Source organism: Jejuibacter sp. L23, assembly GCF_050815825.1.
Lineage (GTDB): Bacteria > Pseudomonadota > Gammaproteobacteria > Enterobacterales > Enterobacteriaceae > Jejubacter > Jejubacter calystegiae.
In genome coordinates this window covers 2,355,119-2,816,491 of record NZ_CP138199.1, presented here as the reverse complement: position 1 = coordinate 2,816,491, position 461,373 = coordinate 2,355,119, and the positions used below count along the sequence as shown (strand labels likewise).

425 protein-coding genes, 9 pseudogenes and 3 CRISPR repeat arrays (2 of these 437 only partly in view) are annotated in these 461,373 nt (G+C 56.4%); of the genes and pseudogenes, 255 read left to right on the top strand and 179 right to left on the bottom strand.

The genetic code is table 11. The annotated features are described in order from the left end of the window. The 10 genes in view from paaA to paaK are tightly spaced (at most 41 nt apart) and all read left to right on the top strand, a layout consistent with a single transcriptional unit that may run on beyond the window. Positions 1-21 carry the final stretch of a 1,2-phenylacetyl-CoA epoxidase subunit PaaA gene (paaA, locus tag SCU88_RS13020; protein WP_175340558.1) on the top strand. The gene continues 915 nt to the left of window position 1, outside the view, so 21 of the gene's 936 nt are visible here — the last part of the coding sequence; its start codon lies off the left edge, out of view; its stop codon occupies positions 19-21. A gap of 11 nt (positions 22-32) precedes the next feature. Beyond that, positions 33-320 carry a 1,2-phenylacetyl-CoA epoxidase subunit PaaB gene (gene paaB / locus SCU88_RS13015; protein ID WP_138099255.1) on the top strand — a complete coding sequence of 96 codons (288 nt, stop codon included), beginning with the start codon at positions 33-35 and terminating at the stop codon, positions 318-320. Positions 321-328: 8 nt separating this feature from the next. Continuing rightward, positions 329-1,084 carry a 1,2-phenylacetyl-CoA epoxidase subunit PaaC gene (gene paaC / locus SCU88_RS13010; RefSeq protein ID WP_175340557.1) on the top strand — a complete coding sequence of 252 codons (756 nt, stop codon included), beginning with the start codon at positions 329-331 and terminating at the stop codon, positions 1,082-1,084. Between the two features lie 9 nt (positions 1,085-1,093). Further along, positions 1,094-1,585 carry a 1,2-phenylacetyl-CoA epoxidase subunit PaaD gene (gene paaD / locus SCU88_RS13005; protein WP_138097670.1) on the top strand — a complete coding sequence of 164 codons (492 nt, stop codon included), beginning with the start codon at positions 1,094-1,096 and terminating at the stop codon, positions 1,583-1,585. A 7-nt stretch (positions 1,586-1,592) separates the two neighbouring features. Beyond that, positions 1,593-2,651, top strand: a complete 1,059-nt coding sequence (gene paaE, locus SCU88_RS13000) for a 1,2-phenylacetyl-CoA epoxidase subunit PaaE (protein WP_175340556.1) — start codon at positions 1,593-1,595, stop codon at positions 2,649-2,651. Between the two features lie 9 nt (positions 2,652-2,660). Next, positions 2,661-3,428, top strand: a complete 768-nt coding sequence (paaF, locus tag SCU88_RS12995; protein ID WP_175340555.1) for a 2,3-dehydroadipyl-CoA hydratase PaaF — start codon at positions 2,661-2,663, stop codon at positions 3,426-3,428. Between the two features lie 41 nt (positions 3,429-3,469). Then, on the top strand, positions 3,470-4,219 hold the full coding sequence (paaG, locus tag SCU88_RS12990; protein WP_431810166.1) for a 2-(1,2-epoxy-1,2-dihydrophenyl)acetyl-CoA isomerase PaaG: 750 nt from the start codon (positions 3,470-3,472) through the stop codon (positions 4,217-4,219). A 1-nt stretch (position 4,220) separates the two neighbouring features. Further along, positions 4,221-5,732 (top strand): 3-hydroxyacyl-CoA dehydrogenase, encoded by a 1,512-nt coding sequence (locus SCU88_RS12985; RefSeq protein ID WP_175340553.1) that lies wholly within the window; start codon positions 4,221-4,223, stop codon positions 5,730-5,732. Further along, positions 5,722-6,129 carry a hydroxyphenylacetyl-CoA thioesterase PaaI gene (paaI, locus tag SCU88_RS12980; RefSeq protein WP_175340552.1) on the top strand — a complete coding sequence of 136 codons (408 nt, stop codon included), beginning with the start codon at positions 5,722-5,724 and terminating at the stop codon, positions 6,127-6,129. Before SCU88_RS12985 ends, paaI begins: the two co-directional genes overlap by 11 nt. A 27-nt stretch (positions 6,130-6,156) precedes the next feature. Next, a complete protein-coding gene (paaK, locus tag SCU88_RS12975) occupies positions 6,157-7,458 on the top strand; it encodes a phenylacetate--CoA ligase PaaK (protein ID WP_175340551.1) in 1,302 nt (433 codons plus the stop codon). Positions 7,459-7,508: 50 nt separating this feature from the next. Here paaK and SCU88_RS12970 read toward each other — a convergent pair whose 3' ends face one another. Both SCU88_RS12970 and SCU88_RS12965 read right to left on the bottom strand, forming a co-directional pair. Then, positions 7,509-7,850, bottom strand: a complete 342-nt coding sequence (locus SCU88_RS12970; RefSeq protein ID WP_138097663.1) for a type II toxin-antitoxin system HicB family antitoxin — start codon at positions 7,848-7,850, stop codon at positions 7,509-7,511. Continuing rightward, the gene (locus SCU88_RS12965; RefSeq protein ID WP_138097662.1) at positions 7,847-8,101 is read right to left on the bottom strand and encodes a type II toxin-antitoxin system HicA family toxin; all 255 of its coding nucleotides are present in this window, start codon (positions 8,099-8,101) and stop codon (positions 7,847-7,849) included. Before SCU88_RS12965 ends, SCU88_RS12970 begins: the two co-directional genes overlap by 4 nt. A gap of 398 nt (positions 8,102-8,499) precedes the next feature. Here SCU88_RS12965 and paaX point away from each other — a divergent pair, with 398 nt between their 5' ends. Next, on the top strand, positions 8,500-9,426 hold the full coding sequence (gene paaX, locus SCU88_RS12960) for a phenylacetic acid degradation operon negative regulatory protein PaaX (protein ID WP_175340550.1): 927 nt from the start codon (positions 8,500-8,502) through the stop codon (positions 9,424-9,426). A 9-nt stretch (positions 9,427-9,435) separates the two neighbouring features. Next, positions 9,436-10,038, top strand: coding sequence for a phenylacetic acid degradation protein PaaY (paaY, locus tag SCU88_RS12955; RefSeq protein WP_138097660.1), 603 nt, complete (start codon positions 9,436-9,438; stop codon positions 10,036-10,038). 45 nt (positions 10,039-10,083) lie between these two features. Here paaY and SCU88_RS12950 read toward each other — a convergent pair whose 3' ends face one another. From SCU88_RS12950 to SCU88_RS12930, 5 genes are all read right to left on the bottom strand, one after another. Next, a complete protein-coding gene (locus SCU88_RS12950; RefSeq protein ID WP_175340549.1) occupies positions 10,084-11,364 on the bottom strand; it encodes a type 1 fimbrial protein in 1,281 nt (426 codons plus the stop codon). A 22-nt stretch (positions 11,365-11,386) separates the two neighbouring features. Continuing rightward, the gene (locus SCU88_RS12945) at positions 11,387-13,936 is read right to left on the bottom strand and encodes a fimbria/pilus outer membrane usher protein (RefSeq protein ID WP_175340548.1); all 2,550 of its coding nucleotides are present in this window, start codon (positions 13,934-13,936) and stop codon (positions 11,387-11,389) included. A 41-nt stretch (positions 13,937-13,977) separates the two neighbouring features. Further along, positions 13,978-14,679 (bottom strand): fimbria/pilus periplasmic chaperone, encoded by a 702-nt coding sequence (locus tag SCU88_RS12940; RefSeq protein ID WP_175340547.1) that lies wholly within the window; start codon positions 14,677-14,679, stop codon positions 13,978-13,980. Positions 14,680-14,750: 71 nt separating this feature from the next. Continuing rightward, positions 14,751-15,308 (bottom strand): fimbrial protein, encoded by a 558-nt coding sequence (locus SCU88_RS12935; protein WP_241666519.1) that lies wholly within the window; start codon positions 15,306-15,308, stop codon positions 14,751-14,753. A gap of 541 nt (positions 15,309-15,849) precedes the next feature. Then, entirely contained in the window at positions 15,850-16,050 is a 201-nt protein-coding gene (locus SCU88_RS12930) for a hypothetical protein (protein WP_175340546.1), read from the bottom strand. A 362-nt stretch (positions 16,051-16,412) separates the two neighbouring features. On the opposite strand from SCU88_RS12930, the gene SCU88_RS12925 reads away from it, so the two are divergent. Next, positions 16,413-17,072: a LuxR C-terminal-related transcriptional regulator gene (locus SCU88_RS12925; RefSeq protein ID WP_168198825.1), complete on the top strand. Its 660-nt coding sequence runs from the start codon at positions 16,413-16,415 to the stop codon at positions 17,070-17,072. 78 nt (positions 17,073-17,150) lie between these two features. Here the strand turns inward: SCU88_RS12925 and azoR are convergent, their stop codons facing one another. Then, positions 17,151-17,756: an FMN-dependent NADH-azoreductase gene (gene azoR / locus SCU88_RS12920; protein WP_138097655.1), complete on the bottom strand. Its 606-nt coding sequence runs from the start codon at positions 17,754-17,756 to the stop codon at positions 17,151-17,153. Between the two features lie 192 nt (positions 17,757-17,948). On the opposite strand from azoR, the gene hrpA reads away from it, so the two are divergent. The 3 genes from hrpA (at position 17,949) to SCU88_RS12905 (ending at position 22,544) form a co-directional block, all read left to right on the top strand. Continuing rightward, a complete protein-coding gene (hrpA, locus tag SCU88_RS12915) occupies positions 17,949-21,848 on the top strand; it encodes an ATP-dependent RNA helicase HrpA (RefSeq protein WP_175340545.1) in 3,900 nt (1,299 codons plus the stop codon). Positions 21,849-21,996: 148 nt separating this feature from the next. Further along, a complete protein-coding gene (locus SCU88_RS12910; RefSeq protein ID WP_138097653.1) occupies positions 21,997-22,233 on the top strand; it encodes a type II toxin-antitoxin system CcdA family antitoxin in 237 nt (78 codons plus the stop codon). After that, a complete protein-coding gene (locus SCU88_RS12905; protein WP_138097652.1) occupies positions 22,233-22,544 on the top strand; it encodes a CcdB family protein in 312 nt (103 codons plus the stop codon). Before SCU88_RS12910 ends, SCU88_RS12905 begins: the two co-directional genes overlap by 1 nt. Before the next feature lie 24 nt (positions 22,545-22,568). Here SCU88_RS12905 and SCU88_RS12900 read toward each other — a convergent pair whose 3' ends face one another. Next, complete coding sequence (locus tag SCU88_RS12900; protein ID WP_175340544.1) at positions 22,569-23,888, bottom strand: MFS transporter; 1,320 nt, start codon at positions 23,886-23,888, stop codon at positions 22,569-22,571. A 399-nt stretch (positions 23,889-24,287) separates the two neighbouring features. Between SCU88_RS12900 and SCU88_RS12895 the strand changes: the two genes are divergently transcribed. The 3 genes from SCU88_RS12895 (at position 24,288) to SCU88_RS12885 (ending at position 27,712) form a co-directional block, all read left to right on the top strand. Beyond that, positions 24,288-25,091, top strand: a complete 804-nt coding sequence (locus SCU88_RS12895) for a YdcF family protein (protein WP_138099253.1) — start codon at positions 24,288-24,290, stop codon at positions 25,089-25,091. 211 nt (positions 25,092-25,302) lie between these two features. Beyond that, positions 25,303-26,748, top strand: a complete 1,446-nt coding sequence (gene aldA, locus SCU88_RS12890) for an aldehyde dehydrogenase (protein WP_138097646.1) — start codon at positions 25,303-25,305, stop codon at positions 26,746-26,748. A 73-nt stretch (positions 26,749-26,821) separates the two neighbouring features. Continuing rightward, a complete protein-coding gene (locus tag SCU88_RS12885; protein ID WP_175340543.1) occupies positions 26,822-27,712 on the top strand; it encodes a pyridoxamine 5'-phosphate oxidase family protein in 891 nt (296 codons plus the stop codon). 5 nt (positions 27,713-27,717) lie between these two features. On the opposite strand, the gene gap is transcribed toward SCU88_RS12885, so the two are convergent. After that, positions 27,718-28,719, bottom strand: a complete 1,002-nt coding sequence (gene gap / locus SCU88_RS12880; RefSeq protein ID WP_175340542.1) for a type I glyceraldehyde-3-phosphate dehydrogenase — start codon at positions 28,717-28,719, stop codon at positions 27,718-27,720. A gap of 175 nt (positions 28,720-28,894) precedes the next feature. Here gap and cybB point away from each other — a divergent pair, with 175 nt between their 5' ends. The 4 genes from cybB (at position 28,895) to SCU88_RS12860 (ending at position 31,450) form a co-directional block, all read left to right on the top strand. Then, positions 28,895-29,431 (top strand): cytochrome b561, encoded by a 537-nt coding sequence (gene cybB, locus SCU88_RS12875; RefSeq protein WP_175340541.1) that lies wholly within the window; start codon positions 28,895-28,897, stop codon positions 29,429-29,431. Between the two features lie 159 nt (positions 29,432-29,590). Next, a complete protein-coding gene (locus SCU88_RS12870) occupies positions 29,591-30,748 on the top strand; it encodes a lipase family protein (RefSeq protein ID WP_175340540.1) in 1,158 nt (385 codons plus the stop codon). A gap of 148 nt (positions 30,749-30,896) precedes the next feature. Beyond that, the gene (locus SCU88_RS12865) at positions 30,897-31,256 is read left to right on the top strand and encodes a DUF1971 domain-containing protein (protein WP_138097641.1); all 360 of its coding nucleotides are present in this window, start codon (positions 30,897-30,899) and stop codon (positions 31,254-31,256) included. Between the two features lie 11 nt (positions 31,257-31,267). After that, positions 31,268-31,450: a DUF1869 domain-containing protein gene (locus SCU88_RS12860; protein ID WP_138097640.1), complete on the top strand. Its 183-nt coding sequence runs from the start codon at positions 31,268-31,270 to the stop codon at positions 31,448-31,450. Between the two features lie 44 nt (positions 31,451-31,494). Here SCU88_RS12860 and SCU88_RS12855 read toward each other — a convergent pair whose 3' ends face one another. The 3 genes from SCU88_RS12855 to SCU88_RS12845 all read right to left on the bottom strand — a co-directional run bounded on the left by SCU88_RS12855 (position 31,495) and on the right by SCU88_RS12845 (position 33,860). Then, positions 31,495-32,631, bottom strand: coding sequence for an acyltransferase family protein (locus SCU88_RS12855; protein WP_175340539.1), 1,137 nt, complete (start codon positions 32,629-32,631; stop codon positions 31,495-31,497). Between the two features lie 214 nt (positions 32,632-32,845). Further along, complete coding sequence (locus SCU88_RS12850) at positions 32,846-33,592, bottom strand: SAM-dependent methyltransferase (RefSeq protein WP_431810007.1); 747 nt, start codon at positions 33,590-33,592, stop codon at positions 32,846-32,848. A gap of 10 nt (positions 33,593-33,602) precedes the next feature. Beyond that, complete coding sequence (locus SCU88_RS12845) at positions 33,603-33,860, bottom strand: YjhX family toxin (RefSeq protein WP_175340537.1); 258 nt, start codon at positions 33,858-33,860, stop codon at positions 33,603-33,605. 384 nt (positions 33,861-34,244) lie between these two features. On the opposite strand from SCU88_RS12845, the gene SCU88_RS12840 reads away from it, so the two are divergent. The 4 genes from SCU88_RS12840 (at position 34,245) to mmuM (ending at position 38,177) form a co-directional block, all read left to right on the top strand. Continuing rightward, positions 34,245-34,520 carry a metal/formaldehyde-sensitive transcriptional repressor gene (locus SCU88_RS12840; protein WP_138097636.1) on the top strand — a complete coding sequence of 92 codons (276 nt, stop codon included), beginning with the start codon at positions 34,245-34,247 and terminating at the stop codon, positions 34,518-34,520. A gap of 29 nt (positions 34,521-34,549) precedes the next feature. Further along, positions 34,550-35,668 carry an S-(hydroxymethyl)glutathione dehydrogenase/class III alcohol dehydrogenase gene (locus SCU88_RS12835; RefSeq protein WP_138097635.1) on the top strand — a complete coding sequence of 373 codons (1,119 nt, stop codon included), beginning with the start codon at positions 34,550-34,552 and terminating at the stop codon, positions 35,666-35,668. Positions 35,669-35,836: 168 nt separating this feature from the next. Then, a complete protein-coding gene (gene mmuP / locus SCU88_RS12830) occupies positions 35,837-37,246 on the top strand; it encodes an S-methylmethionine permease (protein ID WP_175340536.1) in 1,410 nt (469 codons plus the stop codon). Then, positions 37,233-38,177: a homocysteine S-methyltransferase gene (gene mmuM, locus SCU88_RS12825; RefSeq protein ID WP_175340535.1), complete on the top strand. Its 945-nt coding sequence runs from the start codon at positions 37,233-37,235 to the stop codon at positions 38,175-38,177. Before mmuP ends, mmuM begins: the two co-directional genes overlap by 14 nt. Before the next feature lie 25 nt (positions 38,178-38,202). Here mmuM and SCU88_RS12820 read toward each other — a convergent pair whose 3' ends face one another. Next, on the bottom strand, positions 38,203-38,535 hold the full coding sequence (locus SCU88_RS12820) for a hypothetical protein (RefSeq protein WP_175340534.1): 333 nt from the start codon (positions 38,533-38,535) through the stop codon (positions 38,203-38,205). 335 nt (positions 38,536-38,870) lie between these two features. Beyond that, positions 38,871-39,498: a CRISPR direct-repeat array (repeat unit 28 nt; unit sequence GTGCACTGCCGTACAGGCAGCTTAGAAA). Between the two features lie 198 nt (positions 39,499-39,696). On the opposite strand from SCU88_RS12820, the gene cas1f reads away from it, so the two are divergent. From cas1f to cas6f, 6 genes are all read left to right on the top strand, one after another. Then, positions 39,697-40,680, top strand: coding sequence for a type I-F CRISPR-associated endonuclease Cas1f (gene cas1f / locus SCU88_RS12815; RefSeq protein ID WP_175340533.1), 984 nt, complete (start codon positions 39,697-39,699; stop codon positions 40,678-40,680). Then, positions 40,677-43,919, top strand: a complete 3,243-nt coding sequence (gene cas3f / locus SCU88_RS12810) for a type I-F CRISPR-associated helicase Cas3f (RefSeq protein ID WP_175340532.1) — start codon at positions 40,677-40,679, stop codon at positions 43,917-43,919. Before cas1f ends, cas3f begins: the two co-directional genes overlap by 4 nt. A 154-nt stretch (positions 43,920-44,073) precedes the next feature. Then, positions 44,074-45,301: direct repeats of the CRISPR family, unit length 28 nt; unit sequence GTTCACTGCCGTACAGGCAGCTTAGAAA. A 244-nt stretch (positions 45,302-45,545) separates the two neighbouring features. Continuing rightward, complete coding sequence (gene csy1 / locus SCU88_RS12805) at positions 45,546-46,856, top strand: type I-F CRISPR-associated protein Csy1 (protein ID WP_175340531.1); 1,311 nt, start codon at positions 45,546-45,548, stop codon at positions 46,854-46,856. Beyond that, entirely contained in the window at positions 46,853-47,788 is a 936-nt protein-coding gene (gene csy2 / locus SCU88_RS12800; RefSeq protein WP_175340530.1) for a type I-F CRISPR-associated protein Csy2, read from the top strand. Before csy1 ends, csy2 begins: the two co-directional genes overlap by 4 nt. Before the next feature lie 13 nt (positions 47,789-47,801). Beyond that, complete coding sequence (csy3, locus tag SCU88_RS12795; RefSeq protein WP_175340529.1) at positions 47,802-48,806, top strand: type I-F CRISPR-associated protein Csy3; 1,005 nt, start codon at positions 47,802-47,804, stop codon at positions 48,804-48,806. A gap of 9 nt (positions 48,807-48,815) precedes the next feature. After that, positions 48,816-49,370, top strand: a complete 555-nt coding sequence (gene cas6f / locus SCU88_RS12790; RefSeq protein WP_175340528.1) for a type I-F CRISPR-associated endoribonuclease Cas6/Csy4 — start codon at positions 48,816-48,818, stop codon at positions 49,368-49,370. A gap of 183 nt (positions 49,371-49,553) precedes the next feature. After that, positions 49,554-49,881: direct repeats of the CRISPR family, unit length 28 nt; unit sequence GTTCACTGCCGTACAGGCAGCTTAGAAA. Positions 49,882-49,932: 51 nt separating this feature from the next. Here cas6f and SCU88_RS12785 read toward each other — a convergent pair. From SCU88_RS12785 to pcaH, 6 genes are all read right to left on the bottom strand, one after another. Beyond that, entirely contained in the window at positions 49,933-50,472 is a 540-nt protein-coding gene (locus SCU88_RS12785) for a GNAT family N-acetyltransferase (RefSeq protein ID WP_431810006.1), read from the bottom strand. 62 nt (positions 50,473-50,534) lie between these two features. Further along, positions 50,535-50,825 carry a DUF1471 domain-containing protein gene (locus SCU88_RS12780; protein ID WP_138097623.1) on the bottom strand — a complete coding sequence of 97 codons (291 nt, stop codon included), beginning with the start codon at positions 50,823-50,825 and terminating at the stop codon, positions 50,535-50,537. 223 nt (positions 50,826-51,048) lie between these two features. After that, positions 51,049-52,299 carry a cytochrome P450 gene (locus SCU88_RS12775; RefSeq protein WP_175340527.1) on the bottom strand — a complete coding sequence of 417 codons (1,251 nt, stop codon included), beginning with the start codon at positions 52,297-52,299 and terminating at the stop codon, positions 51,049-51,051. 87 nt (positions 52,300-52,386) lie between these two features. After that, positions 52,387-53,310 (bottom strand): LysR substrate-binding domain-containing protein, encoded by a 924-nt coding sequence (locus tag SCU88_RS12770; protein ID WP_175340526.1) that lies wholly within the window; start codon positions 53,308-53,310, stop codon positions 52,387-52,389. A gap of 169 nt (positions 53,311-53,479) precedes the next feature. Beyond that, positions 53,480-54,100, bottom strand: a complete 621-nt coding sequence (gene pcaG, locus SCU88_RS12765; protein WP_175340525.1) for a protocatechuate 3,4-dioxygenase subunit alpha — start codon at positions 54,098-54,100, stop codon at positions 53,480-53,482. Then, the gene (pcaH, locus tag SCU88_RS12760; RefSeq protein WP_175340524.1) at positions 54,097-54,840 is read right to left on the bottom strand and encodes a protocatechuate 3,4-dioxygenase subunit beta; all 744 of its coding nucleotides are present in this window, start codon (positions 54,838-54,840) and stop codon (positions 54,097-54,099) included. Before pcaH ends, pcaG begins: the two co-directional genes overlap by 4 nt. 239 nt (positions 54,841-55,079) lie before the next feature. Here pcaH and hglS point away from each other — a divergent pair, with 239 nt between their 5' ends. Together hglS and SCU88_RS12750 are read left to right on the top strand one after the other, a co-directional pair. After that, positions 55,080-56,423, top strand: a complete 1,344-nt coding sequence (hglS, locus tag SCU88_RS12755; RefSeq protein ID WP_138097619.1) for a 2-oxoadipate dioxygenase/decarboxylase HglS — start codon at positions 55,080-55,082, stop codon at positions 56,421-56,423. A gap of 41 nt (positions 56,424-56,464) precedes the next feature. After that, positions 56,465-57,970: a carboxylesterase family protein gene (locus SCU88_RS12750; protein ID WP_175340523.1), complete on the top strand. Its 1,506-nt coding sequence runs from the start codon at positions 56,465-56,467 to the stop codon at positions 57,968-57,970. Here the strand turns inward: SCU88_RS12750 and SCU88_RS12745 are convergent. After that, positions 57,960-58,499 (bottom strand): AAA family ATPase, encoded by a 540-nt coding sequence (locus SCU88_RS12745; RefSeq protein ID WP_138097617.1) that lies wholly within the window; start codon positions 58,497-58,499, stop codon positions 57,960-57,962. The two genes, SCU88_RS12750 and SCU88_RS12745, sit on opposite strands and share 11 nt — an antisense overlap. Positions 58,500-58,764: 265 nt before the next feature. On the opposite strand from SCU88_RS12745, the gene SCU88_RS12740 reads away from it, so the two are divergent. Next, the gene (locus SCU88_RS12740) at positions 58,765-60,420 is read left to right on the top strand and encodes a glucan biosynthesis protein (RefSeq protein WP_175340522.1); all 1,656 of its coding nucleotides are present in this window, start codon (positions 58,765-58,767) and stop codon (positions 60,418-60,420) included. Between the two features lie 147 nt (positions 60,421-60,567). On the opposite strand, the gene SCU88_RS12735 is transcribed toward SCU88_RS12740, so the two are convergent. Beyond that, positions 60,568-61,443, bottom strand: coding sequence for a LysR substrate-binding domain-containing protein (locus SCU88_RS12735; RefSeq protein ID WP_138097615.1), 876 nt, complete (start codon positions 61,441-61,443; stop codon positions 60,568-60,570). Between the two features lie 149 nt (positions 61,444-61,592). Here SCU88_RS12735 and SCU88_RS12730 point away from each other — a divergent pair, with 149 nt between their 5' ends. From SCU88_RS12730 to rimL, 5 genes are all read left to right on the top strand, one after another. After that, positions 61,593-62,300, top strand: coding sequence for a hypothetical protein (locus tag SCU88_RS12730; protein WP_138097614.1), 708 nt, complete (start codon positions 61,593-61,595; stop codon positions 62,298-62,300). Continuing rightward, positions 62,297-62,758 (top strand): NUDIX hydrolase, encoded by a 462-nt coding sequence (locus SCU88_RS12725; protein WP_241666518.1) that lies wholly within the window; start codon positions 62,297-62,299, stop codon positions 62,756-62,758. The genes SCU88_RS12730 and SCU88_RS12725 overlap by 4 nt, the downstream gene beginning before the upstream one ends. After that, a complete protein-coding gene (locus tag SCU88_RS12720) occupies positions 62,758-63,630 on the top strand; it encodes a DUF6024 family protein (RefSeq protein WP_138097613.1) in 873 nt (290 codons plus the stop codon). Before SCU88_RS12725 ends, SCU88_RS12720 begins: the two co-directional genes overlap by 1 nt. After that, a complete protein-coding gene (locus tag SCU88_RS12715; protein WP_138097612.1) occupies positions 63,630-64,526 on the top strand; it encodes a DMT family transporter in 897 nt (298 codons plus the stop codon). The genes SCU88_RS12720 and SCU88_RS12715 overlap by 1 nt, the downstream gene beginning before the upstream one ends. 244 nt (positions 64,527-64,770) lie before the next feature. Beyond that, positions 64,771-65,343, top strand: coding sequence for a 50S ribosomal protein L7/L12-serine acetyltransferase (gene rimL, locus SCU88_RS12710; protein ID WP_241666517.1), 573 nt, complete (start codon positions 64,771-64,773; stop codon positions 65,341-65,343). A gap of 11 nt (positions 65,344-65,354) precedes the next feature. On the opposite strand, the gene SCU88_RS12705 is transcribed toward rimL, so the two are convergent. Together SCU88_RS12705 and SCU88_RS12700 are read right to left on the bottom strand one after the other, a co-directional pair. After that, complete coding sequence (locus SCU88_RS12705) at positions 65,355-66,650, bottom strand: arsenical efflux pump membrane protein ArsB (protein WP_175340521.1); 1,296 nt, start codon at positions 66,648-66,650, stop codon at positions 65,355-65,357. Positions 66,651-66,696: 46 nt separating this feature from the next. Then, positions 66,697-67,017: a metalloregulator ArsR/SmtB family transcription factor gene (locus SCU88_RS12700; protein WP_138097609.1), complete on the bottom strand. Its 321-nt coding sequence runs from the start codon at positions 67,015-67,017 to the stop codon at positions 66,697-66,699. Between the two features lie 88 nt (positions 67,018-67,105). Between SCU88_RS12700 and arsH the strand changes: the two genes are divergently transcribed. After that, the gene (arsH, locus tag SCU88_RS12695) at positions 67,106-67,804 is read left to right on the top strand and encodes an arsenical resistance protein ArsH (RefSeq protein WP_175340520.1); all 699 of its coding nucleotides are present in this window, start codon (positions 67,106-67,108) and stop codon (positions 67,802-67,804) included. A 9-nt stretch (positions 67,805-67,813) separates the two neighbouring features. Here arsH and ydcK read toward each other — a convergent pair whose 3' ends face one another. Next, positions 67,814-68,794 carry a YdcK family protein gene (gene ydcK / locus SCU88_RS12690; protein WP_175340519.1) on the bottom strand — a complete coding sequence of 327 codons (981 nt, stop codon included), beginning with the start codon at positions 68,792-68,794 and terminating at the stop codon, positions 67,814-67,816. Positions 68,795-68,915: 121 nt separating this feature from the next. Between ydcK and tehA the strand changes: the two genes are divergently transcribed. The 4 genes from tehA to SCU88_RS12670 all read left to right on the top strand — a co-directional run bounded on the left by tehA (position 68,916) and on the right by SCU88_RS12670 (position 72,553). After that, positions 68,916-69,920, top strand: a complete 1,005-nt coding sequence (gene tehA, locus SCU88_RS12685; RefSeq protein ID WP_175340518.1) for a dicarboxylate transporter/tellurite-resistance protein TehA — start codon at positions 68,916-68,918, stop codon at positions 69,918-69,920. Next, positions 69,917-70,510 (top strand): tellurite resistance methyltransferase TehB, encoded by a 594-nt coding sequence (gene tehB / locus SCU88_RS12680; protein ID WP_175340517.1) that lies wholly within the window; start codon positions 69,917-69,919, stop codon positions 70,508-70,510. Before tehA ends, tehB begins: the two co-directional genes overlap by 4 nt. Positions 70,511-70,641: 131 nt before the next feature. Continuing rightward, on the top strand, positions 70,642-71,379 hold the full coding sequence (locus SCU88_RS12675) for a carbonic anhydrase family protein (protein WP_138097604.1): 738 nt from the start codon (positions 70,642-70,644) through the stop codon (positions 71,377-71,379). An 88-nt stretch (positions 71,380-71,467) separates the two neighbouring features. After that, positions 71,468-72,553, top strand: coding sequence for a mechanosensitive ion channel family protein (locus SCU88_RS12670; protein WP_138097603.1), 1,086 nt, complete (start codon positions 71,468-71,470; stop codon positions 72,551-72,553). 4 nt (positions 72,554-72,557) lie between these two features. Here SCU88_RS12670 and SCU88_RS12665 read toward each other — a convergent pair whose 3' ends face one another. After that, positions 72,558-73,457, bottom strand: coding sequence for an EamA family transporter (locus tag SCU88_RS12665; RefSeq protein ID WP_175340516.1), 900 nt, complete (start codon positions 73,455-73,457; stop codon positions 72,558-72,560). A 174-nt stretch (positions 73,458-73,631) separates the two neighbouring features. On the opposite strand from SCU88_RS12665, the gene SCU88_RS12660 reads away from it, so the two are divergent. Next, a complete protein-coding gene (locus tag SCU88_RS12660; protein WP_175340515.1) occupies positions 73,632-74,504 on the top strand; it encodes a helix-turn-helix domain-containing protein in 873 nt (290 codons plus the stop codon). Here the strand turns inward: SCU88_RS12660 and SCU88_RS12655 are convergent. Next, on the bottom strand, positions 74,484-75,653 hold the full coding sequence (locus SCU88_RS12655) for a benzoate/H(+) symporter BenE family transporter (RefSeq protein ID WP_138097600.1): 1,170 nt from the start codon (positions 75,651-75,653) through the stop codon (positions 74,484-74,486). The genes SCU88_RS12660 and SCU88_RS12655 overlap by 21 nt on opposite strands. A gap of 99 nt (positions 75,654-75,752) precedes the next feature. Between SCU88_RS12655 and SCU88_RS12650 the strand changes: the two genes are divergently transcribed. Then, on the top strand, positions 75,753-76,280 hold the full coding sequence (locus SCU88_RS12650; protein WP_138097599.1) for a helix-turn-helix domain-containing protein: 528 nt from the start codon (positions 75,753-75,755) through the stop codon (positions 76,278-76,280). A 194-nt stretch (positions 76,281-76,474) separates the two neighbouring features. After that, positions 76,475-78,430 carry a peptidase U32 family protein gene (locus tag SCU88_RS12645; RefSeq protein WP_138097598.1) on the top strand — a complete coding sequence of 652 codons (1,956 nt, stop codon included), beginning with the start codon at positions 76,475-76,477 and terminating at the stop codon, positions 78,428-78,430. Positions 78,431-78,448: 18 nt separating this feature from the next. Here the strand turns inward: SCU88_RS12645 and SCU88_RS12640 are convergent, their stop codons facing one another. Next, complete coding sequence (locus tag SCU88_RS12640) at positions 78,449-78,775, bottom strand: DMT family transporter (RefSeq protein WP_138097597.1); 327 nt, start codon at positions 78,773-78,775, stop codon at positions 78,449-78,451. Beyond that, entirely contained in the window at positions 78,772-79,338 is a 567-nt protein-coding gene (locus SCU88_RS12635; protein ID WP_175340514.1) for a TetR family transcriptional regulator, read from the bottom strand. The genes SCU88_RS12640 and SCU88_RS12635 overlap by 4 nt, the downstream gene beginning before the upstream one ends. Positions 79,339-79,835: 497 nt before the next feature. On the opposite strand from SCU88_RS12635, the gene SCU88_RS12630 reads away from it, so the two are divergent. The 6 genes from SCU88_RS12630 (at position 79,836) to SCU88_RS12605 (ending at position 84,936) form a co-directional block, all read left to right on the top strand. Continuing rightward, entirely contained in the window at positions 79,836-80,051 is a 216-nt protein-coding gene (locus tag SCU88_RS12630; protein ID WP_431810005.1) for a hypothetical protein, read from the top strand. Continuing rightward, a complete protein-coding gene (locus SCU88_RS12625; protein ID WP_175340513.1) occupies positions 80,044-80,979 on the top strand; it encodes an EamA family transporter in 936 nt (311 codons plus the stop codon). Before SCU88_RS12630 ends, SCU88_RS12625 begins: the two co-directional genes overlap by 8 nt. Next, positions 80,976-82,223, top strand: coding sequence for an ATP-grasp domain-containing protein (locus tag SCU88_RS12620; protein ID WP_175340512.1), 1,248 nt, complete (start codon positions 80,976-80,978; stop codon positions 82,221-82,223). The genes SCU88_RS12625 and SCU88_RS12620 overlap by 4 nt, the downstream gene beginning before the upstream one ends. A 364-nt stretch (positions 82,224-82,587) precedes the next feature. Next, entirely contained in the window at positions 82,588-82,992 is a 405-nt protein-coding gene (locus tag SCU88_RS12615; protein WP_138097591.1) for an acyl-CoA thioesterase, read from the top strand. 16 nt (positions 82,993-83,008) lie between these two features. Further along, positions 83,009-84,415 (top strand): aminotransferase class I/II-fold pyridoxal phosphate-dependent enzyme, encoded by a 1,407-nt coding sequence (locus SCU88_RS12610; protein WP_175340511.1) that lies wholly within the window; start codon positions 83,009-83,011, stop codon positions 84,413-84,415. Beyond that, on the top strand, positions 84,412-84,936 hold the full coding sequence (locus SCU88_RS12605; protein WP_175340510.1) for a GNAT family N-acetyltransferase: 525 nt from the start codon (positions 84,412-84,414) through the stop codon (positions 84,934-84,936). The genes SCU88_RS12610 and SCU88_RS12605 overlap by 4 nt, the downstream gene beginning before the upstream one ends. Here the strand turns inward: SCU88_RS12605 and SCU88_RS12600 are convergent. Next, the gene (locus SCU88_RS12600; protein ID WP_431810165.1) at positions 84,933-85,670 is read right to left on the bottom strand and encodes an IclR family transcriptional regulator domain-containing protein; all 738 of its coding nucleotides are present in this window, start codon (positions 85,668-85,670) and stop codon (positions 84,933-84,935) included. The genes SCU88_RS12605 and SCU88_RS12600 overlap by 4 nt on opposite strands. Positions 85,671-86,040: 370 nt before the next feature. On the opposite strand from SCU88_RS12600, the gene SCU88_RS12595 reads away from it, so the two are divergent. The 7 genes from SCU88_RS12595 to benD all read left to right on the top strand — a co-directional run bounded on the left by SCU88_RS12595 (position 86,041) and on the right by benD (position 92,223). After that, positions 86,041-87,162, top strand: a complete 1,122-nt coding sequence (locus tag SCU88_RS12595) for a muconate/chloromuconate family cycloisomerase (protein WP_175340508.1) — start codon at positions 86,041-86,043, stop codon at positions 87,160-87,162. A gap of 13 nt (positions 87,163-87,175) precedes the next feature. Beyond that, a complete protein-coding gene (gene catC / locus SCU88_RS12590) occupies positions 87,176-87,466 on the top strand; it encodes a muconolactone Delta-isomerase (RefSeq protein ID WP_138097586.1) in 291 nt (96 codons plus the stop codon). Positions 87,467-87,530: 64 nt separating this feature from the next. Beyond that, positions 87,531-88,457 carry a catechol 1,2-dioxygenase gene (gene catA / locus SCU88_RS12585; protein ID WP_175340507.1) on the top strand — a complete coding sequence of 309 codons (927 nt, stop codon included), beginning with the start codon at positions 87,531-87,533 and terminating at the stop codon, positions 88,455-88,457. Between the two features lie 85 nt (positions 88,458-88,542). Further along, complete coding sequence (locus SCU88_RS12580) at positions 88,543-89,928, top strand: Rieske 2Fe-2S domain-containing protein (RefSeq protein ID WP_175340506.1); 1,386 nt, start codon at positions 88,543-88,545, stop codon at positions 89,926-89,928. Continuing rightward, positions 89,925-90,410 (top strand): benzoate 1,2-dioxygenase small subunit, encoded by a 486-nt coding sequence (gene benB, locus SCU88_RS12575; protein ID WP_421804477.1) that lies wholly within the window; start codon positions 89,925-89,927, stop codon positions 90,408-90,410. Before SCU88_RS12580 ends, benB begins: the two co-directional genes overlap by 4 nt. Positions 90,411-90,422: 12 nt before the next feature. After that, positions 90,423-91,439, top strand: a complete 1,017-nt coding sequence (gene benC / locus SCU88_RS12570; RefSeq protein WP_175340505.1) for a benzoate 1,2-dioxygenase electron transfer component BenC — start codon at positions 90,423-90,425, stop codon at positions 91,437-91,439. A 10-nt stretch (positions 91,440-91,449) separates the two neighbouring features. After that, a complete protein-coding gene (gene benD, locus SCU88_RS12565; RefSeq protein WP_175340665.1) occupies positions 91,450-92,223 on the top strand; it encodes a benzoate diol dehydrogenase BenD in 774 nt (257 codons plus the stop codon). Between the two features lie 76 nt (positions 92,224-92,299). Here benD and SCU88_RS12560 read toward each other — a convergent pair whose 3' ends face one another. Together SCU88_RS12560 and SCU88_RS12555 are read right to left on the bottom strand one after the other, a co-directional pair. After that, positions 92,300-93,838 carry a methyl-accepting chemotaxis protein gene (locus tag SCU88_RS12560; protein ID WP_175340504.1) on the bottom strand — a complete coding sequence of 513 codons (1,539 nt, stop codon included), beginning with the start codon at positions 93,836-93,838 and terminating at the stop codon, positions 92,300-92,302. Between the two features lie 148 nt (positions 93,839-93,986). Next, a complete protein-coding gene (locus tag SCU88_RS12555) occupies positions 93,987-94,553 on the bottom strand; it encodes an anti-virulence regulator CigR family protein (protein WP_138097580.1) in 567 nt (188 codons plus the stop codon). Between the two features lie 141 nt (positions 94,554-94,694). On the opposite strand from SCU88_RS12555, the gene copM reads away from it, so the two are divergent. Continuing rightward, positions 94,695-95,042, top strand: coding sequence for a CopM family metallochaperone (gene copM / locus SCU88_RS12550; RefSeq protein ID WP_175340503.1), 348 nt, complete (start codon positions 94,695-94,697; stop codon positions 95,040-95,042). 78 nt (positions 95,043-95,120) lie between these two features. On the opposite strand, the gene SCU88_RS12545 is transcribed toward copM, so the two are convergent. Continuing rightward, the gene (locus SCU88_RS12545) at positions 95,121-95,879 is read right to left on the bottom strand and encodes an SDR family NAD(P)-dependent oxidoreductase (RefSeq protein WP_138097578.1); all 759 of its coding nucleotides are present in this window, start codon (positions 95,877-95,879) and stop codon (positions 95,121-95,123) included. Between the two features lie 143 nt (positions 95,880-96,022). On the opposite strand from SCU88_RS12545, the gene SCU88_RS12540 reads away from it, so the two are divergent. Both SCU88_RS12540 and SCU88_RS12535 read left to right on the top strand, forming a co-directional pair. Continuing rightward, positions 96,023-96,604 carry a TetR family transcriptional regulator gene (locus SCU88_RS12540; protein WP_175340502.1) on the top strand — a complete coding sequence of 194 codons (582 nt, stop codon included), beginning with the start codon at positions 96,023-96,025 and terminating at the stop codon, positions 96,602-96,604. A gap of 27 nt (positions 96,605-96,631) precedes the next feature. Continuing rightward, positions 96,632-97,188: pseudogene (locus SCU88_RS12535) on the top strand (nucleotidyltransferase family protein). Between the two features lie 71 nt (positions 97,189-97,259). Here the strand turns inward: SCU88_RS12535 and SCU88_RS12530 are convergent. The 7 genes and pseudogenes from SCU88_RS12530 to SCU88_RS12500 all read right to left on the bottom strand — a co-directional run bounded on the left by SCU88_RS12530 (position 97,260) and on the right by SCU88_RS12500 (position 101,295). Then, positions 97,260-97,802, bottom strand: coding sequence for a chorismate mutase (locus tag SCU88_RS12530; protein ID WP_175340501.1), 543 nt, complete (start codon positions 97,800-97,802; stop codon positions 97,260-97,262). Positions 97,803-97,931: 129 nt separating this feature from the next. Then, positions 97,932-98,369, bottom strand: coding sequence for a hypothetical protein (locus tag SCU88_RS12525; protein WP_175340500.1), 438 nt, complete (start codon positions 98,367-98,369; stop codon positions 97,932-97,934). Then, on the bottom strand, positions 98,366-98,722 hold the full coding sequence (locus SCU88_RS12520; protein WP_175340499.1) for a tlde1 domain-containing protein: 357 nt from the start codon (positions 98,720-98,722) through the stop codon (positions 98,366-98,368). The genes SCU88_RS12525 and SCU88_RS12520 overlap by 4 nt, the downstream gene beginning before the upstream one ends. Continuing rightward, positions 98,706-99,223, bottom strand: a pseudogene (gene tssD, locus SCU88_RS12515) (type VI secretion system tube protein TssD). The gene SCU88_RS12520 and the pseudogene tssD overlap by 17 nt, the downstream one beginning before the upstream one ends. A gap of 358 nt (positions 99,224-99,581) precedes the next feature. Beyond that, complete coding sequence (locus SCU88_RS12510; protein ID WP_175340498.1) at positions 99,582-100,121, bottom strand: DUF2058 family protein; 540 nt, start codon at positions 100,119-100,121, stop codon at positions 99,582-99,584. Positions 100,122-100,162: 41 nt separating this feature from the next. Next, positions 100,163-100,639 (bottom strand): cold shock domain-containing protein, encoded by a 477-nt coding sequence (locus tag SCU88_RS12505; RefSeq protein WP_175340497.1) that lies wholly within the window; start codon positions 100,637-100,639, stop codon positions 100,163-100,165. Between the two features lie 179 nt (positions 100,640-100,818). Further along, positions 100,819-101,295 (bottom strand): GNAT family N-acetyltransferase, encoded by a 477-nt coding sequence (locus SCU88_RS12500; RefSeq protein ID WP_138097571.1) that lies wholly within the window; start codon positions 101,293-101,295, stop codon positions 100,819-100,821. Between the two features lie 96 nt (positions 101,296-101,391). On the opposite strand from SCU88_RS12500, the gene SCU88_RS12495 reads away from it, so the two are divergent. The 3 genes from SCU88_RS12495 to SCU88_RS12485 all read left to right on the top strand — a co-directional run bounded on the left by SCU88_RS12495 (position 101,392) and on the right by SCU88_RS12485 (position 103,609). Beyond that, complete coding sequence (locus SCU88_RS12495; RefSeq protein ID WP_175340496.1) at positions 101,392-102,321, top strand: LysR substrate-binding domain-containing protein; 930 nt, start codon at positions 101,392-101,394, stop codon at positions 102,319-102,321. A 146-nt stretch (positions 102,322-102,467) separates the two neighbouring features. Beyond that, a complete protein-coding gene (locus SCU88_RS12490) occupies positions 102,468-102,713 on the top strand; it encodes a DUF2526 family protein (protein ID WP_175340495.1) in 246 nt (81 codons plus the stop codon). A gap of 17 nt (positions 102,714-102,730) precedes the next feature. Further along, positions 102,731-103,609, top strand: a complete 879-nt coding sequence (locus tag SCU88_RS12485; protein WP_175340494.1) for an NAD(P)-binding domain-containing protein — start codon at positions 102,731-102,733, stop codon at positions 103,607-103,609. Positions 103,610-103,648: 39 nt separating this feature from the next. Here SCU88_RS12485 and SCU88_RS12480 read toward each other — a convergent pair whose 3' ends face one another. After that, positions 103,649-104,176 carry a GNAT family N-acetyltransferase gene (locus SCU88_RS12480; RefSeq protein ID WP_175340493.1) on the bottom strand — a complete coding sequence of 176 codons (528 nt, stop codon included), beginning with the start codon at positions 104,174-104,176 and terminating at the stop codon, positions 103,649-103,651. Positions 104,177-104,357: 181 nt separating this feature from the next. On the opposite strand from SCU88_RS12480, the gene SCU88_RS12475 reads away from it, so the two are divergent. Both SCU88_RS12475 and SCU88_RS12470 read left to right on the top strand, forming a co-directional pair. Next, complete coding sequence (locus SCU88_RS12475; protein ID WP_431810004.1) at positions 104,358-105,389, top strand: NADP-dependent oxidoreductase; 1,032 nt, start codon at positions 104,358-104,360, stop codon at positions 105,387-105,389. A 227-nt stretch (positions 105,390-105,616) separates the two neighbouring features. After that, entirely contained in the window at positions 105,617-106,393 is a 777-nt protein-coding gene (locus SCU88_RS12470; protein WP_138097565.1) for an MBL fold metallo-hydrolase, read from the top strand. A 211-nt stretch (positions 106,394-106,604) separates the two neighbouring features. On the opposite strand, the gene SCU88_RS12465 is transcribed toward SCU88_RS12470, so the two are convergent. The 4 genes from SCU88_RS12465 to SCU88_RS12450 are packed head-to-tail and all read right to left on the bottom strand — an operon-like array spanning position 106,605 to position 111,994. Further along, complete coding sequence (locus tag SCU88_RS12465; RefSeq protein WP_431810003.1) at positions 106,605-107,924, bottom strand: NAD(P)/FAD-dependent oxidoreductase; 1,320 nt, start codon at positions 107,922-107,924, stop codon at positions 106,605-106,607. Further along, on the bottom strand, positions 107,921-109,315 hold the full coding sequence (locus tag SCU88_RS12460) for an FAD-dependent oxidoreductase (protein ID WP_175340492.1): 1,395 nt from the start codon (positions 109,313-109,315) through the stop codon (positions 107,921-107,923). Before SCU88_RS12460 ends, SCU88_RS12465 begins: the two co-directional genes overlap by 4 nt. A gap of 48 nt (positions 109,316-109,363) precedes the next feature. Then, positions 109,364-110,800 carry an aldehyde dehydrogenase family protein gene (locus SCU88_RS12455; protein ID WP_175340491.1) on the bottom strand — a complete coding sequence of 479 codons (1,437 nt, stop codon included), beginning with the start codon at positions 110,798-110,800 and terminating at the stop codon, positions 109,364-109,366. A gap of 3 nt (positions 110,801-110,803) precedes the next feature. After that, positions 110,804-111,994, bottom strand: a complete 1,191-nt coding sequence (locus tag SCU88_RS12450) for an SRPBCC family protein (protein WP_175340490.1) — start codon at positions 111,992-111,994, stop codon at positions 110,804-110,806. 330 nt (positions 111,995-112,324) lie between these two features. Between SCU88_RS12450 and SCU88_RS12445 the strand changes: the two genes are divergently transcribed. Further along, positions 112,325-114,007: a BCCT family transporter gene (locus SCU88_RS12445; RefSeq protein WP_175340489.1), complete on the top strand. Its 1,683-nt coding sequence runs from the start codon at positions 112,325-112,327 to the stop codon at positions 114,005-114,007. A gap of 176 nt (positions 114,008-114,183) precedes the next feature. Here the strand turns inward: SCU88_RS12445 and SCU88_RS12440 are convergent, their stop codons facing one another. Then, a complete protein-coding gene (locus tag SCU88_RS12440) occupies positions 114,184-115,104 on the bottom strand; it encodes a LysR substrate-binding domain-containing protein (RefSeq protein WP_175340488.1) in 921 nt (306 codons plus the stop codon). A 480-nt stretch (positions 115,105-115,584) separates the two neighbouring features. Here SCU88_RS12440 and glyA point away from each other — a divergent pair, with 480 nt between their 5' ends. The 6 genes from glyA to purU are packed head-to-tail and all read left to right on the top strand — an operon-like array spanning position 115,585 to position 123,066. Continuing rightward, the gene (gene glyA / locus SCU88_RS12435; RefSeq protein WP_138097564.1) at positions 115,585-116,886 is read left to right on the top strand and encodes a serine hydroxymethyltransferase; all 1,302 of its coding nucleotides are present in this window, start codon (positions 115,585-115,587) and stop codon (positions 116,884-116,886) included. An 18-nt stretch (positions 116,887-116,904) separates the two neighbouring features. Continuing rightward, positions 116,905-118,155, top strand: coding sequence for a sarcosine oxidase subunit beta family protein (locus tag SCU88_RS12430; RefSeq protein WP_138097563.1), 1,251 nt, complete (start codon positions 116,905-116,907; stop codon positions 118,153-118,155). A 15-nt stretch (positions 118,156-118,170) separates the two neighbouring features. Continuing rightward, positions 118,171-118,542, top strand: a complete 372-nt coding sequence (locus SCU88_RS12425; RefSeq protein ID WP_175340487.1) for a sarcosine oxidase subunit delta family protein — start codon at positions 118,171-118,173, stop codon at positions 118,540-118,542. Further along, positions 118,539-121,553, top strand: coding sequence for a sarcosine oxidase subunit alpha family protein (locus tag SCU88_RS12420; RefSeq protein WP_175340486.1), 3,015 nt, complete (start codon positions 118,539-118,541; stop codon positions 121,551-121,553). Before SCU88_RS12425 ends, SCU88_RS12420 begins: the two co-directional genes overlap by 4 nt. After that, positions 121,546-122,190 carry a sarcosine oxidase subunit gamma family protein gene (locus SCU88_RS12415; protein WP_175340485.1) on the top strand — a complete coding sequence of 215 codons (645 nt, stop codon included), beginning with the start codon at positions 121,546-121,548 and terminating at the stop codon, positions 122,188-122,190. Before SCU88_RS12420 ends, SCU88_RS12415 begins: the two co-directional genes overlap by 8 nt. 12 nt (positions 122,191-122,202) lie before the next feature. Next, positions 122,203-123,066: a formyltetrahydrofolate deformylase gene (gene purU, locus SCU88_RS12410; RefSeq protein WP_138097559.1), complete on the top strand. Its 864-nt coding sequence runs from the start codon at positions 122,203-122,205 to the stop codon at positions 123,064-123,066. Positions 123,067-123,106: 40 nt separating this feature from the next. Here the strand turns inward: purU and SCU88_RS12405 are convergent, their stop codons facing one another. Beyond that, complete coding sequence (locus tag SCU88_RS12405; protein WP_175340484.1) at positions 123,107-123,499, bottom strand: nuclear transport factor 2 family protein; 393 nt, start codon at positions 123,497-123,499, stop codon at positions 123,107-123,109. Between the two features lie 95 nt (positions 123,500-123,594). On the opposite strand from SCU88_RS12405, the gene SCU88_RS12400 reads away from it, so the two are divergent. Further along, positions 123,595-124,317: a helix-turn-helix domain-containing protein gene (locus SCU88_RS12400; RefSeq protein ID WP_175340483.1), complete on the top strand. Its 723-nt coding sequence runs from the start codon at positions 123,595-123,597 to the stop codon at positions 124,315-124,317. A gap of 31 nt (positions 124,318-124,348) precedes the next feature. On the opposite strand, the gene SCU88_RS12395 is transcribed toward SCU88_RS12400, so the two are convergent. Beyond that, positions 124,349-124,705 (bottom strand): hypothetical protein, encoded by a 357-nt coding sequence (locus SCU88_RS12395; RefSeq protein WP_138097556.1) that lies wholly within the window; start codon positions 124,703-124,705, stop codon positions 124,349-124,351. A 24-nt stretch (positions 124,706-124,729) separates the two neighbouring features. Then, on the bottom strand, positions 124,730-125,161 hold the full coding sequence (locus SCU88_RS12390) for an RcnB family protein (protein ID WP_138097555.1): 432 nt from the start codon (positions 125,159-125,161) through the stop codon (positions 124,730-124,732). Between the two features lie 252 nt (positions 125,162-125,413). Here SCU88_RS12390 and SCU88_RS12385 point away from each other — a divergent pair, with 252 nt between their 5' ends. The 6 genes from SCU88_RS12385 to fraE all read left to right on the top strand — a co-directional run bounded on the left by SCU88_RS12385 (position 125,414) and on the right by fraE (position 131,324). Next, on the top strand, positions 125,414-125,587 hold the full coding sequence (locus SCU88_RS12385) for a hypothetical protein (protein ID WP_168198822.1): 174 nt from the start codon (positions 125,414-125,416) through the stop codon (positions 125,585-125,587). A gap of 473 nt (positions 125,588-126,060) precedes the next feature. Then, positions 126,061-126,780: a GntR family transcriptional regulator gene (locus SCU88_RS12380; protein ID WP_138097554.1), complete on the top strand. Its 720-nt coding sequence runs from the start codon at positions 126,061-126,063 to the stop codon at positions 126,778-126,780. A gap of 179 nt (positions 126,781-126,959) precedes the next feature. Next, a complete protein-coding gene (gene fraB, locus SCU88_RS12375; protein ID WP_175340482.1) occupies positions 126,960-127,937 on the top strand; it encodes a 6-phosphofructose-aspartate deglycase in 978 nt (325 codons plus the stop codon). A gap of 66 nt (positions 127,938-128,003) precedes the next feature. Beyond that, positions 128,004-128,852: a PfkB family carbohydrate kinase gene (locus SCU88_RS12370; RefSeq protein WP_175340481.1), complete on the top strand. Its 849-nt coding sequence runs from the start codon at positions 128,004-128,006 to the stop codon at positions 128,850-128,852. 53 nt (positions 128,853-128,905) lie between these two features. Further along, complete coding sequence (locus SCU88_RS12365; protein ID WP_175340480.1) at positions 128,906-130,225, top strand: anaerobic C4-dicarboxylate transporter family protein; 1,320 nt, start codon at positions 128,906-128,908, stop codon at positions 130,223-130,225. Positions 130,226-130,280: 55 nt separating this feature from the next. Then, positions 130,281-131,324: a fructose-asparagine asparaginase gene (gene fraE, locus SCU88_RS12360; protein ID WP_175340479.1), complete on the top strand. Its 1,044-nt coding sequence runs from the start codon at positions 130,281-130,283 to the stop codon at positions 131,322-131,324. 99 nt (positions 131,325-131,423) lie between these two features. Here the strand turns inward: fraE and SCU88_RS12355 are convergent, their stop codons facing one another. Beyond that, positions 131,424-133,463: a choline transporter gene (locus SCU88_RS12355; RefSeq protein WP_138097549.1), complete on the bottom strand. Its 2,040-nt coding sequence runs from the start codon at positions 133,461-133,463 to the stop codon at positions 131,424-131,426. A 293-nt stretch (positions 133,464-133,756) separates the two neighbouring features. Here SCU88_RS12355 and betI point away from each other — a divergent pair, with 293 nt between their 5' ends. The 5 genes from betI (at position 133,757) to SCU88_RS12330 (ending at position 139,711) form a co-directional block, all read left to right on the top strand. Continuing rightward, a complete protein-coding gene (betI, locus tag SCU88_RS12350; RefSeq protein ID WP_138097548.1) occupies positions 133,757-134,362 on the top strand; it encodes a transcriptional regulator BetI in 606 nt (201 codons plus the stop codon). A 2-nt stretch (positions 134,363-134,364) separates the two neighbouring features. Further along, the gene (gene betB, locus SCU88_RS12345; RefSeq protein ID WP_175340478.1) at positions 134,365-135,837 is read left to right on the top strand and encodes a betaine-aldehyde dehydrogenase; all 1,473 of its coding nucleotides are present in this window, start codon (positions 134,365-134,367) and stop codon (positions 135,835-135,837) included. A gap of 24 nt (positions 135,838-135,861) precedes the next feature. Beyond that, positions 135,862-137,550 carry a choline dehydrogenase gene (betA, locus tag SCU88_RS12340; RefSeq protein WP_138097546.1) on the top strand — a complete coding sequence of 563 codons (1,689 nt, stop codon included), beginning with the start codon at positions 135,862-135,864 and terminating at the stop codon, positions 137,548-137,550. A gap of 224 nt (positions 137,551-137,774) precedes the next feature. Next, complete coding sequence (locus SCU88_RS12335) at positions 137,775-138,803, top strand: DNA (cytosine-5-)-methyltransferase (protein WP_175340477.1); 1,029 nt, start codon at positions 137,775-137,777, stop codon at positions 138,801-138,803. After that, the gene (locus tag SCU88_RS12330) at positions 138,800-139,711 is read left to right on the top strand and encodes an NgoMIV family type II restriction endonuclease (protein ID WP_431810002.1); all 912 of its coding nucleotides are present in this window, start codon (positions 138,800-138,802) and stop codon (positions 139,709-139,711) included. Before SCU88_RS12335 ends, SCU88_RS12330 begins: the two co-directional genes overlap by 4 nt. Positions 139,712-140,114: 403 nt before the next feature. On the opposite strand, the gene SCU88_RS12325 is transcribed toward SCU88_RS12330, so the two are convergent. The 3 genes from SCU88_RS12325 to SCU88_RS12315 all read right to left on the bottom strand — a co-directional run bounded on the left by SCU88_RS12325 (position 140,115) and on the right by SCU88_RS12315 (position 143,540). Beyond that, positions 140,115-140,657 carry an Ail/Lom family outer membrane beta-barrel protein gene (locus SCU88_RS12325; RefSeq protein WP_175340476.1) on the bottom strand — a complete coding sequence of 181 codons (543 nt, stop codon included), beginning with the start codon at positions 140,655-140,657 and terminating at the stop codon, positions 140,115-140,117. A gap of 266 nt (positions 140,658-140,923) precedes the next feature. Continuing rightward, on the bottom strand, positions 140,924-142,573 hold the full coding sequence (locus tag SCU88_RS12320; RefSeq protein WP_138099249.1) for an alpha,alpha-trehalase: 1,650 nt from the start codon (positions 142,571-142,573) through the stop codon (positions 140,924-140,926). Between the two features lie 169 nt (positions 142,574-142,742). Then, on the bottom strand, positions 142,743-143,540 hold the full coding sequence (locus SCU88_RS12315) for a DNA-binding transcriptional regulator (RefSeq protein WP_175340475.1): 798 nt from the start codon (positions 143,538-143,540) through the stop codon (positions 142,743-142,745). A 325-nt stretch (positions 143,541-143,865) separates the two neighbouring features. Between SCU88_RS12315 and SCU88_RS12310 the strand changes: the two genes are divergently transcribed. The 8 genes from SCU88_RS12310 to SCU88_RS12275 all read left to right on the top strand — a co-directional run bounded on the left by SCU88_RS12310 (position 143,866) and on the right by SCU88_RS12275 (position 151,893). After that, positions 143,866-145,533: a bifunctional 3-(3-hydroxy-phenyl)propionate/3-hydroxycinnamic acid hydroxylase gene (locus SCU88_RS12310; protein WP_175340474.1), complete on the top strand. Its 1,668-nt coding sequence runs from the start codon at positions 143,866-143,868 to the stop codon at positions 145,531-145,533. 2 nt (positions 145,534-145,535) lie between these two features. Continuing rightward, complete coding sequence (gene mhpB, locus SCU88_RS12305) at positions 145,536-146,483, top strand: 3-carboxyethylcatechol 2,3-dioxygenase (protein WP_175340473.1); 948 nt, start codon at positions 145,536-145,538, stop codon at positions 146,481-146,483. A gap of 15 nt (positions 146,484-146,498) precedes the next feature. Continuing rightward, entirely contained in the window at positions 146,499-147,362 is an 864-nt protein-coding gene (gene mhpC, locus SCU88_RS12300; protein ID WP_175340661.1) for a 2-hydroxy-6-oxonona-2,4-dienedioate hydrolase, read from the top strand. 10 nt (positions 147,363-147,372) lie between these two features. After that, a complete protein-coding gene (mhpD, locus tag SCU88_RS12295) occupies positions 147,373-148,158 on the top strand; it encodes a 2-keto-4-pentenoate hydratase (protein ID WP_175340472.1) in 786 nt (261 codons plus the stop codon). Then, complete coding sequence (locus tag SCU88_RS12290; RefSeq protein ID WP_175340471.1) at positions 148,155-149,090, top strand: acetaldehyde dehydrogenase (acetylating); 936 nt, start codon at positions 148,155-148,157, stop codon at positions 149,088-149,090. The genes mhpD and SCU88_RS12290 overlap by 4 nt, the downstream gene beginning before the upstream one ends. After that, entirely contained in the window at positions 149,087-150,094 is a 1,008-nt protein-coding gene (gene dmpG, locus SCU88_RS12285) for a 4-hydroxy-2-oxovalerate aldolase (protein WP_175340470.1), read from the top strand. The genes SCU88_RS12290 and dmpG overlap by 4 nt, the downstream gene beginning before the upstream one ends. Positions 150,095-150,179: 85 nt before the next feature. Then, complete coding sequence (mhpT, locus tag SCU88_RS12280; RefSeq protein WP_175340469.1) at positions 150,180-151,403, top strand: 3-(3-hydroxy-phenyl)propionate transporter MhpT; 1,224 nt, start codon at positions 150,180-150,182, stop codon at positions 151,401-151,403. Between the two features lie 235 nt (positions 151,404-151,638). Beyond that, positions 151,639-151,893 (top strand): hypothetical protein, encoded by a 255-nt coding sequence (locus SCU88_RS12275; RefSeq protein ID WP_175340468.1) that lies wholly within the window; start codon positions 151,639-151,641, stop codon positions 151,891-151,893. A gap of 28 nt (positions 151,894-151,921) precedes the next feature. Here SCU88_RS12275 and SCU88_RS12270 read toward each other — a convergent pair whose 3' ends face one another. Beyond that, complete coding sequence (locus SCU88_RS12270; RefSeq protein WP_175340467.1) at positions 151,922-152,818, bottom strand: LysR substrate-binding domain-containing protein; 897 nt, start codon at positions 152,816-152,818, stop codon at positions 151,922-151,924. A 146-nt stretch (positions 152,819-152,964) separates the two neighbouring features. On the opposite strand from SCU88_RS12270, the gene SCU88_RS12265 reads away from it, so the two are divergent. Beyond that, positions 152,965-153,951 (top strand): NAD-dependent epimerase/dehydratase family protein, encoded by a 987-nt coding sequence (locus tag SCU88_RS12265; RefSeq protein ID WP_175340466.1) that lies wholly within the window; start codon positions 152,965-152,967, stop codon positions 153,949-153,951. A gap of 294 nt (positions 153,952-154,245) precedes the next feature. Next, on the top strand, positions 154,246-155,610 hold the full coding sequence (locus SCU88_RS12260; protein WP_431810001.1) for a colicin-like pore-forming protein: 1,365 nt from the start codon (positions 154,246-154,248) through the stop codon (positions 155,608-155,610). Between the two features lie 28 nt (positions 155,611-155,638). On the opposite strand, the gene cui is transcribed toward SCU88_RS12260, so the two are convergent. Beyond that, entirely contained in the window at positions 155,639-156,163 is a 525-nt protein-coding gene (cui, locus tag SCU88_RS12255; protein ID WP_175340465.1) for a colicin immunity protein Cui, read from the bottom strand. Positions 156,164-156,329: 166 nt separating this feature from the next. Continuing rightward, positions 156,330-156,578: a hypothetical protein gene (locus tag SCU88_RS12250; protein WP_175340464.1), complete on the bottom strand. Its 249-nt coding sequence runs from the start codon at positions 156,576-156,578 to the stop codon at positions 156,330-156,332. A 177-nt stretch (positions 156,579-156,755) separates the two neighbouring features. On the opposite strand from SCU88_RS12250, the gene SCU88_RS12245 reads away from it, so the two are divergent. Continuing rightward, entirely contained in the window at positions 156,756-157,556 is an 801-nt protein-coding gene (locus SCU88_RS12245; protein WP_138097529.1) for a transporter substrate-binding domain-containing protein, read from the top strand. Positions 157,557-157,750: 194 nt separating this feature from the next. Here SCU88_RS12245 and narI read toward each other — a convergent pair whose 3' ends face one another. The 6 genes from narI to SCU88_RS12215 form a co-directional block, all read right to left on the bottom strand. Then, entirely contained in the window at positions 157,751-158,431 is a 681-nt protein-coding gene (narI, locus tag SCU88_RS12240; protein ID WP_138097528.1) for a respiratory nitrate reductase subunit gamma, read from the bottom strand. Continuing rightward, positions 158,428-159,123 carry a nitrate reductase molybdenum cofactor assembly chaperone gene (gene narJ, locus SCU88_RS12235; RefSeq protein ID WP_138097527.1) on the bottom strand — a complete coding sequence of 232 codons (696 nt, stop codon included), beginning with the start codon at positions 159,121-159,123 and terminating at the stop codon, positions 158,428-158,430. The genes narI and narJ overlap by 4 nt, the downstream gene beginning before the upstream one ends. Continuing rightward, positions 159,123-160,667, bottom strand: a complete 1,545-nt coding sequence (gene narH, locus SCU88_RS12230; protein ID WP_175340463.1) for a nitrate reductase subunit beta — start codon at positions 160,665-160,667, stop codon at positions 159,123-159,125. The genes narJ and narH overlap by 1 nt, the downstream gene beginning before the upstream one ends. Beyond that, the gene (locus SCU88_RS12225; protein WP_138097525.1) at positions 160,664-164,404 is read right to left on the bottom strand and encodes a nitrate reductase subunit alpha; all 3,741 of its coding nucleotides are present in this window, start codon (positions 164,402-164,404) and stop codon (positions 160,664-160,666) included. Before SCU88_RS12225 ends, narH begins: the two co-directional genes overlap by 4 nt. Before the next feature lie 87 nt (positions 164,405-164,491). Further along, positions 164,492-165,880, bottom strand: a complete 1,389-nt coding sequence (locus SCU88_RS12220; RefSeq protein ID WP_138097524.1) for a NarK family nitrate/nitrite MFS transporter — start codon at positions 165,878-165,880, stop codon at positions 164,492-164,494. A gap of 715 nt (positions 165,881-166,595) precedes the next feature. Continuing rightward, positions 166,596-167,849, bottom strand: coding sequence for a glycoside hydrolase family 10 protein (locus SCU88_RS12215; RefSeq protein ID WP_431810164.1), 1,254 nt, complete (start codon positions 167,847-167,849; stop codon positions 166,596-166,598). Positions 167,850-168,134: 285 nt separating this feature from the next. On the opposite strand from SCU88_RS12215, the gene SCU88_RS12210 reads away from it, so the two are divergent. Continuing rightward, on the top strand, positions 168,135-169,157 hold the full coding sequence (locus SCU88_RS12210) for a YncE family protein (protein ID WP_431810163.1): 1,023 nt from the start codon (positions 168,135-168,137) through the stop codon (positions 169,155-169,157). 20 nt (positions 169,158-169,177) lie between these two features. Here the strand turns inward: SCU88_RS12210 and idi (SCU88_RS12205) are convergent, their stop codons facing one another. Continuing rightward, positions 169,178-169,696, bottom strand: a complete 519-nt coding sequence (gene idi, locus SCU88_RS12205) for an isopentenyl-diphosphate Delta-isomerase (RefSeq protein ID WP_175340460.1) — start codon at positions 169,694-169,696, stop codon at positions 169,178-169,180. A gap of 130 nt (positions 169,697-169,826) precedes the next feature. On the opposite strand from idi (SCU88_RS12205), the gene SCU88_RS12200 reads away from it, so the two are divergent. Together SCU88_RS12200 and SCU88_RS12195 are read left to right on the top strand one after the other, a co-directional pair. Next, a complete protein-coding gene (locus SCU88_RS12200) occupies positions 169,827-170,309 on the top strand; it encodes a hypothetical protein (protein WP_175340459.1) in 483 nt (160 codons plus the stop codon). Between the two features lie 129 nt (positions 170,310-170,438). Continuing rightward, the gene (locus SCU88_RS12195) at positions 170,439-171,056 is read left to right on the top strand and encodes a glutathione S-transferase N-terminal domain-containing protein (RefSeq protein WP_175340659.1); all 618 of its coding nucleotides are present in this window, start codon (positions 170,439-170,441) and stop codon (positions 171,054-171,056) included. Between the two features lie 109 nt (positions 171,057-171,165). On the opposite strand, the gene SCU88_RS12190 is transcribed toward SCU88_RS12195, so the two are convergent. Further along, positions 171,166-172,110: a LysR substrate-binding domain-containing protein gene (locus SCU88_RS12190; RefSeq protein ID WP_175340458.1), complete on the bottom strand. Its 945-nt coding sequence runs from the start codon at positions 172,108-172,110 to the stop codon at positions 171,166-171,168. Between the two features lie 282 nt (positions 172,111-172,392). Between SCU88_RS12190 and SCU88_RS12185 the strand changes: the two genes are divergently transcribed. Together SCU88_RS12185 and SCU88_RS12180 are read left to right on the top strand one after the other, a co-directional pair. Beyond that, positions 172,393-173,100, top strand: a complete 708-nt coding sequence (locus tag SCU88_RS12185) for an SDR family NAD(P)-dependent oxidoreductase (RefSeq protein ID WP_138097518.1) — start codon at positions 172,393-172,395, stop codon at positions 173,098-173,100. A gap of 39 nt (positions 173,101-173,139) precedes the next feature. After that, a complete protein-coding gene (locus SCU88_RS12180) occupies positions 173,140-174,126 on the top strand; it encodes an amidohydrolase family protein (RefSeq protein ID WP_175340457.1) in 987 nt (328 codons plus the stop codon). A 72-nt stretch (positions 174,127-174,198) separates the two neighbouring features. Here SCU88_RS12180 and SCU88_RS12175 read toward each other — a convergent pair whose 3' ends face one another. After that, positions 174,199-174,861: a GntR family transcriptional regulator gene (locus SCU88_RS12175; RefSeq protein WP_138097516.1), complete on the bottom strand. Its 663-nt coding sequence runs from the start codon at positions 174,859-174,861 to the stop codon at positions 174,199-174,201. Between the two features lie 343 nt (positions 174,862-175,204). On the opposite strand from SCU88_RS12175, the gene SCU88_RS12170 reads away from it, so the two are divergent. From SCU88_RS12170 to SCU88_RS12145, 6 genes and pseudogenes are all read left to right on the top strand, one after another. Next, complete coding sequence (locus tag SCU88_RS12170) at positions 175,205-176,449, top strand: NRAMP family divalent metal transporter (protein WP_138097515.1); 1,245 nt, start codon at positions 175,205-175,207, stop codon at positions 176,447-176,449. A 14-nt stretch (positions 176,450-176,463) separates the two neighbouring features. Then, positions 176,464-177,237, top strand: a complete 774-nt coding sequence (locus SCU88_RS12165; protein ID WP_175340456.1) for a 5-oxoprolinase subunit PxpA — start codon at positions 176,464-176,466, stop codon at positions 177,235-177,237. Continuing rightward, positions 177,234-178,043, top strand: a complete 810-nt coding sequence (locus SCU88_RS12160; protein WP_138097513.1) for a putative hydro-lyase — start codon at positions 177,234-177,236, stop codon at positions 178,041-178,043. Before SCU88_RS12165 ends, SCU88_RS12160 begins: the two co-directional genes overlap by 4 nt. Beyond that, a complete protein-coding gene (locus SCU88_RS12155; protein ID WP_175340455.1) occupies positions 178,044-179,630 on the top strand; it encodes a 5-oxoprolinase/urea amidolyase family protein in 1,587 nt (528 codons plus the stop codon). Next, the gene (locus SCU88_RS12150) at positions 179,623-181,347 is read left to right on the top strand and encodes a biotin carboxylase N-terminal domain-containing protein (protein ID WP_175340454.1); all 1,725 of its coding nucleotides are present in this window, start codon (positions 179,623-179,625) and stop codon (positions 181,345-181,347) included. Before SCU88_RS12155 ends, SCU88_RS12150 begins: the two co-directional genes overlap by 8 nt. Before the next feature lie 132 nt (positions 181,348-181,479). Further along, positions 181,480-181,637: pseudogene (locus tag SCU88_RS12145) on the top strand (toxin MazF); the annotation flags it as partial. A 217-nt stretch (positions 181,638-181,854) separates the two neighbouring features. Here SCU88_RS12145 and SCU88_RS12140 read toward each other — a convergent pair. After that, positions 181,855-182,220: pseudogene (locus tag SCU88_RS12140) on the bottom strand (helix-turn-helix domain-containing protein); the annotation flags it as partial. Positions 182,221-182,471: 251 nt separating this feature from the next. On the opposite strand from SCU88_RS12140, the gene SCU88_RS12135 reads away from it, so the two are divergent. The 8 genes from SCU88_RS12135 (at position 182,472) to SCU88_RS12100 (ending at position 191,080) form a co-directional block, all read left to right on the top strand. Then, positions 182,472-183,560, top strand: a complete 1,089-nt coding sequence (locus SCU88_RS12135) for a zinc-binding dehydrogenase (RefSeq protein WP_175340452.1) — start codon at positions 182,472-182,474, stop codon at positions 183,558-183,560. Positions 183,561-183,593: 33 nt separating this feature from the next. Continuing rightward, positions 183,594-184,682, top strand: a complete 1,089-nt coding sequence (locus tag SCU88_RS12130; protein WP_175340451.1) for an MBL fold metallo-hydrolase — start codon at positions 183,594-183,596, stop codon at positions 184,680-184,682. A gap of 26 nt (positions 184,683-184,708) precedes the next feature. Further along, a complete protein-coding gene (locus SCU88_RS12125) occupies positions 184,709-186,184 on the top strand; it encodes an aldehyde dehydrogenase family protein (protein ID WP_175340450.1) in 1,476 nt (491 codons plus the stop codon). Then, entirely contained in the window at positions 186,177-186,806 is a 630-nt protein-coding gene (locus SCU88_RS12120; RefSeq protein ID WP_175340449.1) for a nuclear transport factor 2 family protein, read from the top strand. Before SCU88_RS12125 ends, SCU88_RS12120 begins: the two co-directional genes overlap by 8 nt. Positions 186,807-186,840: 34 nt before the next feature. Continuing rightward, positions 186,841-187,812, top strand: a complete 972-nt coding sequence (locus tag SCU88_RS12115) for a zinc-binding dehydrogenase (RefSeq protein WP_175340448.1) — start codon at positions 186,841-186,843, stop codon at positions 187,810-187,812. Between the two features lie 134 nt (positions 187,813-187,946). Further along, a complete protein-coding gene (gene ycaC, locus SCU88_RS12110; RefSeq protein ID WP_175340447.1) occupies positions 187,947-188,582 on the top strand; it encodes an isochorismate family cysteine hydrolase YcaC in 636 nt (211 codons plus the stop codon). 350 nt (positions 188,583-188,932) lie between these two features. Then, positions 188,933-189,898, top strand: coding sequence for a helix-turn-helix domain-containing protein (locus tag SCU88_RS12105; protein WP_431810142.1), 966 nt, complete (start codon positions 188,933-188,935; stop codon positions 189,896-189,898). Between the two features lie 312 nt (positions 189,899-190,210). Next, positions 190,211-191,080: a hypothetical protein gene (locus SCU88_RS12100; RefSeq protein ID WP_175340446.1), complete on the top strand. Its 870-nt coding sequence runs from the start codon at positions 190,211-190,213 to the stop codon at positions 191,078-191,080. An 88-nt stretch (positions 191,081-191,168) separates the two neighbouring features. Here SCU88_RS12100 and SCU88_RS12095 read toward each other — a convergent pair whose 3' ends face one another. From SCU88_RS12095 to SCU88_RS12065, 7 genes are all read right to left on the bottom strand, one after another. After that, positions 191,169-192,572 carry an amino acid permease gene (locus SCU88_RS12095; RefSeq protein WP_175340445.1) on the bottom strand — a complete coding sequence of 468 codons (1,404 nt, stop codon included), beginning with the start codon at positions 192,570-192,572 and terminating at the stop codon, positions 191,169-191,171. A gap of 14 nt (positions 192,573-192,586) precedes the next feature. Further along, a complete protein-coding gene (locus SCU88_RS12090) occupies positions 192,587-193,765 on the bottom strand; it encodes an aromatic amino acid transaminase (protein WP_175340444.1) in 1,179 nt (392 codons plus the stop codon). 28 nt (positions 193,766-193,793) lie between these two features. Continuing rightward, the gene (locus SCU88_RS12085) at positions 193,794-194,177 is read right to left on the bottom strand and encodes a Rid family hydrolase (protein WP_175340443.1); all 384 of its coding nucleotides are present in this window, start codon (positions 194,175-194,177) and stop codon (positions 193,794-193,796) included. Between the two features lie 460 nt (positions 194,178-194,637). Continuing rightward, complete coding sequence (gene tnpA / locus SCU88_RS12080; RefSeq protein ID WP_175342350.1) at positions 194,638-195,096, bottom strand: IS200/IS605 family transposase; 459 nt, start codon at positions 195,094-195,096, stop codon at positions 194,638-194,640. Between the two features lie 202 nt (positions 195,097-195,298). Then, positions 195,299-196,801 carry an L-asparagine permease gene (gene ansP / locus SCU88_RS12075; protein ID WP_175342107.1) on the bottom strand — a complete coding sequence of 501 codons (1,503 nt, stop codon included), beginning with the start codon at positions 196,799-196,801 and terminating at the stop codon, positions 195,299-195,301. Positions 196,802-197,156: 355 nt separating this feature from the next. Further along, complete coding sequence (gene nfsB / locus SCU88_RS12070; protein WP_431810141.1) at positions 197,157-197,804, bottom strand: oxygen-insensitive NAD(P)H nitroreductase; 648 nt, start codon at positions 197,802-197,804, stop codon at positions 197,157-197,159. Between the two features lie 45 nt (positions 197,805-197,849). Then, positions 197,850-198,284, bottom strand: a complete 435-nt coding sequence (locus tag SCU88_RS12065; RefSeq protein WP_175342108.1) for an NUDIX domain-containing protein — start codon at positions 198,282-198,284, stop codon at positions 197,850-197,852. A 224-nt stretch (positions 198,285-198,508) separates the two neighbouring features. On the opposite strand from SCU88_RS12065, the gene SCU88_RS12060 reads away from it, so the two are divergent. After that, positions 198,509-198,733: a DUF465 domain-containing protein gene (locus SCU88_RS12060; RefSeq protein ID WP_175342109.1), complete on the top strand. Its 225-nt coding sequence runs from the start codon at positions 198,509-198,511 to the stop codon at positions 198,731-198,733. Between the two features lie 52 nt (positions 198,734-198,785). Here the strand turns inward: SCU88_RS12060 and SCU88_RS12055 are convergent, their stop codons facing one another. From SCU88_RS12055 to SCU88_RS12045, 3 genes are all read right to left on the bottom strand, one after another. Then, entirely contained in the window at positions 198,786-199,868 is a 1,083-nt protein-coding gene (locus tag SCU88_RS12055; RefSeq protein WP_175342110.1) for a PA2928 family protein, read from the bottom strand. A gap of 147 nt (positions 199,869-200,015) precedes the next feature. Beyond that, on the bottom strand, positions 200,016-201,317 hold the full coding sequence (locus SCU88_RS12050) for an MFS transporter (protein ID WP_175342111.1): 1,302 nt from the start codon (positions 201,315-201,317) through the stop codon (positions 200,016-200,018). Then, positions 201,314-202,738, bottom strand: coding sequence for a M20 family metallopeptidase (locus SCU88_RS12045; RefSeq protein WP_138097501.1), 1,425 nt, complete (start codon positions 202,736-202,738; stop codon positions 201,314-201,316). Before SCU88_RS12045 ends, SCU88_RS12050 begins: the two co-directional genes overlap by 4 nt. Positions 202,739-202,887: 149 nt before the next feature. On the opposite strand from SCU88_RS12045, the gene SCU88_RS12040 reads away from it, so the two are divergent. The 17 genes from SCU88_RS12040 (at position 202,888) to tcuB (ending at position 222,547) form a co-directional block, all read left to right on the top strand. Then, the gene (locus SCU88_RS12040) at positions 202,888-203,793 is read left to right on the top strand and encodes a LysR substrate-binding domain-containing protein (RefSeq protein WP_175342112.1); all 906 of its coding nucleotides are present in this window, start codon (positions 202,888-202,890) and stop codon (positions 203,791-203,793) included. Between the two features lie 107 nt (positions 203,794-203,900). Continuing rightward, entirely contained in the window at positions 203,901-204,182 is a 282-nt protein-coding gene (locus tag SCU88_RS12035) for a type II toxin-antitoxin system Phd/YefM family antitoxin (protein WP_138097499.1), read from the top strand. Continuing rightward, a complete protein-coding gene (locus SCU88_RS12030) occupies positions 204,179-204,481 on the top strand; it encodes a type II toxin-antitoxin system RelE/ParE family toxin (protein WP_175342113.1) in 303 nt (100 codons plus the stop codon). Before SCU88_RS12035 ends, SCU88_RS12030 begins: the two co-directional genes overlap by 4 nt. Before the next feature lie 108 nt (positions 204,482-204,589). After that, complete coding sequence (locus SCU88_RS12025) at positions 204,590-205,024, top strand: DUF2231 domain-containing protein (RefSeq protein WP_138097497.1); 435 nt, start codon at positions 204,590-204,592, stop codon at positions 205,022-205,024. Next, the gene (locus SCU88_RS12020; RefSeq protein WP_421804475.1) at positions 205,014-206,309 is read left to right on the top strand and encodes a PQQ-dependent sugar dehydrogenase; all 1,296 of its coding nucleotides are present in this window, start codon (positions 205,014-205,016) and stop codon (positions 206,307-206,309) included. The genes SCU88_RS12025 and SCU88_RS12020 overlap by 11 nt, the downstream gene beginning before the upstream one ends. A gap of 87 nt (positions 206,310-206,396) precedes the next feature. After that, entirely contained in the window at positions 206,397-207,230 is an 834-nt protein-coding gene (locus tag SCU88_RS12015) for an arylamine N-acetyltransferase (RefSeq protein ID WP_175342114.1), read from the top strand. Positions 207,231-207,294: 64 nt separating this feature from the next. Continuing rightward, complete coding sequence (locus SCU88_RS12010; RefSeq protein WP_175342115.1) at positions 207,295-207,717, top strand: DoxX family membrane protein; 423 nt, start codon at positions 207,295-207,297, stop codon at positions 207,715-207,717. 345 nt (positions 207,718-208,062) lie between these two features. Then, entirely contained in the window at positions 208,063-209,379 is a 1,317-nt protein-coding gene (locus tag SCU88_RS12005; protein WP_138097492.1) for a sodium-dependent transporter, read from the top strand. A 164-nt stretch (positions 209,380-209,543) separates the two neighbouring features. After that, positions 209,544-211,739 (top strand): type VI secretion system tip protein TssI/VgrG, encoded by a 2,196-nt coding sequence (locus SCU88_RS12000; protein WP_175342116.1) that lies wholly within the window; start codon positions 209,544-209,546, stop codon positions 211,737-211,739. Positions 211,740-211,748: 9 nt separating this feature from the next. After that, positions 211,749-213,377, top strand: coding sequence for a hypothetical protein (locus SCU88_RS11995; protein WP_175342117.1), 1,629 nt, complete (start codon positions 211,749-211,751; stop codon positions 213,375-213,377). A gap of 94 nt (positions 213,378-213,471) precedes the next feature. Further along, positions 213,472-217,572, top strand: coding sequence for an RHS repeat-associated core domain-containing protein (locus SCU88_RS11990; RefSeq protein WP_175342118.1), 4,101 nt, complete (start codon positions 213,472-213,474; stop codon positions 217,570-217,572). After that, entirely contained in the window at positions 217,572-217,880 is a 309-nt protein-coding gene (locus SCU88_RS11985; protein WP_175342119.1) for a hypothetical protein, read from the top strand. The genes SCU88_RS11990 and SCU88_RS11985 overlap by 1 nt, the downstream gene beginning before the upstream one ends. A gap of 135 nt (positions 217,881-218,015) precedes the next feature. After that, the gene (locus SCU88_RS11980; RefSeq protein ID WP_175342120.1) at positions 218,016-218,429 is read left to right on the top strand and encodes a hypothetical protein; all 414 of its coding nucleotides are present in this window, start codon (positions 218,016-218,018) and stop codon (positions 218,427-218,429) included. A 1-nt stretch (position 218,430) separates the two neighbouring features. Then, a complete protein-coding gene (locus tag SCU88_RS11975; RefSeq protein WP_175342121.1) occupies positions 218,431-218,931 on the top strand; it encodes a PaaI family thioesterase in 501 nt (166 codons plus the stop codon). Positions 218,932-219,024: 93 nt separating this feature from the next. Further along, positions 219,025-219,951, top strand: a complete 927-nt coding sequence (locus SCU88_RS11970; RefSeq protein WP_175342122.1) for a LysR substrate-binding domain-containing protein — start codon at positions 219,025-219,027, stop codon at positions 219,949-219,951. 81 nt (positions 219,952-220,032) lie between these two features. Further along, positions 220,033-221,439 (top strand): FAD-dependent tricarballylate dehydrogenase TcuA, encoded by a 1,407-nt coding sequence (gene tcuA, locus SCU88_RS11965; RefSeq protein WP_175342123.1) that lies wholly within the window; start codon positions 220,033-220,035, stop codon positions 221,437-221,439. Beyond that, on the top strand, positions 221,426-222,547 hold the full coding sequence (gene tcuB / locus SCU88_RS11960; protein WP_175342124.1) for a tricarballylate utilization 4Fe-4S protein TcuB: 1,122 nt from the start codon (positions 221,426-221,428) through the stop codon (positions 222,545-222,547). The genes tcuA and tcuB overlap by 14 nt, the downstream gene beginning before the upstream one ends. A 13-nt stretch (positions 222,548-222,560) precedes the next feature. Here tcuB and SCU88_RS11955 read toward each other — a convergent pair whose 3' ends face one another. Next, positions 222,561-223,382, bottom strand: a complete 822-nt coding sequence (locus tag SCU88_RS11955; RefSeq protein ID WP_175342125.1) for a TIM barrel protein — start codon at positions 223,380-223,382, stop codon at positions 222,561-222,563. Between the two features lie 319 nt (positions 223,383-223,701). On the opposite strand from SCU88_RS11955, the gene SCU88_RS11950 reads away from it, so the two are divergent. The 4 genes from SCU88_RS11950 to fos all read left to right on the top strand — a co-directional run bounded on the left by SCU88_RS11950 (position 223,702) and on the right by fos (position 227,254). Next, positions 223,702-225,207, top strand: a complete 1,506-nt coding sequence (locus SCU88_RS11950; protein ID WP_175342126.1) for a CoA-acylating methylmalonate-semialdehyde dehydrogenase — start codon at positions 223,702-223,704, stop codon at positions 225,205-225,207. 21 nt (positions 225,208-225,228) lie between these two features. Continuing rightward, positions 225,229-226,038 (top strand): 5-deoxy-glucuronate isomerase, encoded by an 810-nt coding sequence (iolB, locus tag SCU88_RS11945; RefSeq protein ID WP_175342127.1) that lies wholly within the window; start codon positions 225,229-225,231, stop codon positions 226,036-226,038. 177 nt (positions 226,039-226,215) lie between these two features. Then, positions 226,216-226,833, top strand: a complete 618-nt coding sequence (locus SCU88_RS11940) for a GrpB family protein (RefSeq protein ID WP_175342128.1) — start codon at positions 226,216-226,218, stop codon at positions 226,831-226,833. A 10-nt stretch (positions 226,834-226,843) separates the two neighbouring features. Next, entirely contained in the window at positions 226,844-227,254 is a 411-nt protein-coding gene (gene fos / locus SCU88_RS11935) for a fosfomycin resistance glutathione transferase (protein ID WP_138097478.1), read from the top strand. A 4-nt stretch (positions 227,255-227,258) separates the two neighbouring features. On the opposite strand, the gene SCU88_RS11930 is transcribed toward fos, so the two are convergent. Next, positions 227,259-228,101, bottom strand: coding sequence for a MurR/RpiR family transcriptional regulator (locus SCU88_RS11930; protein ID WP_138097477.1), 843 nt, complete (start codon positions 228,099-228,101; stop codon positions 227,259-227,261). 144 nt (positions 228,102-228,245) lie between these two features. Continuing rightward, the gene (locus tag SCU88_RS11925; protein WP_175342129.1) at positions 228,246-230,162 is read right to left on the bottom strand and encodes a bifunctional 5-dehydro-2-deoxygluconokinase/5-dehydro-2-deoxyphosphogluconate aldolase; all 1,917 of its coding nucleotides are present in this window, start codon (positions 230,160-230,162) and stop codon (positions 228,246-228,248) included. Between the two features lie 415 nt (positions 230,163-230,577). Between SCU88_RS11925 and iolD the strand changes: the two genes are divergently transcribed. The 5 genes from iolD (at position 230,578) to SCU88_RS11900 (ending at position 237,191) form a co-directional block, all read left to right on the top strand. Further along, on the top strand, positions 230,578-232,518 hold the full coding sequence (iolD, locus tag SCU88_RS11920; protein WP_175342130.1) for a 3D-(3,5/4)-trihydroxycyclohexane-1,2-dione acylhydrolase (decyclizing): 1,941 nt from the start codon (positions 230,578-230,580) through the stop codon (positions 232,516-232,518). A gap of 12 nt (positions 232,519-232,530) precedes the next feature. Further along, positions 232,531-233,544 carry a Gfo/Idh/MocA family oxidoreductase gene (locus tag SCU88_RS11915; protein WP_175342131.1) on the top strand — a complete coding sequence of 338 codons (1,014 nt, stop codon included), beginning with the start codon at positions 232,531-232,533 and terminating at the stop codon, positions 233,542-233,544. A 21-nt stretch (positions 233,545-233,565) separates the two neighbouring features. Next, the gene (locus SCU88_RS11910) at positions 233,566-234,450 is read left to right on the top strand and encodes a TIM barrel protein (protein ID WP_175342132.1); all 885 of its coding nucleotides are present in this window, start codon (positions 233,566-233,568) and stop codon (positions 234,448-234,450) included. A 29-nt stretch (positions 234,451-234,479) separates the two neighbouring features. Next, on the top strand, positions 234,480-235,379 hold the full coding sequence (iolE, locus tag SCU88_RS11905; protein WP_138097472.1) for a myo-inosose-2 dehydratase: 900 nt from the start codon (positions 234,480-234,482) through the stop codon (positions 235,377-235,379). A gap of 312 nt (positions 235,380-235,691) precedes the next feature. Further along, a complete protein-coding gene (locus tag SCU88_RS11900; RefSeq protein ID WP_175342133.1) occupies positions 235,692-237,191 on the top strand; it encodes a sugar porter family MFS transporter in 1,500 nt (499 codons plus the stop codon). A 123-nt stretch (positions 237,192-237,314) separates the two neighbouring features. Here the strand turns inward: SCU88_RS11900 and betT are convergent, their stop codons facing one another. Both betT and salA read right to left on the bottom strand, forming a co-directional pair. Beyond that, the gene (betT, locus tag SCU88_RS11895; protein ID WP_175342134.1) at positions 237,315-239,318 is read right to left on the bottom strand and encodes a choline BCCT transporter BetT; all 2,004 of its coding nucleotides are present in this window, start codon (positions 239,316-239,318) and stop codon (positions 237,315-237,317) included. 123 nt (positions 239,319-239,441) lie between these two features. Next, entirely contained in the window at positions 239,442-240,722 is a 1,281-nt protein-coding gene (gene salA / locus SCU88_RS11890) for a salicylate 1-monooxygenase (RefSeq protein ID WP_206665529.1), read from the bottom strand. Between the two features lie 257 nt (positions 240,723-240,979). On the opposite strand from salA, the gene SCU88_RS11885 reads away from it, so the two are divergent. Beyond that, complete coding sequence (locus tag SCU88_RS11885; RefSeq protein WP_431810140.1) at positions 240,980-241,921, top strand: aliphatic sulfonate ABC transporter substrate-binding protein; 942 nt, start codon at positions 240,980-240,982, stop codon at positions 241,919-241,921. Here SCU88_RS11885 and SCU88_RS11880 read toward each other — a convergent pair. Beyond that, positions 241,918-242,574 (bottom strand): NAD(P)H-binding protein, encoded by a 657-nt coding sequence (locus SCU88_RS11880; RefSeq protein WP_175342136.1) that lies wholly within the window; start codon positions 242,572-242,574, stop codon positions 241,918-241,920. The genes SCU88_RS11885 and SCU88_RS11880 overlap by 4 nt on opposite strands. 256 nt (positions 242,575-242,830) lie before the next feature. Here SCU88_RS11880 and SCU88_RS11875 point away from each other — a divergent pair, with 256 nt between their 5' ends. After that, positions 242,831-244,180: an amino acid carrier protein gene (locus tag SCU88_RS11875; RefSeq protein ID WP_175342137.1), complete on the top strand. Its 1,350-nt coding sequence runs from the start codon at positions 242,831-242,833 to the stop codon at positions 244,178-244,180. A 29-nt stretch (positions 244,181-244,209) separates the two neighbouring features. Here the strand turns inward: SCU88_RS11875 and SCU88_RS11870 are convergent, their stop codons facing one another. The 3 genes from SCU88_RS11870 to SCU88_RS11860 all read right to left on the bottom strand — a co-directional run bounded on the left by SCU88_RS11870 (position 244,210) and on the right by SCU88_RS11860 (position 249,836). Then, on the bottom strand, positions 244,210-245,472 hold the full coding sequence (locus SCU88_RS11870; RefSeq protein ID WP_175342138.1) for an oligosaccharide MFS transporter: 1,263 nt from the start codon (positions 245,470-245,472) through the stop codon (positions 244,210-244,212). A 62-nt stretch (positions 245,473-245,534) separates the two neighbouring features. Next, positions 245,535-248,606, bottom strand: a complete 3,072-nt coding sequence (locus SCU88_RS11865) for a beta-galactosidase (RefSeq protein ID WP_175342139.1) — start codon at positions 248,604-248,606, stop codon at positions 245,535-245,537. Between the two features lie 153 nt (positions 248,607-248,759). Next, positions 248,760-249,836 (bottom strand): LacI family DNA-binding transcriptional regulator, encoded by a 1,077-nt coding sequence (locus tag SCU88_RS11860; protein WP_175342140.1) that lies wholly within the window; start codon positions 249,834-249,836, stop codon positions 248,760-248,762. Between the two features lie 203 nt (positions 249,837-250,039). Here SCU88_RS11860 and SCU88_RS11855 point away from each other — a divergent pair, with 203 nt between their 5' ends. The 3 genes from SCU88_RS11855 to SCU88_RS11845 are packed head-to-tail and all read left to right on the top strand — an operon-like array spanning position 250,040 to position 253,592. Continuing rightward, a complete protein-coding gene (locus SCU88_RS11855) occupies positions 250,040-251,473 on the top strand; it encodes a sugar porter family MFS transporter (RefSeq protein ID WP_431810139.1) in 1,434 nt (477 codons plus the stop codon). Positions 251,474-251,485: 12 nt separating this feature from the next. Beyond that, a complete protein-coding gene (locus tag SCU88_RS11850) occupies positions 251,486-252,406 on the top strand; it encodes a TIM barrel protein (RefSeq protein ID WP_175342159.1) in 921 nt (306 codons plus the stop codon). A gap of 13 nt (positions 252,407-252,419) precedes the next feature. Beyond that, entirely contained in the window at positions 252,420-253,592 is a 1,173-nt protein-coding gene (locus SCU88_RS11845; RefSeq protein ID WP_175342160.1) for a Gfo/Idh/MocA family oxidoreductase, read from the top strand. Between the two features lie 196 nt (positions 253,593-253,788). On the opposite strand, the gene SCU88_RS11840 is transcribed toward SCU88_RS11845, so the two are convergent. Continuing rightward, on the bottom strand, positions 253,789-255,747 hold the full coding sequence (locus tag SCU88_RS11840; protein ID WP_175342141.1) for an alkaline phosphatase PhoX: 1,959 nt from the start codon (positions 255,745-255,747) through the stop codon (positions 253,789-253,791). A 149-nt stretch (positions 255,748-255,896) separates the two neighbouring features. Between SCU88_RS11840 and ampC the strand changes: the two genes are divergently transcribed. The 5 genes from ampC to SCU88_RS11815 all read left to right on the top strand — a co-directional run bounded on the left by ampC (position 255,897) and on the right by SCU88_RS11815 (position 264,816). Further along, entirely contained in the window at positions 255,897-257,024 is a 1,128-nt protein-coding gene (gene ampC, locus SCU88_RS11835; protein WP_175342161.1) for a class C beta-lactamase, read from the top strand. Positions 257,025-257,239: 215 nt separating this feature from the next. Then, complete coding sequence (locus SCU88_RS11830) at positions 257,240-260,665, top strand: autotransporter outer membrane beta-barrel domain-containing protein (protein ID WP_175342142.1); 3,426 nt, start codon at positions 257,240-257,242, stop codon at positions 260,663-260,665. 119 nt (positions 260,666-260,784) lie between these two features. Then, a complete protein-coding gene (locus SCU88_RS11825; RefSeq protein WP_175342143.1) occupies positions 260,785-261,156 on the top strand; it encodes a hypothetical protein in 372 nt (123 codons plus the stop codon). A gap of 333 nt (positions 261,157-261,489) precedes the next feature. Then, positions 261,490-263,790: an FdhF/YdeP family oxidoreductase gene (locus SCU88_RS11820; protein WP_175342144.1), complete on the top strand. Its 2,301-nt coding sequence runs from the start codon at positions 261,490-261,492 to the stop codon at positions 263,788-263,790. A 126-nt stretch (positions 263,791-263,916) separates the two neighbouring features. Then, a complete protein-coding gene (locus SCU88_RS11815; protein ID WP_175342145.1) occupies positions 263,917-264,816 on the top strand; it encodes a LysR substrate-binding domain-containing protein in 900 nt (299 codons plus the stop codon). 19 nt (positions 264,817-264,835) lie between these two features. Here the strand turns inward: SCU88_RS11815 and SCU88_RS11810 are convergent, their stop codons facing one another. The 3 genes from SCU88_RS11810 to SCU88_RS11800 are packed head-to-tail and all read right to left on the bottom strand — an operon-like array spanning position 264,836 to position 267,668. Continuing rightward, positions 264,836-265,960 (bottom strand): L-dopachrome tautomerase-related protein, encoded by a 1,125-nt coding sequence (locus tag SCU88_RS11810; RefSeq protein ID WP_431810138.1) that lies wholly within the window; start codon positions 265,958-265,960, stop codon positions 264,836-264,838. Positions 265,961-265,989: 29 nt separating this feature from the next. Then, positions 265,990-266,682 carry an RraA family protein gene (locus SCU88_RS11805; protein ID WP_138097457.1) on the bottom strand — a complete coding sequence of 231 codons (693 nt, stop codon included), beginning with the start codon at positions 266,680-266,682 and terminating at the stop codon, positions 265,990-265,992. Beyond that, a complete protein-coding gene (locus SCU88_RS11800; protein ID WP_175342146.1) occupies positions 266,679-267,668 on the bottom strand; it encodes a hydroxyacid dehydrogenase in 990 nt (329 codons plus the stop codon). The genes SCU88_RS11805 and SCU88_RS11800 overlap by 4 nt, the downstream gene beginning before the upstream one ends. Positions 267,669-267,761: 93 nt before the next feature. Here SCU88_RS11800 and SCU88_RS11795 point away from each other — a divergent pair, with 93 nt between their 5' ends. The 3 genes from SCU88_RS11795 to SCU88_RS11785 all read left to right on the top strand — a co-directional run bounded on the left by SCU88_RS11795 (position 267,762) and on the right by SCU88_RS11785 (position 269,734). After that, a complete protein-coding gene (locus tag SCU88_RS11795; protein WP_138097455.1) occupies positions 267,762-268,652 on the top strand; it encodes a LysR family transcriptional regulator in 891 nt (296 codons plus the stop codon). A 140-nt stretch (positions 268,653-268,792) separates the two neighbouring features. Further along, positions 268,793-269,197, top strand: a complete 405-nt coding sequence (locus tag SCU88_RS11790; protein WP_138097454.1) for a DoxX family protein — start codon at positions 268,793-268,795, stop codon at positions 269,195-269,197. 66 nt (positions 269,198-269,263) lie between these two features. Continuing rightward, positions 269,264-269,734 carry a heme-binding protein gene (locus tag SCU88_RS11785; protein WP_175342147.1) on the top strand — a complete coding sequence of 157 codons (471 nt, stop codon included), beginning with the start codon at positions 269,264-269,266 and terminating at the stop codon, positions 269,732-269,734. 49 nt (positions 269,735-269,783) lie between these two features. Here SCU88_RS11785 and SCU88_RS11780 read toward each other — a convergent pair whose 3' ends face one another. Together SCU88_RS11780 and SCU88_RS11775 are read right to left on the bottom strand one after the other, a co-directional pair. Next, on the bottom strand, positions 269,784-270,497 hold the full coding sequence (locus SCU88_RS11780; protein ID WP_175342148.1) for a YjbE family putative metal transport protein: 714 nt from the start codon (positions 270,495-270,497) through the stop codon (positions 269,784-269,786). Positions 270,498-270,504: 7 nt separating this feature from the next. Next, entirely contained in the window at positions 270,505-271,794 is a 1,290-nt protein-coding gene (locus SCU88_RS11775; protein WP_175342149.1) for a citrate:proton symporter, read from the bottom strand. Between the two features lie 771 nt (positions 271,795-272,565). Between SCU88_RS11775 and SCU88_RS11770 the strand changes: the two genes are divergently transcribed. From SCU88_RS11770 to SCU88_RS11755, 4 genes are read left to right on the top strand one after another with little or no spacing between them, the layout of a single operon-like run. Beyond that, the gene (locus SCU88_RS11770; RefSeq protein ID WP_138097450.1) at positions 272,566-273,042 is read left to right on the top strand and encodes a GlcG/HbpS family heme-binding protein; all 477 of its coding nucleotides are present in this window, start codon (positions 272,566-272,568) and stop codon (positions 273,040-273,042) included. A 16-nt stretch (positions 273,043-273,058) separates the two neighbouring features. After that, on the top strand, positions 273,059-273,718 hold the full coding sequence (locus SCU88_RS11765) for a sugar dehydrogenase complex small subunit (protein WP_431810137.1): 660 nt from the start codon (positions 273,059-273,061) through the stop codon (positions 273,716-273,718). A 30-nt stretch (positions 273,719-273,748) separates the two neighbouring features. Beyond that, positions 273,749-275,341, top strand: coding sequence for an FAD-dependent oxidoreductase (locus tag SCU88_RS11760; protein ID WP_175342150.1), 1,593 nt, complete (start codon positions 273,749-273,751; stop codon positions 275,339-275,341). A gap of 3 nt (positions 275,342-275,344) precedes the next feature. After that, positions 275,345-276,751, top strand: a complete 1,407-nt coding sequence (locus tag SCU88_RS11755) for a c-type cytochrome (protein WP_175342164.1) — start codon at positions 275,345-275,347, stop codon at positions 276,749-276,751. A 100-nt stretch (positions 276,752-276,851) separates the two neighbouring features. Here SCU88_RS11755 and fdhA read toward each other — a convergent pair whose 3' ends face one another. Next, positions 276,852-278,039, bottom strand: a complete 1,188-nt coding sequence (gene fdhA / locus SCU88_RS11750; protein ID WP_175342151.1) for a formaldehyde dehydrogenase, glutathione-independent — start codon at positions 278,037-278,039, stop codon at positions 276,852-276,854. 622 nt (positions 278,040-278,661) lie between these two features. Between fdhA and SCU88_RS11745 the strand changes: the two genes are divergently transcribed. Continuing rightward, positions 278,662-280,011, top strand: a complete 1,350-nt coding sequence (locus SCU88_RS11745; protein ID WP_175342152.1) for an MFS transporter — start codon at positions 278,662-278,664, stop codon at positions 280,009-280,011. A gap of 18 nt (positions 280,012-280,029) precedes the next feature. On the opposite strand, the gene SCU88_RS11740 is transcribed toward SCU88_RS11745, so the two are convergent. Next, the gene (locus SCU88_RS11740) at positions 280,030-280,392 is read right to left on the bottom strand and encodes a winged helix-turn-helix transcriptional regulator (protein ID WP_175342153.1); all 363 of its coding nucleotides are present in this window, start codon (positions 280,390-280,392) and stop codon (positions 280,030-280,032) included. Between the two features lie 93 nt (positions 280,393-280,485). On the opposite strand from SCU88_RS11740, the gene SCU88_RS11735 reads away from it, so the two are divergent. Continuing rightward, positions 280,486-281,238 carry an SDR family NAD(P)-dependent oxidoreductase gene (locus SCU88_RS11735; RefSeq protein WP_431810162.1) on the top strand — a complete coding sequence of 251 codons (753 nt, stop codon included), beginning with the start codon at positions 280,486-280,488 and terminating at the stop codon, positions 281,236-281,238. Positions 281,239-281,380: 142 nt separating this feature from the next. Here SCU88_RS11735 and SCU88_RS11730 read toward each other — a convergent pair whose 3' ends face one another. Further along, positions 281,381-281,731, bottom strand: a complete 351-nt coding sequence (locus SCU88_RS11730; RefSeq protein ID WP_175342155.1) for a GFA family protein — start codon at positions 281,729-281,731, stop codon at positions 281,381-281,383. A gap of 340 nt (positions 281,732-282,071) precedes the next feature. On the opposite strand from SCU88_RS11730, the gene SCU88_RS11725 reads away from it, so the two are divergent. The 10 genes and pseudogenes from SCU88_RS11725 (at position 282,072) to SCU88_RS11680 (ending at position 292,266) form a co-directional block, all read left to right on the top strand. Further along, complete coding sequence (locus SCU88_RS11725; protein ID WP_227654054.1) at positions 282,072-283,451, top strand: ISNCY family transposase; 1,380 nt, start codon at positions 282,072-282,074, stop codon at positions 283,449-283,451. A gap of 187 nt (positions 283,452-283,638) precedes the next feature. Then, the gene (locus tag SCU88_RS11720) at positions 283,639-284,058 is read left to right on the top strand and encodes an ASCH domain-containing protein (RefSeq protein ID WP_012540023.1); all 420 of its coding nucleotides are present in this window, start codon (positions 283,639-283,641) and stop codon (positions 284,056-284,058) included. 166 nt (positions 284,059-284,224) lie between these two features. Continuing rightward, positions 284,225-285,225: pseudogene (locus SCU88_RS11715) on the top strand (ISNCY family transposase); the annotation flags it as partial. A 581-nt stretch (positions 285,226-285,806) separates the two neighbouring features. After that, positions 285,807-287,048, top strand: coding sequence for an FAD-dependent oxidoreductase (locus tag SCU88_RS11710; RefSeq protein WP_175342156.1), 1,242 nt, complete (start codon positions 285,807-285,809; stop codon positions 287,046-287,048). 80 nt (positions 287,049-287,128) lie between these two features. Continuing rightward, the gene (locus SCU88_RS11705) at positions 287,129-287,569 is read left to right on the top strand and encodes a flavodoxin domain-containing protein (protein ID WP_094284725.1); all 441 of its coding nucleotides are present in this window, start codon (positions 287,129-287,131) and stop codon (positions 287,567-287,569) included. A gap of 19 nt (positions 287,570-287,588) precedes the next feature. Further along, a complete protein-coding gene (locus SCU88_RS11700) occupies positions 287,589-288,776 on the top strand; it encodes a cytochrome P450 (RefSeq protein WP_162556299.1) in 1,188 nt (395 codons plus the stop codon). Between the two features lie 179 nt (positions 288,777-288,955). Next, positions 288,956-289,888, top strand: a pseudogene (gene istA, locus SCU88_RS11695) (IS21 family transposase); the annotation flags it as partial. Continuing rightward, positions 289,888-290,667, top strand: coding sequence for an IS21-like element ISSen3 family helper ATPase IstB (gene istB / locus SCU88_RS11690; protein WP_431810022.1), 780 nt, complete (start codon positions 289,888-289,890; stop codon positions 290,665-290,667). The pseudogene istA and the gene istB, both read left to right, overlap by 1 nt. Positions 290,668-290,737: 70 nt before the next feature. Then, positions 290,738-291,517: an MFS transporter gene (locus SCU88_RS11685; RefSeq protein ID WP_431810136.1), complete on the top strand. Its 780-nt coding sequence runs from the start codon at positions 290,738-290,740 to the stop codon at positions 291,515-291,517. Positions 291,518-291,621: 104 nt separating this feature from the next. Continuing rightward, a complete protein-coding gene (locus SCU88_RS11680) occupies positions 291,622-292,266 on the top strand; it encodes a TetR/AcrR family transcriptional regulator (RefSeq protein ID WP_094284709.1) in 645 nt (214 codons plus the stop codon). An 84-nt stretch (positions 292,267-292,350) separates the two neighbouring features. Here SCU88_RS11680 and SCU88_RS11675 read toward each other — a convergent pair whose 3' ends face one another. The 6 genes and pseudogenes from SCU88_RS11675 to SCU88_RS11650 form a co-directional block, all read right to left on the bottom strand. Further along, entirely contained in the window at positions 292,351-293,811 is a 1,461-nt protein-coding gene (locus tag SCU88_RS11675; protein ID WP_175341497.1) for an amino acid permease, read from the bottom strand. Positions 293,812-294,114: 303 nt separating this feature from the next. Continuing rightward, positions 294,115-294,488 (bottom strand): annotated as a pseudogene (locus SCU88_RS11670) (helix-turn-helix domain-containing protein); the annotation flags it as partial. Between the two features lie 495 nt (positions 294,489-294,983). Further along, positions 294,984-295,463 carry a type VI secretion system tube protein TssD gene (locus SCU88_RS11665; protein WP_175341496.1) on the bottom strand — a complete coding sequence of 160 codons (480 nt, stop codon included), beginning with the start codon at positions 295,461-295,463 and terminating at the stop codon, positions 294,984-294,986. 226 nt (positions 295,464-295,689) lie between these two features. After that, positions 295,690-296,112, bottom strand: coding sequence for a hypothetical protein (locus SCU88_RS11660; protein WP_431810135.1), 423 nt, complete (start codon positions 296,110-296,112; stop codon positions 295,690-295,692). Between the two features lie 343 nt (positions 296,113-296,455). Continuing rightward, positions 296,456-297,001 (bottom strand): CatA-like O-acetyltransferase, encoded by a 546-nt coding sequence (locus SCU88_RS11655; protein WP_175341495.1) that lies wholly within the window; start codon positions 296,999-297,001, stop codon positions 296,456-296,458. A 76-nt stretch (positions 297,002-297,077) separates the two neighbouring features. Beyond that, positions 297,078-297,926, bottom strand: coding sequence for an SDR family oxidoreductase (locus SCU88_RS11650; RefSeq protein WP_138097440.1), 849 nt, complete (start codon positions 297,924-297,926; stop codon positions 297,078-297,080). A 106-nt stretch (positions 297,927-298,032) separates the two neighbouring features. Between SCU88_RS11650 and SCU88_RS11645 the strand changes: the two genes are divergently transcribed. The 9 genes from SCU88_RS11645 (at position 298,033) to SCU88_RS11605 (ending at position 308,760) form a co-directional block, all read left to right on the top strand. Beyond that, positions 298,033-298,926, top strand: coding sequence for a LysR substrate-binding domain-containing protein (locus SCU88_RS11645; protein WP_175341494.1), 894 nt, complete (start codon positions 298,033-298,035; stop codon positions 298,924-298,926). 609 nt (positions 298,927-299,535) lie between these two features. Next, positions 299,536-301,011 (top strand): aldehyde dehydrogenase family protein, encoded by a 1,476-nt coding sequence (locus SCU88_RS11640; RefSeq protein WP_175341493.1) that lies wholly within the window; start codon positions 299,536-299,538, stop codon positions 301,009-301,011. A 2-nt stretch (positions 301,012-301,013) separates the two neighbouring features. Beyond that, positions 301,014-302,423, top strand: a complete 1,410-nt coding sequence (locus tag SCU88_RS11635; RefSeq protein ID WP_175341492.1) for an aminotransferase — start codon at positions 301,014-301,016, stop codon at positions 302,421-302,423. Beyond that, the gene (gene eutB / locus SCU88_RS11630; protein WP_138097436.1) at positions 302,424-303,440 is read left to right on the top strand and encodes a hydroxyectoine utilization dehydratase EutB; all 1,017 of its coding nucleotides are present in this window, start codon (positions 302,424-302,426) and stop codon (positions 303,438-303,440) included. After that, positions 303,427-304,383 (top strand): cyclodeaminase, encoded by a 957-nt coding sequence (locus tag SCU88_RS11625; protein ID WP_175341491.1) that lies wholly within the window; start codon positions 303,427-303,429, stop codon positions 304,381-304,383. The genes eutB and SCU88_RS11625 overlap by 14 nt, the downstream gene beginning before the upstream one ends. Positions 304,384-304,470: 87 nt before the next feature. Beyond that, positions 304,471-305,670 carry an ectoine hydrolase DoeA gene (gene doeA / locus SCU88_RS11620; protein ID WP_138097434.1) on the top strand — a complete coding sequence of 400 codons (1,200 nt, stop codon included), beginning with the start codon at positions 304,471-304,473 and terminating at the stop codon, positions 305,668-305,670. 13 nt (positions 305,671-305,683) lie between these two features. Next, a complete protein-coding gene (doeB, locus tag SCU88_RS11615; protein WP_175341490.1) occupies positions 305,684-306,697 on the top strand; it encodes a N(2)-acetyl-L-2,4-diaminobutanoate deacetylase DoeB in 1,014 nt (337 codons plus the stop codon). Positions 306,698-306,747: 50 nt separating this feature from the next. Then, positions 306,748-307,233: an Lrp/AsnC family transcriptional regulator gene (locus tag SCU88_RS11610; RefSeq protein WP_138097432.1), complete on the top strand. Its 486-nt coding sequence runs from the start codon at positions 306,748-306,750 to the stop codon at positions 307,231-307,233. Positions 307,234-307,317: 84 nt separating this feature from the next. Then, complete coding sequence (locus SCU88_RS11605; RefSeq protein WP_138097431.1) at positions 307,318-308,760, top strand: MFS transporter; 1,443 nt, start codon at positions 307,318-307,320, stop codon at positions 308,758-308,760. Between the two features lie 108 nt (positions 308,761-308,868). Here the strand turns inward: SCU88_RS11605 and idi (SCU88_RS11600) are convergent, their stop codons facing one another. The 6 genes from idi (SCU88_RS11600) to SCU88_RS11575 form a co-directional block, all read right to left on the bottom strand. Beyond that, complete coding sequence (gene idi, locus SCU88_RS11600) at positions 308,869-309,402, bottom strand: isopentenyl-diphosphate Delta-isomerase (protein WP_175341489.1); 534 nt, start codon at positions 309,400-309,402, stop codon at positions 308,869-308,871. Between the two features lie 103 nt (positions 309,403-309,505). Beyond that, on the bottom strand, positions 309,506-310,768 hold the full coding sequence (locus SCU88_RS11595; RefSeq protein ID WP_431810134.1) for a terpene synthase family protein: 1,263 nt from the start codon (positions 310,766-310,768) through the stop codon (positions 309,506-309,508). Between the two features lie 127 nt (positions 310,769-310,895). Further along, positions 310,896-311,294, bottom strand: coding sequence for a GFA family protein (locus tag SCU88_RS11590; protein WP_431810133.1), 399 nt, complete (start codon positions 311,292-311,294; stop codon positions 310,896-310,898). Between the two features lies 1 nt (position 311,295). Further along, positions 311,296-312,012: a metalloregulator ArsR/SmtB family transcription factor gene (locus tag SCU88_RS11585; protein ID WP_175341487.1), complete on the bottom strand. Its 717-nt coding sequence runs from the start codon at positions 312,010-312,012 to the stop codon at positions 311,296-311,298. 44 nt (positions 312,013-312,056) lie between these two features. Next, the gene (locus SCU88_RS11580) at positions 312,057-312,365 is read right to left on the bottom strand and encodes an antibiotic biosynthesis monooxygenase (protein ID WP_175341486.1); all 309 of its coding nucleotides are present in this window, start codon (positions 312,363-312,365) and stop codon (positions 312,057-312,059) included. A 281-nt stretch (positions 312,366-312,646) separates the two neighbouring features. Then, entirely contained in the window at positions 312,647-313,054 is a 408-nt protein-coding gene (locus SCU88_RS11575; protein WP_175341485.1) for a Rid family hydrolase, read from the bottom strand. 138 nt (positions 313,055-313,192) lie between these two features. Here SCU88_RS11575 and SCU88_RS11570 point away from each other — a divergent pair, with 138 nt between their 5' ends. After that, on the top strand, positions 313,193-313,798 hold the full coding sequence (locus tag SCU88_RS11570) for a TetR family transcriptional regulator (protein WP_175341484.1): 606 nt from the start codon (positions 313,193-313,195) through the stop codon (positions 313,796-313,798). 145 nt (positions 313,799-313,943) lie between these two features. On the opposite strand, the pseudogene SCU88_RS11565 reads toward SCU88_RS11570, so the two are convergent. From SCU88_RS11565 to SCU88_RS11555, 3 genes and pseudogenes are all read right to left on the bottom strand, one after another. Further along, positions 313,944-314,226 (bottom strand): annotated as a pseudogene (locus SCU88_RS11565) (SMP-30/gluconolactonase/LRE family protein); the annotation flags it as partial. Positions 314,227-314,311: 85 nt separating this feature from the next. After that, on the bottom strand, positions 314,312-314,785 hold the full coding sequence (locus SCU88_RS11560) for a DMT family transporter (protein ID WP_175341483.1): 474 nt from the start codon (positions 314,783-314,785) through the stop codon (positions 314,312-314,314). A gap of 14 nt (positions 314,786-314,799) precedes the next feature. Beyond that, positions 314,800-316,197 carry an amidohydrolase family protein gene (locus tag SCU88_RS11555; RefSeq protein ID WP_175341482.1) on the bottom strand — a complete coding sequence of 466 codons (1,398 nt, stop codon included), beginning with the start codon at positions 316,195-316,197 and terminating at the stop codon, positions 314,800-314,802. Positions 316,198-316,339: 142 nt separating this feature from the next. On the opposite strand from SCU88_RS11555, the gene SCU88_RS11550 reads away from it, so the two are divergent. The 3 genes from SCU88_RS11550 (at position 316,340) to SCU88_RS11540 (ending at position 318,544) form a co-directional block, all read left to right on the top strand. After that, complete coding sequence (locus SCU88_RS11550) at positions 316,340-317,227, top strand: LysR substrate-binding domain-containing protein (RefSeq protein ID WP_175341481.1); 888 nt, start codon at positions 316,340-316,342, stop codon at positions 317,225-317,227. Between the two features lie 78 nt (positions 317,228-317,305). Next, a complete protein-coding gene (locus tag SCU88_RS11545) occupies positions 317,306-318,013 on the top strand; it encodes an aldo/keto reductase (protein WP_431810132.1) in 708 nt (235 codons plus the stop codon). A 15-nt stretch (positions 318,014-318,028) separates the two neighbouring features. Next, positions 318,029-318,544 (top strand): NAD(P)H-dependent oxidoreductase, encoded by a 516-nt coding sequence (locus SCU88_RS11540; RefSeq protein ID WP_175341480.1) that lies wholly within the window; start codon positions 318,029-318,031, stop codon positions 318,542-318,544. A gap of 119 nt (positions 318,545-318,663) precedes the next feature. On the opposite strand, the pseudogene SCU88_RS11535 reads toward SCU88_RS11540, so the two are convergent. After that, positions 318,664-318,801: pseudogene (locus SCU88_RS11535) on the bottom strand (IS110 family transposase); the annotation flags it as partial. Positions 318,802-319,176: 375 nt separating this feature from the next. Continuing rightward, positions 319,177-319,758: a CGNR zinc finger domain-containing protein gene (locus SCU88_RS11530; protein ID WP_175341479.1), complete on the bottom strand. Its 582-nt coding sequence runs from the start codon at positions 319,756-319,758 to the stop codon at positions 319,177-319,179. Between the two features lie 89 nt (positions 319,759-319,847). Here SCU88_RS11530 and SCU88_RS11525 point away from each other — a divergent pair, with 89 nt between their 5' ends. Continuing rightward, positions 319,848-320,738, top strand: a complete 891-nt coding sequence (locus SCU88_RS11525) for an alpha/beta fold hydrolase (protein ID WP_175341478.1) — start codon at positions 319,848-319,850, stop codon at positions 320,736-320,738. 34 nt (positions 320,739-320,772) lie between these two features. Here the strand turns inward: SCU88_RS11525 and SCU88_RS11520 are convergent, their stop codons facing one another. Beyond that, positions 320,773-321,711, bottom strand: coding sequence for an NmrA family NAD(P)-binding protein (locus SCU88_RS11520; RefSeq protein ID WP_175341477.1), 939 nt, complete (start codon positions 321,709-321,711; stop codon positions 320,773-320,775). Between the two features lie 82 nt (positions 321,712-321,793). Here SCU88_RS11520 and SCU88_RS11515 point away from each other — a divergent pair, with 82 nt between their 5' ends. Continuing rightward, the gene (locus SCU88_RS11515; protein ID WP_175341476.1) at positions 321,794-322,222 is read left to right on the top strand and encodes a winged helix-turn-helix transcriptional regulator; all 429 of its coding nucleotides are present in this window, start codon (positions 321,794-321,796) and stop codon (positions 322,220-322,222) included. A gap of 132 nt (positions 322,223-322,354) precedes the next feature. Here the strand turns inward: SCU88_RS11515 and SCU88_RS11510 are convergent, their stop codons facing one another. From SCU88_RS11510 to SCU88_RS11500, 3 genes are all read right to left on the bottom strand, one after another. Beyond that, entirely contained in the window at positions 322,355-323,806 is a 1,452-nt protein-coding gene (locus SCU88_RS11510; RefSeq protein ID WP_175341475.1) for a tagaturonate reductase, read from the bottom strand. 152 nt (positions 323,807-323,958) lie between these two features. Then, complete coding sequence (locus SCU88_RS11505) at positions 323,959-324,924, bottom strand: diguanylate cyclase domain-containing protein (protein WP_175341474.1); 966 nt, start codon at positions 324,922-324,924, stop codon at positions 323,959-323,961. 41 nt (positions 324,925-324,965) lie between these two features. Then, entirely contained in the window at positions 324,966-325,319 is a 354-nt protein-coding gene (locus SCU88_RS11500; RefSeq protein ID WP_138097420.1) for a DUF4186 domain-containing protein, read from the bottom strand. Between the two features lie 94 nt (positions 325,320-325,413). Here SCU88_RS11500 and SCU88_RS11495 point away from each other — a divergent pair, with 94 nt between their 5' ends. Continuing rightward, a complete protein-coding gene (locus tag SCU88_RS11495; RefSeq protein ID WP_277752966.1) occupies positions 325,414-325,536 on the top strand; it encodes a hypothetical protein in 123 nt (40 codons plus the stop codon). 66 nt (positions 325,537-325,602) lie between these two features. Here the strand turns inward: SCU88_RS11495 and sad are convergent, their stop codons facing one another. Continuing rightward, the gene (sad, locus tag SCU88_RS11490; RefSeq protein ID WP_138097419.1) at positions 325,603-326,997 is read right to left on the bottom strand and encodes a succinate-semialdehyde dehydrogenase; all 1,395 of its coding nucleotides are present in this window, start codon (positions 326,995-326,997) and stop codon (positions 325,603-325,605) included. Positions 326,998-327,104: 107 nt separating this feature from the next. Here sad and ptrR point away from each other — a divergent pair, with 107 nt between their 5' ends. Beyond that, entirely contained in the window at positions 327,105-327,962 is an 858-nt protein-coding gene (gene ptrR / locus SCU88_RS11485) for a putrescine utilization regulator PtrR (protein ID WP_138097418.1), read from the top strand. Between the two features lie 66 nt (positions 327,963-328,028). Continuing rightward, positions 328,029-328,283 (top strand): hypothetical protein, encoded by a 255-nt coding sequence (locus SCU88_RS11480; protein WP_175341473.1) that lies wholly within the window; start codon positions 328,029-328,031, stop codon positions 328,281-328,283. A 13-nt stretch (positions 328,284-328,296) separates the two neighbouring features. Here SCU88_RS11480 and SCU88_RS11475 read toward each other — a convergent pair whose 3' ends face one another. The 4 genes from SCU88_RS11475 to SCU88_RS11460 form a co-directional block, all read right to left on the bottom strand. Continuing rightward, positions 328,297-328,779, bottom strand: coding sequence for a GNAT family N-acetyltransferase (locus tag SCU88_RS11475; RefSeq protein ID WP_138097417.1), 483 nt, complete (start codon positions 328,777-328,779; stop codon positions 328,297-328,299). A 95-nt stretch (positions 328,780-328,874) separates the two neighbouring features. Beyond that, positions 328,875-329,102 carry a thiosulfate utilization sulfurtransferase TsuB/YeeD gene (gene tsuB / locus SCU88_RS11470; RefSeq protein WP_175341472.1) on the bottom strand — a complete coding sequence of 76 codons (228 nt, stop codon included), beginning with the start codon at positions 329,100-329,102 and terminating at the stop codon, positions 328,875-328,877. Positions 329,103-329,126: 24 nt separating this feature from the next. Beyond that, the gene (tsuA, locus tag SCU88_RS11465) at positions 329,127-330,182 is read right to left on the bottom strand and encodes a thiosulfate utilization transporter TsuA/YeeE (RefSeq protein WP_175341471.1); all 1,056 of its coding nucleotides are present in this window, start codon (positions 330,180-330,182) and stop codon (positions 329,127-329,129) included. Between the two features lie 127 nt (positions 330,183-330,309). Next, positions 330,310-331,101, bottom strand: a complete 792-nt coding sequence (locus tag SCU88_RS11460; protein ID WP_175341500.1) for a PhzF family phenazine biosynthesis isomerase — start codon at positions 331,099-331,101, stop codon at positions 330,310-330,312. A gap of 185 nt (positions 331,102-331,286) precedes the next feature. On the opposite strand from SCU88_RS11460, the gene SCU88_RS11455 reads away from it, so the two are divergent. Beyond that, positions 331,287-332,486, top strand: coding sequence for a sugar transporter (locus SCU88_RS11455; RefSeq protein ID WP_138097414.1), 1,200 nt, complete (start codon positions 331,287-331,289; stop codon positions 332,484-332,486). A 40-nt stretch (positions 332,487-332,526) separates the two neighbouring features. Here SCU88_RS11455 and SCU88_RS11450 read toward each other — a convergent pair whose 3' ends face one another. After that, entirely contained in the window at positions 332,527-333,258 is a 732-nt protein-coding gene (locus SCU88_RS11450) for an HPP family protein (RefSeq protein ID WP_175341470.1), read from the bottom strand. Between the two features lie 101 nt (positions 333,259-333,359). After that, the gene (locus SCU88_RS11445) at positions 333,360-333,998 is read right to left on the bottom strand and encodes a MarC family NAAT transporter (RefSeq protein ID WP_138097412.1); all 639 of its coding nucleotides are present in this window, start codon (positions 333,996-333,998) and stop codon (positions 333,360-333,362) included. A 269-nt stretch (positions 333,999-334,267) separates the two neighbouring features. On the opposite strand from SCU88_RS11445, the gene marR reads away from it, so the two are divergent. The 3 genes from marR (at position 334,268) to SCU88_RS11430 (ending at position 335,403) form a co-directional block, all read left to right on the top strand. After that, positions 334,268-334,702, top strand: coding sequence for a multiple antibiotic resistance transcriptional regulator MarR (gene marR, locus SCU88_RS11440; protein WP_138097411.1), 435 nt, complete (start codon positions 334,268-334,270; stop codon positions 334,700-334,702). Between the two features lie 25 nt (positions 334,703-334,727). Beyond that, complete coding sequence (gene marA, locus SCU88_RS11435) at positions 334,728-335,138, top strand: MDR efflux pump AcrAB transcriptional activator MarA (RefSeq protein ID WP_138099237.1); 411 nt, start codon at positions 334,728-334,730, stop codon at positions 335,136-335,138. A 64-nt stretch (positions 335,139-335,202) separates the two neighbouring features. Further along, complete coding sequence (locus SCU88_RS11430) at positions 335,203-335,403, top strand: hypothetical protein (RefSeq protein ID WP_138097410.1); 201 nt, start codon at positions 335,203-335,205, stop codon at positions 335,401-335,403. Positions 335,404-335,405: 2 nt separating this feature from the next. On the opposite strand, the gene urtE is transcribed toward SCU88_RS11430, so the two are convergent. The 9 genes from urtE to SCU88_RS11385 all read right to left on the bottom strand — a co-directional run bounded on the left by urtE (position 335,406) and on the right by SCU88_RS11385 (position 348,432). Next, on the bottom strand, positions 335,406-336,104 hold the full coding sequence (gene urtE / locus SCU88_RS11425) for an urea ABC transporter ATP-binding subunit UrtE (RefSeq protein ID WP_175341469.1): 699 nt from the start codon (positions 336,102-336,104) through the stop codon (positions 335,406-335,408). Positions 336,105-336,124: 20 nt separating this feature from the next. Continuing rightward, a complete protein-coding gene (urtD, locus tag SCU88_RS11420) occupies positions 336,125-336,922 on the bottom strand; it encodes an urea ABC transporter ATP-binding protein UrtD (RefSeq protein WP_175341468.1) in 798 nt (265 codons plus the stop codon). Beyond that, the gene (urtC, locus tag SCU88_RS11415; RefSeq protein WP_175341467.1) at positions 336,915-337,997 is read right to left on the bottom strand and encodes an urea ABC transporter permease subunit UrtC; all 1,083 of its coding nucleotides are present in this window, start codon (positions 337,995-337,997) and stop codon (positions 336,915-336,917) included. Before urtC ends, urtD begins: the two co-directional genes overlap by 8 nt. Further along, positions 337,994-339,574 (bottom strand): urea ABC transporter permease subunit UrtB, encoded by a 1,581-nt coding sequence (gene urtB, locus SCU88_RS11410; RefSeq protein ID WP_175341466.1) that lies wholly within the window; start codon positions 339,572-339,574, stop codon positions 337,994-337,996. Before urtB ends, urtC begins: the two co-directional genes overlap by 4 nt. A gap of 25 nt (positions 339,575-339,599) precedes the next feature. Beyond that, positions 339,600-340,874: an urea ABC transporter substrate-binding protein gene (urtA, locus tag SCU88_RS11405; RefSeq protein WP_175341465.1), complete on the bottom strand. Its 1,275-nt coding sequence runs from the start codon at positions 340,872-340,874 to the stop codon at positions 339,600-339,602. Between the two features lie 29 nt (positions 340,875-340,903). Further along, on the bottom strand, positions 340,904-341,599 hold the full coding sequence (locus SCU88_RS11400) for an FCD domain-containing protein (protein WP_175341464.1): 696 nt from the start codon (positions 341,597-341,599) through the stop codon (positions 340,904-340,906). A 36-nt stretch (positions 341,600-341,635) separates the two neighbouring features. Further along, positions 341,636-345,244 (bottom strand): urea carboxylase, encoded by a 3,609-nt coding sequence (gene uca / locus SCU88_RS11395; RefSeq protein WP_175341463.1) that lies wholly within the window; start codon positions 345,242-345,244, stop codon positions 341,636-341,638. 9 nt (positions 345,245-345,253) lie between these two features. Further along, entirely contained in the window at positions 345,254-347,080 is a 1,827-nt protein-coding gene (atzF, locus tag SCU88_RS11390) for an allophanate hydrolase (protein ID WP_175341462.1), read from the bottom strand. Between the two features lie 248 nt (positions 347,081-347,328). Beyond that, entirely contained in the window at positions 347,329-348,432 is a 1,104-nt protein-coding gene (locus SCU88_RS11385; RefSeq protein ID WP_175341461.1) for a 5-methyltetrahydropteroyltriglutamate--homocysteine S-methyltransferase, read from the bottom strand. Between the two features lie 238 nt (positions 348,433-348,670). Here SCU88_RS11385 and SCU88_RS11380 point away from each other — a divergent pair, with 238 nt between their 5' ends. Together SCU88_RS11380 and mgtS are read left to right on the top strand one after the other, a co-directional pair. Continuing rightward, on the top strand, positions 348,671-349,411 hold the full coding sequence (locus SCU88_RS11380; protein ID WP_138097400.1) for a sulfite exporter TauE/SafE family protein: 741 nt from the start codon (positions 348,671-348,673) through the stop codon (positions 349,409-349,411). A 138-nt stretch (positions 349,412-349,549) separates the two neighbouring features. After that, positions 349,550-349,645 (top strand): protein MgtS, encoded by a 96-nt coding sequence (gene mgtS, locus SCU88_RS11375; protein ID WP_138097399.1) that lies wholly within the window; start codon positions 349,550-349,552, stop codon positions 349,643-349,645. Between the two features lie 224 nt (positions 349,646-349,869). Here the strand turns inward: mgtS and SCU88_RS11370 are convergent, their stop codons facing one another. Then, positions 349,870-351,510 (bottom strand): ABC1 kinase family protein, encoded by a 1,641-nt coding sequence (locus tag SCU88_RS11370; RefSeq protein WP_138097398.1) that lies wholly within the window; start codon positions 351,508-351,510, stop codon positions 349,870-349,872. Positions 351,511-351,727: 217 nt separating this feature from the next. Between SCU88_RS11370 and ydfZ the strand changes: the two genes are divergently transcribed. Further along, positions 351,728-351,931 (top strand): putative selenium delivery protein YdfZ, encoded by a 204-nt coding sequence (gene ydfZ, locus SCU88_RS11365; RefSeq protein WP_138097397.1) that lies wholly within the window; start codon positions 351,728-351,730, stop codon positions 351,929-351,931. Positions 351,932-351,959: 28 nt separating this feature from the next. Here the strand turns inward: ydfZ and SCU88_RS11360 are convergent, their stop codons facing one another. Next, the gene (locus SCU88_RS11360) at positions 351,960-352,145 is read right to left on the bottom strand and encodes a hypothetical protein (protein WP_175341460.1); all 186 of its coding nucleotides are present in this window, start codon (positions 352,143-352,145) and stop codon (positions 351,960-351,962) included. Between the two features lie 122 nt (positions 352,146-352,267). Between SCU88_RS11360 and SCU88_RS11355 the strand changes: the two genes are divergently transcribed. Further along, a complete protein-coding gene (locus tag SCU88_RS11355) occupies positions 352,268-352,480 on the top strand; it encodes a KTSC domain-containing protein (protein WP_175341459.1) in 213 nt (70 codons plus the stop codon). Positions 352,481-352,515: 35 nt separating this feature from the next. Here the strand turns inward: SCU88_RS11355 and proP are convergent, their stop codons facing one another. Then, positions 352,516-354,021, bottom strand: coding sequence for a glycine betaine/L-proline transporter ProP (gene proP, locus SCU88_RS11350; protein WP_175341458.1), 1,506 nt, complete (start codon positions 354,019-354,021; stop codon positions 352,516-352,518). Between the two features lie 1,202 nt (positions 354,022-355,223). On the opposite strand from proP, the gene SCU88_RS11345 reads away from it, so the two are divergent. Together SCU88_RS11345 and SCU88_RS11340 are read left to right on the top strand one after the other, a co-directional pair. Next, a complete protein-coding gene (locus tag SCU88_RS11345; protein ID WP_168198820.1) occupies positions 355,224-355,364 on the top strand; it encodes a hypothetical protein in 141 nt (46 codons plus the stop codon). Positions 355,365-355,567: 203 nt separating this feature from the next. Continuing rightward, a complete protein-coding gene (locus tag SCU88_RS11340) occupies positions 355,568-356,317 on the top strand; it encodes a methyltransferase domain-containing protein (protein WP_175341457.1) in 750 nt (249 codons plus the stop codon). A gap of 188 nt (positions 356,318-356,505) precedes the next feature. Here SCU88_RS11340 and dcp read toward each other — a convergent pair whose 3' ends face one another. Further along, positions 356,506-358,551, bottom strand: a complete 2,046-nt coding sequence (gene dcp / locus SCU88_RS11335) for a peptidyl-dipeptidase Dcp (protein ID WP_175341456.1) — start codon at positions 358,549-358,551, stop codon at positions 356,506-356,508. Between the two features lie 166 nt (positions 358,552-358,717). Here dcp and ydfG point away from each other — a divergent pair, with 166 nt between their 5' ends. Together ydfG and SCU88_RS11325 are read left to right on the top strand one after the other, a co-directional pair. After that, entirely contained in the window at positions 358,718-359,467 is a 750-nt protein-coding gene (ydfG, locus tag SCU88_RS11330) for a bifunctional NADP-dependent 3-hydroxy acid dehydrogenase/3-hydroxypropionate dehydrogenase YdfG (RefSeq protein ID WP_138097390.1), read from the top strand. Positions 359,468-359,558: 91 nt separating this feature from the next. Beyond that, positions 359,559-360,242, top strand: a complete 684-nt coding sequence (locus tag SCU88_RS11325; RefSeq protein WP_138097389.1) for a GntR family transcriptional regulator — start codon at positions 359,559-359,561, stop codon at positions 360,240-360,242. Between the two features lie 45 nt (positions 360,243-360,287). Here the strand turns inward: SCU88_RS11325 and fruA are convergent, their stop codons facing one another. From fruA to SCU88_RS11290, 7 genes are all read right to left on the bottom strand, one after another. Beyond that, a complete protein-coding gene (gene fruA, locus SCU88_RS11320; protein WP_175341455.1) occupies positions 360,288-361,958 on the bottom strand; it encodes a PTS fructose transporter subunit IIBC in 1,671 nt (556 codons plus the stop codon). Further along, positions 361,955-362,914: a 1-phosphofructokinase gene (gene fruK, locus SCU88_RS11315; protein ID WP_175341454.1), complete on the bottom strand. Its 960-nt coding sequence runs from the start codon at positions 362,912-362,914 to the stop codon at positions 361,955-361,957. Before fruK ends, fruA begins: the two co-directional genes overlap by 4 nt. Continuing rightward, the gene (gene fruB, locus SCU88_RS11310) at positions 362,911-364,044 is read right to left on the bottom strand and encodes a fused PTS fructose transporter subunit IIA/HPr protein (protein ID WP_175341453.1); all 1,134 of its coding nucleotides are present in this window, start codon (positions 364,042-364,044) and stop codon (positions 362,911-362,913) included. The genes fruK and fruB overlap by 4 nt, the downstream gene beginning before the upstream one ends. A gap of 349 nt (positions 364,045-364,393) precedes the next feature. Next, on the bottom strand, positions 364,394-364,597 hold the full coding sequence (locus SCU88_RS11305; protein WP_138097385.1) for a cold-shock protein: 204 nt from the start codon (positions 364,595-364,597) through the stop codon (positions 364,394-364,396). 134 nt (positions 364,598-364,731) lie between these two features. Further along, on the bottom strand, positions 364,732-366,198 hold the full coding sequence (locus SCU88_RS11300; RefSeq protein ID WP_175341452.1) for a fructuronate reductase: 1,467 nt from the start codon (positions 366,196-366,198) through the stop codon (positions 364,732-364,734). Positions 366,199-366,353: 155 nt separating this feature from the next. Continuing rightward, a complete protein-coding gene (locus SCU88_RS11295) occupies positions 366,354-367,748 on the bottom strand; it encodes an MFS transporter (protein WP_175341451.1) in 1,395 nt (464 codons plus the stop codon). Between the two features lie 50 nt (positions 367,749-367,798). Continuing rightward, positions 367,799-368,812, bottom strand: coding sequence for a Zn-dependent oxidoreductase (locus SCU88_RS11290; RefSeq protein ID WP_138097382.1), 1,014 nt, complete (start codon positions 368,810-368,812; stop codon positions 367,799-367,801). A gap of 355 nt (positions 368,813-369,167) precedes the next feature. Between SCU88_RS11290 and SCU88_RS11285 the strand changes: the two genes are divergently transcribed. Both SCU88_RS11285 and speG read left to right on the top strand, forming a co-directional pair. Continuing rightward, on the top strand, positions 369,168-369,512 hold the full coding sequence (locus tag SCU88_RS11285) for a DUF1283 family protein (protein ID WP_168198818.1): 345 nt from the start codon (positions 369,168-369,170) through the stop codon (positions 369,510-369,512). Positions 369,513-369,562: 50 nt separating this feature from the next. Next, a complete protein-coding gene (gene speG, locus SCU88_RS11280; protein WP_175341450.1) occupies positions 369,563-370,123 on the top strand; it encodes a spermidine N1-acetyltransferase in 561 nt (186 codons plus the stop codon). Here the strand turns inward: speG and SCU88_RS11275 are convergent. Then, positions 370,117-370,821 carry a YnfC family lipoprotein gene (locus SCU88_RS11275; protein ID WP_138097380.1) on the bottom strand — a complete coding sequence of 235 codons (705 nt, stop codon included), beginning with the start codon at positions 370,819-370,821 and terminating at the stop codon, positions 370,117-370,119. The genes speG and SCU88_RS11275 overlap by 7 nt on opposite strands. A 112-nt stretch (positions 370,822-370,933) precedes the next feature. On the opposite strand from SCU88_RS11275, the gene SCU88_RS11270 reads away from it, so the two are divergent. The 7 genes from SCU88_RS11270 to osmV all read left to right on the top strand — a co-directional run bounded on the left by SCU88_RS11270 (position 370,934) and on the right by osmV (position 378,265). After that, on the top strand, positions 370,934-371,215 hold the full coding sequence (locus SCU88_RS11270) for a DUF1161 domain-containing protein (RefSeq protein ID WP_138097379.1): 282 nt from the start codon (positions 370,934-370,936) through the stop codon (positions 371,213-371,215). A gap of 198 nt (positions 371,216-371,413) precedes the next feature. Continuing rightward, a complete protein-coding gene (gene ynfE, locus SCU88_RS11265) occupies positions 371,414-373,855 on the top strand; it encodes a selenate/tellurate reductase subunit YnfE (protein WP_175341449.1) in 2,442 nt (813 codons plus the stop codon). A 17-nt stretch (positions 373,856-373,872) separates the two neighbouring features. Beyond that, complete coding sequence (dmsD, locus tag SCU88_RS11260) at positions 373,873-374,499, top strand: Tat proofreading chaperone DmsD (protein WP_175341448.1); 627 nt, start codon at positions 373,873-373,875, stop codon at positions 374,497-374,499. A gap of 289 nt (positions 374,500-374,788) precedes the next feature. Continuing rightward, positions 374,789-375,499 carry an ABC transporter permease subunit gene (locus SCU88_RS11255; protein WP_175341447.1) on the top strand — a complete coding sequence of 237 codons (711 nt, stop codon included), beginning with the start codon at positions 374,789-374,791 and terminating at the stop codon, positions 375,497-375,499. A gap of 13 nt (positions 375,500-375,512) precedes the next feature. Next, the gene (locus SCU88_RS11250; protein ID WP_175341446.1) at positions 375,513-376,415 is read left to right on the top strand and encodes a glycine betaine ABC transporter substrate-binding protein; all 903 of its coding nucleotides are present in this window, start codon (positions 375,513-375,515) and stop codon (positions 376,413-376,415) included. A gap of 9 nt (positions 376,416-376,424) precedes the next feature. Then, positions 376,425-377,063, top strand: coding sequence for an osmoprotectant ABC transporter permease OsmW (osmW, locus tag SCU88_RS11245; protein ID WP_175341445.1), 639 nt, complete (start codon positions 376,425-376,427; stop codon positions 377,061-377,063). A gap of 53 nt (positions 377,064-377,116) precedes the next feature. After that, complete coding sequence (gene osmV / locus SCU88_RS11240) at positions 377,117-378,265, top strand: osmoprotectant ABC transporter ATP-binding protein OsmV (RefSeq protein WP_175341444.1); 1,149 nt, start codon at positions 377,117-377,119, stop codon at positions 378,263-378,265. A 47-nt stretch (positions 378,266-378,312) separates the two neighbouring features. On the opposite strand, the gene bioD is transcribed toward osmV, so the two are convergent. The 3 genes from bioD to SCU88_RS11225 all read right to left on the bottom strand — a co-directional run bounded on the left by bioD (position 378,313) and on the right by SCU88_RS11225 (position 381,374). Then, positions 378,313-379,008 (bottom strand): dethiobiotin synthase, encoded by a 696-nt coding sequence (gene bioD / locus SCU88_RS11235; RefSeq protein ID WP_175341443.1) that lies wholly within the window; start codon positions 379,006-379,008, stop codon positions 378,313-378,315. Positions 379,009-379,138: 130 nt separating this feature from the next. After that, on the bottom strand, positions 379,139-380,359 hold the full coding sequence (mlc, locus tag SCU88_RS11230; protein ID WP_175341442.1) for a sugar metabolism global transcriptional regulator Mlc: 1,221 nt from the start codon (positions 380,357-380,359) through the stop codon (positions 379,139-379,141). 109 nt (positions 380,360-380,468) lie between these two features. Further along, positions 380,469-381,374 carry a LysR substrate-binding domain-containing protein gene (locus SCU88_RS11225; protein ID WP_175341441.1) on the bottom strand — a complete coding sequence of 302 codons (906 nt, stop codon included), beginning with the start codon at positions 381,372-381,374 and terminating at the stop codon, positions 380,469-380,471. A 106-nt stretch (positions 381,375-381,480) separates the two neighbouring features. Here SCU88_RS11225 and SCU88_RS11220 point away from each other — a divergent pair, with 106 nt between their 5' ends. After that, positions 381,481-382,734 carry an MFS transporter gene (locus SCU88_RS11220; protein WP_175341440.1) on the top strand — a complete coding sequence of 418 codons (1,254 nt, stop codon included), beginning with the start codon at positions 381,481-381,483 and terminating at the stop codon, positions 382,732-382,734. A 32-nt stretch (positions 382,735-382,766) separates the two neighbouring features. On the opposite strand, the gene SCU88_RS11215 is transcribed toward SCU88_RS11220, so the two are convergent. Beyond that, positions 382,767-384,128, bottom strand: a complete 1,362-nt coding sequence (locus tag SCU88_RS11215; protein WP_175341439.1) for a D-galactonate transporter — start codon at positions 384,126-384,128, stop codon at positions 382,767-382,769. Between the two features lie 35 nt (positions 384,129-384,163). Then, the gene (locus SCU88_RS11210; RefSeq protein WP_138097365.1) at positions 384,164-385,102 is read right to left on the bottom strand and encodes a 2-hydroxyacid dehydrogenase; all 939 of its coding nucleotides are present in this window, start codon (positions 385,100-385,102) and stop codon (positions 384,164-384,166) included. A 245-nt stretch (positions 385,103-385,347) separates the two neighbouring features. Between SCU88_RS11210 and SCU88_RS11205 the strand changes: the two genes are divergently transcribed. Both SCU88_RS11205 and SCU88_RS11200 read left to right on the top strand, forming a co-directional pair. Then, positions 385,348-386,253, top strand: a complete 906-nt coding sequence (locus SCU88_RS11205; protein ID WP_175341438.1) for a LysR substrate-binding domain-containing protein — start codon at positions 385,348-385,350, stop codon at positions 386,251-386,253. A 106-nt stretch (positions 386,254-386,359) separates the two neighbouring features. Then, the gene (locus tag SCU88_RS11200; protein ID WP_138097363.1) at positions 386,360-387,589 is read left to right on the top strand and encodes an amino acid permease; all 1,230 of its coding nucleotides are present in this window, start codon (positions 386,360-386,362) and stop codon (positions 387,587-387,589) included. A 4-nt stretch (positions 387,590-387,593) separates the two neighbouring features. Here SCU88_RS11200 and SCU88_RS11195 read toward each other — a convergent pair whose 3' ends face one another. Further along, positions 387,594-388,442, bottom strand: a complete 849-nt coding sequence (locus tag SCU88_RS11195) for a GNAT family N-acetyltransferase (protein ID WP_175341437.1) — start codon at positions 388,440-388,442, stop codon at positions 387,594-387,596. Positions 388,443-388,547: 105 nt separating this feature from the next. On the opposite strand from SCU88_RS11195, the gene SCU88_RS11190 reads away from it, so the two are divergent. The 3 genes from SCU88_RS11190 to SCU88_RS11180 all read left to right on the top strand — a co-directional run bounded on the left by SCU88_RS11190 (position 388,548) and on the right by SCU88_RS11180 (position 391,475). After that, on the top strand, positions 388,548-390,032 hold the full coding sequence (locus tag SCU88_RS11190) for a carboxypeptidase M32 (RefSeq protein WP_175341436.1): 1,485 nt from the start codon (positions 388,548-388,550) through the stop codon (positions 390,030-390,032). A gap of 121 nt (positions 390,033-390,153) precedes the next feature. Further along, the gene (gene asr / locus SCU88_RS11185; protein WP_175341435.1) at positions 390,154-390,411 is read left to right on the top strand and encodes an acid resistance repetitive basic protein Asr; all 258 of its coding nucleotides are present in this window, start codon (positions 390,154-390,156) and stop codon (positions 390,409-390,411) included. Between the two features lie 251 nt (positions 390,412-390,662). Next, a complete protein-coding gene (locus SCU88_RS11180; protein WP_175341434.1) occupies positions 390,663-391,475 on the top strand; it encodes a serine protease in 813 nt (270 codons plus the stop codon). A gap of 21 nt (positions 391,476-391,496) precedes the next feature. Here SCU88_RS11180 and mdtI read toward each other — a convergent pair whose 3' ends face one another. Beyond that, the gene (gene mdtI / locus SCU88_RS11175) at positions 391,497-391,826 is read right to left on the bottom strand and encodes a multidrug/spermidine efflux SMR transporter subunit MdtI (protein WP_138097358.1); all 330 of its coding nucleotides are present in this window, start codon (positions 391,824-391,826) and stop codon (positions 391,497-391,499) included. Beyond that, positions 391,813-392,154 (bottom strand): multidrug/spermidine efflux SMR transporter subunit MdtJ, encoded by a 342-nt coding sequence (gene mdtJ / locus SCU88_RS11170; protein WP_138097357.1) that lies wholly within the window; start codon positions 392,152-392,154, stop codon positions 391,813-391,815. The genes mdtI and mdtJ overlap by 14 nt, the downstream gene beginning before the upstream one ends. Positions 392,155-392,595: 441 nt before the next feature. Here mdtJ and SCU88_RS11165 point away from each other — a divergent pair, with 441 nt between their 5' ends. Further along, positions 392,596-393,633, top strand: coding sequence for an AI-2E family transporter (locus SCU88_RS11165; RefSeq protein WP_175341433.1), 1,038 nt, complete (start codon positions 392,596-392,598; stop codon positions 393,631-393,633). Here the strand turns inward: SCU88_RS11165 and SCU88_RS11160 are convergent. Together SCU88_RS11160 and pptA are read right to left on the bottom strand one after the other, a co-directional pair. After that, positions 393,623-394,438, bottom strand: a complete 816-nt coding sequence (locus SCU88_RS11160; RefSeq protein WP_175341432.1) for a Cof-type HAD-IIB family hydrolase — start codon at positions 394,436-394,438, stop codon at positions 393,623-393,625. The genes SCU88_RS11165 and SCU88_RS11160 overlap by 11 nt on opposite strands. A 123-nt stretch (positions 394,439-394,561) precedes the next feature. Next, positions 394,562-394,792, bottom strand: coding sequence for a tautomerase PptA (pptA, locus tag SCU88_RS11155; RefSeq protein WP_138097354.1), 231 nt, complete (start codon positions 394,790-394,792; stop codon positions 394,562-394,564). A gap of 308 nt (positions 394,793-395,100) precedes the next feature. Between pptA and SCU88_RS11150 the strand changes: the two genes are divergently transcribed. Continuing rightward, positions 395,101-396,381: an MFS transporter gene (locus SCU88_RS11150; RefSeq protein ID WP_138097353.1), complete on the top strand. Its 1,281-nt coding sequence runs from the start codon at positions 395,101-395,103 to the stop codon at positions 396,379-396,381. Positions 396,382-396,424: 43 nt separating this feature from the next. Here SCU88_RS11150 and SCU88_RS11145 read toward each other — a convergent pair whose 3' ends face one another. Beyond that, a complete protein-coding gene (locus tag SCU88_RS11145; protein WP_175341431.1) occupies positions 396,425-397,639 on the bottom strand; it encodes an MFS transporter in 1,215 nt (404 codons plus the stop codon). Positions 397,640-397,753: 114 nt separating this feature from the next. Between SCU88_RS11145 and SCU88_RS11140 the strand changes: the two genes are divergently transcribed. Further along, the gene (locus SCU88_RS11140; RefSeq protein ID WP_175341430.1) at positions 397,754-398,320 is read left to right on the top strand and encodes a TetR/AcrR family transcriptional regulator C-terminal ligand-binding domain-containing protein; all 567 of its coding nucleotides are present in this window, start codon (positions 397,754-397,756) and stop codon (positions 398,318-398,320) included. Between the two features lie 45 nt (positions 398,321-398,365). Here SCU88_RS11140 and SCU88_RS11135 read toward each other — a convergent pair whose 3' ends face one another. Genes SCU88_RS11135 through SCU88_RS11120 form a run of 4 tightly spaced genes read right to left on the bottom strand, consistent with a single transcriptional unit; the run spans position 398,366 to position 403,402 of the window. Then, positions 398,366-399,061, bottom strand: coding sequence for an oligogalacturonate-specific porin KdgM family protein (locus SCU88_RS11135; protein WP_175341429.1), 696 nt, complete (start codon positions 399,059-399,061; stop codon positions 398,366-398,368). A gap of 50 nt (positions 399,062-399,111) precedes the next feature. After that, entirely contained in the window at positions 399,112-400,269 is a 1,158-nt protein-coding gene (locus SCU88_RS11130; protein WP_175341428.1) for a glycoside hydrolase family 88 protein, read from the bottom strand. Between the two features lie 17 nt (positions 400,270-400,286). Then, complete coding sequence (locus tag SCU88_RS11125; RefSeq protein WP_431810131.1) at positions 400,287-401,546, bottom strand: oligosaccharide MFS transporter; 1,260 nt, start codon at positions 401,544-401,546, stop codon at positions 400,287-400,289. An 11-nt stretch (positions 401,547-401,557) separates the two neighbouring features. After that, the gene (locus tag SCU88_RS11120) at positions 401,558-403,402 is read right to left on the bottom strand and encodes a DUF2264 domain-containing protein (RefSeq protein WP_175341426.1); all 1,845 of its coding nucleotides are present in this window, start codon (positions 403,400-403,402) and stop codon (positions 401,558-401,560) included. A 194-nt stretch (positions 403,403-403,596) separates the two neighbouring features. On the opposite strand from SCU88_RS11120, the gene SCU88_RS11115 reads away from it, so the two are divergent. After that, positions 403,597-404,475 carry a helix-turn-helix domain-containing protein gene (locus SCU88_RS11115; protein ID WP_175341425.1) on the top strand — a complete coding sequence of 293 codons (879 nt, stop codon included), beginning with the start codon at positions 403,597-403,599 and terminating at the stop codon, positions 404,473-404,475. Here SCU88_RS11115 and umuC read toward each other — a convergent pair. The 8 genes from umuC to SCU88_RS11075 form a co-directional block, all read right to left on the bottom strand. After that, the gene (gene umuC, locus SCU88_RS11110) at positions 404,448-405,701 is read right to left on the bottom strand and encodes a translesion error-prone DNA polymerase V subunit UmuC (protein ID WP_175341424.1); all 1,254 of its coding nucleotides are present in this window, start codon (positions 405,699-405,701) and stop codon (positions 404,448-404,450) included. The two genes, SCU88_RS11115 and umuC, sit on opposite strands and share 28 nt — an antisense overlap. Continuing rightward, entirely contained in the window at positions 405,685-406,122 is a 438-nt protein-coding gene (gene umuD / locus SCU88_RS11105) for a translesion error-prone DNA polymerase V autoproteolytic subunit (protein ID WP_175341423.1), read from the bottom strand. Before umuD ends, umuC begins: the two co-directional genes overlap by 17 nt. Positions 406,123-406,275: 153 nt before the next feature. Next, the gene (gene pcaC / locus SCU88_RS11100; protein ID WP_175341422.1) at positions 406,276-406,665 is read right to left on the bottom strand and encodes a 4-carboxymuconolactone decarboxylase; all 390 of its coding nucleotides are present in this window, start codon (positions 406,663-406,665) and stop codon (positions 406,276-406,278) included. 4 nt (positions 406,666-406,669) lie between these two features. Then, the gene (pcaD, locus tag SCU88_RS11095) at positions 406,670-407,431 is read right to left on the bottom strand and encodes a 3-oxoadipate enol-lactonase (protein WP_175341421.1); all 762 of its coding nucleotides are present in this window, start codon (positions 407,429-407,431) and stop codon (positions 406,670-406,672) included. Next, a complete protein-coding gene (locus SCU88_RS11090; RefSeq protein ID WP_175341420.1) occupies positions 407,428-408,771 on the bottom strand; it encodes a 3-carboxy-cis,cis-muconate cycloisomerase in 1,344 nt (447 codons plus the stop codon). The genes pcaD and SCU88_RS11090 overlap by 4 nt, the downstream gene beginning before the upstream one ends. A gap of 9 nt (positions 408,772-408,780) precedes the next feature. Then, entirely contained in the window at positions 408,781-409,983 is a 1,203-nt protein-coding gene (pcaF, locus tag SCU88_RS11085) for a 3-oxoadipyl-CoA thiolase (protein WP_175341419.1), read from the bottom strand. 10 nt (positions 409,984-409,993) lie between these two features. Further along, on the bottom strand, positions 409,994-410,650 hold the full coding sequence (locus tag SCU88_RS11080; RefSeq protein ID WP_175341499.1) for a 3-oxoacid CoA-transferase subunit B: 657 nt from the start codon (positions 410,648-410,650) through the stop codon (positions 409,994-409,996). 10 nt (positions 410,651-410,660) lie between these two features. Beyond that, the gene (locus SCU88_RS11075) at positions 410,661-411,344 is read right to left on the bottom strand and encodes a 3-oxoacid CoA-transferase subunit A (RefSeq protein ID WP_175341418.1); all 684 of its coding nucleotides are present in this window, start codon (positions 411,342-411,344) and stop codon (positions 410,661-410,663) included. 170 nt (positions 411,345-411,514) lie between these two features. Here SCU88_RS11075 and SCU88_RS11070 point away from each other — a divergent pair, with 170 nt between their 5' ends. Further along, the gene (locus tag SCU88_RS11070) at positions 411,515-412,321 is read left to right on the top strand and encodes an IclR family transcriptional regulator domain-containing protein (protein ID WP_175341417.1); all 807 of its coding nucleotides are present in this window, start codon (positions 411,515-411,517) and stop codon (positions 412,319-412,321) included. Here SCU88_RS11070 and smrA read toward each other — a convergent pair. Both smrA and SCU88_RS11060 read right to left on the bottom strand, forming a co-directional pair. After that, on the bottom strand, positions 412,318-412,881 hold the full coding sequence (gene smrA / locus SCU88_RS11065; protein WP_175341416.1) for a DNA endonuclease SmrA: 564 nt from the start codon (positions 412,879-412,881) through the stop codon (positions 412,318-412,320). The two genes, SCU88_RS11070 and smrA, sit on opposite strands and share 4 nt — an antisense overlap. 89 nt (positions 412,882-412,970) lie before the next feature. Further along, complete coding sequence (locus SCU88_RS11060) at positions 412,971-413,303, bottom strand: hypothetical protein (RefSeq protein WP_138097335.1); 333 nt, start codon at positions 413,301-413,303, stop codon at positions 412,971-412,973. A 485-nt stretch (positions 413,304-413,788) separates the two neighbouring features. Between SCU88_RS11060 and SCU88_RS11055 the strand changes: the two genes are divergently transcribed. Next, positions 413,789-414,145: an MmcQ/YjbR family DNA-binding protein gene (locus SCU88_RS11055; RefSeq protein ID WP_138099233.1), complete on the top strand. Its 357-nt coding sequence runs from the start codon at positions 413,789-413,791 to the stop codon at positions 414,143-414,145. Positions 414,146-414,187: 42 nt separating this feature from the next. On the opposite strand, the gene SCU88_RS11050 is transcribed toward SCU88_RS11055, so the two are convergent. Beyond that, positions 414,188-415,135: a LysR family transcriptional regulator gene (locus SCU88_RS11050; RefSeq protein ID WP_175341415.1), complete on the bottom strand. Its 948-nt coding sequence runs from the start codon at positions 415,133-415,135 to the stop codon at positions 414,188-414,190. 176 nt (positions 415,136-415,311) lie between these two features. On the opposite strand from SCU88_RS11050, the gene SCU88_RS11045 reads away from it, so the two are divergent. The 7 genes from SCU88_RS11045 (at position 415,312) to uspE (ending at position 423,340) form a co-directional block, all read left to right on the top strand. Continuing rightward, positions 415,312-416,622 carry an amidohydrolase gene (locus SCU88_RS11045; RefSeq protein ID WP_175341414.1) on the top strand — a complete coding sequence of 437 codons (1,311 nt, stop codon included), beginning with the start codon at positions 415,312-415,314 and terminating at the stop codon, positions 416,620-416,622. Continuing rightward, a complete protein-coding gene (locus tag SCU88_RS11040) occupies positions 416,622-418,073 on the top strand; it encodes an amidohydrolase (RefSeq protein ID WP_175341413.1) in 1,452 nt (483 codons plus the stop codon). Before SCU88_RS11045 ends, SCU88_RS11040 begins: the two co-directional genes overlap by 1 nt. Positions 418,074-418,119: 46 nt before the next feature. After that, complete coding sequence (gene abgT, locus SCU88_RS11035) at positions 418,120-419,652, top strand: p-aminobenzoyl-glutamate transporter (protein ID WP_175341412.1); 1,533 nt, start codon at positions 418,120-418,122, stop codon at positions 419,650-419,652. A gap of 106 nt (positions 419,653-419,758) precedes the next feature. Continuing rightward, the gene (locus tag SCU88_RS11030) at positions 419,759-420,712 is read left to right on the top strand and encodes an aldo/keto reductase (protein WP_175341411.1); all 954 of its coding nucleotides are present in this window, start codon (positions 419,759-419,761) and stop codon (positions 420,710-420,712) included. A gap of 111 nt (positions 420,713-420,823) precedes the next feature. Then, a complete protein-coding gene (gene ogt / locus SCU88_RS11025) occupies positions 420,824-421,339 on the top strand; it encodes a methylated-DNA--[protein]-cysteine S-methyltransferase (protein ID WP_138097329.1) in 516 nt (171 codons plus the stop codon). A 154-nt stretch (positions 421,340-421,493) separates the two neighbouring features. Next, positions 421,494-422,246: a fumarate/nitrate reduction transcriptional regulator Fnr gene (gene fnr, locus SCU88_RS11020; RefSeq protein WP_138097328.1), complete on the top strand. Its 753-nt coding sequence runs from the start codon at positions 421,494-421,496 to the stop codon at positions 422,244-422,246. 143 nt (positions 422,247-422,389) lie between these two features. Further along, on the top strand, positions 422,390-423,340 hold the full coding sequence (gene uspE / locus SCU88_RS11015) for a universal stress protein UspE (protein ID WP_175341410.1): 951 nt from the start codon (positions 422,390-422,392) through the stop codon (positions 423,338-423,340). A gap of 61 nt (positions 423,341-423,401) precedes the next feature. Here the strand turns inward: uspE and pntB are convergent, their stop codons facing one another. Both pntB and pntA read right to left on the bottom strand, forming a co-directional pair. Further along, positions 423,402-424,790, bottom strand: coding sequence for a Re/Si-specific NAD(P)(+) transhydrogenase subunit beta (gene pntB, locus SCU88_RS11010; RefSeq protein ID WP_175341409.1), 1,389 nt, complete (start codon positions 424,788-424,790; stop codon positions 423,402-423,404). 9 nt (positions 424,791-424,799) lie between these two features. After that, positions 424,800-426,332, bottom strand: coding sequence for a Re/Si-specific NAD(P)(+) transhydrogenase subunit alpha (pntA, locus tag SCU88_RS11005; protein WP_175341408.1), 1,533 nt, complete (start codon positions 426,330-426,332; stop codon positions 424,800-424,802). Between the two features lie 548 nt (positions 426,333-426,880). Here pntA and ydgH point away from each other — a divergent pair. From ydgH to tus, 7 genes are all read left to right on the top strand, one after another. Then, positions 426,881-427,825, top strand: a complete 945-nt coding sequence (gene ydgH, locus SCU88_RS11000; RefSeq protein WP_175341407.1) for a DUF1471 family protein YdgH — start codon at positions 426,881-426,883, stop codon at positions 427,823-427,825. 249 nt (positions 427,826-428,074) lie between these two features. Beyond that, complete coding sequence (locus SCU88_RS10995) at positions 428,075-429,457, top strand: basic amino acid/polyamine antiporter (RefSeq protein ID WP_175341406.1); 1,383 nt, start codon at positions 428,075-428,077, stop codon at positions 429,455-429,457. A 248-nt stretch (positions 429,458-429,705) separates the two neighbouring features. After that, a complete protein-coding gene (locus tag SCU88_RS10990; RefSeq protein WP_175341405.1) occupies positions 429,706-430,299 on the top strand; it encodes a hypothetical protein in 594 nt (197 codons plus the stop codon). Positions 430,300-430,457: 158 nt separating this feature from the next. Further along, positions 430,458-431,183 carry a dihydromonapterin reductase gene (folM, locus tag SCU88_RS10985; RefSeq protein ID WP_138097321.1) on the top strand — a complete coding sequence of 242 codons (726 nt, stop codon included), beginning with the start codon at positions 430,458-430,460 and terminating at the stop codon, positions 431,181-431,183. 19 nt (positions 431,184-431,202) lie between these two features. After that, the gene (gene rstA, locus SCU88_RS10980; protein WP_138097320.1) at positions 431,203-431,919 is read left to right on the top strand and encodes a two-component system response regulator RstA; all 717 of its coding nucleotides are present in this window, start codon (positions 431,203-431,205) and stop codon (positions 431,917-431,919) included. 42 nt (positions 431,920-431,961) lie between these two features. After that, a complete protein-coding gene (rstB, locus tag SCU88_RS10975; RefSeq protein WP_175341404.1) occupies positions 431,962-433,257 on the top strand; it encodes a two-component system sensor histidine kinase RstB in 1,296 nt (431 codons plus the stop codon). Between the two features lie 97 nt (positions 433,258-433,354). Further along, complete coding sequence (tus, locus tag SCU88_RS10970; protein WP_138097318.1) at positions 433,355-434,278, top strand: DNA replication terminus site-binding protein; 924 nt, start codon at positions 433,355-433,357, stop codon at positions 434,276-434,278. 9 nt (positions 434,279-434,287) lie between these two features. Here tus and fumC read toward each other — a convergent pair whose 3' ends face one another. Together fumC and fumA are read right to left on the bottom strand one after the other, a co-directional pair. Beyond that, positions 434,288-435,688 (bottom strand): class II fumarate hydratase, encoded by a 1,401-nt coding sequence (fumC, locus tag SCU88_RS10965; RefSeq protein ID WP_175341403.1) that lies wholly within the window; start codon positions 435,686-435,688, stop codon positions 434,288-434,290. Positions 435,689-435,800: 112 nt separating this feature from the next. Beyond that, positions 435,801-437,447 carry a class I fumarate hydratase FumA gene (fumA, locus tag SCU88_RS10960; protein ID WP_175341402.1) on the bottom strand — a complete coding sequence of 549 codons (1,647 nt, stop codon included), beginning with the start codon at positions 437,445-437,447 and terminating at the stop codon, positions 435,801-435,803. Positions 437,448-437,654: 207 nt separating this feature from the next. Between fumA and manA the strand changes: the two genes are divergently transcribed. Both manA and SCU88_RS10950 read left to right on the top strand, forming a co-directional pair. Then, positions 437,655-438,830: a mannose-6-phosphate isomerase gene (manA, locus tag SCU88_RS10955; protein ID WP_138097315.1), complete on the top strand. Its 1,176-nt coding sequence runs from the start codon at positions 437,655-437,657 to the stop codon at positions 438,828-438,830. Positions 438,831-438,980: 150 nt separating this feature from the next. Continuing rightward, the gene (locus SCU88_RS10950; RefSeq protein ID WP_175341401.1) at positions 438,981-440,522 is read left to right on the top strand and encodes a DUF945 family protein; all 1,542 of its coding nucleotides are present in this window, start codon (positions 438,981-438,983) and stop codon (positions 440,520-440,522) included. A 194-nt stretch (positions 440,523-440,716) separates the two neighbouring features. Here SCU88_RS10950 and malI read toward each other — a convergent pair whose 3' ends face one another. Next, the gene (malI, locus tag SCU88_RS10945) at positions 440,717-441,760 is read right to left on the bottom strand and encodes a Mal regulon transcriptional regulator MalI (protein WP_175341400.1); all 1,044 of its coding nucleotides are present in this window, start codon (positions 441,758-441,760) and stop codon (positions 440,717-440,719) included. Between the two features lie 158 nt (positions 441,761-441,918). Between malI and malX the strand changes: the two genes are divergently transcribed. From malX to add, 3 genes are all read left to right on the top strand, one after another. Further along, complete coding sequence (gene malX, locus SCU88_RS10940; RefSeq protein ID WP_175341399.1) at positions 441,919-443,514, top strand: maltose/glucose-specific PTS transporter subunit IIBC; 1,596 nt, start codon at positions 441,919-441,921, stop codon at positions 443,512-443,514. A gap of 46 nt (positions 443,515-443,560) precedes the next feature. Further along, positions 443,561-444,736, top strand: a complete 1,176-nt coding sequence (locus SCU88_RS10935; protein WP_175341398.1) for a PatB family C-S lyase — start codon at positions 443,561-443,563, stop codon at positions 444,734-444,736. A 636-nt stretch (positions 444,737-445,372) separates the two neighbouring features. Then, positions 445,373-446,374, top strand: a complete 1,002-nt coding sequence (gene add, locus SCU88_RS10930) for an adenosine deaminase (RefSeq protein WP_175341397.1) — start codon at positions 445,373-445,375, stop codon at positions 446,372-446,374. A gap of 15 nt (positions 446,375-446,389) precedes the next feature. Here add and SCU88_RS10925 read toward each other — a convergent pair whose 3' ends face one another. Beyond that, positions 446,390-447,376, bottom strand: a complete 987-nt coding sequence (locus SCU88_RS10925; protein WP_175341396.1) for a bile acid:sodium symporter — start codon at positions 447,374-447,376, stop codon at positions 446,390-446,392. Positions 447,377-447,470: 94 nt separating this feature from the next. Then, complete coding sequence (locus SCU88_RS10920; RefSeq protein WP_175341395.1) at positions 447,471-448,511, bottom strand: oxidoreductase; 1,041 nt, start codon at positions 448,509-448,511, stop codon at positions 447,471-447,473. Between the two features lie 391 nt (positions 448,512-448,902). On the opposite strand from SCU88_RS10920, the gene SCU88_RS10915 reads away from it, so the two are divergent. The 10 genes from SCU88_RS10915 (at position 448,903) to gstA (ending at position 458,815) form a co-directional block, all read left to right on the top strand. After that, positions 448,903-449,343 (top strand): DUF2569 domain-containing protein, encoded by a 441-nt coding sequence (locus SCU88_RS10915; RefSeq protein ID WP_138097305.1) that lies wholly within the window; start codon positions 448,903-448,905, stop codon positions 449,341-449,343. A 79-nt stretch (positions 449,344-449,422) separates the two neighbouring features. Beyond that, positions 449,423-450,004 carry an electron transport complex subunit RsxA gene (gene rsxA, locus SCU88_RS10910; protein WP_138097304.1) on the top strand — a complete coding sequence of 194 codons (582 nt, stop codon included), beginning with the start codon at positions 449,423-449,425 and terminating at the stop codon, positions 450,002-450,004. After that, positions 450,004-450,582 (top strand): electron transport complex subunit RsxB, encoded by a 579-nt coding sequence (rsxB, locus tag SCU88_RS10905; protein ID WP_175341394.1) that lies wholly within the window; start codon positions 450,004-450,006, stop codon positions 450,580-450,582. Before rsxA ends, rsxB begins: the two co-directional genes overlap by 1 nt. Further along, positions 450,575-452,782: an electron transport complex subunit RsxC gene (rsxC, locus tag SCU88_RS10900; RefSeq protein WP_175341393.1), complete on the top strand. Its 2,208-nt coding sequence runs from the start codon at positions 450,575-450,577 to the stop codon at positions 452,780-452,782. Before rsxB ends, rsxC begins: the two co-directional genes overlap by 8 nt. Continuing rightward, positions 452,783-453,832 (top strand): electron transport complex subunit RsxD, encoded by a 1,050-nt coding sequence (gene rsxD / locus SCU88_RS10895; RefSeq protein WP_175341392.1) that lies wholly within the window; start codon positions 452,783-452,785, stop codon positions 453,830-453,832. Positions 453,833-453,841: 9 nt separating this feature from the next. Beyond that, entirely contained in the window at positions 453,842-454,471 is a 630-nt protein-coding gene (gene rsxG / locus SCU88_RS10890; RefSeq protein WP_175341391.1) for an electron transport complex subunit RsxG, read from the top strand. After that, positions 454,464-455,156, top strand: a complete 693-nt coding sequence (locus tag SCU88_RS10885) for an electron transport complex subunit E (protein ID WP_138097299.1) — start codon at positions 454,464-454,466, stop codon at positions 455,154-455,156. The genes rsxG and SCU88_RS10885 overlap by 8 nt, the downstream gene beginning before the upstream one ends. Then, positions 455,153-455,788 (top strand): endonuclease III, encoded by a 636-nt coding sequence (gene nth, locus SCU88_RS10880; protein WP_175341390.1) that lies wholly within the window; start codon positions 455,153-455,155, stop codon positions 455,786-455,788. The genes SCU88_RS10885 and nth overlap by 4 nt, the downstream gene beginning before the upstream one ends. 585 nt (positions 455,789-456,373) lie before the next feature. Beyond that, entirely contained in the window at positions 456,374-457,876 is a 1,503-nt protein-coding gene (gene dtpA, locus SCU88_RS10875; RefSeq protein ID WP_175341389.1) for a dipeptide/tripeptide permease DtpA, read from the top strand. 330 nt (positions 457,877-458,206) lie between these two features. Beyond that, positions 458,207-458,815 (top strand): glutathione transferase GstA, encoded by a 609-nt coding sequence (gene gstA, locus SCU88_RS10870; protein WP_175341388.1) that lies wholly within the window; start codon positions 458,207-458,209, stop codon positions 458,813-458,815. A gap of 37 nt (positions 458,816-458,852) precedes the next feature. On the opposite strand, the gene pdxY is transcribed toward gstA, so the two are convergent. The 3 genes from pdxY to pdxH form a co-directional block, all read right to left on the bottom strand. Beyond that, a complete protein-coding gene (gene pdxY, locus SCU88_RS10865) occupies positions 458,853-459,713 on the bottom strand; it encodes a pyridoxal kinase PdxY (RefSeq protein ID WP_175341387.1) in 861 nt (286 codons plus the stop codon). Positions 459,714-459,852: 139 nt separating this feature from the next. After that, a complete protein-coding gene (tyrS, locus tag SCU88_RS10860; RefSeq protein WP_175341498.1) occupies positions 459,853-461,127 on the bottom strand; it encodes a tyrosine--tRNA ligase in 1,275 nt (424 codons plus the stop codon). Positions 461,128-461,261: 134 nt separating this feature from the next. Further along, a protein-coding gene (gene pdxH, locus SCU88_RS10855) for a pyridoxamine 5'-phosphate oxidase (RefSeq protein WP_175341386.1) crosses the window boundary here: on the bottom strand, positions 461,262-461,373 show its 3' portion. It continues 545 nt past the right edge of the window; 112 of the gene's 657 nt are visible here — the last part of the coding sequence; its start codon lies off the right edge, out of view; it ends in the stop codon at positions 461,262-461,264.

The following is a 461,373-nucleotide window of genomic DNA, read 5'->3' as shown; positions in this document are numbered from 1 at the left end:
CAGCGTACCGACGCCGCCTGAGGAGAACCATGATGAGCAAAGAGTACTGGCCGCTATATGAGGTCTTTGTCCGTAACCGCCAGGGGTTGTCGCACCGTCACGTTGGCAGTCTGCATGCCGCCGACGATCAAATGGCGCTGGAAAACGCGCGCGATGCCTATACCCGGCGCAGCGAAGGCTGCTCCATCTGGGTGGTGCGGGCCAGCCAGATCGTGGCTTCCCAGCCGGAAGAGCGCGGCGAGTTTTTCGACCCGGCGGACACCAAAATCTACCGCCATCCAACCTTCTACACCATTCCCGATGGCATTGAACATATGTGAGGTGGCCCATGCAACACAGTGACACAATCGCCAGCTACAGCCTGCGGCTGGGCGACAGCAGCCTGATTCTGGCCCAGCGCCTGTGCGAATGGTGCGGCCATGCTCCGGAGCTGGAAATCGACCTGGCGCTGGCCAATATCGGTCTGGATCTGCTGGGTCAGGGGCGCCATTTGCTGAGCTATGCGGCGCAGCGGCTGGGAGAGGGCGATGAAGATACGCTCGCCTTTGGCCGTGACGAACGTCAGTACAGCAATCTGCTGCTGGTGGAACAACCTAACGGTGATTTCAGCGACACCCTGGTGCGTCAGTATCTGATGGATGCCTGGCATGTCGCGATTTACGAGCGGCTGATCCACAGCCGTGATGAAACGCTGTCGGCCATTGCCGCCCGTGCCATTAAAGAGGTGCGTTATCACCTGCGCTTTAGCCGCGGCTGGCTGATTCGCCTGGGCAACGGTACTGAACTTTCCCACACCAAAATGCAGCAGGCGCTGGATGAACTGTGGCGCTTTAGCGGCGAACTGTTCCAGGCGGATCAGCTTGAAATCGCGCTGGCGGAGCAGGGCATTGCGGTGGACTCCCGTACCCTGCAGACCCCCTGGCGCCAGGAGGTGGAACAGGGGCTGCGGGAAGCCGGATTGCGTGAGCCGGACGAAGCGGGATACCGCACCGGCGGTCGTGCCGGGCTGCATAGCGAACATCTGGGGCCGCTGCTGGCAGAGATGCAGTATCTGCAACGCAGCTATCCCGGCCTGAGCTGGTAAGGAGGGGCGATGAACCTGACCCTGACGCCGCCGCAAACCCGCGAGGTCTGGGCGCTGCTTTCCACCATCAGCGATCCGGAGATCCCGGTACTGACCATCACCGATCTCGGCATGGTACGCAGCGTGAAGCACGACGGGCGCGGCTGGCGTATCGGCTTTACGCCCACCTATTCCGGTTGTCCGGCCACCGAAACGCTGATGGCGGAGATCCGCACGGTTCTGGAAAGTCGGGGCTACGGCCCGGTAGAGGTGACCGTACAGTTACACCCGGCCTGGACCACCGACTGGATGAGTCCCGATGCCCGGCGGCGGTTACGGGAATATGGCATCAGCCCGCCGGTGGGGCATAGCTGCCACGCCCTGATGCCGGAGCGGGTCCGTTGCCCGCGCTGCGCAAGCGTTCAGACCCAGCTTATCAGCGAATTTGGCTCCACGGCCTGCAAGGCGCTGTGGCGCTGCGAAAGCTGCCGGGAACCCTTCGACTATTTCAAATGTATCTGAGGTGGCCATGACGACCTTTCATGCCCTGACAGTGGCGAATATCGAGCCGGAAACGGCGGAAGCGGTGGAGATCACCTTCGCGGTGCCCGAGGCGCTGGCGCGGGATTACGCCTGGCGTCCCGGCCAGCATCTGACGCTGAAAGCCCGGATTAATGGCGAAGAGTTGCGGCGCTGTTACTCCATTTGCCGGGCGCCGCGAGCCGGTGAAATTAGCGTGGCGGTAAAAAGCATTGAGGGTGGGCGTTTTTCCGGCTACGCCCTGCGAGAGTTGCAACCGGGTGCCAGTCTGGAGGTGATGGTGCCCCAGGGCAACTTCGGCTACCGGCCAGACCCTGCGGTGCGCGGCGACTATCTGGCGATTGCCGCAGGCTCAGGCATTACGCCGATGCTGGCGATTATCGAAGCGACGCTGGCGACCGAGCCGGAAAGCCGCTTTACCCTGATTTATGGCAACCGCTCCAACGACAGCATGATGTTCCGCCAGGCGCTGGCGGACCTGAAGGACCGCTGGCCCCAGCGCCTGCAACTGCTATGGATCTTCAGTCAGGAGAGCACCGAAAGCGCGCTGTTTCATGGCCGCATCGACGGTCAGAAGCTCTATGCGCTGGGCGAACAGCTACTGGATTTTTCGCGTTTTGATCGTGCCTTTATTTGCGGCCCCCAGGCGATGATGGAGCAGGCCAGCGCAACGCTGGTGGAACTGGGCATGGCGCCGGACACTATTAATATCGAACATTTTAATACGCCGGGAACTGGCGGCCCGCGGCGAACGGCCGGCGCGGCGCAAGGCACCCGGGTCACCCTGCGCCAGGATGGCCATCAGCGCCAGATTGTGCTGGCCGCAGAGGATGAAAGCATTCTGGATGCCGCCCTGCGTCAGGGGGCCGATCTGCCTTATGCCTGTAAAGGCGGCGTCTGCGCTACCTGTAAATGCCGGGTGCTGCAGGGCGAAGTGGAAATGGCGGTTAACTACAGTCTGGAGCCGGATCAACTGGCGGCAGGCTACATCCTGAGCTGCCAGGCGTTGCCAAAAGGCGATGGCCTAGTGGTGGACTTCGACGTTTAAGGGGGCGAGGTGACGCAACTGATTAGCGAGCGTCAGGGGCGGGTGTTGACCCTGACCCTGAATCGTCCACAGGCGCGTAACGCCCTGGACAATGCCCAACTGGAAAGGCTGGCGACGGCGCTGGAACAGGCCAGCGGCGATGAAAGCATCGGCGCGGTGGTAATTACCGGCGCCGGACGCGGCTTTGCCGCCGGGGCCGATCTTAAAGAGATGGCCAGCCGGGATATGGTCGCCACCCTGCAGGATCCGCGCCCCGGACTGTGGGCGCGCATCGACGGCTTTCCCAAACCGCTGCTGGCGGCGGTTAACGGCTATGCCCTGGGCGCCGGTTTCGAACTGGCGCTGCTGAGCGACATGGTGGTTGCCGGTGAAAACGCCCGCTTTGGTTTACCGGAAATCACCCTGGGCATTATGCCGGGGGCGGGCGGCATCCAGCGCCTGCTGCGCGCCGTAGGCAAGGGGCTGGCCAGCCGCATGGTGCTGAGCGGCGAACCCATCGACGCCCGGGAAGCCTGGCGGGTGGGGCTGGTGGCCCAGCTATGCCCGCCGGATCTGACCCTGGAGTATGCGCAGCAGTTGGCGCAGCGTATCGCCGAACGGGCGCCGCTGGCGCTGCAGGCGGCAAAACAGGCGCTGCGTCAGGGCCAGGAAGTGGGGCTCAGCCAGGGGCTCAGCATTGAGCGTCAGTTATTTACGCTGCTGGCCGCCACCGACGATCGTCAGGAGGGCATTCGCGCCTTTCTGGAAAAACGAACTCCGAAATTTACAGGACGCTGACCGTGGATGAGCTGATTACCCGTGATGTGCAGCAGGGCGTGATGACCCTGACCTTTAATCGCCCCGAGCGACTGAACAGTTTTAATGATGCGATGCACCTTCAGTTAGCCGAACAGCTAACTCAGGCGGAACGTGACGCGGAAATTCGCTGTCTGGTGCTGACCGGTGCCGGTCGCGCGTTTTGCGCCGGGCAGGATCTTAACGATCGCAATGTGGATCCCGATGCCGGCCCCCCGGACCTGGGGCTGTCGGTGGAGCGTTTCTACAATCCGCTGGTGCGCCGTCTGGCGCGCCTGGAAAAGCCGGTTATCGCTGCGGTGAACGGCGTGGCGGCGGGAGCCGGGGCCACCCTGGCGCTGGGTTGCGATATCGTCATTGCTGCCCGTTCCGCCAGCTTTGTGATGGGCTTCAGCAAGCTGGGGCTGGTGCCGGACAGCGGCGGCACCTGGTTTCTGCCGCGCCTTGCCGGGCGGGCGCGGGCCATGGGGCTGGCCATGCTGGGCGATAAGCTAAGCGCTGAACAGGCGGAAAGCTGGGGCATGATCTGGGAAGTGGTGGACGATGCCGCGCTGAGCGACCGGGTTCAGACACTCTCCCGCCATCTGGCGACGCAGCCCACCCTGGGGCTGGGGTTGATCAAAAGGGCGCTGCTGGCTGCCGAACAGCAGGGACTTAACGCTCAGCTCGACCTGGAGCGTGACTACCAGCGGCTGGCCGGGCGCAGTGCCGACTACCGTGAAGGTGTGGCCGCGTTTCTGGCCCGTCGTCCGCCGCAGTTTACCGGGAGGTAAGATGAACATCAGTGAACAGGCCGTTATCGGCGTGGTGGGCAGTGGCGCCATGGGGGCGGGCATCGCCCAGGTGGCGGCCAGCCATGGTCATCCGGTACGCCTCTACGATATTTCGCCACAGGCGACCCGTCAGGGCATTGCCCGTATCGATAGCGCGCTGGCTAAGCGGGTGGCGAAAGGGAGAATGGCAGAGACGGAACGCCAGGGGATTCTGGCGCGTATCCAGGGGGTGGGCGAACTCAGCCAACTGGCGGAGTGCCGGGTGGTGATTGAGGCGGCGCTGGAGCAGTTGGAAGTCAAACAGCAATTGCTGGCGGAACTGGCGAACCTCTGCGATCCCGGAACCCTGCTGACCACCAATACCTCATCCATTTCGATTACCGCTATCGCCAGCGCCGTACCGGATCCTGGCAGGGTGGCGGGATTCCACTTTTTTAATCCGGCGCCGGTCATGAAGCTGGTCGAGGTGGTCAGCGGGCTGGAAACCAGCGAACAGACGGCCTCTGCGTTGTGCGAACTGGCGCAGCGCTGGGGCAAAACGGCGGTACGCTGCCAGGCCACGCCGGGGTTTATCGTCAACCGGGTGGCGCGACCGTTCTACGCCGAGGCCTGGCGGGCGCTGGAACAGCAGGTGGCGCCGCCAGAGGTGTTGGACGCCGCGTTGCGTGAGTCCGGCGGCTTTCCCATGGGGCCGCTGGAGCTAACCGATCTGATCGGCCAGGACGTGAACTTCGCCGTCACCTGCTCGGTATTTAATGGTTTCTGGCAGGATCGCCGCTTTCTGCCGTCGCTGCATCAGCAGGAGCTGGTGCTGGGGCGGCGGCTGGGGCAAAAGAGCGGTCAGGGGGTTTATGGCTGGCCGCGAAACCCGTCGGCGCTGCCGTTTGTTGCGCCCGAGCCTGCAGCGGCCTCTGCACGGCAGATCCGGCGTAGCCGGGAAGGCTGGTTTGCCGGGCTGGAGGCGCTGGTCGCACCGATCGCCATTAGTGACAATGTCACAAATAAGGCGGTTATCGAACTGGACGATGATGTCGTGTTGATGTTGTCCCGGGGCGACAGCGCGGGCGCTGAAGCACAGCGGCTGGGGCGGGCGGTGGTACTGCTCGATCTGGCCGCCGACTATCAGCGTTCGCCGTTACTGGTGGCCGCCGCCGCGCCGCAAAACCCCCCGAACCAGACCGCGAAGGCCCTGCATCTGCTGCAACAGTGGGATAAACAGGTGCTGCTGATTAACGATTACCCCGGCATGCTGGTGTGGCGCACGGTCGCCATGCTGGTGAATGAAGGGCTGGATGCCCTGCAAAAAGGGGTAGCCAGCGAACAGGATATCGATACTGCCCTGCGACTGGGGGTGAACTACCCCATGGGGCCGCTGGCCTGGGGGGCGGTACTCGGCTGGCGCCGGGTACTGGACATTCTGGAACGGTTGCAGCGCCACTACGGTGAAGAGCGTTATCGACCCTGTTCACTGCTACGCGAACGCAGTCTGATGGAGCAACCTTATGCACAGTGATCCCTGGCAACAGGCTCGTGAGATGTACGCCCGCGACAACTGCGCCCGGGCGCTGGGCATCGAAATAGTGGAAATGGACGATGGCTATGCGACGTTAACGATGACCGTAACTGAGACGATGCTTAACGGTCACGGCACCTGCCACGGCGGACAGCTGTTTGCGCTGGCGGATACCGCCTTCGCCTACGCCTGCAACAGTCAGGGGGTGGCGGCGGTGGCGGCCGGGTGCAGCATCGATTTTCTGCGCCCGGCGCAGGCCGGAGATGTGCTCACCGCCACGGCCCGGGCACGCCATCAGGGACGACGGACCGGCGTTTATGATATTGAGATAATAAACCAACAGGCAAAAGCGGTGGCGCTGTTTCGCGGTCGCGCCCACCGACTGAACGCCGGATAACAATTATTCACCTGTGAGTACCCTACAATGACAACAGATCCCATTGAAACCGCGTCTCTGGACGAGCTACAGGCGTTGCAGACCCGGCGCATGAAGTGGACGCTGGAGCACGCTTATCGCAATGTCCCTATGTATCGTCGCAAGTTTGACGCCGTTGGAGTGCACCCCGACGACTTTAAACAGCTGAGCGATATCCGGCTGTTTCCCTGCACCACCAAGCAGGACCTGCGCGACAACTATCCGTTCGACACTTTTGCGGTGCCGATGGAGCAGATAGTGCGGATCCACGCCTCCTCCGGCACGACGGGTAAACCCACGGTGGTGGGCTATACCCAAAAGGATATCGATAACTGGGCCGATATCGTGGCGCGATCGCTGCGCGCCGCTGGCGGTACGCCGCACGACAAGGTGCATGTCTCCTACGGCTACGGGCTGTTTACCGGCGGTCTGGGAGCCCACTATGGCGCTGAACGACTGGGGGCGACGGTGATCCCGATGTCCGGCGGGCAGACCGAAAAACAGGCCCAGCTGATTCGCGACTTCCGGCCGGATATCCTGATGGTGACCCCTTCCTGGTGTCTGAACCTGATTGAGGAGCTGGAGCGCCAGATGGGCGGCGACGCCAGCGGTTGCTCGCTGCGGGTGGGGGTATTCGGCGCCGAGCCCTGGACTCAGGGCATGCGGGCGGAGATCGAACGGCGGTTGGGCATTACCGCGCTCGATATCTACGGACTTTCAGAGGTGATGGGGCCGGGGGTGGCGATGGAGTGCATCGACTCGCTGGACGGGCCGACTATCTGGGAAGACCACTTTTATCCGGAGATTGTCGATCCCGCCAGCGGGGAGCCGCGGGCCGACGGCGAGCAGGGGGAACTGCTGTTCACCACCCTGACCAAAGAGGCGCTGCCGGTGATTCGCTACCGCACCCGGGATCTGACCCGCCTGCTGCCGGGAAGTACGCGCACCATGCGCCGTATGGATCGCATCACCGGGCGCTCTGACGATATGCTGATTATTCGCGGCGTTAATGTCTTCCCTTCACAGCTGGAAGAGGAGATTTTCAAAATCGAACATCTGGCGCCTCATTATCAACTGGAGGTGCACCGCCATGGTCATCTGGATTCGCTGGCGATTAAGGTGGAGCTGCGCGAAAGCAGCCTGACGCTGAACCAGGAGCAGCGCTGCCAGATCTGTAATCACCTGCGGCGGCGGATTAAATCGATGGTTGGCATCAGTACCGATATTGCTATCGTTAACTGCGGCTCGCTGCCGCGTTCGGAAGGGAAAGCGTTGCGGGTCGCGGATTTGCGCCCGGCGGCGAATCAGTAAATATCCGCCCGGCATCCTGTGACTTCTGTATGCCGGGCGGGTAATGCACGCTATGCGTGTTTTTTAAGTACCAGGTCAACGCCTTCATTCAACATTTCATTAATGGACATCCCCGTAGCCTGTGCGGCGATAGTCAGTGCCTGATGGCGCTCCGGGGTCAGGCGGGTTGTCACCTTACCGCTAAAAGATTTATAGGGGGCTATTCCATCTTTACGGCATTCATCAAGGAATATACGCAGTGATTCTTCGCCTTCTTTTTTTAGCTCATCTACGCTCCTGGCGTAGAAATCGGCGCCGCCATTGAGCCCGGTAAATTCACCGCGGAACATCTCAATTTCAGGGTCAAAGGTGATGATTGCCTGATGGCCGTCGATTTTAAGTATATTGATCATGGTCTTATTCCTAATACATCTAACCATATCCTGATAGCGTTTACTGCTCCCTTGTCGGTGGTTGGCCTTGGGTGCGGGCGGTGAAATATCCGTTTTTCACCCCGTAATAAAACAGCAATTCTTGAACCTTCACGTTCATGGATCTCTGCCCCGAGAGCAATAAACAGAGATTCAATCTCTGACCATTTTATCGATCCACTCACCGGGTGTTTGAACAGATCGGACAGCGTCTTTTGATGTCGTTTGTTCATAAAGGGATAGTATCAAAAAATGACACCATGACGCAGCTTACAGCCAAAGTATAGCGTTAATATGATGAAGAGTGATGGGGAACACAGACAGATTCTCGTCCATCTGATTATTCCCTTCAGGGGCGGGTATTGTCATCGTAAGATGTTACAAAAAAATCCCCGCCGTTAAAGGCGGGGTAGTCGTTTCACAACACTCGAAACGGCGTCAGATGACAACCGCAAACCAAACGTTAGTTGAGCGTTCACCGCCTCGCCATTCCTGGCGCGGGTTTTTATCAGACAATAGTTGAATCTGTGAACCATATCACATCTGGATGACGGCATAATATAATGATTTAACACTGTTTTTAGATACCATGATTCATTATTGAATTTGATGCGCTTCAGGATGTATCGCAATGAGCAAACTGGACAACTTTTTACAGCAGGCGCTGAATGCCGGCTCCATTAGCGGAACCTCGTTGATTATCTCTCTGTATGGCGATGCGCTGCTGCATCGCGGCGGCGAGGTCTGGCTGGGTAGCCTGGCGACGCAGCTGGAGGGGCTGGGCTTTGGCGAACGCTTTGTGCGCACTTCGCTGTTTCGTCTGAATAAAGAGGGCTGGCTGGAGGTGGAGCGGGTCGGGCGTCGCAGCTACTACCGGCTGACGGAGTCGGGGCGCCGCCAGGCCAGGCGCGCGGAAAGCAAAATCTACCGCGCCGCTCAGCCGGAGTGGGACGGTAAATGGCTGCTGCTGCTGTCGGAAGGGCTGGAGAAAAACCGGATGCTGCAGGTAAAAAAAGAGCTGATGTGGCAGGGCTTTGGAACGCTGACCCCGAACCTGATGGCGTCGCCTTCCCAGCGGATGGCGGAGGTGCAAAGCTTTCTGCATGAGTGTGGGGTAGCGGAAAACGTTATCTGCTTCGAGGCCACGGCGCCGCTGCCGCTGTCGCACAGCGCCCTGAAATCAAGGGTGGAGAGCTGCTGGCAACTGAGCGATAAGAATGCGCACTACGGCGAATTTATCGACACCTTCCGGCCACTACTGCCGCTGCTGCGCGAGGCGGGCGATGAACTGACCCCGGCGCGCAGTTTTAATCTGCAACTACTGCTGATTCATTTTTACCGGCGGGTGGTACTGAAAGATCCGCTACTGCCGGACGAGCTGCTGCCGCCGCACTGGCTCGGCCAGAGCGCGCGCCAGCTGTGTATTAATATCTATCAACGGACCGCGCCCGGCGCGCTGACCTGGGTCAGCGCCAACAGCGAAACCACGGTGGGCGAACTGCCGCCGCCGGGCAGCGGCTGGTTCCAGCGTTTTGGCGGCCTGCAACCGCCGGAATAAGGAGGTCGAATGCCGATATATCAGATAGACGGGCTGACGCCTGTAGTGCCCGGCGACAGCTATGTTCACCCTACGGCGGTATTGATTGGCGATGTCATTCTGGGCCACGGCGTGTGGGTCGGCCCCAATGCTTCGCTGCGCGGCGATTTCGGACGCATTGTGGTGAAAGACGGCGCCAATATTCAGGATAACTGCGTGATGCACGGCTTTCCCCAACAGGAAACCCTGGTAGACGAGGAGGGCCACGTCGGCCACGGCGCCATTCTGCACGGCTGCCATATTGGTAAAAACGTGCTGGTGGGAATGAACGCGGTGGTGATGGATGGCGCGCAGATAGGCGCCAACAGTATTATCGGCGCCGCCGCCTTTGTGAAGGCGAAGGCGGAGTTTCCCGAAGCCAGTCTGATTCTGGGCAGCCCGGCCAGAGTGGTGCGTGCGCTGCGCCCGGAAGAGATCGACTGGAAGCGGCGCGGCACGGCGGAATACCAGGCGCTGGTGCTGCGCTGCCAGCAGACGCTGCATCAGGTAGAGCCGTTGCGTGAGGTGGAGCCGGATCGCAAAGCGCTGGTGTTTGATAAGGGGCTGGCGGCGAAATCGGAGCGGAAAGACTGAATGAAGTCCGCGCAGCACCGGGGCTGCGCGGATTGGCCAGGCCGGTTATTCATAGAATATGGTGAACTCGACGGCGGCGTTGGCGGGGCCCGCTTTTAGCGGGACGACAGTACCGCTGGCCGAGGTCTGACGAATGCGCGAATAACGGGCCCGTAATGGAATGGTATAGCTGGTAGCGTTGCTGCCCAGGTAAAACTGATTCAAAAAGGCTTTACCGCGCCAGTCGTAATTACTTTCAGCCAGCGCGTTGCTTAAGCCCATGCCTGCATTTTGAAGAGAGATATCATGTATCTCAATGCAAACGCCTTCAGCGCCATTGGCGACCGCATCGGTTTTTACGCATGTATCACCGCCGTAGGTGTAACCTTTTTCATTAACCGGATCCAGACGATAGGCAATAACGGTGGGATACCAGGGGTCGCCCACAAAAGTATTACTGCTGCCTTCACCAGCCCAGCTATTAGTGGCGCCGGTAAAGCTCAAAAAATCTTCGTAGCGACCAGCCATTACCGGGCAATTGATAAGCTGAATATTGAACTCCTTCCAGGGGGAGCTCCAGGTCACCTGTTGTATCTCTTCGGTTATCTCGTATTCGCCTAATTGCACATAGACATCCGGCGTCTGGCAGCTACCGGCAACCACATTAAGAGAGCCGCTGATACGGATGCGCTGGCCTTTAACATTAAAGTCTGCCGCCATATTTTCACCCGGTTGGGCATAAGTGATAATGGCAGGAATATCAATGGGTAGATTCCAGGTTCCGGCTGGAATATCCCCGGTTTTCACCAGCGCCAGATAGAAGTAGCCTAACCCTATGTTCAGGCTATTTGCATAGGGCAGCTCGCTGTCCGATGTAACGCTTTTTTCCTGGGGGAGAGAGCGGGCAATGGTGTTGTCCCGCCAGACCAGACTGTATCCGATACCAGGCGTGCCGGTTTCATAAATGTCATAGCCGTTAAGTTGCCCAACGGCAGCCGGTGCGCCATTTTCAAATTCAATTTTAGTCACCACGCTGAAGCTCTCTTTGGTGCCCGAATTTGATGTGCAGTTACTGTAGGTGGTGGACATGGCGCCGATATTGGTTATCCGCTGTGAAAATAGCTCGCTGCCAAAAGGCAGATCGCGCAGCGCGCTGACGGTCACGCTGCTGGAAAGAATGGGAACATTGAGTTCCACATAATCCGGTGGCGTGCCAACATCGACGCCATTGACTCTCGGAACGGTACAGGTCACCAGCGCGCTGGCCGACGCGCTGTAAAGTAAAGCGCCTGCGATCAGCGCGCCAGTGGCGCTGGCCTGGCGTAAAAATCCGTGTGGTATCCGCATGGTCTTTTTCCTTAAATCGGGATCAACGCGCCACGCAGCGGCCGTTGAGGGTCAACATGCCGCTATTGTTCGCTTTAGCGCGGTTCGGTAACTGGTAATTCAGCAGGCACTGCTGATGCGGCGCTTCGCCCCAGCGAACCTTCAACTGACCGCTCTGCTGGGCCAGGCGGGCGAAGATGCGTCTTCCCTGGCCTACTACGCCCACGGCGTTCTGTTCGCCGTCAAATACATCCGCGCCGAACGGTACGTGACTGTCGTTATCCAGCACGATCAGGACCGGCGTACCCATAGTGGTGCCATAGCTGAGCTTAACCACGGCGCCGCTGTAGGGCGCCACTTTCTGACTGGTCAGATTCAGCTCCACATCGTCGGGTAACCCTTTGGGATCGATGCTGATTTCATTCATCTGCCAGGCGTTAAGATAGGGCACTACCGCATAGCCGAAGCGATCGATCCTGACGCCGGGATAGTTGCTGACGGCGGCGCCTTTGGCGCCTTTCGCTTCCACCAGCGCCATGGTATCGCCGCTGTAGGGTGACAGCGTAACGCCGCCGCTGTGCAGCACGGCGGTTCCGTTCATGCCCAGCGAGTAGTTATGGTAGTGTTTGCCCGCCCCGGCAGAAGCCTGTAGCGTGGTCCAGGGGGTGCGCAGCGAACTGTTAAAGGCGCCGCTACTGGAGCCGCCCTTATTGGCGTTAGCGGCGCTGACGCTATAGCTCAGCGCGTTGTTTTCCAGCGCGGTGCCGCTCAGACCCACCTGTTCGCGCAGTCGCCCGTCGTTATCCCGGTTCAGGTTGACCGACATCTGGCTAAACAGGCTGTCGCTGGAGAAGGGGATACTCATACTCAGCATATAGCGGGTTTCGTATTCGCCTTCGCCGTTACGGTTGCGGCTGGCGCTCAGGCTGTAGTTGATACGGCCAATATGGTTGTTATAGCCAAACTGGTACTGGCGATCGCTACCGCGCTGATTCCAGTAGTCCTGCTGATACAGACTGGCGTAAAAGTTTCCCCAGCCTTCCGGCAGCCGCTGGTTGGCGGTTAACCCCAGGCGGCTTTTGGGCCGGTACAGTTCTATCTGGCGATCGTTATTATCCATCGCTTCGCGTAGCTGCATGGCGGTCATAAAATCCATATAGCCTTCGGTAGAGAAGCGATAAGCCGCCACGCTGATATTGCTGCCGGTCTGCTGAATCATATGGCTGTATTTAAGCTGATAGCTTTCGCCGGACATCGAGCGGCCAAAGCTTTCATACTGTTTCGGCAGCGTACTTCTGGCGTGGGTGACGTCGAAGGAAAAGGCGCCCACAGGAGTGCCTACGGCCAGCCCCAGCTGGGCCGCCTTATAGTCTTCGTTGCCCTGAATGCCGCTATAGGCCGTAAAGCGGTTGGAAAGCCCGCGGCGCCAGGTGAATTCGACGAGCAGGGGCTCATCCTCGACCCAACCCTTACGCAGATGGCCGACGGTGGCGCTGTAGTGAGTAATGCCCGGTCGTAGCAGGTTACTGGTCGAGGCAAAGGGGATGCTCTGGCGCTGTACTGAACCGTCGGCCTCTTCGATAATCACTTCCAGATCGCCGCCGTAACCGGTAGGGTAGAGATCGTTAATTTCAAAGGCGCCCGGCGCCACCGTGGTTTCATACAACAGGCGATTCTGCTGCATCACCTTTACCCGGGCGTTGGTTCTGGCGATACCGGTAATTAAAGGCGCATAGCCGCGCTGGGAGTCAGGCAGCATTTGCTCGGCGTTGGCTAACTGAATACCGCGAAAGGCGAGGGTATCGAACTGTTCGCCGGTGGTATGGGCGTCTCCCAGGGTTAAACGACTGCTTAATGGCACAATATCGCGCTGCACGTAGGTATCCAGCGACTGATAGCGGCGGCCGGCATCTTCCTGCCAGCTCAGACTGCCGTTATGGCGAAAATACCAGCCCATAATATTAAAGCCGCTGTTAATACCGGCATAGAGCGCGTCGCTTTCGTTATTGCGGGTCACGCTACGATAAAAGTTGGCGTTGTAGTTCAGAATACCGGCGGTAATGCCCTGATCCCACAGCGCCGGGTTAACGTAGCCGCGCGGGCGCTTAATCAGATAGATATCGGCCACCGCCAGGGAGAGCATCTGTTCGCCGGTATCCAGATCGAATGACGCCTCCGGCAGAATCTGGTCCACGGGCAGACACTGGTCATCGTCGGCGCCATTCAGTAATTCCAGCGACGCTTTCGAGAGTTTCTCGATATTAATTTCCAGATTAATAAAGGTCTTTTTAGTCAGGCAGATTGCGCCGTCCGGCAGGGCGCCAGAGCCGTCCGACACCTGCAGGTCGTAGCGCCCCATAGCGACGCCATTAATCAGCACCTCGACGTTATATTTTCCAGGAACCGGTACGCCTTTCTCATAGCGGGCAATATCGATCCGGCTTTTGCTGTCGGGGCTCATAAAGTTGGTATTAAATTCGACAAAAGAGGCATCAGCGGCCTGGGCGACAGGAAAATATGCCGTAGCAATGGCAATCGCTAACGGGCAAAGCTTCAGCGTGCCGTTGATCTTAAGGTTAAGGTTCCGTTCCATAATATCTTCCTGTACTGCGCTTTATCATCTGTTTTCCGGCACTACTTTTTTTCGCTATCAATAACGCGCATGGCGCCAAAGTCGTTGATAATAAATGGATAGTAATTCCCTTCGCTGCGGCTTAAGGTAAAGGTTTTGGTAGCGCCAGGGGCTATCATGCCGCCGCTGCCAATGCTCTTTTTCCCCTCGCGGTCGTCAGAGAAATAAGCGACGTTAATAAAATAGGGGCTGGGGTTGGTGGCGGTGACCGTAGTGCCCTGGCGGGACCACTTCACCTGCTGTTGCGCGTCGCTGGCGCTTATAGGTAATCCATCCGGGCGGAAGAACAACTTCAGACGTGAACGGAATGCCATTTGCAGCATGCTCTTGCCTTCGGCGTTCTTCACCTTCGCGGGAATTTCCAGCACGTTAAGATAGAAGACAGACTCTTTATCTTTGGGCAGCGGCTCGCCGGTATAGCGGATACGCAGCGACTGGCCCTTGCCGGGATCGACGCGGTTAATGGGCGGCGTCAAAGTAAAGGGTGCCTGGGCGTTGTCCGGTCGGGAGTTACGATCGCCGGAGTCGATCCACGACTGAATTAATACCGGCGCCTTGCCGTTATTGGTCATCTTGATCGAAACTTCTTTATCCTTTTCCGGATAAACGACGCGGGTACCGGCAATAATAATGGCACTGTGTGCGGAAAAGGCCACAAGCGTGGAAAGCAGGGCGAGAGTGGTGGGCAGTAATTTCATTTTCATCGCTTAAGTCCTTTTTTGCAGGCGAGCATTGCGCTCGCCTGTATCCTTAACAGGAGGAATTTCAGGTACGATTATTCGTAATCGATGCTGAAGTTAACCTGGCTTTTTACCGTACCCGGGGTGGTGGCGCCCATGGCGTAGTAACGTACGGTATATGGCAGGCTGGCAGAGCCGCTGCTCATATCGATACGGGTGGTGTTGGTGGTCTGGCTGGTGTTACCCACCTGCAGCGGCTGCTCGGTCTGCTGATCCAGCAGCTGCAGCTGAACGTTGGTCGCGCCATCGGTCACGCCTTCGTCAGTGTTCAGCAGGTTATAGGTGGTGGTATCGACGGTAGAGCCGTTTTCGAAGAACGCTGCGGCGGTAGAGGTGCTGGTGACGCCGGTGCAGTTAGCCAGCTCAATGCTGAAGCCGGTGTCTGCGGTCGTTTCGCCCAGGGTCTGCAGCAGTGAGGTGCTGACTTCCGGCAGAACCACGGTGGCCGGTGACGCCTGACCGTCTACGGTGATGTCGCAGGTGGTGGCGGTCAGCTTGCCTTCGAAATAGATAGTGCCATCGGCTGCCAGAGCCTGAGTGCCGAATACGCCAGAAGCTAAAGCGGCAGCCAGTAATGTTTTCTTGATGTTCATTGTACAAACTCCATGTATATTGAAATACCCTTGCGGAATAAACCTGCATTCGCATAACAGCACTATCTTTATGCTTATTGATGCTCTGCTTAGTTGATGAAGACGATAAATTTACGGCCACAAATATATGTGGCAATACACAGCTTTCTTTTCTGAAGGCTGAGGCGGATTGTTATCGACAATTGGATATTAAGATTGTCCTGGTTTGCTGTAAAGCGCTGGCTGGCGTTTTTCTTAAAAATAAGATGAATTTCTTTACTGTTATTCGGCAGGGAAAATAATCCTGAGAATATAATCTCAATTTCCTGATGGTGCTAAATGGTTGTGATTTCAGAATGATTACAGGTGATTTGTGATGTTCATCATAACTATTGGGCGGTCATTTGGGAAAATAATCCTGGTTTTTTTGCAGAATCCACTAAAGCACATTTGCCGTTTGGGAATCGGCCTTACTTTTTATCTCTAAATAAGTAGTTTCTCAATGACTAACTACTAGTGATGAGGAAAAATCCTATGACTGGCTATTCCTGGAACAGTACGTTTAGGTAATAAATGAAGGAATGACTGTCAAGCCGTGTCGGTTTTCAATGATAACAAAAAGTTTTAAATTTGTTACTTTTTTGTTTTTTGAGGGTGTTTTTTTTGCAAATAGTGCTATGAACAGTGGCGCAGACATGATGGGCATGCGGTTTTTCTCTTTTTTATCACCAGAAAAATGAGGGGCAGTGCTGTCCGGAATCATGATGAATAAGAATTTTCTTGACGAGATTCGAAATTGGTTGAAATATTAATAATCACTACTTAAGGGTTGCGCTATGTGATTGTAACGGCTATGTGAATGTAATGATTGCAGTTTTTATAATTATCTTTATGTTATTAAACGAAAATAGAATAAGGGTGGTAAGGTTTTCTGATTTCAGGTAAAGATGGAAAATCTGTCTCAGGATTGCATTCAAAGGTAAATATTAAGAAATTTTAATTTATCTGTGCCAGGATTTTTCCTCGCAAAAGAGTATTTGCGTCATATATACATGGTTGATTAATTATTCTAGATTGATTGTTGTAATGGAATGACGAAATCCATGGTTTGTTATGGAGAATCACATGGGGAAACAATTGAGCAGTGACGTAGATCGTGCATGTCAGGAATCCACAATTACTATTATTACGGCTGATAATTATTTTTATTTAGCAGTGAAGTATTTGATTCATTCGATGCTGCCAGAAATTCTGAGCAAAAAAGGGACGATCTATAATGTCGTGCATTGTGAAAGTGTATTTCAGATGGATTTTCAGGATGCAATGAAGAGCGAGGATCGCCTGCTTATTGCTGACTACGATGTCCGGCTGATCGGTAATTCTCATATTCTTGAACTGTTACAGGGGATGAAGGTCTTCCGTTCTGTGATGCTGGTGCTCCATAAAGAGCTGGCGGTCTCCGAAGTGGATTACTGCCTGACCAAAGGAGCCCCGGTGGGAGCAATTAAGCAAATCCTGCTGGATTTTATTCTACAACAATCGGTACCGCAGAAGATGAATAGCGGGCAACTGCTGTCCCGCTTTACGCACCGTGAACATCAAATTATTCGCCTGATTTTGAAGGGCCGACGGGTTGAAAGCATTGCGAAAGAGCTCAATCTGAGCCCGAAAACGATTTATGCCCATCGTTCGCGAATTTATCAGAAGGCGGGGGTACGTAATCTACAGGGGCTGTTTCGTTGCGGAGAGTTGAATGCGGCGGAACTGAAATCGCCGGTGGCGTAACTATTGCCTCTTTTGCTTCCCGGAGCCATAAAAAACCCCGCCCATTTATGGCGGGGTCGCGTTCTGTTCTGACGCCTGTCAGGCGTTAACCACCGAGTCCACTGCAGCTTTGGCGTCGTTCTGCGCCTGGGTGGCGATTTCCGGCCCCATGGCGACGCCTTCCGCGAAGATGAAGTTCACGTCGGTGATACCAATAAAGCCCAGGAACAGTTTAACGTACGGCGTTAGCAGATCGGTCGGGCCATCTTTATGAACGCCGCCGCGGCTGGAGATTACTACCGCGCGTTTACCGGTGACCAGACCTTCCGGACCGTTTTCGGTGTAGCGGAAAGTGACGCCGGCGCGGGCTATCAGATCGAAGTAGTTCTTCAACTGAGTCGGAATAGTGAAGTTATACATCGGCGCGTTAAAGACCACGATATCGTGTGCCTGCAGTTCGGCAATCAGCGCGTCGGAAAGGGCCAGCGCTTCCTGCTGACGGGGAGTCAGCGGCGCATCGCCCGGACGCATGGCGCCAACCAGTTCACCGTCCAGTACCGGAATCGGGTCGGCGGCCAGGTCGCGCACGGTAATCTGGTCTGCGCTGTGTTTTTCACGCCACTGTTCAATAAAGTAGTCGGAAATCTGGTTGGACTGCGAATAGCCTGCCAGGATGCTGGACTTCAGAACTAATACTTTACTCATTCACTGATTCCTTACTTTGCGGTTATCGGAACGTTTTCCGTTGCATGAGTCCATGCTATTCATGATTGGGCTACAGTGATAGCGTAATATATCGAACCCTGAATTCAATTTTTTTGAACAAGTCGCACGGCAGCCCGCTATGGTAAACTACGGCTAATTATCTATTCAGCTTTCCTGCGTTGTATCTGAATCATGGAACAAAACACAGCCTCATTCGCCAGTCTTCAGGCTCGCCTCGACGATCTGATGCTAAGCGATAAAGCCCGCTTCGCCCGCCGTCTTCACGGGGCGAAAAAGGTTAAAAATACTGAGTCTCGCCAGGCCGTTTTTGATCAACTGGCCCAGGAGATAGAAACCGCAGCCGGTAAAATCCTGCTGCGCAAAGCCGCGTGCCCGGCCATCGTCTACCCAGAAAATCTGCCGGTTAGCCAGAAAAAGCAGGCGATCCTGGAAGCGGTGCGCGACCATCAGGTCACCATAGTGGCGGGGGAGACCGGCTCCGGTAAAACCACCCAGTTGCCAAAAATCTGTATGGAGCTGGGGCGGGGGATTAAAGGCCTGATTGGCCACACTCAACCCCGCCGTCTGGCGGCCCGAACCGTGGCTAACCGTATTGCCGAAGAGCTCCAGACCGAACCGGGCGGCTGCGTAGGCTATAAGGTGCGCTTCACCGACCACGTTGGCGACAACACTATGGTGAAGCTGATGACCGACGGTATTCTGCTGGCGGAGATCCAGCAGGACCGGCTGCTGATGCAGTACGACACCATTATTATTGACGAAGCCCATGAACGCAGTCTGAACATCGACTTTCTGCTGGGCTACCTGAAAGAGCTGCTGCCGCGTCGCCCCGATCTGAAAGTGATTATTACCTCGGCGACTATCGATCCGCAGCGCTTTTCACGCCACTTTAACCAGGCGCCGATTGTTGAAGTCTCCGGCCGTACTTATCCGGTGGAGGTGCGCTACCGCCCCATTGTGGAAGAGGCCCAGGACACTGAACGCGATCAGCTTCAGGCGATATACGATGCCGTGGAGGAACTGGGCCGGGAAGGGCCCGGAGATATCCTGATCTTTATGAGCGGCGAGCGGGAAATTCGCGATACCGCCGACGGCCTGACCCGGCTTAATCTGCGCCATACCGAGATTCTGCCGCTCTATGCCCGACTCTCGAATAGCGAACAGAATAGGGTGTTCCAGTCTCACAGCGGGCGGCGCATTGTGCTGGCCACCAACGTGGCGGAAACCTCGCTCACGGTGCCGGGGATTAAGTATGTAATCGATCCGGGTACTGCCCGCATCAGCCGCTACAGCTATCGCACCAAAGTGCAGCGCCTGCCGATCGAGCCAGTCTCTCAGGCTTCGGCCAACCAGCGTAAAGGGCGCTGCGGCCGCGTATCGGAAGGGATCTGCATCCGGCTCTATTCGCAAGACGATTTCCTGTCGCGCCCGGAATTTACCGATCCGGAAATTTTGCGCACTAACCTGGCCTCGGTCATTTTGCAGATGACGGCGCTGGGGCTGGGGGATATCGGCGCTTTTCCATTTGTGGAAGCGCCGGACAAACGCAATATCCAGGACGGGGTTCGGCTGCTGGAAGAGCTGGGGGCGATTGCCAGCGATCCCCGGCATGACGGCTATCGTCTGACCGACACCGGGCGCCAGCTGGCGCGTCTGCCGGTGGACCCCCGCCTGGCGCGAATGGTGCTGGCGGCGAGCCAGTTTGGTTGCGTGCGTGAAGTGATGATTATCAGCGCCGCGCTCTCGATTCAGGATCCGCGCGAGCGGCCTCAGGAAAAACAGCAGGCCGCCGATGAAAAACATCGCCGTTTCCAGGATAAAGAGTCTGACTTCCTGGCCTGGGTTAATCTGTGGAACTACCTGCTGGAGCAGCAGAAAGCGCTGTCCGGCAACCAGTTCCGCCGCCTGTGCCGCAGCGACTATCTGAACTGGTTGCGGGTGCGCGAATGGCAGGATATCTACACCCAGCTACGCCAGGTGGTAAAAGAACTGGGGATTCCGGTCAATAGCGAGCCCGGCGACTATCGCTCGGTGCACTGCGCGCTGCTGACCGGCCTGCTTTCCCATATCGGTATGAAAGATACCGATAAACAGGAGTTCACCGGCGCCCGCAATGCCCGGTTTGCGATCTTCCCGGGCTCCGGGCTGTTTAAGAAGCCGCCCAAATGGACCATGGTGGCGGAGCTGGTGGAAACCAGCCGACTGTGGGGGCGTATCGCCGCGCGCATCGATCCCGAATGGATCGAGCCGCTGGCCGGGGATCTGATTAAGCGTTCATATAGCGAACCTCACTGGGAACGCAGTCAGGGCGCGGTCATGGCCAGCGAAAAGGTAACCCTGTTCGGCCTGCCCATTGTGGCGGCGCGTAAGGTGAACTACAGCCAGATCGATCCCGTATTGTGTCGTGAACTGTTTATCCGCCATGCGCTGGTGGAAGGCGACTGGCAGACCCGCCACGCCTTCTTCCGGGAAAATCAGAAGCTGCGGGCCGAAGTCGAGGAGCTGGAGCATCGCTCCCGGCGGCGCGATATTCTGGTGGATGACGATACGCTGTTCGAATTCTACGACCAGCGCATCGGTCATGAGGCTATCTCGGGCCGCCATTTCGATAGCTGGTGGAAGAAGGCCAGCCGGGAAAACCCGGAGCTGCTCAACTTTGAAAAGAGCATGCTGATTAAGGAAGGGGCGGATAAGGTCAGCTCGCTCGACTATCCCAACTTCTGGCATCAGGGCAATCTGAAGCTGCGCCTGAGCTACCAGTTTGAACCCGGGGCCGATGCCGACGGCGTTACGGTCCATATTCCGCTGCCGGTGCTGAATCAGGTGGAGGAGAGCGGTTTCGAATGGCTGGTGCCGGGGATGCGCCGCGATCTGATTATCGCCCTGATTAAGTCGCTGCCGAAACCGGTGCGGCGCAATTTTGTTCCGGCGCCGAACTACGCCGAAGCCTTCCTGGGGCGCGTTACGCCGCTGGAAATGCCGCTGCTGGAAAGCCTGGAGCGCGAGCTGCGCCGTATGACCGGCGTGACCGTCGAGCGCGATGCCTGGCAGTGGGATATGGTGCCCGATCACCTGAAAATTACCTTCCGGGTGGTGGATGAACGCAATAAGCCCCTGCGTGAAGGCAAGGATCTTGAGGCCCTGAAAGGGGCGCTGAAAGGAAAAGTACAGGAGACCCTTTCCGCGGTGGCGGATGACGGTATCGAACAGAGCGGACTGCACCTCTGGAGCTTCGGCACGCTGCCGGAAAGCTACGAGCAGAAGCGCGGCGGCTACAAGGTGAAAGCCTGGCCCGCGCTGGTGGATGAAAAAGAGAGCGTCGGCATTAAGCTGTTCGACAACCCTCAGGAACAGCGGCATGCCATGTGGCGCGGCCTGCGACGTCTGCTGCTGTTGAATATTCCATCGCCCATCAAATATCTGCACGAAAAGCTGCCCAACAAAGCGAAGCTCGGGCTCTACTTTAACCCCTACGGTAAGGTGCTGGATCTGATTGACGACTGCATTGCCTGTGGGGTGGACCGCCTGATTGAGCAGGCCGGCGGCCCGGTCTACGACGAAGCCGGTTTTAATCGCCTGCACGACAAAGTCCGCGCCGAACTTAACGACGCGGTGGTCGATATCGCGCAGCAGGTGGAGCGTATCCTGAGCGAGGTCTTTGCCATTAATAAACGCCTGAAAGGGCGGGTGGATATGACCATGGCGCTGGGGCTGTCGGATATTAAGGCCCAGATGAGCGGGCTAATCTATCGCGGCTTCGTCACTGGCAACGGCTGGCAGCGGCTGGGCGATACCCTGCGCTATTTACAGGCAATCGAGAAGCGGCTGGAGAAGATGGCGGTGGATCCGCATCGCGACCGCGCCCAGATGCTGAAGGTGGAACAGGTGCAGCAGGCCTGGCGCCAGTGGCTGAACAAACTCCCCGCGGCCCGTCGGGAAGATGAAGAGGTACAGGCGATCCGCTGGATGCTTGAAGAGCTACGGGTCAGCTACTTCGCCCAGCAGCTCGGCACTCCTTATCCGGTTTCCGATAAGCGGGTGCTGCAGGCCATGGAGCAGATTAGCGTTTGAGTGGTCAACGGTTGAAACGGGGCGCCAGTGAGGGCGCCCCGTTTTTTTGCGTGGCGTTACGCAGGGTTCAGTGGTTGTTTTTGCAATGTTGAGTTTCCCGGAGCACAATATTTATACACATCATCTATACACACTCAGGAGGCGTGTTATGGCATATCGCGTCACGGATAAGAAAAGAACCAATGTCACCATTCGCGCCGATCTGTTGCAGGAAGCACGCGCCTGCGGGATTAACCTGTCGGCCCTGTTGGAACACTCTTTACAGGAAAAGTTAAAAGAGGCGCGTAGGGTACGCTATCTTGAAGAAAATCAGGCGGCTTTTGAATCGCATAATCGCTTTATCCAGAAGGCAGGCCTGTTTTCAGATGATGAAGGCATTCTGTGATGACGCAGTTTGATGTCTATTGTAACCACGGTCGGGGACGGGAGCATTACCCCTATTTTATGGTGCTTCAGCATGATCTTTTTGATGCCCTGAGCACCCGTCTGGTTGTTCCATTGGCCCATCGCGGCGGGCTGGTTCCCGTTAAGGGCATCCATCTTTGCCTGAGCATTGAGGGTAAAGAGTGTCTGGTGCTAATGGATCTGATGACCAGCGTGGACAGGCAAAGGCTGGCACGAACTCCGGTAGGTAGCGCGCAATCCTTGCGCACTGAGATTATTGCGGCTCTGGATCTGCTGGTTACCGGAATTTAATCTGCCAGATACGCCCTCTGATTATCAGGAAAGATGGGTCTGACCGTCCGGCGCCCGGGGCGTGCGTTGGCGGGTGGCGAAGAAGATTGCCAGCAGCGATATCAATACGGTCACTGCCATATACCAGGCTACCGGAGTCCAGTCGCCGCCGGAGCTTGCCAGCAGTCCTGTGGCGATAAGCGGCGCGGTGCCGCCAGCCAGCGCGGCGCCCAGCTGGTACCCCAGAGTAATGCCGGTATAACGGACGCTGGCGTGGAAGATTTCCGAACACAGGGTGCCCAGCACCGCCGTGACCGGCGCCCAAAGAATACCGAAGGCAATCACCGTCGCCAGCATAATGCCCCAGGTGGTGCCGGTATCCAGCAACATAAACCAGGGAACGATAAACAGCCCCATCAGCACCACGCCCATGGTATAGGTGCGCTTACGGCCAATCCTGTCGGAAAGTAGCCCCATTAGCGGGATCATCACGGTGGCTATTAGCGCCCCCAGGGTCACCGACTCCAGCGCCTGGGATCTTTCGTAACTCAGCGTGCTGGTGGCGTAACTGACTACAAAGGTAGAAAAAATATAGAAGGGGGCGGTTTCCACCACTTTCAGTCCGGCGGCGATCAGCACTTCGCGCCAGTGGTGTTGCAGCGTGGCCCGCAGCGGCGCCTTGCTGACCTGACCGCTGCGTTTCAGATTCTTAAAGTCCGGGGTTTCGTCGATGTCCTTACGGATCCACAACCCCAGAATCACCAGTACCGAACTCATCAGAAACGGAATGCGCCAGCCCCAGCTCAGGAACTGCTCTTCGTTAAACATCGTCATCAGCGAAACAATAAAAGTCGCCATCAGCATGCCGATAGTGACTCCCGCCTGGGGAATGCTGCCAAAAAAACCTTTACGCTTTTCCGGCGCATACTCATAGGCCAGCAGCAGGGCGCCGCCCCATTCACCGCCAATGCCCAGCCCCTGGATTACCCGCATCAGAATCAGCAGTGCCGGTGCCCACATGCCGATACTCTCATAGGTGGGCAGCAGGCCGATCATCACGGTGGCGCCCCCCATCAGCGACAGGGTCAGCACCAGGGTTTTTTTACGACCAATGCGATCACCGATATGGGCGAACAGCACGCCGCCGATGGGGCGAATAAAAAAGGTCAGGGAAAAGGAGAGCCAGGAGAGCATCAGCCCAATCACCGGGTCCACCATCGGGAAGAAAATCTTGTTAAACACCAGCGCGGCCGCGGTGCCATACAGAAAATAGTCGAACCACTCGATGGAGCTACCGGTCAGACTGGCGATAAGTACCTTCTTATTCTTACGCAGAATAGCGGCGCTGTTTTCATGGGTTGTCATGGTCTTTTCCTCGCTACTGGGTTCCGCGAGTAACACCGAATCGCCAAATCGGGTGCAACCTCTACGGACGTGAGGGTTATAAAATTGTTAATAATGCTGGGGTTTGCTGTAACATTTGGCAAGAGGAAATCCTGATAGAATCCCTAAAAACAGGCGCTGGTAATGGAGTTTTATTCTGTATTTTCAGTGAATAGTAAAATAAAAGGATAAAAAACAGCCGCTGGTCCGGTCTGTTATCAGGGTGCAACCGGGCAATTTTTAGATGTTTCTGGTTATTTCAACCTGATGGGAATTCTGTGCGCAAGCCGTCAAAAATTTACCTGCGGTTTAGGATTCATCTCTGCGAATGCCGCTATGTCAGGCGTTACCATGGCCGCTGGTTTTACGTAAGGAGTGATGATAATGATAACGACCTTTCCCACACTTGATGGGGAAACGCTGAACGCGGTCAACACTCTGGGTCGCTGGCTGGCGCAGGATGACTATAGCGCTGAACCGAATGTCGGGAGGGCTGGGGCGATTATCCTGGCGGGCAATGCGGCGATTCCAACGATTGACGCCGCCTGTCGGCTGGCCGCCGGAAGCTCCCTGCCGCTGGTGATAAGCGGCGGCATCGGCCATTCGACCACGTTCCTCTATTCGGCGATTGCTCAGCATCCCCGCTATAACACCATTCCCACCACTGGACGTTCGGAAGCGGCGATTCTCGCGGATATTGCCCGGGAATTCTGGAACGTGCCGCAAGAGCGGCTGCATACCGAGACCCGATCCACCAACTGCGGCGAAAATGCGCAGTGCACCCGGGAACTGATGGCGCAAAGCGGCATTACCCCGACCAGTGCGATAGTGATTCAGGATCCGACTATGATGCGGCGTACCCTGGCGACCTTTGCCCGGGTCTGGCGCGGCGAGGCTATGGCGCCGCGCTGGATAGGTTACCCCGGCTTTGTACCCGAAGTGGTGAACGGTAAGCGCAGTCTGAGCTACGCCGGCAACAGCGACGGGCTGTGGCTGCCGGAACGCTATCTGGCACTGTTGCTGGGGGAGATCCCGCGCCTGCGTGATGACGAACAGGGCTATGGCCCTAACGGCCGCGACTTTATCGAACACGTCGATATTCCGCTCCAGGTGGAGGCTGCCTGGCAGGCAATGATTGACGATAGCCGTCTGACCGGCCTGCTGCGTCAGCGTTCAATGTTATAACGGCAATGACCGTTTGGGCTGCTTCTGGCGCAAACGGTCATCTCTGCGCAACCTCCGCGACGCTATCCCCGGCACATCGCGACATTTTATTCGATGATGGTCACAAATTTCTCTTCTGCTCTGCCATTTATTCACCTGAATCTTTAAGTTATTTAACAATAAATTCACCTTATCCTTTGTTAACGTTTATACCTCACCCAGGAGAGAGGCGATGACTGAACCCGTTACTTATCAAATGTATATCGATGGCGAATTCCAGAATGGTCAGAGCAGTGACTGGATGGATGTAATTAACCCATCGACTGAAGAGATTATCGCCCGTATTCCCGATGGCACGGCTGAAGATGCCCGGCGCGCCATTGAGGCCGCTGAACGGGCCCAGCCGGAATGGGAAGCGCTACCTGCCATTGAGCGCGCAGGCTGGTTGCGCAAAATCGCGGCGGGTATTCGTGAACGGGGCGACGAGATCGCCCGGGTGATTGTGGCGGAAGGGGGCAAAACGCAGCAGCTCGCCGCCGTTGAAGTCGCCTTTACCGCTGACTATATGGAGTATATGGCCGAGTGGGCGCGTCGTTATGAAGGGGAGATTGTACAGAGCGACCGTCCCGGGGAAAATATCCTGGTCTTTAAGCGGGCGTTGGGGGCAACCACCGGTATTCTACCGTGGAACTTCCCGTTCTTTCTGATCGCCCGCAAACTGGCGCCGGCGCTGATTACCGGCAACACCATCGTGGTGAAGCCCAGCGAATTTACCCCGGGCAACGCCATCATTTTTGCCGAGATCGTCCACCAGGTCGGCCTGCCGCGCGGCGTGTTCAGCATGGTGCTGGGGCGTGGCGAAACCGTGGGCCAGGAGCTGGCGGGCAACCCGAAGGTGGCGATGGTCAGTATGACCGGCAGCGTGGCGGCGGGCGAGAAGATCATGACGGCGGCGGCCAAAAATATTACCAAAGTCTGTCTGGAACTGGGGGGCAAAGCTCCGGCCATCGTGATGGACGATGCCGATCTGGAACTGGCGGTGAAGGCCATTGCCGACTCGCGGGTGATTAATAGCGGGCAGGTGTGTAACTGCGCCGAGCGCGTTTACGTACAGAAAGGGATCTATCCGCGCTTTATCGAGCGGATGCAGCAGGTGCTGAGCGAGGCGCAGTTTGGCGACCCGGCCCGGCGCGACGATATCGCAATGGGGCCGCTGATCAACCAGGCCGCGCTGACCCGGGTGCAGCAGAAAGTGCAGCGCGCCGTGGAGCAGGGCGCCCGTCTGGCGCTGGGCGGTGAAGCGCCGCAGGGCAAAGGCTATTTTTATCCGCCGACCCTGCTGGTGGACGTTGAACAGTCCATGGATATCATGCACGAAGAGACCTTCGGCCCGGTGCTGCCGGTGGCGACCTTCGATACCCTGGAGCAGGCCATCGCCATGGCTAACGACAGCGATTACGGCCTGACGTCATCGATCTACACCCGGGATCTGAATACCGCCATGAAGGCCATTAAGCGTCTGCAGTTTGGCGAAACCTATATCAACCGCGAAAACTTCGAGGCGATGCAGGGCTTCCACGCGGGCTGGCGTAAGTCCGGCATTGGCGGCGCCGACGGTAAACACGGTCTGCATGAGTATCTGCAAACCCAGGTGGTTTACCTGCAGCAGCACGACTAACCCATCGCTCCCCCGGCGCGCCGGGGGAGCGTCACTCTGCTACCTTTATAAAAAGGCGGGCGGAGACAGGGCGATGGGCGACACCACATTTCATCCTGGCGAACAGGCGGTGCGGGCGCAGAAGCTGAGTGACAGGGCTGCGACACGCCATGGCGCTACCCTTCAAGACGGGATTTACGGTCAGGCTCAGGCTTACGTGGGCTATATGTTTATGGTGCTGGTGGGCAGCGTGGATAGCGATGGCTATCCCTGGGCTTCGCTGCTGGTAGGACCGCCGGGCTTTGCCGATGCCGGTCATCCTCAGTATCTCAATCTGACATTACCGCAAGCGCAGCGCGATCCTGCGGATCCGCTATGGCAGAACCTGAGCCATAACCCGCGGCTGGGACTGCTGTTTATCGATCTTAACAGCCGCCAGCGATTGCGGGTCAACGGGCGCCTTAACAGCCTGACCCGCGGCGATCTGGAGCTGTTTGTCTGCGAAGCCTATGGTAATTGCCTGAAATATATTCAGCAGCGGCGGGTGGTGCATGCCAGCCTGGCGGAACCCGATGAATCCCCACAGCGCGGTAAAGGGTTGAACGATGAACTACGGGCGTTTATCCACGGCTGCGACACGCTGTTTGTGGCCTCTGACTGGCCGGAAAGCGGCTGTGATGTTTCGCACCGCGGCGGCGCGCCGGGCTTTGTTCGGGTGGAGCAGGGGAATCGACTGCGGATCCCCGACTATCCTGGCAATAACCTGTTTAATACCCTGGGCAACTTCATGTTAAACCCCAAAGGAGGGATCTGCATTCCGGATTTCAGCCACTCCCGGCTGTTGCAACTGACCGGCGATGTGACCCTGAATCTGGACCAGAATTTCTGGGAATTCGAGGTGCGGGAGTGGCTGTGGCGCACGCTTCCGGCACGCCTGAGCTGGTCTGAGCCCCAGGCGTCGCCGTTTAATCGAGCCGTGGAGTAACGCCGCTACAGGCGGGCGTACTTATCCAGCACCCTCACCAGTTGGGTCACAAAACCATATTCGTTATCGTACCAGGCGACGGTTTTCACCAGTGGCAGTTCGTCGGCCTCCGTCACTTCGGTCTGGGTCACGTCGAACACTGAACCGAAGTGGCTGCCAATAATATCGCCGGACACCAGCTCTTCATCGGTATAACCGAAGGCGTCATTATTTTCGGTCGCCTTTTTTAGTGCGGCGTTTATTTCATCCACGGTGACTTTTTTATCCAGAATCGAGACCAGTTCGGTGACCGAACCGGTTTTTACCGGCACCCGCTGGGCGTGACCCTTAAGTTTGCCGCTCAGGGCCGGTATCACCAGCCCGATAGCCTTAGCCGCGCCGGTCGTGTGCGGAATGATATTTTCAGCCGCGGCCCGCGAAGCGCGCAGATTCTTGCCGCGCGGCCCGTCCACCAGCGCCTGGGTGCCGGTATAGGCATGAATGGTGGTCATAGTGCCCAGTTTGATACCAAAACTGTCGTTCAGGGCTTTCGCCATCGGCGCCAGGCAGTTGGTGGTGCACGACGCTACCGAAAGCAGCTTATCGCTGGCGTCCATGGTGTCGTCGTTGACGTTAAACACCACGGTTTTCATATCACCGGCAGGGGCGGAGATCAGCACCTTCTTCGCTCCGGCATCCAGATGGGCCCGGGCTTTATCGGCTGAGGTATAAAAGCCGGTGCTCTCCACCACGATATCTACCCCAAGCTCCCCCCAGGGCAGTTTTTCCGCCTCTTTGACGGCAAATACGGCGATCTTTGTGCCATCGACAATCAGGGCGTCGTCGCTGTAGTCAACGGACCACGGGAAATGGCCATAGTTAGAGTCGTGCTTCAACAGATAGGCCAGGACTTCGGGGGAGGTCAGATCGTTAATCGCGATAACCTGCCGGTCCCCCGGCACTTCAAGCAGCCGACGCAGCACCAGACGCCCGATGCGCCCAAACCCGTTAATGGCAATCTTACTCATCAGGGACTCCTTTGCGGGAAGGTTGTTTAAACTCACTAAGTGATAGTTCAGGTGATGGCATGCCGCAAACGCAGGGGGGCTGGATCAATTAACTCGCTGATTGCCCGAGAAACTTAATGTGAAGCCCGCCTCTGAAGTTTATTCTTAGGTCGGAACTCAGGAAAAAGGATGGGTTATGCAAGGTAAATTCTCCTCACTGCAGATTGGCCTGCACTGGCTGGTGCTGCTGCTGATTGCCATCGCTTATTGCGCCATGGAGTTTCGTGGCCTGGCGCCGCGTGAGTATCGTCCGGTGTTTAAAGCGTTTCATTTTGCCAGCGGACTGATGGTGCTGATTCTGATGGTGGCACGGCTGGTGCTGCGTGCCACGCGGCCCACACCGCCGATTGTGCCGAAACCAGCGGCCTGGGCGACGGGCCTGGCACACCTGGGGCACAGCGCGCTGTACCTGATTTTTCTGGCGTTGCCGGTGCTGGGCTTTTTGGTGATGTACGACAAAGGCGAGGCCTGGAGCGTACTGGGGATCCCCATGCCCCATGCGGCAGACCTGAATGAGGATCGCCGCCAGAGTCTGAAAGATCTTCATGAGCTAATTGCTAACATCGGCTATTTTGTGATTGCCCTTCACGCCGCCGCCGCGCTGTTTCACCACTATATATGGCGCGACAATACGCTGCTGCGTATGATGCCGCGCCGCCGCGATAGCCAATAAACGCCTGGTGCCGGAGCTGTCCGGCGCCGTTTTATCATCTACGCTTTCCTCCAGGATTAGGCTGCGCTTTATCGGTGATTGCTCACGCATTGCGTTTTTGCGGCGTACAATTTTTGCTGATGATGTGGATATCACCGTCTGATAATTCATAGGGGAAATATGAAGCCTGTTGTAAAAAAACTTCTGTGCTGGGCCGTGCCGGTTGCAGCACTGACAATTGGTGTACCGCTGGTTCAGGCGGCGCAGCAGTCAGAGGCTCAGGCGGCGGTTCAGCCGCCGTCGGTTGAAAAATCGGTCTTACCTGCGGAACATGGCCTGACCGAGGCTGCAGAACAGTACCGGCTTATTTATCCTTCCGTGAGCGGGGTAGATGGTAAAACACCGCGCCGGGACAGCGCTGCGGTGTTTATCCCCAGGGGGCCGATGCCGAAAGGGGGCTGGCCGGTGGTGGTCTGGGCTCACGGTACCGTCGGTGTTGCCAACGATTGTGCGCCTTCGCTTAATCCGCGTACCGTCAGGGATAGCCAGTATCTGAACACCTGGCTGTCGCTGGGGTTCGCTATCGTCGCGCCGGACTATGCCGGTCTGGGCTCCGGGGGATTACACCATTACCTTAACGCCAGGGCCGAAGCCTGGAGCGTGCTCGATGGCGTTCGCGCGGCACTGAAAAACTTCCCGCTGCGTAATCAACTGGTGTTGGTCGGGCAGTCCCAGGGGGCGCATGCCGCTTTCGCCAGCGCGGGCTGGCAGCCGAAATACGCGCCTGAGCTTAATATTCGGATGACGGTGCTGACCGGCACGCCTTATTTCGATTCTGAGACCACGGTGGCCCAGCTATTTGGCATTAACGATAAGGCCACGCCGCAGGTCGGCGATCCCAAAATTCCCTATGTGTTCTATATCTACCTGGCGGCGGCGGAGTCGCTACCCAAACTGAAACCGTCCACGTATTTCCAGCCAGCGGCGTTACCAATTCTGGGCGAGGCGAATAAGCTGTGTATTACGCCGCTCACCGAAAAGGTGATGAAGGAAAAGCTGAATGCGGCGAACAGCCTGAAGCCGGGGATCCAGTCGTTGCTGGAAGCCAGTACTGAAGCGATGCATTACCCGACGCTGAGTATCGACAGTCCGGTGTTTATCGGGATTGGCGGTGCCGATATTAATGTGCCCACCGTCATGCAGCAGCGTTTCGCCCATGCGGTTCGGCTGGCGGGTACTATGGTAGAAGTGCACGAATACCCGGGTCTGGACCACAGCGGAACCGTGAATCCCTCTCTGCGCGATTCAGTACCGTTCGTTCTGAAGCATCTGAAATAACCCTTAGTGGGCATCGGCGGTGGCTGGTGCCTGCGTCAATACCCATTAAGGTGCGTTTAAAAAGCATCTTTCGAAACAAAGCCTCATCCTGAACGTGGTGAAATAACGGCTAAGACAGCATCGTCTGACGTAAACGAGGAAGAAAGTTATGCTGCTTATTCCGCAGGACTGTATTCATACACGCTCCACGCCATTCTGGAATAAAGATAACGCACCGGCTGGTCTGTTTAAGCGCCACCTTGATCATGGCACTCAACAGGGCGTTTATCCGCGTTTGTCGGTGATGCGGGGCGCGGTGAAATATTATGGTTTCGCCGATGGGGAATGCCCCGAGCCGGATAGTGAAATGGTGATTGAAGCCGGTCATTTTGGCGTGTTCCCACCAGAAAAATGGCACCATATTGAAATTCTGACCGATGACACCTATTTCAACATCGATTTTTTTGTGGCGCCTGAAGTGTTGCTGAAAGGGTCTGGTTTGCGCCAGGTAGTAAAAACTCAGAAATAAGGTAAATCGTTATGGGCAAGGCAACTTACACGGTAACTGTCACCAATAACAGCAATGGCGTTTCGGTCGATTATGAAACAGAAGCGCCCGCCAGCCTGCTGATACCGGATGTAGGTGCGCAGGTGATTAAAGACCTGGTGAATACCGTCCGCGGCTACGATACCGAAGAAGAGACCGACGTTTGCGGCTGGTAGTTTCTGGCTGCGCCCGGCAACAACAGTGCCGGGCGCTTTGTGTTTCAGCCGGTGCGTTCGCTGGTTACCTGCCCCTGATGCCATGTAGTGGAAGGTGCCAGTAGCTTCGCCTTCAGCCATCGGGTTAATCCAACTTCAATATATTTCCAGGTGCAGTGAGAAAGGGCGAGGGACAGCGCAATAGATAGCGCAATCAGCCCCAGAATAGCGGGCATCGATGTGGCTTTATCGCCCAGATGGTCAAAGACGAAATAATTGACGGTATTGTGGCACAGATAGAGCGAGAACGAGATATTTCCGGCATAGAGCGCAATGCGCGGAATATAGTTATGTAACACAGGCTCGGCGATGCTCAGCAGCAGTATCGTGATACCAATAGCGACTCCCAGCCTCAGGCTGAGCAGGTACAGATGCTGCGTATACAGTCCCATGACGATGGTGAAAACCATCACCAGCGCCAGGCCCAGGGCCAGTTGCTGCAACCAGCGCTGGCGTGCCGCCTTTTCCAGTTTCACATAGAGCCCGCCTGCCAGTGCACCGACGACAAAATCGAGAATCACCGGGTTAGATAAAAACCCCCATAGCGCGTGTTCCACCTGATAACCGTGAATATTCAGCGTTGGCGCATTGCCGAACAGCGCCGGGATTATAAACACCGCCGCGGCGGCCCAGGCGAGCAGCGGCAGAATGCGCTGGCGGAACAGCAGGCAAAGTGCGAAAACCAGATAAAAATAGAGTTCGTAGTTAAGCGTCCAGCGCACGTTATACATCTGTTCCAGATCGATATATTGCGGCGACGCCGCGATGGTGCTTACGGTAAAGGTGAGGGCGCTAATCAGGTTACGGGCACTCTCTTCATTATCCAGAAGATAGAACGCGCCATTTAATAAAAAAGCGAAAAACAGCAACAGATAATAAAGAGGGAGAATTCTTATCATCCGGTTGAGCAGAAATTTTCCGGACGTGACTATTCCGGGGCTGTGCTGGCGGGTGGTATAGACCATAATAAAACCGCTAATCACAAAAAAGATATCCACCCCAATAAAGCTCCAGCCAAAAATGGAGTGCCAGTATTCAAGGGCATGCTCATCGGGGCCGCCGAGCCGAAAATGGTAGTGAAATATCACCACAAACAGTGCTGCCAAACCGCGTAATGCCTGTAAAGAGTTGAGTTTCTGCATTTAACTCTCTGCTGCTTTTATGAATGGAAAAATACATCGTCATTGTAACGAGTGTATTTAAGGAATAACCAGGTGGGGTCCGATAATTTACGTCAGATTTTGTCAGCAGGCAGAAAGGGGATGTTACATAAAGAAATGGCAGTGTTATTTATTGAGTGATGATTGTTCACAGTGAATAATATACGGGCGCCGGTAGCGCCCGTAATGGATATTATTAACGTGCCATCAGGGCGAATACGCCCCAGCCCAGATATTCACGAACCCAGGTGACATGGCGCACTGGCGCCGTATTCAGGGTTTCGCGAATTTCCACTGCCAGTTCATCGCCAGGATTCGCTTCCAGCCAGCGCCGCATAGTCAGCCATTTGGCGGCCTCGTAACGGTCCCAGCCTTCCCGATCCGCCAGTACCATCTCCACCATGTCGTAGCCGAGTTCACCAAACGAGGCGACCAGCCCGGGTAGCGTCAGGAAATCAGAAACGCTGCTGGCAAAACAGTGCTGCGCGACGGCTTCCGTTTCCGGCTCCTTGCGCCAGTATGGCTCGCCGATAAGTAGAATGCCGCCGGGCACAAGGCTCTGGTTCAACAGCTCAAGGGTTCCGGCTACGCCGCCGCCGATCCAGGTAGCACCAACGCAGGCGGCCACGCCGCACTTTTCATCGGCAACGTAACCGGCGGCATCGCCATGAATAAAGGTCACGCGATCGGCAACCTTTAGCTCCTGAGCGCGCTGTTGCGCCTGCTGATTGAACAACTGGCTCATATCGATGCCAGTGCCGGTAATGCCATAATCGCGCGCCCAGGTGCAGAGCATCTCGCCCGAACCGCTGGCAAGATCCAGAATTCGGGTGCCCGGCGTCATGCGCAATGCCGCGCCAAGCGTCGCGAATTTTTCAGGCGTGAACGGATTATGAATGCGGTGGGCGCTTTCGGTAATGTTGAAGATACGTGGGATATCCATCACCTTCTCCTTAACGGTTATCGGCCTGAGCGCGAACATTGTTCAGGCCAGTGATATTAATGCGGTAGGGCTGTCCATTAACGGACTTGATCAGTTTTTTGGCTTTAAGCTTTTTAAAGACGGCGAGCGTGCAGTCGCTCAGCAATAGTCCTTCGCGGCTGTAGCATTCCACGGAAGTGATACGACCAGATGAATCGCGGACGTGCGCGATACGTCCACCTTTAGCGAGAACGTGTAAGGTACGTTGTTCCTGACGGGATAAATTCATACTGAAAACCTGTTCATCATCATGAGCAAAACGAGCCAACGCCTGGCGGCGTTCGCGTACGATTTCGGCGCATTGATAATCAGTCGGACCTTAAAAGGTCTGAACGCTGATTATCAGATGATGACATTCTCCAGCATCAAAGCCTCGGTATGAGTTGAAAGGGTGTAACGGGCGAATCATAGCATATTGCCTGGCCGTGGGAAGGGGGGGAAGGGGGAAAGGCAAGATGGACAGATGCATATCGCAATAAATGATCGCCAAATATCGGGGCTATGCTGAATGAGGCAAGAGCGTATTTTAAGTCTATAACTCATCAGGGCTTACGTTTTACAACGCATAGTCAGATGAATTACTATACCCCCCTATAGTATCTGGAGGGCGGATATGCCACACTTACCTGAAGACAAAAAACGGATCCTCACCCGGGTGCGGCGCATCCGTGGGCAGGTCGAAGCCCTGGAGCGAGCGCTGGAAGGGGGAGAGCCTTGCTCTGCTATGCTCCAGCAGATAGCCGCAGTACGCGGTGCGGCCAATGGCCTGATGGGCGAGATGCTGGAGATCCACCTGAAAGACGAGCTGGTCAGCGGCGACACCACGCCGGAACAGCGAGGGGCGCAGATGGCGGAAATCGGCCATCTTATCCGCGCCTATCTGAAATAAATCACCAACCAAACAGGGGAAGGGAGACTATGAAATCACGTGCAGCCGTTGCGTTCGGCCCGGGCAAACCGCTGGAAATTGTCGAGATTGACGTAGCGCCGCCGAAGAAGGGCGAAGTGCTGGTTAAAATTACCCACACCGGCGTATGCCATACCGATGCATTCACCCTCTCCGGCGACGATCCCGAAGGCGTCTTTCCGGCGGTACTGGGCCACGAAGGCGGCGGTATTGTGGTAGAAGTGGGCGAGGGCGTTACCAGCGTGAAGCCGGGCGATCACGTTATTCCGCTTTACACCGCAGAGTGCGGCGAGTGCAAATTCTGTAAGTCGGGCAAAACCAACCTCTGTCAGGCGGTGCGCGCCACCCAGGGCAAAGGACTGATGCCGGACGGCACCACCCGTTTTTCCTACAACGGCGAACCCATCTATCACTACATGGGCACCAGTACTTTTAGCGAGTACACCGTGGTAGCCGAAATTTCGCTGGCGAAGGTCAACCCGCAGGCGCCGCTGGACAAAGTCTGTCTGCTGGGCTGCGGCGTCACCACCGGCATCGGCGCGGTCCACAATACCGCGAAGGTGAAAGAGGGCGACAGCGTGGCGATCTTCGGGCTGGGCGGTATTGGCCTTGCGGCAATCCAGGGGGCGGTACAGGCGAAAGCCGGGCGGATTATCGCCATCGACACCAACCCCGAGAAGTTCAAACTGGCACTGGAGATGGGCGCCACCGACGTGGTGAATCCGAAGGATCACGAGCGTCCCATTCAGGAAGTGATTGTCGAGATGACCGACGGCGGCGTCGACTTCAGCTTCGAGTGTATCGGCAATGTGGATGTGATGCGCGCCGCGCTGGAATGCTGCCATAAAGGCTGGGGCGAAAGCGTGATTATCGGCGTGGCCGGTGCCGGGCAGGAGATCCGTACCCGTCCGTTCCAGTTGGTTACCGGGCGCGTCTGGCGCGGTTCCGCCTTTGGCGGCGTAAAAGGGCGCACTCAGCTACCGGGTATGGTTGAAGACGCCATGGTAGGCAAAATCCGCCTCGATCCCTTTATTACTCATCGTCTGCCGCTCTCGAAGATCAACGAGGCATTCGACCTGATGCACGAAGGCAAATCGATTCGTACCGTCATCCACTTCGGCGACGAATAAGCCCGTTCCCTTCCGGCCGGTGATGCCCGTCACCGGCCTTATTCATCTTTAGTTTCATTACGTTACCATTTCCTTGCGCTGCATAAAGCCATTGCATTTCGTGATTGCGGCGAGTATAACGCTTCTCTTATGCCAGATGTTTAGACGTCTATACGTAAAGAAGGCAGTATGCAAGAGAACCCAAATCAAGGCGCATTTCGCCGAACCATGAAGACCCGCCACCTGGTGATGCTGTCGCTGGGCGGGGTGATCGGTACCGGGCTGTTTTTCAATACCGGCTATATTATCTCGACAACGGGTGCGGCGGGCACGCTGCTGGCCTATCTGATAGGCGCGCTGGTGGTGTGGCTGGTGATGCAGTGCCTGGGAGAGCTGTCGGTCGCGATGCCGGAAACGGGCGCTTTCCACGTTTATGCCAGCCGCTATCTGAGCCCGGCTACCGGCTATACCGTGGCCTGGCTTTACTGGCTGACCTGGACCGTGGCGCTGGGCTCCAGCCTGACCGCTGCCGGGTTCTGCATGCAGTACTGGTTTCCCTCGGTGCCGGTGTGGATCTGGTGCCTGATATTCTGCGTCGCTATCTTTGTGATGAACGTCTTTTCGGCGCGCGTTTTCGCCGAAGGGGAGTTCTGGTTTTCGCTGATTAAGGTCATCACTATCCTGGCCTTTATTATTCTGGGCGGCGCCGCCATGTTCGGCATTATTCCGCTGCGTGACGGCACCCCGGCGCCGTTTTTCAGCCATCTGGCCGAAGGCGGTCTGCTGCCCCACGGCGTACTGCCCATCATGATGACCATGGTAGCGGTGAACTTCGCCTTTTCCGGCACTGAACTTATTGGGATCGCCGCCGGGGAGACCGCCGAGCCCCACAAGGTGTTGCCCATTGCCATTCGCACCACCATCGCCCGGCTGATTCTGTTTTTTATCGGTACTGTGCTGGTTCTGGCGGCGCTAATCCCGATGGATCAGGCCGGAGTGGTGAAGAGCCCGTTCGTACTGGTGTTCGAGAAAATAGGTATTCCCTGGGCTGCGGATATCATTAACTTTGTGATTCTGACGGCGATTCTCTCTGCCGCTAATTCCGGGTTGTATGCTTCCGGGCGCATGCTGTGGTCCCTTTCTAATGAGCGCACGCTGCCACGCTGCTTTGCGCGCCTGACCCGGCGCGGCATTCCACTGACCGCGCTTTCCGTCAGCATGCTGGGTGGGGTACTGGCGCTGTTTACCAGCGTAGTGGCGCCAGATACCGTTTTTGTGGCGCTGTCGGCCATTTCCGGTTTTGCGGTGGTGGCGGTCTGGCTGGCGATTTGTGCCTCGCACTATCAGTTCCGTCGCCACCATCTGCGCAGTGGCGGCACTCTGGCGCAGTTGCACTACCGTGCGCCCTGGTTCCCCCTTACGCCAGTGCTGGGATTTGTGCTCTGCCTGGTGGCCTGCGTCGGGCTGGCGTTCGACCCGGAACAGCGTATTGCCCTGTGGTGCGGGCTGCCTTTTGTAGCGCTGTGTTACGGCGCGTATTATCTGACCCGCAAGCTTTCGACCCGTCGGCAACAGGAGGTCACCCATGCCGCTGAATAATCCATTAACGTCCATTCTGGAGCGCGATCCCTTCCTGGTGCTGGATGGTGCGCTGGCCACCGAACTGGAAGCCCGTGGCTGCAACCTGGCGGATAGCCTGTGGTCGGCGAAGGTGTTGCTGGAACAGCCGGAGCTGATTTATCAGGTTCATCTCGACTATTTTCGCGCCGGTGCTCAGTGCGCTATTACCGCCAGCTACCAGGCCAGCGAGGCAGGCTTCGCAACCCGGGGGATAGAGGGTGCCCAGGCGCGAGAGCTGATGATTAAAAGTGTTGCGCTGGCCCGGGAGGCGCGGACCGACTACCTGAAGGAAAAGCCGCAGGACGGACCGCTGCTGGTGGCAGGTTCGGTGGGGCCTTATGGCGCTTTTCTGGCGGATGGCTCTGAATATCGCGGTGACTATCAATGTAGTGCCGCGGAGTTTGCCGATTTTCATCGGCCACGGATTGCGGCGCTGGTGGAAGGGGGCGTCGATCTGCTGGCCTGCGAGACTCTGCCATCGTTCAGCGAACTCCAGGCGCTGACCGCACTACTGGCGCAGGCGTTTCCGCAAACCGGGGCCTGGTTCACCTTTACGCTGCGTGATGCCGAACACCTGAGTGACGGCACGCTGCTTAGCCAGGTGGCGGCGCATTTGAACGCCTGCCCGCAGGCGCTGGCGCTGGGTATTAACTGCGTGGCGCTGGAATCTACCGATGCCGCACTGCGTCACTTTTCTTCACTGACCGCGCTGCCGCTGGTGGTTTATCCTAACTCTGGCGAAACCTATGACGCCGCCAGCAAGCGCTGGTCCCACGGCGCTGAAGGCTGCCATCAGCTGGTCGATCATCTGCCCGCATGGCGCGACGCCGGGGCACGATTAATTGGTGGCTGCTGCCGTACCACGCCGGCAGATATCGCAGCGCTGGCTGCGGTTCGGCGTCAGGTATAGAAAAAGCCCCGCATCAGGCAGAGGGTTACTGATTGAAATCCATCACCAGGTGAGTATCCGCCGCCATCAGCAGGCCATAAAGGCGTTGGGTATCCAGCGCTTTTGCATCCAGCGCGTCGCCATTACTCCAGAGCTGCAATCCTTTCGCCGCACATAACCGCAGCCAGGTCATTAGCGTTGCCGCCAGCAGGGAACAGACCTCTGTACTGCGCGAACACTCTACCGTCGTGCTGTGATCCGCGGCGAGATGATTAATAAAAATGCTGATATCGGAAGAGGGGATCAGCGCCTGAAGATCGGGCACCACCATACGTGAAGCGCGTTCGGAAAGCGTGAGTTTAAGAGTGGCGGCTAACATGAAATTCCACTGAAGTAACAACTGGCGCTACCCTACCTGATAACGGCATTTTTGGGAAGGTTTTTGGTAACATTATGGCCGGATAGTGGGGCGATATATGTCGGTTATTTGATCATTATATGATTATAAAATCTTAACCGGAATTAAAGGGTGTCGCGGATACAGTTCAAACCAGCGGTGGGCTGCTCCGCTACCGTCAGCAAAACCCTTTTTTTATCACTGTCTCTAACTTATTGATTTTACGCTATCACTGCCAGACATCAAAAAAAAGGGGTTGATAGCCTAAGTCGCGCTTTTCTCTTTTCGTAACAGGATGATAGTGCTATTTTGCTTCTGTGCACTGCCGTACAGGCAGCTTAGAAAAGTCTGAACGATGTGCTGATGCAGGGCTTCAAGTGCACTGCCGTACAGGCAGCTTAGAAAATCCCAGACCATTACAGCCCCGGATAAGTTACGTGCACTGCCGTACAGGCAGCTTAGAAATTTTCGCGCCATGTGATGAGCTCGGTCAGGCTGTGCACTGCCGTACAGGCAGCTTAGAAATATGGCTTATGACTGATAAAACCGCTCCAGAAGTGCACTGCCGTACAGGCAGCTTAGAAATATGGCTTATGACTGATAAAACCGCTCCAGAAGTGCACTGCCGTACAGGCAGCTTAGAAATGTAAAGGGCGCTACAGGCCGCGCTACGTTCTGTGCACTGCCGTACAGGCAGCTTAGAAAATCGTTACAACGCATGAATACGCCGTTTTCTTGTGCACTGCCGTACAGGCAGCTTAGAAACATTACACCCTGCGCCCTGAGCGCCTCCATGCGTGCACTGCCGTACAGGCAGCTTAGAAAAGAAATCTGGCTATCACCTTTTCAAGGGAACCGTGCACTGCCGTACAGGCAGCTCAGAAATCTTCGGCCCAATCCCGATCAAAACCGGGCATGTGCACTGCCGTACAGGCAGTCCGGAAATTCATCCAGGGGCATTTATATATGATTTACCGCCACCCGGACCTCCCAACCCAAATCCCTTACCGACGCATTTTATCGGGCTGATTAAACATATTGATTATTATCAATAGTTAGCGTGGCTTATGCGTTTACTCTCAATCTCCATACGCCGTTTATTCCCTGCCATTCGTAATAACAGATACAGGAGCATGCGCAGCCATGAGCGCCAGCGATATTCGTCCATCTGATTTAAAAACCATTCTGCACTCCAGACGCGCCAATATTTATTATTTACAGCACTGTCGGGTGTTGGTGAATGGCGGACGCGTGGAATATGTCACGGAACAGGGGAAGGAGTCGCTGTACTGGAATATCCCAATTGCCAATACTTCGGTAGTGATGCTGGGAACGGGCACTTCTGTAACCCAGGCGGCAATGCGTGAATTTGCCCGGGCTGGCGTAATGGTGGGGTTCTGCGGCGGTAGCGGCACGCCGTTATATGCCGGGAATGAGTGTGATATTGAGGTGTCGTGGCTGTCGCCACAAAGCGAATACCGACCAACGGGATATCTGCAGCAGTGGGTCGCCTTCTGGTTTGATGAATCGCAACGACTGGAGGCGGCCAGGCGCTTTCAGCAGGTTCGACTGGCGCAAATTTCCCGGTACTGGACCGGCTCCCGGCTGGTGCGGGAAGGCACTTTTTCGGTGGATATCAGCACGCTGGAGCGGGTACTGGCCCGCGCCAGCCAGACAATGGCCCAGGCCGCAACCCATAACGAACTGATGCTCCAGGAGGCTCAGCTCACGAAATCGCTCTATCGGCTGGCCAGTCAGGCGACCGGCTACGGCGATTTTACCCGCGCCAAACGCGGTGGCGGAACCGACCCGGCAAACGGCTTTCTCGATCACGGTAACTATCTGGCCTACGGACTGGCTGCCGTGGCCGCCTGGGTAACGGGTCTGCCGCACGGCCTGGCGGTGATGCACGGTAAAACCCGGCGCGGCGGACTGGTGTTTGATATCGCCGATCTAATTAAGGATGCGCTAATTCTGCCGCAGGCCTTTATTTCCGCCATGGCGGGTGAGGATGAACAGCAATTTCGTCAACGCTGTATTACCCGTTTTCAGCAGGCCGAAGCATTAGATGTGATGATCGAAACGCTACAGCAGACCGCGCAAGCGCTGTCCGGGGATGCATCATGAACATTCTGCTGATTTCTCAGTGCACCAAAGGCGCCCGGGAAGAGAGCTGCCGAATTCTGGATCGGTTTGCCGAACGTACCGGCAGCGCGGCCTGGCAAACCGCCATTACCCTGGAAGGGCTGAATACTCTGCGTAAACTGTTGCGCAAAACCGCGCGCCGCAACACTGCGGTGGCCTGCCACTGGATAAAACAGGGCGGCCAGACCGAACTGTTATGGATAGTGGGTAATCTGCGGCGTTTTAATGCCCAGGGGCGGGTGCCTACCCATCGCAGCGAACAGGATATTTTACGCCGTGGTGCTGAACATCACTGGCACAGCGCTGAAAGCATCGCATTACTGGCGGCACTGGCCGCGCTGTTCCACGACTTTGGTAAGGCCGGAAAGTGCTTCCAGGATGGCCTGACAAAGCAAGGTAAACCTCGCTTTCAGCCTTATCGCCATGAATGGCTGTCGGTGCGGCTGTTCCAGGCTTTTGTGGGCGATCTGAGTGACGAACAGTGGCTGGCGAAGCTTGGCGATATTGATTCGCGTGAAGAAAAAGCGCTGCTGGCAGCCCTGAAAAAAGACAGCCTGACATACAGCAGCAGCCCGCTATGTTCGCTCCCCCCACTGGCGCAAACCGTGGCCTGGCTGATTTTGTCCCATCACCGTATTCCCCAGTTGCAATATGGCGCTGGCCCGGATCTGCAATACAGCGCGGGCTGGCTGGAAAGGCAGCTTAATGCGGACTGGAATTCGCGGAATCATCGCGATGAGCGCTGGAAAGAAAAGGATTTTACTGCGGTATGGACCTTCCCTAAGGGAACGCCGCTGCGTAGCCGTACCTGGCGGGAAAAGGCGCGCCAGATAGTCAGGCGTGCAACTCAGGCCAGAGCGCTGCACGGTTTTGGAACTCTCGACCAGCTTTTCACCTGCCATCTGGCGCGCCTTTCGTTAATGCTGGCCGATCACCATTACTCGGCGCAGCAGCCCTGGCAAGGCTGGCAGGATGAGCGCTATGCCGTTTGGGCTAACAGCGATCGCGCATCAGGCACACTCAAGCAAAAACTGGATGAGCATCTTGCCGGGGTCAGTCACCATGCGCTGCTGCTTGGCCGCTCGCTTCCCTGGGTGCGGCGTTCGCTTCCGGCTATCGCCCGCCATAAAACTTTCCGCGAGCGGGCCTGCGGGCGCTTCGGCTGGCAGAATCGGGCCTGGGATCTGGCACTGACGCTACGCGAACGTAGCGCGGAACAGGGCTTTTTTGGAATCAATATGGCATCGACCGGATGCGGTAAAACCTTTGCCAACGCCCGGATTATGTATGCACTTTCCAGTGAACAGGAAGGATGCCGTTTCAGCGTGGCGCTGGGGCTGCGTACCCTGACGCTACAGACCGGCGATGCATTACGTTCGCGTCTGAAGCTGGAAAGCGACGATCTGGCGGTGCTGACCGGTTCCCCGGCGGTGCAGGAGCTGAATTCAACGCAGGTGGAAGATGACTGCTCCAGCGCCAGCGCGGAAGAGGTGCTGGAGGATCATCAGTATGTTCACTATGACGGCAGCGAGGTGAGCGGCCCTTTGCACCAGTGGCTGGCCGGAGACAGTCGTCTGAACCGGCTGGTCAGCGCGCCGGTACTGGTTACCACGATAGACCATCTGATGCCCGCCACCGAAGGCGTGCGCGGCGGCAGGCAGATCCCCGCTATGCTTCGGTTGCTGACCAGCGATCTGGTGCTCGATGAGCCGGATGATTTTGATAATGACGATCTTCACGCCATGTGTCGGCTGGTGAACTGGGCGGGGATGCTGGGCAGCCGCGTTTTGCTCTCTTCCGCCACGCTCACGCCAGCCCAGTGCGAGGCGCTGTTTACCGCTTACAGTCACGGTCGGCGGGAATACCAGAAGGCCTGCGGCGAGCCGGAAAGGGCGGTGAAAATCTGCTGTGCCTGGTTCGATGAGTATGGCGCTCAGGCGCAGGAGGTGAGCGGGCAGGCGATCGCAACGGGTAATCAGGGGTATCTGGATGCCCATCAGCAGTTTGCCGGGCGGCGAGCCCGTCGTCTGCCGGATCAGCCCCGATTGCGTTTTGGAAAGCTGGCGGTGATTGAACCGCAGGTTTCGGCGGCCAATGCGGTGATCGAATCCGTGGCCGATACGGTTTATCACCAGGCACTGGCGTTGCATGGTCGGCATCATCAAAGCCATCCGGAAGGAAAAACGGTTTCTCTGGGGCTGGTGCGGATGGCCAATATCAATCCTCTGGTGGCGCTGGCCCGGCGACTGATGGCGATGTCGCCGCCGGACGATTACTGCTTCCACTATTGCGTATACCACAGCCAGCACCCACTGGCGGTGCGTTCCCGTATTGAAAAGGGACTGGATGCGGCCTTTTCCCGGCACGATCAACAGCAGTTATGGCGGCAGCCGGAAATCCGCACGGCGATAGAGGAGCACCCGGCCCGCCATCATCTGTTTATTGTGCTCGGCACCTCGGTGGTGGAAGTCGGGCGCGACTGGGATGCGGACTGGGGCATTATTGAACCCAGCTCCATGCGTTCGCTGATTCAGTTCGCCGGGCGTATTCAGCGCCATCGCCAGGAGGCTCCGCAAACCGAAAACCTGATCGTACTGAACCGGAATATCCGGGCGTTGAAGGGAATTTCTCCGGCATATTGCCAGCCGGGATTCGAAAAATCGGGTCTGCTAAACAGCCACGATCTGCGCGAGCTAATGCCCGAGGCGTGCTGGCAAACGCTGAACGCTATTCCCCGTATTGTGCAGCCGACGGCAGAGAATACCTTCGCGATGCTGGAGCACAGCCGGTTGCGCGACGAACTGCTGGGTAACGATGAAGGGAGCGAACCGGTGGCTTCCCGTTGGTGGGGCGCACCGGTCACCTGGAACGGCGAGCTACAGCGCCGCACGCCATTCAGAAAGTCCCAACCGGAACAGCCATTCTTTCTTTATACCGACGATGAAGATGAAGCGCCTGATTTCTGTTTCCTGCAACAGAATGGCGAGCCGAAGCGGGCGGATGGTCTGAAGGCCGTTGAGTTAACTATGGCGCTGGGGGTAGAGCTTTGGTTCGATATCGATTACCAGCGGACACTGCTGGCGCTGGCGGAGCAGCGACAGATGGAGATTAAGGATGTCTGTCTGCGCTATGGCGAGATTCTGTTACGGAGCTCGAAAGAGCAGGCCGAGGATGACTGGCTGTATCATCCGGGGTTAGGGGTGTTCAGGCAGTATGACTAACGGCGTTCGGTATATGTGTCTGAACCCTTTTTTTCAGTGCATATGTAACTCATTGATTTTATTTGTACGGTTGTATGGCGCTGGAAAAAGGGTGTCTGGTTGATAATCGCCGATTTTGGTTTATAAACCGGCGGGTTACTGTTATTTTTCTTCAGTTCACTGCCGTACAGGCAGCTTAGAAATCTCGAGGAAAAGGAAATGCCATCAAGAAAAAGTTCACTGCCGTACAGGCAGCTTAGAAATCCTGAGCTCATACATATCACCCCCGACACATGTTCACTGCCGTACAGGCAGCTTAGAAAGCTGACGTGTTCACGCCCTGGGCCATGTTCTGGTTCACTGCCGTACAGGCAGCTTAGAAAACGACCAGGTAGCTCTGTCCACCAACGGCTTCGTTCACTGCCGTACAGGCAGCTTAGAAAACCAATAGCGACTCCCAGCCTCAGGCTGAGCAGTTCACTGCCGTACAGGCAGCTTAGAAATACCCCGCACACGATAGCTGGGATGAAGAGTTGTTCACTGCCGTACAGGCAGCTTAGAAAATCCTCACCCAAACTCAACCTGAAATCACCGTGTTCACTGCCGTACAGGCAGCTTAGAAATGGTTCGGGGGCTGATTGACTGGCTGGCTGAGGTTCACTGCCGTACAGGCAGCTTAGAAAACCCTCCTAGCGCACTTAGCGCTCCTTATCATGTTCACTGCTGTACAGGCAGCTTAGAAAAATATCGTGAACGCACCGCGTTATCGTCCAGTGTTCACTGCCGTACAGGCAGCTTAGAAATTCAATGGTGTTCGCTTCGACGTAGCCAAAATGTTCACTGCCGTACAGGCAGCTTAGAAATGCCGATATGGCGCTTAACATTTGAATGATGTGTTCACTGCCGTACAGGCAGCTTAGAAAATTTCAGTTACCGTCCTGTTGCGGCTGATGCGGTTCACTGCCGTACAGGCAGCTTAGAAAGGAAAACGACTGCGGAACGGCTCCGGGGTATCGTTCACTGCCGTACAGGCAGCTTAGAAAGCTATATCCCGAGTGACCTCGCGGCGCACAATGTTCACTGCCGTACAGGCAGCTTAGAAAACGACCTGGTACTAAGCGAAAAGCGAATCATCGTTCACTGCCGTACAGGCAGCTTAGAAAAACGATCCGGAATCACCGGAGAGTTGCAGGACGTTCACTGCCGTACAGGCAGCTTAGAAAGGTTACGCCAACCCTGCACAGTTCACCACCAGGTTCACTGCCGTACAGGCAGCTTAGAAAACCTTTCGGCGTGACCTACCACTAAATACGTAGTTCACTGCCGTACAGGCAGCTTAGAAAATCAGACATGCCTCTCGCTTAGGGAAGTTGCAGTTCACTGCCGTACAGGCAGCCCAAAATCACCCGGCCGGATAAATTCATATATCAGGAATCTTTAATATATAGATAGCCAGAACGGAGGAACGTTCTGAGCGTCGTTTGTCGAATTCGGCAACGAACTAATTTAGATAATTTGATTATTATCAATAGTGAAATCCAGCCATGCAGTTACGCTTCTCGGGTTATATCCGTTATTTCTTCCTCTAAACCATGAATGCAATGATTACTTTCAATAGTTAAGGATTACTCATCTTAAGGAGGAGTGATGCTACAAACACCACTAACTGCTTTTATCGCCGAATATATTGCCGCCCGGGGGCAGACCAGGCTGGAAGCGTTTGATAAAGCAGCGGCGAAGCGGCTGGAGGCAGATGGCGCAGCGACCATTGCCGCAGAGCGTCGTGGACTGGAGTTGCGCTATACGCCCGGCACCTGGCTGACCGATGCGGCGGCGCGGGCAGGGCAGATTAGCCTGGTCACCCATGCGGCCAAGTTTACCCATGGGGATTCGAAGGGCAGCAGCCTGTATAGCGAAACGCGCCAGGATGATGGCTATCTGGGCAGCGCGGCGCTGGACGTACTGGCAACCGATGCGGTGGGCAATGCTGCGGCGCTGGATGTGGCAAAACTGCTCCAGACCGAAGTTGAAGGTGATTCGCTGCTGGCGGCCCTGAAACGCCAGGATCACAGCGCGCTGGCGACCTTTGCCGAAAACGAACAGCAACTGGCGCAGTGGGTAGCCGGTTTTTCCCGGGCCCTGACTCCCGGTCAGCCCGCCTCCCATAAGCTGGCTAAGCAGATCTACTTTCCGGTGAACGGCGGCTACCATCTGCTGAGCCCGCTTTTTGCTTCTTCCCTGACTCATGCCATGCATCAGAAGATCGTCGCCCTGCGCTTTGGTGATGAAGCCAAAGCCGCATGGCAGGCACGGCGCAGCGAAACCTGGCACCACAAACCCCTGGTCTCCTTCCCGCAAATGGCCGAGATGCACTTTGGCGGCACCAAACCCCAGAATATCTCTTACCTGAACAGCGTCCGTGGCGGAAGGGCCTGGCTGCTTGCCGCCCAGCCGCCGCGCTGGAAGGCGCAGGATAAACCTCCGCGCGCCATGCGTTCGCTGTTCACCCAGGGGGCGCAGTACGATCGCGCTGCCTCGCCCATTATTCGGCGCATTACCCGGCTGGTTATCGACAGTGGTGATTATAAAAATGTCCATATTCGCCAGGCTCGGGATGGCTACATCGATGAACTAATCGATCGGCTGTTTGTGATGGCCGCCAATTATCAACGTGAGGAATGGCAGGGCTGGAGCCAGCATTGCCCGGAACTCAAGATGCATCAGCAACTGTGGCTCGATCCCTGGCGCTGCAAAATTGACGATGCCTTTGCTGCTGAGCGCGATAAAGATGAATGGCAGGATCTGGTGGCAGAAGATTTCGCCCGCTGGCTTAACCACCGGTTGCGTAAGCAGTTGCCAGACGTCGGTCAGGCGGAAAAACGCAGTTGGGAAACGCGCCTGCGCCTGCGTCAGCAGCTACGGGAAATGGAACAAATTATCCGCGAGGGGCTGAAATGAGCACGCTTATCTTACTGCGCCGCCTGCGGGTGGAAAACGCAAATGCCGTGGCGGGGCTGACCTGGGGCTTTCCGGCCATGACTCACTTTATGGGATACACCCACGCGCTTTCCCGTCGGCTTGGTGCCGACAGTGGGCTGTCGCTCACGGCCTGTGCGGTTATCTGTCACGATCATCAGGCTCACGCTTACTCTTCGGGACGCGACTATCAGTTCGCCCTGACGCGCAATCCGCTAACTAAAGAGGGCAAAACCGCCTCTTTTAATGAAGAGGGGCGGATGCATATGACCGTTTCCCTGCTGCTGGAATGCCAGGGGGAGATCGAAAACGGTGAATATGGCAGGCGCGATCTGGAAGCCCGCCTGGCGCAGCTTTGCCCGTCGCAGCGGCTGGCCGGAGGCATTATCACCGGCGAACCAGAAATACTGGTACTGGACAGGCCCCGTACAAGCGGCGAGCTTAAAAAATTGCAGTGGCGGATGATGCCCGGCTTTGTACTGCGCGACCGCAGCAACTGGCTGGGCGAACATCACCAGGCGTTATTGCAGGAAGATCCGCAGGCGACCCGGCTTGATGCCTGGCTGGATTTTGCGGCACTCAAGATGCAGGCCGAAATGCCAGAGGGGGAAGAGTCGCAGGAAGGCGCGGCGGCAGCGTGGCGTTATCTGCCCAAACCCCGGCCCGGCTACCTGGTACCCCTGATGACCGGCTGGCAGAGGATATCTGCGCTTTACCCGCCGGGAGCGGTGGAAAACGCACGGGATCCGGATGTACCTTTTGCCTTTGCCGAGGCGGTTTACGGAATTGGCGAATGGTGTGGGGTACATCGCATCAGCGATCTCAACGACGTTTTCTGGCGCTATCACACCACTGAAACCGGTTATTACTGCTGCGGCACCGACGTGCAGCAGAGATCAGAACATCATGAATAAAAAGGATGAATCCATGGCAAAGGCACCGACTACTGTAAAAACCGCTTCTGTACTGGCATTTGAACGCAAGCTCGCCACCTCCGACGCCATTTTGCTGGCCGGTAACTGGCAGGGCAGCGACTGGCAACCCATTCGCGTTCAGGAAAAGGCCGTGCGTGGCACCATCTCTAACCGCCTGAAAAATGCAATCACCAATGATCCGGTTAAGCTGGATGCCGAGATCCAGAAGGCTAACCTGCAACGGGTGGACGTGGCGGCGCTCCCTGCGGATGCCGATACCCTGAAGCTGATTTTCACCCTGCGTGTGCTGGGTAACCTGGCGGTGCCATCGGTTTGCAACGATCGCGCCTATCAGGATGAACTGACACAAGTTATTAACGGATACGTTGAAGAACAGGGTTTTGACGAGCTGGCGCGTCGCTATGCCTCCAACCTGGCGAACGGACGCTTCCTGTGGCGTAACCGCGTGGGCGCAGAACAAATCCAGATTCGCGTAACGGGTAAAGAGGGGCAGGTGTGGGAATTTAACGCCCATGATTACTCACTGCGGGAATTCAACGCCGACGATAGCGCGCTGAACGAACTGGCACAGCAGATCGCCCAGGGACTCAGCGGGCAAAATTTTGTTCTGCTGACCGTCGAGGCTCAGGTACGGTTGGGGGCTGGGCAGGAGGTCTTTCCTTCTCAGGAGCTGGTGCTGGACAGCAACAGCAGTAAAAGCCGTTTGTTGTACCAGGTGGATGAGGTGGCCGGTATTCATTCCCAGAAGATTGGCAATGCGCTGCGTACCATTGATACCTGGCACCCGTTGGCCGACGAGTATGGCGCCATCGCCGTTGAGCCTTATGGTTCGGTGACCAGTCGCGGCATAGCCTGCCGCCAGCCCAGAGAGAAGATGGATTTCTATACCCTGCTGGATAACTGGGTGGTGAAAGGGCAGAAGCCGGAAGTGGAACAGCAGCATTACGTAATGGCGGTTCTGATCCGCGGCGGCGTCTTCGGCGAAAAGAGCGAGTAAGGAGTGACGATGGATCACTATCTGGAGATCCGGGTTCTTCCCGATCCTGAGTTCACCGAACCCCTGCTGATGGCGGCGCTGTTTGCCAAACTGCATCGGGCGCTAGGCGCGCGCGGGCAGGGGGATATCGGCGTCAGCTTTCCGGAATATGGAAAGACTCCTGGGGCGGTGCTGCGGCTGCACGGTAGTCACGCTGCCCTGAATGAACTGGAAGCGACGCGCTGGCGCGCTGGACTGAGCGACTACTGTCGCTGTTCAACCATAGCGCCGGTTCCGGTCGTCAGTCACTGGCGGGTGGTCAGCCGCGTACAGGTAAAAAGCAGCCCGGAACGCCTGCTGCGCCGTTCAGTGCGTAAAGGCTGGCTGAGCGAAGAGCAGGCCGAAGCACGGCTGCAAACCATGAAGACTCAGCAGACGACGCTGCCGTACCTTAGCCTGAAAAGCCTTTCCAGCGGGCAATCGTTCCGTTTGTTTTTTCGCCATGGCGATATGCTGTCGGCGCCGGTGACCGGGCGCTTTAGCAGCTATGGTTTAAGCGCCCAGGCCACCATTCCCTGGTTCTGAAACGCCTGCCTGTACCAGACGCCGGGATAGCTCCCGGCGTTTTTTTATCGCAACCCTTTTTTTCAGCATTGAACTAAGGTGTTGATTTTAAATATGGTGTTGGGGGGCGATGGAAAAAGGGTTTTTACCAGAATGCGGGGTATTTTTATTTATAAAACGGTGGGTTACTGCTATTTTGCTTCTGTTCACTGCCGTACAGGCAGCTTAGAAAAATACCCTTCTTCGTTGCGTTCTACATGTAATGTTCACTGCCGTACAGGCAGCTTAGAAAATGCGAAGCTTCAATTTCTCACCTGGCGAATCGTTCACTGCCGTACAGGCAGCTTAGAAATTTACCGGAGGCGGCGGGCTTGATGACGATCTGTTCACTGCCGTACAGGCAGCTTAGAAATGGCGGCGCTTCAGCCTGTCGGCGTGCTGACAGTTCACTGCCGTACAGGCAGCTTAGAAATGGTCGGATATCGATATTCGCCGGATTCTGATGTTCACTGCCGTACAGGCAGCTTAGAAAAACGAACCGTAACACTCCCTTTAGATGTGCCAGTTCACTGCCGTACAGCCGTCACCCTACCAGAGATCGGGCCTTCTCCAGCCGGTAAAGCAGGTCGTCATGATACCGACCGTGAAGCGAGTAGCCGTTTTTAACCGTCTGCTGCAGCCGGAATCCGCACTTTTCCAGTACCCGGATAGAGCCCTGATTACCGCCCAGAACCCGGGCGTCCAGGCATTGATAATCGCCTTTATCGAAAGCGTCCCGGCACACGGCTGCCAGCGTCTCGCTGGCCACGCCTTTCCCCTGGGCTGCCGTACAGATGGTATAGCCGACTTCTCCATGCTGGCGCGCCATCGCCTGGCGGGCGATGCCGATTTCCCCCAGCGCCTGCGCATGGTTGAGCCGATCGTGGATAATCCAGGTTTTTGGGGTAAAGGTCTCTTCTTTCCACGCTTTAAGACGTCGCTCAAACAGGGCCTGAATTTCGGCACGTTGCGCCACGTCTGACATATAACGCATTAGCGTTTCATCCTGGCGTAACGCCAGAAAAAATATCCAGTCATTTTCTGATATGGGTTTTAGTATGAAACGCGGCGTTGAGATATTCATGGTTCTCCTTGATGCATAAAAAAACCACGCCAGCTGGCGTGGTTTTCGAATGTTGTGCGAACTTACTTATTGGCGTCTTTGTAGACTTCAGCAACCGCTTCAAAGTTCGGACCGTGCTCGCGGGCAGCAACGATATGGTAGTACTTGCCGCCTTTCTCGTCAGCTTTCGCGGACAGTGCGTCGTGCAGATCGCTTGGGGAAGAGATTGCGCCACCAGACTGGGAGACATTGATATCACCCACTTTAACAAGTTTAAACTGGTCGATTTCCTGTTTGGAGACCTGAGTAGCTGCAAACGCGCTAAAGGAGAATGCAGACGCAACAATGGCGGTGATTAAAGCTGTTTTTTTCATAATAAAGCATCCTTGTTGGGTATTGAATGGACGTTAAGACACCATATCGAGTGTAGCCCAGGCGTCGAAAAAATCTTGTTTCGAGCGAAAAAAATAGTAACAGACTGATTTATAAATTCATATATTTGTGTCGGTTGATTGCTCCTGGAATGTGGCCTGGATCAGAAATACGTTTAATCGCATGACTTGTTTAAAAAAAGCATGGGTTATTTCTTCATCAATATTATGTCTGAATATCCGGGGTTACCGGGTGGATGGATAAGGGCAGGGATGCCAGAGCCCGTAAAATCAGGCTTTGCTGCTGCCAGTGGGCGTGGCCGTTTAAATAGATAGCCGGTAACCGGCTAAGCATCGCTTTAGTCATCTGTTCCGCCTGCAGCCGGGCCAGGGTCTGGCCAATGCACAGATGTGCTCCGGCGCCGAATCCCAACTGGCGCTGGGCGTTTTTCCTGCCCGGAATAAACTGGTCGGGCCGTTCAAAAATCGATTCGTCACGATTTGCAGAGCCCAGACACAGCAGCAGATTGTCGCCGGGACGCAGTTCACGACCATAGAGTTCCAGTGGCGTGGTTACGCCGCGCCGCGCCATCTGCAGGGGGGATTCAAACCGCATGGTTTCCAGTACGATCTCACGCACGCCAGAGGGGGTTGTCAGCACCTGTTCACGCCGTTGTGGATGGTTTGTCAGGATGAAGAGTAGGTTGCCGATCAGTGCTTCGCTGGTTTCACTGCCGCCAATCAATAGTGTTATACAGTCAATGCTGAATCTCTCATTGAGTAACGCCGGATCGTTATGGTAGCCCTTGCTTAAGGTGCGCAGAAACAGAGAATCATAAGGGCCGAAATCGCCAGCGAGTAGTTGTTTAAACACCCTGTCCAGATTCTGCATCGCCCGCAGTAGCCGTTCCATGCCGGGCTCGTCGATAGCACTGGGATCAAGCAGCAGCCGAATGGGGCGCTTTTCTCTGCTCACAATTTTCTGAACGGGGGTGGGTAAGCTAAGCCATTGGGTAAAAAGACGATCCCAAAGCGGGGCTGCGATATCGGTAATTCCGTCGAATTGCTGCGCCTTAAACACGTCTTCCGCCAGCTGGTCGGCCTCCCGGGCGACCAGGTTTTGCAGATCCTGCCATGGGCTGTCGCTGAACAGCGTAAGCAGCGCCTGACGATGCAGGCGATGCGGGTCACCTTCTTCGAACAGTACAATACCGTAGATCAGCGCCTGTAACGGGGGAGAAAGTTCGCTACAGCGGGTGAGGAATTTGCCATGCAGCTGGCGCGGAATGGTATCACTGGCGAGCTTTTTGTCTTTTAGCGCGTTCAGTACGTCGCCGTAGCGCGTCAGAATCCAGGTTCTGCCCAGCCGGACCAGCGGCTGGTCGCGGCGCATACCCTCATAGACTGCGTAGAGGTTATCGCTGAAACCAGGGGAAGCAGGGTTAAAACGCAGGTTTCTGGTGGAACGTGAACTCATCTCGGCACAACCTCTCTGCGTCGACGGAACGGAATCAGGATACGTTCAGTTAAGCAGAGGGTTGTCCGGTGTCAATGGGGTACGGCTTTACGCCGGCATACTCTTCCTGATACAGGTCAGCAGCGCCTGGGCGCCGGGGGAAAGGGGCGCATCGACCCGGGTCAGAATGCCAATGGGCTCGCCCGCGCCGTGGGTGGGTATCGGCAGGGCGTTCAGGGTACCCTGGCGTAGATCCTCTTTCACCGCGCCGGAAGGCACAAACCAGACATACTGATAGTCCACCGTCAGCTGGCGCGACAGCGAAGCTGACAGCGTTTCGATGCAGGAGGCGGGCAGCTTACAGCCTTCGCTGGCCAGCAGCGCTTCGGCATTCTGGCGTGGTACCGTGCCTTTGGGCGAAACCACCACTGGCCACTCCATTACCCGGCTAAGTGTGACATTGTCACGTAATAGAGGGTGATCGGGGCGCACCACCAGCTTTAGCGATTCCAGAAACAGCAGCTCATAGTTAAGGCCGGTCATCAGTTCCGGGTCGGACATACGGCCGATGCCGAGATCCAGCTCGCCGGACTTTAGCCCCGCCAGCAGCATGGTGTTATTCATGGTCGCCACCTGCAGGGTGACGTTCGCCTGCTGGCCGTGGTACTGGCCAATCACGCTGGGCAGAATGCCGAGCGCCGCCGTGGGCAGGGCGCCGATACGCACCACGTCATGGGTCTGGCCCTGCTTGCGGCTCATGGAAAGCCCGGCGTGATTCAGCGCATCCAGCACCCGGACCGCGTGAATCAGGAACTGTTCGCCCATCAGCGTGAGCTGAGCGCCCAGCCGACCGCGTTCGAACAGGCGTTCGCCGGTTAACTGTTCCAGCTCATTCAGGGTCTTGGAGAGGGCCGGTTGACTAAGATTAAGAGTTTCAGCCGCGCGCCCCAGTGTTCCCTGTTGGGCGACGGCCACGAATGTATGCAGATGGCGCAAGCGAATCCGCTGGCTGAAGAGACTGTTTTTTTCCATAACCCCAAGTTAAATCCAGCGCGACGACTGTGACAAGGTAACATGCTTATTTTTGATAACCTGATAGCAAAATAAAATTAACATTCGTCCGGGGGGATGTCGATGGGGGAAGAAATTATCGCAGCGGTGAAAAAATGTCCCGCCAGCATGGCGGGACGCGTGTCATGGCTCAGAGGTCGAAAAAGACAGTTTCGTTTTCGCCCTGCAGTCGGATGTCGAACTGGTAAACCACTTTGTCACCGCGCTGCTGGCGTTTGCCGATAAGCGTTGCGCGGCGTACTTCCCATTCAATCAGGTTAAGCACCGGGTCGCGGCTATTGGCATCGGCTTCATCGTCAAAGTACATGCGGGTGTTCAGCCCGATATTGATCCCGCGGGCGACGATCCACAGGTTAACGTGCGGCGCCATTATGCGCCCGTCACGGCCGACCACCGGGCCGGGCTTGATGGTTTCAAAACGCCAGACGCCGCTGTCGAAGTCGGAACAGCTGCGCCCCCAGCCGCGAAAATCGGGGTCCAGCGCTTTTTCCTGCTGCTGGTCGGCGGGGTGGCTGTAGCGCCCGACGGCATTGGCCTGCCAGATCTCCAGCAGCACGTCGCGAACTGGCGTGCCGGAACCATCAATCACCCGGCCTTCAATGGTTACCCGTTCTCCTTTGGTGTGGCTGTTGGTCAGTATATGGCTGAAGTTATTCTCGAAGATATCGAAGCCCGCAGCCTGGGGCGCCAGGCCGATGTGCACGTAAGGGCCAGCGGTCTGGGAGGCGGTTTCCGGTAAATAGTCTCTCATGATGCGGCCCCCTGGGTACGGTTTTCAAACAGCGTGGCCCGGTGGCCGCGCAGAACCAGATCGAAGCGATAAGCCAGACAGTCCAGCGGTACCGCCGCTGACATATCCAGTTCGGCAATCAGGGTGCGCACCGCGTCGTCGTCCCCCAGTGTACGTACGATGGGGCACTGCTTAATCAGCGGATCGCCTTCGAAGTACATCTGGGTGATCAGCCGCTGGCCGAAGCTGTCGCCGGACAGCGAAAAGTGGATATGGGCCGGACGCCAGTCGCTTACCTGATTGCGCCACGGATAGGGGCCGGGCTTGATGGTGCGAAAGGCGTAGTAGCCGTTTTCGTCGGTTAGCATGCGGCCACAGCCGCCGAAGTTGGGATCGATCGGCGCCAGGTACCGATCCTTCTTGTGGCGGTAGCGACCGCCCGCGTTGGCCTGCCACACTTCCAGCAGCGCGTTTTTCACCGGTCGGCCGTATCCGTCACGCACGTAGCCGTGAACGATAATCCGTTCGCCAATGGGCAGCCCCTCTTTAGCATAGTTAAGGATCAGATCGTTATCTTTGGGGCTAAGCTCACGGGCGCCGAAGACAGGGCCGGTGATTTCAGAAAGTGAATTTTGCAGGGAGATTAAGGCGTTACGCGGCGATCGCAGCACGCTGGTTTTGTAGCCCGGTGTGTAAGCCGGCGGGTGGCTGCGATAGTCGCGGTGCACCAGTTCGCGGGGGGACCATTTTTCGTCGTTCATGACGGGCTCCGGTTGGTTGAGTACAGGTGTTGTCGTTATCGGTGTCGGTCAGTGTGTGTAAATTAATTGTTAATTAATAGTGAAATTATGGCGCTTTTTTAATAACTCGTCGTTATCTATCCCGCTCCCCTGCGTTTGCGCAACCAATGCCCTGGCGATCACAAAAAGCAAATTCTTCCCGACGGCTCACCCGGCGCTTTCCTACTATTTCCTCCATTACCCACTGGAGGGATGAAAGCATGGTGAACAACGTCACGGCCGATGAGATCCGGGAGCAATTCTCCCAGGCAATGTCGGCCATGTACCAGCAGGAGGTTCCGCAGTACGGCACGCTACTGGAGCTGGTAGCCGATGTGAATCTGGGGGTGCTGGAAAAAAATCCCGGCCTGCATGAGCAACTGGCGAACGCCGATGAACTGTCGCGCCTGAACGTGGAGCGCCACGGGGCGATTCGCGTCGGTACGGCCCATGAGCTGGAGACGCTGCGACGTATCTTTAAGGTGATGGGGATGTTCCCGGTGGGTTACTACGACCTGTCTCAGGCGGGGGTGCCGGTTCACTCCACCGCCTTTCGTCCCATCGAAGAGGCTTCGCTTTCCCGCAATCCGTTTCGGATCTTTACTTCGCTGCTGCGGCTGGATCTGATCCCTGACGAAGGGTTGCGGCGCCGGGCCGAATCGATACTGGCGCAGCGCCATATCTTTACCCCCGGCTGCATCACGCTACTGACTCAGTATGAGCGGAAGTGCGGCTTTACCCAGGCACAGGCGGATGCGTTCGTTAATGAGGTGCTGGAAACCTTCCGCTGGCAGCGCCACGCCACGGTGGATGCCGCCACCTATGAGTCCCTGCATCAGACCCACCAGCTGATTGCCGATGTGGTCAGCTTCCGCGGCTGCCATATCAACCATCTGACGCCGCGAACCCTGGATATCGACCGGGTACAGGCCCAGATGCCGGAGCGTGGTATCGTCCCCAAAATGGTGATTGAGGGGCCGCCGCGTCGGGCTGTGCCGATCCTGCTGCGTCAGACCAGTTTTAAGGCGCTGGAGGAGTCGATTATGTTCAGCGACCAGCAGCCGGGCAGCCACAGGGCGCGTTTTGGTGAAATTGAACAACGCGGTATGGCGCTCACCCCTAAAGGGCGAGCGCTGTACGATACCCTGCTACGGGAAGTCGGTAACGCCCGCGATAACCTGACTCATCAGCTCCGTCTGCAGGAGGTGTTCAGCCGCTTCCCGGATGACGCCCGGGAGGTACGCCGCCAGGGGCTGGGCTACTTCCGTTACCGTCTGACCCCCGCCGGTGAAGCGCACCGCGCCGCCATTGAACCCGGCTGCGATCCGGAACCGTTGATCGACCGCGGCTGGCTGGTGGCGCATCCCATCACCTATGAAGATTTCCTGCCGGTCAGCGCCGCCGGTATTTTCCAGTCTAATCTTGGGGATGAAGCCCACCCCCTGAGTCACGGCAACGCCAGCCGCAGCGATTTTGAAATGGCGCTGGGCGCCTCGGTGCTGAACGAATTTGCCCTCTACCAGGAACTGGAAAAACGTAGCAAACGGCGTTGCGGTCTGCTCTGAAATAGGTACTCTTAGCGGCGTGTTTTCAAAAGGACAGTCGTATGAAAAGGCCCGCCACGCCGATCGTCACCCTGAGTCAGGGGCAGCTTATTGGTCAGATTGAAGAAGATATCGCCGTCTGGCGCGGCATTCCCTATGCGGCGCCGCCGGTGGGGGAAGGGCGCTGGCGCGCGCCGCGACCGCCGGTGCCCTGGCATGGCGTGCGGATGGCGGACCGCTTTGCGCCTGCCGCCTGGCAGAGTATTGAAGCCTGTCGGGAAGTGGGCGGCGGTGACCCTGGCACCTTTTGTGAAGATTGTCTGTATCTGAATATCTGGGCACCGGCCCAGAGCGACAAGCCGCTGCCGGTGATGGTCTGGCTGCACGGCGGCGGTTACACCATCGGCGCCGGTAGTCTGCCGCCCTATGAAGGGCGGGCACTGGCGAATCGTGGCGTGGTGGTGGTTACGGTGAATTACCGTCTCGGTCATCTGGGGTTCTTCGCCCATCCGGCGCTTGCGGAGGAAGATCCCGAAGGGCCGCTTGCTAACTTCGCGCTGCTGGATCAGATTGCAGCCCTGGAGTGGGTGCGCGATAACATCGCCGCGTTCGGCGGCGATCCGCAAAATATCACCCTGTTTGGCGAATCAGCCGGTGGGCGCAGCGTGCTGTCGCTGCTGGTGTCGCCGCTGTCCGCCGGTCTGTTTCATAAAGCGATTGCCCAGAGCGCCTATACCCTGGCCGATGAACCGTTCAGCGAGGCAACGGCCCGAGGTGAGGCGGTGGCTCGCCATCTGGGGCTGGAAAATGCTTCAGCCGCTCAACTGCGGGCCCTGCCGGCCGATGTGTTCTGGCCGCTGACCAGCCCGCTGGGAACGGGGCCGGTGCCCATCTGCGGCGATCGGGTACTGCCGCAACCTATGCTGGAAAGCCTGATGGCCGGGCGGCAACACCCCATGCCGCTGATGATAGGCAGCAACAGCGACGAAGCCAGCGTGATGGGGGTGTTTGGCGTCGATCTGGCGCAGCAGATCCAACGCATGCGTCGCGACCACCGGTTGGGGCTGGCGTTGATCCGCATGCTCTATCCGGGGGTACGCGGCGACGAGGCGCTGGGCCGCCAGGTCAGTCGCGATATGGCCTTTACCACCATGGGATTCGTGGCGATGCAGTCCTGGCAGCGCCTGGGGCAGCCCTGCTGGCGCTACTGGTTTGACTATGTTGCCGAAGCGGAGCACGCCACCTATCCCTGGGGCGCCTGGCATGGCAACGAAATTCCCTACGTGTTCGATACCCTTGGCACCATTCTGCCGTCCAGGGAGTACGCCAGCCTTGAGGATCTGGCGTTTGCCGCCCGGGTGGCGGACTACTGGGCGGCTTTTGCCCATCTGAAGCCTGGACAGACGGTACTGGCAGGCCCGCTCCCCTGGCCTGCCAGCAAGGGGGGCGCCGACCGCCTGATGCGCATGGGCATTAACCGGCGGCCCGGCTTTAAGCTGGAGCGTCGCTTTATGCGCGCTCGCTCGCTGCTGTTTAAGCGGGTGATGAAGCAGCACGTTACCCTGTAATCAGCCTTGCTCGCAGCCAGCGAGCCCTGGCCGCCGCAGTCAGCGGCGGCACCATTACCACCTGATAGCCGCAGGCGCGATACAGTCGTAGCATCACCCGGGCGGTGGCCGCCGCTTCGTCCCAGCTCTGGCGGCGTTCATCGTCCTGGCGATAAATATCGCGCCAGGGCGGGGCGAAGAAGACCCGGGGCGCATAGCGGCAGTCGCGCACTGCGTTGGTCATCCGTGGCGGCGCGTCCAGACCGCACAGTTGCAGGTAGCCCAGCGAATCCGGAATGCCACGGTCGAACAGCACCGGCGCCGTGGCGTTTTCGTGTACCTTCCAGCCGTCGATATCGCGTTCCAGCATCCGCATGGCGAAAGCCAGTCTGTCCGCCCAGGGCAGGGCGTTGCCGCCTTGCTGCTGCTGTTCGCGAATAATGGCGCGACCGCTTTCCGGTTGGGTCGCTATTCCTGCGTCGCTTAGAGCCTGTAGCAGGGTGGATTTTCCGGCGCCGGGTCCGCCGGTCAGGATGTAGCGCAGATTCATAAGGCGTTTCTCCATAGTTTGAGAACTGTCTGAAATTTGGTCGGGTGGGGGAGCGGTATCGTTTCGGCCAGCGACTGCCAGCTGCTGTCAGCCGTGTCGCCAGCGGGGAAAGTGGCGGCGATCGGTGAAATAAAGAGTTTGAAAATGGAAGGAATTTTGTCTGGCGTGGGCGGTCATACCTGGGGCATTATTTTGACCATGTTCCCCTTTCAGGGGAAGTAAAATACACCAAAGCCACACCCAACTTAAGGACGATTTCTCAGGCATGAACCGCAGACGTTTTATTAAAGCTTCAATGGCGCTGGCAGCAGCCTGCGGCACGCCCGGCCTGGCCGGCCTCTTTTCTCAATCAGCCTGGGCGGCGGACGGCGGTATTGCCGATGGCAGTTCGCGTCCCTTCGACTTTGCTCAGCTTCAGGAAATGGCCAGCGAGTTGGCGAAAAAACCCTGGGGCGGCGCTCCCCGTCCGCTACCGGGGGCGCTTACCGGAATGACGCCTCAGGCCTACAACCATATTCAGTACGACGCGGGACACTCGCTGTGGAACCAGATCGAAGGGCGCCAGCTCGATGTGCAGTTCTTCCACGTCGGTATGGGGTTCCAGCGGCGGGTGCGGATGTACTCTGTGGATCCCGCCAGCCGCCAGGCGCGGGAGATTCACTTCCGCCCCGAACTCTTTAACTACAACGAGGCCGGGGTGGATACCCGCCAGTTGGAAGACCATCCGGATCTCGGCTTCGCCGGTTTCCGTGCCTTTAAGGCCCCGGAACTGGCGAAGCGCGATGTGGTTTCCTTCCTTGGCGCCAGCTACTTCCGTGCCGTGGACAGCACTTATCAGTATGGCCTGTCCGCCCGCGGCGTGGCGGTCAACACCTTCACCGATACTACCGAAGAGTTCCCGGATTTTACCGCCTTCTGGTTCGAAACCCCGAAAGCCCGCGACACCACCTTTGTGGTCTATGCGTTAATGGACGGTCCAAGTCTCACCGGCGCTTATAAATTCACCATTCACTGCGAAGAGAAGCAGGTGATTATGGAGGTGGAAAACCACCTGTATGCCCGTAAGGCCGTGAAGCAGCTGGGCATCGCGCCTATGACCAGCATGTTCAGTTGCGGCACTAACGAGCGCCGCATGTGTGACACCATCCACCCGCAGATCCATGACTCCGATCGCCTGGCGCTATGGCGCGGCAACGGTGAATGGGTGTGCCGTCCGCTCAATAATCCCCAGAAGCTGCAGTTTAACGCCTTTAATGATGAGAATATTAAAGGCTTTGGCCTGTTGCAGACCGATCACAGCTTCGATAACTATCAGGACGTTATCGGCTGGTATAACAAACGTCCCAGTCTGTGGGTGGAGCCGCAGGGCAACTGGGGCAAGGGGCATATCTCGCTGCTGGAGATCCCCACCACCGGCGAAACTCTGGATAATATCGTCTGCTTCTGGCAACCGGAAAAACCGGTGCAGGCCGGGGATCGGCTGGACTTTAAATATCGCCTGTACTGGGCCGCTGAACCGCCGGTGCGCAGCGAACTGGCCCGGGTTTACGCCACCCGTACCGGGATGGGCAGCTTCCCGGAAGGCTGGGCGCCGGGCGAACACTACCCGGAAACCTGGTCGCGCCGTTTCGCGGTGGACTTTGTCGGCGCTAACCTGAAAGAGGCGGCCGCCCGCGGTATGGAGCCGGTGATCACGCTGTCCAGCGGCGAGGCGAAGCAGGTGGAGATCCTCTACGTCGAACCCTTCGACGGTTATCGTATTCTGTTCGACTGGCACCCCACTTCTGACAGCGTCGATCCGGTGGAGATGCGGATGTATTTGCGCAGTCAGGGGCAGACCGAAAGCGAAACCTGGCTCTACCAGTACTTCCCGCCAGCGCCGGATAAGCGCAAGTATGTAGACGATCGTCAGATGCGCTGACCCCCTCACCCTAACCCTCTCCCCACAGGGGAGAGGGGACTGGCAAGTGCTGGTTTTCTCCCTCTCCCTCAGGGAGAGAGCCGGGGAGAAGGGACAGGCAAGTGCTGGTTTTCTCCCTCTCCCTCAGGGAGAGGGCCGGGGTGAGGGCTAATCCTCCGCGGCTTCTTCCAGCAACCACCTTCTGAACAGATCGATGGCCGGCTCATGCTGGCGTGCCTGACGCACCATCATCCAGGTGGCGCGATCCATAGCCGCGAACCCCAGCGGCGCGCACAGCGTTCCTTCCCGTAACTCCTTCTTCACCAGAATCTGCGGCGTCATGATGATGCCCAGGCCGTTGCGCGCGGCCTGAATCGCCAGCGTCAGATTATCGAAGTGTTTCCCCGCCCAGAAGTCGCCCCGGGCGCCGGTTTTTTGCGCCCACTCTTCCCAGGCGTGGGCGCGGGTATCGGCGTGCAGCAGCGGCAGGGCGCTAAAGTCGGCGGCGTAGCTCAGTCGTCCGCGAAACAGTGGGGAACAGACCGGGCCGATATAGTCGACGGCAATCAGCGTGGTGGCCACGCCTTCCGGCACCAGATGGTCGTGGCTCAGGATTAACACATCGGTGCGATCGTCACGCAGCTTCTGGGGGTCAGTCAGGGTATCGAAGCTGAGCGGAACGTCCGGATATTGCTGATTAAAACGTCCAATGCGCGGAATCAACCACTGGGCCAGAAAACTGGGGGCGCAGGAGACGGTCAGCCCGTGACGGGCCTGACCACGGATGCGTTCACAGCTTTCCGCGATATCGGTAAAGGCCCGGGAACAGACCCGGCTGAGCTGTTCGCCATCCGCCGTCAAATGGATACGTCCACCGGCCCGCACAAACAGCGGGGCGGCCAGCCACTCTTCCAGCAGCCGGATCTGATGGCTGACGGCGCTATGGGTCACATTAAGCGAACGGGCAGCCAGGCTAACGCTCTGGTGGCGGGCGGCGCGTTGAAAGTAGCGCAATGCGCGCAGCGGCGGCAGGGAATCCGGCATAGCGATACCTTGTGAGAAAAACTAACAGTATATGTCTGTTTATATCATTTTTCAGCCGCGATTTATTTCCCTACTCTGTGCTGCATAACAGAACGATAAACAGCACGGGTTTCACTCTGAACCCCGTTATTTCCTGAAAGGAGCGTAAAATGACAGAACAGCTTACCCCCAAGACCCAGCTTGTTATGTTTACCGGTGGACGCGACAGCACCCTGGCCGCCTGTTATTTAATGTTACAAGGCATTCCGGTTCACCTCTGGTCAGGCAACAGCGGTTGCTCTTTGCATCGCGGTATTCTGGCTCACCGGGTGGAAGAGTTGCGCAATCGCTTTGGCGATTTAGTGGTCGGGCACACCGTGGCCGATATCAGCGGCGCTTTTCGTTCCATCGCCATTGAACATCTGGAATCGGACATTCTGAAGTACCGCAAGAATCTGGTGCTGCTGGGTGAAAAGATGGCGATTCACGCCCACCTGGTGGACTTCTGCCGCCGCAACGATATCGATGTGATCAACGACGGCATCACCCACTATCAGATGGAGTTTCCGGAACAGCGCCTGGTGGCCAAAGAATGGCTGGTGGATATGATGGCGCGCTTCGACATCACCTACCATTCACCGATTTATGAGTTCGCCCGTTCGGCGGACGATGTGAAATATCGCCTGCTGCAGCTGGGTATCTCTACCAAATCGCTGGAGGGGATCAGTATCTTCGCTGACAGCTTCACGACTCCGGATGATGACACCATCCTTGGCTATCTGAACGACAAAGCGCCGCTGATGCTGAACATTGTGCGCTTCCTGTCCGGGGAGACTCTGGAGTGCCGTTCCACCCGCGCTGCAACGGTGGCCGCATGATGAGTCTGCAACCGGAAAGCTACGATGCCATTGAGGATGAGGTTTCCCAGGAGAAAGCGCAGAAGCCCATCGTGAAATGCGCCGCTGTCATCATCCATCAGCGTTCGCTGCTGCTGACCCGCAAGCGCGGCACCGATATTTTTATCTCGCCGGGGGGCAAGCCGGATGCCGGTGAAGATCACCTGAGCTGCCTGAAGCGCGAGCTCCAGGAAGAGTTGGGGGTTTCGGTCACAAATATTCGCCCCTTCGGGCTGTTTCTGGGGCAGGCCGCTTTTGAAAACCGGCCGATCGAAAACCACGTTTATCGGGTAGAGATTGCCGGGCAGCCGCGGCCCTGTAGCGAAATCGAAGAGCTGGCCTGGGTCAGCTATCGCCAGCCGCCCTGTGCGGTGCCGGTAGGGTCCATATTTCGCGACGAGGTGATGCCGCTGCTCTATCAGCAGGAGCTTATTAACTGATGGATGCGTCATCACTGTCCCCGGATCTACAGCGGGTGTACGGAGAACATTTTTATAAGCGAGCGGCTATGTTAAGAGATCGGTTGAGAGATGAGCTGACCTGCATTTACCGCCTGGACGACTACGACATCTTTTTTGTGCAGTCGGTACGGGTGGGGCTGGTCATCCTGAATCATCTGTTTCATCGCCAGGAGGTGATGCTGCGGCTGGCGCCGCAGCATCACTATCCTCCCATCGCCCGTCTGTTTACCGGCGGTGGTCAGTGTCCGCCACCGCCCGGGGAGCTCAATATCATCACCCATGTGCACCCCGGTACCGGCGCGGTATGCAGCCTGAAGGGATGCGGCGGCAAGGGGATGGTGGATGCTTCCCACAGTTTCGCCACGCTGCGCCACGCCGAACTGGTGCGCGACAGCGAGATTTTTATTGCGCCGCTGCATAAGCATGCGTCGCTGACCCCCGGGCTGGCGATCGTCGCCCTACGGGCCAGCAGTCACAGCCGGCTGCTACGCAGCGAACTGCGGCTGTTCGAAGAGGCGACCGCTTCCAGCCACCCGCTGGAAGAGGCGCTGGAAACCCTGGCCAGACCGGAATGGCAGCCGTTTAACGTGGCGCAGGTATGCGCTTCGGCGCTGACGCTACCGGCAGGCTACGGGCTGGATCCGGTCAGCGCGGATGGTTTGCCGTTCTGCTGCATCAAAATGCCGGTGCCGGACGAAGGGCTGCTACGGCGCGCGAAGGCCGACAGCATCAGCTATTTCCCGGATGTGGGAACGTTGCGGCTTTCCTGCTGGGCGCGCGGCGATGGCACTATCCCCGTGGATACCACGCCGGAGGTCTCCCGGCGGTTGACTCAACTTCTGGAGGTTTAATGAAACGGACGCTAACGGGTAACGGCAATCTTATCGGTATTGCGGGCGGGTTATTGTTGAGTACCGACTCGCTATTTATTCGCATGATGGGGATTGATAACTCCTGGGCCATCGTGCTGCTGCGGGGCGCGTTTATGTGGGCGGTCTGCCTGCTGGTCTGGCTGATGTGGCGGCCTTCGCGCTCTACGCTGGGCGCCCCCTGGGCGACCCGCGACAATCTGCTGTCGGTGCTCTTTTTCTGTCTGGCGTCGGCCGGTTTTGTGAACGCTCTGAACCGGGGCAATGTGGCGACGGTACTGGTGATTATCTCCGCCACGCCCTTTGTATCGGCGCTGATCTCCCGGGTGTTGTTCGGCGCCAGACTGGATCGCGGCCTGCTGACGGCGGCGCTGGTGGGGATGGTCGGAGTGGCGATTGTGATGAGCGGCCGCGGCGGCCATGAAAACGGGCTGGCGAACCTGTTTGCGCTTGGCACCGCAGTTTCAATGGCGCTGGCCTTTATTTATTCCTCCCGGGTAGAGGGGGGAACCCTGGCGTTACCGTCGGTAGGGGGGCTGCTGGCGGCGCTGCTGGTGGGGGTGTTTGCCGGTGGTCCGGTACAGCAGACGCTGATGCAGATGAACAGCGCGCAGTGGGGTTGGGCGCTGGCGGAAGGGGCGTTAGTGATGCCGCTGGCCATGGGGTTGATTACGCTGTCGACCCGCTATGTCTCCCCGGCAAACGCCGGTCTGTTCCTGCTGCTGGAAACCGCGCTGGCGCCGCTGTGGATCTGGCTGGTGCTGGGCCAGGCGCCAACGGGGCACGCGCTTATCGGCGGCGTGGTGATTGTGGGGGCGGTGCTGGTTAACAGCCTGCGCAGCCGTCGGGCGGAGCTTTACGGCGAACCGCAGTCCTAAGAAAGTTTTGTGGATCTCCTTCGAATTGGGGGTAAGGAGAACACAAGGATGCGTTGGCCGCCAGGTCAACGCAGTACCCGTAAGGGGGCAGGGAGGCAAACCGGTGTGATGTATGCCAGGCCATATACGGATTAATGGCCTGGCTTTTTTTATTTGATTCCCTCCTTCTGTTCCACAACGCTTTTACATCCGTATTTTCCAGGAGTAAGTTAGGCGTAAACCCCGATTTATGAAGGAGATAACCGTGCAGCAGAACAAGCATAACTGGCAGGATGAGGTGATTGAGGTTGAGCAGGGGCTGATTCTGCATTCGGTGAATGAAACCTTTGTGACACCGGTTTTTGAGCTGGTACAGCGCAATAAGGCGTGGCTACAGCAGGCGATGGACTGGCCTCAGTACGTAACGGCCCAGGAAGATACTCTGAAAACCCTGCGCGGCAACCATATGCTTCATCATCGCAATTACGCCAAGATGTTTATGATCCTGCTGGAACAGGAGCTGGTAGGCGTCATCTCTTTTAACCAGATAGAGCCTACCAATAAGGCGGCCTATATTGGCTACTGGCTGGACCAGGGGCACCAGGGGCAGGGGATTATCTCCAGGGCGCTACAGGCGATGATGAAAAAATATTCCGGGGAAGGCATGGTGCGACGCTTTGCTATTCGCTGCAGCGTCAACAATGAAGCCAGCAATGCGGTGGCGTTGCGTAACGGTTTTACCCTGGAAGGCTGCATGAAACAGGCCGAATACCTTAACGGCCAGTTCCACGATCAAAATATCTACGGGCGGATTATCGACACGGCTCAGTCGGACTGATTCGCCACCTTTTACCAAAACAGCGTCACTGATAGTCGCAGAGCCAGCGTAGCTAAGGCGATAAATAGCACCGGCAGAGTCATGATAATGCCGGTGCGGAAGTAGTATCCCCAGGTGATGGTCATATTTTTCTGTGACAGGACATGCAGCCATAACAGCGTTGCCAGACTGCCAATTGGGGTAATTTTAGGACCCAGATCGCAGCCGATGATATTGGCATAGATCATTGCCTCTTTAATTACGCCTGAAGCCGCGCTGGCGTCTATCGACAATGCCCCCACCAGTACCGTTGGCATATTATTCATGACTGACGAGAGAAATGCGGTCAGGAAGCCGGTGCCAAAGGTGGCCGCCAGCAAGCCTTTATCGGCCAGCATATTCAATACGCCGGAAAGATATTCCGTCAGTCCTGCATTTCTCAGGCCGTAGACCACCAGATACATTCCCAGTGAGAATATGACGATCTGCCAGGGTGCTCCCCGCAATACTTTTCGGGTATTGATGGCATGGCCCTTTTGGGCAACGGCAAGCAAAATGGCGGCCCCCGTTGCCGCAATGGCGCTGACCGGAATCCCCATGGGCTCCAGCACAAAGAAACCCACAAGCAACAGTACCAGAACAACCCAGCCCGTCTTAAAGGTGGCAGGATCTTTAATGGCGCTGGCCGGGACTTTCAGCAGCGTCACGTCGTAGGTTACCGGGATATCTTTGCGAAAGAAGAGATGCAGCATGCCGAGTGTGGCTGCAATAGTGGCGATAGTGACCGGGATCATGACCGATGCGTATTGCGCAAAGCCAAGCCGGAAGAAGTCAGCAGAGACAATATTCACAAGATTAGAGACGATAAGCGGCAGACTGGCCGTGTCGGCAATAAACCCCGCCGCCATCACGAAGGCAAGGGTGGCTCCTCTGCTGAATCCCAGCGCCAGCAACATAGCAATCACGATCGGCGTCAGTATCAGGGCAGCGCCGTCGTTGGCAAACAGGGCTGCGACGGCGGCGCCAAGTAACACAATCCAGCTAAACAACAGACGCCCACGCCCGTTGCCCCAGCGCGAAACATGCAGGGCAGCCCATTCAAAAAAACCGGATTCATCAAGCAGCAGGCTGATAATGATGACGGCGATAAAGGTTGCCGTGGCGTTCCAGACGATATGCCAGACCACCGGAATATCATCAATATGGATAACGTCGCTCATCAGGGCGAGGATCGCGCCAATGCTCGCGCTCCAGCCAATGCTCAGTCCTTTGGGTTGCCAGATAACCAGAATCAGCGTCAGTAGAAAAAGACTCCCGGCCAGTAACATTTAAGACTCCATAATATATGTTTTTTAGAATGTGTATCCGTACCGGCTAGCAGAGGGTCGCCGCCGATTTGGCCAGCCGGTCGCGGACATCGTCCCGCAGACACAGCCAGGTGGTTGTTATCGTCTCGGCGGCCCAGGCTGGCATATGTGGCGAAAGGCGATAGTAGATCCATTTCCCTTCCCGACGATCCAGAACCAGTTCCGACTCGCGTAATATCGCCATATGGCGGGATATCTTAGGTTGTGAAGCAGAGATAGCCCCGCAGAGTTCGCAGACGCACAGTTCTCCCGACTCGCGCAGAAGCATCACGATAGCCAGCCGGGTATCGTCCGACAGAATTTTGAAAAGCTGAACGGGTTGTAGCATTTGAGTTCCCGGTGAACGTAGAATACATATACGATAAAACATATGTGTTGATATTGAAATCGCCAGGTGCTTTTAAGGAGGCATAAAAGTGGAATCATTTCCGGCCCTGAACGCGGACTGTTTCGACAGGCAGATTGCTGAAAAATTACAGCAACCAGAACCGCCGCGTATTCTGATCCTTTATGGCTCGGTACGGGAACGTTCGTACAGCCGTTTTGCCGCCGAAGAAGCAGGGCGCCTGCTCAGCGCGATGGGCGCAGAGGTCAAAATGTTTAATCCCTCAGGTCTGCCTTTGCCTGACGATGCGCCGGAAACGCATCCGAAAGTGGTTGAACTACGTGAGCGGGTAAGGTGGTGTGACGGCATGATCTGGAGCTCGCCGGAGCGACATGGTGCGATGAGTGCAATAATGAAGGCCCAGATCGACTGGATTCCATTAAGCGAAGGGGCCGTGCGACCGTCTCAGGGTAAAACGCTGGCCGTGATGCAGGTCTGCGGCGGTTCACAGTCCTTCAACGCCGTAAACCAGATGCGCATTCTGGGGCGCTGGATGCGGATGTTCACGATTCCTAATCAGTCATCGGTGGCGAAAGCCTGGCAGGAATTTGATGACAACGGGCGCATGAAGCCTTCCTCCTGGTACGATCGCATCGTGGACGTTGCCGAAGAGTTGTTCAAGATAACGCTGCTTCTGAAAGGGCAGACCCATTACCTTGCTGACAGATACAGCGAGCGGGTGGAAAGCCATCAGGCGCTCTCGGCGCGTGTTAACCAGCAAAAAATTTAGACTGGTACGTTACCCGGGAACCCCGTAATACGGCATCCGGGTAATATGCTGACTGCCTGCCAGGGTTTTGTCGCCGTGAATATGGATGGTTTCATCGTCCCAGGCTTCGACGCTAACCTCATCCGTCAGGCGAACCCGATGCTCGATCAGCACATTACCCGTCACCCGGGCGTGGCCGTCGATGCTAACGCGATCGTCAAGCTGTAGCGGCCCGCCAGTGAGTACCGCATCGCCTTCCACCCGCACCCGATGTTTAAGCAGGCATTCGCCCACGATCTGCGCATTGCCGCCGACCCGGGAGCTGTAACGCAGGGTCGGACTCTGACCTTCGCCGCGCCCGGCCAGGATGCGTGCCCGCTCTCCTACCCAGGCCTGATCGCACAGCCAGACATCATTCTCTTCGTTACCCTCTATCACCGCATGACCGCTTACGCAGGCCCGGTGTTCAATAAAGGCGTAGCTGACCAGCGCGCTGTCGATGATTTGCGCCTGATGCATAATGCGCGAAGCTTGCACGCTGGCGCGATCGGCAATACGTAGCTGCTGGTGTTTTTCCGCCGTCAGCCCGCGGCGGGCGATGACCTGGCTGTCGCTGACCCGGGCGACGTCACCGATCTGGCATTGACCGCTGACCTGACTGGCGCGTACCGCAGCCTGGTCGCCGATGTGGGCGTGATGGGTGACCTGAGAGCTATCCACCAGCGCATTGCCGTCGATAATCGCCCCCTGGCCGATAGCGCATTCACCAGTAATGCGGGCGTTATGGGTGACCCAGGCGCCGCCATACAGAATGCTGTTTTGACTGTACACCCAGCAGTCGCCGGACTGGCTTAGTAGCTCTTCCTCTTCCAGCCAGCCACCGCGCTGCCCGGCCCGGACATCGGCAAAATCGGTAATCGCTTCAAGCTGGCGTAGCCAGAGCGTACATCTGACGTCACCCTGCATAATGGTGAACGGGCGCTTTTGTTCCAGCAGACGAAATTTTTGCATGCGGGCTCCCGGATTGAATCGGCGGCAACACTGATTAAAAGGTAGCAAATCTGGCCGGGATAGTATTTGACGGACAAATCCCATAAAATGCATTTCAAATATATTTTATGTCTTAAACAAGATGCAGAAATCATCCGAACCTCGTCAGATCCTCAATCTGCCCGCCGGTTACTTTGGTATGGTGTTGGGCATTCTGGGTATGGGTTTTGCCTGGCGCTATGCCGCCACGATCTGGCCGCTGTCACCGCGTATTAGCGATGGGCTGATCGCCTCGGGGATAGCCATCTGGCTGCTGTTGAGTCTGAGCTTTCTCTGGCGACTGGTGCGTTACACCAGCACCGTACTGGAAGAGATCCGCCATCCGTTGAAGAGCAGCTTTGTCAGTCTGTTTCCGGCCACCACTATGCTGGTGGCGATCGGCGTTGTTCCCTGGCTGCGGCCGCTGGCGCTGGGGCTGTTCGCGGTGGGTGTGGTGGCGCAGCTCGGTTACGCCGCCTGGCAGAGCGCCGGTCTGTGGCGCGGTACCCATCCCACCGAAGCTACCACCCCCGGGCTCTATCTGCCGACGGTAGCCTGCAACTTTATTAGCGCCATGGCCTGCGGCGCCCTCGGCTGGCCGGTGGCCGGCAGCCTGTTTTTGGGGGCTGGCGTTTTTTCCTGGCTGAGCCTGGAGCCTGCCATATTGCAGCGCCTGCGCAGCGCCGGTGAAGTGCCGCCCGCGGCGCGCAGTTCGCTGGGAATTCAAATGGCGCCGGCGCTGGTGGCCTGTAGCGCCTGGCTAAGCGTCAACGGTGGAAAAGGGGATATCTTTGCTCATATGCTGTTTGGCTACGGCCTGCTGCAGCTGCTGTTTATGATACGGCTGATGTCCTGGTATCTGACGCAGCCGTTTAACGCTTCGCTATGGAGCTTTTCATTCGGCCTGTCGGCGCTGGCAACCACCGCGCTGCATCTGGGACATGAACAACCGGACGGCGTATTCCACTGGCTGGCGATACCGCTGTTTATCTTCTCTAACCTGATTATCGGGCTGCTGATGGTTCAAACCCTAATCCTGCTGTGCCAGGGTAAACTGTTGCTTCGTGAACCGCATCCCGCACCATGCTACAACAAGGAGCTCTCATGACCCCGCGTGATGAAAACTATTTTACCGACAAATATGGTCTGACCCGCACCCACTCGGAAGTGCTGGAGGCGATGCAGTGGCTAACCCCAGGCCGCACGCTGGACGTGGGCTGTGGCAATGGCCGCAACAGCCTCTATCTGGCGGCGCGCGGCTTTGATGTGACCGCCTGGGATAAAAATCCGGCCAGCATTGCCAACGTCCAGCGTATCGCTCAGGAAGAGGGGCTGGATAACCTGAACGCCAGCATTGTCGATCTGAACGGGCTGACCTTTGATGGCGAGTACGACTTTATACTTTCCACCGTGGTGATGATGTTCCTGGCGCCGGAAACCATTCCAGGGCTCATCGGCAGCATGCAGGCCGCTACCCGTCCCGGTGGCTATAACCTGATTGTCGCGGCCATGGATACCGACGATTACCCCTGCACCGTGGGCTTCCCTTTTGCCTTCCGTCAGGGCGAACTCAGCCGTTACTACGAAGGCTGGGAGCTGCTGAAATATAACGAAGACGTCGGCGAGTTGCACCGCACCGATGCCAACGGAAATCGGATTAAACTGCGTTTTGCCACCCTGTTTGCAAGAAAAATCTGATAACTGGCGTGATATTCACCACATTCTTTTGCTCTCCTGCGCGGCGTGCTTAATCCGGCACGCCGACGCGCGGTAACATCGTGCAACGCCTTGCAGTGACGCAAGGCGCATATCGACCAAGGAGAGTGCTTATGCGTTATCCAATCCCCCTTAATCCCAGCCGTCGTCAGTTTTTTAAACACAGTGCCGCGGTTTCCGCCATGGCGGTGACCGGTATTGCCGGGCTCAGCGCACCGCAGTTGAGTTTTGCCGCAGCCATGACGAAAACACAGCGCGACGCGATGACGCCTGCCGAAATCGTAGAAGGCCTGAAGCAGGGCAATCTGCGATTCCGACAGGGAAAAATGTTGCAGCATGATTATCTGGATGAACAGCGTACCAGCAAGGCCGGTCAGTTTCCCTCTACGGTGATTCTGAGTTGTATTGATTCGCGAGTACCGGCGGAAATTGTGCTGGATACCGGCATTGGTGAAATTTTTAACACCAGAGTCGCGGGTAATGGCCAGAATGATGATATTTTGGGCAGCCTGGAGTATGCCTGTACGGTGTCCGGCGCCAAAGTGCTGCTGGTCATGGGGCACACCTCATGTGGCGCCATTAAAGGCGCCATTAACGGCGTTAAATTGGGTCATCTGACCGCCCTGGTACAGGCGATACGACCCGCGGTAGAAAACACGCCCTGGGAAGGTGAACGGAGCATCGCCAGCCCGGGGTTTGTCGATGCCGTAGCCCGCACCCACGTGATGATGACGATGGAACAGATCCGTCGCCGTAGCCCGGTATTGTCCGAAATGGAAAACAAAGGCGATATCGTCATTCTTGGGGCGATGTACAGTCTGGAGGGAGGGCAAGTCGACTTCTTTAGCTAATATGCCGGTACCGGGCGCTTCCAGCCCGGTCCTTCCCCCGCACGCAACGGCTATACTTGATCGTTTTGCAACCATCAAAGGAGGCCGGATGACGTTCATCGATAAGATAAATATACTGCCGGTGCTGATGTCGACATCGTTCTGGATTGGCGTAGCGACCGTGGTACTGGTGACGCTCATTGTTTACTGGTTGATAAACAGGCTGCTGGCCCTGGTGCACCGCACCATTCAGTCCTGGGGAGAGTCGCGCACCACCGCCCGTGACTACCGCTATCTGCTGTTCGACGTGCTGAACAAGACCAACAAACTGCTGATGTTTGTGGTCGCCTTCCTGATCAGCCTGCGCTTTGTCTCACTGCCGGCCAATCTTGGCAGTACCCTGAGCCATGCGTGGTTCCTGGTGCTGGCGCTCCAGGTCGCCATCTGGCTGGATCAGGCGGTGCAGTCCTGGCTGCATCACGTCATATACACCCCGGGCACCCGTAAGAATCCGGTGACCCTGGTGATTCTGGGCGTTATTCTGCGGGCGATCGTCTGGTCGATGATGCTGCTGTCGATCCTGGCCAATGCCGGGGTGGATATTACCGCGCTGGTTGCCAGTCTGGGGGTTGGCGGTATCGCTATCGCGCTGGCGGTGCAGACTGTACTGAGCGATGTGTTCGCCTCGCTTTCTATCGGTTTTGATAAGCCGTTCGAGATTGGCGACTTCATTGTATTCAATGATGTCGCCGGTACCATCGAGCATATCGGGCTGAAAACCACCCGTATCCGCAGCCTGAGCGGCGAGCAAATTGTCTGCGGCAACGCCATTCTGTTGCAGCAAATTATCCATAACTACAAGCGGATGCAGACCCGACGCATCGTCTTTTCCTTTGGCGTCTCACTGTCCACGCCGCCGGAAAAACTACGTCAAATTGGCGATATGGTGAAGCAGATTGTGACCGATGTGGGCGAAACCACCTTTGATCGCGCCCATCTGCTGGGGTTTGAAAGCGATCGCCTGAGCTTCGAAGTAGTGCATATCGTCAGTACCGCCGACTATAACCGCTATATGGATATTCAGCAGGAGATCAATATCCGGTTAATTGAGCAACTGGCGGAAAATGATATCCGGCTGGCGCTGCCGAGTATTGTGGTGGTGGATTCACAGGGGCCGCGCCAGGCGGCCGCCTGAGTCATTATGCCGTGCCGCGGAGCCTGAACAACAGGCGCTCCGGCCGGGCGAACATCACCAGGTTGCCGGTCAGAATCAGCAGCAGACCGGCAACCGCGCTGGGGTGCCAGACGTAGCCTTCGTAGAGGGTGGAAATAGCCAGCGCTACCAGCGGAAACAGCAGGGTGCTGTAAGCCGCCTGACCGGCGCCGATGCGGCTGACCAGCGTAAAGTAAGCGCCAAAGGCGATAACCGAACCAAACAGCGCCAGATAGAGCAGGGAGCCCAGATAGCGTGCCGACAGCGGCGGCATAAAGTTTGCCCCCTGGCTTAACGCCAGTAACCCCATCACCAGCGCTCCATACAGCATCGCCTGACTATTGGTGGTCAGAATATCCAGCCCGCGCCGCTGGTGGCGCAGACTAATCATATTGCCCAGCGAAAAACCCAGCGTGCCCAGCGCGCTCAGCCCGATGCCGATAAACAGCCCTGGTTCAATACGGGCCGCGCTCAGATCGCGCCAGAACAGCAGTACGATACCGGCAGCACCCAGCAGCGCCGCCGGAAAGAAACTGACCGGCGGGCGAATCCTGAAAAACAGGAAGCTGTTAATTGCGTTAAACAGCACCGCCATTGAAAAAATGACCGATTCCAGTCCGCTGTTGATCCATTCGGCGGCGTGGTAGAAGCAGAGAAAGTTAAAGCCGAACACGCAGCAGCCCTGTGCCAGGCAAAACAGTCGATCGCGCAACGACAGGCGCTGCAAACGGCCGCACAGCCTGGCGATAAGCGTCATCACCAGCGCCGCGATGGCGAAACGCCAGAAGATGGAGACGGCGATCGGCGCCGTTCCGAGCTGCATGACAATGGCTATCCAGGTGGTGCCCCAGATGGCGACCACCAGGGCGTAAAGAATAAAAGGCATGAATCTCATCCCGTCATGGTAAAGGTGGCCCCAGTATCGTGCTGGCGTGACTGCTGCGCCTGCATCAGACTGCGGTGACTTGCAGCATCTTGCGCTTTTCTGTTGCCGAAACTAGCGGGGCCTGCGCCTGCTCGGGTACACTGCGGACATTCTTTATCCGCATGAAGTTCGCTTATGCCATCGCATTACCACACCTTTAACACGCTCAGCGCACACCGGGCGCAGCTGCGCGATAGCCTGGTGTTGGGCTCTGGTATTCAGCTTGCATCCTGGTTCAACAATAAGGACACCATCACCCAGCGTTCCGATCACCACACGTTGAGTCTGTATGTGGCGGACGGTTATGAAACCTGGCTTAAGGTGCCTGGCGGCTGGCGCAACGGCGGTGGACCGGGGCGTTTCTGCCTGATGCCGGAGCAGAGCGAATATACCTGGGACGTGCGTGGCGATCTCTCTTTTGTCCATCTCTACTGTACCGACTGGCATCTGCGGGCTGTGGCCGAGCAGGTCTGGGATCGCGGCCCGGCGCAGCTCAGCCTGGAAGAGAAGACCTTTGCCGAAGATGAGCGTATCGCCTGGATGTACCGCCATCTGCTGCTAAGCTGCGACTGGCGCCAGCAGGCTAACCAGCTACAGTTCAGTAGCGCAGCGACCTTATTGCTGATTCATCTGGTGCAGCACTACAGTACGGTACGCTGGCGCCTGCCTACGGTGACCGGCGGGCTGGCCCCGGTGGTACTACGCCGGGTGGAAGCGTGGATCGAAACGCATTTGGGAGACGCCATTACCCTGGCGATGCTGGCCCGGGAAGCGGATCTCAGCGAGTTCCACTTTGCACGTATGTTCAGCCGTTCGATGGGGATGGCGCCGCACCGCTATGTGATGCAGCGCCGCCTGCTGCGGGCCGAACAGCTGGTGCGTCACAGCCGCCTGCCATTAACGGAGGTAGCCCTGGGCTGCGGATTCAGTTCCGCCAGCCATTTTAGTAACCGCTTTCGCGCGGCCTTTGGCGCCACGCCGTCTCAGCTACGGGCGGCGGGTCGCTGACAGTACGGCATGGCACAGACCGCCGCCGACCAATCCCCAGAAGGCGGAGCCGACGCCCCACAGCGTGACCCCGGACGCCACAATCAAAAAGGTGACGATGGCGGCATCGCGCTGTTTTTCGTCGCCCAGCGCCTGATGCAGGCTGCCGCTTAGCGCGCCCAGAAGCGCCAGCCCTGCCAGCATTTTGATCCAGGCATCCGGCAGGGCGGTCATCAGATTGACAATCCCGCCCCCCGCCAGACCGGCCAGCAGATAGAATACGCCAGCCGCGCAGGCGGCCTGCCAACGCCGGGCGGGATCCGGATGAGCCTCTTCCCCCTGGCAGATGGAGGCGGTAATGGCGGCAATTGCCACCGAAAACGCGCCAAATGGCGCCAGCACCAGGGTAAACAGACCGGTTACTGAGAGCAGCGGCGAGGTGGGAACCTGATAGCCGGAGGCCTTAAGCGTTGCCAGACCCGGCGCGTTCTGGGACGCCATGGTCACCAGAAAATAAGGCACTCCCACGCCAATCAGGCTGGAAAGCGTAAATTGCGGCAGGGTAAAGGTCGGCGTGACAAACAGCGGCAACGTTAGCCCCTGCTGGTACTGATGATCGGCGAAGGCGACCATCAGACCGGCGAGCAGCGCGGCAATGACGGCATAGCGTGGCGCCAGCGTCCGTACCAGCAGCCAGGCGGCCAGCATCACGCCGCACAGCAGGCCGTTGTCCGCCAGAGCGCCGAAGGCTTCCAGCCCGAAACGCAGCAAAATACCGGCCAGCATGGCGGCGCACAGGCTGTGGGGCAGAATTTTCATTAAGCGGGCGAACAGACCGGTGACGCCGCACAGCGTAATCAGCGCGCCACAGAAGATAAATACCCCGGTGGCTTCCCCCAGCGAATGGCCTGGCAGGCTGGTCACCAGCAGTGCCGCGCCGGGCGTCGACCAGGCCGTCAGTACCGGCGCCCGCCAGCGCAGGCTTAGCAGCAGGGTGCTTAGCCCCATCGCCAGGCCCAGCATGGTCATCCAGCCCGCCACCTGAGCGTTAGTGGCGCCCGCGACGGAAGCCGCCTGCCAGATAATGGCAGCAGAACTGGCATAGCCTACCAGCACAGCCACAAAACCGGCCACGGGCACCGAAGGGGGAAAGGGGATTGCCAGGCGCATAGTGCTCTCCTTGTACGTTATAGCGTCCGGCGAATATAGCACCGTGCGTTATAGCGTACAAGGCGCTATACTGCGCGGCGAATAAGTAAGGAGAATCTGATGGATATGGCCTCTCACCTGGCCGCCACGCTGCGCCAGTTACGTCAGGCTCGCGGCTGGAGTCTGAGCCTGACCGCTGAAAATACCGGGGTATCGAAAGCGATGCTGGGGCAGATCGAGCGCGGCGAATCCAGCCCGACGGTGGCGACCCTGTGGAAGATCGCTACCGGCTTTCAGGTGCCGTTTTCCGCCTTTATTGAGCCTCAGCCGATTGCCGGACAGCCCGGTTATGATGCCGGTGACAGCGCCATGGTGGTGGTACCGCTGTTTCCCTGGGACGAGCAACTACGTTTCGATCTGTTTGCTATTACCCTGGCGCCGGGCGCTGTCAGCCACTCCACGCCTCACGAGCAGGGTGTGGTAGAGCATGTGGTGGTGATTGAAGGGGCGCTGGCGCTACAGACCGATGGCGGCTGGCGAACCCTGACGGCCGGGCAGGGAGCGCGCTTCGCCGGCGATAGTCCCCACAGCTATCGCAACGACACGCAGCGCGCCTGCCTGTTTCATTCGCTGATCCATTATCCGTAACGGGCAACGCCGGGTGACGCTCGTTGCGACGGGCGTTACCGGATAAATGGCTTTAACCTGGGGGAGGGGACCGCTTCTAATCCACTCCTCACCTCCTGTTTCTATGTCCCTGCAGTCTGTACTGCATAAACTGTTTGGATTCCGGTCGCCTGTGACTACAATAGCCGCCATTTTCCCGATAACGGATCTGCGCCATGCGCCTGCAACCTAATCAACTTGAACTGCTCAGCCCGGCCCGCGATACGGGCATTGCCCGTGAAGCCATCGTGCACGGCGCCGATGCCGTCTATATCGGCGGTCCCGGATTTGGCGCCCGCCATAACGCGGGCAACAGCCTGCGTGATATCGCAGAGCTGGTGCCTTTCGCCCACGGCTATGGTGCGAAGGTGTTCGTTACCCTGAATACCATACTGCACGATAATGAACTGGAACCGGCACGTCTGCTGATTCACTCGCTGTGGAACGCCGGGGTGGATGCGCTGATTATTCAGGATATGGGGATTCTGGAACTGGATATTCCGCCCATCGATCTTCACGCCAGCACCCAGTGCGATATCCGCTCGCCGGAGAAAGCGAAGTTCCTTTCTGAAGTGGGTTTTTCCCAACTGGTACTGGCCAGGGAGCTTAGCCTGCCGCAGATTCAGGCGGTGCATCAGCAGGTGGATGCTACCCTGGAATACTTCATTCACGGCGCCCTGTGCGTGGCCTATTCCGGCCAGTGCTATATCTCCCATGCCCAGACCGGGCGTAGCGCCAACCGCGGTGACTGCTCCCAGGCCTGTCGCCTGCCTTACACCCTGAAAGACGATCGGGGGCGGGTGGTAGCCTATGAAAAACACCTGCTGTCGATGAAAGACAATAATCAGAGCGATAACCTGTCTCAGCTTATCGATGCTGGCGTGCGTTCTTTCAAGATTGAAGGGCGCTACAAGGATATGAGCTATGTGAAGAACATCACGGCTTACTATCGCCAGCAGTTGGATGCCATTCTGGAAGAGCGCGGCGATCTGGCCCGGGCTTCCCATGGTCGCAGTCAGCACTTTTTTGCGCCGTCGCCGGATAAAACCTTCCATCGCGGCAGCACCGACTACTTCGCCAACGGCCGTAAAGGGGATATCGGCGCCTTCGATACCCCGACCTTTGTCGGGCTGCCGGTGGGCGAACTGGTCAGGGTGGGGCCGGAGTGGCTGGAAGTGGAAGGCGATGCGCCGCTCACTAACGGCGACGGACTGAACGTGCAGGTGAAACGCGAAGTGGTGGGCTTCCAGATTAACAAGGTGCAGCAGACTGGGCCTGGCCGCTATCGGGTCTGGCCCAATGCACTGCCGGAAGCTTTGCGTAAACTGCGTCTGCCGCAGCCCATCAATCGTAACCTCGATCATCAGTGGCAGCAGGCGCTGCTTAAGCCATCCGCCGAACGGCGGATCGCGGTGGATCTGACCCTGAGCGGCGATGCCGGAACCCTGACGCTCACCGCTCGCTGCGAGGCCGGGGCCTCGGTGAGCCATAGCCTGACGGGCGAGTTCGCCCCGGCGAAAGATCCGGCGCGCGCTTATGAAAGCCTGCGTTCCGGGTTAAGCAAGCTGGGCCAGACCTGCTATCGCGCCCGGGAAGTGACGATGTTACAGGGAGAGCTGCCGTTTGTGCCTAACGGCCTGCTGAATCAGCTGCGGCGTGAAACTCTGGAGCAACTGACTGAAGCACGGCTTGCTGCATATCAGCGCGCCACTCGTAAACCGGCGGCTGAGCCTGCGCCGACCTTCCCGGAACAGCAGCTTAGCTTCCTGGCCAACGTCTATAACGCCAGCGCCCGCCAGTTCTATCAGCGCCACGGCGTGGCATTGATCGATGCCGCTTACGAGGCTCACGAAGAGAAAGGCGAAGTGCCGGTGATGATCACCAAACACTGCCTGCGCTACGCCTTTAATCTGTGCCCGAAGCAGGCCAAAGGAGTGAAGGGGATTCGCGCCACGCCGATGCAGCTGGTGCATCAGGACGAGGTCCTGCGGCTGGAATTTAACTGTAAGCCCTGCGAGATGCACGTTATTGGCAAGATCAAAAACCACATTCTGAAGATGCCGCTACCGGGCAGTGTGGTGGGCTCGATCTCGCCGGAAGAACTGCTGAAAACCCTGCCCGGCAAGCGCTGAGCGGGCAGGGGAGAAGTATTAGTGCTCCACTGAGGAAAACAGGTTAATCACCAGTACGCCGGCGATAATCAGCCCCATGCCGAGGATCGCCGGCCAGTCCAGCTTCTGGCCCAGAAACAGCCAGCCGATCAGACCAATCAGCACAATGCCAGCCCCTGACCAGATGGCGTAGATAACGCCAGTGGGCAGAGTGCGCATGGTAAAGGTCAGGCAGTAAAAGGCCAGTCCGTAGAACACCACCGTCGCTACGCTCGGCGCCAGCCGGGTAAAGCTGTCTGACAGTTTCAGGGCCGTGGTGGCGATCACTTCGCAGATAATGGCGATGGTTAACAGTGTCCAGGTCATTTCACACGCTCCGCAAGCTCTAACAAACGTTCGACAACCCAGTGCCGCTGTTCCGGCGCCTGAGTGTGGTAGCCGCACAGGGCGGCGAACCACATCCCGTCCGCCGCCAGCCGACACAGCAGACGCTGGCGGCTTATCGCCTCATCGCCGGGATCCTGCGGCAGCTGATTGATAAATTCCGCCCACTGGTCGCGCAGGTAGGGATCCGCCATCATGGCCGCCATCAGCGCCCGGTTCATCTCCTGTTCATGGTCAGGCATCAGGCGGGCGCAGGCGCGAATGTAAGCCCGGGTGGCGCGACCTTGCGCCTGTGGCTCGCGGGCCATTTCCTGGTCTATCTCCGCTCGCATCTGGTCCTGCAGGGTTTCAAATACCCCGTCTATCAGCGCCTGGCGGGTGGCGAAATGGTGCTGAAGGCCGCCTTTGCTGATGCCGCTCTCTTTCACCACTTTATCCAGAGTCAGGGCGGGTAACCCTCGGGTGGCGATAATCTGCGCTGCGCTGTCCAGCAGTTGCTGGCGCAGCGCAGCGGGGTCTTTCGGGCGATGATGGGCTTTGCTCATAAATTACAATCCGTCTGGATGGATTGTTTTATTTTACCTGAGCGGAGGTGGGGTGGCAAGAGGGGGGATGTATTTGGAAGGCGCTGTAGACAGCAATGTTGTTCCAGGTATCATCTGGCCATTATCTGTTCTTTTTTTGACAAAGCAGGAATCATGTTAAGAAGTCCACAGAGATTATACGTTTTGCTTTGGTGATCCCAAAATTTTGACATTTTTTCGTAACCGGATATTGAAGTAAAAAAGATTATATAGCTTTCTTCTGCGTTTAATCCTTTTAATATCATCTTTTCCTTCGCTCTGATTTAGATGAAAACACCATAAATGATATGGTTATTGAAGTTATCTGCATCGCCAGTTTTTACTATCATATTGATTTAACGACTGAAGTAATGTAATACCAAAAATAGAAAGATGAAACCATAGGAAGGGTGCAGGAATGAAACCAGAATGGAGTTTCTGTTGATGAGTTTAGTGAGCTTTATAAGCAGGTAACCACGTTGAGTAATGTTAGTATTGAAGGGATAATGTGCATACCCCCGAATGATGCAGAACCTGGTGTTTATTTTGAACGAATGCGTAATATAGCGTGCGAGCATAATATTTACCATATTAGTATGGGGATGAGCAACGACTTTAAAATCGCTCTGAATCATGGTGCCACAATGATAAGGGTTGGTAGTCTTATTTTTGGTGAAAGGATAAGTTATGAATAATACAGCGTATGCTGGAGTCTTTTTTGGTGTTTTATTTTGTATGATTAGCGCCGCTTTTGATGTTTATGTGGCCAATATCACACAAAAACTTAATCCGGCTGTATTTATTGTTTATTGTTTTATATTGTCCAGTGTAGTATTTATTGTAATCTCAAGTAGAAAAAAAGGAACCTGGAATTATTTTCTTAAGGCTAAAGTTTCTTTCCGGCACCTTATCCTGGTAAATGTATCAGTACTTCTCAATTGGGGAGGGCTAATTCTGTCTTTAAAATATCTTGAACCAGCTGTTGTTGGTATTGTATCCGTAGCTTGTGGGCCAGCATTAACTTTAGTTATTTCACGTTATGTGATCAAAGGGACATCGTCTCCTACCAGGATTGAAGAAGGTATTGCATGGATTGTTCTTGTCGGTGTCATCATTATGCTGGTTAATTCGTATTTAGGAAAAAGTGGCATTACCTCTACTACTAATAATGAACGGTTTATTGGTATTGTTTGTGTGGTAGTCAGTGCTATAGGAACTGTGCTCTATACTTTTATTTCCAAAAAGCTGAGTAAAAATAGCTGGAAACCTTATGAGATTTTAGGGTTTCGTAATATACTGATGTTGATAATAGCACTGGTATACGTTGTTACTTGCAAGTTGTCATTTTCATTAAGTATAGAGATGTTTTTTATTGTTTTGGCTCTTTCAGTTATAGGTCATATTTTTCCTGTGTTTTTGATTCAGAGCTCTATTTCAAATTTAGATCCGATGCATGTGTCACTGATGCTGTTACTACTCCCTGTGTTTACGCTTTTGTTTCAGTTTATAGATAGTCGCATTCAAGTTTCGTATGAAAGTATCAGTGCTGTCATATTTATTACTGTGCTGTTAGTTGTTTTGGGTATCAATAAGCTTCAAAATAAAAATGGGTTGAGAAAATGAAAAAAGTTGCAATTGTTGATGGATTTTCATCAGGTAAATTCATTGCTAAAGCATTGTATGATATGAATTGTCAATTAATTCATATATCGTCGAGTGCTGATTTGGATAGTTATTATTACAATGGCTTTGATTACGATATCTATACAAAACATATCATTCATGAGGACCTGGAAAGAACCATACAATTTATTTCTGAATTTGGTGCCGAAGTTATTATCGCAGGGGCTGAGTGTGGGGTGTTGTTATCCGATAAACTCAATGCTGAATTTAAACTAAAATACTCAAATGATTACACCAAAACTACAGCGCGACGGAATAAATTTGACATGATTGAATTACTACGTTGCAATGATCTTAATTCTACCAGGCAAGGTAAATTCTCTCAATGGAAAAATGCAGAGAAATGGTTGAAAGGAGAGTTATATCCGGTAGTCTTAAAGCCAATAGACAGTGCTGGATCTGATGGTGTTTTTGTTTGTAATAGATACACAGAAGCAAGAGCAGCTTTTAATCTGATATCTAAAAAAATCAATAAATTAAATAATGTTAATGACGAGGTTCTTTTTCAGGAGTTTTTATATGGAACTGAGTATGTAGTTAATTTTGTCTCTCTTGATTGTAAGGTGCTGGTAACAGAGGTGGTAAAGTACCACAAAAAAAAGCTTGACACGGGAAATATCGTTTATGATATTGATGAAATAGTTGATGTCTCTTATTCTGAATTTAATGAGCTTGTTAATTACACAAAAAAAGTATGCCAGTGTTTAGGAATTAAAAATGGCCCCAGCCATGCAGAAATTATGCTGACGAAAAATGGTCCGCGGTTGGTCGAGATTGCGGCAAGAAGCGACGGGATTTTACGTCCAGATGTATCATTACTCACAACAGGTGTCGGACAGAGCCTGGCTACTGCTATCTCGATAGTAAATCCTGAGCTATTTTTATCAATGACAGAAAAGCCTTGCTATAAATTGATAAATCATTCTTTTAATGTGGGCTTAATCAATAAATCCAAGGGGGTATTTAAAGCGTTGGACTTCTCTCGCCAATTAGAAAGGTTGAAATCTTTTCATCGAGTAGAATTTTATGTCCATGAAAATGCCGTGTTAGAGGAAACCAGAGATGTGTTTAGTCAACCAGGTACAGTATATTTGATTAGCGATTCAAAGGAACAGCTTTGGGAAGACTATCGTGCCATTAGGAAATTAGAATCTGCACATGTATATAATAAAAAAGGGTCATGATGCTGTAGTTGAAAAATAAAACCAGTCTTTGATGGCTTATTTAATGTTTACTTAACTGTGTGATGCACAGTTGTTTTTTTGAGCTTTTCCCTGTACAGATATCCTGTACAGATATCCTGGGGAGATTTAATCCGTGGTTAAAGTTGAGAGCCTCAAGACTTCCTCACAACTTCCTGTACATCCCCGGAGCTTTGATATTGGCGCGTTGTGCCGTGATCGTTAGAAATAATAACACTTTTTTGTTTTTTACTTTTTTTATATAACTGATATAAAACCAGCACAAAACGGGAAAAACCACGAAGACGGTAAAGTTACTGCTTTGTTATACTCCTGCTACCTAGCATAAATCACCAGAGAAACCGTAATGAGCCCCCGGGATCAAGAGAGTATCGACCAGCAGATTCGTTTATCACGCACCAGCGTGGCGAAAGTGGTGTTTCCCACCACCATCAACCATCACTCCACGCTGTTCGGCGGCACGGCGCTGTCGTGGATGGACGAGGTGTCGTTCGTTACCGCTACCCGCTTTTGCCGTAAGCGCCTGGTCACCGTCTCTACCGAAAAAATCAATTTTCAGAATCCGATTCCCTCAGGTTCAATTATCGAAATGGTGGGGGAAGTGACCCGGGTCGGCAACAGCAGTCTGACCGTCACGGTTACCGTCTGGCTGGAGGATATGTATGCCGAAGGGCGCGAACAGGTGATCAACGGCCAGTTTAACTTTGTCGCCATCGATGATGACGGCAAACCGACGCCGCTGTTCAGCTAATACCGGAACCCCGCCCGTGAAAAAATATCAGCGCCTGGCACAGCAAATTCTGGAGCAAATCGAGCAGGGGGTCTGGCACCCTGGCGACCGTCTGCCGTCACTGCGTGAGCAGGTGACCCACAGCGGCATGAGTTTTATGACCGTCAGCCACGCCTATCAGCTGCTGGAAAGTCAGGGCGCCGTTGTGGCGCGTCCCCAATCGGGCTACTACGTAGCGCCGCGTCCGGTGGCCCGAACGGCGGAACGGCATCCGGTGCGTGCCGGGGCGGTGGATATCAACACCTATATTTTCGACGTCCTGCAGGCCAGCCGGGATCCCTCAGTGGTGCCGTTCGGCTCGGCGTTTCCCGACCCCAGGCTGTTTCCGCTCCAGCAGCTCAACCGCTCGCTGGCAAGGGTCAGCCGCAATGCCACCTCGGTCAGCATCACGGATAACCTGCCGCCGGGCAATGAAGCGCTACGCCATGCCATCGCCCGGCGCTATGCGGCACAGGGCATGACCATCCCGCCGGATGAGATAGTCATTACCGCCGGGGCGCTGGAGGCGCTGAACCTCAGCCTACAGGCCATTACCGAGCCGGGAGACTGGGTGATTGTTGAAAACCCGTGTTTTTATGGCGCCCTCCAGGCGCTGGAACGCCTGAAACTACGGGCGCTGGCGGTGCCGGGTGACGTGCGGGAAGGCATCGAGATCGATGCCCTGGAAGAGGCGCTGAACCGCTGGCCGGTTAAGGCTTGCTGGTTAATGACCAATGCTCAGAATCCGCTGGGCTACACCCTGAGCCGCGAGAAAAAGCAGCGCCTGATGGCGCTGATAAAGCGTTACGGCGTCACTCTTATTGAGGACGACGTCTACAGCGAACTTTACGCGGGGCGAGAAAAACCGCTACCGGCCCGGGCCTGGGATGACGGCACCTCGGTGCTGCACTGCTCCTCTTTTTCCAAATGTCTGGTGGCGGGATTCCGTATCGGCTGGGTGGCGGCGGGGGCCTTTGCCCGGCGCATTCAGCAGTTGCAGATGATGAGCACGCTGTCCACCAGTTCTCCGATGCAGCTGGCGCTGGTGGATTACCTGGCCACCCAGCGTTATGACAGTCATCTGCGGCGTCTGCGCCGTACTCTGGCGGAACGCAAGCAGCAGGCGCTGCACGCCCTGTACCGCCATCTTCCCGACCCGGTGCGTGTTCACGCCAGCGACGGCGGCTACTTCCTTTGGGTTGAGCTGCCCCGTGAGATGGATGCCAGCGAACTGAGCGAAGCGGCGCTGCGCCAGGCCATCAGCATTGCTCCCGGTAAGATGTTCAGCGCCGACAGCGCCTGGCATCACGGCTTTCGTTTCAATGCCTCCTGGGCGTGGGGCGAACGGGAAGAGCAGGCGGTTGCGCGGCTGGGCCAGCTTATTCGTGAAAGGCTTTTACCATGAATTATCAGACCGAACGCCTGATTCTGCGCCCCTGGGATGACGACGACGCCCCGGCCTTTGCCCGACTGAATGCCGACCCGCAGGTGATGCGCTATTTTCCGGCTCCGCTTAGCCGTGAGCAAAGCGATGCCATGCTATGCACTCTGCGCGAGCGCATGATCTCTAACGGTTTTGGTATGTGGGCGGTGGAAGAGCGCCGTAGCGGTGATTTTATCGGTATGGTGGGGTTAAACCGCCCGGTCATCGCGATGCCGTTCGGCGAGGTGGTAGAGATTGGCTGGCGGCTGGTCCGGGCATACCAGGGGCGCGGCTACGCTTACGAGGCGGCGCATCGGGCGCTGGATATCGGGTTTCACGACTATGGTCTGACGGAGATTGTCGCCTTTACCGCGCTGGCCAATCTGGATTCGCAGCGGTTGATGGCCCGGCTGGGCATGGCGCGCGATATCGCTTTCGATCACCCGTCATTGCCGGAAGGCGACTGGCTGCGGCGCCATATCCTCTACCGTCTGCGCCGTTAAATTCGCATGGCAAGATCGGTGGCGGCGCGGCGTAGCGTGGGCAGCACCTCGTTACGCAGTCTGTCCACCGACATTCTGGAGGCGTGCACGCCCACATTCATGGCCGCCACCACCTGTCCACCTGCCGCCAGCAGCGGTACGGCAATAGAGCGCAGGCCCATCTCCAGTTGCTGGTCGTTAATGGCATAACCCTGACGCCGAACCCGGTCCAGCTCTTCCCGCAGTTGGGGCAGCGACGCCAGAGTGTGGGAGGTAAAGGGCACCCGCTTTGCACGCGCCAGTATCTCTTCCAGCTCCTGTTCCGGCAGCGCACTCAGCAGCACCCTGCCCATCGATGTCGCCCAGGCGGGCAGGCGGCTGCCGCGTCCGATATCCATGCTGATAATGTTATCCACCGCCGCCCGGGCGATATAGAGCACGTTGTCGCCGTCCAGAGTGGCGGCGGAGCAGGACTCATTAAGCCTGTCGCGCAGACTGTCCAGCGCGCACTGGGCGGCCCGTGCCAGCGGCGTTCCCGCCAGATAAGCGTGGCCCACCGCCAGCACCCGTGGCAACAGCTCATAGTGTCGGCCATCGGGGCTGTGCACCATGCCCAGGGTCGCCAGGGTATACAGGCAGCGGCGTACGGCGGCCCGTGAAATGTGGGTTTTCTGACTGAGCTGGGAGATGGTTAACCGCTGGCGTTGGGGGGTAAAGGCGTTCAGCACCTCCAGCCCGCGGGCCAGTGATAGCATAAAGTTGGGATCGCGTCGGGCTGCGATGCACTCTTCGCCCTGAAGCGGGGTCAGTGCCTGGTTATCCGTTTTTTTTCCGGCCATGTTCTCTTCTCTCCGGCGGCGGACAAGGGGATCCGAAGATCCACTATATCCACGCCGCCGGTGGGGTGGAGGAAAGCTGTTTAATATTCCACAACGATCACATTAATAACTTTAATTTAACAAGCGCGTCGATAATCGCACAACTTTTCGATTACCGCCGTTGACGCTCTGATACACCGCACCCTATTGTCATTACACATTCCCCGATTTTGATGCGGTTTTCTGCGTAGTCGGGAGGTAACGTATTGACAATAAATACAATAATGGAGCTATCAGGCGGAAGATTATGAGCGCAACCATCGAACACCTCGAAAGCTGGCTGGTGGATCTCCCCACCATTCGCCCGCACAAACTGTCAATGACCACCATGGGCTGTCAGACCCTGGTGATTCTGCGCATCGTCCGTTCCGACGGCATCAGCGGCCTGGGCGAAGCGACCACTATTGGTGGTCTGAGCTACGGGGTGGAAAGCCCGGAAGGCATTAAATCGGCGCTGGATAACTACCTGGCGCCGCTGCTTGTCGGCCAACCCGCCGACGATATCAACCCGCTGCTGGCGCGGCTGGAAAAGGCGGTGAAGGGCAACACCTTCGCCAAATCGGCAGTGGAAACCGCGCTGCTGGATGCCAGAGGCAAGGAGTTGGGGCTGCCGGTCAGCGCGCTGCTGGGCGGGGCGCTCAGTACATCGTTACCGGTACTGTGGACCCTGGCGAGCGGCGACACCGCCCGGGATATCGCCGAAGGAGAGCAGTTGCTGGAAAGCGGTCGCCACAACGCTTTCAAACTGAAAATTGGCGCCCGGGAACTGGCGACCGACCTGGCGCATACCCGCGCCATTGTTGAAGCGCTGGGCTGCCGCGCCAGCATTCGGGTGGACGTAAACCAGGCCTGGGATGCCAGCACCGCCGCACGGGGCTGTGCCGAACTGGCGGCCATGGGCGTTGACCTTATCGAACAGCCGGTAGCGGCCCACGATCGCGATGCGCTGGTGCGCCTGAGCCACCACTGCGGCACCGCTATTCTTGCCGATGAAGCGGTGGCCAGCCCTCAGGACGGTTTCGATATCGCCCGACGCGGTTTTAGCGGCGCCTGTGCCTTAAAAATCGCCAAATCAGGCGGTCCCGCCAGCGTACTGAAGCTGGCGAACGTCGCTCAGGCTGCGGGTATTGGGCTGTATGGCGGCACCATGCTGGAAGGCACCATCGGCACCGTGGCTTCGCTGCACGCCTGGTCGACCCTGCCGTTAGCCTGGGGCACCGAGATGTTCGGCCCGCTGCTGCTGAAGGACGATATCGTGGTTCGCCCGCTCGACTTCGCGAACGGCCAGGTGGCGCTGCCCCAGGGGCCGGGGCTGGGCGTGGAACTGGATGAAGATAAACTGCGCCGCTACAGCCGCGCACCACAATAACAGGAGAACCAGCATGCTATTTATGGTTGAGATGGCGGTCAATCTGCCGCCGGATATGCCCGCCGAACGGGCCGAACAGATTAAGGCGACGGAAAAGGCGTATTCCCAGCAGTTGCAGCGCGAAGGCAAATGGCGCCATATCTGGCGCGTGGCCGGGCTGTACGCCAACGTCAGTATTTTCGACGTGAAAGACGCTCAGGAGCTGCATGATATTTTAATGGAATTACCGCTGTATCCCTGGATGGAGATTTCGGTGACCGCGCTGTGCCGTCATCCGTCATCCATTCGGTCTGATGATAAATAATTAAAATGCTCTGCGCGCCAGTCATGGCGCTAACCCTACAGTTAAAATAACAGAGAGTCCGATTATGAAGAGCAATTTCGCCAGTAACCCCGAAGTGGTCGAATTATTAAGAGAAAGCGCCGGATTAAATAGCAGTGACGGCGATGAACGTTTTAAAGCCATTATTCATCAGTTGCTGGAAAATATCTGTACGTTGATTGATGACTATAATATTACGCCGGAAGAGTTCTGGCATGCCATTAATTATCTGCACGACCTGGGCGGCAGTAAAGAAGCCGCGCTGCTGGCGGCGGGACTGGGGCTGGAGCACTACCTGGATCTGCGCCAGGACGCTATCGAAGCCGCTGAAAACCGTGAAACCGGCACGCCCCGCACCATTGAAGGGCCGCTATATGTGGCTGGCGCGCCGCTGGCCGACAGCCACGACCGCATGGACGACGGCAGCGACGACGGTAAAGTCATGTGGCTGCACGGCGAAGTGAAAGGCACCGACGGTAAGCCGCTGGCTAACGCCATTGTCGATATCTGGCACGCCAACACCCTGGGCAACTATTCGTTCTTCGATGCCAGCCAGAGCGATTACAATCTGCGCCGCCGCATCCGCACCGGCAGCGATGGCCGCTACAGCGTGCGCAGCATCGTGCCTTCCGGTTATGGCTGTCCGCCCCAGGGGCCAACCCAGCAACTGCTGGACCGCCTGGGCCGCCACGGCAACCGTCCGGCCCATATCCACTTCTTCGTTTCGGCGCCGGATCACCGCCATCTGACCAGCCAGATCAACCTGAATGGCGATCGGTATCTGTGGGACGACTTCGCCTTTGCCACCCGTGACGGCCTGGTGGCGGATCCGGTGGAGGTCACCGACCCATCGCTTATCGCCAGTCGCGGCCTGAACGGTCCCCATACCGAAATTCGCTTCGACTTTACGCTAACCCGGGCCCAGAATGCCCAGGAACAGCAGCGTATTATTCGCGCCCGCGCCAAAGAGTAATTCTATTCCCGGTGCCGGCACGGCCCGGCACCTTCAATAAAATAACAAGACTCTTATCCTGGATTGATTATCGGGAGATCCTGCTATGCAACAAAAACTTGACAGATTAAAACAAAAAATCAGCGATGCGCTGATTGTTGACCGCCAGAATGATATTTACCGCTGTCAGCGTAATATATTTACCGACGAAGAACTGTTTGAGCTGGAAATGAAACATATCTTTGAAGGCAACTGGGTATTTCTGGCTCATGAAAGTCAAATTAGCCAACCCGGCGATTATTTTACCCTGACCCTGGGGCGCCAGCCGGTGATTATTACCCGTGACAAACAGGGCGAACTGCATGCCCTGATTAATAGCTGCGCTCACCGCGGCGCCATGCTGTGCCGCCGCAAGTCGGGCAATAAGGGCTCATTTACCTGCCCGTTCCACGGCTGGACCTTCAGCAATAACGGTAAATTATTAAAGGCCAAAGATGAAAAGAGCGGTGGCTATCCGCCGGGCTTTAAACAGGATGGATCTCACGACCTCAGGGCGCTGCCGCGTTTTGAAAACTATCGCGGTTTCCTGTTTGGCAGCCTGAGCGACGACGTGATAGCGCTGGAAGAGTATCTGGGAGAAACCCGTAAGGTAATCGATCTGATCGTCGATCCGGCTCCCGAAGGGCTGGAGGTGCTACAGGGCTCATCCAGCTACATCTATGAAGGCAACTGGAAACTGGGGGCGGAAAACGGCGCCGACGGCTATCACGTCAGCGTAGTGCACTGGAACTATGCCTCTACCATGTCGCGCCGCAACTACGAGGCGGAAGGCACCCGGGCGGTAGATGCCAACGGCTGGTCGAAAAGCCTGGGGGGCGGCTACGGGTTTGAAAACGGCCATATGCTGCTGTGGACCCGGGCGCTAAACCCCGATGTGCGCCCCATCTGGGAACAGCGCGAGCGTCTGGCGGCGGAATTTGGTGAAGTCCGCGCCGACCTGATGGTCAATGAAACTCGCAATCTGTGCCTGTATCCCAATGTCTATCTGATGGATCAGTTCTCTACCCAGATTCGCGTGGTGCGTCCGCTGGCGGTGGACCGCACCGAAGTCACCATCTGGTGCTTCGGGCCGAAAGGGGAGCCGGCGGAAACCCGCGCCACCCGCATTCGTCAGTATGAGGATTTCTTTAACGTCAGCGGTATGGGCACGCCGGACGATCTGGAAGAGTTCCGGGCCTGCCAGAACGGCTATCACGGACAACTGCTGCCCTGGAGCGATCTGAGCCGCGGCGCGGTACACTGGGTAGATGGCCCGGACGAACACGCCACCGCTTCGGGCTACACCCCGACCCTGAGCGGCATCAAGCCTGAGGACGAGGCGCTGTATATCGCACACCATCACCACTGGCAAACCACCATGCTGGCGGCGCTGGATAAAGAACAACAGCGCTATGACGCCACCATTACCCAGCGCGTGGAGGTGGCATCATGACGCTCAGTGACATTCGCCAGTTCCTCTATTTTGAAGCCAGCCTGCTGGATGACCGCCAGTGGGATGAATGGATAAGCTGCTACAGCCCGCACGTTGTCTACTGGATGCCAGCCTGGGGCGATGACGATCGGCTCACCACCGATCCTCACAGTCAGATCTCGCTCATCTACTACCCGAATCGCGAAGGGCTGGAAGACCGGGTGTATCGCATTAAGACCGAGCGTTCCGGCGCCAGCACCCCGGAGCCGCGCACCACCCATATGATTAGCAATGTGGCTATCCTGGCCGATAACGGCGCCAGCGTGGATGTGCGCTACAACTGGGCCACCTACAGCCACCGCTATAAAGAGACGGATGTCTACTTCGGCACCACCTTCTGCACCCTGGAACAGGGCGAGGGCGGACGCCCGTGGATCACCCGTAAAACCATTCAGCTTAACAATGACTACATCCGCCAGGTCATTGATATCTACCATGTGTAAGCGAGGTGAACCATGAGCTATAACATCGCCCTGAATTTTGAAGATGGCGTCACGCGTTTTATCCGCTGCAATCCGGGGGAAACCGTGCTGGATGCCGCTTACCGCCAGAAGGTTAACCTGCCGATGGACTGTTCCGACGGGGTGTGCGGCACCTGCAAGTGCCGCTGCGCCAGTGGGGACTACGACCTGGGAGATGACTTTATCGACGAAGCGCTGTCAGACGACGAAGCCGAACAGCGCCAGGTGCTGACCTGCCAGATGGTGCCGTCATCGGACTGCGTGATCGACGTGCCTGGGGTGGCATCGGCCTGTAAGACCGCCATTAGCAGCCACGAAGCGAAGGTCATACGCTGCGAATCGCTGTCGCCCAGCGCCATTGAACTGGAGCTGGAACTGGCTCAGGGCATTGATTTTCTGCCGGGGCAGTACGTCAATATTCAGGTGCCGGGCGGTCCGCACCAGCGGGCTTACTCTTTCAGTTCGCGTCCCGGCGATACACGGGTCAGCTTTTTGATCCGTAACGTGCCCGGCGGGTTGATGAGCGGCTGGCTGACGGGCAGGGCAGCGCCGGGCCAGGGCCTGAGTCTGACCGGCCCGATGGGCAGCTTCTGGCTGCGCCCGCTCCAGCGCCCGACGCTGATGCTGGCGGGGGGCACCGGGCTGGCGCCGCTGCTTTCAATGCTGCGCCAACTGGCGAGCGCCGAGGTCTGTTGGCCGGTGACGCTGCTGTACGGCGTGACCCGCGACGAGGATCTGGTTCTGAGCGATGAACTCGATGCGCTGGCGCGGCAGATTTCCGGCTTCCGCTGGCTGCCGGTGGTGGCGGATGACAAATCCAGCTGCCCGCAAAAGGGCTTTGTCACCGACCACTTCAGCGATGAGTTGCTGAACGACGGCGAAGTGGATATCTATCTGTGCGGACCACCGCCGATGGTCGATGCGGTGCTGGGCAACCTGCGCGAGCGCGGCATCACGCCGGTCGGCTTCCATTATGAAAAATTCGCCCCGAGCCAGAGCGCGGCGGCCTGAGGAATGAATGATGCGATTTCAGGATAAAGTTGTGGTGATTACCGGTGCGGCCCAGGGTATTGGCCGCCAGGTGGCGGAGCAGGCGGCCCGGGAAGGGGCGAGCCTGGTCTTGATCGACCGGGCGCGTTTTGTACACGAACTGGCGGCGCAACTGGCGGAGCGGGGTTGTCCGGTGCTGGCGCTGGAGGCGGATCTGGAACAGTGGGAAAGCACCCGGCAGGCTATCTCCCGGGCCCACGGCCATTTCGGCGCTATCGATGTGTTGATCAACAATGTGGGGGGGACCATCTGGGCCCGACCTTTTGCCGAATATCAACCACAGCAGATAGAAGCGGAAATTCGCCGCTCGCTGTTTCCCACCCTGTGGGGCTGTCGGGCGGTTCTGCCCTTTATGCTGGCCCGGGGCGGCGGCGCCATTGTCAATGTCTCGTCGGTGGCAACCCGTGGCGTGAACCGGGTGCCTTATTCGGCGGCCAAAGGGGGCGTGAATGCCATTACGCAGTCGCTGGCGATGGAGTACAGCGGCAGCGGTATCCGCATTAATGCCACGGCGCCAGGGGGAACCGAAGCGCCGCCGCGCCTGACGCCGCGTAATCAGGAAACGCCGGACGCCCGGGAGCAGGCGTGGTATCAGCAGGTGGTGGATCAGACCACCGATAGTAGCCTGATGCATCGCTACGGTACGCTGCGCGAGCAGGCCAGCGCCATTCTGTTTCTGGCCAGCGACGATGCCAGCTATATTACCGGCACCGTGCTGCCCGTGGCGGGAGGGGATTTGGGGTAACGGGAGAGGGCGACGGCGTGTCGCCCTCAGGTTGATGACAAAGAGGGAAAAACGTGGTTTTCCCTCTTTATAGTTATCAACCGAGCTGGAACTGCGTCACGCTGTGTTTCAGTTCCCGGGCCCTGGTGGTCAGCGTCCGGGTAGTGGCCGATATCTCTTCAACCAGCACCGCATTCTGCTGGGTGACGGAATCCATCTGACTGACCGCCAGGTTTATCTGATCGATGCCGCGGCTCTGCTCGCTGGTGGACATAGCAATCTCATCCATCAGATCGCTAACCTGCTGCACCGCTTTCAGGATTCGCGTCATGCTTTCACCGGCGCGACTGACCTGGCCGCTGCCGCAGGCGATCTGCTCGCCGGACTGCTCGATCAGCGTTTTAATCTCTTTCGCGGCCACCGAAGATCGCTGGGCCAGACTGCGTACTTCGCTGGCGACCACCGCGAAGCCGCGCCCCTGCTCACCGGCCCGGGCCGCTTCCACTGCGGCGTTAAGCGCCAGAATATTGGTCTGGAACGCAATATCTTCAATAATGCCGATAATGCTGTCTATTTTCGCAGAACCGGTTTCGATATGGCGCATTGAGATCACCACTTCGCCGACAATGGCGTCGCCATCGCGGGCGGCGTTGCGCATCTCTTCCGCCAGGCTGCTGGCCTGACGGGCGTTATCGGAGGTCTGACGCACGGTGGCGGTTAACTGTTCCATGCTGGCCGCGGTCTGGCTCAGAGAGGCGGCCTGCTGTTCGGTGCGACTCGACAGATCGTCATTGCCGGTGGCGATTTCGTCTGCGGTATGGGCAACGGTGTCGCCCGCGCCACGTACCTCATGAATAATTTTTGCCAGCGACTGACGCATACGCTCCAGCGCCCGCAGCATCTCGCTGGTTTCATCACGGCCGGTGGCAATAATGACTTGATCCAGACAGCCACGCGCCATTTCATCGCACCTGGCCTGAGCCTCACCCAGTGGCGCGATAATGCGGCGCTTGATTTGCAGGAACAGCATCAACAGCACCAGCAGGAACAGGGCCGTATCTACCGTGATGGAAATCAGGCCGGAGGTAAAGCGGCCTTTAGCCCCCTGATTCAGGTGGCTGGCATAGTTTTCGTGAAAGGCCAACAGTTTATCCAGCGTCTGTTCAAATTCGCTATCCAGTTGGGGAAGGGTGTTGGCGGCCAGATGCGCGGTGCGCAGGGCATCGCCCTGGCGGGCTGCGTCCATTAAGGGCTCCAGCCCCTGCTGATGGTAGCGTTGCCAGGCGTCGCGATAGCGATTAGCCAGCGTCTGCTCATCCGCCTGTTTGGGAAGCCCCATATAGGTATTAAATGCCGCTTCGCCTTTGTTTAGCGCAGTCTGCGCCGCTGCTACCGCCGCGCTGGCACCTTGCGGATTCGCGCGTTCGGCCTGCAATAGCGACTCGTTAATGTGCACCCGCATAGTACGGCTGTGGTTAATAGGATCGATAATCGACAGTGCGACACGGATCTCGCGGTTAACGCTATCCAGCGCCTTGTTACTGCGTATTAGCGACAGGGTTGAGAGCGCGGTACCAATCAGGAACAACAGCAGTAACAGTGAAAAAGCGATAAGCAAAAGACGCTTTACAGACATGAGAGATCCTTGCATCAATGAAAAGTGCACATCATAAAAATCGTTTTATCCACGAAGTTATCGGCGTGCTGATGCAGAGGTTTAGAGGAGATGACAAAAAAAAATGCGGGGAAAAATCTGAGCCAGCGGGAAGCTGGCTCAAAAGTGATCAATCAAAAACGCCGTTAATCACTGCGGTGACCAGGGCGGTACTGGCGGCGATTAGCACCAGATCGTTGCCGGCAATCTGCCACTCATAGCCGGGATAGTACGGGAGATCGCGCAACATCCCGCCCGGAACGGCTTTTTTAGCGATGCCGGGAGGCAGCGGTTTGCCACGGGCCAGGTTTTTGGCGATGCCCGGCGGCAGGGAACGGTAACCGGTCAGCCCGTGGTTGACCGCCAGACGACGCAGGTCCGGAATGCTGATATCCAGCGAAATATTATCCGGATGGTAGCCGCGCTTGCGGGAGCCGTGGCCACCGTAATCATCACCGCGGTTGTCATAGCCTTTGTCGCTATTGCCTTTACCGTTATTGCCTTTATTACCGTGGTTGCCGTTATTTCCTTTGCCCGGGTTGCCGTTACCTTTATTGCCGTGGAAGGCCGAATTACCATTGCCTTTCCCATTACCGTTTCCATTGCCGTTACCGGGGTTAGCAAGGGTTGGGGCGGAAAGCATGGCGAAGCAGCTGGCCAGAATAATGGCGAGAGCGGATTGACGACGAATGTTCATCTGTGGTTTTCCTTACAGAGTCGGTATCACAACTATTCAAGCATAATTTACGCCATAAACCATGGGCTTTTTCCTGGTTTATTGCGGCGTACGTGCCAGACTTACTGGCATCAATCGTGAGATGAAACTAAGGAGATCGGGATGAGATTGCCACTTTGTCTTCTGCTCAGCGGCGCGCTGGCGCTCCCCTGTATGGTATTAAGCGCACAAGCGCAGGAACAGCACGCCAGTCCAATGAATCAGGAGTATCACCAACAAATGTCGCGCATGCACGATGAGATGATGGCGGCCATGAACGAGCAGGATCCGGATCGGGCATTTGCCCGTGGTATGCTGGCCCACCATATCGGTGCGGTAGAGATGGCCCAGACCCAGTTGAAATACGGTAAGGATCCGGAAATGCGTCGCCTGGCGGAAAGTGTGATTGCCGCCCAGCAGCAGGAAATTAATCAGATGAAGGCGTGGCTGAAGGCGCACCCGGCTAAGTAGTTTGATGGAGGGAAGGGGAGGATGCCAGCGTTGTTAGTCTGAAACGCTAAGCCGGATTTCTCCGGCTTAGCTACGGCATCAGATACTTAATCCGCCGGCGATATCAATAGCGCTACCTGTAATATATCCCCCTTGCGGGCCTGCCAGGAAAGTCACCATTGCGGCGACCTCTTCCAGAGTAGCTATGCGGCGAATAGGGTGAAGATCCATCAGTGATTCCGGAACCGATTCGCCTAACGCTTCACGCGACATCTCTGTTGGCATTACGCCAGGCTGGATAACGTTTACCGTGATATTCTTTTCGCCAAGATCCCGAGCCACGCCTTTGGCATAGCCTACGATGGCCGCCTTCGTTCCCGCATAGTCGGCGGCGCCCGCGAAGGGAACATGGCCGCCCATCAGGGAGCCAATGAAGATTATCCGGCCTCCCGCAGACAGAACCTGCGCAGCGGCGCGGGTAATTCCCACCGGTCCCATAACGTTGGTTTGCCACTGGCGATCAAGATTAAGGGTATCAAGCTGAGGGTCGTCCACCGTTTTGCCCTGAACCGCGATGGCCGCGTTATTCACCAGAATATCCAGCTTACCGAACTGTGAAAGCACTTCCTGAATCAGAGGTTGAGCGGTAGAGGTATCAGCCTGATCGCTCTGAATAGCCAACGCCCGTACGCCCTTTGCTCGCAGTTTCTCTGCCACGGCCTCCGCTTTTTCACCAGATGCGACATAAGTAATCACCACATCCGCGCCCTGATCGGCAAATTGCTCGGCGATAACAGCGCCAAGCCCGCGCGACCCACCTGTGACCAGTGCTACTTTACCTGCTAATGATTTCTGCATAACACATTCCTTCCATTCATGATTGACCCCGTTGTGGGACCTGGAACCTTTCATTGCGTCAATATCGTAATGGACGTTATGAAATTAGACTTATCCCGTCAAGCGATTTAATATCGGTCGTTATGAAATAACGGGGTCATGTGATGGGACGCAATCGCGAATTTGATGTGGTAGAGGCGCTGGATGCGGCGCTTGGTGTTTTCTGGAACAAAGGGTATGAGGGGACCTCGTATTCTGATTTAACCAGAGCAACCGGCGTGGAGCGTCCTGCGCTTTATTCCGCTTTTGGCAATAAGGAAGCGCTGTTTCTGCGTGCGCTGGAGCATTATCACTCGCATTACCTGGATTTCTTTCCGGTAGCGCTGACGCAGCCAACCGCAAAAGAGGTAGCGGCGTATATGCTGCGCGCCGCCGCGGATTTGCATACCCGCTATCCGGAACATACTGGCTGCCTGGGAATCAACGGTGCGTTGGCCTGTTCTGACGTTGCAAAGCCGGTACAAAAAGCGTTGATAGCAGCGCGTGAAGCTGGAGAAGCACAGCTGTGTGAAAGATTTGAAAAGGCTAAAGCCGAAGGCGACTTGCCTCAGACTGCCGACTGCGCAGCCTTAGCTGCATATATGTGTACCGTACTCAATGGAATGGCTATCCAGGCAAAGGCGGGGGTGGGGCGTGACAAGCTGGAGGCGATAATCAATCAGGTGCTGGCAGGCTGGCCATCCTGAGTGGGGGGCAGGAAAGAGCGCTCTTCTATGAAATATCAAAAAACACTGCAGCGATTATTGTTAAACGATCCTCTACGGATGAAGGCCCTTTACGCGGTTCGGGCTTTACAACTCTGCGATGGTTGGATCGGTGCCGGTTTTGTACGGGATGCCGTATGGGATTACTTACATGGATATGGGCAAAGGCCCGTCACTGGCGATGTGGACGTGGTCTGGTTTGACGCTGAACGTGCGACTCCGCTCAGGATCGCGACCTGGAAGAGAGACTTAGCCAGCAGCATTCTTCGTTCAACTGGTCGGTGAAGAATCAGGCCAGAATGCATCAGCGTAACGAGCATGTTCCTTATCTTTCAACAGAGAATGCGCTGCGATACTGGCCAGAGACCGCTACGGCTGTGGCCGTCAGAATAGGGGATACGGGCCTTATTGAGATTATTGCGCCCTGGGGCCTTGACGATCTGTTCGAACTGCGACTCAGGCCAACACCGCAATTCGAACGGGAAAAGTTCGCTATTTTCAGGCATCGCTTAGTTTCAAAACGGTGGTTAGAACGCTATCCCCTGTTGCAGCTTATCCTTCCCTGAATGAATGCTTTCACCTGGGTGTGCGCACCCGGGCTTCCACGCGTAGCGAACTGACGGGGCGCTCTCTTGCGCTATTGGCTGGCGAGCCGCACCTGTTTTAGCGTCTGCCACAGTCGCTGCTTATCGCTTTCGCTCAGGTTTTTCTGGGCAAGGGTATGGATAAACTGCGCTTTTTCAGCATCGCTCAGGGGCTGCCCGGATTTCAGCCGTTCGGCGGTTTGGGCCAGAATACGCTGGCTTAACTGCGCGATTTTTTCCCTGATTTCCGCTAACGGTCGCGGGGACCAGCCGCTTTCCGGGGCCGCCAGCCAGTCGGCGCGATAGCGATACTGAATCGCTTTGGCGGCATCCATCTGGGCCTGAATAAAAGTCGCTACGCTGGCGCCATCCAGCCCCATAGCGCGCGCCTCGGCCACCGACTTTTCCAGTACCCGCTTTTCCTGGGCCAGGTCTTCAATCGCCAGATGATGCCGGGCCTTATCGCCCGCCACATCCTTCATAAAAGAGAGCCTGTCGTTAATCAACGCAGCGACAGAGGCATCCGCCATTGCGCTAAGGGGAAGGGCGGTGACCGTCAGCAGAATCAGTGATGGGGGGAGTCTGGTCAGAAACATAGGGCTCCTGTGGGAAATCATATGTGTTATCGGGTTGTAGTATATTTCATCCAACACGCTGACAATTCGGAAAAATCGGGGGAGAGAAGAGATAATTACCCGGCCACTGACTGACCGGGGCAATTAAGCTTACTTAACCTGATGGGCTTTGTCTGCTTTCCATTCTTCGTAAGTTGCTTCAAGGAACCACAAACAGGATGCACCCTTATCGGTACTCAGCAGCGCCAGACGTGTCCGCTGATAAAAGTCTTCCACAATTGCAGAGGGCTTTTCAACTGGCACACCGCAGACAATATCTGTCCCGATCATATATGGCCATTTGTGGGCATCAATGACACTGAGCGCATCCAGCGCCCCGGGGGGATTGGCCGCCAGCGCCAGAGACAACGCATCTTCCAGTTTCACCGCTTGATTAACATCAGCAGCAGCGGCAAGGTCGGATATCTGATTCAGCCATATCTGTTCACCGGCAGCGACGCCTTTCAGGGCATCAGGCCAGTTTATTGTCGTCGCCACGGAGGTGGCAACCACGCCCGGAAGCAGGAGTAACAACCCCAGGCGCTTCATCGCACAACCTCAAGTGTTCCGCCCTCACGCAAGACGCGCCGTCTCGTAGCCAGGGACATTATGATACAACCCTGCGACGCGAATCCCGCAGGCTTGCCCACTCGTTCGCCGTGTATACGAAACGCAGATCGGCCAAACGTATCTCCGGATATCTGCTCAAGGATAATGGTGTAAGGACCTTTGGAGGCAGAATGCCCCGCAATCCGATATTTTCCCCTGGGAAGTGGCCCCATTCCTCTTACCTGCTGGCGATCGGGGTTGTTCTTATTGGTCAAGACGCCGGAGTAACCCGTCTCAACCAGTTCGCTCCCGCTGTACAGTCTGCCGGTGCTTTGTTCATATTTCCATCCCATGGTTGCCTTCCTGTGCCGTTGCGTGTTCGTTCCAGTTGTCAAAATGAATGATGTTACCGTCGGCATAACGCCAGGTTATTTTTTCGTACATCAGTTCAACCAGATCAAGGTGGTTTCGCTGCTCACCGTATTTCGATTTAACGTCATACATAGCTGGCCCGATGCTGATAACGATTACGCCTTCCATTAACGTACTGAAATATTCAACCTCCTGTCCGGTATCGTTGATACGATAATACTTCACCTCTGCCGATTGGAGCTTCTGCCCGGTGGTCACGGCCTTATAGAGATAAGGGGTGAAGCATCGGTTTCTTTATCAAAAGTGAATGGGGAATGTTTCCGGGGTGCCTTTGTTTTGCCAGTTGCGTTGTCAGTGGGAAGTTCGACGCCATGATTGAGGCCGATTATTTCGATACTACCTTCACGGCCAGTAACATCCACGGAGCCACGGATATCAGCACCGCCATCATCTTTGAGCCATAAATACGCAGGGATTGCCATCGTTTAAAACTCCATTTAACACAATAATAAGAAAAGTCCTGTTATGCCTGACAATTACGTGGAGCAATGACGTTATCGATCATAAATTGAGCTGTCAACGATGCATTCTGAATTTTTTGATATAAATAAAAAAGCCGGAGTAATTCGCTTTTTATCGGGATGATGCTTTCTAATAGGGTGGGGATATCTGCCAGTCACGTTATATGAAAAAGTCGTAAACACCGGAGATATCACTTTATTCCCTAATATTATGTGAACCAGTAATTATCCATAGCAATCATTTATAAATCTAACAACCACCCTGAATGGTTTGCCAGGGCTGCTTTCGCAGCCCTGAATCTGTATGCACAAGGACGTATCACCACATCAAATCATCCGGCACTTTAAAGTCGGCATAAGGATCGTCTTCATCCTGCTCTTCCTGGCTCAGCGTGCTATTTAATACAATGCTGCTGGCATCGCGCTGGGCGATTTTATCGGCGACGCTGGCGGGGATAATCGCGTATTCGCACTCATCCCTGCCATCGATAGTCAGGCGGGCAATGGCGAGACGGCCGTTGATAAGCTGCGTCTGTGTCAGCTTATCCACGTCAATTTTTTTAATCAGGTTATTGTCGGTGAAGTTAAAGCTGATATCGCCTTTTGAAATGGAGATTCGATTCATTTCAATCAACTGTTTTACCTGGGCTTTATACTCTTTCGACAAAGCCGCCTGCTTTTGCTGCTCGCTTAGCTGTCTGTCGCGCTCAAGCTGCGCTTTTTTGTTCTCTTCTACCGCCGCTCTTGCCTCGCGGGCCTGAACGCGTGATTTTTTGGCGGTTTTCTGGACCTTGGCCATTTTTTTGCTGGTCACGAGTCCTGCTTTGAGCATCTGCTCCTGTAGGGTGAGTTTTGTCATCCTGGTTTCCAAATCTGTTGATAATCTCTGACGTAAGGGTATCAGACCTTGAGCAGCTTCACGGTGGCCTCTATGTCGATCTCGTCTTCCGAGAAGATCAAAATCGTTCCCTGGAAGGTGGTAATCGCCAGTTTCTTCAGGGAACGCATATCACCGGGCTTTATGTCAGACTTCGGTTTGATACTGTTCATTAGCGCCCCTACGGACAGCACCGCGTTCTCTTTATCAATACGGGTATCGGCAGGCACCTCTTCGCTATACACCAGGTAAGACTTGATCGATGTGAGCTTCAGGCGCTCACCCGCGATATAGAGGTATTTGCTTTCCGGCACCACCTTCACCGCATAGGCGGACAACCCTTTGTTGTTGGTGGTGGGCTCAAACGTCACCGCAGCATCTTTCTTTATTAACTCAGGATTGGCGACCTTAATCACGTGAAAATAGCGGTTTTCGCCATTTTCATCTTTGATAAAGCCAAAACCTTTATCCTGAAACCACGTTGTGATCGTTCCTTTCATTGCCTGGTACCTGCTTAATCGTTTATCTACTCAGTTTTGCAGCGCAAAGTGTAATGCACAATGCTGGCGCAGACTATGGCTTATTTGGTGTGAGTCCTGAGAAGGGGCGTTGGAAAGGAGGGGGGGTTAGCGCGGCAGACTATGGCACACAGCGCCACAGTCTGCTATGAGGTCGGGACTTATTCCGCAAAGTTGATAAGCGCATCTCCGGACAGGCGATAGCGTACCCACTCACTCTGTGGAAGGGCGCCGATACTCAGGTAGAAGTCGATGGCGGGTTGATTCCAGTCCAGCACGCTCCATTCCAGGCGGCCACACTGTCTGGCTACGGCATATCGGGCAATGGTTTTCATTAACGCTTTACCGGCGCCGTTGCCGCGAAAGGCGGGTGACACATAGAGATCTTCCATATAAATGCCGTTACGGCCAAGCCAGGTGGAATAACTGGTAAAAAAGACGGCGTAACCCACCGCTTTACCCGCTATTTCACAGATCAATGCTTCGGTTTTGCTGTCTGCGCCAAACAGCGAAGTTTTGATCTCATCAGGGGTGGTTACGACCTCTTCGGGGGCTTTTTCGTAAATCGCCAGTTCATAAATCATGTCGTAGATGGCCTGGGTGTCGTTCGGGGTCGCCTGGCGAATAATCATACTCATTGTTTTTCCTGCCGTTTATGTCGTGTGGACGTTGAGATTGTCTGCTGACAGCATAATCAGTATTGTTAAAAGAATTAAGTGCAATGAAATCACATAATGATGAATACTATGCATCCAGCCCTGCGGCGCATCGATCTGAACCTGTTACCGGCATTTGACGCTATCTATCGCCATCGCTCAGTCCGGATGGCGGCAGAAGAGTTGATTATGAGCACGTCCGCTTTGAGTCATGCGCTGTCTCGCTTGCGGATTGCGCTAAACGATCCGCTCTTTTATCGGGAAGGCCATCGAATGTGCCCCAGCGTGTACGCAACGCAGATAGCCCCCTCCATCGCTTCTGCATTAGCCTTTTTAAACCAGGAGCTGATCCCACAACCCGATTTTTCCCCCGCCGTTAGCAGCGACTGTTTACAGATTGCCATCACGGACTTTACCGCTTTTTGCATCTTCCCTGCGTTGATGAACAGAGTGCAACACAGGGCGCCGGGTCTTGGTTTTGAATTGCGTTATTTGCCACACAGTCCGGCATTAACGGAACTGCTGGCGGGAGATGTCGATCTGGCGTTAGGATTCAGCGCCCGGGATGAAACGGAGCACCCGGATCTGGACGCTATCTGCTGGCAAAGAGACGACTACGTGGTTATCAGCCATATGCAGCGCTCGCATTTAACGTTGAAGGATTATCTGGCGGCCAGGCATCTGGTGGTGACCCCATGGAATGAGGCGTACGGCGTTCTCGATCTGGCGCTTGAACGCATGGGGCATACCCGGCAGGTTACCGTTAAAACCCCATCAATGCTGAGTGCCCCCTTTATTATTGAGGAATCCGATATGTTGATGGCGATTCCTCGTAGCGCTGCCGAAAAGTTTGCCCGTACGACGCGAATTAAAATCTTTGAATTACCGTTTTATGTACCGCCTTTTGACGTGAAGATTTACACCCATAAACGCAGCGGCAAACGCGGCGCAACCCACTGGCTGAAAAACGAATTGCAACAAATGGCGAATGAATTAGCCGGTGAATGAGTCAGTGAATCTGACATCGTCCAACTTTCCGCCACTCGTTACCCTGACCGCCTCAATATCCGCATCCCACTGACAATCAGTGATAAACTGATAACGCTGTCGCCTGAGCAGGGGGCGGCGTTAACAGACTGAAAAGAGGAGGCGATATGTCCCATCTGGATGAAGTTTCCACCCGCGTTGATGCGGCGATTAAAGAGGGAGTCATCGCCCATATGAATGAGCTGCTGATTGCGTTAAGCAACGACGGCGAACTGGGGCGCGACGATCGTTATCAGCAGCAGCAGCGCCTGCGCATCGCCATCTCTCACCATGGCCGCAAACACAAAGAAGATATGGAGCGGGAAAGTGAAGAGCGTAACGCACGCCTGACCCGCGGCGGCACTATTCTCTGAATTCAGGAGCATTAACAATGCACATTGCTTTTATCGGTATGGGCGGCATGGGGCAGCCCATGGCGTTGAATCTGCTGGCCGCAGGCCATGAACTGGCGGTATGGAATCGCTCTAAAGAACCGACTCAGGAGCCGGTTGCCCGGGGCGCCAGGGTCTGCCGCGCGCCGGACGATGTGGGAACAGCGGATGTGCTGATCTCGATGCTGGCGGATGACGATGTCACCCACAGCGTGGTGGTGGAAAGCGGCGCGCTGGCGGCGCTGAAGCCCGGCGCTGTCTGGATCAATATGGCTACCGTTTCGGTCGCTTTTACCCAACGCATGGCGCAGCTGTGCAGCGAGCAGAAGCTGCGCTACGTGGCGGCGCCGGTACTGGGCAGGGTGGATGTGGCGGCCGCAGGGCAGCTGAATATTCTGGCGGCGGGCGAAGAGGCCACCCTTAACGAAGTTCAGCCGCTGTTTGATGTGCTGGGCAAACAGACCTGGCGCTTTGGCGAGCTGCCGGAGCAGGCGGCGGCGGTGAAGCTGGCGGCCAACTTTATGCTGGCCAGCGCCATCGAAACCATGGGCGAAAGTGCCGCACTGGTGGAAGCCTGGGGCGTGGGCAAGGGGGATTTTCTGAACATGATGACCTCCACGCTATTCTCTGCGCCAGCCTATAAAAATTACGGCGCGATGATCGCTGAAGACAGGTATCAGCCTGCCGGATTTACCATGAAGCTGGGGCTGAAGGATGTGCGGCTGGCCCAGCAGGCGGCAGAGAGCCGTAACGTCCCCATGGGCATCGCCGGGGTACTGCGCGACAGCTATCTGGATGCTCTGGCCCACGGCGATGAAAAGCTGGACTGGGCGGCGCTGGCGACCGTAAGCGCGCGGCGCAGCGGCCAGAAAAAGTAATAGTAAAAAGGCGGTGCGCCGAACGGGCACCGCCTGAAATCAGGCGCCTTGTTGCGTATCAGGCTGCGACCGCTGGTCGAGCTGTAGCTGCATAAAGGTCAGATCCAGCCAGCGGCCAAATTTGGCACCCACCTGCGGCATCTGTGCCGTCACCCGAAATCCCAGCTTTTCATGCAGCCGCAATGACGCTCGATTACGGGACTCGATGCCGGCCACCATCACATGCTTGCCCTGACGGCGCGCTTCGGCGATCAGCTGTTCCATCAGCCGGAGCGCAATACCTTTGCCCTGATGGTCGGGATGGACATAAACCGAATGCTCCACGGTATGGCGAAATCCTTCAAAGGCGCGCCAGTCTCCCCAGGAGGCATACCCGGCTATCGCGTCGTTGTCCTCGCAGGCCACCAGCACCGGGTAGCCAACCTGCTGGCGCTGGTTCAGCCAGGCGATGCGGTTATCGGCATCCACGGTTTGCTCATTCCAGATAGCATCGGTATGCAGTACCGCATGGTTATAAATAGTGGCAATGGCGGCGCAGTCCTCGACCCGCGCCTGGCGAATATTCATGGTGTTCCCTGTCCGTTTATCAGTTGTTATCCCTTTCTGAATAACAGGGAGCTCGCCGTGAATCAAGGGCTGAGGATAACAAATTCATCCCCCGGAAACAGGGCATTACATAAAGAAGGGCGCCAGTCGCTGGCGCAAAGGGCTATGCTATGGGGGAGTTTGAACAGCACAGGAGTGAATCGTGACACAACAAGAGAACCGCCGCTGGGTACTGGCTTCCCGTCCTGAAGGGGCGCCGGTCGCCGGGAATTTCCGTCTGGAACGTGGTCCTGTTCCCGAGCCGGGTCAGGGTGAGGTGTTACTGCGCACCGTCTGGCTGTCGCTGGATCCCTATATGCGTGGGCGAATGAGCGATGCACCGTCTTACGCGCCGCCGGTTCAACTGGGCGAGCCGATGCCGGGCGGTACTGTCTGCCGGGTGGTGACGTCACATCATCCCGACTATCAGGCCGGCGACTGGGTGCTCAGCTACAGCGGCTGGCAGGATTATCAGCTCTCCGACGGTAGCGGACTGGTGGGGCTGGGCGACAATCCGTCGCATCCCTCCTGGGCCCTTGGCGTACTGGGGATGCCAGGCTTTACCGCCTATATGGGGCTGCTGGATATCGGCCAGCCGAAGGCGGGGGAAAACCTGGTGGTTGCCGCCGCTACCGGCCCGGTCGGGGCCACCGTGGGGCAGATCGGTAAGCTGAAAGGGTGCCGGGTGGTCGGCGTGGCCGGTGGTGAAGAGAAATGCCGCTATGCGGTGGAGACTCTGGGGTTCGATCAATGCCTGGATCACCGTGCGCCGGATTTTGCCGAACAGCTGGCCAAAGCCTGTCCGCAGGGTATCGATATCTACTATGAAAACGTGGGCGGTAAGGTGTTCGATGCGGTGTTACCGCTGCTGAATACCAGCGCCCGTGTTCCGGTATGCGGCCTGGTTTCCGGCTATAACGCCACCCAGCTGCCGCCGGGGCCGGATCGCCTGGCGCTACTGATGGGCACCATCCTGAAAAAGCGCATCCGGATGCAGGGTTTTATTATCGGTCAGGACTACGGGCACCGGATTGACGAGTTCCGCCGCGATATGATCCCCTGGGTTCAGCAAGGCAAGATCCACTATCGCGAGATGGTAATCGAAGGCCTGGAGCAGGCGCCCCAGGGGTTGATCGACCTGCTGGAAGGGAAAAACTTCGGTAAGGTGGTGGTGCGCGTCGGCGCAGATGACTAACCGATAATTTACGGCGGGCTACGGTCCGCCGTTTTTCTCTTTGCCTCTGGTACTGGTTCCGCCACAGTAATATCCCGCCAAAAGCCGTCTGTTTGCAGGCGACTTTAAACTCCTGTCGTTTTGGCCCAAAACAATCGCTGATTGTCCTTTGGGCGAATAGTGATATCTGCTGGCTGTAGCATACTAAAGCCCATAGCCGCTATAGCTAAAACTGACAGGAGCAGACAATGAAAATTACCCAGGTACGTAACGCTACCCAGATTATCGAATATGCCGGTAAAAAGTTTCTTATCGATCCGTTACTGGCAGAGAAAGACGCTTACCCTGGCTATGAAGGCTGTGTGCGTTCGGATATTCGGGTGCCGATGGTCGAACTGCCCTTTGATATAGCCACATTACTGGATGTTGACGCCATTATCGTGACTCATACCCACCCGGATCACTGGGATGACGCTGCCGTGGCGCAGATCCCCAAAGACAAACCGATCTTCGTGCAGAACGGCAGCGATGAGCAACTACTGCATTCCCAGGGATTCACCAGGCTGACGGTGCTGACGGAGCAGACCCTGTTCGGGGATATCGCGCTGATTAAAACCGTCTGCCAGCACGGCACCGATGCCGCCTATGCCAACCCCGATATTGCGGCACGGCTGGGTGATGCCAGCGGCGTGGTGTTTAAGCATCCGGACGAAAAAACGCTGTATCTGATCGGCGATTCTATCTGGGTGCCATCAGTTGAAGATAATCTGACAAAACATCGACCCGATGTGCTGATAATGAATACCGGTTGGGCCCATATTCTTCACTATGGACCGATCATTTTTGGCAAAGAGGATCTGATTAAGGCACATCTGATACTGCCGCAGGCGCAAATTGTCGCCACCCATATGGAAGCCATTAATCACTGTCTGGTGACGCGTAGTGATTTAATGGAATATGCGCGAATTAATGAAATCGATAATTTTGTTAGTGCGCCGTTGGATGGGGAATCTCTGGTGTATTGAATTGAATGACGGGGCGCGGTTTGCGCCCCGTCAGGTTGATGACAAAGAGGGAAAAAACGTGGTTTTTCCCTCTTTGTGGTTATCAGCCGAAAATCAATGAATTGATTTTCCTTGTTTATTTTTCTGGTGATTCTGGCCGAACGTGTTCGGCCCAGGTTTGTCATCAGTCTCACGGGGCGCTCTTTGCGCCCCGTTTGTTACGAGTACGCCACTACAGTTCCCCCCGACTTTGCCATCTCGCCAGGCGGATCCGGCTGCGCACCCCCAAACCGAGCAGCGGCTCGGGGGGATTGCGTGAAGGCATACCGGTGACGGCCTGAATATCCGCCAGCAGGGTGGATTCCTGTCCCAGCGCCAGATCGGCAAGCATTGTGCCGGAAACGGTGCCCCAGGCGGCGCCGACGCCGTTGTCGCAGGCGCAGGCGTATACTCCTTCATCCAGCTTACCGAAGAAGTTGGTGAAGTTACGCGACATCGCATAAGTACCGCCCCAGGTGTGGGAAAAGGGTACCTCGGCCAGTTCCGGGTAGCGGGTCTCAAAAGCGTGCCGATGGTCGCGGCGGATATGCTGGCGAACGTCGTCGCGCACGCTGCTGCCGTAGCGCGGCACGTACTTATAGGTGTTGCGGATCATAATGCGTCGGTCTTGGGTGATACGCAGGGTAGTACCGGCATGGTCCGCCGGGGTCAGTCCCCAGTTAAACTGTCCGCCGTAACGCTGGAGTTCGCGATCGCTGAGCGGCCGGGTCCAGCTGGCGAAAGTCATCACCGGCAGCAGCCGATTTTTCAGCCAGCCGAACTCCCGGGTAAAAATGCTGGTGCCCAATAGTAGCGTGGGGGCGCTGACCGAACCCCGGTCAGTGTATAAGGTCCAGTTTTTTCCGTGGCGATTGAGGGAGCGGACTGCCGAATTCTCATACAGCGTCACATTTTCCGGGAGCGCGTCGGCCATACCGCACACCAGCGCGGCGGGCTGCATCAGGTAGCAGCCGGGAGTATAGATGGCGCGCTGGTAGTAGTGAGTACCCAGCACGCTGGCCAGTTGTTGGCCGTCCACGCTGTGCCAGGGTTCGCCAAGATCGCGCATCAGGCTTTCAAAGTGCTCCAGATAAGCCAGACCGCGCTCGCCGACCGCTCCCTGATACTTGCCGGTGGCTGACCACTGGCACTCGATGGCGTAGTTTTCGATAAGCCGTTCCAGTCGGGCTATTGCGAAGCGGTTCAGGCCGAGGATCTTCTGCTTATGGGCGGGATCCGGATGTTCAAGGGCAAACTTATGGGGCAGGTCGATCACAAACCCCGAGTTGCGCCCGGAAGCCCCCTGACCAACGCACTGGGCATCCAGTAGCGCGATACGAGCTTCGGGGGCTTGCTCTGCCAGGCGACGGGCGATAGCCAGCCCGGCAAAACCAGCGCCGACCACTACATAATCTGCCTGACATTCGCCGTGCAGCGTCGGGCAGGCGGTACGCGGCGCCAGCGCCTGATACCAGCCGCATTCGCTATCGTCATGAGGAAGATGAATCATCATAATTCCTTAAACCGTAAGGCAGCGCTGGCGTTGACGATCTCCGTCATCCAGCCGCTGCGTTGATTCTGTATTCCGGCGCCCAGCAGGGCGAAGCCGGTCACAATATTGCTGTCGTCATAGTGCCAGGCCATCAGGTCGGCGCCGCGGGTTTCGGTATGCCACTGACCGGGGCCTGAAGGGGGATGGAACGAAAGCGGGGCGTTCGGGGTTTTGACAATCACCGGCCCCGGCGTCTGATCGACTGGCGTCATAACGCCGTTCAGACTCTGCGCCAGCGCCGGAACGGCCTGGTTAATGGGTGCGATATAGGGCCGCCAGCCGCCCGGAAATTCCGCACAGTCGCCGATGGCGAGAATCGCGTCATCGCTGGTCTGGCCGTACTGGTTAACGCAAATCCCTTTGTTGACGGACAAACCGCACTGCTGCGCCAGCCCGATATTGGGTTTCAGGCCAATGGCGCTCAGTACCAGATCGCTGTCCAGCAGTTCGCCGTTACTCAGGGTGAGCTGCCAGGCGTATTCCCCCTGGCTGCGCGCCGCGGCGACCAGTGTGGTATTCAGCCGCCACGTAACGCCCATCCGACTCAGGGCGGTTTGCAGCCCGCGGCCCACGCTCTGGGGCAGCAGGGTCGCCATTGGCCAGTGACCCAGCCCTACCACCGTCACCGCATATCCGGCACCGGCCAGATCGTGGGCGAACTCGCAGCCGATCAGCCCGTCTCCCAGAATGGTGATATGGCGCTTACCGTCAATGGCTTCCTGGAACCGGCCATAGTCCGCCAACTGGTTGACGCTAATCAGCGCTGAAGCATCGCCGTTAATGGCCGGACGAATCGGCTCCGCGCCGGTAGCCAGCACCAGTCGACCGTAATGGCAGGGGCCAATGCTGGTCTCCAGCCTACGCTGCTGGCGATCGATGCTCAGCACCCGGGTATGGGGATAAAGACGAATATTGAGCTGTTGTTCCCACTCCAGGGCGCTGCTCTGACGCAGCCGTTCGGCCGTTTTACCGCTGGCAAGGGCGCAGGAGAGCATCGGCTTGCTGTAGATTGCGCCGTCGTCGGCGGTAAACAGCGTAATGGGTAGCGACGGAGACAGCGCTCTCAGGGCCGAAGCCAGTTGATAACCTGCATGGCCGCTACCGACAATCACCACCGGCTCCTGAGATGTCGCCAGAGCGACAAAGGGAATGGCGTCTGCGGTGGGCTCCGGCTGGTCGTCGGTGATTTCAATCATCTCAAAGTCGGCTTTGCCTACCAGACATTCAGGGCAGACCCAGTCATCCGGCACGGCGTCCCACGCCGTGCCGGGGGGAATGCCGTCGTCGGGCCAGCCTTCGGCTTCGTCGTAAATAAAGCCGCAAATCACACACAGCCACTTTTTATAAGCCATAGGGTACTCCGTCGGGTCGGCTACCCCGCCGCAGAGCGGGGTAGAGGGTTAACGCGGTTGGGTTCTCAGGCGGATAGCGATATTCCGGGTATGGACATAGCCGTAGATGGCCTGCTGGCCCTTTTCCCGACCGAATCCGGAAAGCCCGACGCCGCCAAAAGGCGTCTCTATACCGCCTGCGAACCACTCATTCACAAACACCTGGCCGCCGCGAAGCTGCCGGGCCACGCCAAGAGTGCGGTCCATCTGTTGACCAAATACCCCAGCCACCAGACCAAAGGGAGTGCCGTTGGCTATCTCTATCGCCTGAGCTTCGCTGTCGAACGGCATCAGGGTCAGTACCGGGCCGAACACCTCTTGCTGAGCGATGGTCATCTGCGGTTCGGCTTCGATAACCGTGGGGGCCACAAAGTAGCCGGGTAGTTCGGGCGCGTCACCGCCGGTCAGCAGGCGTGCGCCTTCGGCGTGGGCCCGATCGACCATCGCCAGTACCCGCTGCTGCTGCTGGCGTGAGACAAGCGGCGTGATATCGCTTTGCTGATGGTCGCCAGGCCCGGTCGTCAGTGATTCCGCCAGAGCAACGACGGCCGCCTTCACTTCCTCATAGCGCGAACGTTGCACCAGCAGGCGGGAAAGGGCGGAACAGACCTGGCCCGAATTAAAGAAGATGCCATTGCGCACGCTTTCCAGCACCACATCGATATCGGCATCGTCCAGCACCACTGCGGCGGATTTACCGCCCAGCTCCATCACCGAAGGCGTGGCCCGGGCGGCGGCGTTACGCAGAATGGACTGCCCGGTGGCGACCGATCCGGTAAAGACAATCTGATCGACCTGCGGATGAGTAGCCAGATGCTGGCCCACTTCGGCGCCTTCGCCGCACAGCAGTTGCACCGCGCCAGGCGGGAAACCGGCACTGACCACGGCGCGAATCAGCAGCGTCATCGCCAGCGGTGACAGCTCCGGCGACTTCACTACCACCGCATTACCGGCCGCCAGCGCGGGCGCCAGCGAGCGGGCGCAGATCGAAACCGGGAAATTCCAGGGGACTATCTGTACCGAAACGCCAAACGGCAGATACTGGGTAAAGTCGAGATACTCATCACCCAGCGGAATGGCGCTACCCTCCAGCTTATCGGCCATTCCGGCGTAGTATTCGAAGTAACGGGCGGCTTCGCTAAATTCATCACGGGCGTCCTGCAGGCGCTTGCCGTTTTCCGTGCAGCACAGCCGGGCGCCCTGTTCGGTGATATCGCGAATGGCCTGAGCCGCTTTTAGCAGCCATTCGGTTCTTATAGCCGGGCGCACCTGAGTTAATGCGCCGCTGTCAACGCAGGCGCGGGCGGCAGCCATGGCGCGATCGGCATCATGGGTATCGGCCAGCGCCACGGTGGCGCAGGGCTGGTCGCTGGCCGGGTTATCAATGGTCAGGGCGCGTTCGGCGTCGCACCACTGGTCGGCAATGTAGTTCAGGTAGTGATCCATCCGTCAGGCCCCCAACGCCGTTTTCACCTGGCTTGCCAGCCATTTCTGGAAGAAGTGGGTGGGTTCATCCATCTCCGGCGAAAAGACGCCGCCGCCGAAGCCCGGCGAATGGCGGCCGCGCTGCATGCCCTCCACGGCGCCAATATCTTCTCCGAACACAACCCGCCACGACTCGACGGTAGCCCGGCGGCAGGCGGCGTATTGGGTGCCGGTGGCGGCATCATCGCCCACATAGAACAGGCGCAGGTGCTCAACGCTCTGTTCGGCAGAGATGGGCTCGACCATCATGGCGAAGGCGTGATCGGCCTGAATTCCCAGCAGCACATTGGGGAACAGCGCGACATATTCCGCGTGGCGCAGTTTGTCTGCAGGCCAGGCCGGGAATTTGGGCAGGTGGGTGCCAGCAGTATCCGACAGGTTATAGGCCAGACTGCCCTGACCGGCGAAGCGCTCGTCAAACATGATGTTGTAGTGATCTTCCAGTCGCGAATAGCTGTTCAGGCTGGGATGCACCCAGGGCAGATGGTAGGCTTCGCAGTAGTTTTCGACCGCCAGCTTCCAGTTGCACTGCACCTCAATTTCCAGGCGGCCGCTGCTATCGGCCTGACGCAGCAGGGAAAGCCCTTCCTGACCCAGAAAACTTTTCCATCGCTGCTCCAGCGGGGCGATATGCTGTGCAAAATCGGGGGCGTCGCCGGAAAGATTTACGAATATCATGCCCATCCACTGGGCGGAGCGCAGCGCTTTCAGACCGTGCTTTTCGCACTTAAAGCGCTCATCTTTATGCACGCCGATACCGCCGATATGCGGGGTGCCCTTCAGGTTGCCGTCCAGATCGTAGGTCCAGGAGTGGTAAGGGCAGCGGATCATCCCCTGAATCGGCCCCGCATCCTGCACCAGCCGCATGCCACGATGGCTGCAAACGTTATGAAAAACCTGAAGTTCGCCCTGGCGGTTGCGCATCATCACCAGCGGCAGATTCATGAAGTCTACCGGTTTAACGTAGCCTTTTTCCGGCAGATCGGCGCTGAATCCGATACAGGCCCAGGTTTTGCCCAGTACTTTATCGCGTTCGAACTGGAAATAGTCGCGGCTGATATAGGCCTCATTAGGCATGCCGGTGGCTTCGTTAATCGGCGTTAACACCCGGTCGACAAATTCGATGGGGATCGCCTGCGGGCTGACATTGTTCATTTTATTGCGCTCCTGAAATAAACATTGCTCGTTGTGTGACACATATTGCTGATGAATATGTGAATAGCGCAGAGTGTGTTTAACAAACTCATCACCGACAAACGACTTTTTTGCCGGGCATTAATGAGAAAAAGTCATCCATTGCAGATTTGTGGATTAAATAACGAAAATAACAGCAAATAAGGCTGTTTTTTATTATTCGCATGAGCGCCGATCATTTATTGATGAGTAATCATCACTTGAAAGCAAAAGGGCGGCTCTCTACTCTCATTTGAAATTAACAAAGGTGTAACACAATAAAAATAAATAAACAGAGGAAGGAGAGAGTGAATGCGAGCAACATCCGGCATCTTTAAGGGGTTAAACCCGACGGTGACGATAGCGTCAAAAATACTGGTCGTGGGCTTCGTCCTGTTCTGCGCCATCCTGGCTAACAAGGCGCTTAAATACTTCGAAAGCACCTCTGAACTGCTGCTATACAGCATGAAGTGGTTTTATATCGGCTGCGTATCGGCGGTGGTGCTGTTCCTGCTGTATCTGATGGTCAGCCGCTACGGCCATATTCGGCTGGGCAGGGACGATGAAAAGCCGGAGTTCAGCTTTGGATCCTGGGTGGCAATGCTGTTTTCCGGCGGGATGGGCATCGGGCTTATCTTCTGGTCGGTGGCGGAGCCGATGTGGCACTATGCCGGAAACCCATTTTCACCGCCGCTCAGCGATGAGTCCGCCGCTATGGCGATGCGGCTGACCTTTTTTCACTGGGGGCTGCATCCCTGGTCGCTGTTTATTATTGTCGCCCTGGCGCTCTCTTACTTTTCCTATCGCAAAAACCTTCCCCTGACGCTTCGCTCCATTCTCTATCCGCTCATTGGTAAACGCATTTATGGCCCGCTGGGGCATATGGTGGATATTCTGACCGTGGCGGTGACGGCCTTCGGCATCTCCCAGACTCTGGGGATGGGGGTGCTACAGATTAACGCCGGACTGGGGCAGGTTTTTGGTATTCATATCGGCTATGGCGGCATGCTGCTGATTATTGTCGCGCTCAGTACGCTGTCGGTCTCTTCCGTGCTTTCCGGAGTTGGCAAAGGCTTTCGCCGTATGGCCGAGATGAACATGCTGATCTCGCTGGTGATGGTGCTTATCGTGCTCTGTATTGGCCCCACCCGCTACATCCTTAATTCGCTGCTGGAGACGACCGGCGGCTATGCGCAAAATATTATCGGCATGAGCCTGTGGAGCGATACTCAGAAAGACGGCAACTGGCAGAATTCATGGACCGCCTATTTCTGGCCGTGGTGGATGACCTGGGCGCCGTTTGTCGGGATGTTTATTGCCCGAATTTCCCGGGGCCGCACCATTCGTGAACTGATTGGCGGGGCGCTGATTGTGCCGACCCTGATTAGCTTTATCTGGATTGCGGTATTCGGCGGTGCGGCGCTTAAAGCCGAACAGCAGGTGCGCCAGCAGCACCAGCAGAGCGTGGCGGCGGCCAGTCATCAGGGCGGGGCGGAGCAGGCGGCACCGTTTCACGGCGGGCCGATTCTGAAAGCTACCGAAAAAGATACCACCCACGCGCTGTTTGCTTTGTTTAACACCCTGCCTTATGACGCTATCGGCAAGACCCTGAGCGTACTGACCTGTCTGCTGCTGGCGATGCACTTTGTGATTACCGCCGATTCCGGCACCCTGGTGCTAAGCATCCTGAATGCCGAAGGCAAGAGCGAGCCGCCGCCGTTAATACGGGTGGTGTGGGGTGTCATGGTGGGAGTCATTGCCGCTGTACTGCTCTATGCGGGAGGCCTGAAGGCGATGCAGACGGCGTCGATTATTGCCGGTTTCCCGGTGGCGATTTTTATTGCGCTAATGAGCGTCACGCTGTTTCGCACTATCCGTCGTGAGCCGGTGCCCTGGACCATGCTGCCGCAACATGTGCATCCCGAACCGGCGCATCTGGATGGGCCGGTGACGCCGTTGCCTGAAATCGCGCTGGTTGAGAAGAAGAGCGCGTAGTTTTCCCTCACCCTAACCCTCTCCCGGAGGGAGAGGGAACTGGCTGATGCTGGTTTTGTCCCTCTCTCTTTTAGGGAGAGGGAACTGGCTGGCTGCTGGTTTTCTCCCTCTCCCTTTTAGGGAGAGGGCCGGGGTGAGGGAGAGGGCTGGGGTGAGGGGGCAGGCCGCGATGAGGGTCACACCGCCTGCGCCACCGCCGCAGGGCACTGTTTCAACAGCCATTCGCGAAACAGCCTGACGCTGTTTGGAATCACCCCTTTACCCACCGGCTCCAGCAGCGAAAAGCTGGAGGCGGTAGAGAGGGTATGACTGACCGGGCGGATCAGCGCCCCGGACTCCAGATAGCTGTCCACCAGAGAGGCCCAGGCCAGCGCAATCCCCTGGCCGTTAATGGCTGCCTGCAACAGCATCGGGTAGTTATTGATATTAATGTGGTTCTTCGGCTGAAACGGCGGCAGATTGACGGCGGCGAACCACTCTTCCCAGTCCAGCCAGTCGGTGTGGGAATCTTCCAGAAACAGCAGCGTCTTGCTGAACAGTCCCTCCGGCGTGGTGGGGGAGCCGATACGCGCCAGATAACTGGGGCTGCATACCGGGAACACCTGTTCGGAAAACAGCGGCGTCGCCTTCATATTGAGCGGCGGTGTCCGGCAGTAAAACAGCGCGATATCGCAGTCCAGCCGCCGCAGATCGTGGATGCTGTCAGAGGCGAGTATCCTGAGATCGATCTCCTCATGTTCGCTCTGAAAGGCGGCCACCCGGGGCAGCAGCCACAGCGCCGCCATGGCGTTGGTGGTGGCGACCGTAACCTTGTGCTCGCCCTGCCACTTTTTCACGTCTCCCGTTACGCTGGCGATATCGATTAACGCGTTGCTGATGGACTGATAGTACTGAAGCCCGGTGGTGGTCAGATGAATATGGCGATTAATACGGGTAAACAGCGCGCTGCCCAGAAACTCTTCAAGCTGACGAATCTGGCGGCTGATGGCCCCCTGAGTCACGCTGAGTTCATGGGCGGCCAGGGTAAAACTAAGGTGACGGGCAGCCGCCTCGAATGCGACCAGGCTGTTTAACGGCGGCAGGGGTTTTATTTTCATACTGCATCTTCTGAGGTGAAGTTATGTTGTGAAACGAGTCTATTTTATTTTTATCCCTTTCAGCGATGCTGATCCTTTATATTTTGTGACCGCTCTCTGAAAATTTATTATATTGCTTAAATATTCCTCGGATTAATTAACCAGTCGTTTTGTGTGGGTAAATAATAAAAAAGATAACCATGTCAATTTAATGAAATATTGTGGGATATAACGATCGGGCAGTTGATCCCTTCTTTTTGCATATCGGAGAGCCCGAACGCCTTCAGCGCCGAGGTTAACCGGCATTTTTTGCTATTTCACGCAAAAATACAAATCCCCGCGGTCAGTCTATTTCCTTAAATAACAATCAATTAAAAACCTGTGTCGCGATTGTGACAGAAAGGTGTCGCATCTGTTCAATCTTCAGGACCGCCCTCCGGTCTATCCTGGCTAACGGATGGCGGATGCTGCCGCCGTAGCGCTAACCCTGAGGATAATCAGATGAATGCCGATGATTTGAACAATACCGATCCGCAGCTGTTCGCCGCCGTCGTTGATGAGATGGTGCGCCAGGAAAGCCATATCGAACTGATCGCTTCCGAAAATTACGCCAGTCCTCAGGTGATGGCGGTACAGGGGAGTCAACTGACCAACAAATATGCCGAAGGTTATCCTGGCAAGCGCTATTACGGCGGCTGCGAACACGTTGACGTGGTGGAGCGGCTGGCGATTGAGCGCGCCTGCATGCTGTTCGGGGCGGATTACGCCAACGTACAGCCGCACTCCGGCGCTCAGGCCAATGCCGCGGCCTTTATGGCGCTGGTGGCGCCGGGGGACACTATTCTGGGGATGAGCCTGGCCCATGGCGGCCACTTAACGCACGGCGCGGCCCCCAACGTTTCCGGTAAGCACTACAACGCGGTGCAATATGGCCTGAACCCGGAAACCGGCGAAATCGACTACGACGAAGTGCTGGCGCTGGCCCGTGAACATCGGCCGAAGCTGATTATCGCCGGTTTTTCCGCCTATGCCCGGGTGGTGAACTGGCGTCGGTTTCGTGAGATCGCCGACGAAGTGGGCGCCTGGCTGATGGTGGATATGGCCCACGTCGCCGGGCTGGTGGCGGCCCGCTGCTACCCCAGCCCGTTGCCCCATGCCCATGTGGTGACCACTACCACCCATAAGACCCTGCGCGGCCCGCGCGGCGGGATGATCCTCTCCGCCAGCGGCGATGAAGAGCTGTACAAGAAACTGAATGGCGCGGTGTTCCCCGGGCAGCAGGGCGGTCCCCTGATGCACGTGATTGCGGCTAAAGCGGTGGCGCTGCGTGAAGCGATGAACGAAGAATTTGTCCGCTACCAGGCCCGGGTTATCGACAATGCCCGGGCGATGGCCGGCGTCTTTGCCCGCCGCGGTTTCGATCTGGTCTCCGGTGGAACCGATAACCACCTGTTCCTGGTGTCGCTGATTCGTCAGGGCATTACCGGTAAAGAGGCGGATGCCGCCCTGGGTCGCGCCAATATCACCGTCAACAAAAACGCCGTACCAAACGATCCCCGTAGCCCCTTTGTCACTTCGGGACTGCGTATCGGCACCCCGGCGGTTACCACCCGCGGCTTTGGTCAGCGTGAATGCGAAGAGCTGGCGGAGTGGATCTGCGACATCCTGGATACCCTGGCGAAAGGCGAAGAGAGCAGCAATATCGAAGCCTGGGTGCGTTCCAGGGTGGCGGAGCTGTGCGCCCGTTATCCGGTTTACGGCGAACCCCAGGGCATGACGCTGTCCCGACCCGCTTTCGCCTGACAGACAGGGAGCTATCCGATGCAAAATTATTCAGGGCTTAGCCTGCTGCGCCACGGTATGAGCCACCATGAAAACTGGCCGCGCATGTGGCGCAATCCCATGCCGAAGAAGTCCTACGATGTGATTATTATCGGCGGTGGCGGTCATGGACTGGGAACCGCTTATTACCTGGCGAAAGAGTTCGGCATTACTAACGTCGCGGTGGTGGAAAAGGGCTGGCTGGGGGGCGGTAATACGGCCCGCAACACCACCATCGTGCGTTCCAACTACCTGTGGGATGAGGCGGCGGCGCTGTTTGAGCATTCCATGAAACTGTGGGAAGGGCTGTCGCAGGATCTCAACTACAACGTGATGTTTTCCCAGCGTGGCGTGCTGAACCTGGGGCATACCCTTCAGGATATGCGCGACATTCGCCGCAGGGTTAACGCCAACCGCCTGAACGGCATTGACGGCGAGGTACTGGATGCCCGCCAGGTGCAGGATCTGGTGCCGATGCTCGACTGTTCCAAAAACGCCCGTTATCCGATCCTGGGCGCCTCCTGGCAACCCAGGGGCGGTGTGGCGCGTCATGACGCCGTGGCCTGGGGCTTTGCCCGTGCGGCGGATGCCCTGGGAGTGGACATCCTGCAACAGACCGAAGTCACCGGCTTTATGATGCGCGACGGCCAGGTTTACGGCGTTCATACCACCCGTGGCGATATCGAAGCCCGCACCGTGGGCTGCGTAGCGGCGGGCAACTCCGGGGTACTGGCGGGAATGGCCGGGCTGAAACTGCCGCTGGAATCGCATCCGCTCCAGGCGCTGGTTTCCGAACCGCTGAAGCCGGTGCTGGATACCGTGGTGATGTCGAACCACGTTCACGGCTACATCAGCCAGTCGGACAAAGGCGATCTGGTAATTGGCGCCGGTATCGACGGCTACACCGGCTACGGGCAGCGCGGCAGCTATGCCACCATCGAACATACGCTTCAGGCGATCGTCGAAATGTTCCCGGCCTTCTCGCGGGTGCGAATGAACCGACAGTGGGGCGGCATCGTCGATACCACGCCGGACGCCAGTCCGATTCTGTCGCCCACCAAAGTGAAAGGGCTGTGGTTTAACTGCGGCTGGGGAACCGGCGGCTTTAAAGCCACGCCGGGCTCGGCCCACGTCTTTGCCGCCAGCCTGGCGAAGGGCGAGCCCCATCCGCTGGCGGCCCCGTTTTCGATCGATCGCTTCAATACCGGCGCCCTGGTAGACGAACACGGCGCCGCCGGTGTTGCCCACTGACGAGGAGTCAAAGAGATGCTGCATATCTGGTGCCCCTGGTGTGGCGAACACCGGGAAGAGGAAGAGTTTCACCCCAAAGGCCAGGCACATATCGTGCGCCCGGCGGACCCTGACGCCTGTAGCGATGAAGAGTGGGGCGACTATCTGTTTTTTCGCGATAACCCGCGCGGCATTCACCGGGAACTTTGGGTGCATGCTGCGGGATGCCGCAAATTCTTTAACGTGGTGCGTCATACGGTGAGCTACCAGATTCTGGAAACTTACCGGATCGGCGAACAGCCGAAAGCCAGCGCCGGGGCCGAGGTGGTGACCCTGCCACGGCGCGACGACAGCGAAACCGAAACCGTCGCCAGCGATGAGCGACGCCAGGCCGGAGGTGGGGTATGAAACAGGTGAATCGTCTGGCCGACGGCGGCCGTATCGATCGCAAGCGTCCGCTCAGCTTCCGCTTTAACGGCAAGACCTTACAGGGTTTTGCTGGCGATACTCTCGCCTCGGCGCTACTGGCCAACGGCGTGGATATCGTTAACCGCAGCTTTAAGTACGGACGCCCGCGCGGCATTGTGGCCGCCGGTGCCGAAGAGCCCAATGCCGTGGTGCAACTGGGCAGCACCGAGGCCAGCCAGGTGCCTAACGTCCGGGCCACCCAGCAGGCGCTGTATGACGGTCTGGTCGCTGCCAGCACCAACGGCTGGCCCAGCGCCGAGCGTGACCTGATGGGCGGCGTGGGTAAAATGCTGGGCCGATTTATGCCCCCCGGCTTTTACTACAAAACCTTTATGAAACCAGCCTCGATGTGGATGACCTGGGAGAAGTACATCCGCAAAGGGGCCGGGTTGGGGCGTAGCCCCAAAGAGCGCGACCCCGACAGCTACGATCATCTGAATCAGCACTGCGATGTCCTGATTGTCGGCGCCGGTCCGGCCGGTCTGGCGGCGGCGCTGGCTGCCGGACGCAGCGGCGTGCGGGTGATTCTGGTGGATGAACAGGAAGAGATGGGCGGCTCGCTGCTCGATAGTCGCGAACCGCTAAACGGCCGCGATGCCGCTCGCTGGGTGGCGGAAACCCTGGCGGAACTGGCGAAGCTTGCCAACGTACAGCTACTGCCGCGCACTACCGCCACCGGGCGCCACGATCACAACTTTGTGACCCTGCTGGAGCGGCGTACCGATCATCTGGGGGAAACGGCCCCGGCTCGTCAGGCGCGGCTGCGTCTGCATCGGGTACGGGTAGGGCGAGTCGTGCTGGCCAGCGGCGCCCACGAGCGGCCGCTGGTGTACGCGGGTAATGATATTCCGGGCAACTTCGTCGCCGGTGCTATCTCGACTTATCTTCATCGCTATGGCGTGGCGCCGGGCCAGCGCCTGGTGCTGTCTACCAGTAACGATCGGGCCTACTGCACAGCCCTGGACTGGCTGGATGCAGGTCGGGAAGTGGTGGCGATTGTCGATGCCAGAGATAACCCCGACGGCGAACGAGTGGCTCAGGCCCGGGCCAGAGGCATTCGTATTATCAGCGGCAGTGCGGTGATCGAAGCCCAGGGCGGCTCCCGGGTAAATCGGGTGCGGGTCGCCCGTATCGACAGCGCGGGCTTTCGGGTGGTGGATCGGGTCGATACTCTGGAGTGCGACACGGTGGCAAGCTCCGGTGGTTACAGCCCGGTGATTCACCTGGCGGTGCATACCGGCGCACGGCCAGTCTGGCGCGACGATGTGCCGGGATTTGTCGCCCCGCAGGTTGATGGCGTGATCTCCGCCGGGGCCGTGACCGGTGCCTTAGCCACCGTTGACGCCCTGCGCGACGGAGCGGCGGCGGGCCGCCAGGCCGCCAGCGAAACCGGCGGTCAACCGGTGGAGGTCGCACTTCCCGAGGTGGCGAACCACCGGGAGAGTGCCGCCCTGGCGCTGTATCAGGTTCCCCATGACCAGCCCACTTCCCGGGCGCCGAAGCAGTTCGTCGATATGCAGAATGACGTGACTGCGGCGTCGATCGAAGTGGCGATACGTGAAGGCTTTGAATCCATCGAGCATATTAAACGTTACACCGTGATGGGCTTCGGGACCGATCAGGGCAAACTGGGCAATATCAATGGTATGGCTATCGCCGCCCGCTGTCTGGGACGTTCCATTCCAGAGGTCGGCACCACGGTGTTCCGCCCCAACTATACGCCCGTCGCCTTTGGCGCCGTGGTGGGGCGTCACTGCGGCGGGCTGTTTGATCCCGAGCGCCATACCGCGCTGCACCAGTGGCATCTGGATCGGGGCGCCGAATTTGAAGAGGTGGGGCAGTGGAAGCGCCCGTGGTACTTCCCGCAGGGCACTGAAACGATGGAACAGGCCGTGGCAAGGGAGTGCCGCGCCGTACGTAACGGCGTGGGGATCCTCGACGCTTCTACGCTGGGTAAGATCGATATTCAGGGGCCGGATGCCCGCACCTTCCTGGAGCGCATCTACACCAATAAGTGGGCGAAACTGGGCTTTGGTCGGGTGCGCTATGGTCTGATGTGCAAGGATGACGGCATGGTGATGGATGATGGCACCACCAGTTGCCTGGGCGATAACCACTTCCTGATGACCACCAGTACCGGAGGCGCGGCGGCGGTACTGGAATGGCTGGAGCTGTGGCATCAGACCGAATGGCCGGATCTACAGGTGTTCTTCACCTCGGTAACCGACCACTGGGCGACCCTTTCCCTGTCGGGGCCGGAGTCTCGCCGTTTACTGGGTGAGCTGTGTGATATCGACCTGTCGCGTGAAGCCTTTAAGTTTATGGACTGGCGCGAAGGGACCGTCGCCGGGGTTCCGGCACGGGTGTTCCGCATTTCGTTTACCGGTGAACTCTCTTATGAAATTAACGTGCAGGCCAACTACGCGCGCCACGTTTGGGAGGCGCTGTTCGAACGTGGTGAAAAATATGGCCTGACGCCGTATGGCACCGAAACCATGCACGTACTGCGCGCTGAGAAGGGCTTTATTATCGCCGGTCAGGATACCGACGGTTCCATGACGCCGGAAGATCTCGGCATGCAGTGGTGCGTGGGCTACGACAAAGCCTTCTCCTGGGTGGGCAAGCGGGCGCTGTCGCGTGCCGATACCCGACGTAAAGACCGCAAACAACTGGTGGGGCTGCGTCCTAAAGACCCGCGGGTGATTCTGGAAGAGGGGGCGCAGATTGTTCTGGAACCCAATCATCCAATACCAGTACCGATGGTCGGCCACGTCACCTCCAGCTACTACAGTCCGAGCCTGGACAGCGGTTTCGCGCTGGCGGTGGTTAAAGACGGCCACCAGAAAATGGGTCACACCGTCTGGCTACCGATGGCCGACGGTCAGATTCATGAAGCCGAAATAGTCAGTACTGTCTTCCTCGATCCCAAAGGAGAGCGCCAGAATGTCTGATGCCGTAAAGATAAGCACCTTTAACAGCCATCCCGCCGTACAGGTGAGGCGCGAATCACCGCTGACGTTGTCCTACCACAACCAGGGACGGCCGGAGGCCAGCGAGCGCAGCGGCGTGACCCTGCGCGAACGTCCGTTTTGCGGGCATCTGATTCTGCGCGGCGGCGCCATTGTGCTGGACCAGGCGCTGCGCGACGTGCTGGGGATTGGGCTTCCCGGTCAGCCGCTGGGACTGGTGACCCATGAAAGCGGCGAGATCAGCGCCCAGTGGCTGTCGCCGGATGAATGGCTGCTGATTGTGCCGGAAGGTAGCGAATTCGAGGTGGAAAACCGGCTGCGGGCGGCGCTGGGAGATGCCCATTTCGCTATCACCAATGCCAGCGGCGGCCAGACGCTGCTGGAGTTGCGAGGGGAAAAGGTCAGGGAGCTGTTGATGAAGTCGGTGGTCTACGACGTTCACCCGGATAACTTTCCCGTCGGCAAGGGGGTAACCACCGTGTTCGCCAAAACTACCGCCATACTGCGCAGGCCGGATAACGACTGCTGGGAACTGGTGGTAAGACGCAGCTTTGCCGATTACCTGTGGCGCTGGCTGCTGGATGCCGGCGAGGAGTACGACATTGGCATCATTCCCTGACGGAGAAGCGAGATGAGTCGTAATAATGATGGCTGGATTATGACGGCCCAGTGCCCGGGAAGGCTTGGTACGGTGGATGCGGTAACCGGATTTCTGCGCGAGAACGGCTGCTACATTACCGAACAGAATTCGTTCGACGATCGCGAATCCGGGCGCTTTTTTATCCGTACCGAATTCCGGCCGCAGACAGGGTTCGACAGCCAGGCCTTTGAGGCGGGCTTCGCCGACCGGGCGGCGGCGTTCGATATGACTTTCGGACTGACCGCGCCCGGGCACCGGGTTCCGGTGGTGATTATGGTTTCCCGCACCGACCATTGCCTGAACGATCTGCTGTATCGCTATCGCACCGGCCAGCTTGCGGTAGAAATATGCGCGGTTGTCTCTAATCACCGGGATCTGGAGTCGCTGGTAGAATGGCACGGCCTGCCGTACCACCATCTGCCAGTCACGGCGGATACCCGGGCGCAGCAGGAAGCGCAGGTGTGGCAAATTGTCCAGCAAACCGGCGCCGAACTGGTGATTCTGGCGCGCTATATGCAGGTGCTGTCGGATGATATGTGCCGCAAACTGGCGGGCAGGGCGATCAACATTCACCATTCGCTGCTGCCCGGCTTTAAGGGGGCGAAACCCTATCATCAGGCATGGGCTAAAGGGGTGAAACTGGTGGGCGCCACCGCGCACTATATCAACGAGGAGCTGGACGAAGGCCCGATTATCGCCCAGAGCGTGGAGCCGGTGACCCATGCCGACTATCCGGACGATCTGATCGAAAAGGGGCGTGATATCGAACGTGTCACTCTGGCCCGCGCCGTAAGCTGGCACGTGGAGCGGCGGGTCTTTTTATACGATAACCGTACGGTGGTGTTTGGGCGTTAAACTTTCAGGCGTATACCGGAATCCGGCGTGCGCCTGAAAACTATTTTCTGCTGCCCAGATCCCGATCGTCGGCAGTGCCGCTCACCATACGGGTGAGCTCTTCACAGCGGATAATTTTTCCTGCCGCCAGGGTAAAGCGCGCAAAAACCTCAAATTCGCTCTTGTCGCCCGAAGATTTTTCCACTGCCACAGAATGATGGGTAAACACCGTATCCTCTTCGGTAGCCAGCGCTTTGACGTAAACCTCCATCTGGCTGGTATGTGATTTGAGAGCCGCAAGGTGCTGAACAAACTGCGCGTAATCCAGGTGATGACCATCAACGATCTGCTGATAGTCAGGGGAAAAATAGTGCGCGATTTGTTTCTCGTCATGCCCGGGATGGCTGATTACCGCCTGTAATCCATTGGTCACTATCTGGCTCAGGTTTTTCATCGGTTTCTCCTCGCTGAAAACAGAGATTCTACAGAGCCGTCTGATAGGGGTATTATCCGCATCAGGACAAGATATACGGTTAATCGGCCATTACTATGAAAAAAGAACGCTTCGAATATGGCAGCGGGCATTCAACCCCCTGGCACGCACATGCATCGGGCCAGTTGTACTGGCTCAGTCATGGCGTCATGGCGATTGAAACCGAACTTGCGCAGTGGACTGTTACGCCGGGCACGGTAGGGTGGTTTCCGGTTGGTCTGAGTCATAGCGCCTGGACGCCTGGCAGGGTTCAGGGCCACAGTATTTACCCCGAACCGTCGTCCTGCTGTCCGTTCCCCTCTCATCCGGGTATTTATGGGGCCGATGCTTTTCTTATGTCTGTCCTGACGCGGTTATGCCGGAGCGCTTCTGACGCCGGGCCCGAAGATTACCAGGGCACCCTTCTGAAATTGTTAGGCTATGAGCTCTCTCTGGGGGATCCATTGCCGCTTCAGTTAACGTTGCCGACAGACAGAAGGGCGCGCAACGTCGCGAATGAGTTACTGAAAAATCCGGATTGCGCCCTTAACCAGAGCCAGCTTGCCCAACGGTGGGGAGTGAGTGTACGAAACCTTAGCCGCCTGTTTCAGCAACAGACCGGCCTCAGTTTTAGTCAGTGGCGCCAGCAGGCGAAGGTCGTGGCGTCGCTCCAGTGGGTACTGGCTGGACTGCCGGTCAGTGAAGTGGCGTTATTAAGCGGTTACAGCAATGTCAGCGCCTATATCGATGTTTTCCGACAGCGATTTGGCAAGACGCCTGGTCAGTTCAGGGGAAAATAAAAAAGCCGGAGTTTCCCCCGGCCTTATATCATTATTCAGCCGCTTTTTTCGGCTCCGGCTTATTCGGGGCTGGCGGCATTGGCGGCAGCTCTTTTACCGTGACGCTCACCTGGTAGCGCTTGCCTTTTTCCAGGGTCGGTACGTCGTTGGTCATTTTCTTCAGCGCTTCGTTGGGATCGCTGGTCTGCATCGAAGCCTGATAAGCGGGCGCCATCATCATCATCGGGCAGTGGGGACGCATAGGGTGTCCCTGACGATGATGCTGGGGTTTACCCTCATGATGGGCGACCGGCTCAGGCTCAGACTGTTGCTGTTGCGGTGCCGCGAATGCCAGGGTTCCCGCGCCAAGCAGGCTGGCTGCCAGCAGAATATTACGCATCTTAGTCATCGTTACTCTCCTTTTAACTTCACTTTAGCGATTAAGCGCGCCGCTCAGCAGAATGCTGGCAACCACGCCGGTAGCTGCGGCAATCAACACATAGTTGCCGTCAATATAGGACCAGTGATGGCCGGAAGGCGGCGCTGGCAGGCCGCGGCCGCGCCAGTCGCTTACCCGATAGCCATCGTCATGGAAGCCGTGAGGCATGGGGTGGCCCTTGCGAAAATCGTGACCGTGCCAGGTAAAATGATTCCGTTGGTGCATCTGGTGACGGTCCGGGCCGCTGTCGTGTCGGCGATCGCCCTGAGGGCCGCGATGGTCCGGGCCGCCATGGTCTCTGTGGTTGTCGCGCGTTCCCTGATGCTGCTGCGGTCCACGATCGTCCGGACCATGATGATCGTGGGCTTGCGCCAGCGGCGTCAGACCGCAGGCCACAATCACGGCCAGAGCAATTAATTTTTTCATAAGCACCTCCTGGCTTTTTGTTTGATACCGTTTTACCGGGAAACCGTGGAGAAATTGTGAATCAGATCACTGAGTCAGAGGATTCCTGGCATTCCGCTATTAAAAAGCCACAAATCCCTAAGCTCCTTTGCGTGAATTTACCTGCCAATGAGACAGACCGTATAGCCGGGGGTGGTATGGATTGCTATAGTAGCGCCATTGGTTGTCAACTATTTGACAATAAACAAGTTTTCCTACTGCATGGAGGTGAGGATGAACAGACCGTCCCGATTTGCTCAGGTGTTAACCGGCCGCTGGACAGGTGCGACTCAGACGCAGGATCTGCGCGAAGCCTGCGTCAGCCGTTGGGCAGGCGTAAAGCGCGGCCGCGGAATCAGAAAGGCGCTGCGCAGCGTGGTGGGGCCGATGGCGCCGCAGCGTTCATAATACCTTGCCCTCCAGCCTCTTGTATCACCGATAAAAACTTCAGATCATCAATATCCTCCGGCATAGCCGGAGGGTTTTCAGGCAGGGTAAAGCGTATCGCTCCTGCTCTCGCTATTTTTCATAGTATTACTGCACTTCTTACCCGTAAGCTGCTCTGGTATGTGATTGGCGTTGACTGGAGCGGTTATCCTTCTCAGGTGCCAGTCCGCAGTGCGACGGACGCTCCATTCTGCTAATAAACCTGATTGTGCCTTCATTCCGGCGGATTTTCTCGATGCGCTGGCAACTGCCACCCCGTAGGAGAAAAAGGTGATTGTCGTTGGAGTAGGATTTTACTGGCCGGATACGGGGTAACGTCCAGTTCCGGCTGAGCCGGTTGCCAGATATGTGGCTGAAACTGAATATGTCAGCGAGCAAATGTCAGGTAAATTGTTATAATTCATTGATGGTTTTTATAATACAAACGGATACAAATAATGGAGCAGCCTGACAGCAAAAGCGCGAAACCACTTTATAAACAGCTTGAAGCCTCCCTCAAAGAGGCCATTTTGCGTGGCGAGTATCAACCCGGGCAGCAGATTCCTACTGAAAATGAGCTAAGTGCGCGCTGGGAGGTCAGTAGAGTGACCGTGCGAAAAGCGCTGGATGCATTGACGCGTGAAAATCTTCTGACTCGCGTATCAGGCAAGGGAACATTTGTTTCCAATGATAAATTTCAGCGTAGTATGACAGGGATACTGAGTTTCACCGAGTCATGCCATTTACAGGGGAGACGACCCGGTTCGCGTACTATCAAGTCAGTATTCGAGTCGATTGATGATGAAACGCGATTTTTACTGGGCATGGGCGCTGAAGAAAAAGCCGTCGTCATCGAACGTATTCGCTATGCCGATGATACGCCAGTTTCGTTGGAAACCGTTCAGATGCCGCCACGCTTTGCCTTTCTACTACAGGAAGAGCTTAACAATAAATCACTATACGAGTGCTTACGTGAGAAATACGGTTTGTGGTTTACATACTCACATAAAGTGATCGAACTGGTTTACGCGAGTTTTGAGGTTGCTCACTATCTGGATGTCGCGGAGCATTATCCCCTTATTCTCATTAAGAGTGAGATGGTGGATAACAAAGGTGAATTGTCCTGTGTTTCCAGACAGTTGATTGTCGGCGATAAAATCCGCTTCACAGTGTAGTTTTGTCCCTTCAGCGATCAAGCTGATTCATCCAAATCGGGATCCGTATCGCGGATCCCGATTTTTTTTGCTTTGCAGCTTGAATGAATGTATTTAAATGTCATATAAAAATATTAATACATTATGAGTCATTTATGGCGGCAGAGCTCGCCGGGTCAAAGCAAGAACCAGAGGGATGTATGATGAGTATCAAAGAGATCGTTAGCGATATTTTGGCCAGCCAGGCGGATAAAGGGGGAGTGAAATACGTTTATTACGTGGCCTGCGGTGGATCTTATGCCGCGTTTTATCCGGCGAAAGCGTTTTTAGAGAAGGAGTCCAGGGGGCTTACCGTTGGTCTGTACAACAGCGGTGAATTTATTAACAACCTGCCATCGGCACTGGGAGAAAATGCGGTCGTTATTGTGGCTTCGCACAAAGGGAATACCCCAGAGACCATCAAGGCGGCCGAGCTTGCTCGTCAAAATGGCGCGCCGGTTATTGGGTTGACATGGGTAATGGATTCGCCATTAGTCACTCATTGCGATTATGTGGAAAGCTATACCTTCGGCGATAACAAAGACATCGCCGGAGAGAAAACGATGAAAGCTTTGCTGAGTGCAGTAGAGCTATTGCAGCAGACTGAAGGTTATGTGCATTATGATGACTTCCTTGACGGAGTGAGCAAAATTAACCGAATTGTCTATCGTGCCTGTGAGCATGTCGAAGAGCGGGCCGAGGCTTTTGCGCAGGAATACAAAGACGACAAAGTGATTTATACCGTCGCAAGCGGTGCCAGTTATGGCGCGGCATATCTTCAGAGCATCTGTATCTTCATGGAAATGCAGTGGATTCATTCAGCCTGTATCCACAGCGGTGAATTTTTCCACGGTCCTTTTGAGATTACTGATGCCAACACGCCATTTTTATTCCAGCTATCTGAGGGTAATACGCGGCCTGTGGATGAGCGAGCTTTAAACTTTCTGAAAAAATACGGTCGCCGAATTGAGATCGTCGATGCGAAAGAGCTGGGATTATCCACTATTAATACGACGGTGATTGATTATTTCAACCACTCTCTCTTTAACAACGTTTATCCTGTCTACAATCGCGCGCTTGCAAAGGCCCGTCAACATCCGCTAACCACGCGTCGCTATATGTGGAAAGTTGACTACTAATTAACAGGGATTTTGAAAAAAAAAGCATGGATGCTTTTTATTCAGTATACCAATCAAGGATCAGTTATGAGCATCAGCGTTATAGGCATTGGTGACAATGTTGTCGATAAATATCTCCATTCCGGAGTGATGTATCCAGGGGGGAATGCATTAAATTTTTCCGCGTATGCAAAACTCGCAGGCGTACCTGCTGCTTTTATGGGAGTCTTTGGCAATGATGAGGCTGCAAGGCATGTGCAGGATACCCTGCATGAACTACAGGTAGATATCACCCACTGTCGATATTATGTTGGTGAGAATGGATACGCGTGTATTCGACTAAAAAATGGCGATCGGGAATTTGTTGCTGGTAATAAAAATGGGATGCTGCGCGAGCACCCAATAAAGCTATCACAAGATGATCTTTATTATATTTCCCGGTTTGATTTGGTTCACTCCAGCATAAACAGCCATTTGGAATCAGAACTGGAAAAGATAAAAAGAAATCAAAGAGTCGTTTCATTTGATTTTTCCGGGCGCGGGACGGATGAATATTTTGAAAAAGTATGCCCATGGATAGATTATGGGTTTGTTTCATGTAGTGGTTTGTCATTAGGTGAAATAAAAGAAAAACTTGATAAACTTTACCATTTCGGCTGCCGGCATGTTATTGCGACTAGCGGGCATGAAGGGGTTTATTATTTCTCTGCTAATGGCTATCTGGAGTGGCGCCCTAAATATATTGAACCCGTGGATACGCTGGGAGCGGGTGACGCATTTTTAACTGGATTTATGCTCTCCATTATACAATCCGGTACAGATGCTCCTGACAATGAAAAAGTGATGTCAGCCATGCGAGCAGGGGGGCGTTCAGCCGCACAGGTCTTATCACATTACGGCGCCTTTGGTTTTGGCAAGCCTTATTCTACCAGTTAATGCTGTTCCACTAAAATAAGCTAGCATTCGCTCCATACAGAACGGGAGGATGTATGTTTTGGACAGAATTGTGTTTTATCCTTTTTGCTTTAATGATTGGCGCCAGAATTGGAGGCGTATTTTTAGGGATGGTCGGTGGGCTGGGGGTTGGTGTTATGGTATTCGTATTTGGCCTGACGCCTTCAACGCCGCCCATTGATGTTATTCTTATCATTCTTTCTGTTGTATTAGCCGCCTCATCATTGCAGGCTGCAGGAGGGTTGGATTTACTGGTTAAGCTGGCAGAAAAAATTCTGCGGCGTCATCCGCGATATATTACGTTGTTGGCTCCTTTTATTTGCTATCTTTTTACCTTTATGTCAGGGACCGGTCATGTGGTATACAGCTTGTTACCGGTTATCTCTGAAGTAGCTCGTGACTCAGGAATCCGTCCTGAACGTCCATTATCGATTTCCGTCATCGCCTCGCAGCAGGCAATCACGGCCAGCCCGATATCAGCGGCAATGGCGGCGATGATAGGTCTGATGGCGCCTTTAGGTATTTCAATTTCCACTATTATGATAATTTGTGTCCCTGCAACATTGACAGGCGTGGCTCTGGGAGCAATCGCAACCTTCAATAAAGGCAAAGAGTTAAAAGACGATCCTGAGTATCAGCGTCGACTGGCTGAAGGAGTCATTCAACCGACTCAGAAGGAGAGCAAAAAAACAGAAGTCACGATGCGTGCCAGACTCTCAGTCGTGCTGTTTTTAATGAGTGCGGTTGTTATTGTGTTGTTGGGACTTATTCCGACCCTGCGCCCAATGGTAGAAACAGCGAAAGGGTTGCAGCCGCTTTCAATGTCTGCGGCAATCCAGATTACCATGCTCTCTTTTGCCTGCCTGATTGTATTGCTGTGTCGGCCGCAGGTGGAGCAAATCATTAGTGGTACAGTTTTCCGTGCCGGTGCGCTGGCTATCGTCTGTGCCTTCGGACTTGCCTGGATGAGCGAGACTTTTGTGAGTGGACATATCGAACTGATCAAAACGGAAGTCCAGACCCTGTTACAGCAACATACCTGGCTCATTGCTATCATGATGTTTTTGGTATCCGCGATGGTCAGCAGCCAGGCCGCCACAACGCTTATTCTACTACCCTTAGGACTGGCTCTGGGGTTGCCAGCCTATGCGCTGATTGGCTCATGGCCAGCAGTAAATGGTTATTTCTTTATTCCCGTTGCGGGCCAGTGCCTGGCGGCATTAGCTTTTGATGACACTGGAACCACGCGGATTGGTAAGTACGTTCTGAATCACAGTTTTATGCGGCCAGGTTTAGTCAACGTGATTGTTTCGGTTACCGCGGGCTTAATTATTGGAAAAATGGTGCTGGCCTGATTATTTAAACCCCTGACAGCTTTTAGTTTGCCTAATTTATTCACAGGAAGATAAAATGAATATAAAAATATTCATTGCTATGATTTTGCTTTGTATCAGCCAGAGTATATTCAGCGCTACCACACAACCCCATATTGTTATTCTGGCGACAGGAGGCACGATCGCAGGTTCGGCGGCGAATACAACACAAACATCTGGCTATCGATCTGGCGAGATCGGCGTTCAGACATTAATTAATGCCGTGCCGGAAATAAAAAATATTGCACGCGTAGATGGTTTGCAAATTGCTAATATCGGAAGTGAAAATATGACCAGCGATACTATTTTAAAGCTGTCTCAGCAGGTAAATATGTTACTGGCGCGGGATGATGTGGATGGCGTGGTGATTACTCATGGCACAGACACGCTGGATGAAACGGCATACTTTCTGAATCTGACGGTGAAAAGCGACAAACCTGTGGTATTCACTGCCGCCATGAGGCCAGCGACAGCGATTAGCGCAGATGGCGCGATGAATCTGCTGGAAGCCGTTATTGTAGCCGCCGACCCGAATGCCAGGGGACGTGGGGTGATGGTGGTATTAAACGATCGTATTGGTTCGGCACGATTTGTCACTAAAACTAACACCACCACGCTGGATACATTCAAAGCGTCTGAACAGGGATATCTGGGGGTTATTGTCAACGGTAAACCGCAATTTGAAACGCGAGTGGAGAAGATACATACCCGGCGTTCAGTATTTGATGTGCGAAGCCTGCGGAAATTACCGGAAGTTGTGATTATTTATGGTTACCAGGACGATCCGGAATATATGTATGATGCAGCCATTTCACATCATGTTGACGGCATCATCTATGCAGGAACCGGGGCGGGGTCTGTCTCCGTGCGCAGCGAAGCAGGGATCGGGAAAGCGGAAAAGGCGGGAATTATAGTGATACGCTCATCCCGCACGGGGAATGGCATTGTACCAGCCGATAAAGGTCAACCAGGACTGGTAGCCAATTCTTTAAATCCCGCTAAGGCCCGGATATTGCTGATGCTGGCCCTGACGCACACAAAAAATCCTGAGCTGATCCAAAACTATTTCAATGCCTACTAAATTCGGGGGCGGGGCCATAAAAAACTGCACCTTAATCAGTGGGTGTCCAACTTTTGGGGTGCAGTGAGTTCGGTTAGGTGGGGCGCTGTTGTCTGCGCGTTAACCCGCGTGCGGGAAGATAATATTACTGCCCGGCGCTTCGCGGTTAAGGTGAATGAAGTTCAGGTGGCGCTCGTACTGATCCAGAATATCGAGGATCACCTGCTCTTTGCTGTAGTCCATCAGGTCGTTACCCTGGCTGCCTTCCAGCAGGAAGGTTTCCAGTCGGTAGTAGGTGGACTTACCGCGCCGTGCCCGGTAGGTAAAGCCCGGTACCGAGTACTTCTGAGGCCAGATCTGGTAGACGAAGTTCTGTTCGTCGCCCATGTGCACCAGCAGTTCCAGATGGCCCAGATTTTCACCTTCTTCCGGCGGCAGGTTGTTGAGCTCGACGCTGGCGCCGCGCACCTGAAGTTCCTGTGCGACCTCTTCCATGGCGGGCAAGCAGACCCGCTCCATCATCTCGTGAGTGTGGTGGGTGCCAGGGTAGTTCATCAGGCGTGAAACCCGTTTCTTCCAGCCCAGACGATCCTGGGCTGAAGCCAGCCACGGCGGCGTGTCGCGGTTAGCGCTTTGACGGCGGTAGTCTTCAATCTTCAGCGACTTATACAGCCCGGCGATAATAAAGAACATCACGAAGCTGAACGGCAGTCCCATAATCACCGTGGCGCTCTGCAGGGCGGTGATCCCGTTGGCCATCAGCATCCCCATGGTCAGCAGACCGATAGCGACCGACCAGAAGATCCGCAGCCAGTGGGGCGCATCGCTGTTAATGTCCTTCAGCTTCGAGGTGAAGTTACCCAGCACCAGGGCGCCGGAGTCGGCAGAGGTCACGTAGAACAGCAGGCCGGTAATGGTGGCTACCGAGGCGCTAAAGGTAAAGGCCGGATACTGGGCCAGCAGGCTGTAAAAACCGCGCTCCGGGTGCGCCATGGCTTCGGCCGCGAAGCTGGCGTTGCCGTGGATTATCTCGTACAGAGCGCTGTTACCGAAGATCGACAGCCACAGCAGGGTAAAGGCGAACGGAATAATCAGGGTGCCGACCACGAATTCACGAATGGTACGACCGCGGGAAATACGCGCCAGAAACAGCCCCACGAACGGCGACCAGGCCACCCACCAGGCCCAGAAAAACAGGGTCCAGCTATTCATCCACTCGGTGGGGCGGTCAAAGGCGAAGCTGTTCAGGGTCATGCCCATAAAGCGGTTGACGTAGTCGCCGATATTCAGCACCAGCGCGTTCAACAGGAATTCGGTATTCCCGGCGAACAGCACAAACATAATCAGCCCCAGCGCCAGCACCACGTTAAGAATCGACAGGAAGCGAATCCCTTTATCGACCCCGGAGGTCACCGAAATGGTGGCGATAATCACCGATAGGGCAATCAGCGCGGCCTGGCTGGTGAGGTTATTGGGAACGTCGAACAGTACGCTAAAGCCGTAGTTAAGCTGCACCACGCCAATCCCCAGGGTAGTGGCGATACCAAAGATGGTACCGATCACCGCAGCGATATCCACGCTGTGGCCGATGGGGCCGTTGATACGTTTACCGAAAATGGGATACAGGGCCGAGCGGATGGTTAACGGCAGGTTATAGCGGTAGCTGAAATAGCCCAGCGCGATCCCCATCAGGGCATACATCGCCCAGCCGGTCAGGCCGTAGTGGAACAGCGTCCAGACCGTAGCCTGACGCGCCGCTTCCAGAGTCTGCCCGGCGCCTTCCGGCGGCTGCATATACTGGGTGATGGGCTCGGCCACCGAAAAGAACATCAGATCGATGCCGATACCGGCGGCGAATAGCATCGAAGCCCAGCTCAGCAGGCTGAATTCCGGTTTGGACTGCTCCGGCCCGAGCTTGATATCGCCGAAGCGCGAACAGGCAATAAACACCACAAATACGATATAGAGCGTGGCGGCCAGCAGATAGTACCAGCCGAAGGTGGCGGAGACCCAGTTCAGGGCGCTACCGAGCCAGCTGGCGGTGAGATCGCTGTAGAAGATGGCCATCAGAGAAAACAACAAAATCAGCCCTGCGGAGGTGAAAAACACCACGGGGTTGAGTTTGTCTTTTTCACAGGAAGGTGGAATGGGATTCGTCATCGATTACCTCAGGTTAAGTAACGCTGACTACTCGACTGAGCAGTAAAAACTTTCTTATTAAAAGGAAGGGGCAGGATCTTACTCCCCCTGGAAGGCCGTTCGGGGTCCTGACGGCACAATATGGCTCAATCCTTTGATTAACATCAAAAAATCACGCCCTTAAAAACACATTTTTTACCTTTTTAATCACAGATTAATCCAAATCAAGTAACAATTAATACACATTTTATATTGAACGTCCAATCAAAAAACGATTAAATAGATAACAGAAAATGATGGAAGGAGTTGTCGTCATGCCTAAAGTGGGTATGCAACCGATACGGCGCCGTCAGCTGATCGACGCCACCCTGAACGCCATAAACGAAGTGGGCATGCACGATGCCACTATCGCGCAAATCGCCCGACGGGCAGGGGTGTCAACCGGCATTATCAGCCACTATTTCAGCGACAAAAACGGACTACTGGAAGCGACGATGCGCGACATCACCGCCCAGCTTCGCGAGGCGGTGGCCGACCGGCTTAAGGCATTGCCGCAAGCGGGCGCCGAAGCGCGCTTAAAGGCCATTGTCGACGGCAACTTTGACGAGACGCAGATCCACAGCGCAGCGACCAAAGCCTGGCTGGCCTTCTGGGCCAGCAGCATGCACCAGCACGGTCTGGGGCGATTACAGGAGGTGAGTCACCGGCGTCTGTATTCCACTCTGGTGGTGGAATTTCGACGTGAACTGCCAAAAGAGCAGGCGCGGCTGGCCGGTTATGGTCTGGCCGCGTTAATCGACGGCCTGTGGCTGCGCGCCGCCCTGAGCGGCCAACCCTTTAACCGCGAGGCAGCACAAACGCTGACGACACAATTTATTCGTCAACAGCTTGCGCAGGCTCGCCCCAATCGACAGGAGTAGCTATGTCCCGCCTGGGAGAACAACAAATCTGGATCGACGGTCAGTACGTGGCCAGCCACAGCGGCGCCACCTTTGACACCATCAACCCGGCCAACGGCGAAGTGCTGGCTCAGGTTCACGAAGCGGGTGAACAGGAAGTGAATCTGGCGGTAGAGGCGGCCAGTCGCGGACAGAAAATCTGGGCGGCGATGAGCGCCATGGAACGCTCGCGTATTCTGCGCCGCGCCGTGGAGATTTTACGCAGCCGTAATGACGAACTGGCCGCCCTGGAAACTCTGGATACCGGTAAGCCGTTCAGCGAAACCGCCAGCGTCGATATCGTTACCGGCGCCGACGTGCTCGAATATTACGCCGGCCTGGTTCCGGCCCTGGAAGGCCAGCAGATCCCGCTGCGCGATACCTCGTTTGTCTACACCCGCCGCGAACCGCTGGGCGTGGTGGCCGGTATCGGCGCCTGGAACTACCCGATTCAGATAGCGCTGTGGAAATCGGCACCGGCCCTGGCGGCGGGTAACGCTATGATCTTTAAACCCAGCGAAGTGACGCCGCTGAGCGCGCTGCGCCTGGGAGAGATCTACAAAGAAGCCGGTCTGCCGGATGGGGTATTTAACGTCCTGCCGGGTCGCGGTCCGGTTACCGGGCAGCTGCTAACCGAACATCCCGGCATCGCCAAAGTCTCGTTTACCGGCGGCGTCGCCAGCGGCAAGAAGGTGATGGCGAACGCGGCGGGCTCCACCCTGAAAGAGGTGACCATGGAGCTGGGCGGTAAATCGCCGCTGATTATCTGCGACGACGCTGACCTGGATTTGGCCGCGGACATCGCCATGATGGCCAACTTCTACAGCTCGGGGCAGGTCTGCACCAACGGGACCAGGGTCTTCGTTCCGGCGGCCATGAAAGATGCGCTGGAGCAGCGGCTGCTGGAGCGGGTGGCGCGCATTAAGGCGGGCGATCTGATGGATCCGGCCACCAACTTCGGGCCGATGGTGAGCTTCCCGCATCGCGACAATGTGCTGCGCTATATCGAAAGCGGCAAGGCTCAGGGAGCGCGTCTGCTGTGCGGCGGCGGCCCACTGGAAGGGGCGGCTTTCGAAAAGGGCGCCTGGGTAGCGCCGACCATCTTCACCGACTGCCGCGACGATATGACCATCGTCCAGGAAGAGATCTTCGGGCCGGTCATGTCGATCCTCAGCTATGACAGCGAAGAAGAGGCAGTTCGCCGCGCTAACGATACCAACTACGGCCTGGCGGCTGGAGTGGTGACCGGCGAGCTGAATCGCGCTCACCGCATTATTCATCAACTGGAAGCGGGCATTTGCTGGATCAACACCTGGGGCGAATCCCCGGCGGAAATGCCGGTGGGCGGGTATAAGCATTCCGGTATCGGGCGTGAAAATGGTCTGATGACGCTGCAAAGCTATACCCGGGTGAAATCCATCCAACTGGAGATGGACCGCTTTCAGTCGGTCTTTTGATTAACCTAACCTACGGAGCGACACGTGGAATTTGATTACATCATTATCGGAGCCGGATCCGCAGGTAACGTACTGGCAACCCGTTTAACCGAAGACAGCGACACCACGGTTCTGTTACTGGAAGCGGGGGGCCCCGATTACCGTTTCGATTTTCGTACCCAGATGCCCGCCGCCCTGGCGTTTCCGCTCCAGGGGCGACGCTACAACTGGGCCTACGAGACCGATCCCGAGCCTTATATGAACAACCGCCGCATGGAGTGCGGTCGTGGTAAGGGGCTGGGCGGCTCTTCGCTGATCAACGGCATGTGCTACATTCGCGGCAACGCGATGGATCTGGATAACTGGGCCAAAGATCCCGGTCTGGACGACTGGAGCTACCTGGACTGCCTGCCTTACTACCGCAAGGCGGAAACCCGTGATATCGGCCCTAACGACTGGCACGGCGGCGATGGCCCGGTATCGGTCGCCACGCCGAAGAACGGCAATAACCCGCTGTTCCACGCCATGGTGGAAGCCGGGGTGCAGGCGGGCTACCCGCGCACTGACGATCTCAACGGCTACCAGCAGGAAGGCTTTGGGCCGATGGATCGCACCGTGACGCCATCCGGACGCCGCGCCAGCACCGCACGCGGCTATCTGGATCAGGCGAAAAAGCGCTCTAATCTGACTATCATTACCCACGCCATCACCGACCGCATTCTGTTTGAAGGCAAGCGCGCGGTGGGGGTCGAATTCTATGAGGGCGAAAGCAGCACTATCATCAGTCAGGCCTCGGCGAAGCGCGAAGTGCTGCTGTGCGCCGGGGCCATCGCTTCGCCGCAGATCCTGCAACGTTCCGGCGTCGGCCCGGCGGACTTCCTGCAAAGCATGGGGATTCCGCTGGTTCACGACCTGCCAGGCGTAGGGGAAAACCTGCAGGATCACCTTGAGATGTATCTTCAGTACGAGTGCAAAGAGCCGGTCTCTCTCTATCCGGCCCTGAAGTGGTGGAATCAGCCGAAAATCGGCGCCGAATGGCTGTTCGGCGGTACCGGCGTCGGCGCCAGCAACCAGTTTGAAGCGGGCGGTTTTATTCGCAGCCGCGAGGCGTTCGAATGGCCGAATATTCAGTACCACTTCCTGCCGGTTGCCATTAACTACAACGGCTCCAATGCAGTGAACGAGCACGGCTTCCAGTGCCACGTTGGCTCCATGCGTTCGCCAAGCCGTGGCCGGGTACGTCTGAAATCAAGGGATCCGAACGAACATCCGAGCATCCTGTTTAACTACATGTCCAGCGAACAGGACTGGCAGGAGTTCCGCGATGCGATTCGCATTACCCGTGAAATTATGAACCAGCCTGCGCTGGACAAATATCGCGGACGTGAAATCAGCCCCGGTGAAGAGTGTCAGACCGACGAACAGCTCGACGAGTTTGTGCGCAACCACGCCGAAACGGCATTTCACCCGTGCGGTAGCTGCAAAATGGGCAGTGACGAGATGTCAGTGGTGGACCACCAGGGCCGGGTGCACGGCATGGAAGGGCTGCGGGTGGTGGATGCTTCTATTATGCCGCAAATCGTCACCGGTAACCTGAACGCGACCACCATTATGATTGGCGAGAAAATTGCCGACCGTATTCGCGGCCATCAGCCCCTGCCGCGCAGTGAGGCAAAATACTACGTGGCGGGCGATGCGCCGGTGCGCAAGGCGCCGATGCGTAAGGCTTCCTGAGTTCATTGTCGTTGACCAACCCCGGCATGCCGAGGTTGGTCAACGAATGTCCGGGGTATAAAAGGTTCATCGCGGATGGGGATTAGTACCATAACGGGGAAATGATAACGGATTTTCCTTGCAATGTGCTCCAGTAACTCACTCTTACTGTTGTTGCACCCATTCCTTATGCCGCTTTCACCTGTTAATATCATCAGTGTTCTTGGTTAAGTTATGAGACAAAGATGCGTACAATCGAAATGTGTGCCGGTGCTGGAGGTCAGGCATTAGGCCTCCATAATGCAGGTTTTAAACATAGTGTTCTCATTGAGATAGATGAGTATGCATGCGCTACACTTCGCCATAATAACGAGACATTAAACCTCGATTGGGGACCCGTTTTACAGGGCGATCTGCGTCGTTTTGCTGAAGAAGAAGCCTCTAAGTACCAGGGACAGGTAGAACTTGTTGCAGGTGGCGTACCTTGTCCACCATTCAGTAAAGCTGGTCTGCAACTGGGGCAGGATGATGAGCGGGACCTTTTCCCGGCAGCACTTCAGGTTGTCCGTGCGGTCAAACCGCTTGCCGTAATGATCGAAAATGTTGCTGGCTTAATGGACAAAAAATTCGCACCATACCGGGATCTTATCCAGAACGAACTTGAGGTACTGGGTTATAAATCGGAATGGCGTCTGTTGCATGCCAGTGATTTTGGTGTTCCTCAACTACGCCCGAGAGCGATTCTGGTTGCGATAGATGCCCCCTGGTTTGATAAATTCAGATGGCCTGAAGCCACCACGACCACACCGGTCAGCGTAGGAGAAGCTCTTTACGATTTAATGTCGTCCAAAGGCTGGAAAGGTGCCACGCGATGGAAAGAAATGGCTAACAATATTGCGCCTACTCTTGTCGGCGGGTCGAAAAAACACGGTGGACCAGACCTTGGGCCATCACGCGCCAAGCGCCAGTGGCAAGCACTTGGTATCTATGCACATCGCGTAGGGGGTGATCACGAGATCCCTGGTCCTGATTTTAAAGGTGTACCTCTACGTGACGGTTCCTACAGAGCGGGTTATGAAAATATGCCTTTACTCAATGTGCGTATGGCGGCACGGATACAGGGGTTCCCTGATGAGTGGGCATTTGTTGGTTCTAAAACACATGCTTACAGGCAGGTAGGTAATGCATTTCCGCCACCGGTTGCACAGGCTGTCGGGGAATGCATACGTGATGCTATTTTTTCTATACAACAAGCAAGGAGCGACGCTGCGTGAAAGGGAAAGGGTTAATATCTCACCAACGAGATCAGTTTCATCGTATGCTTATAGAACAAAGGACGTTGGCTGTTTCAAGTTTTAACAAATATGGTGAAGCTTGGATAGCAAGTAACGCTGATACAGGGCAACGTACAAGTGTTCTCTTGTCTAACATGCTTTTCAAAAAAATCACTACTCGTTTGAATATTATTCCTGAAATTTTTGACAAAAAGAAAGATGGGCAAACTGCAGGTAATGAGTTTGAAGCAGCATGTGCATGGTTTTTAAATTCCACATTCCCCATGCTGGACGGGTTACGCCCAGGGAAATGGAATGTAGAACAAGTTCGTCACCGTAGCGAAGCCGTTCTCGGTAAATTCGAACAATACTCACACCTTTCTGAGCTATCGTTACTCGCACAGGAAAATAAAACGCTGAGAAACTTTCTTGGAGATGGCTATACGGTTTCACCAGATGTCATCATTTCAAGAAAGCCTGAACTTGACGAAGATATTAATGACGCGACCATTATTGTCGATGCTGAAAGCAGTCGAAACACCATGCTACGAATGGAAAACCATAAAGATAAAGTTCGTCCTCTTCTTCATGCCAGTATCTCCTGTAAATTCACAATGCGTTCCGATCGGGCACAAAACACCAGAACTGAAGCACTAAATTTGCTTCGGACCAGAAAGGGTCGGGCGCCGCATATAGCCTCTGTTACAGCAGAGCCGATGTCCAGCCGCATAGCTTCTTTAGCACTGGGCACTGGCGACATGGATTATGTCTATCATTTTGCTCTGTACGAATTGATGGAATGCTGCCAGGAATTAGAATTAGAAGAAAGCCTGGAACTGCTTACTACCATGATCGATGGTAAGCGTTTGAGGGATATCAGCGACCTTCCGCTGGATCTTGCCATATAGTTAACAGGCTGGAGTGACTCCGGCCTGTAACATATCATCTCTTTTATCTGTCAGTTGCTGTGTGGCGGCTGCGATCCTGCTGCTAACTTCTGACGTCGCATTTTTAGTTTTTCACTGCATTTCTCATTGTTGGCGAGCACGCTTTCAGGCAATTCAGTCTGACGGAGTCTCCCTAATGAATGCAGTGCAGGCTCAGGAAAGTGCTCTGCCGCCGCCGTTCCGACCACAGCGTTAATATCCGGGCAGCCGTTTACGAGCCGTAAATAATCAATAGATGCAAATGTCAGACGCGATGCGCCTGTTAGGGTGCGGCTGGTAACAGGGCCTTACAGGCGCATATGAAAAACCTCCGGCGATTCCGGAGGATATTTATTTCCTGCTTATCGGATATTATTTTCAACTATCAGAAACGATAACCTACACCCACATTCCATGTGCCAACCTGAATATCGCCTGCGGCGCCGTATTCATAACCAGCATCAATAACCCAGTCCTGATAAGGGTTAAACTGCAAGCCTGCGCCGTAAATAAACAGGGAGTCATCGCTGGTGCTGTGTTTATGCGCGGTATTATATTTACTGCGCGCATAGCCATAACCGATATCGCCATAGACGCTGACCCAGTCATTAATACGATAGGTCGGACCCGCTTTTACCGAAAAGTAGTGGTGGTTACCGTGTCCATCACCTGCGCCATGGCGGGCGCTGTCGCTAAAGGAGCTACCGGTATAGGTAATACCGCTCATCAACCCCCAGTTATCGTCGAACTCATAGCGGTACTGCAACTGGGCGCCTTTGGCGTCATCGCCGTGGCTGTGGTTAAAGTGGCTTTGCGCATAGCTTAATGAAACGCTGCTATCACCGGCTGCGGCATTTGCGGATACTGAGACGGAACCTAATGCCAGCGCCAGGGCCATAGCGGATACGTAAGTTATTTTTTTCATCATGATTACCTTCTGCTTTCTTTTTTAATTGATACATCACCCGGGTGTTGATGTATTTATTTTGTAACGCGCAGCAGGTTTAGGTTTAACATTTTGTGATGGTATTGAATTTTAATGCCCGGGCGTTGATGTTCTGTTGATGCTATTTTTATCGCCTTTGGCTGATGACCGCACTTATTGCCTGTTATGTCATTTTTTGTATAAAGGCGGGAAAAAAGCAGGGGAATAAAATAAGCGGCGCGGCAATCAGGTCACGCCGCTTATTTTTATTATGGCTCGCCGTATAAGCCAATCAGCCGCCTTACCACGCCGTTGGTCCAGCCAAAACCGTCCTGTAGCGGGTATTCGCCGCCGCCCCCTTCGTGGGGCATGGCGTCAGCGATATGGTATTTTTCAATCAGCTTATGGTGGCTGCGATAGACATGATTGACGGTCTTCAGCCAGCGGCGGGCGATATCATCCGCCAAATCGTCATGACCGTAGCGCTTAAAGCCCTGAATCGCCATCCACTGTAGCGGCGCCCAGCCGTTGGGTTTATCCCACTGTTCGCCGGTCTGATATTCGGTGGCCAGGATGCCTCCGGGGGTCAGCAGCCGCTCCTGTACCGCGGTTTTCATGCGCTCCGCCTGGGCATGGGTGGCGAGTTCGGCGTAGAGCGGCACTATCCCGGCGGCCGAGAAGATGCCCGGCTGCTGACGGCGCCAGTCGTAGTCGCGAAAGCAGCCCGCCTCTTCGTCCCACAGATAGCGGGTGATAGCGGCGCGCCTTAGCTCCGCCCGCTGGCGGAATTGCGCTTCGGTTGCTTTGTCCTTCTCCAGCGCCGACAGATTGGCGATGGTGGTTTCCAGCTTGTAGAGAAAGGCGTTGAGATCCACCGGAATAAACTGGGTGGTACGGATGCTGGCCAGCCGGTCGCTGTCCCGCAGCCAGCGTGATGAATAGTCCCAGCCGGAAGCGGCTCCTGCCCGCAGATCCCGGTAGACCTGGCCGGGAGGGCGCCCGGACTGCAGGGCGGTTTCCACATCCTCACGCCAGGATTCGTCGCGCGGCGTGTCCCTGTCGTCCCAGTAGCGGTTGAGCAGCGTGCCATCCGGCATACAGACCACGTGGCGGTAAGCCTGGTTCAGGGAGAGCGACCCGGCGCCATCCATCCAGAAGGCGTACTCCATATGCAGATGGGGCAGATAGCGACGGGCGCCCCGTACGCCGTCTTCTTCGAACAGTTCCACCATCAACGCGAACACCGGCGGCTGGGAGCGTCCCAGATAGTAGGTGCGATTGCCGTTCGGGATATGGCCGTAGTTTTCAATCATCCACGCGAAGTTATCCGCCATACAGCGCAGCAGATCGTCGCGACCGCTTTCGCTCAGCCCCAGCATGGTGAAATAGGAGTCCCAGTAATAGGCCTCGCCGAAACGGCCTCCGGGCACCACATAGGGTTGAGGCAGTGCCAGTAGCGATGACCAGGGCAGATGTTCGTGCGGCTCCCGGGTCAGCACCGGCCACAGGCTGTCGATATGCTCTTTCAGTGAATGATCGGGGTTAGAGACGTATTCGCTATGATGGCTTTCCGGCATCCAGAAGTGCTGCTCCACAAAGCGGCGCAGATCGAAATCGGGTTTGCGGCGAACCTTACGGTAGCGAATCAGAATATCAAGCGGATCCATTTTTGGCGCGCAATCGGGAAAGGTTTTGCTGTCGACAAAGATGCGCGCCGCCTGCACATGTTCAAACAGTTCCAGGTAGCGATCCGCAGGCGTCAGAGCGTCGGAGGCCGGCAGCCCCTCAATCATCTCCGGTTCCGGCTCCGCTTCAATCATGGCATCCAGTTTTAATTCGCAGGGGTCGAGCTCAAACAGAATCTCTTCTTCGGCATCCACTTCCGACATTCCCACAACGTTTAATTTCTGGTTGGGCATGGTGATAATGACCTCCGGACTGCTGTCGTCATACAGGGGCTCAAGGCCCCGGCTACCTGTTAAGCGTAGCATTCACCGGGTGAGGGGGCGTTTTGGATTTGCCTGAATCCCCGGCGATTTCAGACGCAGCGTGGCGGCTATTGTGTAACATAACCTGTAGCGGAGTGGGTTAACTGGCCGCCCGCTCCTCATTCAACCCCTCGCCAATCCTCTCCGCCACCCGTCTCAGCGCTGCCAGATGGCGCTCTACCGCCTGTTCCACGCTCATGGCGCTGGCGATCCAGATAAGATTCAGGCTACCAATGGCTCGGCTGCCGTGATAGAGCGGTACCGCGATGGCGGCAATTTTCTCTTCCCGCTGCCAGCCCCGGTAGTTTTCGCCATAGCCGTTGGCGCGAATACGGCGCAGCAGTTCTGCCAGCCGCAGCGGCTCCCGGGCCAGCTGGTTTTCATCGCCGGGCTTTCGCGCCAGCAGTTCGATAATCCGCTCCCGTTCGTTATCCGGGCAAAACGCCAGCCAGGTGAGTCCGGCTGCGGTTAACAGTAGCGGCAGGCGACGACCGACCATGGAACGGTGGAAGGAGAGGCGGCTAAAACGGTGGGTGGTTTCGCGCACCACCATAGCGTCGACGTCCGGAGTGCAGACATCGGTGGGCCAGACCACGTCGCTAAGCAGATCCCCCAGCAGCGGCGCCGCCAGTGATGAAACCCAGTGTTCATCGCGAAAGCCTTCGCTCAGCTCTCGCACTTTCAGGGTCAGCCGGAAGCTGTCATCCGACGGACTGCGGCGCAGATAGCCTTCATGGACGAGGGTTTCCAGCAGTCGCCGCACCGTGGTGCGATGCAGTCCGGTCATGCGCGCCAGTTCGCTGGCGCTGGCGCCGCCGTCCAGGTGATTCAGGGTATTGAGCAGGGTCAAACCGCGAGTCAGTCCGCGTACATTTTTGTAATCGGCATTGTGATTCATATCACTAAATCCTGAATAAATCGTTATAAATCATTCGAGTGCACCAGGTGCACACAGCATGACTTTTTCATTGTCGCCTTTGATACGTAAATGTTAAAGATATTTAACACGAAAATAACAATAACTCTGACCCTGCACCGCAAATCGCCCCGTCGCGGGTAATCCGACCCGCTGACTCCACGCCTTTCGGTGCTGTCGACCTGAAACGACGCCGCGTCTGACCACAAAAGGCGCGCGCAACAAGCAACCCGGCTTTTCCTTCCGCCTGCGGGAGAGGGCCGCCCCTTGCCGAAAATCGGCGGGGAGAGCGCATGGAGGTAATGCAATGACTCAAACAACGCCGGATATCGCTCCGGGTAACGATTACCGCTGCGATGTCGCCATTCTGGGCGCCGGACCGGTGGGGCTGACCATCGCCAACTATCTGGGCCAGATGGGAATTCAGGTGCTGGTTATCGAAAAACTGGACCAGTTGATCGACTATCCACGCGCCATCGGCATCGACGATGAAGCGCTGCGCGCCATGCAGTCCATCGGACTTATCGACCAGGTGTTGCCGCACACCACGCCGCGCCATGCTATGCGCTTTCTCACTCCGAAAGGGCGCTGCTTTGCCGATATCCAGCCAGGGACCGATGAGTTTGGCTGGCCGCGCCGCAACGCCTTTATTCAGCCGAAGGTAGATGCCGAGTTGCACCGCGGTCTGGCGCGATTCCCTAATGTGGAGGTGCTGTTTTCCCGGGAAGTGACCGAATTCAGCCAGCACAAGGACGCCGTAACGCTGGCGATGACCTCGCCGGAAGGGCGCCGCGAACAGGTTCAGGCCGGGTGGCTGGTGGCCTGTGACGGCGGCAGCAGTATGGTGCGCCGGGAACTGGGCATCTCGTTTGAAGGTAAAACCGCCCCCAATCAGTGGATCGTGATTGATATCGCCAACGATCCGCTGGGCACGCCGCATATCTATATGTGCTGCGACCCGGTGCGTCCCTGGGTATCGGCCGCGCTGCCCCACGGTGTGCGCCGCTTCGAATTTATGGTGATGCCGGGAGAAACCGAAGAGCAGCTCAGTCAGCCGGAAAATATGCGCCGCCTGCTGGAAAAAGCGTTGCCGGATCCTGACCGGGTGGAGCTGATTCGCCAGAGGGTCTACACCCACAACGCACGTCTGGCCGGACGCTTTCGCGAAGGCCGCATCCTGCTGGCGGGAGACGCCGCCCACATCATGCCGGTGTGGCAGGGCCAGGGGTACAACAGCGGTATCCGCGATGCCTTTAACCTGGCCTGGAAACTGGCGATGGTAGTGCAGGGCCAGGCACGAGATACGCTGCTGGATACCTACCAGCAGGAGCGCCGCGACCACGCGAAAGCGATGATCGATCTTTCGGTCACTGCGGGTCACGTACTGGCGCCTCCGAAGCGCTGGTTGGGGACTTTGCGTGACGCTGTCACCTGGGCGATGAACGCGCTGCCGCCGGTTAAACGCTACTTCCTGGAGATGCGCTTTAAACCGATGCCGCGCTATCACAGCGGCGCGCTGGTACTGCCGGAAAAAGGCGCCAGAACCACGCCAGTCGGCAAGATGTTTATTCAACCGCGGGTGACCAGAACCAATGGCGATAGCGCCTTACTGGACGACCTGATCGGCCCGAACTTCGCGGTGGTGGGCTGGGGCACCAATCCGTTGCACTGGTTGAGTGAAGCTCAGGCAGCCCGCTGGCAGGCCAGAGGCGCGGTCTTTATTCAGGCGGTGCCGGATGAGCAACTGGCAAATTGCCGGGGTGAGGACCAGGGGCCGCTGTGGGCAGGCGACAGCGAAGACAGGCTACGTCAATGGTTCGCCGCCATCCCGGACTCCATTGCGGTGCTACGCCCGGACCGTTTTGTGGCGGCCACCGCCATTCCCCAGACCCTGGGAACGACCCTGGACGCCCTGGAGCGCGCCATGACCCTGACCCAACCCGAAATTCAACAATCTGTCGATAAGGTGGCCTGATCGTGAACGCTTATCTGCACTGTCTTTCCCATACTCCGCTGGTGGGCTACTACGACCCGGCGCCTGAGGTACTGGCCGAAGTGGAACAGACCATCGCTCAGGCCCGGGCACGCATTGCCGCCTTCGATCCTGAACTGGTGGTGCTGTTTGCGCCGGACCACTACAACGGCTTTTTCTACGACGTGATGCCGTCGTTCTGCCTGGGCGTGGGTTGCCACGCCATTGGTGACTTTAAGAGCCTGGCAGGCCCGATTTCAGTACCGGCCGGTCTGGCCGAAACCTGCGCCGCCCGGCTGATGGAGCAGGATATCGATATGGCGGTCTCTTACTGCATGCAGGTGGACCACGGTTTTGCTCAGCCGCTGGAGTTTCTGTTAGGCGGGCTGGAAGCGCGCCCGGTGCTGCCCATCTTTATTAACGGGGTGGCGCCGCCGATGCCCGGTTTTCGGCGGGCCCGTCTGATGGGCGAAGCCGTCGGCCGTTTTACCCGTTCGCTGAATCAACGGGTGCTGTTTCTGGGATCGGGCGGGCTTTCTCACCAGCCGCCGGTGCCGGAACTGGCAAAGGCGGATGCCCATATGCGCGATCGGCTGCTGGGCAGCGGCAAACAACTGCCGCCGGACGAACGCCAGAAGCGCCAGAGCCGCACCATCAGCGCCGCTAAAGCCTTTGTGCAGGACCAGAACTCTCTCTATCCCCTGAATCCTCAGTGGGATAACCACTTCCTTGACCTGCTTAGCGACGGCCAGACCGAAACGCTGGACGCGATGAGCAACGACCAACTTTCTACCCTGGCCGGTAAGTCCAGCCATGAAATTAAAACCTGGGTGGCGGCCTTCGCCGCGCTTTCCACCTTTGGCGGCTATCGCACCGAAGGGCGCTATTACCGCGAGATCCCGGAGTGGATCGCCGGTTTCGCCTCGCTGAGCGCCGCCCCGAGCCATGAATAACTGACCTGGAGAATAATCATGACACAACCGCAAACCGAAGCCGCCACCAGCCGCTTTGTTGAGATTGAAGAGGCAGGCCAGACCCTGCGAATTCACTATAACGACTGCGGCAGCGGCGATGAAACCGTGGTAATGCTGCACGGCTCCGGCCCGGGCGCCACCGGTTGGGCTAACTTCAGCCGCAATATCGATCCGCTGGTTGAGGCGGGCTACCGCGTGATCCTGCTCGACTGTCCGGGTTGGGGCAAAAGCGACACCATTATCAACGACGGTTCGCGCTCCGATCTTAACGCCCGGGTGCTGAAGCAGGTGGCGGATAAGCTCGACTTGTCCAGGGTGCATCTGCTGGGCAACTCGATGGGCGGCCACAGCGCCGTGGCCTTTACCCTGAGCTGGCCGGAACGGGTCGGCAAACTGGTTCTGATGGGCGGCGGCACCGGTGGAATGAGCCTGTTTACCCCAATGCCGACCGAAGGGATCAAGCGTTTGCAGAAGCTGTATCGCGAGCCGACCATCGAAAATCTGAAACTGATGATGGACATCTTCGTCTATGACACCAGCGACCTGACCGATGCGCTGTTCCAGGCGCGGCTGGATAACATTCTGGCGCGCCGCGACCACCTGGAAAGTTTTGTTAAGAGCAGCGAGCTGAATCCGAAACAGTTCCCGGACTTCTCCCCACGCCTGGGGGAGATCAAGGCTCAGACCCTGATCGTCTGGGGCCGCAACGATCGCTTTGTCCCTATGGATACCGGTCTGCGTCTGCTTTCCGGTATTGCCGGATCCGAACTCCACGTCTATCGCGACTGCGGCCACTGGGCCCAGTGGGAACACGCGGACAACTTCAACCAACTGGTGCTCGACTTTTTACGCCGATAAGGGGGGCAGAATGACGAAGATAGCCGAACAGCTAGCCGCCCAACTGCGCGAAGCGGAACAGCACGGGCAGCCCATCGCGCCGCTGCGTGAGCAGATAGCCGGGCCGGAAGCAGCCTATGAGATCCAGCAGATCAACGTGGATTACTGGCAGCACAAAGGGCGCCGGGTGGTGGGGCGCAAGGTGGGGCTGACTCATCCCCGTGTTCAGCAGCAACTGGGGGTAGATCAACCGGACTTCGGCACCCTGTTCGCCGATATGTGCTACGGCGATAACGAAACCCTGCCGTATGACCGGGTGCTGCAACCGCGCATCGAAGCCGAGATCGCCCTGGTGCTGGGCCGGGATCTGCCGTCGCGCGATACCACCTTCGCGGAGCTGTGCGATGCCGTCGCCTGGGTGATGCCTTCGCTGGAAGTGGTGGGCAGCCGCATCCGCGACTGGTCCATCGCCTTTGTGGATACGGTGGCTGATAACGCTTCCTGCGGTCTGTATGTGCTGGGCGGCCCGTCGCGGCCGCTGGCGGGGCTGGATCTGCGCGACTGTGCGATGACCATGACCCGCAACGGCGAAGTGGTTTCCGAAGGTCGCGGTAGCGAATGTCTGGGGCATCCGCTAAATGCGGCGGTGTGGCTGGCCCGCAAAATGGCGAGCCTGGGCACGCCGCTGCGGGCCGGGGATACCATTCTGACCGGCGCCCTGGGGCCGATGGTGGCGGTACAGCCGGAAGATCGCTTCGAAGCGACCATCGAAGGTATTGGTACGGTGGCGGCAACATTTTCTAAGGAGCAGGCATGAATAAGATTCGCGCGGCCATTATCGGTTCCGGCAATATCGGCACCGATTTGATGATCAAAATTCTGCGCCACGGCGAGCATCTGGAAATGGCGGCCATGGTGGGTATCGATCCCAACTCCGATGGTCTGGCCCGGGCGCGCCGCCTGGGTGTTGCCACCACTCACGAAGGGGTGGATGGCCTTATCGCCATGCCAGAATTCGCCGCTATCGACGTGGTGTTCGACGCTACCAGCGCCAGCGCCCATATTCACAACGACGCGAAGCTGCGCGCCGCGAAACCGGGCATTCGGGTGGTGGACTTAACGCCGGCGGCTATCGGACCTTACTGCGTGCCGGTGGTTAACCTGGAGTCGCACCTCGATAAGGGTAACGTCAATATGGTGACCTGTGGCGGTCAGGCCACCATCCCGATGGTGGCGGCGGTCTCCCGGGTTGCCAAAGTGCACTACGCCGAGATCGTGGCTTCTATCGCAAGTCAATCGGCCGGACCGGGCACCCGCGCCAATATCGATGAATTTACCGAAACCACCAGTCGGGCGCTGGAAACCGTCGGCGGGGCTGCGAAGGGCAAGGCGATCATCATCCTTAACCCGGCGGAGCCGCCGCTGATGATGCGCGATACCGTTTATGTGCTGTGCGAAGAGGCGGACCAACGGCAGATCGCCGCCTCGGTGGCAGAGATGGCGGCGGCGGTACAGGCCTGGGTGCCGGGGTATCGTCTGAAGCAGCAGGTGCAGTTCGAAAGCATAGTGGCGCAGTTACCGGACGTGGGTAATTTCTCCGGACTGAAAGTTTCCATCTACCTGGAAGTGGAAGGGGCGGCCCACTATCTTCCCGCTTACGCCGGGAACCTCGACATTATGACCTCCGCCGCGCTCGCTACCGGCGAACGTATTGCGCAGGCGCTTGCCACGAAAGGAGGGGCAGCATGAGCAAACTTTATATTTCCGACGTGACCCTGCGCGACGGTATGCATGCCATTCGCCATCAGTATTCACTGGATAACGTGCGCCAGATAGCCGCAGCGCTGGATAAAGCCGGGGTGGATTCCATTGAAGTGGCCCACGGCGATGGCCTGCAGGGCTCCAGCTTTAACTACGGCTTCGGCGCCCACAGCGACCCTGAATGGATTGCCGCCGCCGCGGAATCGGTCAGCCAGGCGCGTATCGCCACGCTGTTGATCCCGGGGATCGGCACTATCGAAGACCTTAAACTGGCGTACCAGGCCGGTGCCCGGGTAGTGCGGGTCGCTACCCACTGTACCGAGGCGGATGTCTCAAAGCAGCATATCGCCTGCGCCCGCGAGCTGGGAATGGACAGCGTCGGCTTTCTGATGATGAGCCATATGACCAGCCCGGAACATCTGGCCAGTCAGGCGAAGTTGATGGAAGAGTACGGCGCTACCTGCGTCTATGTGGTGGATTCAGGCGGCGCCATGAATATGGACGACATTCGTGCCCGTTTCCGGGCGCTGAAGGCGGTACTGAAGCCGGAAACCGAAACCGGGATCCACGCCCATCACAACCTGAGCCTTGGCGTGGCCAACTCCATCGCCGCAGTGGAAGAGGGAGCCAACCGGGTGGACGCCAGCCTGGCGGGTATGGGGGCCGGGGCCGGAAACGCGCCTCTGGAGGTGTTTATCGCCGCCGCCAGTAAAATCGGCTGGCAGCACGGCTGCGATCTCTACCAACTGATGGATGCCGCCGACGACCTGGTGCGCCCGCTCCAGGACCGCCCGGTACGGGTGGATCGCGAAACCCTGGCGCTGGGCTATGCCGGGGTTTACTCCAGCTTCCTGCGCCACAGCGAAGCGGCGGCGCAAAAGTATGGCCTGAGCGCGGTCGATATCCTGGTAGAACTGGGTAAACGCCGGATGGTGGGCGGCCAGGAAGATATGATCGTCGACGTGGCGCTGGATCTGAAAAATCGCGGCTAAGCCGCTATAACAGGCGCGGGGGCGATGTACTTCCGCGCCGTATTGCACTTATCTCATTACCTCACCTGTATAAAAGGCACTCCCGATGAAACAGAATCACCGTAAGTCCGATGGCCGCCTGGCGCTCACCATCGGCCTCTGCTTTCTGGTTGCACTGATGGAAGGGCTGGACCTCCAGGCCGCGGGCATTGCCGCCGTTGGAATGGCGGAGGCGTTTTCTCTGGATCGCATGGCGCTGGGCTGGGTGTTCAGCGCTGGCATTATTGGCCTGCTGCCCGGGGCGCTGGGCGGTGGCTGGCTGGCGGACCGCTACGGGCGAAAAATCCTGCTGCTGTGCTCGGTCACCCTGTTCGGCCTGTTTTCGCTGGCGACGGCGCTGGCGTGGGAATACTACAGCCTGCTGTTCGCCCGGTTGATGACCGGTGTCGGTCTGGGGGCGGCGCTTCCTAATCTGATTGCCCTGACGTCAGAATCTGCCGGTCCGCGACTGCGTGGAATCGCCGTTAGCCTGATGTACTGCGGCGTGCCGCTGGGGGCAGCCCTGGCGGCGGCTATCGGAATGGGCGGTATCACTTTTCCCTGGCAAACTGTGTTTTGGGTCGGGGGCGTGATACCGCTGTTACTGGTGCCGCTGCTGTATCGCTACCTGGATGAATCCCGGCAGTTCAGGGCCCGGAGGGTGGAGGATGGCGGTGCATCGTTAACCGCCTTGCTGCGGCCCGGCGCAGTCAGCGCCACGCTGCTGCTGTGGGCCAGCTACTTTTTCACGCTACTGGTGGTCTATCTGCTGATTAACTGGCTGCCGGTGCTGCTGGTCGATCAGGGATTCAGCCAGGGTCAGGCGAGCCAGGTCATGCTGATGCTGCAATTTGGCGCGGCGTTGGGCACCCTGGCGCTGGGGGCGTTGATGGACAGACTGTCGCCACTGGCGATGGCGCTGCTGATTTACTGCGGCATGCTGGGATCCCTGCTGGCGCTGGGGATGACTTCGCGCTTTGACACCATGCTGATGGTGGGCTTTGTGGCGGGGCTGTTTGCCACCGGCGGTCAGTGCGTGCTCTATGCGCTGGCTCCGCGTTTCTATCAGACCGCGATACGCGCAACCGGGGTAGGGGCCGCCGTGGCGGTTGGGCGACTCGGCGCCATGACCGGTCCGCTACTGGCCGGAAAAATGCTGGCCGCCGGGGCCGGGACCGCAGGCGTGATGGCGGCATCGGCCCCTGGCATTCTGGTGGCCGGGCTGGCGGTTTTTTGGCTGCTGGGGCGTGGAAATCGTTATTCAGAGGGGGAGGCGGTGCAGCAAGGCTAAATCGCTGGCGCCGGAAGTGGATTCCGGCGCTATCCTTCAGCCGTGATATTGAAACTCCACCGTTAACTGCTAAGGTTGCAACAGGTCTTAAATTTCTTACTGGTGGGTGAAATTGAGCATAAAATCAATCAGCTATTTGCTATTACCTCTGCTTTTATCGGGCTGCGCGCAGAAAAGCCTGAAGCAGGGAGATGATACGGCACCGGCATATTCCCCATTGATGCGGCTGGAATGTGTGAATCAACAGGGAACGCCGCTGTCGGCATTGATGGATGCCAGAAATCAGACGGTGACGATTTCGAATAAGAGCTACCGTTTTGTTGAACCTGTCGATAAAGATGCGGATACCCGCATTATGACGTTTCAGCGTACGGAAAAGGGCAGCACTTCCCGCGTTGATTTCGATATGGGGAAAACCGGGCATATTCCCCTGGTTATCGACCGTGCCGGACAAAAGCAGGCGTTTCGCTGCCAGTCGTCCAGGGCGTGACGCTACACTGACGGACTGACTATAAACCTTACCTAAGCTGCGCGACCAGCCAGTCAATAAAATGCCTGACCCTGGGAGAAAGCTGGCGGCGGGTGGGGTAAACCACGCAGATGGGAAATTCCGCCGTTGAATATTCCGCCAGTACCGGCCGCAATATCCCTTGCTCAATATCCTGTTCAATCAAAAATCGTGGCAGACAGGCGATACCCAGTCCCGATCGCGCGGCATCGCGAAGCGCGCTGGCGTTATCGCTGAGCAGAAAAGGTTTTATGGCAACGGAAACAGGGGAGCCTGCGCGGGTCTGAAGAATCCATGTGCGCTGGTGGTGGCGTGAGCCGGATACCAGTTGTTGATGATTCGCCAGCTCGTCAATCGACTCTGGCGTTCCCCGGCGGGCCAGGTAATCGGGGGAGGCGCATAGCCGGGCAGACGAGCGAGCCACCACACGCATAATAAGATCGGACGATACAGAAGGTGCGCCAAAGCGAATGGCAACGTCGTATCCTTCTTCCACAATATCGATGACGCGATCGGTAAACTGAGTCTCCGCAGAAACCGTTGGCCAGCGTTCAAGGAAGCTCGCCACAATGGGCAGAATCACCTGACGTCCGTAAGCTTCAGTCGCCGTTATCCGCAAAACGCCGTGGGGGGCTGCTCCGGCGCGTTGAATCTCTGTCTGCGCTTCTTCAAGGTCGGTCAGGATCTGCATTGCCTTAGGAAGAAAAAGTTGTCCATCCGCCGTCAGGCCGATCCTGCGGGTGGTTCGGTGAAGCAGCCGGACCCCCAGCAACTCCTCCAGTCGTGCAATAGATTTACCCACCGCAGAGCGGGAAAGACCAACCCGCCGCGCTCCCTCCACAAATGAACCACTGTCAGCAACGGCCACAAAGGCCTGTAATGCTCCGATATCCGCCAGCTTTTCCATCTTTACTCCCACCTTGCAGGGTTATGCCCCAGTCTGGGGACGCAAATTCCCTAATTAAAGCGTTAGGCTGTTATTGAAGAAAAATATGGCATGCATGCTGTGCCATACACAAGCAATGACGGCGTAATCCATTTAAGGAGAACCACATGAATCAAAAAAACGTTCTGGTCACCGGAGCTAACGGTTATATCGGCAATGCGGTTGCAAAGGCTTTCAGCCGGGCCGGGTGGAAAGTCTATGGGTTGATTCGACGCCCTGAGTTGGCCCAGGAACTGGCCCGGCAGGAGATATTTCCCGTTATCGGCTCTCCGGAAAATCTCACTTTTATGGCGCAGATAAGTGATGTGGCGTTCGATGTCATCGTGTCGAACACCGAAGATCAGCATGACGCCGCCGGGCATCTTGCTAAAGTTCGTACCATGATGGATGCGCTTGTTGCATCCAGTGAGGCCCTGGGCGTCCGTTCTCTTGTGATGTTTTCCAGCGGATGCAAAGACTACGGCAGGATGAGCGAAAAGCATGGCGATCCGACGCTGGCTCCCCATAGCGAAAATAGCCCGATAAATCCGCCGGATGTGCTGCTCCCCCGTAGCAACCTGTGCAGCAATCTTCTTGATAAGCGCCGGACGCCCTTTGATGTCGTGATATTACGCCCGACTATTGTCTATGGGCACTCATCGAGCTATTACGGCGCGCTTTTCGAGCTGGCGGCGAATAGTCAGGGCACGCTCTCGCTGATGGCCGACCCCAATGCCGTCATGCACGCCTGTCACGTGGATGATTGCGCAGAAGCCTACGTCATGCTGGCGGAACATCCCGACCAAAGTCAGGTTGTGAATCAGGTGTTTAACATCTCGAATGCCCGCTATGAGACGGCACGGCAAATTGGTGAAGCCCTGGCCCGCAGTTACGGGCTGGCGCTACAGTTTGTTTCCCCGGAGCAGGGAAAGGTCGAGCACTTTAACTCCGCTCACGGGCTGGCCAATTTCTGGCAGTGGGTCGGCTCTGACAAAATTCGTCGCGTAACCGGTTGGCAGACTCGTCGTCCCTCATTTGTCCAGGGCCTGGAGCAGTATCGTCTGGCGTATGAGGCAACGCTTGTCGGTGACGATAGCGGGGCAACCTGCGTTTAACGTTCGCCACAATCAGCGCCATGGTTCGAGCGGCAGAGGTGATAAAGCGTGTAGCGTGTGTTCCAGAACATGATACAGACGCGGATCATCGGTGCGCGATACATTAAATCGCACAAAGCACTGGGCGAAAGAGTTGCCTGATCCTTATTAGAATGGCATTCCTGAGCATTAACACTGCGGTATCATCCGTCAGATCTTAAAATTAAAAAAACCATGTAATTGACATGGGTAAATATTAATGATAGGACGCTAAATATATAATCAGTACTTAATAAAAACAAGGAGGATACATATATGCCTGGATTTAGTTATGGGGGCTTTGGTGACGGTACAAACTGGAGCTCCGAGCGAGGAAGTGGTCCGGAACCGGGCGGGGGTTCCCGTGGTAATGCGGGTGGGAGCAGTAGCGGGAATAAATCGTCCCCGGCACAAAAACAGATAGACGCCATACGCGCTGACAAAACTGTCAGAACAAAATTGTTAAACCTGATGATGGCCGCACGAAAAATAAATCCTTCGGTGCGTATTTCAGTGATCAGAATCACCCCTGAGGGGGTTATGGTGCTGGATCTGGAGGGGATCAATGCTACCCAGGCCAAACAGATTGGTCTTACGGGCCTGATTATGGGTATATCCGTACCAGGATATACCGGTGTGATTGGGGATATTGAAACAGGGCATAAATATTCCCTGAAAAATCCAGAAAAGCACTATTTCACAGAGGGGGGAACCTCTCTGCAAAGAGTCATGGAGGGAAGTGGAATTGATAACACGCCTAAAATATATCGAGACTGGGGATCTCATGATGAAAGAAACTATTATTACTTCGGCAAGTCAATGCCTATGCGGTTAATTAACCATATTACAGTAATAACAGATAAGGATATTGAATCCTATACAGTATATTTTAATGAAAAACATGTTTTGGCTCGCTATAAAATTGAGGTTAAAAATGCTGATCTCAATCATATGACGGTCACTCCTCTTTCACCTGGCAGTCCTTTATGCACTCCCGATATTGCCAAAAAAGCTGTCCGGGAATTTGCGTCAGTAAAGCAAGAGGCTGATAAAGAGGTGTTATTGAAAGCTAGTGAGGTTATTATTAGCATGGGGGAAAAGGTAGGAGGTTATCTTGGTGAAAAATATAAGGAGCTCTCGCGAGAAATTGCCGATAATATCAAGAATTTTCAGGGGAAAAGGATTCGCAGCTATAATGATGCTATGCGTTCCATGAATAAAATGATGGCTAATCCAGGGCTCAAATTCAGCGCGGCGGACAGAGAAGCCATTGTGAAAGCATGGCAATCGTTTAATGCTGATGATATGGGAAACAGATTTGCAGCCCTGGGAAAAACTTTCAAGGTGGCGGATTATGCTATGAAGGCGGAGAAAGTCAAGCAAAAGAGCATTGAAGGTTACCGAACAGGCAACTGGGGGCCGCTGATGATGGAAGTGGAGTCGTGGGTTGTCAGCGGTATTGTCTCCTCTGTTGCTTTGGGCGTTTTTTCCGCAACGCTTGGTGCAATGTTGATCGCTGGTAGCACTTCTGCAGTTATCGGCGGCCTCATAGGCATTATTATCGCCGGTGCATTGGGAGCATTTATTGATGAAAAAATAATTGATAAGTTAAATAATGAAATTATTCGCCCAGCGTACTAATCAAGTATAAAGAAAGGTAGCCTTTCGGTTACCTTTCTTTCCAGAGTTTATGCACGAGTAGTGGTTGTAGACAAATTCCGAATGTCATGAAATACGTGCCAATATACAGTAAAGAATAAAAAACTAGCAGGGTGAAGTTACTTTCAGCCATATATTTGGCTGGTCTTCCCGCAATAGTTAATTCAAGATTCCCCCACAAAACCAGGTAAGCATACAACCCGTAAAAAAAAGGACTGAGCACACATGCTTGCAGAATCTTTTTTCTGTCAGTTATTTTATCTATTTTTCTGTATCTTAGTTGTACAAGAAAGAAAAAGATCGCAAGTAAAGGCGCGCTTTTACAGTATAGATCCATAGCTTTAGTCATCAAGGGATTGAAGTCTGACGTTATTGAGGGTATATCCTGCATGCTATTAAAAACGCTATACCATAAAGGCGATTGTGGGTTGTAGATATATAAAAAGTAAATCGCCAGCAAGGGGAGTATGCCAACAACCGCTGATATATATAAAATGTTATTTGCACGCCTGTTATCTATATTTTTATCAGACATAAATGAGTTCCTTTTCTTTATGATCTGTCGGTCGAAGTGGGCCTGAGCATTATGAATGGAAAGTGTACAGATAACAAGATGGCGCCGAGCCCGGTATTATGAGAGCACGAGCCCGGTATTATGAGAGCATTGAACGGGCAGCGCGCCCTGGCGGCGCGCTAACGGATTAGTCATCATCACCCAGCAGCGTGACTTTGGTGGACTGGGCCAGCCAGGCCAGCTCAGTATGGCAATCTTCGTCCTGGTTCTTTTTCACTGCGATATCGAATTTGCGCAGAATCTCTTCTTTTTTCTGCGGCGAATTCCCGGCAATGCTGGAGGCCAGTACCTCCACCGCAGCGCTGAGGGCGTAGGCCAGATTTTCCGCATCGAGCTCGACGTCGGTATCCACATTATCGAACTGGTACTTTGCCATGTTGCCTCCTTCTCTTTATACGGATGCTCCGGGCCGCCCCGAACAGACGCCCCCCAACCTTAACCATAGTCGGGATAGCGAAGTTTGCAGGCGAAAAGGGTAACGCTGCGCAGGGCGCTTTCCTTTAGCGGCGCTTTAGTTAACAATCCATTTACCTTTGCTTATTGAGACTGCCTCATGAAACCTGTTTCCATATCATTGATTGCCTGCATCCTGCTTATTACCGCTTCGGGGGCTCAGGCTCGCAGCCTGGGAGCGATTGAACAGTCCGGAACCCTGAAGGTTGGCGTACCGGGAGACTACGCGCCGTTGGCCTGGCGCGGCGATAGCGGCACTTTGCAGGGGTTTGATATCGATATGGCCAGAGCCCTGGGGGAATCCATGGGGCTGAAAGTGAGTTTTGTGCTGACCTCATGGCCCACACTTTCTAAGGATCTGGCTGCCGATAAGTTTGATGTGGCAATGGGCGGCGTAACGGCCACGCCCGGACGGGCAGCGGATTTTGGACTGTCATCGCCGGTCGTGCCTAACGGTAAAATCGCCATTGCCAACTGCGATCGCAGCGGCTGGTTGCGCACCCTGCGCCAGATTGACCGCTCCGGCGTGAAGGTGGTGGTTAACCCCGGCGGCACCAATGAAAGCTTTGTTAATGAGCATATCCACAATGCCCAGGTGATTCGGGTGAAAAATAACGTCGATAACCTCCAGGCGCTGCGCTCTCAACGAGCAGATGTAATGTTTACCGATCTGATCGAAGGGGATTATTACCATCACCAGGAGCCGGGAATTATCTGCATGGCGACCCGCAAGCCGTTCGCCGGTACTGAGAGCCATAAGGTCTATATGGTGCAAAAGAGCAATAGCGAACTGCTGGCGCGCATTAACGACTGGCTGAAGGGCGATGATAAAGAGAAGCTGGCTAAGAAGTGGCAGTTAAGGATGCCGGAAAATGCAGCGCTGGCGACGGCGCAGAAGTAAAAAAGGCGCGCCTCAGGTTGATGACAAAGAGGGAAAAAACGTGGTTTTTCCCTCTTTGTGGTTGAGCTGCCGAAAATCAATAAATTGATTTTCCTTGTTTATTTTTCTGGTGATTCTGGCCGAACAAGTTCGGCCAGGGGGTTGTCATCAGTCTCAGGCGCGCCTGATGCGCGCCTTTTGGCAACAACCTCTACTTAACGCCGTGACCGCACAAGCTGGTAGCGGCGGGTAAAGTATTCCACCGGCGCGCTCCAGACGTGCACCAGACGGGTGAAGGGGAACAGCAGGAAGATAGTCATGCCCAGCACCAGATGCACCCGGTAAACCCAGGCCACGCCGTCCAGGAATTCCGAAGCGCCGCCCCGGAAGGTGACGATATGCTGCGCCCAGTTCACCAGTTTCATCATCTCACTACCGTCCGGGAACTGCCGTGAATAGTGGATAGAGGTCAGGCCCAGGGCGCACTGAATCAGCAGGATCGCCAGAATCAGAATATCTGCCGTAGTCGAAGAAGCCCGCACCCGGGGGTTGAACAGGCGGCGTTTCAACAGCAGCAGACCGCCCACCAGGGTCAGAATGCCGCACACGCCCCCCAGCCACATCGCCATCTGCTGTTTTACCGGCAGCGGCAGCCAGGCTTCATACATCCAGTGCGGCGTCAGCATCCCGAACAGATGGCCGAAAAAGATGCCGAGGATCCCGATATGAAACAGGTTCGATGCCAGGCGGAAGCCCTTTTTGTCCAGCATCTGGCTTGATGAGGCGCGCCAGGTGTACTGACCGTAGTCATAGCGCAGCCAGCTACCAACCAGAAACACCGTCCCGGCGATATAGGGGTAGATATCGTAGAAAAACAGATTAAGGAACTGGGTCATTTTCTGCCTCCGGATGAAAGATCCAGATACTGGGGCGCCGCCTCCTGGCTGAAACGCCGTTGATACTGTTGCTGTGGCGAGGAATCACAGGAAGAGGCGGCGTCATCAATAAATTTCACTTGCTCCTCTTCCCAGACCGCGTCCATCGCCTCCGGGGTATCGTCGCGCTTTTCGCCCGCCACCTGTTTTGTGACGCTGTCACTTCTTAGCGGACTGCCGCAAATTTCCAACAGGGCGTCAAACAGCTGGCTCCATGGCGCCTCGCGTTCTTTGAGTCGGCCTCCCAGCAGGGCGAGGATCGGCGCAATATCCAGCAGCCCCTGGCGCGCTTCGGCGGGGCTGCGGGTGCTGAGGTACTCCAGATACATCGGCAGATAGTCCGGCAGCTCGCGGCAGTCGAGCTGCAAACCGGCTTCTTCGTACTGAGCCATTAAATCCACCATCGCCTGACCTCGATCCCGGGATTCGGCGTGTACGTGCTCGAACAGCATCAGCGAGGTGGAGCAACCACGGTCAAACACCTCGCCCCATGCCGCCTGTTGATCGAGCAACGGCGCCGCCAGCAGCTCATCAACAAAACCGGTGAGCCGGGGCGCCTCCTGCGCCACCAGCGGCATCAGCTCTTCGCCGCTTTGCCATAGCTGCTCATCGGGGTACTCCATCAGCAGGGCGATGACTTTCAAAATCTGCATTACTCGCCCTCCGCTTTATGGCTGATTTCGCTGATGTCGATGGCGTCGATACGCTTGCTGTTAAACAGGTTGAATTTGGTGTCTGAGCCGTGACAGCCGTCGCCAAAGCTAAAGCCGCAGCCGTTACGTTCCGGGAAGGCATCCCGGGCCTGTTCGCGGTGACTGGTGGGGATCACGAAGCGATCTTCGTAGTTGGCAATCGCCAGGTAGCGATACATCTCTTCCACCTGGGCGACGCTCAGGCCCACTTCCTCAAGCGCGCTGGTATCGACTTTGCCTTCCACCGTTTCGGCGCGCTTGTAGTGGCGCATTGCCATCATGCGCTTCAGGGCGCGCAACACCGGTTGGGTATCCCCGGCCGCCAGCAGGTTCGCCAGGTACTGAACCGGAATACGCAGGCTTTCGACTGCGGGCAGCACGTTGCCGTTGTGAGGCAGACCTCCGGCATCGGCCACCGACTGAATCGGCGACAGCGGCGGCACGTACCAGACCATCGGCAGGGTGCGATATTCCGGGTGCAGCGGCAGCGCCAGCTTCCAGTCCATCGCCATTTTGTAGACCGGCGATTTCTGGGCCGCGTCGATCACGTTCTGGGGAATGCCCTGTTTCAGCGCCTCTTCAATGACTTCCGGATCGTTGGGGTCAAGGAACACGCTAAGCTGGCTCTCATAGAGATCCTTTTCGTTTTCCACGCTGGCGGCTTCTTCAATGCGGTCTGCATCATAGAGCAGCACGCCCAGATAGCGGATACGGCCCACGCAGGTTTCGGAGCAGACCGTCGGCTGTCCGGACTCGATACGCGGATAGCAGAAGATGCACTTCTCGGACTTACCGCTCTTCCAGTTGAAGTAGATTTTTTTGTACGGACAGCCGCTGATGCACATCCGCCAGCCGCGGCATTTGTCCTGATCGATCAGAACGATGCCGTCCTCTTCACGCTTGTAGATGGCGCCGCTGGGGCAGGTGGCGACACAGCTTGGGTTAAGGCAGTGTTCGCACAGGCGCGGCAAATACATCATAAAGGTGTTTTCGAACTGGCCGTACATCTCTTTCTGCATGGCTTCGAAGTTGTAGTCGGCGGCGCGTTTGGCGAATTCGCCCCCCAGCAGCTCTTCCCAGTTGGGGCCGCCTTCGATTTTGTTCATTCGCTTGCCGCTAATCAGCGAGCGCGGGCGGGCGGTGGGCAGGTGTTTACCCTCCGGAGCGAAGTGCAGGGTTTTGTAGTCGTAGCTGAATGGCTCGTAGTAGTCGTCTATCTGCGGCACCACCGGGTTGGCGAAGATATTCGCTAATACCCCGACCTTACTGCCGAGTTTGGGCTGGAGCTTGCCGTTAATCTTGCGGATCCAGCCGCCGTGCCATTTTTCCTGATCCTCCCAGGCGTGGGGATAGCCCAGACCCGGTTTGGTCTCTACGTTATTAAACCATGCGTACTCCATGCCTTCGCGCCCGGTCCAGACGTTTTTACAGGTAACGGAGCAGGTGTGGCAGCCGATGCATTTGTCGAGATTCAGCACCATGCCGACCTGAGAACGAATTTTCATTTGTTTGCCTCCTGTACCTGATTCATTCCTTCGTCATCCAGCCAGTCGATATTTTTCATTTTGCGGATAATGATGAACTCATCGCGGTTAGAGCCGACGGTGCCGTAATAGTTGAAACCGTAAGCCAGTTGGGCATAGCCGCCAATCATATGGGTCGGTTTCGGGCAGACGCGGGTCACCGAGTTGTGGATCCCGCCGCGCAGGCCGGTGATTTCCGAACCGGGGATGTTCATGATGCGCTCCTGGGCGTGATACATCATGGTCATGCCGGACGGCACGCGCTGGCTCACCACCGCACGGGCGGTGAGGGCGCCGTTGGCGTTAAAGGCTTCGATCCAGTCGTTATCGGCAATGCCCAGCTCTTTGGCGTCCACTTCGCTTATCCAGACGATGGGCCCGCCGCGCGACATGGTCAGCATCAGCAGGTTTTCGCTGTAGGTGGAATGAATGCCCCATTTCTGGTGTGGCGTCAGGAAGTTAAGCGCCTTTTCCGGGAATCCGTTGGGCTTCATATCCTTCATATTGTCGATACTTCGGGTATCGATAGGCGGGCGATAGACCGCCAGGCTCTCGCCGAAGTCGCGCATCCACTGGTGGTCCTGATACAACTGCTGACGACCGGAAAGGGTGCGCCACGGAATCAGTTCGTGAACGTTGGTGTACCCGGCGTTATAGGAGACATGTTCATCTTCAAGTCCTGACCAGGTGGGGCTGGAGATAATCTTACGCGGCTGGGCCTGAATGTCGCGAAAGCGGATCTTCTCTTCCTCTTTGGGGCGGGCAAGGTGGGTATGATCGCGACCGGTAAATTCGCCCAGCGCCTGCCAGGCTTTGACCGCCACCTGACCGTTGGTTTCCGGCGCCAGGGTCAGAATGACTTCGGCGGCGTCGATGGCGGAGTCGATCTTCGGGCGTCCCTGGGCCGGGCCGTCGGCCTTGATGTAGTTAAGCTTACCGAGCAGATCCACCTCTTTATCGGTATTCCAGCTAATGCCTTTACCGCCGTTGCCCAGGGTATTGAGCAGCGGCCCCAGTGAAGTAAAGCGCTCGTAAGTGGCCGGGTAGTCGCGCTCTACGGTGGCAATGGTCGGCGCGGTTTTACCGGGAATCAAATCGCATTCGCCTTTACGCCAGTCCTGAATCTCGAACGGCTGAGCCAGCTCCCCGGGGGAGTCGTGCTGTAGCGGCACCATCACCACGTCGGTTTCCTGCCCAAGGTGGCCCTGACAGACTTCGGAGAAGGATTTGGCGATGCCCTTGTAGATTTCCCAGTCGCTGCGGGATTCCCAGGCGGGATCGACGGCGGCAGAGAGCGGGTGAATAAACGGATGCATATCCGAGGTATTCATATCGTCTTTTTCATACCAGGTGGCGGTAGGCAGCACGATGTCAGAGAACAGACAGGTACTGGACATCCTGAAATCCAGGGTGACCAGCAGGTCGAGCTTGCCTTCAATCGCCGGGGTCTGCCAGTCGATCTCTTCGGGCTTTATGCCATCGGAGCTGCCCAGATCCTTGCCCTGGATACCGTTCTGGGTGCCGAGCAGATATTTGAGCATATACTCGTGACCCTTACCGGAAGAGCCCAGCAGGTTAGAGCGCCAGACGAACAGGTTGCGCGGATGGTTAGCGCCGTTATCGGGCTGTTCGCAGGCCATATGCAGGTCGCCGGACTTCAGAGCGTTGACGGTATAGTCCTTCACCGACTGACCGGCTTTTTCTGCGCTGGCGGCAAGCGTAAGCGGGTTTGTGCCAAGCTGGGGGGCAGAAGGCAGCCAGCCCATGCGTTCGGCACGCACGTTAAAGTCGATCAGGTGACCGCTGTAGCGCGAAGCATCCGCCAGCGGCGACAGCAGCTCCTGGGCGCTCAGCTTCTCGTAGCGCCACTGGCTGGCGTGATTGTAGAAGAACGAGGTGCTGTTCATATGGCGCGGCGGGCGGCCCCAGTCCAGGGCAAAGGCCAGCGGTAGCCAGCCGGTCTGGGGACGCAGTTTCTCCTGGCCCACATAGTGCGCCCAGCCGCCGCCGGTCTGGCCCACGCAGCCGCAGAACACCAGCATGTTGATCATGCCACGGTAGTTCATATCCATGTGATACCAGTGGTTCACACCGGCGCCGAGGATAATCATCGAACGACCATGGGTTTTATGGGCGGTGTCGGCGAATTCCCGGGCGATACGCTCGGTATGAGCGCGCGGTACGCCGGTTATCTGTTCGGCCCAGCCCGGGGTGTAGGCTTTGATGTCGCCGTAATCGCGGCTGGCGTTTTCATCATCCAGACCTCGCTCCAGCCCGTAGTTGGCCAGCACCAGGTCGTAGACGCAGACCACCAGAGATTCGCGGCCATCGGCCAGGGTCAGACGTTTGGCCGGTAGCTTATGGGTGGTGACCGGCTCCTGCTTCACGCTGCGGAAGTAAGGGCTTTCCAGACCGCCGAAGTAGGGGAAGCCGACCGTCGCCACCTCGTCATGATGGTCCAGCAGGCTCAGACGTAATTGAGTCTCTTTGCCTGCGGCCAGGGATTCCAGATTCCATTTGCCTTTTTCGCCCCAGCGAAAGCCGATGGAGCCGTTCGGCGCCACCAGTTCACCGGCATCGTTATACGCCACGGTCTTCCATTCCGGGTTATTGGCTTCTCCCAGACCGTCCACCAGATCCGAGGCGCGCACCATCCGGCCTGGCACCATGTAGCCTGCTTCATTGGGCTCCAGCAGCACCAGCATCGGCATATCGGTATAGCGGCGGGCGTAATCCAGGAAGTAGTCGCTGGGGTTATCGAGGTGGAACTCTTTAAGAATCACATGGCCCATCGCCATCGCCAGAGCGCTGTCAGTGCCCTGTTTTGGCGCCAGCCACTGGTCACACAGCTTGGCGACTTCCGAATAGTCGGGCGTGATGGCGATGGTTTTGGTGCCCTTATAGCGCACTTCGGTAAAGAAGTGGGCGTCCGGGGTACGGGTCTGGGGGACGTTAGAGCCCCAGGCGATGATATAGCTGGAGTTATACCAGTCGGCAGACTCCGGTACGTCGGTCTGTTCGCCCCAGGTCATGGGGGAAGCCGGGGGCAGGTCGCAATACCAGTCGTAGAAGCTCAGGCAGGTACCGCCGATCAGCGACAGATAGCGGGTACCGGCGGCGTAGGAGACCATCGACATCGCCGGAATCGGCGAAAAACCGGCTACCCGGTCGGGGCCATAGTTCTTGATGGTCCAGACGTTGGCGGCGGCAATCAGCTCGTTCAGCTCTTTCCAGTTCGATCGCACAAAGCCGCCGCGGCCGCGCATCTGCTTATAGCTCTTGCTCTTTTCTTTGTCCGCCATAATCGCAGCCCAGGCGTCCACCGGGTCGCTATGACGGGACTTCTCGTCGCGCCACAGTTCCAGCAGATGCTTACGAATCATCGGATACTTAAGGCGGTTGCCGCTGTAGAGATACCAGGAGTAACTGGCCCCGCGCGGGCAGCCGCGCGGTTCGTGGTTCGGCAGATCGGGGCGGGTGCGCGGATAGTCGGTCTGCTGGGTTTCCCAGGTGACCAGTCCGTTCTTGACGTAGATCTTCCAACTGCAGGAGCCGGTACAGTTTACGCCGTGGGTGGAACGGACAATCTTGTCGAATTGCCAGCGCTGGCGATAGCTGTCTTCCCAGTCGCGGTTGGTGTGCAGCACCTGGCCGTGATCGCCGGAAAAGGTCTCGCCTTTCTGTTTGAAGTAACGAAAGCGGTCGAGAAGTTTACTCATGTTATTTCTCCTGACAGGGAAATGGTCCTCCCTGTGGTTACACTGCTCACATTTTTGCGCCCTCGTCACGGGGCGCTGATTAAAAAACTATTTGGTATTGAGTGTCTTACGACCGTAGATAAGCCAGGTCAGCAGTACGCAGACAATGTAGAAAACCAGGAAGATCTTCATCGCGCCCACCGGCGAACCGGTCATGGCCAGCGAAGATCCGAAAGCTTTGGGGATAAAGAAACCGCCGATGGCGCCAATGGCGGAGATAAAGCCCAGCGCGGCGGCGGTATCGGTTACCGCTTCCTGTTGCGCTTCGGCATCGCTACCGCCGCGCTGCTTAACGCGGCGGATGGTCAGGCGGCGGAAGATCACGGCGATCATTTGAAAGGTTGAGCCGCTGCCCAGCCCGGCGGTCAGGAACAGTCCCATAAATACCGCATAGAAGGCGGTGAAATTACCGGAGCCGCTACCTGGCAGGGTCAGGAATAGCAGGGCGCTGAAGATAGCCATAAAGACAAAGTTCACCAGGGTTACCCGTACCCCGCCCAGTTTGTCGGAAAGCACGCCCCCGGCAGAGCGGGCCAGCGCCCCCAGGAAGGGACCAAAAAAGGCCAGATGCAGAATCTCAACGTCCGGAAACTGGGTTTTCGCCAGCATGGCAAAACCGGCCGAAAAGCCGATAAAGGAGCCGAAGGTGGCAAGATAGAGCAGGCTCAGCAGCCACATATGCAGACGCTTAAGCACCGGTAGCTGATCGGCGATAGAGGCTTTAGAGCTGGCGATATCGTTCATACCAAACCAGGCGGCGATAGTCGCCAGCAGCAGCAGCGGCGCCCAGACCCAGGCGGCATTCGGCAGCCACATGCTGGAGCCATCCTCCAGGGAAACGCCGTCAACGCCCAAAAAGGCGAAGACTGGCAGGGTGATAATCAGCGGCGCGACCAGCTGCATCACGCTTACGCCCAGGTTACCCAGACCGCCGTTGATGCCAAGGGCGCTCCCCTGGCGCTCTTTGGGGAAGAAGAAGCTGATATTGCCCATGCTGGAGGCGAAGTTGGCCCCGGCAAAGCCGCACAGCAGGGCGATTACCATAAACACCCAATAGGGCGTGGCGGTGTTCTGGATGGCGAAGCCCAGCCAGACGCAGGGGATAATCAGGATCACCGTACTTAGCACCGTCCAGTAACGGCCGCCGAACATGGGCACCATAAACGAATAGGGGACGCGCAGAATGGCGCCGGAAAGGGCCGGCAGCGCGGTCAGCATAAACAGCTGGTCGGTGGTGAAGTGAAAGCCTATCTCATTAAGATGAACGGCCACGGCGCTAAACAGCATCCAGACGCAGAAGGCCAGCAGCAGGCAGGCCACCGAGATCCACAGATTTCGTCTGGCAATGTGTTTTCCCGTCTTTTCCCAGAAACTGGCCTCTTCCGGATGCCAGTCGCTAAGCAGGTACGGGTTATCATTGTCACGTTGTTGAGACATAGTCGTCCTCGCATGCACCAGTATGAAAATAAAATCAAAAGGCTACCCTGACTTGCTCGCGTCCTTTTTGGTATTAGGTCAGCATTTTGTTTGTCGGGGTAACGCTTCAAAGAATAGATAAAAACCGACAGGGGCGAGGGAAAGTCATCTTACGCTAAGAAGGGGATTTGTTACCAATTGTAAAAAATGACCAGATAACGGGCATTTTGGCATTATCAAGGTAATGGTTATGTGTTTTATTATATATCGCATATGAAAAGTATATTTATATAATGGTAATGACTATAAAATATTTACCAATAAACGACCTGGCAAAACAGCGGTTTGTCCGGTCAGCCGGTTAAGGGAGCGTAGCGGGGGGTAAAAATAGCGCTGCGGTTAACTTATGGCGGCAGATAGTCGTTATTATTGCTTTTGTCAAATCAGGATTCTGAGCCTACAGGTCAGTAAGGACAGGGAGTGTGCGTTTTTCGGATGAAATTTTCGGAAGCATCATAAAAAATAATGCGGGCAAGTGGCCTCAGCATAAGATAATTTTTATGACGGCGTGAGACTGAGGATTTTCAGCCAGGCTAATTCTTATCTTTTGAGGGTGAAGAGTGCCGGAATTTAATAAGTAATGGTTGCAGAAGTGGCCGAACAGTCAACAATGGCAGTTTGTTATCGATAATATTGAGAATATAAGAGAGGAGCCCTTGAGCGGGCTCCTCGATTTTTAGTGGCCCCAGCGGCTGCGCAAATAGTTTACCGCCGCGGCATTCTGCGGTTGATTAAGATAATCCTCACGGAACAGAATGGTTCCGGAAATCTCCGGCACTTTATCATTCAGATCCAGCTGGCGTTTTAGTTCCGGCACGCCTTCTTCAATGGTCCAGTCCGGCTCAGTGCGCGATGGGGTTCCCACCTTGTACAGCGCCACGCCGATATAGAGCCGGGTATGGGTAGGTTTAACCACTCTGGCCCACCACCTGGCCAGCTCATCATAGCGGGCGACCTCGCGGGAAAACGGCCAGTAAAGCTGCGGGGCGATATAATCCAGCAGCCCCAGTTCGACCCACTGGCGGGTATCGGCGCTGGCCTGGTCGTAGGCCGCGGCGCCACGGGTGTCAGAGCCACGCGGATCGTCGCTCTGGTTACGCCACACGCCTGCCGGGCTGACACCGAATTCCACTGCGGGCTTTTTGGCCTTAATCGCTGTTGAAACCTGTTTGATTAGCAACAGGGTGTTATTGCGCCGCCAGCTGGCTTTGTCGGCATATGCCTGTCCGTAGCGGCGCCAGGTCTGAGTGTCGTCCAGCGGGGATTGCGGCGTTTCGTAGTAGAAGTAGTCGTCGAACTGGATACCATCAACGTTATAGCGCTCGAGCAACTCGGTTACCACGCTGGTTATCCAGTCCCGCACTTCCGGCAGTCCGGGGTCCAGCACATAGCGATCGCTGGCAATCCTAATCCAGTCACGGTGGGTCACCCAGACGCTGGAAGGTGAGTTGTAGCGGGTATGCTCCAGGGCGGCCACGGTGGCAGGGCGGGTGTTCATCGTTACCCGATAGGGGTTCAGCCAGGCATGCACCTTTAATCCGCGTTTATGGGCCTCCTGCAGCACAAAGGCCAGCGGATCGTAACCGGGATCTTCCCCCACGGTACCGGTCAGCACCTCTGACCAGGGCAGGATAGCGGAATGGTAAAGCGCTGTGCCATCCGGTTTCACCTGAAAAAAGACGGTGTTCACCCCCAGCCGGACCAGGTTATCCAGTTTGTCCGTCATGGCCCGCTTTTGCATTTCGATTCGCTGCTGAGGCGCGGCTCGCACCGAGGCCACCGGCGGCCAGTCCAGGCGTGAGACGGTGGTTAACCAGACGCCACGCATCGGCTGGGGCGCCTTCTCTGCGGTGGGCGGTATGACGGGAACCGGCTTTTCGGGTGGTTTATGCGAACAGCCAGCGATTGTGGCAATGCACAGCATCATCATTATCCAGCGCGCAATTCCTGTCCGTACTGCCATCGGAAACTCCTTAGAATCAATTAACCGCAGCAGATTACCGGTTTTTTACCCTGTGCGCCTGATTGATTCGGGCTGTACTGGCAAAAAACGGGTCAACAACTATAAATGATTGCCTGTTACATTAATTAATGATTATTATTCTCAACTGGCGTGCCATCTGAAGGGATAGCGCCGACAACTTCAACATTTTAAAAGGGATTCATCATGGAATTACGTCCACGCTCCATTAAGCCCAGGCTGAGTGCTCTGCTGATGAGCGCCGCGCTGCTCGCCAGCGCGCTTCCGGCGATGAGCGCCAGCGCCGCCGAAGAGATGCTGCGCAAACCGGTCGCCAAAGGCGCCTACGAGATGGCGTTCAGCCCCTCTGAACAGGCGCTGTGGCTGGCTACCACCCAGAGTCGTTCACTTGATAAAGGCGGAATCGTTTATCGCCTGGACCCGACCACCCTGGACATCACCCAGATTATTCATAACGACCTGAAACCCTTCGGCGCCACAATCAATAACCAGACCCACACCCTGTGGTTTGGCAACACCACCAACAGCGCCGTGACCGCTATCGACGCGAAAACCGGCGAGGTAAAGGGGCGCCTGGTGCTCGATCCCCGCAAACGCAGTAAAGAGGCGCGTCCTCTGGCGCCGCGCGAGCTGGCGGTGGATGAAGCCACGGATACCGTCTATATCGGCGGCCTGGGGCCCCAGAGCGTGGTCTGGGTGGTGGACGGCGCTACGCTGAAACTGCGCGCCACCATTGAAGGGCTGGGAAAAATGAATACCGGTCTGGCGCTGGATAGTGCGGCAAAACGCCTGTACACCAGCAATGCGGACGGTGAGTTTATTACCATCGATACCGCCACTAACAAGGTGTTGTCGCGTAACAAACTGCTGGACGATGACCAGCCCCATATGTTCCTGAATATCAGCCTGGATAGCGCCGGGCATCGCGCCTTCGTGACGGATTCAAAGGCGAAAGGGCTGCTGGTGGTGGATACCCGTAACGGCAAAGTGACCGATACCGTCGGGGTGCCGGAATCTCTGGCGGTGCTGTTTAATCCACAGCGCAATGAAGTTTATGTGACTCACCGTCAGGCAGGCAGCGTGAGCGTGATTGATGCCAAAACCCTGAAGGTCACCAAAACCATTCAGACCCCGACTCACCCGAACAGCCTGGCGCTTTCCGCCGATGGCAAAACGCTGTATGTCAGCGTGAAGCAGGCTTCCAGCCGCCAGAAAGAGGCGACCGATCCGGATGATGTGATTCGTATTGCACTGTAACGCGGTGACGAGCCACCTCTTCACTCGGGAAAGGTGAAGGGGTGGTTCCGGATACGGGGAAACACCAGGGTAAACCAGGGGGTATAGCGCCCGGGCCGCGCGACGATATCCTTTTCAACCTCGGCCAGAGTCTGGTAGCCAAAGTTGTCCGCCTCTTCAGGGTTCAGCACCGGACGTTCGTCAGACACGCCAAAATAGATATGTCCATATTCGTTCTCGATCATCCCGCCGGGCAACGTCAGCCGGTACTGAAAGTTAAACTGAAAGCGTAACTCGCAGCCGATACCCATTTCTTCCCGCAGGCGTCGCCGGGCGGCGTTTTCCGTGGTTTCCCCCGGTAGCGGATGACCGCAGCAGGTATTGCTCCACAGACTACCGCAATGATATTTACTGGATGCGCGTCTTTGCAGTAACAGTTCACCCGCAGTATTAAACACATATATCGTGATCGCCCGGTGAAGCATGCCCCGCCTGTGGGCCTCCAGCTTTTCCATCACGCCCACGTCATTATCACAATCGTCCACCAAAATGACGTCCATGAGTCACCCCCGATTGATATGCGATTTCTGCTGACACCCTCAGCCTGGATAATAATTGTAGCCAGAGGCACGGCTGCTGTTTGCGGTCTACGCTTAGCGAATTATTATCGTCAGGTCGTGGGAGCAACGGATGAAATTAACGTTAAGGCGGTATAGCCTGTGGGCGCTGTTTATGGTCGTTGCTGCCGGAAATGGTCAGGCAGCGCAAACCAGGCCGCTGCCTGACTTGCAGATCCAGGTCGTTTTGTCTCCGTCTGCCCGTCAGACGCTGGTGCAGGGGAAGGAAGGTATTACCGTTGCCGCCGACTGGTATGGCGAACCCAACGCCCGGCACCAGTCTGACGCGGATGAATCAGGCCAGATCGATATGGGGCGATCGGAACTTAACCTGCCGTCTGAAGGCGGCACGGCGCGCTTTACGCCAGCCGCCATCAACAGCAAGCGGCTGGGCTGGCTTAAAGAGGGGCTGCGGGTAAACATCAATGTCTATTCGGCTCGCCGCCACTGGCCTGACAATATCCTCAACTGCGAGATGGCTGATGGCCCGGTGGCCGGGCTGGCGCGTAAACCCGTGACGCTGCGTTGTTCTCTAATAAGCGAACTGGCGGGGTAACTGGCAGTCAGGTCAGTAACAGTGAGAGTTGAGCAGGCTATTCGGGTAAAAATGGAATTTATTGTGACGTTGTCACTCAGCGCCAGCGCCATTTCCATCTACACTTTACGCTTTATCCGGAGGACGATGATGATCACCCTGTATGGCGCTCCGGGCTGGGGCTCGGCAATTAGTGAACTGATGCTACGGCTGGCGGATATGCCGTATCGCGTTGAAAATGTTGAAGGATTTGACAGGCCAGGCCCGCAGCGCGACCGGCTACAGCAGCTTAATCCGCTGTGCCAGGTGCCGACTCTGCAACTGGCCGACGGCAGCGTGATGACTGAATCCGCCGCCATTGCCCTGATGATTCTGGACCAGCATCCTCACCTGGCGCCGCAGCCGGGTACGCCTGAACGTTCGCTGTTTCAGCGTCTGCTTATCTGGCTGGTCGCCAGCGTCTATCCCACCTTTACTTATGCTGACTATCCGCAGCGCTGGGCACCGGATGCACCACAGCAGTTGGTAGACAACATCGTTCGCTATCGGCAGTCTCAGTTGCTGTGGCTGGATCAGCAGCTCAGGGCCGCGCCTTATGCGTTGGGGTCAGAGATAAGCCTGCTGGACTGCTACATTGTGGTGATGGAGCACTGGACGCCGGGGGAAGAGTGGTACAGACAGCATGCCCCGAGATTCAGCGCGGTTGCGGCCGCGGTACGTCAGCGGCCGGAGCTGAAGGAAGTGTTGGCGGCGAATGGTTTACTTTAAGGCGTTTCAGGGGCTGTTATGTAAAAACAGGGCAATGGAGATAATTGCAAGGTTTAATGGTCGGGACTCCTCCTGTGAAATGTACTGCGGCCGTTGACCATAAAGAGCGTCAATTTTTAGTGATACGCTGCATTTGCTGCCGACAAACATCCAGTACATGCTGCCGCAGCCAGCGATGGCCTGGGTCGGCATCCAGCCGCGGGTGCCACATTTGCGATATGGTTATTTCCTGAGTCTTTACCGGAAGCTCGAACATGCGGAATGCCGTCGTCGCCTCATTTTCATCACCGCTGATTCGGTTTATAAGAAAAGAAGAGGGGATGAGCGCAATCAAATCTGAGGCTACCGCCACGGCTATCGCGGCGGGAAAACTCGGTACCACGGCAGCAATTTTCCGTTCCAGTCCTGATTCAGCCAGGGCCTTGTCTATCGGGCCGCCGACGAATCCATGACGGGAAGTAATGACGTGTTCAAATGAAGCATATTGCGCGGCGCTGATATTACCTTTCCGCTCCAGCAGGGGATGACCTTTTCTCACCGCACCGACAAACCGGTCTCTGAACAGCGCCTGCAGGCGTATTTCCGGCCCCATTTCGCCTAAAACACCAATTTCGAGATCGACCAGACCCGCGCGTAAATGTTTTGCGCTTTTTTCTTCTTTTGCTGCAAAACAAAGGCGAACGAGAGGGGCTTTTACCGCCGCTGAGGTGATAAGCGCGGCACCGAAAGCCTCAACAAAACCTTCGTTCGCCCTGATAGTAAAGGTTCTTTCCAGTCTGGACAGGTCAAGCGATACCGCAGAGGGGCGGAGTATACCCAAAGCGGCAGAAACGGTGTGTTGGGTGCTTTCACGTATATTTTCGGCATAGGGCGTCAGCACCATCTGACGCCCGGCCCGAACCAGCAGGGGATCGCCCGTCGTTGCGCGAAGGCGACTCAGGGTCCTGCTCATCGCTGAAGGGCTTAACCCCAGACGGCGCGCGGCGCGAGTCACATTGGCTTCAGTGATAAGTACATCAAGGGCTATAAGTAAATTCAGGTCGGGATCAGCCATAACTTCAGATATACCGTTTGGAAAAAGAGGTAAGGCGTTTGGTGCATAGTATAAATGCAAACTATGCGTCTTCCGCATTATGTCTGTCAGGCATAGAGTTGTCCACGTACCGGATAGTCTCGGCTATCGCCGGTAATAAATTGCATTACAGCGATGAAATTTATCAGTTATCGCCGCCGTCATTGCGGTGCGACGGGACTTTTCGAAATGAATCCATATTGTCATGGACGCACGCCGTTCGGCATCCGGGCGGCCCAGCGCCCACAGAAGAGAGAGTTAACTATGAAAAATAGAGCGACGCAAAAAACTATCCTTATCATCGGCGCATCACGTGGGCTGGGCTATGCGATGGCTACGGAATTTGTGACAAAGGGATGGCACGTCATCGGTACCGTACGCGGGAAAGACCGAACGTTGCTGCACCAGCTGGCGGATAAAAATCCAGAGCGCGTTGAGATTGAACAGCTTGAGGTCACTGAACCACAGCAGATCAAAGCGCTGCGGGAACGTTTATCTGACAAGGTGTTAGATATCCTCTTTCATAATGCCGGTATCGCCAACAAAAACCAGAGCGAGAGTATCGCAGAGGTATCGACCCGGGAATTCGAACAGGTCATGGTGACCAATGCATTAAGCCCTATGCGCGTGATTGAATGCTTACAGGATCTGGTTTCTGCAACAGGCACCATTGGTGTTATGTCGTCAGGACAGGGCAGCGTGAGCAACAACAGAAACGGCGGACACGAGGTCTATCGTGGCTCCAAAGCTGCGCTGAACATGTACATGCGCAGTTATGCCGCTCGTCATGCCGGAGAATCACGTACTTTGCTGTTAATGGCGCCAGGCTGGGTCGCTACCGAGCTGGGCGGAGCTGAAGCGCCGCTAAGCATCGAGGAAAGCATTCCGAAAGTGGTGAAGGTGATGCTTTCACAGCAGGGGAAGCCGGGACTGCAATATCTCGACCGTGAAGGGAAAACCGTGCCCTGGTGAAGCGGTGGAAGCAATGATTTTTCAGGCAGAGAACAGATAATGAAGCTGATTGGTATTGAAGAGCATTTTTTGACCGAAGAAGTGTGTGGCGCCTGGAAAGCATCGGGGCTGGAGGCAAAAGATCCCAGTATTGCTTTTAATTCCGGCGTCATTAAGCGTCGGCTGTTTGATATCGCTGATGAGCGCCTTGCCCTGATGGATGAATCAGGTCTGGATATGCAGGTACTGTCCCTGACGTCACCGGCGCTTCATGGTCTGGGGCCAGCAAGTGTCGGTATGGCACAGCGAATCAATGACGGTATTGCGGAAGTGGTGGCAAGGTACCCGAGTCGGTTTCAGGCGCTGGCAACCCTGCCGGTATCCATGCCTGATGAAGCGGCTAATGAACTGGAACGTTGTATAAAAAGCCTGGGCTTTAAAGGCGCGCTGCTATGCAGCGGTGGCGCAGAACATTTAGACAGTCCCGTTTATTTCCCCATTCTTAGCTGTGCTGAAACCCTGAATGCGCCAGTATTAATTCATCCGGGGGCGCCAGATATCGCTGTCAGAAATGCCTATTATTCAGGCTTCAGCACGGAGGTAAATACGGCTTTCGCCACTTATGGTCTTGGCTGGCATTATGATGCGGGAATTCAATTTATCCGTCTGGTTTTGTCAGGCACATTTGACCGCCTTCCGGCGCTTCAGATGATCCTGGGACACTGGGGTGAGCTGATATTATTTTATGCAGAACGCCTGGCGGCGATGGACAGAGTGGCAAATCTGAAATTACCCCTGGCATCGTACCTGCGGGAAAATCTCTATGTTACGGCGAGCGGTATGTTCTTTTCTCATTTCCTGGACAGAGCGGTTGCGATAGTGGGAACGGAACGAATTCTTTTTTCTACCGATTACCCTTTTCAATACCGCACCGGTAATGAGGCGAGGCAATTTCTGGAAACATGTCATCTCAGTGAAAATGATAAAGCGGCCTTTGCCCACGGCAACTGGATGCGTCTTACCCGCGACAGAAGTACCGCTAACTAACAGCAACTGCCTGTCTTCGTCCCGTATTTACGCGTAGTACGTAAAGATTTGTGAACGCCTAAGGCTAACTCATCACGCCAGAGCCGCCCGCCGCTGTAGCACCGCCAGCAGGGTGCGTTCGGACTGATCCAGATAGCCCGCCAGCATCTGCGCCGCCTCCTCATTTTTTCCGCTATTAAGCAGCGCCAGCAGGGCGGCATTCTTTTCGATATAGGGGGCGTGCAGCATCTCCAGATCGTCCAGATGCCCGAAGGCCAGACGCAGTTCGGCGGAGATATGACGATACAAGCGCACCAGCCGCGGGCTGTCAGAAAGTTCGACGATGGCCGTATGAAACAGCATATTGGCGGTGCCCACCGCCACCCAGTCGCCCTGGCTGCCGTGTTCACGGGCCAGGGTAATCTGTTGCGCCATGCGCTCCACCGCCGGATGCAGGGGCCAGGCCTGGCGCAGGGCGTCGCACTCAATCAACCGCCGGATACGGTAGATATCGATAATCGCCGCCATATCCGGCACTGCCACACAGACGCCGCGATTCGGCTCGTAGTGCAGCAGCCCTTCCTGGGTCAGCAGCCGGAAGACTTCGCGTAGGGTATTGCGCGAAATAGCCAGCCGTTCGCTGAGTGCCGCCTCTGACAGCCGGGCTCCCGGGGCCAGCTCTCCGGCAATAATCTTCTGGCGAATTATTTCAGCCGTTTTTTCACTCAGTACAGGTGCTGGCGCGCTTTTCTTCATGGCAGGGCATATTCCGCTAATCAACAGGTTAGCAATCTTCACATATTTAACACACCAGCGGCAAGGCACCCGCGCGGTGCGTAATATGCACCATTTGGGGGCAAAACTGCATTGCTATGCACAAAAACGGGGCGTTGAGTTAAATGTCTGATCAAAAAGAGTGATCGACTTCTCGATTCCGTTGCTGGCTTTGCGATCGGGTATTGCCGGTTTATTCATCACTACGTAGTTTATTGTTCAACAATGCAAACACATTAACTTAACAATTACAAAATTTGTTCCAACAATGGCCTGAAAATTGCCTGACAGACAAAGGGTTAACATCACAATGGGGAGTGACAGCATGGCTGCTCTGGAAGCGGAAAACAAAAAGACCTTCGTACGTAAGCGCCGATCGTCGCTAATCGCAGCAATCTTCTTAATGGCCACCTCGGCAATCGGTCCCGGGTTTATTACTCAGACCGCTACCTTTACTGCCACCATGGGCGCCGCCTTCGCTTTTGGGATCCTGGCGTCTATCGTTATCGACTATGTGGTGCAGCAAAATATCTGGCGGGTGGTGACGCTGACCCGTAAACGCGCCTCGGAGATTGCGAATATCGCGCTACCGGGCAGCGGCTATCTGCTGTCGGTGCTGGTGGTGTTTGGCGGCCTGGTCTTTAATATCGGCAATATCGCCGGTGGCGGGTTGGGGCTGAATGCGCTGCTGGGGCTGGATCCCAAATGGGGCGGACTGTTAAGCGCCGGCATTGCGATTTATATTTTCTCTTCGCGCCGGGCCGGTGTGGCTATCGACAGGATGATGGTGGTGCTGGGGCTGGTAATGATTGCGCTAACGCTCTATGTCGCTTTCGTTTCCCAGCCACCGCTGGGCGAGGCGTTGCGCCAGAGCGTGATGCCCGATCGTATCGATTTCGCCACCATTACCACCATTGTTGGCGGTACCGTAGGCGGTTACATCAGTTACGCTGGCGCTCATCGACTGCTGGATAAAGGCGCCGTGGGGCCTGAGCATATCCGTGAAGTCTCATCCGCCGCCACCAAAGGCATTGTGGTGGTTGGTATTATGCGCTACGTGCTGTTTCTGGCCATTCTTGGCGTGGTGGCCAGCGGTGTGACTCTGGACGTAGCAGGGCACAGCGCTAACCCGGCTTCTCAGGCCTTCCAGCACGCTGCGGGAACCCTGGGGCTGCGTATCTTCGGCTGTATTCTGTGGGCGGCGGCCATCACCAGCGTGATTGGCGCGGCCTATACCTCGGTGTCGTTCCTCACCGTTTTCCGCCCGACCATGACCGACCGCCAGCGTAATATCGCCACCATTATCTTTATTACCGTCTCTCTGGTGGTTTATCTGATGCTGGGCACTGCGCCCGCGGCACTGCTGGTCTTTGCCGGTGGCTTTAACGGCCTGGTGCTGCCGATTGGCTTAACCATCTTTCTGTGGGTGGGTTGGCGTCGTGCCGATCTGATGGAAGGTTATCATTATCCGCGCTGGCTGCTGTGGCTGGGACTGATTATCTGCCTGCTCACCTGGTATATGGGTGTGATGTCGGTTGGCGCGATCTTTAATTATCTGAACGTAGTCTGAGAGGACAAAGCCGGATGAAATGCATTGATTTAAACAGCGACCTGGGCGAAAGCTTTGGCCAGTGGCGGATGGGCGACGATGCGGCCATTCTGCCTGTTGTCAGCAGCGCTAACGTCGCCTGCGGCTTTCACGCGGGCTCTCCCGCGGGCATTCTGGAGACGCTTTCAGCCGCGCGCAGTAACGGCGTAGCGGTAGGGGCCCATGTGGCCTATCCGGACCTGGTGGGCTTCGGTCGTCGGGCGATGGATATCGCCAGCGATGAACTGACCGCAGACGTTATCTACCAGATTGGCGCCTTGCAGGGGCTGGCTCGCGCTGCGGGCTGCGTGGTGAGCTATGTAAAACCCCATGGCGCGCTCTATAACACCATTGCTCATGACCGGCGCCAGGCGCTGGCGGTGATTGCCGCCATTAAAGCGGTAGAGCCATCGCTGATTCTGGTGGCGTTAGCCGGTTCGCCGCTGGTCAGTCTGGCCCGGGAGCAGGGACTTAAAGTGGTGGCAGAAGCCTTCGCCGATCGCGCCTATCACGCCGACGGCACCCTGGTATCGCGCCGCGAAGCGGGGGCTGTACTGCATGACCCGGAACAGGTCGCACAGCGCATGCTGAAACTGATTAACGAGGGCGGCGTCGAGTCAGTGGAAGGCGAATTCACCCGTATTGAAGCGGACTCCATCTGCGTACACGGCGATAGTCCGGGGGCCATTGAGATGGCGCGCCAGATTCGCGCCACCCTGGAACACAACGGCATCGCCATTCGTTCCTTTAGCGGCGAGGTGAATTTATGAATCCGTATATCAAGGCCAGCGAGGCCGCAATTGCCCAGGCGCGCGCCGCTCGTGACACCATTCGTAACGGTTTTGACCGCCCGACTGCGGGCATGGCCCCGGGAATGACCCAGTGCAATATGATTTCGCTACCGCGGGACTGGGCCTTCGATTTTCTGCTGTATGCCCAGCGCAATCCGCGCAGCTGTCCGGTGCTGGACGTGTGCGAGGCCGGTAGCTATCGCACCGTACTGGCGGAAGGGGCGGATCTGCGTACCGATATTCCGCGCTACCGGATATGGCGCCAGGGCGAACTGGCGGATGAAATCACCGATGCCACCGCCATCTGGGCAGAACATCCGGATCTGGTGACCTTCCTGATTGGCTGTAGCTTTACCTTTGAAACGCCGATGCGCGAAGCGGGTATCGATATCCGCCATATTACCGACAATTGCAACGTGCCGATGTACCGCACCAACCGCCTGTGCCGCCCGGCAGGGCGATTACAGGGGGAACTGGTGGTCTCCATGCGTCCCGTCGCGGCGCACCGGATACCGGACGCGGTCACTATCAGCGGCCGTTTCCCGGCGGTACACGGTGCGCCGGTTCATGTCGGCGATCCACACAGTCTGGGGATTGCCGATCTGATGCAGCCGGATTTTGGCGATCCGGTTCGCATTGAAGAGGGGGAAGTGCCGGTATTCTGGGCCTGCGGCGTCACGCCACAGGCCGCGGTGATGAAATCCGGGGTGCCTTTTGCCATCAGCCACGCGCCGGGCCATATGTTTATTACCGATGTGCCCGACAGCGCCTGGCAGGAGGGCTAAGTGCGTTTTTTACCCGTCAATAGCAACAGTTTTCTGGTGGAGCTGGCCAGTCTGGAACAGACTCTGGCGCTACATGCCGCGCTGGAAGCGGCACCGCTTAGCGGTGTGGAAGAGACCATCCCGGCGGCCCGAACCCTGCTGATTCGCTTTACGCCGGGCGAAACCACGGCCAGCGCGCTGGCGCAGATCATCGGTCGGCTTTCCCTGAATTCTTCCCGGGGCCCGCAGGGGCCGGAAGTGATTATCCCGGTACGCTATCGCGGCGAAGATCTGCCGGAAGCCGCAGAGCTGCTTGGCCTGAGCGTGCAACAGCTTATCGCCCGTCACAGTGACCACGAATGGCAGGTCGCCTTTACCGGTTTTGCGCCGGGGTTTGCCTATATGGTTTCCGACGCCGGTTTTAACGTGCCGCGTCGCACCACGCCGCGCACCCGCATTCCGGCAGGCTCGGTGGCGCTGGCCGGGGAGTTCAGCGGTATCTATCCTCAGGCCAGCCCCGGCGGCTGGCAATTGATTGGCGATACGCCGCTCAGCATGTGGGATCTGGGCCGCGAACCTCCGGCGCTGTTAACGCCGGGCGCCCGGGTGCGTTTTGTGGATGAGTCACGGCAGGGCGCCACGATTACCGTAGCGGCAGAGATAGCGCCGCCAGAGCCCGAAGCGAGCAGCGCGCCGCAGGCCCTTGAGATACTCGCCAGCGGTTTGCAGGCGCTGTATCAGGATGAAGGGCGCGTGGGCCAGGCCCGGCTGGGTATTTCACCGTCCGGCGCGCTCGATCGCGGAGCGCTACGCCGGGCTAATCGCCTGCTGGGCAACCCCTGGGGCAGCGCCGTTATTGAAATCACCCAAGGCGGCCTGCGGGCCAGAGCCCTGAGCCCGCAGGTCGTAGCCGTGACCGGCGCACCCTGTCCGGTAGAGATTCGCAGCGCTGACGGTCAGCGCTTTCAGGCGGCCGTCGAACAGCCGCTGGCGCTGGAAGCCGGGGAAGAGATTCGCCTGGGCGCGCCCGCCAACGGCGTTCGCAGCTATCTGGCGCTGCGCGGTGGTTTTGCCGTTGCGCCAGTCCTTCACAGTTGCGCCTTCGATACCCTGGCCCAGGTGGGACCGCCGCCGCTGAAGCCCGGAGATCGCCTGCATCATGCCGGGCTGCCGTGTCAGGCGGTCGAACAGACGGAGACGGCCCCCGTCACACTGCCGACAAAAGGTGACGTTGTCACTCTTGATTTTATTCCCGGCCCGCGCAGCGACTGGTTTACCGCCCGATCTCAGGCCCGTCTGACCGACCAGCTATGGCAGGTAACGGATCAGTCGAACCGTATCGGCCTGCGTCTGGCAGGCGCTCAGCCGTTAGAGCGCAGTATCACTCAGGAGCTGCCCAGCGAAGGGGTATGCAGCGGCGCCATTCAGATCCCCGCCAGCGGTCAGCCGGTGCTGTTTCTGAACGATCGCCCCCTGACCGGCGGCTATCCGGTTATCGGCGCCGTTGCCGACTATCACCTCGATCTTGCCGGGCAGATCCCGCCCGGCGCCACCATTCGCTTCCGGGCCATTGCGCCGTTTCAGGAACCAGAGGGAAACCATGACTGAACCACGTCATAAAGTCTTAATTGCCAACCGCGGCGAGATCGCGGTCCGTATTATTCGCGCCTGCCGGGACTACGGCGTGGCCTCGGTGGCGGTTTATGCCGATCCGGATGCCGATGCGTTACACGCCAGAATGGCCGATGAAGCCTGGACGCTGCCAGGCTGTAGCGCCACGAAAAGCTACCTTAATATCGATAAATTGCTGGATGTGGCGCGCCGCAGCGGCGCCACCATGGTACACCCCGGCTACGGTTTTCTTTCCGAGCGCGCCGACTTCGCCCGGGCGGTTATCGACGCAGGGCTGCTCTGGATTGGTCCGAATCCGCAGACCATCGAACAACTGGGCGATAAAGTGCAGGCCCGTAAAATTGCGCTCCAGGCCGGGGCGCCGCTGGTGAAAGGCACCGCGGATCCGGTGGCTGACGCCAGCGAAGTGGAAGCGTTCGCCCGTGAGCACGGTTTACCGGTAGCGATTAAAGCGGCCTTTGGCGGCGGCGGGCGCGGTCTGAAAGTGGCCTGGCGCCTCGACGAGGTGGCGGAGCTTTATCATTCGGCGGTGCGTGAGGCCGAAGCGGCCTTTGGCCGCGGCGAATGTTTTGTCGAACAGTATCTGGATAGCCCCCGCCATATCGAAGCCCAGATCATCGCCGACAGCCACGGTCAGGTACTGGTATTGGGCACCCGCGACTGTTCGCTACAGCGTCGTAATCAGAAACTGGTTGAGGAGGCCCCGGCGCCGTTTATCAGCGAAGAGCAGCGCGAGCGCATTCACACTGCGGCCCGGGATATCTGCCGCCAGGCGGGTTATGTGGGGGCAGGTACGGTGGAATTCCTGCTGAGTCGCGATGGGCGTATCTCGTTTCTTGAGGTTAATACCCGGCTTCAGGTGGAGCACCCGGTCACGGAAGAGACTACCGGTATCGATCTGGTTATCGAACAGCTACGGGTGGCCGAAGGGCTGCCCCTGAGCCTGACGGAAACGCCAGCGCCGCGCGGTCATGCCATTGAGTTTCGTATTAACGCGGAGGACCCCGGGCGCGGCTTCCTGCCGGTGCCCGGCACGATAACCCGCTTTGCGCCACCCTCTGGTCCGGGCATTCGTCTGGACAGCGGCGTGGAGAGTGGCTCTACCATTCCAGGCCACTATGACTCGCTGATGGCCAAGCTTATCGTCACCGGCGCCACCCGCGAACAGGCCATTGCACGGGCGCGCAGGGCGCTGGCGGAGTTTGCCATCGAAGGGGTTGCTTCAGTGCTGCCGTTCCATCGGGCGGTGCTGGCTTCCGACGATTTTATTAATACCTTCCGGGTGCACACCCGCTGGATAGAAACCGACTTCGCGGAAAGCCTGGAAGCGCAGGTTCGGCCATTCCCGGGCCGCGAACAGCCACTGACCCGGGCATGGATAGAGGTGGACGGACGTCGCCTGCAACTGGGCCTGCCCGCCGGGCTGCTGGCCGCGGCCCCAACGGCGCAGCCTGTCGTCGGTGGTAATGAGCCTGGGACTGCGGATAATCAGGTCAGCGCTCCGGTGGCTGGCGTGCTGCACAGTTGGGTGGCACAAGAGGGGCAGCAGGTGGCGGAAGGCGAAACCGTGGCCGTGATGGAAGCCATGAAGATGGAAGTTTCGGTGCTCGCGCCCTGCGCCGGAAAGTTACAGCAAAGCGTTCGCCCGGGAGAGGTTCTGGCGGCAGAGGCCGCGCTGGGGATGATTCGCTGATCCCCCGGCTTAGTGCGATGACACATAATCTGACCCGGCAAAGGCAGGCGGCGGCAGCCACACCATGAGCCACTTCTGCTTGAGAGTGTACTCACTTAGTCGTGTGTCCACTATTGCTGGGTAAGATCCGGGGCTGGCCACCGTCCGGCGGCGGTTCTCAGCCCGTTTATTTACAATAATAAAACAGGGTTATGCCTGTGCGTTCCATATACGGCTAAAACGAAAGACTATCCGTTTGGTCCGGGGTACGTGACAGTGCGGCACTGGCTGGCCAGGTGAAAACTATAGCCTGATGGGCTCGTGGAGCAACTTAGAAAGGGATAAGCATGCTAAGGCAGCCTTTTAATCCCACTGGTATGGGAATATTTAAATAAATGGATTCCAGATTTTGTATCTCATCGGCTATACGCATAGTATTCGTAACAACAATTGGCTATTTTACATGATTGACCGTGAAATCCCCGACTATTTGTTAATGTCTGAAGATGGGCAGGTCATATGAATGAGTTCATCCATTCGAATGGGAAGACGCATTCCTGACATATTCCAGTTTTTGGCGCGGCGGTATTTTGCTGGTGAAACGAAAAACTGCTTTTTAAATGAGCGAGTAAACGTTTGTTGTGAATTAAAAGCATATTGAAAGGCAATGTCACTAATAGAGCGAGAGGTTGTCCGTAGCGCGATGGCAGCCTTTGTTAAACGTCGTTTGCGAATATAATCCCCCATAGAGTACCCCGTTGCTTGTTTGAATGTGCGCTGTAAGTGCCATTTTGAATAGCCGGCTTTTTTAGCAACTATTTCAAGGCTGAGAGGCTGCTCGAAATTTTTTTCAAGCCAGGAAATTAGTTCCATAATGAAATCGTTTTTGTCCATATCTACACCTCGGTCACGACAGGCAATTACTGGAGCTTCACTTTTTCTTTGATACCCAAATGGTTTCTCTATTAGCAAATCATCTGAACCTCTTTCTTTTTTACGAGTATAGACAAATGATTTTTCTTAACGCAATGAATTTCAAGTGTAATTAACGGTTGTCACTCTCAGCAATAAAACTTGTCGCTCTCAGCCCTGTTAAAGGCGCATGACTTAACTAGACTTTTAACTCCAGACGAAGGAGGCCGGAAATGAAAATCAAGGCAGCCATAATTACTGAGAAATCAGGCCCGTTTATATTTCGGGAAGTCGAAATTGATGAGCCGCGTGATGATGAGGTTTTGGTTAAAGTTGTTGCAACCGGAATATGTCAGACGGATGCACATATCAGAGAACAGTCCTATCAAACTCCGCTACCCATCATACTGGGCCATGAAGGGGCCGGTATTGTTGTCAAAGTTGGAAGTCAGGTGAAAAACATCGTACCTGGCGATCATGTTGTTATGTCTTACCCCTATTGCGGCCACTGTAGTCAGTGTCTGAGTGGCCGCGAGTCATATTGTTTACATGGTTTTGAATTGAGCTTTGGCGGTCATCGGCTTGATGGCTCTAACGCTATACATGATGATATTCATGGTCATTTTTTTGGACAGTCTTCTTTTGCATCCTGTGCGGTGACGAATGAAAGAAATCTGGTGAAAGTTTCGCAAGATATCCCACTAGAGCTTCTTGGGCCTTTAGGATGCGGTATCCAGACTGGCGCAGGGACGGTTCTGAATGCGTTGAAAATACCAGCAGGTAGCAGTATTGCGATATTTGGCACAGGAAGTGTCGGACTGGCTGCCATCATGGCGGCAAAAATAGCCGGCGCGACAAAGATCATCGCCGTTGATATCAGTAAAGAGCGACTGGACCTTGCCGCCGAATTGGGAGCGACCCACATCATTAATGGCAGGCAGGAGGATACCCGGCAGCGCATTATGGCGCTCCTTCCTCATGGTGTCGATTACGTTGTGGAGGTAACGGCTCAACCTCAAATGCTTTCACTTGCCGTTGATGTACTGGCTATGCCTGGACAGGTTGCTCTGGTTGGCGGTCCCCCCGAAGGAACTCAGGTTTCTATTGATATGAATCGCTTGCTCAATGGTCGCATTGTCAGAGGCGTCATTCAGGGCGATTCCGTTCCGCAAATCTTTTTGCCCCAGCTTATCGAATTTTATCAGGCCGGTCAGTTTCCTTTCGATCGTCTGATTTCGTTTTATTCATTTGACGAGATTGAAGAAGCATTTTCAGATATTCGCTCAGGCAAAACGATAAAACCCGTATTAATGATTGATTAGTTTAAATAAGCTTGTCAATATCAGGAGGTATTTATGTGTCAGTATTGTCTTAATCCCAACCACAAAAAACCGGATTGGTTAGTGGACGATTTGGGCTCCGCAGGAGTACCTTATGTCAATTTTGAAGAGTTTCTGCCACCACCTGAATCTTCATATGGATGTTTGTTTTCAAGGGATCGCATTGAAAAGGGATATCATGTGGAAGAGATTGATGACGGAGTTTATTGGGTCTCTTCGGGATGGTATGACACGATGTTTGTACGCACCGGCAATGGTATTATTGCTATAGATGCACCTCCAGCATTAGGAGAAAATATTCTGGCTGCCATGGAAGATGTGTGTGATGAGCCAGTGACCCACGTTGTCTATAGCCATTGGCATGCCGATCATATTGGTGCTGCGAGTATCTATGGCGATAACGTGAAGATTATTGCCCATCAGAAAACGAAAGACTTGCTGACTCGTTTTCCTGATTCATATCGTCCTGTTCCAACTGAAACTTTTGAAAGTAATGAAGTTCTGGATGTCAATGGTGTTAAATTGCAGCTTTCCTATAAAGGACAAAATCACAGTGAAGGGAATATTTTTATATTTGCACCAAAGCAGAAAGTACTGGCCGCTATTGATATTGCCAGCCCAGGGTGGGTAACCTTCAGAGACTGTGATTCATCCGAGAATTTGTCTGGCTATGTGGATGCCCATCATCAGATACTGCAATACGATTTTAAGACGCTGGTTTCTGGTCATGTTTCCAAACTGGGAGACAAAAATGATGTGCTGGAGAATATTGAATATCTGGAGGATTTGATGCGTTTTGCCCGTGAGGCACTGGAAACCGTTGATGTTGAATTCTTTACGAAACAGCTGGGCGACGGCGCTTATAAAGGAGCATTCAGAGATGCTGAAGAAAATTATTTTCAGGCCCTGACAAACTATGGCACGAAAAAAATGCTGGAGGTGGTGACCTCTAACGGAAAACGTTGGGCTGAACGTTTGAATGGGGTACAGGCCATGACCAAACACAATATGTTTTCCATGATAGAAAAAACCCGGCTTGAACGGACGCATAACGGCTATATGCTTCGCGGCGGTAAACCATCATCACCGAAATTTTTTGTTTGACCCGTGGGCGGGCAGGAGCGATTTCTATGAAAACACATCTGGTTAATGATGGGCAACCTGCAGGCCATTGGATCAATGGTCAGTGGGTGGCCTCGGGTATGCATGGCGAAAGCATTAATCCGGCAGATGGCAACATCATTGGAGAGTACTTCGAGGCGACCGAAACGGAAGCTGGCCTGGCTATTGATGCGGCTCGCAATGCATTTGCCAACAGTAACTGGAAGTACGATCGCGCTCTGAGAGCACGCGTCCTGAATAATATGGCCGATTCTTTCGAGCGGCATGAGGATGAACTGATCGCGTTGCTTGGGTTAGAAAATGGTAAGGTTCGTCGGCACGCGAAGTTCGAAATACAGATTATCCCGGAATGTTTGCGCTTTAATGCCGCTCTGGCGCTGAGCGAATCGGGGCGCGCGGCGTCGATTGAACCCGGAAGTATGTCCATTCTTATACGGGAGCCTGTCGGGGTCGCGGGAATTATCGCCCCCTGGAATTCCCCTGCCGCGCTGGTAATGCGCTCCCTGGCACCAGCGCTGGCAGCAGGTGTCACCACAGCCGTCATGTTGCCCCGCCAGACGGCGCAGATTAATGCCCTGATAGCGCGAATTATTGCTGAAACGCCGGAATTGCCCGTTGGTGTCGTGAATATCTTCACTGGCGGCCACATCTCTGGTTCGGTACTGGTCAGTTCTCCTTACGTTCCAACAATCAGCTTTACCGGAAGCACTGCGACCGGGAAAACGATTTCAGCGACGGGAGCTGAGCAGCTCAAGCGATTTGGGCTGGAACTGGGGGGAAAGACGCCAGTAATCGTGTTTGATGATGCGGATATTGACGCTCTCATTCCTAAACTGGTGGATGCCCTTACGGTATTTTCGGGGCAATTTTGTATGACGGGAAGCCGACTGTTGGTACAGGAAGCGATTGCTGAACGAGTGTTAGCATTACTCATCCCGCGCCTTGAGTCCCTTAAAGTGGGGCCTGCGGCTGATATTAGCAGTGAGATGGGGCCTCTGATCGATAAAGAAAATGTCGAGCGAATCAACCGGCTGGTTAGCGACGCCATCGCCGCAGGAGCCGTTAGCCTGCTACGCGGAGGACCGGCCAGGGAAGGAGCGCTGGCGCAGGGGGCCTTTTATCATCCAACCGTGCTGGAAGTGACAGACAACAGCCTGCCGATAGTCCAGCAGGAAATCTTTGGCCCGGTACTGACCGTGCAGCGCTTTTCTTCCGAACAGGAAGCCGTGCAGCTCGCTAATGACAGCGAATATGGTCTGGCGGCCAGTATATGGACCCGGGATGTCGATCGGCCGTTGCGCGTCGCCCGGGCACTGGAATGCGGTACGGTCTGGATAAATGACTGGGCCATGCTGTATGACCAGTTCGAAGAGGGAGGATTCAAACTGAGTGGACAGGGGCGGATGAGGGGACTTGCCGTTCTGGATGATTTTCTGGAAACCAAGCATATCGTGATGAAACCAGGGTGTTTATCTTATGAATAGCCAGATCCAGATGTTGGGCGGAGAGTTACAGGATAAAGCCAGGATCAGAGAGCTACTGGAAAACTGGGTACTCTGGAGCGACGGCGGATTTTGGGATGCCTTCTCGACCCTGTGGCATGAAGAGGCAGATATGTCCTCCACCTGGTGTGTGGCGAGCGCTCGTGAATTCATACAGGCAAGGAAGGCCGGATGGGAGCGCGGGGTTTCCATTCTGCATTCGTTGGGTGGCAGTACCATTGATGTAAAGAGAGAGCGTGCCATCGCTATGACGAAAATGACTATTTCGCAGCGTGGAGAAGTGCATGGTGTACTCTGCGATGTTCTGTGTTACGGCCGTTTCTACGATTTTCTTTCCCGGGTCGACGGTGTATGGAAGTTAAATCGCAGGCGCGTTATTTACGAAAAGGATCGTATGGATCCCGTGGTTCCCGGGGAAACCTTACAGCTCGATCCCGGATTGCTTCAGCGGTATCCGGATGGCTACCGCTATCTGGCTTATTTGCAGACTCAGCTGGGCTATCGCATATCGGGTCCGGACAGGCCGGGCATGCGCGGCGACGCCGTTGAAAAACTGTATCGCCAGGGTCGCGGTTGGCTTGAAGGTGCACCGCTGGAGGCATAGTCGGACATAATCACAAACGTAACAGGAATTGATTATGACAACGATGAAAATGAAGAGCTGGGTATTTGAACGATATGGCGGTCCGGATGTTCTGCAGCTACGAGAGTGTCCGGTTCCTGAACCGGCAGCAGACGAGGTGCTTATTAAAGTTGCCGCCAGTGCTATTAATCCCAGTGATGTTAAAAACCTTAATGGCGCGTTTGCTGCCCCAGTACCGCGGGTTCCAGGACGCGACTTTTCCGGAATTATTGTTAAAGGCGCCGGTCGTGAAGGAGAAGCGGTATGGGGAAGCGGTGCAGGATTTGGTATCAGCAAGGACGGAACGCATGAAGAATACATCGTTTTACCCAGTTCTACGGTGGGGAAAAAACCAGAGTCGCTTAGCTTGTCAGCGGCGGCGTCAATAGGAGTGCCTTTCCTGGCTGCATGGTATGGACTGACGCATTGCGGAGCCCTAAAGTCAGGACAGACAGTGCTGATTACAGGTGCTATGGGGGCGGTTGGTAAAGCAGCCAGTCAGATTGCGCGATGGAAAGGGGCTCGTGTGGTTGGCGCTATCAGAGAACACCCGACCACAAACAGCGACAGTGGCAGGATGGTATCGACATCCGATCAGAACTGGGCCGAACAGGTCAGGGAATACACTGATGGCCGAGGCGTCGATCTGATTCTGGACACTGTTGGTGGACCATTATTCAATCAATGTTTGAGCGCTTTGGGCCGCGGGGGGGCTTATGTTGTGCTCGCGAGTGGTAAGCCAGAAGTCACTTTTAATTTAGTCAATTTTTACCATGAGCTTCAGCAGCTAATTGGTTTTGACACGATGAAACTCAATGATATTGATATCAAGCATAGTCTCGATATTCTGGCGAAAGGTTTTGACTCCGGAGATTTAGTACCGCCGGATTATCGTAACTGGCCATTTGAGCAGGCGCCTCAGGCTTATCAAGCTGTAGCCAAAGGGACTCAAGGTATCAAACAGATATTATCCTTTTCTGGACAGTGATTGGAGTGACCGTAAAGTAATTGTCATATTTATTGGCAATATATCGGCCTGTGCGGGTGGGATAATCTGCATCGGCTTCATTATCCCCTTATTTCTATCCGATAGGGGAAGAGCATTTTTGAAGGAGAATTATTATGAGCAAGCCTTATGTACGTCTGGATAAAGATAATGCAGCAGTCCTGTTTGTCGATCATCAATCAGGGCTGTTCAACATTACCCGCGACTATAATCCCGATCAGTTAAAGAACCGTGTTATTGGCCTTGCCGATCTGGCTAAGTTTTTTGACCTACCAGTAATATTGACGACAAGTTTTGAGAATGGTCCCAATGGTCCTATGGTGCCAGAGTTGGTAGAGCGTTTTCCTGACGCTCCTTTTATTCCTCGTCCCGGACAGATTAATGCATGGGACAATGAAGATTTTGTCAAAGCAGTAAAAGAGACGGGAAAAAAACAGCTAATTATCGCAGGAGTGGTCACGGAAGTTTGCGTGGCATTTGTTGCTCTCTCTGCCCTTGCCGAAGGCTATGAGGTTTTCGTGATCGCAGACGCATCGGCGACATTCGATGAGATCTCTCGTGAAACTGCACTGGATAGAGTGCGCGATGCCGGTGGACAGATATTGACCTGGTTTGCTGCTGCCGGCGAACTACAGCGAGACTGGCGCAATGATATGGAGGGATTTGCTAATATCCTTGGGCCGCATATTGCACCTTATGCCAACTTAATGCAGAGTTTTTCCCGCGTCCAGAAGGACACCAGAGCCGAATAAGTCAATCATAATCGAGCCAGGGATGGCTCCCTTTAACATTATTTAAGTTTTATAAAAATATTTTTCCGTTAACAGTCGTTTTAACTTCTTTCTCTTATCCTGTTCTCTCGACTATTCATTCAGTCATTTAATGTTTTTAGTCATCATTTAAGCTACCTTGCTATATGACATGGAATGAACTGCTATGTATTGAAATAATCTTATGTAGCGAAATTGCTTATGCCCTGTTTTTTAGCACAACAAGTTAAAAAACATCTAAAGATTTATTTTTAAATTGTATTTAATGGAGTAAGGATGAATTGAATGATGAGAGTAACTTTGGTTTTTGATGGATAAATGGAGAAGGAATAATGAAAGATAAAGGCGTCTCCATATTCGAATGGTCAACGAAGGGAAAGGACGTTGAACAACGATTCAGCGAATTTGAAGATATCCTTAAGATGAATCTGATTAAAGTAACAACGACTATAGACGATACGATGTGCTTCTGGTGTGATGTTTCTGCGATTAAGTCAGGGCTATTTTCTATAACGGACATCAGTGGTTCTGCTAAACGTTCTCAGCGTTCTGCAAAAGATATCGCCTGTAATTCTGTTGACGAGTATCACCTGATATATGCCACTTCAGCATGGGGATTTATTAATCGACATGGCCAGGAAATAAAACTACCTGCGGGATCTGTTTTTTTGCTGGATACGCGTAAGGAATATACTTCCCTGTTACAGAATAATTTTTTAAATCGAACGCTGGCGTTGCCTGCTGAATGGCTGGCAACGTGGGTGGTTCAACCAGAGATGATTTTAGAAAAGAATCTTAATGAGGTATCAGGTTGGGGCAGGGTGCTCGCTTCGTACCTTGGACAGCTTTCTCCTGGATACACAAGCTCCATTGATTTCCGGTTTCCTATGATTCTCGATCAGATAGGGGGGCTGCTGGCTTTGATTCTGCATGATATGGCGTGCTATGGCGGAGGGGCAGATACCTTAGGGACCCACAAGAGATATCAACGCATTCTGGATAGCATACATCAGCGTCATATGAACCTGGCCCTGACCGCGGCAGATATCGCCAGAGATGTGGGAGTGTCTACCAGAACGTTGCATCGTATTATGGCAAGTGAGGGAACCAGTTTTGGCCAGGAGCTTATTCGTTACCGCGCACAATCTGCGCTGCGGATGTTGAATTCGCGAGAGTATGACAGGCTTCCTGTCATGGATATTGCAAGACGAGCTGGTTTTATAGATTCCTCCCATTTTTATCGGGTATGTAAGACATACTTTGGGAAGTCGCCAGGGAAAATCAGGAAGGAACGCTAACAATCCTCGTGTTGTCACTATTACCCAAACGTTACTAATCGGGCCGGGTGGTCGATGCGCCTGGACTGGTACGCGAAAAACTGTCGGCGTGGAACGATGAGATTGACCGGTGGGAAAAGGTGACGCACTCGACGGATATTTAATATATTGTGGCGCCAACGCATTATTTTAAATCAAGGTTTCGGGAAACCAGATCTTACAGGGATGTAGCTTTTATCCGAAAATGATTTTAATACCCCAGAGGCATCCAATAATTATTCATTGAGTTCGGTTTAGCCTATTGATTGCCAGATATTAAGGGGTTGGTAAAGTATGAGTATGCATTCCCGGAGTCATTCACTTGATATTAACGAGATATCGCAACGTATTAATGTGCAGAAGCCTTACTTTGCCTTTCAACATCTCTGGCAGGATGATGAGCAGGTCATGGGGCGTTTTACGGCCGAACAGCCGCTGGTTTATGAAATCGGCGCCATTACCGCGGGCGAGCTGGGCAGACATCTGGCCATCCTGGGGAGTTGTTCGGCCGTGGCACTGCACAATGGACCAGAAGGTTACTATCTGGCGACCAGGGCGCATTTGACCCGCAGTGCGGATCAACCTGCAAAGGGAGAAACGCTGTATGCCAGCGCCCGGGTATTGGATATGGATAAACGCAGTCTGAAAATTGCCGCCAGCGCGTGGGGGAAAACGCCGGTTGCAGAATTAGTCTGCGAATATACGATAATTACTCCGCCGCTGTTTAAGCGTAACTTTAAACACTATGCGAATCCTGATGATATTATTCCACCCGATTCACCTTATCAAACCCCAATCTCTTATCACGATCTGACGTTTACGGCGAATAGCGTTAACGCAGTGGCAGGGCCACTGACGCCACAGCAGTGCGCCGGACATTTTTATGGCTATCCCTGCTGGCCGGTGGCGATTATCGCCCAAACGGCATTTCAAATTACCGGCGAACTGGTCAGGGAAAAGTACGGTGCCGGTATGCGACTTTGCATACGGGATATCAAACTTTCGGCCAACAAGTTAATGAGCGCCAGTAACGTACTAAGATTTAGCGTAGAAATAACTCCAGGGGGGCCAGAGGGGGGATTAACGAACAGCCAGGTACGGGTTTATCACAATGAAGAGGAAGTGGCTTCTCTGATAAATCAACTGGAGCTGATCCCGGTTTAGTCAGGGGTCGGTATCTGACAGGCGCTAACGAGCAGCGCCTGCATCATTTAAGGCTTCCCTTCATCGCCATCCATACAGGAACCAGACATTATCCCGGCGCTTTCTCTACCATTTCGCTTAGTGGTTGGCGAGTCTGCCAGCGACGCCGCACTCCCCATGCCAGCATCAGCAACAGAGTGAAGGGGATGCCAAAGGCCAGGGTCAGCCGGAAAAAACCGGTGAAAGGCGTTGAGAGCAGGATTGCCAGCATCAATCCTGCCCCCAGCCAGGGTGTCCACGGGTAGCCCCAGAGTCTGAACGTCAGTTGATCCGGCTGGTGATGGCGGCGAAAACGCAAATGCGTAATGAAAATCATCATCCAGGTGAAACAAGCGCCGTAGACCGCAATCGACATCATGACCACAAAGGCGCTGTGGGGCCAGACGACGGAAAGAATCACCGATACGAAAATCCCCAGGCTGGAAAGGGCGATGGCGTTTAACGGCACGCCGCGTTTGTTCAGGCGGCCGAAACGCTGTGGTGCCTGGCCGGCGCGGGCCAGCGAAAATAGCATGCGGGTGGTGATATAGAGCTGGCTGTTCATGGCCGACAGGGCGGCGATAAGTACGATAAAGTTAAAAATGCCGCTGGCGAACGGTAGCTTAATCAATTGCATCACGATCAAAAACGGACTGCCGCGGTCTGCGGAATGCTGCCAGGGAACAATTGCCAGCATTAATGCGATAGAAAGAAAATAGAACAGGCAGAGCCGAATAAGCGTGCCGCGAAATGCCTGGCGCACGGCTTTCACCGGCTCTTTCGCCTCGCCAGCGGCCACGGCGATCATCTCAATGCTCATATAGCTGAAAATAGAAACAATTACCGCGAACCACATTCCACGCAGGCCGAAAGGCATAAAACCATCATCGGTATAGTGATGCAGGCCAAACTGTGGATTATGCCCGAACAGTAGAATCGCCCCTGCCAGCAAAATAAAGGCGACGATAGCGATAATTTTAACGGCGGAGAGCGCATACTCTACATGGCCGAAGATACCGATCCCCAGCACGTTGATGCCGACGATCAGCGCAGAAAACAGCAGCATCCACATCACCAGCGGCGAATCGGGGAACCAGTACTGCATATACATCCCCACTGCGGTGATTTCCGTTCCCACCGCCAGAACGATGCACGACCAGTAGGCGTAACGAATCAGAAACCCCCACATCGGCCCGAGATAAAATTCGGCATAGTCGCCAAAAGATCCGGAGGTGGGGTGCTGGCAGGTCATTTCCGCCAGCGCTCCCATCAGCAGCAGCGCGATAACGCCGCCGACAAAGTAGCTTAACAGCACCGACGGGCCCGCCATCTGGATGGCATAACTGCTGCCCAGAAAGAGGCCGGTACCGATGGCGCCGCCGATAGCCAGCATCGACATCTGCCCGGCGCTGAGTTGCTGTTTCAGGCCCTGCTGACGGCGGGCGATCTCCTCAAAACGCGCTGCCTGTTTCATGGTGTGCCTCCGGGTTAGCGAGTGACGCTGGCGATGGATGCCGCGACATAATCGACGTTGTGCTCCGTCAGTCCAGGTACGCATATACGGCCGGGATTGACCAGGTAGATAGAGAAATCCTGACGCAACGTATCGACCTGCTGCTCGCTCAATCCGGTATAGCTGAACATGCCACGCTGGCGCGTAATCCGCCCGATATCCAGTCCGGCGCCGTTGGCGTTTAGCTCAGTCGCCAGTCGCTGACGCATGGCGAGAATTCGCAGGCGCATGGCTTCAGTTTCATCCCGCCAGCACTGATGCAGCGCGGCGTCGTTTAGTACAGTGGCGGCAATGTCGCTGCCAAAAGTCGGCGGACAGGAATAGCTGCTGCGTACCAGACCTTTCAGCGTGCCGAGTACGTTGATGGCGGCCACATCCGGGCAGTGAAGGCTCAGGCTTCCGACGCGCTGGCCGTATAGCGCCATATTTTTTGACAATGAGTGGCTTAGCAGAAATGGCAAACCGCGCTCCAGGGCCTGGCGCACCGGCGCGATATCCTGTTCGATTCCGGCGCCGAATCCCTGATAGGCGGCATCGAAAAAGGGCAGCAGTCGGCGACGTTCCACCGTATCCAGAATGCTGCGCCACTGATCCGGTGAGGGATCCATGCCGGTAGGGTTATGGCAGGCGGGATGGAGCAGAACCACGCTTCCTTCCGGCAACGTCGCCAGGCGATCCAGAAGCGCATCGATCAGCAGCTCACCGTTGGCGTTGTCGTACCAGGGGTAACTTTCCGGCGTTAATCCGGCTGCAGAGAATATCGCCAGGTGGTTAGGCCAGGTGGGATCCGGTAAATGAATTCGGCATACGCCCAGCTGCCGTAACAGCTCTGCTCCCAGCCGTAGCGCGCCGGAACCGCCTAATGTCTGAAGGGTCGTCAGTGCCGTCTGCTGCGCTGAATGGCCGAAAATCAGGCGCTGCACCGCCTCGCGAAACTGCGCCTGACCTTCGATGGGCGGATAGCTATGAGGACGTTCCTGGGCCATCAGACGCTGCTGGGCTTCACGCACGCTGTTCAACAGCGGCAGAGTGCCTTCGCCGTCATAGTAAAGACCAATTCCCAGATTGACCTTATGCGGGCAGTCATCAGCCAGATATTGCTCCATCAGACTCATAATAGGATCCGGTCTGGAAGGGCCGATTGAACTAAACATGGGAGCTCCTTGAGGGTTGTGTAATGGATTACTGCTCTCCCGCCAGTGCGGTGGCGGCGATTTCGATATTCATACCGTCTGCGACCAGACGTTCGACGATAACGGTGGCGCGATTGGGCCAGGGAGCGCTGAAAAATTGGCGGTACAGGCGATCGAGTAGCGGAACGTCCTCTACCCGGCATAGCCAGACCGTCATTTGCAGTACGCGATCGCAGTCGCTGCCCGCGGCTTGTAGCGTGTCGCGCAGGTTACTCAGGGTCAGGGCGATCTGTTTTTCGCTGCTGCCAGTCTCAAGCGTTCCATCGGCTCGTACCGGGCCATGACCGGTAAACAGCAGGCCGGCACCGCGGGTAATCCAGGAAAATGGTTGGGCAGGATCCGGCAGCGGCGCCGGGAGAACTTCACGCGTCATGATTAGCTCCATTAAAAAAGGAAAACGGTTATCCGTGAAATAGATTATTTTGAGACCACCATCAGCGGTTTCATATATAAGACAGTGTTTCATTCGTTATTGGCTGATTAATGGATAACAGGCGCTATTTATTCTGTCAAAAACGAAATTAAACATAGCGCACAGAATTAGTTTTTAAATAAATTGAAATATATTATTATCTTATTATTCAGATGGTTATGATTTGGCGCTTAAGTGAACGACGGTTTCATCAATGAAACCATTGGATCTATTTTGAGCAAAAAAACCTTGCTATATACGGGTGTTATTTTCAGGTGTAATTAAACTTTAATTTTCGGGAATGGTATATAAAATAAATATCCTCCGGCATAGCCGGAGGTTTTTCAGATGCGCCTATAAGGCTCTCTTACCTGCCGCGCCCTAACAGGCGCATACGATCTGACATTTGCATCAAACTTCGTTACTTACGGCCCGTAAACGGGCTACCTGGATACGGAATCGATAACTGTTCTCCCAGCTTGTCCTGCTCCAGTTGGTGCTTTATGTATTCCTGTATCCTTGCCGTGTTCTTGCCCACCGTGTCTACATAATACCCACGACACCAGAACTCCCTGTTCCTGTATTTGAACTTCAGATCTCCAAACTGCTCGTACAGCATCAGACTGCTTTTCCCTTTCAGATAACCCATGAAGCTCGACACGCTTATCTTCGGCGGGATCTCCACAAGCATATGGATATGATCTGCACAGCATTCCGCTTCCAGTATCTTCACACTTTTCCATTCACACAGCTTTCTTAAGATCTTACCTATCGCCCTGCGCTTCCCTCCATAGAACACCTGTCTCCGGTATTTCGGCGCAAAAACTATGTGATATTTACAGTTCCATCGGGTATGCGCTAAGCTCTTTTCGTCCCCCATTGGGACCCCCTTTTGATTTCTTGTTTAACCCTTGCAGTTGCCAGACCGCAAGGTGTTTTAACAAATCAAAAGGGGTTTATATAACTGATTTATAGCTGAAAGCTTCACGGAACCCCCAGCCTAGCTGGGGGTTTTCTGTATACAAAAAGCCTGAGTCGTATTAGCGACTCAGGCGTTGTTGTGATAAAAAACTTAGCCGAAACTAGCGCGTAGGTTCATCCGCTTCAACCAGCCGTGCATTATTTTTTACATCATTCGGCTGCTGCGGCGCAGTACTGGCAATCGTATGAACCCGTTTGCGAACCCGGAACCAGCCAAAGGTCAGCACAATCGCCAGCAGCGGGATCGAGGCGATAGTCCAGGTCCCGTTCGGGTAGTCGCAGGCCATCAGCACCAGCACGGCCAGCAGGAACAGCAGCGTCAGCCATGAGGTAAAGGGGGCGCCGGGCAGCTTAAAGCTGATATCTGCCGCTTTACCCTCTTTAATCGCCTTACGCAGCCGCAGCTGGCAAACCATAATAAAGGCCCAGGAAGAGATAATGCCGAGCGAAGCGATGTTCAGCACGACCTCGAACACCCGTGACGGAATCAGGTAGTTCAGAAATACCCCCAGCACGTAAATCCCGAGGGTCGCCAGAATACCGGCCCAGGGGACGTGCTGACGGCTCATCTTCGACATAAACGCCGGCGCCGAGCCGCCCATCGACATTGAACGCAGAATACGTCCGGTGGAGTAAAGGCCCGAGTTCAGGCTGGAAAGGGCAGCAGTCAGCACCACGATATTCATGATATCGCCAATATAGGGAATCCCCAGTTTGGCAAAAAAGGTCACGAACGGGCTCTGGCCGGCCTGATAGGCGTTCCAGGGCAGCAGCAGAACCAGCAGCAGCACCGAGCCCACATAAAACAGGCCGATACGCCAGATAACGCTATTAATCGCCTTAGGCACCATACGTTCCGGATCGCGACATTCGCCTGCGGCGGTGCCCACCAGTTCGATCGATGCAAAGGCAAAGACCACCCCTTGTATCAGCACCAGGGCCGGGAGTAATCCGTGAGGGAACAAGCCGCCGTTGTCGGTAATCAGATGCAGGCCGGTGGTGTTTCCGTCCAGGACTTTGCCGGTGCCAAGGAACACCACGCCAACCACCAGGAACAGTACAATAGCCAGAACTTTAATCAGGGCGAACCAGAACTCCATTTCCGCAAACCAGCGCACGCCCACCATATTCATGGTGCCGACGATAACCAGCGCTCCAAGGGCAAAGACCCACTGGGGAACGTCGCCAAAAGCGCCCCAGTAGTGCATATAGAGCGCCACGGCGGTGATATCGACAATGCCGGTCATCGCCCAGTTAACGAAGTACATCCAGCCCGCCACGTAGGAGGCCTTTTCGCCAAGAAATTCACGGGCATAAGAGACGAAGTTTCCGCTGGAAGGGCGATGTAATACCAGTTCCCCCAGGGCGCGCAAAATAAAGAACGAGAAGATCCCACAAACCAGATAGATTAATGCCAGCGCCGGGCCTGCCGCCTGCAGGCGTGCGCCGGCACCCAGAAACAGGCCGGTACCGATGGCGCCGCCAATGGCGATCATCTGTACGTGCCGGTTGTCCATGGCGCGACGATAGCCCGAATCCTGGGCGTTAAGCCAGCGTCGTTTGGCCGCGTGATGATCGTCTGACTGATGCTTTGTCGATTTCATACAATTTCTCTGGATCCTGTCTGAAGCAGCCGCACTGGAGTGCGCCCTGCAAGTACCGTAAACGATTGCATTTACAACTAAAAACACAGAGGCGAACCACCCGTTTTGTGGTTATGTTTTACAACGGGCTGAATTACGGCGAAGAATGCTACCCGGTATTGCGCAGTGACGCAAAACTCCGATACCAACGGTTAACATAATGCTGCTATTTTTAACAAAAATGAGATGTACGTCAGTCAATACCACTGGATTAAGGCGGTTTTTATAGTGGGTCATGCTGATATAGCAGAAATAAACAGACGGAGATGAATGGTGTCAGGATGTGAAAGGCCGCGCCGGGGCGGCCTCTGGAGGATTACAGCAGGGTGATAACCTGGTCCTGGGCCAGACGCGACTTGGGCAGTGCCGCGTTAAAGTCCTGTTCGCTGCGGTAACCGACGGTTGCCACTACCACGCTTTGCAGACCCTGGGCTTCCAGACTCAGCAACTGGTCCATTTTTTCCGGGGTAAAGCCTTCGATGGGGGTGGCATCCAGCCCCATACCGGCGGCGCCCAGCAGCAGAAAACCGAGTGACAGATAGGCCTGGCGCGCCATCCAGTTACGCTGTTGTTCCACCGAGCCGCTATTCAGGTTAACGAAGTAGCGGCGGCCTTTGTCCTGACCGGCCTTCAGATCATCGCTTTCAAAGCGTCCGTCGCGCTCTTCCTGAGCCAGCAGGGCGTGCAGATGATCTTCGCTCATCTCTTTACGGATGGTGAAAACTACCACCAGGGCTGCGTCCTGCACCTTCCGGGCATTGGCTTCGCCAAACGCTGGCAGTACCCGGGCCTTTGCTTCGTCGGATTCGATAACGAAGAAATGCCAGGGCTGAGAGTTAACGGAAGAGGGGCTAAAACGCAGCAGATCCAGCAACTCCTGACGCTGCTCTTCGCTTAGCTTGCGGCTGCCGTCATAGGCTTTGCTGGTGTAACGGGTGCGAACCAGTTTTTCAATATCCATCATTAACGTCCAGTTTCTGTTTAACCAAAACGCTCAATGTAAAGCAAATTACCCGGGCGTGCTATCCGTTGCGTGCCGCATCAGATCCGCCAGAGAGTGCTCCTGCAACAGGATTTCCACCGGCGCGAACAGCGGCCTGGGCAGGGCATCTGGCGAGAACCACTGCCAGCCGTCGCACTTATCCGGCTCCAGCCTTTGGGCCTCACCGTGGGGAGCGGTAGCCAGCATAAACAGGGTGATATAGTGCTTTTGCGCCTCCTGGAACATGACATTCGCCCAGGGGCCACGGCGGATGTTTTCCAGGTGGAGCCCGGTCTCTTCCAGTACTTCGCGGCGGGCGCACTCTTCTGGCGTTTCACCGAATTCCAGATGGCCGCCGGGTGCGGACCAGCTGCCCGCGCCATGGCTGCCCTGGCGACGTCCCAGTAAAACTTTATCCTGGCGCAGAATAATCACGCCAACGCCAATCAGTGGCTGATTCATGGGGTACTCCGTAGGGGGATCAGGGAGTCTATTGTGGCACAGGCTCGCGGCAGAGGCTAAGGCAGGGCAATTCTGTCAATCATAGCGCGCTCATCAGGAGAGGGTAAGCGGCGTCAGACCGCTTCTTGATCCTCAGCACAGAACGCGCTTGCGGGGATGACAGTCGTGGATGAACGTGTTACCCCTGAAATAAGCAGGGTTTCCCCACCACAAGGAGTTACGCCATGTTTCCAGAATACCGCCAGCTCATCAGCGAACTGAAAGAGAACAACCCGCGTTTTCGCTCCCTGTTCGATAAGCATAACGCGCTGGACCACGAGATTTCCCGGCTGGAACAGCCGGACGGTAGCGGATACTGCGAGCAGGTTGCCACCATGAAAAAGGAGAAGCTGAAGTTGAAGGAGACGCTCTGGCAAATGCTAAAGGAGGCTGAAGCGGGGCAGGCATAACTGAATGCCCCCGGTAATGGATTAACAGGCCCGGTTAAGGGCCTTTTTTATGTCACCGATCCACGACCCGATTCCATCGATAATCAAACTGATAGATTTTCCTGCCGGTATTGGTATCCAGCTTAAACAAATAGCGTGCAGCTTTGACATACAGAGCGTCGTCCATCTGATAAGCATTTATCGGAACACCGTCTTCCGTCAGGGTCACCGCGGTTTGCCATAAATACTTTTGCTTCTCCACATCATATAAACCTATTGAAGCCTGAGGACCGCGACGCTTTTTATAGGCCAGGACATAATACTGATGCGCCTGCTTCTTTCCGAGTAACACCGGATTGATTAATTGTTCACCCAGGAGACGAAGCGCTTCGGTTAACTCTTGATCTGAGATGGGTTGCCCGACCCGGTTGTCGCTGGCAGAGATTATCCATGCAGGTGCCCTGTGCTGCTGGAAAATCGTCATGATTTGGGCGTCTTCGGTCAGCGTCCAGTTTTCTAAATCCAGTAGATAATAACGGTTGTCTAAACCGTGTATATAAAGGCGACGATCAACAAAGCGATAGTCAGGGAAGTCCGGACTCAGAACCTCTGAGAGTGCAGGGATTTTTTTCACCAGATCTGCTTGCGAAAAGCGCATGGCGCCAGTCGTGCTATCTAATAAAAAGAGCGCGTCATCATCGGCATCATTTAAAATAAGATACCGATCAGTCTGGCCAATCAGGTAGTTGCGCCAGCCCATTCGCTTACTCCAGATTCGCTCGCCGGTATCGCTGTTCACCGAAATCAGTTCAAACTTCGAGGTACTGGTGCTAATTCCATTGGATTGCCCATTGGGAATAACGGTGCGTTCAATCGATGTGAAACTGTGGTTTTTGTGCGAAAAAAATAGCTGGCTCTTGCCTTCAAGGGTGACCGACCGGAACATGCCAAAAAATGTCATCCCGATAAAATTAACAATTAATCCATAGATAACCAGAATAAACAGATATGGCTTCAGGCGTCGGGTACTGCGTCTTTTAATCAGTGAATATAACAAAAAGCCGCAGAGGGCGATAAATACAATGGCGACGGCAATAACAAAAATATCATGCGTCAGCCAGCCAGACAGTCGCCAGTGATTATAGATTGCGTTCATTCTGATATCCTTTCGCAGGTGATGCTTTTTATGCGTTATATCAGAATGATACCAGGTATTGCCTGCTTAGTGTTAACTATCGCTGATGACCTTGTCATTACGCTGAGAAATAATATCGCTCAGCGCAATGACACCATTCTCTGAAATTCAGGAAACCGTCCCGCGCTCCACCGTTTTGCGCGACTGGCGATGATCCCGCCGCCGGGTGTTGTACAGCGCCAGCACGCTCAGCACCGACACGCTCATCAGATAGTAACTGGGCGCCAGGTGGCTACCGGTAGCGCTGATAAGCAGGGTGCAAATAAAGGGAGCGAATCCGCCAAACACCGTGACCGCCACGTTGTAGCTAATGGCCATTCCCGAAGCCCGGGTGGCGATAGGGAACAGATCGGCCATCAGCGACGGAACAGTGGCGAAGTAAACTGATTTCAGCAGCGCCATCCAGGCCACCAGGGCTATCAGAGTCAGCGGTGTGACATGCAGGCTCATTAGCCAGAAGGCAGGCAGAATAGTTACCGCCAGCATTCCCAGCGAACCCCACATCAGCGGCAGGCGGCCAATCCGTTCGGCGCACAGGCCGACCAGCGGCGTAACCACCGTCAGAATTACCCCGGCCACCAGGGTCGCGCCATAAGCGGCGGAGGCAGGCAGCGCCAGGGTGCGGGTGGCCCATGTCGGCACATAATTAAGCATGTAATTAATGGCGGTGGAGATCACCATCAGCCCGATGGCGGTCAGCAGCAGCGTCTTCTGGCTGGCAAACAGGGTGCGTAGCGGTGCTGCCGGGGGACGGGTCTGCTGACGCCAGCTTTCCGGCTCGTGGATATTGCGCCGGATATACAGCCCTACCGGGCCAATAAGTAGCCCGAAGGCAAAGGGAATGCGCCAGCCCCAGTCGGCTATCTGCTGTTCGGTTAGCCACTGAGCCAGCCCCAGTCCAAAGGCCGAAGCCAAAAGGGTGCTGGCACCCTGGGTGGCAAACTGCCAGCTCGCGATAAAAGCGCGGCGCTCCGGAAAATGCTCCACCAGAAACGCGGTGGAGCTACCGAATTCACCACCGGCCGAAAAGCCCTGAATCAGACGGGCCAGCAGAATCAGCAGTGGCGCCGCCAGTCCGATACTCTGATAGCCGGGCATAAAGGTGATAATCGCGCCGCCAATCATCATCAGGTTAATCGACAGCAAAAGCGAAGCCTTGCGTCCGCGCCGGTCGGCAAGCGCTCCCAGTACCACGGCGCCTAACGGCCGTACCAGGAATGCGACGCCAAAACTTCCGAAAGCGAGCATGAGCGACACCGAAGGATCGCTGGTGGGAAAAAAGGCGCGGGCGATATAGCTGGCGAAAAAGCCGTAGACGGCAATATCGAACCACTCCAGCGCGTTGCCGATGCAGGTGGCGAACAGGGTTTTATACAACCCCGGCCGTACCGCCGTATTTTCTTTGCTCATGCCTCACCTCCGTTACGGTGCGCCTGGTGCTGCGCCAGCAACTGTGCGCCACGCTCGCCGAAGTCGTAATAAAGGCGGGTCATAATTTCCAGCCCTTCACGGGCCAGTTGCACCGGCAGATGCTCATCCGCCGCGTGCTGGCCGCAGGCGGGATAGGAGTGCGGCACCCACAGCGTGGGCAGCCCCAGAATATCGGCAAAGACATCATTGGGCAGGGATCCGCCCAGATTCGGCAGCAGCGCAGGCGGATGCGGCGTTACGCCATTCATCGCCTCCAGCGCCCAGTCGACCAGCGGATCGGTGGGATCAAAACGGGTGGCCGGGGTGCCGCGCACCTCTTCGATCTCCACCATGGTAAAGCCCCGGGCGTCGAGATGTTCGCGAATATGGCGCGCCAGGTTCTGCCAGTCGGTGCCCACCACGAAGCGTAGCTGGCAAACGGCGCTGGCCTGACCGGGAATGGCGTTCATCGGCTGCTGCGGATTTCCGGCCAGCAGGGTCAGCACCTCAAGGGTGTTGCCTGCAAACAGGCGCTCTGCGGGCGTGAGTTCGCGCTCCCCCCAGCCGTCGCTCAGGGACGGATCGCCGGGATTTCCGCCGGGCTCTACCTTCGCAAGGATAGCGCGCAGCGCGGGCGTAGGGGCGGGAGGGCGCAGCGCAGCAACCTGCAATTCGCCCCGGGCATTCACCAGCGATGCGATGGCGCTGGCCAGTTGAGTACCGGGATTACTCAACAGGCCGCCCCAGTTGCCGGAGTGATAATCCTGACTTCGGGCCCGGATGATGAGGCGAAAATTCACGCTGCCACGGGAGCCCAGAAACAGCGTGGGGCGGGACTCATTCAGTCGTGGCCCGTCAGAGGCGATCAACAGATCGGCTTTCAGCGCCGTTTTCATCTGCTGGCAGACTTCCGCCAGACCGGGGGAGCCTATCTCCTCACCGAGTTCGAACAGCCATTTGCAGTTAAATCCCAGCCGGGCGCCGCGCGCCTGCCATACCTGCTCCAGCGCCGCCAGATTAATGCTGTGCTGTCCTTTATTATCGGCACTGCCGCGCCCGTACCAGCGGCCATCGCGTTCCACCAGTTGCCAGGGGGAGAGCCCCGGACTCCAGCGTTCCGGGTTGCCAAACACCACATCGCCGTGGCCGTAGCCCAACAGCGTGGGCAGGGCTTCATCCTCAATGCGGCTGGCGAGCAGGAAAGGTCTGTCGGCGCGCCGGGGATTGTCGAGGATTTCGATATCAAAACCCATGCGGCTCAGCTCCGGCGTCAGCGCCTGCCGGTAATACTGCATCAGTGCGTCATCGCTGTCGCTGCGCTGGCTTTCGCCGCGAATGGCAATGCGCTGCGCAAGCCGTTCGCGGAACGCGCCGCTGTCGAACCAGGTCAGCGCCTGATCTACGGTCTGTTGTAATGTCATGGTGTTTGCCCTGTCTGCGGTTCCGGTCCGGCCGGATTCTGTTGTTGTCATTTTGTTCTAAACCAGCGCAAGCATTGCCACAATCATAATAATTGCAACTGACCTTTGCCTTTTATATAAAGCAGAATGCACAACCAGGAGGCAGGGCTATGTTAAATACCGAATTACGCTACTTTCTGGCTGTGGCCGCCAGCGGCTCGCTGAGCAGCGCCAGTCAGCAACTGTATGTAGCCGTCTCGGCCATCAGCCGCCAGATCCAGAAACTGGAAGGGCGGCTTGGGGTGCCGCTGTTTGAACGCCACGCCCGGGGCATGGTACTGACCGATGCCGGACAGATTCTGGAAAATCACGTGCGTAAAAGCATGTTGGATATGGAACACGCCATCGCCGCGATTCAGGGATTGACGGCAATCCGTCGCGCGCTGGTCCGTATTGCCTGTACCGACGGCATGGCGTTCGATCTGCTACCGGGATTACTGAGTCGTTTCCGGCATCAGCATCCCGGCGTCACCTTTGAATTACAGGTGGGTACGGCGATGCAGGTGGCGGAGTGGGCCCGTAACGGCAATTGCGACCTGGCGTTTCAGTTCAGTCTGGCCCCGGAGCGCGATGTGGATATTGTGGACTCCTGGCCCGCGCCGATGCTGCTGCTGCTGCAACCCGACCACCCGTTGACCCGCCAGCCGGTGGCAATGGCGGATTTACGTCATTATCCGCTGGCGTTGCCGGAGCAGGGCACCACCATTCGCCAGCTGGTCGATCTTTTGTGCCGGATGGAGGGGACTTTCCTTGAGCCGGTGCTGAGCGCCAATAATTTCGCCACCCTCTATATGTTTACCCTCAACACGCCGCAGGCCATTAGCGCCTGTAGCCACTTTAGCGTGCTGTGGCGCGCACGGCAGGACGGTATGCAGCTAAGATCGGTCGACAGCCCGTCGCTCAGCCAGCGAACCCTGCAACTTCAGGCGCCTTCAGGGCGGCACCGTTCGGCGGCGCTAACGCAATTTATTGAGTTTACCCGCCAGCAGCTCGACCAGTACGGCGCGCCTGATTAAACCGCAGCGGTCAAAAAACTCGCATCATGCGACCGACGGGATTAATATCGCTACCAACAGGTACGAAATGCTCGAACAGGTACGATTTAAGCGATCCGGAGGTCGTCATGAACAGTTTCACCGCCAGTGAAGCAAAGGTACAGTTTGGTGAACTTATCAGCCAGGCCATGCGGGAGCCCGTCAGTATTACCAAAAACGGACGTCCAAAAGTGGTTGTGATGTCCTGGGAAGACTACAACGAAATTGAAGCGCTGAAGCTGCGTTATCTCCGAGCCACCCTGGCGCACTCTATCGCTCAGGCTGAGCGGGGCGAGTTACATGATATTGATGATGTATTCAGTGAACTTACGCCAGACGAACTGAGTAAGGCCGGAAAAAATCAGGGATGACAGTACGGTTCACCACGGATGCGCGAACCCAGATTCGTGAGATACGGGCATATTCTCAGCATCGCTGGGGGCGGGATGTGGCCAGTTTATATGCGCAGACGCTGCGTGTGACGATGACCGATATTCTTGGCCGGCATCCATCTCCCGGTCGCGATCGCAGCGACGATCTCGGCGATGGTATCTTTAGCTTTCCCTGTCAAAGTCACCTGATCTACTACCGCGAAACCGATGACGGAATCGTCATTATCGACGTGCTGCACCACTCGCAGGATCCCGTGCGCCATCTCCCTCATCCATAATATTTCGCCTGACGCATTTCCCGCCACCTTCGGCTACGCTTCATCACAGGCAAGATACGGCCGCACCCTTCGCGGCCGTTCATACCTTAAGCAACAAGGAGACTGTGAATGAAGAGTGAAACCTTTGGGCGGGGGCCGGTAATCACCGGCCTCTATGAACTGCTAAATCCGCTACCGCTGGGCTTCTTTGCCGCTGCCTGGTTATTCGACATCATCTATATCAACAGTACCCAGATATTCTGGACCCACGGCGCGAGCTGGCTGATTGCCATGGGTCTGGTCATCGCCATTATCCCGCGTTTGCTGAATCTGTTTCTGGTGTGGAGCGGCGGCAGTAGCGCCTGCTCGCCGGTAAAGGTTCACTTCTGGCTGTCGCTGGTCGCCATCGTGCTGGCGATTATCAACGCCTTTGTTCACAGCCGTGATGCCTGGGCCGTGGTGCCCCTGGGTGTAACGCTTTCCACGCTGGTAGTGGTACTGCTGACCATCGCCAATCTGCAACAGGCACTGCGTGATCGAAGCCGGGAGGAGAATGATGAATAAAAAACTGTTAGCGCTGGCAGGCGCGCTGCTGCTGGCTGGCTGTGACGATAGCGCCAAACTGGATCCCATGAGTCAGGTCGGTCCCAACCCGGAACTGCCCGAAGCGCGAAACTTTCTGATTCCGCCGATGCAGGTGCCGGAAGGGGTGCCCTGGAAGCAGGGAGAGATGCCTCAGGTAGCCGAAGGGCTGAAGATCGAAAAAATCGCCGATGGCCTGATGAATCCGCGCCAGCTTTATACGCTACCAAATGGCGATATTCTGGTAGTGGAAGCCAGCGGGCCGCCGAAGCCGACCAGTATGCCCAAACAACTGATTACCGGCATCATTAAAAATGCCTCGGGGAAAGGGGGCGCCGGAGGAAACCGTATCACGCTGCTGCGTAAGCAGGACGATGGTCGCTGGCAGAAGTTTCCCTTCCTCGATCACCTGTTTTCACCGTTCGGCGTACAACTGGTCGGCAACAAACTCTATGTCGCCAACGCCGATAGCCTGAGGGTTTACCCCTATCAGAACGGTCAGACCCATATCAGCGATCCCGGTCGGGAACTGACCGAGCTGCCGTCTGGCGTTAACCATCACTGGACCAAAGCGCTGCTGGCAAGCCCGGACGGCAGTAAGCTTTACGTTGGCGTGGGCTCCAATAGTAATATCGGTGAAAACGGGCTGGATGCCGAATACCGCCGCGCCGCGGTACTGGAGGTGGACAGTAACAGCGGCGCCAGCCGTATCTACGCCAGCGGCCTGCGCAATCCCACCGGACTCCAGTGGGAACCGCAGACCGGCAAGCTGTGGGCCATCGTTAACGAACGTGATGAGATAGGCGCCGATCTGGTGCCAGATTATATGACTGCGGTGCAGGAAGGGGGCTTCTACGGCTGGCCTTACAGCTACTTTGGCCAGCATCTTGATGAGCGGGCACAGCCTCAGCGCCCGGATCTGGTGAAGCAGGCCATCAAACCCGACTATGCCCTGAGTTCCCACGTAGCGCCGCTGGGGCTGCTGTTCTATACCGGCGACAATATGCCGAACTATCGGGGCGGCGCCTTTGTGAGTGAACACGGTAGCTGGAACCGCTCGCCGCTCAACGGCTATAAAGTGGTATGGGTGGCCTTTAAGGATGGCAAACCGGTGGGCGAACCCCAGCCGGTGGTCACGGGCTTCCTGTCAGAGGATCAGAAGACGGTGCGCGGTTTGCCGGTAGGTCTGACCATGGATGGCGAAGGCGCGCTGGTGATTGCTGACGACGCCGGTAGCGCGGTATGGCGCGTCTCTACCCGCGAATAGCAAAAACGGGGGCCCTTGCGCACTTCTGGCGCGATGGCTCCCCACAGAAATGCTGTAATAGCCCTTTAGCCTGCAACGGAGACGGCGATGAAATTCTGTCTGACGCGCTATCTGACGCGCATTGACTATAAGGGCAGGGCGCAGGCCGACCTTGCGACGCTGCGCGATATTCATCTGCACCATGTCTGCGCCATTCCTTTCGAAAACCTGGATGTGCTGCTGGAGCGCCCCATTCAGCTCGACGCCGAATCGCTGTTCACCAAGCTGGTTGCCGCCCGGCGCGGCGGCTACTGCTTTGAGCAGAACGGTCTGTTAAAGCTGGCGTTGAACGCTCTGGGATTCGACGTCGAGGATCTGGCGGCCCGGGTGCTGGTGATGGCGCCCGCGGAAATGCCGCCGCGCACTCACCGGCTGATGCGTATCCGCATTGACGATCAATGGTGGCTGGCCGATGTCGGCTTTGGCGGCAGTACCCTAAGCGCGCCGATACGGCTGATGGCCGATCAACCCCAGCAGACGCCCCACGGTCGTTACCGTCTGGTGCGCCAGGAACCAGGCTGGCTGCTGCAACGCTGGCAGGAGGAGAACTGGCAACCGCTTTATCTGTTCGATTTAGCCATGCAGTACCCCAGCGATTATCAGATGGCTAACCACTATGTCGCCAGTTGGCCGGAATCCCATTTCCGCCATCATCTGCTGATGTCGCGCTGGCTCCCCGATGGCGGGCAGCTACGCCTTTATAACGATCGACTGACCCGCTGCGACAGCGATGGAAATGAAATGCAACAATTATTTAACGATTCATCTTCATTATTTACCGCACTGCGTCAGGCATTTAATTTAGGGACGGATGATAAAACTCACGGAATTAGCGAAACGGCATTTCATCAAATATGGTCTGATTTGAAAATCCTTAAATAAAGTGGCGTTCCTGAACGCAATGTATTAACGTTAAAAGACATTAACTGCTTAATGAGCAAAAATCATGAACTCTCTAAGGTATCTCTCTTTTGGCGGTGCCACGCCGCTGTTGTTGCTGATTGCACGTCTGATGATTGTTGCGCTGTTCTTTATTTTTGGCCTGCCTAAACTGACCGGCTTTAGCGGCACGGTGCAGTACATGACCATGCTGGGCGCGCCAGCGCCGACCGTGGCCGCCGGAGTGGCGGTGGTGATGGAAGTAGTGGCGCCGATTTTGATTGCGCTGGGATTTTTTACCCGCCCCGTTGCCGTACTGTTCTTTTTCTATACACTGGGCACGGCCTTTATCGGCCATGCCTACTGGAATATGACCGGCGATGCCGTTCAGCCTAATATGATTAATTTTTATAAGAATGTAAGCATTGCCGGGGCCTTTATCCTGCTGGCCATTACCGGGCCCGGCGCTATCTCACTCGATCGCCGCTAATCAACGTAAAGCTGCGGGCTAAAAAACTGCAGCTTTATTTTTTATCTGCTACTGTCTTCTCACTAAATATTGACGCACTGGCTTTCTGCTGTTTATTCATTAGCCAAAGGCGGTCCCTGTGATTCCACTTTACTGGTATGATTTTTCGCTTTTTGCGAAGCAGGTATGCATATCCGCCATGCCAGAAGGCGCTCACCTTGCCTCCCGCAGCATATTTCCCTATTCTTCAGCCTCAGTTCACTATCTGCCAGCGGAAAAGAGGCGGATTTGCTATTTTTTATTCTATTTTGGCGCCTGATGAATGGAAATCGTCGGTCTGTCACCGCTACCCCTGGAGCGTAATTCATGAGTCAACAGTGGTCATCCCGTCTCGGGCATGTCCTTGCCGCCGCGGGATCCGCCATCGGCATTGGCGCCATCTGGAAATTCCCCTATGTCACGGCCACCAACGGCGGTGGCGCCTTTGTGCTGATGTTCCTGTTTTTCAGCTTTACGCTGGGCCTGGCGATACTGCTGGCCGAGATTCTGCTGGGAGCCGCAACCCACTCCGGCGTGGTGAACGCCTTTAAGAAGGCTGCAGGGCCGCGCTGGCGCTGGCTGGGCGGCATGGGGGTACTGACCGGCTGGTTTATCTTCAGCTTCTACAGCGTGGTGGGGGGCTGGACCATCGGCTACACCGGACTGGCGGCTGCGGGGAAACTCAGCACCGGCAGCACCCAACAACTGGGTCAGTTGTTTAACGACTACATCAGCCATCCGGTCTGGCCGGTGTTGACCCATCTGCTGTTCAGCGGCCTGACCTGTTTTGTGGTGCTGGGCGGCGTGCAGAGCGGACTGGAGAAGGGCAGCAAAATCATGATGCCGCTGCTGTTTCTGATTATGCTGGTGCTGATCGTCACCGGTATGTCGTTGCCCGGCGCCTCGGCCGGTCTGCATACTTTCCTGAACCCGGATTTTTCGCATGTCACCGCAGGTAGCGTGCTGGATGCGCTGGGGCTGGCCTTCTTTTCGCTGTCGGTGGGGCTGGGGGTGCATGTTACTTATGGAGCCTATCTGCCGGATAACCGCGGCGTCGCCCGTTCCGGACTGTGGGTGGTGATCCTCTCCTGTATCGTCTGCGTCCTGGCGGGGCTGATGATCTTCCCGGCGCTGAGCGCTTCAGGGCTGGGGATGGATTCCGGCCCGGGCCTGACCTTTATGACTATGCCGGTGTTTTTTAACTGGCTGCCGGGCGGCATTATCTGGGCGGTGATGTTCTTCCTGCTGCTGCTGGTAGCGGCGCTGTCGTCCTCAATCTCGCTGCTGGAACATATCGTCACCTTCCTGCAACAGCGTTTTGGCTGGTCACGGCGTAACAGCGCGCTGCTGACTACCGCCAGCGTCATGCTGGCAGGTATTCCGATTACCCTGTCGTTCGGTATTCTCAAAGACTGGACGCTGTTTAATAAGACCCTGTTCGATATTCTGGACTATCTGACCTCGAACCTGATGATGCCGCTGTTCGGTATCGCCATCAGTCTGTGGTTTGGCTGGTCGAAGAAGAGCGCTGCGCTGATGCCCGGCGATCTTTCGCCATTCTGGCGCGGCTGCCTGAAGCTCACCTGGCGCTTTATCGCACCGCTGTTTATCGGCGCTATTTTGCTGCACGGCGTGTTCGGCTAGTTTCCCGTCTTAGCGGTGCTGGCGCCAGAAGCGTGCGCCAGCACCAAATTTCAGTGCATACGCTGAGGTAATTTCTGAATAAACCAATCCGTGTGACATCTTGTGCCAGACTTCAGATGCGACTTTCTTCTTTAATCTGATGTCTCTACGCACGGGGGATGTTTATGCTGGACAGAATTACCGCACATACGCCTCTCGGCCCTGACGAGCTGAAGTTTTTGTCACTGCAGGGCAGTGAACAACTTTCCCGGCCATTCGCCTTTCAGGTGGCGCTACTGAGCCAGAATTTCCACCTCGACAGGCGGGCTCTGCTGGGTCAGTCCGTCACCCTGGCGATCCCCACCCAGAATCTGCTTACGCCTCGCTATCTGAATGGCAAAGTGACCGAAGCGGCGCTGCGTAACGAAGAGATCGACGGCACCCGCTATGCGCTCTATCAGCTGCGTCTGGAACCGGATCTCTGGCCGATGATGCGCGATCGCAATCTGCGCATCTTTCAGCAGCAGACGGTGCCGCAAATCGTCAAAACACTGCTGGCGGAACAGAACGTGCAGTGTGAAGACCGCCTGACTGGCAGTTATCGTCAGTGGGAATACTGCGTGCAGTATCAGGAAAGTAGCTACAACTACATCAGCCGCCTGATGGAGCTGGAAGGCATCTACTACTTTTTCCGCCACGAAATGGGCAAGCATACCCTGGTGTTGATGGATGCCCCACAGTCTCACCAACCGTTCAAAGGTTATGAGAGCATCCCGTATCACGTAACGGCATCCGGCGGCACGACCCGGGAAGAGGGGGTCAGCCAGTGGGCGGTGAACGATGTGGTGACGCCGGGTATTTACAGCCTTGATGATTATGACTTTCGCAAGCCCAATGCCTGGCTGTTTCAGGCCCGGCAGAATCCGGCGTCGCCGAAACCGGGGCAGATAGACGTCTACGACTGGCCAGGACGCTTTGTCGACCATCAGCATGGAGAGTTTTATGCCCGCATCCGCCAGGAGGCCTGGCAGGCGGAACATCAGCAGATTAGCGCCACCGGCACAGCCTTAGGGATAGCGCCGGGCCACACCTTCAGCCTGCATAACGCGCCTTCGACCCGTGACAGCGAAGAATACCTGGTCACCCGGGCGGAATATCGGCTGCGCGATAACCCATATGCCAGCGGCGGCGAAGCCAGCGAGCAGCGTATCGACTTCAATGTCATACCGGCGGATATTGTCTTTCGTCCCCGGCAGGAAGCCGAGTGGCCGAAGACTTACGGGCCGCAAACCGCCAGAGTAGTCGGGCCGAAAGGCGAATCCATCTGGACCGATAAATATGGCCGCATCAAAGTGAAATTCCATTGGGATCGCCTGGCGGCGGGGGACGATACCAGCTCCTGCTGGGTGCGGGTCTCCAGCGCCTGGGCCGGTCAGGGCTTTGGCGGGGTGCAAATTCCCCGGGTTAACGACGAAGTGGTGATCGACTTTATCAATGGCGATCCTGACAGGCCGCTGGTGATTGGCCGGGTCTACAACGAAGCCAGTATGCCGCCCTGGGCGCTACCGGCAGCGGCAACGCAAATGGGCTTTATGAGCCGCACCAAAGATGGTTCGGCGGAAAATGCCAACGCCCTGCGTTTTGAAGACAAGGCCGGTGCCGAACAGGTGTGGATTCAGGCCGAACGCAATATGGATACCAACGTTAAAATGGAGGAAAGTCATACTGTCGGGACCAATCGCACCAAAACCGTCGGTGCCGATGAAACCAGCCACATTAAACAGAACCGGACCAAAAACGTTGATGGCAATGAAACGGTAGCCGTTGGACAAAATCGCACCAAAACCATCAGCGGTAACGAAACCACCACCATCAAACAGAACCGCATCGACACCATTGAGGGCAATGAAACCCTGACGGTGCAGCAAAACCGCAGCGAGAGCATCACGGGCAATCACGACGCCACGGTGAAAGGTAATCAGACCATGACGGTAAGCCAGGAGCGATCCCGCACTGTAAACGGCAATGAGAAGATCAGTATCGCCAAAAACCGCAGCGTTCAGGTGACCGGTCATCAAACGCTGGGCGTCAACGGCAATCGCGAAGCCTCCATTGGCGGTAATAAAAACAAAATCATTACCAAAAAGCAGGAAGTCAGTATCGGCGCAGGGCGCTCCATCGTGATCAACGGCGGCGATACCCGCTATACCGACGGCACGGTGAGCGACGGCGCATCGCAGAGATTCCAGATTAGCGTGGGGGAATCCACGGGCATCATGCTATCGCCCGGCAGCATCGAAATTGTCGCAGGCGGCGCCAGTATTACCATCAACGCCGACGGTGTCATGGTCAATGGCAGCAAAATCGAACTTAACGCCTGACGGAAGCCGATGATGCAAAGTCACGCGAGAAACCCCACCGAACAGCTAATGGCGCAACTGGAGCTGCTGTGGCTGGAAGCCAGCGAGGATCCGCAGGCGCGCCTGTTTATCTGGCGGGTAAAGGCGAATGCCGAAAGCCTGGTGCAGGCATTTATCGCCCTGCAACAGCAGCCGCCGGGGGATTACAGCGCGCCGGATCTGTTTATTGGCCTGATGGCGCCGTTCGACACCGGCTACGGCTACAGCCATGAACTGGCGGATGAGTTTATCGAACGTTATGAAGCCAGCGAAGGCGAGCAGGGCTGGGATTTCGAGCCTCTGTTGCCGTGTTACAGCGCGGCGCAGTGGCAGGCGCTGCTCGGCAACTTTGCAAAAGAGCACCAGGATCGGTTGCGCTATGTGGTGACGGTACTGACGCCGGAATCGGTCAGCGATGACGCGGCGCTAATGCGCTGGCTGACTCAGAGCGTAGAACAGATAGCCCCCGACGTGCGGATGATGCTTATCGATACCCTGGAACAGCCCACCTGGCAGGCGCTACAGCAGGCCTTTCCCCGGTGGGTGCGGCTGTTAACGCCGGATATCGACGGTATGAAGCTGATGCAGCAAACCACCAGCCAGCTAAGTGATAGCGATAGCGATCGGCTGCGCTGTCGGCAGTTTATGGCCGATGCCATGCTGCTGCTGGAGCGGGGAACGCCGCAGCAGGTGGAAGCCCGGGCCGGTCTGGCGCTGGCCATCGCGCATCAAAAGGGGTGGTCGGAACAGCAGGTGGTGATGCACAACATGATCGGCGGCGCCTGGCTAAAGGGGAACGCGCCCCACAAGGCGGTTGAGGCATATCATCAGGCTCGCCATACAGCGCAGTTTGTCGGCGCTCAACCGCTGCGGGCCGCGCTACAAATGCAAAGCGCGTTTGGCGAAGGCGGCGCGTGGTTTAGCGCCGGAGAATACCGGCGGGCCGCCGAAGCATACCGGGCGGCTGCCGTGCTGGCCCAACGGGCGGAAAATCGGGTGCTGGAAATAGAGGGGTGGCGGATGGCGGGACGCTGCCTGGTGCTGGGTGGCGATGGTATCGCGGCCATGAGCGATTATGCCCGGGCGATTGATGCCGCGCGCCCGCTGTCGGCCGGGGAGCGGGCACAAACCACGCTACCGCTGGCGCTTTCGGATCTGCTACATCTTCAGGACAGCAGACGCGCCCAGGCGCTGGAGCGCTGCGCAGAGTCGTACCAGCAGCGTAAGAACCGCTTTATTGCTGACGCTGAAAACACCGTAGCACGGCACGCCGCGACGCCTGCGGCGGTCAGGCAGGTGGAATGCCGGTTACAGCAGAGCCTGGAGCTTAGCTTTCTGCGGGCCAGAACCCAGCGCGAACAGTTAATTGTTGATGGCTGTCCGGCGTTCCGCCAGATAGTCGCCATTGGCCGCCAGTATTTACATCCCCACTGGAATGGCCTGCCGGACATCGCTCATCCGTTCGATGCTCCGCCGGGGCAGTGGCAGCAGATGCCGCAATCCATGGCCCAGCCGGACGACGCGGCGGGCGAATTTATCCAACAAACAGACTCAAGGACCCGGCATGAAAAAGGTGGTGATAATCGTGGCGATCGTACTACTGGCGATCGGCTTTGTTAGCCTGTCAGACAACGAGATGGCCAGCGAGGCGCGCAACTTCCTGCAAGCCCTGCTGCGCGCGATGTTTTGACCGGAAAGCGTCAGAGGCTGACTTATGCACTCAAGCTCGCACTTTGATCCCCAGCTTGGGATAGACATTCACACCTATCCGGTTGGGCCATTGCCGACACCGCATATCGCGCTGGTATTTGACGTTTTTGATTATCTGCCGGTGCTGGGCACCACGGTTAACGTCAACGGTATTAAACGCGCCAGTGCGGGCACCGGCGGACTGGCGGTGCATATTCCCGTCGGCGGCCCGTGGCTGCCGCCACTGCGTTTACCTGGCGGGCCGCAGCTGGACGATGAACTGTTTATGGGAAGCCAGACGGTGCGGGCCGACGGCGAACCTTTTGCGCGCATCACGATGCCGGTGCTGAGCTGCAATTTTGTCGGCATGATACCGCCGTTGCGGCCAAAGAGACTCAGCAAACCGAAACCGCTATCGCTAACCATGCCGCTAACCACCAATCTGGCGCTGCCGAATAAGGTGATCGTCGGTGGGCCTTCCACCATTAATGTGGTGGCTCTGATGATGCGCGCGGGGTTAGCCGGTTTGGGTAAGGGGCTGAAAAAATTTAAAAAAACGCCGCGCTATCGCAAATTTATGGAACAGTTTCAGGCCTTTCGTCGCAAGCTGTTTAAGAATATGGATCCCGGTTTTTTGAAATGCAAAGTACTGCGGGCCGAGCCGGTAGATATTCGGGATGGCAGCGTGGCGCTGGAACATCGGGACTTCCTGTTGCCGGGGCGACTGACGTTGGATTGGGTGCGCTGCTACTCCTCGGCGGATGTTGATGAGGCAGGATATTGCGGCTACGGCTGGTCAACGCCCGCCGATATCCACCTGGCGCGTAATGGAAATGACAGCCTGTTGCTTACCCGCCCGGGAGGGATGACCCTTTTTGCACAGATCCCAGAACAGCCGGGCCGCCAGCATGCCACGCCGGGCCTGCCGGACGGCGGACGCCTGTGGTGGGAACAGGACGAACAACAGCGGCGCTGGATCTATGAAGATAACGACGGCCAGCGGTATCACTTTGACGATGCTGTCAGCATGCCGCTGGCCGCGCTGGCGGATCGCAACGGTAACCGCTGGCAGTTCGTGCGCAGGCAGGGGCAGTTAGTCCGACTGGTGGAGTATGTCGCTACGGGTAAGACCGGCCGTGAGATTCATATCACCACCCGGCGTCAGCGGATTGAGGCCATGCGGCTGTACGACACCGACAACGACGCTTATTCGCCGCTCACCCGCTATGAGTACGACGCAGACCATCAACTGGCGGCGGAAATTGATGCCCTGGGCGCCGTCCGGCGCTTCGACTACCAACAGCGACGCATGATCCGCCACGAAGATCGCAACGGCCAGGCTTTCCACTACGCCTGGGACCACGACTGGCGGGTGATTCACGCCTGGGGTGATGGCGGGCTGTATGACTATCACTTCGTATACCACGATCTGTTAAACGAAGTGGAAGTGACCGACTCATTCGGCCATATCAGTCATATCCGCTTTGACAGCAGCGGTTTACCAGTCAGCGAAATTGATCCGCTGGGGGGTAACACGGTCTTTACCTATGATGAACTGGGCCGCCCGCTCAGCGTCACGCATCCCGACGGCAGACGGCATCAGTGGCGTTATAACGAACTGGGGTTAATCGGGGAAGAGATCCTGCCCGATGGTCATCGCCTGAGCCTGATCTATAACGACCTGGCGCTGCCGGAAACGCTGAACGACGAAAATAGTAACGTCTGGCAGATGCAGTACGACTCCCGAGGGAATTTACTGCTGTCGATAGACCCCACCGACGTATTCCGACGCTATCGCTATAACGACGAAGGCCAGGTGGTCGAACTACTGGACGCTGATGGCGAACAAAAAAACCTGGAGTACGATCGAAATGGTTTCCCGTGCCGCATAGTCAGCAATCAGGGGCCACAGTGGCTGCTATGCCACGATCTGCGCGGTAATCTGCGCCTGAAAAGGGATACAGGCGGTCAAAAGACCCGCTATGAGTATGACGCTAAAGACCGACTGACCCAGGTGTTGTTCCCTGGTGGTCAACGAGTAACCATAGAATACGATCGTGAAAATCAGCCGGTATGCTATCAGGATGAAGAGGGGTATCAGACCCGACTACGCTACAACGGGACCGGGATGGTTACCGAATGCCTGACGGCGGACGGCGGGCGCGTGGCTTATCACTATGACAGCGAAGACCAGCTAACGGCGGTGGTCAATGCCCTGGGCCAGAGCTGGCAACTGCGGCGCGATGCTTTAGGGCGGGTCACCGAAGAGGTGGATTACTGGGGGCAGACAACCCGCTATCAGTGGGATTCCGCCCAACGGCTACTGCGCCGCACCGACCCGTTAGGCCACTCACTCGATTATGATTATGACCGTGCCGGTCGGCTGAAAGAGAAACGCAGCGGCGACCGGCTGTTAACCCAATATCGCTATGACCTCAGTGGCCGGATGATCGGCTGCGATAACGGCTGGTGCCAACTGGCATGGCGTTACGATGCCGCAGGCCGGATAGTCGCCGAAGAGCAGGACGGTTTTGTCGTCAGGCATCATTACAACAGCGCCGGGTTGCCAATTCTGCGAGAAAGCGACGCCGGGCACCGGGTGGCGTTTGGCTGGAATGATGCCGGGCAACTCTCTTCGATTACCCTCAACGATGACCCTCCGGTAACGCTGACTTATGACCATGCGGGCAGACTGAATAAAGAACAGTTGAGCGACGAAGTGGCGCGCCAGATAGAGTATGACGCCGACAGTCAGCCCATTGCCCTGCGAACGCTACAGGGTGAATTACCTCTGTTTTCAACCGGCTATCGCTACGATCGCCGGGGCAATATGACCCGGCGCAGCGATAGCCAGTGGGGGGACGATGGCTATCACTATGATGTGGTCGGGCACCTGTTGGCCCATACCGATCCGCAGGCACATATCCATCGCTTTATCCAGGATGCGACCGGCAACCGGATGACGCACAGGGTGCATACGGTGGATACATCGCCAGAAGGCTGGTATCGTGAAGGCCACTATAATGATACGCGCTATCTCTTTGACCGGGCAGGTAATTTACGTCAACGTTGCTATACTGACGGCAGTCGCCAGGAGTTTATCTGGGACGAAAGCCAGCAGCTGATTGCCGTACGTCAGGGTGACAACGTCACGCACTATGCTTACGATGGCCTGGGGCGGCGGGTGTGCAAGCAAACGGCCCAGGAAACCCGCTGGTTTTACTGGCAGGGGGATGCATTACAGGCGGAAGTCAGCGCACCGGGCGGCCCACCGCTGCAACCGCTGGCGCTCTATGATGTCGCAGGTCGTCTGAAACGCCAGAAGGCCCAGGCGGCGCTCTTTAACAATCTGCGGGAATATGTCTACTACCCGGGCAGTTTCTATCCGTTTGCGCTGCTAACCCAGCAGGAAGGCGAGCGCAACAGCTATCACTATCACTGTGATCCGAACGGCATGCCGCTGCGGCTGACCGCAGGCAATGGCGAAATCGTCTGGTCGCAACGCTGCGGGGTCTGGGGCGAACCGGGAGAGGTTTACGCCAGTCAGATCGACAATCCGCTACGCTTTCAGGGCCAGTACTTCGATACCGAAACTGGGCTGCACTATAACCGCTACCGCTATTACTGCCCTCAGACCGGCAATTATATTAGTCAGGACCCGATCAGATTAAATGGCGGGGTGAATTTGTATCGATATGCACCGAATCCACTGGGGTGGGTGGATCCGTTAGGATTGATTATCGTATATAGAAACCTTCGACCGGACGAAGATATCGATAAAGGTATTTCTGCCCGCCTTCCCGGAAGAGGAATGACACCTGGCGGGCACGTCAGAAATGGTAGCAAGGAAACTTTTAAAGGTTCTCAATATATATCCACGACCGTGGATTCTGCTGTCACCGATCACTGGAGAAAACCGGGCCAAAGGACCATTATGTTTGATACGGATGATGTGATACCGGATTCCACAGGCGAGAGAAAAATCATTGATGTATCAACAGAAGCGAAAGCACAGGCGGCAGGTTTGAAACCGCCTGCCACGCATTACGCGGCAAACTCCAGGGAAGTGCTGGTTGTGGGCCGTATCGAAAGATCTAAATTAACAATAGTGTGCGGAGGTGATTAATGGATATTTCTTCAGCAGAACAACAAGTCTACGACTTACTGGCTTCCGGAAATTCACTCCCAGTCAGAGTAAGAAGCAAATTGCCATGGACTGAGGATGAATTTAATGAATTACTCCAATCTATTGACGTGCTTATTCAGGGCTGGTCACAAGAGCATTCAGTACCTAAAAGAATTGCTTTGGCATTTGTTGATATATATGGAGCGTTCAATTTTCGGGAAGATTTCTATCCGCAGGATAAACTAATATTTCTTGAAGATATGGCAATAGCATTACAGGACAAAGCCACTGAATTATTCTCTGAGTGAATTATGGTACGCATATCGCCACACGTCCGGGAGAAGAGAATATCCACCCACTGTATTTGACATCCCAACATTCGGCTCTACCCTTAATCTGGTCTGACCTGAACAGGCGCTGGTCCGATAACCCGGGGGGTTAAGATGCCACAGTGGTTAAGTCTGTTGTTCATCATCCTGGCTTTTAGTTTCGTTCTGCTGTTTTCCCTGATCTACCTGCTACGCCCGACCTTTATGCCTTATCACCGCCAGGGGGTAGGCATAGAGTGGGAACAGCTCGACGAACGGGTCAGGAACCTGATCCTGGCGTTGATGCGGGCAGTGGGTTTTGCCTGGCTGGCGTGGCTGCTCAGTTGCCTGACGCTACTGGCGCTCCTGTGGCGCGAAGCGAGCGGCCCGGTATGGTGGACATTCGCCGCTCTGTTTGCTTTCGGCCTGTTAACCCAGGCGCTGGTTGCCGCGTCCTTCCGGGCCAGAACTGGCGCCAGAACGCCTGTAGGACTGATTCTGATAATGGCTGCGCTGGGCGCGGCCGGTCTGGTACTTTTCGGAGGATGATATGAACCCTGATGCACTGTTCTGGAAGGTGGTTAATGGGCAACTGCCGCTGTCAAAGGCTGCCATGACTCTGGGATGGCGCTTCGATCGTTACGATGAAGCACAGGGCGTGGTTCATATTGAGTATCAGGCGGGCCCGGGGCTGACCAATCCGCTGGGCAATATTCAGGGTGGGATTTTGAGCGCGATGCTGGACGACTGTATGGGACCCGCGATTTATCTGGATCTGCCGCCCGGCAAGGTTGCGCTGACCATTGAATCAAAGACCAGTTTTATCCATCCGGCGGCACCGGGAGTGATCCGCGGCGAAGGCTGGATTGAACAGCGTAAGGGCGGTATCTGCTTTACCGCGGGACGCCTGCTGAATGACAGCGGCCATATTCTGGCTACCGCCAGCGCCACTTTCCGTATCGGCAGCCTGCGCTGGCATGGACTCACCATTCCAGGGCCGGTGGCGGACGGTATCATGAAATGGAAGCTGCGCCGCATCGCTGATTCCTGAAGGGTGTCCCGCCTCGCATATTCCGCCCCGGGCATTGCCATCCTGCTGCTTTCAGGCTATTACCTGTAGCCCCGGTGTAAAGGTGAGGTGGATGTGGAGCTACGTCAGTTAAGCTATTTTGTCAGCGTCATAGAGGCAGGCAGTTTTTCCGGCGCCGCGCGGCGGCTGGAGGTAGGGGTATCGGCCCTCAGCCAGCAGATAAGCCGGCTTGAAAACGAGCTGGCGGTACGCCTGTTGCAGCGCACCTCGCAGGGGGTACAGCCCACGGCGGCAGGGATGGCCTTTTTCGCCCAGGCACAGTTGACGTTGCGCCATGCCAATGAAGCGGTAAGGGCGGCCAGCCAGGCCCGGCTGGCGGGGCATGTTAGTGTGGGGATGGCACCGAGCACCGCATCGGTGCTCGGTTTGCCCTTTATCGAAGCGATGAGTGAACGCTACGCCAGCGTGCGGCTGCACATTGTGGAAAGTCTTTCCGGTAATCTGGCTCACATGCTGGCGGCGCGCAGGCTCGATCTGGCGGTGCTGTTCCAGCAGGGGCAGCCTGAAACCTGGAGCGCCATTCCCATTCTGGAAGAGCAACTGTTTGTGATTGGTCCGCCGTCATTACTGGGGGCCGAGACCGGCGACCAAATCAGCGTGGCGGATCTTGCCGCGGTGCCGTTGATCCTTCCCAGTGCGGGGCACGGGCTGCGCGCCCTGGTGGATCGGCTGTTTGCCAGCCACCATCTTGCCCTGACGCCACACCTTGAGATCGACGGCCTGGCGCTGTTGATGGCAGCAGTGCGTCACGGTGCCGGGGTGACCATCCAGCCCGGTGCCGCCGTTTCGTCACTGGGCGAATTCGATCTCCGGGTGCTGCGACTGCGTCCCCCCGCGCCGGGGCGCATTAACGCTCTGGTCAGCCTTTGCGATGACGAACTGGCACCGGCGGCGCTGGCGGCCCGGGTGGTACTCACCAGCGTGATGAGCGAGCTGGTCAGTCGTGGCCGCTGGCCGGGCGCCAGCCTTTACAAATTGTAAAACCCCCTTCAGGCGGCGGCCGTATCGCCGCTGCATCCTGCCGGATAGCATGGCGATATTCATGTGATTCCGGAGTCTGATATGTTTGATGTGCTTGTGATTGGCGGCGGCAACGCGGCGCTGTGCGCGGCCCTGACGGCCAGAGAGGCCGGTGCGTCGGTGCTGCTGCTGGAAGCCGCCCCCAAAGCCTGGCGCGGCGGTAATTCGCAACATACCCGCAATCTGCGCTGTATGCATGACGCCCCCCAGGACGTTCTGGTAGAAAGTTATCCGGAACAGGAGTTCTGGGAAGATCTGCTGCGGGTCACCGGTGGTGAAACCAATGAAACCCTGGCGCGTCTGACTATCCGCACTTCGTCCCACTGCCGCGACTGGATGCGGCGCCACGGCGTCCATTTTCAGCCGCCACTTTCCGGCGCTCTGCACGTGGCGCGCACCAACGCCTTTTTTATGGGCGGCGGTAAGGCGCTGGTCAACGCTTATTACCGCAGCGCGGAGCGGCTGGGCGTGACTATCCGCTATGAAACGCCGGTGGACTTACTGGAGCTGGAAGCAGGGCGCTTTGTCGCGGCCTGGTCAGGCAATGAGCGGATTGCCGCCCGATCCTGCGTGCTGGCCTGCGGCGGTTTCGAATCCAACCGGGCATGGCTGCGGGAAGCCTGGGGCCAGAACGAACGGGGCGAATGGCCTGCCGACAACTTTCTGATTCGCGGCACCCGCTTTAATCAGGGAACGCTGCTGAAATTTATGATGGAGGCCGGGGCCGATATTATCGGCGATCCCTCTCAGTCACACTGTGTGGCTATTGATGCCAGGGCGCCGCTCTATGACGGCGGTATCTGCACCCGGGTGGACTGCGTATCGCTTGGCGTAGTGGTAAACCGCGACAGTCAGCGCTTCTACGATGAAGGGGAGGACTTCTGGCCCAAACGCTACGCCATCTGGGGACGACTGGTGGCACAGCAGCCGGGGCAGATAGCCTGGTCGATTATTGATTCCCGGGCCCCCGGCCACTTTATGCCGCCGGTGTTCCCTGGCGCCTGCGCGCAAAGTCTGCCTGCGCTGGCCGAACAGCTGGGGCTCGATCCCGCCGCCCTGAGCGCCACCATTGCCGACTACAACCGCGCCTGCCAGCCGGGCCAGTTCGACCATACCCGGCTCGATAACTGCCATACCCGGGGGCTGACGCCCGTCAAAAGCCACTGGGCCCGGCCCATCGACCAGCCGCCGTTTTACGGTTACGCGCTGCGACCGGGCATTACCTTTACCTACCTGGGGTTGAGGGTCAATGAACAGGCCGCGGTGCATTTCGCGGGCATTCCCAGCAGCAATCTGTTTGCGGCCGGGGAGATGATGGCCGGCAACGTGCTGGGTAAGGGCTATACCGCCGGGGTGGGCATGTCTATTGGCACCACCTTTGGCCGCATTGCCGGAGAACAGGCGGCCCGGGCCGCGCGCCAGAAGGAGTCTCACCATGCAACAGCTTAATTCCCTGATTAACGAAGCCCGCCAGTTGACCCGACCGCATGAAGAAGAGGCCAAACGGGTGATGCAGGTCTGTAATGCCTGCCGCTACTGCGAAGGATTTTGCGCGGTATTTCCGGCCATGACCCGGCGTCTGAGCTTTAGCGATGCCGATATCCACTATCTGGCGAATTTGTGCCACAACTGCGGCGCCTGTCTGCATGCCTGCCAGTATGCGCCGCCCCACGAATTCGCCATTACGGTGCCCCAGACGCTGGCGAAAGTGCGTCTGGAAACCTGGCAGCGTTACGCATGGCCCGCCCGGTTTGGCGCGCTGTATCGCCATGCCGGAGTAACCAGCGCGCTGGCGCTGACCCTGAGTCTTAGCCTGTTTCTGCTGCTGGCGGTAGCGCTGCGCGGCGGCCTGTGGCATCCGCCGCTGGCGGGGGATTTTTACCAGATCTTCCCCCATAATCTGCTGGCGATACTGTTTGGCGGCGTGTTTGGTTTTGGTCTGCTGGCGCTAATCGTGGGCGTGGTCCGCTTCTGGCGCGGCGTTTCCGGCGGTACGCCCAGACCCCCGGCGGCGCTGGAAGCAGCCCGCCACGCGCTGACGCTCACTTACCTGGACGGCGGCCACGGCGAAGGATGTAATGACGAGGACGATCGCTATACGCTGCGCCGCCGTCGCTTCCACCATTTTACCTTCTACGGTTTTATGCTGTGCTTCGCCGCGACGGTGGTGGCCACCGGCTATCACTATCTGCTGGGGCAGCCTGCGCCTTATCCGCTGCTGAGTCTGCCGGTGATTCTGGGCACTCTGGGGGGGATTGGCCTTATCATCGGCCCGGCGGGGCTATTGTGGCTTAACCTGCGGCGGGCGCCGCTGCACGGCGATGAGCAGCAGAAACCGCTGGATCGCGCATTCTGTCTGCTGCTGTTGTTAACCAGCATCACCGGACTGGCGCTGCTGGCAGGCAGGGATGGGCCGCTGATGGGGGCGCTGCTGGCGGTGCATCTCGGGGTGGTGATGGCGCTGTTTCTGACGCTGCCTTACGGCAAGTTCGCCCACGGGTTTTATCGCTGTGCCGCGCTGCTTAAGGATGCTATCGAGAAGCGGCGCAGCAAGTGACAATGTCACAGAATCAACCGCTGGCCTGTTGAATCAACGCCATTCCCTGGCGAATCTGGCGCTCAATCTCCTGACCGGACCAGCTTTCCATAACGGAAGAGAAGGGTTCAAAGGAGTAAGCGCCACGATATCCCAGTTCTTCAAGGCGCCGCACCTGGGCGGCGCTGTTCAGCCTGTCGGCATCGCTCAGCATAATACGCTGTTCGTCAGTCAGTTGTTCCATCGGGCGTGGATCCTCCACCCCGGACAGATGCACCAGTCCCACCCGGTTGATATCAAGCGTTGCCAGTTCGCGTTCGGCATCGGGCCACAGCGCGTGGTGGAAGGTATCCACCAGCAGTCGGAACGGAGCGCCCGCCTCATGAATCAGTGCCGCAGCCTCGCGCGCTGAACGCAGCGAACTAAAAGGGAAGCCCAGCGGCTCCACCAGACCTTCCACGTCATATTCCGCAAAAAGAGGGGCAAGCTGGCGCAGGGCGTCGATGGTCTGGCGCGCCGCTACCGGCGTTCCATCATTTAACGGACACAGCACCAGGGCCCGGGCGCCGATCTCTTTTGCCGTTTCCAGCAACGCTTTTGCCCGCGCCATCAGCGCCTCATCGGGGCAGTTAAAGGGGTAGAGGGCGTTAATGGAGAGAATCTCAATGCCGTAGCGTTGGGCCAGTTCCCGTACCGCCTGGGGTGAAAGGTCGTCAGTCACGCTACCGCCAGACATATCGTTACGCAGCTCGACTTTATTCAATCCAAGCTGACTGACCAGTTGAAAGAAGGGGGCAATCCCCATTCCGGGGGCAATCTTACGGTTAACGCAGAAACGCTGAATATCGATGTTCATAGGGGTTCTCCAGAAACAGGGTAAAGGTCTTGCCAGATCAAAACATTTATTTCATTTATTACAAGAGAGAAAAAATTATTTTTTAGAGCCTTCTCGCAATTTTGACTTTCCATCACCGCAATGCGACGCCAGTCGCTATGCTATATCGAAAGACACTCCCACGAATGAAGGACGACAGTACGGCGCGTAATCCCCGTCACAAAACCCGGCATTTCATTTTTATTGTTATTGAAATATTAATTTCATTTGGCTAAGGTTTGATTCATCCCGTTCGCACGGGACCACAGGTGCCAACATTGACTATCTGGAGTCCGAAAGCATGAACATCACTGGAAACTATATTGCCGGGAAAATCTGTTTCAGCAGCAGCAACGAAACCCAGCCGGTTTACGATCCGGCTACCGGACAGGCGGTCCGCGAAGTCACGCAGTCCAGCAAACAGGAAGTGCAGGAAGCCATTGCCGTGGCGCACGCGGCTTTTGACAGCTGGTCGCGCACCACACCGCTGCGCCGCGCCCGCATTCTGTTTAAATTCAAGAGTCTGCTGGAGCAGCACAGTGACGAACTGGCGGCGCTTATCGTCAGCGAGCACGGCAAAGTCTGGTCGGATGCCATGGGCGAGCTGACCCGCGGCATGGAGGTGGTCGAATTCGCCTGCGGCATTCCGCACCTGCAAAAAGGGGAGTTTTCCTCCGACGTCGGCAGCGGCGTGGACAGCTATTCGCTGATGCAGCCGCTGGGCGTGGTGGCCGGTATCACTCCCTTTAACTTCCCGGCCATGGTGCCAATGTGGATGTTCCCCATCGCTCTGGCCTGCGGTAATACCTTCGTACTTAAGCCGCCCGCGCTGGCGCCTTCCGCTGCAGTCAAAATGGCGGAACTGCTGAGTGAAGCCGGGCTGCCGGACGGTGTCTTTAACGTGGTGCACTGTGGTAACGATCAGGCGGAACCGCTGTGCAGCGATCCGCGAATTCAGGCGGTCAGCTTTGTAGGATCTTCCGCTGTAGCCGAGCACATTTATAAAACCGCCAGTGCTTATGGCAAGCGAGTTCAGGCTTTCGGGGCCGCCAAAAACCACGCCATCGTGATGCCGGACGCCGATCTGGAAGCCACCGTTAACGCGATTATGGGCGGCGCATACGGCTCCGCCGGGGAACGCTGCATGGCGCTGCCGGTCGTCGTCGCGGTGGGTGACGAAACGGCAGATAAACTGATCGCGCGTCTGACGCCGCTGGTTCAGGCGTTGAAAGTGGGGCCGGGCTGCCTGCGGGGCAGCGAAGAGAATGAAATGGGACCGGTGGTTTCCCGGGCCCATCAGCAGAAAGTGCTGGGCTATATCGATAAAGGCGTCGCCGAAGGCGCGCAACTGGTGGTGGATGGCCGCAACTTTACCCCGGCAGGTTACGAAGAGGGCTACTATGTTGGCGGTACGCTGTTCGATAACGTCACGCCGGAGATGACCATCTGGAAAGAGGAGATCTTCGGGCCGGTGCTGAGCGTGGTACGCGCCCGGGATTATGACAGTGCGCTGGAACTGGTTAACGGCCACGAATTTGGCAACGGTAGCGCCATCTTTACCAGCAACGGCCACGCCGCCCGGGAATTTGTGCATGACGTTCAGGCGGGTATGGTTGGGGTGAATATCCCGGTACCGGTGCCGATGGCATTCCACAGCTTTGGCGGCTGGAAACGCTCAGTGTTTGGCGCTCTCAACGTGCATGGCCCGGACGGCGTACGCTTCTACACCCGCATGAAAACCGCCACGGTTCGCTGGCCGGCAGGGCAGCAGACAGTATCGGAATTCAGCATGCCCACGCTGGGCTGATGGATGGAGGAATAAGGTAGCATGTCGTTACTTGAAAAACGTCGCCCCGGAACGGGGCGTATTCAGCAGATAACCCCGGCCAGCGCTGGCTGGGAGTTTGTGGGCTTCGAGGCGCACCTGCTGAACAAGGGCGATCGTATTACGCTTGAAAGCGGCGATCGCGAACTCTGTCTGGTACTGGTGTCCGGGCTGGCGTCTGTTAAAACCCGCAACGCCGATTTTCCCGGGCTGGGAGGGCGAATGTCGCCGTTTGAGCGCACGCCGCCGTGGTCGGTTTATGTGCCTCATCACGATTGGGTCGAGGTGGTGGCCGACAGCGAACTGGAGCTGGCGGTATGTAGCGCGCCGGGCGGCGGAAATTTGCCTGCGCGCCTGATAGCGCCTTCCGGCGTTGGCGTGGAGCGGCGCGGTAAGGGCCGTAATCAGCGGCTGGTGCACAATATCCTGCCGGACAGCGAACCGGCGCACAGCCTGCTGGTGGTCGAAGTCTATACCGATGAAGGCGCGACCAGCTCCTGGCCCAGCCACAAGCACGATACCGCGGTGGAAGGGCAGGAAACCCAACTGGAAGAGACCTACTATCATCGCTTCGATCCGCCCCAGGGCTTTGCCTTACAGCGGGTTTATACCGACGACCGCTCGCTGGACGCCTGTATGGCCCCCTATAACCACGATGTGGTGATGGTGCCGCGCGGCTATCATCCCGTCGCCAGCATCGCCGGTTACGACAGCTATTATCTGAACGTAATGGCCGGGCCGCAGCGCAAATGGCTGTTCCGCTGGGAAGAGGATCACGCCTGGATTAATAGCGACGATTATCCCAGGAAGTGATGCCCGTTCGGCCAAAGACGCGCCGCTCACCAGAGGGTGGCGCGTCTGTTTTTCATTCCCGTCATCCCCTCCGTATTAATACCGCCTGTTTCCGTGGTACCAGCTCTATTGCCGAGTGTACAAATGTACACTTCGTTAATAGTATTGCTTTAATCGACTTCCAACGGGCATATGCGCATGAATGACAAAGACCCAATAAAAACGAAGGCTCACGAAATCATCACCTTTGAGGAAGGCGATCCGAACGAGAACCCATGGGTCGTGGGGCCGCCTGAGACTGAGCATATCGAGGTGGTGCCCTATGATAAAGCGTGGCCGACGCTGTTCGACACGCTGAGCCAGCGCATTGCAAGTGCGCCAGGCATAAAGGCGCTGGAGATTGCGCACGTGGGCTCGACTGCCGTACCCGGTCTGTCGGCGAAACCGGTTATCGATATCGATATGATTGTCGAGGATCCCGAAGATGAAGCATCCTATATACCGGCGTTGACGGCGATCGGCTATACGCACCGCGTCCGGGAACCCTCCTGGTATCAGCATCGAATGCTGCGTCTCAATACACCCTGCGTCAATTTGCATATCTTCGGGCCTGATTGTCCGGAACATCTGCGTCATCTTTTATTTCGGGACTGGCTTTCCGGGCATCCGCAGGATCGTAAAAGATATGAAGAGGCAAAAACAGCCGCGCTAAGCGGGGCCGCCACGGTGCAGCAGTACAATATGAATAAGCAGCAGGCGATCAGGGAGATTTACCAGCGGATCTTTGCACATAACGGCTGGATCCCGGAAAACTGAAGGGGGCAATATGTTAACCGGCCTGAACCACCTGACTTTAGCGGTCAGCGACCTTACCCGCAGTATTGGGTTCTACCACGATATTCTGGGGCTTAAACTGGAAGCTCGTTGGGAAACGGGGGCATATCTGTCACTTCCAGGCCTGTGGCTGTGTCTTTCGTTCGACCCGCGTCGCCAGACTGGCGAACCGCGCGACTATACCCACTATGCCTTTTCAACAGACGGCGCTGAATTTGAAACCATGGTTAACAAATTGCGCGCCGGATGCGTCAGAGAATGGAAGCGAAATACCAGCGAAGGAGAATCTTTCTACTTTCTGGATCCCGACAGCCATCAGCTTGAGCTGCACGTCGGCTCACTGAGCTCCCGGCTGGCGCAGTGCCGACGCGCGCCCTATAAAAATATGCAGTTTTTCGATTAAGGTCTTACTTCCCCTCTTTACTGTTGCCCAGCGCCAGCGAAATCGCCAGCGTCTGGGCCAGACACAGCGAGGCGACCTGAGAGCGAAAACCGTCGATCTGCGCTTCGCGCACCACGAAGCAGACATCGCTAAAGGCGGCCAGCGGACTGACCTGGCTGTCGGTAATCGCAATCTGGCGCGCCTTGCGCTGGGCGCCCAACTCTACCAGTTCCACCACCTCTTTTGAGTAGGGCGAAAAGCTTACCGCTACCACCACATCCTTTGGCCCCACCATACTGAGCTGCTCGGTGAACATGCCGCCCAGCCCGTCTATCAGAAAGGCGCGCCGGTCAAGATGGCGCAGGGCGTAGGTCAGATAGGAGGCGACGCTGAACGAGCGGCGCAGTCCAATCACATAGATATTCTCCGCGTCACCCAGCAGTGCTACGGCACGCTCTAACTCTTCGGGCACCACCTGCATCGCCAGCTGCTGCAGCGCCTGGCCGTTCACCATGGTGAACATATTCAGAATTTCGGACGGCGTTTCCGGCGCGCTGGTCTCTTCACCGGCGGTCTGGCGGAACAGGCGCGCCCGTTCGGTATAGTTGGCGGTCTCTTCCATCAGATGCTGCTTGAACATCTGTTTCATTTCGTTGAAACCGCCGAAGCCAAAGGCATTGGCGAAGCGGATCAGGGTAGAGGGGGGAACATCCGCCTGGTGAGCGATGGAAGCGACGGTATCAAAAGCGACGCTGTTGCTGTTATCAAGAATATAGCGCGCCACCTGCTTCAGTCGTTTACTGAGCGTGTCGTAGCGGCTGCGAATCTCGTCCTGGAGAATAGAAACCTGAGTTGGATTATTGGCCATGTGATTGCCTGTGACAGAGTGAAAAGGAAACTGGAATCAGTGTACCAAATGGAGGAAAAATTTCATTTCCGGTGCGTTAATACGGGATTCATTTCACGTTGCGTTACCGCGCGCGGCACAAACCGGCCGCGCGCCGTCAGGGGGTTATCCGCGTCTGGCCTCGCGCCAGTAACCAATCAGCCGCAGATAGTTCTGTTTCACCTCGTCGATCAGTTCATCGTCGTTCAGTTCACCCGCCATCCAGCGTCGTGAAGGCTGGCCGAAAATGGTACGCCCCACCGCAAAGCCTTTAATGGCCGGATGGCGCGCCGCTTCACGGAAACCGGCACGTAGCACCTCTGGCTCGGCATCCAGCCCCAGCAGCAGGATACCCCGACACCAGGGGTCTTCACGCACGATAAGCTCACTGACTTTGTCCCAGGTAACACTTGCCAGCGGCGGTAGCTTCCACCAGTCGGGCTGGATCCCCAGTCGGTAAAAGTGCTCCAGCATCGCCAGATAGTGGCACTCGCGGCGGTCCGTGGCATCAGCGGGCAGGATCACCTCCAGCAGCAGCTCGTGGCCGGACTGGTTGCAGGCGTGCCATACGTCCAGCAGCAGCTCATCCTGGCGCTGACGCAGTTCCGCACTGTCATGCGGATGATAGAACACCAGGCACTTCACGATATGCTCCAGCGGCCAGCTACGGAGTTGACTGCCGATATCACCATGTTCCAGACGCAGCGGGCGTGAACCGGGCAGCTCAATAGGGCGGCCAATCCACCATCCCTGACCGGTAATAGCGTTTAACGCCCCCTGGCCGAAGGTGCTATCCGCCAGAATACCGCTGCGCTGTTCGAGCCCGGCTTCGGTCGCCGCATCCTGCGCTGCCTGTAGCAGCAGGCGTTTCAGCGGCGGAATGCAGCTTTCGTCGCGACCGGTCTGCTGAGCCATTTCCACCAGTTGTTTGCGGTGATCAAAGGCAAAGATACACAGCTCGTCGAAGCGACGCTGGCGCGACGTGACGCGATGCAGATGGTTAAGACGCGCATCGAGATCCGGGCGCGGCACCGACTCGGCCCGGGACAGATAGTCATCCAGTTCGGCGCGGGTGGGCATGGCAGGGGCGCAGCCGTGGCGCGAAACCACCAGCGCGCCGCAGGCGTTGGCATAGCGACAGGCCTGTTCCCAGCCTTCGTCATTCAGCCAGCCGCGCAGCAGGCCAGACATAAAGGCGTCACCGGCTCCCAGCACGTTGAGGACTTCCACCCTGACTCCCTGTTGCAGCGGAATCTGCGACCAGTCATCCGGGACGTTACCTTCGATAACCACGCAGCCCATGGGGCCGCGCTTGCAGACCAGAGTGGCGTTGCTCACCTCGCGCACCTTTTTCAGCGCCGTCAGGGTATCGGTGCTGCCACCGGCAATATGAAACTCCTCTTCGGTGCCGACGATCAGATCAAAGTGGTGCAGCACCTCCTGGAGCTGGCGGGTCACCTCGCCGGATTCGATATAGCGGGTTTCGCCATCGCCCGGAGATGTCAGCCCCCACAGCACCGGGCGGTAGTCGATATCCAGCGCCCGACGCAGCCCGTGGCGCCCGGCATATTCCAGCGCTTTCAGCACCGCCGCCCGGGTTTGCGGGTGGGAGAGGTGGGTGCCGGTGACCGCCAGCGCGCGGGACGAGGCAATCCAGGTTTCATCAATATCATCGGGCGACAGCGCCATATCGGCGCAGTTGTCGCGATAGAAGATCAGCGGAAAGGTATCCTGATCCTTAATGCCCAGCATTACCAGCGCCGTCAGCCGGGTCGGATCGGTGATGAGATAGTCGGTATTGACCCCTGCATTTTCCAGGGTTTCACGAATAAAGCGGCCGTTATGCTCATCGCCCACCCGGGCCAGCATGGCGGACTTCAGCCCCTGAATGGCGGTGCCCCAGGCCACATTGCCCGATGAGCCTCCCAGATATTTGGCAAAGCTTGCGACATCCTCCAGCCTGGCGCCCACCTGCTGCGCATAGAGATCGACGGCGACACGCCCGATACAGATCACATCGAGCCGCTTAACTGCTGCATTCATAGTTACGGATTCCTTCTGCTTACCTTGACTTACCCACATAGCGCGCGCTCGCCTATGCAGCCGGGTTAACAAACGAATGTCAGTATGGCGAACGTAAATTTCATTATCAATGCAAAATGAAATTTATAGTTCATTTTTGTGAGGGCAGCGGCAACCTGTACCCGGCTATCCCCGACAGTACAGACCCTGACACCCGCCACAACCCGCAATTTCATAGGGGAATTGTAGGGTTATTGTTGCAGTGAAATGAATGAAATGAAAACCAAAAACGAAATAGAGAGTTTGATCGCCCTCGCAAAATGAAATGTTTTTTCTGTATTTGTATTTTATGAAAAATCCATTTGCATATAATCCCCTCATATTTCATTCCCACCGGCGTCGCTTCGACACCGGTATCACGATAAAGGAAAGGGCTATGGGCAGAATCAGGCTGACAATGGCGCAGGCATTGGTCAAATTCCTTGATAATCAGTTTGTTGAGGTTGACGGGCGCGAGATCAAATTCGTCAAAGGGATCTTCGCCATCTTCGGGCACGGCAATGTGCTGGGTCTGGGGCAAGCGCTGGAACAGGACCGCGGCGATTTAAGGGTATGGCAGGGTCGTAACGAACAGGGGATGGCCCACGCCGCCATCGGCTATGCCAAACAGCTGCGTCGTCGCCAGATTATCGCCTGTAGCTCATCGGTGGGGCCCGGTGCCGCCAATATGATCACCGCGGCAGCCACCGCCACCGCTAACCGTATTCCGCTATTGCTGCTGCCGGGGGACGTTTTCGCCACCCGCCAGCCGGACCCGGTTCTGCAACAGATTGAACAGAGTCAGGATCTGAGTATCAGCACCAATGATGCCTTCCGGGCAGTCAGCAAATACTGGGATCGCATTACGCGCCCGGAACAGTTGATGAGCGCCTGCCTTAACGCCATGCGAGTTCTGACCGACCCGGCGGAGTGTGGCGCCGTGACCCTGGCTCTGCCTCAGGACGTTCAGGCCGAAGCCTGGGATTACCCGGAACACTTCTTTGTACGCCGCGTGCACCGTCTGGATCGCCGCCCGGCCGTTGCGGCCCAGATTGCCGACGCCTGCGAAGCGCTGCGCCGCAGCCAGCGTCCGCTGCTGATTTGCGGCGGCGGCACCCGTTATTCGGATGCCGGTGAGGCGCTGCTCAACTTTGCCCGCCAGCATGGGATCCCCATTGCGGAAACCCAGGCCGGGAAGGGCACGCTGCTTTCCGAAGAGCCGCTCAACGTGGGCGGCGTGGGAGAAACCGGCTGTCTGGCGGCTAACCTGCTGGCGAAAGAGGCGGATCTGGTGATTGGGGTCGGGACCCGCTTTACCGACTTTACCACCGCTTCGAAATGGATTTTTCAGCATCCCGACGTACGTTTCCTGAATATCAATATCAGCGATTTCGATGCCTGGAAACTGGACGGCATTCGGGTGGTGGCTGACGCCAGAGAGGCGCTCCAGGCGCTGACTGGCGCCATGGCAGACAGTGCCTGGAAAGCGCAGTGGGGCGAACAGCTACAGAGCGCGCGATCCCGTCAGTTGCAGGAGACTCAGCGGGTGTGGCAGGTACGCTGGCGCGAACAGGATTTTGTGCCGGAAATTGACGACAGCATCGATCGAACGCGGCTGTTTCGCGAATTCCGTGAGATAACCGGCTCGGTTATCACTCAGAGCAGCGTGCTGGGCGTGCTGAACCAACAACTGCCCGAAGATGCGGTGGTGGTGGCCGCCGCCGGTAGTCTGCCGGGAGATCTCCAGCGCACCTGGCGCAACCGGGCGCCGGACGCTTACCACGTGGAGTATGGCTACTCCTGCATGGGTTACGAGGTCAATGCCGCGCTGGGCGTTAAGCTCGCCGAACCGCAGCGCGATGTCTACGCGCTGGTGGGGGATGGGTCTTTCATGATGCTGCACTCCGAACTGGTGACCTCTATTCAGGAAGGCGCAAAGATCAACGTCATTCTGTTCGACAACATGGCCAACGGCTGCATCAACAATCTGCAAATGGAACACGGCATGGGCAGCTACGGCACCGAATTCCGGCATCGCGACGCCGACAGCGGGGAACTGCGCGGTGGCCTGGTGCCGGTGGATTTCGCCGCTATCGCCGCAGGCTATGGTTGCCGTACCTGGCGGGTGACCCGGCTGGAAGATCTGGAAGCGGCGCTGGCAGAAGCGCGCCACAGCCCGGTCAGCACGCTGATCGATGTGAAGGTGCTGCCCAAAACCATGGTGCACAAATATTTCAGCTGGTGGCACGTCGGCGTGGCCGCGGTCTCCAGCTCCGAACGTATCCGCCGGGCGGCGGAGCAAATGCAGGAAAAACGCGCGCAGGCGCGGGACTACTAACCGGAGCACATCATGATGCTAAAAATAGGTGTAATTGGCGCAGGCGCCATCGGCAAAGAGCACATTCGTCGCTGTAGTACTGTCTTGCAGGGAGCAAGCATCGTTGCGGTCTCGGACATCAACGCCGAAGGCGCCCGCAGCGCGGTAACGGCGCTGGGGCTGGAGGCGAAAATTTACGACGACGGCCATGCGCTGATTGCCGACCCCGAAGTCCAGGCGGTGCTGGTCACCTCCTGGGATCCGACCCACGAAGAGTTCACCCTGGCCGCTATCGCCGCCGGTAAGCCGGTATTCTGCGAAAAACCGCTGGCGATGAGCGCCGAAGGCTGCCGCCGCATCGTCGATGCCGAAATGCGCGCCGGTCGTCGTCTGGTGCAGGTGGGCTTTATGCGCCCTTACGACGACGGCTATCAGGCACTGAAACAGGCTATTGCCCAGGGTGAGGTCGGCACGCCGCTGATGCTGCACTGCGCCCATCGTAATGCCTCGGTAAACGAAAGCTACAGTACCGACATGGCGATTACCAACACGCTGATTCACGAACTGGACGTGTTGCGCTGGCTGCTGAACGACGACTACGTTTCTGCTCAGGTGATCTTCCCGCGCTCCACCCGCAACGCCCATGCGAACCTGCGCGACCCGCAGATAGTCCTGCTGGAAACCCGCAGCGGCGTGCGCATCGACGTCGAGGTCTTCGTCAATTGCCAGTACGGCTACGACATTCAGTGCGAAGTAGTGGGCGAGAGCGGTATCGCCCGTCTGCCTGAACCCGCCTCGGTGCAGATGCGCAAGCAGGCGCGGCTGGCAACAGAGATCCTGACCGACTGGAAGGATCGCTTTATTCGCGCCTATGACGTGGAGCTGCAGGCCTTTATTGACGATGTGAAGGCCGGTGAACTGCGCGGGCCTTCGGCCTGGGACGGCTATGCCGCCTCTGTCGCCGCCGATGCCTGCCTGAAGGCTCAGCAGAGCGGTAGCGTAGAGCCGGTAGAAATGGCGCCGCGTCCCGACTTTTATCCCCGCTGAAGTGATTAAGAGGTAGCCGTTATGAAGTTAGCATTCGACGTCGACGTGATTAAGGATCTGGGCATCACCCGAATGGTGCAGCAGGTGGCCGAGTGGGGCTATCGCTATATTGAACAGTCGCCCCATCCGCAGATTAATCCGTTCTATAAACACCCCAGGGCCGGGCGCGAAATCATGGCCGAATATAAGCGGGCGCTCAGGGACAACGGCGTGGAGCTCTCTTCGTTTATCTGCGTTTACCGCTGGTCGGGGCCGGATGAAATGCGGCGCCAGGCGGCGGTAAAAAACTGGAAGCGGATGATCGAAATCGCCGTTGAAATGGATGTACAGGTGATTAATACCGAACTGTCCGGCGATCCCAATCAGCCGGAGATCTGCGACGAGATGTTCTATCGCTCCATGGAAGAGCTGCTGCCCATCTTTGAACGTGAAGGCATTCGGGTTGAGCTACAGGCCCATCCCTGGGACTTCTGTGAAGAAAACGATGCCACCGCCGATCTGGTGAAGTCATTTCGCAGCGATAACGTGAAGTACGTCTACAGCGTGCCTCATACCTTCTATTACGACAAAGGCAAAGGCGATGTGGAAAGCATGCTGCGTTACGTGGGCGACGATCTTTCCCACGTTTTGGTGGCCGATACCATGAACCATACCCGTCACTGCCGCTACATCGTTAACCCGCCGGGAGTTGATGCTGCCGTGCACCAGCACGTAGCGCCGGGCGAAGGGGAAGTGGATTTCACCACGCTGTTCCGCACCCTGCGTGAAACGGGCTTTGCCGACCGCCAGTTTAAAGTCGGCGGCGAACCCATTGTCGCTGCCGCGCTGTTTGGCTATCCGGAAAAGATGAAGCACCAGGCGGTGGAAACCCGCGAACTGATCGAGCGGGAGTTGCTCGGTCGCTAAGCCGAGAACGCTTTTTATCGAGGATTATCATGAACAAAGAGAACGTCAGGTTGGGCATTGCGCCTATCGGCTGGACCAACGACGATATGCCGGAGCTGGGTAGCGAAAACACCTTCCAGCAAACCGTTAGCGAAATGGCGCTGGCAGGCTTCACCGGCTGCGAGGTGGGCAGTAAATATCCGCGTGACCCGGCGGTGCTCAAGCCGATGCTGGAACTGCGAGGTATGGAGATCTGCAACGCCTGGTTCAGCACTTTCTTCGCCGACGGCGAGCGTGAAAAGACGCTGGATGAATTTATCAACCACATGGATTTCCTACACGCCATGGGCGCCAGAGTGATTGGCTGTTCAGAGCAGAGCGGTAGCATTCAGGGGCAGGCGGTGCCGGTACTGGGCAACGGAAAACCCGTATTCAGCGACGACCAGTGGCAGCGAGTGGCGGAAGGTTACAACACCCTGGGGCAGATAGCGGAACAGAAGGGGATGCAGGTCTGTCTGCACCACCATATGGGCACCGGGATCCAGACGCCTCAGGAGGTAGACCGCTTTATGAACCTGGTGGATGACAGGGTTTACCTGCTGTATGACACCGGCCATCTCTGGTACTCCGAAGGCAATGACAAAGTCATGCTGGACGTGCTGCGTCGCTATTTGCCACGCATTAACCATGTGCATCTGAAAGATGTGCGTCCGGCGATTATCGACAAGGTTCGAAGCCAGCAACTGTCGTTCCTGGATGGCGTTCGGATGGGCACCTTCACCGTTCCCGGCGACGGCGCTATCGATTTCCGCCCGGTATTTGAGATTCTGGAACAGGGCGGCTACCGCGGCTGGATGGTGGTGGAAGCCGAACAGGATCCGGCACTGGCTAATCCACTGGAGTACGCCATAAAAGCCCGGCGTTATCTGCGGGAGACCGCCGGGATCTGATCCCTGCCTGACCGGCAGAGAGTGCCGGTCAGGCTTTTCATTTCACGCTTTCAGGAACTGAATGTTTCGTTCCTGCACCTCGCTTTGCGCTCTCGCCAGACAACCAAAAAATCACCTGTATTCAATTAATTAACCAATAACTCCAGCCATAAAACCTCACTATTTCATTGCGTTACTGAATAATTAACGATCGGTATCGCAAAATTAAATTTTCATTATTTATGCATATGAAACATTTGATCTAAATTGCTGTAAGGCATTCCGGTCGCAGGGCCGAAGAAGGCCGATCTATCCTCTTATCCTGGAGTCGCTATGACTACGAAAGAAGACTATCTCACTGTCAATAAGGCGTCCGGGCCGAACAGCGATGCCCCGGTAACGCCTTTTGTGAAGGTGGTGGCGCTTATCGCCACACTGGGCGGTCTGCTGTTTGGCTACGATACTGGCGTGATCTCCGGTGCCTTGTTGTTTATGGGCAAGGAGCTACAGCTAACGCCCTTTACCACCGGGCTGGTCACCAGCTCACTGCTGTTCGGCGCCGCATTTGGCGCGCTGCTTGCCGGTCATATGGCTACGGCGGCGGGACGCAAGAAAATCATCATCTGGCTGGCGGTTATCTTTGCCATCGGGGCTGCGGGTACTGCCCTGGCGCCGGACGTCAGCTGGATGGTTTTCTTCCGCCTGGTGCTGGGCGTGGCCGTCGGCGGCGCTGCCGCTACCGTTCCGGTCTATATCGCGGAAATTGCGCCTGCCAACCGTCGCGGCCAGCTGGTGACCTTACAGGAACTGATGATCGTTTCCGGCCAGCTGCTGGCCTATATCTCCAACGCCACCTTCCATGAAATTTGGGGTGGCGACACCACCTGGCGCTGGATGCTGGCCCTGGCGACGCTGCCTGCGATTCTGCTGTGGTTCGGCATGCTGTTTATGCCCGATACGCCGCGCTGGTACACCATGAAAGGGCGACTGGCTGAAGCGCGTCAGGTACTGGAACGCACCCGTGCTAAGGAGGATGTCGAATGGGAACTGATGGAGATAGAAGAGACCCTGGAAGAGCAGAAGGCGCTGGGCAAACCGAGCCTGAAAGAGGTGATGACGCCGTGGCTGATGAAGCTGTTTTTTATCGGCGTCGGTATCGCCGTTATCCAGCAGCTCACCGGCGTTAACACCATTATGTACTATGCGCCCACCATGCTGACCGCCGTGGGGATGAGCGATAACGCCGCGCTGTTCGCGACGGTCTCTAACGGCGTGGTATCGGTGGTGATGACCTTTGTCGGTATCTGGCTGCTGGGGCGAATAGGGCGACGCACCATGACCATGCTGGGGCAGTTCGGCTGTACTCTGTGTCTGCTATTTATCGGCGCCGTCAGCGCTCTGATGCCGGAAACCGTTAACGGCGAAGTCGATGCGTTGCGCAGCTATATGGTGCTGGCGGGTATGCTGATGTTCCTGTGCTTTCAGCAGGGGGCGCTGTCGCCGGTGACCTGGCTGCTGCTGTCGGAGATCTTCCCGACCCGGCTACGCGGCATCTTTATGGGCGGCGCGGTCTTCGCCATGTGGATAGCCAACTTCCTGATCTCGCTCTTCTTCCCGATTCTGCTGGCCTGGGTGGGTCTTTCCGCCACCTTCTTTATCTTCGCCGCCGTCGGCGTGTTCGGCGGTATCTTTGTGATTAAGTGGGTGCCGGAAACCCGGGGCCGCAGTCTGGAGCAGATAGAGCACTATCTGCAGGGCATACTGGATAAGAACGCCTCCCGGCAGCGGCGGGTGCCTGTCCGTAGAGTGAGCGAAGCCAGGCCACCACAATAGCGACCCCGCATGTCGCATGTTTGTGGATGTCAGGAACCTGGCGACGGAAAGTAAAAAAATGCCCCGCTAACGCGGGGCAGGATTGCAGTCCTTCACTCTCCACGCCGGGAGAGTGGTATGGCATTAACGCACCAGATGCAGGAAGTGAATATGCTTCTCGTACTGGTCCAGGACATCATGGATTATCTGATCCTGGGACCAGCCCATCAGGTCATAGTCCTGACCGCCTTCCTTCAGATAAACCTCGGCGCGGTAGTACTTCTGGTCGCCTTCACGCTCTTCTTCTTCCAGCTCGATCAGCGTGAAGGCAGGGCGGGTGTAGGGACGCAGCCGGACTTCATAAACGAAGTTAACGTCATCGCCAAAATCCACTTCCAGGCGGATGCGATTTTCATGGGCGTTATCAACGCTTGCCCTGGCGTTCTGTTTTTCCAGCTCTTCACTCACCATATTCATAGCCGGGTGAATCACCTCTTCCATAAAGCGCCGCACCTGAGAGCGCTTCGGATACCAGGCTATCTGACGCACGCGGCGCTGCCAGGACATCGGATTACGTCCGGCGGGTGCGATGGTGGTGACCTGTTGGCTTTCCTTCTTATAGAAGTCGACCTTGAGCGCCTTCAGAAGCCCCCACATCGAGGTCAGCAACACGATAGAGAACGGCAGGGCGCTGGCGATGGTTACGGTCTGCAACGCAGAAAGTCCACCCGCCAGCAGCAGGGTAATGGCCACCACGCCCATCAGCGCCGCCCAGAAAATACGCTGCCACACGGGGGTGTGTTTAACGCCACCGGATGCCAGGGTATCGACCACCATGGCGCCGGAGTCAGCGGAAGTGACAAAGAACACCACGACCATCGCCATGGCCAGGAACGACAGGGCCTGAGAGAACGGGAAATGCTCCAGGAAGTTAAACAGCGCCAGCGAAACGTCGCTCTGGACGATTTCGGCCAGTTGGGTAGCGCCTTTGTGGGATATCATCTCGATAGCGCTGTTACCGAAGACGGTCATCCAGATAAGGGTAAAGCCCGCCGGAACAAACAGCACGCCGGTCACAAATTCGCGGATGGTACGACCGCGGGAAACCCGGGCGATAAACATGCCGACGAACGGAGACCAGGAGATCCACCATCCCCAGTAGAACAGGGTCCAGCCCCCCAGCCATTCGCTGGATTTGGGCTCATAGGCGTACAGATTGAAGGTCTTGCTGACAATCTCCGACAGGTAGCCGCCGGTGTTTTCCACAAAGGATTTCAACAGCAGCACCGTCGGCCCCAGAGCAATAACCAGTACCAGCAGCAGCAGGGCCAGCCACAGGTTAATCTCTGACAGAATTCGGATGCCCTTGTCCAGACCGCTCACCACCGACAGCGTCGCCATGGCGGTGATCACCACAATCAGGATCACCTGGGTGGTTGGATTAATCGGCAAATCGAACAGATGATTCAGGCCGGCATTGACCTGCAACACGCCGTAACCCAGCGAGGTGGCGACCCCGAATACGGTGCCGATCACCGCGAAGATATCGACGATATGGCCGGGAGTGGAATAGATACGATCGCCGATAATCGGGTAGAGCGCCGAACGCAGGGTCAGCGGCAGGCCGTGGCGATAGCTAAAGTAGGCAAGGATCAACGCCACAATGGCGTAGATAGCCCATGCATGCAGCCCCCAGTGGAAGAAGGTCAGACGCAGCGCCTCTTTGGCGGCCTCCACAGTTTCCGCCGTGCCGGTGGGCGGCGACATATAGTGCATTACCGGTTCGGCAACGCCGAAAAACATCAGCCCGATACCCATTCCGGCGGAAAACAGCATGGCGAACCAGGAGAAATAACTGAAGTCAGGGGTCGCATGGTCCGGCCCCAGCTTAATATTGCCGTAACGCGACATGCCCAGAAAGGCTACCGTCAGCAGTATTAACGCTACTGTCAGAACATAGAACCAGCTGGCATTGGTGAAGATAGCCTGCTGCAACGCTTTAAACCAGACATCGGCGCGTTTGGGAAACAGGGCGGCAAACAGCACCAGCGCGGCGATCAGAATGGCTGAGCCATAAAAGACGGGGGGATTGATGGTTTTTGGTTTTTGTGGGGGAGAGTTGGGGTCCTGATTTATTGTGTTATCCATAAATGCTCCAGAGAAAAATCCGTGTGAACCTTAACATTTTCGGAGCGTTAATAAAAAATTAATCTTAAGTTGAGTAAAAACGGCGGCGAACCGCCGCGATTTCACGGTATCAATCGTTTCGGGTCAGGCACCCAGCGCGCTGCGCGCGCGTTCCAGATCCCGGCGCAGATCGTGTTGCCACAGCCAGTCGAAGCGGGTGGCGAGCTGATGTTCCAACTGCGGACGCTGCCGCGCTGCCAGGCTGCGCATCTCATAGAGATCCCCCGCTTCCGATGAGGTCCGTTGCACTGCCGTGGCCCGGGGGCGCCGCAGGGCATCGTACTGACGCAGTACGACGGGAATATCGCGACGCGTCAGAGTCGGCGCGCTCAGCAGTCGGGACAGGAACCAGGCGTCTTCAATACCCTGACCAGCGCCTGCGCCCTGGTGGGGCAGCATGGCATGGGCGGCATCGCCGATCAGCGCGATATGCCCGGTATGCCAGGTCTCCAGCGGCGGCAGTTCATGCAGCGCCCAACGGCTGGGGCGTTTAATGGCGCTCAGTATCGTGCGCACCGGCGCGCTCCAGCCTTCGAATTCCGCCATCAGCTGTGGACGCGACACCCCGGTAACCCATGGCTCGTCCGGCGCCAGCGCGACGTGGCGCCGGGCGGGGTCGGTACGAAAGGCAACCACGTTAATCAGCGCCCCTTTCTTCACCGGGAAGGTAAGAATATGGGCGTTGTCGCCAAGGTGCATCTGGGGAATATCAATCAGCCGTCGGTCGAATCCCGACCAGTCAAAGCGCCGGTTCAGGGTTTCGGTTTCTATCAGTCCACGCCAGGCCAGTGTACCGGTAAACAACGGATCCACGCGCGCCAGCCCCCGTTCAGTCAGCACGATGTTGCGCAGTGCCGAATGAATACCGTCGGCCCCGATCAACAGATCGCAGCAGGCACGGCTGCCGTCGCTAAATTCAAGGCTGACCCGTCCATCGGCGCCAGTGCGGGCATCGATTATGCGCTTATTAAAGTGCAGGCTGGCGGAGGGCAGCTTTTCGGTCAGCAGATCAAGCAGATCCGCCCGGTGTATCGAAGACTGACCCACCGGTGGCGCCAGGGTGGTGCCGATCAGGTCGGCGCTGGCGGCCGTTCGCCACTCAAACCAGATATCGCGCCACGGCGGCGCCAGGCTGTCTGCGGCTTCGCGGTATGCATCACCCACGCCCAGCCAGTCAAGAATACGCACCGCGTTGGGGCCGATAGAAATACCGGCGCCAACTTCGCTAAAGCCGTGGGCGGACTCATACAGGGAAAGCGAGATATGGGGCAGGCGGCTCAGGGCTAGCGCCAGAGTGACACCGGCAATGCCGCCTCCTGCGATAGCGACCTGCAGGTGTGTCCTGCGGGGCATGGTCTGATTCATTGGCAGACTCCTTAAAACGGGACGGTGTCATTTAGCCTGGCCATATCCCGCCGCGGCGTCTATGGTGCCAGGGCAATAGTTGTGCGGTAATCGAACGTTCGGGCGATAAGAACTAAAAATTGTGAAGCGTCATGCCTTCCGACTGTCCTACGCAAAAGTCATTAGACATTTTTTTGCTATCCGGTTGCAAAATCGGTATTTCAGTCTGCCAGCGCCCGCGCTTTATGCTGCCTGAAACTATTCGGGAGGTGGATCCAGTGAGGCTATTTCGGGGATTGCTACTGGCTGCGGCATTAATTGCGCCTGCGGTTCAGGCGGCGCAGCAGACGATACGTATCGGCTATCAAAAATCATCAACCCTGTTGATGCTGGCAAAGCAGCAGGGCACTCTGGAACAGGCGCTGGCCAGCCATAATATTCGCGTAAAGTGGCACGAATTTTCCAGCGGCCTGCCGCTACTGGAAGCGCTCAATCTTAATAATATCGATATCTCCGCTGATGTGGCCGATACCGTACCGGTCTTTATTCAGGCCGCTGGCGGTGAGCTTATCTGGTTTGCCCGGGAAGCGCCTTCTCCCCGCGCTCAGGCGATTGTGGTGGCGGCTAACTCGCCGCTGCGCCGTATTCAGGATCTGAAAGGGCGAAAAATTGCGGTGACCAAAGCGGCGGGCAGCTACTATCTACTGATTGCCGCCCTGAAACAGGCGGGACTGAGCTTCAGCGATATCACGCCAGCCTGGCTGACACCGGCGGATGGCCGGGCTGCGCTGGAAAGCGGCAGCGTTGATGCCTGGGTCACCTGGGAGCCGTTCGTGACCAGCGCCCGCATTCAGCAGCATGTCCGGATCCTGACCGATGGCGAAGGGCTGGCTGACTACCAGCGTTACTATCTGGCTTCCCGGGCATGGGGTAAGGATAACCCGCAGGTGCTGGCGATCGTCTGGCAAACCCTGCGCCAGGAAGCGGACTGGATTAAGCAAAACCCACACCAGGCCGCAAAACTGCTGGCGCCGCTGTGGGGTAACCTGGCGCCCGATATCGTGGAGCAGGCCAACGCCCGCCGTAGTTACCAGGTTGAACCCGTTACCCGGGAAAGCCTGAAAGAGCAGCAGTCCATTGCCGATGCGTTCTTTGACGCGCGTCTGCTGCCACGGCGCATTGATACCCGCGCCGTGGAGATCTGGTATCCTGCGCCTTAAGCCAGCGCCTGCACCGCCTGAAGCGCGGGGGTATCGCCTTCGGTGATTTCAATAATTTTGCGGCTGACGGCAGAGGTTTCGATCAGGGCGGCAAGGGTCGCGGCCACATCCTCACGCGGGATAGAACCATAAGGAATGGCGAGGCCCGCGTTAATCCGCCCGTTGCCGGCGTCATTGGTCAGAGTGCCGGGGCGCAGAATCACCCAGTCCAGCGGGCTGGCGGCAAGATGCACATCAGCCTGCTTTTTCACCGCCATATAGTTTTCGAAGGTGTCGGAAGGGGCTGCTTTACCGCGCCCGGCTTCCGGGAAGGCGGAAACCAGCAGAAAGCGCGATACTCCAGCCTTAAGAGCCGCAGCTACGGCAATCTCCAGTCCGTGGCCGTCGATGGCGTTAGTCATCTCCTTACCGCCTTTTCCGCCAGCGCCAGCGCTGAACACCAGCACATCGCTGCCAGCGATAAGATCCGCCAGCGCCTGTTCATCCAGCGACTGCAGATCGCCGCGTACCGGCGTGGCGCCCAGCAATTTAAGGGCCGCTTCCTGTTCCGGATGACGGTACATCGCCAGCGCCTGATGGCCCGCCCTGGCCAGTTGTTGAGCCAGACTGCGGCCAACGTTGCCTGCGCCGCCGATAATAAAGACTTTTTTCATTTGCGTTTGCTCCGGAAAGTGAGACATCACGGACTAAGGTAGCATCTGGCAGGGGGCTTTTCATATTCATTGCGTGACAACGTCACTCCCATAGTCTGTTTTTCCAGCAATGCCTGGCCTTAGCGCGTTATTGTGAGCCAGGTAGAGCCATTGTGATTTGCTATTGGTATCGCTCCTGGTTATGAGTTACATCTCTGTAACAAATTGACATAACAATAATGGCCGTACCGACATTACAAACGCTCAGGAGCGAAACATGGCACTCATCACATCATGGCTTTCGGCCATAAACGGCGTGGTATGGGGAGTACCGATGCTAATCGGTATTCTCGGCATTGGTATTTTCCTGCAAATTCGGCTGGCGTTTCTGCCTATCCGTAAACTCGGTACAGGCTTTCGACTGCTGTTCGAACGTAACCACAACCGGGGCGAGGGGCAGATTTCGCCCTTTAATGCGCTGATGACCGCGCTTTCGGCGACCATCGGCACCGGAAATATCGCCGGGGTGGCGACGGCGGTCGTGATGGGGGGGCCGGGCGCGCTGTTCTGGATGTGGATGACCGCTCTGGTGGGAATGGCGACCAAATATGCCGAAGCGGTGCTGGCGGTGCGATTCCGCGAGCAGGACGCTAACGGCAACCATCTGGGTGGCCCCATGTACTACATCAAGCACGGTCTGGGTGCGAAGTGGATGTGGCTGGGGACGCTGTTCGCCTTTTTCGGCAGTATCGCCGGATTTGGCATTGGCAATACGGTGCAGGCCAACTCGATTGCCGACGCCATGAGCAGTAACTTCGGGGTTTCGCACTGGGTGACTGCCGCCATTCTGGTGGTGCTGGTCGGGGCCGTGCTGATCGGTGGTATTAAGCGTATTTCCGACGTGGCGGGCAAACTGGTGCCGGTAATGACAGTGGGCTACTTCGGCGCGGGGATTATTGTGCTGGGGCTGAACGTTAGCGCTATTCCGGCCGCCTTCGAGCTAATTATTACCTCGGCCTTTACCCCGGTGGCCGCTCAGGGCGGCTTTGCGGGTGCGGCGGTGTGGGCCGCCATCCGCTTCGGGGTGGCGCGCGGCGTCTTTTCGAACGAAGCGGGGTTGGGCAGTGCCCCCATCGCTCACGCTGCGGCGAAAACCCAGAATCCCATTCGCCAGGGGCTGATCGCCATGCTGGGCACCTTTATCGATACCATTATCGTCTGCTCGGTGACCGGGCTGACCATTATTATCAGCGGCCAGTGGCTGAGCGGTGAAACAGGGGCTACGCTCACGTCTGTCGCGTTTTCCAGCACGCTGCCCGGCGGTAATTACATTGTGGCGATAGCGCTGGCAATTTTCGCCTTCACCACCATTCTGGGCTGGAGTTTTTATGGCGAAAAGTGCATCCAGTTCCTGGCGGGGCCAAAGTCGGTAATACCGTTCCGCATAGCCTGGATTATCGCGCTGCCCATTGGCGCCACCCAGTCACTGGACTTTGTCTGGCTGCTGGCAGATACCCTGAACGCCATGATGGCCATTCCCAACCTGATTGCGCTGGCCCTCCTGAGCCCGGTGGTCTACCGACTCACCCGGGATCATATTCAGGACGTTAACGCCGCGACAATCTGATCGATGGCCGCCCCCGGGCGGCTTTCTTTTCACGCCAGCTCTTTTTTCGGCTTACTGAATGATCTGATAGCCTCCAGCGGCCCCATACCGCTCAGGGTGAAGGCTGAAATCAGGGTAAAGGTCAGCGCCACCAGTCCAAGCGCCAGATAAGCGCCGTGAAAACCGACCCGGTCATACATAAATCCGGCAAACAGCGACATAAAGATCATCGCCAGTTGCTTAAAGAAGCAGAAACAGACCAGATAGATAGTGGCTGAAAAGCGCACCTCAAACTGGGTAGTGATGTATTTAAAGCAGCCGACGATAAGGAACGGCAGCTCAAGCATATGCAGTGTTTTGAGCACCACCACTTCCAGCGGAGAGGTGGCGAACGACGAGCCAATAATCCGGACTGACATAATAAAACCGGCCAGCAATAGCGCATTCTTACCGCCAATCCGGTTAACAATGAGCGGTGCAAAAAACATGATGCAGGCATTCAGCAATTCGCCCATGGTGGTGACATAGCCAAATACCCGCGTCCCCTGGTCTCTGGTGGCAAACAACGAGGTAAAGAAGTTAGCGAACTGCTGATCGAACACGTCATAGGTGCAGGAAACTCCTACCACATAGAGCGACAGGAACCACAGCTTCGGCTGCTTAAAGAGCTCCAGTGCCAGCCGCAGACTGAAAGGCGAATGGTTCGCCCCCAGAGAATCCGCCACCTGAGCAGAAGCGGGCGCCGCAGGTTTAACGAAAAACAGCAGGATAGCCAGGATCACCGCACATCCCGAACCCAGCCAGAACACGAACTGGTTATTGATGGTGAACATAATGCCGACCACCGAGGCGCACAGCGCCCAACCCACACAGCCGAACAGACGCGCCCGGCCAAATTCGAACTGGCTGCGGCGACTGACTTTTTCAATATAGGCCTCAATGGCTGGCGCACCGGCGTTATAGATAAACCCCAGGTAGATCCCGCCCACGATGGAACCCAACAGAATATGGGTTTGCAGCAGCGGCCCGAACACATAAATAAAGAAGGGGGCGAACATCACCAGCATGCCGGTAATCATCCACAGCAGATGCTTCCTCAGACCTAACTTATCCGAAAGCAACCCAAATATCGGCTGAAACAACAGCGAAAATAAAGAGATACAGGCGAATATAATCCCGGTGTCGCTCTTGCTTATCTGGTTGATGTCATGCAACCAGATAGGAAAGAAGGGGAAATAGGCCCCCATAATGAAAAAGTAGAAAAAAAAGAACAGCCCAAAGATCCAGAAATTGGTGTTTTTTAAGTAGTACATGGAATTTATCCTTAGGGTATCTGCGGGCAGGCCCATCCCGGCCTGCCCGATAGGGCAGATGATTAACGGCGAGCCCAGCTCACCGCGTAGTGGTAGTGCCGCTGTTCAAGTAAAAACTCGGGCGCAACGCTCGGGCTCCAGGAATCATCGCCGCCGACCCCCATATGGAATCCATCAAGGTTCAACCAGCTTCCGGGCTCCTCTTTAAGTAAATGACGGTGCGAAGTCTCCATCAGTTGTTTCTGGCTGTAGCGACTCAGGTTGAAATGGAAATGGCCACGCCACCGGTTGGCGCCATAATCAAGCCGCGTGGTATCACAGCGCAGGCCGTTCTCGGTCGGGAAAACATAAGGGGTGTACATTTCGGTGAGCGGGCGTTGCCAGAGATCGAAACGCGCCGAACTTTTGCGGTCGGGATAATTTTCATGGGGACCGAGCCCCAGCCAGGCCACTTGTGGATTCACTTCCGTTAACTGACAGGTAAGCCCGATACGCGCCGGCGCTGGCGTATCCTGGCCAGTCTCTACATCCACCGTAATATGCAGCTCGCCATGGCTGTCGATGCAAAAGGTTTTACGGCTGATAAACAGAGTCTTACCCCTGGCCTGCCAGCAATGTACCGTGGTTATCTGGACCTCTGCGTTCAGCGTTCCGGCATCCATATTCACCAGCCGGGCGCTCATCTCATACAGGCCAGCCGCTTTCCAGCGCTCGACCCAGGCGTTGGGATCAATGCGCGAGGCTTCGCTAACGCCGATATCGTTGTCCAGCGGGGCGCGGGTGAACTGATCCTGAAGCGGTGTCGCCAGGGTTGGTTGCCCGTGGCTGAACCACTGGCAGAGCAGGCCGCTTTCGCGATCGAAGCGCCAGTGCTGAGCGCCGTGACGCACCTCGATAAACGCGTCGTTTGTCTCAAGCTCGGGCGCAGCCCCCACAACAAAAGCGTCGGGTTCGCTGAGCCGGGTCGCCAGTCGCCACTGATCCCAGGCGCACAGGTGACCGGCGTCGCACCAGGGGGTTGCCTCGATGTGCCGCACCTCAACGTTGAGCCATAGCTGGCCGCTGCGGTCTACGTCGGGAAGGTCGAGAGTAATAATCTGCTGGCCCTGCGGGGCGATATTCAAAAGCGCCTCGCCGCAGGCAAGGGATTCACCGTCCAGCTTCAGCGTCCAGTGCAGGCGCTCGTTGTCCGTGGTACGGAACAGATATTCGCTGGTCACTTCCAGCCGGTTGCCGGGCAGCAGCCGGAACTGGAAAAACTGTTGTGCCTGCAAGGCTTCATACAAAGCGGGATGCGCAGTGCGATCGGCAAAGACCAGACCGTTCATGCAGAACTGGCGGTCGTTAGGGGTATCGCCAAAGTCACCGCCATAGGCGGACCAGGGCTGGCCGTTTTCATCATATCGAGTCAACGACTGGTCAACCCAGTCCCAGACAAAGCCTCCCTGCAGGCGCGGATGCTGGCGAAAGGCATCCCAGTATTTGCGAAAGCCGCCCAGACTGTTGCCCATAGCATGGGCGTATTCGCACAAAATGAGCGGTCTCGACTCATCAGGCAGACCAATCCACTTTTTAATTGACCACTTAGGCACCTGAGGGAAGGGCTGATCCTGATCCACCCTGGCGTACATCGGGCAGACAATGTCAGTTGCTGGCGTATTAGCACCGCCGCCTTCGTACTGGACCGGGCGGCTGGGATCGCTGGCTTTTATCCAGTGGTATAGCGCGTCATGGTTGCCGCCATACCCGGATTCATTGCCCAGCGACCAGATAATAATGGAGGGATGGTTACGATCGCGCTGCACCATGCGGGTAACGCGCTCCATCATGGCCGGGAGCCAGCGGGGATCTTCGCTCAGCCGGTTCATCGGCACCATGCCGTGGGTTTCAATATTGGCTTCGTCCACCACATACAGCCCATAGTAATCACAGAGCCGATACCACAGCGGATGATTGGGATAATGGGAGCAGCGGACGGCGTTAAAGTTATGCTGCTTCATCAGCAGAATATCGCGACGCATGGTATCGACATCCATCACCTGACCATTTTCAGGATGATGTTCATGGCGGTTGGTGCCGCGAATCAGCAGCGGCTTGCCGTTCAGCTTCAACTGACCCTGATGGATTTCAACCTTACGGAATCCGACGTCACAGGCTTCGGCTTCCAGTAACTCGCCATGACGTTTCAACACCACCACGGCGCGATAGAGCGCTGGCTGTTCAGCGCTCCACAGGCGAGGTTGCTTAACCGCCAGACGCAGAGTGGTGCGATCGCGCCAGGCGCCGCGCTCATCCACGATATCGCTGCCAATGGCCTGCTGCTGTTCGCCAATGAGGCTGTCGCCCAGCCACAGTTGCAGAGCTATCTGGCAATCCTGTGTTACGTCGCCGTCCAGCGCCACCAGCGCTTCCAGCTCGCCATGCGTAAAGTCTTCGTTCAGGTGGGGCGTAAGCCGCATGTCAGATAACCGGGTATCCGGCTTATGCAACAGGGAAACATCGCGGAAAATGCCGCTCATGCGCCACATATCCTGATCTTCCAGATAAGTGCCGTCGCTCCAGCGCAGTACCAGCACGGCAATGCGATTGGCGCCAGGCTTCAACGCCTGACTCAGGTCAAACTCCGAAGGCAGACGGCTGTCCTGCGCGTAGCCTATCCATTCACCGTTACACCATAAATGAAATGCGGAGTTCACCCCGTCAAACACAATCCGGGTTTGACCGCTCTCCAGCCAGTCAGTATCCACATTAAATGTGAGCGAGTAACATCCCGTGGCATTATCCCGTGGAACCCGGGGCGGATCGACCGGAATGGGGTAGGTCACATTGGTATAAATGGGGGCATCGTAACCCAGCATTTGCCAGTTAGAGGGAACCTGAATCATATCGGCATCGCTCAGATCTTCATCAATCCAGCGTTCAGGAACCGCTTCGGGACAGGGGAAGTAGCTAAAACGCCATGCGCCGTTAAGGCTGCGCAACGCGGGGGATGGGGCGTCGTGCCGGGCATTTTCGACACTGCGCCAACTGGAAAATGGCGGATGGGCATCAAGCTGGTGTAACTGAGTCACGGCGGGATTTTCCCAGTCCCGGCGTGCCAGAATCGCGGCAAGCGAAAGCGCCTTGTTAGTCATTGTAGGGTTCCTTGATTTGTTTTGTTACTCGCTCACATTTTTACGGAGTATGATTTTGACGATCGATGATGTAAAGACGCATCGCCGTATTCGGTGATGCGCTTCACAATAGACCTGAGGGAGGGGGAAGAGGAAAACGGTTAAAGCGCGGCGCTATTTCAACCGCCCAACCTGGTGCGCCAGCCGGGTCAGAGCATCAGCCAGTTGCCGGGCAGAGGGGGTATCGCTGCCCGGCGCAGCGGTGGTTTTACGTTCCACCAGACTCACGGTCAGAAGATCGTCCGGTACTTGTTCACCGCCAATCAGCGCGACCATGCGTTCCACGCTCACCTGGCCCAGCGTCCTGAAGTCCTGTTTGATGGTGGTCAGCGGCGGGATAAAACAGGCGCTGTCTTCGGTATCGTCGTAGCCCACGACGGAAACGTCACGGGGAACACCCAGCCCGAATTCATGCAGCGCCCGCAGCGCGCCAAGCGCCATCTGATCGTTAGCCACCAGCAGGGCGCCTGGCTGTACCCCTTCGTGGAGCATCTGCTGTACCTGCTGATAGCCGGAGAGTGAACCCCAGTCGCCATGGAGCTTCGCCACCGGCGTTAGCCGGTGTTCAGACAGGTGCTGTAACCAGCCGTCAAAACGCAGACGGGCAGAAACAGAACTGGCTGGCCCCCCCAACAGCGCGATGTGCCGGTGGCCGAGCTGAACCAGGTGCTCCACACCCAGTCGCGCCCCCATGTCGGGATCGAAAACCGAATGGCGCGCCGCTACGGTCGGGGAAACATCAAGGAACAGCGCCGGTACGGCACCGCATGTGCGCTGCATCTCCAGCGCATCGGCATCTTCCAGCGGAATATTGATGATAATGCCGTCTACTCGCTGGGAAAGCAGGCTGTTTATCGCGGATCTGGTGGCTTCCAGGCCCGGCTGCTCAACCATGGAAATCACCACATTAAACTGCATCTCTCCGGCTTTCGACTTAATGGCGGCGGCAATCTGCGAGGGAGCATGCAGCGCAAGGGTGGTGGTGGCGAAACCTATCGTGTGACTGTGCTTGCCTGCCAGCTGCTGCGCCACGCGGTTAGGCACATAGTTGAGGTCGCTCATCGCCGCCTCGACTTTGAGGCGGGTTTTCTCAGAAACCTGCGCCGCCCGGTTTACCACCCGTGAAACGGTCTGGTAAGAGACACTGGCATGCTTAGCCACATCGTACAGGGTCACAGACTTCGGTTTCATAGCGATTCAGCTTCCTTATCAGTCACGTTACGGGCGCGGCCATTCTACACTGAATCTCTTCTTCGATATTGACGGTTTTCCATCACCATCTCGCGTGCTTCACTGCAAACTTTGAACCCCATCAAAGAACAAACATTTCATATTTGGAATTTATGAAATATTAATTCAGTTTTTAATTCACATTTTGCTGTGGAACTGAATACGTGAAGAAAACAGACGCTAAACACAATATCCGCTATGTGATGGCTATTTGCTGCGTAGCGGCATTAGGGGGCCTGCTGTTCGGCTATGACTCTTCGGTGATCTCCGGCGCCATCGAGCCCCTTAGCCATCACTATCAGCTAACGCCCGCCCAGACCGGCTGGGCCGTGGCGAATGTCATCATCGGCTGTGTGGCGGGTTGCCTGACGGCCGGTTGGCTGGCCGATCGCATCGGGCGTAAAAAAAGTCTGATCTTCACCGCAGTGCTGTTTATCGCCTCGGTATTGGGTACTGCGCTGGCGCCGGACTTCACCACTTTTGTGCTGTTTCGCATGCTGGGCGGCGTGGGGATCGGCATCGCTTCGGTGGTTTCGCCGGTCTATATCGCCGAAGTGGCGCCCAAAGATTATCGCGGACGGGCGATGACTATGCATATGATCTGCTGCACCGGTGGTCAGGTACTGGTGCTGGCCACCAACTATCTGATAGCCAAAGACGCGTCGCCCCAGTGGCTGGCGGAAACTGGCTGGCGCTGGATGCTGGGATCCGCGTTCGTACCCTGCGTACTGTTCTTTATCTTCGTTGGCTTTATTCCGGAATCTCCGCGCTGGAATACCCTGGTGGGTCGTCACCAGCAGGCGCTGGATACCCTGACTCGTATCTCTAACCCGCAGCACGCCCGGCACGTGCTGGCAGAAATTCAGGCGTCGCTGAGCGCTGAAAACCAGCAGGGCGTTACCCGGGAAAAAGTCACCTTTAACCGCCGTACCCTGATCTTTCTGACCCTTGGGGTCGGGCTGGCGGCCTTTAATCAGTTGACCGGCATCAACGTTATCCAGTATTTCGGGCCGACGCTGCTGATGAACGTGACCGACGATATGGAGCAGGCGATGTTTATGACCATCTGGCTTGCCGCGCTGCAGTTCGTCGGGGTGCTGGGTGGAATGAGCCTGATAGACAAAGTCGGTCGCCGGGCGCTGCTGCTGGTCGGCTCGTTGGGCTCCGCCTGCTGTCTGTTATTCACCTTCATCACCTTCTATTACGGGGTTAAAGGCATTGTGTCTGTGGTGGGGCTGTTCGGCTATATGCTGCTGTTCGGCGCCACCTGGGGGCAGGTGGTCTGGACCGTGATTGGTGAGATTTTCCCCACCCGCCTGCGGGCCGCCGGAATGGGTTTTTCCATTGGTGCGATGTGGATAGCCAACTTCCTGGTCAGCCAGTCGTTCCCGATGATGAATATGAACCCCTGGCTCAGCCATACCTTCCACGGCGGATTCCCGCTGCTGCTGTTTACTGCCAGTTCGCTGCTGTCGTGGTGGTTTGTGAAGGCGCTGCTGCCTGAAACCAAAGGGGTTTCGCTGGAAGGCATGGAGCAGCACGTGCTGGACCATGTGGCACGTCAAAAGTCGGCGCAGACCGCAAAAACACTCTCATAAAAGGAGCTCATGATGACCATGCTTATCGCTAATGCCCCTTGCAGTTGGGGCGTGGATGACCCCAAAAACCCGAACCTGCCGCCGTGGCAGAAGGTGCTGGATGAGGCCGCTACCGCAGGCTATCGCGCCATTGAGCTGGGGCCCTGGGGATATCTGCCCACTGAAGTTAAGCCCCTGAGCACGGCGCTGGAGCAGGCCGGTCTGGCGCTGGTGGCCGGGACTATCTTTGACGATCTGGTCAGCGAGCATCACTTCCCACGAATTCTTGAACTGACCCACAGCATCTGTCGCAATCTCTCTCAGGCGCCCGTTGCCCGGCAGCCAGATGGCGAAAACTCGCCCCCGTATCTGGTGATTATCGATTTTGGCGATCCCCGCCGGGCGCAGTTTGCCGGGCAGTCTGAACGTGCGCCGCGTCTGGCTCCCGCCGACTGGCAGCGCATGGTGGAACACATCACCACTATCAGCCATATCGCCTGGCAGGAGTACCGGGTGCGGCCGGTGATTCATCCCCATGCCGGTGGCTGTATAGAATTCGCCGATGAGATAACGCGACTGGCCGGGGATATTCCCCACCAGACCGCCGGTTTCTGCCTGGATACCGGCCACCTTTACTACTCGGGAATGGATCCCGTCGCCTGGTTGGATCGCTATTTTTCGCGTCTGGATTATCTGCATTTTAAAGATGTGAATGCCGAACGCCATCGTGAACAACTGACGCTGGGGGCGGACTTTTTCAGCGCCTGCGCGGCGGGGGTGATGTGTCCGTTGGGGCAGGGCGCCATCGACTATCCGGCGATACGCGATCTGCTCCTCGAACGCCGCTATCGCGGCTGGATAACGCTGGAGCATGAACGCGACCCGCGCGATGCCCACAGCAGCCTGCATGATGTCACCGAAAGTCTGCGCTACCTGCGCGGTATCGGTTTTTAACGGAGAGAAAGAGATGATTAACGGTATCAAACCGCTGGAACGCTCCCTGCGCTGGGGCATGGTGGGCGGCGGCGGCACCAGCCAGATTGGCTATATTCATCGTTCCGCAGCGCTGCGTGACGGTACTTTTACGCTGGTGGCGGGGGCGTTCGATATCGATGCCGCCCGGGGCCGCGCCTTTGGCGAACGGCTGGGGGTGGCGGGCGATCGCTGCTACAGCGACTACCAGACGCTGTTTCAGGAAGAGGCGAAGCGCCCGGACGGCATTGAGGCCGTCTCTATCGCCACGCCCAATAATACTCACTACGCTATCTGCCGTGCGGCGCTGGAAGCCGGGTTACACGTGGTTTGCGAAAAGCCGCTTTGCTTTACCAGCGAACAGGCCGACGCGCTGGTGGCCCTTAGCCGAAAGCAGAATAAGATTGTCGGCGTGACCTATGGCTATTCAGGGCACCAGATGATCCAGCAGGCGCGCCAGATGGTGGCGAACGGCGATCTCGGCGAGATTCGCATTGTGAATATGCAGTTTTCGCACGGTTTCCACCATCGTGCGGTGGAGCAGGATAGCCCCAGCACCCGCTGGCGGGTCGATCCGAAATTTGTCGGGCCCAGCTACGTGCTGGGAGACCTGGCGACGCATCCGCTGTTTCTGGCGGAAACCATGGTGCCCGCGTTGAAAATTCGCCGTCTGATGTGCTCGCGCCAGAGCTTTGTTCAGTCCCGGGCACCGCTGGAAGATAACGCCTTTGTATTGATGGAGTATGACAACGGCGCGGTCGGCTCCATGTGGACGTCAGCGGTGAACAGCGGGGCGATGCATAGTCAGAAGGTGCGCATTGTCGGCGAGAAGGCCAGTCTGGAATGGTGGGATGAGCACCCCAATCAACTGCGCTATGAAGTGCAGGGACAACCGGCGCAGATACTCGATCGCGGCATGCCTTATCTGGCCGATACGGCGCTGGAGGAAGATCGCATTGGCGCCGGGCATCCGGAAGGGCTGTTCGAAGCCTGGTCGAATCTCTACCGGCGCTTCGCCGTCGCTATGGATGCCAGTGACAGAGGGGATACCGACTTCCTGGCACAATTCTGGTATCCGGATGTTCATGCCGGCGCCATGGGGGTACGCTGGGTGGAAAATTGCGTGCGATCCGCCGATAGCGGCAGCGCCTGGGTGGAGTTTATCTGACAGCAGTGCCGCCCCGCAGGGCGGCACTCAGGTTGATGACAAAGAGGGAAAAAACGTGGTTTTTCCCTCTTTGTGGTTATCAGCCGAAAATCAATGAATTGATTTTCCTTGTTTATTTTTCTGGTGATTCAGGCCGAACGCGTTCGGCCCAGGTTTGTCATCCGTCTCAATGCCGCCCCGCAGGGCGGCATTAGCATCAGGTGCCGATCGGCCCGCCATCTTCCCGGGTAATCACCACGGTGGCCGAACGGGGTCGCCCGTTGGGTTGGGCATCCGGCCAGGTGGAGACCGCCTGGGGATTCGCAGGGTCTGAGACATCGCCGCCTTCACCAGGATGCTGAATATTGATAAACAACGTGCGGTTATCCGGCGTAAAGGCGATGCCGGTAATTTCACAGCCCCGCGGGCCGGTCAGGAAACGCCGATATTCATTGGTGCCAGGCACCGTTGCCACCATCTGGTTATTGCCCATTCCGGCATAGGCCTTCTGGTTAATGGTGGACGATGACACATCCGTCTGGATCCACAGTACGCCGCGATGATCGAAGGAAAGACCGTCCGGGCTGCCGAAGGCCGCCCCCTGCATGGTGCCTTTGGCGTTTTTATCGTCGGTGTCGGTACGGCCTGCCAGCACCAGAATATCCCACTGAAAGCGGGTAGAGGCCGGTGAATCGTCGGCTTCGGTCCAGTGCATGATATGACCAAACAGGTTTTTCGCCCGGGGATTGGCGGCATCGACCGGCGCTTTGCCTTCGGTGCCGCGATCGCTGTTGTTGGTCAGCGTACAGTAGACGCTGGCGCTGCGATTCGGATCGACGGCTACCCACTCCGGGCGATCCATTTTAGTGGCCCCCAGCAGGTCCGCCGCCAGTCGGGTTTTGATCAGCACTTCCGCCTGACTGGCAAAACCGTTGCTGCTATCAAGCCCATTTTTGCCATGGACCAGCGCCAGCCATTCACCGCTACCGTCGTCGTTAAAGCGGGCCACATACAGGGTGCCGGACTCCAGCAGCCGCATGTTGGAGTCGCGGTCTTGCGGGTTGTAGCGGCCGTCGGAAACGAATTTATAGATATATTCAAACTTCTGGTCGTCGCCCATATAGACCACCACCCGTCCGTCATCCGCCAGGGTTACCGTGGCCCCCTCATGCTTGAAGCGACCCAGGGCGCTATGTTTACGTGGAGTAGAATCCGGCGAATAAGGATCAATTTCCACCACCCAGCCAAAACGGTTGGGTTCATTCGGGGTTTTATCGACGTTAAAGCGGTCGTCCACCTCGCTCCAGCGGTAAGATTCATCGCTGTCGCTAATGCCGTAGCGCTGTTCCAGCGCGTTGCGCTCGCCGTGTTTCACAAAAATATCCGACCAGTTCTCTTCGCAGGTCAGGTAAGTTCCCCAGGGGGTATGGCCGCAGGAGCAGTTCTGCATGGTGCCGAATACAGTTTCACCTGCCGGATCGGCAGCGGTCTTCATCAGCGCATGGTGGCGCGCCGGGCCGGAAAGCTGCATTGGCGTTCCCACGGTAATACGGCGGGCATATTCCGAAGGACGAACCACTGTCCAGTCGCCATCGCGTTTTTGCACCTCGATCACCGAAATCCCCATGGCGTTCTGACCTTTACGGGCTTTATCCAGTCGCCAGTCGGCCATGCCGTCGTGGAACAGCAGGCCGTTATCGATATATTCATGGTTCAGCGCCAGCAGTCCGTGTTCGGCATTATCAGAGCCGCGCGGCAGGCTGAACCAGGCCATTCCATCATGGTGCATGCCCGCCTGGGCCGCCTGTTCGGCGGTGGTATTGGTGGCATCAGGCTTAAAGGCGGGCAGATTATCGCGCAGTCCCACCGGATCGCCCCAGCGGTAAAAGGGACGGGCGACATAACCTTCGGGGACGATAACCCGGTCTTCCGTCGATACCGGAATACTGGCAAAACCCAGCGCAACGGCGTGGGCGAGCGGCGTTTTCGCGCCTGCGCTTTGCGGCATCAGGAGCGACGGCAGGGTAACGGCGGCGCCTGCCACCATTCCCATCTGTAAGAAGCGGCGGCGCGAAAGATATGCGCTGGCGACCTGGGAAAAGGCGCGATTATCGCTGGGGTTGCTAATCTCTTCCCGGTGCTCTTGTTTAAATACGGCGGTTAAGGGTCTGCTCATTATGGCTTCCTGTCTCAGTCACGTGACCAGGGAGCAGTGTAAGAGTCGTTTGTTACAGTTTTATAACATTGCATTCCGTGGTTGCATTATGTCCCGTCGGACTGAATGATGTGGGTGCCAACAAACAATAAAAAGGATTCTGGGTGATGATGCGTTTTATGATTTCCGGGCTTGTATTGTGCTGCGCGTCTGGCGCGATGGCCCAGCAGTACAATAGCGCTATTGATGCCGCTGTTAAGCCGGTAATGGCTAAATATCAGCTACCGGGCATGGCGATTGCCGTACTGCACAACGGTAAAACCCGCTTTTATAACTACGGCGTGGCCTCAAAGCAGAGCCAGACGCCGGTGACTGAACAGACGCTGTTTGAGATAGGTTCCCTGAGCAAGACCTTTACCGCCGCGCTGGCCAGCTATGCGGTGGAGCAGGGCAAAATGGACTGGCGCGATCCGGTGAGCCACCGGATGCCGGAACTTAAGAATAGCGCCTTCGACCGGGTCACGCTGCTCAACCTGGCGACCCATACTTCCGGCCTGCCGCTGTTTGTGCCGGACAGCGTGCGGGATACCCCTCAACTGATGGCCTGGTACAAAGCCTGGCGGCTGCCTTCGCCCCCGGGCTCCCGCCGGGTTTACTCTAACCTGGGCATAGGGCTGTTGGGGATGATTAGCGCCCGACAGCTGGAATTACCCTTTAAACAGGCCATGGAGCAGCGGCTGTTACCCGCCATGGGGATGCATCACACCTGGATAGAGGTGCCCCAGGATAAGATGGGGGACTATGCTCAGGGATATAACAAGGAAGACCAGCCGGTTCGGGTGACGCCTGGACCGCTGGATGCCGAATCCTATGGACTGAAATCCAGCTCCGCCGATCTGATCCGCTGGCTGGCCGTTAATATGGGCCAGCAGAAGGTGGATAACGACTGGCAGCAGGCGGTTTCCGCCACTCATCATGGGTATTTCCACACCCGGGATTTCACCCAGGCGATGATGTGGGAATACTACCCCTGGCCGGTGAATGCGGAAAAACTGGTGGCAGGCAATAGCGGTAAACGCATTCTTAACGGGATGCGCGCCAGCGCCATTACGCCGCCCAAAGTCGCCAGCGGTAGCACCTGGTATAATAAGACCGGCTCTACCAACGGTTTTTCTACCTATGCGGTGTTTATTCCGGCGGAAAATACTGCGGTGATTATGCTGGCTAATAAGTGGTTCCCGAATGACGATCGGGTGCAACTGGTCAGAGAAATTATCGGTCAGTTAACCGATAAATAACCCCTACAGAGGGGCCTTAACGGTCCCTTTTAAATAAATTATTTTGCTATTCCCACACTCTTTTCTATCCTCTAATAAGCCTTGTCTTATCGCGATAATACTTATTAATTCAGAATAACTCCCCGATGCGTGTGCATTATTAATTCTGCACGCCGAGGCTTATTGATGCCTGAAACCAGGCGCTTGCTTTATGACTCTGGTAAGGAAAATGGCTGATGACATATAAAAGAAGTGTTATGGCGCTACTGGTCAGCGCCGCGTTATATCCGGCTGTGCAATCCGCTCAGGCGGCAACCCCGGTGTCACTACCGCTGGGCCATCTGGAGGAGCGCCTGACCATTACCGTGGGTGTGAACGGCGGGCCAGCCCAGAAGTATATTTTCGATACCGGATCCGATCAGTTTAATGCCGTGTTGAGTCAAGGTAATGCCTCGCAGATGCCGCAACTGGATCAAGCCCAGGCGTACATTTATGGCGATGACGCATGGGGTGGTTACTGGTTACAGCACAAACGCGCCAGTACGCTGACCTATTATACGGCGGATGAGAATCCCACCGCTGTCTCGACACCGGATAGCGGCGGTCATGGCTATGTAATAGGGCATGTTGAGCACCTGCTACTGGATGGTAAGCATGGTGGGCGGATTTCCAAAGACCCGATCATAGTGCCTGGCTTCCAAAAACCTTTCTATATCGATCTTGATGCGCAAGAGCGAATTGATTCGGGACAGCCCACGGAAGAACAGAATGAAGAGAAAAAAAATTTTTATGGCACCTTTGGTGTCGGCGATTTTCTGTTTGAGGGTAGCGGCGGCAGCCCTTTCGCCACCGTCACCAAAAGCGGTTTCGTGGTAGCCGGTAACGATAGTACGCCAGATAATGATGACACCAGTACACTTTCCCCCGGTTGCGCCCCCTGTACCATTTTGAATTTAAGCCCGGCAGTGCGGGCCCAGTTTACCACCCAGGTGCCCTGGGCGGCACATTATGACGAGGGCGATCGGCAGACTTTTCCCGGTTCCGGCGCGCCGGCTTCCACTCAACATGAGGGGCAATTCAAATATACCTTCGTGCTGGATGTGAACGGGCAGCAAAAAACGATAGAAGTGCCGGGAGAAGCGTTAAAAGGCGCCGTCCTGCTCGACACCGGTAACCCTACTCACGTCACTATTGAGAGTGCCAAACTGGGTTCTGTCCTGCAACAGAACGGACTGAAGATCATCACGAAGGGCGATGAAACCAGCAGCAACCTGGTTTCCATGACCCTGCATCCCACCGACAGCAGTGGTAACCCTGTCGGCGAAGGGATTCTGTTGCAGGATCCTACCGGCAATCTTGTTATCGATTCCGACGGGAGCGATGAAAAAACCTGGAATATCACCATGGGGCTGGGCTTCTTTCTTCAGTATTCGGTGATGTACGACCTGGAGAACCGGCTAACCGCCTTTACCCCATTCTTTGTCAGCGCCGATAACTTCACCACCGACGGCCAGCTCAGTCAGATTACCGCGGAAATGGGCAACCCGATGAAGGCGCCGAAGGGCGATCCTTCCGGCCAACAGGCAACCAAGGGCTATCTGGGGCTGGCAGGCGCCATTTCCGGCACAGGCGATCTGACGCTTGCACCGAACATAGTGGTCAATATGACCGGCGCTAACACCTATACCGGCGCCACCCGGGTGCAGAAAGATGCGGTGCTGTTTCTGAGCGGTCCAGGCAGTATCGCCGCCTCGTCTGAATTAGTGAATAACGGCTGGTTTGATATTTCCACACACGGGAATGCCAACCCACTGTGGGGAGTTTCGGACAGCCTGAACGATGTTACCCTTCAGAGCCTGAGCGGCAGCGGCCTGATCACTCTGGGCAGTCGCAATCTGGTGCTGAATAACGCCCACGGCGATTTTTCCGGGCGCATTACCGACCAGAATCTGCGCAGCGGCGGTGTGGATCATGAAAAAGGCGGGCTGACCATTGCCGGGGGAAGTCAGACACTGAGCGGCAACAGCGACTACACCGGCCAGACCCGGATCGCGAGCGGTGCGGCATTGCAACTGGCAAGCAACGGCACCCTGACCAGCGACGTGATCGCAGAGGGGGCCTTTGTGGCTAACGGGGCGACCAGCGGTCACGTGGAGATTCAAAGCGGCGGTCTGGCAGGTGGTAATGGTCGGGTAGGGAGCCTGACGGCGGCTCAGGGCAGCACCGTTGCGCCAGGCAACTCTATCGGCACTCTGAACGTTGATGGCGATATGACTCTGGCCCAGGGATCGCTGTATGCCGCGGAGGTGGATGCCTCTGGCAGCGACCAGATAAAGGTCGCGGGCACGGCAACGGTTCAGGGCGCCGATGTTACGGTGATTCCCTACGCCCGAAATAACCTGCTGGCGCAGTCCACAACGGCGGATAACCTGATTGGAAGCACCGGAACCCTTCTGACGGCCGGTGGCGGCGTTAGCGGCCAGTTTGCGTCAGTCGAGAGCGGCCCTTTTATTACGCCATCGCTCACTTACCAGCCGGACAGCGTCGCCGTGACCCTGGCGCGCAGCGACCTGAGCTTCGCCGATGTGGCCGCCACCCGCAATCAGCGCAGTATGGCGGCCGCCCTGGATCAATTGCCCGCCAGTAGCTCTGTCTACCAGAGTCTGCTGCTGGCACCCACGGAGGGCGATGCCCGCCAGGCGATGCGTCAGCTTTCCGGCCAGATCCATGCCGATATCGCTTCATCGCTGGTGAATAACAGTCGCTATCTGCGCGATACTCTGAACAGCCGTCTGCGCCAGGCTCAGGGACAAATCGACAGCAGCGATATCCGGCAGAATGAAGACGGCGCCTGGGCCAGCCTGATGGGGAACTGGCAGCATGCCAGCGGGAACAATAACGCCAGCGGTTTCCATGATTCCACCTTCGGCGTGCTGTTGGGGGTAGATGGTGATGTAGCGGACGGCTGGCGGGTTGGGGCCGCCACCGGATTTACCCGCACCTCGCTGCACGGTAATCATGCCTCGGCGGACAGCGATAACTATCACCTGGCGCTATATACCGGCAAGTCCTGGGATAACGTTAACCTGCGGGCAGGGACGGCTTATACCTGGCACCGGATAGAAACGGACCGTAGCGTAAATTATTATGGTCAGTCCGATAGCGATAAGGCACGTTACAGCGCAGGGACCGGGCAGATCTTTGCCGAAGCGGGTTATAGCCTGAACAACGACTGGTTGAACCTGGAGCCGTTCGCCAACCTGGCCTGGGTCGATTATCGCAGCAACCGGATTAACGAACGTGGCGGCGCCAGCGCGCTGAGCGCTGACAGTCAGCACACCAGCGCGGCGCTCTCTACCCTGGGGCTACGGGCGGACAAACGCTGGCAGACCGGTAAGGAGAGCGCTATCACGCTGCGCGGGGAACTGGGCTGGCTGCACCAGTATAACTCCCCTGAACGCGAAGTCGGGTTACGCTTCCAGGGGGCCGGGACCACGTTCAATACCGGCACCGTACCCGCTTCCCGGGACGGAATGGTGATGAAAACCGGAGCCGAAGTCAGCATTAACGATACGGCATCGGTATCGCTTAACTATACCGGTATGTATTCGGATAATTATCAGGACAATGGTCTGAGCGCAGATCTGAAATGGACATTCTGATTCACGCATTGCCACGAAAGGCCCGTTCCGGGCTTTTTATTTGCTGAAAATTCTCCGTATGCCACTATGTTAAGATTATCCAGCTATCGAAAATAAACCTTAATGAGGGAGAAAGACCGATGAGGAAATATTTTACCGTTCTCGCCGCAGTTTTACTGTTTGGGGGGCAGGGAGCGGCTTTTGCGGCACCCGTTCCGGTATCCGCAGACGCAGCGCAGGCCATGTGCCAGGTACAGTTTGATGCGCTTAAGAGCGCCAGAAGCGGTCATGACAGTGCCGATCTACTGGTTAACCGCTCCATCATCGATTTAATGAAGCGCGGATACGCCGTTGAAGACTACGCGACCACAACGGAATCTTATCGTCACGATATGACCCTCGCTATTGCAAAACTGCGGGAAAATCATAAGGCCTGGCCCGATGAAGCCGCGTTTATTCGGGCGATGGATTCGCAGCAGAAGGCCTGTCAGGTACAGCTGATGAAGCGATAATAATCGCCGTATAACAGTACAGTCGACAACATTTACTGGCCGCCTACCGAAGGCGGTTTTTTTATAACCACCGTAAATTACAACCTCACCGGTCACCTGAGAGAATAAGTTAAATCTAATGCTTTATAGATAACATCGATTATACATATTTGCCCTGAGTGTTATTATTTGGTTAACAAAACGGCGTTATCATCGTCCGCAGCGCGACCATTCCTGCAATAAAAGAAAGGTTATTTGCTCCCGTCGCAGAAAATATATCCTTACCTTTACTGTTATTATTCGGTCCGCGGTGCGGGGCGCTGTAAATAATAAAATGCGGATTCAGGAGTGCCTATGAATAATAAAAGACGCGCAGTGCCGGGCGTACGTCCCTATGATGGCCCGGCCGGAGGTTGGGGAGCATTAAAGGCGACGGCCATTGCCGTGCGCACTCAGATGGATGCCTTCAATGCCCCGGTCACCCTGATGCGTACCAACCAGCCGGACGGCTTCGACTGCCCGGGATGCGCCTGGCCCGATAAAGAGCATAAATCCACCTTTCAGTTCTGCGAAAACGGCGCCAAGGCAGTGACCTGGGAAGCCACCAGTAAGCGGGTCACACCGGAATTTCTGGCCGCCAATACGGTGACCTCGCTACTGAGCAAAAGCGACTTTGAGCTGGAAGGCTATGGTCGACTGACTCATCCTCTGGTTTATGACCGCACCAGCGATACTCTGCGTCCTCTCCCCTGGGAAGAGGCGTTCCGGCGCATTGGCGAAACGCTGCGTGATATGGCGCCAGACGAGGTGGAGTTTTATACCTCGGGCCGGGCGTCGAACGAAGCGGCCTGGCTGTTTCAGCTATTTGCCCGGGAGTTGGGCACCAATAACTTCCCGGACTGTTCCAATATGTGCCATGAGTCAACCAGCGTCGGGCTGCCTCAGTCGATAGGCATTGGTAAAGGGACGGTGTCGCTGGAAGACTTCGATGATACCGAACTGGTGATCTCTATTGGTCATAACCCCGGCACTAACCATCCGCGCATGATGGGCACCCTGCATGAACTGGCGCGTCGCGGCGTGCCGGTGATTGTGTTTAATCCGCTGCGCGAGAGGGCGCTGGAACGCTTCGCCGATCCCCAGGACATTATCGAGATGGCAACCCTGCGATCTACCAATATCGCCTCGACTTACTATCAGGTAAAAGCCGGGGGCGATGCCGCAGCGCTGAAAGGTATCGGGAAAGCCCTGCTGGCGATGGAACAAGCGCAGGGCAACGTACTGGATCACCCGTTTATCGAACAGCATACCCAGGGTTTTGAGGCCTTTGCCGACGATCTGCGCCAGACCGCCTGGCACGAGATAGAACGAGAATCCGGTCTGACCCGCCAGGAGCTGGAGCAGGTGGCGACTCTCTACGCCCGCTCTAATGCCACCATCATTACCTACGGCATGGGCATTACCCAGCATAACAAGGGCACCTCTAACGTGCGGCTGATTGCCGATCTGCTGCTGATGCGCGGCAATATCGGCAAGCCAGGGGCCGGGATCTGCCCGCTGCGCGGTCATTCCAACGTGCAGGGCAACCGTACCGTGGGCATTACCGAAAAGCCGGGCGCCGAATTTCTGGCAAATCTGCAACGGGTATTCGGCTTTACGCCGCCGCAGCGCCACGGCCACGATGCGGTAAAAGCGCTACAGGCGATGATCGACGGCGAGGCGAGGGCGCTTCTCTGTCTTGGGGGGAACTTCGCGGTAGCGATGCCTGACAGCGAGCGCGCCTTTCCGGCCATGCAAAAGCTGGATCTGAGCGTGCACGTTGGTACTAAACTGAATCGCTCCCATCTGCTGGTGGCGAAACAGACCTTTATTCTGCCGTGTCTGGGGCGCACCGAGCTGGATATTCAGGAAAGCGGCCGTCAGTCGATCACCGTCGAAGATTCAATGTCGATGGTGCACGCCTCTTCGGGCAAACTGCGCCCGGCCTCTACGCTGCTGCGCTCGGAACCGGCTATTGTGGCTGGCATGGCCCAGGCGGCTCTGCCGGAAACCCGGGTAGACTGGATGGGGCTGGTGGCCGACTATGACAAAATCCGCGATCTGATCGAGCAGACCGTTCCCGGCTTCGATAACTACAACGCCCGTATTCGCCGCCCCGGCGGTTTTCGCATGCCGCTGCCGCCTACCCGGCGGGTCTGGCCAACGCCCACCGGTAAGGCGATGTTTTCGGTCTTTAACGGGGTGCATGAAAATACCCAGGTCGAAGGGGACGATGTGCTGCGGATGATTACGCTACGCAGTCACGACCAGTACAACACCACCATTTACGCTATGGATGACCGCTATCGCGGCATCTTCGGCCGCCGTGACGTGCTGTTTATGAATGAGCAGGATATGGCGAGCCTGAAGCTGGAGCACGGAGACAGGGTGGATATTCACACCGCGCTACCCGGTAGCGATCTACGGCTGGAGGATATCACCGTGGTGGCCTATACCATTGCCCGTGGCTCCGTCGGCGCCTATTACCCCGAAGCCAACGTGCTGGTGCCGCTGGATTATATTGACCGCGAGAGCGGCACGCCTTCCTATAAATCGGTGCCTGTCCGGGTGAGGCTGCGCTCGAAAGAGATCCTGGCGAAGGAATCTATCCGCTAATTTTCCCTCACTGCTCATGTTAGTACTCGCTAACATGAGCGATACGCTTGAATTTACTCGCCCTGAAACGTAACATTTATATAACATTCCATATAACAGGTTGGCGCTGCCTGACCGGACTCATTCATGGATATCAAACAGCTTAAATATCTGATTGCCCTCGATCAGACTCGCCATTTCGGCCAGGCCGCCGCGGCCTGCCACATCACCCAACCCACGCTTTCCATGCGTATCCGCAGCCTGGAAGAAGAGCTGGAACTGGTGCTTATTCAACGCGGGCACCGCTTCGAAGGCTTTACGCCGGAAGGTGAACGCATTCTGGCGTGGGCAAGGGCGCTGCTGGCGGCGCACGACGGGCTGGAAGCCGAAGCGGCCATCTGTCGTGGTCAGATGGTCGGTCAGTTGCGATTGGGAATGGTGCCGCTGGCGAGTATGAACCCAATGCAGCTTATCGCCCCCCTGGCGGATAAATACCCGGAGCTGCAATTCAGCCTGCTGTCTCTTACTTCTGAGCAGATTATCGATGGCGTCAGCCGCAATCAGCTGGATCTGGGCATCTGCTATCTGCAACACGTCGACACAGAATGCTTCGATGTGATCCCGCTTATGCCGACCCATATGGGGCTACTGCACGATCTGCGTCATTTCCAGTTCAGTGAAAGCCGTCCGGACTGGTCCATGCTAGCCACGCTGCCGCTGGGCTTTCTGACCAAAGGGATGCATTACCGCGAATCTATCGATATAAGTTTTAAAGGCCACGGGCTGACGCCCAGATATGTCTTTGAAAGCGACTCAACGTTCCAGATAATTCAGGCGGTGCAGGCCGGTATCTGCTGCGCAATAGTGCCACTCAATAACGGTCTGGAAGCTCTGAGCGATAACCTGCGGATTATCCCTATCACAGAACCGGAGGTGGATTCGATGCTGGGACTGATTATGCGTCGTCAGCCGCCGATCTCATCGCTTGCCGAACGCTGCTTTACCGATGCGAAGGGGATTTTCGGCGAAGAGCCGGCATCGCCCTGACTGACGATGCCGGAATGGGTTACTGATGATCGCGCGGTGAAGGCGCTATCGGCAGCGGTAATTTATACAGCTTCACAGGGTACTCGACCGTGGAAGGTTTACCCCCAGTAGTGGCCGGTGTCCGGTTGATCTGCGCGGCAGGCATCCACAGAGCGCCGTGGCTTATCCACATCGCATCCACCCATACCAGACGCGGGTCGCTGATAACGGTGCTGACTTTGCCCTGCGGGGTAATGCGCATCACGGAGCGGGTATTGATATTGGAGGCATACAGATTGCCTTCGCTATCGATCGCCGTCCCGCCGGTACTCCAGGTATCGAGGAAATGTTCGGCGTGGCGATTCACTTCACTGGCCGCAAGCGAATCATCGTTGAGGTAGCGGGTTTCGATACGGGCCATCGGTCCAGGGATCGCCTGATAATAGAGCCACTTTCCGTCCGGCGAGACTTCCAGCTGATCCAGACCGACCCGTTTTTCGCGTCCGTCGCGCAGATGCAGCTTTTTGCCATCGGCATAAATCGGCTCGTGATCGATGGACAGCGGATGGTTATCCAGTACCCGGTGGGACTTGCCGGTTTTCAGATTCAACACCACCAGACCTACTGCGCCCGGATCGGTAATATAGGCGTAATCACCGTTAAAACGCACATCATCGAGATAGCTGGCGGGCTTTTGCACTGGCGCATCAATGATATAAGCGCCGACCACCCGATTGGTCTTCAGGTCGATTTTGACCAGCTTGCCCGCACCGCTAACGGCTTTATCGCCGGTGCCAATGCCGGTATTTCCGGCGTCCATCACCCACAGATTGCCATCCGGCCCGATTCGCAGCGCATTGACGTGCAGGAAATGGTGCTGCGCATCGCTGGCCTGCCACTGGTTCCATTGCTCGTCGGGATAAGGCGTTATCTTGCCATCCTTACCCACTTCCACCAGTTGCGGCCCCGGGCCTTCCGACTGGGTCAGTGAGGCAAAAATACGCCCGTCGCCAGAGACCGTAATACCGTTCCATACCCGGGGCGAGGTCGCCGCCTGTTGCAGACGGTTATCCTGATGCTGCGGTAAGGTCGGGGGCAGGGTATCCGCCGCCTGCGCCTGCATGGCAAGCAGCAAAGCGGCCGTCAGAGTCAGTTTTTTAAACATAGTGATGATTCAACCTCCGTGGTAAGGGTTCAAACCGGGCAGCCTTTGGCGCGTAGCAGACTGTTAAAGCGTTCCGGGTCAGTGGTCCCCGCTGCGTTATTGGCGCGAATCTTCTCTTCGCGCTGGGCGTGCTGCTGCACTTTGGGCAGTAAATCATCCAGTTCATCGAAGGGAACGGCGATCACCCCATCCGCGTCCGCGACAATCAGATCGCCCGGAGAGACCAGCAGCCCCGCGCAGGAGATCGGGATATTCACTTCCCCCGGGCCGTCCTTGCTGGGGCCTCTCAGGGTATTGCCGCGGGCATAAACCGCCACGCCGCCTTCCGCCCATTCATTGAGATCGCGAATCGCGCCATCGATGATGAAAGCGGCGATCTTTTTGGTGATTGCAGAAGTGCGCATCAGGCCGCCGATCAGCGCCTGGGTCAGATCGCCCGCGCCATCGACCACGATGACATCACCCGGCTGCGCAATCTCGATCGCCTTATGGATCATCAGGTTGTCGCCGGGCCGGACTTTAACGGTCAGCGCCGGACCGCAAACGACCAGTTGACTGTCGTTGTGATAAGGCTTCAGGCCGCGTGCGGCGACGCTACGGCCCATGCAGTCACCAATGTTCGGCACCGCAAGGCGACGCCATGCGTCGAGGGTGGTGCTATCCGGCACCTTATCCCGGCTGCCAATAAAATAACCGGCGGGCCATTCGCTGCGAGATGTCATTGCTTCATATCCTCATTCTTCAGGGCGTTAGGGTTAACGCAGGCGCGCAGATTGATGCGCCGCTGCTGTAAAAAGTCGAGGCACTGTTGCGCAGCAGAGCGCGCGACGGCGTCCAGCGCTTCCGGGGTGGTACCGCCGATGTGCGGGGTCATCACGATGTTGCTGAGCTGACGAAACGGATGCGATTCCGGCAGCGGCTCCTGAGCGAAGGTGTCCAGGCCCGCACCGGCCAGGTGACCCTGCTGTAACGCCTGGACCAGCGCCGGTTCGTCAATCAGTTCGCCGCGCGAAGTGTTAATGACGATCGCGCGCTCGGGCAACTGTGCCAGAGTATCGGCACGGAGCATCTGGCGGGTGGCGTCACTGACCGGGCAGTGCAGGCTCAGCACATGGCTCAGCGGCAGCAGCTCATCCAGGCTGGCGCACTGGTGGGCGCCGCCGGTCGGGGTTCCCGGAGCAACTGCCGGGTCAAAAAACCGCACTGACATGCCGATGGCCCCGGCGATACCGGCAACCCGGCGGCCGATTTCACCGAAGCCGACCAACCCCAGGGTCTTGCCCTGCAGTTCACTCCCCAGGCTGGTGCGGGTCCAGCGGCCTGCGGCGATCTCCTGCTGGAAGAACGGCAGCTGGCGCGCTGCGCTCAGCATCAGGCCAATGGTCAGTTCGGCCACCGACTGGGCATTGGTGGCCGGGGTAGTTAACACCGGGATCCCACGGGCGCTGGCGGCGGCGACATCAATATTGGTCACGCCGACGCCGTGTTTGCAGATGATTTTCAGCGACGGGCAGGCGGCGATGGCCTGTTCCGACAGCGTGACGGTACGGGAAATAACGGCGTCATAGGCGTGCGTCGCCATCCGCTGTTCCACTTCCGCCGGGTTATTCGCTTCGGTTAAATAGTCGACTTCGCAACCCGCATCCGCCAGCACCTGGCGACCCGCCGCTCCCAGCGTCGGCGCGGTCATTAAAAATTTGTAAGCCATAAGTAGCTCCAGTGTTGTTTTTTGTATGGTCGCACTGTTAAAACATAAAAATTAACAGCCGAATTTTATTTATTGATTCCTGTGGGGAATGAAATGGAACTGAAAGATCTGCGCTACTTCCTGGCGATAAGGGAGACGGGACACCTGGGAAGGGCGGCGATAAGTCTGGGAATCACTCAGCCGGCACTGTCCAAGTGCATCCAGCGTCTGGAGAAAATTTATGCCACCCGATTGATCCTGAAGGTCGGACGCGGCATCCGCCTGACCGAAGCCGGCGTATTACTTTGTGATCGAGTTCAAAAAATCGTCCAGTCGATGGAAGAGACCCAGCGTGAAATGAAGTCGCTGTCGGAAGGAACGGCAGGCTATGTCCGTATCGGCGCCGCAGCGACAGCAGCGGAGTTTATGCTGCCGCAGCTGGCCCGGGAACTGCTGTGCGAAGCGCCGGACGTGCGTATTGATGTCAAAGTCGGCATGAATGACTTCCTGCAAAATATGCTGCGTGAGAATCAGCTGGATATTATCCTTGGCTTCCTGCCTGACTACGACACCGAATTCGTCCGCCGCCCGTTGCTGGACGATCCTGTGGTGCTGGTGGCCAGCGCCGATCACCCGCTGGCTGGCATTCACCCGACGCCGGAGCAACTGGGCAAGTTCAACTGGCTGTTGCCTTCACGTAATGTCGCCACCCGACAGTGGCTGGAGCAGCGTTTACAGGGCGGAGGATATCCGCCGCCGCGGATCCAGATTGAAACCAACTCGCTGGCCACTCTGCGTTCGGTCGTGGTGGAAACCCAACTGTTAAGCTTTTTGTCGCGCCGCTGTCTGCAGGCGCTGGAGTCGGTCATTCCACTGGTGGAAATTCCGATGCCGCTTTTGGTGATGCCGCGCACATTTGGGCTACAATTCCACTCCCTCAGCGAGCTGTCGCCGGTTGCGCGTCAGGTAGTGCAAATCGCAGAACGTCACTGGCGTTATGAATAATCAGTCAGTAATGACGGCAGGTAATTAATAACTCAGACGTGAGGAATCATAACCCGGAGAGACTGTTTCGGCTTTATTCCTCATGTTAAAAAATATTTTCCTGAGCTATAAACCCATTAATTCTGTAAGTGATACCTGCTATGAATCGCTATTCTGACATTATCTGTATCCTGGCCCGTGTTCTGGCCGTCGGATTATTTTTTACCTCCGGCGTGGATAAAGTTTTTAATTATCACGACAACCTCACCCTGATGGCTGAAAACCATGTGCCGGCATTCTTTTTACCGCTGGTGATTCTGCTGGAAGTGGGGGGCGGGCTGGCCATTGCCTTTGGCTTTCTGACGCGCTTTACCTCTGTTTTTATGGCTATTTTTTCCATCGCAGCAGGATTTCTGTTCTATCAGGGCTATAGCCATGCGCATTTAATGGTGTGGTTAAAAAATGCCTCCTGCGCGGCAGGGTTTATTCTGCTGGCGCTCAATGGTCCGGGGCGATTGAGTCTGGACTACCTGTTACGTCATAAATTTCAGGCGCAAACAACCTGATTATTAATGATGTCATCGATATTCAATATCGTTCCGATAACTCTATTTATTAAAAGGTCATAGATAATGAAAAAATTACTTCTGTCAGCCGCCCTGGGGTCCGCCACGCTGTTCAGTGCATTTTCTGTCAGCGCGACCCTGACCCAAACGACGCTTTCGTGGAGCGATGCGGAAAATCTGCTGAAGACGGCGACGGAAAAAGCCGTCAGTCTGGAAGCCAGCGTTTGCGTGGCGGTACTGGATCGCTCCGGCCAGTTGTTGGCCTTTAAACGGATGGATAATGCGCCGGTCGGCTGCATTGACTCAGCAATTAAAAAGGGCCGGGCCGCCGTGCTATATCGCACCCCGACCGATAAATATATGGCCCGCGCCAACGGCCAGGAACCGGCTATCGCCACTCTGCCAGGCATGGTGCCGCTGGGCGGCGGCGCGCCAGTGAAAACTGGCAGCGACGTGGTGGGCGGCGTGGGCGTCAGCGGCTCGGCAAACCCGAACGAAGTGGCTATTGCCAACGCGGCGGCGGAAAGCGTTAAGTAATTTGGGACTATGATAAAAAACGGCGCCTTACTCAGTAGGCGCCGTTTTTTCAGGGGGCATCAGATGTGCGGCTGATGGATGACTTCACTGAATTCGCCAGCCGATTGCGGCGCCGTCCAACCAGCAGCACCAGCAGCGCGCCGACGGCGCCCGCCGCCAGCGGCAGGGCGTGAAACGGCTGGGGGTAGAAGCGGGTGATTATCGGGTCGGTCACTAGCATGCTGCCGGCGATCCAGCCAATCAGCGCGCCGCCGAGCGCTACCACGGCAGGGAAGCGATTCAAAATCGCCAGCACCAGTTTGCTGCCGGCAACGATAATCGGAATACTGATAATCACCCCAAAAGCCACCAGAACGATATGACCGTTTCCGGCCGCGGCGACGGCCAGTACGTTATCCAGCGACATCACTACATCGGCGACCGTAATCGTTACGGCGGTTTTCCACAGGCTGCCGGAGCTACGGATTTCCTCTTCTTCATCCTGATTGGCGACCAGCCTGATACCGATCCACAGCAATAACAGCGCCCCGATAACTTTCAGCATCGGCAGGGTCAACAGATAAACGGCGATGCCCAGCAGGGCGATACGGGCCAGGATAGCGCCCGCAGTACCGAGAATAATCGCTTTGGTCCGCAGCTCCGGCGGCAGTTTGCGGCAGGCCATGGCGATGACCACCGCGTTATCTCCCCCCAGTAGCAGATCGATAATGATTATCTGCAACAGGATAGCGGCAAAATCCCAGTGTAAAAATAATTGGTTCATACTCTACTCACGCGGCAGCAAAGGGGATAACCCCCAGCAATAGTGACATCGTTAACAGAATGAGGCAGTTTATTAGAGACCATTTAAAGGTGAAGCGTTGATTCCCGGCGTAGTCCAGTTTCAGCATACTCACCACCAGATAGGTCGACGCCACCAGCGGACTGAGGATATGCACCGGCTGACCAACCAGCGAAGCCCTGGCCATTTCAATACCGCTGATCCCGTGGTGTCTGGCGGTGTCAGCCAGTACCGGCAGCACGCCAAAATAGAATACGTCGTTGGAAACCAGCCAGGTCATCGGAATACTCAGCAACGCAGTTACCGGCGCCATAAACGGCCCCATGGCATCCGGAATAATCTTCAGCAACGCAGAACCGACGGCATTGACCATACCGGTGCCGGTGAACAGACCGGTAAACACCCCGGCGGCGAAAATCAGGCTGGAAACGGCCAGGATCGGCGGCGCGTGTTGTTCCAGTTGCTCTTTTTGTTGATTGAGGCCAGGAAAGTTAACCATCAGCGCCACGCAGGCCGCCAGCATAAACAGGTAGCTCAGCGGCAGGACTTCGATACACAAGCAGGCGATCAGCCCCAGGGTCAGCAGCCAGTTGAAATAGAAGGTCAGCGGTCCACGGCCGCGTTCCTGAGCCAGGGGCGCATGCTCTGCCTTCCAGCTCAGACCGTCGCCCAGCCGGATCCGCTCACGGCGGCCAAAAATCCATGCCAGAATAAAGGTCCAGACCACGCAGGCCAGCAGGGCCGGGATCATCGGAACAAACATATCGCTGACGTCGATATGCATGGCCGTAGCCGCCCGCGCGGTAGGGCCGCCCCACGGCACCATATTGCCCAGTCCGGAAACCTGAAGCAGCAGGCAGCAAACCATGGGCAGAGACAGCCCCAAACGCTGATAAATCGGCAGGAAGGCCGACAGCACGATGATGTAGATGGTGGCGCCATCGCCATCCAGCGCCACAACGAACGCCAGCAGTACGGTACCCAGGAAAATTTTCACCGGATCGCCATGAACGGCTTTCACCACTTTATTTACCAGCGGGTCAAACATACCGGCTTCGGTCATGACCATGAAGTAAAGCATGGCAAAAATGATCATTACGCCATTCGGGGCAACGGTACGCAATCCATCGAGCACAAAATTTCCCATTTGTGCATAAAATCCGCCCAGCAGGGCAAAAATGGTGGGGATAACGATCAGCGCCGTTAATGCGGAAAGTCGCCGGGTCATTAAGCAAAAAATAAAACAAACCAGCATCAGGATACTGAGAGCGATCAGCATTGCTTGATTCCTTATCTTGTTATTTGCGCCATTATTTATGGGTCTGAACTCCTGGCGTCATTTCACTCAATCCGCTATCTAAGAGGACTTACGGGGTACATCGTCCATCAGAATACGACATGTTGGCCGTATGTTTCCATTTGGTTAATTTCAGCGATTATGACAGCGTCACCCGCTGAAAGATGGCATTGGGTTTTATCAATCCATTCCGCACAGGAATGAAAGTGCGACGCGATAACCGCCATTGCCGGTTCATCCCAGCAGGAAAGCCGTGTTTATGCGGTGATTCACGCCTTCGGCCGACCCGTTTCGACCAGAAGCGATGCCGAAAAAAACGGCCAAAATGATATTGTGACTTTGTGAGCAACAACAAAAAAACACCCCGTCAGCGAACCAAATGGGGAATACCTGCCAGCAGAATCGGGAGGATGTATCCATATTGTTAGCATGGCGTTTCATCCTCATGTGAGCATAAATCGCTCAGGAAAAGCAGGGGGAACCGCCATCGTGGCAATGGTGAAATGATTAACCTTCTGTAGTGAAATAATATTTCAAGCTCCCATACCTCTTATTTAACAGGGGCTTTAAAGTAACGCCATTTGATTAAGCAATGACCGCTATCGATTCCTGGCAAGAATATAAACTGACGCTCAGCGGAATAAGGCACTTTTAGTTAACTCTCCCGGGCATGGATGACGTTATGTTTTTAGCCCATTAATTATTCGATATTGATAGAACAACAATACTTCTTCCCTGTAATCTGGTGGTGCTATGAAATTATTATCAACTGTCATTCTGTGCAGTGGGCTGGTGTGCGCGGCGTCCTATGCGGCAGACGCCGTAATTAATGTTGCAGTACTGAATCATCAACAGGCCCAAAAGATGGTCAGTAAAGCCGAAGAGACTATTCGCGCTCACCATATGGGGGGCGCGGTCAGCATTGTCGACAGCTTCGGTCAGCCCATTATTTTCGAAAGGCTGGATGGCGCAACGCTTGCCAACATTGAACTGGCGCCGAAGAAAGCCCATGCCGCCGTGGCATTTGGCCAACCGACCAGCAGCTTTCAGCAGAAAATCAGCGCCGGTAATGTCGCCGTGCTGGGCAATCCGGCGGTGGTGCCGCTGCCTGGCGGCGAGCCGATTAAGGTCAACGGCGTAGTGGTCGGGGCGATTGGCGTCAGTACGCCGGATGGCAAGGTCGATGCCGAAGCCGCTAAGGCCGCGCTCAGTGCGCTGAACGCTGGTTAGTCATGGAGAACGCATCATGATGAACAGACGGCGTTTTCTGCAATTAATGGTCGCCGGACCGATGATCGTATCGGCGCCGTTACAAATCCCACTGGCCCAGGCCAGTGATAATACGCTCGCCGCCACGCTGCTGCGAGCCAGCGAAATGCTGACCGGTCGCCAGGGGCTGGATGCCTCAGTCGCCGATCGTCTCTGTCAGCTGTTAAGCAAACAGAATTCTCGCTTCCCGGGCCAGCTGGCGCGTCTGATGGCGCATTTGCAGTCCGCAGGCGAAACCGATCGCCAGCGGCTGGTCGATAGCCTGGATGACGACGATATTAATACCGCGCTGGCGATTATCTCCCCCTGGTATCTGGGGTATACCGGGCATCCGTCCACCACCAAAGCGACGGATGACGCGGAATTTGTCACCTTTCTGTCAGCGTTAATGTACGAACCCACCCGCGATGTCACCCTGCGCCCGAGCTATGCCCGCGCCGGCAGCGATTACTGGGCGGAAGTACCGCAGGGCGTCAACGCGCCGCCGATGCCCGGCGGTATCCGCCAGTGGGGCGAAAACGCCCCCGCAGCGGCGAAGACCATTCCTGCTCCTGACGCCCCCTGGCTATTAATGGTTCAGGGAAAAGCCCGCACCCTGGCAGAGGCCAACGCCCTGTTAGCGGCAGAGAAAAAATAACCATAACAACAAAATAATCAGGATCAGAACATGAGTGAATTTGACGCTGATGTGGTGATTGTCGGCTCTGGCGCACTGGGCGCCAATGCCGCTTATCAGTTGGCGAAAGCCGGAAAATCGGTGATTATGCTGGAAGCGGGACCCTACATACCTCGCTGGAAAGTCGTTGAAAACTATCGCAATAGCGCCAGCAAACGCAACTGGTGCGCGCCTTACCCTAATCTGCCGTGGGCGCCGAATTCCTACACCGAAGGCTATGTCGATGCCAAAGGGGATGACGATTTCGATTACGTCACCAGCTACCTGCGGGTGGCCGGCGGAAGCACCCGCCACTGGGCATCGGCCTGCTGGCGCCTGCTGCCCAATGATTTCAAGATGCGCAGTGTATATGGCGTGGGGCGCGACTGGCCTTTCACCTATGACGAACTGGAGCCCTGGTATCTGAAGGCCGAACGGGAAGTCGGCGTGGTCGGCACCGGCCAGGAGGATCAGAGCGGGCAGGGGCGCGGCCACTATCCGCCGCGCTCGGCGGAGTATCCGCTACCGCCGGAAGCCAAACCGTATATGGTTCAGCGTATCCAGGCCAGACTGGGGCCGATGGGTTACCAGGTGGTACATGAGCCTCATGCCCGCGTATCCCGTCCTTATGACGGTCGTCCCGCCTGTGCCGGAAACAACAACTGTGAGCCCATCTGCCCGATCGGCGCTATGTATTCCGGCGATATGCACGTGGATAAGGCCGTGGCGTTGGGGGTGGATCTCCGTACCGAAAGCGTCGCCTGGAAGCTGGAAAAAGGGGAAAAAGGAAAAATCGTCGCCCTGCATTACCGCAAACCCGATGGCAGCGATACCCGGCTGACGGCGAAAATCTTTATCATCGCCGCCCACGGACTGGAAACCCCCAAACTGTTGCTGATGTCTGATGCGGCCAATAGTTCCGATCAGGTCGGGCGTAATCTGATGGATCATACCGGTCTAAGCCTGACCTTCCTGGCGGATGAACCGCTGTGGACCGGTCGCGGTTCGGTACAGCATGGCTCGATCGTTAACCGCCGCGATGAACCCAGTCGCTCAAAACATTCCGCGATCCGCTATTCCCTGCGTAACCTGGTACCTAACATCGATGTCACCGTACCGCTGCTCAAACAGGGGGTGATGGGCCCGGCGCTGGATCAGGCCATCCGCGATCGCGCTTCGCGCATCATGAACATCAGCACCATGAGCGAAACCCTACCGGACCCGACCAACCGGGTGATACCCAACTATGGCCGCAAAGACGCCATCGGCCTGCCGATGCTGACGGTCAATTACCGGCTCGATGCCTATGTCCGCGGCATGCGTGACCAGGCGAACCACGATTTCGCCAACTTCCTGAAAGCCTTTAACGGCGAAGTGATTGAAGCCCCGACCGGCTGGCGCAATCAGTATCACATTATGGGTACCACCATCATGGGCGATAGCCCAAAAGATTCGGTGGTCGACCCACAGCTGCGCAGTTGGGATCACCCAAATCTGTTCCTTGCCACCACCGGAGTGATGCCATCCTCTGCCACGGTCAATCCGACGCTGACGGGAATTGCGCTGGCGCTGCGCATGGCCGACACCATTATCAGGGAGCTGTGAGTGATGAAACATTTACTGGTTTGCGCGCTGCTGTCGGCGGCAGGATTATCCTGGTGCGTATCGGCTTTCAGCGCACAACTCGAGGCATCTCCAACGCTGGTGAAGCGAGGTGAATATCTGGCTATTGCCGGTGACTGTTCAGCCTGTCACCGCAACCCGGCCGACAATAATCCCTATTCCGGGGGGGTTGCGATTGAGTCGCCGATGGGACTGATTTATGGATCTAATATCACGCCGTCAAAGCAGTTCGGTATCGGCAACTATCGTTTCGATGACTTTAAAACGGTGATGCGTGAAGGCAGGGCGCCTGGCGGCCATTATCTGTATCCGGCAATGCCCTATACCTCGTTTGCCGGGATGTCCGACGACGATCTGCTGGCGCTTTACTCATGGCTGATGTTGGGCGTTGCGCCAGATGATCATCCGGTACCGGAAACCAGACTGCCGTTTCCGTTCTCTTTCCGCCCGCTGATGGCTTTCTGGAACGCGCTGTTCCTGGACAACAGCCCGGTCACCGGAGGCGATGCGGCGTCAGGCAGCGTCGAACGCGGTGAGTATCTGGTGAAAACCCTGACCCATTGTTCCACCTGCCACACACCGCGCAACAGCATGATGGGCGAAGAGAACGATCGGTTCCTTTCTGGCGGTAAAGTAGGGAGCTGGACAGCCCCCAATATCACCCCGGACCCGCAGGCCGGGATAGGTAACTGGAGCGAAGCGGAGCTGGTCACGTATCTGCGCAGCGGCACACTGCACGGCAAAGCCGTTGCCGGGGGAGAAATGGGCACCGCGGTACAGAACTCATTCTCACAGATGCAGGAAAGCGATCTGCAGGCGATTGCCCGCTATATCCGGCAGCTCCCGGCTATTTCCGGGCCGCCGCGTCACCGTTCGGGTAACGATCGACCCGTTGCGGTACTTGCCGATGTCGAGACCGGCATTCATCACGGACTGAACGGCTATCTGTCCCGGGACGGAATGACCGGCGCCCGGTTATACAACGGCGCCTGCGCATCCTGCCACGCCAGCGATGGCCGGGGAACCAGCGATGGGTTTTATCCGCCGCTGGCAGGATCGTCCGCGGTGACATCGCCAGACCCGTCGAACCTGATTATGACTATGGCTGAAGGCATCGATCGTCACACCGCCGCAGGCCATGCATTTATGCCGGAATTTAAAACCCAGTTGACTACGGAAGAACTGGCCAGGCTCGCCAGCTATGTCAGCCAGACCTTTGGTGGCACCACAACCACCATCACGCCGGAGGTTGTCGAACAGACGCTAAAAGGCGAGGGCGGCGGCAGTTGGCTGATTCGCTATGCCAGAGCACTGAGCTGGGCCGGAATCGGTGTGGTTATTCTGCTGGGGCTATGGAGCACAATCGCCTGGCGCCGCAGACACCGCAAGTGAAACCCGAACATCAAAATACCCCGACATAGCTGAAATCCGGGCAGTAAGCTGGCCTGACAGATAACGGTATCATCCCCGCTATCCGTCAGGTCGCCATCGGTCAGGCGATTAATCCGTGCGGATCCAGCACGTATTTCGCTGCAACACCGGCATCAAAGCTGGCATAACCTTCAGCCGCGCTTTCCAGCGGGATAACCTTCGCATTAACAATTTTGGCGATGGGCAGGCGGTCGTGCAAAATGGCATTCATCAGCTGGCGGTTATAGCGTAAAACCGGCGTCTGCCCGGTATGCAGAGTTTGCGCCTTAGACCAGCCCAGGCCGAATTTCAGGCTCAGGGAGCCTTCGCGTGCGGCTTTCTCGTCGGCTCCCGGATCGTCCGTCACATAAAGTCCCGGGATCCCGATATTCCCGGCCACCCGGGTGATGTCCATCATGCTGTTCAGTACCACCGCAGGCTGCTCCTTACCTGAATGGCCCCGAGCTTCAAAGCCTACCGCATCAATAGCCGAGTCGACCTCCGGTACGCCAACCACTTCGGCGATCATTTCGCCCAGACGGTCATGTTGACTTAAGTCGATAGGGACAAACCCCATTTTTTCAGCATGTGCCAGCCGTTCTTTATTGAAGTCACCAACCATTACCACCGCGGAACCCAGAATTTGCGCAGAGGCTGCGGATGCCAGACCCACCGGACCGGCACCGGCGACATAGGTCACCGAGCCAACGCCTACTCCTGCGGTTATCGCGCCGTGAAACCCCGTTGGCAGGATGTCGGAAAGCATGGTCAGATCCAGAATCTTTGCCAGCGCCTGGTCACGGTCAGGGAATTTGAGCAGGTTGAAATCGGCATACGGGACCATCACATATTTGGCCTGCCCACCGACCCAGCCTCCCATATCCACATAGCCGAATGCGCCCCCGGCACGCGCCGGGTTAACGGTCAGGCAGACGCCGGTGTCGAGCTCACGACAGCAGCGACAGCGGCCGCACGCCACGTTAAAGGGGACAGAGACAATATCGCCAACGTTGAGCATTTCAACATCGGAGCCTTTTTCAATAATTTCGCCGGTAATTTCATGCCCCAGAACCATACCCGCCGGGGCGGTTGTCCGGCCGCGAACCATATGCTGATCGGACCCACAGATGTTGGTCGACAGAACTTTGATAATCACGGCGTGGTCGATTTTCTTTCCCGAGGGGCTGACGAATTTCGGATCGTCAATATCCATGACATCTACGTTGCCCGGGCCCTGGTATACAACGCCTCTGTTTGATGAGTGTCCCATAATTGCTCCATATCGTGCTGATTAAGATGTCTATCTCAGATAGCAGATGGGCACTAATTACCGCGATAGCGCATCCGGGTCTGCACGGTCAGTCTATTTGGGGTCAGAATGTAAAAATGCTCTGATAACGACATCGGTAATTGCGATAACCAGCCTGATAACGACATCTGTAAAATATATGATGTAAAACGTGAGGTGAGGGCGAGCGCTACGGAGATCTTCAAAATAAAAAACGACACTGAGATATCTGAAAGCGACAATAAAATAAATAATTCGCCCATCCTCTTTATTCTCGTAAAGGAAATTGATATGACAGGAGATTCCATAGCAACCAATTGACATTTATCATATTATTTTTTTGTTGTCGCACCATCTATTTCAGAAGGTGTTATATCTCAGCAGTTTCGTTGAACGCATAAAAACTTTATGTCACGCTATCGTTATATTTATTGGTTGTGATTTTATGACCCCCGACATTAACCACGCGGTTAGTGCCTGATTAATATTGTGGCGTTAACCTTAAAAACAATATCGTATTTTTCTGTAGCTCTACAGGGGTTGCGTATACATCTGCGACTTTAACTCACGTCTGGTTATCACGGTCAGGCAGGGAGATAACTCTATGAATAATATGACACCGGTTTCCAAATCGACGCTTCGCAAAGTGACAACAGCCGCCGCGATAGGGAATTTTGTCGAATGGTTTGATTTCGCCGTTTATGGTTTTCTTGCCACCATTATCGCCCAACAATTCTTTGCGCCAGACCTGGCGCAGGCGGCATTGTTGCAAACATTTGCGGTCTTTGCCGTGGCTTTTGCGCTGCGTCCACTGGGCGGCGTGATATTTGGCCTGCTGGGTGATAAATTTGGCCGCAAGCGTATTTTGTCGTTAACGGTATTGCTGATGGCGGCGTCAACCACCGTGATTGGCCTGCTGCCTGGCTATGCCAGTATGGGTATGCTGGCACCGCTGTTTCTGACGCTGGCCCGATGCGTTCAGGGGTTCTCGGCCGGTGGCGAATATGCCGGAGCCTGTGCCTATGTCATGGAGCATTCCCCCAACCACAAACGCGCCTGGTATGGTAGCTTTATCACAGTCTCCACGTTTGCCGCCTTCGCTGCGGCTGCGATATTGACTTACCTGTTGGATGCCGGTCTTAGCGAGGAACAGATGAGCAGTTGGGGATGGCGTATTCCTTTCCTGGTGGCGGCTCCGCTTGGCCTGGTGGGGGTTTATTTGCGACTGCGCATGGAAGAGACACCGGCATTCCGTGCGGCACTGGAGGAATCAGACAGTGCGCATGCGCCAGTAAGCGAAACGTTACGCCAGCAGGCGGGAAATATTCTGCGGCTGGGGGCTTTTATTGCGTTAACCGCGCTGTCGTTTTACATGTTCACGACCTATTTCTCCACCTTTCTGCAGCTGGAAGGGGGCATGAACCGGGCTTCTGCGCTGATGGTCTCAACCATTGCGCTGCTGTTTGCCGCCGGGGCCTGTCCAATAGCCGGTACGCTTTGCGATCGCATCGGGCGCAAGAAAACCATCGCGCTGACCGGCACCTGGGTGATTATCAGCGTCTGGCCGGCCTGGCAGTTAGCCAGTTCAGGGCATTTGTGGGCGGCCATTATCGGCGATCTGCTATTAGCGACCGGCGCCGTGCTTTCCGGCGTGGTAACGGCCGCGCTGCTGTCTGAAGTTTTTCCCACCCGGGCGCGCTATACCGCATCTGCCATTACCTACAATCTGGCCTATACGATTTTTGGCGGCACGGCTCCCTTAGTGGCAACCTGGCTTATCGCTTACACCGGCAGCGGCGTTTCGCCCGCATTTTATCTGGCACTGGTGGCGGTACTGGCTCTGGCAGGGGGGTTAGCACTGCCGGAAACCTCGCGCATCTCGTTGCACGGAGAGCGGAAGGTTTCGCAGGCAGGGTCGCGGTTCAGTTCGTTGAAGGCGGGGGCGGATAATTGAAAAACGCTTTTTACCCGTTTACTGGCGAGCGCTCTGCGGCTTCTCTCGATTATGTACGATATTTTCAATCTGCTCCGTATGCCGCTCGCCCCACTGACAGAGCGGCGCTAACGCACGGGCCAGGGAGTCGCCGAAACCGGTTAAGGCGTATTCAACTCTGGGCGGAATTTCGCCGTAGTCGGTGCGTTCAACGACACCATCTTGCTGAAGTTCTTTCAGCTGTTGAATCAATACCTTGTCGCTTACGCTTCCAATAGCGCGCTTCAGCTCTCCATAACGATGTACTTCATGGGCAAGGTGAAACAGTACTAGCGGTTTCCACTTTCCGCTGAGTACCGCCAAAGCCGCTTCCAGACCGCACTTGAATTTTTGATTTAGCATAAATTCTCATCCGCCAGGTACTTACCAAAAGGTGCATACTATACTAAATGTTCAACGCTGTTTATGCTATGACCTTCCACCTTTGAGGAGGACATTATGAGTAGATTAGCGGGAAAAATCGCGGTGATTACCGGCGGAAATAGCGGTATAGGTCTGGCTACGGCCAGGCGCTTTGCCCGGGAAGGCGCGCAGGTGGTTATCACTGGGCGCCGTCAGAAAGAACTTGATGAAGCCATTGCGCTGATAGGTCATGAGGCGCTTGCGATTCAGGGCGACATATCGAAGATGGCCGATCTGGAACGTATTTTTTCTCGCATCCAGCAAGTGAAAGGAAAAGTTGACATCCTCTTCGCTAATGCGGGCCTGGGAGAGCTGCAACCGCTTGGCGCGATTACCGAGGAATCGTATGAGGATACGTTTAACGTTAACGTAAAAGGGACGCTGTTTACCGTACAGAAGGCACTGCCGCTTATGTCGCAAGGCAGTTCGATTATTCTGACCGGTTCGACAACCGGGTCAATGGGTACACCGGCATTTAGCGTTTACAGCGCGTCGAAAGCGGCAATTCGTAACTTTGCCAGAAGCTGGGCGCTGGATCTGCAGGGAACGGGGATCCGCGTAAATGTGCTATCGCCAGGTTCCACAGCGACGCCAGGGCTGTTTAATGTCCTGGAGAGTTCAGGGCAAAAAGAGAGTTTACTGACCAGTTTCGCTCAGGGAGCGCCGCTTGGACGTATTGGCGATTCGGATGAGATCGCCGCTGTCGCCTTATTCCTGGCCTCTGACGAGAGCAGCTTTATGACCGGCAGCGAAGTCTTCGTTGACGGTGGGCTGGCACAAATTTAAGTGATATACACCTGGCACTGGTGGCGGATACTGGCTCTGGCAGGGGCGAATAATCGAACATTTTTAACAACGCGCTCTGGTGAAATCTGCAGGGTAATCCATGACAATGGATGACAGATTTCACGTAGCGCGATCGTTTGTTTTAAAGGCTGGCGCCGTCATGATACCGAATCTGCAGTTTATCCAGATCCAGGTCGGGGACGCAGCGTAAATTGATGGCATACATCTCATTGCCATCGGGCGTTTTGGCGTGAGCGAAAGCTTCGGAGCCACAGACCTGGCAGAACTGATGGTGGATCTGGCGCGAGTTAAACAGATAAGTGGTTAGCCGATCCTGGCCACTGTTAAGAGTGAATACATCGACCGGAAAGAAAGCCAGCAGCGATCCTTTGCGACGACAAATGGAGCAATTACAGCTCAGCGCTTTTTCTGGCAGTTCGGCGTCGACCGTGAAGGTGACGGCGCCGCAGTGACAGCTACCTTGAAAGGACATGGTGTTTGCCTGTAAAAGTGAGTGGAACTATAACTATAGACGCCAGCGGCCAACAGAAATGAAATCCGTGCATCATAACCAGGCGCTGCAAAAAAACCGGGATAATGGGGAAGGGAATGGCAATTCAATCAGAGGGCATCAATCCGTGGCGTCTGGTGCGTATTCATATACTCGATTTAACATAATATACATTATGCGCACCGATGATGTAGGGGCTCAATGATAATGTCTATTTGTGGCTCATTAGGAATGTCCAGGCTATAGTTCTCAGACCTGTATGCCTAGTCAACAACTCGCTTTTCCTGATGAGGAGTTTTCTGTGGCTATACATGACACCGGGATGTTCACCGTGAAAGAAATCAACCGCCTCAAAATCCTTCAGGATGTCATCGACCGCAACCTGCGTCCTGGTCAGGCAGCCGAAATGCTCGGTATCACGCCGCGCCATTGCAGCCGTCTGCTGAAACGTTATCGTCAGTCCGGGCCACTGGGCATGAATAACCAGAGTCGTGGTCGCACCGGAAATCGCCTGCTTCCCGCATCATTGACTGATCAGGCCCTGAATATCATCCGTGAACGCTATGCCGATTTTGGCCCCACACTGGCGCGGGAAAAGCTCGCTGAAAATCACGGTATTGTTCTTGGTAAGGAAACGCTCAGACGGCTTATGATAAAAACCGGGCTCTGGGTTCCCCGCAAGCAACGTGCGCCAAAAATTCAGCAGCCACGCTATCGCCGGGCTTGCTGCGGCGAACTGATCCAGATTGATGGTTGCGACCATCACTGGTTCGATAACCGTGCGCCTGCCTGTACTGCCCTGGTCTACGTTGATGATGCGACGAGCCGCCTGATGCAACTCCGTTTCGTGAAATCGGAATCGACTTTCACCTATTTTGAAGCCACGCGGGGCTATCTGGAGAAGCATGGCAAACCCCTGGCGCTGTACAGCGATAAAGCCAGCGTCTTCAGAATCAACAATAAAAACGCTACCGGTGGCGATGGTTATACCCAGTTTGGCCGTGCGATGCACGAACTGAACATCCAGACTATCTGCGCCAATACCAGCTCAGCCAAAGGCCGTGTGGAACGGGCCCATCTGACGCTTCAGGATCGCCTGGTAAAGGAGCTCCGGCTCAGGGGCATTTCCTCAGTGGATGCAGCCAATGATTTTGCTGATGAGTTTATGACCGATTACAACCGGCGCTTTGGCAAAGCACCCCGGCATGACTTTGATGTTCACCGGCCACTTGAAACTGATGATGATCTGACCGCATTTTTCACATGGCGGGAACCGCGCCGTGTTTCAAAATCCCTGACGGTGCAGTATGACAAAGTGCTCTATCTGATTGAAGACAATGAGTTAAGCCGAAGGGCTATTGGCAAGTACATTGAGGTCTGGCATTACCCGGATGGCCGGAAAGAGCTCCGGCTAAACGGGGTTGTCCTTCCCTACTCCACCTATGATCGCCTTCAGGAAATCGACCAGGGGGCTATCGTGGACAACAAGCGCCTCGGGCGTACACTTGAATTTATCAAACTGATACAGGACAAACGCGACAATAACCGTTCACAGGCTCTCCCTGCCGGAGATGGCCCCTCGCGCCGAAGCAGGAAACCCACAGAGAAGAAATCCCAGCGATCTCTGGACGAAGACGATATGCTCAATGCGCTGAAAACATTACAATCACGTTCTGACGAGATTTTCGGTACAAGGAAATGACATGGAGATGATGGCAGACATAATCCCATCTTCATAGAGCTGCAATGCAAGAGAGTTTAAGGTCCGCTTTGAGCGAGGAGCGGACGTTCGCGGTAGCGCAACAAAGATGAATATTTGAATCAGATAGTTCATATTAAACGGAAATAGGTTACTTCCTCTAAACGTATCAGAGTAACAAAGGCTGAAAATGGCAAAGCTTGAAGAATTAAAAAACATTTATCCCGGTGCACTGGCATGGAAATTTGGCGACAGCCCAGAACTTGCTGACGAACTCGTACAACTGGTTTTGAGTGGGAGTAAAACAGCGACATGCTCTTCGATAGCATCTTTTCACCATGAACATGAACGAGGCGAAGCTCCCTGCGTTGGAAGTTATAATATCATTCTTAACGGAGCCGGGCAGCCAATGTGCGTGATCAGAACTCTCAGGATGCAAGTTATCCGCTTCAATGAAATGACGAGTGAACTTGCCAGTAAGGAAGGTGAAGGTGATTTAAGTCTGGAGTATTGGAATGAAGGTCATAAGCGTTATTTTGAGCGTGAAGGCACTTATTCTGAAGAAATGGAACTTATATTTGAGGAATTTGAACTTACAGAGATTTTGTAACTGTCAGCTACTGGCACTAAGCGGACTTTTCAACATCAGGACATTTCTAACGAGCCAGTGATTAGACATTTTCACTGAGCTTTGACAATATGTAACAGCAAAGTTGTAATGTCCGCCTTGGGCTAAGTTAAGATGTCCGTCATGTATAATCAACAAGAAGATCACCATGACGGCTCATGCAGCGGAGTTTTTTACATTGGATGAAGTTAACCGACTCAAAGTCACTCAGGATGTTGTTGATCGCCGTCTGACAACTCAAATGGCAGCTCAGCGACTGGGCATCTCGGATCGCCAGTGCAGACGGCTTCTGTCGCGTTACCGTGAATCTGGCCCACTTGGTATGGCTAATCGTCGTCGTGGGAAACCCAGCAATAATCAGTTGCCTGATGGCCTTGCCCGGTATGCACTCAGTATTATACGTGAGCGCTATGCAGACTTTGGGCCGACGCTGGCGTGTGAGAAGCTTGCAGAACTGCACGATGTCCACCTGTCCAAAGAAACTGTCCGGTCGCTCATGGTTAAAGCCGGTTTCTGGGTCCCCCGTAAGCAACGTGCGCCAAAAATTCAGCAGCCACGCTATCGCCGGGCCTGTTGTGGCGAACTGATACAGATAGATGGCTGTGACCACCACTGGTTCGAGAATCGTGCTCCAGCCTGTACCGCGCTTGTTTACGTTGATGATGCAACGAGCCGACTGATGCAGCTCCGCTTTGTAAAATCGGAATCAACATTCACCTATTTTGAGGCTACACGAGGCTACCTGAAAAAACATGGTAAACCGCTGGCGTTATACAGTGACAAAGCCAGTGTATTCAGAATAAACAACACGCATTTCCCCGGTGGTGATGGACAGACTAAGTTTAGCCGTGCCATGAACTAGCTAAACATCACCGGTATCTTTGCCACCACCAGTTCAGCCAAGGACCGTGTTTAACGGGCTCACCTGACGTTACAGGACCGCCTCGTCAAGGAGCTGAAACCCCGTGGTATCAGTACACCCAAAGCCGCAAACGCCTTGCCGAAGAGTTTATGGCTGACAACAACCGCCGGTTTGTATAGCCACCTCGTCACAATTTCGACGTTCACCGTCTGCTTGAGAATAATGAAAATCTGGAGTCAACATTCACATGGCGTGAACAGCTTAAGGTCCCCAAGAACCTGACCCTTTTTCTTCTGCAGGTCTGCATGCATTGCAGCCGATTCAGAAATTAATAAATTCGAACCATCACTCCATGGCAAGAACTTATACTCAGAAGCGATATTATAAGAAATTGATTATTTTCTGAAGTGCGCCACAACATTCAAAGATCTTTTAGAAAAGTTCCTGACAAAAGTTAACTTGGCAATGTACCAATTTAGAGCATAAGTATGTTTAACCTTAATCCATCCACACTACAACAATGAAAAGGTTATGATTGTTAAGTGCTTGATTGAAGAGTTTTAATTAAAAAATATTAATTGCATCTAATTTCAAAAAATCAAATCAGTTTATTTCAATGCTTCAAAATAGTGCACCCCCTAAATCACTTGCACCAATTTGGTTCACCTTTTAAGTAAAAGGTTAATGTTTTTACTATAAAAAAAGCTTGCTTTGTTAAAAACATACATGTAAGTGTAATGGCACTTCATATACTGTTTCTTTTTTGTGGTGGATGTTAATCATAACGGCTTGGGCTGTTTTTTTAACGCAAAAAAAAGCGAACGTCCGTTCGTTCGCACGAGAAGAAACCTCAAGTCAAGGAGCCAATATGCTACAGCTGATGCCTACAATTGCGATTATCGGGAGTGGTCCTGCAGGCTGCTACAGTGCTCAGTTCCTGAAAAAAGCTCTCCCGGGCGCCGAAATAACAGTGTTTGAGGCACTACCAGTGCCTTACGGACTTCTCCGGTATGGCGTGGCCCCAGATCATCAGGGAACCAAAAACATCTCCTCACAATTTGAACGCATGTTCACCACCAGTAATGTTCGGTTTGTAGGAAATGTAGAAATAGGAAAAGACATTCCTTTAACCGAGCTGATCGATGCATTTGACGTGGTTGTTGTGGCTACTGGGTTATATGTCGATAGAAAACTCGGAATTCCCGGTGATAGTTTGAGCTACGTCTGCGGTGCAGGGGAAATTCTCCGGTCGCTGAACGGATACCCACAGTCAGACAGCAATGGTATGGGACATAGGTTACAAGCCCTGGGGGAACGGATTGCCGTGATCGGTAATGGCAATGTGGCAATGGATGTGGTCCGGTTGATTGCGAAAAGCGAAGAAGAACTGGCGGGTTCAGACATCAACGATATTGCCAGAAAAAACCTCTGCACAGATAAAGTCAGATGCATTGATGTCATAGGCCGCTCTCCTATCGAGCAGGCAAAGTTTGATCTGGCGATGCTACGCGAAATATGCCAACTGAAAAATGCAACCATTCGCTGGCCGGACAAACAAGCCGGTACCCATGGACTTGCAGCAGATCTGTTGTCAAGCACCGATGAGGCATCAGTGGGTAAGAAAGACTCTTTAGAGATTAATTTTCGCTTTAATTCCACCCCCTTGCTAATCACCGCTCATAACATGTCCGCGGTACTGACTCTTAACAACAAAAGTGTTGGCAGTATTCAGTACTATCACTACGACACAATTATTACTGCTGTGGGCTTTTGTCATAACCCTGAGGGGAGTTTTGCCTCAGTTGCCGGAGTTTATTCTGTTGGCTGGGCTCGCCGCGGACCTACTGGTACTGTAGCTGCTAACAGAAGAGAGGCTGCGGAAGTCAGCGCGACGATACTGAAAGACCTGGAATGCGGTCGTATTGCTACTGGTAAAGCCGGTCTGAAAACAGTCGAAGACAAAATTACGCATAAAGCTGTGACATTTGAACAGTGGCAATACCTTGACCGATACGAAATTAATTCTGCTCCCTCCGGGCGATGCAGGAAAAAAGCAATCTCCATAGCAGAAATGCTTTCCGTGATGGAAACAGGAACGTCATTACCGTAATGACCTGGACCACCTTTTGTTACACCAACAGGTTTGCGGAATGCAATGTAAAACAATGCGTTAAAATGCTGAGGTTTAAGATGTTAAAGATTATTTTTGGTACAGAAAGTGGCAACGCTGAGATGGCGGCAGAGGATATGGCTACCGTATTAACAGAAGCAGGTATCGAAGCAAAGGCTGTTGCGATGGATGACTATGATGTTAATGGACTGACTGATGAAGAGCATGTGATCCTCATGACTTCTACATATGGTGAGGGTGAATTGCCGATGACAACCCTACCATTTTACGAAAGTCTAAAAACACTTTCCCCCAACCTTAGCGGTATCAAATTCTCGGCCTTTGGATTGGGTGACAGTACCTATGAAACCTACAATCAGGCCATTAAAACACTCATAGCATTAATGACTGAACTGGGTGCCAGCCAGGTTGGTGAAACAGGCCTCCATGATGCTGCGCTGCCTTATACCGTCAGTGATATGGCCGTTTGCTGGGCCAGCCGCCAGTTTATTATTGCCTGAAGCTAAGAGGATAATTCATATGTTTTCACATCCGGAAAAGCAAGACAGATATTTCCCGTGGGCTGACCGTCTGTTCCGTATTAATCCGTATCCATGGTATGACAAGGCTCGTGCAGAACATCCCGTTTACCGTATGGAGAATGGAGAGATCGTACTGACCCGTTATCACGATGTAATGAAATGGCTGAAAGCACCACTAGGCGCCACCCATTTCGGGAATGGGCCATGGAATAACTTTGATAACACAGTACTGAACATTGATCCACCTGAACACACCACACTGCGTCGATATTCCAATAAATGGTTTACCCCTAAACTGGTTAACCAATATATCACAACCGCAAAAGAGCTGGCTGAGAATGCACTGGAGCGTTATAGCGACGGCAGCGTGATGGATGCATTTTATGAACTTGCAGTTGTTCCTCCGCATGCCACCATGTGCCGCGCTCTGGGTGTACCTGATGATGATGCAGGTCTGATATATCGACATTTTTTAACCTGTACTGATGCACTTGGCCATGGCGTTGGGCGAGATGATACTGAAAAAGCATCTCAGTCTTTCGATTATCTATTTGAACGGTGTAAGAAATATATAGAGGAAAAGCGCCGTAATCCCGGAGTGGGTCCTCATGGACTTGTTGATGATTTTCTTAAGCTTGCAGATGAAGGAAAGATGACCGAGCGTACTGTTCTGGAAACAATGGTGCTCTTTTATGGTTCTGGTTCTCCTAATCCGGCTACCGTCATTGCGTCAGGACTTAACCACTTCGCAAGAGAACCGGAAACCTTCGAGTTATACAGAACACAAACGGGAGAACGTGATGCGATTATTAATGAACTGCTACGCCTCTATCCGGCAGAGATTTCGATGATCCGTTATGCCACTGAGGATACTGAAATTGGCGGTATTCCCGTCAGTAAAGGTACCCCGGTGCGCTCAGTCATTGCGGCCGCGAACCGCGACCCCGAATTCTTCGATAATCCACACGAATTTAATCATAAGCGACCACCGGAGACCAGCATGAACCTGACCTTTGGTGTAGGCCACCATGCATGTGCTGGTCAGTTGATTAGCCGCGCAGCTATTAGAGCCGTTTTCGATGCTGTGGCAAAAAAAGCAACACGTGTCCTCAGCGCAGGTGAGGCGGGTCTGGCTCATACGGATCGTGTTCGTGGTTATCTCTCTTTACCGTTACGTATTTACTGAATTAATACCGACAGTGCAGGACTATAACAAGCTTTTGTCGGAGTTTAGCCGCTCCGACACCCCATCTATCCTGACAGAACGAGTATGCCATGTTTAATATTTCCCTGATTTTCTTATCAGTTAGTATGGCGACGCTGATAATCGCAAGCCTGTATGCCTGCACCCGTTTTCTTCCTGTGGTTAATACCGTAAAGCGTTATCTGCGTGCGCAGTCTGAGCCGCCAAAATATACGCCGCGTCCTGCAGTGACTTCGCTTCTTGATGAATACCGGGATTATATTCGTCAGCGCATCGCTGATGCCCACCCTTATAAAATTCCTGCGACGGTTATCGCCCGCGAGATCACTGAGCAGGGTTATCGTGGTGGCATGACCATCCTGAGGGAGTTTATACGTTCGCTCGCCACACCTAAGGAACAAGAGCTCGTTGTTCGCTTCGAAACTGAGCCCGGACGGCAGATGCAGGTTGACTGGGGCACCATGCGTAACGGCAAATCACCGCTTCATGTGTTCGTTGCCGTTCTGGGATACAGCCGAATGCTGTACATCGAGTTCACTGATAACATGCGCTATGACACGCTGGAAGCCTGTCACCGTAACGCGTTCAGCTTCTTCGGCGGTGTGCCACGGGAAGTGCTGTACGACAATATGAAAACAGTCGTGCTACAGCGTGATGCTTACCAGACCGGCCAGCACCGGTTCCATCCATCCCTGTGGCAGTTCGGCAAAGAGATGGGCTTCTCTCCACGGCTGTGTCGCCCCTTCAGGGCACAGACTAAAGGCAAGGTGGAGCGGATGGTGCAGTACACCCGCAACAGCTTCTACATCCCGCTAATGACGCGCCTGCGCCCGATGGGGATCACCGTTGACGTTGAAACAGCCAACCGATACGGCCTGCGCTGGCTGCACGATGTCGCTAACCAGCGGAAGCATGAAACTATCCAGACCCGTCCCTGCGATCGCTGGATCGAAGAACAGCAGTCCATGCTGGCCCTGCCACCAGAGAAAAAACAGTATCACGTACAGGTAGACGAAAGCCTGGTGACCTTCGACAGGCAGCCACTGCATCATCCGCTGTCCATCTATGACACGTTCTGCAGAGGAGCCGCATAATGGTCGAGCTGCAACATCAGCGGCTGATGGTTCTCGCCGAACAACTGCAACTGGACAGTCTTATCAGCGCAGCGCCGGCGCTGTCGCAACAGGCTGTGGATCAGGAATGGAGCTATATGGACTTCCTGGAGCATCTGCTTCATGAGGAGAAACTGGCCCGCCATCAGCGTAAACAGGCAATGTATACCCGGATGGCGGCCTTCCCGGCGGTGAAAACGTTCGAAGAGTATGACTTCACCTTCGCCACAGGTGCCCCGCAGAAGCAAATCCAGTCGCTGCGTTCACTGAGCTTCATAGAGCGTAACGAAAACATCGTGTTGCTGGGGCCATCCGGCGTGGGGAAAACGCATCTGGCAATAGCAATGGGCTACGAAGCGGTACGTGCGGGTATCAAGGTTCGCTTCACAACGGCGGCGGATCTGTTACTTCAACTGTCCACCGCGCAACGTCAGGGCCGCTATAAAACAACGCTTCACCGTGGCGTGATGGCACCAAAGCTGCTCATCATCGATGAAATAGGCTATCTGCCGTTCAGCCTGGAAGAAGCAAAACTGTTCTTCCAGGTCATCGCCAAACGTTATGAAAAGAGCGCGATGATCCTGACCTCCAACCTGCCGTTCGGGCAGTGGGATCAGACGTTCGCCGGTGATGCGGCGCTGACATCCGCGATGCTGGACCGGATCTTACACCACTCACACGTTGTTCAAATAAAAGGAGAGAGCTATCGACTGAAACAGAAACGAAAGGCCGGGGTTATCGCTGAAGCTAATCCTGAGTAAAACGGTGGATCAATATTAGATCGTCGGTGGAGATGTAAGTGGATCACTTTTTACCCGTCGTTGACAGTTTATGCTTGGAGTCACTCTGTCCATTGTTGTTGGCACACCGCTGGCCACATTCATCGGGCAACTCTTTGGATGGTACTGGGCATTCGCACAGGTCTGTCTGCTTGCGTTTATCACACTGGTGATGATCGTTTATCTTTTACCAGTAAATCCACATGAAAAGCGCAGCGCTCCCCGTACTGAACTTAATGCCATGGTGAACATCCAGGTATGGCTGACGCTGGGTATAGCGGCGATAGGTTTTGCTGGAATGTTCTGCATATATAGCTATCTGGCCCCGGCACTAGTTAACATCACTCATCTAACCCCTCACGGAATACCGCCAATGCTCGTGTTGTTTGGCGTCGGAACTGTTATAGGAAACGTTATTGGTGGCCGCTTGTGTACTCGCTTCCGGTTTGATTCGGTGGGAATAATTCTGGCATTAAGCGCTATTTTCATGCTTGGCTATCCATTAGCCATGCATAACATTCTATCTGCTGCTGCAGGCGTGTTTCTGGTTGGTTGCCTGATGGCTCTGGCCCCTGCGCTCCAGGTAAGGCTGCTTGAAGTAGCCAGTAACGCCCCTTCTCTTGCCGCCGCATCCAATCACGCAGCCTTTAATATTGCCAATGCGATTGGTCCCTGGTTAGGTGGCATGGCAGTCGCTGCCGGCTACGGCTGGACATCTACAGGTTATATTGGTGCGGTAATGGCTTTAGGCGGGTTAGGGATATGGTTTATAGCAAAACGTCTGGAGAGATGTAAATCATCATCGTCTGAAGAGAGTACCGATACTTTGTAACCCTGATTTGAGTGACCTTCAGCTCGAAATGAATTAATTTTTTGTTTCAGGCTGAAGGCTTTTTTATTGTAGAGTGAGGTTTTCCATCATTCAAAAAGATAAAAATGTCTAACCTCACAACGACCAAAATGATGCTGCACCGATTAGACTCATATCTGACTTCATTTGAATGGGAAAGCCTTACTAAAAGCAAACGTTCTATTCTTCAGGCTTTTCTCAAACTCGCGACAAAAGAAGGGTATGACTCTGTTTCAATGCGAGGCTTAGCTAACGCCGTTAACCTTAAGCCACCCACGATGTATTCACATTTCCCAGATGGAAAAGATCAAATCGTCTCTTCAGCGCTTCGCTGGCACTACCATACATTTGCAACTGCCGTGAAGGAAGGGCTGGGCTCGTGCAGGAGACCCGAAGAATACTGGTCGGCACTGATCCGCGTGCATATTACTCAACAGATTAAACATCCTGAAAATGATCTTTTCGATATGCTGATGGCAACCGATCGCCTTGGGAGTGTATTGCCTAATGCACTCCGTACTGAAATGGTCGAGTGGATGGCATTTTGTGATTTTATGTATGAATCAATCGCAACAGACCTCGGCGCCGATGATGCAAAAAGAAAGTCTCGGCTTATCCGGGTATCACTCGACGGTGCAAACAGTTGGTGGTCCTGGAATGGTACTGAGGAAGATCTCGAAGAGTGTATTGGCTATGCACAGAAAATGGCAACAGGAATTCTAAAACTCTGAAACAGATGTACCTCATGTGACCTGCTTACATTTTTGTAATGAGTAACAACAGCCAATATGGCTGTTGTTACCTCACCCCAAAATTTAATACTGTGAACGTCCCAGTCGCGCAAAAACATCAGGGCGTCTGGCCTTATAGTAAAGCGCCAAAGCCATGCCAATGAACATCGCTCCTAACAGGCAAAACAGCATCCACTGGCGTTCACCCGGCTTTCCACCAACAAGAAGGTCAAAGTTTTTAGTTACTAACACGGTTAATCCAACGAAGAAGATACCGGAAATAAGCGGGGCAACAAAAAGCTTAAACACGCTGAGGTTAGAGGGACGCCCATAGCGAAAGTACCAGGACAGTGAAGCAATACATACCACCGTCATCAACATGATAATACCCGCCGTACCCACACCAGATAGCTGGCCGTAGAGAACATCCGGCTGAACTCCCGTGAGGATAAATGGCAACATCACCAGCAGAGTTAAACCAGAAACACTGAGTGAAGCGACAAACGGAGAGGAATGATGCGGGTGTACTTTGCGCAGAGCTCGAGGTAAAGCACCATCAGTTCCCAGATTATACAAATATCGAGACAACACGTTATGCACTGACAATACACTCGCAAGTGATGAAGTCAGAACCAAAAGCGTAACAAGCAGACTGATTCTGGGGCTGATAAACTTTGAGAGAGCATCGGAAAACATCGTAGCTGGAGCATTTTGAGCGATCGTCTGGACATCAGGACCATAGGCGGCAATCAATGCGTAGGCACAAATGGTGTAAATGACACCAATAAAAATAATAGCGCCGTAAGTAGCACGGGGTATTGTCTTTTCCGGAGAACGAACTTCATCACGAAACAAGGATGTCGCTTCAAAGCCAATAAAAAAGGAAACAGCAAACAGGATTGAAAAGGGGGCATTTACACCATCAGCGGTCAAACCAGATGCGGCAAATGGAGAGAACACGGGGATCGCAATATGACCACTACCAATAACACTGCCAGAAAATCCAAGACAGATTATCACCTCTGCCAGCATCACCCATGACAATACCTTTGCGGATAGTTCTACATGCAGATAACCAAATAGTGCAACAACTGCCCAGCAGATGAGCGCATAACAATACCAGGGAAGTTGTATGCCAGCAATCGATTTCATTAACTCAGCGGCAGAAACACCAAAGAATGATGCAATACCTGCCAGAATGAGGAAATAAGATACGGAAGCCATAAGTCCTGCTCCAAGCCCTACAGATTTACCTAAACTGAAGCTGATAAAAGAATAAAAATCACCCGGACGTTTAGCCATTGCAATAACTGAAATATAACCTGCAGCAAATAGAAGAATGATAGCTGTTGTCATAAGGAACATGAGCGGGGCGGATACGCCCCCAAACATCATTGCAACTGGAATATAGCCGGAAACCGTTGTGAGTGGGGCAGAAAATGCAAGTACCGTAAGTGCCAGGCTGATTGCCCCCATTTGTCCGGTAAGCTTATGCTTCCCGACAGGTGCCGGTAGATCGATAAATTCTTTAGTTTGCAGGCTCATTTTTATATCTCACGCAGATGAATTATGGATGCTTCTTACATGTAGCGTTCTGTATCCTTCTGGCCCGGTCGAGTGGTTTACCCTCCCTCAACCGAACGAACGTTCGTACAAGAAAGCAATTGATGTGCCAGCTTATAAAATTGTGCATTTGCAACCACTTATAACTTGCGTTGCATCTGCATTGCACAGAATAAGTGCTTTTTTTACTGAACCGCACCACGATGGACCGGGGTATTAGTCAAATAAAACGTATATGACATTCGAAAAAGGGTCTTTACAGGCTTAGCTGAACTTCACCAGCAATTTTGGTCTCAGCGCATTTCCCACGCAGTAGCATCGGCTTTTGCTGCACGGTATTGTTTTGCACCACCGTGCCTCCTGACCTCCCGGCTAATCGTTGAGGGCGCTCTTGATAATCTGGCGGCAATGTCCCTGATACTGAGTTTTGCTACCAGCCCTCTGGATATCTCCTCTCTTTCATCAAGCGAAAGCGCTAATCGGTGCCGTTTTCGCACGGGAGGACGGTAGCCGCCTGTCTGGTGGATAGTGGGCATAATGGAAGAATGATATCTGTCGAACATTCTGGCGATATCATGCAGAGAATCACCTTGCTTATATCTGTCCCAGATAATTGCTATCTGCTCTGGCGTGTAGTTAATCCGAGTTCTTCGTTTCATAGCAACTTCCCCCTTGATTAAGGATAGCGTTGCATCGACCCATTGAACTCACAGCACCAAGCAGACTTTTCAACATCAGGACATTTCTAACGAGCCGGTGTTTAGACATTTTCACTGAGCTTTGACAGATGATAAGGATGGCAGAATCTGGCGGGAATCGTTGACACTGGCCGTCAACTGGCTACTATCGACAGTGATTCAAAATCATCCGTTTCTCCAAACGAATCAGAATCAAATGTCTGTCAGCAGTAAGTGAGCGGCCTGACCTCACCAATCAGGCCTGTTCATCCAGTTGCAGTTGGTAAATCTGTACCTGATACACGAGAATCAAACACCACCTCTTCAGTGCCATCACCATGATGCCGGACAATCAGGTAATCGGATTGTGGGTTCTGGCTCTCATCTTCATGAGCAGCAAAAGAATTGCCAAGCCCGCTGGCCGTTCTTCATGTTAGCCTGAAAACCGGATAAAGAAATCCATCGACAAATTGGGAGTTAATAGTGAGCTCTATCGTTCCAGCTATCTTTGTAGATTATGTTGCCGTCTACATATTTCCAGGTAATAGCCTCATATCTAAATTGTACTGTTTCTAAGTGAGTGCCTGTAACCCCACCAGGATGAAGATTAGGAGTTATTGCAGTGATCTTTACATTATTGAACAAAATATTGAAGTATTCGGCTTCTGTTCCGGCTTCTGTGATTCTATACATCTTTATTGTTGCTGATTTTAGTGTTTGCCCCTCACTTAAGGCCCTGTAAAGGAAAGGCGTTACTCTATCAAATTCTTTTTGGATTGTTATAGGGCTATGAACTCTTGTACCTGTCAGGCGTCCTGTATTCCCATCAGTGGGTATGTGCATATGATGAACAACAGTGATAAGCTCTACAGCTCCAACCCTTCCAGAAACTAAACTACCTCCTGTTACAGGAGAGCCGTTACTGTCAGTTAGCCAAAGATAAGCGGGATTAGACATAATATTTCATTTCCTTATTAAACAATATCAACCCTTTATTTTCTTATATATCGAATCCAGGATTTTAGTTAATACCAGGACAACTACTAAGAGTATTGCAATATATAAGAGTCTTTCCGGCCAGGTATCAAAATAAACAATGCAAAACAGAGAGCCCCACACCATTACCCCACTCATCATTCCAACTGTGAGTGACAAAAAAGATCCAAGCAATGAAAATTTTAATTTACCCATGACCACTATTAACCTTCTTTTCAACCATATTTATTATGGTGTTAAAAGCATCCTCTCCCTCAGTTCTCCTGACTCTAGTAGCATCCACAAAGGGCTTAAGTGCTGGTTCAAGAATGAAGTATAGCAAATCATAATCCTTAGCTCTTAGTTTATAATATAATTGAGGGTCTTCATCCCTTAGTTTTTCAGAGGTTCTTATGCAGCGTTCGGTCATTCCACCTATAAGCAGTAAGTTACCTATAACCCCGCCTCTCAATGCAACAAATAGTGAACCTTTGCCAGCTATTGCTTTCGCTATGGCATTGCAAATAACAGAGTTAGTAGCAAATCTACCAACTACAGCAAAGGATGATCTACTGTAAATATCATTTTGTTTTTCTTCTGATATATATTCATTGAATTCATCCAAAACCATATTTACAGCTTCTAATATTCTATGTCGTTCTAATATACCTCTTTTTACAGCTTCAGCTATTCTAAACCTTTCTGTTTATTACTTTTGCTATTCTTATGGCTATATCTTCATAATCACTCATTTAAATTAGTTCCCTCTACTGTAACCTCTCTCCGCTTGAGAAGACCTTCCTAATTCTTTATGCACTTTAAAGGTAAAATTCAGTCAACACAACAGAGAAACTGATTTTTGTGCTCTGGTCTATCAGAAGAACGTTGATAATACGCCAGAAAAGTGAAGTGTGTTGGAGTAAATTTCCTAATTGAGTTGGGGTGAGAAAATACATTCGAAATGATTGACGATGTCACTCATCATTAAGCAACTCACTGATACGCGTTCTGGTCTTGCCCCAGGTCAGCGCCGGAACTCCACCGCCAGGGTGAAATTCTGCGTGGGTCATTGAGCTAAAGTGCAGCCAGGGCAGACAACTGGCGCAGAAGAAATTCTCGCCATCGACTACCATCGGCCCCGGCTCACCGCATTTCGCCTCGTTAACCGCCGGCTTTGCCTGGCGCTTAAAATCGCTGAAGGTCGGCGCATAATTGCACCACGCCTGACAAAAGCTTTCGCTGGCGGTCATCACCGGCGTCATCGCCGCAATCTGCGCATACTCCACCACTTCGCCATTGATAACCCGCTGACGCATCTGAGGCACGGCATTGGCCGCCCGGGTAATGGCATACAGCGTCAGTAAAAAGAAGGATTCACCCCGCTCTCTGGCACAATCGTAGAGCGGCTGTGCCGCCAGGGGAACGCACAGATTATAGCCGGGGCTGGCAAATTGATTATAGAAGTCAAAGTGTTGCTTTCTGGGCCACTGATTTTTATCTATTACGCGGTAAGCAGTCATCGGTCAGCTCTTTACAGGAAAAATTAATCTGCGCGCGGCAGAGGACATTCACTCATCCTCTGCCCGCGCGTTAATTTTAATATAAAGCAAGCTCTTCCGGGCTGAAGTCCGCCGCTGTGGCGCTCTGTTGCTGATTTCGCAGTTCAGCAAGGCGCGATTCCAGCGCGCGACTTACCCCCGCATGGGCCTCTGCCCCCAGAATTAAGCGCAGCGGCGGTGAAGGCTGCCCGGCTGCATCCAGCATGGCATCGGCCATACGAACCGGATCGCCTTTAATGACCCAGCTCCCCTCTTCAAATGCCTGCCGAAGTTGCGCCGCCGGAGTGTCTGCGTACTCAGCTAATGACGCAGGCCGAACCAACGAACCGCCAAAACCGGTGCGGGTAGGCCCTGGCTCAACTAACACAAAATCGATCCCGAAGGTTCTGACCTCCTGCGCCACCGATTCCACAAAACCCTCTATGCCCCATTTGGATGCATGATAGAGGCTGAAGCCCGGGTAGGCTATCTGCCCCCCTTCGCTGGAAACCTGCAGGATACGCCCTCCTCCCTGAGCACGGAGATATGGCAGAGCGGCGCGAATCAGTACAATCGCACCAATCAGATTGGTATCAATGATATCGCGCAGATGCTGGTCGCTGGTTTCTTCCGCCGCGCCAAAAACGCCATACCCGGCATTACTGACGATGCGGTCTATCCGCCCGGATAGCCGGAATGCTTCAGCAACGGCAGCGCTGATGCCCCGGGTATCCCGCAGATCAACCTGAAGCGGCCGGAACTGTTCGGGATAGCGCTGCTGGAGATCCTCTGTTTTGCGCGGATCACGCGTCAGTGCCACCACGCTATCGCCGCGGGCAGTGAGTTTTTCAGCAAGAATACGGCCAATGCCAGAAGATACGCCGCTAATCATCCAGGTCTGAGTCATAAAGCCTCCAGTGTCGGTTTACGTTAACAGGATCTCAATACTGGACCGACAGGATTGTTTATTCTATACACACAATATCGAATAAACTGTTGGTGAAAATTCAACAATGGCGCAACCTTCATTCAGCGATCTGAACGCATTTATCACCATTGCGGAGTGCGGCGGCTTTCGCAAAGCGGCCCAGATGTTAAATCTCTCCCCCTCATCCCTTAGCCACACCATCAGGCAACTCGAACAGAGGCTGGGCGTTCGACTGTTTAACCGCACAACGCGTAGCGTGGCGCTAACTGAAGCAGGCCATAATCTGCGCGCCCGGCTGGCGCCTGCTTTACAGGAGGTCAGTCTCGCCCTGCAGAGTGTGGACCCATTTCGGGCCGCTCCGGCTGGCAAGCTGCGTATCAACACCCCCGAAATGGCGGCTGAACTTTTGCTACATCATGTGGTTCCCCAGTTTCTGGCGCGCTTTCCGGATGTCTCCATCGATATTGTGGTCGAGGGGCGGCTTGTTGATATTGTCGCAGAAGGGTTTGATGCCGGAATTCGATTGGGAGAGTCCCTGGCACAGGGAATGAACGCCGTACGTCTTGGAGGAGCGACACGCTTTATCGCCGTGGCTGCGCCCGATTATTTGGCCAGACGCGGGCGGCCCAGTGTCCCGGACGATCTCGCCCTCCATGACGGCATCCGGCATCAGATGCCCAGCGGCAGGCTCTATCAGTGGGAGTTTTCGCGCCAGGGACAGGAAATCGTCATCGATGTACCTGGTCGCCTGACGCTGAATACCATCCCTTTGATGATTGGCGCCGCCGTCAGGGGACTTGGCGTTGCCTATGTCCCGGAAGACGCGGTGTTATCGGAACTGCAATCTGGCCGTCTCGAACAACTTCTCGACGACTGGTGCCCCAGAATCCCTGGCTTTTATTTGTATTTTCCCGGTAGCCGTCAAATGCCGCCTGCGCTACGGGCATTTATCGATACCATAAACGAAGTGATGAATTAGCGGCAGACTATCGTTAATACGCTGCGCTTATCCTTAATAAGGGTGAGGATTATTTATTTTTGATCTCCCTCACATCTAAAGTGAATTATGTGAGCTATATCATTATTAAAAATCGATGAGTTAACAGGTCAACGGTATTAAGCGTAACGCCAGCCAGCCTTTGCGACCAGGAACCATCTTAAAAACAGGTGTACAGGTTTATTAACCGCTTTGCTATAGATTCAATATTGCCTAAAAATCAATCAAATAGACATCAATCTACGTCTTGCGCAATGTCCCTTAAAGAAAAGAAAACCTCCGACTGGAATAGTGTTTTATTCCATTATTCCAGTTGTTAATTTCACAAAAAAGCGGTTTTATTCGCATTGTGCATTGGCATTTAATGAAGGGATTATCAATAACAACATAAATAAAAGATATGTAATCAGGGTTATTTCATAACGTTTTGTTGTTGCCTGGCAATTTATTGCCAATTGCCCTCACAACAGAAAAAAATGAATAATTACGGCGCTGAAACAGAAATTATTTTTTCATACGTTCTCTTATCTTCAAAGCATCTCATGTGCCCTTACCCATATCGTTGGGGCAGCCAACTTAAGGAGAACGCAGATGAAATTAGAGGATCCCCGTCTGTTTCGTCACTTCGCCTGGATTAACGGCGAATGGAGCCACAGTCTGTCCGGCCGTGAGCAGCCGGTCTATAACCCGGACGATAATAGCCTGCTGGGTTACATACCGCTGCTGGAGCCGGAGCAGATCGACCACGCCGTAGATGCCGCAGAGCAGGCGCTGGCAGGCTGGCGCAGAATCCGCGCCGACCGGCGTGCCGCGCTGCTGATGGCCTGGTATCAGCAGTTGCTGGACCACCGCAGCGATCTGGCCACCCTGCTGGTCAATGAACAGGGCAAGCCCCGGCGTGAAGCCGAAGGGGAAGTGGATTACGCCGCCAGTTTTATCCGCTGGTTCGCCGAAGAGGCGGTGCGGATTAACGGCGAAACCCTGTCAGTCCAGATCGATGGCACCCTGCCAGGCACCATCAAAGAGCCGGTTGGCGTCTGCGCGCTGATCACCCCCTGGAATTTTCCGCTGGCGATGATTACCCGCAAAGCCGCAGCGGCACTGGCCGCAGGCTGTAGCGTGCTGGTTAAACCCGCCAATGAAACCCCCTATTCCGCCCTGGCGCTGGCCGAACTGGCGGAGCGTGCCGGGCTGCCGGCCGGGGTCTTTAATGTCATCACCGGTGAGCCAGAAGCCGTCTGCGCCCAGTTGTGCAGTGAACCACGTATTCGCGCCCTCTCCTTCACCGGCTCCACCCGGGTAGGCAAGCTACTGCTGGCCCAGTGCGCAGGCAGCGTTAAACGGGTCTCTCTGGAGCTGGGCGGCAATGCCCCTTTTGTGGTGGCGCCGGATGTGGACGTCGACGAGGCCGCCGCCGCCGCTGTCGACGCCAGGTTTCAGACCAGCGGACAGGACTGTCTGGCCGCCAACCGCATCATGGTGCATCAGCAAATTTATGACGCCTTTATTGAAGCCTTTTCGGCACGGGTGCGCGAACTCCGGGTCGGCCCCGGCGACTGCCCGAACAGCGATATCGGCCCATTGATTCACCGCGACGCCGTCGAAAAAGCCAATGCCCTGGTGGACGACGCCCTGTCGCGTGGGGCCCGGCTGGTGCATGGCGATCAGCGCCAGGCGCCGGGCAACAACTACTTTATGCCCACCCTGCTGGCTGGCGTCACCCCGGAAATGCGGGTCTGGCAGGAAGAGAGCTTTGCCCCCATCGCCATTGTCGCTGCCTGGCAGGACGATGACGAAGTTATCGCCCAGGCCAACGCCACCGAATATGGCCTGGCGGCCTATCTCTGGACCCACGATCGGCGCCGGGTCTGGCGCTACATCCGCGAACTGGAATTCGGCATGGTGGCCGTTAACAGCGTCAAAATGACCGGCCCCACCGTCCCCTTTGGCGGCATTAAACAGTCCGGGCTGGGCCGCGAAGGCGGCCGCACCGGTATCGATGAATATCTGAACACCCGCTACTTCTGCCTTGGCGGTTTGCCAGGCCCTTCAGTGACAGGAGCATAATTATGGAACAGCGCAACGACTTAATTTCCCGCGATCGTCAGGTGACCTTTCACGCCTCTACCCATCTGCGCGACTATGCCCATGGCGCGCTCCCCGGTCGGGTGATGACCGGCGGCCGCGGCATTATGGTGAACGATGCCGAAGGCAATCAGTTTATCGACGGCTTTGCAGGCCTGTACTGCGTCAACATTGGCTATGGACGCGAAGAGATGGCCGAAGCCATCTATCGCCAGGCCAAAGAGCTGGCGTACTACCACACCTACGTAGGCCACACCAATGAACCGCTGGTGGCGCTCTCTGAAAAGATTATCGCCAAAGCCGGTATGAATATGTCGAAGGTCTACTACGGCATGTCCGGCTCCGACGCCAACGAAACTCAGATCAAGCTGGTGCGCTACTACAACAATATTCTGGGGCGCCCCCAGAAGAAGAAAATCATCTCGCGCCATCGCGGCTACCACGGCTCCAGCATTGCCGCAGGCTCTCTGACCGGGCTGGCGTCGTTCCACGATCATTTCGATCTGCCAATTGCCGGGATCCTGCATACCGATGCCCCCTACTACTATCAGCGAGCCCCGGAGCTGGCGGGTATCAGCGAGCTGGAATTCTCGCGCCACTGCGCCGAACGGCTGGAAGCGATGATCCTGGCCGAAGGCCCGGAAACCGTCGCCGCCTTTATCGGTGAACCGGTTCTGGGCACCGGCGGTATCGTCCCACCGCCGGAAGGCTACTGGCAGGCCATTCAGGCGGTGCTGGATAAATACGACATTCTGCTGATCGCCGATGAAGTGGTATGCGGCTTTGGCCGTACCGGCCGTGAATTCGGCGCTCACACCTACGATATGCGCCCGGATCTGATCACCATCGCCAAAGGGCTGACCAGCGCCTATCAGCCGCTTTCCGGAGTTATCGTCGGCGAAAAAGTGTGGAGCGTGCTGGAACAGGGAACCGGCGAATATGGCCCCATCGGCCACGGCTGGACCTACTCCGGGCACCCACTGGGCGCGGCGGCGGCGCTGGCTAACCTGCAAATTATCGAGCAGGAAAATCTGGTGCAGAACGCCGCCGACACCGGCGCTTACTTCCAGCAGCGCCTGCGCGAAAGCTTTGCCGACCACCCGCTGGTGGGAAACGTGCGCGGCGTGGGGCTGATGGCCGCCATCGAATTCTCTACGGATAAGCAGCGCTGCCAACCTTTCGACCCTTCCCTGAAGGTCGGCGCCCGTGTTTCTGCGGCAGCTTTGGAAAACGGGCTTATCGCCCGGGCCATGCCTCAGGGCGATATCCTGGGCTTTGCACCACCGCTGGTGATTAACCGAAGCGAAGTGGATGAACTGGTCGATCGCGCGCTAAGAGCGGTGAACCGGGTCACTGACGACCTGAGTTCCGCAGGCCAGTTGGGAGCCCAATAAATGAGCCCGGAATTCCCCGGCGGCATCAGCCTGGCGGAGGTCTGGCAAGCCCGTCACCGTATCCAGGGTCGGGCGGACCGTACTCCGCTGCGTTACTCTCCGAGCCTTTCCCGGCGCTTCGGCGCCCGGGTCTGGCTGAAGCTGGAGAATATGCAGCCCACCGGCGCTTTCAAGCTGCGCGGCGCCAGCAACATGATCGCCGCGTTACTGGAACAGTACGGGCCGGATCGCCTGAAGCCTGGCGTCATCACCGCCTCTACCGGCAATCACGGACGGGCGGTGGCCTGGGCCGCCCGGGAGCTGGGCATTCCGGCCACGGTTTGCCTCTCTTCGCTGGTCCCTGCCAACAAGGTGGCCGCCATCGAAGCGCTGGGCGCCGAGGTCTGCCGCTGCGGCAACAGCCAGGACGACGCCTTTGCGGTGGTGGATGAGCGGGTCGCCAGTCGCGGTCAGGTGGCGATCCCGCCCTTCGATCATCCGCTGATCGTAGCCGGTCAGGGCACCCTGGCGCTGGAGCTGCTGGAAGAGCGTCCACAGCTCGACATGGTGGTAGCGGGTCTGTCCGGCGGCGGGCTGCTGGGCGGTATCGGTCTGGTGATGAAGCAACTCAGCCCGCGCACGGAAGTGGTCGGCGTCAGCCTCAGCCAGGGCGCCGCTATGTGGCACAGCCTGCAGGCGGGTAAACCGGTGCAGGTAGAAGAAGTCCCGAGCCTGGCCGATTCGCTGGGTGGCGGGATCGGGCTGGATAATCGTCATACCCTGGCACTGGTGCGAGCGGTGATGGACAGCCACTACCAGGTACCCGAAACCGCCATTGCCAGGGCTATGGTCACCCTGCTGGAGCAGGAAAAAATGTTGCTTGAAGGCGCCGCCGCCGTGGGGCTGGCGGCTATTGAACACCACCGAATCCCCATTGAAGGCAAAGAGGTGGCGCTGGTGCTTAGCGGCAACAACGTGGCGCTGGAAACCTTCGAACGGGCAAGAGAGCTGGAGCGGCAAAGCCATGCAAATTTATAACCGACAGCAGATAAGCACCGCGGTCCGGCTGGATACAGAGGCACTGGCGGCGGTCGAAGCGGGATTCCGCGCCCTGGGCGAAGGCAAGGTGGTGCAGCCCCCTATCCTCTCGATGGCGCTGCCGGAGGTCAACGGCGAAGTGGATGTCAAAACCGCCTGGATCCGCGGCAGCGACAGCTTCGCTATCAAGATCAGCCCGGGCTTTTTCGATAATCCCAAACGCGGCCTGCCCAGCCTGAACGGTCTGATGGTGGTGCTGAGCGCTGAAACCGGCGTGCCCCGGGCGCTACTACTGGATGAAGGCTATCTGACCGCTATTCGAACCGCGCTGGCGGGGGCGCTGGCGGCCAGATATCTGGCCAGGGAAGAGAGCCAGCGCATCACGCTGATTGGTGCCGGAGAACAGGCCCGACTGCAACTGGCCGCCCTGCGTCTGCTGTTCCCCGTGGCGCAGGTGGCCATCTGGGCCCGGCGGCCGGAAGCCGCAGAACAACTGGCCCGGGAGCTTAACGACGATGGGCTACAGGCCACAGGCTATCGCGAGATCGGCGCCGCCTGTGCCGGGGCCGATATTATCGTTACCACCACGCCTTCCCGGGAGCCGCTGCTGTTCGCTGAACATCTGGCCCCTGGGGTACACGTCACCGCCATGGGCTCCGACAGCCCGGAAAAGCGGGAGATCGACATCAGCGCCCTGCTGCGCGCCGATCGCGTGGCCTGCGATATCCGCAGTCAGAGCGAAAATAACGGTGAACTGAAAATCTTTAAGGCACAGCAAACCCCCGTTCCTTTTGAGGTGGTTGAACTGGGAACCTGCGTTGCCCAAGGCCAGGCGCTGCGCCAGTCACCGCAGGAAGTCACCCTGTGCTGCCTGACCGGCACCGGCGTACAGGACAGCGCCATCGCCGCCTTTGCGCTGGCGCAGCTTGAACCTTTGCAGTAACCCCCCGCGCCCTGGGCGCAGGGTAAACAGGCTGGCGACCCTCGGGCCCGCCAGGGTTTCCACTCCCGTTACGAGTGATAAAACAGCATGTTGACGAAAACTTTGCCCTTCACGCGAGAAGAGTACGACCAGCGTATCGCCAGAACCCGCGCCGCCATGGTACAGCGCGGGATCGAACTGCTGGTGGTCAGCGATCCCTCGAATATGGCCTGGCTGACCGGTTATGACGGCTGGTCCTTTTATGTGCATCAGTGCGTGTTACTGGGGCTGGAGGATGAACCGGTGTGGTATGGACGCCTGCAGGACAGCAACGGTGCCCTGCGTACCTGCTGGATGGCCGATGAGCGGATTGTCGGTTATCCGGAATGGCTGGTGCAGAATCCCGACGATCACCCCATGCGCTGGCTGGCCCAGGAAGTACTGCCAACCTTTGGCTGGCACCAGGCTCGGGTCGGCGTGGAGATGGATAACTACTACTTTTCGGCCCAGGCCTTTCTGAGCCTGCAACAGGGGAGCCCAAATCAGGCCTTTGTGGATGCCACTGCGCTGGTGAACTGGTGTCGGGCCATTAAATCCGAACGGGAACTGGACTATATGCGGATTGCGGCGCGCATCGTCGGCAATATGCACGAGCGCATCTACCAGATGGTGGAGCCGGGACTGCCGAAAAACATGCTGGTCGCGGAGATCCAACGCTGCGCCATTGAAGGCTGGGTGGATGACAGCGGCGTGCGATTCGGCGGCGACTATGCCGCCATCGTCCCTCTGCTGCCCGGGGGCGCCGATGCCGCGGCGCCGCACCTGACCTGGGATGACAGGCCGTTCCGTAAGGGCGAAGGCACCTTCTTCGAAATTGCCGGATGCTATCGCCACTACCACGCGCCGCTGTCGCGCACCATTTTTCTGGGGGAAGCGCCGGATCACTTTTTGCGCGCCGAAGAGGCCCTGCTGACCGGAATCGAACTGGGGCTGGCCGCCGCCCGCCCGGGCAACAGCTGCGGCGATATCGCCCGGGCGCTGGAAGGCGCCATGCGTAGCGCCGGTCTGGACCGGGGCGGCGCCCGCTGCGGCTATCCCATCGGCATCAGTTATCCGCCTGACTGGGGCGAGCGCACCATGAGCCTGCGCGCCAGCGACGAAACACCGCTTCAGCCCGGAATGACCTTCCACTTTATGCCCGGCCTGTGGATGGACGACTGGGGGCTGGAGATCACCGAAAGCATTGTTATCACCGCACAGGGTGCCGAAGTGCTGTGCGACTACCCACGACGCCTGTTTGTTAAATAAAGGAGCCCATTGCATGAACCATGAAAAACCCAGCCCCGTCTATGCCGGGGTGGATTTTGACAAGCCAGGGGTACAGCACGGTTTCCTGAAGCTGCCCTGGTCCCACGACAATTCCGCCTGGGGCGCGGTGATGATTCCGATAACCGTGATTAACGGCACGCCGGGGCCGACGGCGCTGCTGACCGCCGGTAATCACGGCGACGAATACGAAGGCATTATCGCCCTGCTGAAGCTGGCCCGGGAGCTGCGAGTCGACGAGGTTCAGGGCCGGGTGATTATCGTGCCGATGATGAACGCCCCGGCGGTTCAGGCCGGTAAGCGCACTTCGCCCATCGACGGCGGCAATCTGAATCGCAGCTTTCCGGGGGCACCGGACGGTAGCGTGACCGCGCAGATCGCCGACTATTTCACCCGGGTACTGGTGCCGATGTGCGATGTGGCGCTGGATCTGCACTCCGGTGGCCGCACTCTGGAGATTATCCCCTTCGCGGCGCTGCATACCCTGGATGACGAACGCCAGCAGGCTAACAACCTGGCCGCCGCTCAGGCCTTTGGGGCACCGACCACCGTGATGATGTACGAGCTGGACGCCAGTCAGCTCTACGACACCGTGGTGGAAAGTCAGGGCAAAGGCTTTGTCACCACCGAACTGGGAGGCGGAGGCACCACGACACCCCAGCGCCAGCAGCTGGCCGACCGCGGCGTGCGCAACTTTCTGGCACACCACGGCATGCTGGCTCAAACGCCACAACCCTGGGAAGGAGAAACCCAACTGCTTGATATGCCCGATGCATCCTGTTATGTACAGAGCGAGCACAACGGCATTCTGGAATTTCTCTGCCCCCTGGGGAACCGCGTAACCCAGGGAGAACTCCTGGCCCGCGTTTATGACCATTCCCGCAGCGGCCACCCGCCGGTGGAGTATCGGGCGCTACGCGACGGCATTCTGCTGGCGCGGCGCTTTCCGGCGCAGGTTGCAATGGGTGACACTCTGGCCGTTATCGCCCGGGAGATCGTATCGCCATAGCGATGTGAGGCTTCCGGGGCACCGGTCGCCATTAAGGATGTAAGCACTGTATGAAACTCGATCGCTATGACCTGAAGATTCTCGACATTCTGAGCAAAGACGGGCGCATTACCAAATCGCGGCTGGCGGAATCCATTAATCTTTCCGTCAGCCCCTGCTGGGAGCGGGTAAAGCGCCTGGAACAGGCCGGGTTGATTGAAGGTTATTACGCCAGGCTCAATGCCCGGGTGCTGATGAAGCGCCTGCCGATTTGGGTCTCGATCGAGCTTAAACAACATAACGCAGAGAGCTTTGCCCGTTTTGAAAAACGCGTGCTCAATACGCCAGAACTGACCGAATGCGTGGCAGTGGGCGGCGGCGTGGATTACTGGGCCAAATTCGAAACGCTATCCATCGACGAATATCAGCGTCTGATCGATAGCTGGCTGGAGTCTGACCTGGGAATCGAACGCTATTTTACCTATATCGTCACCAAAAACGTGAAGTCCACAGCGGCGCTTCAGACCCTGCGGCGCGAGGGTGACATAGAAGTTTAAGCAAGCACAGGGAGTAAGGGTAATTCAGTGGGCGGCGCTTCGTTCCCGCCGCTCCGCTCTCCGGACAGATCATGGAGAAAAATAATGAATACCAATGCATCACCTGCACACCTTCAACACACTGACGCCGTTCCTGAAGTGACTATCATCGATAAATCCCTGATGAAGCGCGCCGTAGCGGCGGCTTCGCTGGGTAACGCCATGGAGTGGTTTGATTTCGGCATCTACGGCTACCTGGCCGTGACCCTGGGGATGGTCTTCTTTCCGGAAGTCAGCCCCGGAGCCCAGTTGCTTTCCACCTATGCCGCTTTTGCGGTCGCCTTTCTGATTCGCCCGCTGGGCGGCATGTTCTTCGGCCCGCTCGGCGACCGTATCGGCCGCAAACGGGTTCTGGCCCTGACCATGATTATGATGGCGCTGGGCACCTTCGCTATCGGTCTTATCCCGAGCTACGCCAGCATTGGCCTGTGGGCACCGGTGCTACTGATTGTGGCGCGGGGGATTCAGGGCTTTTCCACCGGCGGTGAATATGGCGGCGCGGCTACGTTTATTGCCGAATATGCCCCGGATCGCAAACGCGGACGACTGGGTAGCTGGCTGGAGGTAGGCACCCTGCTGGGATTGATCTTCTCCGCAGCCCTGGTCACCGCCATGACGCTGATGCTGGGCAATGAAGCGATGCGCGAATGGGGCTGGCGGGTGCCCTTCCTGGTCGCCGGACCGCTGGGGCTGATTGGCGTCTGGCTGCGTCTGCGGCTGGAAGAGACCCCGGCTTTCGCCAAACATATGGAAAACAGCGCGCCGCCCCCGGGCATGCGCCAACAGTGGCAGGAGATAGTCACCCACCATCTGCGGGCCTTTCTGCTGTGTATCGGCATGGTGTTTATCCTGAACCTGGCCGACTACATGCTGCTGACCTGGATGCCCGGCTATCTGAATGTGGTGCTGGGGCTGAGCGAACTGGAAGGGCTGACCATCGTGGTGGTGGCGATGCTCTGTATGATGGCGGTGCTGCCGTTTATGGGCGCGCTTTCCGATAAGATTGGCCGCAAGCCGCTGTGGACCATGGGCTGCGTCGGCTTTCTGGTGCTGACGCTGCCCTGTTTCTACGCCCTGGGCAGCCAGAACCTGGCGTTGACCTTCCTTGGCATGCTGGTGATGGGGCTGCTGCTGACCTGCTTCCTGAGTACCGTGGCCTCTACGCTACCGGCGCTGTTCCCCACCGCGGTACGCTATGGCGGGCTGGCTATCGCCTATAATCTTTCCACCTCGCTGTTTGGCGGTACCGCCCCGCTGCTCAGCGCCTGGCTGGTCAATGCCACCGGCAATCCGCTGGCTCCGGCCGGATACCTGATGTTTGGCGCCCTGGTGGGGCTGATTGCGGTGCGTCTGAGTAAAGAGAGCGCCTGTCAGCCGCTGGAAGGATCGCCACCGGCTATCGAGTCCCGCGCCGAGATTATGGATCACCTTTACCGTCGTAAGCGCCGCAAGCGTCTGCAGCTTAGCGCCCTGTCGAGCGACGGTTAAGGGAAGTACTCCCGACTGGAAGTCAGCGCCTTTTGAACAAAGCTCGTCAACCTCCTGGTTGTCGGGCTTTTTTACGTAATGCTGATAACTAAGGCTGGTGAGGAATGTTCAGATGTCCATACGAAAATCATTGAACTGCTGAGGAATACGCGGAAAGGTATGGAGGAACCAGGGCGTATAAAGAGATGGATTATCCTTCATATCACGTTCTATCTGTTGAATGGAGCGATAACACCACGCATCGGCCTCTTCCGGATTAAGTTCCGGCTTCTCGTCGCTGATAGCAAAAAAGACATGGCCATATTCATGCTCAATCAGGCCATTACTGAGGGGCAAATGATATTTTAGTTCAAATACCGGAGTTAACGTCATATCCAGCCCCATCTCTTCGCGTAACCGGCGCTCGGCAGCGTCCTGGGTTGGTTCCTGTGGATAAGGGTGGCTACAGCACGTGTTGCTCCATAAGCCCCCACAGTGATACTTTTTTATTGCGCGACGCTGCAGCAGTAATTCATACCGGGAATTGAAGACGTAAACGGTTACCGCGCGATGCAATAACCCTTTTTTATGGGCTTCCAGCTTTTCTGTTTTTCCTGTGGGGCGGTCAAAATCATCGACTAAAATGACTTCTATGACAGACATAGTAACTCCTTCGCAAAGACGACATAGATAGTGCTCATTGAGAAAGACAACATTCAAAGGAAGGTCTTTTGTCAAATGACATAAGGTCGAGAAAAGCTATTCATCACGCCAACCTTCTGGTAATTGCAATTCGATATGACTGATTCATTTGTGCAGCAACGCTCTGTTGATAACGAATACATTTCTCCTGCCAGATTCCAAAGCCCGTTTCCAGGTATCTAATTAAGTTAAAGAAATTATTTATCCCTGCGCGGTTTTCCGGTGGAAAAGATTTCAAAAGATTTGCGACTAACTTGTCATAGGTATTAACGGCATCATCATGAATCTTTATCGCAAGATTATAGGCATCGAACAGCGATACATTGTTAGCATTCATGTAGTAAAGAATGACATTTGACTTAATTTGATCGTTACAAATATCTTTTGGAACTCCTACCACATCATTAACAATAAGGCAAATTTTCGCGGCGCAATCAAGGATTGATTTATAATCTTCACTCTCTAAAAGTTCATCCGGCAACTCAAGGCCGGCAATTTGTTCAACCGGAATTGTGGTAGGTGTAAATCCAGTAGTCAGGGCCCGAAGTTGTATCGCTTCTTCCAGGCTCCTGCGATCATCGCTTTCATTATTTCGCCTCAATACTTCTTCGTAAATCGCATGTGAACCCCATTCAGCCATACTCGCGGCGAAGCGCTTGCGCCAGTGCTTGCTTGCCCCAAGGCGTTCATGTTCGTCTCCAAGGTGCTTAAACCCTTGCACATAGGGATCATTCATCTGATGAGTGGGGATTTTATCGCCATATAATGCTTTAACCGGAGCTTCAATTTCCTCATACGTTTTTGCAATCTCAACCCGCTCATCATCCCATAACAGCCACATCGTCACACATTTGCAGAACAAAAGAGCATGGTCATACGGTGCCATCGAATATGAAAACCCTGCGAAAAATCCTGGTTCCATGGCCCGTACGAGTGATAACGTTTTTTTGTCTTTGATTAAACCAATCCCCTGCATCCAGGAGATTGTTTCTTGTTCTATTTGCTGTGCGAATGGAGAAAGAGTAACAGGTGCAAACCAATGTTCCGGGTACTGAAAATTTAGCCTGTGTTCTTTAACCCCCTGCATTCTATCCATAGAACGAATAACCTGAACCGCATCATCCTCTGAGAGACAAACTTCAACTTTCGTTATTGCCATAAAAGCACCTTTTAATATGATGGGTTGACAAAGAAATATCCCCTCAACTTGAATGGATATACAATATAAACCCGCCCCCTGCCCCATTACCGCCAGGACAGCTTGTCGCTTAAGGGGAGTGTTTTTCTGTGGCCAACGCCTTATTCCCTGGGTAAGCATAATAGGCATTTCCTGCTTCTGCCAGCAGGTAAACGTTATTTGATAATCAATGCCTGACTCTTCCTGAAACGGCCATAGCACGCTTAACGATCGACTTCTGGAACAGGTATAAATTTTTATATAACTACTTTTATTATTAATAGTTAATTATCGTTACCACTATCCGATTCCCGATCGCGAAGATAGTGATGCGCCACGGGAAACGGCGGTAGCCAGGCTTCGCGCCGTATGATCCAGAGCTCATAGTCGGCATTAGTTGGTTCGATTCATCCAGCGCACCAAGATTCACTTCAATTTCATTATCGGTTATCTGATAAACAGCGGAACCACAGATGGGGCAAAAGTGGCGCCCCCGCCATTCCCGGGTATCACCCTCAATGGCGACGGCCTGTTCAGGGAAGATGGCCGAAGCGTGAAACAGCGAGCCATGGTATTTACGGCAGTCCAGACAGTGGCATAGCCCAACCCGGTCAGGCTGCCCCACGGCCCTAAGACGCACGGCGCCGCACAGACATCCTGCTCTATATTGCTTCATATCAGTCTCCGCACAGTTCAACCCGGAACAGACGCCGCAGAGCCGATGCGCCCTCCCGGGTGATAGTCACTTCGCGATAGCCTTGAGTGCGGGTTATCCAGCCTTTCTGTTCCAGCATCAGCAACAGCGCGGCACCGGTATCGCCCCCCAGGTGAAAACGTCTTTCGCTCCAGTCCAGACAGGCGGCACAGGGTTTACGACGGGTCTGAGGATCAAGCATCACGCCCAGCCGTTGAAACTGGCGCTTGCCCTCTTCCGTTAGCGCGCTGCCCTGAGCGTCGATCCATGCCTCCTGTTCCATATAGCGATAAATAGCCACCGCCGCTTCTCCTGCCAGGTGGTCATAGCAGGTACGGGCCTGGCGCAGTCGGGACGGGGTACGGGTTTCCGGCATTTGAAAACGCTGCCAGGAGACGCCCATCATATTTTCAATCAGCCCCGCCACTTCGCTACCGGTCAGTCGATAGTAGCGGTAACGGCCCTGAGACAGGCAGAGAATCAAGCGGCCATTCATCAGCTTTGCCAGATGGGCACTGGCGGTTGACGGTGCAATATCGGCCACCGCGCTAAGTTCGGTCGCGGTCCAGGCGCGGCCATCCATTAGCGCGCACAGCATGCGGACCCGGGAAGGATCCGCCATTGCCGCCGCCACCGTAGAAACGGCTATTTCCAGGGTGGCGTTTTGGTGCTGGGTTTCCGGGGAGGTTAACAGGGTCATCTCATTGCTCCGGAGTTCGGGTTAAGGGTAAGTATATGCGATGCCTATCCATCATCCGATCCGCGCTCCCGCATCACCTGCGCCACCCGCACCCGATACCAGCTAAAAATCGAGGTCTGCCCTTCACGCTGCGCGGCCTGATGCCGGGCATTACAGTGCCAGACCCGGACCGCCTCTTCATCCCGCCACCAGGAGAGCGACAGAATCTTATCCGGCTCGCTCAGGCTTTGAAAACGCTCAATGGCGATAAAACCATCGACGTCAGCCAGCAGCGGCTTAAGTTCGGCGGCCAGTTGCAGGTAACGGGTCTGGTGTGCGGGCAATGCCCGGGCTTCAAATATCACAGCAATCATTTTTAACCTCCAGAGTGAATCATGATTGCGATTGTGACAGCGCGGGCAAGAGATACTTCGTCAGGCAGCGAAATTTGGACCGATCCGGGGGTTGTTTACCTTGAAATCAGGCGGGTGGTCATGCGCGGCAAAAGGACAGCGAACGTTAGCTCATTACGCCCCAGGTGATCCGGCGTTTTGTCCGCTCCGTGCCAGGAGCGGACGTTAGTCGATTTGAAGCAACACTTGTCATGGTGACGTCTCCATAGCGTTGATTAAGACGTCACTAACATCACGGCCTGTCAACCTGCGGAGCTTATCGCTGGAATTCGGGCAATGACCTTAATTTCAAAATCGAATCCTGCAAGCCAGGTAACTCCAACGGCTGTCCAGTTCGGGTAAGGGGGCCGCGGGAAAATTGACTGTTTCACCTGCATAATCGTCGGAAACTGATTTTCCGGGTCAGTATGAAAAGTGGTGACATCAAGTAGGTCGTCAAACGTACAACCAGCTGCTGCAAGAGTCGCTGCCAGGTTATCAAACGCACGTTGCACCTGCGCGGCAAAATCCGGTTCCGGCGTACCGTCGGCGCGGCTGCCAACCTGGCCGGAAACGAACAACATATCGCCAGAACGGATCGCAGCGGAATAACCATGCTCTTCATAGAGAGAATGGCGGTTAGCAGGGAAAATAGCTTCACGTTGGGTCATGGAATGTCCTTTCTTCAGTTAATGCGATATGCACGGTAGGTATAATTGATTTAATATACGCGGCGTATGTTTAATCAATCATACATACGCTGCGTATGTCAATTAACATCCGCTACGTATGTGAAAAAAGGAGATCGTATGGCAGCCAAACGCCGCGCTGAAACAATGGAAGAGAACCGCGCCAAATTGATTATGGCAGCGCGGAAATCCTTTGCCGAAAAAGGTTTTGCGGCCGTATCAATGGATGAATTAACAGCCAGCGTTGGCCTGACACGTGGGGCGCTATACCACAACTTTGGTGATAAAAAGGGGCTGCTTGCCGCTGTTGTTGCTCAGGTAGATGGAGAAATGGCACAACGAGCTAAAACCGCCGCCGCGACTGCCGGTGACGACTGGGAAAGGCTGATAGCTGAAGGGATTGCCTACATTGAGATGGCGCTGGACACAGAAGTAAGGCGCATCGTTCTGCTGGATGGTCCGGCTTTCCTTGGGGATCCTGCACAATGGCCCAGCCAGAATAGCTGCCTGGAATCCACCCGCCAGACTGTCATAAAGCTGATCGAACGCGGCGTACTTAAATCGGTTGACGCAGATGCCACTGCACATCTGTTAAACAGTGCAGCGTTGAATTCCGCACTTTGGATTGCGGCAAGCGACGATCCGCAACGGGCGCTCCCAAAAATTATTGAGGTGTTTACTCAACTGGCATGCGGCTTACGGAATAGTTCCAATCAACTACGATGAGACGCTTATATGGATATGGTGGGGGAGCTACGCCCTACAGTGCGCACTGGGCAATTGCATTTGATATGAAAGTCAGCCATGTGCCAGCAGCGGACGTTGACACTTTCAATCATTATGGGGCCTGGCTCTTTGTGATAAAACGAGGATTACCGGTACGGTCACATCGTCCATCCCCTATACGGGTATCCGTGCCTCCCGGTGAGGAGGCCACCGTGGTAAGAAACCCGGTGTTGAGGTCATACAAAGCCAGCCTGAACAAAGGAACCAAGGCGGTCAGGCAGCGACCAGCGCATTACAGCATCATGACCTTCTTCTAATGCGAGTAGTTCGCTGGCTTCAATGTCAGTCCAGTAAAGCCTGCGGGTTCTTTCACACCAGAGGGGACACTCTCCCAGCGTATTCCTGACATCAGCTACGATTGAAAACATGTTAATCCTCCCTATAAATAAGGGTCATACTGTGCGCTGACCAGACTTACCCACGTCTGCGCGGTAACAAACGTGGGTAAAGGCTTTACTGCAGAAAACGTGCAGAGAGCCGATCGCCGAAAAGCATGATGGCGAGACCGGCCAGCATGACCAGCATTCCTCCCAGCTTCAGCAACGAGACTGGCCGCCTTACCGCGCCCAGCAGGCCAAAATGGTCGATCACCTGTGATGAGAGTAGCTGTCCGACAATCGCCAGCCCGAGCAGGGCTGAAAAACCGATTTTTGGTGCGAGCACGACATAGCTGAATAATGCACAGGCACCGATCAGTCCGCCCGCCAGGCACCACACAGGCTGCGAAGGAATAGCTGCAAGGGAGGTGAATAGCCCTCCACGCAGCAGCGAGTAAATTCCGAGGCTGAACGCCCCGGCCGTAAAGGAAAACAACGCGGCGGTGACCGGATCGCCTCCGAGCCCTTTTGCAAGCTGACTGTTCAGTGTCGTCTGAAGGGTAATACCCAGACCTGCTGCAAAAGCTATCACGTAATAAATCGCGCTCATGCTGTTCGTCTCTGTCAGTTTGCCTGGACCAGCGGCAGGAATTTTTCCGCAAAGATGTCTGGCTCATACCCTGCCGCCGCAAAAAGGTGTTCGCGTGATTCATCAATGGCTGCGCGAAGGCGCTCGCTGTTCACACCCAGCACTTTGCCGTTCTGCTTGACGATGCGCCCGCCGATCATCACGGTATTGATGTTGCTGCGTTCAGCAGCATGCACCACCGTGCCAAACGCATTTCCGTTGGGATAGAGGTTGAGGTCAGCCGCGTTAATCAGGATCAGATCAGCCTGTTTGCCTGGCGTCAGGCTCCCTATTCTGTCCTGCAGTCCGGCACAAACCGCGCCATCAACGGTTGCCGATTTAAGCAACTGCGCAGCCGGAAGCGTTGTCAGCGAATGCTCTGAATCACAGCAGTGCTCCTTATGCATACCCATCACACGCTGCAGATAGAACGCCACGCGCATTTCCATAAACATGTCGGTGCTGTAAGACGTTTCATTGTCCACGCTCAGGCCAGGATTGATGCCATGACGCTGCGCGGCTTCAATGGCGAACATCCCGCTTTCGATACCGTAGTGTGAATCTGAGCGCGGGCAGACGTTTACCCGGACACCGGCTTCTCGCAGGATCTCCCAGCCCTCATCAGGTAGTGCCGTGCAGTGGTTGAAGATATTATCCGGGCCAAGCAGACCCTGCTGATGCAGTGATTCAAGCTCGGAGGCCATTTCAGCACCAAAGAACTCGGTTACAATCGGCAGCCCCAGCCTGCGGGCTTCAGCCCACAATTCTGGCTCCAACTGAGCCATGACACCCAGAGTAACAAGGCCCTCAGGATTATCCCTGAAATATTTTTCCTGCAGACGCTGCCAGTTGCCAGGCCAGTGCGCTTTATCCCATTCACCGGCCACCGGCGCGCCGGAAGCATGGATAGCGCGAATGCCGGCATCAAGCAGGGCCTCAACGGCGGCATCGGCGTGCGCTGCGGTACGGCTGTTGTGCGAGTTATCAATCATCGTAGTGATACCCGCGTCAATCGCGCCCAGCGCCGTCAGGAGGTTACCGACGTAGATATCTTCCGGGCGGTAATATCTGGCGAACGAAAAGTGCGTGGCGTTGCTGTAGTCGCCCAGACAGGTGGCGTTGGGGTTGATGCGGCGTAGCTGACCTTCCCAGGCGTGACGATGAGAATCAACCATCCCCGGCATGGCAATCATATTTTTGGCATCAATGACGTGAGCACCTGGCGCGTCAAGGTTCTGACCCACGGCGGTAATGATTGAGCCGTTGATGAGAATGTCACCGCGCTCAATGTTACCGACGCTCTCGTCCATACTCAGTATGGTTGCGCCGCGAATCAGTGTTACCGGCGGGTTTTCCGTCTGATTGTTAACAATATTTCTGTTGTAATTGGTCATTGTAATCGTCTCTTTCAGTTTCAGAAGGAAAACGATACGCCTCCCGATTAAGGTGAAAAAGATGACTAACGCGTTTTCATAATTCAGAATTACCGAATAATGATGGTTAACAACGTCACACGATATTCAGGAGAGCAGTCAGGTGGATCGCATTCAGGCTATGCAGGTTTTTTTAAGGGTGGCTGAGGCCGGAAGCTTTGTCCGGGCAGCGGAAACACTGTCCCTGCCTTCCTCTACTGTTACCAGCACCATCAAAAACCTGGAGAAATATCTGCAGGTGCGTCTGCTGAACCGGACCACAAGACGGGTCAGCCTTACTCCTGAAGGTCTGCAGTATCTGGCGCAATGCAGGGAAATTCTGGCCTTAATTGAACATACTGAAGCCAGCCTGGCCGATTCGAACAGGCGCCCCCGGGGCCGTTTACGCGTTGACATGCCCGGCGGTATAGCCCATTTCATCGTTATGCCAAACCTGAAAGAGTTCTACAGCCGGTATCCTGATATTTACCTGATGATCGGCGTCAGCGACCGGCAGGTCGATCTGGTTCAGGAGGGTGTGGATTGCGTGATCAGAACCGGAGAGTTGCTTAGCTCAACGCTTGTTGCCCGTCCGCTTGGGCAGTTTCGCTGGATCACCTGTGCTTCTCCCGACTATCTCAGGGAGTACGGTATTCCGCAGTCACCTGAAGATTTATCTCATCACCGGGCTATTCATTATTTTTCCGGACAAAGCCGGCGTACAGACGAGTTGCGTTTTGTGCAGGGAACAGAAACGCTGTCCGTATCCGTCAGCGGGCAGGCAGCCGTCAACGAGACGGGACTCTATATAAAAATGTGCCTCGAAGGGTTCGGACTGGCGCAGCTTGCTGAAAACGTTGTATCAGAACACCTGCAGAAAGGAACGCTGGTTGAAGTCCTGGCCGACTGGCAGCCGTCGTCAGTTCCTGTCACATTGCTTTATCCCCATCAGCGTTTTCTGTCACCCGCTGTACGCGCATTTGCAGACTGGATAGATGAAATCTTTAGTTGATATGTCTGTTAAAGCCACCCGTTACACAGAAAACATAGGGACAGCGTCGTCATCGCGACCAAGTTCGGCGTGACAGGTATGGAAAATATTGATGGTCAGCTAGTGCCGGTGTTAGACAGCAGTCCAGCGTCTGTCAGAAAGCAACTGGAAGGTTCACTCCGTCGACTGCAAACCGACCATATCGACCTGTTTTATCAACATCGCGTTGATCCAAAAGTTGAGCCGGAAGTAGTGGCAGGATTAATGAAAGAGCTGCTCGCCGAGGGCAAAATAAAATACTGGGGACTATCAAATGCACCCGCTTCTTATATACGGCGAGCCCATGCAGTCTGCCCGGTTACCGCAGTTGAAGATCAGTATTCGATGATGTGGCGTAAGCCTGAGCAGGATCTGTTTAAAGTATGTGATGAACTCGATATTGGCTTTATGGCATACAGCCCGCTGGGTAATGGATTCCTGAGTGGTCAGGTGACAGTTAATACAACTTATGGGGAAGGCGATTACCGGGGCATGATGGGGCGCTTCAAACCTGAGGTAATGGAAAATAACCAGGCGCTTCTGAATCTAATCGCCGACATTGCTGAAAGAAACAATGCAACTTCGGCACAGGTTGTCCTCGCATGGGAACTGGCTCAGAAGCCTTATATCGTACCGATCCCGGGAACAACGAAATTACACCGGCTGGAAGAGAATTTTCAAGCCGCAAATGTTCAGCTCAATGATGCTGAATTAAATGACATCAATGAAGCCTTATCCCAGCTTGAAATTGACGAAACATTCTTTTAATGACAAGAGATCGAAATGAAAACAACTGTATTTGTTATCCATCCAAACATTCATCAGTCCCGTGTTAACTCGGCGCTGGCAATAAATGCAGGATCACTGCCTGATGTTAATGTGCGTTATCTATACGACCTGTATCCGGATGGCAAAATCGACGTGGCCGCTGAACAGGCTACTCTGGAAAATACCGATCGCATCGTGCTGCAGTTCCCGATGCAGTGGTACAGCACGCCGCCACTTCTTAAGCAGTGGCTTGATGATGTACTGACCTACGGCTGGTCACATGGTGGCGAAACACAGGCGCTGAGTGACAAGCAACTCATGCTGGCAGTTTCGCTCGGTGGTGCTGAGTCTGCCTATCAGCCTGATGGTGCTGCCGGTCATACGGTAAGCGAATATCTGCTGTCCTTTAAAACCATCTCCGGGTATCTGGGTATGCATTATATCAAGCCTTTCATTACAGGCGGAAGTGCGACAATCACCGACGAAGAAATTGTGGCACAGGCTGAACGCTACAAAACAATGTTAGCCTGATTAGCATCAGGCAATCTTTCGATTATTAATAACGCTCAGATGTGCTGTTGCTGATAACGGCACATTTTTTATCGGCTTTAAGGATAAATTATGCGTAATTAAAGCCAGTTGAGCTAAAGATGTAACTCGGTAAGCCAGACGTCAAGCGCTTCTGCTGTATGTTCAATCACATGGAATACACGTTCACCGTTCTTAAACTGAACACAGACATCGTGTTTTTTATCTGCCCAGTCCAGACCAACATTGATTAGTCGCAGTCATCACCAACTCCTTTCATCAGTGATCGGTATGCATTCCACGCTCTTCGAAAGAAATATAGCCAGCAGTTATCTGCATGCCCTGAGTATTCGTTAGCGAACGTGGAGCACCTACTGGCTCGAAAGAAAAGCGGCGATCATCACGTGATTCTCGCTCAATATTCGTGCGCATACCCTGAATCACTTAAAAGTGTAATTCTCAGGGTGCGAATGACTATATTTCGCTCTTAACGGCCCCCCCTACCCCCTTCCTGCTAAACCAACTTCTGCACAACGGTGATAGCTGCGATATTGCAATCAATTAAAAAGAATGTTGTAACTACGACTTCAACGCTAAAGGCCATAGCAGCCAGCCATGGCCTTACAGGATATCAATCACCCGGTCTGGTGCTTGCGCGCCCGAAATGCCGCGACTTTCATCCTGTTACCGCACAGCGCCATACTGCACCAGCGACGGCGATGTGATTTTGTGGTGTCCAGAAACCACAGAGTGCAATCATGCGCTTCACACTGCCGAATATACTTGCGCTCATCACCGGACAGCAGAAGCGCGAGCGCCGTCGCTATCGGCTCCAGCAGGGCATTGATACTGTTGTCCCTTCTGTATTCAGTGACCCTGAATCCCGGTAATTCCGCTACCCACTCCAGACGCCGGACCGGCTGCCCTTTATCAAGTAACTGATTAATCAGTTCCGGGTTGCCGGGTTTACCGGTCTGGCATGCATCCAGCATCTGAATTGCGACTTCCCTCACCGCCCGGGCCTGCCGGGCAAGGCCCGGGGGAACATCTGAAAAATCCCCAGGCAGCAGTTCGGCCAACTTAAGCCAGGAAACCACACTGGCATCATCGGTAAAAAAATCCTGATATTCGTCACCCACCCCACAGGCGCTGTTAACGAAGTCCAGAGCGAGATGATTAGCAAGGAATAGCGGTTGACCGCTGCGTGGTTCAGGCATTTTGTAACCCTCTAAAAATTTATTGACAGGTTACACGGCAAGTGCGTAACTTTCAATTACGCATTTTACCGGTTACACACGAGGTCTTTATGAACACAGGCAACCCGCATGCTTCGGCATCACACATCCACTATCGGTATCAGCAGGTCGGTGAGGTCAATATCTTCTACCGCGCGGCCGGTGATCCTTCATCCCCCTGTATCCTGTTACTTCACGGTTTCGCCGCGTCATCGTACATGTTTCGGGATCTGATTCCGGCTCTGGCCGATAAATATCATGTGATTGCCCCAGACTTGCCCTCTTTCGGTTTCACACAATCGCCTCCCCCAAGCGAATACGCTTATACGTTTGACAATATCACCAGCACGATCGACCAGTTTACGCAACAGCTTAAGCTGGAACGCTACGCGATTGTGGTACATGACTACGGCGCACCCGTGGGCTGGCGCCTTGCCATCAGACACCCACAGCGGATCACCGCCGTCGTCTCTCAGAATGGTAATGCCTATGAGGAAGGGCTGGCTCAGGGATGGGACGACATCAGGCGCTACTGGGAATCCCCCACGCCAGAAAACCGGGCTGCGCTGCGCGACTTCCCGAGCCCCGCATCCGTTAAATGGCAGTATCTGGAAGGCGTGCCAGACCCCAGCCTTGTACCGCCGGACGGTTATACGCTGGAAAGTATGCAGGTATCGCGACCGGGAAATGCCGGGATTCAGCTGGATCTGGTGCTTGATTATGCGACTAACGTACAGAGTTACCCTCTGTTCCAGGCCTGGTTTCGTGAGACGCAGCCGCCTCTTCTTGCGGTCTGGGGCCAGAACGATCCCTGGTTTCTGCCTGCCGGTGCCAAAGCCTGGAAACGGGATATTCCCGATGCCGATATTCGCTTTTACGATACCGGGCATTTTGCGCTGGAGACCCACGGACAGGAGATCATTCCGGTTATTCGCGCCTTTTTAGACAGTCACATTCACTAACTGCGGCCCGGCCGTACCAGACCGCCTGAAACGCTTAACCCACACCATTTTCGGCCAGCCATTCTCTGGCCGTCATGGTGTTGATTCCCTGCCGGGCATTAAAGGTATCGGCTTTATTCCATGCCACACCGTCACTGCGCCCAAAGGCCAGCCGATATTTTGCCGCCACGCTCTCCGGGTGATGGCGGACATCGTTTACCAGCCGCGCTTTATCCAGTAATTCTCTGTGGATCTCACCGCCCCAGTGAGACTGCATTAAATCGGCAATTTCGCCATAGGTCAGGGTATCGCCCGCGATATAAACCACCTGGTCACGAAAGCGCGGTTGATGGAAAAAGATCTCCGCAGTCAGCATGCCAATGTCTTCGGGCGTGGTCAGCGTCACCGCATACTGCCAGTTTCCCAGGCCATAGACCGTCCGCGCTTTTTCATTCACCACGCCGAACCCGGGCTCGAACAGGTAACTGGTAAAAATGCCGGTCGATACAATCACCCACTCCATTTCACGCTGGGCGCGCAATAGCTGGCGAACCTCCAACTGTTCATCCCATACCTGTTGACCACTTCCTTTCCCCACCACGTCATAGTCAACGCCGAACTGCCACGGGAAGTAGCGAGCGACACCTGCGTTGAGTACCGCCCGGGTGATTTTGATTTGCGTTCCGGGGCCGCCGACAAAGCCGCTACAGTTAATTACCGCGTCAAACGGGCGAAATAGCTGGCTCAGTTCATCGACGGTCTGATTCTGTAAATCGCCTTCTATCACGTGGATTCCCGCCGCGACCAGCTCATCCAGCCGGGTTTTTCGCGCACCGGAGACGGCACTGGCCGCATCCGGCCGCAGTAAAACGCTGATCTGCGTCTGCGAATGGCGGCGCGCCTGTTGGCTCATCGCCCGCAAGACCTGGATCCCAAGCTCCCCTGCGCCCAGAACTAAAATCCTTTGTGTCGGTTTTTCGATTAGATGCGTCATACTCTCCCCCTTGTGTTGGGTACAGACTGACATCGGATAACGGCTGGATTCAATAAGGCACACCGATGATACCGGGGGTGAAATGGAGCAGGATCGAGAAGCCATACTGCAACTATCAAAAGTATTATGTGAACAGTTAAGCGACGGTGATGACGGCCTGAAGCAGGAAATTCTGACCCATGCAGGGAACCGCTGGTCGCTGGGTGTCGTGCATCTGCTGGGCACCCGCGGCCCTATGCGCCATGCCGAAATACGCCGCAATCTTAACGGCGTGACCCAAAGAATGCTGACGCGCACGTTACGCCAGCTGGAGCGTGACGGGCTGATTTCACGGCACGATTATCAGGAGAAAAGTCCCCGCGTGGTCTACACCGTGACCGAACAGGGAAAAGAGATGCTGATCCGCATGATGCCGCTATGGCAGTGGATTATCGCCTCTGTCGACGATTTTCGGGCGGCCAGAGCGCGCTACGATAGCGTGGAAAGTGGCTTTCCTTCCCTGCCAGACTGAGTTGTGCACAACGTTTATGTTCTGCGGCAGTTAATGACAAAATCAAAAGTATGTTGTAACTAATATGCGTTCCAGACTAAAAAGGCCACGGCAAATCGCCATGGCCTTTAATGATGTTCTCGCTCAGTCAGTTCAGCACAGCGGCGCTACCGCATCGCGCATCCCTTTGCTGAGAATCGCCTCCAGGAAGGCGGTGACCTGATCCACCAGCCCGGGAACGGTCAGCAGACAGCATTCCCAGTGCGCTTCATCGCCCAGGACCTGCTCCACCAGCGAGCGGACGCTCATCTGACCGTCGCGGTAAGCGGGCCACCACTGTCCGTAGCGTTCCAGCCAGTGGGCGTCATCCTGCAGCGGATAGCTTTCACCGCCCCGCTCACCCTGGTAGAAGGCAATCAGCGCCGCCAGCGCGAAGGTCAGCCGCGCCGGAAGTTTACCGTTAGCCTGCTGCGCCGCCAGCAGCTGCGGCAGAATGCGGGTGCGGAACTTGGTCATACCGTTCAGGGCAATGGAAAGCAACTGATGGCGAATATAGGGGTTGCGAAAGCGCCCTGTTACCGCCTGGGCGAACGACAGCAGCTCCTCTTTAGGGAGATCCAGCACCGGAATAATTTCATCGCGTATCGCCTTTTCCACAAAGGCGCAGATCTGTGCATCGCTCATCGCTTCGCCCACGGTATCCAGACCGGCCATAAAGGCCACCGGCACCAGCGCGGTATGCGCACCGTTGAGAATCGCCACCTTACGGGCCTTGTAAGGCTTAATATCGTCGACGATCAGGACGTTAAGCGCCAGTTTATCGAGCCGTAGCTCCTGAGCCAGCGACTTCGGCCCCTGAATCACAAACAGGTAGAAATGTTCGGCGGTATCCAGGAAAGTATCGCGATAGCCAAGCTGCTGCTCAATCTGCTCTGCTTCATCGCGCGGATAGCCGGTCACGATCCGGTCCACCAGCGTAGAGCAGAAAGTGTTGGCGTCATTCAGCCACCGGATAAAGCCTTCCGCCAGGTTCCACTCCCGGGCGTAGCGTAAGACCAGTTCACGCAGCGCATCGCCGTTGTAGTCAATCAGCTCGCAGGGAATCATAACCCACCCTTTGTCCTGAGCGCCGTCGAAGTGGCTGTAGCGCTCAAACAGCAGGCGGGTCAGTTTGGCCGGGAAGCTCACCGCCGGAGCATCTTCAAAGCGATCGCCCGCATGGTAGCTGATGCCCGCTTCGGTGGTGTTAGAAAACACAAAGCGGATATCAGGATTATGAGCCAGCTTCAGGTATTCGTCGTACTGACGATAAACATTGATTTCACGGTTAACCGAGCGGATCAGGCGCGCATCGCTCACGGCTTCCCCCTGCTCGTTCAGACCGCGAATCAGCGTGGTGTAGAGGCCATCCTGTTCACTGAGCGAGGGGGGGAAATCGCTGTCGATGGGGCGGACAATCGTCACACCGGCGTTAAGATCGGTATGTTCATTCAGCAGATCGATCTGCCAGTCAACAAAGGCGCGCAGGAAGTTGCCTTCCCCGAACTGAATAATGCGCTCAGGATAGCTGGCGCCGGGAAAATCACGACGATTCAGAGATTTCACAATCAGATTCCTTACCAGATAAAAGGCCTGAAAAGGCACTTGTCAACAACCTGACAGGAAAAGTAGCAAACAAGGATTATCTGAAACCCCGTTTCGATCAAAGTGAGTTGATATTTTCAATTTTATTTATAAAAACTGTGACCCGGACTGAACTAACGGGCCTGCTGACGCGACTTCTTCATCTGGTACATACGCCTGTCCGCCAGCTGGAGCAGCGAGCGCAGCGAAGAGTGACGTAGCGGATCGTACTGCGCCATCCCCCACGAGAAATGCAGTTGCCAGGGCTGGCCGCTGGTTTCGTTATACAGGCTGACCTTGTGTTGCAGTACCTCCATCGCCCGGGAGGCGCCGGAAAGCGAACTGTCGGTAAACAGAATGCTGAACTCATCGCCACCGCGACGGCCGATGACATCATCTTCGCGAAAGCACTGCTTCATTAACCCTGACATCACGCCAAGCGCCCGGTCGCCTGCTTCATGACCCCAGGTGTCGTTGATAATCTTAAAACCGTCGAGATCGATAAAGCACAGGCAGGCTGGCTTTTCGCGGCGCCTTGCCCCTGCCAGCGCATAGGAGGCCAGCACATCAAAACCGCGGCGATTGGCAAGCCCGGTCAGTTGGTCCAGGCGCGCCTCTGTCAGTACCGCAAAGCTGTCTTCCACAATAGCGGCCAGATCCTGTAGCACCGCCACCTCATCTTCTGAAAGCAGGCGTGGACGAGTATCGCTGATGCACAGCGCCCCTACCGCAAAACCATCCGGCATATGCACCGGGCAACCGGCGTAGGATCGCAACCCCTGGTGCGTGATGGCAGGCGCATCGTGAAAGCGGGGATCCTCCAGCAGATCGCTGACAATAAGCGGCGTACTTTGCAGAATGACGTGTGAACACAGCGAGGTTTCGCGATCCCACTTTTCCGGCTCCAGCCCAATGCAGGAGTGCGGTAAGAGCTGGTCGGCATCCACCAGATTCAGCATGGCGACAGGTACGTCGAAGATGCGTTTTGCCATGCGGGTCAGGCGATCGAATCGTTCGGATGGCCCTGACTCCGGCAAGCCGGAGGCATGGAGCGACTGGAGGCGGTCTTCTTCATTGGCGGGCTTGTCGGCAAATTTCATGGCATTACTCGTCTTAAAACCAGGTATCCAGCATAACCTGGTCAGTTCATCTGGGTCACCAGCCAGCGCCAGATAACGGCCAGGATATAGCGCTGCTGCTCATCGTTCAGCGCCTGCCCGGCGGCAATACCGTGCCATTTGGCCAGGCAGCCGCGGCAGCAGGTGGCCGTGGCATGCTGGGCGATAAAAACCGGATGACCGCGCATGGGCGTCTGCTTTCCGTCATTGGGCGGCTGTGCTGGCGCCAGACGGGTGGCGATAAAGTCGATAGCGTGACGTTCAATCACCGGCGCCCCTTTATCAAGACAGTACTGCCGCTCTTTGGGCCCCAGGCGGAAACGGCTGCGAAAACGGGAACGACTCAGGCGTTCGAACAGCGCATCGGTATTTTTCATGTACTCCTCCTCCCGCGTATTCCCCTGTGCGGAATTTAGCTTCCGTTTAACCGCACTCCCCTAAAGTTAACCGGGCAATCGGTTGGAGACGGGCATGCACAAACGGGGTATCAGGGAGTTCATTATCATTGGTGCAATTATGAGCTTTATTAGCGTGACGATTAGCAGCGTGGCGATGCTACTGTTCGCCGCGTTCAGCGCCAGCTTTTTGTTTTAGGACAAAGGGCAAAACGCGGAGCGCAGTATACGCCCCGCGTGAAGAGAGTGCCATGTCACGCCAGGATTAGTGGCGATCCTTCCATACGGTCTGTACGTTACAGAACTCATACAGGCCAAAATGCGACAGTTCGCGCCCGAATCCGCTCTTTTTCACCCCGCCAAAAGGCACCCGGGCATCGCTGGCGCAGTAACCGTTGATAAACACGCCACCGCACTCCAGACGCGCGGCCATATCATTAGCCAGGGCCTCATCGCCCGTATACAGCGTGGCGGAAAGCCCGAATTCGCTGTCATTGGCAAGCTCAAGGGCGTGTTCAGCATCCCTGGCCACGGTAATGGCCGCCACCGGGCCGAACAGCTCCTGGCGGAACGCGGTCATATCAGCGGTGACATTACCCAGTACCGTAGGGGCATAGTAGTTACCTGCACCTTCGACTTTATAACCCCCCAGCAGCAGTTCAGCCCCCTGAGCAATGGACTCTTCAACCTGCTGATGCAGTTCATCACGCAGATCGTAGCGCGCCATCGGCCCCAGTGTGTTTTCTTCATCGCGCGGGGAGCCCATCTTCAGCCGGGCCGCTTCGGCAACAAATTTGCGGGTAAAGGTTTCGGCAATCCCCTGTTCGACGATAAAACGCTTGGCGGCGGCGCAAACTTGCCCGGTATTCTGATAGCGTCCCGCCACGGCGGCTTTTACCGCTTCATCAATATCGGCATCGTTCAGGACAATAAAGGGATCGCTGCCCCCCAGTTCCAGTACGCACTTCTTCAGCGCCGCACCAGCCTGAGCGCCAATCGCCGCACCGGCGCGAACGCTGCCGGTCACTGCCACAGCCGCGATACGATCGTCGGCAATGACCTGGCTCACCCCTTCCGGCGTGGCGTTAACCACCGCAAAGACCCCAGTCGGAATCTGCGCATCGCGGAACAGTTCTTCAATCAGCCAGGCGCTGCCCATCACTGACGGCGCATGCTTCAATAGATAGCTATTCCCCGCCAGTATCATCGGTACCGCGCCACGCAGCACCTGCCACAGCGGAAAGTTCCAGGGCATGACCGCCAGTATCGGTCCCAGCGGGCGAAACTCCACCACGGCTTTATTCTGTTCCACCTGGGTCGGCTGCTGGCCCAGCATTGCCGGTCCCTGTTCAGCATACCAGTCGCACAGGGCCGCCGATTTATTGACTTCTCCACGAGCCTGAGCAATAGGCTTACCCATTTCAGCACTCATCATTTGCGCCATCTCTTCGCCGCGATTGCGCAGTGCTGCTCCCAGACGACGCAGGGCGTCTGCTCGCTCTGCGAGTGCTACCCCGCGCCAGTGGCGGTAACCCTGATGGACCAGGGCGATGGCGTTATCAACGGCCGCGCTATCGGCCCAGGGCCAGGCGCCAATCTGTTCGCCGGTGGCCGGATTAATAGAAATCGCATGTGTTGCAGGTGAAGTCGCTTGCGTCATTGTGTTCTCCGCGCTCTGTTCTTAAATGTGGCGTTAAGCATGCCATTGCATGACAGTTGATAAAACTGAATAATATTAAGTCAGCCATTCACGATATGAGAAAGCTCATGGACCTTACCCAGCTTGAGATGTTTAATGCCGTAGCGGAAGAAGGCAGCATCAGCGCCGCCGCCCGGCGAGTACACCGCGTTCCCTCCAACCTGACCACCCGTATTCGCCAACTGGAGGCCGATCTCGGCACTGAGCTGTTTATTCGCGAGAACCAGCGTCTGCGGCTTTCGCCCGCCGGACACAGCTTTCTGGCCTACAGTCGGCAGATTCTGGAACTGGTTTCCGAAGCCCGTACCGTGGTGGCCGGCGACGCTCCCCAGGGCCGGCTGGCGCTGGGGTCGCTGGAAAGTACCGCGGCGGTGCGGATTCCGGGGATTCTGGCAGAATTTAATCAGCGCTATCCGCGCATTCAGTTAGATCTCAGCACCGGTCCGTCGGGGGGAATGATCGACCGCGTGCTGGAAGGCAGTCTGGCCGCCGCTTTTGTCGATGGTCCCCTGCTCCATCCAGCGCTGGAAGGGGTTGCGGTGTTCGATGAGGAGATGGTGATTATCGCCCCGGCGGGTCATCCCCCCATTACCCGGGCCCGGGACGTTAACGGCGCCAGTATTTATGCCTTTCGCGCTAACTGCTCCTACCGGCGCCATTTTGAAAGCTGGTTTCATGAAGATGGCGCCATGCCTGGCAAAATCCATGAGATGGAGTCCTATCACGGTATGCTGGCCTGCGTGATTGCCGGTGCGGGCCTGGCGCTGATGCCGCTCAGCATGCTGGAAAGCATGCCTGGCAGCCATCAGGTATCGCGCTGGGCGCTCACCACGCCGTGGCGCACGCTAACCACCTGGCTTATCTGGCGGCGCGGCGCCAGAACGCCGCAGCTTGACGCCTTTAGCAGCCTGCTGCCGGAAAAATGAGTTAACAGTCTGCTCACCACTCCCTAAAATCCCCCTATTTTCATCAACAATCGCAGGAGGCATGAAATGGCTCGCAATAAAGAGAAGCTCGCAGATCCAGGCAAGGTTCTGCGCAATACGATACGACTAAGACGCTGGACGATTGTCGGCGGCATTGCCGTGGGAGTTCAGACCCTGTTGAATGCCTTTACCCGCCCGGAAAGCCCGGCAATGCTGATTTTTCACATACTGCTGACGCTGGGATGCATTGGTTACGGTCTGTCAATGACGCCGCGCATCCGTCAGTTATCTCAGGCCGAAGCGCAAAAATCTCACGACTGAGGCCTTTAGCGCATTAGCTGGGTGGACAAAATGCAACAGGCACCGTCTCCTCTGTCATAAGCGTCTTTTCCATCACGGCTTTAGGGCCGTCATCAATAAAGCGGTAACCGTTACGCAAATAGAGCGTAACGGCACCGTGCTGGCGACTGACCGTTGTCAACATCAGACGCCGACAGCCCTCCTGCCGCGCCTGGCGTTCCAGTTGCGACAGCAGCCGTTCCCCCAGCCCGTGGCCACGATGCTCGGGATCGATCCAGATATGTTTTACTTCGCCCTCACCGGCCAGCCTCAACATCACGGCGCCACAGCCCACGGCTGCGCCGCTTAGGGTTCGAATGATCATAAAGATCAGATCGGATTCAGGAATAGCCTCCAGCCGCTGAGGCGTGAGCTGCGCCATTTCAACGGGATAAATTCGCCGGTGCCAGTTATCCAGCGCCTCAGTCAGGCTGCGGGCGATGCGCTGCCGCGCACTCTCTCGCGTTATCTGATACAACCGTTGCCTCCAGTTTTTTTATTTTTTCAGGCAGGTGAAGCAATAAAAAAGCCGGGCGAGGCAGCGCCCCTCCCGGCTGGCGAAAAGTGACAATGTCACCCTTTCATTACAGTGATGGTCCAGCTGGCGTCGCCTACCTGCTGATAGTCAGAGATAGTGTGCCCCTCTTCGGCCGCCCACTGCGGGATGCTTTCTGTCGCCTGGGTACAGTCGAAATCAATCACCAGTTCGTCGCCGCTTTGCAGCTCCGTCATGGCGGCTTTAGCTTCAATCAGCGGAAACGGACATACCAGGCTGACTACATCGAGTTTTTTAACCGTCATCGTAACTCCTTACTTAAAAATAGATCAGGCAGAAGCGGTCTGCAGACGCGCTTTGCGTTGCGGGCGTACGAACAGGAACCAGGAGGCGGTCCAGACGCCCAGAATCATAAAGACCAGCCCCACCCAGCCCTGCCAGGTCATCATGGCGGTCATCACCAGACCGTTACCAATAGAGCAGCCCCCGGCAATGCTGGCGCCGAAGCCCATCAGAATACCGCCGCCAAAGCTGCGGACCGAGGTACGGGCATCGGCGGCGCGCAGCCGGAATTCGCGGCTGGCTTTCGCGGCGATAAACGAGCCCAGGAAGATCCCCAGCACCAGGAACACGCCCCAGTTCAGGAATTTACTGTCGCCCATGACCAGGTACTGAATAATATTGGCGCTGGGAGAGGTGATCCCCAACCCAAAGTGGCGGCCGGTGGCTTCACTCAGGGGCCAGGCCAGGGTGGCGATCAGGCCAATCAGGATCGCCGTAATAAAGGGATGCCAGCGCTTTTCAAACAGCAAATGCGCCAGACCGCTGCGCTTCGGCGGCAGCATGGCCATTTTCAGCTTCGGCTTACGCAGCTCTTTCGCCACCACCGCCAGAGTTACCACCAGCAGCAGCGCAATCAACGGCCATACCGATATACCCAGGGTCTCGGCGATGGAGTTATGGGCGGTGCTGAGCCCTTTGACCTGATGGTTAAAGTCAGTCATATGCGCCGAACGCATCACCGCGCTGGTCAGCATATAGGCGAACAGCGCAATCCAGCTACCCAGCAGTCCTTCACCGGCGCGATACCAGGTGCCGGTAGCACAGCCGCCCGCCATCACAATGCCGATGCCGAAGACATAGCCACCGAAGACGGTGCCAAACCAGGGGAAAGCGCCTGCGTCATAGCTCAGCCAGCCACCGGCGATCAGGGTAAACACCCCGATGCTCTGCACGGCTATCGCTATCAGCAGCGCATAGAAGATGCGGTTATTCTTCGCGATGTACATATCGCGAAAACCGCCGGTCAGGCAGAAACGACCGCGCTGCATCACAAACCCCAGCAGCGCGCCGCAAATCAGCCCGGAAAAGATCGTATACCACATAAAAAATCGCCATTTGGTGTTAATCAGCTAATCGTGAAATTATTTCGCGTGTCACCATTACGGGGCCAATAACCAAAGGCGATAACATATGTTTTTTAAGAATTAGCTCAGTATTCAGGGCATTAGATTACAGAAAAACCTTGCCCATCATATAGGTTCGGGCCTGCCCGCCGATTTTGACCCGGTCCTCCAGCCATTCACAGCGCAGATCGCCGCCCCGTTCCGACACCTGGCGGGCCCGCATCCGGGTTTTCCCCAGCTTTGCACCCCACCAGGGGATCAGCATGGTGTGGGCCGAGCCAGTCACCGGATCTTCCGGCATCGTCACTTCAGGGCTGAAGAAGCGGCTGACAAAATCATATTCGCTGTCCGCTGCCGTTACGCATACCTTATTCAGCCCGCCAATCTGGCGCATCAAAGCGAAATCCGGCTGCAGCGCTTCCACCTGTTCACGGCTTGAAAGCTCCACCAGCCAGCATTTGCCTTTACTGACCGAGCGGGCCTGGTCGATGCCCAGCGCCTGTAACAGCGCCTGGGGCGGCGTTTCGGGCCTGCAGTCACGCGCAGGCAAATCCAGGGTTAACCATTCGCCATTGCGGGTGACCTGAAGCTCTCCCACAAAGCGGGTGCTGAAGCGAATCGAGGTGTCCGGCCAGTCGAGATATTCGAAAATCACGTGAGCCGCGGCCAGGGTGGCGTGGCCACACAGGTCGATTTCGGCATGGGTGGTGAACCAGCGCAGTTCAAAACCGCTATCGCTACGCACCAGAAAGGCGGTTTCCGACTGGTTATGCTGTCTGGCCATCTGTAACATCACCTCATCCGGTAACCAGTCCGTTAACGGGCAAACCGCCGCCGCATTCCCGCCAAACGGTCGGTCGCTGAACGCATCAACCAACCAGAAATCAATCGCCTGCATCATTTATATCCTCAGAATATCCCTTACGCTGTTATTAACACGCCGTCAGTCACCGCGCCAGGGGGAGCGTCGTCATTGTAAAGAAGTGAGAGATTCGTCACAAAATCGTTGTGTTTTGCCCGAGCGAGGTTTTAAGATCGGCGCCTTTCTTCCTCCTTTCGAATTAACAGGCGCAAAACACTTTTATGACGGTAAACACAGTCTCCCGCAAAGTCGCGTGGCTGCGCGTTGTTACGCTTGCCATCGCCGCGTTTATCTTCAACACCACGGAGTTTGCGCCCGTGGGCCTGCTGTCGGATATTGCACAGAGTTTTAATATGCAGACTGCCCAGGTGGGCATTATGCTGACCATCTATGCGTGGGTGGTGGCGCTGCTGTCGCTGCCGTTTATGCTGCTGACGGCAAAATTTGAACGACGCGGGCTGCTGATTGGGTTGTTCGTGGTCTTCATCGCCAGTCATGTGCTCTCTTATCTGGCCTGGAACTTCCAGGTACTGGTGCTGAGCCGCATTGGTATCGCCTGCGCCCACGCCATCTTCTGGTCGATCACCGCCTCGCTGGCCATTCGTATGGCGCCACACGGCAAACGCGCCCAGGCCCTGAGCCTGATCGCCACCGGTACCGCGCTGGCCATGGTGCTGGGTCTGCCGCTGGGCCGCATGGTGGGTCAGTATCTGGGCTGGCGCGTCACCTTCCTGGGCATCGGCGCGGTGGCGCTGTTAACCCTGCTGAGCCTGATGAAACTGCTGCCGAAACTGCCCAGCGAACACTCCGGCTCGCTTAAGAGTCTACCGGAACTGTTCCGCCGCCCGGCGCTGGTGGGCATCTATCTGCTGGTGGCCGTGGTGGTTACCGCCCACTACACCGCTTACAGTTACATCGAGCCCTTTGTGATGACGGTCGCCGGTTTCAGTGCCGGGTTCGCCACCATTCTGTTGCTGATTCTGGGCGGCGCCGGCATTATCGGCAGCATTATTTTCAGCAAGCTGGGCAACCTGCATGCATCAACCCTGGTCAGCGCCGCCATCGCCACGCTGCTGGTCTGCCTGATGTTGCTGTATCCGGTATCCGGCAGCAGCAATGGCCTGATCGCGCTGAGCCTGTTCTGGGGTATCGCGATGATGGTGATCGGCCTTGGCATGCAGGTGAAAGTGCTGGCGCTGGCGCCGGATGCCACCGACGTGGCGATGGCGCTGTTTTCCGGCATCTTTAATATTGGTATCGGCGCGGGCGCGCTGCTGGGGAATCAGGTCAGTCTGCATCTGTCGATGGCCGATATCGGCTATGTGGGCGCCATTCCGGCCCTGGCAGCGCTGGTCTGGTCACTGGTGGTATTCCGCCGCTGGCCCACCAGAACGCTGGAACAGCAGCCTCATCACTCCTGATAGCCTCTCCCACCGGCCCCTGGTCGGTGGGGATCTACCCTCAATTCCGGCGTGCTTGCGCCTTGCGCATAGCCGCTTTATGCTCGATCTTCTCCAACAGCTCCTGAACGTCATCTTCATCAATATCCAGAAACTGACCGTCGAGCAGCGCGGCGTGAATATCTTCACGGGTCACCGATGCCCCTTGCGACACCCCCCGGGACTTCACCTCTTCTTCGGCCAGCGGATGCGGATAACGACGCCCTACCAGGTTGTTGAAGATCATCGCCAGCACGGCCAGCATCAGGGAATTGAGCAACACCGGCGTCAGCACAAAGTGGTAGCCTTCGTGCGCAACGTCCGCCCCACCGAGGATCGCCGTTAACGCCACCGCGCCGCCGGGCGGATGCAGGCAGCGCATAAAATACATGGCAGCAATCGCCAGTCCGGCCGCCAGACCGCATGCCAGCGCCACATCAGGCACCAGCATCCCCACAGAGACGCCAATCAGCGCCGACAGCACATTACCGCCAACGATAGACCAGGGCTGAGCCAGGGGGCTTGCCGGAACGCCGAACAGTAATACGGCGGAAGCACCCATTGGCGCGATAAACCACAGATTGACGCCGCCGAGCAGCCAGTGGCTGAACATGCCGGTCACCGCCAGCCCGGTACCCGCGCCAATAGAACAGAGGAGGATATGTTTGCTGGCCACCGGCAGGGCGTGGGGTTTCAGGCGGCCGAGAAAAATGCGGATCCGCGCAAACAGGGACGCGGACAGAACGCTTAACATGGTACTGCTCACTCAGGTCATGCAAAGAACATAGTTTTTATTCTCTTGATTTAACCTGATATTAACAACCATGTTTTTATTGTGCCTGACGCCCCGCGGAATTAATGATATTGAGAGACGATCTCCAGCACGCCGTTAATAATAAACTGCACGCCCATACAGACCAGCAGGAAGCCCATCAGTCGGGAAATCGCTTCAATTCCTCCCTTTCCCACCAGCCGCATAATAGTGCCGGAGCTACGCAGGCAGGCCCACAGAATCAGGCTGACGCTAAGGAAAATCAGTACCGGCGACACCAGAATCACCCAGTCAGGAAAATCGATACCATGCTTCACGGTAGAGGCTGAGCTGATGATCATGGCAATAGTGCCTGGCCCTGCTGTGCTGGGCATAGCCAGTGGGACAAAGGCGATATTGGCTGTAGTGGTCGGCTCCTCCCCACTGGCGCTGGCAGGCGGCGGAAACAGCATCCGAAAGCCGATAAAGGCCACAATGAGCCCGCCGGCAATACGCAGACCTGGAATCGAAATCCCGAAGGTGCTCATTACCAGCTGACCGGCATACCAGGCCACCATCATAATGGCGAAGACATACACAGAGGCCATCAGCGACTGGCGATTACGCTCTTCGCTGTTCATTCCCCCCGACAGCCCCAGAAACAGCGCAACGGAAGTCAACGGGTTTGCCAGCGGTAATAACACCACCAGGCCAAGACTAATGGCTTTAAACAGATCCAGCATCGTCGCTCCTCATTAACGACCCGACAAAGAACCGGCCAAAGTATATGGACAAATCGCCGGTCAGACCAGCCATCATCTGTCAGTAAAGGTAAGGTTTTAGCCTGCTTTGTGGCCTAAATAACAGGTTATAAAGACATATTCAGACATATTTTTTTATATTCACGAAACGCTTTAGCAGAAAGTGTTATCACCTTGTGTAAGTTAGTTGACTTACTCTTTCCTGGGCAATAATATCTTCCGTGACTAATGTACTTGCCTGGGCAACTATCTTGAATAAATCGAGCGATCTGTTTAATCAAATCGTCCCTTTAGGACGCCTGATCACGCTGGCTAACCAGCATAAAGATCGCTTGCTGAATGACTATCTTTCCCCACTGGGTATTACTGCATCGCAGTTCAAAGTGCTGTGCACCATTCACTGCGATGTCAGTACCACACCGGTGGAGTTAAAGAAGAGATTATCGGTAGACCTGGGGGCCCTGACCCGCATGCTCGTTCGCCTCTCCTGCAAGGGCTGGATCGAGCGTCTGCCGAATCCCAATGACAAACGTGGCGTGCTGATTCGCCTCACGCCTGCCGGCGTTGAGCTGTGCGAACGTTGTCATCAGCTTGTAGGGCAAAGCCTGCACCAGGAATTAACAAGAAATCTTACGGCGGATGAGGTGGTTCATCTTGAATGCCTGCTCAAGAAGATTCTGCCGTAAAAGTATAATTATATGAGGTGAGATGATGTCCAGACGCAATAATGATGCGGTCACGATTCATAGCATTTTGGACTGGATTGAAGACAACCTGGAGTCCCCGCTCTCGCTCGATAAAGTCTCCGAGCGTTCCGGCTACTCCAAATGGCATTTACAGAGGATGTTTAAGAAAGAAACCGGCCATTCGCTGGGTCAGTATATTCGCAACCGGAAACTCACCGAGATTGCGCAGAAACTGAAAGAGAGCAATGAGCCGATTCTCTATCTGGCCGAACGCTATGGTTTCGAATCCCAGCAGACGTTAACCCGTACCTTTAAGAACTACTTTTCGGTACCGCCCCATAAGTATCGGGTGACCAATATGCCGGGCGAATCACGCTATCTTTATCCGCTGAATCACTATCACAGCGGCTACGGTTATAACGGTTGCAACAGCTAAATGGCCCTTCGGCAGGCTTTTCACGCCTGCCGGTCTCCAGTGAGTAACTCCCGTCAGGTTCACAATGAAACGTATATTGCCCCTGGCCGCGCTGCTGGTCGCCCTTCCCGTTAGCGCGCTGGCCGAACCCTGCCTGCCTCAGCCGCAGGCATCACGTAATGCTATGATTATGCCCGGCCATATACCCTGGGAGGGAATGGACCCCAGCGCCGGAAGCGACGACCCGGCTCAACTGGACGTTCCGCTGTACCACATTCAGGGCTGAGGCTATATCGCCACCATGGCGCGTACGCCGTCGGCCTCCATATCAGCGCCCTTTCCCTGCTGAATGATGGCCCCGCGCGACATCACCAGATACCGATCCGCCAGCTCTGCGGCAAAATCATAGAACTGCTCCACCAGCAGAATGGCCATATCGCCGCGATCTGCCAGCTGGCGAATGACTTCGCCAATTTCGCGGATCACCGAAGGCTGGATCCCCTCTGTAGGCTCATCCAGGATCAGCAACTGCGGCCGGGTCGCCAGCGCCCGACCGATAGCCAGCTGCTGCTGCTGACCACCGGACAGATCGCCGCCGCGTCGTTCCCGCATTTCAAACAGCGCCGGGAACAGATTCCAGATCTCATCCGGCACCTCCCTGGCCTGCGCGGCCGGAAAGCGCGCCAGCCCCATCAGCAGATTCTCTTCCACCGTCAGACGAGGAAAAATTTCGCGCCCCTGCGGCACCCAGGCAATACCTGACTGCACCCGCTGGTGCGGGCGACGGCGAACAATCGCCTTCCCCTGCCACAGCACCGAGCCGCTGTGAGCGGGAACCAGCCCCATCAGGCAGCGCAGTAGCGTGGTTTTACCGACCCCATTACGCCCCAGCAGGCAGGTGATTTCACCGATGGGCGCTTCCAGTGAAACGCCGCGTAAAATATGGCTGCCGCCGTAGTACTGATGCAAAGCGGACACCTGTAGCATAAGGCTCTCCCCGTTAATAATTAGCGCCCCAGATAGACGTCTATCACTCGCTCATCCGCCTGAACCTGAGCCAGCGAACCTTCCGCCAGCACCTGGCCCTGATGCAGTACCGTGACCCTGTCAGCAATGCTTTCCACAAACCCCATATCGTGCTCCACCACCATCATGGAGTGGCGCCCCGCCAGCTCGCGAAACAGTTCGGCGGTCCATGCCGTTTCGGCATCGCTCATCCCCGCCGCCGGTTCATCGAGCAGCAGCACATGCGGCTGCTGCACCAGCAGCATACCGATCTCCAGAAACTGCTTCTGCCCGTGGGAGAGCGCCCCCGCCAGACGGTTGCGCTCTGCCCCCAGCCGCAGCAGCGCCAGGGTTTCGTCAATGCGATCGCGCTGTTCGCTGTTCAGACGCGCCCGCAGGCAGGCCCAGACCGATTTGTCACCCTTCTGGGCCACCTCCAGATTTTCCGCCACCGTCAGCGCGTCAAACACCGTCGGCTTCTGGAACTTGCGACCAATGCCGCGCCGGGTGATGGCCACCGGATCCATCTGCGTCAGATCGACGCTTTGATCGTAAAGCACGCGCCCCCGATCCGGCCGGGTTTTACCGGTGATCACATCCATCAGCGTGGTTTTTCCCGCACCGTTGGGCCCAATCACGCAGCGCAATTCCCCAACGCCGATCTCAAACGACAGATTATTCAGGGCCTGGAAGCCATCAAAACTGACGCTGATGCCATCGAGTTGCAGAATCGGGTCGCGCTGGCGGCGGTAACGGTCCGTCGCCAGCGCACGGGTATAAGGCAGCGGTTGTTCAGTCATCGGTTTTTCCTCCCCGGCGCCACAGCCCCATCACGCCGCGCGGCAGAAACAGCGTCACCAGAATAAAAATCAGCCCCAGGAATAACTGCCAGTATTCCGGCATCCAGACGGTGAACAGGCTCTTCGCGCCGTTAACCAGCCCGGCGCCAATAACCGGCCCAACCAGGGTACCGCGCCCGCCCAGCGCCACCCAGATAGCCGCCTCGATCGAATTGGTGGGCGACATTTCGCCGGGATTGATAATTCCCACCTGCGGCACGTAAAGAGCGCCAGCCAGACCACAGAGCACCGCCGACAGCGTCCAGACCAGAAGCTTGAAGCCAAAAGGGTTATAGCCGCAAAAGCGCAGCCGCCCTTCCGCGTCGCGCATGGCCGTCAGCACCCGGCCAAATTTGCTGCGCGCCAGGGCAAAGCCCAGCGCCAGCGAAGCCAGCAGCAGGATAACGGTCGCCAGGAACAGCAGGATGCGGGTCGAGGTTGCGGTCAACGGCGCCCCCAGCAGCGTGGTGAAACCGGTAAAGCCGTTATTGCCGCCGAAGCCGGTTTCGTTGCGAAAGAACAGCAGCATTCCGGCCCAGGTCAGCGCCTGAGTCATTATCGAGAAATAGACCCCTTTAATGCGCGAGCGGAAAGCAAAGATGCCAAATACCAGCGCCAGCAGACCCGGCACCAGCACCACCATCAGCAGCGCCCAGGCGAAGTGTTCACTGCCCCACCAGTACCAGGGCAGGCTCTCCCAGGAGAGGAAGCCCATAAAGGCCGGCAGACCGTCACCGGCCGCCTGGCGCATCAGGTACATGCCCATCGCATAACCACCCAGCGCGAAGAACAGCCCGTGGCCCAGGGAGAGCAGCCCGGCATAGCCCCACACCAGATCCAGCGCTACAGCTACCACCGCGTAGCAGAGGATCTTCCCCACCAGCATCAGGCTCCATGTCGAGAGCGCCAGCGGATGACTGGCAGGAAGCAGCGCCAGAAACGGCATCACCAGCAGAGCGGTCACGGCAAGGCTTGCCAGCCAGCGCGTCAGACACGGCGCCCGGCGACTTAGCGTCAGGGTTAAAGGTTGCGTCATTCGGTTATCCTCCCTTTCAGGGCGAACAGCCCCTGGGGTCGTTTCTGAATAAACAGCACTACCAGCATCAGGATCAGGATTTTGCCCAGTACCGCCCCAACCTGAGGCTCCAGCAGTTTGTTAAAGATCCCCAGGCTAAAGGCCGCCACCACGCTGCCCGCCAGTTGCCCGACGCCGCCCAGTACCACCACCAGGAAGGAGTCGATGATATAACCCTGGCCAAGCTCAGGACCGACGTTACCCAGTTGGGTCAACGCCACGCCCCCCAGCCCGGCAATGCCGGCTCCCAGACCAAAGGCCAGCATATCGACCCGCCCGGTGGGTACCCCGCAGCAGGCCGCCATGGCGCGATTCTGGGTTACGGCGCGAATATGCAGCCCCAGTCGGGTACGGTTCAGAATCAGCCAGGTAAATCCCAGTACCAGCAGCACGAACAGCAGTACCGCCAGCCGGTTCCAGGGCAGGATCAGATTGGGCAACGCCTGGATGCCGCCAGAAAGCCACGCCGGGTTCGCCACTTCGACATTCTGGGGGCCAACCAGCATCCGCACTCCCTGAATCAGCATCAAACTAATGCCCCAGGTGGCGAGCAGCGTCTCCAGCGGTCGCCCGTAGAGGTGACGAATCACCGAGCGTTCCAGCAGCATGCCGATGGCCGCGGTCATCATAAAGGCTACCGGCAGCGCGGCCAGCGGCCACCAGGCCAGCCACTGGGGCGCCCACTGACTAAAGGCGTTCTGTACCATCCAGCCCGCGTAAGCGCCCAGCATCAGCATCTCGCCGTGGGCCATATTGATAACCCCCAGCAGACCATAGGTAATGGCCAGCCCCAGCGCCGCCAGCAGCAGGATCGATCCCAGCGACAGGCCGCTGAAAATCTGGCCCAGCAGCTCTCCCATCTTCAACTGGCGGGCGATGTTATCCAGGCTGTGCTGCGCGGCAGTGCGTACCGCAGCCACCGGCTCCCGGGCCGGGTCGGTCAGCGGCGTTAATCGGGCCTGCATTCGGGGATCGCCGCGACCGCCCAGCCGTTGCGCCGCCTGCAGGCGGCGCCCGGCGTTGGGGTCATTTAACTGCAACACCGCCAGCGCCATCTGGAGCGCTTCACGCACGCCGCCGTCGCGCTCCTGCGTCAGCCGGCGGTTCAGTAGCGGCGCCATCTGCGGTGTGGCTTCGAACATCAGCGCCGTGGCGGCGCGCTTTCTTTCAGTGACATTGTCACTAACCAGCCGATGGCTGGCCAGCGCCGCAGCCGTCAGATTGCGTAGCCGGTTGGTCAGACGCACCTTCTTTAGCGTCCCTTCCGACCGGATCGCCATCCCCAGCGCCTTTCCCGAATCGTCGAAGGCGTGCCCTGCCTCGTCTTTATTCAACACTTCCCCGGCCAGCGCCTGGAGCAGCGGCAAACGCGCAGGCTCCGGCGCCGCCGCCCAGCGTTCCAGCAACTGCGCCTGCTGGCTGCGGCTGGCGGCGACAAAAGTATCGGCATCCGGCGTAGCACTCCAGGCGGCCAGCGGCGTTACGGCCAATAGCGTCAGCAGCAGACATCGCCGTACCCAAACCCTGATGATGCTCATGAGTTCCCCTCCCGACGGTGGTCGGTTATTGCGCGCTGGCGGCTTTCACCGGCGTATCGCCCTTCTGCTTATTCCCCGGCAGCCAGGGGCTCCACGGCTGAGCGCGCACCGGCTGTTCGCTTTCCCATACCGGGTTAAACTGGCCGTTGCTTTCTATCTCGCCAATCATCACCGGCTTATGCAGATGGTGGTTGGTGGCATCCATGGTCAGGGTAAAGCCGGATGGCGCCGGGAAGCTCTGGCCCGCCATGGCGGCCCGCACCTTATCCACGTCGGTGGTTCCCGCCTTTTCCACCGCCTGGGCCCACAGATGAATGCCGACGTATGTCGCTTCCATCGGATCGTTGGTGACCACCGTGTCAGCGTTGGGCAGTTTGTGGCTGCGGGCATAGGCCTTCCAGTCAGCGACAAACTTTTTGTTGGTGGGATTATCCAACGATTCAAAGTAGTTCCAGGCCGCCAGATTGCCGACCAGCGGGCGGGTATCGATGCCGCGCAGCTCCTCTTCTCCCACCGAGAAGGCGATAACCGGCACATCGGTAGCTTTTACCCCCTGGTTAGTCAGCTCTTTATAAAACGGCACGTTGGAATCGCCGTTAATGGTGGAGATAACCGCGGTATTACCGCCCGCAGCGAACTTCTTAATGTCGGCCACAATGGTCTGGTAGTCGCTGTAGCCAAAGGGGGTGTAAACCTCCCGGATGTCGTTATCCTGCACCCCTTTGGCATGCAGGAAGGCGCGCAGAATCTTGTTGGTGGTACGCGGATAAACGTAGTCGGTGCCCAACAGGAAGAAACGACGTGCGCCGCCGCCGTCTTCACTCATCAGATACTCCACCGCCGGAATCGCCTGCTGGTTAGGCGCCGCGCCGGTATAGAAGACGTTTGGCGACATCTCTTCCCCTTCGTACTGCACCGGGTAGAACAGCAACCCGTTCAGCTCTTCGAATACCGGCAGTACCGACTTACGCGACACCGAAGTCCAGCAGCCAAACACCGCCGCCACCTTGTCCTGACTCAGCAACTGGCGCGCTTTTTCCGCAAACAGCGGCCAGTTCGAGGCGGGATCCACCACCACCGGCTCCAGCTTTTTACCCAGTACGCCGCCGCTGGCGTTAATCTGGTCGATAGTCATCAGCGCTACTTCTTTCAACGGCGTTTCAGAGATAGCCATGGTGCCGGACAGCGAATGCATGATGCCCACTTTAATGGTGTCGGCGGCCCGGGCGCTGACGCTGAATCCCATGGCGAACAGCGGGACGGATAAGGCCAGGGCCTGTAATAAGGTACGTCGCTCCATAAGTCACTCCTGTCAAAATGCTGTGTGGGTTAACGTTTTTCCTGACGCGCCTGATGCAGCGCATGCAGGGTTATCTGGCGAACCTCCTGCTGACTGCGGGCAATGTGTTCCCGCAGCAGGCGGCACGCCTGTTCGCCGCGCCGTGCGATAATGGCCTCAAGAATGGCGGCATGTTCGGCGTAAGTGGCGCTGACCCGCGGCGGCTGGGTGAAATCCATGCGCCGCACAATCCGAATCTTTTCCGTCAGTTCGCGATGGATACGCGCCATTTCGGGATTACCCGCCGTCGCCACCAGGGTCATATGAAACTGTTCGTCGTAATGCGCCACCTCGCGGCCATCCGCCAGCGGCGGCGCTTCTATCCAGAACTGACATAACTGGCGCAGCGGCAGTGGCATGACCTGCTCCGGGCGCTGACACAGGCGGTTGACCGTTTCCAGCTCCAGCACCACCCGCAGGTCGTACAGCGCTTCCAGATGGTGAAAGTCGATGGGGCAAACCCGCCAGCCGCTGCGGGGCTGCACTTCCAGGTAGCCTTCCTGCGCCAGGGCATAGAGCGCCTGGCGTACCGGCGTGCGGCTGGCGCCGTAACGCCCGGCAATGTCGTTTTCGCTGAAGCGGTCGCCCGGCAGCATCCGAAAGTCGAAGATGGCCTGTTTCACCAGGCGATAGACCCGTTCGCCCTGACCTTCGCTCATCGTTTTTAGCGATTTCCGATCGCTCATGGCCTCTCCCCTGAGTTTAGTTAGTGACAATGTCACTTAACTGGCGCGATCGAGCCACAGCAGCGCATCCCCCGGCCCTACAGGCCGTCCCGCCAGGCAACTGATATGGGTGACGGTGCCGTCACAGGGCGCAGAGACCATCAGTTCCATCTTCATGGCTTCCACCACAATCAGCGGTTCGCCCTGTTTCACCTGCTGGCCTGGCTCCACCAGAATCTTCCAGATGTTGCCGTTGAGATCGGCGCTAACCAGTTCGCCTTCCCGCCCTGCTGCCGGAATCTCGGCCATATTGAGCGGGCTTTCCGGCGCCTGCTGCGGGTAGCTGCACCAGTGCGCCACTTCCGCATCGAAGGCGCTCTGCTGACGCTCGCGAAACCCGGCAATGTCAGCGGCGTTTTCGCTCAGCATCCGGCGGTATGCGGCAAAGTCGAATTCGCTCTCTTCGATGCGAATCTGCGCCCGCCCTTCGCGGAACGCCTCGCGCTGCTGCATCAGTTCCGCCTCGCTGACCGGATAGAAACGCACCTGGTCGAAGAATTTCAGTAGCCAGGGCTCCCCGGCAAACTGCGGATTCTTCAGGAAGCGATTCCAGACAGGCAGCGTGCGCCCCACCAGTTGGTAACCTCCCGGCGAATCCATGCCGTAGATGCACATATACATGCCGCCAATCCCCACCGTGCCTTCCGCAGTCCAGGTCCGGGCCGGATTATATTTGGAGCTCAGCAGGCGGTGGCGCGGATCCAGCGGTACTGCGCAGGGGGCGCCGAGATACACATCCCCCAATCCCAGCACCAGATAGCTGGCCTCAAACAGAATGCGTCTGACCTCGTCGCGATCGGCCAGTCCGTTGGCGCGGCGAATAAACTCGACGTTATCCGGCAGCCAGGGGGCACTGTCGCGCACCGTTTCCCGGTAGCGCGCCACCGCCGCCAGGGTGGCGGAATCCTCAAAGGCCATGGGCAGATACAGGATGCGTGAGGGAATTTTTAACCGTTCCACGTCGCCCAGCGTCTGCTCCAGCGCCATGAGCTGCGTCATCAGCGCCTGCTGGCTTAACCGGCTGTTGTCGTAGCGCACCTGGAGCGACCGCACGCCGGGGGAAAGTTCGAGAATGCCCTCCGGTCCGCGATCATCGAGCGCCGCCATCAGCAGATGCACCCGTAATCTCAGGGCCAGATCCAGCACGTTATCGCCGTATTCGATCAGCAGGTAGCTGTCTCCGGCGCGCCTCACCGCCATTGACGGCAGGCCGTCGCTGGCCGGTCGGCTGGCCAGAATTGCCGTGGGGCTATGCGCTGGGGTTGCGTGATTGACGACCGTCGGCGCTTTCAGGGTTTTCAGCGCCTGCTCCTGAGCCTGTAACCGCTGGCTGGCTTCTGATTCATCCATCAGACGAAAGCGAATGCGATCCCCGGGACGTACCTGCCCCACCTTCCATAACTCCGCCCGGGCAATGGTGACCGGACAGACGAATCCTCCCAGACTTGGCCCGTCCCGGGTCAGGATCACCGGAAAGTCGCCGGTGAAGTTCACCGCGCCGATAGCGTATTCGCAGTCGTGGATATTGGACGGATGCAGCCCCGCCTCGCCTCCGTCGTCACGGCTCCAGTCTGGCTCCGGGCCGCTCAGGCGCACGCCCAGGCGGTTGGAGTTGTAGTGCACTTCCCAGTCGCTGTTAAAAAAGCGTTCCATCGATTCGGGGGTAAAGAAATCCGGGGCGCCATGGGGGCCGTACAGCACGCCGATCTCCACCCGCACGTCATAGTCGGGGATCAGAGCCGGATCCACCGCGCACGGCTCAGCGACCGGCGGCGGCGTGGTACAGGCAGGCAGCATCGGGCGGGAGATAGCCAGCACGTCTGCCACTTTCAGCGTACGTCCGGCATGGCCGCCAAACTGCCCCAGGGCAAAGGTGGCGCGGCTGCCCAGATATACCGGCACATCAATGCCGTTACGCACCGCCAGGTAGCCCCGGCAGCCGCTCTGTGCCCGACCCAGACGTAATACCTGCCCGGCCTGAACCCTGACCGGCTGCCAGCAGGCCAGCGGTCGTTCATCCAGCCGCGCCTCGCAGTCTGCGCCGGTCAGAGCGATAACCGCCGCACTGTGAAAACGCAGCGTCGGCCCCTCCAGGGTGAACTCCAGCCCGGCGGCGGAGGGATCGTTACCGACAATGCGGTTCGCCATGCGGAAGGCAAAATCGTCCATCGGCCCTGAAGGCGGAACGCCGATATGCCAGTAGCCGGTGCGGCCCGGGAAGTCCTGTACGCTGGTCCAGGTGCCCGGAGACAGTACCTCGATGGCATGAGGCTGATAGCGCACTTCATCCAGCAGACGGGTACTGGCCTCACCGCGCCGGAAGGCGTCAAGGGTGACTATCTGACGCAGATAGTCCAGGTTGGTGGCGATACCGTGCAGGCGGGTTTTCTCCAGAGCACGTCTGAGCTTTTCCAGCGCCGCCTCGCGGTCTTCTCCATACACGATAATTTTGGCCAGCATGGGATCGTAGTACGGCGTGACTTCGCTGCCGGTGCTGACCCAGCCGTCCACCCGCACATCGTCCGGGAAAAAGACTTCGGTCAAAACGCCCGGGCTCGGCTGAAACTGACGTAGCGGATCTTCGGCATAGAGGCGTACCTCCATGGCCGCCCCGCGCGGCGGTTTTTCCAGCGCAGCCCAGTCGGGTGAGGCTCCGGCTGCCACCTGGAGCATCGCGGCTATCAGATCGACACCGGTGACCATTTCGGTGACAGGATGTTCGACCTGAAGGCGGGTATTGACCTCCAGAAACCAGAAGCTGTCGCTTTCCGGTTCGTAGATAAACTCCACGGTGCCGGCACTGCGATAATTGACCGACTGCCCCAGTCGAATGGCCGCATCGTGCATGGCCTTGCGGGTTGCGGCAGGCAGCCCGGGAGCGGGGGTTTCTTCCACCACTTTCTGGTTGCGGCGCTGTAGCGAACAGTCGCGCTCCCCCAGCGCCGCCACGCGCCCCTGACCGTCACCGAAGATCTGAACCTCGATATGGCGCGCCCGATCGATACAGCGTTCAATGAACACCCCGTCATCGCTGAAAAACTGGGCGCCCTGGCGGCGGACGCTCTCCCAGGCGGCCAGCAGTTGCGCTTCATCTTCACAGCGCAACAGCCCGATACCGCCGCCCCCGGCGGTGGTTTTGAGCATCACCGGCCAGCCGACGTTCCGGGCGGCAGTACAGGCGGCTTCGGGGCTTTCCAGCAGACCGCTGCCTGGCGTCATCGGCAGCCCGGCCTCGCGGGCCAGCTCCCGCGCCCGGTGCTTCTGACCAAAATCGCGAATCTGTCGCGGCGTGGGGCCGATAAATACCAGCCCGGCCGCAGCGCAGGCGCTGGCAAATTCCGCGCTTTCAGAGAGAAAACCGTAGCCGGGAAAGATGGCCTGAGCGCCGCTTTCCCGGGCCGCGGCCAGAATTTTATCGCCGTTAAGATAGCTTTCCGTCGCGCTGTCGCCCCCCAGCGCGATGGCGCTATCCGCCATACTGACGTGGGGCGCATTGCGATCGGCATCGGAAAACACCGCGACGCTGTCAATGCCGCAGCGTTGTAGCGTGCGGATGGCGCGGCAGGCTATCTCGCCGCGGTTAGCAATCAGAACCCGGGTAAACATGGTCGCTCCTTACTGTCCGTTATGGCTGTCGCGGGCGAGACAGGCACGCCAGCCGCCCCATTCGCTGATGTTGGTGGCCCCTTCTAATCCCAGGGGTTCGCAGATAAACCCTTTTACCTGGCGACCATCCGCCAGTTGCAGCGAACCGATACCCAGCGGCGCCGGAACTTCCGCCACGAATTCGCCAAAGCGCGCCAGCGGCACATCCCACAGCTCCACCTCAATGGCGTTGCCTCCCGGCGCCCGCACCAGCCCGGGTTTGGGCGGCGTGGTATTCGCCAGGGCATAAAGACGGTAGTCAGGCGCTGTGATGGTCTGTTCGATGAAGACGGCGTCGCGCCCGGTCAACTGGTGGTTTAACGGCATGCCACGCAGATGAGCGCCCACCACCGCCAGCCGTACATGGCCGGTTGACGGCAGCGCCGCTTCCGGCAGCGTTGCCGGGGCGCGCCCGGTAGCGCCGACGGGCAGCGCCAGCGCCTGCTGCCAGCGCTGGCCAAAATGGGCCAGCGCCGCATCATGCCAGGCTGGGGCAATCAGTGTGATCCCTGCCGGTAGTCCGTCTTCGCGGAAGGAGGAAGGCAGCGCCAGCGCGCAGAGATCCGCCAGATTGGTGAAATTGGTGTAGGTGCCGAATTCGGCGTTGTAGCGTACCGGCTCCTGTGCCATCTCTTCCAGGGTGCGGATGGTGGGTGATGTCGGCACCAGCAGCGCATCAAAGCCCGCCAGCGCCTGGTGAATCTGGCGGCTCAGTTGCGCGCGCTGATACCCCGCCTGCCAGGCATCGCAGGCGCTGTAGCGGTATCCCTGTTTCACGATGGTGCGCACCGTGGGATCCAGCGCCAGGGGATTTTTTTCCAGCAGATCCCTGACCGCCAGCGTACGCTCGGCAACCCAGGGGCCGGCATAGAGCTGCTCCGCCAGTTCACGAAACGGGGTAAAATCCACCGGTTCGAGCGTTACGCCCAGCGCGCTCATCTGCGCCAGCGCCTGGTTGAAAGCCTGTTCGCTCTGGCTGTCGCCGCAAAAGGTCAGTTTGTCCGGAATGGCGAAGCGTGGACGCTCGCTCAGGCGTGCCGGTGCGCAATAAGGATCCTGACGTGACCAGGGATCGTCAGGATCGTAGCCGCCCGCAATGTCGGCCACCCGCCGGGCATCCTCCACCTGGAGCGCAAAGACCGAGATACAGTCCAGGAACTGGCAGGCGGGAACCAGCCCGCGGTTAGAAAGCCAGCCGCGGGTCGGTTTCAGGCCGACAATATTGTTAAACCCGGCAGGCACCCGCCCGGAGCCCGCAGTATCCGTCCCCAGCGAGAACAGGGCCAGCCCCCGGGCCACCACCGACGCTGAACCGGAACTGGAACCGCCGCTCACATAACGCTTATCAAAGGTATTGGTCACCGCGCCATAGGGGGAACGGGTGCCCACCAGGCCGGTGGCGAACTGGTCGAGATTGGTTTTTCCCACCACGATGGCGCCCGCCGCTTTCAGGCGCGCCACCACTGCGGCGTCCTCACGGGGATGGTAGAGGAATTCCGGGCAGGCGACGCTGGTGGGAAAACCGGCTACGTCAATATTGTCTTTCACCGCAAAGGGCACCCCGAACAGCGGAAATTCCCGGGGTTCGCGCCCTCCTTCCGTCACGGCCCGCAACAGCGGCGCAAGCTGTGCATCGATCTGCCCGCGGGAAGCCAGGGTAATCCAGGCATTATCATCCTGTCGGGCCAGGCTCAGGAACTGCGTATAGATATTTGCCAGTTGCGATGGACTGGCCTGATAAATATCCAGCCACTCGCCAATCGATAATACCGGCAGGCTGTCAACACCATTCGACATGCCAGGTCTCCCATCTGGTATACAAGTTGGGATACCTGTTGCAAGGCGGATGCCAGAATTAATTTATGCTTAATAATCAGGGAGTTTTATTTTACCGGCGGGAGGAAAGATTTTATTTCGCGCTATGGTGGTGCGCACCGGTTAATGATTTGCACGTTTTTTAATCATCGTTTTTTATAATAGCGACGGGGAGTCGCATAATAAAAAGCGCTGATAAACAGGCCCGGCACAGCGCCGGGCCGCAGAACTTACCAGACTTCCTGCGCCAGGCGGGTCACCAGTCGGACTTTATCCCACTGCTGGCCTTCGCTCAGGCTGTTACCCTCTTCGGTAGAGGCAAAACCGCACTGAGGGCTCAGGCAGATCTGATTGATATCGACATACTGCGCCGCTTCCTGCACCCGCGCTTTCACCCCTTCCGGGTTTTCCAGCTCGCCATTCTTGGTGGTGATAAGCCCCAGCACCACCTGCTGATTGCCAGGACGGATATGGCGCAGCGGGCTAAAGTCGCCAGAACGATCGTTATCGTATTCAAGGAAGAAGGCATCGATGTTCACCGTGCCGAACAGCACTTCCGCCACCGGCTCATAGCCCCCTTCGGAGATCCAGGTAGAGCGGAAGTTGCCGCGGCAGACGTGCAGCCCGACGGTCAGATCCTGAGGTTTGCCTTCCAGCGCCTTGTTCAGTACCCGGGCGTAGGTACGGGCCAGTTCATCAGGGTCGTCACCGCGCTCCAGCACCAGGCGGCGCTGCTCTTCGGAACACAGGTAGGCCCAGACGGTGTCATCGAGCTGCAGGTAGCGGCAGCCCGCGTCATAGAAGGCGCGGATGGCGTCGCGCCAGGCAATGGCCAGGTCGTCGAAGTAAGCGTCCAGTTCCGGATAGACGGTACGGTCGATAGTTTCACGACCACCGCGGAAATGCAGCACGCTGGGGCTGGGGATAGTCATTTTCGGACAGGCATCGCCGCTGATGCTCTTCAGATAGCGAAAATCTTCCAGCATCGGATGGTCACCAAATTTCACCCGATCCACCACCCGAATGCCGCGGGCTTTAGTCTGCACGCCGTTAAACTGAATGCCGTGGTCGGTTTCGAAGGGCTCAGTGCCCTGCAGGCCGTCGAAAAAGTCGAAGTGCCACCAGGCGCGACGAAATTCGCCGTCGGTCACTACATGCAGGCCACAGGCGCACTGCTGCTGCACGACGTTGCGGATCGCCTCGTCTTCCACCTTACGTAATGCGGCGGCGTCGATCTCTCCGGCGGCAAACTGCTCGCGGGCGCGCTTAATGCTGTCCGGACGTAAAAAACTCCCTACCACATCGGCGCGAAACGGTGCCTGTTGTCGTTGCATGCTGCTCTCCTCTCCCCGGTAGTTCAGCCGGGTGATAATTGTTTTATTGAACTTTCAGCCATCTGGATGGCTACATGGCTGAAACAATGACAGCAGAACGCGCGCAGTGCAAACGAGGAAAATTCATCAGACATGAAAAAAATTCATCATGAATGCGACCCTGGTTCGCTGACTGACGAATTAAGGCGCGCTGGAGTCCGTTACGCTTGCGACAGTGAATCACTCAGAGGAAGTGTCGATGTCTGCTGAACAACAGATTTGGGTACTTGCCGCCGCCGTATTTGCGATGGCAGGCATGGTAAAAGGCGTGACAGGAATGGGACTACCGACGGTCGCGATGGCGCTACTGGGCGCGTTAATTTCACCGGTGGCTGCCGCGGGCATGTTGCTGCTGCCTTCGCTTATCACCAATCTGATGCAGCTGCGCGGTAGCGGGCTGTGGCCGCTGTTGCGACGTCTGACGCCGCTGAACGTCGGGATCGTTGTCGGAACCCTGGCGACCAGCGGCTGGCTCGCTACGGGCAGTCACAGCGCCACGACCTTAACCCTGGGCACGGCGCTGAGCCTGTATGCGCTCTGGTCGCTCTCAGGCGCCCGTTTTACGCCGCCTGTGCGTGGCGAAGCGCCGCTTTCACTACTGGTCGGGCTCTGTACCGGACTGCTGACCGGTGCGACCGGCGTCTTTGTGATTCCGGCGGTTCCCTGGCTTCAGGCGCTGCTGAGCTCCCGGGATTCCCTGATACAAGGTCTGGGCATCGCCTTTACCACCTCCACACTGGCGCTAAGCGCGGGGCTGTGGTGGCATGGCGCGCTGAACACCGGCGATCTTCCCCTCTCCCTGCTGGCGCTAGTGGCGGCACTGGCAGGTATGGCCTTCGGCGAATGGCTGCGTCGGCGCATCAGTCCCTTACTGTTCCGCCGTCTGTTTCTGCTAACGCTGTTAGGCCTGGGCGCACAAATGGTCTGGCGGGCGCTATAGGTTGCATTTACTTACCATTGGTCCGCGCTTCTTCACACAATTGCGCGTTTATTTAAGCGTCGTTCGGTATAATCACCTCTGCTAACCACCGCTAATTAAGGGGTTTTTCTATCGGTTAAACACACGACGGAGGTCACTATGTTGGGAAATATGCATGTTTTTCTGGCCGTCCTGGGAATGATTGTCTTCTCTGGTTTTCTGGCCGCATGGTTCAGCTATAAGTGGGATGATTAATGAACGACGCGCTCTCTCACCGAAAAGCCCCCCGCAGCACTGCTCGAGGGGCTTTTCATATTCGGCGATCGCCAGGCGAAAAAAAACCGCCAGCGACTGGCGGCTCAAGCTTGCATGGATAGATCGTTATTTTCTGGGTATTGATACATCGCGCCTCTGCCGGTCGCGATGGATTGCCAGGCCACTGTAGCGAATTAAACGTCAACAAAGGTTAAACGAGTGCGTTAACGTCGTAACCGCAGCGCCAGCAGAAAGATACCGGTACCGCAGGCCAGCAGGCCAAACAGCGGAAAGACCGGAATCCCCCAAATACGCCAGCCGCTCTCCATCAGCCAGGGGGTGATGCCCAACGCAAAAGCGGCCGTCACCACCGCTATCGCCAGCGTGACGGCGGCACGTTCCAGTGCCCGGCTGAGCAGCCCGATATTTTTAATTTCCAGGTCGGCGTTAACCTTCCCCATTTTCAGGCGCCGTAGCATCAGGCGCAGGGTCTGAGGCAGCTCTTCTCCGGCATCCAACGCCTGGGCCCCCAGCGCCATCAGTCGTCGGCGGGCGCCGCCGGGGCGATAACGGCGCAGCACCACCTCGCGCAGCATCGGCCGCAGCGTGGCGACAATATCAAAACCGGGATCCAGACGCTGGAGCACGCCATCAGCGGTAATCAACGCCTTAAACAGCAGCGCGAGATCCGGCGGCAGCGCCAGTCGGAACTCCCGGACCATCGCCAGCAGATCCGCCAGCGCCTTGCCGAGCTTCATCGGCGCCGAACCCTGTTTATCAAGGAAGTTCTGCGCCGCCAGTTCGAAACGATTAATGTCGATGGCCTCATCGCCCGACCACTCGATCAGGGCATTGACGATCCCTTCACTCTGACGCCCGGCAATGGCATCCAGCATCATCAGCAACTGATTGCGCCGCCGTTCGCTCAGGCGTCCTACCATGCCGAAATCGATAAAACCGACCCGGTTCCCCTCCAGCGCCATCACGTTACCGGGATGGGGATCGGCGTGCCACAGCCGGTGTTCCAGCACCATCTCCATAAACGCCCGCGCCCCTTCCCTGGCAAGGATATGACCATCCAGTCCGGCATCGATGAGCTGTTGTGGGCTTTCCGGAGCCATCCCCGGCACAAATTCCTGCACCATCAGGCGCGGCGAGGTCCAGGCCCAGTGGATAGCGGGAATAACAACCTGGGGGTCATCGGCAAAGCAGCGGGCAATCTGTTCGCAGTTGCTGGCTTCCTGGGTGAGATCCAGCTCGTGGTTCAGCGCCGTCGCCAGTCCCAACACAATCTGGCTCGGATGATAGCGCGCCAGTTGGCTGCTCTGCTCTTCCAGCGCGCCTGCCAGAAAGGTGAGTAACCGCAGGTCGGCGCGAATGGTCCTTTCCAGGCCGGGGCGCAGCACTTTCACCACCACCGCTTCACCGCTATGGAGCCTGGCGCGATAAATCTGCGCCATCGATGCGGCGGCAATCGGCGTGCGGTCGAATTCGGCGAAGATTTGCTCCGGCTCGGCGCCGAGGTCTTCGCATATCTGCTCCGCCAGGCTTTCCCAGGGCAGAGCTCTGGCCTGACTGTGCAGTTTTTCCAGTTCGTCAGTCCAGACGGGATCCAGCAGGTCGGTACGGGTCGCCAGGATCTGCCCGAGTTTTACGAAGGTGGGCCCCAGCTCTTCCAGCGCGTGACGCAGCCGCTCGGGCATGCTCTGCGCCTGTGTCCGCTCGCGATCGCGGCGCAGGGTATCGCGCAACGTCGTTAACCCCAGCATTCTGGCGATGTCCTGCAACCCATAGCGGATCAGCACTGACGTGATTTCTGTCAGCCGCACCCTGTCGCGCGCGGTAACCAGCATCATCTTTAACATCCTGGCAAAAAGCCTCCCTGATTCAGCCTGCGCCGCCGCATGCGGCACCCGGTGCTTCACACCTTAGCGGCTAACGGGGCGCGATGCCACCCCTGCCAATATGTGATGCACATCACATGAAAAGATTCGGATTGATCGCGATCAACGCCCCATCTGCGCAGAATATTCCAAAATAACAGGGTCTGAATTATCGTCTTCATTCAGAGGAGAAACCACAATGATGACCTATGACCGCAATCGCAATTCCATTACCACCGGCAGTCGCGTGATGATCAACGGCACTGGCCAGACCGGCGTTATCACCGCTATCCACGGTGACGGCATGACGCCCGGAGATCTGCGCCGCTCGAAGACGGTGGAAGTGGAGGGGTGCGAAGGTCAGTATCAGCCCGTGGAGCTCATCCGCCTTGGCCTGAACTAAGGCCAGCCGAATGCCGCTGCGGCGGCATTCACATGTACTGTTCAAACTGCCAGGCCGCCAGTGCCGTCCACACAAACCCCGCCCCAAACAGTATGCCCCAGACAATATGTCGCCGTCGCCAACACCAGAAGACCAGTCCCCCCAGAACCGGCAGGCTGATTTTCCACCCCGCCACCACCGTGAGCATGGCGACAATCAGATAGTCTTTCAGCATCTTATTTTAGCCTCATAAGCAAATCGTCGCCTTTGCCGGTTGATTGTTGGCACCAGTTTTGCGTATGTTTTTATTAACAGATGTGGTAATAACAGCCCTTTTAGCACAACGGAGCCCTCAGGATGAACAAACACCCCGTTAAATCGTCAAGAATTGCCAGTATTGGTTACGATGCCGGGGTACGCGAGCTGGAGATTCAGTTTAAGGACGGCCAGCTGTGGCGTTACCGTAACGTTCCGGAAAAAACCTTCCATACCTTTCTGACGGTGGTTTCTAAGGGGCGTTTTTATGACGGTGTGATTCGCAATAAGTTTGCGGCGTTGCGGTTGCGTTAGGTAAAAAAAAGCCCCCAACCGGGGGCCTGATACTATTACTCGTTAATTCGCGGGTGCTGCTGCACCAGACGATTACGCTTCTCTTCCAGTTCAGCAATTTCGCGATCGATATCTTCGATTTTGTGTTCGATATGATCGTGATGCTCCTGCAGAATTTCACGCGCTTCATCCAGATCCGAGGCGGCCGGCGTCGCGCCTTTCAGCGGTTTATTAGCGGTCTCTTTCATATACAGACCGGTCGCCAGACCCACCACGCCGATAACCATCAGATAATAAGCAGGCATCAGCAGATTCTGAGTGGCCTCCACCAGCCAGGCGGCCACAGTCGGCGTCAGACCGGCAATCAGTACCGAGATATTAAAGGCACTGGCCAGGGCGCTGTAGCGAATATGCGTCGGGAACATCGCTGGCAGCGAAGAGGCCATCACCCCGGTAAAGGAGTTCAGGATCACCGCCAGCATCAGCAGACCGGCGAAAATCAGCCCAATCACGTCACTGTTAATCAGCTTAAAGGCCGGTACCGCCAGGACAATCAGCGCCACGCTACCGCACAGCACAAAGGGACGGCGCCCGAAACGGTCACTCAGCAGCCCCATCACCGGCTGAACAAACAGCATACCAATCATGATAGCGATGATGATCAGTACCCCGTGATCCTCGGAATAGTGGAGGTTATGGGAAAGGTAGCTCGGCATATAGGTGAGCAGCATGTAGTAGGTGACGTTGGTGGCAATCACCAGGCCGGTACAGGCCAGCAGGCCGCGCCAGTGTTTGGTCGCAATCTCTTTAAAGGAGACCCTGGGACCATCCTGCAGCCCTTCTCGATCGCCCTGCTCCAGCTTATCAACGTGCTGCTGGAAGGTCGGGGTCTCTTCCAGCGCGTGACGCAGGTAGAGCCCGATAATGCCCAGCGGCAGCGCCAGGAAGAACGGGATACGCCAGCCCCACTCAAGGAAGTTAGCCTCACCCACAATAGTGGAGATCAGCACAACCACGCCCGCACCCAGCACAAAACCGGCGATGGAGCCAAAATCCAGCCAGCTGCCCATAAAGCCGCGCTTACGGTCCGGCGAATATTCAGCGACAAAGATTGAGGCGCCGGTATATTCACCGCCCACCGAGAAGCCCTGCGCCATTTTACACAACAGCAGCAAAATAGGCGCCCAGATACCGATGGTCGCGTGGCCGGGTATCAGGCCGATACAGAAGGTACTTATCGACATGATCACTATCGTGATGGATAGAATACGCTGACGGCCATATTTATCCCCGAGCATGCCGAAAAACAGGCCGCCCAGCGGACGAATCAAAAACGGGACTGAAAAGGTCGCCAGAGCGGCGATCATCTGCACGCCGGGATCGGCGCCAGGGAAGAATACTTTACCGAGTGCGTAGGCAACAAAACCATAGACACCAAAATCGAACCACTCCATCGCGTTACCCAGCGACGCGGCGGTAATCGCCTTACGCAGCTTGGTATCATCGATAATGGTCACATCCTTAAGCGTTATCGGTTTGACCTTTTTCCTTCTTAACTTCATGTTCCATCCTCTAACGGTAAAACGCCCATACGAGCGATCTGCCAGAAGCGAGCTTGTGCAAACGGGTTGCCCCCGGCAGAAAAAATTAAGGGAGTGCACTTCTCACCTTTGCCCCACCCGACCAACAGTCAGCGGGCCGAAACTGTTATTTCGCCTCCTGCTATAGCGTAGCAGGCATTTACCTCCGCTATGTGGGCCCCGGGACAGTGCCAGAATCGCACCCTTTGCCAACGCCGGATCCCTTTTGTCAATTACAGTGATTTTGATCACATCTTTATTTACATAAAGCCCTATTTTCTCTGCGCCGTCAACCTTATCCCCCTGTATTGGCCACGTTTATGGCAATATTTGAACCGGGATTCAACTCAAAAATAAACCGCAATTGTCATTCGCGCAAACCGGCGTCACGCCAGGTATGACGCGGCCTGCCAACAATCGCACTTCCGGTTAAAAACCGGTATCAGAACCGGCTCACATCAATAATCAGACTGGCGCCAGGTGCACAATGAATGATCGTATATTTAACAGGCAATATCGGGTTAAAAATTAACCTGCTATCTATTTTCCCTGATTTTTTTATGTTAGCGCTGACAGGGTCAATCTGATGCTAATTCACACACAAGGTTATCTTAACAATAATTGCGCTAATGCGAATCAGCGCAACCATCATTATCAGCAGAGTTAACACCTTGTTTATAAGAAATTTTCAATAAAAAATGCAGGGGATTCACCATCAATAAAACTCATCCTATTCCTGGAAGGCTCCTAAAACCCGACGCCCCGCCGCTAAAACCGTTTTTTTTATGCCAGTATAATTAGCGTATCACTCTGAGATACCCCTGAAACTGCTACCTTTTCCGGCTGCGATGCCTTCCATCGAGCCGGATTTTTTTTGCCTTTCAGTCAGTCTTCCTGTTCCCGCCAGCACAGCAGACAAAAAGTGCCTGGACCACTCCTAAAGCCGCCAGACCGCGAGAAACCAGGTACTGGTTATGCCATGATGGACATGGATTCTCCATGAAATCCCCTGTAATACCTTGTTTGCCGGACTACGCGATCCTCGTAGTCCGGTTTTTTTTTGTCACTCCATATGCGAAGAAGATGAGGCCGCCCATTTTTTCAGCAATCGAATTCAGGATCTGAACTTTTTCCGCTAAGCAAAGTCAGTATTTAAAACAGCTAATAAGCCACTGGTGATGGTAATGTTTGCACAAAAGCTAACTTTCTGGCTCGCAACCCTGATTTTAACGCTGCTGCTACCGCTATGGGGGGCGTTACTCATGGGAAACATTGATGTTACACATTATTTGCTGAATATCGCCGATATTATCGATAAATCCTGAGCGGTGACCGGGCGATTCATAAGTGCTGCCACATACGCCTGCCACTGAATATCCGCATTAATCTTATTGCTATATTCAGAGCGCTCATCGTAACAAACTGAAATAAATGTTATCCAGGCCCTGCCTGATTTTTTGCTAATGTTTTTCTGATAAATAACGCCAGAAACACCAGGCATTTAATCAAAATAAAAGCAGGGATTAACATGCAACAATTTAATCGCAATGCGGATGCCTATAATGCGATCCGGGGTAAGATCCGTTATCCGCAAACGCTGTATGACGCACTTGCCGCGCGGGCGCCTGAACGCCAGGCTGCGCTGGATATCGGCTGCGGAAACGGCGTATCCACTGCCCCGCTGGCGCCGTTATTTCATCATGTAGAAGGGTGTGATATTGGCGATGCCATGATTGCCAGAGCCCGTCAGAATTATCCAGATATCCCTTTTACCGTTTCCGACGCGGCTCGTTTTACGCCAAATCAACGTTACGATCTGGTCACCAGCGCCACCTCTTTTTACTGGATGGACCGGGAAAAAATTCTGGCGCATCTTGCCCACTGGTTAAAACCCAACGGTCTGTTCTGCGCCTGGAAATATGATTTCCCTATCGTTTATGGACCACTTCAGGATTTTATCAGCCGCGAGCTGGTCAGCCGCTGGGCCGCTTATCGCGATTCCCGTTTAACTGAATACGACGATACGCTGGAATTAATGCAGGCCTGCCCGCACCTGCACAATGCCCGCCGGGAAGTCTTTGCCAATATCCTGTTTCTTACCCCGCAAGAGGTGGCGTTGTTCTTTTTATCCACCAGTTACGTCACTCGCTATATCGAAGAGCAAGGCGGTGAACAATGGGTTCAGTCGTTTATGCTGGCGGTACAGGAGATTGAAAACGCCCCTATGGTCGCCGTGAATTTCGATATTCACGCATTTAGCGCCTACAGAGCATCGTAATCTCTTGCTGTTGGTCGTCCTGATGACTGTATTTGCTGGCCCGCAAAAAAGGCTAAAGCTTCCGACTTTCACGCCGATAAATAGAGTGTCTGTCCATCAGACTATGAGACTTTTCAGCGTTTGGGGAGGGGCATACCCACTGCCGCTAAACCTCCCCGTTTTTTACTGCATCAATGTAATACCGGATTTTAGTCGGTCAGCCCACGATGCTGTAGCATCGGTTCGGGAGCCGGGTCATGCCCACGCCAGTTGCGATAGAGTTCGGCCAGATCGCGACTGTTGCCGCACGACAGAATCCCATCCCGGAAGCGCTGACCGTTTTCCCGGGTTAACCCTCCCTGCTCTTCGAACCATTTGAAACCGTCGTCCGCCAGCATTTGCGTCCAGAGATAAGCGTAATACCCCGCCGCATAGCCACCGCCCCAGATATGGGCGAAGTAGCTGCTGCGATAGCGCGGCGGCACGGCGTCGAGGCTGAGCTGCTCCCGGGCCAGAGTTGCCTGTTCGAAGGCGCTAACGTCATTAATACCGGCGTCCGGCGCTATCTGGTGCCAGTGCATATCCAGCAGCGCGGCGGCAAGCAGTTCGGTCATATGGTAGCCCTGATTAAACTGCCCGGCCTGCAGCATCCGTTCACGCAACGCCTGAGGCATGACTTCGCCGCTCTGGTAGTGGCGCGCGTAGTAGGCAAACACCTCGGGGTGGCTGGCCCAGTGTTCATTGATCTGCGACGGAAATTCCACAAAATCGCGTGGCGTATTGGTTCCGGAAAGCGAAGCGTAACGCTGGCTGGCGAACAGCCCGTGGAGCGTGTGACCGAATTCGTGAAACAGCGTGATGGTGTCATCCCAGCTCAGTAACGCAGGTTCATCATCGGCCGGTTTAGTGAAATTACAGACGTTGTAGATGACCGGCTCGCTCGCCAGCAGCAATGACTGTTCGACGAAGTTCCCCATCCAGGCGCCGCCGCTTTTGCTGTCGCGGGCGAAAAAGTCGCCATAAAACAGCGCCATACCGCGCCCGTCCTGATCGAAAATCTCCCATACCCGTACATCCGGGTGCCAGACCGGAATGTCGAAGCGCTCGACAAAGCTCAAACCATAGAGCTGGCTGGCGCACCAGAACACGCCGCGATGCAGCACGCTTTCCAGTTCGAAGTAAGGACGAATCTGGCTGTCATCCAGTTGATAGCGTTCACGGCGGACCCGCTGAGCATAGAAGTTCCAGTCCCAGGCCCGGGCCGGAAAGCGGGTTTCTTCGCCATCGATAAGCTGCTGGATGTCGGCCTGTTCACGTCGGGCACGCCCGCTTGCCGCCGCCACAATATTGCGCATAAAACCCAGCGCCGCTTCAGGATGACCGGCCATCTGGTCGGCCATGCTCCAGCTGGCATAGTCCGGATAGCCCAGCAGTTGCGCCTGACGGGCGCGGATATCCGCCAGGCGGCAGATTATCTCCCGGGTGTCGCCGCCATCGCCTTTCTCGCAGCGCTGCCAGCTGGCCATAAATAATGCCTCGCGAGTCTGGCGATGGCTCAGCGTTTGCAGCACCGGCTGTTGGGTGGTGTTGAACAGCGGCAACAGCCAGCGGCCCTCCAGTCCCTTATCCCGCGCCGCCTGGGCCGCGCCCGCCATTTCCGCTTCGCTCATACCGGTTAGCTGCCTGACATCGTCCACCACCAGACCGCCCGATTTGGTGGCGGCCAGCAGCCGCTGATTGAACTGACTGCTTAACTGCGCCGCCTGCTGATTCAGCGCCCGCAGCGCCGTTTTCTGTTGCGCATCAAGCCGGGCTCCGGCCAGGACGAAACGCTGGTGCTGCTGTTCGATAAGACGCTCAGACTCCTGGTCCAGCCCCAGACTGCGGCGCGTCTGCCTGACGCTCTCCAGCCGGGCGAACAGGCTCTCGTTCAGATAGATTTCATCATCCAGCTCCGCCAGTTCGCCGCTAAAAGCTTCGTCAAGCTGCTGTAGCAGATCGTTGGTGTGGGCTGCCGTCATCGCGAAAAATACGCCGGTGACCCGGGCCAGCATCTGGCCGCTGCGCTCCAGCGCCAGGCAGGTGTTGGCAAAATCCGGCGTTTCCGGGGAGTCGGCAATCGCCGCCACCTCTGCGCGCTTAATGCGTACCGCCTCGTTAAACGCCGGGCGGTAATGCTCATCGCGAATGGTATCGAAGGGCGGCGCCTGATAGGGAAGCAGGCTCACCTGAAAAAAGGGGTTATCCACGGCCATCTTGTTCTCCTGAATCACCGGTTTAGCCTTATAGCTTATGCCGCGGGCTGCTGCCGGGCAACGTCATAACCGCAATAAGAATTTCATCGATCCTATTCGCCGCAAGCCGTGTTAGGCTGTATATTCAGTCAGTTACCACTTAGATAATGCGTTGAGGAACATCAAGATGATTATTCTGGTTACCGGCGCCACCGCCGGCTTTGGTGAATGTATTGCCCGTCGCTTTGTGAAGAATGGCCACCGGGTGATCGCCACCGGGCGCCGTCACGACCGCCTTCAGGCGCTGCAGGCTGAGCTCGGTGATGCCGTACTGACCATGCAACTGGACGTGCGCAATCGCGCCGCCGTTGAAGAGGCCATCGCCTCGCTGCCTGAAGACTGGCGTGAGATCGATATTCTGGTAAATAACGCCGGGCTGGCGCTGGGACTGGAACCCGCGCAGCGCGCCAGCGTCGATGACTGGGAAGCGATGATCGACACCAACAATAAAGGGCTGATCTGGATGACCCGCGCGGTACTGCCGGGCATGGTCGAGCGCAACCGCGGCCACATTATCAATATGGGCTCCACCGCAGGAAGCTGGCCCTATGCCGGTGGTAACGTTTATGGCGCCACTAAAGCGTTCGTCCGCCAGTTCAGCCTGAACCTGCGTACCGATTTGCACGGCACCGCCGTCCGCGTGACCGATATCGAGCCAGGGCTGGTGGGCGGCACCGAATTTTCTAATGTGCGTTTTAAAGGCGACGAGGCGAAGGTGGAACAGACCTACCAGGACAGCAATGCCCTGACGCCGGAAGATGTAACCGAAGCGGTCTGGTGGGTCGCCACCCTGCCGGCTCACGTCAACATCAACACCCTGGAGATGATGCCAGTCAGCCAGAGTTTCGGCGGCCTGAGCGTGCATCGTCAGCGCTAGCGCTTGTCCTGCCCGGCCTTTGCGGCCGGGTATAGGCCAGTCGTTAGAAAAATGCTAAAATCGGTAAGTTACTCACCACTCAGATAAAACAATGGCCGTCGATACGTTAAACCCCACACAGCCCGTTAATCAGCAGATCTATCGCATCCTGCGCAGGGATATCGTTCACTGCCTGATTCCGCCAGGCACGCCGCTTTCGGAAAAAGAGGTATCGGTCCGGTTCGATGTCTCTCGCCAGCCGGTGCGCGAAGCCTTTATCAAACTGGCGGAAAACGGACTGATTCAGATCCGTCCCCAGCGCGGCAGCTATGTAAATAAGATCTCCATCCGCCAGGTCAGCAATGGCTGCTTCGTGCGCCAGGCCATTGAATGCGCCGTCGCGCGCCGCGCCGCCAGCCTGATTAACGACGACTGGCTGTGGCAGCTGGAGCAGAATCTGAGCCAGCAGCGTAGCGCCATCGATCGCCAGCAGCAGAATGATTTCTTCACCCTGGACGATGATTTTCACCAGAAAATGGCGCTGATTGCCGACTGCCAGCTCGCCTGGGATACGGTGGAAAATATTAAGGCCGCCATTGACCGGGTACGCTATATGAGTCTCGACCACGTTTCACCGCCGGAGATGCTGCTGAATCAGCATTTTGAGATCTTCAACGCGCTGGAACAGCGTGACGAAGCCCGGGTGGAAGAGGCCATGCGCCGTCATCTTCATGAGATTAGCGAATCTATACTGCTGATTCGTAAAGAGAACAGCGAGTGGTTTAGCGAAGAGTAAAACCGTCAGCAGCGGGCCGATAATACTGGCCCGCTTTTGCAAAGGTCAGGCAACCGCCTGTTCGGGGCGCTTGAGCAGCGCATAGGAAACACCCGCCACCAGCGTCCCCGCCACAATAGCCAGCAGATAGCCCAGTACCGGCGTAATTGCGCCCGGAATAAACAGCACAAACAGCCCGCCGTGCGGCGCCATCAGCGCGGCTCCGACCGCCATAGAGATAGCCCCGGTCACGGCGCCGCCTGCGATACAACAAGGCAGCACGCGCATCGGATCCCGGGCGGCAAAGGGAATCGCCCCTTCGGTGATAAAACAGAGTCCCAACACCAGCGCCGCCTTACCCCCTTCACGCTGGCCATTATCGAACTTTTTGCCAGCGATAAGCGTAGCCAGCCCCAGCGCCAGCGGCGGCACCATCCCGGCTCCCATAATCGCCGCCATCGGCGCATAGGTTTGGGTGCTCAGCAGCCCCACGCCGAACGCATAGGCGGCTTTATTCAGCGGCCCGCCCATGTCGGTACACATCATGCCGCCGAGGATCGCCCCCAGCAGAACCGCATTGGTCGTCCCCATGGTCTGTAACCAGTGGGTCAGCGCCGCCAGAATACCGGCCACCGGCCGACCGATCAGGTAGATCATCGCCAGACCCACAACCAGACTGGCCACCAGCGGAATAATCAAAATCGGCTTTAATGCCTCCATCCCCGCCGGTAATTTCAGCCGGGCGCCAATCAGTTTCGCCACGTACCCCGCCAGGAAACCGGCAATAATGCCGCCGATAAAACCGGCTCCTGTGCTGACCGCCAGCATCCCGCCAATCAGCCCCGGGGTCAGGCCCGGCCGGTCGGCAATCGAAAAGGCGATATAGCCCGCCAGCACCGGAACCATCAGGGCGAACGCCGAATCGCCGCCAATCTGCATCAGCGCCGCGGCCAGGGTTCCCGGCTCCTTAAAAGCCTCGATCCCGAAGGCGAAAGAGAGAGCGATACACAAACCGCCCGCCACCACCATCGGCAGCATAAAAGAGACTCCGGTCAACAGGTGACGATAAGCGCCGCTCCCCTCGCCGCCCGCCGCTTTGGTCGATGCGTTTTCGTCACCGCTGTCCGGATGGTACGGCTGTGCATCGGCCAGCGCACGGTCAAACTCCTGAGCCGTCTTTTTGAGCGCCAGACCGGTTGAAGTGCGGTACATCGGTTTACCGGCAAATTTGCTCAGATCGACTTCGATATCGGCGGCGACCAGCACCAGATCCGCCTGTTCTGTCTCTTCCGGGGTTATCGCATTCCCCGTCCCGACGGAGCCGCGGGTTTCGACCTTCACCCACCAGCCGCGTTTTTTGGCTTCGGTTTCAATGGCTTCCGCCGCCATAAAGGTGTGCGCCACACCGGTTGGGCAGGCGGTCACGGCCACAATGCGGCAGGGAACCGCCGCAGCGGCCGTTTCCGGCACCTGATACGGCTGCGCCCGGCTTTGGGCTTCGCTCAGGAATGTTTCCGGTTCAGCCACCGCGCCGTTAATGTCCCCCTGATATACCCGCTTGCCATTCAGGGCGCTGTCGGTCAGCGGCGTGGAGCCCAGCACAATCACCAGCCCGGCTTCGTCCAGGTGATCGGTCATGGTCATTTGGGCCTTCGCAGCGGCGGCGCCAAGCAGATTTTTTGCCATCCGGGCACGCACCTGACCCAGTTCAGTACCTACAATCAGCAGCGTTTTCATGAGTCGCTCTCCTGCCGTGAATCAAAAGGATTTACTTCCACGCGGGCCATCATGGCCGCCAGCCGCGGCCGGTCGCTGATGCCGACGTTACTCTGGCCAACCGCCAGCGCCGACACGGCCGTCGCCAGGCGTAAGGTATGCTGGTTGGATTCGCGCATCAGCAGCCCGTAAATAATGCCGCCGACCATGGCGTCTCCGGCGCCGACGGTACTGACCACATCGACAGATGGCGGTCTGGCTATCCATGCGCCGGATCCGCTCACCCACAGAGCGCCCTGCTCGCCAAGGGAAATCACCACATGGGCGATACCCTGCTGACGCAGCGCATGAGCGGCCATCACCACATCACCGATTTCCGGTAGCGGACGACCAGCCCAGATTTCCAGCTCGCGACGGTTGGGTTTGACCAGCCAGGGCGCAGCCTGGAGCCCTGCCACCAGCGCCTCGCGGCTGCTGTCGAAAATGATGCACGGACAGAGATCGCGCAACGCAGCCATCCAGCGGGAAAAAGCATCGGGGTTTACGCCCGCAGGCAGACTGCCGCTGACGCAGATCATGTCGAACTGACCACTCCAGCTCAGGGAATCCTCAACAAAGCGCGTCCACTCTTCGGGCGACACCTCAAAGCCCGAGAAATTCAGATCGGTGACGGCGCTGCTTTGTTCGGTCAGTTTGACATTAATGCGGGTTCGCCCTGGCACTACGTGAAAGCGGTTGGTGATGCCCAGCTCGCTGAACAGTTGCTGAAATCCTTGCAGGTTCTCTTTCCCCAGAAAGCCGCTCACGGTAACGTCGATCCCCAGATCCTTAAGCACCTTTGCGACATTGATACCTTTACCCGCCGCATGCAGCCCCGTGGTACGCACCCGGTTGACTTCGCCGCTTTCGATTTCGGGAATGAATCCCACCAGGTCGTAAGCCGGATTCAGGGTAATAGTGGCCACCCGTCTGCTCATTGCGCACCCTCCCCAAGACCGTCGGCGATAGCCTGTCCGATATGGCTTAACGCTGCGGCAGCGTCTTCGCCCCGGGCCGTTATCCGTATCCGGTGCCCCTTTTTCACCCCCAGCGCGACTACCTTCATCAGGCTGCGCCCGTTCACGGCCTTGCCGCTGCCGTTAAGGTTGGTCACGGTAATTTCGCTGTTGAACTGTTTGATGGCATTCACCAGCATGGCGCCGGGACGGGCGTGCAGGCCGTGCTCATTAGGCACGACAAATTCCGCGCTGAGACAGTCGTCGCAAACCGCGCCCTCCCCGGTCAGCAGCGCCAGCAGAGTGGCAGCATCCGCTTTCAGCAGACGCTGTGCCTCACCGGCCGTCAGTAGCGCACTCAGGCGATCCAGTACCGCCAGCGGCTGGTCATCGACCATGGCGACCGTCACTAAAAGCGCCGCTGGCTGGCCCTCCACCTCCAGCGGCGTATCAGCACGGCTTATTGCGATAGCACTTTTCAGGCTGCCTTCCGTGCTGTCATTCAACCAGACTCCCTGGCCCAGATTCATGGGGCTATCGCCAATCGCATGGCTCACAAAGCGCGTATCAACCGCACCCGCCGCTTTCAGACGCCCGACGTTCAGCGCCTGAAGCATGACCAGGTCACTGGCGGCGACATCCAGCGTCAGCATGTCGTTATCCAGTTTCAGCGCCTGCTGCTGGCTTTCCCCCATCAGCAGGGCGCGCAATACGTGCGGATCGGTGGTGGATTTCAGGCGCTCCGCCACCGAATCATCGCTCAGCACGTGAGTCAACTGGCGCAGCAGGCCAAGATGTTCATCTGAACGGGCCGCAATGCCCAGCGCCACATACACCGTCTGCCCTTCGCCCCAGCAGACGCCGTCCGGAAACTGATACACCTGGACGCCGGTTTTCAGTACCTGATCACGGGTTGCTGTAGTGCCATGGGGAATGGCGATTCCGTTGCCAAGCCAGGTGGACGTTTGCTGTTCGCGCGCCAGCATGCCATCGACATAGCCCGTGGTAACGTTGCCTGCCTGAGTCAGCGCCCCGGCCACCAGACGGATGGCCTCCTCTTTGCTTCCCGCATACTGCCCCGGGTGAATGTCCTGCACAGATAACTGGAACATGGTCCCCTCCTTTTTTTGGGAAATTGAAACGATTCAGCTTTTTGGGCAAAAAAAGGCCCGCTGTCAGGATAAGATCCAACAGGATAAAGGCTGAAACGTTTCAATTAATTTGTGCCCTTAGCGCGAATCCTGCAAGAAAAGCGGCGGATTTCGTTATAAAAATTAGACCTGAAACACATTTTGATAACATTCCCACCAGATTTGCTGAACGAGAAGACGGTTTCAGCAACCCGGCAGATAACATCACCAAAAAGCGTAAATAAACGGGGGAGATCGTAAGGTATGTGGAAGTACAGAAGCGGGTTCATTTGGGCGATGAACCCTTTTCGATAGACGCTCGGAAGGCGCGTCAGAGTGGACGAATATTCTCCGCCTGAGGCCCTTTTTGCCCCTTGGTTATGTCAAACTCAACCTTTTGCCCCTCTTCCAGTGATTTATAGCCTGACATCTGGATCGCCGAATGATGGGCGAAGACATCCTCACCGCCACCGTCCGGGCTAATAAATCCAAATCCTTTATCGGCGTTAAACCATTTCACTGTTCCTGTCGCCATGGGTCACCTCGGGTTCGATCGCTAAAAAGTTAGCGTTAAAAGCGTGGTACAAACCCGGGAAGCTGTCAATTTGCGGGGAATGTTCAGAAGGGATTGAATAAAGCGCCGACCAGAATCGCCGGCGCTGATAACACTTATTTCAGTCGTTCGGCAGCCTGCGCCACCATAACACGAGCCCCGTTGGTTAACAGCCCCTGGTAAGCCGCCAGCACCTTAGCGACAAAGACGCTGCTGTCCGGCAAATCGTGGCCGAAGATAGCATCCAGCCCCAGCAGTGCGCGTACCCGGGCTTCGCCCTCTTCGCTGGAGGCCACCGCCTGATTGATGGCAGGCAGCAGCGGATCGCTGATTTCGATCGCCGCACCCTGCTCATCCACACCACCGACGTAGCGCATCCAGCCCGCTACGCCAAGCGCCAGCAGATCGAACGCATCGTTGTGGGCCAGATGCCAGCGAACGGGATCCAGCATACGCTGAGGCAGTTTCTGGCTACCGTCCATGGCAATCTGCCAGGTACGGTGACGCAGTGCCGGGTTACAGTAGCGGGCGATAAGCGAATCGGCATAACGGCGCAGATCCACGCCCTGCACCTTCAGCGTCGGCGCCTGCTCGTTCAGCATCAGCCCATGAGCGGCACGGCGATAGTTTTCGTCCTCCATGCACTCGTTGATGTGCTGATAGCCCCCCAGATACCCCAGGTAAGCCAGGAAGGAGTGGCTGCCATTCAGCATACGCAGCTTCATCTCTTCCCAGGGCAGTACGTCCTGTACCAGTTCGGCACCGGCTTTTTCCCACTCCGGGCGCCCCGCCACAAAGTTATCTTCAATAACCCACTGGCGGAAAGGTTCACAGGCGACCCCTGCCGGATCGGCCACGCCAATGTGGCTTTCAATCTGCGCCAGGGTTTCAGCCGTCACCGCCGGAACGATCCTGTCCACCATGGTGGAAGGGAATGTCACTGCTTTTTCGATCCAGGCCGCCAGCGCCGGATCCAGCTCGCGGGCGTAAGCCAGTACCACATTGCGGGTCACATGGCCGTTTTCCGGCATGTTGTCGCAGGACATTACGCTAAAGCCCGGCAGCCCGGCCGCTTTACGGCGCGCCAGCGCCGCGACTATCGTTCCCGGTGCCGAACGCGGCGCCTGGGGGTGAGCTAAATCGGCCTGAATCAGCGGGTGGTCAATCACCAGCTCGCCGGTAGCCGGAGAGTGGCAATAGCCTTTTTCGGTTACGGTCAGAGAAACAATGGACACTTCCGGACGGCACATGGCCGCCAGCACCGTATCAATACCATCCACTTCCGCGTGCAGGGCCTCTTTCACCACCCCAACGACCCGGGAGCTCCAGCCTTCGCCGGACATTTCAGAGACGCTGAACAGGTTTTCCTGGCGCTTGAGGGAGGCGATCTGCTGCTCACCGCCAATCAGGTTAACTTCGCAGTAGCCCCAGTCGCTGTTGTGCTCAGCGGCGAGGATATCGGCAAACACCGCCTGGTGAGCGCGATGAAATGCGCCAAATCCCAGGTGAACGATACGGGTTTGCAGACGGTTACGGTCATACTTCGGCAGGGTTGCCCGCGCGGACCAGAGTGAATTTACCATTGTTGATACCCACTTCATCATTAATAAGGGAACGGAGGCAGACTACCTTCTGCACCCGTTCGCACCTTGATTTGCGACAGTTTTTGCCAACTACCCTGACTAGAATGGTAACAAAGTGTGAGCACCATCCCATGGTGGGGCAGCTGGCAGAGTGTTCAGGAAAGCGTGCGGGTCGCGCGGGCGCTATGGCCTGGTGCCGCGATATCAGCCGCGTCTTCCGGATGTTCCAAATCACGATCCGCCACTTCCGGCATCAGGAACGCAGAGATCAGACCAATCCCTGAGTAAGCCACGATCATCGCCGCAATCGGCCACCAGTCCCCGGTCATGTTGCAGAAGATACCGGCCAGCAGTGGGCCAAACCCGACGGCAATAAGGCCACCGGCTTCTTTGGAAATCGCCATACGGGTAAAGCGATTGCGGGAGCCGAAGATCTCCGCCATGGTGATATTTTCCAGCGCAAACAGCCCCAGCACCGCCACGTTATGGATAATAATGATGCTCGCCATCATCACCCCCACCGACGAAGCGCCGTTAGTCAGCAGCGACAGCATCGGCCAGGCCAGCAGTATGGCGCTGATATTGACGATGATGTACGGCATACGGCGCCCTACCCGGTCGGAGATCCAACCCAGCAGCGGAATGGTCAGGAAACCAATCACCGAGCTTATCATCAGGGCATCCGTCGGAATACTCTTGTCCAGTAGCAGCGTCTGAACCAGATAGCCCGCCAGGAAGGTCTGGATCAGCCCCGAGTTACCCGCCTGACCGAAGCGCAGGCCGCTGGCCAGCCAGAAGGATTTGCTACGCAACATCGCGCCGATGGTGTTGTCCTGATCGATGGGCGTGCCCTGCTGTTCATCCTGTTCCTGAACGCCTTCAAATACCGGGCTTTCCTTCAGGTTCATACGCAACCAGATGGCAAAGATCATCACCACCGCGCTGCACAGGAAGGGGATGCGCCAGCCCCAGTCCACCAGCTGTCCGCGGTCCAGCAGGAAGAACATCAGGGCCCAGATGGCGGTGGCAGTCAGGGTACCGCAGTTGGTGCCCATCGCCACCAGTGACGAGATAATGCCGCGTTTACCGCGCGGCGCATATTCTGCCAGCATGGTGCCCGCGCCGGAGATCTCGGCGCCAGCCCCCAGCCCCTGTATGATTCGCAGCGTCACCAGCAGAATCGGCGCAAAGATGCCAATCTGGGCATAGGTGGGCAACACGCCGATAAGCGTGGTACAGATTCCCATCATGGTGATGGTAATGAACAGCACTTTCTTACGTCCAACCTGGTCACCCATCCGGCCGAAAACAAAGGCGCCAACGATGCGGGCGATATAACCCGCGCCGTAGGTTCCCATCGCCAGAATCAGCGCCATAGCCGCCGACTGCCCAGGGAAGAAGATCTCGTGAAACACCAGCGCGGCGCCCAGTGAATAGAGCTGGAAATCCATAAACTCCAGCGCGGTTCCAAGCCAGCCCGAGACTGCGGCCTTCACCAGGTCGCGGGTATTGCGTTCCGGCTTATTGCTGTTTTCAGTCGTATCAGTCATTTTTCATTTCCCCGTTTATCCTTACAGGTTGTGGGTACAGAACGTCGTACTCAGAAATTGAGCAGCACCTTGCAGCACTGCTTCTGGTCCTTCTCAAAGGTTTCCATTGCCTCCAGTACCTGCTCCGCCGGATAGCTATGGGTAATCAGTTTTTCGGGCTGAATCAGACCACGCGCCATCCAGTCGATCACCATCGGAAAGCGGTTGCTGTTCAGACGTGAGCTGATAATGGTCAGTTCTTTACTGGTGATGCCTTGCTGGCTTATGGTGCAGGGATCGGCAGAGAAGCCCATGATGCCGATACGGCCCGCGGGCGATGCCAGACTAATGGCTTCCGGCAGAATGCTGGGATGGCAGGCGGCATCGACGATAAGCGTCGGTCGTACCCCATGCTGCGTCAGCCAGTCGGCCAGATTTTCACGACCGTTGTTAATGGTGTGGTCGGCGCCGTTAACCCGCGCCATCTCCAGACGTTCATCAATGCGATCCGCCACAATCACGGTCTTGACGCCGTAAACGCCGCGCAGCGCCTGGATCGTCGTCAGGCCCATCGGTCCCGCGCCGTAAACCAGCGCCACATCCAGCGGACCTGGCTGCAACTGACTGCAAATATTGGCGGCGATGGTAAAAGGTTCAATCATGGTGGCACGATCGTCAGGGATCGTCTCCGGCACCCGGTGAGCGTTACCTGCCGGAATCACGACGGCTTCACTAAAACCGCCGTCCCGATGCACGCCAACCACCTGCAATTCTGTGCAGACATTGGGTCGGCCAATCTGACAGGGGTAGCAATGCCCGCAGCTCACCACAGGGTCGCCCGCAACCCGTTCGCCAACGCGCGCCGGATCGACGCCCTCGCCCACGGCGTCGATATGGCCAAAGAATTCATGGCCAATCACTCTGGGATATTTAGCGAACGGATTATGGCCGTGGAAAATATGCACATCGGAGCCGCAAATCCCGGCATGCTTCACGCGAATTCTGACTTCACCTGGCGCGGGCTGCGGCAATGGACGCTCCGCGATTTCCAGATGACCTGGCTGCTGAACGACAACGCTTCTCATTGGTTTTTCTCCTGTTTTAACGATCCCGGCGATTCCATGGCGGCCCGCCGTTTTCCCGGTGTTAATTAACGCTTTGCGACTCACCCGTTCCAGAGCCTGCCGTCTGATGGCTATCTCACTTATCTTTCTGGGGCCCATCATTCCTCCCGAACAACTACCATACAAGTATAAATAGTGAAAAAATTGTACTCCATCACACTATTGGCTCAGGAAATGCAACAGTTTCAGAACCTTCCACATCGCCCTGTAACCTTTGAGTGACAGCCTCCTGTGCGGGGATCTGTGGGGTGTCCGGCGCGCAAAAATCGGCTAAAATGGGAGCGTCGTGACGTTCACGACCAATAAGGAAATTACTATGAGTCATTCAATGAAGCGCCTGTCCCTTGCGCTGCTGCCGCTGGCATTCAGCACCGCCGCCCTGCTTTGCGCACCGGCCCAGGCTCAAACCAACAAGTTAATCATCGAATCCGGCGACAGCGCCATGAGCCGCCAGCAGGCCGCCATGGATAAAGAACAGTGGGGAGATACCCGTTCGCTGCGTCAGAAGGTGAATCGCCGTACGGAGAAAGAGTGGGATAAAGCGGATACCGCTTTTGACGCCCGCGATAACTGCCAGAAAAGCGCCAACCTTAACGCCTATTGGGAGCCAAACACCCTGCGCTGTCTGGATCGCCGTACGGGGCGCGTGATTAACCCGTAACCCTATGCTATGCGGCAGAACCCTCTGCCGCCGATTCAAGGAGTTTCCCTATGTCCGGCGATCTACAGGTTAAACTGCGCCCTCTGGAGCGTGAAGACCTTCGCTTCGTCCATCAACTGGATAATAACGCCAGCGTCATGCGCTACTGGTTTGAAGAGCCCTATGAAGCTTTTGTAGAACTCTCCGATCTTTACGACAAGCATATCCACGATCAGAGCGAACGCCGCTTTGTGGTGGAGTGTAATGGCGAAAAGGCCGGCCTGGTGGAGCTGGTGGAAATCAATCATGTGCACCGCCGTGCCGAATTTCAGATAATCATCTCTCCCGAACACCAGGGAAAAGGGCTGGCCTCGCGCGCTGCAAGGCTGGCGATGGACTACGGCTTTACCGTGCTGAATCTGTATAAGCTCTATCTGATTGTCGATAAAGAGAACGCGAAGGCGATTCATATTTACGAAAAGCTGGGCTTTATGGTCGAAGGCGAGCTGATCCACGAATTCTTCGTTAACGGCGAGTATCGCAACACCATCCGGATGTGCATCTTCCAGCATCAGTATCTGCAAAATCTGAAAACGCCTGGCGCGGCCATGCTGACCCCCACCGCTCAGTAATAGCCGATGCTGTTGCTAATGATATAGCGCTGTTCCACACCGGTGATCAGATCGCGGCTGGTTAGCCGACAGGTGGTGGGGTTCCCTCTGCCATCGTAGTCGCAGCGCTGGTGGGTGGTGGCGATCTCCCGCCCATTACGTTCGCTGACCGCGGTGTAGTCCGGCTTACGTCCGGATTCACCGGCGGCAATACGTACTGCAGTCCGCTCGCCGTTTTCCCGGGTGATGTTACCCAGCGGATACCCCTCTTCATCATAGCGATAGTGAATCGCGACCTGCGGCCCCTGAGCGGAAGTAACAAAACCGCGCCGATCCTGGCGATAGTCGACAGACGCATCCGGCAGGGATCCTAACTGGCAATGGCCCTGCAACAGCACCCGCAGCACCCCGCTGTCGGCATCCACCATCATATCCTCCTGGCGCTGCAGCGAAGCATTACTGTCGTTTTGCAGATCGTGAAACTCCAGACTGTTAAAGCAGCCTTCACGAGAAAGTCGGGCGCTGACGTGGCGTACGGTTTCACCGTTCTGATCGACGACCGTCTCGCTAAAGGCGCGTACCGGCCCGCGCAGCGGATCGAAGTTAAACTCGTTCGCAAAGCTGGACATTTGTGGCGACCAGTCGTCGCTTCGGGAATGGCCATCGTCACAGCCGACAGCGAACAGCGCCAGCGCGCATCCCAGTAATCTTCTGTTCATTGTCTTCCCATACTCCTGAAATCCGAAAAAAAGCCAAATGATGCAAGTAAATACAGGACGTTACCCCTATTCTGCTATGATTGGAGCTCATGCTCAACAAAAGGAAGCAATCATGAAACCTTCGGTATGGATTAGCGCATTACTCCTGGCGGCAGCCGCGCCGGTAATGGCGGCACAGAACTCGTGCGAAAAGGTGAAAGCGGAGATTGGGCAGCGCATTATCAATAACGGCGTACCGGAGTCAGGATTCACTCTGACCATCGTCCCTAACGATCAGGCGGATCAACCCGGCGCCCAGGTCGTTGGCCACTGCGCCAACGACACCCAGAAGATTCTCTATACCCGCACCGGCGACGCCGCTGCCCCGGCGGACGATAGCGCTCCTCAGCAGTAATACTAAAGGGGTGCCTGTGGCGCCCCTGAAGGATTATCACGCAATAATGCGTCAACTTTGATGCATATTAATATCAGCTACCTCCACATGGGTAACACTCCCCCGCGATACGCCGATAACGCGGTGTCTCTGCAACCGATATCTCCATAACAACAAGGCACCTTCCTGGTTGCGGAAAGGCGTGCCGTGGAGTGAGCCATGTCCACCACTCAACAACAACCGGGCGGTATCAGCCGCCGCACACTGATTAAGTCATCGGCGATTGGCGGTCTTGCGCTGGCTGCCGGTTCGGTTTCGCTGCCTTTTGGTATCCGCCCGGTGGCCGCCGCCGTCGGCGATGCCGTCTCCGGCTCTGAAGACAGCATCGTCTGGGGCGCCTGCTCGGTCAACTGCGGTAGCCGCTGCGCGCTGCGCCTGCACGTCCGCAACGACGAAGTCTGGCGGGTAGAGACCGATAATACCGGCGAAGATATTTACGGTAACCACCAGGTGCGGGCCTGCCTGCGCGGTCGTTCCATCCGCCGCCGTATGAATCATCCGGAACGCCTCAACTACCCGATGAAGCGGGTGGGCAAGCGCGGTGAAGGCAAGTTTGAACGCATCAGTTGGCAGGAGGCGCTGGATACTATCGCCGGACAGTTAAAGAAAACCGTCGAGCAGTACGGTAACGAGTCGGTCTATATCAACTACTCCTCCGGTATTGTGGGCGGTAATATCACTCGCTCCTCCCCTTATGCTTCGCTGGTGGCGCGCCTGATGAACTGCTACGGCGGCTTTCTGAGCCACTACGGCACCTACAGCACCGCGCAGATCTCCTGTGCCATGCCCTACACCTACGGCAGCAACGACGGTAACAGCACCTCCGATATCGAAAACAGCAAACTGGTGGTGATGTTCGGCAATAACCCGGCCGAAACCCGCATGAGCGGCGGCGGCATCACTTACTACCTGGAGCAGGCCCGGGAGCGTTCCAATGCCCGCATGATCGTTATCGATCCGCGCTATACCGATACCGCCGCCGGGCGCGAAGATGAGTGGCTCCCGATTCGCCCCGGAACCGACGCCGCCCTGGTGGCCGGCCTTGCCTGGGTACTGATTAACGAAGATCTGGTGGACCAGCCGTTCCTCGATAAATACTGCGTAGGCTATGATGAAAAAACCCTGCCCGCCGGCGCGCCAGCCAACGGCCACTATAAGGCCTGGATTCTGGGCCTGGGCGATGACGGCATCGCCAAAACGCCGCAGTGGGCATCGCAAATTACCGGTATCCCGGTCGATAAAATTATTACGCTGGCGCGTGAGATCGGCAGCGCTAAACCGGCCTATATCTGTCAGGGCTGGGGGCCACAGCGCCAGGCTAACGGCGAGCAGACCGCCCGCGCTATCGCCATGCTGCCTATTCTGACCGGCAACGTCGGCATTCACGGCGGTAACAGCGGCGCCAGGGAATCCACATACACCATCACTATCGAACGTATGCCGGTGCTGGAAAACCCGGTGAAGACCAGCATCTCCTGCTTTAGCTGGACCGACGCCATCACGCGCGGACCGGAAATGACCGCCATCCGCGACGGCGTGCGCGGTAAAGAGAAGCTGGATGTACCCATCAAGTTTATCTGGAACTACGCCGGTAACACCCTGATCAACCAGCACTCTGACATTAACCGCACCCACGATATTTTGCAGGATGACAGCCAGTGCGAAACCATCGTGGTGATTGAAAACTTTATGACCTCGTCGGCGAAATATGCCGATATCCTGCTGCCGGACCTGATGACCGTTGAGCAGGAGGATATTATCCCCAACGACTACGCCGGTAACATGGGCTACCTGATCTTTATTCAGCCCGCCACTACGGCGAAGTTCGAACGCCGTCCTATCTACTGGATCATGAGCGAGGTGGCGAAACGACTGGGGCCGGATATCCATCAGCGCTTTACCGAAGGACGAAGCCAGCGCCAGTGGCTGGAGCATCTGTATGCTAAAATGCGCGCCAGGGACCCGGAACTGCCCGAATTCGAAGCGCTGCGCGCCATGGGGATCTACAAGCGGCGCGATCCCAACGGCCATTTCGTGGCCTACCGCGACTTCCGACGCGACCCCGATGCGCATCCGCTCAAAACGCCTTCGGGCAAAATCGAGATTTACTCGCAGCGTCTGGCGGAAATCGCCGCCAGCTGGGAGCTGGCGCCGGATGACGTGATAAGCCCGTTGCCCGTCTACGCCTCCGGTTTCGAAAGCTGGGATGCACCACAGCGCGGGCGTTGGCCGCTACAGATGTTTGGTTTCCACTACAAGGCACGCACCCACTCCACTTACGGCAACATCGACGTGTTGCAGGCCGCCTGTCGTCAGGAAGTATGGCTCAACCCCATCGATGCCAGCAAACGGGGGATCGCCAACGGCGACAGGGTGCGGGTATTTAACGAGCGCGGCGAAGTCCGGGTGGCGGCCAAAGTGACGCCGCGAATCATGCCTGGCGTGACCGCCATGGGCCAGGGAGCCTGGCATCAGGCGGACATGAGCGGCGATCGTATCGATACCGGCGCCTGCATGAATACCCTGACCACTCACCGTCCGTCACCGCTGGCGAAAGGGAACCCGCAGCACAGTAACCTGGTGGAAATCGAAAAAATTTAGACGAGGTAAAAAGTTTAATGACCGCAACCAACCACAGCACCCGGCTCAACGCCATTGCGCTAAGCGGCCGGGTACTGGGCGCGCTGTTCTACTATGAACCGCGCAGCGACGCCGCCGCGATGCTGACGCAAATGCTGCAAACCCCAGGCTGGGAGAACGAATGGCCACTGTCCCAACCAGTACCCTCGGCTATTCCCGCCATGATGGCCGGGAACCGACAGGATGAGACGCTGGAACAGGCGCACCAGCGGTTGTTCGTTGGCCCCTGGGCACTCCCGGCCCCCCCCTGGGGCTCGGTGTGGCTCGATCGGGAAAACGTGCTGTTTGGCGACTCGACCCTGGCGCTGCGCCAGTGGATGCAGAGCCGTGGCGTCGCCCATCATAGCGTACAGAATGAGCCGGAAGATCAGTTCGGCACCCTGCTGATGCTGGCCGCCTGGCTGGCGGATGCCGGACAGCAGCAGGCGCTGGACGAACTGCTGGCCTGGCATCTGCTGCCCTGGGCGCCGCGTTTCCTGGCCTGTTTTGTTGAAAATGCCGCCCATCCCTTCTGGCAGGGGCTGGGCGAACTGGCTCAACTCACTCTCGCCGACTGGCGTTCCGGGCTGCCGATCCCGGTCGTCGAAAAGCCGCTGTTCCGCTAATCCCCCACGGTCGGCGCCCTGCCGGCCGGTGCCTCAATTTGCTAAAGATGTGACAGCGTCACATCTCACCCCTCGTTTTAAGACTTTTCTTACAATCAGGAATTAAACGTAGCGCAACAAGGGCAAATCGATGATTTCCCGGATAAAACTGTGGTGTATTCCATGCGTTCCTTTCTGGCAACCTGAGCCCGGGATTGTTATAGCTCAAGTAATCCGGCACTGCGCAACGCGGTCATAAGACGCAGCCGGAAGCGCGCATTTCCACGTTTACCACCGGAGACACACGGCAATGGCACTCTCATTCGCAAAACGGGCCGCGTTGGGCTTTCTGGCGCTGCTCATCGTGCTCGGCCTGCTGGTCTGGGGCATCGGACCAGAAACTATCGCGGCACGCAAGGTCGATCTCATCTACCTTGGTCAGCAGCATATGATTCTGGTCTTCTCTTCCATGGCCCTTGCGCTGCTGATTGGCATTCCCAGCGGTATCCTGCTGAGTCGCCCCTTCGCCCGCCGCTGGGCCGAATACGTGATGCAGTTGTTTAATATCGGCAACACGCTGCCCCCCATGGCGGTACTGGCGCTGGCGATGGTGATTATCGGCATCGGCGACAGACCGGCGATCGTCGCGCTGTTCCTCGCCTCGCTGCTACCGATTGTGCGCAACACCTATGCCGGACTGTGCTCGGTACAGCCCGCGCTGTTGGAGGCGGCCAAAGGCATTGGCATGACCCGCTGCCAGCGGCTGCGTCAGGTAGAGTTGCCCAATGCCTGGCCGGTGATCATGTCCGGCATCCGCATCGCCACGGCGATTAATGTTGGCACCGCCCCCCTGTCGTTCCTGATTGGCGCCAGCAGCTATGGCGAACTCATCTTCCCGGGTATCTATCTGAACGACTTCCCCACGCTTATCCTCGGCGCTGCGGCTACGGCATTGTTCGCCCTGATCCTCGATATGTTGCTTGCCTCGCTGGAACGCTGGCTGAGCCCGCACACCGCCTGATGGAGTGGAGAGAATGAAACTGAAGACGCTGTTAACCACCACCCTGGCCGCCGCCGCGCTACTGGCCAGCTCCGTCCAGGCGGCGCCGCTGGTACTGGCGACCAAGAGCTTTACCGAGCAGCATATCCTGTCGGCCATGACCGCCCTTTATCTGCAGAAGAAAGGGTTCCAGGTTGATGCCAGAACCAATATCGCGACGGTGATTTCACGCAATGCCATGATCAACAAACAGATCGATATGACCTGGGAGTACACCGGCACTTCGCTGATTATCTTTAACCAGATCAAGGAGCGCATGACCCCGGAACAATCCTATGAGACCGTGAAGCGACTGGATGCGAAGCACGGTCTGATATGGCTGAAACCGGCGAAGATGAACAACACCTACGCCTTTGCTATGCAGCGCAAGCGTGCCGAGGCAGAGAACATCAGCACCATGTCGCAGATGGTAGCGAAAATTGAACAGATCCGTAAAAACGACCCCAAACATAACTGGCTGCTGGGGCTGGATCTGGAATTCAGCGGACGCAGCGACGGTATGAAGCCACTTCAGAAGGCCTACAACATGGAGCTGGACCGCCCGCAGATTCGCCAGATGGATCCCGGACTGGTCTATAACGCTATTCGCGACGGCTTTGTCGATGCCGGTCTGATTTACACCACCGATGGTCGGGTGAAGGGTTTCGACCTTAAAGTACTGGAGGACGATAAAGGCTTCTTCCCCAGCTATGCCGTCACGCCGGTAGTACGTAAAGACACCCTGGAGGCGAATCCGGGTCTGGCGGAGGCGCTCAATACCCTCTCTGACCAACTGGACAACGAGACCATCACCACCCTGAACGCCCGGGTGGATATCGACCACGAATCTCCCCAGCGGGTGGCGCGTGATTTCCTGAAACAGAAAGGGCTACTGTAAGGAGCGCGCATGGAAACCATTGACTATATGATCAACAACGCCGGTTATCTGGGCACCCTGACGCTACAGCATCTGGTACTGGTACTGCTGGCCGTGGGGCTGGCGATTATTATCGGCGTGCCGTTGGGCATTATCATCGTGCGCCATAAGGCACTGGCCAGTACGGTATTGGGTCTGGCAACTATCGTTCTGACCATTCCGGCCATCGCGCTGTTCGGCCTGATGATTCCCCTGTTTTCGATGATCGGCCATGGGATTGGCGTGGTTCCGGCGGTGGCGGCAGTATTTCTCTATTCGCTGCTGCCCATCGTACGCAACACCTGGACCGCCCTCTCAAGCCTGCCGCCTGAACTGCGGGAAGCCGGGCGCGGTATCGGCATGACCTTCTGGCAGCGCCTGCGTTGGGTGGAGATCCCCATCGCCCTGCCGGTGATCTTCGGCGGCATCCGCACCGCAGTGGTGATGAATATCGGGGTTATGGCCATCGCCGCCGTTATTGGCGCTGGCGGCCTGGGTCTGCTGCTGATCAACGGTATCGGCGGCAGCGACATCCGTATGCTGATTGCCGGCTCGGTAATGATCTGCCTGCTTGCCATTATTCTGGACTGGTTACTGCACGGCGTGCAGAAGCTATTGACGCGCGGTTAAAGCGCAGGATTTCGCCGCTCCGACAATAGCGGAACAGCAACTGGAGACAACACATGATAAAGCTGGAAAAACTGACCCGTCAGTTCGTTCAGAAAAACGGCCAGACCTTTAACGCCGTCGATAACGTCAGTCTGGAAGTGCCCGAAGGCGAGATCTGTATCCTGCTCGGCCCTTCCGGCTGCGGTAAAACCACCACCCTGAAGATGATTAACCGGCTGATCGCTCCAAGCAGTGGTCGGGTGTTTATCAACGGTGAAGACACCAGCGACATGGATACCGTGGCGCTACGTCGTAATATCGGCTATGTGATTCAGCAGATCGGTCTGTTCCCCAATATGACGATTGAAGAGAACATCACCGTGGTGCCCAGAATGCTGGGCTGGGATAAAAAACGCTGCCGCGAACGGGCCAGCGAACTGATGGCGATGGTAGCCCTGGATCCGCAGCACTATCTGCCCCGCTACCCCAAAGAGCTGTCCGGCGGCCAGCAGCAGCGTATCGGGGTGATTCGCGCCCTGGCGGCGGATCCGCCGGTACTGCTGATGGATGAACCCTTCGGCGCCGTGGATCCCATTAACCGCGAAGCCATTCAGAATGAATTTCTGGAGATGCAGCGCCAGCTGAAAAAGACGGTACTGCTGGTGAGCCACGATATCGATGAGGCGTTAAAACTGGGCGATCGCATCGCGGTATTCCGCCAGGGGAAAATCGTGCAGTGCGCCAGCCCCGATGAGCTACTGGCCAAACCCGCGAATGAGTTCGTCGGCACCTTTGTGGGCCAGGACCGTACCCTGAAGCGCCTGCTGCTGGTACAGGCCGGCGACGTTACCGATCGGCAGCCCACCATTACCGTTAAACGCGACACCCCGCTGGCGGAAGCTTTCGCCATTATGGACGACAACGATCAGCGTTCGATTACCGTGGTGGATGATGAAGGCAAACCGCTGGGCTTCGTGAAGCGCCGGGAAGCGCGCGGCGGTACCGGTAGCTGCGGCGACATGCTGCATGATTTCCGGATTACCGGTAAGGCGGAAGATAACCTGAGAGTGGTGCTCTCTAAACTCTACGAGCACAATATGGTCTGGATGCCAATTGTGGATGAGGAAGGACGCTACAGCGGCGAAATTTCCCAGGATTATATCGCCGACTACCTCAGCTCTGGCCGTACTCGCCGGGCGTTGAATATTGTGAGTGGTGATTAATATCCCAAAAAGCCGGAACCCGTGTTCCGGCTTTTTGTTACGCAGAATTACAGCGTAACCGCTTCCTGCATCAGCACCCTTTCCAGCGCCGGTCGATCGATATAGTGGCCGAGATCGCGCTGTTCCGCCCGCGGCAGATACGGCAGTTCGCCCAGCAGCGGTGCATTCAGCTTCTTCTGCAATACGCCGATAATCTCCGCGTAATGCGCCAGCCCCGGATTAATACGGTTAGCGACCCAGCCCAGCAGCGGTAGTCCGTCATTGGCGATGGCCTGCGCCGTTAACAGCGCATGGTTGATACAGCCTTCCTGAATACCCACCACTATCAACACCGGCAGCTGTTCCTGAACCACCCAGTCAGACAGCGGCCGCAGATCGTTCATCAGGCTACGCCAGCCGCCGGTTCCTTCCACCACCACCCGGTCAGCCAGCGAGCTCAGGTTCGCCAGCCCTTCAGACAGCAGACCGTAGTTAATCGTGCCGCTGTGCGCCACGCTGCTCTCCTCTTCGCTGAAAGCGATGGGATTGACGGCGCCATAAGGCAGGGCCAGGGAAGAAACGCTCTGCAACACCAGCGCGTCTTTATTGCGCAATCCTTCGGAGGTCTGTTGGCTGCCTTTCGCCACCGGCTTATAGCCCACAACGCTATTGCCGCTGGCGGCAAGCGCCTGCAGTAGTGCCCGTGACACGACTGTTTTTCCGACCGCGGTATCCGTACCTGTTATAAAGAAACGCTTCAGCATAATAGGAGCACTCCGTCAGTTATGCTCTGAAAATATCAAAAAGAAAATAATACAGTGACGGAAGTCTAAAATATGCAATCATACCCAGGATTGAGGTAGCGCAATTTTTCATGGATAAGGCTGAAAAATGTTACCCCTGGAGTAAACGGATCAATAATGAACCATTATACATGGCATCCTTGACCAGCGCTGCCCCGGCCATAGTTCCCTGATTATCAAAGCAGGTCGCAATCACCTCGATATGCTGACTGTAGGCGGGCAGCGCCTGGCGGCGAATGCAATCGCTGATGGTCGGATAGAGAATTTCCGCCGCCTGGTTCAGCGGTGAACCGATAAGAATTTTTTGCGGATTAAGCAGGTTAACCATAATCGCCAGGATGCGGCCGACATTCAGCCCCACCCCCTGAATAATATCCCGGGCCAGCGGATCCCCGGCCTGAGCTGTCTCACACAGGGAGGCGATGGTCAGCGCCCTGCCGTTCAATAGAGAACTCCCTGACTGCGCCAGCCGCTGCCGGGCCAGATCCAGAATACTTTCCACGCTGGCGATCGTTTCCAGGCAGCCATGGTTGCCGCAGTAGCAACGCTTACCATAGGGATCCACCTGAGTATGTCCAATCTCCACCAGGCTACTGCTGCCGCCATGCAGCAGGCGGCCGTCGCTGATCACTCCAGCACCCACATTATGGTCAATCACCACCTGAATCACGTCCCTGGCTCCCTTAGAGGCGCCGAACAGCGATTCGGCCATGGTCCAGGCGCTGATATCGTGCTGAATATAGACCGGCACGCCGACACGCTGCTCCAGTAACTCCCCCAGCGGCAGATCCCGAACCTCTTCATAGAACGGCATACGCCGGACAATGCCGTTGGCGGTATCGATAATGCCGGGTAGCGTGATAGCGATGGCGGTGAGTCTTTCCAACTGATGCTGGTGACGGGTAAAGAAGCGATCGATTTCGGTACACAGCCTTAGGGAAAGCGCCTCTTCCGCTTCTGGCGCCAGCGGCAGCTGCTCTTCCACCACGACCTTGCCGCTCAGATCGTGCAGCCCCAGCGCCAGTTCGCCACGGCTGATGCGTACCGCCAGATAGTGCCAGGCTTCGGTTTCCACCTTCAGGCCGATGGCCGGGCGCCCGCGACTGCCGGGCTCCTGAATTTCTGTTTCCTGGACCAGGTGGGCTTCCAGCAGTTCCCGAACGATTTTGGTGATACTGGCGGGCGCCAGCTGAGCAAGTCGCGACAGGTCGATGCGGGAAACCGGGCCATGTCTGTCGATCAGACGGTAAACCGCCCCTGCATTCATCTGTTTGATCTGATCGATATGCCCTGGCTGACTCTCCGATCCCACTGCTGGACTCCCTATTTTTCGCGCTTCGAAATAAACATTCAGGGCTATGGTGAATCAGTTAGCAAGGTGGCGTCAAATATTTACCCAGCCTTGTGATTTGTCGCACATTTTACTGCGCTTCTGGCGTCGTTTTACCTTTCAAAAGTTGCGCCAGACGACGGGCTGCGGCCCCAATCTCCCGGTGTTTTGGCCAGACCAGCCACATCTCGGAAACCGCTTGCTGTTCGCTAAGAGGAACCCAGACCGTTTCTGCCAGCTGCACCCGGCGGAAGGAAGCGGGCAAAATACTGACGCCCAGGCCCGCCGCCACCAGCCCGATAATGGTCATCGCTTCCCCCACTTCCTGGGTAATGTAGGGAGTCACACCATGGCGGCGCAGCAGGTTAAGGATGTCGTCATAAAGGCCGGTCCCCACTCTGGGGTCGAAAAAGACAAAGGGTTCGCTGGCCAGATCGCACAATGAAATCGTTGAGCGCCGCGCCAGCGGATTATCCTGGTGGACCACCGCCAGCAGCGGCTCACGCAGAATCAGATGCCAGTCCAGCGTCTCCGGCAGCACGGTATTGCGCATCAACCCCAGCTCCAGCTCTCCCTCGTTAAGCGGCGCAATCAGCGCACGGGTGGTGTTTTCTACCGTCTCAATATGCACTTCCGGCCACAGGCGACGAAAGGTGGAAAGACTGTCGGAAACCGTACGAATAAAGGGCGCGGATGAGGTAAAACCGATACGCAGTTCGCCAGTTTCTCCGTGGTGCAGACGAGCGGCCCGTGCCGCGGCAGCCTCGACCTGGCCCAGAATCTGACGGACATCGCCCAGAAACTGGCGACCTGCCTCGGTCAGTTGCACGCTACGATTATTACGCGCCAGCAGACGGGCCCCCACCTCCTGCTCCAGAGTCTGGATTTGCTGGCTAAGGGGCGGCTGGGAGATGTTCAGACGCGCGGCGGCGCGCCCAAAATGCAGCTCTTCCGCTACTGCCACGAAGTAACGCAGATGACGCAACTCAATATTCATATTTAATAGATATCATTTAAGACTATTAATATATTAGACAGAATATTCCCGGCTTTCTACCCTATAAATACGTGATACTGGTCACTTTTTTATTAAAGGAAGCATTTTGAGTCGTACAACAACCGTCACCCCCGCCGCTGCCGGGATGCGTGACGAAGAGGCCGCACCGGCAGCAGCGGCCAGCCATATCCGGCGCGGCACACCTGCCTTTATGCGCGCCACCCTGGCACTTTTTTCTGCCGGACTCGCCACCTTCGCGTTGGTGTACTGCGTCCAGCCAATTCTCCCCATCCTCTCGCACGAATTTGGTATTTCACCGGCCAGCGCCAGCGTGTCGCTGTCTGTCACCACGGCGCTGCTGGCGGTGGGTATGCTATTCACCGGCCCCATCTCCGATGCCGTGGGCCGTAAGCCGGTGATGGTCACCGCGCTGCTACTCGCCTCCTGTTGCGCCCTGCTGGCAACGGTAATGACCAGCTGGCACGGCATTCTGGTGATGCGCGCCCTGACCGGCCTGGCGCTCAGCGGCGTGGCGGCAGTGGGTATGACCTGGCTGAGTGAAGAGATGCACCCCAGCGTGGCGGCCTTTTCCATGGGGCTGTATATCAGCGGCAACTCCATTGGCGGGATGAGCGGCCGCCTGCTGAGCGGCGTGATGACCGATGTGGTGGGCTGGCGCATCGCGCTGGCGGTTATCGCCTGTTTTGCACTGGCCTCGGCTCTGATGTTCTGGAAGATTCTGCCAGCTTCGCGCCACTTCCGCCCGACATCGCTACGCCCGAAAACGCTGTTTATCAACTTCCGCCTGCACTGGCGCGACAAGGCGCTGCCGTGGCTGTTCGCCGAAGGATTCCTGCTGATGGGGGCCTTCGTGACGCTGTTTAACTACATCGGCTACCGTCTGATGCAGTCCCCCTGGCATCTGAGCCAGGCCGTGGTGGGGCTACTTTCCGTCGCCTATCTGACCGGCACCTGGAGTTCCCCGCGGGCAGGCGCCCTTTCGGCGCGCCACGGCCGCGGACCGATTATTCTGCTGTTTACCGGGGTGATGCTGGCGGGACTGCTAATGACCCTGAGCGGCTGGCTGTGGCTGATTTTCGCCGGTATGCTGTTGTTCACCGCTGGCTTCTTCGGCGCCCACTCGGTGGCCAGTAGCTGGATCGGCATCCGGGCACGGCGCGCCAAGGGTCAGGCGTCATCTCTCTATCTGTTCAGCTACTATATGGGGTCGAGCCTGGCGGGCACCAGCGGCGGTTGGTTCTGGCACGACTACGGCTGGCATGGCGTAACCGCTTTTATCGGCGCGCTGCTGGTTATCGCCCTGCTGGTGGGCCATCACCTGCATCGCAGCCGCGCCTGAAGAGAGGCCGGGACCATGGTCCCGGCAGATTATCACCCGGTAATCACCACCCGTTCAAAACGCCGGGCAATCACCGCATAAGCCAGCAGCCCCACCAGGCAGTGCAGCGCCACAAACCAGATGGCATCGCTGAACGAACCGGTGGTGGAGACCACATACCCAATTACCACCGGGGTGACGATTCCGGCGATATTGCCCAGGCCGTTAAACACCCCGCCGCTCAGGCCAATCATTCCCGCTGGCGCGATATCCGACATGGTCGCCCAGCCCACCGCGCTCAGGCCTTTGCCAAAGAAGGCGACCGCCATCAGCCCAATCACCGCGGCGTTGGCATCCACAAAATTGGTCAGTACCAACCCCATGGCCAGAAACATTCCCAGCGTGAACGGAATTTTACGGGCCAGGGAAGGATGAGCCCCTTTACGAATTAAATAGTCAGACAGTACGCCACCCAGAATACCGCCGGTAAAGCCACACACCGCGGGAATGGCAGCGCTGAAACCGGCCTCCAGAATCGACATGCCGCGTTCTTTAATCAGGTAAATAGGAAACCAGGTGATAAAGAAATAAGTCAGCGCCGTAATGCAGTACTGACCGATATAGACCGCCCACAGATTACGATGGCGGAACAGTTGCAGCAGCTTATGCCAGGTGACCGGTTCCCGGTGGGATTTACGGTTGAGTTCCATATCCACCAGCGCCCCGTTGGCGCGCATATGCGCCATCTCGGCCCCACTCAGGCGCCGGTGTTGATGCGGCTCGTGATAAAACCAGAACCAGACTACGCCCAGCGCCAGCCCCACGCCGCCCATCACGAAGAAGACGTGCTGCCAGCCCAGGCTTGCGGTCAGCCAGGCCATCAGCGGGGTAAAGATCGCGACCGCCAGATACTGCGCCGAATTGAACAGCGACGAGGCCGTTCCCCGCTCCCGGGTGGGAAACCAGCAGGTAACGATACGTGAATTGGCGGGAAAGGCCGGGGCTTCCACCAGCCCCAGGGCAAAACGCATCACAAACAGGAACAGCATGGCGGAGATCGCCATCAACCCCAGACTTTCTACCAACCCCTGCAAGGCGGTAAACAGCGACCAGAGCACAATACTGCACCCGTATACCCGCCGGGCGCCAAAGCGGTCCAGCAGCCAGCCCCCGGGCACCTGCCCAAGCGCATAGGCCCAGCCAAAAGCGGAAAAAACCATGCCCAACTGCATCGGATCCAGATGGACATCCTGAGCCACGCTGGTACCCGCTATCGAAAGAATTGCCCGATCGGCATAGTTGATGACCGTCACCACAAAGATTAGCGCCAGAATGATATAGCGCAGATAGCCGCGCCGCGCGACGTTTAACGCCTCGTCACGCGGGGCCGCGATTGAAGACTCTTTGATATTCATGGACACTCCCATAGCCCGCACAGGGGCGTTATCACTCAACCGGTTACCGAGGTTGGCGGGCGTTGCCCGGCGGCGCAGGCGGCCAGGTTTTGCAGTACTATCTCCCCCATGGCAAGGCGCGTTTCCCGGGTGGCGCTGGCGCGGTGCGGCTGTACCACTACGCCGGGGTGCGCCAGCAGCGCGGCAGGAACGTGCGGCTCGCTGGCGAACACATCCAACCCGGCACCGGCGATCTGCCCCTGATCCAGCGCGGCGATCAACGCCTCTTCATCGACCAGCTTGCCGCGCGCCACGTTAATCAGATAACCCTGCGGCCCGAGCGAGCGCAGAACATCGGCGGTAATAATCGCCTGCTGGCTATCCGCCGAAGCCGCCACCACCAGAATGTCGCTCTCCTGGGCCAGGGCGATCAGGTTGTCGACATAGCGATAACCGCTTTCCGGGCGGGGCCGTCGGGAGTGGTACCGCACCGGCATGGCGAACGCCTGCGCCCGTTGTGCAATGGCGTGCCCCACCTGCCCCAGCCCCACAATGCCCAGTCGCTTGCCGGTGACCCGTACTGCCAGCGGCTGAGTGACTGAGCCCCACTGACCGGCGCGCACCAGGCGATCGCCCGTCACCAGATCGCGCAGAGTCATCATCATTAATCCCATCGCCATGTCGGCTACATCGTCGGTCAGTACGCCCGGCGTGGTGGTCACGTGAATGCCGCGATCTCTGGCCCGCGCCAGATCCACGGCATCGGTACCGATGCCGCTAATGGCCACAATCTTCAGCGCCGGCAGGCGATCCATGATGCTATTGGGCAAACCAAATGAACCGCCGGTGACCACCGCCTGAATCCCGGCGGCACCGGTAGCGAGAAAAGCCTCCCGATCGGCCATGTCATACCAGCGATGCACCCGATAACGGTCTTTCAGCGCACTATCGATAAGATCCGGTACTGGCTGGATCAGCAGAATATCGGTTATCACGGTTATCCTCCGTTCAGATTCATAACGACGGAAAGGCTCGCCGCTTCTGGGTTTCAAGGTCTTGTTTCGTCGTCGTTTTTGATTATGGGCAGGCAACTATTCAGGTCTAATTTATAATTTGTATTTATCGATTCACATTGAGTCATCATTGGCACGGGTACTGGCCTGGCGGGATATCGTCGCGCCAGTGACGCGTCAGCCAATCCGGAGAAGTGTTAACAGGGTCACAGGCCAGAGGGGACCGGATGTTTAATGACTTTAATCAGCTTCGCTGTTTTATTACGCTCGCCGAAGAGCTACATTTCGGTCGCGCCGCCGCCCGTCTGTACATGACGCAGCCGCCATTAAGCCGCCAGATTCGGCTGCTGGAAGAGTCGCTCGGGGTACGTCTGTTTGAACGCAATAGTCGGATGGTACGTTTAACCGAGGCCGGGACGGCCTTTTTACTGGCGGCGCGCCAGATGCTGACCATGGCGGAACTTTCGGTCGATACCGCCCGGCGTATTCATAAAGGCAGCGCCGGACGGGTGGCGCTGGGATTCACCGCCGTTTCAGGTTACTGGCTGATTCCGGAGCTGCTCGGCCGGGTACAGCGCGCGCTGCCGGATATCGACATCACCCTGAAAGAGATGGTGACCTCGGATCAGATTGCCGCCCTGAATGCCGGTACTATCGCCCTTGCGATGATGCGCCCGGCCATTGCCGAACAGGAGGGACTGATTCATCGCCGCTATCACCGCGAGCCGATGGTGCTGGCGCTACCGGTCGGTCACCCGTTAGCGGAACGCGCGCAGATTGGTCCGGAGGATCTGCGCCATCAACCGATGATCGCCTATGCCCCCGACGAAGGACGCTACTTCTATGAGATGACGCTGGAACTACTGGCGGAAACCCTGCCCCCTCCACGTTTTGTTCAGTACATCGGCCAGACTCACAGCATTATGGCGCTGGTCAACGCCGGGATGGGCATTGCACTGGTACCGGCTTCGGTACGCTATCTCGGCTTTAGCAACGTGGTGTGCAAAACCATCTGGCCCACCCTGCGACAGGCGGAAACCTGGCTTGCCTGGCGTAATGCGCCGGCCACTGCCGCAGAGGCCGCACTGCGCAATTTTATTCTGGATTCGCTTCCTGGCGCAGACGCCGCCTGACCTTTCTGCGCTACGGCCTGAAACAAACTCCGCTGCCCGCCGCGACATCATTTATGGTAGATTGCACCACTTCGTACGCCAATTAATAGTTAATAACGCTATATCAATGTCTAAAATCTGGTCAAAAGAAGAAACTTTGTGGAGTTTTGCCTTATATGGCACTGCTGTTGGTGCGGGTACGCTGTTTCTGCCCATTCAGCTTGGCGCCGCTGGCTCCGTGGTCCTGCTGATTACGCTACTGGTCGCCTGGCCGTTAACCTACTGGCCCCATCGGGCGCTGTGCCAGTTTATTCTTTCGTCCGGCGCCTCCGGCGAAGAGGGCATTACCGGCGCAGTAAAGCGCTACTATGGTCGAAAGATCGGCAATCTGATCACCACCCTCTATTTTGTCGCCTTTTTTGTGGTGGTGCTGATTTATGCCGTGGCCATCACCAATTCGCTGACGGAACAGCTGGCGAGCCATATCACCATCACTCCATCGGTGCGGGTCATGGTCAGTCTTACCGTGGTGCTGGTGCTGAATCTGATCTTCCTGACCGGGCGCCATATCACCATTAAGGTGATGGGCATGCTGGTGTTTCCGCTAATCGCTTACTTTCTGTTTCTGTCGCTATGGCTGACCGGCAGCTGGCAGACCGCCCACTTTACCGAGCAGTTGCAGGTCACCAGACAGACCCTGCATCAGGTATGGATCTCCATTCCCGTGATGGTGTTCGCCTTCAGCCATACCCCTATTATCTCGACCTTTGCGGTAGCTCGCCGCCAGCGCTGCGGCGACGGCGCCATGGACAACTGCAAGAAAATAATGAAGGTGGCCTACCTGATTATCTGCCTGAGCGTGCTGTTCTTTGTCTTTAGCTGCCTGCTGGCGATTCCCGCGCCCTATATTGTGGAAGCCAAAGAGAAAGGGCTGACGATTCTTTCCGCGCTGGCCATAACGCCAGACGCCCCCGCCTGGTTGGGGATCTCCGGGATTATCGTGGCGGTGGTCGCCATGTCCAAGTCGTTTCTGGGCACCTATTTCGGCGTGATAGAAGGCGCAACGGAAATCACCAAATCCGCACTGGACCGGGTGGGCGTTAAGCGTAGCCGGGCCTTTAACCGGGCGATTTCGGTCATGGCCGTCTCCACCATTACCTTTGTGGTGTGCTGCATTAATCCCAACGCGATTTCGATGATCTCCGCCATCAGCGGGCCGCTTATCGCCATCATTCTGTTTATTATGCCAACGCTGTCCACCTTCATTATTCCGGCGCTTAAGCCTTACCGGTCACTGGCCAACCTGATTACCCTGGCGGTAGGTCTGCTGTGTGTTTCGGTGATGTTTATAGGATGACAGATCAGCCCATCGCCTGACTCATCAGGCCAAAGGTGCGCGGCGACCCGGCCTTAACCAGCCACGGCTTGCCGCACACCATCATGACCGGGGCATCGACTTCGCTCAGCCCCTGGCGAGTCAGCCAGTCGCAAAACGGCAACGCGCTATCGCAATCCAGACGCACAAACTTACCGCGCCGCTGCGCCATAAAAGCGCCAACCAGCGCCCGGGCATCCTCTTCATTCGAACAGACCACCGGCCCGATGGTGTGCCCCCGGCCAAAAGGCCTTAGCGCGGCAAAACCCAGGGGCTCCCCGGTATCGCTTTCCAGTACCAGGACCCGCCCCTGAGTCAGTAGCAGGTTGATAAGCTGCGGGCGGTACAGACCGCTGGCCTGACAGTCCAGCGCCGTCAACGGCGCACCATCCTGCTCGCCCCCCTGGCGCAGCCGCGTGCCAGAACCTGGCGTCGGTGCCGTAAACGAGGGATCCACTATTCCCTGATGCTGCGAGGCAGAGCCTACTGCCACAAACCCAAACTGCCTGTACAGCGGTTGCCCCGCCGCTGTGGCGTGCAGACGCACGTTGTAGCCCTCCAGCGCCTCCAGGGTCTGGCTCAGCAGCTCACGCCCGATACCGCGCCCCTGGCAGTCAGGATCGACAATCACCAGCCCCACGGTGGCGCTACCCTCTCCCCACGGCCAGTACAGGGTGGTACCCACAATGCGTCCGCCCTCTTCCGCCACCAGCCCCCGACCGAGCGCCAGTGACTGCTGCCAGTCTTCCAGGCGATGCGGCCAGCCCACCTGCTGGCTTAGCGCCAGCCCGTATGGCGTATCCTCAGGGGCCATAGCGCGTATATTCAGGGTCATATTTTGTTCCTTACTGTGGTTCCACAGCCGGTATGGCTCGCTTCCTCGTCTTTTACCTTACTGAGTGCTATCTTGCCAGCATCGTAAACCGCCGGACGAGGCCCTATGCAACCAACAAACTATCAGCAGCTTACCCGTACTTTTACCCGTCTTGCCCGATTTGGTCACCTGTCGGCCATCGCCGGTTGGGATATGTATACCATGATGGCGCCCGGCGGCAGTCAGGCGCGCAGTGAAGCGCTGGCGGAGCTGAGCGTTCTGCAACACCAGATTCTGACCGACCAGCGGGTCGGCGACTGGCTGGACGAAGCGGAACAGGAACCTCTGGACTGCCTGCAACGCGCCAATCTGCGGGAGATGCGCCGCCACTATCAGCAGGCCGCGATTTTGCCTGCCGACCTGGTCGAGGCTAAATCCCTGGCTGGCAGCCGCTGCGAGCACGCCTGGCGCAGCCAGCGCCCTGATAACGACTGGCAGGGATTCGCCCCCAATTTGCAGGAAGTGGTTCGCCTGAGTCGCGAAGAGGCCGCCATCCGGGCCGATACCCTGGGCTGCTCGCGCTATGACGCGCTGCTGGATATCTACGAGCCGGAAATGACCAGCGCCCGCCTCGATACCCTGTTCGCCGATCTGCAAAGCTGGCTGCCGCAGCTGTTACAACAGGCACTGGAAAAGCAGGCGCAGCATCCCCCGGTGGCGCCCCAGGGACCGTTTCCGGTAGAGCAGCAGCGAGCGCTGGGGTTGGAGGTGATGACCCTGCTGGGCTTTGATTTTGAGGGGGGACGGCTGGACGTCAGCGCCCACCCATTCTGCGGCGGCGTGCCTGAAGATGTTCGTATCACCACCCGCTACAGCGAAGACGATCTGTTCAGCGCCCTGCTGGGGGTAATTCACGAAACCGGCCACGCCCGCTACGAGCAGGGGCTGCCGCGGGAATGGTCCGGTCAGCCGGTTCAACTGGCGCGCTCCACCGCGATCCACGAATCCCAGAGCCTGTTCTTTGAAATGCAGCTCGCCCGCAGTACCCCCTTCCTGAAACAGCTGCGCCCGCGGGTGCTTAATCACGTTGCCGATCGGCCCGCTTTTAATGAAGCCAACTTTATCGCCTGGAACCAACGAGTCAAACCAGGACTGATTCGCATCGACGCCGATGAGGTCAGCTACCCGGCCCATATTATTCTGCGCTACCAGATAGAACGTGCGCTGATCGACGGCGACATCGAAGTCGCCGATATCCCCGAACTCTGGGATCAGAAGATGCAGTCCTGGCTTGGCCTTTCTACCCGCGATAACTACCGTGACGGCTGCATGCAGGATATCCACTGGACCGACGGCGGTTTCGGCTACTTCCCGACCTATACGCTGGGCGCCATGTACGCCGCTCAGCTATTTCAGGCTGCCCGCAAAGCGCTGCCCACGCTGGATAGCGATATCGCAGAAGGTTCCCTCAACGCGCTGTTCGACTGGCTGCGCCAGAACATCTGGCAGCACGGCAGCCGTTTCACCACCGGGCAGTTAATTCATAACGCCAGCGGCGAGGATCTCAACCCCGCCCACTTCCGCCATCATCTGGAAACCCGCTATCTGTAAAGGCTGTACATTGCGTTACACGCCGATACCAATCACTCACGGAACGCCCCGGCCCCGGGGCCTATAGTGGTTTCAACGGCCCCGCTCGGGGCTGTACCACAAACCACATGAGGATGATGGAATGAACAAGGTCTATGCACTGGCTATCGCTGCCGCAATGGGGCTCTCTTCTGCCGCTTTCGCCGCCGATACCACTCCGGCGCAGGGCGCACCGGCGGCAAAACCAGCCGCGACTCAGCAACACCATAAAAAAGCGCACCACCACAAAGCCAAAGCGGCTGAGCAGAAAGGCCAGGCGGCGAAAAAGCAGGCTCACAAAGCCCCTCAGAAAAAACACCATCAGGCCAGCACGCCCACCGCTAAAAAACCGGCCGCCTGATAGCGTCACTCTTCGCACCGATCCCCCACACGGCACCTGATTCCCGGGTGCCGTTTTTCGGAGCTGCCCATCATGCTGCGTCGCTATCTGTTCGAAATTATCCTGACCGTGCTGATTCTTTGCGGGATCCTCGCTGCCAGTCTCTGGTTATAAAAAGCGTAGTCCTCTGATTTTTCTACCGCTTTCCGCCCGGCCCGGCTATAGTTACAAATCGGGAACACGCTTTACACGAGATCACCACTGAGAGTGATATGCATAAAACCATTGTGTTGTTACTGGGTGCGCTCTGTCTGGTGTCTGTGAATGCCACGGCTGACGATGCAGACAACCTCAGCGCCGCCCAAATTAAGACGCTTTTTTTCGGTCAGGACGATCGCGTGCCGGTCACCGACCCCACTCTTTCTCCCTGGGACGCCATCGGACAACTGGAAACCGCCAGCGGTAATCTGTGCACCGCCACCCTTATTGCTCCAAATCTGGCATTAACCGCAGGCCACTGCCTGCTCTCTCCACCGAAGGCCAGCCCGGATCGTGCGGTGGCGCTACGCTTTGTGTCGCTAAAAGGGGTCTGGCGCTATGAAATTCACGGTATTGAAGGGCGAGCGGCCACGGGGCTGGGGCGCCTGCTGAAGCCGGACGGCGATGGCTGGATTATTCCCCCCGCCGCCGCGTCGAAGGATTACGGGCTGATCGTGCTGCGCTATGCCCCATCGGGCATTATGCCTCTGCAGTTATTTAAGGGGAGCCGTAGCGAACTGACTGCAGCACTGAAAGAGGCGGGTCGCAAGGTCATGCAGTCCGGATATCCGGAAGATCACCTTGATACTCTCTATATGCATCAGGAATGCCTGATTACCGGATGGGCCCAGCAGGGCGTGCTGTCGCATCAGTGCGATACCCTGCCCGGTGACAGCGGCTCACCTCTGCTGCTCAGGCGCAACGGTAGCTGGGAGCTCATTGGTATTCAGAGTTCCGCCCCGGCGCCTGACGATCGCGCCCGGGCGGATAACCGCGCCATTGCAGTCACGGCCTTTCGCGAACAGCTGGACGGGCTGGCAAAGTAATCCACGCCAGCCCGCCTGTCATCAGGCCAGTTTAATCAGCACCATGCCCACCAACAGCAGGCCCAGCCCCATCCAGCCGCGATGGTTGAGGCGCTGACCGAACAGTATCCAGCCCGCGGCCACGGTCGCCGCCACGCCAAAACCGCCCCACAGCGCATAGGCCACCGACAGTTCAATCCCCTTCACCGCCTGAGACAGTGCGCTGAAGGCGCCCATTACCGCCAGCAGCGACAGCACGCCAAAGAGCTTGCGACGGAAGCCGTCGGAAAATTTCAGCAGGATGTTAGCAACAATCTCCAGCACGATAGCAAACGCCAGCCAGGCGCCGTGGATCCACTCAAACTGCGCCATGGGCCACCTCCTGCTTGCGGGTACCTGATTTAATCAGTGCAATCCCCGCTATCAGCGTCGCCAGCCCCGCCAGCTTCAGCCATGGCAGCGATTCGCCAAACAGCAGCACGCTGAACAGCGTAATAAACAAAATACCAATGCCTTCCCACATAGCGTAAGCCACGCCCAGCGCAATTCGCTTAACGGCGAGAGACAGAAAAATATAGGAAAGGGAAATCATCGCAAGCATAAATAGTATGCCGCCGGAGGTCTCACCAGCCCATTTTATCGACAGGGTTCCGGTAATTTCAAAAACAATCGCCAGAGCCAGAAATATCCAATACAACATAACGCTCTCCTGAACGTAAATATGATAATGCCGATCTGTTAAACGACATTTAACAGAAAGTAAATAAAAGAGAAATTAGCGTGACGGGCCGGAAAAATGCCGGGTCACGAACAGGAGAGATTGGGGCTAGAGCGCGCTGCGCCAGTGCTGTTCGCCACTAAAGAGACTGGCGACAGAAAAAAGGGAACGATCGGTGAAAAAGAATAAAGACATCAGTGTCTGATTCATAATTTGTACAACTTATCCGCGGGTTGCTTCTCATCATTGCGGACAGAAAATTGTCTCCGGTAGCTAAACACCACTATCTTCTATCATAAGACCCTTCTGAAACTCAATTTATTTTCGGTTCTTTACCATCAGTCTCTATTTTTACGCTGGATATTTCCCAGAAACCAGCCAACATGCTATTTTTCGCCGGAGACCACTATGCGGAGAGCCGGGATGGCAAAACCCATTATTACGTTGAACGCTTTAAAACTGGTTATTATGCTGGGAATGCTGGTGATTGTGCTGGCCGGAATTAAAGTGGCCGCCGATCTTATCGTGCCCTTCGTACTGGCGCTGTTCGTTGCCGTGATCCTGAACCCGGTGGTCAGCCTGCTGGAGCGTATCCGTATTCCGCGCGCGCTGGCCATCGTGCTGCTGGTGAGCGCCATCGTCATGCTGGCCGTGCTGCTGCTGGCCTATCTGGGGACTTCGCTAAATGAACTGGCCCGCACCCTGCCCCAGTATCGTTCATCGCTGATTGCTCCGCTTTCCAGCCTGGAGCCGTGGCTACAGCGGGTTGGTATTCAGGTATCGGTCGAGGAGGTGGTGAAATATATCGATCCCAATGCCGCGATGACGCTCATCACCAACCTGCTGACCCGGCTTTCTAATGCGATGACCTCGATCTTCCTGCTGCTGTTAACGGTGGTCTTTATGCTGCTGGAAGTGCCGCAACTGCCCACCAAACTTCAGCAGTTGATGAGCCGCCCGGCTGAAGGCATGGCCGCTATTCAGCGAGCGCTGGATAGCGTTACCCACTATCTGGTGCTGAAAACCGCTATCAGTCTGGTCACCGGTCTGGTGGTATGGGGTATGCTGTCGCTGCTTTCGGTGCGTTTTGCCTTCGTCTGGGGATTACTGGCCTTTGCGCTGAACTACATCCCCAATATCGGTTCCGTGCTGGCCGCCATTCCGCCTGTTGCTCAGGTGCTGGTCTTCAGCGGCCTCTACGATGCGTTGCTGGTGGTAGTCCTTTACCTGGCGGTTAATATGCTGTTCGGTAATATTCTGGAGCCGCGCATTATGGGGCGTGGGCTGGGGCTTTCTACCCTGGTGGTGTTCGTTTCGCTGATCTTCTGGGGATGGCTACTGGGGCCGGTGGGTATGCTGCTGTCGGTACCGCTGACCATTATCGTGAAGATCGCCCTGGAGCAGAGCCAGGGCGGTCGCAGCATCGCTTTTCTGCTGGGCGATGTTTCGGTTAAGCGCTAAAGGGTTTCTCGCCCTGTAACACGGCATCGATCACCTTCAGCACGCCGCTGTCGTTGTTGGAGGTGGTCTGGTATTTCGCCACCTCACTCACCGCCTCTGCGGCATTTTCCATAGCGAAGGAGTAGCCCACCAGTTCCAGCATCTCCACATCGTTGCCGCTGTCGCCCACGGCAACGCACTCCTGCGGCGCGATGTTCCAGCGCGTTAGCAGACGCGACAGGCCGCTGGCTTTGTGGGCTCCAGGGATAATCAGGTCGACAAAACCGAAACCGCTGGTAACCGGCTTCACAATACCGTCCAGTTTATGATCCAACTGGCGCACCAGGGCCGGGACTTCGGCATCCGGCAGATTCAGGGAAAACTTAAAGATCACATCGTCTACGGCACGCAGATCCTGCACCGGTTGCAGACGATGATAATGTTTTGCCATCAGACTCAGGAAAGCCTCCGGCGCCCCTTCGCGCACGTAAGCGCTCTTCAGGCCGCAGGCCACAAAGTTGGTGCCGCGGAAATCATCCAGCGCATCCAGGACTGACAGAGTGTCATCGTGGGTCAGTTCAGCGTGCCAGACCTGCTCATCACGGTCATAAATCAGGGCGCCATTCTCGGCTACAAAGGCAATCTCGTGGCGAATTTCCGGAAAGAAAGAGATGAGCTGGTAGTACTGGTTACCGCTGGCGACCACAAAGCGAATGCCCTGCTCGCGCAGCGCGGCATACTGCGCCAGAAAGCGTTGTTTATCGTACTCTTTCCTGTCGTTCAGGAAGGTGCCGTCCATATCCACAGCGATGAGCTTAATCTTCATACAACCTCGTTGTCCGGTGCCGGAATGCAAAAATAACGAGCGGCAGTATAGAACAACCGTGACTGAAGTCGCAAAAAGCTTTCGAATGAAAGCACCGCGCCAGGGAGCCCGGCGCGAGCGCTGTTACATGCTATAGCCGGGTTTCTTCACCAGGGTTTCCAGCGATGGCTGGATGATGGGATCCCAGACCTGCTCTTTCCAGGCTTCCGGAGCTACTTCAGTCAGGGCTACCGACAGCGAGCTCTCTTTGGTTTGCAGATGCTTATTCAGTACGGCATAGATATCGTCGCTCAGCGCCTGTTTCTGCTCTTCGCTCAGGTCGCGCGGGAAGTATTTAATATCAACGTGCGGCATGGTGGACTCCTTACTTGTGGGGTCATGAGTCGTTGCGGGGCACGATGCCCCAGGCATCTCTTTTTAACATTTCGGGAAATGCTTAGCGACTATAAAAATAACTCATAGCACCACAAAACAAATCCGCTTCCCAAATCATCATTTATTACGCTGACTAAAGATAATCAGAATAAAGATCACAACCTACATGAATCAGGGTTTTTATTTATTCGGCGCGTTTTATTTTAGATGGCATAAATAACATTGCTTACATCATGCTCAGCCTTTCTGGCCGGGTCCGGCATTCTTTTCACAACATCAGGTATATTATGAAAATTGGCTGGTATAGCGATCTTGGTTCGGTAGAACGTAAAACTTACTGGTCCTGTTTTGGCGGCTATGTGCTGGATGCGTTTGATTCCACCATATACTCCCTGGCAATGCCGATTCTTCTTACTATCGGTTTTCTTAGTAAATCAGATGCCGGAATTTTGAGTTCGGCGTCACTGATTGGCAGCGCTCTTGGTGGCTGGAGTGCAGGCCGTCTGGCCGATCGTTTCGGACGTACCCGGGTTTTGCGTCTGACCGTTATCTGGCTTTCCCTGTTTACCCTGCTGACCGCTTTCTGTACCAGCTTCTGGCAGTTTCTGCCGCTCCGCTTCCTTCAGGGGTTGGGTTACGGCGGCGAAATGGTGGTGTGCGGTGTACTGATTAGCGAAGTTATTCGTGCGCGGGTTCGGGGCCGGGTCGCAGCCTCTATCCAGAGCGGTTATGCCATCGGCAATGCGCTATCGCTGGCCACGCTACCGGTAGTGTTGAGTTTCTTTTCTCAGGAAATTGCCTGGCGAATCTTTTTTACTGTAGGCACGATCCCCGCCATGCTGCTGTGGTGGTTACGTCGTTCGGTTCCCGAATCGCCAGTATTTAATACTCTGTCGAACCACGTAAAAAAGGGTGGTGACAGCGGTATTTTCTCCCCGGAATTTTTGCGTATGACGGTGACCGGGACCCTATTTTCCAGCGGTGTTTTCGGTGGCGCTTATATTATGATCACCTGGCTCCCTACCTATTTACGGATAACTCTTGGCCTGCCAGTAACTTCTATGTCCGGGTATTTATGTATTAATATTCTGGGCTCACTACTCGGCCCCTTTATTTGTGGCTACATCAGCGACCGACTCGGTCGGTGGCGCACAATGATGCTGTTTCTGTGCCTGCAGGCGCTGGTGGTCGGTATCTATATGTTCGCTGACATAAGCCTTGCGGCAACCCTGATACTGGGCTTCTTTCTGGGCGCCTTTCAGGGTGGGCTGGCTTCGGGTATTACCCCTGCTTTTTCAGAGCTTTATCCAACCCGATTACGGGGCGCTGGTGCCGGATTCTGCGCCAGTTTCGGCAGAGGGTTTGGCTCTCTGATGCCAGCGGCGGTGGGTATCCTTGCCACCCATATGGCGCTCGGCCGTGCCATGGGGCTGCTGGCGATTTCGGCTTATACCATTGCGTTTATCACCTCGCATTTCCTGCCTGATGCCACCGGCGTAGGAATGGACCAGGCGGGTACGCCTAATGAACGCACCGTATTTGATGAAACAACCCGGCCCGATCCCTGACGGTATGACATCGCGAAATGACGTTTCGATGGCGATGTTCTGATTAAGCATGGGGCATATCGGGCGCTGCCTGCTGGCGCCCGACCTTGCGCACGGTAACAGCCGCGATCGCCGACAGACATAACACCAGCAGGCTCATCGCTTGCGCGGTTGCCTTCAACCCAATTACCTGAACCAGCAGCCCGGCGCTCATGGCGGGTATCGCATTCGCCAGGTAGCTTTCTATATAAAATACCGCCATCAACCCTGCCCGTTCATGGGGTTCAGCCAGCGGCACTATGCTTTTAATGGCGCCCAGGAATCCGGCACCCAGTCCGGCACCAGCAAAAACCGAACCGACCAACAGCAGCGCGACGGATCCTGAAATGATCCCCGCCAGAATCAGTAGCGAGCCGGGAATCATCGCCATCGTTCCCCCCGCCAGCGCCCGATAGCCGCTCTGGTGCCGTGCAACGACAACCGCCGCCGCGCCGCTAAAGGCCAACAGCGCCACGGCCAGCCCCGAAAATCCCAGCGCTGTTATCCCCGTGACCTGTTGCAACAGCGAAGGCATCAGCGACAGGTAAAAACCGCACAGCGCCCAGGCAGCGATATTCACCGGACTGACCAGCAGCAGCGTGGCACGGGCCGCAGGCGGAACTGCTATCTTCGGCAGCGGCTGCCAGGCGTCAGGGCGTAGCGCGCCCGCCGTCTCACGTGAAAACCAGGTCCGGATAAACTGCAGCGCAAACAGCCCAAGCAGTAGCGCATAGATGAAATGCAGCGGCGCAGGAGCATACTGCGCCAGCAGCCCGCCTCCCAGCGCGCCAACCCCCATGCCGAACAGCGGCGAAACGCCGTTAACAAAGCCGCCGCGCTGTGGAGAAAGATCGATAATGGCCGCGCTCAGGGCCGAAGTGGCAAGGCCGGTTGCCACTCCCAGTACCAGACGTGCGCCAATCAACCAGCCAATATCAGTCGCGTTCAGAAACAGCAACATGCTGGCGCCTTCAAACAGCAATGCGCCCAGGATCACCGGACGACGCCCGATACGATCCGAAAGGCGGCCAACGAACAGCAGCGTCAGTAATAGCGCAATAGCATAGGCGGCAAAGGCCACCGTGAGCAGGAAAGGAGAAAATGTCCACGCCGCCCGATAGAGCGCATATAGCGGCGTAGAGGCGCTCGACGCCGCCAGCGTCACCACCAGGGTCTGGGCATGAAGCGCGGTCAGAGCCGCATCCGACTGGCGCAGTTTTCGGGTGAAGGAACTGGACATCACGATATGACCTCTGATAAAAGCAATTTATTTGCGATTGTGGTTAGCCGGGACTATCCCACTAACGCAATTTATTTGCAATAGTCATTTTTTAGCGTTTGTCAGAGGATCTGAATGGAAGATAAAAAAAGCCGCCCGGGACCACGACCAGGCGGGCGCAGCGCACTGGTGCAGGCTGCCGTTCACCGGGCCGTACGTGAAATCCAGGCCCTGGGCGATGCACAGCAGCTCACCATCCCGGCCATTGCCGAAAGGGCTGGTGTCACCCCTTCCACCATTTATCGCCGCTGGGGCACTCTGGCGGAGCTGCTGTCGGATGTCGCAGTGGAAAACCTGCGCCCGGACCATGAACCAGAGGATTGCGGTAGCTTCAGGGCCGATCTGCTCGCCTGGATAGAGCAGTATATTGAGGAGATTTCCTCGGTTCCCGGCCGCAACATGCTGCGCACCGTTCTGGCGGTGGATAAGCCGCAGAACCGGGTGCAGTGCACCACCTACACCCTGGAACAGGTCGAGGTTATCAGGCAGCGCGCGCTGGCCCGCGGCGAATCGGTTCCCGAAGGGGACGCGATCCTCGATAGCCTGGTGGCGCCGCTGATCTACCGGCTGCTGTTCGCCTCCGAACAGCCGGATCGCGCCCGAATTGAAACCCTGGTTGATGCGCTATTGGTTGATGGCTGACAACCGTTACCGGTTAACTCGCTGGGTGGTAATGACCTGCCCGACTCACAGGTAATAGCGTATACCCAGTCGGATGCGGTAGCGTTCAGCATGATTACCCGCATCCCTGTCCAGCCAGGAAAACTGTATAAATGGCCGCCAGGTATTGCTCATCTTCCATGTAACTTTATGATTCAGTTCCCAACTGTGACCTTTACCATTCTTACGGTGATATTCGCCGCTATTAATATATAAATCTGGTTCAAATTCATAATTTAACACTTCATTTATTTTATAGTTTGCCACCACAATAAACTGATGACTGTCGTTGTAATCCATAATCCCGGAAAGGTTACGGGTCTGATAGTTCATATGGTTATAGCGATATTTAAAGGCGACAGCGAAGTCAGGACTAACAAGATAACCGAACTGGATATAAGGTGCGGTTGTTGAACCTGAGCTGGTCGAATTGATCAGACCGCCAGCATATAATGTCAGCGCATCTGTCATTTTCCACAGCGGATACCACCCCTCTATTTCATCAAAACTATGTTCAAGCTGGTCGAGACTTTTTCCGGTATTATATGTTGTTTGATAAAGCATACCGGCACCATTCCGGAAATGATAACCAGCGCCCAGCTTAAACTGATGTTCTTTAGAGGCGCTGTCCCATGCTTCCCGAACTTCAATATACCCCACTCCATAAACAGGCCAACAGATAAAAAACAAAGAGCAATAAATAATAACCCCATATATTTTCATAATACACCCTGATACCGGCATTATATTAATGCCGGCGTTTTTATTATTAATTACCAGTAGCGATTAAGTGGATTCTTTAGACGGGAAAGCAGTTCAAAAAAGAAATAATCCCCCCAAATGCTATATTCATCGACCCCACGTTCTTTATTCAGATTATAAACAGCATGTTTCAGATAGCCACTGGCGCCTGGTCTGCCATCAAAATAGTGATGAATAAGTTCCGTCGTGATATTCAGTGCCTGACGGATAAACAGCTCTCTTTGTGGGTCAAGGATTGAAAGAAAATTGACCAATTCCAGCAATCCACAAACGGCTATAACAGCAGCGGAACTATCCTTTGGCGTATCGAGGGCAGTCAGTGACAGATCCCAGTAGCAGATCTGGTCTTCAGGTAAATGGCAAAGAAAATATCGGGCAGCATTGATCGCTGCCTGTAGAAATCGCGAATCTCCGGTTTCCCGATAGCTCAGCGCGAAGCCATAGATAGCCCATGCCTGACCGCGGGCCCAGCATGAATCGTCGGCAAATCCCTGATGAGTTCCTCCTCTTAGCGGCGCGCCGGTGCCAGCATCCATATAAAAGGTGTGATACGTCGAATAATCACTACGCATCAGATAGTTCATGGCCTGTCTGGCATGACTACGGGCACAGGTCGCATAGCCCGCATCTCCAGTCTCTTTTGTTGCCCAGTACAGCAAAGGCAGGTTCATCAGGCAGTCGATAATCATCCGCCCGCGCTGCTCCGGATCGTCAAGATTCCCCCAGGCCTGAATAATTCCGGCCGTCGGCAAATAGCGTGCTATCAGCAGATCCGCCGCGCCAAGCGCCGCTTTCCGCGCATCCTGATTCCCCATAAAGCGCCATGCGTTCACGCAAGAGAGTGAATAGAGGAAGCCAAGATCGTGTGTATCCAGCTCATGCCGAATGGCGAGCCGGGAACGAAAACTGTCAACCTGCTGCGCCAGTTGACTGGCATAGAAGCTATCACCGCTCAGTTTCCATGCCAGCCCGGTTATCCCACTCCAGAATCCTGTCGTCCAGTCGGTATTGGGTGTCAGTGGATATTGTCCATCAACACTACAGGCCGCAGGATACTGATTTGCGAAGCTTTGCAACTGATATTTCAGTTTGGCGCAGGCGCTGGTGATTAATTCATCTATTATCTGTTCATCTAGTGCCTGGCGGGAGTTTTCGTCATAGATATACATATCAGATTCCTGTCGGATTATTTTCCTTGCTGGAGTGGATGGGTTGCAGAGATTAATTTCCTGCCCCCTTTTCGCTTTTCATTTCTAAGTACAAAAGCCGAAACGAGACTGAAAACAATGATAATCCCTCCCATAATAAAATAGGATTGACTAAAACCTATTTTGTCGTAAAGCGCGCCAATTGGTGCTGAAACAAAGATGGTGCCAACATAAATAAAACACTGATAACCAATCAAATACATAGTTGAGTTGACACGCTTATCAAAGTTATCGGCAATATATTTAAAAACCGCAATCAGCAACATAGCATTTTCCAGTCCATAAAACGGCTTGATAAAGGCAATCATCAACGCACTGGTTGCAAATCCGGAAATAACCAGACGGGCACCGATAAGCAAACCGGCAGCAATCAGGGTTTTATAGGGACCTATTCGGTTGACCAACCAGGGAACCGTCATCATTGAGACAAACTCCACAATTGCCTGTACGGTACTCAGATAACCGTACCAGGAGGTCCCCTGTTTATTTCCGTTAAAGAATGAGACAAAATAGCGAGGAAACTGCTGCTCGGCGATATGCATTATCCAGACGATTCCAGCAACATAGAAACAGAAGCGCCAGAATTCTCCCTGAGTTAACAGCTCGCGGACATCAGACAGATTGATTTTCTTTTTAGGCACTACGGCATTTTCAAGATTATCAGAAGCAGGGATCCTGATGCTGATGAGCAGGACCAACATCACCAGAGACATGATGCTACTGATAGTAAAGTTAATCACCGGTGAGACATTAAACAAAATACCAGCGAAGGATGCCGTAACGGCAGCGCCACAGGAGCCCCACATACGGATCCGGCCAAACTCAAACCCTTTGAGGCGCCCAAAACGATCGCAGTAGGATTCCGACACGCCAATCCCCGCATACCAGGCAAGACTCAGGTACAGAGCCCCCACCGCCACTCCTGTATAGAAATGATTCACAAGCAGCGGGTGGTAAATATAACTAAAAAAGGGCATCAGCAGAGATGACATCACAGCCACAAAATAAAGCAGGTATTTCTTCATACCCAATTTATCCGTGATATAGCCGTACACCGGTTTTAATACTACGGCAAATGCGCCATTGACACCAAATACCGCACCAATTTCAGCGCTGGTCAGAGTGGCATGCTGGCCCAGCCAGATAGCATACAGGCTAAAACTCATTGTCCAGACAACAAAATAGAGAAACATAAAAGCGCTTATTTTTATATAATCGCTTCGGTTATTAATGCTCATGACATTCACCATTATTTATCAGAGATGTTTAATTCATGTACAGCATTATCTGTAAAGACCAATAATTTTTTTTGATTAATTCTGACCTCAGGTAATTCATCGATATTATGAACATTTCCCTGACCGGCCTGAACCCATGCAACTAAAATGTGGATTCCTGGATTCAATGCCTTTCTGAGTACCGGCACACCGCTACTCCCAGGGTAAATAATATTACTGGCTGGTGGTGAAATAACCACATCACGATCCCTGGTACAACCAGGAGAGATATCAATAATATGGCTAAATAAATCAAACTCCCGATTGACTAACGGCCCCATTTTGTCTGGAAGGCCAGCGTCTGATAACGGCACAGGAAATCCTCCCTCTACGCTATCAAGTGCCCGCTGGGTGGTAATAAAATGAATGCTAAGATGCCCCAAAGTTAACGGCATCAGCCAGCTTTTAATGTCTACATCAGACCAGGGTGACCAGCGAGTGAATATATAATCCTGCGTCGTTACCGATTCGCAAGAAGCACGACGCCCCCGATAATATTCATCCTGTTCAGATAATAGCAGCGTTGAATCACAGGCATTGAGTTCAATACCGAAGCGACTTTTTTCCAGATTGAATCCAAACAGCGAAGAATAGGCAAATTTGCCATATTTACTTTCCATATTATTATAATTTTTTGCCGCAACCTGACCGGCATTCAGTAGATAGTGATGACGGTTGTTCCGGTCATGATGGACCAGTTGTCTGGTATGGGCCAGACGGGCAACCTGACTGACCACAGGTAGAGTCTGTTCCGGCGTTTCCCAGAATGGGTGAGCCTCATCAAGTATCAGGATAAGAAATGCCTTGCAACACCAGTAAGGCGAGCCCGGCGCATTATAGTCTTCAGCGATCGCCGCATTCGCATAGCTGTAACCCACCGTCAGTGTTCCCCGTGGGTCGGTCATCTCCTGCTGCACCCACCAGCGGAAGTTTCTCAGAACCAGCCCCTTTATCACTCCCGCTGGCACGCCGTTAATCCCGGCAAAAGCGGCGGCACTCCAGAATGCAACCTGCGCAAATCGGTAGGTCAGACTGCGGCCAAAGGGGATCGCTGCGCCGTTTTCAGCAAACATATGCAGAAAATCGTGGGCAAAAATCGAAGCGCGCTCCCGAAGCATTTGACATCGCGTAGGATCCTGATCTGCCATCAATTTTGAATACAACAGACCGTAATAATGAAACGCCATGGCATTGTAATAATCACGGGGCCGTTGACGGCCATCGCTGTACCAGCCTTCACCCAGATAATAGTCGTCGATTCTGGCAAAATATTTATCGATAATATGCCGGGACCAGGAGTGCCCTGACAGGCAGAGCCCCATTTCCACCATGATGGGAAAGAAGGACCAGTTATTACAAGGCAGTTCGACCCGACGTAGTTGATGGAGCCAGGCCACCAGGTTTTCTGTCTCCTGCGCGGACAGATACTGATTAAATGACGCACCAGCCAACGCGAGCCCAACCCCCAGAACGGCCATTTCAACGCAGCGCTGGTCAAAATCCACCAGATCTCCCCAATAGTGTTCATGCCCGGGATCGGTTCCCTGAGCAATCAAGCGAAACACTTCGCTCGTATTCATTGAGTGATCGTTCTTTCCGGCAATTACCGGAAATACTCCCCACAACAGACGGCAGAAACTTTCCATTGCCGCCGTTCGACGACCATATACAGGAATAATATTACCCAAAGAAATACCCGCAGAATGCGAATCTCTGTAACGCCAGACGGCAGAAAACAGCGTTTCAAACCACTGCTGAACATCCTGCTTTGTTTCCAGCTTTACGGTTTGGCGACAACCAGGTTTCATCGGTTCCATTATTCCCCCTCTCTCTCCAGGTATTAAGCGCAGCGTGCAGCGTTATGGAGGGGGAAAATATGGGTAAAACCTGTCACAAATTGTTAACACGATCACAGTTCTGATTCTGTAACCTTTAACCAACCATTAAAAAATTACTTTTCAGCCAGAAACGTCACTATCATGCACAGAAATTATACTATCTTGATGTATCCATGATGACTAATACCGCGTTACTCGATTTAATTCACTATGACGATCTTTATACCGAACTGAGGCGAGTAGAAGGCAACAGCGCCGACTATTTCCACTGGCATCAGTGTCTTGAAATCCTCTATATTGAGTCCGGCGTCGGACTGGTTATTGTCGATAATCAGAAGTTTACCGCTCGCCCTGGCAGGTTGTTTATATTCCCACAAAACAAGCTTCATAAAGTTAAGGTCGACAGTGATATCAACAATTATTATTCCCGAACTATTATTCATGTCGACCCTGAATATATTGCGACCTTTATTCGTCCTTTCAAAAGCGCATGGCAATTATACAGTGAGATGATCGCCGATAACGCTAAAGTCTCTATTTACGATTTTTCTGCTAACATGGTACGTATATCACACCTGCTCGATTCGCTGACAGAAAGTTACGAGGCAACCAGTAAAGGTGAAGTAATCGCTTTATTTATCCTCAATCTGCTACAGCTTCTGCCAGATGGTGTATTTATCAATTCCGGATCTTCGGGCCTACTGTCATCCCGGATGATGCACTATGTTGATCAACATTTCCGTTCAGGCATTACGCTGGAAGAGCTCGCCTCTCACCTGTCGCTGTCTGGAAGTCATATTTCCCGCCAGTTCAGAAAAGAAACCGGCAGCACATTCCAGGAATACCTCATTATCAGACGGATCAAATATGCCTGTTATCTGCTTGAACAGACGGAGCTGGCGGTGTCAGAGATTGCGTTACAGTCCGGCTTTAACTATGTGACCTATTTTATCAAATGCTTTAGCCAGGTGACTGGCACCACTCCATTGCGATTTAAGAAAAACAGTAGAAAACAATCAAAATATCAGCCCGCCACTGGCAGATCCCCATAGCGCGTGGTATAGCAGGGTGAAAGAAAGGCGCGCTTCATGGCCCAGCGTTCGCCGGTGCCCTGCCCGGCAAACCAGATCTTCCCCCTTCCCTGACGGTTAATGGCGTCCAGCGCCTGCATCAGCTTTTCGCCATTGGCTCTGGGAGCGTAGCTGTCGAACAGATTAAGCTGCGCTACGCCACGGCTGTAAAAGTCACCCAGCATCACCCCCACTTTCAGATAGCGCGGCCCCGGTTTCCATACCGCATCCAGCGCCCGGATCGCGGCAGCAGTGATATCCCGGGTGTCCTGAGTCGGCGTCAGCAGTCGTATGCCAGCACTGTTGCTGTAGTAAGCCTGGTGCCTGTCGTGGGGGCTGTTTTTGATAAAGGTCGCCACATAGCGGCAGTACTGGCGCTCTCCCCGTAGTTTCTCCGCCGCCCGGGCGGCCCAGGCGCAGACCGCTTCGCGCACCGGGTCATACTCCGTCAGCCGCTCAGCAAAAGAGCGCGAGCTGATAATCTCCTGCTTCACCGGAGCGAACTCCTCAAAGGCCAGACAGGATTCACCGCGCAGTTCACGCACCGTGCGCTCCAGCACCACGTTAAAATTTTTGCGGATAAACCAGAGATCGCTCTGCGCCAGCGCCAGAGCGCTGGTGATGCCCATAGTATGGATCCGCTGTCCCAGACGGCGCCCGATGCCCCAGACCTCTTCGGGGGGCATCATCGCCAGCAGCCTGCGCTGACGCGCCGGATCCGAAAGATCCACCACGCCACCGGTGGCTGGCCAGCGCTTAGCGGCGTGGTTAGCCAGTTTCGCCAGGGTCTTACTCGGCGCGATTCCCACCCCCACCGTCAGACCAGTATCGCGCTTAATGCAGCGCCGTATTTCACAGCCCAGAGCATGGAGATCGGCCACGCCGCTCAGATCCAGAAAGGCTTCATCAATGGAATAACACTCTACCGCCGGGGCAAAACCTTCCAGAATCGCCATCACCCGCGCCGACATATCGGCATACAGGGCGTAGTTGGAGCTGAACACCTGAACGCCGTAACGCTCCACCCGCTGGCGAATCTTAAAAAAGGGCTCTCCGCGCGCGATACCCGCCTGCTTTGCCTGTGCATTGCGGGCCACCACGCAGCCGTCGTTATTACTCAGCACAATGACCGGGCGGTTTTTCAGATCGGGGCGAAACAGCGTCTCGCAGGCAGCGTAGAAGCTGTTAACGTCAACCAGCGCGTACATGCTGATGCACCGCTTTCAGAACCCAGGTGACCACCCCAAAGATCTCCAGGCTTTCCCCTTCGCCGGGAACGATGGGGCGATATTCGGGATTATGGGGCACCAGTCGTACCTGCGGGCGGGTTTGCAGCTCTTTAACGGTAAATTCGCCGTCCAGCGCGGCAATGACAATATCGCCATGGCGGGCGGTCAGGGAGCGATCCACCACCAGCAGATCGCCGCTGGCGATCCCGGCCTGAATCATCGAGTCACCGGCGGTTTTAACAAAGTAGGTAGCGCTGGGGCGCTGAACCACCAGATGGTTGAGATCGATACGCGCTTCCACGTAGTCCTGGGCCGGGCTGGGAAAGCCGCAGGCCACAGTGCTGGCGAACAGCGGCAGGGGTAAATCGGCATGGCAATCGACAACGTTAACTCTGCTCATGTCAGTCATCCATAAAATACTGTATATAAATACAGTACCCGGTGTTTTGGGTACAATCAAGCATGCCGGAGCCCGATCAGGCTATCGATCTGATGCAAATGGAAATTTTTATCGATGGGAAAAACGGGCCTGTAACAGGCCCGTGGTAACAGGTCAGGCTTCTGCGTCGTCCTGTTCGTCAAACACCTGTTGGGCCAGGTGCAGCGTGGCGTTGGCGGCGGGCAGGCCGCAATACAGTGCCGAATGCATAATCAGCTCTTTCAGCTCGTCCCGGGTGACGCCGTTATTACGGGCGGCCCGCAGATGCATTTTTAGCTCCGCTTCGCGGTTCAGGGCAATCAGCATGGCGATGGTGATCATGCTGCGGGTATGGCGGCTCAGACCCGGTCGGGTCCAGGTTTCTCCCCAGGCGTAGCGGGTGATAAAGTTCTGGAACTCTTCATTTAGCGGGCTCAGGTTTTCCAGCGTTCTGTCGACATGGGCATCGCCCAGCACCGCGCGCCGCACCTCCATTCCCTGCTGATAGCGTTCATCATCGTGCATTGTTTTACCCCTCCTGCTGCTGCAAAAAGCTCAGCAGCGCGGCATTGAACTGGCTGGCGGCTTCGATGTTCGACAGATGCGAAGCAGGCAGCGTTACCATTTGGGCGCCCGAAACCTGCTCGCGCAGGAATTCACTGTCGGCCACCGTGGTCACCGGATCCGCCTCACCGGCAATCAGCAGTAGCGGCAGCGCGATCTCCCCCACTTCTGCCCGCAGATCGGCACCGGCCAGCGCTTCACAACATTCGGCGTAGCCTTCGGCATTGCTGGCAGCAAGCGTATGCACCAGCGGCTCCACCACCGCGGGCGATTTCTGGCGAAACGACCGGGTGAACCAGCGATCGGCAGCGCCGGCGGCCACCACCGGCATGCCTTCCTGGCGTACGGTGCGGGCCCGGGAAAGCCAGCCAGCCTGGTCGCCTATCTTCGCCGCGCTGTTGGCGACCGTCACGCTGTAAAACCGCTCTGGCGCAAAGCGCGCCAGCCACAGGCCGGTTAGCCCGCCCATAGATATCCCGCAAAAATGGGCCTTGTCGATCCCCTCACGGGTCATGATATTCAGCACGTCCTCGCCCAGCTGCGCCAGCGTTACTTTCCCGCTCTTAGGGGTCTGGCCGTGACCGTGGGTGTCGTAGCGCAGCACCCGGAAGTGCGGCAGCAGTGCATCACGCTGGCCGTTCCACATCGACAGGTCGGTTCCCAGCGAGTTAGAGAGAATCACCACCGGCGCATCGTCACGCCCTTCAAGCTGGTAATGAATAGTCATAAAGATTCCTTACTTCGCGCCAGCACCTGGCGCAAAAAATGGTCGGCGCTGCCGGTGGCCCCGGCGGGGTCCAGCAGGCTCGCAATCTGTGATTCAGACAGGTAACGGCTTACCGTTTCATCCTGTTGCAGCAGCCGCACCAGCGGCTGGTTATCATCCAGCGCCTGGTGGCACAAACGCTCCACCAGATGGTGCGCCCGGGCTTTGCCCATCTGCGGCGCCAGCGCCAGAGTGACCGACTCCGCCATAATCAACCCGTGGGTGATATCCAGATTCTGGCGCATTTTTTGAGGATAAACCTGCATCCCTTCCACCAGCGTCAGGGCATTGTCCAACACGCCGCCGGTCAGGGTCGCCAGCTGCGGCAGCGTTTCCCACTCCGCCTGCCAGCCCCCCAGAGCCCGTTCATGCTGCTGATTCTGGGCAGCATACAGCGCCGCCATCAGCCCCGGGATCCGGCCTGTGCTACTGAGGATAGCAGCACAGGTGACGGGATTGCGCTTGTGGGGCATGGTCGAAGAGCCGCCGCGCCCTTCCGCCACCGGCTCCGAAACTTCGGCCACTTCGGTCTGCATCAGTAGCGCGAAATCACCAGCGAATTTGCCCAGCGAAGCGGCAAGACCAGCAAACCAGCCTGCCGCTTCCAGCAGCCGGTCGCGCTGGCTGTGCCACGGCGTATCGGGAACGCCAAGCGCCAGCTCCCGGGCCAGAGCCTGAATGACTACAGGCCCCTGCGCCTTTAGAGACGCCAGGGTGCCCGCAGCGCCGCCCAGTTGAATCACCAGCAGTCGCGGACGCATTTCATTGAGCCGCGCCCGGTGACGCAGCAGCGCATCCAGGGTTCCCGCCAGCTTCAGGCCGTAGGTGGTCGGTAGCGCATGCTGTAGCCAGGTGCGCCCCGGCATCAAACTGGCGGCATGATCCCCGACCTGACGGGTCAGCGCGGTAATCAGCCGGTTCAACTGCGTTTCCGCCTGTTCCAGTGCCGCGCGCAGTTGCAGGATCAGGCCGGTGTCAATGGCGTCCTGACTGGTGGCTCCCCAGTGTACATAGCGGGCCGCCTGCTCATCTTCACCCCTGACCACGGCGGTCAGCTGTTTAACCAGCGGAATGACGATATTCCCCGCCAGTGCCGCGTCCCGGGCCAGGGCGTCGCTGTCCAGCCGTTCCGCCTGACAGCAGGCGTTAATGGCCGCCGCCGCCTCCCGGGGCACCATATCGCAACTGGCCTGAGCGCGGGTCAGCGCCGCTTCGAAATCCAGCATCCCCTGTAGCAACGCCCGATCGCTAAAGCAGTCGCTGAGCGATGAGCCGTGAAACAGCGGAGTGTAAAGTGACATCGTTTCTCCTTATACGCGTTCCAGCACCAGGGCGATCCCCTGGCCCACGCCGATACACATGGTGCACAGCGCATAGCGTCCGCCGCTGCGCTTTAGCTGATACGCCGCCGTCATCGCCAGACGTCCGCCGGATGCGCCCAGCGGGTGCCCCAGAGCAATGGCGCCGCCATTGGGATTTACGTGGGCCGCATCATCCGGCAGTTCCAGCGAACGCATCACCGCCAGCGCCTGGGCGGCAAATGCTTCATTCAACTCGATAACATCCATCTGCGCCAGGGAAAGTCCGGTCTGCGCCAGCACTTTTCTGACCGCCGGTGCCGGGCCAAAGCCCATAATCCGCGGCGCCACGCCTGCCGTCGCCATGCCCACCACCCGGGCCAGCGGCTGGAGGTTGTTATCGCGCATCGCCATCTCGCTTGCCAGCAGCAGCGCGCAGGCGCCGTCGTTAACACCGGAGGCATTACCGGCAGTGACGGTGCCGTCCGGGCGCACTACCCCTTTCAGTTTAGCCAGGGCCTCCGCCGAGGTGGAACGCGGATGTTCGTCCCGGGTAAACAGCAGCGGCTCGCCCTTACGCTGGGGAATCGAGACCGGGATCAGCTCATCGTCAAACAGTCCCAGCTCCTGAGCCCGGGCGGTACGCAACTGGCTGCGCAGTGCAAAGGCGTCCTGATCGGCGCGGTTAATATTGAAATCATCGGCCACGTTTTCGGCGGTTTCCGGCATCGAATCCACGCCATATGCCGCCTTCATCAGCGGGTTGATAAAACGCCAGCCGATGGTGGTATCTTCCATCTTCATGGTACGGCTGAAGGCTTTGTCCGCCTTACCCATCACAAAGGGAGCACGGGACATGCTCTCGACCCCGCCTGCGATCGCCATCTGCGCCTCGCCGCTCTTGATGGCGCGCGCCGCCATACCGATGGTGTCCAGGCTGGAGCCGCACAGCCGGTTAACGGTGCTGGCGGGAACGCTTTCCGGTAACCCGGCCAGCAGCAGCGCCATCCGCGCCACGTTACGGTTATCCTCCCCCGCCTGGTTGGCGCAGCCATAGAGCACATCATCGATCCGACTCCAGTCCAGGTTAGGGTGTCGTTCCATCAGCGCCTTAATCGGCAGCGCCGCCAGATCGTCCGCCCGTACGGTGGAAAGTGTGCCGCCATAGCGACCAAAGGGGGTACGTACCGCATCGCAAATAAATGCCTGAGTCATGTGATATTCCTTATGCGCTTTCCGCCAGAGGTTCAAAATTGAGGGTTACCGGCGTGATTCTCTGTAGCTCCTGGGCTGGCAAACCGTTGAAGATCTCTCTGACTACCGGCCCCTGAGGGGTAATATCGATCACCGCCAGGTCGGTGTAGATTCGGCTGACGCAGGCCACGCCGGTCAGCGGGTAACTGCAGCTTTCCACCAGCTTGCACTGGCCGTCTCGGGTCAGGTGATCCATCATCACGAAGACCTGGCGGGCGCCGATGGCCAGATCCATCGCACCGCCCACTGCCGGAATGGCGTCTGGCGCGCCGGTGCTCCAGTTGGCCAGATCGCCACGGGCCGACACCTGGTAGGCCCCCAGCACGCAGATATCCAGGTGGCCGCCGCGCATCATGGCGAAGGAGTCGCCGTGGTGGAAAAAGCAACCGCCTTTCAGCAGCGTCACTTGCTCTTTCCCTGCGTTGATCAGCTCCGGATCCTCTTCACCCGGCTCTGGCTTCGGCCCCATGCCCAGCAGACCGTTTTCGCTGTGCAGGAAAATCTCTTTATCGGCAGGAAGATAGTTGGCAATGCGGGTGGGTAGCCCAATCCCCAGGTTGACGTACGCCCCTTCCGGGATGTCACGCGCCACGCGTCGGGCCATTTCGTCACGGGTCATTTTTTGCATCATTTGCTCCTCAGGCGCTCTGTGCCACGTCGTGATGCAGACCAATCAGGCGCTGCACGAAGATCCCCGGCGTCACAATGTTTTCCGGATCCAGATCGCCCAGCGGCACAATGCGGCTTACTTCGGCAATGGTGGTGGTCGCGGCGGTCGCCATAATCGGACCAAAGTTGCGCGCCGCTTTGCGATAAATCAGGTTGCCCCAGCGGTCGCCCAGATGGGCCTTAATCAGCGCGAAATCGGCTTTGATGGGATATTCCAGCACATAGTGGCGGCCATCGATTTCCCGGCTCTCTTTGCCCTGTGCCAGCGGCGTGCCGTATCCGGTGGGGGTGAAAATTGCCCCCAGTCCGGCACCGGCCGCCTGAATACGCGCTGCCAGGTTGCCCTGGGGCACCAGCTCCAGCGCCACTTTGCCGCGGCGATAGAGGTCGTCGAAAATCTGCGAATCTACCTGACGGGGGAAGGAGCAAATCATCTTACGCACCCTTCCCGCCTTCAGCAGCGCCGCCAGCCCCACCTCGCCATTACCGGCATTGTTATTAATAATGGTCAGGTCGCCAGCGCCCTGCGCTATCAGGGCATCGATCAGGGCGGTGGGTTGACCGGCGGGGCCAAAACCGCCAATCATGATGGTGGCGCCGTCATGAATATCGGCCACCGCTTCCTCCAGCGAGGAGACGCTTTTGTCAATCATCACTCTGCTCCTTGTTGTGCGTACATCGCACAAAATTGCGTTCTTCGGCCAAAATGTGAGCCTGTTAACGAACAGGGTCAAGGGCGATAATCGAAATATGGTGCGATTATCGAACATCATGTATCTTTCTTCCCAGAGTGTGATCGATGGCAAAAATAACGGAGGGGAAAATGGAAAAAGAGCGCGACCATTACGTGGGCGGCGAACGGGATCCCTTTAAGGGCGATCCCAATTTTATGACTTCGCTGGCGCGCGGTCTTGAGGTGATTCAGGCCTTTACCCCACAGCGGCGGGTTCTGTCTATCTCCCAGATTAGCCAGAAGACCGGCATACCCAGAGCGGCGGTGCGGCGCTGTCTTTACACCCTGGGCAAGCTGGGTTTTGTCTATGCCGAGGATGGCAAAAACTTTCAGCTACGGCCGCGGATTCTTTCTCTGGGGCACGCCTGGCTTGCCTCTACCCCGCTGGCTAAATCGGCCCAGCCGGTGCTCAGGCAGTTAAGTGAAATGCTTAATGAGTCCTGCTCTATCGCCATTCTGGACGGTGACGATATTCTCTATATCGCCAGGGCCTCCAGTTCGCGCATTATGACCATCGATCTCGACATTGGCAGCCGTCTGCCCGCCTGGTCCACCTCCATGGGGCGCGTATTGCTGAGTCATCTGCCGGAAGAACAACTGAACGATACCCTGGCCCGGGCCACCATGATTCGCTATACCTCCCAGACCCTGGGTTCGGTCAGCGAATTAAAAGAGGAGCTAAAGCAGGTACGTCAGCAGGGCTATGCCCTTAACGATCAGGAGCTGGAAATGGGGCTGCGCTCCATCGCCGTTCCGCTGTTTAATTCACAGGGCGGCGTAGAAGCGGCGCTGAATGTGGGAGTGCACGCCGGGCAGGTATCGGCGCAGGAACTGCGCGAACGGGTATTGCCGCAGCTCCAGGCTGCGGCACAGGAACTGTCGCTGCTGATACCTTAACCGCGCCGGGCGGCGTGGCGTTCCCGGTTATCAAGCTTCGCCAGCGCCGATTTGCGCAACGACACATAGCAGGCCCCGGAGCCACCGTGCTGCGGCTGGGCTTCGGCAAAGGCCTGCACCTCGTCAAATTCAGGCAACCAGCGCGCCAGATAGCTGCGCACCACGTTGGCATGAGTGTTATCCGACCGGGCGCGACCGTGCACGATCAGCAAATTGCGCAAGCCGTCGCGCGTTGCCTGAAGGATAAAGGCGTACAGCAAGGTTCGACAGCGTTCAACCGACTGCTGCCGCAGGTTCAGACTGGCTTCGCGGCCATATTTCCCTTTGCGCAACTTATCCAGCACGCCGGTTTGCAAGCCATCGCGCCGGAACAACAGCGGCTCGCTCAGCGGAACGATTTCCAGAAAACCGGTGGTCAGAAAGTTGTCGAGTTGCAGATCGTCGCGGTGACGACGGGGGCGCGGCGGCTGGCTTTTTTCCCAGTGAACGTCAGCACCCGATTTCAGGGGCCTGACGTCCCCTACCGCATCCAGAAACAGGCTTTTCTCATCCGGGGTCACGATCACACCTCCGACCATAGCAACAACAGAAGATGTATGACTATAGCGCCCCACCTCCGTTGGCTCAACGGGGGCGGCGCGTGAGGAAATTACAGCGTGGGGCGGGCGGAAGATTGCTGTTCCAGGCGGCGAATGGTGGCGCGGGCATCAGCCAACTCCCGGGCCTGACGTGATTCCAGCTCAGTCAGCGTTTTTTCACGCCCCATCAGATCGCTGATGGTCTTCTGCTGCATCTCGGCCTGGCCGATCGCCGCAATTCTGGCGGTATCGGCCTGGACGAACAGATTGTGGTGATAAAATGCCGACCAGCCCAGGCCGCCAACCAGCGACAGGACAAATGCAGCAATAGCGAACCGGTAACGGCTGTCGATATCGGACCAGCCGCGCGGCTGGTAGTGTTCATTCTGAGTGTGCTTAATCATTCGGAAACTCCACTGCCTGAGTCACAGGCAAAACGCTCAATATGATTCTCCGACCCGTGTCTTACGCACGCGCCGTTTTTGCTCTTTATTATCAGATACGGGTAAGAATATCACAGGGATCCTGCCGCAAAAGGGCCGATAATGCTAAAGATAATGACTTAATTCATCGCATTATACTGATAGCCTGTCAGGATCTTCCCGCTACTATGATGCAGCCACTCTCTTTAAAAATCAATAAGTTAAAAATGTTTTTCAGGAAAGCTTTTGATTGATAATTGCGCAGTTATAGTCGGTGACGCTCGATCCCCCGAACATGGCTGTAAATAGTGAGGATACCCGCCGGGCGAGCCGGAAGAACGCAAGAAACGTGCTATAACACAGGAAGGGTTTCGCCCTGTCCTTATGGGGTTGCGGGTTATTACCATAACTCCGAACGCCATATTACAAAGCCAGAATCTTTATCACCAGACGATACGGGAGTGATGATGAAAAGAGAGTCATTATTCAGCTATGCCCGGCAGCATTTTAGCTCAGAGCCAGAGTACCTATGGAGTAACCTGCCGGATTACGCAGTACTTCGCCATCATAACGGAGATAAATGGTTTGCTATTGTGATGAGCGTCCCCGGTACAAAGCTGGGGCTGAAAACGAATGATAGAGTGGATATCCTTGATGTTAAGGTCAGGCCGGAACATATAGGTTCATTGCGAAAAAAAGACGGTATCCTGCCTGCCTACCATATGAATAAAGAGCACTGGGTCACCGTGATTCTTTCCAGTTCACTCTCTGACAAGGAAATACATGAGCTGCTTGCTGACAGCCATGATCTGACCTCAGGTTAAAACCGGGCTGAATGATATCAGGATTTCTTTTTTATTAACCCTTTAATGAGTCACGCACTCCCCGGGCTCCGAAAACGGAATCGTCGGCTCCTGAAAAGCGCACAAGCGACGAAAGTGGCTGATAAGTAAAGCGGTAAGCGGCGTGGGGGGGGTATCGCGGCGCTGAATCAGGTAATAACCCGCCATGGGCAGCAGCTCCTGAATTTTCACCCGTTTTAGCAGGCCCCTGTGCTGAATATCCTGCCCCATATCTTCCGGCAGCACGGTCAGATAGTCGCTGCGGGCTGCCAGGTTAATGCTGGAAGTGAAGGTTTCACAGACCACGCCAATATCCGGCTGGATGTCGTGGCGCTGGAAGAACTCTTCCATCTGGCGGAAATAACTGCCCTGAGGCGACGGCATTGCCCAGCGGCAGGCGCCGAGCTGTGACAAATGGCGGGCGTCGATAGCCGGATGATCCGGCCGGGCAAAGATGGCGAAGCGCTTTTCCAGTAGCTTCTCAAAGCTGAATTCACGCTCCCAGGGACCGCGATACCAGGTGTTGATGGTGAAATCGAGTTTGCCCTGACGCAGTTCGTCAATCATCGATACCAGTTGTCCTTCGACAATTCTGACCTTGACCTCCGGGTGCTGGCGCTGAAAATTAGCGATGGCCGTCGGCATCAGGCTGCGTGAAATACTGGCCCCCAGCCCAATATTGACCTGACCGCGAAACTCCCCCAGGGTCTGGGCGATGGACTCTCTGGCGGCGCGCAGCTCTTCCAGAATCAGACAGGCGTGTTGAAAGAAGCTGTCACCGCATACCGTCAGCGCCACCCCCTGGCTGCGACGGACAAAGAGCTGCGCCCCCATCCCCGTCTCCAGCTCGCGGATCGATTTGGTCAGCGCTGGCTGGGACACACCCAGAGTGCGGCTGGCGCCGCGGATACTGCCATGGCGCGCTACCTCTACAAAAGCGCGAATCTGATGAAACTTAATCTGAAAGGACATTCCAGGCTCCGATAACCGTTGTTTATCAGATGAAACAAACTGTCATCTACTGTAAAGCAAAGCGATATGCCAGGGTAATTCCTGAAAGGCAAAAACGTAGATTCAGAGGCCTGCGATAAGCAAAAGCTATCACAACGTGAACTGAATCACAGAAAACGCTTATATAAGGAACGGAGATGGATTCGCTTGCACAACAGATAGAAGCCCTGGCCCCCAAACTGCGCCAGTGGCGTCGCGACTTTCACCACTATGCCGAATCGGGCTGGGTCGAGTTTCGTACCGCGACCCTGGTGGCCCGCGAGCTGGATTCCCTGGGCTGGCAGCTCGCGCTGGGGCGCGATGTTATCAGCGCCGACGCCCGTATGGGTCTGCCGGATGCCGACACCCTGGCGGCCGAAGAGCAGCGCGCCCTAGCTCAGGGCGCCGATCCCCAATGGCTCCCGGCCTTTTCCGGCGGTTTTACCGGTCTGGTCGCCACCCTGGAGACCGGTAAACCCGGACCGGTGTTCGGCTTTCGGGTGGATATGGACGCCCTGGATCTCAGCGAGCAGCAGAACGCACCGCATCGCCCGGCGGCGGAGGGGTTTGCCTCCTGTAATCCCGGCATGATGCACGCCTGCGGCCACGACGGCCATACCGCCATCGGTCTGGGGCTGGCGCATCTGTTCAGCGCCCTAAAGCCGCAGCTATGCGGCACCATCAAGCTGCTGTTCCAGCCCGCTGAAGAGGGAACCCGCGGCGCCCGCGCCATGGTGGAAGCCGGCGCGCTGGATGATGTGGACTACTTTACCGCCATCCATATCGGCACCGGCGTGCCGTCAGGCGAAGTGGTGTGCGGCAGCGATAACTTTATGGCCACCACCAAGTTCGATGCCCTGTTCCGCGGTACAGCTGCCCATGCAGGCGGCAATCCCGAACAGGGACGCAATGCCCTGCTGGCCGCCGCCCAGGCCGCACTGGCGCTGCACGCTATCGCTCCCCACAGTCAGGGGCCGTCACGGGTCAATGTCGGCGTGATGCAGGCGGGTAGCGGACGTAACGTGGTGCCTGCCGATGCCCTGCTGAAAGTAGAAACCCGCGGCGCCACCGATGAGATTAACGAATACGTGTTCGCCCGCGCCCGCCAGGTTATCGAAGGAGCGGCTATCAGCCACGGCGTACAGCAGGAGATCCGCCTGATGGGCGCCGCCACCAGCAGCCATCCCTCCCCGGAGTGGGTCGATTTTGTTCGCCGCCAGGCCGCCCTTATTCCCGGGGTCGAACGCGCCGTGGAACGCAGCGAAGGCAGTGCCGGTTCGGAAGACGCCACCCTGATGATGGCACGGGTTCAGGCCAGAGGCGGTCAGGCTACCTACATAGTATTCGGCACCACCCTCAGCGCGGGCCACCATAACGAATACTTCGACTTTGACGAAAGCGTCATGTCCACGGCGGTCAACACCCTGGCGAGCCTGGTGCTCAACTTCCCGCAATACGGAGAGGCGTAATGGAAAATCTGTATCCGTTCGTTAATGACGCCATCGAAACCCGGCGCGCGCAGTTTTCCGCCCTTGCGGATGAGATTTGGGATCATCCGGAAACCCGTTTTGAAGAGTTCTGGTCGGCGCAGCGGCTGGCCGATGAACTGGAAGCGGAGGGCTTTCACGTGGAACGCGGCGTCGGCGGCATCGAAACCGCGTTTATCGCCAGTTTCGGCAGCGGCAGTCCGGTTATCGCTCTGTTGGGCGAATATGACGCCCTGGCTGGCATGAGCCAGCAGGCCAGTTGCGCATCGCCAGAGCCGCTAATCCCCGGCGCCAATGGCCACGGCTGCGGCCATAATTTGCTGGGCAGCGCCGCCCTGGCGGGCGCCGTGGCGGTGAAAGCCTGGCTGGAGAGTCAGGGCGGCCAGGGCACGGTTCGCTTCTACGGCTGCCCAGGCGAAGAAGGCGGCTCCGGAAAAACCTTTATGGTGCGCGAAGGACTGTTCGACGACGTCGATGCCGCCGTGACCTGGCACCCGGAAGCCTGGGCGGGCATGTTCAGCCTTGCCACCCTGGCGAACATTCAGGTGGCTTACCGCTTTCACGGCATAGCGGCCCATGCCGCCAACTCGCCCCACCTGGGGCGCAGCGCGCTGGACGCCGTCACCCTGATGACCACCGGCAGCAACTTCCTGAACGAACATATTATCGAGAAAGCCCGGGTGCACTACGCCATTACCGATACCGGCGGCATTTCCCCCAACGTGGTGCAGTCCCACGCCGAAGTGGTCTACCTGATCCGCGCACCGGAAATGGCGCAGGCCCGGGAGATCCACCAGCGTATTGAAAAAATCGCCCAGGGCGCGGCACTGATGACCGAAACCCGGGTGGAGTCACGTTTTATTAAAGCCTGCTCTGACTATCTGCCCAATCGCCAACTGGAGGCGGCGATGTACGAAGCCATGCAGGCCTTCGGAACGCCCGAATGGAGCGATGAAGAGCGTGCTTTCGCCGCCCGCATTCGCGCCACGCTGAATGAAAACGATATTGCCAACAGCCTGAACAATATCGCCGGTACGGCTAACCAGCGCGGCGAAGAGTTTGCCCGTCGCCAGCGCGATACCCTGCTGGTAGACGAGGTCGCCCCCTGGGAGCCGAATCGCGGCCTGCTGGCAGGCTCTACCGACGTGGGCGACGTGAGCTGGACAGTGCCGGTGGCCCAGTGTTTCAGCCCCTGTTTCGCAGTGGGTACGGCGCTGCATTCCTGGCAACTGGTCAGCCAGGGGCGCACCAGCATTGCGCATAAGGGCATGTTACTGGCCGCGAAGGTGCTGGGGGCTACGGCTATCCGGCTGTTGAACGACGCTGACCTGGTGAAACGCTGCCGCCATGAACTGGATCAACAACTGGCGCAGCGTCCGTGGCAATGTCCACTGCCGGATTACGTGACACCGTCACCTTTATCCGGCGCATAAAACAATAAATAACACAACAACATCAATAACAATCGAGGAACGCCCCATGAGTATGTCATCCATACCGTCGCATTCCCCCTCCCGCTTTTATGGCTGGATTGAAAAGGTGGGCAACCGGGTGCCGCACCCTTTTCTGCTCTTTATCTGGCTGATAGCCATTCTGATGGTAGCGACAGCGCTGCTTTCGGCCTTTGACGCCGGGGTGCGCAGCCCGACCGATGGCAGCATCGTTCAGGTCAGGAACCTGCTGAGCGCCGAAGGACTGCACTGGTTTTTACCCAATGTCATCAAGAATTTCAGCGGTTTTACGCCGCTGGGCGCTATTCTGGCGCTGGTATTGGGCGCGGGTCTGGCAGAGCGTGTCGGGCTGCTACCAGCGCTGATGGTGAAGATGGCCTCCAGAGTCAGCGCCCGTTACGCCAGCTATATGGTGCTGTTTATCGCCTTCTTCAGCCATATCTCTTCGGATGCCGCGCTGGTGATTATGCCGCCGATGGGGGCGCTGATCTTCCTGGCGGTAGGTCGCCACCCGGTGGCCGGGCTGCTGGCGGCCATCGCCGGTGTGGGCAGCGGCTTTACCGCCAATCTGCTGATCGTCACCACCGACGTGCTGCTTTCCGGGATCAGTACCGAAGCGGCCCACGCTATCGATCCACACATGCACGTCAGCGTGATTGACAACTGGTACTTCATGGCGACCTCAGTCATCGTGCTGACCCTGGTCGGTGGCCTGATTACCGACCGCATTATCGAACCGCGGCTGGGGGTCTGGCAGGGCAACAGCGATGAACGACTGGAACAGCTAACGGCGGCGCAGAATCGCGGCCTGCTTACTGCCGGTATCGCGGCGCTGCTGTTTATCGCCGGTGTGGCGCTGATGGTGGTGCCGGAACACAGCCTGCTGCGCGATCCGGTGCAGGGCACCATTCTGCCCTCGCCCTTTATTCGCGGTATTGTGCCGCTGATCATCCTGTTTTTCTTTGTGGTTTCCATCGCTTATGGCATCGCGACCGGCACCATCCGCCGCCAGGGCGATCTGCCTGCGCTGATGATTGAGCCGATGAAAGAGATGGCGGGCTTTATCGTGATGGTCTTTCCACTGGCGCAGTTTGTCGCCATGTTCAGTTGGAGCAATATGGGCAAATTTATGGCGGTAGGGCTGACCGATCTGCTGGAAAGCTCCGGACTGAGCGGCGTTCCGGCTTTTGTGGGACTGGCGCTGCTGTCGTCACTGCTGTGTATGTTTATCGCCAGCGGTTCGGCTATCTGGTCAATTCTGGCGCCTATTTTCGTGCCGATGTTTATGCTGATGGGCTTTCATCCGGCCTTTGCCCAGATTCTGTTCCGTATCGCCGACTCTTCGGTGCTGCCACTGGCGCCGGTTTCTCCGTTCGTGCCGCTGTTTCTGGGCTTCCTGCAACGCTACCGACCAGACGCCAAACTGGGCACCTACTATTCGCTGGTTCTGCCCTATCCGCTAATCTTCCTGACGGTCTGGCTGTTGCTGCTGGTGGTCTGGTATCTGTCTGGTCTGCCGATTGGCCCCGGCGTGGTGCCGCGGCTGGTCGCTGCTGGCTAACTCATTATTTTTTAACGATTGATGCCCTGAAGGCGTTTGGCGGCTGACAAATCGGGCATCTTCGTCAACAGTAAACGGCATCACTAAAAAGCACACAGGAGGAAGTATGGAACAGCGGAAACTCGGCAAGACCGGTATCGACATCGTCCCACTGGTCTTCGGCGGCAACGTCTTTGGCTGGACCATTGACGAAAAGACCAGTTTCGAGGTGCTGGATGCCTTTGTTGATCACGGTTTTAACGCGATCGATACCGCCGATGTCTATTCGCTCTGGGCGCCGGGAAACCCCGGTGGCGTTTCGGAAACCATTATCGGCAACTGGCTGAAGGCCCGTCCGGGAATGCGCGATAAGCTGGCCATCTTTACCAAGGTCGGCGCCGATCTTGAAAAACCCGGTCAGAAAGGACTTTCCGAACGCTGGGTAACCCAGGCGGTGGAAGACTCCCTTAAGCGGCTGAACGTGGAGGCCATCGATCTCTATTTCTCACACTGGCCGGATCCGCAGACACCCTATGAAGAGACGCTGGGCGCTTATCAGAAGCTGCTGAAGGCCGGAAAGATTAAAGCCGTGGGCGCCTCGAATCTGGATGCCAAACAGCTCGCCGACTCTCTGGCGGTAGCGCAGCGCGAAGGGCTGCCGGCTTATCAGGTTCTGCAGCCGGAATATAACCTCTACGATCGCGGCTCATACGATGGCGCCCTGCGCGATCTCTGTATAAAGGAAGAGCTGGGCGTGGTGACCTACTACAGTCTGGCATCGGGTTTCCTGAGCGGTAAGTATCGCGGCGAAGCCGATCTGGCAAAATCACAGCGCAGCGATAAAGTCGTGGACTACCTGAATCCGCGCGGTTACGCCATTCTTGACGCGCTGGATGCCGTCGCCAGAGGTCACGGCGTGCATCAGGCGGAAGTGGCGCTGGCCTGGCTGATTCAGCGTGAAGGCGTGACTGCGCCTATTGCCAGCGCTACCAGCGTCAGCCAGATAGAAAGCTTTGCCCGGGCGGTTTCCCTGACGCTTACCGCTGAAGAGGTGGCTGCGCTGGATACAGCAAGCGCCTGATTTTATCCGCAATGCGTCACGCCAGGGACTTTTTTGCAGGCTGGTTGTCCCTGGCGTTGACATGGTATCTTGTCGCTACTCGTGAGTCAGAATCAAAAACAGGAATTTGCCATGCTGACGCTGTTGCAGGATAAGATCGCCACCCCGCTGGGGCCGCTGTGGGTGCTGTGTGACGAGGCATTTCGGCTACGTGCCGTGGAGTGGGAAGAGCATGAAGATCGCATGGAACAACTGCTCGATATCCATTATCGCCGGGAAGGCTATCAACGGGTCAACAGCCGGAATCCTGGCTCCCTCTGCGCCCGGCTGAACGACTACTTCGACGGCGATCTCGGCGTGATTGACGCCCTGCCTGGCGCCACCGCCGGAACCCCCTTCCAGCGCGAAGTCTGGCAGGCGCTGCGCACTATTCCCTGCGGACAGACGATCAACTACGGGCAGCTGGCTCAGATGCTGGGCCGCCCTGGTGCTGCCAGGGCCGTCGGCGCAGCTAACGGCGCCAACCCGATCAGTATTGTGGTCCCCTGCCACCGGGTTATCGGTCGCGACGGCACGCTTACCGGCTACGCGGGCGGCGTACAGCGTAAAGAGTGGCTGCTGCGCCACGAGGGCTGGTTACTGCTGTAACAATAACGCCGCAATTTATCGTACAAATTCAGCAAGATGAATTTTGCTCTCAGAAACGATTCAGTACATTTGTCGTTAGCGGCGTAACCAGACTTATCATGGGGAGAAAATGATGTTAAAATTGACGCATATCAATTAAGGCCTGAGCAGACTTATGATCCCAGAAAAGCGCATTATCCGACGCATCCAGTCTGGCGGTTGTGCTATCCATTGCCAGGATTGCAGCATCAGCCAATTATGCATCCCGTTCACCCTTAACGAACATGAGCTCGATCAGCTTGATAATATTATTGAGCGAAAAAAGCCCATTCAGAAAGGACAAACGCTGTTTAAAGCCGGGGATGAGCTGAAATCGCTGTATGCCATTCGGTCTGGCACTATCAAGAGCTATACCATTACCGAACAGGGCGACGAGCAGATTACCGGCTTCCATCTGGCAGGCGATCTGGTGGGTTTCGATGCCATCGGTACCGGCCACCATCCGAGCTTTGCTCAGGCGCTGGAAACCTCAATGGTATGTGAAATCCCGTTTGAGACCCTGGACGATCTTTCCGGCAAGATGCCCAATCTGCGTCAGCAGATGATGCGTCTGATGAGCGGCGAGATCAAAGGCGATCAGGATATGATCCTGCTGCTTTCCAAGAAAAATGCCGAAGAGCGGCTGGCTGCCTTTATCTATAATCTGTCGCGCCGTTTTGCCCAGCGCGGTTTCTCGCCACGCGAGTTCCGCCTGACCATGACTCGCGGCGATATCGGCAACTATCTGGGACTGACGGTCGAGACCATCAGTCGCCTGCTGGGTCGTTTCCAGAAGAGCGGCATGCTGGCGGTGAAAGGTAAATACATTACCATCGAAAACAGCGACGCCCTCTCGGTGCTCGCGGGCCAGGCCCGCAACGTGGCATAACCCCGCCTTATCCTTCTTCGCCGGGCCAATAAATTTCCTGATTTATTGATCCGGCGAAAGTTTCTTTCCTGTTTAATTACGCAATGCCAGGTTAATCTTATCTGTAAACAGACTGCGGTTTTACAGTTGTAAGGAGACCCTGTATGGCGAAGTATGAAAACATGCTGGTGATTATCGACCCCGACCAGGACGATCAGCCAGCATTGCGACGAGCAGTGTACCTGCATCAACGGATTGGCGGCAGGATCAAAGCCTTTCTGCCCATTTATGATTTTTCATATGAGATGACCACGCTTCTGTCGCCCGATGAACGCACCGCCATGCGCAAAGGTGTTATCAGTCAGCGCACAGAATGGATCAAGAACCAGGCGCGCTACTATATAGAAGCGGGCATTCCCATCGATATTAAAGTGGTGTGGCATAACCGCCCCTTCGAAGCCATTATTCAGGAAGTCATCGCCGCTGAACACGATCTGGTACTGAAGATGGCTCACCAGCACGATCGGCTGGAAGCGGTGATCTTCACCCCTACCGACTGGCATCTGCTGCGCAAGTGCCCTTGCCCGGTCTGGATGGTTAAAGACAAACCCTGGCCGGAAGGCGGTAAAGCGCTGGTAGCCGTTAATCTGGCCAGCGAAGAGCTGTACCACAATGCGCTGAATGAAAAGCTGGTGGAACAGACGCTACGGCTGGCCGATCAGGTTAACCATACCGAAGTCCATCTGGTGGGCGCCTATCCGGCTACGCCCATCAATATCGCCATTGAACTCCCTGACTTTGATCCCAGCGTCTATAACGATGCCATTCGCGGTCAGCATCTGCTGGCCATGAAGGCGTTACGTCAGAAATATTCCATTGCCGAGGACATGACTCACGTCGAGAAAGGTCTACCGGAAGAGGTGATTCCGGACCTGGCCGAGCATCTGCAGGCGGGTATCGTGGTGCTGGGTACCGTGGGCCGTACCGGTATCTCCGCCGCCTTCCTGGGAAATACCGCCGAGCAGGTGATCGACCATCTGCGTTGCGACCTGCTGGTGATCAAGCCCGATGACTACCAGACGCCGGTAGAGCTGGACGACGAAGAGGACGACTGACTTCCGCCCGTAAAAAAACGCCCGCGACATCTATCGCGGGCGTTTTGCGTTTGAGCGCCGGTTACAGCGCCCGCAGAATCGCCTCTACGCTCGCTTTGGCATCGCCAAACAGCATCTGAGTATTCTCTTTAAAGAACAGCGGGTTCTGCACCCCGGCATAACCGGTATTCATGGAGCGCTTAAAGACCACCACATTCTGGGCTTTCCACACTTCCAGCACCGGCATACCGGCAATAGGACTGTTGGGATCGTCCTGAGCCGCCGGGTTGACCGTATCGTTGGCGCCAATCACCAGCACGGTATCAGTCTCACCGAAGTCGTCGTTGATCTCGTCCATCTCCAGCACCACGTCGTAAGGCACTTTCGCTTCCGCCAGCAGTACGTTCATATGGCCGGGCAGACGCCCCGCTACCGGATGGATGCCGAAACGAACCTTCACGCCGCGCGCCCGCAGCTTCTCGGTGATTTCCGCCACCGGATACTGGGCCTGGGCCACAGCCATACCGTAGCCGGGGGTGATGATGACCGAGCTGGAGCCCTTCAGCATCTCCGCCGTCTCTTCGGCGCTGATTTCCCGATACTCGCCGACCTCTTCCTCACCGCTGCTGACGCTACCGTCGCTACCGAAACCGCCTGCAATCACGCTGATAAAGGAGCGGTTCATCGCCTTACACATAATGTAAGAGAGAATAGCCCCCGAAGAGCCCACCAGCGCGCCGGTGACGATCAGCAGGTCATTGCTGAGCATAAAGCCCGCCGCCGCTGCCGCCCAACCAGAGTAGGAGTTCAGCATCGAAACTACTACCGGCATATCGGCGCCGCCGATGGAGGCCACCAGATGCCAGCCGAACGCCAGCGCGATCAGGGTCATCAGCAGCAGCGCCAGCACCTGCAGCCCGGTGCTTTCGGTACGCACAAACAGCACCAGCAGCAGGAAAGAGACCACCAGCGCCGCCAGGTTCAGCTTATGACGATTAGGCAACATCAGCGGTTTCGAGGAGATCTTGCCGCGCAGCTTACCGAAAGCCACGATAGAGCCGGTAAAGGTCACCGCGCCGATAAAGACGCCCAGGAACACTTCCGTCAGATGGATATTCTCCATCACCGGTTCCAGACCCGGCGCGTGATCGATATAGCTGTTAAAGCCTACCAGTACCGCAGCCAGCCCCACAAAGCTGTGCAGAATCGCCACCAGTTCGGGCATCTCGGTCATCTCGACCTTTTTCGCGAAGTGGATGCCGATGGCACCGCCGATGATCATCGCCACGATAATCCACGCTACGTTGCCGGTCTCCGGCCCGAAGATGGTAGCGATCAGCGCAATGGCCATACCCGCGATACCGAACAGGTTGCCCTGCTTCGACGTCTCATGTTTCGACAGACCGGCGAGACTGAAAATAAACAGAATGGCGGCCACAATATAGGCCGCAGTCACTAATCCACCAGACATGGCTCCCCCTTAGTTCTTCCGGAACATTTTCAGCATGCGCTGAGTGACGGTGAAGCCACCGAAAATATTGATACTGGCGATCAGTACCGCGATAAAGCTAAAGATGCTGACCCAGCCGCCGTGGCCGATCTGCAGCAACGCCCCGACCACGATAATGCCCGAAATGGCATTGGTGACCGACATCAGCGGCGTATGCAGCGCGTGCGAGACATTCCACACCACGTAGTAGCCCACCACGCACGAAAGCGCGAAGACCGTAAAGTGGCCGAGGAACTCTTTCGGCGCCACATCCGCCAGCCAGCCGAACAGGACAACCACCAGCGCCATCAGCGCATATTTACGCCAGGGTGAAACAGGTTTAGCCGGTTCAGCTTTCGGCTGAGGCGCCGCCTTCGCGGCAGCCTGAGGCTGGGCGGATACCTGAATTGGCGGAGCAGGCCAGGTGACTTCGCCGTCGCGTACCACAGTAACGCCGCGCACCACCACATCCTCAAAGTCTACCTGAATATTGCCGTCTTTCTCTTTGCACAGCAGCTTCAGCAGGTTTACCAGGTTGGTACCGTATAGCTGGGAAGACTGGGTGGGCAGGCGCCCCGCCAGGTCGGTATAGCCAATTACCTTCACGCCGTGGGGCGTCACGAACACCTCGCCGGGCACGGTATATTCACAGTTACCGCCATTCTGCGCTGCCAGATCGACAATCACGCTACCGGGCGTCATGCTGTCGACCATCTCACGGGTAATCAGCTTCGGCGCTGGTTTACCGGGGATCAGCGCCGTAGTAACGATAATATCCACCTCTTTCGCCTGAGCGGCGAACAGCGCCATTTCGGCCTGAATAAAGGCGTCGGACATCTGTTTGGCGTAGCCGTCACCGCTGCCCGCTTCCTCTTTAAAGTCCAGTTCGAGGAATTCGGCGCCCATACTCTGCACCTGCTCTTTCACCTCCGGACGAGTATCGAAGGCGCGCACGATGGCGCCCAGACTACCGGCAGCGCCGATGGCTGCCAGCCCGGCAACACCGGCGCCAATCACCATTACTTTGGCTGGAGGAACCTTACCCGCAGCGGTGATCTGACCGGTGAAGAAGCGCCCGAATTCATGCGCTGCCTCAACGATGGCGCGATAGCCCGCAATATTCGCCATGGAGCTCAGCGCATCCAGCGACTGGGCGCGCGAAATACGCGGCACCGAATCCATCGCCATCACCGTAATCTTGCGTGCCGCCAGTTTATCCATGAGTTCCGGATTCTGCGCCGGCCAGATAAAGCTCACCAGCGTCGCGCCATCGCGCAGTTGGGCAATCTCATCGTCCAGCGGTGCGTTCACCTTCAACACTATGTCCGACTGCCACACCTCGGCGCCAGCCGCCAGACTGGCCCCGGCGCGGACGTAAGCCTCATCCTCAAAACTCGCCTTGATCCCCGCGCTGTATTCCACCACTACGCTAAAACCCAGCTTAACCAGCTGTTCAACGGTTTTCGGCGTGGCGGCGACGCGGGTCTCATTAGCTAACTGCTCTTTTGGTACCCCAATTCGCATAATATTCCCTTCCATCCGGTTATTGATGATGGTTCGTCTGTATTTCTCACAGGCGATAGCGCGCCCGACGCCAGGTTTCCCGAATACGGACGCGTAATGACCCAAAATGAAAAAAGGCGCTGTAACAACCTTTCTATAACCTACTGAAAACAGAGCCTGTGATCCATATCAGGATTCGAGACTTTTTTATATTATTAGCAAAATTCACCAGCCGTCCCGCCCTGATAGCTATTTTTACTTTAGCTGGCGCTCTGAGGGCTTATTTTCGGCGTTGTCATTGTCAATGAAAAGAATATAAGCACTTAATAAATAATAACTTTAACAATAAATTAACTTTAAAATCGATATTCCTTATCACTTTTCCCGGTTAATGCATCAATTTCCCCCTCATCGCGCCAGAGGGCACAGTACGCCCCGATTCACGATAAAAAACCTCGAAAATTGACGCAGACAATGGTACAGATTCAGTGCCATAATCAGCGGCTGACTGGAAATTATAGAGCAAGCCACTCAGTTCTCATTTTTTTGCGCAAGGCGAAGGATTAATTATGAAGCTTAAGAAGACCCTGCTGGCGTCAGCCCTTTTATCTCTGACCGCGATCTCCGCCCATGCGGCGACCGAACTGACGCCTGAGCAGGCCGCCTCCCTGAAGCCCTTTGAACGCATTACCCTTACTGGCCGTTTCACCGCCCTGAGCGATGCCGCTAAAGCCGTGTCCAGCCGCGCCGACGCCAAAGGCGCCGATGCCTTTTATATTCAGGATACCAGCGATATCGGCAACAGCGGCAACTGGCGCGTGGTGGCCGACATCTACCATAAAGACGCCCCCGCAGCAGAAAAACCGCATAACCGGATGATCAATGGCGTGATGGAGCTACCGAAAGATCAGGCCTACCGCCTGGAGCCCTTCGATACCGTGACCATTCAGGGCTTCTACCGCTCGCAGCCGGACGTGAACTACGCCATCGCCAAACAGGCGAAGGAGAAAGGCGCGGCATCGTTCTATATCGTTCGCCAGATCGACGCTAACAACGGCGGCAACCAGATCATCACCGCTTTCATCTATAAAGCCGATGCGAAAAAGCGTGAAGTACAGAGTCCGGACGTGATTCCGGCGGATTCTGATGCCGGTCGTGCCGCCGTCGCCAGCGGCGGCGCCGCAGCGAAGCAGGTTGAGATCCCGGGCGTTGCTTCTTCCAGTCAGCCGAGCTCTAACGTGGGCCGCTTCTACGAGACGCAGTCATCCAAAGGTGGGCGTTACACCGTAACACTTCCGGACGGCACCGCGATTCAGGAAGTGAACAAAGTCACCGCGGCTCAGATGGTGCCCTTCGATAGCGTGAAGTTCACCGGCCACTTCGGCAATATGACCGAAGTTTCCTACCAGGTAGCGAAGCGCGCGGCTCAGAAAGGCGCTAAGTACTACCACATCACCCGTCAGTGGCAGGAACGCGGCGGCAATATGACCATCAGCGCCGACCTGTTTAAGTAAATCCTTATTCTGACAAATCCCGGGCAGCCACAGGCTGCCCATTTTTTTATCGATCGCGCAGCCCCCTGGCGGAACTGATTGCAAGGGGCGGACGCACTCCGTAAAATCGCGCGCTTCAGGCAGGCTAACCCGATAGCCTGACGCCGTATTCTTTGCGTGCGCCGCTCACCGGGCATGACCTGTATGACTCGCGACTTTTGGGCCGCGCGCCCCTGCGATTTGGCGCCGCCCTGATACATCAGGACACCTATGGAAAAGAAACTGGGCCTCGCCGCCCTTACCGCCCTGGTACTGAGCTCAATGCTGGGCGCGGGGGTGTTTAGCCTGCCGCAGAATATGGCCCACGTTGCCGCTCCCGAAGCGCTGCTTATCGGCTGGGCCATTACCGGCGTAGGTATTCTGATGCTGGCGCTGGCGATGTTGCTGCTGACGCGCCTGCGCCCGGAGCTGGACGGCGGTATCTTTACTTACGCCCGCGAAGGGTTTGGCGAGCTGGTGGGCTTCTGTTCCGCCTGGGGATACTGGCTGTGCGCCGTGATCGCCAACGTCTCCTATCTGGTGATCGTCTTTTCCGCCCTCAGTTTTTTTACCGATACCCCGGAGCTGCGCTTTTTCGGCGATGGCAACACCTGGCAGTCTATTGTCGGCGCTTCGCTGCTGTTGTGGTTGGTACACTGGCTGATTCTGCGCGGTGTACAGACCGCCGCCAGCATTAACCTGCTCGCTACCCTGGCAAAATTGATACCGCTTGGGCTGTTCGTGGTACTGGCGGCCATGGTTTTCCAGCTTCCCACCTTTAGCATGGACTTCAGTGGCCTGTCGCTGGGAGTGCCGGTCTGGGAGCAGGTGAAAAATACCATGCTGATCACCCTGTGGGTGTTTATCGGCGTGGAAGGCGCGGTAGTCGTTTCCGCCCGGGCGCGCCATAAAAAGGATGTGGGACGCGCCACCCTGCTGGCGGTCTGCTCTGCGCTGGTGGTTTATCTGCTGGTGACGCTGCTGTCGCTGGGCGTGGTGCCCCGCGAACAGTTAGCTTCGATGCGCAACCCGTCGATGGCCGGTTTGATGGTGAATATGATTGGTCCCTGGGGCGAAGTGATTATCGCCGCCGGACTGATTATTTCGGTATGCGGCGCCTATCTGAGCTGGACCATTATGGCGGCGGAAGTGCCGCTGCTGGCCGCCACTCATAAAGCCTTCCCCAAAATGTTCGCCCGCCAGAACGCCAACGGCGCGCCCTCGGCTTCGCTGTGGCTAACCAATATCAGCGTACAGCTCTGTCTGGTGCTGATCTGGCTGACCAATGCCGACTACAACACCCTGCTGACCATCGCCTCAGAGATGATCCTGGTGCCCTATCTGCTGGTAGGCGCCTTCCTGCTGAAGATTGGCCATCGCCCGCTACACCGTATCGTCGGTCTGTGCGCCAGTCTCTATGGGCTGTGGCTGCTATACGCCTCCGGTCTGATGCACCTGCTGCTCTCGGTAGTGCTGTATGCCCCAGGGCTGCTGGTTTTCCTCTATACCCGCTACAGCCACGATCATGACAACTCGCTGAATATGCAGGAAAAGGCTATCATCTTCCTGATACTGGTTGCCGCATTCCCGGCAACCTGGATGCTTATGGGGTAAAGCCTGCCCCTTTGACAGGCATGCTTTAAGCATGCCTGCTGATATCTTATTTAATCTCTTTCCTGAACAGTGACTTTCTCCATAACAATTTCCTTGATAGCGCCTCTCTGCAGATGAGATTGTTACATAAAATTTACACTTCATGATTATAAATAATTCGCAACCCGGGTAACATAACTCAAAGCGGCAAGTATGCTATCGGACTCATTCAGTCATTCTCTACTACGATATAATTAACGGAGTGTACAATGCCCATCAAGATATGCCCCAGGCGCCTCCACGACTATATCGATGTTGATCAACAAATAAAACAAGCTGACTATCCGCAGTTGGAAAAGCTAAAAAATCAACTGGCTGAGCAGATGGGGCAACCTGGCTGGCACTACTCAGGACTACCCGCCATCATTAGTGTGTTTTGCGTAGTTGTGAGCTTTGCTATTCCCCAACTTGCCCTGTGGTCCATCATTTTTGACCTGGCCGCAATTCCCCGCCATAAGGTTTTTGTCGCTATCACTGCCACAGCATTGCTTTTTGCCGGGATAAACGCCATTACCCTGTTTTTATTGAGCAAAGGGGTGATTAGCGCCCTGAAAGTACTTATCGGACTCACCCTTGTGGCCGCAGCCGGGGCCATTATTTATCTACTTGCAGCAATAACTGACATACCCTATCCTGGCGTAACAGTTCCGGGGGCTCTGATCTGCATCCTGTTTGCAGTGGTCAGTCTGATGAGTCTCAATAGCAACGCCTTCTGGAAAATGGTCAGTTACTGCCTGCATAATCGGGTCTGGCGCAAAATGATGTTTCTGCATATCTCTTTCGATAAAACGCGCAAACGCTGACCAAAATGCGCCATTTCCCTCCAGTCATAACCATGACAACTCGCTGAATATGCAGGAAAAGGCTATCATCTTCCTGATACTGGTTGCCGCATTCCCGGCAACCTGGATGCTTATGGGGTAAAGCCTGCCCCGTCGTACATAATAACAAGGAGGCTCCGATGGGGGAGAAACTGCAGCGCCCTGTACTGATTACCGGCGGCGGCCGCCGTATCGGTCTGGCGCTGGCGCACCACTTTCTGGACGAAGAGGCGCCGGTTGTGGTGAGCTACCGTACCCGCTATGAAGCGATTGATATTCTGGAAGAGCGCGGCGCCACCTGCCTGCAGGCCGACTTTTCCAACGATGAGGGCATCTTCGCCTTCGCTGAAGCCGTGAGGTCACGCTGCGACGGCCTGCGCGCCATTATCCATAACGCCAGCGTCTGGGAGGCGGAAAGCCCGGAGGTCCCCCGCCAGGACACGCTGGCGCGGATGCTACAGATTCATGTTCATGCACCCTATCTGCTTAACCACGAGCTGGCGCCGCTGCTGCGCGGCTATGGTCACGCCTCTTCCGATATTATCCACTTTACCGATTACGTGGTGGAGCGCGGCAGCGACCGCCATATGGCCTATGCCGCCAGTAAAGCGGCGCTGGATAACCTGACCCGCTCTTTTGCCCGAATGCTGGCACCAGAGGTGAAAGTCAACGCTATCGCCCCTGGGCTGATTCTGTTCTATGAAGAAGACGATGCGGCCTTTCGCCAGAAAACCCTCAATAAATCGTTAATGAAAATTGCACCTGGCGAAAAGGAGATTATCGATCTGGTAAGCTACCTGATGACCAGTTGTTATGTCACCGGACGCAGCTTCGCCGTCGATGGCGGTCGCCCCCTGCGCTGGTGATCCCTTCAGGACATCCTGGATGAGCAAAATCGTATTTGTGGAAGACGACCCGGAAGTCGGGTCGTTAATTGCCTCATGGCTGGGACGGCATAATATCGATGTCGTGCTGGAAAATCGTGGCGATCGCGCCGAACAGACCATCCTTCGGGAGCAGCCCGATCTGGTGTTACTGGATATTATGCTGCCCGGCAAAGACGGTATGACCCTGTGTCGCGATCTGCGGCCCCAATGGTCAGGTCCTGTCGTGCTGCTGACCTCTCTCGACAGCGATATGAATCATATCCTGGCCCTGGAGCTGGGCGCCTGTGACTATATTCTGAAAACCACGCCGCCGCCGGTGTTGCTGGCGCGGTTGCGGCTGCATTTGCGTCAGGCCAGCGAACATCATACACCCACGCTGCAAACGGCCCCGATTCCACACCGCCCGCTAACCTTTGGGATGCTGCGCATCGACCCGGTCAACCGTCAGGTAATGTTAAACGATGAAGAGGTGACGCTCTCTACCGCTGACTTCGATCTGCTGTGGGAGCTGGCGACCCACGCCGGCCAGGTGATGGATCGCGATGCGCTGCTACACAGCCTGCGCGGCATGAGCTACGACGGTATGGACCGCAGCGTGGATGTCGCCGTCTCCCGACTGCGGCGCAAGCTGGGCGACAACGGCGCCGAACCCTGCCGTATTAAAACCGTGCGCAATAAAGGCTATCTGTTCGCCCCCCAGGCCTGGGAACGCTAATTATCATCGACCGCCCGACCCGGGCGGCAGGAGCCGTACGCCATGAGAAAGCTGTTTATCCAGTTCTACCTGCTGCTGTTCGTTTGCTTCCTGGTCATGAGCATGCTGGTCGGGCTGGTGTATAAATTCACTGCCGAACGCGCCGGGCGCCAGTCGCTGGACGATCTGATGAAGAGTTCCCTGTATATGGTACGCAGCGAACTGCGTGAGATACCGCCCCGGGACTGGGCTAAAACCCTTGACGATCTGGATCTGAATCTCTCTTTTACCCTGAGTATCGAACCGCTGAAGTCGTACGATCTTACCGCCGATGATATCCATCGACTGCGCGATGGCGATATCGTAGCGCTGGACGATCGCTACACCTTTATCCAGTTGATTCCCGACAGCCGCTATGTGCTTTCTGCCGGACCGGTACCCTATCTGTTCTTCCTGCATGAAATGCGGCTGCTGGATGTGGGGCTTATCGCCTTTATCGCTATCTCGCTGGCCTTTCCGGTCTTCGTCTGGATGCGCCCTCACTGGCAGGATATGCTGAAACTGGAGACCGCCGCCCAGCGCTTCGGCCAGGGGCATCTGGATGCCCGACTACGGCTGGAAGAGAACTCCAGTCTGGCGCGCATGGGGCTGGCGTTTAACCAGATGGCGGACAATATCAATACCCTGGTCGCCAGTAAAAAGCGGCTGATCGACGATATCGCCCATGAGTTGCGTACCCCGCTGGTGCGGCTACGCTACCGGCTGGCGATGAGCGACGATCCGGAAAGTGAAACTGCACGCGGCTTTAATCGCGATATTGGTCAACTGGAAGCGCTGATCGATGAACTCCTCGCCTGGGCGCGGCTCGATCGACCCCAGCCGGAACTCCTGTTGAGCCCCATCAATCTGAACCACTGGCTGGAAGAGCAGATAAGCGAAGCACGCCCGCTTCACCCGGAGCGTGCTATCAAACTGGCTCTTCCACAAGCGCCGGTAACAGCCAGCGTTGATCCGCGTCTGATATCACGGGCGTTGGATAATCTGGTCAATAACGCCCTACGCTACAGCCGCGAACAGGTACAGGTAACGCTAAAAACGACAGGAGCTGCCCTGACGCTGTGCGTAGAGGATGACGGCCCCGGCGTACCGGAAGCGGAGCGTCAACACATCTTCGACCCCTTTGTACGACTCGATCCCAGCCGCGATCGCAATACCGGCGGCTGCGGGCTGGGGCTGGCTATCGTTCACTCCATTGCCACAGCGTTCGGCGGTAGCATTCGTCTTGATGACAGCCCCCTCGGCGGCGCCCGCTTTAGCCTGGAGTGGCCTATAGTGATTCAGGACGCCAAACCGGCGTAACCTCAGGTTTTCCTGCCGGACGCCACGATCGCGCTGGCTGCAAACCGGCACTCGTGCTATAAATCATCAGTATGTTGTAACTAATTAAGGTGCCATCATGTCCCGTTACGATCTGAATGAACGCCTGACCACCACGTTTCGCCAGTTAGAACAGGCTCTGTCCGGGCTGCGCCAGCAGTTCGGCCCCTGTCGCCTGATGGCCGGGCGGGTATTTGAACTGCCGGTGGTAGAAAAAGGCGCCGAACATGAACCGGTCAACCAGATTGCGGTCACGCAGTTAACGGGACAGCGGGCGCAGGAAGCCGCCTGGCGTCACTTTACCCGCCTGTTCATCCAGCAGCAGTCGGAGCGCCGCAGCAGCAAAGCAGCGGTACGCCTGCCCGGTGCCCTGTGCTATTCGGTCACGACACAGCAGCACGCCGTGCTGCGTGCAGGCATTGAGCAGGTAAATACCCTGAAGGCAGAGCTGGAGCAAATAGTCACCAGGGAATCTGACCTGCCCGCAGCCCGTCGTTTTGAGTGGGTACACCAGCATCTACCCGGGTTAATTACCCTGAATGCATACCGGCGCCTGACCGCAGTGGAAGGCGCAGCCACCCTGCGCTTCGGCTGGGCCAATAAGCAAATCGTCAAGAATCTTACCCGCAATCAGGTACTGGAGATGCTGGAAAAAAGTCTACGGGCCGGTCGCACGGTGGCCCCCTGGAATCGGGAGCAGTGGGCGGAGATGGTCACCCAGGAGTACAACGATATCGCCGCCCTGCCGGAACGGGCGCGCCTGAAAATCCGCCGTCCGGTCAAGGTTCAGCCCGTGGCCCGGGTCTGGTATGCCGACAGGCAGCGCCAGGTACAGTATGCCTGCCCCTCGCCGCTGCTGGTGCTGTGCCCGGAAGGCAGCGCAGTGCCGGATATTGGCGAGCTGCTTAACTATGATGCCGATAACATTCAGCATCGCCACCGCCCCCAGGCGCAGCCGCTGGAATTAATGATTCCACGTCTGCACCTGTGGCTGGAAAAGTGACATTGTCACTCAAGATTTGATCGTGCTCCCCACCATCTCCTGCGGCCGTACCCAGGCATCAAACTGCTGTTCGCTCAGGTAGCCCAGCGCCAGCGCCGCCGCTTTCAGGGTCAGCCCTTCATGGTGAGCCTTTTTGGCAATTTCCGCGGCCCGGTCATAGCCGATATGGGTATTCAGCGCCGTAACCAGCATCAGGGAGTCGTTAAGCAACTGCGCGATGCGCTCCCGATTGGGCTCGATACCCACCGCGCAATGCTCGTTAAAGCTGGCTATCCCGTCCGCCAGCAGCCGCGTGGATTGCAGGAAGTTATGGATAACCATCGGCCGGAACACGTTCAGCTCAAAGTTGCCCGAAGCGCCACCGATATTGATCGCCACATCATTACCCAGCACCTGGCTACAGAGCATGGTCAGCGCCTCGCACTGAGTCGGGTTAACCTTGCCGGGCATAATCGAACTGCCTGGCTCGTTTTCCGGGATTTTTAACTCACCAATACCGCTGCGCGGCCCCGACGCCAGCCAGCGGACATCGTTGGCAATCTTCATTAGCGAAGCCGCCAGCCCTTTCAGGGCGCCGTGGGCATGAACCAGCGCATCGCAACCAGCCAGCGCTTCGAATTTATTGGGCGAAGTGACAAAAGGCTGGCCGCTCAGACGGGCTATCTCCTGCGCCACCCGCTCAGCGTACTGAGGATGGGTATTCAACCCGGTGCCGACAGCAGTGCCGCCCAGCGCCAGCTCCGTCAGATGCGGCTGGGCGGCCTCGATATGACGCCGGGCGTGGCTTAACATCGCCACCCAGCCGGAGATCTCCTGCCCCAACGTCAGCGGCGTGGCGTCCTGCAGGTGGGTTCGGCCTATTTTGACCACATCCTGGAAAGCCCCCGCTTTGTCGTGCAGAGTCTGGGTAAGACGCGCCAGTTGCGGCAACAGTTGCTCATTCAGCGCCACCAGCGCCGCTATATGCATGGCGGTGGGAAAGACGTCGTTCGAACTCTGGCTCTTGTTGACATCGTCGTTGGGATGCACCAGACGCTTCATGCCGCGTTCGCCGCCCAGCAGTTCGCTGGCCCGGTTCGCCAGCACCTCATTCATATTCATATTACTTTGGGTTCCGGAACCGGTCTGCCAGACCGCCAGCGGGAATTCATCCGGGTGCTGATCTACCAGAACTTCATCGGCGGCGCGAATAATGGCTTCGCCCTTTTGCCTATCCAGCAGACCGAGATCCTGGTTTACCCGGGCCGAGGCCCGCTTGGTCAGCGCCAGCGCCCGAATCAGCGCCGGGGGCATTTTTTCTACCGAGATACGAAAGTGCTCCAGCGAGCGCTGGGTCTGGGCGCCCCAAAGCCGGTCCGCAGGGACCTCGATGTCGCCCATAGAGTCATGTTCGCGACGCGTTGCTGCCATAACGCACTCCTGTGTACCAAAAAGGGTTCAACGGTTTGAGTATGCGCCAGGACAGGGAAAGGGTTTGGTGCTTCGTGCGATATAAAAGGCCGCCCGACGGCGGCCCTGAAGGTTATTTAACGCAAATCTCGCAGCGGCTGTTCTGGATCTGCTGGAAGAAGTCATTGCCCTTATCATCCACCAGAATAAAGGCCGGGAAGTCTTCAACCTCGATCTTCCAGATAGCTTCCATCCCCAGTTCCGGGTAAGCCACGCACTCCAGATGCTTGATGCTCTGCTGCGCCAGCACCGCCGCCGGACCACCGATACTGCCCAGGTAAAAACCGCCGTGCTTATGACAGGCATCAGTCACCTGCTGACTGCGGTTACCCTTGGCCAGCATCACCATGCTGCCGCCGTTGGCCTGTAGCTGATCGACATAGGAGTCCATACGGCCCGCGGTGGTGGGCCCCAGCGATCCTGATGCATAGCCTTCCGGCGTTTTAGCCGGGCCCGCATAGTAGATGGGGTGATCCTTAATGTACTGAGGCAGCGGCTCGCCGCTGTCGAGCAGCTCTTTGAGCTTCGCGTGAGCGATATCGCGCGCCACGATGATGGTACCGTTCAGCGACAGGCGCGTCGCCACCGGATACTGCGACAGCAGCTTGCGGATCTCATCCATCGGCTGGTTAAGATCGACATTCACCACCTCGCCTTCGCCAGAGCGGCGCAGCGCCTCGGGAATAAAGCGCCCTGGGTTCTGCTCCAGTTTCTCGATCCAGATACCGTCGCGGTTAATTTTAGCCTTGATATTTCGGTCCGCAGAGCAGGAAACCCCCATCCCCACCGGGCAGGAAGCGCCGTGACGCGGCAGACGAATCACCCGCACATCGTGCGCGAAGTACTTACCGCCGAACTGAGCGCCCAGCCCCAGATTGCGGGCCTCCTGCAGCAACTCTTCTTCCAGCGCGACGTCACGGAAGGCCTGACCATATTCGTTACCTTCGGTCGGCAGCCCGTCGTAGTATTTGGTGGAGGCCAGCTTCACGGTCTTAAGGTTGGCTTCAGCCGAGGTGCCGCCAATCACAAAGGCGATATGGTACGGCGGGCAGGCCGCGGTCCCCAGGGTTCGCATCTTCTCGACCAGGTAATTCTTCAGGCGCCCGGGATTGAGCAGCGCGCGGGTCTCCTGGTACAGATAAGTTTTGTTGGCAGAGCCGCCGCCTTTGGCGATGCACAGGAACTTATATTCCGCGCCGTCGACGCTATAAAGGTCAATCTGCGCCGGCAGGTTGGTGCCGGTGTTCACCTCTTTGTACATATCCAGCGCCGCGTTTTGCGAATAGCGCAGGTTATCTTCAATGTAGGTGTTATAGATCCCGCGCGACAGCGCCTCTTCATCGCCACCGCCGGTCCAGACTCGCTGGCCCTTTTTACCGACCACGATCGCGGTGCCGGTGTCCTGACAGGTCGGCAGCACGCCGCGGGCCGAGATTTCTGAGTTACGCAGGAACTGCAACGCCACATAGCGATCGTTATCACTGGCTTCGGGATCGTCAAGGATGGCGGCGACTTGTTGCTGATGGGCGGTGCGGAGCATAAAAGAGGCGTCGTGAAAGGCGTGCTGAGCAAGCAGCGTCAGGGCCTGAGGATCGACTTTTAGCACCTCCTGCCCTTCGAACTCTGTCACACAGACGTGGTCGCGGGTCAGCAGATAATATTCGGTGTCATCGGGTTTGAGCGGAAAAGGCTCCTGGTAGTGGAAGGGTTTGTTCGACATTTTTTCTCTCACTTGCTACTTCAGGGTAAGCATCCATTCCGACGCGCGCCGCGCGTCAAAATCACCATAACAATATGCCACACAATCATACACATCTTCTTAACAAAAACTGAGACTAGTACGACTTTTTGTTGTGCCTGGTTACTTCATTCAAGGGAACTGGTTTAATAACGTCAGACTTTTTCGATCAATTACAGGGCATTGATAATGCAAAAATTAATCAATTCAGTGCAAAATTATGCCTGGGGCAGCAAAACAGCGCTAACCAGACTATACGGCATCCCGAATCCCGACAATCTGCCAATGGCGGAATTGTGGATGGGCGCGCATCCTAAAAGCAGTTCCCGGGTGGCGATGGCCGATGGTAGCGAACGCCCCCTGCGCGCGCTTATTGATGAACAGCCTGAAAAGCTGCTCGGCGATGCGGTAGCCCGGCGTTTCGGCGAACTGCCCTTTCTGTTTAAAGTACTGTGCGCCGACCAGCCGCTCTCAATTCAGGTACACCCCAACAAGCAGGCTTCCGAAATCGGTTTTGCTAAAGAGAATGCCGCCGCTATTCCGCTGGATTCGCCGCAGCGTAATTATAAAGATCCCAATCACAAGCCCGAGCTGGTTTTTGCGCTCACCCCTTTCCTGGCGATGAACGCCTTTCGTGAGTTCAGCGAACTCCTGCCCCTACTCCGGCCGGTAAAGGAAGCGCACCCTGCTATTGAACGCTTCCTGCAACAGCCTGATGCCTCTCAACTGCGCGAACTGTTTGCCGGCCTGCTGAATCTGGCAGGCGACGAAAAACGCCAGGCGCTGGATATCCTGAAAGCCGAACTGAACAACCAGCAGGGTGAGCCCTGGCAGACCATTCGCGCCATCGCGGAGGTTTACCCGGACGACAGCGGCCTGTTTTCGCCGCTGCTGCTCAACGTGGTGAAGCTGAACCCCGGCGAGGCGATGTTCCTGTTCGCCGAAACGCCCCATGCCTATCTGCAGGGCGTGGCGCTGGAAGTCATGGCCAATTCCGATAACGTGCTGCGCGCCGGTCTGACGCCGAAATATATCGATATTGCGGAGCTGGTGGCCAACGTGCGCTTCACGCCGCGCGCCGCCGATACCCTGCTGACCCAGCCTGAACAGCATGGGGCGGAGCTGGACTTCCCGATTCCGGTGGATGATTTCGCCTTCTCCCTGCACGACCTGGGTGCCGCCCCGGCTTCGCTGAGTCAGCAGAGCGCCGCGATTCTGTTCTGCATTGAGGGGGAAGCGCAGTTGGAAAACGGCGGCCAGACTCTCACCCTCAAACCCGGGGAGTCGGCCTTTGTTCCGGCCAGCGACGGCCCGGTTAACGCCAGCGGTAGCGGCCGCCTGGCCCGAGTCTATAACAAACTCTAATCTTTCAGGGCGCCATCCGGCGCCCTTTCTCTCTTTTTCCCTGAGCCACGAATAAGTTACTGAATTTTTATACGGAGATTGTTAAGCTTTTTTGGAAGGCTGTTACATTCTGCCGGGCCCCTGCGTCCGGTCTCATAGGGAAACGAATTTATGAAAAAATCTCTGGTTGCCGTAGGTGTTGTTGTTGCGCTGGGTGTCGTCTGGACCGGTGCCTCCTGGTATACCGGCAAACAGCTGGAGCAGCGTATCGCCCAGGCGGTCGCCGATGCCAACGCGCAGATCAAGCAGACCGCGCCGCAGTCCGGTCTGGTCCTCAGCTATCAGGATTATCAGCGCGGCCTGTTCTCCAGTCAGTTGAAGCTGGCGCTGAAAACCGATCCCGCCGCGCAGAAAAGCTGGCTCCCGGCAGGCAGCACCATTCTGCTCGATGAAAAAGTGGATCACGGCCCCTTCCCGGCCAGTCAGTTGAAGAAATTCAACCTGCTGCCCGCCATGGCCTCGGTACAGACCACGCTTATCAATAACGACACCACGAAGTCGCTGTTTGAAAGCACCGGCGGCAAATCCTTTATTGATGTGGATACCCGCGTCGGCTACAGCGGCGATACCTCGTCGGATATCGCGCTGCGCCCGCTTGAGATGACCCACGAGAAAAACAAAGTGGTATTCGGCGGTGGTGAATTTACCGCAGACGTCAGCCGCGACGGCGATACCATGGCCCTTAAAGGCGAAGTGGGCAACGCCAGATTCACCGGCCCTAACGAGTACGACCAGCAGGTGGGTATGGCGATCGACGGCTTTAATATCGACGGTGAAACCAGCATGACCGACTTTAAAGAGCGGGTCGGCAACCAGAAGCTGAACGTCGATAAGCTGACGCTGAGCATCGAAGGTAAGGATATGGCGACTCTGGAAGGACTGGCGCTGAATGCGGTCTCCCGGGTGGAAGAGGATGGCAAGCATCTGGGCGGCCAGCTCGACTACACGCTGAAGGCGCTGCAGGTTCAGAACCAGAATATGGGGAGCGGAAGCCTGATGCTGAAGGCCAGCCGCATTGACGGCGCCGCGCTGCATGAGTTCAGCCAGAAGTATAACGCCCAGGCTCAGGCATTACTGGCGGAGCCCGGCATGATGGAGGATCCCGAACGCTATCAGCAGCGCGCCACCGATATCCTGCTGGCTAACCTGCCAATTTTGCTGAAGGGCGAGCCGCAGGTTTCCGTCGCGCCGCTGAGCTGGAAGAATGATAAGGGGGAAAGCACCCTGAACCTGAATCTGACCTTCAAACAGCCGCAGCATCAGGCGCAGCCCCAAACGCCTCAGCAGGCCGCCGACGGCATTATCAAAACCATGGACGGCAACCTGACCATTCCGATGCCGATGGCCAAAGCGCTGATGACTCAGGTGGCGAAGCTGGAAGGCTATCAGGATGACCAGGCGGCGAAGCTGGCTGACCAGCAGGTTCGTGGCCTGGCGGCGATGGGAACCATGTTCCACCTGACCAAACAGCAGGATGATAACATCACCAGCGTGCTGAAATACGCCGATGGTCAGATCGATCTCAATGGCGAGAAGATGCCGCTGGAAGCATTTCAGGGAATGTTCGGTCTGCCTCTGGATAACGGAACCCCGGCCCAGCCGGAGCAGCCGCAGACCCCGACACCGTTCCCGCCTCAGTCCGGCGGACAGTAATTCGTGAGCGGCCTGCGGGCCGCTTTAGGTTGATGGCAAAGAGGCAAAAACGTGGTTTTTCCCTCTTTGTGGTTGAGCTGCCGAAAATCAATGAATTGATTTTCCTTGTTTATTTTTCTGGTGATTCTGGCCGAACGCGTTCGGCCCAGGTTTGTCATCAGTCTCGAGCGACCTGCGGGCCGCTTTTTTATGGTTTATCGTTCACCTCTTTCCTGCACCACCAGCCGCGGCGGAACGCCCGACGGCTCAAGGCCAGGCTGGCGCTCTCCGCTTCCCATCTGCAACACCCGTAGTGCCGCGCTGCGCCCGGTTTCACTGGCAGGTGTCGTCACCCAGGTCACCGGCAGCGCCTCCAGCGAGGCTTCCGGTACATCGGCGAAGGCCGCCAGTTCAATGCGGCTTTCATAATAGCTTTCCAGCCCGCCCTCACCGCTGCTGCGCCCCACCCGCTGCAGGCCGAACCAGGCGCCGGTCGCCACCCGACTGTCATGACACACCACCGCCGTGATCCCTGTATTTCGACGCAACAGCGTCACCAGCGCTTGTGCCGCGGGCTGCGGGCCGGATTCGCACTCCATCACCTGATCGCTATGAAACGGCAGCCCGTAGCGCAATAGCGTGGCACAAAAGCCCCCCAGGCGTTCGGCCCTGGTCAGCGAGTCGCTGCGCCCGCCAAGCCAGGCGATACGCTGATGCCCCTTCGCGATCAGATGTTCAGTCAGCATGCGCGCAGCCTGCATATTATCCGGGCTGATCATCTCAGGCGAATCAGGATGACTGGCGCGATCGGCGTAGACCAGCGGGATTCCGGCGCTGGCGGCCCGCTCTCTGAGTCCGGCGTCGGGTGTCGGGTAACCGGCGATCACAATACCGTCCACTCCCTGCTCCAGCAGGCTTTCAGCGCTGCGAACAAGGCTGTGCCCATCGCGCCCGCCCGGAGCCAGCAGCACCATCCGGCCCTGATGCTCCAGCTCTTCGATAAGCCCTGCAAGCAGACCGGCATAGAATGGCGCGCCGGGATCGCGCACGATTAGACCAATAGTGCCACTCTGACCGCCGCGCAGCGCCGCCGCCTGACGGTTACGCACAAAGCCCAAACGTTCAATAGCGGCATTAACCCGATCGCCGGTCGCGACCGAAATACGTCCCTTGCCGCTTAATACCAGCGACACCGTACTGACGGAAACCCCCGCCGCCACGGCAACATCGGTAATGGTGACCCTTTTATGCAGTGTCATAATCGCTCTGTGTTTGTGATCGTTAAAACGTTTTACCTAAAATGAGATTCAAATTCCTTGCGGTCGATCGCCTTATGAGATCGCCGCCGCAATAAACTTAAGTAAAACGTTTTATCCTGCGCGGCAAATATCACCTATTTGCGTGCAGGGAGTCGTGTATGGCGGCCAGTCAAACTCAAAAGATTACGCTCTGGGAGTTTTTCCAGAACCTCGGTAAAACCTTTATGCTGCCGGTGGCGCTACTGTCGTTTTGCGGCATTATGCTGGGCATCGGCAGTTCATTAAGCAGCCACGATGTCACCACGCTGATCCCGGCGCTCGACACGCCGGTGCTACAGTTGGTGTTCACCTGGATGGCAAAAGTGGGCTCTTTCGCTTTTACCTTCCTGCCGGTGATGTTCTGTATCGCTATTCCGCTGGGGCTGGCCCGGGAAAATAAAGGCGTGGCGGCTTTCTCGGGCTTCGTCGGCTTTGTGGTGATGAACCTTGCCGTTAATTTCTGGCTGACGGCCAAAGGGATTCTGCCCACCAGCGATCCGGCGCTGCTCAAGGCCAATAATATTCGCGACACCCTCGGAATCGCCTCTATCGATACCGGGATCCTCGGGGCGGTTATCGCTGGCATTATCGTCTGGATGCTGCATGAACGCTTTCACAATATCCGCCTGCCGGATGCCCTGGCCTTCTTCGGCGGCGCCCGCTTTGTGCCTATTATCACCACCCTGGTGATGGGCGTGGTGGGGCTGGTGATTCCACTGATCTGGCCGGTGTTCGCGGCAGGTATTAACGGTCTGGGATATATGATCAACAGCGCCGGAGATTTCGGCCCGATGATCTTTGGCACCGGCGAACGCCTGCTGCTGCCCTTTGGGTTACAGCACATTCTGGTGGCGCTAATTCGCTTTACCGACGCGGGCGGCACCATGGACGTCTGCGGCCACAGCGTCAGCGGCGCCCTGACTATCTTCCAGGCCCAGTTGAGCTGCCCTGAAAACCGCGGTTTTGCCGAAAGCGCCACCCGCTTCCTCTCCCAGGGGAAAATGCCGGCCTTCCTTGGCGGCCTGCCTGGCGCCGCGCTGGCGATGTATCACTGTGCCCGCCCGGAAAATCGTCATAAGATCAAAGGGCTGTTGATTTCCGGCGTTATCGCCTGCACCGTGGGCGGCACTACCGAACCGCTGGAGTTTCTGTTCCTGTTTGTGGCCCCTGTCCTCTATCTGATCCACGCCCTGCTCACCGGTCTGGGCTTTACCGTCATGGCGGTACTGGGGGTGACCATCGGCAACACCGACGGTAATGTCATCGACTTTGTGGTGTTCGGTATCCTGCACGGCCTGTCGACGAAATGGTATCTGGTACCGGTGGTAGCCGCCGTCTGGTTTGTGGCTTACTACCTGATCTTCCGCTTCGCGATTCAGCGCTTTAATATCAGAACGCCGGGCCGCGATATTGAAAGCGTTAGCGCTGACGCGTCCCAGGTTCCGGCTACCGTCACCGGCAAGTCAGGCTACGACAGCCCGGCTATCCTGGCCGCACTGGGCGGCGCCGACAATATTACCTCTCTGGACAACTGCATCACCCGCCTGCGTCTGTCGGTAAAGGATATGAGTCTGGTCAATAGCGACGCTCTGAAGGCTCTGCGCGCTATTGGCGTGGTGCAACTAAATCAGCACAGTCTGCAGGTGGTGATCGGCACCCAGGTCCAGTCGGTTAAAGATGAGCTACAGACGCTGATGAACAGCGTTGAAGCCTGATATTCTCGCCCCTTCACACGAAGGGGCCATCCGTTTCAGAGGTTATATGTTCGATTTTTCACAGCCCGTCGATCGTCACGGCACCTGGTGCACCCAGTGGGACTACGTCGCCGACCGCTTCGGTACTGACGATCTGCTGCCATTTACCATCTCCGATATGGATTTCCCCACCGCCCCCTGTATCCTGGAAGCGATGCAGCAGCGCCTGAATCACGGCGTGCTGGGCTACAGCCGCTGGCAACAGCCCGACTTCACCGGCGCCATCCAATACTGGATGTCCAGCCGCTTCGCAAGCCAGGTAGCGCCACAGCAGCTCGTCTACGGACCGTCGGTTATCTATATGGTTTCCCAGCTTATCCGTCAGTGGAGTCGCGAGGGGGATGAGGTGTTGATTCATACCCCAGCCTACGACGCCTTTTATAAAACGGTTGAAGGCAATCAGCGCCAGGTACTGAGCGCGCCGCTGCGCCTGAACCAGGGTGAATGGCAGTGCGATATGGCGGAGCTGGAGCAACTGCTGGCGCGCGACCGCTGTACCCTGATGCTGCTGTGCAGCCCCCATAACCCTACCGGCAAAGTGTGGCGGCGTCAGGAGCTGGAACAGATGGCGCAGCTGTGCGAGCGCCATGGGGTGCGCGTTATCAGCGATGAAATTCATATGGATATGACCTGGAATGGTGCGCAACACATTCCGTGGTGTCAGGTGGCGGGCCGCGGAGACTGGGCGCTGCTCAGTTCGGCGTCCAAGAGCTTTAATATTCCGGCCCTGACCGGCGCCTGGGGAATTATCGCCGGGGATAACGCACGGGAGCATTATCTGACGGCGCTGAAGAGTCGCGACGGCCTCTCTTCCCCCGCCGTGCTGGCGCTGGTCGCCCATATCGCCGCCTATCGCGAAGGCGCGCCCTGGCTGGATGCCCTGCGTGAATATCTGATGGAAAATCTGCGCTGGGTATCTGACACCTTAAATAACGCCTTCCCCGCACTTAACTGGTCTGTGCCCCAGGCGACCTATCTGGCCTGGCTGGATCTACGCCCGCTGGGGCTTGACGATGCGGCACTACAGGAGAGGCTGATCGGTCAGCAAAAGGTCGCCATTATGCCCGGTGCCACTTATGGCCCCGAAGGCGCCGGTTTTCTGCGCCTGAATGTCGGCTGTCCGCGGGTCAAACTGGAGCAAGGCGTCACGCGGCTGATTGCGGGTATAACGTCGCTACTGTGATGGAAGACAAATCATTACTTTTCTTTAAGGGAAATCTTAACAAGTAGCCACACTCATACGCCCGTTCTGGCATGATACTCCCGAGGTTCGACACAACCTCTGTTACATGCCAAACCCTTTTCATTAGCCGACCTGTGTCATGCAGGTCGGCACTTTTTTGCCAATAAAAAACCAGCCCGAAGGCTGGCAAAAGAGGCGGCTATATACGGCGAAGGTCATTGGCTGGTCTCACCGTGACCTGCGGGCGTTGTGTCCCAACACATGGGCAGACCATTTCCGCCCCGTCTTTAGACGGGAGCGCCGACGAATCCATGTTAATTTAGTTGATATTCCAGTGCGATACGAAGCCTGAGAGAACCTGGCTCCGTTGTCGGATGCGCCGGAACGGCGCGACTGCAGTGCCACCATACAGGACGTACCTGGAATGATGGCCTGCAGGCAATATAACAACCCAACTAAGATTTTTCCATGATTTTAGTATTAAATATATGTTAAATGTCTTTATTAATTAGTATCTTGCTGGTTATTCAACCATTTTCGCCATTGGCGCGTCAGATTTTGCCGGGTAGCGGATGTCGATTTCACCCTAAACCCTTATACTGTAGCGCACCGTAAAGCAGACTAAAGAGTGCGACCATGATTGACTCCTCCCTCCCGTTAACCGACCTGCATCGCCACCTCGACGGCAACATTCGCGCCGAAACCATTCTCGAGCTTGGCCGCGAGTTCAATCTGGCCCTGCCCGCCGATTCGCTGGAAGCGCTGCGCCCTCATGTCCAGGTCACTGAAACCCAGCCGGATCTGGTAAGTTTCCTGGCGAAGCTGGACTGGGGCGTGAAAGTCCTCGGCTCGCTGGAGGCCTGCCGCCGGGTGGCCAGGGAAAATGTGGAAGATGCCGCCCGCCAGGGGCTTCATTATGTGGAACTGCGCTTTTCGCCGCGCTATATGGCGATGACCCATCACCTGCCGGTGGCCGGCGTTGTGGAAGCGGTTATCGACGGCGTGCGCCAGGGCTGTCGCGACTACGGGGTCGAAGCCCGGCTGATCGGTATTCTGAGTCGCACCTTTGGCGAGGCCGCCTGTGAAGAGGAGCTGGAAGGACTGCTGAGCCACCGCGATCGCATTACCGCGCTGGATCTGGCGGGCGATGAGCGCGGCTTCCCCGGCCAGCTGTTCGTGGATCACTTCCGTCGCGCCCGCGACGCAGGCTGGCGCATTACGGTACACGCTGGCGAAGCCGTCGGGCCGGAAAGCATCTGGCAGGCGATTCGCGAGCTGGGCGCCGAACGTATCGGTCACGGCGTTCGGGCCGTAGAGGATGCCGCGCTGATGGATTATCTGGCTGAACATCAGATAGGCATTGAGTCCTGCCTGACTTCAAATATTCAGACCAGTACCGTACCGAGCCTGGCGCAGCATCCGCTGGCGCGTTTCCTGGATAGCGGCATTCTGGCGACCATCAACACCGACGACCCCGCCGTTCAGGGGGTGGAGATCCGCCACGAATATCTGCAGGCGGCTCCCCTGGCCGGGCTCAGCGCCGCCCAGGCTCGCCAGGCCCAGCAGAACGGCCTGACTATCGCCTTCCTGAGCGACGCCGAAAAACAGGCACTGCGCGCTAAAGTCGCCGTAGCCTGACCCTCACTGCCCGGCTTAACGGTCGGGCTGGTTCTGCTTCAGGCGCCGGGCGTAGCGCTGCGCCAGCACGGCGCACACCATCAGTTGAATCTGGTGAAAAATCATCAGCGGCAGTACCATCATTCCCACGCTGGCGGCCGGAAACAGCACATTCGCCATCGGCACGCCATTGGCCAGACTCTTCTTGGAACCACAAAACACAATGGTAATTTCATCTTCGGTGTTAAAACCAAGCAACCGCGCCGCCAGGGTATTAACCACCAGCACCACCACCAGCAGCACCAGCGAACAGATCAACACCCACAGTAGCGCATAACCGGTGACCTGGTGCCAGATCCCTTCGCTCACCGCTTCGCTAAAGGCCACGTAAACCACCAGCAGGATCGACGAACGGTCGGTCAGATTGATCAGGCGACGATGGCGATCGACCCAGCCGCCAATCAGTGGCCGCGCCAGATGCCCCACCACAAAGGGCACCATCAGTTGCAGCACGATTTTGCCAATGGCGTGCAGCGTATCGGTATCCCCCTGCTGGGTATGCATCAACATCCCCACCAGCACCGGCGACAGAAAAATCCCCAGAATACTGGATGCCGAAGCGCTACACACCGCCGCCGCCACGTTGCCCCCGGCCACCGAGGTAAAGGCGATGGCCGACTGCACGGTAGCAGGCAGCGCACATAAATAGAGGAACCCCAGTACCAGCGGCGGGGGCAGAATGGTCGGGGGCAGCAGATTCATCGCCAGCCCCAGTAGCGGAAACAGCACGAAGGTGCTCAGGAACACCACCAGGTGCAGCCGCCAGTGTCCGGCACCGGCAACAATCGCCTCACGCGACAGCTTAGCGCCGTGCATAAAAAACAGCAGCGCAATCGCCGCCGTGGTCAGCATCTCAAAACCGTTTTGAATCTGCCCCTGAGCCGGAAACAGGGAAGCAATCACCACCACCCCAATCATGACCACTAAAAAGCGATCGATTTTCAGACGCTGTAACCAGCCCATCGTAAGTCCTTGTTGTTATTCATTCGGGCGATTGTAGCAATAGCGGCAGGAAAAGCGAGGGCAGCGGGACGCCGCCCCCGAATCTGTGGCGGGCTTAGATCAGGCTGAGGGTGGAACGATGTCGGGCGGAATCGATGCCAAGTTCAATCAGCTCCATGACCCGAATCGCCTGGCTGGCCGGAACCGGGTTCTCCCCCTGTCCGTTCAGCGCATCGCGAATGGCGGCATAGTAAGCGGGATAGTTGCCGGGTACCGTCAGCAACGACTGTTCGGCCATCAGGTCGCCCTGGGCCAGGGTCAGGGTTCCGTCACGCATATCGTAGCCCCAGTCTTCCAGCGGCGGACGCTCGCCGGCCTTCAGGCGATCTTCCTGGGGGTCCAGTCCCCATTTTACGTAGCTGCCACGGGTGCCGTGCACGATATAGCGCGCCGACTCCGCCGCCGCCAGCATCGAGGCATGCAGCACCACCCGCCGCTGCGGATAGTGCAACACCGCGTGGAAATAGTCCGTGGTCTGCGCGCCGGGGCGTAATTGCGCCAGATCGACCGTCATGCTGACCGGCAGGCCAAACAGCACAAGCGCCTGGTCCAGAAGATGCGGCCCCAGATCGTACCAGATGCCGCTGCCTACGCCAGCCTGTTCACGCCAGCGATCGCGCACCTGCGGACGAAAGCGATCGAAGTGCGACTCCATATAGGCCACTTCCCCCAGAGAGCCCTCTTCAATCAGCTTTTTCAGCGTCAGGAAGTCGCTGTCCCAGCGGCGGTTGTGGAACACCGAAAGCAGCAGTCCGCGGCTTTTAGCCAGCGACTCCAGTTCGCGGGCCTGTGACAGTGTCACTGTAAAAGGTTTATCCACCACCACATGCTTACCGGCCTCAAGGGCGGCCTTTGCCAGTGGATAATGGGTATCATTGGGGGTCGGGATAACGACTACATCAATCTGCGGATCGTTAAACAGCGCCTGGGGAGTGGCAACCACTGGCGTTGATGGCCAGTCGGCCTGCACTTTGGCTTCATCGCTGCTGGAGATTGCCGCCAGGGTCATGCCGGCGGTACCGGCAATTAGCGGCGCGTGGAAGGTCTTACTGGCGTAGCCATAACCCATTAATCCGACTCGGATAGTGTCACTCATTACAGATTCTCTCCCGTTGGTGGACCCGGACATTTCACACCATTCACTGCAACGCCTCAACCGCTGAACCGCCAGACTGCGTATTTTAGCGCTCCGGACAGTGCCGGCATAGCTGCTACAGCAACGCAGTGAAACTTAAAAATCAATAGAATAGCGAGTCGTGAAAAATTTTCTGACCATTTGAATTACACGTTAAAAGCTGCCCGCGAGATCATGGATATTTATTGTATAGCCGCTTGCCCCCGGCGTTGTTCTGTTCAATTCCGATCGGGTACCCGAACCGGTCTGGCGCTTCCCGGAGCAGGCCTGGTAGTATTTTCCAGGAATTGGCTTATAATCCCCGCGGCGTCGTATTCCGGCGCCGCTGTTGTCTATGATTTCCGGAGGAAAAATGACCATCACTCAGGCACCGCGTATCGGAGGCTGGCTCTATATTCCCCTCGCCTGGCTATTGCTGACGCTGCTCAGCACCGGGGTCGCGCTGGCGCTGTATGCGATGGTTTTGATCTCTGCTGATGCGCATCAGGCCATCCGTCTGCATAGCGGCGGTCAGATCTCTCTCTGGTATCTGTCGCTGTTCAGCACCCTGGTGATGTGGTGTTATACGCTGTGGCTGGCCATCGCCTTCTTTAAGCGGCGCGGGCTGGTGCGTAAACACTATATTGTCTGGCTCCTGATTGGCGTGCTGCTGGCGCTGAAGAGTTTTGCGTTTTCACCCATTAGCGATGAACTGGCGCTGCGTCAGTTGCTGTTCCCGCTGCTCGCTGCCGCGATACTGGCGCCCTGCTTCCGGCGCTCCGCCCGGGTAAAAAACACATTTGTTAATCCATAAAATAACCCCACAGAGTTGCGGTTGTCGCTATCGGCCATTTGGCCGATAATAGGCGGCTTTTTTTAATTCAGGTCGAATCATGGCTGACTATCTGCTTTTGTTTATCGGTACCGTTCTGGTCAATAACTTCGTTCTGGTGAAGTTCCTTGGCCTGTGCCCGTTTATGGGGGTATCGAAAAAGCTGGAGACGGCGATTGGCATGGGACTGGCGACCACGTTCGTAATGACCCTGGCCACCGTCTGCTCGTGGCTGATCAACACTTTTGTACTGGTTCCTCTGGATCTGCTCTACCTGCGCACCATGTCATTTATTCTGGTGATCGCCGTCGTGGTACAGTTCACTGAAATGGTGGTGCGTAAAACCAGCCCGGCCCTCTATCGCCTGCTTGGCATCTTCCTGCCGCTTATCACCACCAACTGCGCGGTGCTGGGGGTGGCGCTGCTGAGCATCAACCTGAATCACAGCTTCCTGCAGTCCGCCCTGTATGGCTTTTCAGCCGCCGTAGGCTTTTCGCTGGTGATGGTGCTGTTCGCCTCGATTCGCGAACGTCTGGCGGTGGCTAACGTGCCGCTGCCCTTTAAAGGCAACGCCATTGCGCTAATCACCGCAGGACTGATGTCTCTTGCCTTTATGGGCTTTAGCGGTTTGGTAAAATTCTGATGAGTATGATCGCGATTGCCGTTCTGGTTCTGACCCTGCTGGCCCTGGTGTTCGGCCTGCTGCTGGGCTACGCCTCGCGTCGCTTTGCGGTGGCAGAAGATCCGATAGTCGATAAAATTGACGAACTTCTTCCCCAGAGCCAGTGCGGACAGTGCGGCTATCCCGGCTGCCGCCCTTACGCGGAAGCGGTCGGTAATAACGGCGAGAATATTAACCGCTGCGCTCCCGGTGGCGAAGCGGTGATGAACAAGATAGCTACGCTGCTGAATGTGGATCCCCAACCCATTGACGGCGATGACGAAGCCGCCCAGCCGGTACGTATGCTGGCGGTCATTGATGAGAACAACTGTATCGGCTGTACCAAGTGCATTCAGGCCTGCCCGGTGGACGCCATTGTCGGCGCCACCCGCGCCATGCACACCGTGGTCAGCGACCTGTGCACCGGCTGTAACCTGTGCGTCGATCCCTGCCCCACGCACTGCATTGAGCTGCTTCCGGCCCCCACTACGCCCGATAACTGGAAATGGGATTTGAACACCATTCCGGTGCGCGTGATTCCGACAGAACAACATGCTTAAGTTATTTTCCGCCTTCAGAAAAGAGAAAATCTGGGATTTCCACGGCGGGATTCATCCCCCGGAAATGAAAACCCAGTCCAGCGGCACCCCGCTACGTCAGGTGCCGCTACCGTCACGGCTGGTGATTCCGCTGAAGCAGCATATCGGCCAGCAGGGCGAACTATGCGTCGCCGTGGGTGACAGCGTGCTGCGCGGTCAGCCGTTAACCCGGGGCAATGGCCGTATGCTACCGGTGCACGCGCCGACCTCGGGCACCGTGACGGCCATTGAGCCTCATGTTGCCGCCCATCCTTCCGGACTGATGGAGCCCGCCATCGTCATCGAAGCCGATGGCGAGGATCGCTGGATCCCACTGGAAGGCTGGAGCGACTATCGGCACCAGAGCCGGGAGGCGCTAATCGCCCGTATCCACCAGTTCGGCGTCGCCGGGCTGGGCGGTGCGGGCTTCCCTACCGGCGTCAAACTACAGGGCGGCGGCGAGGCGATTAAAACCCTGATCATTAACGCCGCTGAATGCGAACCCTATATCACCGCCGATGACCGTCTGATGCAGGATTGCGCCGCGCAGATCGTCGAAGGTATCCGCATTCTGGCCCATATTCTGCAACCGCGCGAAACCCTGATCGGTATTGAGGATAACAAGCCTCAGGCCATTTCGATGCTGCGCGCGGTACTGGCGGATGCCCACGATATTCAACTGCGGGTGATCCCCACCAAATATCCTTCCGGCGGTGCCAAACAGCTTACCCAGATACTGACCGGACACCAGGTTCCCCACGGCGGACGTTCGTCCGATATCGGCGTACTGATGCAGAACGTCGGGACCGCTTATGCGGTGAAACGCGCGGTGATTGACGGCGAGCCGCTGACTGAGCGCGTAGTCACTCTGACCGGCGAAGCAGTAGAGCGCCCTGGTAACGTCTGGGCGCGGCTGGGTACTCCGGTGCAGCATCTGCTGGATTTTGCCGGTTTTCGCGCCAGTCAGAAGCCGATGGTAATTATGGGCGGCCCGCTGATGGGCTTTACTCTGCCCTCGCTGTCAGCGCCAGTGGTCAAGATCACCAACTGCCTGCTGGCTCCTTCCGCCAGTGAGATGGGCGAGGAGCGCCCCGAACAAAATTGTATTCGCTGCAGCGCCTGCGCCGATGCCTGCCCTGCCGATCTGCTGCCCCAGCAGCTCTACTGGTTCAGTAAGGGACAGCAGCACGATAAAGCCACGGCGCACCATCTGTCCGACTGCATTGAATGCGGCGCCTGCGCCTGGGTCTGCCCCAGCGATATTCCGCTGGTACAGTACTTCCGTCAGGAAAAAGCAGAAATCCGCGCCATCGCCGATGAAGCCCGACGCGCCGCCGAGGCAAAAGCGCGCTTTGAGGCGCGCCAGCAGCGCCTTGAGCGTGAAAAAGCGGCCCGTAAGGATCGCCATAAGCAGGCCGCGGCACAGCCCTCCACTGGCGATAAAGATGCTATCCAGGCCGCGCTGGCCCGGGTGAAGGCAAAGAAAGCCGATGCCGCACAGCCGGTGGAAGTTCAGGCTGGCGCCCAACCGGATAACAGCAGCGTTATCGCCGCGCGAGAAGCCCGCAAAGCCGAAGCCAGGGCACGTAAAGCGCAGCCAAACGAAGCCCCTGCCGCCGCTGATGCCGATCCGCGTAAGGCCGCGGTAGAAGCCGCTATCGCCCGCGCCAAAGCCCGCAAGGCCGCGCAGAATCAGGCTCAGCCAGAACAGGCCGAGGAGAGCGCGGCTGAACAGCCCGCCGCCGATCCGCGCAAGGCTGCGGTGGAAGCCGCTATCGCCCGCGCCAAAGCCCGCAAGGCCGCGCACAATCAGGCTCAGTCGGAGCCAACTGAGGAGAGCGTGGCTGAACAGCCCGCCGCCGATCCGCGCAAGGCCGCGGTGGAAGCCGCTATCGCCCGCGCCAAAGCACGTAAGGCCGCGCAGAATCAGGCTCAGCCGGAACAGGCCGAGGAGAGCGCGGCTGAACAGCCCGCCGCCGATCCGCGCAAGGCCGCGGTAGAAGCCGCTATCGCCCGGGTTAAAGCACGTAAGGCCGCGCAAAATCAGGCTCAGCCGGAACAGGCCGAGGAGAGCGTGGCTGAACAGCCCGCCGCCGATCCACGCAAGGCCGCGGTAGAAGCCGCTATCGCCCGGGTTAAAGCACGTAAAGCCGCACAGCAGCCAGTGGTCCACGAGGAATAAATGGTTTTCAGAATCGCAAGCTCCCCCTATACCCACAACCAGCGCCAGACCTCGCGCATAATGATGCTGGTTATTCTGGCCTGTATCCCGGGGATCGCTACACAGCTCTGGTTCTTCGGCTGGGGAACCCTTATCCAGTTGATACTGGCCGCTGCAGCTGCGGTCTCAGCAGAAGCCTTGGTCATCAGACTCCGTCATCAGTCCTCAGCCATTCTCGGGGATAATTCGGCCCTGCTGACCGGCCTGCTGCTGGGCATTAGCGTTCCACCATTGGCCCCCTGGTGGATAGTGGTACTCGGCACCGTATTTGCCGTGATCATTGCTAAACAGCTCTATGGTGGCCTGGGCAACAATCCGTTTAACCCGGCGATGATTGGCTATGTCGTGCTGCTTATCTCCTTCCCGGTTCAGATGACCAGTTGGTTGCCGCCCCAGAGCCTGGCCGCTTCGGTTCCCGGGCTCGTCGACGCGCTAAGCGTGATTTTTCGCGGCCAGACCCCGGACGGTCTGACGATGAACGCCCTGCGTATGGGGATCGACGGCATTAGCCAGGCGACGCCGCTGGATACCTTTAAGACCGGCCTGCACGCCGGACAGAGCGCGGAAAACCTGCTTCAGGCGCCGATCTACGGTGGCCTGCTGGCGGGCGTGGGCTGGCAGTGGGTCAACCTTGCTTATCTGGCAGGCGGTCTGTTCCTGCTGTGGCGTAACGCCATCCGCTGGCACATTCCGCTGGCCTTTCTGGCGTCGCTGCTGGCGTGCTCTACCCTGGGTTGGTGGTTTGCCCCAGAGAGCTGCGCCTCGCCGCTGATACACCTGTTTTCCGGAGCCACTATGCTTGGCGCCTTTTTTATCCTGACGGATCCGGTGACCGCTTCCACCACCAACCGTGGCCGCCTGCTGTTCGGTGCGCTGGCGGGCCTGCTGGTCTGGCTGATCCGCACCTGGGGCGGTTATCCGGATGGCGTGGCCTTCGCCGTACTGCTGGCCAATATTACCGTGCCGTTAATCGATCACTACACCCGCCCCAGGGTTTATGGTCACCGCTAAGGAGTCGCTATGCTGAAGACCATACAGAAACATGGCGTCACCCTGGCGCTGTTTGCCGCGCTGACAACCGGCCTGACGGCGGTCGTCAACCAACTGACCAAAACCACTATTGCCAGACAAAGCGCAAGCCAGCAGAAACAGTTGTTCGACCAGGTCATTCCCCCGGAGCGCTACGATAACGACCCGCAGCAGAGCTGTTATCTGATTAGCGACCCGCAGCTCGGCGCCGGCGAGCACCGCCTGTATGTAGCGCGTAAAGGCGGGCAGCCAGTAGGGGTTATCATGGAAGCCACGGCGCCGGACGGATACTCCGGCGCCATTCAGCTACTGGTCGGCGCTGATTTTAGCGGCACCGTTCTTGGCACCCGGGTAACCGAACACCATGAAACGCCGGGACTGGGTGATAAGATAGAGCTTAGCCGTAGCGACTGGATCACCGGCTTTAGCGATCGGAAGATTGAAGGTGCCGACGATCCCCACTGGGCGGTGAAAAAGGATGGCGGTCAGTTCGATCAGTTTACCGGCGCCACCATTACCCCACGCGCCATAGTGAATGCCGTAAAACGCGCTGGACTGTTTGCCGAAACGCTACCGGCGCGGCTTGACCAGTTATCCACCTGCGGAGAGAGCCATGAGTAATATCAAACAGATCTTTGCCGACGGGCTGTGGAAAAATAACTCAGCGCTGGTGCAGCTGCTGGGGCTGTGCCCGCTGCTGGCCGTTACCTCCACCGCCACCAACGCTCTGGGGCTGGGGCTGGCCACCACCCTGGTGCTGACGCTCACCAATACGTCGGTATCCGCGCTGCGACGCTGGATGCCGCCCGCAGTGCGTATTCCCATCTATGTGATGATTATCGCTTCGGTGGTGAGCGTGGTACAGATGTTGATCAACGCCTTCGCCTTTGGTCTATATCAGTCGCTGGGGATCTTTATCCCGCTGATTGTCACCAACTGCATCGTGGTGGGCCGTGCCGAGGCCTTCGCCGCCCGTAACGGTGTTTTCCATTCGGCGCTGGACGGTCTGGCCATCGGCCTGGGCGCCACCAGTGCGATGTTTGTGCTGGGTGCGCTGCGCGAAATTCTGGGTAACGGAACCCTGTTCGACGGCGCCGACGCGCTGCTGGGCGACTGGGCCCGGGTATTGCGGGTGGAGGTCTTCCATATGGATAGCCCCTTCCTGCTGGCGATGCTGCCGCCCGGCGCCTTTATCGGGCTGGGCCTGTTACTGGCTGCCAAGTATCTTATTGACGAGAAAATGAAGGCGCGCCGTGCTCAGGCTTCCGGCGCGGCGATTCCAGGGACCCCGGAGAAAGCCTCATGAACAAAGCGAAACGGCTGGAGATTTTGACCCGCCTGCGGGACAACAATCCCCACCCGACCACGGAGCTCAACTTCAGCTCCCCCTTCGAACTGCTGATTGCGGTACTGCTTTCGGCCCAGGCCACGGATGTTAGCGTCAATAAGGCCACCGCAAAGCTGTTTCCACGCGCAAACACGCCCCATACCATGCTGGCGTTGGGGGTGGACGGCGTCAAAGAGTACATCAAGACCATTGGGCTGTTTAACAGCAAGGCAGAGAACGTGATTAAAACCTGCCGTCTGCTGATCGACCTGCACGGCGGCGAAGTGCCGGAGGATCGCGCCGCGTTGGAGGCGCTGCCTGGGGTGGGCCGCAAGACCGCCAATGTGGTGCTGAACACCGCTTTTGGCTGGCCGACCATCGCCGTCGATACCCATATTTTCCGGGTCTGTAACCGCACCGGCTTTGCGCCGGGCAAAAACGTTGAGCAGGTGGAAGAGAAACTGCTGAAGGTGGTGCCCACAGAATTTAAAGTGGACTGCCACCACTGGTTGATTCTTCATGGCCGCTACACCTGCATTGCCCGCAAACCGCGCTGTGGCTCCTGCCTGATCGAAGATCTCTGTGAATTTAAAGAAAAAGTATATCCCTGACGCTTACCCCCTCTTTCATGGGGGGTACTCTCCTGCATCGCCATTCTCAAAAGATTCTGTTATCGACGAAGCGCTGACCGGCGCGATCCCGTGAAAAACCACTTCAGGTGGTAGATTGTTTTTTTTCATTAGCAATTTTCTATAGATTCGTGACTGAGATCACACTGATAACATATTGTTAAATTTATGTTCTTTTTGGACAGGTAACCCATTGCTATTATTAGTGATTATTATTTGATAGCGACAGATATAACCAGACTTTTCCAAAAAGATGGTCTGATGCACCATCTTTACGCTTTAACACCAGGACATATCACCACAAGATACAAAAACGCGCGGAAAATAAGATAAAAATACAACCAACTGCCATTTCATAAAATTTAACGCTGAATAACATTCATGGTAGCCGAGCTTTATTCCATTAAGGGCATGTGTAACAATGTGTGTCAAAAGCCTTGCCTGATGCCTCAGGATAGGGAACATTACCTCCCGTTTTCCCTCCCAATATAAGAAAAAGCGCAACCGCAATGCGGAAATACGCGAATGGCTTCTTCGTTAAATCGGAGATTAAAAAAAGAGGTATATGTGTCAACTGCAAACAAAAAACCAGCAGAAAGCGTTAGCCTGAACGCTTTTAAGCAACCGAAATCTTTCTATCTCATCTTTTCTATCGAATTATGGGAACGTTTCGGATACTACGGCCTTCAGGGGATTATGGCGGTCTACCTGGTCCGTCAGCTGGGTATGTCCGAAGGCGACTCCATCACGCTTTTCTCCTCTTTCAGCGCGCTGGTCTATGGCCTGGTCGCTATTGGCGGCTGGCTGGGTGACAAAGTACTGGGTACCAAACGCGTCATTCTGCTGGGCGCCATCGTTCTGGCGCTGGGTTACGCTCTGGTCGCCTGGTCCGGCCATGACGCCGCCGTGGTCTATGCCGGTATGGCGACTATCGCCGTGGGTAACGGCCTGTTTAAGGCTAATCCTTCCGCCCTGCTTTCTACCTGCTATGACAAAGACGATCCGCGTCTCGACGGCGCCTTCACCATGTACTACATGGCGATCAATATCGGTTCGTTCTTCTCGATGCTGGCGACGCCGTGGCTGGCCGCAGAATTCGGCTGGAGCGTGGCTTTTGCGCTGAGCGTAGTGGGTATGCTGATAACCGTGGTCAACTTCCTGTTCTGCCGCGGCTGGGTAAAGCAGTACGGTTCCAAACCGGATTTCGAACCGCTGCATTTCGGCAAACTGCTGGCGACGCTGGCGGGTGTTGTGGTGCTGGTGGCTATCGCCACCTGGCTGCTGCATAACCAGGAGATCGCACGTATCGCGCTGGGCGTTATCGCACTGGGCATCGTCCTGATCTTTGCCAAAGAGACCTTCGCTATGCGTGGTACCGCGCGTCGCCGTATGATCGTCGCCTTTGTCCTGATGCTGCAGGCGGTTGTCTTCTTCGTACTCTACAGCCAGATGCCGACCTCTCTGAACTTCTTTGCGATTCGCAACGTTGAGCATTCCATTCTGGGCATCGCCTTCGAGCCGGAACAGTATCAGGCCCTGAATCCGTTCTGGATTATGGTCGCCAGCCCGATTCTGGCCGCTATCTATAACAAGATGGGTGACCGCCTGCCGATGCCGCACAAATTCGCCATCGGTATGGTGCTGTGCTCCGGGGCTTTTCTGGTGCTGCCGCTGGGCACGAAGTTCGCGACCGAGGCCGGTATTGTTTCCGTTAACTGGCTGATTCTGAGCTATGCGCTGCAGAGCATCGGCGAGTTGATGATCTCCGGCCTGGGCCTTGCCATGGTGGCGCAGCTGGTTCCCCAGCGCCTGATGGGTTTCATTATGGGTAGCTGGTTCCTGACCACGGCGGGCGCCGCCATTATCGCAGGTAAAGTTGCTAACCTGATGGCGGTTCCGGAAAACGTGACCGACCCGCTGGTTTCCCTGGAGGTGTATGGCCGCGTGTTCCTGCAGATTGGTGTGGTCACCGCCATTATCGCCGCCCTGATGATGCTGGCAGCCCCCCTGCTGAACCGCATGACTCAGGACAGCGAAGAGGCTAAACAGACCGAGCAGGCCACTGCCTGATAGCACCCTGTTTTGATCAGAAAGCCGCTGGCGTCACGCCAGCGGTTTTTTTTTGGTTCATCTCGCTTTAGCGTGAAATGTTTGAAAACGGAAGCTAAAAACCGGCAGAATATGATGATGTGGTGGGCTGTTCCGTTCACTTTAAGTCACTACTTCTCTGGTGATTCACAGCCGGTGAACGGACCTTCTCCTGCGCTACATATTCATCAAGACAAATAGGCTAACCGCCGGTAACTTCATCTTCATGCTAATCCGTGATGAACCTTTTTTTTTATCCGACAGCGCACTAACATAGGTTATCTTTCTGGCCGTTCACCCAAGGAGTGACCGATGAAACTGTTTTACAAAGCCGGCGCCTGCTCTCTCTCCCCCCATATCGTGCTACGCGAAACCGGGATGGACTTCACCCTGGTGAAGGTAGATCTTGCCGCAAAGCAGACAGAAGGCGGGTCCAGCTTCTACGACATTAACCCCAAAGGCCAGGTGCCGGCGCTGGAGCTGGACGACGGCACCATTCTGACCGAAGGCGTGGCTATCGTGCAGTATCTGGCGGATAAGGTGGCCGACCGGCAGCTGCTGGCGCCTGTCGGCAGCGTGAAACGCTACCAGACCCTGGCATGGCTGAATTATATCGCCACCGAGCTGCACAAGGGCTTTACGCCGCTGTTCTGTCCAAACACCCCGGAAGATTACAAGCCACTGGCGCGTCAGGCGCTGGAAGAGAAATTTGGCTATGTGGATGCCTCACTGAAGGAGAAGGCATGGCTGATGGGTCAACGCTTTACGGTGGCAGACGCCTATCTGTTTACCGTACTGCGCTGGGCCCTGGCGCTGAAGCTGGATCTGACGGGGCTTAGCAATATTGAAGGCTTTATGCAGCGAATGAGCGAACGCGAATCAGTGAAAGCCGCGCTGGCGGCGGAAAACGCCAGCGCCTGAGAAAACGCCGCTCTTGCCCCCGGAGCGGCCTTGTTACCTATAGCGCGACGGCATTAAACCATTCGGACGGCGCCGCAATCTCATCCTGAGCGGCCACCACCTGCAGTTCATACTCTTCCATCCGCTTCGTGACCTGCATCAGACCGTATACCGCCGCAGTCACGTGTTCCAGCCCTGCCTTCAGAGCCGCGCCCTGTAACAGTTTTACCAGCATCAGACCGCTGGTGACATCGCCCACCCCAACCGGCTGACGCTCGCCGAAGTCTACCAGCGGACGACTGATATGCCAGGCTTCGCCGGCGGTAACCAGCAGCATCTCAAAGCCATGAGGATCGCGCCCGGCGCGGGCCAGGTGTTTCACCAGCACAATTTTCGGCCCCTGACTGATCAGCTTGCGTGCCGCTGCAACCGCCTGCTCCACCGATGTGACATTGTCACCGCTTAACATCTCCAGTTCCAGCAGATTCGGGGCAATCATATCGCAGGCTGGCAACGAGTAGCGGGCATGAAATTCCGCTACGCCGGGCGCGACGATACAGCCTTTTTCCGGATGGCCCATCACCGGATCGCAAAACCACACCGCCTGAGGATTCGCTGCCTTTACCTGACGCACGATACGCAGGATATGCTCGCCCTGCTCCGCCGATCCCAGGTAGCCGCTCAGCACGGCGTCACAGCGCTTCAACTGGCCGATATTCTCGATACCCTGAACGATTTCACTCAGATGCTCGGGCGGCATCACACAACCTGTCCACTGCCCGTACTGAGTATGGTTAGAGAACTGAACGGTATTGAGCGGCCAGACATTGGAGCCCAGGCGACGCATGGGAAATTCCGCAGCGCTGTTGCCCGCATGGCCGAACACCACGTGGGACTGGATAGCGAGAATATTTTTCATAGTGTGAATCCGGGGAGTGTTTTTTTACCTGCCATAAATACAAAAAAGGCGTGGGACTATCCCACGCCTTTCAATCGTCAACGGGTGCCGCAAACGCGGGGTTTTACGGCACCGATTTTACTCATCGTTATACTTGCCGTTACTTCCAGCACACCAGGCAGTAGTTTTTCTTGCCACGGCGCAGCAGCGTATAGCGCCCGAACAGGCGGTCGGCGTCGCTGAAGGTATATTCCGGGTCGCTCTGCTTTTCACCGTTAATGGTGATAGCGTTCTGGGCGATGGTTTTACGCGCCTGGCCACGGGACGGCTGAAGCTCGGAATCCACCAGCGCCTGCTGCAGATCGGCGTTCTTTTCCAGTTCAATCATCGGCACGCCGTCCTGCGCCAGCTGAGCGAAATCCTCTTCGGTCAGGTCGCCCAGATTGCCGTTAAACAGGCTGCGGGTGATACGCTGAGCGGCAACCAGTCCCTGCTCGCCGTGCACCAGGCGGGTTACTTCTTCGGCCAGTACGTACTGGGCGCGCGGCGCGGCACCGCTATTTTTATCGTCCTCTTCCAGCGCATTGATCTCTTCAATGCTCATAAAGGTGAAAAATTTCAGGAAGCGGTATACGTCAGCGTCTGCGGTATTAATCCAGAACTGATAGAACTTATACGGGCTGGTCTTTTTCGGATCCAGCCATACCGCGCCGCCTTCGGTCTTACCGAACTTAGTACCGTCGGATTTGGTGATCAGAGGCACCGTCAAACCGAAGGCCTGTTTCTGATGCAGTCGGCGGGTCAGATCGATACCAGAAACGATATTACCCCACTGGTCGGAGCCACCAATCTGCAGCACCACGTCGTGGCGCTCGTTCAGACAGGCAAAATCGTAACCCTGTAACAGGTTGTAGGCGAACTCGGTGAAGGAGATCCCCACGTCGTCGCGGTTAAGACGTTGCTTCACCGCTTCTTTGTTAATCATCTGGTTAACAGAGAAGTGTTTACCGATATCGCGCAGGAAAGTCAGCACGCTCATGCTGCCGAACCAGTCATAGTTGTTAGCGGCAATAGCGGCGTTATCGCCCTTTTCAAAGTCCAGGAAAGGCGCGACCTGGCGGCGGATTTTCTCAACCCACTCCTGCACCGTCTCTTCGGTGTTTAATTTGCGTTCGACCGCTTTAAAGCTGGGGTCGCCGATAAGCCCGGTGGCCCCGCCCACCAGCGCAACGGGCTTATGACCAGCCTGCTGGAAGCGCTTGAGGCAGAGTAACGGAACCAGATGGCCCAAATGCAAGCTGTCGGCGGTGGGATCGAAGCCGCAATAGAGTGCGATTGGCCCCTGCGCCAGTCGCTCTGCTAACGCTTCCTCGTCCGTCACCTGGGCCACCAGGCCCCGCTCTTGCAATTGCTGAATCAGATTGCTTGCCATCAAATTCTCCATGTAAATACGACTGCACCTTTGCCGGTACACGGCTTTTCGCATGGGTTGCGAAAAAAATTTTCAGGGGAAAATAATAAAGCGCCGGCCTTCTCAGTGCCAGCGCTATAGTAACAATTTCACTGTAATCAGGGGGCCAGGCGGTCAATTTGCCAGGCGTCTGCCTCACGGCGGTATAAAAAACGGTCATGGAGGCGATGTTCGCCCCCCTGCCAGAATTCAACCTGGTCCAGACTCACC

Coding starts and splice junctions, on each gene's coding strand:
- SCU88_RS11710 (WP_175342156.1), top strand. CDS start 285,807: ATGCTACAGCTGATGCCTACAATTGCGATTATCGGGAGTGGTCCTGCA.
- SCU88_RS12705 (WP_175340521.1), bottom strand. CDS start 66,650: ATGTTACTGGCCGGGAGTCTTTTTCTACTGACGCTGATTCTGGTTATC.
- SCU88_RS11635 (WP_175341492.1), top strand. CDS start 301,014: ATGGAACAGCGCAACGACTTAATTTCCCGCGATCGTCAGGTGACCTTT.
- glyA (WP_138097564.1), top strand. CDS start 115,585: ATGAATGCCGATGATTTGAACAATACCGATCCGCAGCTGTTCGCCGCC.
- SCU88_RS11150 (WP_138097353.1), top strand. CDS start 395,101: ATGAAAATTGGCTGGTATAGCGATCTTGGTTCGGTAGAACGTAAAACT.
- SCU88_RS11370 (WP_138097398.1), bottom strand. CDS start 351,510: ATGTTAAAGATGATGCTGGTTACCGCGCGCGACAGGGTGCGGCTGACA.
- SCU88_RS10935 (WP_175341398.1), top strand. CDS start 443,561: ATGTTCGATTTTTCACAGCCCGTCGATCGTCACGGCACCTGGTGCACC.
- SCU88_RS11800 (WP_175342146.1), bottom strand. CDS start 267,668: ATGGCTTACAAATTTTTAATGACCGCGCCGACGCTGGGAGCGGCGGGT.
- fruA (WP_175341455.1), bottom strand. CDS start 361,958: ATGAAAACGCTGCTGATTGTAGGTACTGAACTGGGTCAGGTGCGTGCC.
- SCU88_RS12425 (WP_175340487.1), top strand. CDS start 118,171: ATGCTGCATATCTGGTGCCCCTGGTGTGGCGAACACCGGGAAGAGGAA.
- SCU88_RS12930 (WP_175340546.1), bottom strand. CDS start 16,050: ATGATTCCGGACAGCACTGCCCCTCATTTTTCTGGTGATAAAAAAGAG.
- SCU88_RS12020 (WP_421804475.1), top strand. CDS start 205,014: ATGATGAATAAAAAACTGTTAGCGCTGGCAGGCGCGCTGCTGCTGGCT.
- SCU88_RS12640 (WP_138097597.1), bottom strand. CDS start 78,775: ATGACCTGGACACTGTTAACCATCGCCATTATCTGCGAAGTGATCGCC.
- ogt (WP_138097329.1), top strand. CDS start 420,824: ATGCTGACGCTGTTGCAGGATAAGATCGCCACCCCGCTGGGGCCGCTG.
- SCU88_RS12060 (WP_175342109.1), top strand. CDS start 198,509: ATGTTTCCAGAATACCGCCAGCTCATCAGCGAACTGAAAGAGAACAAC.
- narI (WP_138097528.1), bottom strand. CDS start 158,431: ATGACCCAGTTCCTTAATCTGTTTTTCTACGATATCTACCCCTATATC.
- SCU88_RS11740 (WP_175342153.1), bottom strand. CDS start 280,392: ATGCTAAATCAAAAATTCAAGTGCGGTCTGGAAGCGGCTTTGGCGGTA.
- SCU88_RS12945 (WP_175340548.1), bottom strand. CDS start 13,936: ATGGAACGGAACCTTAACCTTAAGATCAACGGCACGCTGAAGCTTTGC.
- SCU88_RS12940 (WP_175340547.1), bottom strand. CDS start 14,679: ATGAAAATGAAATTACTGCCCACCACTCTCGCCCTGCTTTCCACGCTT.
- SCU88_RS12885 (WP_175340543.1), top strand. CDS start 26,822: ATGGGCGACACCACATTTCATCCTGGCGAACAGGCGGTGCGGGCGCAG.
- SCU88_RS12315 (WP_175340475.1), bottom strand. CDS start 143,540: ATGAATCACAATGCCGATTACAAAAATGTACGCGGACTGACTCGCGGT.
- SCU88_RS11385 (WP_175341461.1), bottom strand. CDS start 348,432: ATGCAACGACAACAGGCACCGTTTCGCGCCGATGTGGTAGGGAGTTTT.
- ptrR (WP_138097418.1), top strand. CDS start 327,105: ATGGACCTTACCCAGCTTGAGATGTTTAATGCCGTAGCGGAAGAAGGC.
- SCU88_RS11040 (WP_175341413.1), top strand. CDS start 416,622: ATGGAAAATCTGTATCCGTTCGTTAATGACGCCATCGAAACCCGGCGC.
- SCU88_RS11165 (WP_175341433.1), top strand. CDS start 392,596: ATGGCAAAACCCATTATTACGTTGAACGCTTTAAAACTGGTTATTATG.
- SCU88_RS11140 (WP_175341430.1), top strand. CDS start 397,754: ATGGAAGATAAAAAAAGCCGCCCGGGACCACGACCAGGCGGGCGCAGC.
- SCU88_RS12510 (WP_175340498.1), bottom strand. CDS start 100,121: ATGACAAAACTCACCCTACAGGAGCAGATGCTCAAAGCAGGACTCGTG.
- SCU88_RS12130 (WP_175340451.1), top strand. CDS start 183,594: ATGTGTCAGTATTGTCTTAATCCCAACCACAAAAAACCGGATTGGTTA.
- SCU88_RS12740 (WP_175340522.1), top strand. CDS start 58,765: ATGAACCGCAGACGTTTTATTAAAGCTTCAATGGCGCTGGCAGCAGCC.
- benB (WP_421804477.1), top strand. CDS start 89,925: ATGACGCTCAGTGACATTCGCCAGTTCCTCTATTTTGAAGCCAGCCTG.
- tcuB (WP_175342124.1), top strand. CDS start 221,426: ATGCAACAGCTTAATTCCCTGATTAACGAAGCCCGCCAGTTGACCCGA.
- SCU88_RS12095 (WP_175340445.1), bottom strand. CDS start 192,572: ATGAAACAGGCAGCGCGTTTTGAGGAGATCGCCCGCCGTCAGCAGGGC.
- iolD (WP_175342130.1), top strand. CDS start 230,578: ATGGGCAGAATCAGGCTGACAATGGCGCAGGCATTGGTCAAATTCCTT.
- rsxB (WP_175341394.1), top strand. CDS start 450,004: ATGAGTATGATCGCGATTGCCGTTCTGGTTCTGACCCTGCTGGCCCTG.
- narH (WP_175340463.1), bottom strand. CDS start 160,667: ATGAAAATTCGTTCTCAGGTCGGCATGGTGCTGAATCTCGACAAATGC.
- SCU88_RS11200 (WP_138097363.1), top strand. CDS start 386,360: ATGTCTAAAATCTGGTCAAAAGAAGAAACTTTGTGGAGTTTTGCCTTA.
- pcaG (WP_175340525.1), bottom strand. CDS start 54,100: ATGAGAGACTATTTACCGGAAACCGCCTCCCAGACCGCTGGCCCTTAC.
- SCU88_RS11915 (WP_175342131.1), top strand. CDS start 232,531: ATGATGCTAAAAATAGGTGTAATTGGCGCAGGCGCCATCGGCAAAGAG.
- SCU88_RS11160 (WP_175341432.1), bottom strand. CDS start 394,438: ATGAAGATTAAGCTCATCGCTGTGGATATGGACGGCACCTTCCTGAAC.
- SCU88_RS12840 (WP_138097636.1), top strand. CDS start 34,245: ATGCCACACTTACCTGAAGACAAAAAACGGATCCTCACCCGGGTGCGG.
- SCU88_RS12620 (WP_175340512.1), top strand. CDS start 80,976: ATGAAAAAAGTTGCAATTGTTGATGGATTTTCATCAGGTAAATTCATT.
- SCU88_RS11660 (WP_431810135.1), bottom strand. CDS start 296,112: ATGGTTTTGGATGAATTCAATGAATATATATCAGAAGAAAAACAAAAT.
- SCU88_RS11400 (WP_175341464.1), bottom strand. CDS start 341,599: ATGAGCGATCGGAAATCGCTAAAAACGATGAGCGAAGGTCAGGGCGAA.
- SCU88_RS12250 (WP_175340464.1), bottom strand. CDS start 156,578: ATGGCAAAGTACCAGTTCGATAATGTGGATACCGACGTCGAGCTCGAT.
- benC (WP_175340505.1), top strand. CDS start 90,423: ATGAGCTATAACATCGCCCTGAATTTTGAAGATGGCGTCACGCGTTTT.
- urtA (WP_175341465.1), bottom strand. CDS start 340,874: ATGGAGCGACGTACCTTATTACAGGCCCTGGCCTTATCCGTCCCGCTG.
- SCU88_RS11675 (WP_175341497.1), bottom strand. CDS start 293,811: ATGAGCCTGCAAACTAAAGAATTTATCGATCTACCGGCACCTGTCGGG.
- rsxG (WP_175341391.1), top strand. CDS start 453,842: ATGCTGAAGACCATACAGAAACATGGCGTCACCCTGGCGCTGTTTGCC.
- SCU88_RS11730 (WP_175342155.1), bottom strand. CDS start 281,731: ATGTCCTTTCAAGGTAGCTGTCACTGCGGCGCCGTCACCTTCACGGTC.
- SCU88_RS12925 (WP_168198825.1), top strand. CDS start 16,413: ATGGGGAAACAATTGAGCAGTGACGTAGATCGTGCATGTCAGGAATCC.
- SCU88_RS11680 (WP_094284709.1), top strand. CDS start 291,622: ATGTCTAACCTCACAACGACCAAAATGATGCTGCACCGATTAGACTCA.
- SCU88_RS12055 (WP_175342110.1), bottom strand. CDS start 199,868: ATGAACGCAATCTATAATCACTGGCGACTGTCTGGCTGGCTGACGCAT.
- SCU88_RS11305 (WP_138097385.1), bottom strand. CDS start 364,597: ATGGCGACAGGAACAGTGAAATGGTTTAACGCCGATAAAGGATTTGGA.
- SCU88_RS12310 (WP_175340474.1), top strand. CDS start 143,866: ATGACTCAAACAACGCCGGATATCGCTCCGGGTAACGATTACCGCTGC.
- urtD (WP_175341468.1), bottom strand. CDS start 336,922: ATGACTGAACAACCGCTGCCTTATACCCGTGCGCTGGCGACGGACCGT.
- SCU88_RS12785 (WP_431810006.1), bottom strand. CDS start 50,472: ATGAATATCTCAACGCCGCGTTTCATACTAAAACCCATATCAGAAAAT.
- SCU88_RS12105 (WP_431810142.1), top strand. CDS start 188,933: ATGAAAGATAAAGGCGTCTCCATATTCGAATGGTCAACGAAGGGAAAG.
- SCU88_RS11500 (WP_138097420.1), bottom strand. CDS start 325,319: ATGAAAAATACCGATGCGCTGTTCGAACGCCTGAGTCGTTCCCGTTTT.
- SCU88_RS12325 (WP_175340476.1), bottom strand. CDS start 140,657: ATGATGAAAAAAATAACTTACGTATCCGCTATGGCCCTGGCGCTGGCA.
- SCU88_RS11525 (WP_175341478.1), top strand. CDS start 319,848: ATGAACACAGGCAACCCGCATGCTTCGGCATCACACATCCACTATCGG.
- betI (WP_138097548.1), top strand. CDS start 133,757: ATGCCTAAAGTGGGTATGCAACCGATACGGCGCCGTCAGCTGATCGAC.
- paaD (WP_138097670.1), top strand. CDS start 1,094: ATGAACCTGACCCTGACGCCGCCGCAAACCCGCGAGGTCTGGGCGCTG.
- dmpG (WP_175340470.1), top strand. CDS start 149,087: ATGAGCAAACTTTATATTTCCGACGTGACCCTGCGCGACGGTATGCAT.
- paaI (WP_175340552.1), top strand. CDS start 5,722: ATGCACAGTGATCCCTGGCAACAGGCTCGTGAGATGTACGCCCGCGAC.
- SCU88_RS12675 (WP_138097604.1), top strand. CDS start 70,642: ATGCGTTATCCAATCCCCCTTAATCCCAGCCGTCGTCAGTTTTTTAAA.
- SCU88_RS12845 (WP_175340537.1), bottom strand. CDS start 33,860: ATGAATTTATCCCGTCAGGAACAACGTACCTTACACGTTCTCGCTAAA.
- SCU88_RS12600 (WP_431810165.1), bottom strand. CDS start 85,670: ATGCTATCACTGGCCCGCGGGCTGGAGGTGCTGAACGCCTTTACCCCC.
- SCU88_RS11455 (WP_138097414.1), top strand. CDS start 331,287: ATGACGGTAAACACAGTCTCCCGCAAAGTCGCGTGGCTGCGCGTTGTT.
- SCU88_RS12480 (WP_175340493.1), bottom strand. CDS start 104,176: ATGAATATTCGCCAGGCGCGGGTCGAGGACTGCGCCGCCATTGCCACT.
- tehB (WP_175340517.1), top strand. CDS start 69,917: ATGACCCCGCGTGATGAAAACTATTTTACCGACAAATATGGTCTGACC.
- SCU88_RS11820 (WP_175342144.1), top strand. CDS start 261,490: ATGAATAATAAAAGACGCGCAGTGCCGGGCGTACGTCCCTATGATGGC.
- SCU88_RS11785 (WP_175342147.1), top strand. CDS start 269,264: ATGAAAAAATTACTTCTGTCAGCCGCCCTGGGGTCCGCCACGCTGTTC.
- SCU88_RS11590 (WP_431810133.1), bottom strand. CDS start 311,294: ATGAAGCAATATAGAGCAGGATGTCTGTGCGGCGCCGTGCGTCTTAGG.
- SCU88_RS12530 (WP_175340501.1), bottom strand. CDS start 97,802: ATGTTTCTGACCAGACTCCCCCCATCACTGATTCTGCTGACGGTCACC.
- SCU88_RS12645 (WP_138097598.1), top strand. CDS start 76,475: ATGCGCCTGCAACCTAATCAACTTGAACTGCTCAGCCCGGCCCGCGAT.
- SCU88_RS11340 (WP_175341457.1), top strand. CDS start 355,568: ATGCAACAATTTAATCGCAATGCGGATGCCTATAATGCGATCCGGGGT.
- SCU88_RS12450 (WP_175340490.1), bottom strand. CDS start 111,994: ATGAACAATGTCAGCCCGCAGGCGATCCCCATCGAATTTGTCGACCGG.
- SCU88_RS11515 (WP_175341476.1), top strand. CDS start 321,794: ATGGAGCAGGATCGAGAAGCCATACTGCAACTATCAAAAGTATTATGT.
- SCU88_RS11770 (WP_138097450.1), top strand. CDS start 272,566: ATGAAATTATTATCAACTGTCATTCTGTGCAGTGGGCTGGTGTGCGCG.
- SCU88_RS10925 (WP_175341396.1), bottom strand. CDS start 447,376: ATGGGCTGGTTACAGCGTCTGAAAATCGATCGCTTTTTAGTGGTCATG.
- SCU88_RS11030 (WP_175341411.1), top strand. CDS start 419,759: ATGGAACAGCGGAAACTCGGCAAGACCGGTATCGACATCGTCCCACTG.
- dmsD (WP_175341448.1), top strand. CDS start 373,873: ATGACCGCAACCAACCACAGCACCCGGCTCAACGCCATTGCGCTAAGC.
- sad (WP_138097419.1), bottom strand. CDS start 326,997: ATGACGCAAGCGACTTCACCTGCAACACATGCGATTTCTATTAATCCG.
- SCU88_RS11555 (WP_175341482.1), bottom strand. CDS start 316,197: ATGACCAATTACAACAGAAATATTGTTAACAATCAGACGGAAAACCCG.
- urtB (WP_175341466.1), bottom strand. CDS start 339,574: ATGAGCATCATCAGGGTTTGGGTACGGCGATGTCTGCTGCTGACGCTA.
- paaB (WP_138099255.1), top strand. CDS start 33: ATGAGCAAAGAGTACTGGCCGCTATATGAGGTCTTTGTCCGTAACCGC.
- atzF (WP_175341462.1), bottom strand. CDS start 347,080: ATGTCGAATGGTGTTGACAGCCTGCCGGTATTATCGATTGGCGAGTGG.
- SCU88_RS11215 (WP_175341439.1), bottom strand. CDS start 384,128: ATGAATATCAAAGAGTCTTCAATCGCGGCCCCGCGTGACGAGGCGTTA.
- tsuA (WP_175341471.1), bottom strand. CDS start 330,182: ATGTGGTATACGATCTTTTCCGGGCTGATTTGCGGCGCGCTGCTGGGG.
- SCU88_RS11045 (WP_175341414.1), top strand. CDS start 415,312: ATGGATTCGCTTGCACAACAGATAGAAGCCCTGGCCCCCAAACTGCGC.
- SCU88_RS11980 (WP_175342120.1), top strand. CDS start 218,016: ATGCCACAGTGGTTAAGTCTGTTGTTCATCATCCTGGCTTTTAGTTTC.
- SCU88_RS12420 (WP_175340486.1), top strand. CDS start 118,539: ATGAAACAGGTGAATCGTCTGGCCGACGGCGGCCGTATCGATCGCAAG.
- SCU88_RS12035 (WP_138097499.1), top strand. CDS start 203,901: ATGAACAGTTTCACCGCCAGTGAAGCAAAGGTACAGTTTGGTGAACTT.
- SCU88_RS12745 (WP_138097617.1), bottom strand. CDS start 58,499: ATGAATCTGCGCTACATCCTGACCGGCGGACCCGGCGCCGGAAAATCC.
- SCU88_RS11205 (WP_175341438.1), top strand. CDS start 385,348: ATGTTTAATGACTTTAATCAGCTTCGCTGTTTTATTACGCTCGCCGAA.
- SCU88_RS12090 (WP_175340444.1), bottom strand. CDS start 193,765: ATGTTTAGTTCAATCGGCCCTTCCAGACCGGATCCTATTATGAGTCTG.
- tnpA (WP_175342350.1), bottom strand. CDS start 195,096: ATGGGGGACGAAAAGAGCTTAGCGCATACCCGATGGAACTGTAAATAT.
- SCU88_RS12175 (WP_138097516.1), bottom strand. CDS start 174,861: ATGAAGAAAAGCGCGCCAGCACCTGTACTGAGTGAAAAAACGGCTGAA.
- SCU88_RS12260 (WP_431810001.1), top strand. CDS start 154,246: ATGCCTGGATTTAGTTATGGGGGCTTTGGTGACGGTACAAACTGGAGC.
- fnr (WP_138097328.1), top strand. CDS start 421,494: ATGATCCCAGAAAAGCGCATTATCCGACGCATCCAGTCTGGCGGTTGT.
- SCU88_RS11360 (WP_175341460.1), bottom strand. CDS start 352,145: ATGCTGAAAGACTATCTGATTGTCGCCATGCTCACGGTGGTGGCGGGG.
- malI (WP_175341400.1), bottom strand. CDS start 441,760: ATGACACTGCATAAAAGGGTCACCATTACCGATGTTGCCGTGGCGGCG.
- SCU88_RS11775 (WP_175342149.1), bottom strand. CDS start 271,794: ATGCTGATCGCTCTCAGTATCCTGATGCTGGTTTGTTTTATTTTTTGC.
- urtE (WP_175341469.1), bottom strand. CDS start 336,104: ATGCTACAGGTGTCCGCTTTGCATCAGTACTACGGCGGCAGCCATATT.
- SCU88_RS12120 (WP_175340449.1), top strand. CDS start 186,177: ATGAATAGCCAGATCCAGATGTTGGGCGGAGAGTTACAGGATAAAGCC.
- SCU88_RS12860 (WP_138097640.1), top strand. CDS start 31,268: ATGGGCAAGGCAACTTACACGGTAACTGTCACCAATAACAGCAATGGC.
- SCU88_RS12400 (WP_175340483.1), top strand. CDS start 123,595: ATGAAAAAAGAACGCTTCGAATATGGCAGCGGGCATTCAACCCCCTGG.
- SCU88_RS12655 (WP_138097600.1), bottom strand. CDS start 75,653: ATGCGCCTGGCAATCCCCTTTCCCCCTTCGGTGCCCGTGGCCGGTTTT.
- SCU88_RS12870 (WP_175340540.1), top strand. CDS start 29,591: ATGAAGCCTGTTGTAAAAAAACTTCTGTGCTGGGCCGTGCCGGTTGCA.
- fraE (WP_175340479.1), top strand. CDS start 130,281: ATGAATATAAAAATATTCATTGCTATGATTTTGCTTTGTATCAGCCAG.
- paaG (WP_431810166.1), top strand. CDS start 3,470: ATGACCCTGACCTTTAATCGCCCCGAGCGACTGAACAGTTTTAATGAT.
- SCU88_RS11995 (WP_175342117.1), top strand. CDS start 211,749: ATGATGCAAAGTCACGCGAGAAACCCCACCGAACAGCTAATGGCGCAA.
- SCU88_RS11610 (WP_138097432.1), top strand. CDS start 306,748: ATGAAACTCGATCGCTATGACCTGAAGATTCTCGACATTCTGAGCAAA.
- pcaH (WP_175340524.1), bottom strand. CDS start 54,840: ATGAACGACGAAAAATGGTCCCCCCGCGAACTGGTGCACCGCGACTAT.
- SCU88_RS12490 (WP_175340495.1), top strand. CDS start 102,468: ATGTCCCATCTGGATGAAGTTTCCACCCGCGTTGATGCGGCGATTAAA.
- SCU88_RS11640 (WP_175341493.1), top strand. CDS start 299,536: ATGAAATTAGAGGATCCCCGTCTGTTTCGTCACTTCGCCTGGATTAAC.
- SCU88_RS12485 (WP_175340494.1), top strand. CDS start 102,731: ATGCACATTGCTTTTATCGGTATGGGCGGCATGGGGCAGCCCATGGCG.
- SCU88_RS12470 (WP_138097565.1), top strand. CDS start 105,617: ATGAAAATTACCCAGGTACGTAACGCTACCCAGATTATCGAATATGCC.
- SCU88_RS12225 (WP_138097525.1), bottom strand. CDS start 164,404: ATGAGTAAACTTCTCGACCGCTTTCGTTACTTCAAACAGAAAGGCGAG.
- SCU88_RS12005 (WP_138097492.1), top strand. CDS start 208,063: ATGAGTCAACAGTGGTCATCCCGTCTCGGGCATGTCCTTGCCGCCGCG.
- dcp (WP_175341456.1), bottom strand. CDS start 358,551: ATGGCCGTGGATAACCCCTTTTTTCAGGTGAGCCTGCTTCCCTATCAG.
- paaK (WP_175340551.1), top strand. CDS start 6,157: ATGACAACAGATCCCATTGAAACCGCGTCTCTGGACGAGCTACAGGCG.
- SCU88_RS12290 (WP_175340471.1), top strand. CDS start 148,155: ATGAATAAGATTCGCGCGGCCATTATCGGTTCCGGCAATATCGGCACC.
- SCU88_RS11825 (WP_175342143.1), top strand. CDS start 260,785: ATGAGGAAATATTTTACCGTTCTCGCCGCAGTTTTACTGTTTGGGGGG.
- SCU88_RS12385 (WP_168198822.1), top strand. CDS start 125,414: ATGAACAGACCGTCCCGATTTGCTCAGGTGTTAACCGGCCGCTGGACA.
- SCU88_RS12465 (WP_431810003.1), bottom strand. CDS start 107,924: ATGATGATTCATCTTCCTCATGACGATAGCGAATGCGGCTGGTATCAG.
- benD (WP_175340665.1), top strand. CDS start 91,450: ATGCGATTTCAGGATAAAGTTGTGGTGATTACCGGTGCGGCCCAGGGT.
- SCU88_RS11300 (WP_175341452.1), bottom strand. CDS start 366,198: ATGGTAAATTCACTCTGGTCCGCGCGGGCAACCCTGCCGAAGTATGAC.
- SCU88_RS12605 (WP_175340510.1), top strand. CDS start 84,412: ATGAATTATCAGACCGAACGCCTGATTCTGCGCCCCTGGGATGACGAC.
- SCU88_RS12180 (WP_175340457.1), top strand. CDS start 173,140: ATGAAGCTGATTGGTATTGAAGAGCATTTTTTGACCGAAGAAGTGTGT.
- SCU88_RS11450 (WP_175341470.1), bottom strand. CDS start 333,258: ATGTTAAGCGTTCTGTCCGCGTCCCTGTTTGCGCGGATCCGCATTTTT.
- SCU88_RS12365 (WP_175340480.1), top strand. CDS start 128,906: ATGTTTTGGACAGAATTGTGTTTTATCCTTTTTGCTTTAATGATTGGC.
- ydcK (WP_175340519.1), bottom strand. CDS start 68,794: ATGCAAAAATTTCGTCTGCTGGAACAAAAGCGCCCGTTCACCATTATG.
- SCU88_RS11195 (WP_175341437.1), bottom strand. CDS start 388,442: ATGACCCTGAATATACGCGCTATGGCCCCTGAGGATACGCCATACGGG.
- betT (WP_175342134.1), bottom strand. CDS start 239,318: ATGGATAACACAATAAATCAGGACCCCAACTCTCCCCCACAAAAACCA.
- SCU88_RS12025 (WP_138097497.1), top strand. CDS start 204,590: ATGAAGAGTGAAACCTTTGGGCGGGGGCCGGTAATCACCGGCCTCTAT.
- SCU88_RS11270 (WP_138097379.1), top strand. CDS start 370,934: ATGAAACCTTCGGTATGGATTAGCGCATTACTCCTGGCGGCAGCCGCG.
- pntB (WP_175341409.1), bottom strand. CDS start 424,790: ATGTCTGGTGGATTAGTGACTGCGGCCTATATTGTGGCCGCCATTCTG.
- SCU88_RS11595 (WP_431810134.1), bottom strand. CDS start 310,768: ATGCCTATTATGCTTACCCAGGGAATAAGGCGTTGGCCACAGAAAAAC.
- uca (WP_175341463.1), bottom strand. CDS start 345,244: ATGTTTACCCGGGTTCTGATTGCTAACCGCGGCGAGATAGCCTGCCGC.
- catC (WP_138097586.1), top strand. CDS start 87,176: ATGCTATTTATGGTTGAGATGGCGGTCAATCTGCCGCCGGATATGCCC.
- tsuB (WP_175341472.1), bottom strand. CDS start 329,102: ATGACGGTTAAAAAACTCGATGTAGTCAGCCTGGTATGTCCGTTTCCG.
- bioD (WP_175341443.1), bottom strand. CDS start 379,008: ATGCTGAAGCGTTTCTTTATAACAGGTACGGATACCGCGGTCGGAAAA.
- SCU88_RS12780 (WP_138097623.1), bottom strand. CDS start 50,825: ATGAAAAAAACAGCTTTAATCACCGCCATTGTTGCGTCTGCATTCTCC.
- SCU88_RS12185 (WP_138097518.1), top strand. CDS start 172,393: ATGAAAAATAGAGCGACGCAAAAAACTATCCTTATCATCGGCGCATCA.
- SCU88_RS10990 (WP_175341405.1), top strand. CDS start 429,706: ATGCCCATCAAGATATGCCCCAGGCGCCTCCACGACTATATCGATGTT.
- gap (WP_175340542.1), bottom strand. CDS start 28,719: ATGAGTAAGATTGCCATTAACGGGTTTGGGCGCATCGGGCGTCTGGTG.
- SCU88_RS11050 (WP_175341415.1), bottom strand. CDS start 415,135: ATGTCCTTTCAGATTAAGTTTCATCAGATTCGCGCTTTTGTAGAGGTA.
- SCU88_RS11645 (WP_175341494.1), top strand. CDS start 298,033: ATGGCGCAACCTTCATTCAGCGATCTGAACGCATTTATCACCATTGCG.
- SCU88_RS12770 (WP_175340526.1), bottom strand. CDS start 53,310: ATGGAAAAAAACAGTCTCTTCAGCCAGCGGATTCGCTTGCGCCATCTG.
- csy1 (WP_175340531.1), top strand. CDS start 45,546: ATGCTACAAACACCACTAACTGCTTTTATCGCCGAATATATTGCCGCC.
- SCU88_RS11275 (WP_138097380.1), bottom strand. CDS start 370,821: ATGAACAGAAGATTACTGGGATGCGCGCTGGCGCTGTTCGCTGTCGGC.
- csy2 (WP_175340530.1), top strand. CDS start 46,853: ATGAGCACGCTTATCTTACTGCGCCGCCTGCGGGTGGAAAACGCAAAT.
- mdtI (WP_138097358.1), bottom strand. CDS start 391,826: ATGGCGCAGTTTGAGTGGATCCACGGCGCCTGGCTGGCGTTTGCTATC.
- SCU88_RS12210 (WP_431810163.1), top strand. CDS start 168,135: ATGAGCGCCGCGCTGCTCGCCAGCGCGCTTCCGGCGATGAGCGCCAGC.
- doeB (WP_175341490.1), top strand. CDS start 305,684: ATGAACCATGAAAAACCCAGCCCCGTCTATGCCGGGGTGGATTTTGAC.
- SCU88_RS11655 (WP_175341495.1), bottom strand. CDS start 297,001: ATGACTGCTTACCGCGTAATAGATAAAAATCAGTGGCCCAGAAAGCAA.
- SCU88_RS11985 (WP_175342119.1), top strand. CDS start 217,572: ATGGATATTTCTTCAGCAGAACAACAAGTCTACGACTTACTGGCTTCC.
- SCU88_RS12750 (WP_175340523.1), top strand. CDS start 56,465: ATGAAAAGGCCCGCCACGCCGATCGTCACCCTGAGTCAGGGGCAGCTT.
- marA (WP_138099237.1), top strand. CDS start 334,728: ATGTCCAGACGCAATAATGATGCGGTCACGATTCATAGCATTTTGGAC.
- SCU88_RS12125 (WP_175340450.1), top strand. CDS start 184,709: ATGAAAACACATCTGGTTAATGATGGGCAACCTGCAGGCCATTGGATC.
- SCU88_RS12985 (WP_175340553.1), top strand. CDS start 4,221: ATGAACATCAGTGAACAGGCCGTTATCGGCGTGGTGGGCAGTGGCGCC.
- SCU88_RS12505 (WP_175340497.1), bottom strand. CDS start 100,639: ATGAAAGGAACGATCACAACGTGGTTTCAGGATAAAGGTTTTGGCTTT.
- SCU88_RS12270 (WP_175340467.1), bottom strand. CDS start 152,818: ATGGAAAAGCTGGCGGATATCGGAGCATTACAGGCCTTTGTGGCCGTT.
- mgtS (WP_138097399.1), top strand. CDS start 349,550: ATGTTGGGAAATATGCATGTTTTTCTGGCCGTCCTGGGAATGATTGTC.
- SCU88_RS11495 (WP_277752966.1), top strand. CDS start 325,414: ATGCACAAACGGGGTATCAGGGAGTTCATTATCATTGGTGCAATTATG.
- SCU88_RS11125 (WP_431810131.1), bottom strand. CDS start 401,546: ATGAGCATTAATAACCGAAGCGATTATATAAAAATAAGCGCTTTTATG.
- abgT (WP_175341412.1), top strand. CDS start 418,120: ATGAGTATGTCATCCATACCGTCGCATTCCCCCTCCCGCTTTTATGGC.
- SCU88_RS12085 (WP_175340443.1), bottom strand. CDS start 194,177: ATGACGCGTGAAGTTCTCCCGGCGCCGCTGCCGGATCCTGCCCAACCA.
- rstB (WP_175341404.1), top strand. CDS start 431,962: ATGAGAAAGCTGTTTATCCAGTTCTACCTGCTGCTGTTCGTTTGCTTC.
- SCU88_RS11940 (WP_175342128.1), top strand. CDS start 226,216: ATGAATGACAAAGACCCAATAAAAACGAAGGCTCACGAAATCATCACC.
- SCU88_RS11055 (WP_138099233.1), top strand. CDS start 413,789: ATGAAAAGAGAGTCATTATTCAGCTATGCCCGGCAGCATTTTAGCTCA.
- SCU88_RS11910 (WP_175342132.1), top strand. CDS start 233,566: ATGAAGTTAGCATTCGACGTCGACGTGATTAAGGATCTGGGCATCACC.
- SCU88_RS11460 (WP_175341500.1), bottom strand. CDS start 331,101: ATGCAGGCGATTGATTTCTGGTTGGTTGATGCGTTCAGCGACCGACCG.
- SCU88_RS12900 (WP_175340544.1), bottom strand. CDS start 23,888: ATGACAACCCATGAAAACAGCGCCGCTATTCTGCGTAAGAATAAGAAG.
- SCU88_RS11325 (WP_138097389.1), top strand. CDS start 359,559: ATGGCCGTCGATACGTTAAACCCCACACAGCCCGTTAATCAGCAGATC.
- SCU88_RS11295 (WP_175341451.1), bottom strand. CDS start 367,748: ATGACTGATACGACTGAAAACAGCAATAAGCCGGAACGCAATACCCGC.
- pdxY (WP_175341387.1), bottom strand. CDS start 459,713: ATGAAAAATATTCTCGCTATCCAGTCCCACGTGGTGTTCGGCCATGCG.
- SCU88_RS11575 (WP_175341485.1), bottom strand. CDS start 313,054: ATGACCCAACGTGAAGCTATTTTCCCTGCTAACCGCCATTCTCTCTAT.
- SCU88_RS12500 (WP_138097571.1), bottom strand. CDS start 101,295: ATGAGTATGATTATTCGCCAGGCGACCCCGAACGACACCCAGGCCATC.
- SCU88_RS11745 (WP_175342152.1), top strand. CDS start 278,662: ATGAATAATATGACACCGGTTTCCAAATCGACGCTTCGCAAAGTGACA.
- SCU88_RS11605 (WP_138097431.1), top strand. CDS start 307,318: ATGAATACCAATGCATCACCTGCACACCTTCAACACACTGACGCCGTT.
- SCU88_RS11560 (WP_175341483.1), bottom strand. CDS start 314,785: ATGAGCGCGATTTATTACGTGATAGCTTTTGCAGCAGGTCTGGGTATT.
- paaE (WP_175340556.1), top strand. CDS start 1,593: ATGACGACCTTTCATGCCCTGACAGTGGCGAATATCGAGCCGGAAACG.
- fumA (WP_175341402.1), bottom strand. CDS start 437,447: ATGTCGAACAAACCCTTCCACTACCAGGAGCCTTTTCCGCTCAAACCC.
- SCU88_RS11190 (WP_175341436.1), top strand. CDS start 388,548: ATGCAACCAACAAACTATCAGCAGCTTACCCGTACTTTTACCCGTCTT.
- copM (WP_175340503.1), top strand. CDS start 94,695: ATGAGATTGCCACTTTGTCTTCTGCTCAGCGGCGCGCTGGCGCTCCCC.
- SCU88_RS11700 (WP_162556299.1), top strand. CDS start 287,589: ATGTTTTCACATCCGGAAAAGCAAGACAGATATTTCCCGTGGGCTGAC.
- SCU88_RS11830 (WP_175342142.1), top strand. CDS start 257,240: ATGACATATAAAAGAAGTGTTATGGCGCTACTGGTCAGCGCCGCGTTA.
- cybB (WP_175340541.1), top strand. CDS start 28,895: ATGCAAGGTAAATTCTCCTCACTGCAGATTGGCCTGCACTGGCTGGTG.
- pcaF (WP_175341419.1), bottom strand. CDS start 409,983: ATGACTCAGGCATTTATTTGCGATGCGGTACGTACCCCCTTTGGTCGC.
- SCU88_RS12670 (WP_138097603.1), top strand. CDS start 71,468: ATGACGTTCATCGATAAGATAAATATACTGCCGGTGCTGATGTCGACA.
- asr (WP_175341435.1), top strand. CDS start 390,154: ATGAACAAGGTCTATGCACTGGCTATCGCTGCCGCAATGGGGCTCTCT.
- cas6f (WP_175340528.1), top strand. CDS start 48,816: ATGGATCACTATCTGGAGATCCGGGTTCTTCCCGATCCTGAGTTCACC.
- osmW (WP_175341445.1), top strand. CDS start 376,425: ATGGAAACCATTGACTATATGATCAACAACGCCGGTTATCTGGGCACC.
- SCU88_RS12045 (WP_138097501.1), bottom strand. CDS start 202,738: ATGACATTACAACAGACCGTAGATCAGGCGCTGACCTGGTTCGACAGC.
- SCU88_RS11255 (WP_175341447.1), top strand. CDS start 374,789: ATGGCACTCTCATTCGCAAAACGGGCCGCGTTGGGCTTTCTGGCGCTG.
- rstA (WP_138097320.1), top strand. CDS start 431,203: ATGAGCAAAATCGTATTTGTGGAAGACGACCCGGAAGTCGGGTCGTTA.
- SCU88_RS11685 (WP_431810136.1), top strand. CDS start 290,738: ATGCTTGGAGTCACTCTGTCCATTGTTGTTGGCACACCGCTGGCCACA.
- SCU88_RS11075 (WP_175341418.1), bottom strand. CDS start 411,344: ATGATTGACAAAAGCGTCTCCTCGCTGGAGGAAGCGGTGGCCGATATT.
- SCU88_RS12625 (WP_175340513.1), top strand. CDS start 80,044: ATGAATAATACAGCGTATGCTGGAGTCTTTTTTGGTGTTTTATTTTGT.
- SCU88_RS12195 (WP_175340659.1), top strand. CDS start 170,439: ATGATCACCCTGTATGGCGCTCCGGGCTGGGGCTCGGCAATTAGTGAA.
- SCU88_RS12520 (WP_175340499.1), bottom strand. CDS start 98,722: ATGGGATGGAAATATGAACAAAGCACCGGCAGACTGTACAGCGGGAGC.
- SCU88_RS12440 (WP_175340488.1), bottom strand. CDS start 115,104: ATGAAAATAAAACCCCTGCCGCCGTTAAACAGCCTGGTCGCATTCGAG.
- SCU88_RS12030 (WP_175342113.1), top strand. CDS start 204,179: ATGACAGTACGGTTCACCACGGATGCGCGAACCCAGATTCGTGAGATA.
- SCU88_RS11870 (WP_175342138.1), bottom strand. CDS start 245,472: ATGTACTACTTAAAAAACACCAATTTCTGGATCTTTGGGCTGTTCTTT.
- eutB (WP_138097436.1), top strand. CDS start 302,424: ATGAGCCCGGAATTCCCCGGCGGCATCAGCCTGGCGGAGGTCTGGCAA.
- pcaC (WP_175341422.1), bottom strand. CDS start 406,665: ATGCACGATGATGAACGCTATCAGCAGGGAATGGAGGTGCGGCGCGCG.
- hrpA (WP_175340545.1), top strand. CDS start 17,949: ATGGAACAAAACACAGCCTCATTCGCCAGTCTTCAGGCTCGCCTCGAC.
- SCU88_RS11665 (WP_175341496.1), bottom strand. CDS start 295,463: ATGTCTAATCCCGCTTATCTTTGGCTAACTGACAGTAACGGCTCTCCT.
- SCU88_RS12615 (WP_138097591.1), top strand. CDS start 82,588: ATGAGCCCCCGGGATCAAGAGAGTATCGACCAGCAGATTCGTTTATCA.
- SCU88_RS11860 (WP_175342140.1), bottom strand. CDS start 249,836: ATGAAACCGAAGTCTGTGACCCTGTACGATGTGGCTAAGCATGCCAGT.
- SCU88_RS11480 (WP_175341473.1), top strand. CDS start 328,029: ATGGCTCGCAATAAAGAGAAGCTCGCAGATCCAGGCAAGGTTCTGCGC.
- idi (WP_175340460.1), bottom strand. CDS start 169,696: ATGGACGTCATTTTGGTGGACGATTGTGATAATGACGTGGGCGTGATG.
- SCU88_RS12835 (WP_138097635.1), top strand. CDS start 34,550: ATGAAATCACGTGCAGCCGTTGCGTTCGGCCCGGGCAAACCGCTGGAA.
- ydfG (WP_138097390.1), top strand. CDS start 358,718: ATGATTATTCTGGTTACCGGCGCCACCGCCGGCTTTGGTGAATGTATT.
- SCU88_RS12665 (WP_175340516.1), bottom strand. CDS start 73,457: ATGCCTTTTATTCTTTACGCCCTGGTGGTCGCCATCTGGGGCACCACC.
- fdhA (WP_175342151.1), bottom strand. CDS start 278,039: ATGGGACACTCATCAAACAGAGGCGTTGTATACCAGGGCCCGGGCAAC.
- SCU88_RS11120 (WP_175341426.1), bottom strand. CDS start 403,402: ATGGAACCGATGAAACCTGGTTGTCGCCAAACCGTAAAGCTGGAAACA.
- SCU88_RS11345 (WP_168198820.1), top strand. CDS start 355,224: ATGTTTGCACAAAAGCTAACTTTCTGGCTCGCAACCCTGATTTTAACG.
- narJ (WP_138097527.1), bottom strand. CDS start 159,123: ATGCAGATTTTGAAAGTCATCGCCCTGCTGATGGAGTACCCCGATGAG.
- hglS (WP_138097619.1), top strand. CDS start 55,080: ATGGTGAACAACGTCACGGCCGATGAGATCCGGGAGCAATTCTCCCAG.
- istB (WP_431810022.1), top strand. CDS start 289,888: ATGGTCGAGCTGCAACATCAGCGGCTGATGGTTCTCGCCGAACAACTG.
- SCU88_RS12170 (WP_138097515.1), top strand. CDS start 175,205: ATGGCTGCTCTGGAAGCGGAAAACAAAAAGACCTTCGTACGTAAGCGC.
- SCU88_RS12135 (WP_175340452.1), top strand. CDS start 182,472: ATGAAAATCAAGGCAGCCATAATTACTGAGAAATCAGGCCCGTTTATA.
- SCU88_RS11760 (WP_175342150.1), top strand. CDS start 273,749: ATGAGTGAATTTGACGCTGATGTGGTGATTGTCGGCTCTGGCGCACTG.
- azoR (WP_138097655.1), bottom strand. CDS start 17,756: ATGAGTAAAGTATTAGTTCTGAAGTCCAGCATCCTGGCAGGCTATTCG.
- SCU88_RS12865 (WP_138097641.1), top strand. CDS start 30,897: ATGCTGCTTATTCCGCAGGACTGTATTCATACACGCTCCACGCCATTC.
- iolB (WP_175342127.1), top strand. CDS start 225,229: ATGTCGTTACTTGAAAAACGTCGCCCCGGAACGGGGCGTATTCAGCAG.
- ansP (WP_175342107.1), bottom strand. CDS start 196,801: ATGAAATCGACAAAGCATCAGTCAGACGATCATCACGCGGCCAAACGA.
- add (WP_175341397.1), top strand. CDS start 445,373: ATGATTGACTCCTCCCTCCCGTTAACCGACCTGCATCGCCACCTCGAC.
- SCU88_RS12715 (WP_138097612.1), top strand. CDS start 63,630: ATGAAACGGACGCTAACGGGTAACGGCAATCTTATCGGTATTGCGGGC.
- SCU88_RS12725 (WP_241666518.1), top strand. CDS start 62,297: ATGATGAGTCTGCAACCGGAAAGCTACGATGCCATTGAGGATGAGGTT.
- idi (WP_175341489.1), bottom strand. CDS start 309,402: ATGTCTGTCATAGAAGTCATTTTAGTCGATGATTTTGACCGCCCCACA.
- SCU88_RS11795 (WP_138097455.1), top strand. CDS start 267,762: ATGGAACTGAAAGATCTGCGCTACTTCCTGGCGATAAGGGAGACGGGA.
- SCU88_RS11445 (WP_138097412.1), bottom strand. CDS start 333,998: ATGCTGGATCTGTTTAAAGCCATTAGTCTTGGCCTGGTGGTGTTATTA.
- SCU88_RS11765 (WP_431810137.1), top strand. CDS start 273,059: ATGATGAACAGACGGCGTTTTCTGCAATTAATGGTCGCCGGACCGATG.
- SCU88_RS11780 (WP_175342148.1), bottom strand. CDS start 270,497: ATGAACCAATTATTTTTACACTGGGATTTTGCCGCTATCCTGTTGCAG.
- SCU88_RS11250 (WP_175341446.1), top strand. CDS start 375,513: ATGAAACTGAAGACGCTGTTAACCACCACCCTGGCCGCCGCCGCGCTA.
- SCU88_RS11530 (WP_175341479.1), bottom strand. CDS start 319,758: ATGCCTGAACCACGCAGCGGTCAACCGCTATTCCTTGCTAATCATCTC.
- betB (WP_175340478.1), top strand. CDS start 134,365: ATGTCCCGCCTGGGAGAACAACAAATCTGGATCGACGGTCAGTACGTG.
- SCU88_RS11090 (WP_175341420.1), bottom strand. CDS start 408,771: ATGTCACTTTACACTCCGCTGTTTCACGGCTCATCGCTCAGCGACTGC.
- ynfE (WP_175341449.1), top strand. CDS start 371,414: ATGTCCACCACTCAACAACAACCGGGCGGTATCAGCCGCCGCACACTG.
- SCU88_RS12595 (WP_175340508.1), top strand. CDS start 86,041: ATGAGCGCAACCATCGAACACCTCGAAAGCTGGCTGGTGGATCTCCCC.
- SCU88_RS12700 (WP_138097609.1), bottom strand. CDS start 67,017: ATGCTACAACCCGTTCAGCTTTTCAAAATTCTGTCGGACGATACCCGG.
- umuD (WP_175341423.1), bottom strand. CDS start 406,122: ATGAGCAGAGTTAACGTTGTCGATTGCCATGCCGATTTACCCCTGCCG.
- SCU88_RS12160 (WP_138097513.1), top strand. CDS start 177,234: ATGAATCCGTATATCAAGGCCAGCGAGGCCGCAATTGCCCAGGCGCGC.
- mmuM (WP_175340535.1), top strand. CDS start 37,233: ATGCCGCTGAATAATCCATTAACGTCCATTCTGGAGCGCGATCCCTTC.
- SCU88_RS11950 (WP_175342126.1), top strand. CDS start 223,702: ATGAACATCACTGGAAACTATATTGCCGGGAAAATCTGTTTCAGCAGC.
- SCU88_RS10920 (WP_175341395.1), bottom strand. CDS start 448,511: ATGAGTGACACTATCCGAGTCGGATTAATGGGTTATGGCTACGCCAGT.
- SCU88_RS11955 (WP_175342125.1), bottom strand. CDS start 223,382: ATGAACATCGATATTCAGCGTTTCTGCGTTAACCGTAAGATTGCCCCC.
- SCU88_RS12525 (WP_175340500.1), bottom strand. CDS start 98,369: ATGAAGCGCCTGGGGTTGTTACTCCTGCTTCCGGGCGTGGTTGCCACC.
- gstA (WP_175341388.1), top strand. CDS start 458,207: ATGAAACTGTTTTACAAAGCCGGCGCCTGCTCTCTCTCCCCCCATATC.
- pcaD (WP_175341421.1), bottom strand. CDS start 407,431: ATGACTATTCATTACCAGCTTGAAGGGCGTGACGATGCGCCGGTGGTG.
- SCU88_RS11115 (WP_175341425.1), top strand. CDS start 403,597: ATGATGACTAATACCGCGTTACTCGATTTAATTCACTATGACGATCTT.
- SCU88_RS12820 (WP_175340534.1), bottom strand. CDS start 38,535: ATGTTAGCCGCCACTCTTAAACTCACGCTTTCCGAACGCGCTTCACGT.
- rsxC (WP_175341393.1), top strand. CDS start 450,575: ATGCTTAAGTTATTTTCCGCCTTCAGAAAAGAGAAAATCTGGGATTTC.
- nfsB (WP_431810141.1), bottom strand. CDS start 197,804: ATGATGGATATTGAAAAACTGGTTCGCACCCGTTACACCAGCAAAGCC.
- SCU88_RS11540 (WP_175341480.1), top strand. CDS start 318,029: ATGAAAACAACTGTATTTGTTATCCATCCAAACATTCATCAGTCCCGT.
- urtC (WP_175341467.1), bottom strand. CDS start 337,997: ATGACGCAACCTTTAACCCTGACGCTAAGTCGCCGGGCGCCGTGTCTG.
- SCU88_RS11430 (WP_138097410.1), top strand. CDS start 335,203: ATGAAACGTATATTGCCCCTGGCCGCGCTGCTGGTCGCCCTTCCCGTT.
- SCU88_RS12545 (WP_138097578.1), bottom strand. CDS start 95,879: ATGCAGAAATCATTAGCAGGTAAAGTAGCACTGGTCACAGGTGGGTCG.
- SCU88_RS12065 (WP_175342108.1), bottom strand. CDS start 198,284: ATGAATCAGCCACTGATTGGCGTTGGCGTGATTATTCTGCGCCAGGAT.
- SCU88_RS11585 (WP_175341487.1), bottom strand. CDS start 312,012: ATGACCCTGTTAACCTCCCCGGAAACCCAGCACCAAAACGCCACCCTG.
- SCU88_RS12355 (WP_138097549.1), bottom strand. CDS start 133,463: ATGACGAATCCCATTCCACCTTCCTGTGAAAAAGACAAACTCAACCCC.
- SCU88_RS11755 (WP_175342164.1), top strand. CDS start 275,345: ATGAAACATTTACTGGTTTGCGCGCTGCTGTCGGCGGCAGGATTATCC.
- SCU88_RS11865 (WP_175342139.1), bottom strand. CDS start 248,606: ATGACTAACAAGGCGCTTTCGCTTGCCGCGATTCTGGCACGCCGGGAC.
- cas3f (WP_175340532.1), top strand. CDS start 40,677: ATGAACATTCTGCTGATTTCTCAGTGCACCAAAGGCGCCCGGGAAGAG.
- rsxD (WP_175341392.1), top strand. CDS start 452,783: ATGGTTTTCAGAATCGCAAGCTCCCCCTATACCCACAACCAGCGCCAG.
- SCU88_RS11930 (WP_138097477.1), bottom strand. CDS start 228,101: ATGGCCAATAATCCAACTCAGGTTTCTATTCTCCAGGACGAGATTCGC.
- SCU88_RS12405 (WP_175340484.1), bottom strand. CDS start 123,499: ATGAAAAACCTGAGCCAGATAGTGACCAATGGATTACAGGCGGTAATC.
- SCU88_RS12100 (WP_175340446.1), top strand. CDS start 190,211: ATGAGTATGCATTCCCGGAGTCATTCACTTGATATTAACGAGATATCG.
- SCU88_RS11805 (WP_138097457.1), bottom strand. CDS start 266,682: ATGACATCTCGCAGCGAATGGCCCGCCGGTTATTTTATTGGCAGCCGG.
- ycaC (WP_175340447.1), top strand. CDS start 187,947: ATGAGCAAGCCTTATGTACGTCTGGATAAAGATAATGCAGCAGTCCTG.
- SCU88_RS12150 (WP_175340454.1), top strand. CDS start 179,623: ATGACTGAACCACGTCATAAAGTCTTAATTGCCAACCGCGGCGAGATC.
- SCU88_RS11720 (WP_012540023.1), top strand. CDS start 283,639: ATGGCAAAGCTTGAAGAATTAAAAAACATTTATCCCGGTGCACTGGCA.
- speG (WP_175341450.1), top strand. CDS start 369,563: ATGTCCGGCGATCTACAGGTTAAACTGCGCCCTCTGGAGCGTGAAGAC.
- SCU88_RS12735 (WP_138097615.1), bottom strand. CDS start 61,443: ATGCCGGATTCCCTGCCGCCGCTGCGCGCATTGCGCTACTTTCAACGC.
- paaY (WP_138097660.1), top strand. CDS start 9,436: ATGCCGATATATCAGATAGACGGGCTGACGCCTGTAGTGCCCGGCGAC.
- SCU88_RS12650 (WP_138097599.1), top strand. CDS start 75,753: ATGGATATGGCCTCTCACCTGGCCGCCACGCTGCGCCAGTTACGTCAG.
- SCU88_RS12495 (WP_175340496.1), top strand. CDS start 101,392: ATGATGAATACTATGCATCCAGCCCTGCGGCGCATCGATCTGAACCTG.
- tcuA (WP_175342123.1), top strand. CDS start 220,033: ATGTTTGATGTGCTTGTGATTGGCGGCGGCAACGCGGCGCTGTGCGCG.
- SCU88_RS11705 (WP_094284725.1), top strand. CDS start 287,129: ATGTTAAAGATTATTTTTGGTACAGAAAGTGGCAACGCTGAGATGGCG.
- SCU88_RS12390 (WP_138097555.1), bottom strand. CDS start 125,161: ATGAAAAAATTAATTGCTCTGGCCGTGATTGTGGCCTGCGGTCTGACG.
- SCU88_RS11545 (WP_431810132.1), top strand. CDS start 317,306: ATGGAAAATATTGATGGTCAGCTAGTGCCGGTGTTAGACAGCAGTCCA.
- fos (WP_138097478.1), top strand. CDS start 226,844: ATGTTAACCGGCCTGAACCACCTGACTTTAGCGGTCAGCGACCTTACC.
- SCU88_RS12265 (WP_175340466.1), top strand. CDS start 152,965: ATGAATCAAAAAAACGTTCTGGTCACCGGAGCTAACGGTTATATCGGC.
- SCU88_RS11845 (WP_175342160.1), top strand. CDS start 252,420: ATGATTAACGGTATCAAACCGCTGGAACGCTCCCTGCGCTGGGGCATG.
- tehA (WP_175340518.1), top strand. CDS start 68,916: ATGCAGAAATCATCCGAACCTCGTCAGATCCTCAATCTGCCCGCCGGT.
- SCU88_RS11505 (WP_175341474.1), bottom strand. CDS start 324,924: ATGAAATTTGCCGACAAGCCCGCCAATGAAGAAGACCGCCTCCAGTCG.
- salA (WP_206665529.1), bottom strand. CDS start 240,722: ATGAATCAGACCATGCCCCGCAGGACACACCTGCAGGTCGCTATCGCA.
- SCU88_RS12720 (WP_138097613.1), top strand. CDS start 62,758: ATGGATGCGTCATCACTGTCCCCGGATCTACAGCGGGTGTACGGAGAA.
- SCU88_RS12015 (WP_175342114.1), top strand. CDS start 206,397: ATGAAATTCTGTCTGACGCGCTATCTGACGCGCATTGACTATAAGGGC.
- SCU88_RS10995 (WP_175341406.1), top strand. CDS start 428,075: ATGGAAAAGAAACTGGGCCTCGCCGCCCTTACCGCCCTGGTACTGAGC.
- uspE (WP_175341410.1), top strand. CDS start 422,390: ATGGCGAAGTATGAAAACATGCTGGTGATTATCGACCCCGACCAGGAC.
- nth (WP_175341390.1), top strand. CDS start 455,153: ATGAACAAAGCGAAACGGCTGGAGATTTTGACCCGCCTGCGGGACAAC.
- manA (WP_138097315.1), top strand. CDS start 437,655: ATGCAAAAATTAATCAATTCAGTGCAAAATTATGCCTGGGGCAGCAAA.
- ampC (WP_175342161.1), top strand. CDS start 255,897: ATGCGTTTTATGATTTCCGGGCTTGTATTGTGCTGCGCGTCTGGCGCG.
- SCU88_RS11815 (WP_175342145.1), top strand. CDS start 263,917: ATGGATATCAAACAGCTTAAATATCTGATTGCCCTCGATCAGACTCGC.
- rsxA (WP_138097304.1), top strand. CDS start 449,423: ATGGCTGACTATCTGCTTTTGTTTATCGGTACCGTTCTGGTCAATAAC.
- cas1f (WP_175340533.1), top strand. CDS start 39,697: ATGAGCGCCAGCGATATTCGTCCATCTGATTTAAAAACCATTCTGCAC.
- SCU88_RS10915 (WP_138097305.1), top strand. CDS start 448,903: ATGACCATCACTCAGGCACCGCGTATCGGAGGCTGGCTCTATATTCCC.
- proP (WP_175341458.1), bottom strand. CDS start 354,021: ATGAAGTTAAGAAGGAAAAAGGTCAAACCGATAACGCTTAAGGATGTG.
- SCU88_RS11145 (WP_175341431.1), bottom strand. CDS start 397,639: ATGTCCAGTTCCTTCACCCGAAAACTGCGCCAGTCGGATGCGGCTCTG.
- SCU88_RS12950 (WP_175340549.1), bottom strand. CDS start 11,364: ATGCGGATACCACACGGATTTTTACGCCAGGCCAGCGCCACTGGCGCG.
- SCU88_RS11285 (WP_168198818.1), top strand. CDS start 369,168: ATGAGTCATTCAATGAAGCGCCTGTCCCTTGCGCTGCTGCCGCTGGCA.
- SCU88_RS12320 (WP_138099249.1), bottom strand. CDS start 142,573: ATGCCCAACCAGAAATTAAACGTTGTGGGAATGTCGGAAGTGGATGCC.
- SCU88_RS11880 (WP_175342136.1), bottom strand. CDS start 242,574: ATGAAAAAAGTCTTTATTATCGGCGGCGCAGGCAACGTTGGCCGCAGT.
- SCU88_RS12560 (WP_175340504.1), bottom strand. CDS start 93,838: ATGTCTGTAAAGCGTCTTTTGCTTATCGCTTTTTCACTGTTACTGCTG.
- SCU88_RS11990 (WP_175342118.1), top strand. CDS start 213,472: ATGCACTCAAGCTCGCACTTTGATCCCCAGCTTGGGATAGACATTCAC.
- SCU88_RS12335 (WP_175340477.1), top strand. CDS start 137,775: ATGCGTACAATCGAAATGTGTGCCGGTGCTGGAGGTCAGGCATTAGGC.
- SCU88_RS12970 (WP_138097663.1), bottom strand. CDS start 7,850: ATGATCAATATACTTAAAATCGACGGCCATCAGGCAATCATCACCTTT.
- SCU88_RS11790 (WP_138097454.1), top strand. CDS start 268,793: ATGAATCGCTATTCTGACATTATCTGTATCCTGGCCCGTGTTCTGGCC.
- SCU88_RS12540 (WP_175340502.1), top strand. CDS start 96,023: ATGGGACGCAATCGCGAATTTGATGTGGTAGAGGCGCTGGATGCGGCG.
- folM (WP_138097321.1), top strand. CDS start 430,458: ATGGGGGAGAAACTGCAGCGCCCTGTACTGATTACCGGCGGCGGCCGC.
- SCU88_RS11900 (WP_175342133.1), top strand. CDS start 235,692: ATGACTACGAAAGAAGACTATCTCACTGTCAATAAGGCGTCCGGGCCG.
- pptA (WP_138097354.1), bottom strand. CDS start 394,792: ATGCCGCACGTTGATATTAAATACTTCCCGCGCGACCTGAGCGAAGAG.
- SCU88_RS11290 (WP_138097382.1), bottom strand. CDS start 368,812: ATGAGAAGCGTTGTCGTTCAGCAGCCAGGTCATCTGGAAATCGCGGAG.
- fruK (WP_175341454.1), bottom strand. CDS start 362,914: ATGAGCAGACGGGTGGCCACTATTACCCTGAATCCGGCTTACGACCTG.
- SCU88_RS11975 (WP_175342121.1), top strand. CDS start 218,431: ATGAACCCTGATGCACTGTTCTGGAAGGTGGTTAATGGGCAACTGCCG.
- paaC (WP_175340557.1), top strand. CDS start 329: ATGCAACACAGTGACACAATCGCCAGCTACAGCCTGCGGCTGGGCGAC.
- SCU88_RS11060 (WP_138097335.1), bottom strand. CDS start 413,303: ATGATTAAGCACACTCAGAATGAACACTACCAGCCGCGCGGCTGGTCC.
- SCU88_RS12850 (WP_431810007.1), bottom strand. CDS start 33,592: ATGGATATCCCACGTATCTTCAACATTACCGAAAGCGCCCACCGCATT.
- SCU88_RS11840 (WP_175342141.1), bottom strand. CDS start 255,747: ATGAGCAGACCCTTAACCGCCGTATTTAAACAAGAGCACCGGGAAGAG.
- osmV (WP_175341444.1), top strand. CDS start 377,117: ATGATAAAGCTGGAAAAACTGACCCGTCAGTTCGTTCAGAAAAACGGC.
- SCU88_RS12165 (WP_175340456.1), top strand. CDS start 176,464: ATGAAATGCATTGATTTAAACAGCGACCTGGGCGAAAGCTTTGGCCAG.
- SCU88_RS12200 (WP_175340459.1), top strand. CDS start 169,827: ATGAAATTAACGTTAAGGCGGTATAGCCTGTGGGCGCTGTTTATGGTC.
- SCU88_RS12635 (WP_175340514.1), bottom strand. CDS start 79,338: ATGAGCAAAGCCCATCATCGCCCGAAAGACCCCGCTGCGCTGCGCCAG.
- SCU88_RS12050 (WP_175342111.1), bottom strand. CDS start 201,317: ATGAGCAAAGAAAATACGGCGGTACGGCCGGGGTTGTATAAAACCCTG.
- SCU88_RS12215 (WP_431810164.1), bottom strand. CDS start 167,849: ATGATGATGCTGTGCATTGCCACAATCGCTGGCTGTTCGCATAAACCA.
- SCU88_RS11570 (WP_175341484.1), top strand. CDS start 313,193: ATGGCAGCCAAACGCCGCGCTGAAACAATGGAAGAGAACCGCGCCAAA.
- SCU88_RS11850 (WP_175342159.1), top strand. CDS start 251,486: ATGACCATGCTTATCGCTAATGCCCCTTGCAGTTGGGGCGTGGATGAC.
- SCU88_RS12965 (WP_138097662.1), bottom strand. CDS start 8,101: ATGAACAAACGACATCAAAAGACGCTGTCCGATCTGTTCAAACACCCG.
- mhpT (WP_175340469.1), top strand. CDS start 150,180: ATGAAACAGAATCACCGTAAGTCCGATGGCCGCCTGGCGCTCACCATC.
- SCU88_RS11135 (WP_175341429.1), bottom strand. CDS start 399,061: ATGAAAATATATGGGGTTATTATTTATTGCTCTTTGTTTTTTATCTGT.
- SCU88_RS11080 (WP_175341499.1), bottom strand. CDS start 410,650: ATGCAAAAAATGACCCGTGACGAAATGGCCCGACGCGTGGCGCGTGAC.
- SCU88_RS12415 (WP_175340485.1), top strand. CDS start 121,546: ATGTCTGATGCCGTAAAGATAAGCACCTTTAACAGCCATCCCGCCGTA.
- SCU88_RS12775 (WP_175340527.1), bottom strand. CDS start 52,299: ATGAGTTCACGTTCCACCAGAAACCTGCGTTTTAACCCTGCTTCCCCT.
- SCU88_RS11180 (WP_175341434.1), top strand. CDS start 390,663: ATGCATAAAACCATTGTGTTGTTACTGGGTGCGCTCTGTCTGGTGTCT.
- cui (WP_175340465.1), bottom strand. CDS start 156,163: ATGTCTGATAAAAATATAGATAACAGGCGTGCAAATAACATTTTATAT.
- fraB (WP_175340482.1), top strand. CDS start 126,960: ATGATGAGTATCAAAGAGATCGTTAGCGATATTTTGGCCAGCCAGGCG.
- mhpD (WP_175340472.1), top strand. CDS start 147,373: ATGACGAAGATAGCCGAACAGCTAGCCGCCCAACTGCGCGAAGCGGAA.
- SCU88_RS12660 (WP_175340515.1), top strand. CDS start 73,632: ATGCCATCGCATTACCACACCTTTAACACGCTCAGCGCACACCGGGCG.
- SCU88_RS12935 (WP_241666519.1), bottom strand. CDS start 15,308: ATGAACATCAAGAAAACATTACTGGCTGCCGCTTTAGCTTCTGGCGTA.
- SCU88_RS12010 (WP_175342115.1), top strand. CDS start 207,295: ATGAACTCTCTAAGGTATCTCTCTTTTGGCGGTGCCACGCCGCTGTTG.
- SCU88_RS11225 (WP_175341441.1), bottom strand. CDS start 381,374: ATGAATATTGAGTTGCGTCATCTGCGTTACTTCGTGGCAGTAGCGGAA.
- SCU88_RS12115 (WP_175340448.1), top strand. CDS start 186,841: ATGACAACGATGAAAATGAAGAGCTGGGTATTTGAACGATATGGCGGT.
- SCU88_RS11355 (WP_175341459.1), top strand. CDS start 352,268: ATGAACAAACACCCCGTTAAATCGTCAAGAATTGCCAGTATTGGTTAC.
- tus (WP_138097318.1), top strand. CDS start 433,355: ATGTCCCGTTACGATCTGAATGAACGCCTGACCACCACGTTTCGCCAG.
- csy3 (WP_175340529.1), top strand. CDS start 47,802: ATGGCAAAGGCACCGACTACTGTAAAAACCGCTTCTGTACTGGCATTT.
- paaX (WP_175340550.1), top strand. CDS start 8,500: ATGAGCAAACTGGACAACTTTTTACAGCAGGCGCTGAATGCCGGCTCC.
- SCU88_RS12395 (WP_138097556.1), bottom strand. CDS start 124,705: ATGACTAAGATGCGTAATATTCTGCTGGCAGCCAGCCTGCTTGGCGCG.
- SCU88_RS12555 (WP_138097580.1), bottom strand. CDS start 94,553: ATGAACATTCGTCGTCAATCCGCTCTCGCCATTATTCTGGCCAGCTGC.
- SCU88_RS10950 (WP_175341401.1), top strand. CDS start 438,981: ATGAAAAAATCTCTGGTTGCCGTAGGTGTTGTTGTTGCGCTGGGTGTC.
- SCU88_RS12855 (WP_175340539.1), bottom strand. CDS start 32,631: ATGCAGAAACTCAACTCTTTACAGGCATTACGCGGTTTGGCAGCACTG.
- SCU88_RS11925 (WP_175342129.1), bottom strand. CDS start 230,162: ATGAATGCAGCAGTTAAGCGGCTCGATGTGATCTGTATCGGGCGTGTC.
- SCU88_RS10885 (WP_138097299.1), top strand. CDS start 454,464: ATGAGTAATATCAAACAGATCTTTGCCGACGGGCTGTGGAAAAATAAC.
- fruB (WP_175341453.1), bottom strand. CDS start 364,044: ATGTTCCAGTTATCTGTGCAGGACATTCACCCGGGGCAGTATGCGGGA.
- SCU88_RS12370 (WP_175340481.1), top strand. CDS start 128,004: ATGAGCATCAGCGTTATAGGCATTGGTGACAATGTTGTCGATAAATAT.
- mdtJ (WP_138097357.1), bottom strand. CDS start 392,154: ATGTTGTATTGGATATTTCTGGCTCTGGCGATTGTTTTTGAAATTACC.
- ydgH (WP_175341407.1), top strand. CDS start 426,881: ATGAAGCTTAAGAAGACCCTGCTGGCGTCAGCCCTTTTATCTCTGACC.
- SCU88_RS11725 (WP_227654054.1), top strand. CDS start 282,072: ATGTTCACCGTGAAAGAAATCAACCGCCTCAAAATCCTTCAGGATGTC.
- umuC (WP_175341424.1), bottom strand. CDS start 405,701: ATGTACGCGCTGGTTGACGTTAACAGCTTCTACGCTGCCTGCGAGACG.
- SCU88_RS12245 (WP_138097529.1), top strand. CDS start 156,756: ATGAAACCTGTTTCCATATCATTGATTGCCTGCATCCTGCTTATTACC.
- SCU88_RS11070 (WP_175341417.1), top strand. CDS start 411,515: ATGGAAAAAGAGCGCGACCATTACGTGGGCGGCGAACGGGATCCCTTT.
- SCU88_RS11810 (WP_431810138.1), bottom strand. CDS start 265,960: ATGTTTAAAAAACTGACTCTGACGGCCGCTTTGCTGCTTGCCATGCAG.
- SCU88_RS11580 (WP_175341486.1), bottom strand. CDS start 312,365: ATGATTGCTGTGATATTTGAAGCCCGGGCATTGCCCGCACACCAGACC.
- doeA (WP_138097434.1), top strand. CDS start 304,471: ATGTTGACGAAAACTTTGCCCTTCACGCGAGAAGAGTACGACCAGCGT.
- SCU88_RS12460 (WP_175340492.1), bottom strand. CDS start 109,315: ATGGCTTATAAAAAGTGGCTGTGTGTGATTTGCGGCTTTATTTACGAC.
- SCU88_RS12445 (WP_175340489.1), top strand. CDS start 112,325: ATGCGAGCAACATCCGGCATCTTTAAGGGGTTAAACCCGACGGTGACG.
- SCU88_RS11520 (WP_175341477.1), bottom strand. CDS start 321,711: ATGACGCATCTAATCGAAAAACCGACACAAAGGATTTTAGTTCTGGGC.
- SCU88_RS12730 (WP_138097614.1), top strand. CDS start 61,593: ATGACAGAACAGCTTACCCCCAAGACCCAGCTTGTTATGTTTACCGGT.
- ydfZ (WP_138097397.1), top strand. CDS start 351,728: ATGATGACCTATGACCGCAATCGCAATTCCATTACCACCGGCAGTCGC.
- pntA (WP_175341408.1), bottom strand. CDS start 426,332: ATGCGAATTGGGGTACCAAAAGAGCAGTTAGCTAATGAGACCCGCGTC.
- malX (WP_175341399.1), top strand. CDS start 441,919: ATGGCGGCCAGTCAAACTCAAAAGATTACGCTCTGGGAGTTTTTCCAG.
- SCU88_RS11380 (WP_138097400.1), top strand. CDS start 348,671: ATGTCTGCTGAACAACAGATTTGGGTACTTGCCGCCGCCGTATTTGCG.
- SCU88_RS12220 (WP_138097524.1), bottom strand. CDS start 165,880: ATGTCTCAACAACGTGACAATGATAACCCGTACCTGCTTAGCGACTGG.
- fumC (WP_175341403.1), bottom strand. CDS start 435,688: ATGGCAGCAACGCGTCGCGAACATGACTCTATGGGCGACATCGAGGTC.
- SCU88_RS12190 (WP_175340458.1), bottom strand. CDS start 172,110: ATGGCTGATCCCGACCTGAATTTACTTATAGCCCTTGATGTACTTATC.
- SCU88_RS12910 (WP_138097653.1), top strand. CDS start 21,997: ATGGCATATCGCGTCACGGATAAGAAAAGAACCAATGTCACCATTCGC.
- aldA (WP_138097646.1), top strand. CDS start 25,303: ATGACTGAACCCGTTACTTATCAAATGTATATCGATGGCGAATTCCAG.
- SCU88_RS12455 (WP_175340491.1), bottom strand. CDS start 110,800: ATGGATCACTACCTGAACTACATTGCCGACCAGTGGTGCGACGCCGAA.
- catA (WP_175340507.1), top strand. CDS start 87,531: ATGAAGAGCAATTTCGCCAGTAACCCCGAAGTGGTCGAATTATTAAGA.
- SCU88_RS11625 (WP_175341491.1), top strand. CDS start 303,427: ATGCAAATTTATAACCGACAGCAGATAAGCACCGCGGTCCGGCTGGAT.
- SCU88_RS12040 (WP_175342112.1), top strand. CDS start 202,888: ATGTTAAATACCGAATTACGCTACTTTCTGGCTGTGGCCGCCAGCGGC.
- SCU88_RS12905 (WP_138097652.1), top strand. CDS start 22,233: ATGACGCAGTTTGATGTCTATTGTAACCACGGTCGGGGACGGGAGCAT.
- SCU88_RS11130 (WP_175341428.1), bottom strand. CDS start 400,269: ATGTATATCTATGACGAAAACTCCCGCCAGGCACTAGATGAACAGATA.
- SCU88_RS11650 (WP_138097440.1), bottom strand. CDS start 297,926: ATGACTCAGACCTGGATGATTAGCGGCGTATCTTCTGGCATTGGCCGT.
- SCU88_RS11875 (WP_175342137.1), top strand. CDS start 242,831: ATGGCACTCATCACATCATGGCTTTCGGCCATAAACGGCGTGGTATGG.
- SCU88_RS12000 (WP_175342116.1), top strand. CDS start 209,544: ATGCTGGACAGAATTACCGCACATACGCCTCTCGGCCCTGACGAGCTG.
- iolE (WP_138097472.1), top strand. CDS start 234,480: ATGAACAAAGAGAACGTCAGGTTGGGCATTGCGCCTATCGGCTGGACC.
- SCU88_RS12430 (WP_138097563.1), top strand. CDS start 116,905: ATGCAAAATTATTCAGGGCTTAGCCTGCTGCGCCACGGTATGAGCCAC.
- SCU88_RS12580 (WP_175340506.1), top strand. CDS start 88,543: ATGCAACAAAAACTTGACAGATTAAAACAAAAAATCAGCGATGCGCTG.
- purU (WP_138097559.1), top strand. CDS start 122,203: ATGAGTCGTAATAATGATGGCTGGATTATGACGGCCCAGTGCCCGGGA.
- mmuP (WP_175340536.1), top strand. CDS start 35,837: ATGCAAGAGAACCCAAATCAAGGCGCATTTCGCCGAACCATGAAGACC.